Raw genomic sequence first — 445,154 nt, forward strand, 5'->3', positions numbered from 1 at the left:
CGGCGACTGGGGCAACGATTACCTCAGCGGCGGCGCCGGCAACGACACCCTTGACGGCAATGCCGGCGACGACGTACTGGTCGGCGGCCTGGGCGCCGACACCCTGACCGGCGGCGCCGGCAGCGACCGCTTCGTGTTCCAGAGCAGTGCCGACAGCTACGTGGGCAGCGCCGATGTGATCACCGACTTTACCGTGGGCGTGGACACACTCGACGTCGCGGCGCTGGGCTTCACCGGCCTGGGCAACGGCCGTGATGGCACGCTGAGCCTGGCCTACAATGCAGGCAGCGACCGCACCTACCTGCGCAGCAACGAGGCGGGTGCCGACGGCCACCGCTTTCAGGTGACCCTGGCGGGGGACTACACGCAAACCCTGAGCGAGGCAGACCTGGTGTTGGCCGATGCGGCGGAGGTGGCGGTGGTGGGGCACGGGGCGCCGGAGCATACTGGGTAGGGCACTTGGTCGGCCGAAACGTTTAAGTGATCCAACCCGGCACCACAATTGCACCCTTTAGCGCGGTGAACGCCGCCGCGCCGGTCCCTTGGCGGATGTTCATCTTCGCCAGGGAACAGCCACCCTGGTGGCAGCGTCTAGTACAGTAAGGCCCCAATGATCGTGGAGAGCGCTTGTGATCCCTAACGCAGAATTGCGCCGTATCGTTGAAACCAGCTTCCGCCCCCTGGCCTGCAGCTGCCAGATGCACCCGGGCGGGACCATGACCGTGGAAGTGTGGGACCCCGCCACCGGGCAGGTCGACCTGCTGGCGGTGGGCGTGCCGATTGGCGAGCTGACCAGCGTGCGCGCGGTCAATAATCTGATCGCCGAACTGCGCAGCGAACTGAAAGCCAACCAGGAATGGTTCGAGCGCACCCACCCCCAGGACGGCAAACCCAGCAGCCTGCTGGGCGGTCAGGCCTGATCGGCGAGCAGCGCCAGCACCGCCTTGGTCACGTTCTGGCCCGCCAGCTCCTGCACACTGAACCAGCGGCAGTCGGCGATTTCATTCAGCGGCTGGGCCTGCTGGGTGGTATCCACCACGGTTTCGAACACATGATGGCGGGTGCGCGCCAACTCGCGCAGGGTCACGTAGCCGAGCATGGTCGGCGCCAGCCCGGTTTCTTCGCTCAACTCACGCAGCGCGGCTTGCGCCGGGGTCTCGTCGGCCTCGACCTTGCCGCCAGGCAGGTTCCACTTGGCGGTATGTTTGGCCTTGCGCACAAACAGGATTTTTTCATCCTGCCGGCAAATGATGGTTGCGCGTTGCTTGATCGGTTTTGCCATGTTCCACCGCCTAGCGCCTTTCGCTGAACGAAAAAAGCGCGGTTGTCATATTACTGTAACAAATGACAAGCAGGAACGATGCCAGTCGCCATCCTTGATCAGCGCCCCTGGCTCAACAGCTTGGGGATAGCCCCTTCGGCCTTGAGTGCATTGAACGCCGCTGTCACTCTGACAACCACGTCATCGGGTGTGTTCCGGCTCAGGGCGATATAAAGCCCCGCGGTGATTTCATCCAGCGAAAGCACCGGCTGGAATTGGTCGCACGGCACCTGCTCGAGGTCACATCGGCGTTGAATTTCCCGTGGGCTCATGGCGGCGATCTGCACTTGCCCGCAGAGCAGGCGGCGAAAGGTTTCGGCGTTGTTGACCGTTTCCACCAAACGGGTAAAGCCATTGGCCATTAAATAGTGCTCGCGGATGTCATCACGCACCACGGCGATGCTGTAGTCGCGCGCATCGGCCAGGTTGGCCACCTGGATCAACCCGCTGCTGCGCAGGCGGTACAGGGTGGGCACGGTCCGCTCGAACTCGCCGACCCAATGGAACGAGCCTTCCCGCGCCGGGGTGCGGATGATCGGGAAGATGATCACGTTGGGCTCACCCAGGGCTAGGTCATAGGCCCGCGCCCAGGGGTATACCGCTAGCTGGTAGTCGGCAAGGCCGGCGCGGGCCAGCACCGCCTTGACCACATTGACCGCCGGCCCGCGCACCTCGCCGTCTTGCATGAACGAGTACGACGACTCTTCGGTGACCCCGAGCAGGGGCGCACCGTTGGCCAGGGCCGGGGCGGCCAGCAGGGCACAGCACAGCCAGGCGAGAACTTGGCGCATAGCCACCTCAGTTGGGCCACTGGCCGACCCGGTCCCGGCCGTCGCTCTTGGCGCGGTACAGGGCCTGGTCGGCGCGTTGCAGCAGTTGGTCGAAACAGGACAGCCCCGCGTCGAATTCGGCGATGCCCACCGACAGCGTGACCCACGGTGAAATCGGCGAGCCGACATGGTGCAGGCGCAGCTCGGCCAGGCCGTTGCGCAAGCGCTCGGCGAGCAGCCGGGCATCGCTGGCGGGGGTGGCCGGCAGCAACACGGCGAATTCCTCGCCACCCAGGCGCGCCACCACCTCGCCCGGGCGCGAGAAGGTTTGCCCGAGCAGGTGCGCGACCTGGCGCAGGCAGTCGTCGCCGCGGGCGTGGCCGTAGCTGTCGTTGTAGCGTTTGAAGTAGTCCACATCGCACATCAGCACGCTCAGCGGCTGGCCGATGCGCAGCGCGCGGCGAAACTCCTGTTCTTTGATTTCATCGAACTGCCGGCGGTTGGCCAGGCCGGTGAGCGGGTCGCTGCGCGAGAGGTGCTCCAGGCGCTGGTTGGCTTCCTGCAGTTGGGCGGTGCGCTGGGCCACCTGGGCGGCCAGTTGGTCGCGGCTTTCGGCCAGGGCGTGCTCGGCCAGGCGGTGGCGCTCGAGGTAGGTGGCCATGTTGCCCTGCAGGGCGTTGATACGGCCCTCGAGCAGTTGCAGTTCATCGTTGCGCGGCTTTGGCCGCTGCAGGCGCAGGCGCAGCGCCAGGTTGTGCGGGCCCAACTGGCCGAGGTGGCGGGCGATGTGCTGTACGTGCACGGTGACCAGCCGGTTGAACATCGCCATGATCAACCCGGCCAGCGCCAGCGACTGCACCAGTTGGGTCACCAGGATGCTCGCCAGCTCCCGCCACAGGCGCTGCCAGAGCACCGCCGGGTCGCCTTCGAGGGTCAGCGTGCCGACCACCTCGCGGGCACCGGGGTAGGGCGCGATGGTCAGGTCGCGTTGCAGCACCGGCGCCGGGCCGGCGCCCTGGAAGCCCTCATGGCGGCGCTCGACGAGTTCGTCGGCGCGCCCGGGCCGCGGGATGCGCAGCACCAGCCGGCCGACTGGCGCGGCCTGGGCGGCGCTGTCGAGCTGGGTGTCGAGGTTGTCGTGGTCCAGCTCCCAGATGGCCTTGGCCAGCGGGCCCTGGAACACCTGGTCGATCAGCGCCAGCTCGGAGTTCATGATCGCCTGGCCATTGGCCCAGGCGTGCCAACTGCGCACCGCCACCGTGGCCAGGCTGAACAACAGGCAAAAGCACAGGGTGGCCAGCACCAGGCGCCGGCCAAGTGGCTGGCCGGGGGCGACGGGCGGGAACAGCGGCCGGTTGTTCAAGGGCTACAGCCACTTGCGCGCGATGGCGGCATAGGTACCGTCTTGGTGCAGGGCATCCAGGGCAGTGCGAAAACGCTCGACGGTGGCCGCCGGGGTGCCCAGGCTGAAGGCCATGTACAAGCCGTCGCCACCGCCCAGCTCGGGCAGCGCCAGCGCCGGGGTGATCGCCCTGGCGGGGTCATCGCCGAGCTGGCGGACGATGTAGTTGGCGTTCAGCTCGTTGGAAATCCACAAATCGACATGGCCGCGCTTGAGCTTCTGGTAGTCCAGTTCGTAGCGGGTACTCGATTGCAGCGCCTGGCCGACGCTAAAGCCGTGGCTGGCCAGGTACTGCTCGCCGACGTCCTGATTGACCGTGGCGATCTGGTAGCGCTTGGCGTCGTCGAGGCTGCGCAGGCTGATCGGGTTTTGCGCGGAGGCGTACAGGTACCAGCGGGTAGGGGCGATGCTGCCGACCCACTGAAAAAGTTTTTCACGTTGCGCGGTGCGGGCGATCGAGTAGATCAGCACGTTGGCCTGGTGCTGGGCGATGTCGTAGGCGCGCGCCCAGGGCATCACCTGGATCGGCACCTGCAGCTTCAGGCGCGCCAGTACGGCCTGGACCACTTCGGTGCTCATGCCGGTGACCTTGCCGTCCACGGTCATGTTGTAGGGCGGCAGTTCTTCGGTGACCACTTGCAGTTCGGCCGCGCGGGCCAGGCTCGCGCCCAACCCGGCCGCCAACAGCGCCAGGGCAACAACGGTACGCTTGAACAGCTCTGGCATGGTCGTGACTCCCAGGCGATGCCACTGCAGGCCCACCCCGGCCTGCTATCGGTGTATCGGCCCGCAGCGCCGGCGCTTGAGGCGGAGCATGGCAAATCACTGAAGCTTTTAGAAGCAAATGTGCAGCCAATATGGAGATTTCTTCCGCCGGCTTGTCAGGCCGGGGCACAAAGGGGCCAAATACCCACCAGCCACCGCCCGAGTTCACCATGACCGTCAGTTTGTCGCGCAAAGTGTTTTTCGCCGTCCAGGCCCTGTGCACCGTTGTGGTGCTGGCCATGGGGGTGGCGGCGTACCTGTCGTTCAACCTGGGTTTTCTGGGCTACCTCAACGAGCAGGCGGTGGCGCGGATGATGCAAAGCCTGCCGCGCTTCGAGCAAGCCTACGCCGAGCATGGCAGCTGGGCGTTTCTCAATGATGAACAACCCAGCGCCTGGTTCCACCTGATGCGCCCGCCCGACACCGACAGCGGCCAACGCCCCGAGCCCGGCCACCCGCCGGTGTCGGACCTGACCGGGGCGTTCCTGCGCATCAGCCTGCTCGACGCCCAGCAGCAGTACCTGGCCGGCTATGTGGAATTCGGCCCGGCGCCGGTGCTGCGCCCGGTGCAGGTGCACGGCCAGGTGGTCGGCTGGCTGGCGATGACCCCGTTCGAAACCGTCAGCACCGTGGGTGACCAGCGCTTCCAGGCCAGCCAGGTGCGCTCGGGGCTGCTGGTGGGCCTGCTATGCGTGCTGGTCTCGGCGGTGATCGCCGGCTGGTTGACGCGCACCTTGCTGCGCCCGGTGCGGCGGGTGGCAGAAGCCACCCGGCAACTGGCCGAGGGCGACCTCACGGTGCGGGTGCCCGCCGCGGGCAACGACGAGGTGGCGCAGTTGGGCCGGGACTTCAACCACATGGCCCAGGCCCTGGCGCGCAACGAGCAACAACGGCGCGACTTCATGGCGGATATTTCCCACGAGCTGCGCACCCCGCTGGCGGTGCTGCGCGGCGAGCTGGAAGCGATGGAAGACGGCATCCGCCCGGTCAATGCCGGTGCGGTGGCCTCGCTGCAGGGCGAGGTGGGCGCGTTGACCAAGCTGGTCGATGACCTCTACGAACTGTCGCTGGCCGAGGTCGGCGGCCCCAGCTACCGGCAAGACCCACTCGACCTCGGCGCCCTGGCCACCGACGCCGCCGAGGCCTTTCGCGGGCGCCTGGCCGAGCGCGGCCTGGGCCTGGAACTGAGCCTGCAGGCGCTGCCGGTGCGTGGCGATGAGCGGCGCCTGAGCCAGGTGCTGTACAACCTGCTGGAAAACAGCCTGCGCTACACCGATGCCGGTGGCCAGGTGCGCTGGCGCGCCTACCGCGAGGGTGGCTGGGCCTGCCTGGCATGCGAAGATGCCGCCCCCGGCGTGCCGGCCGCCGAGCAAGAGCGGCTGTTCGAGCGTTTTTACCGGGTCGAGGCGTCGCGTAACCGCGCCAGCGGCGGCGCCGGCCTGGGCCTGGCGATCTGCCGGGCAATCATCGAGGTGCACGGCGGCCGCCTGCGCGCTTGGCCCTCCGGGCTGGGCGGGCTGGGCCTGACCCTGCAATTGCCCCTGGAGGCCCAGCCATGAGCGGCCAACACGTACTGGTGGTCGAAGACGAGCCCAAGCTCGCCTCGCTGCTGGTCGATTACCTGCAAGCCGCCGGCTACCGCGCCGAGCACGTGGCCAACGGCCTGGCGGTGGTGCCGGCGTTTCGCCGCGGCCAGCATGATCTGATCCTGCTCGACCTGATGCTCCCCGGCCAGGATGGCGTGCAGGTGTGCCGCGAGCTGCGCGCCTTCAGCCAGGTGCCGGTGATCATGGTCACCGCGCGGGTCGATGAAGTCGACCGCCTGCTGGGGCTGGAGATCGGCGCCGACGATTACATCTGCAAACCCTTCAGCCCCCGCGAAGTGGTGGCCCGGGCCAAGGCGGTGCTGCGCCGCCTGGCGCCGCTGCCCGAACCGCCGCAAGGCTTGCAGCTTGACCGCGCCGGCTACCGCGCCAGCTTCGACAGCCTGGCGCTGGACCTCACCCCGGTCGAGTTCCGCCTGCTCGCGGCACTGGCGGCGCGGCCGGGCCAGGTGCTGTCGCGCGACCAACTGATGAACTACCTCTACGACGACCACCGGGTGGTCACCGACCGCACCGTCGACAGCCACGTCAAGAACCTGCGGCGCAAGCTCGAGCTGGCCGCGCCGGGGCGCGACCTGGTGCGCTCGATCTATGGCGTGGGTTACTGCCTGGAGTTGTGAACCAGGCTCACCCGCTGCGGCTCGCGGCGCATGATCACCTCGCCGTGGCGGATCGACAGCAGCGCCTTAGCCTGGCGCCGCACCGCTTCGTAGTCGTCTGGCGCCTCGAGCAGCACCAGGTTGGCCGGGCGGCCCACCGCGATGCCGTAGCCTTCGCCCAGGTTCAGGGTGCGCGCGCTGTGCTCGGTGACCAGGTCGAGGCAACGGCGCAGGTCGTCGTAGCCCATCATGTGGCAGATGTGCAGGCCGGCGTCGAGGATGCGCAAAATGTTGCCGTTGCCCAGCGGGTACCACGGGTCTTGCAGGGAATCCTGGCCAAAGCACACGTTCAGCCCGGCGCGGTCGAGCTCGCCGACGCGGGTCACCCCGCGGCGTTTGGGGAAGCTGTCGAAGCGCCCTTGCAGGTGGATGCTCTCGGTCGGGCATGAAACGAAATTCAGCCCGGCGGCCTTGAGCAGGCGGAACAGCTTCGAGCAGTAGGCATTGTCGTAGCTGCCCATCGCGGTGGTGTGGCTGGCCGTGACCCGGCTGCCCATGCCGCGCACCCGTGCTTGCTCGGCGAGCACTTCGAGAAACCGCGAGTGCGGGTCGTCGGTTTCGTCGCAGTGCACATCCACCAGCAGGCCGCGCTGTTCGGCCAGGTCCATGAGGAAGTGCAGCGAACTCACGCCTTGCTCGCGGGTATTCTCGAAGTGCGGGATGCCGCCGACCACGTCGGCGCCCATGTCCAGTGCGCGAACCATCAGCTCGCGGCCAGCGGGGTAAGACTCGATACCCTCCTGGGGGAAGGCAACGATCTGCAGGTCGATCAACGCGCGGGCTTCTTCGCGCACTTCGAGCAACGCCTTGAGCGCGCCAAGGGTGGGGTCGGTGACGTCGACGTGGGTGCGCACGTGCTGGATGCCGTGCTCGGCAAGCATGCGGATGCCGGCGTGGGCGCGCTGCTTGGTGTCTTCGTGGGTGATGGTCGCCTTGCGCTGGCCCCAGCGCTCGATGCCTTCGAACAGCGTGCCGCTTTTGTTCCACTCCGGCTGGCCGGCGGTGGCCACCGCGTCGAGGTGGATGTGCGGCTCGACCAGCGGCGGTATCAGCAGGTTGCCGGCGGCGTCGAGCACCCCGGCGCTGGCCGTTTGGGCCTCGGCCTGGGGCGCCACCTCGGTGATCCGCGCGCCGCTGCAGGCGACCCGGTACAGGCCGGTTTTTCCGCGCAGGCGCGCATTGATGATGTGCATCGCAACTCCTCCATGCCTTCGGCGGTCGCGAGCATTGTGCCGTGCAAAGGCCTAGCGGCGAAAGTCCGCGTACTCGGCGCGGCGGCGGCCGGCGCGCTTGGCGATGTAGAGCAGTTCATCGACCTTTTCGACGAACGCCAGCGCCGCGCCGTTGCTGCTCGGCACGGTGGTGCCCACGCCCAGGCTCAGGCCGAGGGTGGCGCTGATCGGCGAGGCCTCGTGGGGGATCTGCTGCTGGCGCACCAGGTGCAGGCACCGCTCGGCGATCTGCCGGGCGGCGGCGGGGTCGGTGTCGGGCAGTACCCAGGCGAACTCCTCGCCGCCCAGCCGGGCGATGAAATCCCGCGGGCGGTTGGCCGCCACGCTGAGGGTGCGGGCCACGTGCTTGAGGCATTCGTCGCCCTTGATATGGCCGTAGTGGTCGTTGAATTGCTTGAAGTGGTCGATGTCGATCACGATCAACGACAGCGGCTGCTGGGTGCGCTGGGCATCGGCCCACTCGCGTTCGAGCACGCTGTCGAACATGCGCCGGTTGGCGATGCCGGTCAGGCCGTCCTGGTAGGAGTATTCCTCCAGCTGCTTTTGCAGGCGGGCCAGGTGTTCCTCGGTTTTTTTCCGTTCGCTGATGTCGAACATGAAGCCCACCAGGGCCTGTACCTGGCCCTGTGCGTCGCGCACCACGTGGACCACGTCGCGGATCCACACATAGCCGCCGCTGGCGGTGAGGGCGCGGTAGTCGGCTTCGTGGTCACTGCCGGCTTTGGATTGGCTGACGCAAAAGTTGACCACGTAGTCGCGGTCGTCGGGGTGCATGCGCTCGACCCAGTCATTGATGCCCACCCAACTGTGTTGCGGCCAGCCGAGCAGGGTTTCGATCTGCGGGCCGATGTAACTGAAGCTCATGCTCGCCCAGTCGATGCGCCACGGGATCGCCCGGGTGGATTCCAGCAGGGTTTTGTAAACGGCTGGGTCCTGGTCCATGGCGGGGGTGAGGGTGGGCATGCGGCAGGCTCCTGGGCGGCGTGAATGGGCGCCATCATGCCACTGCGCGGCGGTTGCCCACACGCGCCTTGACCAACGGCAGCTGCGGCGCACAATACCCCGGTTTGTTTACCGTTCAAGGAGTGCCCATGGCGCGTATCTACCTGGCGGGTTACGACGTGTTCCGCGCTGACGCCGTGGCCCACGGCGCCTACCTGCGCCAGTTGTGCCACAGCCACGGCCTGGAAGGGCTGTACCCGCTGGATAACCAACTGCCCGCGGGCCTGGCCGGGCCCGCTGCGGCGCGCTGGATCTGCGAGCAAAACCTGGCGATGCTGCGCGGCTGCGACGCCGTGCTGGCCAACCTCGGCGCGTTCCGCGGGCTGGAGCCGGATTCCGGCACGGTGTTCGAGGTGGGCATGGCGGTGGCCCTGGGCAAGCCGGTGTGGGCCTACGGGGTGGCGCCAGCAACCCTACGCGAGCAGGTGCCCCACGGCGCCGATGGCTGTTGCGCCGGCGGCTACCAGGTCGAAGACTTCGGCCTGCCGCGCAACCTGATGCTGGCCTGCACCTGGGCCGGTTGCAGCGCCAGCGCCGAGGCTGGTGTGGCGCGCCTGGCGGCGTGGCTTACGGCAGCGGGTTGCCGCCGGTAACGCCGAAGATCTCGCCGGTGATGTAGCTCGACTCCTGCGACGCCAGCAGCACGTACAGCGGCGCGCATTCGGCCGGCTGGCCGGGGCGCTTCATCGGCACCTGCTCACCGAAGTGCGGGATTTTCGCCTGGGGCTGGCCGCCACTGGGCTGCAGTACCGTCCATACCGGCCCCGGGGCCACGGCATTGACGCGGATACCGCGCTCGATCACCTGCTTGGCCAAGGCCTGGGTAAAGGCGACGATGCCGGCCTTGGTGGTGGCGTAGTCGAGCAGGGTGGCGGAGGGGATGTACGACTGGATCGACGCGGTATTGATGATCGTCGCCCCGGCGGGCATCAGCGGCACCGCCGCCTTGCTCAGCCAGAACAGCGCGTAGAGGTTGGTTTTCAGGGTGGCGTCGAACTGCTCGGTGCTCAGCTCGCCAATGCTGTGCTGGGCAACCTGCTTGCCCGCCACGTTGACCAGAATGTCCAACCCACCCAAGGCCTCGTGGGCCTGGCTGACCAACTGCTGGCAAAACTGCTCGTTTTTCAGGTCGCCCGGCAGCGCCACCGCGCGGCGGCCTTCGGCTTCGATCAGGCCCACTACTTCGCGGGCGTCACGTTCTTCGACCGGCAGGTAGTTGAGCACGATGTCGGCGCCTTCGCGGGCAAAGGCGATCGCCACCGCCCGGCCAATGCCGGAGTCGGCGCCGGTGATCAGCGCCTTGCGCCCCTTGAGGCGGCCAAAGCCCTGGTAGCTGTGCTCACCGTGGTCGGGTTTGGGGTTCATGTGCGCGTCCAGCCCCGGCGCGGCCTGGGGTTGTTCGGCAAAGGGCGGGGCCGGGTACTGGGTCAACGGGTTCTGCATCGCGTACTGGTTTCGAACCTTGCTCATGGTGGCTCCTTGGTAGATGAAAAGATTCAGCTAACTTGGAAGATTCGAAACAGCGGGGCGAGGAAGGTTTAAATAAGCTGAAAGTTCTACGACCAACGGCGCTTGTATAACTTAGCGGCGTCTCGCTTGTTGTCGTAATATTTTCACACTAAATATTTATGCAGCTAATTCAATGGCTTATACGCCATTAAATTTGATTGACCTGGGGCAATTGCGGGGTGCCGCCGGGGGGTATATACCAGTAAGGCACACCACAACAGGAGGCTTGCCATGAAGACCGTCGGCCTATGCCCGCTGGAACTGCGCGGCATTATTGAACATGCATTCTTACCGCTGCACTGCGTGTGCGAGCAGGTGGAGGATGGCACCCTGCGCATTCGCATCGAAGACCCGGCCAATGGCCAGGCAGTGCTGGAAGAGCGGGGGATTTCCACCGACCGCTTCGCCAGCAGCCGGGAGATCAGTGACCTGGTAGCGCAGTTGCGCCAGCAGTTGCAGGCGCCGGCGCGGCAGGCCAGGCATTTTGCTTAGGTAGGGCTTCAGGGCCCTTCGCCCGGCACAGCCGGAGTGCCGGACCACGGCCTCCCACCAGTTCTGTGTAAGCCATTGATTTTGGGCTCAACACAGACCCCGTGGGAGGCCGGCTGTGCCGGGCGAAGGGCCAGCCAGGCCATGCGCTGGGTAAAACCCCCTGAAGAAATCAAGGCGCTTCGCCGCGCAAGGCGCGCTCAAGCCTTACGCAGTCTGCTGATGGTGGTCCACCCCAACGGTCGTCACCTCGGCATCCGCCACCACTGCCGCGGCGGTCGCGGTGGTTTGCACCACCGCGGTGCTCGCCGCTGGGGCGCTGGCGGCGAAGGTGAACTGGGCGGCGCCCAGGTCGGCCACATGGTTGCCCGCCAAGGCCAGTTCGAAGCGGTTGCCGCTGGCGTCGGCATCGAGGTCCTTGAGGTAGGTTTTGTCGGTGCTGGCGTTGTACACCACCTGCAAGGTGTTGTTGTGCCCGTCACCCAGGCCGGTGAAGCCGAGTTTCGACACGTCGATCTTGTCGTCGCTGGAGAAATCCAGGATCAGGTCGCTCTTGCTCGCCGTGGCGGTGCGATAGCTGTCGGTCAAGGCGTCGAAGCGGAAGGTGTCGGCGCCGCCGCCACCGCTGAGCTTGTCGGCCCCGGCGCCACCGACCAGTACATCGCTGCCGCTGGTGCCGACCAGGGTGTCGCTGGCGCTGGTGCCCTTGATCACGTTGCCGGCGCTGGCAAAGATGAAGTTCGCCGCGCTGAGGTCGTTCATGTGGTTGCCGTCCAGGGCGATCTCGAAGCGGTTGCCGTTGGCGTCTTCGTCGCGGCTTTTCAGGTAGGTCTTGGTCCCGGCGGCGTTCAGCACCAGTTGCAGGGTGCCGTCGTGGCCGTTGCCCAGGCCGGTGAAGCCCAGCGCGGAGAGGTCGATCTTGTCGGAGCTGGCGTTGAAGTCGGTGATGTCATCGCCGTTGTCGGTGCCACCGGTGTTGTAGTTGCGGTAGCTGTCTTGCAGCGAGCTGTACACGTAGGTGTCGCGCCCGGCGCCACCGGTGAGGGTGTCGGCGCCGGTGCCGCCGTAGATCACGTCGTCGCCGCCGCCGGCGATGATGGTGTCGGCGCCCGCGCCGCCGTAGATCGTTTCGGCACTGTCGGTGCCGATCAGGCTGTCGTTGCCGGCGGTGCCGACGATCACGTGCTCGAAGATGAAGTTGTTCGCCGTCAGCGTGCTGGTGAGGTTGCCCTTGAGCGCCAGCTCGAAGCGGTTGCCGCTGGCGTCGGCGTCGAGGTCCTTGAGGTAGGTTTTGTCGGTGCTGGCGTTGTACACCACCTGCAGCGTGCCGTCCTTGCCGTTGCCCAGGCCGGTGAAGCCCAGCCCGGCGAGGTCGATCTTGTCCTTGCTGGCGTCGAAGTCGGTGATGGTGTCGGCAAAGCTGGTGCTGGCGGTGCGATAGCTGTCGGTCAGCGCATCGAAGCGAAACACATCGGCGCCGCTGCCGCCGGTGAGGGTATCGGCCCCGGCGCCGCCCACCAATACGTCGTTGCCAGCGCCACCGCTGAGGGTGTCTTTGCCGGCGCCGCCGACGATCAAATCAGCCGCCGAGGTGCCCAGCAGGGTGTCGTTGCCGGCGGTGCCCTGGACCAGGTGCAGCGGGATGCTGTCGCTCACGTAACTGCCGTCACCGTACAGCAGGGTCGAGCCCTTGGTGGTGCTGGTGATGGTGTTGCCGAGGATGGCGTTGCGGTCGGTGCCGTCTTCGTTGCGCTCGGCCACGCCGTAGGTCGACTGGCTGCCGCCGGTGATAGTGTTGCCTTCGACGGTGTTGTCCGAGCCGTAGTAGTACTTGCCGGATACGCCCTGGGTGTCGTCGTAGCTCTGGATGATCACCTCAGGCACCGGGTTGGTCTGGGCGTTGTGGGTCAGGGTGTTGTTTTCCACCGTCACGTTATTGCTGCCGTACAGGCGGATGCCGGCGGTGCCGTTGTCGTGGATGTTCACGCCGTCGACCGTGACCTGGTCGCTCATCTTGATCAGCACGCCCTCGGCGGCGTTGCCGTATACCTCGCCGCCGGTGATGGTGATGTTAGTGGGCGAGGGGATGTTCTCGCTGCCGCGCTGCACCACGATGCCGCCGCCACCGTTGTCGTAGGCGGTGTTGTTCTCGAGGGTGAAGTCGTGGGTGCTGGTGACGATGTTGAAGCCGTGGCGGTCGTTGTCGTAGGCCACGTTGTTGCGGAACACGCTGTCGGAGAGGTAGTCGGCGACAAAACCATCGAGGCCGTTGCCATGGGACACCGAGTTCTCGATGACCATGTTCTCGGTCTGCTCGTGGGGGTCGAAGCCGTAGCCGGAGCAGTTCATGATCTCCACGCCGCTGAGGGTCACGTTGGAATCGTGGCCGTCCTGCTCGGGAATGTAGCCGTTGAACCAGCCGTCGATCTTGCCGCTGGTGTTGGCGCGGTTGCCGTCGAGGGTCATGTCGGCCAGGCCGAAGTCGTGGGTTTCTTCGCCGTAGGCCGAGCGCACGATGCCGGTGATCGATTGGTCCCAGCCGTCGGCGACCTTCAGGGTGGTGGCGCCCATGCCGTCGCCGTACATCGACACGTTGCTCTTGAGCATGATGCAGCCATCGGAAGGCTCTTCGCCGCCCGACACGATATAGGTGCCGCTGGGCACGTAGACCTGGCCACCTCCCGCCGCGGCGGCGGCGTCCACGGCGGCCTGGATGGCCGCGGTGTCATCGGTTACGCCATCGCCCACTGCGCCGTAGTCTTTTACATTGAAGATCATCGCGTGCTCCGTCATCCATTCGGGCCGGCCTGGCCTGTATCAGGCCAAATACGGCGTGCGTCAAAAAGTGGGCGCCTACGCCGAAAAAACCTAGCGAGGCGGCCCAACTGTCTGACACAGGAAGAGGAATTTTGTTTTAGCCGTTGGTCAGCGGGCTAAAGTGGCGGGATGCTGGCGGGGCGGCAGCAGGTTGCCGGCCCTTCGCCCGGCACAGCCGGAGTGCCGGACCACGGCCTCCCACCAGATTTGTGTAAACCCTTGACTGGCAACGCAACACAGAACCCGTGGGAGGCCGGCTGTGCCGGGCGAAGCGCCCTTCAGGCTTGCTCAAGGGCAACCCACACCCGGGTTGGCGCTAAACGCCCGCGCGGCCGAGGCCATGGCCTTGGCCAACTGCCCGATCGCCTGCTGGTGCGCCTGCACCACGCTGGCCAGTTCGGCGCCGGCCGGCACCCGCAGGGTGCTGCTGCAGGTCAGGCTGCGGCGGTTATCGCCCGAGAGGCTCAGGCTCCATACCGCATCCACCAAGGCGTATTGCCCCGGCAGCGAGTCGAAGCGGCGCACGTCGGCGCGCAGGGTCACCAGTGCGCCCGGGCCCTTCGGCATGCCGGCCAGGTCACGGCTGCCCATTTCCTGCTCCAGCCGCGCGGCAAGGGCGTCGTGGAACTCATCGGCGAGCGGCGCGCCCCAGCGCTCGTTTTCGAGGATGGCGAGGTTGCCGCGGTCCTGGCGCACCACCAGCGCCGGCTGGTCGACCTGCACCGGAATGCGCACCGCCTGCAGCTGGAACTGCGGCCCTGGGGCGCTGGCCGCCACGGCGGGGCCGGCAGGGGCCATCAGCGTGTAGTAGTGGGTAGGCACCGAACTGCAGGCCGCCAGGCCAAGGCTGGCGCACAACGCAAAAGGACGCAGGTTCATGGCGGTTACTCCGGTTCGGTTTCACGAGAGGTCGAAGACGACGAGCGATAGGCGTCGGGTTGCCCCTGCTGGGTACGCCCGCGGATCAACGCCTCGGGGTGGCGGCCGAGGAAGTCGGTCAGGGCCCGTACCGAGCGCGCGGTGCGCGAGAGGTCTTGCATGGCGTCGCTGATCTGCTGGCGCTGTGGCGAATCCTCGCCCAGCGCCTGGCCGGCGTCGCCGAGGGTTTTTTGCGCCTGGGCCAGGGTTTTGTTCAGCTCCGGCAAGGTGTTGGCGTTCACCTGGCCCAGGGTTTTGTTCAACTGGCCAAGGCTGGCGTTGAGGTTGTCGCCGATTTCGTTGAGCGGCAGCTTGCTCAGCTTGTCGACCATCGCCTGCAGTTGCTCCTGGAGTTTGTCCAGGCTGCCCGGCACGGTGGGAATCTCCAGCGGCCGCGCGGCCATGTTGAACTTCACCGGCGCCGCGTTGGGCATGAAGTCCAGCGAAATCATCAACTGGCCGGTGATCAGGTTGGCGCTGCGGGCCTGGGCGCGCAGGCCCTGCTTGACGAACGCGGCCATCAGCGTGGCGCCGCGGGCGTCGTCTTCGCCGCCCATCTGGCTGAGGATCTTCTTGTAGGCGTTGCCCAGGCGGGCCGGGTAGATCACCGCGCCGACCATGGTCGGGAAGGTCTTGTTGTCTTCGTCGTAGTCGAGGTCTACCGACACCACGCGGCCGAAGTTCACCCCGTGGAATTCCACCTGGGCGCCCACCGCCAGCCCGCGCAGCGACTGGTTGAAGCGCATGCGGATGTAGCGCGCCTCGCCGTCTGGCGGGGCCAGCGCGGTTTCCTGATCGGCGAACAGGTCGAAGGCGTGGTACTGCTCGGCCGGCTTGGCGTCGGGGCTGTACTTGGGCTCGACGAAGGCCACGCCGCCGGAGAGGATCGCCGACATCGACTGGGTGTTGACCTTCAGCCCCGAGGCGCCAAGGCTCACGTCGACACCGCTGGCGTTCCAGAAGCGGCTGTCGTCGGTAACGTATTTATCGTGGGGGGCGTTGACGAAAATCTGCACGTCAACGCCCTTGCCGTCGTCCGAGAGGCGGTAGCTGATCACCTGGCCCACCTGGATGCGCCGGTAATACACCGGCGAGCCGATGTCGAGTGAGCCGAGGTCGTCGGTGTGCAGGGTAAAGCGCCGGCCCTGCTGGCCATAGGTGATCGGCGGCGGGGTTTCCAGGCCGGTGAAGTCACGCCGGGTTTTTTCCGAGCGGCCCGGGTCGGCGCCGATGAACGAGCCCGACAGCAGCGTGTCGACGCCACTGATGCCTTGGGCGCCAATGCGCGGGCGCACCACCCAGAATTGCGAATCCTCGGCGGTGAAGGCCAGTGCCGAGCCGTTCAGCGCCACGGTGGCGGTGACCCGGCTGCGGTCCTTGGCCAGGTTGATGTCGGTGACCCGGCCGATCACCACATTCTTGTACTTGACCTGGGTTTTGTTCGCTTCCAGGCCTTCGGCGGTCTGGAAGTCGATGGTGATCTGCGGCCCGGCCGAGAGCGCGTTGTGCACCAGCATCGAGATGCCCACCAGCGCGGCGGCGATCGGCACCAGCCAGACCAGCGAAACGTTCAGGCGCCGGCGCCGGACGTGGGGCGTGGAAGGGGTGGGTTGGTCAGTCATCTGCTACCTCTGCGTCCCAGATCAGGCGGGGCTCGAAACTCATGGCGGCAAGCATCGTCAGCACCACCACCAGGCCGAAAAACAGGATGCCGGGCAGCGGGTCGACCGTGCTCAGCGAACGGAACTGCACCAGCGCCGCGACCAGCGCGACCACCAGCACATCGAGCATCGACCAGTAGCCGATCAGCTCGATGAAACGAAACAGCTTGGCGCGTTGCGGCATCGCCCAGGTGCTGCGCGCCTGGCAGGTGACCAGCAGCAGGCCAAGGGCGAAGAATTTCAGGCACGGCACCACGATGCTGGCGAAGAAGATCAGCAGGGCGATGTCCCACGAGCCGCCTTTCCAGAACTCGATCACCCCGCTCATGATGGTGTTTTCGGCGCTGCTGCCAAACATCTGGGTGCGCATCACCGGCAGGGTGTTGGCCGGGATGTAGAAAATCAGCGCGGCGATCAACAGCGCCCAGGTGCGGCTCAGGGCCTGGGGTTTGCGTGCATGCAGCGGGCTGTCGCAGCGCGGGCAGCGTTCGGCCTCGGCGGCGCAGGCCTTGGCGCAGGTGTGGCAGAGCACCAGGGCGTGGTCGCGGGCGAACGGCAGGCGGCTCATGAACGGCCCTCGTACAGCGCCCACAACTGCTGCACGTGCTTGCCGGTGAGCAGGATGACCAGCACCGCCAGCATCGCCAGCGCCCACAGGCCAAAACCAGGGGCCACGCTGAGCATGCCGCCGAGCTTGATGATCGCCACCAGAATCCCCAGCAGGCACACCTCGAGCATGCTCCACGGCCGTACCTGCTCGAGGGTGCGCATGCACAGGCGAAAGCCCGGGGCCACGCGCCCGGCGCAGGCATGCCCGAGCAGCCAGAGCAGCAGGCAGATTTGCAGCAGCGGCGCCAAGATCACCGTGAGGCCCATCACCGCCGCCATCGGGGTGATTTCGCCACGGGCCAGGGCCTGCACCGACTGGCCAAGGGTGGCGGCGTTGGCCAGGCCCTCGAAGCGGATGGTGATCACCGGGAAGGCATTGGCCATCAGGAACAGCAGCGCGGCGGTGACCGCCAGCGCCAATTGCTGCTGCAACCCCAGCCGAGGCTGGCGCCAGAGCACCGCGCCGCAGCGTTGGCACAGGGCCGTTTGCCCGGGCAGCATGGCGGCGGGCCGGTACAGCGTGTCGCAGTGTTCGCAGATGATCCAGTCGGGCGCGATCGTCATGTTCGGGGTGTTGGCGGCGGCGAGCCGGCACAGTGTCCTTGGGATGGGGGAGCATTCTGGGCAATCGGGCGGGCAGTGTCCATGGGGGCTGCACTGCCTTTGATTGCATAACGCTGGTATTTATCCCTGGCGGCCAGGGTGCCTGCTGAAATACATTGTTTCAGTGCCGAAACCAGGAGTGCCTGCGTGTTCGAAGTCCTGGGCATCACTGCCCCTATTTTCATCCTGATCGGCCTGGGGTTTCTCGGCCGCCGCTTTGGCTGGCTGAGCCAGGAGCAGGTGCGCGGCCTGGGCGTGTTCGTGATCAACCTGGCGCTGCCGGCGCTGGTGATCGAGGCGCTGGGCCAGCGGCCCATCCGCGAAGTGCTCAACCCTCACTACCTGGCGGCCTACGCTTTGGGCTCGCTGGCGGCCTATGGCGCGGGCTTCTGGTTGTTTCGCAAGCGCCACCAGGCTGGGCTCACCGACAGCGCCATCGCCGCGCTGGGGATGGCGGTGTCCAACAGTGCTTTTATCGGCTACCCGGTCGCGGCGATCATCGCCGGGCCCGAGGCGGTGGTCGGCATGGCCCTGGGCATGCTGGTGGAGAACCTGCTGATGACGCCCCTGGCGCTGGTGCTGGGCGAAGTGGGCCGTGGCCAGGGTGGCTCGATCGGCCAGGTGGCCTGGCAAACCGCCAAGCGCGTGGCGCGCAACCCGCTGATCATCGGCATCAGCGTGGGGGTGCTGTTGTCGTCGCTGGAAATCCGCATTCCGGCGGCGCCGCTGAAGGTGGTGCAGATGCTCGCCCACGCCGCGGCGCCGGTGGCGCTGTTCGTGATCGGCGCGGTGCTGTACGGCACCCCGGTGCGCGGGCAACTGGCGCCGATCGTGCAAATCGGCCTGGGCAAGTTGGTGCTGCACCCGCTGCTGGTGGGGCTGGGCTTCTGGTTGATCGGGGGCTTGCCGATGGGCCTGATGCTGGCCGGGCTGGTGTTCGCCAGCGCGCCAATGATGAGCGTGTACCCGGTGATCGGCCAGCGCTTTGCCTTGGAAGGCCGCTGCGCGGCGGCGCTGGTGCTGACCACCTTGCTGTCGTTCTTTACCATCAGCGCGCTGTTGATGGCGCTGCGCGCCTGATCAGCCGCGGCGCAACTGGCGCAGCAGGTGGCGCAGGCCTTCGAGGATCAACACCAGCACCGCCAGCCAGATAAACCCGTAGGTGGGCCATTGGTCACGGCCGATGTGCTCGCCCAGCAGCAGCGCCACCACCACCAGCAGGGCCGGCTCCACGTAGCTGAGCAGGCCGAACAGCGAGAACGGCAACGTGCGGCTGGCCAGCACGTAGCTGACCAGCGCCGCCGCGCTGATCGCTCCCAGCAGCGGGATCAACCCATACAACGCCGGGCGCGCGGCGAGGTCAGCGGCGCTCAGCGGGCCGGTGATCACGAAGTACAGCGCCGCCGGCATCTGCAGCAGCATGTCGGTCCACAGCCCGCCGAGGTGGTCGTTGCGGCAGCGCCGGCGAATGATGAAGTACACCGGGTAGCCCAGCGCCACCAGCAGCGTCTCCCAGGCAAAGCTGCCATGGCGCAGCAGCTCGTGGCCCACGCCGATGGCGGCGAACAGCACCGCCACGGTTTGCGGCGCGGAGAGTTTCTCGTGCCACAGCAGCTTGCCGGTAAGCACCATGGTCAGCGGCAAGAGGAAGTAGCCCATCGACACCTCCAGGCTGCGCCCGTGCAGCGGTGCCCAGAGAAACAGCCACAACTGCACGCCCATCAGCGCCGAGGTGGCCATGCAGCCGGCCAGCAGCAGCGGCTGGGCGCGGATCCGCCGCAGCACGCCCACGGCCAGGTGCCAGTCCTTGGTCAGGACCAGGAACAGGGTGACGCACGGCAGCGTCAGCAGCATGCGCCAGCCGAACACCTCCTCGCCGCTCAGCGGGCTGAGCAGCGAGGTGTAGTAATACATGAGCGCGAACAGCATCGATGCGCACACCGATGCAAGGATACCTCTGGACAAAGCGGCCTCGAGTGGCAAGGGAAACGGCGCGCACCTTAACCCAGCGGCGCCGGGGCGGCCAGTGGCCAGTTCGCCGCGTGGCCGCTAGACTCCCGTTACGATAACAACAATTCAGGCGGCCACGATGCGTATGCAGGCGTTCAAGGTCTTGCTGGGTGCCTTCCTGGCGCGCAGCACCCGGGGCATTCCCGGCGCGCCGCCGGAGGTTCGTGGGTCACGGCAGTGCCTTCCCCGAACCTGACAGGAGCCAAGCAATGGCCGACCTCTACGACAACCCCATGGGCCTGATGGGCTTTGAATTCATTGAACTGGCCGCGCCCACCGCCGGCGTGCTGGAACCCGTGCTGCAGATGATGGGCTTTAGCCACGTTGCCCGGCATCGCTCCAAGGCGGTGCAACTGTACCGCCAGGGCGAGATCAACCTGATCGTCAACCAGGAGCCGCGCAGCCAGGCCGCCTATTTTGCCGCCGAGCATGGCCCCAGTGTGTGTGGCATGGGCTTTCGCGTGGCCAACGCCCACCAGGCCTACGCCCGCGCGCTGGAACTGGGCGCGCAGCCGGTGGACATCCCCACCGGCCCCATGGAATTGCGCCTGCCGGCGATCAAGGGCATCGGCGGCGCGCCGCTGTACCTGATCGACCGCTTTGGCCCGGGCAGTTCTATCTACGACATCGACTTCCACTGGCTCGACGGCGCCGAGCGCCACCCGGCGGGTGCCGGCCTCAAGCTGATCGACCACCTCACCCACAACGTGTACCGCGGGCGCATGGCCTACTGGGCCGGCTTCTACGAGCGGCTGTTCAATTTCCGCGAGCTGCGTTACTTCGACATCAGCGGCGAATACACCGGCCTGACCTCGCGGGCGATGACCGCCCCGGATGGCTTGATTCGCATCCCGCTGAACGAGGAATCATCCCGTGGGGCAGGGCAGATCGAAGAGTTCCTGATGCAGTTCAACGGCGAAGGCATCCAGCACGTGGCGTTTCTGACCGACGATTTGCTCGCCACCTGGGACCGCCTCAAGGCGCTGGGGATGCGCTTCATGACCCCGCCACCGGCCACGTATTACGAAATGCTGGCCACGCGCCTGCCCAACCATGGCGAACCGGTCGAGGCGTTGCAGGCGCGGGGGATCCTCCTCGATGGCAGCCAGGGCGAAGGCCCGCAGCGCCTACTGTTGCAGATTTTCAGCGAAACGCTGCTGGGGCCGGTGTTTTTCGAGTTCATCCAGCGCAAGGGTGACGAGGGCTTTGGCGAAGGTAACTTCAAGGCGTTGTTCGAGTCGATCGAGCGTGACCAGCTTCGCCGCGGGGTGCTCAACGCCGAACGTTGAGCGGGCCGCTCAACTGCGTGGCCGGGTCATCGCCCAGTGGCACAGCCCCGCGCAAATCGCCGCCAGGGCGCAGAGCTTGAGCAACATGGCCAGCAGTTCCCGGCCGATGGTGTCGAGCACGTCGTTGCTGGAGAGGGTGGCGCGAACCTGATAAGGCCAGCGCTCGGAGGTGGCGCTGGCGACCCATCGCGGGGTGTCGCTGGAATCCCCCATCAGCAGCGCGCCGTCGTCCCAGAGGATGGCACCGCCGGCGTGCAGGGTGAGGTAGGTGTCGCCACTGATCAGCTTCATCCAGCGGGTGATCGAACGGTTATCCAGCACCACTTGAATATAGCGGTCGCTGTAGCCCCAGTTCAGCCGCAGCGCGCCGTTGCGGGTGAACAACGGGTCATGCGCCTCAAGGCTCAGCGAGGTGCTGATTTCGCCCTGCGGCGGTTCGCCGCCAGGCCGCTCGCAGTCGCCCCGCACCAGCCGCAGCACGCCGTCGTTGACCTGCGGCAGCGCGTCGTTGCCAAGGCTGTCGCAGCGCGCATCGAGCCAGGGCCTGGCCAGTTCGGCCGAGGCGGCGAGGCTGTCGAACAGTTCATCGAAATACACCCGCGCGGCGTCGGCGACCTTGTGGTTCTGCCGGTCGAGGCTGTGCTGGATCACGAAAATGCTCACGGCCATACCGACCACCAGCGGTGCCAGCGCGGCGAGGATCGTGGCCAGCAGTACAGGCCTACGGGTTACGGGGTTGAACGGGCTAGCCATGGTCCACCTCTGTCCTTGTGGGGTGCAGGAAAAGGTGGGCACAGTACGGGCTGGGGCGCGTGAGCGGTGCGCGCCAGTGTGTAGGAAAACGCAGCGCGAACGGTAGGGTTTTGGCTTATACCGTTCGCCGCGGTGGCGGTTCGGCGGGCGGCCCCTCGGCTGCGTCGCTGCCCGGCAGGGCGTGGCTGATCACCCGCCGTTCCAGCAGCAGGTAACCCACGCAGGCGATCGCCAGGGGGAGTAAAAAATACAGCGCACGGTAGGCGATCAGCGACGCCAGCAGCGTGGCTTTGCTGTAATCACCGTGCACCAGGGTGATGAACACCGTTTCGAGCACGCCCAGCCCGGCCGGAATGTGCGCGATCACCCCGGCGATGCTGCTGATCAGCAAGATGGCCAGCACACTGGGGTAATCCACCCCTTGCGGCAGCAGCAGGTACATCAGGCTGCCCATCAACGCCCAGTTCAGTGCGCCAACGGCGACCTGCAACAGCGCCATGGAAAAACTCGGCAAGGTGATTTCATGGCCCTTGAGCCGCCAGCCACGGCGCTTCGAGAAGCGGCAGGCGAGCAGGTAGCCCAGCCCCGCCAGCACCATCGCCACGCCAATCAGGCGCAGGCCGGTTTCGCCGATCTTCAAACTGGGCGGCAGGCTGGGCAAGCCGAGGGCGAACAGGCTACCGGCGAGCAACAGGTAGCCACACCAGTTGGTCAGCAGGCCCAGGCTAAGGATGCGGGTGACCGTGGCCACCTTCACCCCACGCTTGCCGTACAGCCGGTAACGCAGGGCGATGCCGCCTACCCAGGAGCTCAGGTTGAGGTTGAACGCGTAGCACACGAAGGCGATGGGCAGCACTTGGCGGCTGGGCAGTGGGTGGCCGGTATAGCGCTTGCCGATCAGGTCGAAGGCGCTGAACACCCCATAGCTGGCCAAGGCGATCAGCGCGCCCAGGGCCAGAGTCGGCCAGGAGTAGGTGCGCAGGCCCTTGCCCACCTGGGCCCATTCGATGTTGCGCAGCAGCAGATACAGCAGCACCGGCACCAGAATCAGGCACGCCCAGTTAAGGATGCGCCGGGCCCAGGCCCAGCGTTTGGCTGATCGCTCGCTCATGCGCGGCCCTCGCCTGGCAGGCCGGCGCCGGCGGCGGCCTGGTCGTTGGCCGCCGGCCAGGGCTTGAGCGTCGGCGAGTGGGCGGGCAGCAGGCCGATCCATGCCGGGAAGTGGCGCAAAAAGTGAAAGCACAGGAAGATCAACGGCGCCCGCCACCAGTACCCGCGCAGCACCCGCTCCAGCGTGATGGGTTTGCTGTGCTCGCGCAACAGTTCGTCGAGGTGTTCGGCCAGCCGGGCGTTGAAGGCGGCGTCGTCGATGAACAGGTTGGCTTCGAGGTTTAGCGACAAACTCAGCGGGTCAAGGTTGCTCGAGCCCACCGTGGCCCAGCGCTGGTCGATCAGCGCGACCTTGCCGTGCAACGGGCGTTGGGTGTATTCGCGGATGTTCACCCCATCGCGCAGCAGGTAGTTGTACAGCAACCGCGAACACAGCCGCACCAGCGGCATGTCGGGCATGCCTTGTAGCAGCAGGGTGACGGCCACGCCGCGCCGCGCCGCTTCGCGCAGGGCGCGCAGCAGGCGGTAGCTGGGGAAGAAGTACGCATTGGCGATCACCACCCGCTCCTGGGCCTGGTCGATGGCCGCCAGGTATTGCTCTTCGATGTCGTCGCGGTGGCGCTGGTTGTCGCGGATCGCCAGCTGGATCCGCGCGCTGGCGCTGTCGGCCTGCAGCGGCACCCGTTTCAGCCACGGCGCCAGTGGCGCGAGCGGGCGGCCATGGGCGTTCATCAGCGCCAGGCTGGCCTGGTGCAGGTCGCTGGCGATCGGCCCGCTCACCTGCACGGCGTAGTCCTGCTTGGCCATCGGGCCGTGGTCGAGGTAATGGTCGGCGCAGAAGTTGATACCGCCCACGAACCCCAGTTGGCCGTCGACCACCAGCAGCTTGCGGTGCAGGCGGCGGAACAGGTTGGTGCGCACCCCCAGCAACTTCGGCCGTGGGTCGAAGGCCAGCAGGCGCACCCCGGCTTCGGCCAGCGCGGCAATGAACGCCGGGCTGAGCTGGTCGGTGCCGTAGCCATCGACCAACACCTCCACCCGCACCCCGCGTTCCGCGGCGGCGATCAACCGGGTGTGCAGTTCACGGCCGGCGGCGTCGTCGCGCCATATAAAGGTTTCGATCAGCACTTCTTCGCGGGCCGCGTCGATGGCGCTGAAGGCCCGTGGGAAGAACTCGTCGCCGTTGATCAACAGCTCGATGTGGTTGCCGCTGCGCCAGGGGGTGTTGTTCACAGTTGCACCTCCAGCGCCAGCGGCACGTGGTCCGAGAGGTGCGACCACGGCTTGCGCGACAACGCCCGCGGCGCCATCGCGGTAGCGCCGCGCAGGTAGATGCGGTCCAGCCGCAGCCACGGCCAACGCGCCGGGAAGCTGCGCGCCGGGGCGCCGTAGGCCTGCACAAAGGCCTCGACCAGGCCGCTGCGTTCGAGCACTGCGTCGGCGCGTTGGCGCCAATCGTTGAAGTCGCCGGCCACGATCACCGGTTGCGCCGGGTCGAGGTTATCCAGCAGCCGGCAGAGCAGGCGCAACTGCTGCTGGCGCTGGCCCTCGCGCAGGCCCAAGTGCACGCACACGGTGTGCACTTCGCCTTGGCCGGGCACTGCCAGCACCGAGTGCAGCAGGCCGCGTTCTTCATGGCCGTGCACGGTCACGTCGAGGTTTTCAAAGCGCAGGATGGGGAATTTCGACAGCAAGGCGTTGCCGTGGTCGCCGTCGGGGTACACCGCGTTACGGCCATAGGCGAACACCGGCCACATGCTGTCGGCGAGAAACTCGTACTGCGGCACGTCGCTCCAGTTGTCGTAGCGTTGGCCGTGCTGGCGGTGGGTGCCCAGCACCTCTTGCAGGAACACCACGTCGGCGCCCACGGTGCGTACCGCGTCGCGCAGCTCAGGCAGCACGAAGCGCCGGTTCAGCGGGCTGAAACCCTTGTGGGTGTTGACCGTCAGCAGCGTCAGGCGGTGCACCGCCGGCGCTTGCTCGGGCAGCACCTGGGCGGCGGTCAGGGGCACGGCGGGCTCGATCATGGGCAGGCAGTTCCCTAGGGCGGTGGTAAACGTCCGACCCAGGGCCCTTGGCGAAAGTTTCAGCGCCGTGACCGGCCGCCGTCAGGGCCTAGGCCAGCAGCGCCACCGCTTTGATCTGCGCCCACACCCGGCTGCCTGGCTGCAGCCCGAGGTGCTCGGCCGAGTAGCGGGTGATCCGCGCCAGCAGGCGGGTGCCGGCGCAGTCGAGGGCCAGCAGCACGTGGGCGGGGTTATCGGCCGCGACCCGTTCGCGCACCACCGCCGGCAGGCGGTTGAGGATGCTGCTGTGGTTCTCGTAGTTGAGGCTGACGCTGACGTCGCGGGCGAGGATCTTCACCCGCAGCGGCGTGCCGACCGCGCGCGGGCCCTGGGCGATGCGCAGCTCCGCGCTGCCGTCGGGCAGCGCCAGGCTCAGCAGTTGATACTGCGCATCGAAGCGCAGCACCGGCGCCTGCAGCACCACACCGGCTTCCTGGCCCTGGGCCAGGGGCAGGTCGAGGCGCGCCAGGGTCTCGCCGATCGGCCCGCTGGCGATTGCCTCGCCGCGCTCGAGCAGGGTCAGGTGGTCGGCCAGCCGGGCGACTTCATCCTGGGCATGGCTGACGTACACCACCGGGATGTCCAGCTCATCGTGCAAGCGCTCCAGGTACGGCAGGATTTCCTGCTTGCGGGCGGCGTCCAGTGCCGCCAGGGGTTCGTCCATCAGCAGCAACCGCGGGCTGGTCAGCAGGGCGCGGGCAATGCCCACGCGCTGGCGCTCGCCGCCCGACAGGTGCTGCGGCGCGCGGCCGAGCAGGTGCTCGATGCCGAGCATCGCGCACACCGCCGCCTGCGGCACCCGCCGCTGCGCTGGCGCGACCCGGCGCTGGCCGTAGTCAAGGTTCTGTTGCACCGACAAATGCGGGAACAGGCTGGCTTCCTGGAACACGTAGCCCACCGCGCGCCGGTGGGGCGGCAGGAACAGCCGGCGGGCGCTGTCTTGCCACACCTCGCCGGCCACCTCGATGTAGGCGTCCGGGGCTTTTTCCAGGCCGGCCAGGCAACGTAGCAGGGTGGTTTTGCCCGAGCCCGATGGCCCGTACAGCGCGCTTACGCCAGTGCCGGGCAGGCTGAGGTTGGCTTGCAGGTGAAAATCGCGCCGGGCCAGGGCCACGCGCAGTTGAATCGGCGAAGGCATGTTCAACTCCACACCGGCTTTTGGCCGCGGCCCGAATACAGTGCCAGCAGCACCAGGAAGGAAAACACCACCATCGCCCCGGCCAGCCAATGGGCCTGGGCATATTCCAGTGCTTCGACGTGGTCGAAGATCTGCACCGACACCACCCGGGTTTTTTCCGGGATGTTGCCGCCGATCATCAGCACCACGCCAAACTCACCCACGGTGTGGGCAAAGCCGAGAATCGCCGCGGTGATGAACCCCGGCCGCGCCAGGGGCAGCACCACGGTCACGAAACAGTCCAGTGGCGAGGCGCGCAGGGTGGCCGCCACCTCCAGCGGGCGTGGCCCGATGGCGGTGAAGGCGTTCTGCAGCGGTTGCACCACGAAGGGCAGGGAATAGGTGACCGACCCGATCACCAACCCGGCAAAGCTGAACACCACGGTGCCCAGGCCGAGTGCCTGGGTGGCTTGGCCCACCCAGCCGTGGGGGCCGAGCACCAGCAGCAGGTAGAAGCCGATCACCGTGGGCGGTAGCACCAGCGGCAGCGCCACCACCGCGCCGACCACCCCGCGCAGCCGCGAGCGGGTGTGGGCCAGCCACCACGCCAGCGGCGTGCCGAGCAGCAACAGCAGCACGGTGGTCAGGCTGGCCAGCTCCAACGTCAGGCGAATGGCCGCCAGGTCGTTACTGTCGAGTGGCATCAGAGCTCATAGCCGAACGATTTGATGATCGCCGCGGCTTTCGGGCCCTTGAGGTACTCCACCAGCGCCTTGGCGGCGGCGTTGTCCTTGCCTTTGTTGAGGATCACCGCGTCTTGCTTGATCGGCTCGTAGAGGTTGGCTGGAACGATCCACGCCGAACCGCTGGTGACCTTGCCGTCTTTATAGATTTGCGACAGCGCGACAAAGCCCAGCTCGGCGTTGCCGGTCGAGACGAACTGATACGCCTGGGAAATGTTCTGGCCTTCGACGATCTTGCCCTTGGTGGCCTCGGTCAGGCCGAGCTTCGCGAGGGTCTGGGTCGCGGCCAGGCCATACGGGGCGGCCTTGGGGTTGGCGATGGACAGGTGCTGGTAGTCGTTCTTCTTCAGCACGTCGCCCTTGGCGTCGACGTAGCCTTCTTTGGCTGACCACAGCGCCAGGGTGCCGATGGCGTAGGTGAAGCGTGAGCCTTTGACGGTGTCGCCTTCGCTTTCGAGCTTGGCCGGGGTGCTGTCGTCGGCGGCCAGGAACACCTCGAACGGCGCGCCGTTCTTGATCTGGGTGTAGAACTGCCCGGTCGCGCCGTAGGCGGCGACCAGCTTGTGGCCGGTGTCTTTCTCGAAACTGCTGGCGATCGCCTGGATCGGCGCGGTGAAGTTAGCGGCCACGGCCACCTGCACTTCATCGGCGTGGGCGCTGAAGGCGAGGGTGGCCAGTACCAGGCCGGCCAGGCGAGGGGTGAAAGCGGTCATGCACAGCTCCTTGATGAATTATCGTTATGGCCGGAGGTATATAGCGGAGAGCGGGTGCTGGCCGCAAGGGGGAAGGGTGGCTTGGGCTATTCGCCGGGTGAGGTTGCATCCGGCGCTTCGAAGGCTGAGCGCATCTGCCGTGTTGGCGGCGCGAAAACGTTAACGGTTGGGGGAAAGAACGCGAAAACAGTAACGGCTGGATCAAAACGCTAGCGCGGCGGGCGAAATCGCCCCGCCGGGCTGCCACGCGCTGCGCTGTGGCCGGCTCAAGGTAAAAACTCCCCCGTGCCAAAGTTTGCCACTTTGCGCGGCGCACACGGCCTCAAAGAAAGTTGCAATGACGCCAATTTGGCGCGGGTTGCAATCTGCTATGTAACTTTGGCGCCAATTATTCTGCTTTTCTCTGCCTTTTATTCGGCGCGCCCTTCAGGGGAAAAAGTCCTTTATTTTCATCAGCCAACGTTTCGATAGTGGCTCTAGGCCACGCCCGGCGAGGGCTCTGGCCCAGCGGCGCACCGCGCTGCCGCCGCGGTAGGTTGCCGGCGGTTAAAAAATTTCAAAGATCCTGTAGACAAAAGTTATCGCCTCACGCGTATGCTCAAGGCGTTTTCACGCGGTTCCCGTGTGCGTTGTTGTACTGAACGCAGGGCCTTTTGTTGCCGGAATAAACAGCCTGTTAGTGCAACATTTTGACCTGAATGGATTCAACTCAACTTAATAAAGGCATCACTTATGGCGATTCAGCTTTTCGTACCGAAGTTCCGTGTGGATGAGTGCCTCCTGGCCATTCGTGAGTGCCTTGAAAAAGGCTGGACCGGCCTGGGCTTCAAGACCGAAACCATGGAAGCCGACTGGAAGGCCTACACCGGCCTGCCCCATGCGCATTTTTTGAGCTCCAACACCGTGGGCCTGCACCTGGCCATCGAGCTGTTCAAGAAAAAACACGGCTGGGCCGATGACGACGAAGTGATCACCACGCCACTGACCTTCGTGTCGAGCAACCACGCCATTCTCTACGCCGGCATGCAGCCGGTGTTCGCCGACGTCGACCAGTACCTGTGCCTGGACCCTGCCAGCGTGGAGCAGCGCATTACCGCGAAAACCCGCGCCGTGCTGTTCGTGGGCATCGGTGGCAATACCGGCCAGTACGAGAAAATCGCCGCGCTGTGCCAGGCCCGTGGGCTGAAGTTGATCCTCGATGCCGCGCACATGGCGGGCAGCCGCCTGCACGGTAAACACGTGGGCTTCGACGCCGACTGCACGGTGTTCAGCTTCCAGGCGGTGAAAAACCTGCCCACGGCGGACTCCGGGATGATCTGCTTCCGCGACGCCGAAGACGACGCCCGCGTGCGCAAGCTGACCTGGCTCGGCATCAACAAGGACACCTTCGCCCGCACCGCCGCCCAAGGCGCCTACAAGTGGATGTACGAGGTCGAGGAGCTGGGCTACAAGTACCACGGCAACTCGATCATGGCCGCCATCGGCATCGTGCAATTGAAGTACCTCGACCAGGACAACGCCTATCGCCGCCAGGTCGCCAGTTGGTACCGCGCCGGGTTGGCCGGGCAGGCAGACATCCATATCGTCGACGTGGCGCCAGGGTGTGAGTCTTCGACCCACCTGCTGCAGATCCGCGTGAAAGACCGCAACGCGCTGCTGACCGCGCTCAACAGCCATGAGGTGTACCCGGGCGTGCACTACCGCGACAACACCGAATATGACCTGTACGCGTTCGGCGCCGGCACCTGCCCGGCGGCGAAACAGGCCAGCGAGGAGATCGTTTCGCTGCCGCTGCACATGAGCCTGACCAAGGCGGATGTCGACACCGTGTGCGAGCTGTTGATCCGGTTGTCCGGGCAGTACCGCGGCAGCGTGGCGCCGGTGCCAGAGGTCGAGCGGCTGATCACCGCGCTGGCTTGAGGGTTTACAGGTTGAGGGCCCTTCGCCCGGCTGTGCCGTAATGCTGTTCACTTAAGCAATCAAAGCGCTAAATCGGGGGTTAAAAAGCCCTGATTTCTTCAAATGGTTTTACTGAGCGCATGACCTGACTGGCCCTTCGCCCGGCACAGCCGGCCTCCCACGGGGTCTGTGTTTCGCCTAAAATCAATGGCTTACACAAATCTGGTGGGAGGCCGGCTGTGCCGGGCGAAGGGCCCTCAACCCTCACACCTCCAGCTGCGGCACCGCGCTGTTGCCCACCCGCCGCCCCAGCATCAGCACGGTGGCGAAACCACAGCCGACCAGCGCCGTGGCCAGGCTCAGCAGCACCGCGCTGCCCATCTGGTCGACGATCCGCCCGCCAAAGAACGAGCCCAGCGCGATGATCACCTGGAACAACGCCACGAACAGCGGCATGCCGCGTTCTACATCCTTGGGCGCGACCACGAACATCCAGATGCTGGCGCAGGCCGGGAAGGCGCCAAAGGCAAAGCCCCACAGCGCGATCAGCAGCGCCGCGCCGGCCAACCCGGTGGCGAAATAGGGGAACAGCGCGGTGCTGGTGCCGATCATCAGCGCCACCAGCAGCAGCGTGTAGCGCACGCTGCGGTTGGCGGCAAAACCGGCGAACAGGTTGCCCAACACCCCGGCCACACCGTACAGCAGCAACAGCGAGCCAATGGTCGGCCCGTCGAAGCCGGCGCTGTGCTTGAAGAACGGCGCCACATAGGTGTAAGCGGCAAAGTGCGCGAGGCCGATCAGCAGCACCGCGATCAGCCCCACCCGCGCTTGCGGGTTGATGAACAGCGCCGGCAAGTCGCTCACCCGAATGGCTTTTTCCGGCGCCAGCCGTGGCAGCAGGAACGCCTGGGCCAAAAGCACCGGCAGGCCTACCAGGGCGGTGGCGAGGAAGGTCATGCGCCAGCCCATCAGGCCGCTGAGCCAGGTACCGACCGGCACCCCGAGCACGGTGGCGAGGGTGACCCCGACCATGATGATCGAAGTGGCCTGGGCCACGCCCACACCCTTCGGCGCCAGCCGCCCACTCAACGCGATGGCCGTGGCCCAGAAGCCACCGATGCTGATGCCCAGCAGCACGCGGCCAAACAACAGCAGGCCGAAGCCGCTGGCGAAGGCCACCACCGCGTTGGCGATGATCATGATCAGGGTCAGGGCGAGCAACAGGTAGCGGCGGTCCATGGCGCCGATGCTCACGCTCAATAGCGGGGCGGCGAGGGCGGCCATGATCCCCGGCAGGGTGACCATCAGCCCGGCGTGGCCGGCACTGATGCCCAGGTCGCTGGCCACATCGTTGAGCACGCCCACCGGCAGGAACTCACTGGTGACCAGGGCGAATGCGCCCACCGCGACCGACAGGATCGCCAGCCACTGTTGCAGTACGCTGCGTGCGATGGGTTCAGGGCGGCCGCGAGGGGCCTGAGGGGTACTGGGCATGGGCTGGGGTTCCGCAAGAAGGGGGGAGCCGCCTGTGGCAGGGCGGGAGGAAACGAACTGGCGGCGATTATAGGAACCGCCGGCGGCGCCTCGACAGGCGCGCGGTTCGATAGTAATCATCAGTGTAATCAATGGGATGGGTTGGGCAGGTTGAGGGAGGACTGGGTGGGGCCTCGCACGGCGGCACTGCAGTGAACCCGGCAGCTGCGCGGCGCTCGAGTCATAGCCTGTCTGTCTGTCTGTCTGTCTGTCTGTCTGTCTGTCGGTACTCTGCCACTCTCAAGCAGCAGTGTGGCGCGCAGTGGAGCCTGAGGGATTTTCGTCGTCGACTCGCGCATAGACGCCCCATGGAGCCAACGGTCGGTCGCCATTCCTGTTACCCAGCGCTCATCAACGGTCTCAAGTCAGGCTTTCTGCGCCTATAAGATTTTACTCTGGCTTGGTGTAAAATATAGTTTTTCTTCGGCTGCTATAGGAATCTCTGCATGCGGCAACACATCGAGCGAGCTGGGTACAGCTGGCTGATCAACGCTCTCGATCTTCACTGTGCGCCGCTTGATCATGAGTGTGTCATAGGCTCACGCCCTACACTCTCACAGTCTGCTGGGGGAGCGCGAATAGAGGTCTTCACCAAGGCCTACGCGAGAGAGCCTCGGGCCATTGATCAGATGCTATTTGCACTGTCGTATGAGGGGGTGAACCTAGGAGTCTTGGAGCGAGCCTTCCAAATCGCCGATGTACGAAGTGACCTAACCGCTGCGGTCCTCGAAAAGCCAGCAAGCGGCTACCTGCGCCGGCTCTGGTACATCTGCGAGAGCGTTGCAGGCCATCAGCTGCCACTTCCCGATACCGCACAAAATGTACCCTATGAGCACTTGCTTCCGCCGGACAAATACTTTACTGGGCCGGAGGAGATGTCACGCAGGCACCGGGTTCGGATGAACCTTCTGGGAACGCCTCAGCTCTCCGCGCTGATTTCCCGTAAGTGCTGGGAAGACGACAGCCTGTTGGACGCGCAAATAATCGAGCGTATGCACGACCAGATGGTTGATTTTTCGGTCACGGAGATTGCCAGGGCTGCACAGTACTTGCTGACGAGCGAAACTCGCAGCTCGTACGAGATTGAGCATGAGCGTCCAGCGCCGGATCGAGTATTACGCTTTGTGCGAGTACTCGAGCAGGCGGGACAGCGCGTACTGGATGAGGAGTTTCTATTCGAAATTCACCGGATAGCTCTGGGTACAGGTCGCCCCGACCCGTCCATTGGCGCCTACCGGTATCTGCAGAACTGGCTCGGCCGTGGGGATTATATTCATCTCATCCCCCCATCGCCTGAAACAGTTCCGGAGATGATGGATAAGTGGTTCGGCATGCGGGAGCGCATTATGCACAGTGATGCCCCAGCGCTGGTGAAGCTGAATGCGATCGCGCACAGCTTTATCTACATCCATCCCTTCATGGATGGTAATGGTCGTTTATCCCGTTTCATCATGCAGGACATTTTGGCCAACGAAGGCCTCAAGCTACAGGGCATCATCCTGCCTATCTCTTCCGGCCTACTGGTCAATCTGGACAGTTACATCGGCATGCTCGATTCGCTGTCGAGGCGGTTGCTGAACGCTACCCAGTACCACCGATGGGACCTGGCCAGTGACCCGGTGCTTGATGAGCCTCATGAGCATCTGTTTGCTCACCTGGACTTTACTGACCTGCAAATTGAGGTCAACAAAAGCGCTGCCCAGGTTCTGGATGGACTGATGCGTGATGAGGTAAACCATCTCGTGCGCCGTGATCGATTCAAGGAGCAACTGGACCGTGAGTTGGATCTGTCCAACAGGGATCTTGAGCTGCTAATCGCTGTGATCTATGAGAACAGTGGACGGATCTCAAAGCGTAAACGCGCAGGTTTGTTCCAGCATCTGACCGATGAAGATATTGCGGTCGCAGAGAGTATCTACGCTGAGCTACATGTGCCACCTACGCCGGAGAGTGCGGAGGTTCAACAACCCTCGCAATAACAGCCGGTGTAGCTCACGCCCACGGAGATTTCCCCGGGGCGAGCAGCGCCGACATCAGGATGTAGTGGGTGCGCGGCACCACCAGCGCGATGTCCGGCCCCTACTCAACGCGCTTGAGTAACAACCTGTCCCAATAGATAATAAGAACGTTTACTATTCGGATGCGTTCTTATGCCTTCCAGCCCTCCACCGGCCCATGCTGCGCTGGGTGCTCTCTACCGTACGCACCACAGTTGGCTGCGGGGCTGGCTGCGGCAGCGCTTGGGCAACCCCTGCGATGCGGCAGACCTGGCCCAGGATACCTTCGTCAAAATCCTCAAAGCCCACTGCGTGGAGCAGATCGAGCAGCCCCGGCGTTACCTCTCAGTGGTCGCGAAAGGCTTGATGGTTGACCTGTTTCGCCGCCGCTCGCTTGAGCACGCCTACCTCGACACCTTGGCGCAATTACCCGGCGACCAGCAACCGTGCCTGGAGCAGCAGGCCATCCTGCTGGAAACCCTGCACGCGGTCGACGCCATGCTGGCTGGGCTCGGCGCCAAGGTGCGCCTGGCGTTTCTGTTGTCGCAGCTCGACGGCCTGACCTACCCACAGATTGCCGAGCAGTTGGGCATCAGTGTGCGCAGCGTGAACAACTATGTGGCCAAGGCCATGGCGCATTGTTGCCTGATGCAGTGGGCCGAGACGCCATGAGCCCCAGCCCCGAGCAGGTTCAGGCCGTGCAACAAGCCGCGCGTTGGTATGCCCGGCTGCAGGCCAACCCTGCCGAGCCGCGCCTGCAACAGCAGTGGTTACAGTGGTGCGAGGCCAGCGAGCTGAACCGCCAGGCCTGGCAGCGCGTGCAGGCCGTGAGCAGCCACTTGGCCGGCTTGCCCGCGCGAGTCGCCAGCCCGGCCTTGCGCGCTGCCGGCCAGGGCCGGCGCCAGGTACTGCTGGGGGTGGCTTGGCTGGCGGCGGCCGGTGGCCTGGCCAGCCTGGCCTGGCGCAGCGAGCCCGCCCGAGCCTACCGCGCCGATTACCGCACCGGGGTGGGAGAGCAGGCGCGGTTTACCCTGGCCGACGGCAGCGAACTGCTGCTCGACACCGACAGCGCCGTGGACGTGCGCTTTGATGGCAGCCAGCGCCTGCTGCTGCTGCGCCGCGGCCAGGTGCTCGCCAGCACCGCCAGTGAGCGCCTGCAAAGGCCATTCAGTGTGCGCACCCGCGATGGCGAGGTTCTGGCGCTGGGTACGCGTTTCAGTGTGCGAGTGGCGGCGCAAGGCAGCGAAGCCTGCGTGCTGGAAAAAGCCGTGCAGGTGACCACGCGCCAGGGCTCAACCCAACGTGTAGAGGCCGGGCAAAGCATCAGCTTTGCTCAGGCGGGCATCGGGCCGGTGCGGCGCAACCCGGCCGGCGCGGGCCTCTGGGCGCAGGGCCACTTGGTGGTGGTCGACCAGCCATTGGCCCAGGTGCTCGCCGAGCTTGGCCGCTATCGCCCGGGTGTGCTGCGCTGCTCCCCGGAGGTGGCGGCGCTGCGGGTATCGGGCACCTATCCCGTGCACGATACCGACCTGGCGTTGGTCGCGCTGAGCAGTGCTTTTGCGTTGGAGGCGGTGTACTTCACCCGCTACTGGGTCAGGGTGCAACGGCGCTGTTGAACTATTTTCATTCAGCTTTGCACTTTTCGCGCGGCTCAAACGGCAACCCCCCGAACTTGATCAGACTGTTCTCGGGGAGAGCACGCGATGCGCAGTAAAACGACACCCTACGCCCGCCTGGCTGTGGCCATTCACCTGGCCTTGGCCCCGGCTTGGCTGTTGCCGGCCACTGGCCAGGCCGCGCCCGGCAGCGCGCATGCCTACCACGTGCCGGCGGGCCCGCTGGCCAACAGCCTGGCACGCTTTGCCAGCGAGGCCGGAGTGGTGCTGAGCTTCGATGCCGCCAGCACTCAAGGCAAAACCGCCCCAGCGCTGGAGGGCAACTACAGTGTCGAGGCAGGGTTCGCCACACTGCTGGCCGGCAGCCAATTGCAGGTGGCGCGCCAGCCCAGTGGCGTGTATTTGCTGCTGCCGGCCCTGGAAGGCGAGGGTGTGATACCGCTGGGTGTGAGCCAAATCTCCGGCACCGGGCTGGGCGAGGTGACCGAGCAAACCGGCTCTTACACCACCGGCGCCGTCAGCGTGGGCAAAACCCGCCAGAGCATCAAAGAGCTGCCGCAAACCGTGAGCGTGATCACCCGCCAGCGCCTGGAAGACCAGCAGCTCACCACGGTGAACCAGGCGATGGCGCAAACCACCGGCATCAGCCTGTTCGAAGGCAGCATGACCTCCACCCGCTACCTGTCGCGCGGTTTTGAAATCACCAACTTTCGCATCGACGGGGGCGCCTCGATCGCCAACGGCGTGTGGAAGAACACCGACACCGCGATTTACGACCATATCGAGGTGCTGCGCGGCGCCGATGGCCTTTACGCAGGTGCCGGCGAGCCCGGCGGCACGCTGAACTTCGTGCGCAAACGGCCAACGCTGCAGCCGCAGGCGAGCATCACCACCTCGGCCGGGCGCTGGGACGACTACCGCACCGAACTGGACGCCAGCGGCCCGCTGGCCTTCGACGGCAAGCTGCGCGGGCGGGCGGTGGTGGTCAGCCAGAACAAGCAGTCGTTCATCGACTATGCCGGCTCCAACCACGACCTGTTCTACGGGGTGCTGGAGGCTGACCTGACCGACAGTACCAACCTGTTCGTGGGCCTGAACCACGACCGCTACCGCGACAGCGACCAAGCCTACGGCCTGCCGCGCTACAGCAATGGCGATGACCTCAAGCTGCCGCGAAGTACCTTCCTGGCCGGGGCCAACGACTACATCACCCAGCGTGACGACACCTACTTCGCCACCCTCAAGCAGCAGTTGGGCGAGCAGTGGAGCCTGAACGTCGATACCCTGTACACCCGCAACCGCACCCTGCGTGACTACTACAACTTCAACGGCGCGGTAGACCCTGCCACCGGCGCGGGTGTAAGCGCCGAATGGGGTGGCCAGGATGCCGTCTCCTATGAGAAATCGGTGGATGTTTCGGTGCGCGGCAACTTCGAGGGGTGGGGCTTGCAGCACAACCTGGTGGCCGGCTGGATGTGGCACAACTACCAATCGACACTGCCGCTGTACTCCGGTGGTACGGTGACGGTGCCGAATATCTTCAGCTTCAGCCCGGCGGATTACCCCAGCCTGAAAGGCCAGGCCTACCAGGTCGCTGACCTTTCGGAAAGCCGCCGCAGCGATGGGGTTTACGCCAACCTGCGCCTGCAACTGGCCGAACCGCTGCACTGGATCATCGGCGCGAGCCTCACCAACTACCGTTATGACTACAGCAACCTCGCCCCCGATGGCAGTGGTTCGGTGTCTAAATACAACGACAGCGATGTACTGGTGCCCTATACCGGCCTGACCTACGCGCTGACCCCTGAATGGACGGCCTACGCCAGCGTCAGTGAGATCTACAAATCCCAAGCCGACCGCCTGGCGGGGCCGGCGCCGAGCACCCGCCCCCTCGACCCGATTACCGGGCGTAACTATGAGGTGGGCCTGAAGGGCTCGCTGTGGGGTGGGCGGGTCAATACCTACGCCGCGCTGTATTACGTCAAACGTGAAGGCGATGCCGTGCGCGATCCGGCGTACCCGACGTCGACCACCTCTGCCACCGGCGCCAGTTGCTGTTATTTGCGTGAAGGCCAGGTGCTGAGCAAGGGCCTGGACGTTGAAGTCAGTGGTGAGCTGTGGCCGCGCGTGCAGGCGACCCTGGGTTACACCTACAACCAGATCGACAAGCGCAGCAGCGCGCTGGACTACACCTCGCTGACACCCAAGCATTTGGCCAAGCTGTATGCCAGCTATCAACTGCCCGGGGCCTGGCAGGCGCTTAAAGTGGGGGGCGGGGCCACGCTACAAAGCGCGAGTTACGTCGAAGGCAGTACCACCGAGCAGGCCACCTACAGCTTTAGCCAGGCCGGCTACAGCCTATGGAATGCCTTTGCCCATTACGACCTGGATGACCACTGGGGGCTGGCGTTGAACATCGAGAACCTGTTCGACAAACACTATTACTCGACCATTGGTTATTCGAACTACGCCAACTTCTATGGTGAGCCGCGGCGTTATGTGTTCAGCCTTAGTGGTAGGTTTTGAGGGGCGAGGTCGCCTTTGATCAAAAGGCTCAAAGCTCGACCTCGCCGTCAATGTCTTCGTCCAGGTTCACAGGGTGCTGTGCGTGGGCGAGCATGGCCTGTGCCAGGTCGTGTGGAAGCGTGGTGATGTTTCGCTCGCGGCGAACATCATCGTCCAACAGGTTTAGGAACGCGCCAGTGGCAGGCATGGGTGTTCTCCTGGCTGCATAGGAGGGCGGTAAGGAACAATCATTACGGGGGCAATGCAACAGCCATTCACGGGTTCCAGCCCACCTCAAAGACTATCCAGATACCCAAACAACATTTTGACAATCAGAGGAATCAAGAAGTTATTAATGAAAAAATAAATCTGTACCCCCAAATGTACCCGCGCTCGCAACGATTGGACTGAGGAACATGAATCGCGATTTCGGACACTGGATTTCGCTGTGCTGCGCTGGTCTTTAGTGAACCGCAAGGCGGCGATGCTGCCGACGGACTGGTGCCAGAGCGGGGAGCGGACTGACAACCAGCCTGCTGTTTCACAGGCGGCGTTTGAGAGGGTGATGGCGGGTAGTCGATGCGGTCAATGCGCGGTGGAGAAGGAGGAACGATGCTCACGGCCTCAACGCCGTTGGCGCCGGACTGAGGAATGCGTCGGAAGCTGATGAGCCAGAGCTATACGACGAGGTTGGATCAGTTGATGGAGGTCACCTGAGCCCGGCTAGGAGATTTTACAGGTAGGCGCCCGGTTGAGATCGAAATGCGTGACATCTATTAAGCGTTATAAACCCGGGGCGCTCATGGCCCCGGGCTGCACGGGTTACTTAGCCGCTCGCGCCTGATCGCGAAGCGCCTTGATCTGGTCGTGATTGCGAAGCACGCCATCGTATTGTTTCTGAATTACGGCGCGCACATCCGGGGTCAGATGCTGATTTTCCAGCGCCTTGCTGTAGCTCTTTTTGGCGACATCCTCACCGCGCTCGGCCTCATTCAGCAGTGCAGCATCGTCTTTGCCGGTGATCGCAGCTTTGAGGTCGATCCAGCGGCGATGCAGATCGCCACTGACACTGGTCGAGGTTTCCGGCTTTCCACCGAGGGTGACGACCAACGCCTGGAGCTCAGAAGCGGCAGCGCCGGTTTCGGAGGCTCGCTTCAGAAAAACACTGCGCAGCGGTTCGTGCTTGGTGTGCTCAGCCAAGTCTTTGAAGCCGGCCTCACCGTCCTTCGAGGTTTCGATCAGGTCGTTCAGTTCCTTGATGTTCTCTTTGATGATATCAGTCATTTAGTACGCTCCATAATGGTCGGCCAGAGGCCTTAAAAGGCAGCCAAACAAATCGCTTCGTCGCGCTGAAAGGTTAGGGCGTTCGGTCTGGAGCAAGGTTCAAGAATTTTCAACAGGTCGATGCTGTCTTTCAGGCGGGCGGGTTGGGAAGGTTGCGCTAGCCTTTGAGCTATCGGTGCATGCCAACTCGGAGTAAGCCAGGAGACAGTCACCCGGCTGCCGTCCATCTGAGCGGGAGTGTTCATGGAGGCCAAGCAGTGGCCCGGTGCTCCGCGCTTCAGCGTATGCCAAGCGCGTGCCGAGGGCGGGTTTGAGTAGAACAGGTTGAAGTTCTATACAAAGATCGTATGGATCTTCGGCCTGGTGCTGTTTGCCGATATGACACGTGCGGATGAAGCGCCCGGACTGGAGGTTGTGACCGAAGAATTGCCTCCTTACAACATGACCGAGAAGGGGCGTGTCACCGGCCTGAGCACAGATGTCGTCAAGGCGCTCATGCTACAGGCGGGCGTGTCGGCGAACAGTCAGGTTGTGCGGTGGGCACGTGCTTATGATCGTGCCCAACGTGTTGATCTATTCAATCGTCAGGACTTGAGAACGCGAGAAATTATTCCAGTGGATTGAGCCCTTCGCGCCCACTCGTTGGTTTCTGTATAGCCTGGCCGAGCGCCCTGTCAGGCTGTCACGTCTGGAGAACACGCGAGGTTATCACATCGTGACGGTCAACAAGGACGTAGGCCAGGAGCAATGGAACATCGCCCAGTCGGTTGGCAAGTTTCGTGATACGTTGGCGACCATTCGGAGAAATGGCACTTATGACTCAATCTGGAAACGCTGGCTGGGCAGCGCCCATGAAGCGGGACCTCAACCTTGAGACGCATCCGATCTATTGTCGTTACTGGTGCGCCCGCGCCGGCAACGCTCCGAGCAGTACTGCACCTTGTCCCAGCAGCGTTCCCACTTCTTGCGCCAGGTAAAAGGGCGCCCGCAAACCTTGCAGGTCTTTGCAGGCAGTTCGGCTTTCTTCACTGCAGTCACCTACCTGGGTCAACCCTGACGTGAATAATAGGCGAGGATCTCACAGCCCTTGCCGACAGGAACATGCGCCAGTGTGCGTTGGTGCTGAATATCGACGACGCTGACGGTGGCATCGTTTTCATTCGCCACCAGCATGTACTCCATGCCAGTGGTGAAACAACCGTCCAGGGGCTTGTCACCCAGTTCAGCATCGAACAGCCACTGCAGGTTTTGGTCAGAAGAAGCTGACCACCGGCTCGAAATCCCCGAGCACCGCGAGCAGGCGGCCGTCGGGCTGAAACGAACCACCTGTTCGGGCCGTTGCCGGCCGGGTAGCTCGAGGGTGCGCAGCAAGCGGCGCTGTACCGTGTCCATGACGTAGATCACCGGGCGCTGTGCATCGAATGCGACTATCCACGGGTGCAGCGGCGAGGCATCGATGCCGTTGAGAGGGCCCGGCATGATCAGGTTCGCGGCGAGCTCGCCAGTGCCGGCGTGCAGGTCGATCGCGAACAGTTGCCTATCCTCTTCGCTCTCCGCCCGTAGCTAAGCGGCGTAGGGTATGGATCGGGTCGTTCGTCAAGGATCTGGATGCCGAGTTCACGATACGCAATACGCTCAAGGGCACAGAGGCTGTGGTTCGCTTTCCGCCCGGTTAGGCGGGTACCCCGCCAGGCCTCAGTTCTGCACGCTTTGCACCGAGCCGCCGTCTACCCGCAGGTTGCTGCCATTGATGAACGATGCGCGTTCGGATACCAGCAAGGCGATGGCCGCAGCGACTTCCTCGGGCTGGCCACGGCGCTGCTGCACGATGCCGGGACGTTCTTCCTTGAGAAAGCTCTTCACCGCGTCTTCGATACTTTCACCCCGCTCCTCGGCACGTTGCTTCATCATGCCGTCGGTCATGCCAGTTTCGATGAAGGCGGGGGACACAGTATTGCACAGCACGCCACTGGCCGCTTCCTTGTACGACAGGTTCTTGATGAAGGCGGCCAGCGCGGCCTTGGCGACGTTATATACGGCTTCTTCCCAGTACGGCTGTACCGCGTTCTCGGAGGTGATGCACACAAACCGCCCCCAGCCACGCCGGCGCATCGCCGGCAACGTGGTGCGGGCGATGCGCACCGCGCTGAAGAAGTCGGTGTGCCAGGCTTCCAGGTAGTCGTCATCGCTGAGCGCTAGCGGGTCGCCTTTGGCACCGGTCACTCCCGCGGTATGCACCACGATGTCGATGCCACCCACCTCGGCCTCAACATTTCGCACCAGTGCATCAACCGCGGCTTGATCGGTCATGTCGCAGGCTAACGCCATAGGCTTTCTGGAGAACGCCTTGCACGCATCGTCCAGCGCCTGCTGATCAAGGTCGGTGAGCACCAGCTTCACGCCTTCCTCATTCAGCAGTCGCGCGGTGGCCAAGCCAATGCCGCCGCTGGCGCCGGTGATCAATGCGACACGGTTGCGTATGCCTAAGTCCATGGGGCAGTCTCCTTTGAGTTGGGCTTTGAGTTCGTCAGCGAAGCCAAGCATGTGCCTGGCCAAGGCCTGTGGGGTCTGCAGCGGCATCAGGTGGCCGGCACTCTCGATGACCGCAACACGGTGTTGGGGGAAATGGCGCAGGGTCAGGCGCTGCTGCTCTTGAGCCCCCGGCACCTGTTGGTCGTCGGCACCGCATACGAGCAAAACAGGGTAAGGCATCTCCGGCAACTGCTCGCTCCAGTCCTCGGTGCTACCGTGGTCGACCCAGGCGCGCCAGGCGTCGAGGTCCACGTGCTGGGCGTCAGCGATGGCGAACTCGCGCAGCGCATCGGGCAAGCGCACGTGGCTGGCTTCATCGACAAAGGGTTCGGCCTGCTTGCGGGAGGCGTCATAGGCCCGCTGGCGATCGCGGTCTGCTTCGCTCATGGGCTGCGGCCCGGGCGGCGAAGGGGCGACCAGCACCAGCGCGCTGAGGTAATCCGGCTGCCGCGCTGCCAGGCACATGGCGACCTTCCCGGTCATGGAGTGGCCTACCAGAATGCAGCGGCGAATCTTCAGCGCACGTATGCGCTCATCGAAGTAGTCGGCCATCTGCGCAACGCTGTAGCCCTCGACATCAACGGCATCACCGAAGCCGGGGGTGTCCAGTGTAACGCAGGGGTAATGACGATCCAGGTAGGGCACCGTGGGTGCCCAAGTACGATGGGAGCCGCCTAGAAAGTGCAGCAACACAAAGGTGATCGGGCCCTCGCCCTGCAAACTTTGCCCCAGCATGAAATGCGCCTCGCGGTGTTTCTACATGGAGAGCGCCAAGGCGGGTGGGGTTTCATTTATTTCCAGGGGTATTTGAGTCTGAGCAGCCTATGTGTGCGTACCATTGGGCGTAGCAGGTATGGGCGACAGCACGCTGATTAAGGTCGGGGGCGCCGTCTGCCCACCACACCGGGCCTCGCTCGCCCAAGGCGACCTTGCATGCATTCACCTGCTGCCGCGCGTTGCTCAGGGCGGTGGGGTCGTCAGCGGCTTTGGCGGCTTTGACCTGGCGTCGGGCGGCCATCAATCCGCGTACGAGCACGTCTCGCGCCTCGCTGTCGAGGGCCGGATTGCTGCAGCGCCACAGCCGGCCTTTTACCACGAAGTAACGGCCGTCCGGCGTGACCGGGTAGCTGGCCATCAGGCGACGCCGTTCGGGCCGTCCAGCACCTGACGCACCTTGCGTGCCAAGTCATGGGGCATACAAGGCTTGGAGATAACATCGAACTCGGTGCCGCCGATGTCTGTACGCTCCAGGGAGTTCTCCGCGTAACCGGTGGTCAATAGCACCTTCACCCGCGGATAACGCCGCCGTACTTCGCGAGCGAGCATCACGCCGTTCATGCCACCGGGCATGATCAGGTCTGTGAACAGTAGGTCGTACGAGTGGCCTGCCTCGAAGCGTTTCAACGCTTCGCGGGCATTGAGCACCATGTCGGCGTGATAGCCGTAGTCTTCCAGCACCATCTTTGCGAGTTCCGCCACGTCCGGGCGGTCTTCCACGATCAGGATACGCTCGCTCCCAGCTTTCTGGTCATTTGCCCGGGTCGGCTCTTGATGAACCACGCCGGCGGTGTCCACCGGAAAGTACAGCCGCAGCGTGGTGCCCACTCCCTCCTCGGTGTAGATGCGCGCCGCGCCGCCGGATTGCTTGGCGAAACCGTATACCATCGACAACCCCAGGCCTGAGCCTTTGCCTTCTTCCTTGGTGGTGAAGAACGGGTCCATGACTCGGTCGCGGATGCCCACCGGCATACCAATACCGTTATCGGTGATGGCGATACTGACGTAGTTGCCGGGCAGCAAGCCGTCATAGTTACCGCTGGCCAAATCCTTCACTGCGATGTTGCGGGTTTCGATGAAGATCCTCGGATCGTCGCGGCCGATCAGGGCATCGCGGCTATTGATCAGAATGTTGAGCAGCGCAACCTCTGCCTGGGTAGGGTCAATGCGGCAGTTGTTGAGGATGGGCTCAAGGTCGTAGTCGATGGACACCTCGGGGCCAAAGGTACGCTCTATCAGCGGCTCGATGTTGGAGACCATCTGGTTCAGGTTCAGCACACGGCCCTGGAGCTTCTGCTTGCGGGCAAACGCCAGTAGTTGCTTGGTCAGCGTACTGGCACGGTCCACAGCTGATTGGGCATGCTCGACACTGCGTTTGACCCGTTCGACGTCAATGCTGCTTTTGCCCATCGCCGAGGCAATCAAACCCAGGTAACCGCCCATCACCTGCAACAGGTTATTGAAGTCATGCGCGATACCGCCAGTCAGTTGCCCAAGCGCCTCCATCTTCTGCGCCTGACGCAGGGCGTCTTCGGCATCACGGCGGCGGCTGACGTCCAGCTGCGACGCGAAGAAGTAGATCAGATCGCCGTTGTCGTTGAGGATGGGCGAGATGAACAAGGCGTTCCAGAAACTGGAGCCATCCTTCTTGTAGTTGAGGATTTCGGTGGCGATGTCGTGCTGGTTGGCGATGGCCTCGCGCACGCTGCTGACCACCTCGCGATCGGTGTCCGGGCCCTGCAGGAACCGGCAGTTATGGCCGATGATTTCGTCTGCTGTGTAGCCGGTCATTTCCAAGAAGGCGTGGTTGGCAAAAATGATCGGGTTATCCGGCTTGTTCGGATCGGTCACGATCATCGGCATGCGTGTGGTTTCCACAGCTGCGAAGAAAATATCTTTGTGGGGTTGGTTGATGTCGGCTCCGGCGGCGTTATCAACACGGACTTTATCGATCACTGAGCAGGCTCCAGAACAGGCAATCAACATTGATCGGATGTGCGTAGGATCATCCCGGAGCGAAATCGTTTAGCGGCAAACATGGCCGCGCCCTGTTGCATTGGCACCGCGGCGGTATTGCGTGACTGCCCGGTCACATTTATTGAATTCGTGCGCGCAAGGGCCGGTCTTTACCAGGTCAGCTACGTGCCATGGAGCGCTCAGTGCCTACACTTCAACTCTACATCATCGATTACCGCCTTCACGGCGCGCGCAGAAGCTTTGTCATCAGGCACCCCGGTCTGTCGGAAACAGAAGCGTGGCATTGGGCAAGTTGCGATGTGGGGTTTGGCCATATTCCACGAAGTGCAAACGATCGGACGCGGAAGACCACGCGCAGCATGGCTGAGCGCTATGGGATCAGTGAAGTGGCTTGGCGCTTGTCGGGGGCACCGCCCCGGCAGTTGCATGGGCATTTGCCACACCATGGCCTGTGATTGTTGCTGAAAGCAGAATGTGTACATAGCCAACAACACCCGGTTGCGCGGCTCGCCATACACGCCGTTCTCCGTGATGGGGGCGTAGTACTTGCGGTCAAAGAGGTTCTTCGCAGTAAGCACGGCTGACCAGTGAGGGTTGAGCTCATAACGGGCCATGGCGTTGAACAGCACCTAGTCCTGCTGTACCGGGTAGCCCTCACCTTCATGGCCGTACTTGCTTTTCCAGATGAAGCCACCGCGCACCGTCAACGCCTCTAATGGCCCCTGCAGGCGATACGTGGTGAATGCCTTGACGCTGTAGCGGGGGGGAGGCGGCTCATGGCGCGCTGGCCATCGGCATCTTCGCTCAAGCTGAAGGCATAGCCGCGGCTAATGTTCCAGCCTTCGGCGACGGCGCCGTTGAGTTTGAACTCGGCGCCGCGGGTGGTATTGCTCGCTGACTGCTCGTGCCGGCCGAGGCCATGATCCTCCTGCCGAACAATGCCTCGGCTGGGACTAGGAACTGACCACACTGTTCAGCATCAATGCAGTATTGAGCAGAAAGCATGATGGACAGATTTAGCCGTATAGCGGAATGGATCTGGAGGGCGGTCAGTAGAATTTCGAATCCCTACGCCTCCGCCATCATTTAGACATTAAAGCCTTGATTATTCAGGGCTTTTTTGTTTTCAGGATTTCTCAGCCCATACTTTGGCGGCTGGTTTTGGGTGGATGAGGCTGGACCTGACTGACTAGTGGTTGGGCTGGCAACGTCTGGTTTTGCCCCAGCGCGTTGCCAGGGCAGTGCGCCAAGTGTCTCGTAGGCGTGCATCAAGATATCTCTTATCGGTGCTTGATGGCATGATGAGGCCCATCACTTCCATCGTTCATGCTTTGAATGATGATTGTCGCAATAGCTGAGCAGGGAATGCCCGTTTGATGTTGCCACTTCCTCAACCCAAAGGCCTGATTTTCGATCTTGAGGTAGTACCGCCCAAGAGCAATGAATCTGCTCAGATCATGATGGTCGGCGCCCTTCGGCCTGACTCGGGGGCGGAGTTGGAGCTGAAAGTTTCTGGAAATCCGTCCCTAGCCTTGCAGCAGTTGGATGCACTGTCCGAGGGGGCGAGCTTCGTACTCGGACACAATGTTATCGACCACGACCTGCCTATTTTGCGCGAGCATATGCCCGGCATGGCTTTGCATGCTCTGCCGGTCATCGATACTCTGCGTTTGTCGCCACTGGCGTTTCCACAAAACCCGTATCACCGGCTGATCAAGGATTACAAGCTTGTCCGTGACAGTTTGAACTCGCCGTTGTCCGACTGCCGCTCGACGTTGGTACTATTTCAGGATCAACGCCAGGCCTTCACGCGGTTGAACGAGACCAACCAGATGGAGCTTCTCTGTTATCAGGCGCTGCTAACGCCGAGTATGAGGGGAGACTTGGGAGCCTTCTTCGCATCCTTGACTGGGCAGTTACCGGTATCTGCATCCGAGCTCAAAATGCTGGTTCCGCAATTGCTGCAAGAGACGGACCCTTCGCAACCGCGGGATTTAAAGGTATGCCGGGCACGACTGGAACAATTGCTCAACGACGATCTTCAACGGGAAGAATTGCATTGGTCAATGGCCTATGTGTTGGCCTGGCTCCGGGTATCTGGCGGCAACTCGGTGTTAGCGCCTTGGGTCCGACACCAGTTTCCAGAGGTTGGGCGGCTAATCTCCGAACTACGTGATGTGCCGTGTGAGCGCGAGGATTGTCAGTACTGCCAGATGACACATGACCCACGCCACGAATTGAAGCGTTACTTTGGCTTCCCTGATTTTCGCTACGACCGGCCAGGGGAGAGTCTTCAGCACGATATCGTGCTGGCCGGCATGCGTGGCCAGCACGTATTGGCCATCTTGGCGACCGGTGGAGGCAAGTCGCTGTGTTATCAATTGCCGGCATTGAACCGGTTCCATCGTAACGGCAGTCTTAGCGTCATCGTTTCGCCGTTGCAGTCACTGATGAAGGATCAGGTCGACGGACTGCTGGAGCGCAACGTCCAGTGCGCCGCAGCCCTGAATGGCCTGCTCACTATGCCGGAGCGCGCGGAGGTACTGGAGAAGATCCAGATGGGCGACGTCGGCATTTTGCTGGTGTCGCCCGAGCAGTTCCGCAACAAGGCTTTTCGGCGAGCGATCCGTCAGCGTCAGGTTGGTGCGTGGATTTTCGATGAGGCGCATTGCTTGTCGAAATGGGGCAGCGACTTTCGCCCAGACTACCTTTATGTGTCCCGTTTTATCCGCGAGTACACCGATGACCAACCGCTGGCGCAGATCGGCTGTTTTACCGCAACGGCCAAGCCCGATGTGCTTGCGGATATTCAGAGCCACTTCAGGGAAAGCCTGGACATTGAATTTGAAGTCTTCCTTGGAGGGCACGAGCGAAGCAATCTGCATTTTGACGTGCTGCCCTGCACCCAGGCAGAAAAGTGGTCGCGTACGGATGGGTTGCTGCGTGAGCACCTAGACGCTCAGGAGGGCGGTGCAGCCGTCTTCGTTTCAAGTCGCAAGCGTGCTGAAGAGCTGTCCGATTTCCTGATTGGCCAAGGCTGGGCTTGCAAACACTTCCATGCCGGCCTTGAACCCAACACCAAAACGGATATTCAGGACGATTTCAAGGCTGGGCAATTGAAAATTATCGTTGCCACCAACGCTTTCGGGATGGGCGTGGACAAGGCAGATATCCGTCTCGTTGTTCATGCCGACATACCCGGCTCGCTGGAGAACTACCTGCAGGAGGCGGGCAGGGCTGGGCGAGATCAGGGCGCAGCGCGTTGTGTGCTGTTGTACGACCCACAAGACATCGAAACCCAGTTCGGCATGAGCGAGCGCTCGAAGCTCAGCATCCGTGACATCCAGCAGATCCTGCGCAAGTTGCGTAACGAGAGCAGTCGACGCAAGGGGGGCAAGCTGATCATCACGGCGGGCGAAATCCTGTTAGACGATAACGTTGAAACCAGCTTCTCCGCGGATGAACGTGATGCAGAAACCAAGGTCGTTACGGCGGTTGCTTGGCTGGAGCGTGGTAATTACCTCAAACGTGAAGAAAACCATACGCAGATTTTCCCAGCCCGGCTGGATGTCAGCGAGGAAGAGGCCGAGAAACGTCTGCTGAGGGCCGAATTGCCGCAACGTCGGTTGGCTGAGTTCAGGTCTATTCTGCGCTTTCTCTACGGCGCCGATCCTGATGAGCGGGTGAACACGGACCAATTGATGCAGTTGACCAGCCTGGAATCGGAGGAGGTTGCCAGCGCCCTCAAGCAGTTGGAGGAGATGGGACTGCTGGTTAATGACTCGCAGATAACGCTGTATGTGCGCCATGGTGTGACGGGGGCTTCCAGTCAGCGCCTGCAGAACACCCTGCAGTTGGAAAAGGCCTTGCTGCGTTGTTTGCCTGAGGAGGCGCCGGACGCCGAACAGGGCGGTTGGCAGGATTTGAACCTGCCGTCACTGACCGCTGAACTAAAGGCCATGACTGGGCTGGAAGAGCTGCTCCCGCTGCATGTGCTTCGGCTGTTGCGCAGCCTGGCACAGGATCATGATGCGGATGATCAGCAGCGCAGTAGCTTTGAGCTCAGACAACTCAATCGTGACTATCTCAAACTGCGCATCAAGGGTGGTCATTCCTGGGCAAAGATCGTTGGTTTTGGTGACGTGCGGCGAGTATTGGCGAGCAAGTTCCTGGAACTGTTGGTCGGTAAGCTACCGGCAGGATTACGTGGCGCGGATCTGCTGGTCGAAACGAGCTTTGGCGAATTGCTCCAGGTGATCGAAAGTGACCTCGAACTGCCACATCTGATTCCGCCGACCCGGCGCCGTAAGGTGATTGAGCATGTTCTGCTTTACTTGCATCGGCAGGACATTTTGACCCTCAACCACGGCATGACGGTCATGCGCCGGGCTATGACCATCGAGGTCAAGAAGGAAGACAAGCGCAAGACCTTCCTCAAGGAGGACTACTTGCGACTCGACGAGCACTACCGCGAGAAGCGTATTCAGGTTCATGTAATGCGTGAGTATGCGGAAGTGGCGCTGAAGGAAATGGCTGAGGCGTTGCGCCTCGTGCTGGATTACTTCACCGACTCCAAGCAGGCGTTCATCAAGCAGCATTTCAATGGGCGGGAGGAGGTACTCAAGCTGGCGACCAGCGAGGATTCATGGAAATCGATCATTGAGTCGCTGAGCACCACTCAGAAACTGATTGTCGCCGACGATGATGACATCAATAGGCTAGTGCTGGCAGGACCGGGCTCCGGCAAGACACGTGTGATCGTACATCGCATCGCTTACCTGCTGCGAGTGCGGCGAGTACCAGCGACCAGCATTGTGGCGTTGACCTTCAACCGCCATGCGGCGAACGAGATCCGCAAACGGCTGTTGGCCCTGGTCGGGGGCGATGCCTATGGCGTTAGCGTTCTGACTTATCACAGCATGGCCATGCGTTTGACCGGAACCCGTTTCGGACGAGGCGCGACGGTCGAGGAGCGCGCTCTCAGGCAGGTTTTAAGCGATGCCGTCGAGTTGCTGGAAGGTAGGCACAGTATTGAGGGCGAGAACGACCTCCGCGAGCAGTTACTGCGCGGATACCGTTATATCCTGGTCGACGAATATCAGGATATCGATGATCTGCAATACCGCCTGGTCAGTGCTCTAGCCGGGCGGCACGCGGAAGAGGATGGCCGCTTGTGCATCCTGGCGGTAGGCGATGATGACCAGAACATCTATGCCTGGCGCGATACCAACAATCGTTATATCGAACGCTTCCGCGAAGACTATGAGGCGTCTACCAGCTTCTTGGTCGATAACTACCGTTCTTCCCTCCGCATTATTGAGGCGGCCAACCAGCTCATTGGCCAGAACTCGGCTCGACTAAAAGAAGCCAACCCCATCCGGATCGACAAGGCTCGGCAGGGGCTGCCTGCCGGCGGGCTTTGGGAAGAGCAAGATGAGCAACGCAAAGGCCGAGTACTGAGATTGCTGATCGACCCGAGCGACCGTGAGCGCGGTAATCTGCAGGCTCAGGCGTCCATGGTGGAGTTGGAGCGGATAGTGAAGCTTGAGCCAGGGAGTTGGACCGGCTGTGCGGTTCTAGCTCGGACGCACCGCTATCTGTGGCCAATCCAGGCTTGGTGCGAGCAGCACGATATTCCTTATTTCCTGGCGGCAGACAAGGAAACGGCGTTACCCATTACTCGGCAGCGCAGCTTTGTTACTGCAACTGACTCTCTGCGAGAGATCAAAGGCGCTGTGTGCGCTGCTGACGCATGGCAGCGTTTGTCGAGTAGTAATCAACTGGTGGAAGCCGAGTGGAAGCGTTTTTTCCAGACGGCCTTTGAGCAAATGCGAGGAGAGTTGGGCGACTGCCAACTTGGCAGTGGTGCAATGATCGACTGGCTGTACGACTACGCCCGTGAATTGCGCCAGCAGCCGAAGGAAGGCCTCTGTCTTGGCACTGTGCACTCGGCCAAAGGGCTGGAGTTCCGCCATGTCGTTCTGCTGGATGGCGGTTGGAGCGCTCAGGTCGATACCCTCGCCGATGAGCGACGTTTGTATTACGTTGGGATGACGCGAGCTGAACAGACCCTGACCTTGTGTGAATTCGCTGACGGCAATCCATTTAGTCTCAGCCTGATGAGGCATATTCAGCAGCAGGAATTTCAGGGGCAACCTATTGCGGAGTTCGACGTGCGCTTTCAGCAACTCACGCTGAAGGAAATCGATATTGGTTTCGCCGGTCGCCAGTCACCGCATGCCCGGATACACACGGCGGTTACGGCGCTTCGCGAGGGAGATCCCCTGACGCTGAAGGAAGAGGCTGGTCGCTATCAGCTAGTCGACAGCCAAGGCAATGTGGTAGGGCGAACCGCCAAGTCATTCCAACCACAGATCGGCTTCGATCAATGCGAAGTCGCTGCCGTCGTGGTGCGGTTTGCCGAGGATGGTGAAGAGCAATTTAGGGATTTGAATAAGTGTGATCGCTGGGAAGTGGTCGTGCCGAGAGGGAGATGGTAGTTGGGGTTTCAACGAACGAGAATCTTCGGTTGGGGCATCCTTTTCAAACCAGCCAAAGCATGCCCTTAAATATGTCCAAAATGTCGCAATTAGCTGGGAGTCAATAGCGATTCGAGGGTAGAAAAACGCAGAAATGCTCAGCTACCACGCATGCGCGAAGCCTCTAAAGGCTGTCCGGATCCCCAAAAAACATCTGCAACCGCGACCGCAACCAACGCTCCGCCGGGTCGTTATCCTGCGAGCCGCGCCAGGCCATGTGCATCTCGAAGGTGCGCACCGGCACCGGCACGTCCTGGGCGCGCAGGCCGCCGGCGGCGATCAGGCTTTCGGCGGTGTAGTCGGGCACGGTGGCGATGATGTCGGTGCCGGCGAGCAGGGTGCCGAGGCCGTTGAACTGCGGCACGGCCAGCACCACGTGGCGCTGGCGGCCGATTTTTTCCAGTTCTTCGTCGATGAACCCGGAGAGGTCGCCAGCGAACGACACCAGCGCGTGGGGGCGGCTGCAGAAATCATCGAGGCCGATGCTGCCAGGGATGCTGTCGGCGCGCAGCAGCACCGGCTTGGAGCGGCGCAGCACCTTGCGCTTGGCGTTGGCTGGCAGTTCGGCGGTGTAGCTCACGCCCACGGAAATTTCCCCGGAGGCGAGCAGCGCCGGCATCAGGATGTAGTTGGTGCGGCGCACCACCAGCACGATGCCCGGCGCCTCGGCGCGCAGGCGCTTGAGCAACTGCGGCAGCAGGGCGAACTCAACGTCGTCAGACAGCCCGATGCGGAACACCGCGGTGCTGGTGGCCGGGTCGAATTCCGCGGCGCGGCTCACGGCGGTGGAGATCGAGTCCAGCGCTGGCGACAGCAGCTGGCCGATTTCCATGGCGCGGGCGGTGGGCTCCATGCTGCGCCCGGTGCGCACGAAGAGCGGGTCATCGAACAGCGTGCGCAGGCGCGACAACGCCGCGCTGATCGCCGGCTGGCCGAGAAAGAGTTTTTCCGCGGCGCGGGTCACGCTGCGTTCGTGCATCAGCGTTTCGAATACGATCAGCAGGTTGAGGTCGACGCGGCGCAGGTCATTGCGGTTCATCGGGGGCTCTGGCGTGGTGGTAAGGGCTGGGCCGTCGAATAGTAAGGCCAAAAGCTGTTAACCTGCACAACAATATCGCCACGCCGGCCGATCAATGCCAGGCATGGTGACTATTAATAGCCCCCCATGGTGCTACCGGCAAAGCCCGGATAATCTGCAAGTCATTAGAGGTCATTAAACGAGGTTCGTGATGTCCCGCACAATTCGGTTCCATAAGTTCGGCCCGGCCGAAGTCCTCAAATGCGAAGAGCATGAGGCTCCGTTGCCTGCGCCCGGCGAGGTGCAGGTGCGGGTAGAAGCCATCGGCGTGACCTGGTTCGACGTACTCTGGCGGCAGAACCTGGCGCCGTCGCAAGCGCGCCTGCCGGCCGGCCTGGGCCATGAAATGGCCGGCGTGGTCAGCGCGGTGGGCGAGGGCGTGAGCGCCTTCAAGGCCGGCGACAAGGTCGCCAGCTTCCCGGCCAGCAGCGCCAACGAGCACCCGGTCTACGGTGAAGTGATCGTGCTGCCCGAGGCGTGCCTGACCCGCTACCCCGACATCCTCACCCCCGAACAGGCGGCGGTGCACTACACCCCGCTGATGATGGCCTGGTTCGGCTACACCGAGCTGGCCCGTGCCCAGGCCGGCCAAGTGGCGCTGGTGACCTGCGCGGCCTACTGCGCCGGCCCGGCCTTCGTGCAAATGGGCAAGGCCCTCGGGGTCAAGGTCATCGCCCTGGCCAAAGACGCCTCCCAGCGCGACGCCGTGGCCGCCCTGGGCGCCGACAAGGTGATCGTCACCGAAGAGCAAGACCTGGTCAGCCAGGTGGCCAAGTACACCGACGGCCGTGGCGTGAACATGGTCTTCGACGGCCTCGGCGGCCCGCAAATGGCGGTGCTGGGCGACGTCATGGCGCCGCGCGGCAGCCTGGTGCTGTACGGCGGCCTGCAAGGCGGTAACCAAACCGCGCTGCCCGCCTGCGCGGCCTTCCAGAAAAGCCTGCAGTTGCACCTGCATTGCCTGTGCAACTTCACCGGCAAGCCAGAGCTGGGCATCCCGCAAGACACCGCGGCGGTGCAAAAGGCCCTGGTGCAGATCAACCAGCTCACCGCCGACCGCGTTTTGTCGCCGTCTACCCCGAGGGTTTTCGGTTTCGACCAGGTGGTCGAGGCGCACCGCTACATGGACGAATGCCCCTGCGTGGGCCGGGTGGCGTTGCAAGTCTGACGGGTTTTCGCCGGTTTAACGGCGCTGCTGAAAGTGCCTGAAATATGGCGTCAATGGGCTGTGTGCCGCAAGGGCCCACCGATTATTGACGCCATTTGCGTTTTTGATTAACTCATTGTTTTAAAATGCTTTTTACCCGCCTTCAAGGGCCTTGAAATTATTTTATCGGCCCCCTTGCACAGCCCCTTGCTGCCTTTCGCTTCCTCCACCAGTATCGCCCTTGGTTGCCACCGCCGCATCAGAGCGGTGCAATGACAATCGGGCGGCGCGGCTGCCCGAACTTCTCCAGGGCCGCCCCTTGCGGCCCGGCCTGGTGCGTTGCCTGCCCAGGTTGCTGGCTGAAAGACTTGTTTCCACATTCCACGTTGCGTCCTCAAGAAGCTCACGCCAAATCTTGGGGCGGTAGCGTGCCCAGGGGCTACCTGCCCCAGACGGCTATACCCGCCTAAACGCCAATGGAAAGAAGAGCGTTGCGGAGGTTGTCGTTCACCCCACGGATCTCTGGAGCCTTATATGAAAGCGATCGTGACCGGCATCACCGGCCAAGACGGCGCGTACCTGACGCAATTGCTCTTGGAAAAGGGCTACACCGTTTACGGCACCTACCGCCGTACCAGTTCGGTGAACTTCTGGCGCCTCGAAGAACTGGGCGTGGCCAACCACCCCAACCTCGAGCTGGTCGAATATGACCTGACCGACCTCTCGGCCAGCATTCGCCTGCTGCAGAACACCGGCGCCACCGAGGTGTACAACCTGGCGGCGCAAAGTTTCGTTGGCGTGTCGTTCGATCAACCGATCGCCACCGCCGAGATCACCGGCATTGGCGCGGTCAACCTGTTGGAAGCGATCCGCATCGTCAACCCCAAGGTGCGCTTCTACCAGGCGTCGACCTCGGAGATGTTCGGCAAGGTGCAGGCCATCCCGCAAACCGAGACCACGCCGTTCTACCCGCGCAGCCCCTATGGCGTGGCCAAGTTGTACGCCCACTGGATGACCATCAACTACCGCGAATCCTATGGGCTGTTCGCCACCAGCGGCATCCTCTTCAACCACGAGTCGCCGCTGCGCGGCCGTGAGTTCGTGACCCGCAAGATCACCGACAGCGTGGCCAAGATCAAACTCGGCAAGCTCGAGGTGCTCGAGCTGGGCAACCTCGACGCCAAGCGCGACTGGGGCTTTGCCCAGGAATATGTAGAAGGCATGTGGCGCATGCTGCAGGCCGACGCGCCCGACACCTTCGTGCTGGCCACCAACCGCACCGAGACCGTGCGTGACTTTGTCACCATGGCCTTCAAGGCCGCCGGCATTGCCCTGGAGTGGGCTGGCAAGGACGAACAGGAGCAGGGCCGCTGCGCCAGCACCGGCAAGGTGCTGGTGAAGATCAACCCGAAATTCTATCGCCCGGCGGAAGTCGAGCTGCTCATCGGCGACCCGGCCAAGGCCCGTGAAGTGCTGGGCTGGGAACCGAAAACCTCGCTGGAAAGTCTATGCGCGATGATGGTCGAAGCTGACCTGCGCCGAAACGACAAGGGGTTCTCGTTCTGATGGCACACTCACAACCGCGCGTGTTGATTACCGGTATCCAGGGCTTTACCGGCCGCTACATGGCCCAGGAAATGGCCGCGCACGGTTACCAGGTGTTCGGGCTGAGCAGCCGCGGCGGCGATGGCCAGCAGGTGCTGCAGGCGGATTTGCTCGATGCCGCGAGCCTGCGCGAAGCGGTGGCGCAGGTCAGCCCGCAGGTGGTGATCCACCTTGCGGCCCAGGCTTTTGTCGGCCATGGCGACCCGGCCAGTTTCTACCAGGTCAACCTGATCGGCACCCGCTACCTGCTCGAGGCCTTGGCCAGCGCCGCGCAGCCGCCACGCTGTGTGCTGCTGGCCAGCAGCGCCAACGTGTACGGCAACGCCCAGGAAGGGCTGCTCGATGAGCACAGCCCGGTGCAGCCGGCCAACGACTACGCGGTGAGCAAGCTTGCCGGCGAGTACGTGGCGGGGCTGTTCACCTCGCGCTTGCCGCTGGTGATCACCCGGCCGTTCAATTACACCGGGGTAGGGCAGGGCGAGCAGTTCCTGCTGCCGAAGATCGTCGCCCATGTGCGCCAGCGCGCCGAGCTGATCGAACTGGGCAACCTGGATGTGGCCCGGGACTTTTCCGATGTGCGCGCGGTGGTGGCGGCTTACCGGCACCTGGTCGCGCAGTGCCCGGCCGGGCACACGGTGAACGTCAGCTCCGGGCAAAGCCACACGCTGCGCCAGGTGCTGGCGCTGTGCGAGGCGTTGAGTGGGCACCGCATGGAAGTGCGGGTCAACCCGGCCTTTGTACGCGCCAACGAGGTGAAAACCCTCACCGGCGACAACCGCAAGCTGCTGGGCCTGGCGCCCGGCTGGAGCACGCCGCCGCTGCGCGACACCTTGCAGTGGATGCTCGGTACCGACCTTTGATGTAGCCCAGGCGTTATAGCCGCGGTGCCGGGCGCGCGAGTTGCGCGCCCGGTGCTCGGCTGTGGGCCCTTTTCGCCACTTTGGCACTCTCGACCACCGCAGTGGGACACCTATGACCAAGAATTGGATGACCTGGCTGGCGCTCACGCCCTGGCCGCTAAGCGCGTGGGCCGTCGACGCGCAAAAGATGGAACTGGGCCCAGTGGACTTCACCCCCACCCTGGAAGTCGGCGAGCGCTATGACGACAACTTCCGCGCACTAGACCGCGACAAGGACTCGGCCTGGATCACCTCGATCAAGCCGACCTTCCTGTTCACCCGCGAAAGCCGCAACAGCGCCTACCAGCTGGAATATTCCGCCGACAGCCAGACCTACCTGGGTGCCAGCAACGCCAACCACATCGACCATGACGCCGTGGGCCGCGCGGCCTGGGCGTTCGATTCGCGCAACCGCCTCGACGCGTCGCTGAACTACCGCCGCGCCGAAGAAACCGCCGACACCGCCAGCCCCGACGAAAACGACAAGTACACCCAGCGCGGTGGCCGCTTGAAGTACGCCTTCGGTGCCCTCAGCGCGGCGAACCAGCTGGAATTGGCCACCTCGTACCAGCAAACCCGCTACCGCAACGGCGGCGGCCTGAACGATGACAAGGACCGCAACACCAGCGTGGTCACCGGCACCTGGTTCCACCGCATCGGTGGCAGCACCCGCGGCCTGGTCGAGGCCAGCTACGGCGACTACGACTACCTCGACGACAACCTGCGCAACAGCAAGAGCCAACGCCTGCTGGTGGGTATCGACCGCGACGTCAGCGCCAAGCTCAGCGGCACCGCGCGGGTGGGCTACGAGCGCAAGGACTTCGACAGCTCGGCCAGCAACGACTACGGCAGCGGCACCTGGGAAGTGGGCATGGACTACAAGCCACGCACCTACTCGGTGTTCTCGGTCAACCTGCGGCGCAGCTTCGACGAGGGCGACGACGGCGCCAGCACCGTGCACGTGACCAGCAGCCGCTTGGGCTGGCGGCACACCTGGTCGGCGTTCTTCGCCACCGACGTCAGCTACCGCCACGCCAGCCGCGACTACCTCGGCACCGGCGGGCGCGAAGACCGCCTCAACGTGGCCGGCGCGGAGTTGATCTACACCGCCACGCGCTGGGCCGACGTGACCCTGGGTTACCAGCGTTGGGACAACGATTCCAACGTCAACACTGAAGACTACACCCGCAACATTTACCTGCTCAGCCTCAAGCTGAGCCTTTGATACGTGCGAAGGAGATGCGGCCATGGCGATGCGCACATTGGTGTTCCTGCTGCTTATGTTCGGTGCCCTGCAGGTGCAGGCCGAACCCCAGTACCGGCTCAATTCCGGGGATGTGATCAAGATCTACGTGCTCGGTGAGCCCGACCTGACCGATGACCAGGTCAAGCTCAACGACGCCGGTACGTTCTCGTTCCCGTTCCTGGGCAGCATCGATGCCCTGGGGCGTACCCCGGCGGAAATCGAGCGGCAGATCACCGCGGGGCTCAGCAACGGCTACCTGAAAGACCCGAAAGTCAGCGTCAGCGTGGCCGAGTACCGGCCGTTCTACATCGCCGGCGAGGTCAAGCTGCCAGGCGGCTACCCGTACAAGCCGGGGCTGACCATGGACCGCGCCATCGCCCTGGCCGGCGGGCTCACCGAGCGTGCCTCGACCAAGCGCATCACCATCAACCGTGGCGGCCACCAGGCCCCCGCGCAACTCGGCACGCCGGTCGAGCCGGGCGACACCATTACCATCGAGCAGGGGTTCTTTTGACATGAACGAGCTCACCATTCGCAACAACAGCGGCCACCTCGCCCCGTGGCAGGCGATGCCGCTGGAAGAACGCGACGCGCTGGATTCGCGCAAGCTGTGGCGCACCCTCTGGCAGCGCAAGGGGATGATCCTCGCCCTGGTGCTGGTCGGCGCCACGCTGGCTTCGTTGTACGCGCTGAGCATGACCCCGGCCTACAAGGCGGTCACCACCCTGGTGATCGAGCCCAAGGGCAACACGGTGATCACCTTCCAGCAAACCCCAGACGCGCCAGACCCGAACAGCGACTACCTGCAAACCCAGATGGGCTTGATCCAGAGCCGCGAAGTGGCCGAACGCGCCGTGCGCGAACTGAACCTGGCGACCCACCCGGAGCTGGACCCGCGGCAGATCCACTCGCGCTTCGCCAGCATCAAGGCGCAGTTGGCCGACTGGCACCCGACCTGGTTCCCCAGCACCTGGCAGCAACAGCTGAACTACACCGACCAGGAAGCCTTCGACAGCGCGGTGATGACCCTGCGTGGGCACACCAGCGTGACCGTGGTTGGCAAAAGCCACCTGGTCAGCATCGGCGTGACCCTTGCCGACCGCGAAACCGCCGCGCGCGCCGCCAACGCCTTGGCCCAGGGCTACCTCGACAGCCGCCAGCAGGCTTCCGAGCAAGACTCGATCACCGCCTCGCGCTGGATGAACACGCGCATGGTCGAGCTGCGCACCCAACTGCAGCAGTCTGAAAGCAAGCTGCAGGCCTACCGCGACGGCCAGGGCCTGGTCGACGTGGGCGGGGTGACCACCATCACCGCCAATGAACTGGCGCGCACCAGCGACCGCCTGGTCGACGCCCGCCGTGAGCGCGCCGACGCCCAGAGCCAGTACCGCCAAGTGCAGGGCTTGCTGGCCAAGGGCGGCGCGCTGGACCTCTCCAGCGTGCCGGCGGTGATCAACAACCCGGTGATCCAGCAGTTCCAGGGCGTGGTCGCCACTGCCCAGGCGCAGGTAGACGAACTCAGCCAGCGCTATGGGCCCAAGCACCCGAAACTGGTCGCCGCCCGCTCCGAGCTGGCCGCGGCGCAGTCGAGCCTGCGCACCCAGGTGAGCCAGGTGGTCGCCGGCTTGCAGCACAACTACCAGTTGGCGCAAGACAACGAGAACGCCCTGCGCGCCTCGTTCAACAGCAACAAGCAAGAGATCCAGGACATCTCGCGCAAGGAATTCACCCTGCGTGAGCTGCAGCGCGACGTCGACAGCAACCGTGAGGTGTACAACACCTTCATGACCAAGCTGCGCGAAACCATGGCCACCGCCGACCTTGCCGCCGGTAACGCGCGCATCGTCGACCCGGCCATCGCCCCGCTGCACCCGAACACCCCGCGCAAGGCGGTGCTGGTGGCCCTGGCGACCTTCCTCGCGCTGGTCGCCGGTTGCGCCCTGGCGCTGGCCCGCGAAGCGTTCAACAACAGCTTCAAGAGCAGCCTGGATGTGGAACGCCAGCTGCAAATGCCGGTGCTCAGCGTGGTGCCGCTGCTCAAGCGGCGCAACCGCGCGCGGATCCACCGCCAGTACGAGCGCAACGACGACGCGGCGTTCAGCGAAGCAGTGCGTACCCTGCGCACCAGTGTGTTGCTGAACGACGAACCGCAGCGGCGCAAAGTGCTGCTGATGACCTCGACCACCCCGGCCGAAGGCAAGACCACCCTGGCGATCAACCTCGCTGGCGCGCTGGCGCGGATGGAGCGGGTGCTGCTGATCGAAGCCGACCTGCGCCGGCCGAAAGTGGCCCACAACCTTGGGCTGGATGCTCACCACCCAGGGCTGGCCGAGCTGCTCGCCGACCGCGCCGGGGTCAGTGCCTGCATCCAGAGCCTTGGCGCGCTGGACGTGGTGTGCGCCGGTACCGTGCCGTACAACCCGCAGGAACTGCTGGCTGGCGCGCGCATGCAAAGCTTCCTGCAATGGGCCGGCCAGCACTACGACCGGGTGATCCTCGATTCTCCGGCCAGCCAGTCGGTGAGTGACGCCGCGCTGCTGTGCAGCTCGGCCGACTCGGTGATCTACGTGGTCAAGTCCGAGGCCACCAGCCTGCCGCAGGTGCGCAAGACCCTCGGCCAACTGATGCAGGCCGGCGCGCCGGTGGTGGGTGTGGTGCTCAACCAGGTCGCCCGCCCGGAGCCTGGCCAGCGCCGCGACCACTACTACGACTACCTGCCGGCAGCGCCGGCGCAATAAGCCCTTCGTAACGCCTTCCGGCTTCTCGCCCGGCACGGCCGGCCTCCCACCCAACCTCTGGGGGGAAGCCGGCCCCGCCAGGCGTAGGGCCGGCCTTGCCGTGCCTGCCTTTCTTCCATGCCGTACCCGCCCTGCGGAGGGACCCCCCATGATCGCGCCTCGTTTGCACCCGATGGTCAACCGTCGGGGCCTGACCTTCTGGGCCATGTGGCTTGCCGGTAGCGTGCTCTCCGGCTTGCTGCTGTGGAGCCTGTTGTACGCTCACTTCGGCGGCGTGCCGCCGGAGTACCGGGTGTTGATGTTGATCGGTGTGCTGGCCTCGGTGCCGGTGTACAGCTTCTTGCACGTGTACCACAAACGCCTGGACTACCTGCCTGGGCTGATGCGCCTGTTCACCGGCTGGATGGCCTTGGTCTGCGCCCTGGCGATCGTGGTGTTGATCACCGGCAGCCCGGCCAACATCGAGTTCGACCTGGCCTTGCAGGCGGCGCTGTTCGGCTACCTGGCCCAGGCCGCGGCGTTCGTGCCGCTGCGCTATGCGCTGAACCGCCACACCCAGCGCCTGAAAAAAGACCGCAAGGCGCTGATCATCGGCAACGGTGAACTGGTCGGCAAGCTGGCCCGCCAGCTCAAGCCGCGGGTGCCGGTACTCGGCGTGGTCGCCCCGGATGCCGCCAGCCTGGCCGAGGCCGAGGGCAGCATCGCCGGCGAGCCGGTGCTTGGCAGCCTGGCCGACCTGCGCGGCATCGTGCAGCGCGAGCAGGTGCGGCGGGTGTACATCACCCTGTCGCTGGAGCGCATGGTGCAGATCGAGTCGATCTACGTCGACTTGCTCGACCTGGCGGTCGACGTGGTCTGGGTGCCGGACTTCGGCAGCATGATGCTGCTGAACCAGTCGATCTCGCAGATCGAGCAGTTCCCGGCCATCTACCTCAACGAAACCCCGCTCAGCTCGCACCCGGCGGCGGCCTTCGGCAAAGACATGATCGACCGCAGCCTGGCGCTGCTGGCGATCCTGGCGTTGTCGCCGGTGCTGATCGCCGCAGCCATCGCGGTGAAGTTGTCCTCGCCCGGGCCGGTGTTCTTTCGCCAGGGCCGCGACGGCTGCAACGGCCAGGTGATCCAGGTGTACAAGTTCCGCTCGATGCGCGTGCACAACGACCAGGACGTCAAACAAGCCACCCGCAACGATTCGCGGGTGACCAAGGTTGGCGCGTTCCTGCGGCGCACCTCGCTCGACGAACTGCCGCAACTGATCAACGTGCTGCGTGGCGAAATGGCCCTGGTGGGCCCACGCCCGCATGCCATTGCCCACAACCACTACTACTGCGACAAGCTGATGGCCTACATGGCCCGCCACCGGATCAAACCGGGCATTACCGGGCTGGCGCAGGTGAGTGGCTTTCGCGGTGAAACCGACACCCTCGACAAGATGCAGGGGCGCCTGGAGCGTGACCTGGCCTACATCAACCATTGGTCGTTGTGGCTGGATATCAAAATCCTCATCAAGACGCCGTTCACGCTGTTTTCTCGCGACATTTATTAAGCCGCGGAGGCTGTGATGGAACACCCTTTGACCCCGGAAATGCCCCAGGGGCTGTTGGCGCAATTGCGCCAGAGCCGGCTGGTGCGCAACCTGCTGACGGCCGTCAGCGGCACCGCCGGCGCGCAGTTGATCAACCTCGCGCTGATCCCGGTGATCATGCGCATCTATGGCCCGGAAGCGTTCGGCGTGGTCGGCACCTTCCTCAGCCTGACGATCATCCTGATCCCGGCCTGCGCGCTGACCTGGTCGATGGCGATCGTGCTGCCGTTGCGCCACAGCGATGCCCAGGGCCTGGCCCGGCTGGCGTTGTGGGTGGCGCTGGCGGTGTCGTTGTTGGTCACCGCGGTGCTGCTGCTGTGGGGCCCGGCGTTGGCGCGGCAATGGAACCTCGAACTGCTTACGCCGTACCTGCTGCTGTTGCCGGTGGTGATGTTCAGCTCGGCGCTGCTCGAGGTGCTGCAGCAGTGGCTGTACCGCCACGGCCGCTACGCCCTCACCGCGCGCGCGGCCACCTGCCACGCGCTGGTGTACAACGGCATGCGCAGTGTCGGCGGCTGGTTTCAGAACAGCGCGACCATGCTGGTGGTGACCACCGCGCTGTACTACGTGGTGCACAGCCTGATGCTGTTGATCGGCATGGCGCTGGGCAAGCGCCCGGCCCCGGAAGCGGCGGCGCCGCGCAAAACCCTGCGCGAACTGGCCAGCGAATACCGCGACTTCCCGCTGTTCCGCGCGCCGCAGCAGTTGATCAACGCGCTGTCGGTGCACATGCCCACGCTGGTGCTGGCGTCGTTGTTCGGCGCCTTGCCGGCCGGCTACTTCGCCCTGTGCCTGCAGGTGCTGGCGATGCCCAGCAACTTCATCGGCAAGGCGGTGGGCAGCGTGTACTACCCGCGCATCACCGAGGCGATCCACGCCCGCGAGGCGGTCACCGGGCTGCTGTTGCGCGGGGTGGGCGCGATGGCCGCGGTCGGCTCGCTGGCCTTTGGCGCGATCGTCGTGGCCGGGCCCTGGCTGTTCAGCCTGGCGTTCGGCCAGGCCTGGGTCGAGGCGGGCGAGTACGCCCGCTGGCTGGCGCTGTCGGAGCTGGCGTATTTCGTCGCCTTGCCCTGCCAGGTGGCGATCCCGGCGCTGCGCCTGCAAGGGTTGTTTCTGGGTTTTGAAGTGCTGGCCACGGTACTGCGCATCAGCGCGGTGGCCTTTGGCGCGCTGTGGATAGGCAACGCACTGGCGGTGGTGATTGCCATCTGCGTGGTGAACATAGTCATTTACCTGGCGATGCTGGTGATCGTCGTGCTCAAGGCCAATGCCTGGCACGCCACCCAGCCGTCTTTGGCACAGGAGGCCTGAGGCCATGAGCAACAGCACTGATGTATGCGCGATCATCCTCAACTGGAACGGTGCCGACGCCACCATCGACTGCATCCGCGCGCTGGACGCGCACTGCAACATCCCCATGGTGGTGGTCGACAACGGCTCGGCCGACGACAGCCTGGCACGCCTGGAGCAGTTCCTGCGGGACTCGGCCGGGCAGGATGTACAAGTGTTCGACGAAGACGGCGTGGCCCGCTATGCCCAGCGCCATGAGCGGGTTTTGATCGCCAACAAGGGCAACTATGGCTATGCCGGCGGTAACAACGTTGGCATCGAGTACGCCCGGCGCGCCGGCTACGGCGCGGTGTGGCTGCTGAACAACGACCTGATGGTCGAGGCCGGCTGCCTCGAGGCGCTGCAGGCGGTGTTCGCCGAAGACCCGAAATGCGGCTTCACCGCCTCGGTGCTGGTGTATTCCGACCGGCCCGAGGTGGTGCAGTGCATCGGCGGCGGGCAGTTGTTCCCGTGGCTGGGCAAGTCGCGCCTGGCCGGCAAGAACCTGCCACGCTCGCAGGTGGTCAACGGCCAACTGCCGCCGATGAACTACCTGATGGGCGCCTGCATGCTGGTGCGCACGGCGATGATCGACGACGTCGGCGAGATGGAGCACCGCTACTTCATGTACTCCGAAGAGGTGGACTGGCAACGCCGCGCCGAAGCCAAGGGCTGGACCTACAAGGTCGCCACCCAGAGCTTCGCCCGCCACGGCGACAGCGGCAGCACCCGCGGGCGCAGCCACATGTTCCACTATTACCGCAACCGCGCGGCGATCATGTACAACCGGCGCTTCCATTCGCTGGCCTGCACCTGGTTCTCGGCGGCGGCGCTGGCGGCGATCACCGTGCTGCAGAACCGCCACAGCGGCAAGAACATCCGCTACGGCATCAAAGGGATTACCGAAGGCCTGGCGTTCCAGTGGCGCTGAGGTCGTAGTTTTGGTCCAGGAGGTCATGACGATGCAAAAGGCGCTGATCCAACCCCGCACGCTGCTGTGCCTGCTGGTGGTGGCCAACTCCGGCTGCGTGTTTCTCACTGACAACAAACTGGCCGGGGTGCCGTACCTGCGCGAGCTGTTCCTGGCGCTGGTGGTAGCCAGCGCTTTGTGGCTGCTGGCGGCCTGGCCGCGGCCGTGGCAGTCGCGGGCCAGCCTGTGGGTGCTGTTCATGGGCCTGGCGATGCCGCTGATGTCGGCCCTGGGCGCGCTCTGGCACTTCGGCCAGCCGCTGGGCTTTGGCCTGCTCGAAGAGCGCCGCTGCTTTTTGTACCTGTTGTTCTTCCCGATGCTCTACCTGCTGACCCGTGCCCAGCCGAGCCAGGCGCAACTGGAGCGGTGGATGCTCTACGGCGCGCTGGCCTGCGTGGTGGTGGGGTTTGGCTACTACAGCAAGCTGATCCCGGAGAACGCCTCGGTGGGCTTCAACGTGGACGAAAAAGACTACGGCTTCAACCCGCTGCGCCCCGACCGCTACAGCATTGGCATCAGCTATGTGTCGATCTGCGCGATGATGCTGATGTACCGCCTGCGCCAGCGCGTCGAGGTGGTCTCGCTGCTGCTGTTGGGGGTGTTCGCCGCCTACCTGTGGCTGGTGCTGCAAACCCGCAACATCATGCTGGTCTGGGCCTTGGCGGCGCTGTGGGTGTTCCGCGCGCGCCTGGGCAACCTGGCCAAGCTCGGCCTGGTGGCGCTGGTGGTGGGGGTGGTTGCGTACCTGCTGGTGCCCAGCGTGTTCGATGAACAGTACTACCGGCTGATGGCGCTGATCGAAGAAGCCAGCGAACCGGGCGGGGTACGCGCCGACACCACGGCGATCATCCTGCGCGACAGCGCGGCCAATTGGTACGTGGGCATGGGCGCGTTGTCGCTGCAGTGGGAGGGCGGTTTCGCGCGCTTCTACAGCAGCTACTTCTACCTCTCCGACGTGGGCATTCTCGGGGTGCTGTACCGCTACGGGTTGATCACCCCGCTGATCATGCTGGTGTACTTCGTGGGCTATTGGCGCATTGCCCGCCAGTGCCGGCACAAGGGGCCGTTGCTCAGCGCCTTTGCCCTGGACATGGCGTTCAACTTCATCAACCTGTTCTTCTCCAGCTCGATCATGTACGGCGGCGACATCGCCGGGGTTGCCCTGGCGGCGTTCGTGTACTTCGGCCGCGCCAGTGCAACGGTGCAAGCATCGCGCCAGCCGCCGCTGCCACAGGGGGCCAGGCCCCCCGCGGCATTGGCCCTCAGGGGCCGTTAGCGGTGCACTTGGAGTAGGTCAGGTACTTCTGCAGCACGGCCCATTGCGGCCGCGCCACGCCGTTGGTGGGCTCGATCGCCAGGCTGTAGTCGCCCCAGTAAGGGCCCGACGACCAGTACGCCAACGGCACGCAGTTGTTGCGCAGGTAGGTCAGCAACTTGGCCGTGGCGGCCAGCCAGCGCGGGTCGTTGTCGGGCACCCCGTGCTCGCCGATCTGGCCCTTCTTGCCGTTGGCCTTGAGCCATTCGATAAACGGCGTGGCGCGCTGCACGCCGATGTTGTCGTTCCAGGTGGCGCTGTTGATCGGGTACACGTACTGGCCGCTGGCATCGGGGTCGAGGTACAGGTGGGCGGAGTAGATCAGGTTGTTTTGCGGGTCTTTCAGGCTCGCCAGCTCGGCGCTGGAGGTTTGCCAGCGCGCGGCGCTGGCCCATGAACGGCCCTCGATGATGATCTTGTGCTTTTTGTCGATGGCGCGCACCGCGTCGATGCCGGCCTGGGCGGCGCCCAGCCACATGGCGTCGGAATCGTCATGGGGTTCGTTCATCAGGTCGTAGCCCTCCAGCGCCGAATAGCCGTACCAACGCTGCGCCACTTTGCTGATGAGGTCTTTGTAGGCCGACACCGGCACCCCCGAGGTACCGATCACCTGGCCGCGGTAACGGCCGTAGTTGTGGATGTCGAGGATCACCGTTACGCCCGCCGAAGCGGCCTGCACCAGCATTTTGTCGACCAGGCCGGCGTAGGTAGGGTCCAGCGGGCCGTTGAGGGTCGGCTGCAGGCGTTCCCAGACCATCGGGAAACGCACCGAGCGGATGCCACGGCCCTTCCAGGCGAGGAAGAAGCCCTCTTGCGGGAAGAAGTAGTTGGTGCCGACCGAACCGGGGAAGACCCCTTCGGAGAATTCGGCGCCAGACACATTAAGTAACACCATCGGAATCTTATCGCTGGCGGCCAGGGCGCCGCCGGCACTGAACAACAACAACAGCCCGGCCAACGTAGCCGGGCGTAACGGCAAAGCCGCCTTGTGAGCCTTGAATGGGCGCCTGAGGCGCATCGTGCGCGTGTGCGAAGCCAACCATCTGATCATCGGCTCATCCTCTGGATGAAAAGAAGCATGGAATTGCTGTGCTTCAGACGAGAACGCCGACTCCGTCGAAGCGGCCCGCAGCCTTACTGCGTTGCTGCCCATATTGCATTGTAGTGCTCTGATTCGGGACTTCGCTGTCGATGTGCGCGCTGCTGGCCAAAAAGCCTGCGCGTTAGCCGCCATCCAGCAGGGCCGCCGTTGCGCCTGCACGCCGCGCCCTGCCTGAGTTCGCCCGGCTCCGCGACACCACCCACAGGATGCCCTCAGGATGAAAGTTTTTGGTATCGATTTCTATACAGGTGACCAGGCCCAACTGATCGGCGCGCTCACCCAGCGCGTGGTTGGCCCGTTCAACTACGTGGTGACCACCAATGTGAACCACGTGGTGATGCTCGAACACGACACCGCCTTCAAGCAGGCCTACCTCGGCGCCGGCCATCGCATCTGCGACAGCCGCGTGCTGATGCCGGTGCTGCGCAAGTTGGGCGCTGGCGTGCCGGAGGCGATCCCCGGGAGCACCCTGACCGCCGCGATGATCAACCAGGCCCAGCGCCTTGGCTGGACGGTCACGGTGATCGGCTCGACGGTGGACGTGCTGCAGGTGCTAGCCGAGCGCTACCCGGGCATCGAGTTCCAGCACTACGACCCGCCCATGGGCTTTATCAACAAGCCCGAGGAGGTGGAGGCGACCATGCGCTTCATCGAAGAGCACCCGGCGCAGTTGATCGTGTTCTCGGTAGGCTCGCCGCGCCAGGAATTGCTGTGCCTGCAACTCGCCCAGCGCGGCGGTGCCCGCGGCGTGGCGCTGTGCACCGGGGCGGCGCTGAACTTTCTCTCCGGCAAGGTGCAGCGCGCGCCGATGTGGGTGCAGAAACTCTCGCTGGAATGGCTGCACCGGATCCTCAGCGAACCGCGCCGGCTGGCGGGGCGCTACTGGCATGATGGGCGGCGGATATTGCCGATCATCCTGCGCCAGTTCAGTGAGCAGAAGCGGCGCTCTTGAGGCAAAGGAGGCCTTCAAGGCCGGCACCCATGACCAACGGCCCTTGCCAGCCCAGGCCCCTGCAATATACTGTATAAAAAATCAGTGTATGCGTGCCTGCCATGGAATTGATCGACAAACTCAGCATCCTCGCCGATGCCGCCAAGTACGACGCCTCCTGCGCCAGCAGCGGGGCGCCGAAGCGCAGCTCCCAGGGCAAGGACGGCCTGGGCGCCAGCAATGGCATGGGCATCTGCCACAGCTACACCCCCGACGGGCGCTGTGTGTCGTTGCTCAAGGTGCTGCTCACCAACTTCTGCCTGTACGACTGCCAGTACTGCGTGAACCGCCGTTCCAGCGACGTGCCGCGGGCGCGCTTCAGCCCCGAGGAAGTGGTCCGCCTGACCCTCGACTTCTACCGCCGCAATTGCGTCAGCGGCCTGTTTCTCAGCTCCGGGATCATCCGCTCGCCGGACTACACCATGGAGCAACTGGTGCGCGTGGCCAAGCTGCTGCGCGAAACCCACCAGTTCCGCGGTTACATTCACCTCAAAACCATCCCCGAAGCAGACCCAGCACTGATCGAGGAAGCCGGCCTGTACGCCGACCGCCTGAGCGTGAACATCGAGCTGCCCAGCGAAATCAGCCTGCGCGCGCTGGCCCCGGAAAAACACGGGCATAGCATTCGCGCCGCCATGGGCACGATCCAGCGCGGCCAACAGGCCGTGGCCGGTGAACGCCGCGCGCCGGCCTTCGTCCCGGCCGGGCAGAGCACGCAGATGATCATCGGCGCCGACAGCAGCGACGACAGCACCATCCTGCACAACGCCCAGGCGTTGTACCAAGGCTTCAAGCTGCGCCGGGTGTATTACTCGGCGTTCAGCCCCATCCCCGCCAGCCCCGCCAGCGTGCCGTTGGCGCCACCACCGTTGCTGCGCGAGCACCGCCTGTACCAGGCGGACTTCCTCTTGCGCGGCTACGGCTACACCGCCAGCGAACTGCTCGCCGGCCCCGGCGACCTGGCCCTGGACATCGACCCCAAGCTGGCCTGGGCGTTGGCCAACCGCGAGACCTTCCCCCTTGACTTGAACCGCGCCGAACCCCTGCAGATTGCCCGGGTGCCCGGTATCGGTTTGCGCAGCGCCCAGCGCCTGGTTGAACTGCGCCGGCAGCGGCGGATTCGCTACGACGACCTGGTGCGCCTGCGCTGCGTGGTGGCCAAGGCCGGGCCGTTCATCATCACCAGCGACTACCACCCGCGCCAAGCCGGCGCCACCAGCCAGGCGTTGCGCCGGCAATGGCAACAGCCGCCACAGCAGATGGGCCTGTTCGGGTGATCAGCCTCGAGTGTGGTGATTGCTTCGACACCTGGCGCGCCCAGGCCCGGCAGTTGCTGGGCCACGGTATCGACCCGAGCACGGTGAGCTGGAACGGCGCCGCCGACCTGTTCGGCGCCGGCGCCGAGCTGCCCGTGGGCCCGGGGCCGTACCGGCCCAAGGTGCCGCCGGAATTGCCCGAGCTGCTGCGCCAAGCGGCTGGCTACCGCGGCCCGCAGCGCTGGAGCGTGCTGTATGAAGTGCTCTGGCGGGTGGCCCATGGTGACCGCACGGCCATGCTGGCTGGCGAGGCATTGGGCAGTGAGCTGCAGCGGCGGGTCAAGCACGTACGCCGCGAGACCCACCACCTGCATGCGTTCCTGCGCTTCGTGCCGCTACCGGCGGCGCGCCAGGGGCCGGAATTCGTGGCCTGGTACGAACCGGCCCACGATGTACTGCGCGCCGGCTGCGAGCACTTCATTGGGCGCATGGGCAAGGCCAGCTGGTTGATCGCCACGCCCAGCGACGGCGCCTGGTTCGACGGCGCAACCCTCAACTACCAACGGCCTTGCCCGCCGGCCTGGCAAGCCCTGGCCCGTGCCGGCGAAGACCCGGGCGGTGAGTTGTGGCTGGCGTATTACCGGCACCTGTTCAACCCGGCGCGGCTGAACCCCAAGGTGATGCAAGGGCACATGCCCGGGCGCTTCTGGAAACACCTGCCGGAGGGGCCGTTGATCCCGGCGTTGGTCAGCGACGCGCAACTGGGCAAGCGCCGCGACGGCCAGGCCCGCGGGGTGGGCCTGCGCAAGGGCAAGCAGGTGGCTATGGCCGTTGCCAAACCCCCTGGCCCGGCAGCTTCGCCCGGTCGTGCGGGCGACTGAAGTCCAACTGCGGGCCTTTGGGCACCAGGCCGTTGGGGTTGATGGTCGGGTGGCTACCGTAGTAGTGGCGCTTGATGTGGTTGAAGTCCACCGTGGCGGCCACGCCCGGCCACTGGTACAGCTCGCGCAGCCAGTGGCTGAGGTTCGGGTACTCCTCCAGCCGGCGCAGGTTGCACTTGAAGTGGCCGTGGTACACCGCGTCGAAGCGCACCAGGGTGGTGAACAGGCGCACGTCGGCTTCGGTCAGGTACTCACCGGCCAGGTAACGCTGGCGGCCCAGCAGTGCCTCAAGGGTATCCAACTCGCTGAACAGCTCATCGAAGGCCGCCTCGTAGGCGCTTTGGCGGGTGGCGAAACCGGCGCGGTACACGCCGTTGTTCACCCGCGGGTAAATCCGCTCGTTGAGCGCGTCGATCTCGCCGCGCAGCGGGGCAGGGTAGAGGTCCAGGCGGTTACCGGTGAGGCCATCGAACGCCTCGTTGAACATCCGCAGGATCTCCGCCGACTCGTTGTTGACGATGCACTGGCGCTCGCGGTCCCACAGCACCGGCACGGTGACCCGGCCGGTGTAGTCGGCGGCGTCCTGGGTGTACAACTGGTGCAAGTAGGTGTGGCCAAACAGCGCATCGCCGCTGGCGCCGAGCTCGGTGTTGAAGGCCCAGCCCTGTTCGCCCATCAACCAGCTGACCACGCTCACGCCGATGTGCGCCTGCAGGCCCTTGAGCTCACGCACGATCAGCGTGCGGTGGGCCCAAGGGCAGGCCAGCGACACGTACAGGTGGTAGCGCCCGCTGGCAGCCGGGAACGGCGCGCCCTCGGCTGGGCTGACCCACTGGCGGCGCTGCGACGGCTGGCGCTCGAACGCGCCGCCCTCGCTGTTCTGGTACCAGCGGTCTTGCCATTGCCCTTCGACGAGTAAGCCCATGCCCTCAACTCCTGTGCGTAATGCTGAATTGGAGGGCAGTGTACGGGGCAAAGTTTTGCCGCAGTAGGGGGTAAGCGGTGTAGTGACTATCAGCAAAGCTGATGCGGGGTGGTTCGGCCGCGCAGGCCGGGCTGGCCCTTACAGCGCCGCCCGGTCGCGCCCCTGCCACAGCGCCGCGGCCTCGGCAAACGCCGCCTCCCGCGCGCGCCCCAAGCCACGCAGGGCCAGGGCCAGGGTGGCCAGCACGGCTTTTTCGCCATAGCTGTCTTCAGCCTCGCCACGCCATACCTCGAGCAACTGCTCGGGTTCCAGGGTGGCGGGCTTCACATGGCGCTGGGCGGCCAGCGCCGGCCATTCTTCATCCCAGTTCAGCCCAGCGGCGGTGCCATACAGGTGGCAGGGGCTGTCGGGGTTGGCCTCGATCTCGCCGCCGTCGCCCTTGATCACGATCGCTGTGTCACCGAGCAACTGGCTGGCCTCGCGGTGCACCGCCTGGTAACCCGGGTGGAAGATACTCTGCAGGCCCAGCCGCGCGCCCAGCGGGTTGAGGATCCGCGCCAGGGAGTGGATGGGCGAGCGCAGGCCCAGGGTGTTGCGCAGGTCGATCATCCGTTGCAGCGCTGGCGCCCAGTCGCCCAATGGCATAAAGGCCAGGCCGCCGTTGGCCAGCGCGTGCTCGGCTTGTGCCCAGTCACGGCACAGGGGGATGCCCAGCGGCCCGAGCAATTGCTCGGTGTACAGGCGCCCGGCGGTGTGCGCGCCGCCGCCGTGCATGAACACCTTCAGGCCACTGGCCGCCAGGCACTTGGCCGCCAGCAGGAACCACGGCAGGTGGCGCTTTTTACCGGCGTAGCTTGGCCAGTCGATGTCGACCGCCAGCGCCGGCGCGCGCAGCCGCTCACGCAGCGCTTCGGTGAAACCGGCCAACTCTTCGGGGCTTTCTTCCTTGTGCCGCAGCAGCATCAGGAAGGCGCCGAGCTGGGTGTCTTCGACCCGGCCATCGAGCAGCATGCCCATGGCTTCGCGGGCTTCCTCGCGGGTGAGGGCGCGCGCGCCGCGCTTGCCCTTGCCGAGAATGCGCACGAATTGGGCGAAGGGGTGTTCTTCAGGCGTTTGCAGGGTGAGCGGGGTCATATGCAATTGGTCGGTTTGGGCAGGCCAGCCAACTTGGCCGCAAGCTTGGCGGGGGTGCCGTTGAACAAACGGTTGAGGGTAGCGCTGTTGCCGACGTCCGCGCCCAGCCGCGTGGCGGTGTACTTCACCAACGGGCGGGTGGCCGGCGACAGCTGAAATTCCTGGTAAAAATCCCGCAGGGCGTGCAGCACGGCCCAGTGGCTGTCGCCCAGCGCGATGCCTTCACGGGCGGCCAGCTCGCCGGCCACCGCGGGGGACCAGTCCTCCAACTGCTGCAGGAAGCCGTCTTTGTCCAGGGCGATTTCGCGCCCGTCGGCGTGCAGGGTATTCATAGCCAACTGTTCACCTTGCTATACGCCAGGCTCAGGGCCACGAAGCCGGGGTAATCAACCGCGGTCACCGGCAAGGTGCTGCGCACCTGGCGGGCGGCGAGGTCTTCCTCCAGCGCGTACAGCCGCGCAGGGGGCAGCGGCAGGTCCGAGGCCAGCGCGTACACGGCGTCACCGCACAGCAGCACGCCGTCTTCGGCGCCCAGCACCCGCAGGCAACTGGCCATGCGGCCGTCGGTAAAGGGGGAGTGGGAGAGCACGTGCAAGGTTGCCATCAGAGGGTGATCACCTGGTCAAAACGGTTGAACAACGCCGCGATCGCTTGTGCGTCGAGCGGCTCGGCCGGCACCGCCAGGGCCTCGGCGGCCAGGCCCCGGGCGGCCAGGCTGTGGGCGCAGGCATAGCATTCATCCACCCCGAACAGCGGCAAGGCCTTGAGGTTGGCGCCAAGGTCTTTCTGTTCCAGCGAGGCGGGGCGCTGCCCGGCCTGCAACTGGAATACGCCATCATCGAGAAACAGCATGGCCAGCGGCAGGTCGAAGGCCCCGCCGGCCAGCGCCAGGTCCAGGGCCTCGCGGGCCGACGGCCCGGCCCAGGGCGCCTGGCGGGTCACGATCAACATCGATTTAGCCATGTTCATGCCCCTCCAAAGCTGACCAGCCGGTCGGCCATCTGCGCCGCCTCGTGCAACTGGCCCAGCCCCGACAACTGCCACGGCGCCGGCAGGTTGGCCGCCGGCCGGCTGTAGCGCTCTGCCTCGCGCGCATCCAGCACGCCACGGCGCAGGGCGGCGGCAATGCACACCACCGCATCCAGCTGCTGCTGGGCGATGAACGCGCGCCATTGCTGGGCGATGTCGGTTTCATCCTGAGGAAACACCACGTTGGCCGAGGCGCTGTGCACGCCATCCTGGTAGAAAAACAGGCGCACAATTTCATGCCCTTCGGCCAACACGGCCTCGGCAAAGCGCAACGCCCGCCGGGAGGCAGGCGCGTGGGCGGGGGCGAACACGGCAATGGCGAACTTCATGGGGCTCTCTTGAACAGTACTGCTGGCGATTCTAAACCTTCAGGCCTGAAAAAACACAAACCCCCGCACAAGGGCGGGGGTTTGCAAGGGCCATGTAGCGGGCTGCGATCAGTCGTCGCTGCTCATGATGCCGAACAGTTGCAGCAGGCTGATGAACAGGTTGTAGATCGACACGTACAGGCTGATCGTGGCCATGATGTAGTTACGCTCGCCACCGTGGATGATCGCGCTCGTTTGGAACAGGATGCACACCGACGAGAACAGCACGAAACCGGCGCTGATTGCCAGCTGCAGGCCGCTGATCTGGAAGAAGAAGCTGGCCAGCGTGGCACCCAGCAGCACGAAGAAGCCCGCGGTGATGAAGCCGCTGAGGAAGCTCATGTCTTTGCGGGTGACCAGCACGTAGGCCGACAGGCCGCAGAACACCAGTGCCGTCATCGCGAACGCCGCGCTGACCACTTCCGCACCGCCCTGCATGCCCAGGTAGCGGTTGAGGATCGGGCCGAGGATGAACCCCATGAAGCCGGTGAGGGCGAAGGTGGAGACGATGCCCCAGGCCGAATCACGCAGCTTGGCGGTGAGGAAGAACAGACCGTAGAAGCCGATCAGCACCACGAACACGTTCGGGTAGCGGAAGTGCATCTGCTGCGAGACGAAGGCCATGACGCCACTGAACGCCAGGGTAAGCGCCAGCAGGCCATAGGTGTTGCGCAGAACGCGGCCGACTTCGGACTGGGCCACCTCCGCGCGGTTGATGCTGTAATCCTGTTCGCGCATGGCGAGACTCCTGTTGAGTGGATGCAACGATTGAACCAAGCTTAGCGGCTGGCGGCAAGTGAGAAAGGGTTTATGGAAATACTCCGTTGCAAATCAACGGGGCAAGGGGCCGGGTTTTCAGGGAAAAGGTTGATTTGACAAGGGGTTGGATTGAGGTATCATGGCGCCCGCAAAACGAGGAGGTGTGGCCGAGTGGTTTAAGGCAGCGGTCTTGAAAACCGCCGATGGGCAACTATCCTAGAGTTCGAATCTCTACGCCTCCGCCATATTCAAAGCCCTGATCAGTCAGGGCTTTTTGCTTTCTGGAATGTTGTCTGGCTGGTCAGGGTTTTAGCAGGCGTTCCATGATAGAAATGGAACCGCTCCAGAACTCGGCTTAGTTTGGACGGCTTCGCAGTCACGCCCACGCGGCGGTAGACCCTCATCGCCGCCTTAGCATGGGCGCTGACATTCGTTTGCCGTGCTTGCTGATCAGCAGGTATTGCGAAGGATGGGCAGCGTTGCGCTTCTCGATCATCGGGACCAGTCGCCCCAGGCCGTTCAGCGAGCCATCCTCGGCCCTCATCATGATGGGCAGCTTTTGCGTGGTTTTATTTTGTTGCACCAGTAAGAAGTCGAGCTGTAGAGCGGGAGGCGTCGTGCTGTGGATTGCCCGATGCCTTGCCGCGCTCGCGGGAATGACTCTGGCGGCAGGGCGAGGCCTGCAGCAGGTCATGCGCCGGAACCTGATCCCTGCGCGCCTGGTAGTCATTTGGGCCAACCGCGAGCCCGCAACGGGCTCGGGTCTTCATCATCTGATTAGATAAAGTCGAAGTAGTAAAGAACTGCCGCCAGAAGCAACGAGTGTGCCCAGCGATAGCAGCACCGGTTCGGCGAACTACCGTGCCGATCCGGAGGCGTTCTATCAGCGCATGGATGCGGCCGGGCTGGACACCCTATGGTTCGCAGTCGGGCGAGCAGTTCTGCTCGCGGACGAGCATTCAGCCGGCGGGTGGTGTGGATATGGTGGCGATGACAATTGTGTCAGCACATAGCAGCAAATAGCAGTCATCGATGCTGGCGTTAAGCCGCTTTCTTGTTTTTAGGCGTAGCTGTACTATCCGCCGCCATAAATCCGCCAATCAGCAGGGATTGCTTGACGTGTCTACCCCCAAACTCCGTACCGCCAGTTTATTCACTTGCTTGTGCTTAACGCTTTCACTGTTCCCACCAACATCCCATGCCGATACCGATGACATTGATGGCCCAGGTTGGGACGCTCATTTAAAAGTCATGGGTGACGCTATGACGCGGTTCAATAAGGGTGAGAAGGCCGTCATAAATAGTGCTGTCCTCGCCAACGCCTATAAGCAGAATGAAGTCTCAGCCGACAATATGTTCAAGGGGAAATACTGGTTCATCGTAGGGCCCGTGGAGCGCGTATTTCGGGCAAGGAACGGTGAGCCGACCCTTTGGATTTCAGGAACCCCGACCAGCCATATTCTGATAAGGCCATATGCTGTTACACCGTATCCCAAGGATGCCCAAAGCTTCTTTCCGCTAAAGACGTCAAAGCTATACGGCACGATCAGCAAGGGCGAGCAGATGGTCTCATTTTGCCGAGGTGCTGGAGGCGACTCCATGGAAATTGTCGTAGACGATTGCATGGTCATGACATATGACGACTTCGAGGGTATGTTCCTTCATGGCAACAAAGGCCCAAGCAACTGAAGGATCATGTGCTTTGTTTACGCAAAACAGCCGTTAGGTCGCGCCATGGAAACTCCACAGCCGGCCTGGCTGCCTCACATCCCTCCCGGTGCTCGGATGGGCGCCGCGCCTCCGTCACTGGTTAACCAGCCCCGCAGCAACTGCACACCACTCGATCCACTTGAAAATCCCACCGTTTCAAGAAGCTTTTCCCTGCCACTATGCGCCCATCCTATTCTGTCAGCGGCAGCACAAGCTGTGGCCCTTGGTTTCTAACATTACCCACTGCCTTGCCCACCGGGTACCACTTGAACGCTTCAGTACCGGTACCGCCGCTGCGCACAATCTCCTCCGCCCGCGCTGCCGGCGTTTCAGGGTCGGCCCATTCCGCCGCCAGGCCAGGCTCGAGTACCACCGGCCGGCGGTCGTGCACGTCCACCATCCCACCCTCTGAGTCCGCTGTGATGATTACGAATCCCTCATGGGTGCCTATCCCGGCAAAGAACATCGGCTCCCCTGACTTCAAGTGGATGAAGTAGGGCTGCTTGCGCTTCGCGTCTTCCGGGTCGGCCACCCATTCATACCAGCCCGTGGCGGGGACCAGCAGCCGATGCGGCCAGGCGTCCTTGAAGAAGCGGTTGGTCGCCACCGTTTCCACCCGCGCGTTGATCGGCGGCGGCCGCTTGCCGGTAGCCCAGTGCGGTTGCCAGCCCCATTTGATGGCGGAGATCAGAAGCCCCGCGCCGCGGTTCTGCAGCACGCTCACCTGGGCAGTCGGCGCGATATTGAAGCGCTCGAGCGCAATGGCGTCATAGCCGCCAATCGGCCTTACGCCAAGCCAGTCCACATAGTCAGCCAAGCTTCGGTCCTGCACAAACCTTCCACACATGGTGGCCACCTATCATCTGTCGCACTCACGATTATTGACCACACCGTGCCGCAAAGGGTTAGCTGTATATATAACCAGTAAAGCAGTATTCAAGCATGGTCTCAATCATCGGGCCGCTCGCGGCCAGCTCGGCGTGCGTGCCGGTCTACTCATTCCGGGTGCCGGCGGGTTTCCCATCGCCGGCTACCGATCATCTCGAACAGGCGATTTCCCTGGACGAGCTCCTGGGCTTGCGTGCGCCGCACATCTACCTGGTGCGGATCGAGGGTGACAGCATGCAGGGCGCCGGGATCTTCGACGGTGACCTGGTGGTGGTCGATCGCTCCGCCGAGCCGGCCCACGGGGACATCGTGATCGCCGCGGTGAATGGAGAGCCGCTGTGCAAGCGCCTGCATCGAAAAGAGGGCGAGGTCGCACTGCTGTCGGAGAACAAGCGCTTCCCGCCCCGCTACATCCTCGACGGTGATGAGCTGCAAATCTGGGGCGTGGTCACCTTCAGTGTGCGCAGCCATGACCCCAAAGCCTGAACCGGCCTTCGCGCTGATCGACTGCAACAGCTTCTATGCCAGCTGCGAGCGGGTATTCCGCCCAGACCTGGCCCGCACGCCCATTGTGGTCCTGAGCAACAACGATGGCTGCGTGATCTCCCGCTCAGCGTGCGCCAAGCCGTTTGTGAAGATGGGCCAGCCGTACTTCCAGATCCGTGACGTGCTGCGCCGCCAGGGCATCCTGGCATTCAGTAGCAACTATGCGCTGTACGGTGAAATGAGCGAGCGGGTGATGACCGTCATCGAGGGCATGGTCCCGCGCCTCGAGGTGTACAGCATTGACGAAGCCTTCGTGGACCTCGCCGGCGTGCCTGGCAGCCTGGAACAGTTGGGTCGGAGCATTCGCGCGCGCGTGCGGCAATGGACGGGCATCCCGGTGGGCGTAGGCATCGCCGGTACCAAAACGCTTTCCAAGCTGGCCAACCACGCTGCCAAGACCTGGCAGCAGCAGACCGGCGGAGTGGTCGACCTGCGCCCCGCCCACGCCCGCGACTGGGTGCTCAAGCACTGCGACGTGGGCGACGTGTGGGGCATCGGCCGGAGGATGAAGGCCCACCTGGGAACGCTGGGTATCAAAACGGCGTGGGACCTGGCGCAGGCTGACGCCCGGCAGTTGGGCCTGCAGTTCAGCGTGGTGCTGGAGAAGACCATTCGCGAGTTGGCCGGCACGCCATGCCTGGATGTAGACGAGGTGGACCCGCCGCGGCAGGAAATCTGCTGCAGCCGCATGTTCGGCGAGCGCCTTAACGACTTGGCACCCATCCGCGAGGCAGTGGCCAGTTACACCTTGCGCGCCGCCGAGAAGCTGCGTGGCCAGCGGTCGCTGTGCAAGAAAATGCGCATCTCGATCCGCACCGGCATGTTCAACCCAGACGAGGCCAAGTACGCCCAGGGCGTGGTGGTGGAGTTGCCGTACCCCACCGATGACGTACGGCTGATGACCAAGGCAGCCTGCGAGGCGCTCGAGCGGGTTTACCGGCTGGGCTATCGCTACAGCAAGGCCGAGGTGCTGCTGATGGATCTGTGCCAGCGCGGCGAGTACACAGACGACCTGTTCGCAGTGTCGCAGCCGGCGGCTTCGGAGCGGGTTATGGAGGTGTTGGACGCAATCAACGGGAGGTGGGTGAAGGGGAACGCTGCGAACAGCGTCGACTCCGTTGGCCCCGGACTGGGGCATGCGTAGGGAACTGATGAGCCAGAGTTACACAACTAGGCTGGATCAGCTTATGACCGTGCGATGAGATGGGAAAGGTAGGATGGAGTGAGTGCGTTCTTGAATGGACGTCATTCGGGTCGGATACCCCGGCATTTTGGATAAGCGCTACATCCAAAAAATGCTCGGCCGGCATACCGTCCTCGTTTAGCGAAACGCCTCTGCATTGCCTTTCCGCATTGCGGGCAAAGCTTCGAGTCAGTGCGAGCCTCATCACCCAGCACCCTAGGCAGCGTTCGCTCAGCGGGCTTTTGGAGTGGCGGTGCAGACTCTGAAACCTGGTTTGTCTTGGGCTTTTTCTTGCGGCCGAAAATGGCGGAAGCGCCCCACCACATAACGCCGATGGCAAGCACGATCCCGATGAACGCAGCCCCGCCAGAGCCACCGGACCTACCACCACGCCCCCAGCTTCTGCCGCCGCCATGCCCGCCCCCGCGACCGCCACGGGCAACCGCCAAATCGCTAAGCGCTAAAACAGCCAGAACTAAAAGAGCTCGGCGCTTTACATTTTTGTGCTGCATAGCCGCTTCCTGCAGATGTAGGCTTTCGCCGCCTTGGGTTCGCTCCCTATCCGTGGAAAGGTACACGAGATCATCGCGGGCGCGAAAGTGGCTGCGCTGCGCAGGCACTCAGGCCGACAGATAACAATATTGGATAGGGCATACCACCGAGAATAGATAGGGTCTGGCAGTGCATCGGGGAGGGCAAAAACCTGTTCCATAACTCAAAAGGAAAGCCCAGCAAATACAGGCCTTTCAGGGTCTTTGAGAGATCAAGTTTATGGAACGGAAAACACAATGCAGGTCGCGCCATTTGGGCGTTTCGCTAGCGGTCTTGAAACCGCCGATGGGCAACTATCCTAGCGTTCGAATCTCTACGCCCCCGCCATACCCAAACCCCTGATCAGTCAGAGCTTTTTGCTTTCTGCTGTGCCCACCCCCAACATCGCCAGCACAGGCCTGGCAGCCCCCTCCAACACCTCCCGCCCAGCATTGGCCCGGGCCAATACCCGAACCCCCAGCAACACACTCAACAACAGCCGGCCGAGGTCTTGCGCGGGCAGCGCGCAAGCGATACTGCCGTCAGCCTGGCCCGCCTCAACGTTACGGCGAAAAAACGCCTCGGCCCGCGCCAGAAAGTCATCAATAACCCCCTGGGCCTCCGGTGCGCCGGGTACTGCCTCCAGCGCTGAGTTGACCATCAGGCAGCCTCGGTGCTGGGCGTCGGCGACCGAGCGGCCGATCACTTCAGCGAAAAACTGCTCGATGGCCTGGCGCGCCGGCAGGGTGCTCTCCAGGCGCCGGACGCGCTCGCCAAAGCTGCTTTCGAGGTAGTGCGCCAGGGCCCTGCGGTACAGCGCGCGCTTATCGCCGAACGCGTTGTATACGCTGGCGCTGGTGATGCCCATGCAGTCGATCAGGTCGCGCATTGACGTGGCTTCGAAGCCCTTTTGCCAAAAACACTGGATCGCCGCTTCGAGCACTGCGGTTTCGTCGAATTCTCTGGGCCGTGCCATGACCGGTGCCTCACGCGGAGCGTTTGAAGTTGCGCCTCGCGGCGCGGATCGCCTAATCTAGATCAGTCGTTCTAAAACGCAAGCGTTAGTTTGCCCGAGCCTGCCAGCGAGAGAAGCCCGATGATCCGTTTCTATTTCCACCCCACACCCAACCCGGCGAAGGTCGCGCTGTTTCTGGAGGAAGCCAACCTCGAATACGAACTGGTACCGGTCGACACCAGCAAGGGCGAGCAACATCTGCCAGCGTTTCGCGCCGTCAACCCTAACGGCAAAGTGCCGGCGATCATCGACAGCGAGGGGCCGGGCGGCGTGCCGGCGCGGGTGTTCGACTCAACCGCCATCTTGCTCTACCTCGCGGAAAAAACCGGGCGCTTTATGGGGGCGCCGCAAGACAAACCCGAGCTGTTGTCGTGGTTGGCGTTCATTGCCTCCGGCCTGGGCCCATTCTCGGGCCAGGCGGTGCATTTTCAGTACGCCGCGCCGGAGGGCAACGACTACGCGGTCAACCGCTACCGGCGGGAGATCGAGCGCCATTACGAGGTGCTTGACCAGCATCTGGCGGGGCGGCAATACCTGGTGGGTGATAGCTACACCATCGCCGATATGGCTACCTGGGGCTGGCTGATCCGTGCCCCGCGGGTGATGAAAGGCACGCCCGATGCGTTGGCGGCCTACCCTCATCTGAAAAGCTGGTTCGAGCGGGTTGACGCGCGCCCAGCGGCGGCAAGGGCACGTGAAGTGGGCAAGGAACACAGCTTCAAGAAGGACCTGGACGAAGCGGCGCGGCGGGCGCTGTTCCCGTCCAATTATCCGAAGTAGAGCGGGCGGGCAGGGTGCGGGTTATTGAAGCCTGGCAGTGCCCAGCGAGCCTTGAGCAAACCCCTTGGCGCGATGGGCGGGAATCCCCCGCTCAGCCGCCAAGCCCCGCCACTTCTCGCCAAACACCTTCTCGAGCCACGCCTTGGCATACACCTGGCGCCCCTCGACCTTGAGCCAGGCCTGCTCGCCCGGCACCGCGCGGTAGGTGCGGATGCTCACCCGGTTGTCTTTGCCGATCACCGCCACGCGCAGTTTCATCCGTGGCTGGAAGGCCGAGAGTTTGTAGGCGAAGGCTTGCTCGCCGTGGGCGTCCTGGTGCAGCAGCGCCTGCAGCCGCAGCGCCGACGCGCGTACCGCGCGGGCATGCAGCAGGCTGGCGCGCACCGCGGGGAAGGTTCGCGCCAGCAGCAGCGCAACGATGGCGCAGGCGGCCCAGAGCAGAGAGCTTTGCAAGCCGGGGAGGAAGTTGGCGGCGGTGAGTGCGCTGGTGCCGAACATCAGCGCCAGGTGCCAGCGGGCCTTGCGCCGCGCCCGCCGGGAGGCGTAGCGCAGATCAAGCGCCGAGGTGATGTTCACCCCTTTGGCGAGTTCGAGGGTGCTGAGAATGCCGGTTCTGCTCATCTGTGTGCCAGGTGGCCAGTGGCCCCCAGCCAATCCATGTGGCTACGATGGCCACAGGTATATCGCAAAGGGCCAGCGGGCGCCAGCGCAAGGCGCTGGCTGGCGTATTTCAGCGCGGCGCCAGCGCCCCATAGTGGTAGGCCGCGGTCACCCCGCCGTCCATCAGGATGTCGCTGCCGGTGATGAACGTGCCTTCTGGCCCCATCAGCAGCGCGGCCACGGCGGCCACTTCATCGGCGGTGCCTGCGCGGCGCGCTGGGCAGAGGTCGATCATGCGCCGGTAGCCTTCGCCGCGCGGCCCGCTGAGTTCGTCATTGGCCAGCGGGGTGATGATGATCCCCGGGCTGATGGCGTTGACCCGCGCGCCGCGTTCACCCCAGCGCAGTGCTTCAGCGGCCACGCGCAAGGCATTGCCGCGCTTGGCCAACTGGTACGCATGCAGGGGGTCGCTGACCTGCCCCGGCTGGAGGAAATCCAGGCCCAGCAGCTCATCGGCTGGGGTCAGCGCCAGGGCCTGGTTATGCGCCGCTGGCAGCACGGGTAGGCGGTGGCCGGATTGTGACGCGATGACGACCGCCGAACCGCCTGGGGCGATCAACCCGCCGAACACCTCGAGCACCAGGGCGGTGCCGTACAGGTCTACCGCGAGGATCACCGGCGCGGGCGCCTGCGACGGCGAAACCCCGGCGGCGTGCACCGCAGCGGTGACCGTGCCCAGGCCGGCCGCGTGCTCGGCCAGGGCTTGCACAGACGCGCGGGAAGCCACATCGACGCTGGCCGCGCTGGCCTCATACCCGGCGTTATGCAGCGTAAGCCGTGCCGCCTCGGCGTTTTCCTGGCGCAGGTCGGCCAGCAGTACATGCTTGCCGATGCCCACGCGGCGGGCGATGGCCTGGCCGATGGCGCCAGGGCCCAACACTACGACTACCTCTTTCATCTTGATGCCTCGTACCGGTTTGATGGCCGAGGCACATCTTATGGATGGCCACCCGGCTGCGGTAGCGCCCAGGCCGGCAAGGGGTTGTGACGGTTTTTCAGCAATGGGCCGAGTGGCCACGATTAGTGAATATCGCTCACTAGGCTTTGCAGGTTTCAGTGGTCCGCGCCTGCCGCTGAACAGGCTAAAGTGCCCGTTGAATCCAAGCTGGCAGTTCAATACCGTATCCTGCCTAGGCACACCGCAGCGAGCAGGGTACCCCCCATGAGCCGAGCCGGCCTGTCCGAACTCAATGCCTTTCTGGCCGTTGCTGAAAAACAAAGCTTCAGCGGCGCCGCGAAAATCCTCGGTGTCTCGCCTTCGGCGCTGAGCCATTCGATGCGCAACCTCGAGGCGCGCCTGCAACTGCGCCTGTTCAACCGCACCACTCGTTCGGTGGCGTTGACCGAAGCCGGCGAGCAACTGTTCAAACGCCTCAGGCCGGTGATGCTGGAGCTTGAAGAGGCGGTCAATGAAGTCACCGCCCTGCAGAACCAGCCCGCCGGCACGGTGCGAATCAGCGCGTCGGAATCTTCGCTGAAATGGTTGATTACCCACGTGGTGCCGGGTTTTGTGCGCGAGTACCCCCAGGTGCACCTGGATTTTGTCGCTGACAGCCGCCTGGTGGACATTGTTGCCGACGGCTTCGATGCGGGTATCCGGGTGCACGATGACATCCCCCAAGACATGATCGCCGTGCGCTTCGGGCCAGACATCCGCATGCGCGCGGTGGCGGCGCCGGCGTACCTCGCCGAACACCCTGCGCCGCAGGTGCCGGACGACCTCAAGCAGCACCGCTGCATCCGTTTTCGTTTTGCCAGTGGTTCGTTGTTTCGCTGGGAGTTCGAAAAGCGCGATAAAAGCCTGAACCTCGATGTGCAAGGCCCGATGACCCTCGACAACATTGGCCTGATGCTAGAGGCCGCGCTGGCCGGCGTGGGGATCGCCTGGGTGCCGGAGTACGTGGCGGCCGAACACATTGCCCGCGGCGCGTTGGTCAGCCTGCTGGAGCCGTGGTGCCCGACCTACCCGGGCGTGTCTTTGTATTACCCCGCCAACCGCCACCCACCGCAAGCCCTGATGCTGTTTGCCCGCGCCGTGCGTGACTGGGCGCAGCGGCAACGGGCCAATGACCCGCCCTACAGCTTGGGCGAGGGGCCGATTTTGTGATCTTTTGTTACCGCAGGGCCACCGGCGCTCAGCGGTTTGCCCGTTGAATCAAGGGCCTACGGGCGCCCCTGCGCATTGATGAGCCGCGATCACAAGGGCTATGCGCGCAGGGCACTATGTCCGCCGGGGTGAGGCCGTTAGCGTTCAGGCCATGCGCTAATCAACCGCCTCAAGGACCTTGCCATGACTATTCGCGCCATTTTCACACTTCGCCTAAGTCGCACCCATGAATGTTCTGACGAGGCCCTCGCGGCCTTCGTGGAGGGTGTCGAAGCCCTGCCGGCGTGCCTGGGGTGTGCGTTGAACGCAGCCGGCCCGGCCGGCGCCGAGCGGGTGCTGTGCACACTCTGGGCTGACGCCCAGTACCCCGCGGTGTTTTTTGCCAGCGAAGCGGGCCTCGCGTTGCTGGCGGGCCTGATGTTCTCGGGCGCCAGTGTGACCTTCGACCGCTTCTACCCCGCGGTGCCGGAAGAGGCCGGGCAATGATCGACGAACAGGTGTTCAGCGGCATCGACCTCAACTCCGTGCTGACCCTGCTGGTGCTGGAGCGCGAACGCAATGTCAGCCGGGCGGCGCGGTTCATGGGCGTGAAGCAGCCGGCCATGAGCAACCATTTGGCCAAGTTGCGGCGTTACTTCGCCGACCCGCTGTTCGTGCGCAAGGGCCGCGGGGTGGTGCCCACGGCCAAGGCGCAGGCCCTGGCGAGCGCGCTGGCGCCGGCCTATCTGCAGTTGCAGGGGGTGTTGCGCCAGGCCTGTGGCCAGGCGCCTGGCGCTACTCCCAACCACCCCCCAGCGCCTTGTACAGGTTCACCTCCGCCTGCAACTGCGCCAGCCGATCACTGATCAGCGTTTGCTGATTGCTGAACAGCGAGCGCTGGGCGTCGAGGAAGGTCAGGTTGCTGTCCACCCCAATGCGGTAGCGGCGCTCGGCCAGGCGGTAGTAGTCCTGGCTGGCCTTGACCAGGTCGTTCTGCGCCTGCAACTGGTCGACGTAGGTTTTACGCGCGCTCAGGCCGTCGGCCACTTCCTGGAAGGCGGTCTGGATGGCCTTTTCGTAGTTGGCCACGCCGATGTCTTTTTGCAGCTTGGAGTAGTCCAGGCTGGCCTTCAGCGAGCCGGCGTTGAAGATCGGCAGGTTGATCGTCGGGGTGAACACCCAACTGCCCGAGCCGCCCTTGAACAGCCCGTCGAGGCTGGCACTGGAGGTGCCGGCGTTGGCGGTCAGGCTGATGCTCGGGAAGAACGCCGCGCGCGCCGCGCCGATGTTGGCGTTGGAGGCTTTGAGCGAGTGTTCGGCCTGGAGGATGTCGGGCCGCCGGGTGAGCAGGTCGGACGGCAAGCCGGCCGGCACTTCGGCGAGCATCGGGTTGGCCAGCGGTTGCGGCTGCGGCAGGTTGCCCGGCACGCCGGTGCCGAGCAGCAGCACCAGGGCGTTTTCGTCCTGGGCGACCTGGCGCTGGTAGGTCGCCAGGCTGGCGCGGGCGCCTTCCACCGAGGTGCGCGCTTGCGACAGGTCCAGCGCCGAGGCCACGCCCACCTGGTTGCTGCGGGTGGTCAGGCGCAGGCTTTCTTCGTAGGCCCCGAGGGTGTCTTGGGTCAGCTTGAGCAGCTCGCGGTCGGCCTGCCAGGTGAGGTAGGCGTTGGCCACGCTGGCGACCAGGCTGATCTGCGTCGAACGGCGCGCTTCTTCGCCGGCGAAGTAGGTTTCCAGGGCCTGCTGGCTGAGGCTGCGAATGCGCCCGAAGAGGTCGAGTTCATACGAGCTGATGCCCAGGTTGACCCCATACTGGCTGGAAATCCGCGCCTCGCCGGAGGTGGAGAGGTCCGCCGGGGTGCGCTGGCGCGTGCCGCTGGCATTGGCGCTCACCGCCGGGAACAGGTCGGCGCGCTGGATGCGGTACTGCGCGCGGTAGGCCTCGACGTTCAACGCCGCGACCTTGAGGTCGCGGTTGTTGGCCAGCGAGGTTTGAATCAACTGCTGCAGCGCCGGGTCGCGGAAAAACTCGCGCCAGCCCTGTTCGGCGGCGGCCTGCGCCGGCGCCTGGGCCGCCGAGTAGGCCGGCCCTTGGGGGTACTGCGCGGCCACCGGGGCGGCCGGGCGGTTGTACTCGGGGATCAGCGAGCAGCCGCTGAGCACGGCCGCGGCGACCGCGAGGGAGATTAACGACTTGCTCATTGGCCAGCCTCATCGCGAGAAGGGGCTTCGTCTTGCTTCATGCGGTTACCCTTGAACAGAGACGAAACGGTAACGAAGAACATCGGCACCCAGAAGATCGCCAGCACCGTGGCGGTGATCATACCGCCGATCACCCCGGTGCCAATGGCGTGCTGGCTGCCGGAGCCGGCGCCGGTGGAGATCGTCAGCGGTACCACCCCGAGCACGAACGCCATCGAGGTCATGATGATTGGCCGCAGGCGCATGCGGCAGGCTTCCACGGCTGCCTCGAGCAGGGTTTTGCCTTGCTCGTGCAACTCTTTGGCGAACTCCACGATGAGGATGGCGTTCTTCGCCGCCAAGCCCACCGTCACCAACAGGCCCACCTGGAAGAACACGTCGTTGGAGAGCCCGCGCAAACTGGTGGCCATCAACGCACCGATTACCCCCAGTGGTACCACCAGGATCACCGCGATCGGGATCGACCAGCTCTCGTACAAGGCCGCCAGGCAGAGGAACACCACCAGGATCGACAGCGCGTACAGCGCCGGGGCCTGGGAACCAGACAAGCGCTCCTCGAAAGACAGCCCCGTGAAGGAAATCCCCACCCCCGGTGGCAGCTCGGCGGCGATCCGCTCCACTTCGGCCATGGCCTGCCCAGAGCTATAGCCCGGGGCCGGTGTGCCGAGGATTTCTTCGGCCGACACGCCGTTGTAGCGCGACAGCTTCGGCGAGCCATACACCCACTCACCGTGGGCGAACGCCGAGAACGGCACCATCGCCCCGGTACTGCTGCGCACGAACCACTTGCCGAGGTCTTCGACGCGCATGCGCGAATCGGCCTGGCCCTGCACGTACACCCGCTTGACCCGGCCACGGTCGATGAAGTCGTTCACGTAGCGGCTGCCGTAAGCCACCGACAGCGTGGTGTTCACATCGTCCAGCGCCAGGCCCAGGGCCCGGGCGCGCTCGTCGTCGATGGTCAGGTGGTACTGCGGCTGGTCGTTCAGGCCGTTGGGGCGCACCCCTGCCAGCACCGGGCTTTGCGCGGCCAGTTCGAGGAACTTGCCGCGGGCTTCCATGAGTTTTTCATGGCCGACGCCGGCCTGGTCCTGCAGGAAGAAGTCGAACCCGGTGGCGTTGCCCAGTTCCAGCACCGACGGTGGCACGATGGCAAACACCATCGCGTCACGGTACTTGAAGAACGCCTGCTGGGCGCGCTGGGCGATGGCGAATACGCTGTGCTCGCTGTCGCGCTCATCCCACGGCTTGAGCAGCACGAAGGCGATGCCGGAGTTCTGCCCGCGGCCGGCGAAGTTGAAGCCGTTGACGGTGAACACCGAACTCACCGCGCGGCCTTCGCCGTGCTCTTTGTCGAGCAGGTACTGGGTCATGCGGTCGAGCACCTTCTGGGTGGTTTCGGCCGAGCTGTTGTTCGGCGTTTGCACCTGGGTGAAGATCACCCCCTGGTCTTCTTCGGGCAGGAACGAGGTGGGGATGCGGGTGAACAGAACCATCATCCCGGCCACGATCAACAGGTACGCCACGAACGCCGGCAGCTTGTGCCGCACCATGTGGCCCACGCCGCGCTCATAGCTACGGGCGCTGGCGTCGAAGCCGCGGTTGAACCAACCAAAAAAGCCTTTTTTCGGCTGCCCGTGCAGGGCCGGGTCCAGCGGCTTGAGAAAGGTCGCGCACAGCGCTGGGGTGAACACCAGTGCCACGAACACCGACAACGCCATGGCCGAGACGATGGTGATCGAGAACTGCCGGTAGATCACCCCGGTGGAACCGCCGAAGAACGCCATTGGCAGCAGCACCGCGGTCAACACCAGGGCGATGCCCACCAGCGCGCCCTGGATCTGCCCCATGGATTTGCGCGTGGCTTGCTTGGGCGACAGGTGCTCCTCGTGCATCACCCGCTCGACGTTCTCCACCACCACGATGGCGTCGTCGACCAGCAGGCCGATGGCCAGGATCATCCCGAACATGGTCAGGGTGTTGATGGTAAAGCCGGCGGCGGCGAGGATGCCGAAGGTGCCGAGCAGCACCACCGGCACGGTCAGGGTGGTGATGATCGTGGCGCGCAGGTTTTGCAGGAACAACAGCATCACCAGGAACACCAGCACCACCGCCTCGCCGAGGGTGTGCAGCACGCCCTTGATCGACTCGGTGACCACCGGCGTGGTGTCGTACGGGTACACTGCCTCCACCCCCGGCGGGAAGAACGGCTTGAGCTTGTCGACCGTGGCGCGGATCGCCTTGGCGGTGTCCAGCGCGTTGGCCCCAGTGGCCAGGCGGATGGCGATACCCGAAGCCGGCTTGCCGTTGGCCTGGGCGTCGATGCTGTAGTTTTCACCGCCCAGGCCAAGGGTGGCGACATCCCGCAGGCGCACCTGGGAGCCGTCGGGGTTGACCTTCAGCAAGATGTCGCCGAACTGCTCGGAGGTCTGCAGGCGGGTCTTGCCGATGATGGTGGCGTTGAACACCGTGCCCTTGACCGCCGGCAGGCCGCCGAGCATGCCCGAGGAAATCTGCACGTTCTGCTCGCTGATCGCCGTGGTCACGTCGACTGGGGTCAGTTGAAACTGGTTGAGCCTGGCCGGGTCAAGCCATACGCGCATGGCGTACTGGGTGCCCCACACCTGGAAGTCGCCCACCCCGGAGGTCCGCGACAGCGGGTCTTGCAGGTTCGACACGATGTAGTTGGAGAGGTCTTCCTTGCTCTGCTTGCCGTCGGTAGACACCAACCCCACGAACATCATGAAGTTCTGCTGAAACTTGGTCACCCGCAGGCCTTGCTGCTGCACCTCTTGCGGCAGCAGCGGGGTGGCCAGGCTGAGCTTGTTCTGCACCTGCACCTGGGCGATGTCCGGGCTGGTGCCCTGGTTGAATGTGACGATAATGCGCATGCTGCCGTCGGCGTTACTCTCCGACGAGATATAGCGCAGGTTGTCGATGCCATTCATTTGTTGCTCGATCACCTGCACCACGGTGTCTTGCACGGTTTGCGCCGAGGCGCCGGGGTAGCTGACCTGAATGGCGATCGCCGGCGGGGCGATGTTGGGGTACTGGTTGATCGGCAGCTTGAGGATCGATAACGCCCCCACCAGCATGATCACCAGCGCCAGCACCCAGGCAAAGATGGGCCTGTCGATAAAAAACCTGGACATGAATTACTCCGCTGTGTCGGCCGCGCTGGCGACGGTGCTGGCTTGCGCCTCGTGGGGTTCGACGGTCACGCCGGGCTTGACGAACTGCAGGCCCTCGACGATCAGCCTGTCGCCGGCCTGGAGGCCGCCCTCGACCAGCCAACTGCCGCCGATGCTGCGGCCGGTCTTGAGCTGGCGCAGTTCGACCTTGTTATCCGCGGCCACCACCATCGCCGTGGGGGTGCCCTTGAGGTCACGGGTCACGCCCACCTGCGGCGCCAGAATGGCTTGCTGGGCGATGCCCTCGGGCAGCTTGGCGTGCACGAACATGCCCGGCAGCAGCAGGTGGTCCGGGTTGGGGAACACCGCCCGCAGGGTCACCGAGCCGGTGGCTTCATCCACCGACACCTCGGAGAATTCCAGGGTGCCGGGCAGGGCGTAGGGGCTGCCGTCTTCCAGCGTCAGGCTGACCTGCGCGGCGTTGTCTCCAGCCTTTTGCAACTGGCCACTGCCCAGCGCGCGGCGCAGCTTGAGCACATTGGCGTAGGGCTGGGTCACATCCACGTAAATGGGGTCGAGCTGTTGGATGGTTGCCAGGGCGGTGCTTTGCCCATTGGCCACCAGCGCGCCTTCAGTCACCGCCGAGCGGCCGACCCGGCCGCTGATCGGCGCCAGCACCTGGGTGTAGCGCAGGTTGATCTGCGCGGTTTTCACCTGGGCGTCGGCCTGCAGTTGCTGGGCGTGGGCCGTGTCGTATTCCTGGCGGCTGACCGCCTGCTCATCGATCAACTGCCGGTAGCGCCCAGCCAGCGAGCGGTACTGCTCGGCGCTGGCCTGGGCGTTGGCCAGGGTTGCCTCGTAGCTGGCCGGGTCGATCTGATACAGCTGCTGGCCGGCTTTGATGTCGGCGCCTTCCTTGAACAACCGCTTGAGAATGATGCCATCGACCTGCGGCCGCACTTCGGCGACCCGGTAGGCACTGGTGCGCCCCGGCAGGTCACTGGCCAGGCCAACGTTTTGCGGGCGCAGGGTGACCACACCCACTTGGGGCGTTGGCGCGGCGGCGGGGGCGGCGGGTTCCTGGTGGCAACCGCTCAACACACCGGTAAATAGGGCGCAGCGCACCCCTAACGAAAGTGCGGTTCTTGCTTGCATATAAGGCCTCGGGCAGGCGCAGGTGCACTTGAAACAGCGGGTGTGGTTAACGTTATTGTTGTGAGGGCAGGTTCAAGTGCTGCGACGGGGAATTGGACGTTTCAAGGCCAGCGGGCACTGGCGATGGGGGCTGAGTTAAAGGCGGGAGAATGCTAACAGCCGAGCGGTAGCGCTATTACCGGGGCAAAGGCGAATGCGCTTGTGAGGATAATTCACAGGCGGTGGGGCAGTGGGCTCAGGGCTGGTTTTACTGCGCGCATGACCTGACCGGCCCATCGCCCGGCACAGCCGGCCTCCCACCAGTTCTGTGTTGCCACGTAAATCAAGTACTTACACAAATCTGGTGGGAGGCCGGCTGTGCCGGGCGATGGGCCCTGACGCTCATGCACGGAGCCCAGGCCGGTGCCTACCTGTTCGCCTACCAGGCCATCGCTGTGATCGCCAAGTGGGGGAATAAACCCCACGCCCAGGCGTCTTGCTGATGCGCACCCTTCGCGCACCCGAAAACAACGACAAGGACTTGCCATGAAACTCAATACCCTGCTGGCTGTACTGGCCCTGACCTGCGCCGGCGCCGCCAGCGCCGCGTCGATGCCCGCCATGGAAAAAGACGGCATGCTCGTCGACGCCAAAGGCATGACCCTCTACACCTACGATAAAGACACCGCCAACATGTCGGCCTGCAACGGCCAGTGCGCGGAGAACTGGCCGCCGTTGATGGCCGAGAGCGGCGCGATGGCGATGCAGAAGTGGACGGTGGTCAAGCGCCAGGACGGCGCCATGCAGTGGGCCTATGATGGCCACCCGCTGTACACCTTCGCCAAGGACACCGCCCCCGGGCAGATGACCGGCGACGGCAAGGGTGGGGTGTGGAAGATGGCCAAGCCCTGAGGCTTAGGCCCGGCAGGCCATGGGCGGTCAGCCCTTGGCCGCCATCGCCGTGACCTCGACTTTCATCCCTTCAACGGCCAGCGCCGCCACGCCCACGGCGGCGCGCACCGGCCAGGGTTTGGCGAAGAAGCGCTGGTACACCGCGTTGAACGCCGGGCGGTCGGCCATGTCGGTGAGGTAGATGGTCAGGTGCAGCACGCGGTCCAGCGAGCTGCCGGCCCGCTCCAGCGCCACTTTCAGCGCCTGCAGGGTGCATTCGCTTTGCTCGGTGATCCCGCCCAGCTCCAGGCTGCCGTCGGCGTGGGTGGGGATTTGCGTGCTCACCAGCAGGCCGTTGAATTCGGCCACGTCGCTGGAGATGGAGTCGGCGTCCGGGTCGGGCAGGAAGGTGATGTCGGCGTGTGCCATGGGGGCCTCGTGCGGCGTGAGAGTAGGGTGGGGCACCTTGCAAGATTTGCCCGGGGCTGTCCAGCCTCGGGCTACAGGCTGGCCCCCCAGGGGTACTCGATGATCAGGTACAGCCGGTCCAGGGCGCTGCCGCCCTGGGCCGCGTTGGCCCGGTGCGACACCTGCGCCAGGCTCAGCGCCAGGCCCTTGAAGGTGCCGCCTTGCACCGTGTAGCCAAGATCGAAGTCACGCTCCCAGTGGCGCCCATCCGCGCCCTGGGCGCCGGCATAGGCGCCGCCCGCCGGGGCGTGGCTGCCGTCGATGCCGGCGCCGCGCACATAGCGCAACGAGGCCGCCAAGCCCGGCAGCCCCAGCGCGCGGCCGTTCCATTGGTAGCGTGCCTGCCAACTGTGCTCGCCGGGGCCATTGAAGTCGGCGTACTTCACCGAGTTGGCGAGGTAGATCGAGTCGCCGCCGACGAAGTCGAACGGCGTGTTGCCCTGCACCTTCTGGTAGGCCAGGGTGAACCGGTGGCTGCCGAGGGTGGCGCTGCCGGCCAGGCTCCAGGCCAGGGTGTCGATGGCGCCGGCCTGTTCCGCGCCGGTGCTGCGCGTGCGGTAGGCGTTGCCGTCGAGCCCCCAGCGGCCCCAACTGCCGCCGAGGTTGGCGTACAGTTGGCGCCAGGTGTCGTCCAGTTGCCCGGCGTACAGCGCCGCGCTGTAGGGCGTGCCGGGGCCGGCCCAGCTCAGCCCGGCCAGGCTGATGCCGCCGTGCCGGGTGCTGGCGCCGTAGCCGGCAAAATCATCGTCGCTGTTGCTCGAGGCCTGGTTGCTGAACGCGGTAAAGCGCCCCGCCTGCAACTGCAGGCCGCTGGCCGGTTGGCTGCTGAGCAGGGCGCCGCTGGCGTACTCGGGGCGCAGGCGTTTGTCGGCGGTGTCGAACACCGGGGTTTGCACGGTCATCTCGCCCACCTGCAATTGCGTGGCGCCGAGCTTGAGCTTTAGCGCCGCGCCGGCGCTGCTGTAGCCTGCCGCGCTGCGCCCGTCGCTGTCTTGCGGCAACAGGCCGGTACCGGCATGGCCACGGCCGCCGTCGAGCTTGAAGCCGGCAAAGGCGTGTACGTCCAGCCCCACCCCCAGGGTGCCGGGGGTAAAGGCCGACTCGGCATTGAAGAGAAACCCCTGGGCGCCTTCACGGCGGTCGGCCGCGCCCTGCTGGCCATCGGTGCCGAGCCAATAGCTGCGCGACAGCAGCGCCACCTGCCCAAGGCTGGCCGGGCTATCGGCCAGGGCCTGCCCGGCGCTGGCCACGAGCAGCAGCACGGTGGCTGCGTGGCGCCTCATGGCCGCGGCCGCCGGCGCAGCACCCAGGGCCCGGGCCCGGTAATCAACAAACCGCCGCCGAGGATGATCAACAGCCAGGCGAATTGCCCTTGTTCCAACGACCACTCCGGGTGCACCAGCGCCACCGCCACGAACAGCACCGCCAACAGCGGCAGGCACGCCAGGCGGGCGTATATACCGAGGATCAACAGCAGCGGGCACAGTACTTCGGCGAACACCGCCAGGCCCAGGGTCAGTGGGCCGCCCAGGCCGAAGGGGTCTTCGATCAGCCTGGCCTGCTCGGGCCAATGCAGCAGCTTGGGCAGCCCGTGCACGTACAGCACCAGCATCGCGGTGCTCACCCGCAGGAACAACAAACCGCCCGCCAGGGTGGCGGGCAGTGGGGCGGGCGGGGCCAAGGGCAAGGGCATGGGTAAACTCCTTCTTCAAGGTGCGGCACTATCGCCGCTCGGCCGCTGCCCGTTCTTGCACCGCTGTGCTTACAATGGCGCCGCCTCCGTACACCGCTTGCATCAAGGAACCGCCGCCCGTGACCTCCCAAACCATTGCCGTGGTGCTCTACGACGATGTGCTGCTGCTGGATGTAGCCGGCCCGATCGAAGTGTTTTCAGTCGCCAACCGCTACCTGCCCGTGGCCCACCATTACCAGGTGCGCACCTATGCCCCAGGCGGGCGCCCGGTGCGCAGCTCGTGCGGGCTGGTGCTGCAGGCCGACGCCGCGCTGCCGCAGGTGCCCGAGGCCGCCGCCCTGTTGCTGGTGCCCGGCGGCCCCGGTGCCTATGCCCGCCAGCAGCCGGAGCTGGCCACCTGGCTGGCGGCCCATGCGCGCCAGGCACGGCGCTGGGGCGCGGTGTGCACCGGGGCCTTTTTGCTCGGCGCCGCCGGCTTGCTCGACGGCCACCGCTGCACCACCCACTGGAACTACCAGGCGCGGCTGGCCAGCGAATACCCAGCCACGCGGGTCGAGCCGGACCAGATTTACGTGGCCGATGGCGCCCTGTTAACCACCGGCGGGGTCACCGCCGGGATCGACATGGCGCTGGCGGTGGTCGCCCAGGACCACGGCAAGGAAACCGCCCTTGAGGTGGCCAAGGTGCTGATGGTGGTGATGCGCCGCCAGGGCGGCCAGGCCCCTTATGCGCCGCTGCTGGCCGCGGTGCTGCGCGACGACTCGGCGATTGCCCGGGTTCAAGCCTATGTGGTCGATCACATCGACCAGGCCTTCAGCGTGGCGCGGCTGGCCGAGATGGCCACGATGAGCGCGCGCAACTTCGCCCGCGCGTTTGCCCGCGAAGTGGGCATCACGCCGATGGAATACGTGCAGAACGCGCGCATCGACCACGCCCGCAAGCTGCTCGAAAGCACCGACCTGCCGCTCAAGCAGGTGGCCTGCCGGGCAGGCTTTGGCAGTGCCCGGCACATGCGCCTGGTGTTCGCCGAGCGCATGGGCCTGACGCCCAGCCAGTACCGCTTGCAGTTCAGCTACACCTGACCGTGCTCGGCCCTTTTATGGCAGCATCCGGCCCCCTGTGGCGGTTGCGCGCCACGCCCCAGCCTAGACAATAAGCGTTATCGTTCACACAGAGGCGCCCTTGGCCGCGTAAGCCAGCCTGGGCGTGATAGCGCATGCACCTTTTAGCCCCCGCGGCGGCCGAGCCAGCCCTGTGCTTCGGCCCGTTCCAGTTCCACCCCCACAGCCGCCAGTTGCTGCGTGAGCAGCGCCCGGTGCGCATCGGCAGCCGCGCGCTGAGCATCCTCGAGGTGCTGGTGCGCCAGCCGGGGCAGATCATCCCCAAGGAGCAGATCATCGCCCAGGTGTGGGGCGCCACGGTGGTCGAAGAAGCCAACCTGCGGGTGCACATCAATGCCCTGCGCCGGGCGCTGGGCGAGGGCAGCAGTGGCGAGCGCTACATCGCCAACGTGCCGTTGCGCGGCTATGGCTTTGTTGGTGTGGTCGACACGCTGTTGGTGGAGGCGCCGGCGTTGCCCGCTGCCGCTCAGTTGGGCCTGCCGGTGCAGCTCAACACCCTGGTGGGGCGCGAGCCGCTGCTGCAGGGCTTGATGCTGCAACTGCCGCGGGCGCGCCTGCTGGCCCTGGTCGGCCCGGGTGGCATCGGCAAAACCAGCGTGGCCATTCGCCTGGCCGAGCGCCTGGCCGGCCACTACGGCCAGGTAGCGTTCATTGACCTCACCGCCAGCGCCGGGCCGCCCCAGCCACCGGCCGAGGGCTTGCTGGTGCTCGACAACTGCGAGCACCGCCTGGCCGAATGTGCCCAGTGGGTCGAAGGCTGGCTGCGTGAGTACCCGGGCTTGAGCGTGCTGGCCACCAGCCGCGAGCCGCTGCACGCCGAGGGCGAGCACGTGGTGCGGGTGCCACCACTGGAACTGCCGCCGCCCGGCGAAGTGCCGGCGGCCCAGGCGTTGGCCTGCGCGGCGCTGCGGTTGTTCATCGAGCGCGCCGGCGAAGCCAGCCCCGGGCTGGCGCTGGGCGAGGCGCAGGTACGCACCGTGGCGCACATTTGCCAGCAGCTCGACGGCGTACCGCTGGCCATCGAGACCGCCGCGCGGCAAGTGGCGGTGCTTGGCCTGGCGGCGCTGGCCGACCCGCGCGGGCATTTGGTGATCCCGGGCCGGCGTTCAGCGCCGGCGCGCCACCAGGACCTGCGTGCCAACCACCAGTGGAGCCTGGCCCTGCTTGCCCCGCGCGAGCTGCGCTGCCTGTGCCTGCTGGCCCGGGCGGGTGGTGAGTTCAGCCTGGAACGGGCGCTGGCGGTGCTGGCCGCGACCCGGCTGTGCCGCGAGTGCCTGGTCGACAGCCTGCGCCAATTGGCCGACAAATCCCTGCTGCACACCCAGGCGCGGCACGAACAGGTGCACTACCGGCTGTTCGCCACGCTGCGCACCTGCCTGCTCGGCAGCCCTAGCTGAGCGCAGCGCTGCGCTGGCGCCAGCCTTTGGGGCTGACCCCTTCGAAACGGCTGAAGATCCGGCAAAAGTGCGCCTGGTCGAAAAACCCGCATTCCATGCTGATCTGCGCCAGGGGCTGGCGGGGGTCTTCGAGCAGTTGCTTGGCTTTTTCCACCCGCGCGTGGCGCAACCACTGGTGCGGCGAGCGGCCGCTGCTGGCCTTGAACTTGCGGCTGAAGTCGCTGCGCGACAAGCCGCACGCCACCGCCAGTTGGGTCACGCTGATGCCTTCGTCCAAGTGTTCGCACAGCAGCGTGGTGGCCCGGCGCAATTGCCAGGGCAGCAGGCCGCGCGGGGCGCTGCAAGGGGGCTGGCTCATGGGAGGTTCCTGTAGGGAGAGGCCTGCGCCATTGTTCGCGGCGGGCCGGCGCCGGCGCGAGTTAAGCCTGGTTAAACCTGGTTAACCGCCGGCTTGCCCCGGTGTGCCCGGCGCATGCAGCACAGCCGTGCAATTCTTTCGCCGCCGCTGCGCCGATAGTGGGCCCTGTCCTCACTCGCACAGGCCACGCCATGAGCTCGCCGATCGACCTGAACAAGGTGGTCACCCTGGTCATCCACCACAAGGTGCGCCCCAGCGCACTGGCGCAATACGAAACCTGGCTCAGGCACACCGTGCTGGCGGCCAAGGCCCAGCCGGGCCACCTCGGGGTGAACGTGATCCGCCCCGACAGCGGCGGAACGATGTTCACCACCGTGGTGCGCTTCGCCGAGGCAGAGCAATTGCAACACTGGATCGACTCGGCCGAACGCGCCGCGTTGATCAAGGAGGTGGCGCCGTTGCTCGAAGAGGGCGACCACCCGCTGGTGCACGCCGACGCCGAATTCTGGTTCACCCCGCCGCGCGCCGACAGCCCGCAGCCACCGAAGTGGAAGCAGGCAGTGCTCACCTACCTGGTGATCTGCCCGCTGACGATGGTCATCCCGGCGCTGTGGCGGCCGCTGTTCGAACGCGTTCCCGCTCTCGGCGGGATCATCCCCAGCAACCTGTTGATCACCCTGTGCATCGTGGTGCCGGTGGTGTTCGTGATCATGCCGCAGGTCACCCGCTGGTGTTCCCACTGGCTCAGCGCCCGCTGAGCCTTTTGCTATCCCGACAGGAGTTAACCATGAGCACTTTCGTCACCGCCGATGGCACCGAGATCTACTACAAGGATTGGGGCACCGGTAAACCGGTGCTGTTCAGCCACGGCTGGCCGCTGGACGCCGACATGTGGGAATACCAGATGCACTTCCTGGCCAGCCGCGGCTACCGCGCGATCGCCTTCGACCGCCGCGGCTTTGGCCGTTCCAGCCAGCCGTGGGAAGGCTACGACTACGACACCTTCGCCGATGACATCGCCGGGCTGATCGAGCACCTGCAACTGAGCGAGGTGACCCTGGTCGGCTTCAGCATGGGCGGCGGCGACGTGACCCGCTACATCGCCCGCCATGGCCACGCGCGGGTGGCCAAGCTGGCCCTGCTCGGCGCGGTCACGCCGATCTTCGGCCAGATCAACGGCTACGGCGCCGGCGTGCCGATGGAGGTATTCAGCGGCATCCGCGACGGCCTGCTCAAGGACCGCGCGCAGTTCATCGCCGATTTCGCCACGCCGTTCTACGGCATCAACCAGGGCCAGGTGGTGTCCGAGGGCGCGCTGACGCAAACCCTCAACGTGGCCCTGCTGGCCTCGCTCAAGGGCACGGTGGACTGCGTGACGGCGTTCTCCGAAACCGACTTCCGCCCAGACATGGCCAAGATCAACGTGCCGACCCTGGTGATCCACGGCGACGCCGACCAGATCGTGCCGTTCGAAACCACCGGCAAGCTGGCCGCCGAGCTGATCGAAGGCGCGCAATTGAAGGTGTACCCCGGCGCCCCCCATGGCTTTGCCGTGACCCACGGTGAGCAATTGAACCAAGACCTGCTGGCCTTCCTGGCCGGTTGAGGAGCTGACGTATGAACCACGCCGACCTGATCCTGTTCAACGGCAAGCTGCACACCGTTGACCCGGAGCAACCCTATGCCACTGCCGTGGCCATCGCCGAGGGCAAGTTCCTCGCGGTGGGCACCGATGCCGAGATCATGCGCCACCGAGGGGCTGGCACGCAGATGATCGACCTGCAGCGGCGCACGGCCATTCCAGGCCTGAACGACTCGCACCTGCACCTGATCCGTGGCGGGCTGAACTACAACCTGGAACTGCGTTGGGAAGGCGTGCCGTCGTTGGCCGATGCCCTGGAGATGCTGCGCGTGCAGGCGCAGCGTACCCCCACCCCGCAATGGGTGCGGGTGGTCGGTGGCTGGAACGAATTCCAGTTCGCCGAAAAACGCCTGCCCACACTGGAAGAACTCAACAAGGCCGCGCCCGACACCCCGGTGTTCGTGCTGCACCTGTACGACCGCGCGCTGCTCAACAAGGCCGCGCTGCGCGTGGTCGGCTATACCAAGGACACGCCCAACCCGCCGGGCGGGGAGATCCAGCGCGACGCCAACGGCGAGCCCACCGGCATGCTGATCGCCCGGCCCAATGCGATGATCCTCTACGCCACCCTGGCCAAGGGGCCGAAGCTGCCGCTGGAATACCAGGTGAACTCCACCCGGCAGTTCATGCGGGAGCTCAACCGCCTCGGCCTGACCAGCGTGATCGACGCCGGTGGCGGCTTCCAGAACTACCCCGACGACTACGAAGTGGTACAGCAACTGGCCGACGCCGGCCAACTGACCGTGCGCATCGCCTATAACCTGTTTACCCAGAAGCCCAAGGAAGAACTCGCCGACTTCCAGCACTGGACGCGCACCGTGACCTACCAGCAAGGCACGGATTATTTCCGCCATAACGGGGCAGGGGAGATGCTGGTGTTCTCTGCCGCCGACTTCGAAGACTTCCTCGAGCCGCGCCCGGAACTGGCCGCGAGCATGGAGGCCGAGCTGGAACCGGTGGTGCGCCACCTGGTCGAGCACCGTTGGCCGTTCCGCCTGCACGCCACCTATGACGAGTCGATTTCGCGCATGCTCGATGTGTTCGAGCGGGTCGATCGCGACATCCCGTTCAACGGCCTGCCGTGGTTCTTCGACCACGCCGAGACCATCACCCCGCGCAACATCGAGCGGGTGCGGGCCCTGGGCGGCGGCATCGCCATCCAGGACCGCATGGCCTTCCAGGGCGAATACTTCGTTGACCGCTACGGCAGCCACGCCGCGGAGCACACCCCGCCGATCCAGCGCATGCTCGCCGAAGGCGTGCCGGTCGGTGCCGGCACCGACGCCACGCGGGTGTCGAGCTACAACCCCTGGACCTCCCTCTACTGGCTGGTCAGCGGCAAAACCGTCGGCGGCTTGGCGCTGTACCCCGAGGGCCTGCCGCGCGCTACCGCGTTGCAGTTGTTCACCCAGGGCAGCGCGTGGTTCTCGTCCGAACAGGGCAAGAAGGGCCAGATCAAAGAAGGCCAACTGGCCGACCTGGCAGTACTCAGCGAAGACTTCTTCAGCGTTGAAGAAGACGCCATCAAAACCATCGAGTCGGTGCTGACGGTGGTCGGCGGCAAGGTGGTGTATGGCGCTGATCGCTTCCGCGACCTGGGCCCGGCGCCGCTGCCGGTGGTGCCGGAATGGTCGCCGGTGGCGCTGGTCCCCGGCCACTGGCGGCCACAGAACGCCCCGCTGCAGCAGCAGGTGCACCACTGCGTGGGCAGTTGCGGGGTGCACGGCCACAGCCATGAAAAGGCCCGCCTGAGCAGCGTGCCGGTGGCGGACTTCAGCGGCTTCTGGGGCGCCTTTGGCTGCTCCTGCTTCAGCTTCTGAACAGGCGGCTTGAGATGAGTACCCCCGCACACGCCGCCAGCGCCTCGCCCTGGCACCCGCTGACGGTCAGCACCTTCCGCTGGCTGTGGCTGGCCAGCATCGCCTCGAACATCGGCACCTGGATGCACGAGGTGGGCGCCGGCTGGTTGATGACCTCGCTCTCGGCCAGCCCGCTGGCGGTGGCCCTGGTGCAGGTGGCCGGGGCGCTGCCGGTGTTCCTGCTGGCGCTGCCAGCCGGGGCCCTGGCGGACATCGTCGACAAACGCCTGCACCTGCTGCGGGTGCAGGTGTGGATGGCCGCGGTCGCGGCGCTGTTGGCGCTGTTGACCCTGCTCGGGCAGATGAGCGCGCCCTTGTTGCTGGCGCTGACCTTCGCCATGGCCTGCGGGACCGCGCTGATGATGCCGGCCTGGTCGGCGCTGGCGCCTGAGTTGGTGGGCCGCGAGGCTTTGCCGGCGGCGGTGGCGCTGTCCAGCCTGGGGGTGAACGTGGCGCGCGCCATCGGCCCGGCGATCGCCGGGGTCCTGGTGAGCCTGGCCGGGCCCTGGCTGACCTTCGCCTTGAACGCGGTGTCGTTCCTGGCGGTGATCGGCGCGCTCTGGGCCTGGCAGCGCACGCCCACCAGCAGTGTATTGCCGGCCGAACGCCTGTGGGGGGCTATCCGTAACGGCGCGCGCTATGCCCGCAGCGCCCGGCCGCTGCAAGCGGTGCTGGTGCGTACCGCGGTGTTTTTCCTCGGCGCGGCGCCGGGCATGGCCTTGCTGCCACTGCTGGTGCGCCGCGAGCTGGGCGGCACGGCCGCCGACTACGGTGTGCTGTTGGGCTGCGTGGGCATCGGCGCGATTGCCGGGGCCATGCTGCTGCCGCGGCTGCGGGCGCGGCTGCACCCCGATGCGCTGATGTTCGGCGCCACCCTGCTGTACGCGGCCGTGCTGCTCGGGCTGGCCTGGGTGCGCGCGTTCGGCGCCCTGGCGCCGCTGATGCTGCTCAGCGGCGCGGCCTGGATCGCCGTGCTCTCCAGCCTGCAACTGGCGGCGCAAACCGCGGTGCCGGCGTGGGTGCGGGCGAGGGCGCTGGCGGTGTACATCCTGGTGTACTTCGGCTGCTCGGCGCTCGGCGCGGCGCTCTGGGGCGCGGTGGCCAGCCACGGCTCGATGGCCACGGCCTTCAGCGGCGGCGCGCTGCTGTTGGTGGTCGGCTTGGTCGCGCGCTGGCGCTACCCGCTGCCGACCACCGCGGCCGAAGACCTCGCGCCGTCACTGCACTGGCCGGCGCCGCTGCTCGACCCGGCCCTCGAACAAGAGCGCGGCCCGGTGCTGGTCACCCTCGAATACCGCATCGCCGCGGCCGATGCCGCGCCGTTCCAGCAGGCCATGCAGGCGGTAAAACGCATGCGCCAGCGCAACGGCGCGTTCTCCTGGGGGCTGGTGCAAGACGCCGCCGACCCCAGCGTTTGGCAAGAGTTCTTCTTCGATGAGTCCTGGCTTGAGCACCTGCGCCATCACGGCCGAGTGACCCGTGCCGAGCAACGCATCGAAGCCGCTGCACGGCGCTACCAACAGGCGGGGGTGCCGGTGGGCATCCGCCACCTGCTGGGCGCGCCCACCCGTTGACCTAAACCTACCGTAAATGGAGCATGACCCATGGCTACCCCTTACAACCGCTTGAACAAAGATGACGCCATCGTACTGCTGGTCGACCACCAGGCTGGGCTGATCTCGCTGGTGCAAGACTTCAGCCCTAGCGACTTCAAGAACAACGTCCTGGCCCTGGCCAACCTGGCCAAGTTCTTCAAGCTGCCGACCGTGCTGACCACCAGCTTCGAAAAAGGCCCCAACGGCCCGATCGTGCCAGAGCTCAAAGAGCTGTTCCCTGAAGCCCCCTACATTGCCCGCCCAGGCCAGATCAACGCCTGGGACAACGAAGACTTCGTCAAGGCGATCAAGGCCACTGGCCGCAAGCAGTTGATCATCGCCGGCGTGGTCACCGACGTGTGCGTGGCGTTCCCCACCCTGTCGGCGCTGGCCGAAGGCTTTGACGTGTTCGTGGTCACCGACGCCTCCGGCACCTTCGACAAGACCGTGCAACAAGCCGCCTGGGCGCGCATGAGCGCCGCCGGCGCGCAGATGATGAACTGGTTCAGCGTGGCCTGTGAGCTGCACCGCGACTGGCGCAACGACATCGAAGGCCTCGGCGCGCTGCTGTCGAACCACATCCCGAACTACCGCAACCTGATGACCAGCTACTTCACCCTGACCGCCAACCAGTAAGGGTGGTATCGGGCCCGTACTCCCTGTAGCGGGGGTACGGGCTTTTTTGTGCCCGGCTTCAGGGCCTATCGCCCGGCACAGCCGGAGTGCCGGACCACGGCCTCCCATGGGCTTTGCATTTACTCGTAAATCAATGGCTTACACACATCTGGTGGAAGATTCTATGGTTTTGAGTAAGTGAGCTGATCCGTTTCCTGTGGCGACATCACTTCACCTTCCGCCTTTTACGGCGGGTTACTTTTGGTTTCGCCCAAAAGTAACCAAAAGGCATTGCGCTCAATCGTCCGGCCCCCGCCTGCGGCGGGGGTTCCCTCGCTTCGGCGCCGCTCCAGGGCCTGGGTGATCGCGCACCAAAAGCAAAAGCAAAAGCAAGAGCAAGAGCAAAGCAACTCTAAAGCCCTTCCTATAGCTCCAGTTCAATCCGTGGGCGGCTGTGCCGTAGTGCTGTTCACTTAAGTCATTTCAGTACTGCATGGAGGGGGGCGATCTGTGAGCTCTGCTGATTTTGTGCATGAGTTTCAAGGCCCATCGCCCGGCACAGCCGGCCTCCCACGGGCTCTGTATTGCTACGTAAATCAATGCCTTACACAAAACCGGTGGGAGGCCGGCTGTGCCGGGCGATGGGCCCTCAAACGCCACATCAATGGTTGCGCAACCATCGAGAGCTACGATTTAGCGCTTTTACATACCATGGTACGTAATGCAGTGGTACGTATCATATAAAGAAAAATATCTCATCACTTTGAGAGAAATAAGAAGTTGGATAATATGGATTTATCCAACCTTGACACTCCGGGCGGCCCTTAACCGCCGCCCCATTGATACAGCCGATACGAGGCACCCCCATGGCCGAACTTTCCGCCGTCGAGCGCTACCGCGCCGCCGGCCGGCGCGCCAACACCGAGCGGGCCTACCAGGCCGCGGTGGCCCATTACGAACAAAGCTGGGGCGGCTTCCTGCCGGCCAGCGCGCATAACGTGGCCGCCTACCTGGCCGACCACGCCGCCACCCTCGCGGTCAGTACGTTAAAAGCGCGCCTGGCCGGCCTCGCCCATTGGCACAACGCCCAGGGCTTCCCAGACCCGACCAAGGCGCCGATCGTCAAGGAAGTGCTGCGCGGCATCCGCGCCAGCCACCCGCAAACCCTCAAGCAGGCCCAGCCGTTGCAGCTGGCGGCGCTGCAGCGCTGCGCGCGCTGGCTCGACCAGCAGGTGGAGCAGGCCCGCGCCGCCGCCGAGCCACGGCTGATGCGCCTGCTGCGCGACCGTGCGTTATTGCTGGTGGGCTTCTGGCGGGCCTTCAGGAGTGATGAACTGTGCCGCCTGCGGGTGGAGTGGAACGTGGTCGAGCGCGGCGAGGGCATGACGCTGTTCCTGCCCAGCAGCAAAACCGACCGCCACAACCACGGCCAGCACTACCCAGTGCCGGCGCTGCAGGCGCTGTGCCCGGTGCAGGCCTATGAGGCGTGGATTGCCCATGCCGGGATCGCCCACGGCCCGGTGTTCCGCCGGGTCGACCGCTGGGGCAAGCTCGGCGAGCAGGCGCTGCACCCGTACAGCCTGGGCGGTTTGCTGCGGGCGCTGCTGCGCGAGGCCGGGGTGGCCGAGCAGGGCATCAGCAGCCACTCGCTACGCCGTGGCTTTGCCGGTTGGGCGGCGAGCAACGGCTGGGACCAAAAGTCGTTGATGAGCTACGTTGGCTGGCGCGACCCCGCCTCGGCGCTGCGCTACCTTGAGGCCAGCAACCGCTTCACCCAGGGCGGCCCGTGGCGTTTGCCGGGCAGCGAGCCTGCGTGATTTGGTTTAGAATCGCCGCCCCCCGATCCACAGCCGACTGCAAGGCGGAGTGACCCGATGGCCCGAGTTGGCATCACCCAGGACAGCGTGCAGCACGCCCGCGACGCGATCATCGCCCGCGGCGAAAACCCGAGCATCGACGCCATCCGCATCGAGCTGGGCAACACCGGCTCGAAAACCACCATCCACCGCCTGCTCAAGGCGCTGGAGGCGCAAGAGGGCTCGCTCGCCGAGGGCGCCAGCTCGATCAGCGACGAGCTCACCACGCTGGTCTCGCAACTGGCCGAGCGCCTGCTCGGCGAGGCGCAGCAGCGCATCGACGCCAGCGAGGCAAAGCACCAGGCCGAATGCGAGCAGGCCGCCGAACAGCTGAGCGCGGCCCAGGTGGAGCTGGCCAATACCGCCCAGGCGCTGGCGGTGACCCGCGAAGCCCTGGCCAGCGAGACCGAAGCCCGCGAAGTGGCCCAGGCCTCGCTGCAGGCCGAGCACACCCGCAACGCCCGGCTGACCCAGGCCAACGCCGACCTGCAAACCCGGGTGGACGACAAGCTCGCCCAGGTGGCCTCGCTCGAAGACAAACACCGCCACGCCCGCGAGGCGCTGGAGCACTACCGTGCCGCCGCCCAGCAGCAGCGTGAAGAAGAACTGCGCCGCCACGAAGGCCAGTTGCAGCAAGCCCAGGCACAAACGCGCCAACACCAGCAGCAGTGGGCGGTGTGCCAAGAGGAACTGAGCCGGGTCGAGCGTGAGCAGCAGCGCCTGCTGGCCCGTAGCGAGCAACAGCAGCAGGCGTTGGTTCAGGCCCAGCAGGCTGCCGCGGGCCAGGCCGAGGCGCTGGCGGCGCTGCAAGCCCAGGTGGCGCAACAGGCCGGTGCCCGCGCGGTGCTGCTCGAACAACTGGCCGAGCTCAAGGCTGAGCGCGGCGAGCAGGCCCAGCAGTTGCGCGCCGAGCAGCAGGCGCTGGCCCAGGCCCGCGAAGCGCTGGCGGTGGCCAACGCCGAGGTGGCGCGCCTGCGGGCCGCCGAGCCGCCCGCGGCGCGCGGCTGACGCGCCTTACGGCGCCGGGTTGGGCTGGCGCTGGTGGATCGCCTCGATGCCTTGCAGCACCTCGGCGCTGAGCACCAGTTCGGCGCTGGCCAGGTTGCTCTGCAGCTGCTCGAGGGTGGTCGCGCCGATGATGTTGCTGGTCACGAACGGCTGCTGGGTGACGAACGCCAAGGCCATTTGCGCCGGGTCCAGGCCGTGCTCGCGGGCCAGTTGCACGTAGGCCTCGGTGGCGAGGGTGGTTTCCGGGTTGTTGTAGCGCTGGAAGCGCTCGAACAGGGTCAGCCGGCCCTTGGCCGGGCGCGCGCCGTTGAGGTACTTGCCGGCGAGCACGCCGAACGCCAGCGGCGAATAGGCCAGCAGGCCGATCTGCTCGCGGATGGCCACTTCAGCCAGGCCCACTTCAAAGCTGCGGTTGACCAGGTTGTAGGGGTTCTGGATCGATACCGGCCGCGCCCAGCCGTGGCTTTCGGCCAACTGCGCAAAGCGCATGGTGCCCCACGGGGTTTCATTGCTCAGGCCCACGTGGCGCACTTTGCCGGCCTTGACCAACTCGCTCAGCACCTCGAGGGTTTCTTCGATCGGCGTGCTTTGGTCATCGGCGTGGTGGGTGTAGCCCAGCTTGCCGAAGAAGTTGGTTTTGCGGTCGGGCCAGTGCAACTGGTACAGGTCGAGGTAATCGGTGTTCAGCCGCTTGAGGCTGGCCTCCAGCGCGGCGGTGATGTTTTTGCGGTCAAGCCGCGGGTTGCCGTCGCGGATGTGGTCCATGCGGCCGGGGCCGGCGACCTTGCTGGCGAGGATCCAGTCGGCGCGGTCGCCGAACTTCCTGAAGTAATTGCCGATGATGCGTTCGGTGGTGGCGTAGGTCTCGCCACCGGGCGGCACCGGGTACATTTCGGCGGTGTCGAGCACGTTGACCCGCGCGGCCTTGGCCAGGCGAATCTGTTCGAAGGCTTCGGCTTCGGTGTTTTGTTCACCCCAGGTCATGGTGCCGAGGGTAAGGGCGCTGACCTGCAGGTCAGTGCGGCCAAGAGGGCGAAATTGCATGACGTATCCTTAGTTGAGCGTGCCCGGCACCGGTGCCGGGCATCAGGCTGAAAGCGAGGGAAACACGCAGCGGGGAGGGGCGGTAACGGCGCCGCCTTTCGTCGGAAACATTTAGCAAACTAATTAGTCATCGTCCACCACCTAAGTTATCATACAACCGCCGTGGGCAAGGCTCCCTCCCGTGCCCGGCACTAGTCGAGTAGGCCTGCATCTTCCGAGAGGCCGACCGGGCACCGAGCCCTGTTCGATGGCACAGCCGCAGCGAGCGCTTGCGGGTTCTGTCCGTTAAACACACGAGGTTCGAATAGTTGCCATGGGGCGCCAAGTACTGCTGTACCTGTCTCACTTTTTCAAACGCATCATGGAAAGCATCACCCCGCAGGCACGCGGCTACGACGAAGAGCAAGAAGGGTTTTCCCTGGCGTCGTGGGTGATGATCGTCGGTTTGGCGCTGTACATCGCCGGTGGCCTGGGCTTCTACGCCAAGACCCACCTGTGGGACCAGCTCACCGAGCAGCAAAAAGGCATCGTCGTACAGGCCATGATGACCAACGACCAGATGCTGTAACACCGCAACACCCTCGCTACACCGCCCGCTCGAAGAAGCGGCCCTTCCAAGAACAAGATTCATACCGGTGGCTGACGCTCTACATCCTGGGGTTTCACGGGTTCGTGAACATCCGGGCGGCTCACGCGTGTCGACATTTCGGCGCGTAGCAACGGCAGGCACTGCGGATATTCCCGGTTGATCCAGGTGATCAGGCGCTCGCGCATGTGGCAGCGTGCGTCCCAGTTCCTGGACGAATCGGCCGAGCTGAGCAGAATGCGCAGTTGCATCGACTTTTCGCTGGTGTCGGTGACCTGCAGCACGCTCACTCGGCCGTCCCACAGATGGGGAATTTCTTCGCAGATCAGCTTGACCTCGTCACGCAGGGCCTCCAGTGGCAGGGAATAATCGACCCAGAGGAACACTGAACCGATCAGCATCGAGCTTGAGCGCGTCCAGTTCTGGAACGGTTTTTCGATGAAGTAGGTCAGCGGCACCACCAGGCGCCGTTCGTCCCAGATCTTCACTACCACATAGCTGCCGGTGATCTCCTCGATCCGCCCCCATTCGCCCTCGACGATGACCACGTCGTCCAGGCGGATGGGCTGCGAGATGGCGATCTGCAACCCCGCGATCAGGTTGCCCAGCACGGGCTTGGCGGCAAAACCGGCGGCCAGCCCGGCCAGGCCCGCCGACGCCAGCAAACTGGTGCCGATCTGCTTGACCGCCGGGAAGCTCATCAGCATCAGCCCGGTGCCGAAGAGGATCACCACCACGTTCAGGCACCGCACCAGCACCCGTACCTGGGTCTGGATGCGCCGCGCGGCGAGGTTGTCTTCCACTTCCAGGGGGTTGCGCAGGTTCACTGTTTCAGCCACCGCGCGCACGCAGCGCAGCGCCCACCACACGAACGCCCCGAGCAGCAGCAGGCCGTTGACGTGGCGCACGCTGTTGATCAGGTAGAGGTCGTCGGGGGCGTTGGTCCACACCGACTGCAGCGCCAGCAGGGGCAATAGCCACAGGCTGGGCTTGCTGGAGTGTTCAACCAATTGCTGGGCGAGGGTGAAGGCGCTGGCAATGCGCCGCAGCACCGCCAGGCCGACCCAGCGGATGACCAGGATCACGAGTACGGCGACAACGGCGGCGATCAACGTGCTTACCCAGGGCATGGGCACGCGATCCAGCCACGCTTCGGGGATCAGGTCATTCATCGGCCAGCTCCGTTCGGTGGGTCACCTTGTACCGACCGAAGGCTCTGGCCAGGGTTCCCCGGCTACAGCGCCAGGGCGTTGAAACGTTTGAGCTGGCGGATCACCCCGGCGTGGTCGAGGTCGCCGTCACCGGCGGCGACCATCTCGCCGAACAACCGGTCGACCACCTCGGCCACCGGCAACGCCAGGCCCAGTTCGGCGGCCTCGGCGAGGGCGGTGCGGGTGTCTTTGTGCTGCCATTTGGCCGGGCCACCGGGGCGGAAGTCGCCGCTGAGCATGCGCTCGCCGTGCTGGCGCAGGATCGGCGAATCGGCAAAGCCGCCGGCCAGGGCCTGGCGCACCTTGGCCGGGTCGGCGCCGCCGCGCTCGGCCAGCAGCAGGCCCTCGGCGACGGTGGCCAAGGTGCTGGCGACGATCAACTGGTTGACCAGCTTGGCCAGTTGCCCGCAGCCGGCGGGGCCCACATGCACCGGCCGGCCAAGGGCGCCGAGCCAGCCTTCGGCGGCGGCGAAGGCCGCCTCGCTGCCGCCGGCCATGATCGCCAGGCTGCCCTCGCGGGCGCCGCGCTCGCCGCCACTGACCGGCGCGTCGAGGTACTCCAGCCCCAGCCCTTGGCAGCGCGCCGCCTGGGCGCGGGCGGTGGGTACCGGGATGGAACTCATCACCACCACCTGCGCACCGGCCGCGAGGCCGGCGGTGGCGCCCTGTTCGCCAAATAGCAGTTGGTCACAGGTGGGGCCGTCGCTGAGCATGCACACCAGCGCCTGCACTCCCACGCCCACGTCCCGTGGCTGCTGGCAGAGCACCGCGCCGGCCTCGGCGAGCGCGCCCAGGCGCTCGGCCGAGCGGTTCCACACCTGCACCTTGTGGCCGGCGGCCAACAGGTTGCGCACCATCGGCGCGCCCATGATGCCGGTGCCGATAAAACCAATGCGGGTACTCATGCCTGGCCCTCGCGCAGTGCTTCGGTGCCCGGCGCCGGGGCCTTGGCGATCACCCCACGGGGCCTCAGCAGCATGCCGATGCCGCCGGCTGCCACCAGCGCGGCGATGATCAAAAAGCCCGGCGTATAGCTGCCGGTGGTGGTGTACAGCAGCCCGGTGATGTACGGGCCGGAGAACCCACTGAGGTTGCCGATCGAGTTGATCAAACCGATCCCGGCGGCCGCGCCGACGCCGGTCAGGGCCTGGCCGGGCACCGCCCAGAACACGTTGATCGCGCTGTACACGCCGATCGCCAGCAGGGTAAAGCCGATCACGATCACCCACGGCTGGTTGATGATCAACGCCACGGTGATCGACACCGCCGCCAGCAACGCGGCGCCGCCAGCGTGCCAGTGGCGTTCCTGGTAGCGGTCGGAATGGCGGCTCCACAGCAGCATGCACACCGCCGCGAAGGCATAGGGGATGGCCGTCAGCAGGCCGTTTTGCATCAGGCCCAATTCCAGGCCGAAGGTGGCGCGGAACGACTGCAGCACGCTGGGCAAAAAGAAGTTCATCGCATTGGAGCCCGAAGTGATGCCGAAGTACACGAACGCCATCAGCCACACGGTGGGGTTGCTCAAGGCCTTGCCGATGGCCTGGCGCTTGCTCAGGTGGGCGTCGGCGGCGGTGGGCTTGGCGCGTTCTTCGCGGTCGAGGGTGTCGATCAGCCAGCGCCGTTGTTCTTCGCTCAGCCAGTGGGCGTCGGCCGGGCGGTTGGTCAGGTAGAACAGGCAGACGATACCCAGCGCCACCGCCGGCAGGCCTTCGGCGATGTACATCAGCCGCCAGCCGACCACGCCGATGTGCTCACCCAGTTCCATCAAGCCCACCGACAGCGGTGCGCCGATCACCTGGGCGATCGGCACGCCAAGGTAGAAGGTGGCGAAAATCCTGGCCCGGTAGCGGCTGGGGAACCACAGCGAGAGCAGGTAGATCACCCCCGGGAAGAAGCCGGCCTCGGCCACCCCGAGCAGCACCCGCAGCACCACGAAGTGCGTGGCGTTCTGCAACAGGCCCATGGCCGCGGCGATCAGCCCCCAGGTGATCATGATCCGGGCGATCCACACCCGCGCGCCGAAGCGGTGCAGGAGGATGTTGCTCGGCACTTCGAACACGAAGTACCCGAGGAAGAAAATGCCCGCGCCCAGGCCATAGATGGCCTGGCTGATGCCGATGTCTTCGTTCATGCGCAACGCGGCGAAGCCGACGTTGGTGCGGTCAAGGAAGGCGACCACGAACAGCACGATCAAAAAGGGGATCAGGCGCCGGGTGATGCGCCGGAGGGTTTGTTGTTCCAGTTCGCTTGCGGGGGTGGTGGGGGCCATGGTGGCGCTCTTCTTGTTGTTGTGTAAGGGGGGGCGGTCAGCCGCGGGTGTCTTCGATATGGGCCTGGACGATGCTGTCGAAATCCGTGTCGGCCTCGAAGCCCAGCGCCAATGCCCGCGGGCTGTCGACCCGGGTGGGCCAACTGCAGACGATGCGCTCGATGGCCGGGTCGTGCTGCCACTGGATCAACTGCGCCGCCTGCTTGCCGGCCACCCGCTCCAGCGCCGCGACCATCTCACCCACCTGGGTGGTCAGGCCGGGCAGGGCGATGATCCGTTCGTTGCCCAGGCGCTCGGGCGCCAGTTGCATGGCGTGCTGCATGGCCTGGAGGATGCGCCGCGGCGAGCTGATGAATACTTCGGTGTCTGGGCTGACCGGGCACACCGCCGGCAGGCCGTTGAGCGGTTCGCGGATGATCGAGCTGAAAAAGGTCGAGGCGGCCTTGTTCGGCTTGCCCGGGCGCACCACCACGGTCGGCAGGCGCAGCACGCGGCCGTCGATAAAGCCCTTGCGCGCGTAATCGGCCACCAGCAGCTCGCCCACCGCCTTTTGCATGCCGTAGGAGGACTGCGGGGTGACCACGGTGTTATCGCTCACCACCTCCGGCAGCGCGCCGCCGAACACGGCAAAGCCGCTGCTGAACACCAGGCGGGTGCCACGGCCCTGCTCGCGCAGGGTTTCCAGCAGGTTGAGCAGGCCGTGCAGGTTGACCTGCATGCCGAGGTCGAAGTCTGCCTCGGCGGCGGCGCTGACCACCGCCGCCAGGTGCCAGACCAGGTCGGCGCCGTCGGTGATGCGCGCCACCGTGGCGCGGTCGGCGATGTCGCCGGTGATCACTTCCAGGCGTGGGTCTTGCGGCAGGCCTTCGCCGGGGAAGGCGTCAAACAGGGTGATGCGCTCGATGGCCTGGGCGGCCTGGCCGTCGAGGGTGAAGTGGCCGGCGGCGAGTAGGCGCTGGGCCAGTTGCTTGCCGATAAAGCCGGTGCCACCGGTGATGAGAATGCGCATGGGGAGTCCTTGTGTGGAATAAACGCGGCCGTTAATTGCTCATGCCGCCGTCGATCACCTGTACGGTGCCGGTCATGTAGGCGCTGGCGTCGCTGGCCAAGTACAGCGCCAGCCCGGCGATTTCTTCCGGTTGGCCGAGGCGGCCCATCGGTTGGCGCGCCACGAAGGCCGCGCGCACCGCCTCGATGCTCTGCCCGCTGGCGGCGGCCTGGGCCTCGATGCGCTGCTGCAACGAGGGCGAGTCGACGGTGCCGGGGCAAATGGCGTTGCAGCGGATGCCGTGCTTGACGTAGTCGGCGGCGACCGATTTGGTCAGGCCGATCACCGCCGCCTTGCTCGCCGAATAGGCGCAGCGCCCGGGCACGCCCATCACGCTGGAGGCCACCGAAGCCATGTTGATGATCGAGCCACCACCACGTGCCAGCATCCCCGGGAGGAAGGCGCGGATGCTGTGGTACATGGCGGTCACGTTGAGGTCGAAGGAGAACTGCCAGTCTTTCGGCTCACAGGCGAGGATGTCACCGGCGTGCACGTAGCCGGCACAGTTGAACAGCACGTCGAGCGGGCCGATGTCGCGCTCGGCGGCGGCGATGGCGGTGGGGTCGGTGGCGTCCAGGGCCAGCGCCGTGAGCCCTTCGATGCCCTGCAGCGGGGCGATGTTCAGGTCGCTGGCGTACACCGTGGCGCCGGCGTCGCGGAAGGCCAGGGCCGAAGCCAGGCCGATGCCTTGGGCGGCAGCGGTGATCAGCACGCGTTTGTTGGCGAGCATACGGGGGCTTTCCTTTTTATGGCTGTTGTTGAGTGGCGCACCGTGGTCTTTACGCTAGGGTGCGCGCGCGATAATCTCCAATGACATATTTTCAGGCTTCAATAGCCGCAGGTTATCAACTATGGCGCCACTCGCCTTCAACCCGCTGTGCAACTGGCTGCGCTTTCGCCACCTGGTGCTGATCGACACCTTGGCCCGCCAGCAGAACATGCACGCCACCGCGCAACAGATGAACATCAGCCAGCCGGCGGTGAGCAAGATGCTCCGGGAGGTCGAGAAGCTGCTGGGCTTCGAGCTGTTCCAACGGCTGCCGCGGAGCATGCCGCCCACCGACCTGGGCGAGCAGGTGGCGCGCTACGCGGCCATCGCCTTGAACGATGCGCGGCAGTTCGTTGAGCAGATCAACCACCTGCACGCGGGCGGCCACGGCGTGGTGCGGGTGGGGACGATCTTCGCCGCCACCGCGGTGGCGTTGCCGGCGGCGATCGTGGCGGTCAAGCAGCAGTGGCCGCTGCTGAACATCCAGGTGCAGGAAAACACCAGCGCGCTGTTGCTCGAGCGCCTGGAGAACAAAGAGCTGGACCTGGTAATCGCCCGCTTTACCCTCGACCGCCACCGCGAGCTGTTCGATTTCCGCCCGCTGGCGCCCGAGCCGCTGAGCCTGGTGGTGGGCAGCCAGCACCCGCTGTGCGAAGTGGCCAGCCTGCCCTTGGCCACCCTCAGCGACTGGCCGTGGGTGGTGTACCCACCCGGCACCCCGGTGCGTGCCCGCACCGAGCGGGCCTTCGCCGAGGCGGGTATCGCCTTCCCCGGTAATGTGGTGGAAACGGTCAGCTCGCGCACCACCCTGCAACTGCTGATGACCGCGCCGATGATCGCCATGCTCGCCGACGCCATGGTCGAGCCCGAGGTGCAGGCTGGCCGCCTGCGCCGGCTGGGGCTGCCGTTTCCGTTGGTGCTCGACGACTACGGCGTGATCACCCGCCGCGGCGAAGCGCCGAGCTGGGCAGCGCAGGCGTTGATCGGGGCGTTGGGGGCCCGGGCTTGAGGGCCCTTCAGCCCTGCACCGCCCAGCCCATCCCCAGTGCCTTGTGCAGCGCCGCAAAATCCTTGACCAGCTCGGCGTTGGCGCTGATGTGGTTCTGCTGCGCCTCGAACAGCGTGCGCTCGGCGTCGAGCCAATCCAGGGTGCTGGCGGTGCCGGCGTCGAAGCGTTGCCGGCTCAGGTTCGCGGCGCGCTGGGCGCTGGCTTCCACGTCGGCCAGCAGCACGGTGTTCTGCCGCTGGTGGCCATAGCGGGCCAGGGCCAGGTCGGCGTCCTTGAGGGCGCCGAGCACCACCGCCTGATAGTGGGCCAGGGCTTCGTCGCGGCTGCCTTCGGCGTTTTCCACCCCCGCGCGCACGCGGCCAAAATCCAGGATGTTCCAGGTCAGCCGGGGCAGCGCCAGCCAGGTGCCGTTGGCGTTGCGCAGCAGGTGGCCAGGGTCGCCGGCGCTGAACGAGAGGTCGCCGGTCAGGCTCAGCTTGGGGAACCACTCGGCCTGCTGCTGGCCGATCTGCGCGGTGCGCTGGGCCAGTTGCCGCTCGGCGGCGCGCACGTCAGGGCGGGCCTTGAGCAACTGCGCCGGGTCAGCCAGCGGCACCTGCGCCGGCACCTGGGGCAACGGCGCCGGGCTGGCCAGGCGGGCGTCCAGCTCACCCGGTTCGAGGCCGCAGAGCAGGGCCAGTTCGTCTTGTGCCTGCACCACCCCGGTTTGCAGCGGCAGGCGTTGCGCCTCGGTGGTTTGTGCCTGGGTCAGCACTTGTTCCAGTTGCAGCTGCGAGGCCACCCCGCGTTCGCGGCGTTGGCGGGTGAGTTCCAGGGCTTGCTGCTCCACCGCCAGGGTGGCGTCGACCAGGGCCAGGCGTGCCTGCTGGTCGCGCAGGTCAACGTAGGCCTGCACCACCTCGGCGGCCAGTTGCACCTGGCTGTCGGCCAGGTTCGCCAGCGCGCCCTCGGCCTGGGCATCGGCGGCTTCCACCGCGCGGCGGGTGCCGCCAAACAGGTCGACCTCCCAACTGGCGTCGAAGCCGGCCAGGTACAGGCTCAGTGGCCCACGGCCGCCGCCGCTGCCCAGGCCGAAGGCGGAGGTATCCGGCGAACGCATGCGCAGCATCATCACATCGGTGCTGACCTTCGGCATGCCGCTGGCGCGTTCGCTGGAGAGGTTCGCCCGCGCCTGGCGCAGCCGTGCCTGGGCCTGGGCGAGGTCCGGGCTGTGGGCCAGGGCCAGGCTGACCAACTGGTTGAGCTGGGTATCCCCCAGCCCCAGCCACCACGGCGCGGCGGGCGCCGGGCGCAGGCCGCTGGCGGGGTCGTGGGCCAGGCGCCCGGCGGCCAGGCTGTGCGGCGCCGCATTCGGCGCGCCGTGGTAATCCGGGCCTACGGTGCAACCGGCCAAAGCCAGCAGGGCGAAGGCGTACAAAGGTGTTTTCATCGTGCCGGCCCTGCCTGTGCCGTGCGCTGCTTGAGCATGAAGGCCAGGGGCAGGCAGGCGAGCATGGCCAGGCCCAAGGCGAAAAAAGCGTCGTTGTAGGTCATCGCCGAGGCTTGCTGGGCGATCTCGTTGGCCAGTTGGCCCATGGCCTGCAATTGGGCCCAGGCTGGGTCGCCATGGTTGGCCACGAAGCTTGCGCTGCGCTCGGCGATCTGGTCTTGGGCGAGCTGGCTGTTGGCGTGGATCGACTCGCGCAGGGCGGCGTCGTGGAAGTGGTTGCGGCGGTCGATCAGCACCCCCAGCAGGGCCAGGCCGATGGTGCCGCCGAGGTTGCGCGACATGTTGTACAGCCCGGCGGCGTCGCCAGCCTGCTCTGGCGGTACCGAGCGCATCGACAACTGGCTCAGCGGCATCATCACCAGGATCTGCCCGACCCCGCGCAGCAACTGCGACAGCACGAAATCATGGCCCACGCTCTGGGCGGTGAGGGTGGTGTCGACCCAGCAACTGGCCCAGTACAGCACCAGCCCCAGCAGCACCAGCAGGCGCAGGTCCCAGCGGCCAAGCAGGCGCGGCAGGATCGGCATCATCAGGAACGCCGGCAACCCCGACAGCAGCATCACCGCGCCGGCCTGCTGGGCGTTGTAGCCGCTCATCACGCCGAGGAACTGCGGCACCAGGTAGGCGGTGCCGTACAGCCCGGCGCCCACCGAGGTGCCGATCAGCAGCACGCTGGCAAAGCGCCGGTTGGCCAACAGCCCCAGTTGCAGGATCGGTTGGCGGGCGGTCAGTTGGCCGGCGGCGAGCAAGGCAAAGCCCAGCGCGCAAGCGGCGCTGAGGGCGCAGATCAGGGTCGAGTCGAACCAGCGCTCGCGCTGGCCTTCCTCCAGCACCACGGTCAGGGTAGACAACCCCAAGGCCAGCCCGGCGATGCCCAGCCAGTCGGCCTTGAACAACGCCTGCAGGTTGGGTTTTTCCGCGGGCAGGCCGGTCCACAGCAGGCTCACCAGCGCGGCGGTGACCGGCAGGTTGAGAAAAAAGCACCAGCGCCAGCTGAAGTTCTCGGTCAGCCAGCCGCCGATCACCGGCCCCAGCAGCGGCCCGAGGATCACCGTCATGCCGAACAAGGTGGTGCCGATCGGCAATTGGTGGGCCGGCAAGCGGGTGCGCACGATGGTCTGCGCGGTGGGGATCATCGCCCCGCCGGTAAAGCCCTGGCCGATGCGGCAGAGGATCATCCCGGTGAGCGAGCCGGAGAGGCCACAGCCGATGGAAAACACGCTGAACAACACCGCCATCACGATCAGAAAACGCCGCAGGCCCATGATCCGGGTGAACCACGCCGCCAGCGGGATCATGACGATTTCAGACATCAGGTAGCCGGTGGAGATCCACGTGCCCTCGGTGCCGGTGGCGCCGATCTGGCCCTGGATTTGCGGCAGCGCCGAGTTGGTGATGGAAATATCCAGGGTGGCCAGCAACGCCCCGAGGGAACCGGCGATCACCGCGATCCAGTCGGTCAGCGAGGCATTGGCCTGGGGCGCGGCGGCGGCCTCAGCCATGCTCGGCGCCCCGCGTGTCGACTTCGACGGTGGCCGACAACCCCGGCACCAGCACGCCTTGCAGGTCTGCCGGCAGGTCGAGGCGGATGCGCACCGGCACCCGTTGCACGATCTTGGTGAAGTTACCCGTGGCGTTGGACGCCGGCAGCAGCGCGAACTGCGCGCCGGTGCCCGGCGAGAAGCTGTCTACGGTGCCGGCCAGCTCGCGCCCGGGCAGGGCATCCAGGCGCACGTTGACGGCCTGGCCGGGGCGCATGGCGCCCAATTGGGTTTCCTTGAAGTTGGCGGTCAGGTACAGCGCCTGCAGTGGCACCACGGTGAGCAAGCGGGTGCCCGGCTGCACGTACTGGCCCTGGCGCACGCCACGGTCACCGACGCGGCCGTCGATCGGCGCGCGCACCTCGGCGTCGTCGAAGTCCAGCCGTGCCTGGGCGTCGCTGGCCTGGGCCACGCCCAGTTGCGCTTTGGCCTGCAGCACCTGCGCTTGCAGGGTGCCGTAGCGGGTTTGCGCCGAGCGCAGCGCCGCCTGGCGCGCGGCCAGGGTGCTCTGCGCCACCGCCTGCTGGTTGCTCAGCTCGGCCAGGCGCTCCTGGGTTTCGGCGCCGGAGCGGGCCAGCGGCGCGTAGCGCTTGACCTCTGCCTCGGCATGCCGCGCATCGGCCTGGGCGCCGAGCACCTGGGCCTTGGCTTCGGCGATGCTGGCATCCTGTTGGGTCAGGTCGGCTTCGGCCTTGGCCAGGTCGGCCTGGCGGGCGCTGATGGTGGCCGAGGTTTCGTCGGCGGCGGCGCGGTATTTACGCCCGTCGAGGCGTACCAGCACATCGCCGCGGTGCACCGGCTGGTTGTCGGCCACCAGCACTTCGGCCACATAGCCGCTGATTTTTGGCGCCACGGTGAGGCTGTCCGCTTGCAGGTAGGCGTCGTCGGTGCTTTCGATAAAGCGCCCGTGCAGCCAGTACCAACCCCCCCAGCCGAGCGCGCCGACCGCGGCCACCGCGGCCAGGCCGAGCAGCACGCGGCGCGCTTTGCCGCGTTGTTGCGCTTCGGGTGCGGGGGGTACAGCGGTGGGTTCGGCCATGGTGACTTCCAAATTATTCCAGTTGGAATAAAATCGCCGGGCAAGACATATTTTGTCAACAGTTATAACCTCCAACGGTTGACCTTTACGGAAATCACGCATGGCACGGCACAAACCCACCACCGAAGGCGGTTACCAGCGCGGCGAGGACACCCGCGAACGGTTGATCCACGCCGCCATGCAGGTGTTCGGGCAAAAGGGCTTCGACGCTGCGTCTACCCGTGACATCGCCGCCACGGCGGGCGCCAACGCGCCCGCGCTGCAGTATTACTTCGGCAACAAAGAGGGCCTTTACCTGGCCTGTGTGGAGCACATCATCGAGCGTCTCTGGGCCCAGCTCGATGCGCCGGCGCAATGCGCCGAGGCGGCCCTGGCCAACCCGGCGGCGAGCGACGCCGAGCGCATCGAGGCGGTGCTGGGGATTCTCTCCCAGGTGCTGGCGCTGATCGAAGACCGCCCCGGCGCGGCGGCCTGGCGCGAGTTCATGTCGCGCCAGCAAGCCGGCCAGTGCCCACCCAGCGCCCACGGCCTGATGAACGAGCGCTTCAAGCTGCGCCTGGCGCGGGTGATCCGCGGCCTGGTGGCGCAGTTGACCGGGCGCGCGGTCGACGACGAGCTGACCATCCTCCACGCGCATACGGTGTTTACCCAAGTGGTGGCGTTCCGCGTGCAGCGGCAAAGCCTGCTCGAGAGCCTGGGCTGGGACAGCGTGGATGCCGCGCGGATGGAAAAGGTCCGCGCGCTGGCGCTGACCCACGTGCGCTTCGCCCTCGAGGGCCTGGTGCGCCAGCGCGGCGCTGCTTAACCGGGGGTTACCAGCGTGGCGCGTCGCTGCCCGGCGGTACCGAGGGCCGGCTGAAGCCCAGCGGGGTGCGCGCCAGTTGCGCGCAGGGGCGCACCGCGCACAGCTCGCCAAAGCCTGAGGGGCCGGTGTCGAGCCACGGCGTGAGCGCGCCATTGCCCGCCGGCACGCTGCCCAGGCGTGGCAGGCCGCGCAGCCAGCCGGCGGTTTGCGCCAGCGACAGGCTCACGTGCCAGCTGCCGCCCTCGAGTTGCTGGCGGCGCAGGGTGCTGGCCACGGCAAAGGCCAGCAGCATCCCGCTGGCTTGGTCGAGCACCTGGTAGGGCAGGGCGCGCGGCAGGGTGTCTGCGAAGCCCTCGGCTTCGGCCAGGTTGAAGCCCATGGCGGTTTGCAGCAAGGAATCGAACCCGCGCCGGCCGGCCCAGGGCCCTTGGTCGCCATAGGCCGAAAGCGACACGTAAACGATCCCCGGCCGCCGCGCCGCCACCGCCTCGGGGCCAAAGCCACGGGCCGCCAGCGCGCCGGGGCGGTAGGCCTGGAGGAACACCTGGGCGCCGTCGACCAGTTGCCACAGCGCCTGCTCGCCGGCGGCGCTGTTCAGGTCAAGGTGGGCCGAGCGTTTGCCGCGGCTGGTTTCGGCCAGGGCGGCGATGTTCGGCAGGTAGGGCGCGTTGACCAGCATCACGTCGGCGCCGCTGGCCGCCAGGGTGCGCCCGCCCACCGGCCCGGCGAGGATGCGCGCCAGCTCCAGCACGCGCACCCCGGCCAGCGGCCGCTGGCTTTGGTCCAGCTCCGGCAGGGGCAACGGCGCGGCATCGCCGAGGCGCGCCACCTGCAGCAGCGGCCGGCCCTTCAGGGCCTGGCCCTGGGGGCTGGCATCCCATTGGGCGAAGCTGCGCAGGGCGGTGATGACCAAGCCGCGCTCGGCGCCCTGGCGCTCCAGTTCCAGTGCCGGCCAACCCAAGGCGGCGGCTTCGGCCTCGGCGCGGGTGGCGGTGGCCGGGGCCAGCCCGAGCAGCGCCAGGGCGCCGTGGCGGTGGTGTTCGAAGTTGGCATGGATGCGCACGTAACCGTCGGCGCAGCGGTACAGGCCGCTGAAGGCATCCCATAATGCCGGTGCCTCGCCATTGACGCTGAACCAGGCACTGGCTTCGGCCTCGGCGTGGAGTTTGTCCACGCTCACGTGCTGGCGCGCCACGCCGCGCAGGTGGCCCAGCTCGCAGGCCGCCAGCGCCGCCGCGCCGGCCGCGGCCTGCACCGCCAGGCCCACGGCAAAGGAGGAGGGGAACAGCGACGGGCCGGCCGGCAGGCTGCACAGCGCCAGGGCCGCCTCGGGGAGGTGTTGGCTGCGCCACAGCGCTGCCAGGAGGTCTTCAGCGAGCATGAGGGGTTCGCTCCGGGCGAGGGGCCGCCAGCGGCCCCACAAAAAAGCCCCGGGCTAAGCCGGGGCCTGTTACACGCCAGTATCGCTTATTTGCCGATGGTCTGGCCGAGGAACCAGGCGCGTTCTTCCGCCTGGTCAACCCACTCTTCCAGCAGGCTGGTGGTGGAGATGTCGTTGGCTTCGTCGGTCACGGTGTGGGCCGAACGCATGAAGGCCGCCAGCGATTGGTTGTCGTCGTGCAGCTCGGTAAGCATCTGTTCGGGGGTCAGGCCCTCGACTTCGCTTTCAGCCAGGCGCTTGAGCTCGACCATCTGCGCCAGCGAACGGATGCTCGGCTGGCCGATCTTGCGCGCGCGCTCGGCGATCACGTCGGTGATGCCGTACAACTGGGTGGCTTGTTCTTCGAGCAGCAGGTGGTAGTCACGGAAGTGGCTACCGCTCATGTGCCAGTGGTAGTTCTTGGTCTTGATGTACAGCGCGAACACGTCAGACAGCAGCACGGCCAGGGCCTTGCCCACTTCCGCCTGGTTCTGGATGCGGGTGTCTTGCGGCTGTTCGGCCTTGGCCTTGACGTTGGCAACGGTTTTCAGTTCGGCTTTGGTATTGGCGACTGCCATGGAGTGGCTCCCTTGCGAGTGGCTAACATGGGCGATGGCGGCTTGGCCATCGGGCTAATGATGTTGACCACGGGCGGGAGAAAATGATCAGTCGGTGTTGCGGATAACCGCCCTTTGCCCGGCACAGCCGGAGTGCCGGACCACGGCCTCCCACCAGATTTGTGTAAGCGCTTGATTTACGGAGCAACACAGAACCTGTGGGAGGCCGGCTGTGCCGGGCGAGGGGCCCTGAAGCTCATGCACAAAATCAGCAGAGCTTACAGATTGATCCCTTCATGAAGCCCTGAAATGGCTTAAGTAGGCACAGCCGGGCGAACGGGGCGCCTCAGGACGGCTCATACCCCAAGATCGGCGACAGCCAGCGCTCGCTCACCCGCAGTTCCTGGCCTTTGCGCCGGGTGTAGGCCTCGACCTGGTCCTGGTCGACCTTGCCGACGCCAAAGTACTGCGCTTGCGGGTGGGCGAAGTACCAGCCGCTGACCGCCGCGGTGGGGAACATCGCGAAGTGCTCGGTGAGGGTCACGCCGCTCTGGTTGCCTTCGTCGAGCAGGGCGAACAGGGTGCCCTTTTCAGTGTGGTCCGGGCAGGCCGGGTAACCGGGCGCCGGGCGGATGCCACGGTACTGCTCGCGGATCAACGCTTCGTTGTCGAGTGCTTCGTCAGGCGCGTAGCCCCACAGCTCTTTGCGCACCTGTTCGTGCAGCCACTCGGCGCAGGCCTCGGCCAGGCGGTCGGCGAGGGCCTTGACCATGATCGAGTTGTAGTCGTCGCCGTTGTCCTGGTAGCGCTTGGCGAGCTCGTCGGCGCCGATGCCGGCGGTGGTGATGAAGCCGCCCATGTAGTCGGTCACGCCGCTGCTCAACGGCGCGACGAAGTCGGCCAAGCTGAGGTTCGGCTTGCCGTCGGGCTTGATCGTTTGCTGGCGCAGGTGGTGCAGCTTGGCCAGGGGCGCGCCGGCAGCGTCGAACAGTTGGATGTCGTCATCGTCGACCTGGTTGGCCGGCCAGAAGCCGACCACCGCGCGGGCCTTGATCAGTTGCTCGTCGATGAGCTTCTTGAGCATGGCCTGGGCGTCGGCGAACAGCGCCGTGGCGGCTTCGCCCACCACCTCGTCGGTGAGGATGCGCGGGTACTTGCCGGCCAGGTCCCAGGAGATGAAGAACGGCGTCCAGTCGATGTACTCGGCCAGGGTCGCCAGGCTGATGTTGTCGAGCACCCGGGCGCCGGTGAAGCTGGGCTTGACGCTCTGGTAGCCGGCCCAGTCGAACGCCGCCTTGGCCTGCACGGCCTGGGCGTAGGGCATGCGCTCGGCGCGGTTGCTGCGCGCGGCGGTGCGCTCGCGCACCTCCACGTAGTCGGCGCGGGTGCGCTCGACGAAGCCGGCTTTCAGCTCCTTGGACAGCAATTGGGTGGCCACGCCCACGGCGCGCGAGGCGTCGGTCACGTACACCACCGCGTCGTTCTTGTAGCCGGGTTCGATCTTCACCGCCGTGTGCGCCTTGGAGGTGGTCGCGCCGCCGATCATCAACGGCAGGCTAAAGCCCTGGCGCTGCATCTCGCGGGCCACGTGGACCATCTCGTCGAGCGACGGGGTGATCAGCCCACTGAGGCCGATGATGTCGCATTTTTCGTCGCGGGCGGTTTGCAGGATCTTCTCCGCCGGCACCATCACGCCGAGGTCGACAATGTCATAGCCGTTACAGCCCAGCACCACGCCGACGATGTTCTTGCCGATGTCGTGCACGTCGCCCTTGACCGTGGCCATGAGGATCTTGCCCTTGGCCTCGGGCTTGTCGCCTTTTTCCGCTTCGATGAAGGGGATCAGATGCGCCACGGCCTGTTTCATCACCCGGGCCGACTTCACCACCTGGGGCAGGAACATCTTGCCCGAGCCGAACAGGTCGCCGACCACGTTCATGCCGCTCATCAGCGGGCCTTCGATCACCTCGATCGGCCGCGCGCACTGTTGCCGGCACAGCTCGGTATCTTCGACGATCCAAGTGGTAATGCCCTTGACCAGCGCGTGCTCGAGGCGTTTTTCCACCGGGTAGCTACGCCACTCTTCGGTTTCGGCTTCCTTGACCGCGCCGCCGCCCTTGAACTGCTCGGCGATGGCCAGCAGCGCCTCGGTGGCGTCGCCGTTGCGGTTGAGCACCACGTCTTCGACCTTCTCGCGCAACGCCGCCGGGATCTCGTCGTAGATCTCCAACTGGCCGGCGTTGACGATGCCCATCGAAAGGCCGTTCTGGATCGCGTAGTAGAGGAACACTGAGTGGATCGCCTCACGCACCGGGTTGTTGCCACGGAACGAGAACGACACGTTCGACACCCCGCCCGAGCTCAGCGCGTAGGGCAGGTGGTCGCGGATGTAGGCGCAGGCGTTGATGAAGTCGACCGCGTAGTTGTTGTGCTCGTCGATGCCGGTGGCCACGGCGAAGATGTTCGGGTCGAAGATGATGTCTTCGGGCGGGAAGCCCACTTCATTGACCAGAATGTCGTAGCTGCGCTGGCAGATCTCGGTTTTACGCGCTTCGGTGTCGGCCTGGCCCTGTTCGTCGAAGGCCATCACCACCACCGCGGCGCCGTAGCGCTTGCACAGGCGGGCGTGGTGCTTGAACGCCTCGACGCCTTCCTTCATGGAGATCGAGTTGACGATGCCCTTGCCCTGGATGCACTTCAGGCCCGCCTCGATCACTTCCCACTTGGAGGAGTCGATCATGATCGGCACGCGGGAAATATCCGGCTCGGAGGCGATCAGGTTGAGGAAGGTGACCATCGCCGCCTTCGAGTCGAGCATGCCCTCGTCCATGTTGATGTCGATCACCTGGGCGCCGGCTTCGACCTGTTGCTGGGCCACTTCTAGGGCTTCGCTGTACAGCTCTTCGCGGATCAGCCGGGCGAACTTCGCCGAGCCGGTGATGTTGGTGCGCTCACCGACGTTGACGAACAGCGAGCTGCGGTCGATGGTGAACGGCTCCAGGCCCGACAGCCGGCAGGCGCGGGGGATGTCCGGGACCACCCGTGGCGGGTGCTTGGCCACCGCCTCGGCGATCGCGCGGATGTGCCCCGGGGTGGTGCCGCAGCAACCCCCGATGATGTTCAGCAAGCCGGCGCTGGCGAACTCTTCGACCACCTCGGCCATTTGCGCCGGGGTTTCGTCGTACTCGCCGAAGGCGTTGGGCAGGCCGGCGTTGGGGTGGGCCGAGACGAACGTGCCGGCCTTGGCCGCCAGCTCCGCCAGGTACGGGCGCAGCTCTTTGGCGCCAAGGGCGCAGTTCAGGCCGACGGAAATGGGCTTGGCGTGACGGATCGAGTTCCAGAACGCCTCGGTGGTTTGCCCCGACAGGGTGCGCCCGGAGGCGTCGGTGATGGTGCCGCTGATCATGATCGGCAGTTCCACGCCGTCTTCCTCGAACACCTGCTGCACGGCGAAGATCGCCGCCTTGGCGTTGAGGGTGTCGAAGATGGTCTCGATCAGGATCAGGTCGGCGCCGCCTTCGATCAGGCCGCGGGTGGCCTCGGTGTAGTTCTCCACCAGTTCGTCGAAGGTGACGTTGCGGTAGCCAGGGTCGTTGACGTCCGGGGAGATGGAGCAGGTGCGGCTGGTCGGGCCCAGCACGCCGGCGACAAAGCGCGGGCGGTCGGGGGTTTCGAGGGTTTTCGCGTCCGCTACCTGGCGGGCGATGCGCGCGCCCTCGACGTTCAGCTCGTACACCAGCGCTTCCATGCCGTAGTCGGCCTGGCTCACCTGGGTGGCGTTGAAGGTGTTGGTTTCGAGGATGTCGGCGCCCGCGTCGAGGTAGGCCTTCTCGATCTCGGCAATCACCTGCGGCTGGCTGAGCAGCAGCAGGTCGTTGTTGCCCTTGACGTCGCTCGGCCAATCGGCGAAGCGCGTGCCGCGGTAGTCCGCTTCTTCGAGCTTGTAGCTCTGGATCATGGTCCCCATGCCGCCGTCGAGAATCAGGATGCGGTCCTTGAGGGCGTTGTGAAGGGCCTGGAGGCGGGCGCTGCGATCGGGCATGGAAGGGCTCTGAATCAGGTCAGTGAAAGGCGCGAATGATAGCAAAGCTGAAGGCCGCTTGATCACCGCCGGGCCTTGCATGAATCAGATTCATGTTGAGGCCGTTCGACGACCGGTCATCGAAACGCGCGAGCAAGACGCGCTTTTTATAGTCACAGCCGGTGAGGGTGCACGCTTTCGGTGCGCGAACGTGGTCGTGGTAAAGGGCAAAACCAGATGTTGATTTCAATTCAGGCACTTCGGGCGCTGGCCGCCTGGACGGTGGTGTGCCATCACTTCATGCAGATTTTTTTCGATTTTCACCCCCAGGGGCCGATCGGCGAGTTCTTCAGCACCCGCGGGCAGGTGGGCGTGGATTTGTTCTTTGTGATCAGCGGCCTGGTGATTTACCTCTCGACCCACGACAAACCCCAGCCGCCACGGCGGTTCCTGCTCAACAGGGCGCTGCGCATCGTGCCGGCGTACTGGTTCTACACCGCCCTGATGGGCTTGTTGTTGATCAGCGCCGGGGCCTACATGCCCCATGGCGAGGTGAGCTGGCCGACCTTCTTGCTGTCGTTGTTGTTCATCCCCGCGGAAAACCCCGGCGGCTACGGCCTGTACCCCACGCTCAACGTGGGCTGGACACTGAACTACGAGATGTTCTTCTACCTGGTGTTTTCGCTGGTGTTCCTGGTGCCGCGGCGGTTCCGCCCGTTGCTGGTGGCGGGGGTGTTGTTCGTGATCGTCGAGGGCGTGACTCACTGGGGTGGGCTCAGCCGCTTCTACGCCAACAATATCGTTTACGAATTCGTGCTCGGCATCGGCCTGGGCGTGGCCTGGCGCCGCGGCTGGGTGCGCAGCGGGCGCTACTGGCCGCTGGCGTTGATCGTGCTCGGCGCGGTGACCATCTATCGCCTCGAGCCGAACAACCGCCTGCTCGACTGGGGCCTGCCATGCGCATTGATCGTGCTCGGCTGCCTGGCGCTGGAGCCATGGTTCCAGCACAGCCGCTGGCTGAAGGCGCTGGGGGACCGCTCGTATTCGGTGTACCTGGTGCACCTGCTGGTGCTCTACGCTGGGTACTTCATGACCCAGCAGTGGGGCGTGGGGCCTTATTGGGTGTTCTTCGGCTTTTGCGTGCCGGCCATCGCCTGTGTGTCGTGGCTGAGCTACGAACTGCTGGAAAAACGCCTGTACCAGCGGATGAAAGCCTGGGCCCTGCGCAAGCCCGGGCAGGTGGCGGTGCCGCTGGCGTAACGGGCTTTACCTGACAAGAATGGTAGGACTTTATTCCCAGGCCCGCTTTGGCGTACACTGCGGCGTAGACTGTGAGGAACCTACATGAGCGCTATAACCATTACCGACGCCGCCCATGATTACCTGGCTGATCTGCTTTCCAAGCAGAACACCCCGGGCATCGGCATCCGCGTATTCATCACCCAGCCGGGCACCCAGTACGCCGAGACGTGCATTGCCTACTGCAAGCCCGGTGAGGAAAAACCCGACGACATCGCCCTGGGCCTGAAGAACTTCACCGCCTACATCGATGCCATCAGCGAACCGTTTCTCGAAGACGCGGTGGTCGACTATGCCACTGACCGCATGGGCGGCCAACTGACCATCAAGGCGCCGAACGCCAAGGTGCCGATGGTCAACGAAGACAGCCCGCTCAACGAGCGCATCAACTATTACCTGCAAACCGAGATCAACCCGGGGCTGGCCAGCCACGGCGGCCAGGTGAACCTGGTCGATGTGGTCGACGACGGCGTGGCCGTGCTGCAGTTTGGTGGCGGCTGCCAGGGCTGCGGCCAGGCCGACGTGACCTTGCGCGAAGGCATCGAGCGCACCCTGCTCGAGCGTATCCCGGAGCTCAAGGGCGTGCGCGACGTGACCGACCACACCCAGAAGGAAAACGCCTACTACTAAGGGCGTGCCTTGGCCGGGGCAGCGTCAAGGCTGCCCCCGGTAGAGGTGAGCGTGGCCAGCGCTGTACAGGCTCGACGCCTCGAACGGATCATCCCCCAGCACCTTGCCCACCAGGATCAGCGCCGTGCGCCGAAAGCCCTGGGCGGCCACCTGCGCCTCGATGGTCGCCAGGCTGCCGCGGGCGATGGCTTGGTCTGGCCAACTGGCGCGGTGCACCACCGCCACTGGGCATTCAGCACCGTAATGGGGCAGCAGCTCGGCAACGATCGCCCCCAGGTGCTTGACCCCCAGATGAATCGCCAGGGTACTACCGTGGCGGGCGAGGTCTGCCAGTTGCTCGCCGGCCGGCATCGGCGAGCGGTCGGCGTAGCGGGTGAGAATCACCGTTTGCGCCAGGCCCGGGAGGGTCAGCTCGGCCTCCAGCGCCGCGGCGCAGGCGGCGGTGGCGGTGACCCCGGGGATGATCTCGAAGGCGATGCCCAGGCGCCGCAACTCGCGGATCTGCTCGCCGATGGCGCCATACAGGCTGGGGTCGCCGGAGTGCACGCGGGCGACGTCTTCGCCACGGGCATGGGCGGCGGCCAACTGCGCGATGATTTGCTCCAGGTTGAGCGCGGCGCTGTTGACCACGGTGTGTGCCTGGTGGCCGGCGAGCACGGCCTCGGGGACCAGGGAGCCTGCGTAAACGATGACCGGGCAGCGTTGGATCAGCCGCTGGCCTTTGACGGTGATCAGCTCGGGGTCGCCGGGGCCGGCGCCGATGAAATAAACAGTCATGAATGGGTTTCACGCAAAAGGGGTTCGGCCAGCGCCACGGTGGCGGCGGGGCCTGCCAGGCGCGGGATGCTGAGGGTTGGAGGCTGGCCGGTCAAGTATTGGCAGTGGGCCAGGGCGGCGCTTTCGGCCACCCCGGCGCAGCCGGTGTGGGCCAGGCTCAGGGCCGAGCGGTGGCTGAGCTGGCCGGCGTAGGGGGCCAGTTGCTCGGCGCTGTAGCCGGCCAGCGGCACCCCCAGGTGCTCGGCCAGTTGCCGCAGGCCGGGCTCGGCCAGCTTGCGCTCGAGGCTGGCCAGGCCGCGCACCGCGCTCAGCGGGCGGCCGGCCAGGGCGTGTTCGAGCAAGGCCAGCAGCGCCTCGAAGGCGCAACCGCGGCGGCAACCGAAACCGGCAATCAGCATGGGTAACCTGTGGGGGAATGTTTCCAGGGCCTGCATCATACCCCAAGGTTTTGCTAGGCTAGGCCTCCGCCGCCATGAGGGTTACCCGTGCAGAGAGAAGAACGCGACGCGCTGGAGCTCGAAAGGTTGATCGCCGAAACCCGCAAGCTCACCGCCGAAGCCCGCAAGTTCGTCGCTGAAGAGCGCAAGTACCGCCGCGATGCGGTGTTTTACCCGCTGTTCGTCGGCGCCGCGCTACTGACCGCCGCGGCGGCGATCGCACGCTTTGTGTTGCACCCGTTTACTTGATCTTTCAAAGCCCAGGGTTCACATTGTGCTTAACGCCCTGCTCATCGAGGTAAAGCCATGAGCCGCCAGGAATTCGAAACCCAGTTACAGAAGCTCCGCCAGGAGGGCGCGGCCGTAGACGCCCTGCTGCAACGGCGCGAAACCTTCGTTGGGCGCTACGGTGTGATCCCTTTCGCCATCGGTGCCGGCCTGGCCGCGGTGGCGCTGTATTCGATGGGCGTGTTCAAATTCGTTTAAGCCCCGCCGTTTTCCCCTCTATACCCTTGCCACCTCTGGTAACGCCCGCCGCCATTGCAGCGGGCTCATGCCGGCTGCGCGGCTGAAACTGCGGCAGAAGTGCGACTGGTCGGCAAACCCGCATTCCTGGCTGATGTGCGAAATCGGCAAGCGGCTGCCTTGCAGCAACTGGCGCGCGCGCTCAAGGCGCGCCTCCAGGGACCAAGCCTGGGGCGAGAGCCCGGTGGCACGCTTGAAGGCGCGGGTAAAATGGCTGCGCGACAACCCGCATTGCTGGGCCACTTCCGCCACCCGTTGCTGGCCTTCGACGGCACTGGCCAGCAGTTCCTTGGCCTTGCGCTCTTGCCACGGCGCCAGGGCCAGGCGCTCTGGGGCCGGCGCCCGCTGGCGAAAGTGCCGGCAGAGTTGCTCCGCCGCCTGCTGCAACGGCCCTCCGGCGGCGCTGCCCAATGCACTGTGCAGGGCGTCGAGCAACTGCTGGCCGCGGGGGTCGAGCGAGGGTAGGGTGGCGGCGTTCATGGCCTGGGCTCCGGGAGTGATCCAATACCCATAGCCTGCCCGGCGCCGCCGGCAGAGTCCTGAAAGTTTTCTGAAAATTCCCTATTGGCCTGCCTTCAGGCCCCTACCAATTGTCCAACTGTTTACGTTGGGCCTGCAGCTCTGCCGCGCTCAGCGGCACATAACCCTGCGCCCCCGCAGTTTGCGCGGCCACCAACGCCTGGCCTTCGTCACTCAGGGCCAATTGCAGGTAGGCCTTGATGAACGGCGCCAACGGCGTGCCCGGCTCGGCACTGACGAACAGATGCAGGTAAGCGCTCAGCGGGTAATGGCCCGCACGCACGCTGGCCAGCTCCGGCCCGTAGGCCGGCTCGCCGGCGCCGCGGCTGAGGGGCAGCAGGCGCAGTTCCGGCGCAGTGGCTTCAGCGTTGGCCCAGCCGACCAAGGCAATGCCGTGGCTGTCGCCGGCCAGGGCCTTGAACACCGCGGCGCGGTTAGCCAGTGCTTCGTAATGGGCGCTGAAGGGTAGCCCGCCGAAGCGGTCCATGCGCTGGTGGGTCGCAAAACCGCCATCGTCGCGCAGGCCGTACACGTGGATGCGCCGCTCGGCCCAGTCGCCGCTCAAGCCCAGTTGGCCCCAGGTGTTGATGTCGCCCTCGGGCTGGCCGGCGGTCACCAGGCGTGCCAGTTGCGCCAGGCTCAATTGCCTGAGCGGGTTGCCTGGGTGCACATACACCGCCGGCGGTGTGTTGCCGTTGGCCCGCGGGCCATGGCCGGCGTAACCGATGCGCACGTCCAGCGGCGCGTGGCCAAAGGCCTGTTCATAGCCGTGCAGGTCCCCCAGCCACGGTTCACGGGCCATGGGCGCGATGGCCGCGGCGCCGGCGGTCAGCGCCGGGATGGCGGTCGAAGACCCCTTGGCGGTGACCGCGAAGCGGAAACCGGGGTGTTTCTCGATGAACAACGCGTTCAACTGCTCGATCAACGGTTGCATGCCGTCACTGCCGATGATCGCCACAGCGCCGTCGGCGTTCAGGTAAGCGGCCTGGGCCGGTGGCGCCAGGGCATCGGCCTGGGCCGCGCAGGCCCCCAGGCAAGCGGCCAGCAAGAGGCCACGGCGGATAACAGCGATCATTGCGGGGCTACCTCGTCGAGTTTGGCAAGCTCAGCCTGGGCCTGTTCGGCGCTGAGCGGAAAGTACCCCTTGGGCTGGCTGGCGATGATCGCCTGGCCTTGGCGCGAGAGCACGAAACGCAGGTATTCACGCACCACCGGGTCGGCGGCCTTGCCGGGTTCGCGGCGCAGGTAGAGGTACAGGTAGCGGCCGTAGGGGTACTGGTCGGCCAGCACCTCGGCGGGGCTGCCGGTGGTCACCCGGCCTTGGGCGTCGCTGACGGGCAGGGCCTTGATCTGGGTGTTGCTCAGGCCGATCGCGGCCACGGCGATGCCGGCTGGGTCCTCGGCCAAGCGGGTGAGGATCGCTTCGGTATTGGTGTAGGCCTCGTAGCCTGGGGCCAGCGTGCGCCCGCCCAGGTGGTTGGCTTGCAGGTAGGTGCCAAAGCCGGTGAACTCCGGCGTGCCATAGGGGTGGATGCGGCGCTGGCGCCATTCGCCGGCCAGGCCCAGTTGGCCCCAGGTCGACAGGTCGCCCTGGGGGTTACCGGTGCTCACCGCGCGGGCAACGTCGGCGGCGCTGATCACCGCCAGCGGGTTGGCGCGGTTCACGTACACCGCCAGCGAGGTTGCCAGGTGTTTGGAGGTGTCGTTGGCGGCATGGGCGATGCGGATTTCCAGCGGTGGGCTGCCCACCGCGCGGGTGAAGGCGGCCACTTCCAGGGGGTTGATCTCCCGGCCCATGGCGCCAAACAGGGTGGCGCCGTACATCAGCAGCGGTACCGCAGTGGTGGTGCCCTTGGATTCGTCGGCGAAGCGCCAGCCTGGGTGGCTAGCGCTCAGGGCCTGGTTGAAGCGCTCGACGATGTAGCGCACGTGCTCGGCGCCACCGATGCGCAGCGCGCCGTCCGCGCTGAGGTAGGGCGCATGGGCGCTGGGCTGCACGGCCTGGGGTACGTAGGTGGGCAGGCGTGGGTCCAGCGCTGGGGCGCTGGCGGCCCAGGCCTGGCTGCCAAGCAGCGCGGCGGCGGCCAGGGCCAGGCAGCGCGGGTAAGGGTGGGGAGGGCGATAAGGCATGGGCGGCTCTTGGTGGTGGGAATAAGGCAACGGTGCGTTTATTCCCTACACGAGTGAGCCGCCACCAGCCCTCAGCGCTGAATGGTATTTATTTGCATTGGCTAGGCGCCCGGAGCCGCCGCGGGCGCGGGGAGGGCCGGCAGCGGCGCGCCCTTGGGCCACAGCAGCCAGAGCTGGCCGCTTTGCTTCATGTTGCCGGCCAACTCGCCGGCGGCGTCGCCAGTGCCCCAGAACAGGTCGGCGCGCACCTCGCCAGCGATGGCGCCGCCGGTGTCCTGGGCGGCCACCGGGCGTTGCACTGGGCTGCCGTCGGGGCGGGTGGTGTTCAGCCACAGCAAGCTGCCAAGGGGGATCACCTTGCGGTCGATGGCCACGCTATAGCCATCGGTGAGCGGCACGTTGAGCGAGCCGCGCGGGCCCTCGTTGCTGTCTGGGCGGGTGCTGAAAAACACGTAGCTGGGGTTGCTGCCCAGCAGTTCGTCGATGCGCTGCGGGTTGGCCTCAGCCCAGGCGCGGATGCGGCCCATGCTCACTTCGTCTTTGTTCAACTGGCCTTGCTCGACCAGCCAGCGCCCGACCGGCTTGTACGGGTAGCCGTTCTGGTCGGCGTAGCCGATACGCAATTGCCGGCCGTTGGCCAGTTGGATGCGCCCAGAGCCCTGAATCTGCAGGAACTGCAAGTCCATCGGGCTGGCCAGCCAGGCCAGTACCGGCGCGTTGGCGCCTTTTTCGCGCAGGGTGCTGGCGTCGTCGTAGGGCTTGAGTATACGGCCCTCGAGGCGCCCGCGCAGGCGCTTGCCCTTGAGCTCGGGGTAAAGGCTGTCGAGCGAGACGATGATCAGGTCATCGGGCACGCCGTACACCGGCACCGTGTGGCTGGCATCGCGGGCCAGGCTGCCGCGGTACACCGGCTCGTAATACCCGGTGATCAAGCCCTGGGGGCCGGCCGCCGAGCGCAGGCTGTAGACCTGCAGCTGTTGTTCGAGGAAGCCGCGGATGGCCGCGGCCTCAGGCGGCACCGCGGTGGCGGCGGCGCACACGCTGGCCCATACCGCGTCGCGGCTGAGCTTGGCGCAGCCGGCGCGCCAGGCGTTGAAGCCGGCGACCAGGTCGGCATCCGCCGTGGCGGGTAGGTCTTGCCATTGCGCGGGGGTATAGGTGGCCACCGGCGCCGGCGGCTTTGGCGCGGGTGGCGGGCGGTTGTCGCAGCTGGCCAACAGGGCGCAGGCCAATGCCAGCGGCAGGGCGCGCCCTAGGCGCGGGCGGGTGAACGAGGGCAAAGGCACGGCGGCGGCTCCGGCGGGGCAAAGCGGGTTAGCTTGGGGGGGCGAACGGCGTACGTCAAACCCAGCCGTGGTTAAAGCTGATCGCAAGCTAATGAAAGTCTTAAAAATATGTTTCACGCCGTTTCATTTGTCCCCTCGGGAACTTCTTCCCCTTAATCAGGCCGGGCCCGCGCTAGAGCGGGCGCGTTGAAACCGAGCACATGGGGACGATAACGATGACACAGCACCTGCAACCCTGGAGCACCCTGGCCCTGGCGGTCACCCTGGGGTTGGCCAACCTGGCCCAGGCCAGTGAGCAATCCGCCAGCAACGGTTTTGTTGAAGACAGCAGCCTCGACCTGCTGGCGCGCAACCTGTTCTGGCACCAGACCGCCAAGGGCGACCCGCAGCGCGACTGGAGCCAGGCGCTGATGCTCAACTACAGCTCAGGCTTCACCCAGGGCACGCTGGGCGTGGGGGTCGATGCCTATGGGTTCCTCGGCCTGAGGCTCGACGGCCACAGCGGCCACAGCGGCGGCCCGACGGTACCGCAGGACAGCAGCGGCAACCCCGCCGACAGCTGGGCCAAGGCCGGCGGCGATGTGAAGCTGCGCATCGGCAGCACCACGGTGAAAGTCGGCGACCTGCAGCCGCAGGCGCCGGTGTTCGCCACCGCCGACAACTACCTGATCCCGCAAACCGCCGAAGGCTTCAGCGTGCTCAGCCATGACATCGCGCACCTGACCCTCGACGCCGGGCGCTTCACCTCAGGCACTGGGACCACCACTCAGCGCCATGATGGCGACATCATGGCTGCCTACGCCGGCGTGACCGCGCGTTCGGCCAGCTACGCCGGCGCCCGCTACCGCTTCAGCCCGGAATTCACCGCGGCGCTGTACGCCGGCAACCTCGAGGATGTGTGGAACCAGTACTACACCAACCTCAATTACGCCCACGCCTTCAACGCCGAGCAGGCGCTGACCCTTGACGGCAACCTGTACCGCACCCTCGACGCCGGCAGCGCCAAGGCCGGGCCGATCGACACCACTGCGTTCTCCCTCAGCGCCGCCTTCACCCAGGGCCCGCACACCTTCACCCTGGCCGGCCAGCACGTGAACGGTGACGAACCCTTCGACTACGCCGGCTTCGGCAGCACCCGCGACGGCGTGGCCGGTGGCCGCTACGGCAACGGGATCTTCCTGGCCGACTCGCTGCAATACTCAGACTTCAACGGCCCCCACGAAACCTCGCTGCAGGCCCGTTACGACCTTGACCTGAGCACATTGGGGGTGCCCGGGCTGGGCTTGATGGCGCGCTACGTGCACGGCAGCGGCATCGACGGCAGCCACACCCCGGGCAACTCGGCCTACGCCGGCTTCTACGGGCATGACGACAGCGAGCATGAAACCGACGCCGAGGTGAAGTACACCGTGCCGAGCGGCCCGGCCAAGCACTTGACCATTCACCTGCGCCAGGCCTGGCACAGCGGCGACGCGGCGACCGGTGGGCACCTGATGCAGACGCGCCTGATCACCGAGTACCCGCTCAGCATTTTCTGAAAGTGAAACAGGGTGAAAGGGCTTTCACCCTGAGGGAGGGCGCAGCGGGGTATGCTTCCAGCCGATTGCTCCTTCAATCAAACCTTCACCGCCGGGGCCGCTGCCAGCGCCCGGCGGTTTTTTTTGCCGGCGATCAGGCCGCCTCGGCCTCTTTCTTCAACGAAGCGATGTCGATCACGAAGCGGTACTTCACGTCACTCTTGAGCATCCGCTCGTAAGCCTCGTTGATGTACTTGATGTCGATCTCTTCGATGTCCGAGACGATCTTGTGCTTGGCGCAGAAGTCGAGCATTTCTTGGGTTTCGCGGATGCCGCCGATCAGCGAACCGGCAATGCTGCGGCGCTTGAAGATCAGGTTGAACACGGTGGGCGAGGGGTGCGGGTGCTCCGGCGCGCCGACCAGGGTCATGGTGCCGTCACGCTTGAGCAGGGCCAGGAACGGGTCGAGGTTGTGGTTGGCCGCCACGGTGTTGAGGATGAAATCGAAGCTGTTGGCGTGGGCGTCCATTTCGGCGGCGTTCTTCGACACCACCACTTCCTTGGCACCCAGGCGCAGGCCGTCTTCGCGCTTGCTTTCGCTGGTGGTGAACAGCACCACGTGGGCGCCCATCGCCGCGGCGATCTTCACCCCCATGTGGCCCAGCCCTCCAAGGCCGACGATGCCGACCTTCTTGCCCGGGCCGGCCTTCCAGTGGCTCAGCGGCGAGTAGGTGGTGATGCCCGCGCAGAGCAGCGGGGCGACCGCGGCGAGGTCTTTTTCCGGGTGGTTGATGCGCAGCACGAACTGCTGCTTGACCACGATGTTGGTGCTGTAGCCGCCGAAGGTGTTCTCACCGCCGAACACCGGGCCGTTGTAGGTGCCGGTAAAGCCGTTCTCGCAGTATTGCTCTTCGCCCTCGGCGCACGAGGCGCAGTGCTGGCAGCTGTCGACCATGCAGCCGACGCCGGCCAGGTCGCCGACCTTGAAGCCCTTGACGTTGCTGCCCACGGCGGTGACACGGCCGACGATTTCATGGCCCGGCACCGACGGGTACAGGGTATTGGCCCACTCGTTGCGCGCGGTGTGCAGGTCGGAGTGGCACACGCCGCAATAAAGGATGTCGATCTGCACGTCGTCGGCACCCGGGTCGCGCCGTTCGATGGCGAACGGGGCCAGCTTGGCTTTGGCATCCTGGGCGGCGTAGGTGTAGGTCTTGACCATGGCGGATCATCTCCTGAGGTGGAAGGAACACAAAGCTTATACGCCACGCCCCGGGCCTGCTGTGGAATAGCGTGGAACGCCGGCCCCGGGCAATGTTCTACTGGCGGGCCAGGCCCGAACAGAGGAGCGCCCCCATGCAGACCGTTTACACCGCCGAAGCGTTCGATCACGCCGCCACCCTGCGCCACCCAGGGTTGCAGGTGCTGGAGTTCGGCACCAATTGGTGCGGCCACTGCCAGGCCGCGCAGCCGCTGCTGGCGCCGGTGTTCGGCGAGTACCCGCAGGTGCGGCACTACAAGATCGAAGACGGCCCCGGCCGGCCGCTGGGGCGGGCGTTCCGGGTCAAGCTGTGGCCCACCCTGGTGTTCTTGCGCGACGGCGTGGAAGTCGCGCGGCTGGTGCGGCCAGGCCACGCGGGGGTGATCGAAGAAGCCTTCGAGCAGCTCAGCGGCCAGGGCTGATGCGCCGGCCGGCTTTGTTTTATCATCGCCGGCCTTGCCCTTGTTGATGGTTGTGCCATGGCCCAGGCCACCCCTCCCGACCTCGCCGCCAGCGCCGCTGCGGTCGAACCGCTGGCGCGCAGTTACCCGCGCGGCCTGCGCATCGAGCCCCATGCCCATGCCTGGGGGCAGTTGCTGTACGCCATCAGCGGGGTGATGTGGGTCGACACGCCCCACGCCGCGCTGTGGGTGCCGCCGCAGCGGGCGGTGTGGCTGCCGCCCGGCTTGCCCCATGGCATCCGCGTGGCCAGCGACCTGCAGATGCGCAACCTGTACCTGCGCCCGGCCCTGGCCGCCGAGGTGGGCAGCGCGTTGAACGTGCTTGAGGTCACCCCGTTGCTGCGCGAGCTGTTACTGGCGCGGGTGGCCGAAGGCGAGGCCGCCGGCCCCTACCAGCAGGCGCTCGACCCCCTGCTGGTGCTCGAGCTGCAACGCGCGCGGCCGGCCGGCTTGCAAGTGCCGATGCCCAGCGATGGCGACCGGCGCCTGCGCCAGCTGTGCGAGGCGGTAATCCGCGCGCCGTCCCAGGCGATCAGTTTCGAGCAGCACGCCGAGCAGGCCGGGGCCAGTACCCGCACCCTGGCGCGGTTGTTCCAGGCCGAACTGGGCCTGGGCTTCAGCGAATGGCGGCGCCAGGTGCAACTGGCCCATGCCACCGCCGAGCGCCTGCAGGGCGTGCCGGTGAGCCGCATCGCCGGCGAGCTGGGCTATGCCCCGGGCAGCTTCAGCGAGATGTTTCGCCGGGCGTTGGGGGTGGTGCCCTCGGCGGTGGGCGAGCCAGGTTGTCCGATAGGCTGAAGCCCTTGGCCGGCCCCGCACGTGGCGCCGGCTTAAGCTAGCGGCCTGGTTAACCGCACAAGGGCTTTTGCCATGCAAGCGTTGCAATTCACTGCCACCGGCAGCCTCGATCACCTGCGCCTCAGCCAACTGCCGACCCCGGTGGCGGCGGCCGGCGAACTGTTGGTGCGGGTGCACGCCGCCGGGCTGAACCCCAGCGATGTGAAAAACGTACTGGGGCGCTTTCCCTACACCACGCTGCCGCGGGTGCCGGGGCGGGACTTTGCCGGGGTGGTCGAACAGGGCCCGGCCGAATGGGTGGGCCGCGCGGTGTGGGGCACCGGCAAGGGCCCGGGCTTCACCCGCGACGGCGCCCACGCCGAGTACCTGACCCTGCCCGCCGGCGGGGTGGCGCTCAAGCCCGACAGCCTGAGCTTCGAGCAGGCCGCCAGCCTTGGCGTGCCGTACACCACCGCCTGGGATGCGCTGGAGCGCAGTGGCGTGCAAGCCGGCACGCGCCTGCTGGTGATCGGCGGCAACGGCGCGGTGGGCCAGGCAGCGCTGGCCTTGGCCAAGGCGCGCGGCGCCGAGGTGCTGGCCGCGGTGCGCCAACCGGCCCAGGCTGCCACGCTGCGCGCCCAGGGTTATGCGGTGCTGGTGCTCGAGGCCGCTGAAGCACTGGCGGGCCAGGTAGAGGCCCATTTCGCCGGCGGCGCCGAGGTGATCTTCGACACCACCGGCTTCTGGCTGCCCGCCGCCGTCAGCGCGCTGGCCACCTTCGGCCGCATCGCAATCATCGCCGCGCCGGTCGACGGCCTGGTGCAGTTCCCGGCGTTGGCGCTGTACCGCAAGGGCGGCGTGCTGGTGGGGGTGAACTCGCTGCTGTACGACACCGTGCAATGCGCAGCGATGCTCGGCCGGTTTGGCGGCGACTTCGACCGCGGCCTGTTGCCACGCCCGGAGCGCATCCGTGCCGTGCCGCTGAGCGAGGGGGTGGCCTGCTACCACGCGGTGAATGGGGGCAGCAGTGACAAGGTGGTGCTGGTGCCTTAGGGCAGGGGTTCAGGGCCCTTCGCCCGGCACAGCCCGCTGTACCGTAATGCTGCAATCCGAGCGCTAAATCGGGGTTAAAAAGCCCTGATTTCTTCAAATGGTTTTACTGAGCGCATGACCTGGCTGGCCCTTCGCCCGGCACAGCCGGCCTCCCACCAGTTCTATGTTGCACCGTAAATCAAGTACTTACACAAATCTGGTGGGAGGCCGGCTGTGCCGGGCGAAGGGCCGTTAAACCTCACACCTTGAAGCGCCCCACCAACCCATTCAACTCCCCGGAAATATCGCTCAACTGCTGCGAATCGGCATGGGCCGCCTGGGCCAGTTCCTCGACCTTTTGCGCGTCGTTGTGGATCTGCGCGATGTGCCGGTTGATGTCTTCGGCGACCTGGTGCTGCTCTTCGGCGGCGGTGGCGATCTGGCTGTTCTGGTCGCGGATGTTGTCGACCGAGCCGCGGATCTTGTCGAAGCTGCTGCGCGCCTGCTGGATGCGCTCCACGCTCTGGCGCGAGATGCCCAGGCTGCTGTGCATCTGTTGGGTCACTTCCTGGGTGCGGCGGCCGAGGTTGCCGAGCAGGGTGTCGATCTCACCGGTGCTGTCGGCGGTACGCCGGGCCAGCGCGCGCACTTCATCGGCGACCACCGCGAAGCCGCGGCCCTGGTCGCCGGCGCGGGCGGCTTCGATGGCGGCGTTGAGCGCCAGCAGGTTGGTCTGCTCGGCGATCGAACGGATGGTGTCGAGGATGCCGTTGATGTTCTGGCTGTCTTGCTCCAGCACCTGCATCGCCTCGGTGGCCTGCTCCAAGGTCGAAGACAACTGGCTGACGCTGCCGGTGGCCTCGTCGATATGCCGCTGGCCGCTTTGCACGTCGTGCTGGCCGCTGTCGGCCGAGGCCGCCGCCTGGGTGCAGGCGCGGGCCACTTCGTTGGCGGTGGCGACCATTTCGTTGAAGGCGGTGCTGACCAACTCCACCGCTTCGCGTTGGCGCACGGCGGCGTCGTTCATCGCGATCGCCACGGTGCTGCTGGCGCCCGAGGCGCGCTGCAGGTTGCCCGAGGCCTGGCCGATGCTGCGCACCAATTGGGCGATGGCGCCGAGGAACTGGTTGAACCAGCCCGCCAGCGCGGCGGTTTCATCCTTGCCCTGCACGCTGAGGCTGCGGGTCAGGTCGCCTTCGCCCTGGGCGATGCTCTGCAAGCCACCGGCCACGCCGCGGATCGGCCGCACGATCATCCCGGCAAAACTCGCACCCACCACCGCGAACAACAGCGCCATGGCCGCGGCGATGGCGGCGATCACCCAGGTCAGGTGGTCGGCGTTGGCCATCACTTCATCCTGTTTGATCAAGCCGATGAAGTGCCAGCCCAGCGCCTTGGAGGTGACCACGTTGGCCATGTAGGCCTGGCCGTTCAGGCTCACTTGGGTAGCGCCTTCCTTGAGCCCGGCGAGGGCGGCGTAGTCGCCGCCCAGCTCGCCCAGGCGCTTGAAGGTGTGCTTGGGGTCGGCCGGGTCGACCAGCACGTTGCCGTCGGCTTCGGTCATCATCAGGTAGCCGCTTTGGCCCAGCTTGATGCCCTTGACCAGCTCGGTCAGTTGTTTGAGCGACACGTCCAGGCCAATCACCCCACGCACCTTGCCGTCGGTGCCGGCCAGGGTGTGCACGGTGCCGATCAGCACGGCGTCGTCCGGGGCCCAGTAATAGGCGCCGGTGCGCGCGGTGCTGCCGGGGGCGGCCAGCGCGGCCTGGTACCAGGGGCGCTTGCGCGGGTCGTAGTTGGCGATCTTCGGGTCGTCGGGCCAGCTCACGTAGCCGCCGTCTTCCAGCCCCACCGAGAGGTAAGCAGTGCTCGGGTGGGCCTTGGCGAAGGTGTCGAACAGGCCCAGCAGCGCCTGGTTGTTCGGCGGCAGCGGCGTGCTCGGGGCGTCGGCGCCCATGTAGAACTTCAGCTCGGAAGCCTGGCTGATGCGCGGGTCGCGGGAGAGGTAGTCGATGTTCTGGCTGATGCCGGAGAAAAACTGCTGCATCGCGTTGTCGATCTGGCGGATTTCGCGGCCGCTGCTGTCGGCGAAGTCGGCGCGGGCCTGGTCGCGCAGGTTGACGATGACCAGCCCAGCCACCAGCACCACCGGAATGCAGGCGATGGCGGCAAAAGCGCAAGTAAGCTTGTGTTTGATGTTCATGAAGCGATCCCGGGGCAAGGTGACCGCACGGGCGTGCGGCGGCGGGGCAGCGTAAAAGTAATGCGCCATGTTTTATTGTTTTGGGTACAGCTTGCCGGGCTATCGGCGCGAAAACCGGGAGCTTAAGCAGAATTAAGGGATCCAGGACCAGAGGGCCGTCAGGCCTGGCCCAGGGTGAAGAAAAACACCGTTTGCCCGGCGCGGCCCTCGGTGTGCTGCAACACCCCACCATGGGCGGCGAGGATCGAGGCGCAGATCGCCAGGCCCATGCCCATGCCGCCAGGGCGGGTGCTGTAGAAGGCCTGGAACACCCGCGCCTGGTCGGCGGCGGCGATGCCCGGGCCGCTGTCTTCGACGGTCACCAGCCATTGCCCCGGCAGCGCCACGGCCTGCAGGTGCAGGCGGCGCAGCGGCGGCGGCATGGCCTTGAGCGCTTGCAGCGCATTGCTCGCCAGGTTGCGCAGCACCTGCTGCAGTTGCAGCGCGTCGGCGCGCACCTGGGCCTGGGGCGGTACCGCCAGGGTCAGTTGCACCTGGTGTTCGTCGAGTTCGCCGCGCAGCAGGCTGAGCACATGTTCGGTCACCCCGGCCAGGTTCACCGCCTGCAACTGCGCCGGGGCCTGGCGGGCGAGGGTGCGCAGGCCGTTGATGATCGCCGCCGCGCGTTGGCCCTCGGCGAGAATGTCGCGCAGCCCTTCGACGGCCTCGGCCACATCCGGCGCCGGCCGCTCGAGCCAGCGCAGGCTGGCGCCAGCGTTGGAGAGAATCGACGCCAGCGGTTGGTTCACCTCGTGGGTGATCGACGCCGCCAGCTCGCCGAGCAGGGTCGCCTGGGCGTTACGCTCCAGCTCGGCCTGGGCGCCCTGCAGCGCGTGCTCGGTGCGGCGCCGTTCGCTGATGTCCAGCACCACGCCGACGAAGGCCTCGGCACCTTCCGGTTCGGCGGCCAGTTCCAGGTAGCGCGGGCCATCGGCCAGCGGCAGGGTGCGCAGTTCCAGGCGCAGGCCGCGGGGTTGCTGGCAGGCTTCAGCCAACGCCGCGCCGACCCGCGCGCGGTCATCCAGGTGCACCAGCGCCAGCGGGTCGTCGAGGGCGGCGCTGAGCCACTCACAGGGCAGGCCCAACTCGCCGAGCAAGCGCTCGCTCCAGAACGACGGCTCGACCGCGTAATGCCAGTTGAACGCGCCCAGCCGGCTCACCGATTGGCCGATTGCCAGCAACGCCTGGGTGCGCCGCAGGCTGGCTTCGCTGCTGCGCCGGCGTTGGTTTTCCTGCAGCAGGCTGGCGTAAGTGCGGGCGTTGGCCAGGGAAATCGCCGCCTGGTTGCACAGCAGCGCCAGGCGGTCGAGCACCGCCGGGCCAAACACCGCCGGCAGGTGGCGGTTGCAGAGAAACAGCACGGCGTACACCGCCTGCTGGTCGAGTAGCGGCACACAGGCCAGCGAGCCCTGGCCCAGTTGGGCCAGGTACGGGCATTGGGCATAGCGCCAGAACGCTTCATGGGCGTCGAGGACCCACGGCGTGCCGCGCTGCGCGGCTTCGCCGACCATGCCCAGCGGCACCGCGGCGCTGGCCGCTGGCTGCTGCACCTCGATGCCCTCGCCGTGGGCGTGGGCACTGGCCTGAACCCACGGCGTGGCGCCGCTGAGCACCACCAGCGCGGCGTCGGTGGCGCCGGCCTGGGTAATGGCATGGCGCAGCAGCGTATTGACCAGCGCCTGCGGCGAGATTTCCCGTGACAGCGCCTGGCAGGCGGTGAGCATGGCGAGCATGTCTCGCTCCGGCGGTTGCGCCAGCGCAGTGGCCGCGGCCGGTTGTTCGCGCAGGTGCGGGTGCTCGGCTTCCAGGTGCTCGGCCAGCACCGGCGCGCCCCAGCGCCGCCAGGCATCGCGGGCCAGGCGCTGGTGGGTGTGGGCGCCCACTGCCAGGCCCAACTCGGCCAGGCAGCGGCCCTCGAGCAAGTGCGCTAGGCCCTGGATGTGCACCGCGCCGCAGCGGGCGGCGTGGCCGATGGCCTCTTCGAAGCGCTTGAGTGCCGCCAGCGGCTCGCCCTGGGCGCGCAGCACCTCGGCCTCGGCCAAGGCCAGGCGGTCGGCGAAGTGCGCCGGGTTCAGCGCCGCCCATTGGCGCAGCCGCCCCAGCCCGGGCTCGAAGGCGCTGGCCGCCGGCGCCGGCCCGGGCATGGCGGCACGGTTGAGCACGCTGAACAGCGCCAGGTCGATCTGGTGAATGTGGCACGGCGCCGCCCAGGTCAGCCCCCAGGCGGCGTCGAGGCGCTCGGCGGCGGCGGCGAACTGGCCTTCGAGAAACAGGAACAGCCCCTCGAACAGCTCCCACCAGAACTTCAGCGGGCCCATCTGGCTGGCCTGCACCTGGGCGGCCAGCGCCTCGCGCTCGGGGATTGCCACACAGGCCTGAATCGGCCCGGCCAGGCGGCGGATGTAGCGCGCCTGGCAAAACAGCACGGCTTGGGCGTCGTTGAATTCCAGGTGCCCGGCCATGGCCAGGCCGGTGTCGATCTGGTGCAGCATGCGCTCGATCGGCGCGCCCATCACCAGTTGGTCGGCCACCACGTGCAGGTTGGCGAAGCAGGCAAAGCTCGGCGCGCCCTGGGCCAGGCTGGCCTGCAAGGCCTGCTCGGCGAGGCCCAGCACCCGCGGCAGCGGGCGTGTCCACGGGCTGACCTGCTCCAGCGCCAGCAGCACCGACACCGCGCTGGCGCTGTATTCGGGGCGCTCGGCCAGTTGCTGGGCGCACTCGGCCCACTCACGGCCCTCGGCGTACAGCCCAAGGTGCTCGGCCATCGCCACCCCCAGCCAGCCCAGGCCGTGCACGCTGGCGGCGCTCAGGCCATCGTCGAGGGCTTGGGTGAGCAGTTCGCTGGCGGCGTACAGCAGCCAGTGCGGGGCGATGAACGAGCCGGGAATCAACGACACCGCCAGCAACGCCTGGCGCTCCAACGCCTGGCTGGCACGGGCCCGGGGCAGCGCCAACAGGCGTTGCAGGGGCGTGTTGCCCAGGCGCTCGCACAGCCCTTGCCAGCGTTGTTCGGCTTCGGCCTTGCTCGGCGCCTCGGCCAGCACCAGGCCCAGGGTGGCCAGGCCTTCCCGGGCCACGCCGAGGGCACCGGGGTAGTCGCCCTGGAGGGTGTGGATTTCTCCGCGCAGGCGGTACAGCTCAAGGTTGGCGGTGCCCGCCGGGGCGCTGGCGAGCAGCGCGCGCAGGCCCTGTTCGGCGCCGTGGTAGTCGGCGGCGAGCACCCGGCAGCGGGCTTCGAGCAGGGCCAGTTCGCGCTCCAGCGCGGTGTAGCCCAGGCCCTGATTAAGGCGCTGGGCGTGCTTGGCGTAATCCAGCGCGGTGGCCGGCGCCACGCTGCGGTGCGCCAGGCGGCTGGCGCGGGCGAGCAGGGCGACCCAGGCCAGGCGTTGCTCCGCCGCGCGCGGTGGGGTGGCGCGGGCGGCCTGGCTGGCGGCGCGGAACACCGCGGCCGGTTCAGCCTGGGCCGGCAGGTGGCGCAGCAGGTTGGTCGCCAGGCGCTGGTGCAGCGTGGCCGCTTCGGCGGCGCTCAGTGGTGCGCGCAAGGCCTCGGCGACGGCGTCGTGGGCCAGGGTCAGGCCGGCCTGGCGCTCGCTGAGCAGGCCGGCCTTGAACGCCGGGCGCAGGTCGGCCAGCAGCTTGGCCTCGGGCAGCTCGCAGGCCTCGGCCAGCGCCGCCAGCGGCAGCGGGTCGGCCAGCAACGCCAGTGCCCGTAACGGCGCCAGGGCTTCGGCCGGCAACTGCGCCAGGCGCGTGTGCATCAACGCAGGCAGGTCGGCGAAGGCCGGCACCGCCGGTAACGGCGTGGCGCTTTCGCGCAGTACGTCGATCACCTGGCACACGTACAACGGGTTGCCGTCAGCCTGGCGATGCAGGCGGCTGGCGAGGCTGGCGGTGTCCGGTGTGCTGGGCAGGCTGGCGGCCAGCAGTTCGTTGATTTCCGCCGGGGTCAGCGGCGGCAGGGCCAGGTGCCGGCAGCGCGCGCCGAGCCGCGCCAGGTGTTGCCGCAGGCGCGGCAGCGGCTCGCCGTCATCCAGGGCGCTGGGGCGGTAGGTGAGCACCAGCAACAGGTGGCCGAAGGCGGCTTCGGGCAGTTCGAGCAGCAGGCCGAGGGTTTCTTCGTCCAGCCACTGGGCGTCGTCGAGGAACATCAACAACGGGTGCGCGGGGCGCGCCAGGGCCGCCAGCAGGCGCTTCAGCGCGCCCAGTTGCTGGCGCCGCGCCTCGCCCTCGGCGGGCCGCCCGGGTGGCAGCGGCCCGCACAGCGCCTGCAATTGCGGCAGCAGGTGGGTGAGGGTGCCGCCGCTGCTGGCCAGCGCTTCGCGCAGCGGCGCGCGCCAAGGCTGGGGCGCGTTGGCGCTGGCCAGTTGGTTGAACAGCGCGCCCAGCGCGCTGGCCAGGCTGGCATAGGGCTTGGCGTGGCCGCCTTGTTCACACTTGGCGCTGGCCAGCAGCCAAGGGCCGCTGCCCAGGCCCTGGTACCAGTGGCGCACCAGGCGGGTCTTGCCAATGCCAGCCACGCCCTCGATCAGCACCGCGCCACCCTGGCCGCCCTGCCATTGGGCGCCAGCGGCCTGCAGCGTGGCCAGTTGCGGTTGGCGGCCGACCCACAGCGGCGGCGTGCTCGGCGTGTGCTCGCGCGGCGCGGCGCAGCCAGCGCGGTGCGGCCACAGTGCCGTCAGCAGTTGGCCGGCCGAGGCCGGGCGCTGCGCCGGCTGCTTGGCGAGCAACTGCTCGACCACCGCGGCCAGGGCCTGGGGCAGGTCAGGGCGCCATTGCAGCAGCGGCGCCGGGGCCACCGCCAGGTGCTGGTGCAGCCATTGTTCGGGGCTGGCCGCCTGCAGCGGCAACTGCCCGGCCAGCCATTGGTAAAAACACACGCCCAGGGCGTAAAGGTCTGCCGCCGGGCTGGGCGCCCCGGCGTGTTCCGGGGCCAGGTAGGCCAGGCTGCCGCGGGCCAGGCGCAGCGGCGCGGTGTGGCCCTGGCCGGCGACGTGGGCGTAGGCAAAGCCGGCCAGGCGCACCCGGCCATCGGCGCCCAGCAGCCAATGGGCCGGGCGCAGGTCACGGTGCACGATGCCCTGGGCGTGGGCCTTGGCCAGCGCCTCGCAGCAGCCCAGCGCCAGCTCGGCGAAGCGCTCCAGCGCCAGGGTGCCGTGAATCAACGCCGACAACGGCTGGCAGCCGGCACCGTCGAACACCACCAGCAGCCCCGCGTCGGTGTTCAGCCGCGCCACCGGCAGCAGCGCCCAATCCGCCGCCAGGCACGGGCCCAGGGAGTATTCGCGGTCGAGCCGGGCATGCTCCCAGGCGCTCGCCGCGTCGCTGGCGCGCACCCCCAGCCATTGCCGGCCACCGGGTTCGGTCAGTTGCCAGCGCTGCAGCCGGTCGACTTCATCCAGCGGTTGCCAGGCCAGGCTCGCCAGCCAGGCCGCGTCGAAGCTGGCCGGGCTGGCCGCGACCGCGCTCATGGCGCCCCGCGCAGGTGTTGCGCCACCGCCGCGAGCAAGGCCTCGGCGTCGAATGGCTTGGCGAGAAACGCCCGTGCGCCGGCGGCCAGCGCCTGGGCGATGTCTTCGGCGTTGGCGTGGGCCGAGAGGCAGATCACCGGCGGCGGGTTTGGCCCTTGGCTCAGCATGCGCTGTACATCCGGCCCTTGCAGCCCGGGCAGGCGCGCATCAAGCAGGGCGCAGCCGGCCTGGGCGCGCTCGCTCGAGGCCAGAAACGCCTCGCCGGTGGCGAAACAGGCGGGTTGATAACCGGCTGAGCGCAGGAGGTTGGCGACCGCCTTGCGTACCGCCGGGTCGTCGTCGATGACGCACACCACACGCATGTTCGGCCCTGAGCTGGTGAGTGAAGGGGCACTGCGCCGGCCATGCTTCACGCCAGCCGGCGAGGGCTGGCCAGCCCACTGGGCAGCCGGCCGAGCAAGGTGCCCAGCAGCACCCACTCTACCAGCGAGCGTGTGCCGAGTTTTGCCATGATGTGCTCTTTGTGCGCTTTCACGGTGGTGTCGTCCAACCCCAACACGCGGGCGATGGCCTTGCTCGGCAGGCCCTGCAACAGCGCATCGAACACCTGTGCCTCGGCCGCGCTGAGGGTGGCGAAGCGCAGCGCCGCCTGGCGCCGCGCCTGGCGCTCGGCAAAGCGCTGGCGCGCCACGCCCAGCGCCTCGTGCACGCTGCCAAGCAAGGCCGGTTCGTCGAAGGGTTTGCACAGCAGCGCCTGGGCGCCGCCTTTCATGGCGCGCACGGTGAGGTCGACGGTGCCGAAACCGGTGATGAACACCACCGCGAAAGGCAGGTCGCGGCGGGTCAGTTCGGTTTGCAGGTCAAGCCCGCAGGCGTGGCGCAGGTTAACGTCGAGCAGCACGCAGGCCGGCTGCGCCAGCTCGGCCCCAGCCAGCAGCGCCGGGCCGCCGTCGAAGGCCTGGGCGGCCAGGCCATGGCTGCGCAGTTGGCGTACCAGTGCGGTGCGCAGCGCGGGGTCGTCGTCGACCACGTACACCTGGCCCGGCTGCTCGGCCGGCGCGGCGTCCGGCAGTGCTTGGGCGCTGCCGGGCAGGTTCAGGCGGTAGCCGCGGCGCGGCACCGTTTCGAGGATGTCGGCGCCCAGGCCAAGGGTTTTGCGCAACTGCGACACCTGCACCTGCAGGTTGTTTTCTTCGACCACACAGCCCGGCCAGGCCTGGTCGATCAGCTCGTGCTTGGTCAGCAACCGGTTCGGCTGGGCCAGCAACGCCTGCAGCACCTCGAAGGCGCGGCCGCCCAGGCGCACCGGGGTGGCGCCGATAAACGCTTCGCGCCGCTCCAGGTCGATCCGCGCGCGGCCGAGCTGGATCATCCGGGCATTCTCGAGGGCAGCGACATGGGCGAGGGCTCTGAACGGGGTGTTTCACGTTAGTGGATGGCAGCCTGTACGACAACTGCCCATGGCACATAAAGTAACAAAAGTTCAGTAAAGCACACCGGTACAAGCCAGGCGGGCGCCGCGCCGTTTCAATGCCCGGTCACCCCAACCGGAGGGCCCGCCCGATGAACCGCAACGACCTGCGCCGCGTTGACATGAACCTGCTGGTGATCTTCGAAGCCTTGATGCTCGAACGCAACCTCACCCGCGTCGGCGAGAAGCTGTTCATTTCGCAGCCCACCGTCAGCGCCGCGTTGGGGCGCCTGCGCGACCTGTTCGACGACCCGCTGCTGATCCGCAACGGCCGCGCCATGGAACCGACCCGCCGCGCCCAGGAGATTTTCACCGAGTTGTGCCCGGCCATGGACGTGATCAGCGCCGCGGTCAGCCGCGCCAAAGTGTTCGACCCCGGCACCGCCTGCAACGTGTTCCGCCTGGGGCTGTCGGACGACGCCGAGTTCGGCCTGTTCCCAGCGCTGCTGGCGGATTTGCAGCGCCAGGCGCCGAACATCGTGGTGGTGGTGCGCCGCGCCAACTTTCTGCTGATGCCGGGGTTGCTGGCCTCTGGGGAGATTTCCGTCGGGGTCAGCTACACCACTGACCTGCCGGCCAACGCCAAGCGTAAAACCCTGCGCCGGATCGGTGTGAAGGTGTTGCGTGGCGACAGCCGCCCGGGCCCGTTGAGCCTCGATGAATACTGCGCGCGGCCCCACGTGATGGTGTCGTTCTCGGGGGATTTGTCGGGCAACATCGACCTTGACCTGGCACGCCTGGAGCGCAGCCGCCGGGTGGTGCTGGGGGTGCCGCAGTTCGGTAGCCTGCGGGCCTTGCTGCGCGGCACCGAGATGATCGCGACGGTGCCGGATTACGCCGCCTGCGCGCTGGTCGAAGACGGCCCGCTGCGCGCCGAGGACGCCCCCTTCGAGGTGAACAAGGCCGAGTTGTCCATGGCCTGGAGCGGCGCCCACGACAACGACCCGGCCGAGCGCTGGCTGCGTGAGCGCATCAGCGCCTTCATGGCCGAGCGGTAAGCAGCACATCGGTGCAATAACCCTACCCGCGGCGCGGCTACCCTGAGGCCTTCATCAGGGGGAAACGCGTATGGACAAACTCATGGCGCTGCGCATGTTCGTCGCCACCGTCAGCGGCGGCGGCTTCACCGCCGCCGGGCGCTCGCTGGGCACCGCCACCTCCACGGTGACGCGGATGATCGGCGCCCTCGAGGCGGACCTCGGCACGGCCTTGCTCTACCGCTCTACCCGGCGCATCACCCTCACCGAAAGCGGCCGCCAGTACCTGGAACGGGCCAAGGCGATCCTCGGCGCGGTGGAAGCCGCCGACCTGGCCGTGGCCGACCGCCAGGGGCCGCCGCGCGGCGCGCTGCGGGTCAGCCTGCCGGTGGCGTTCGGCCGCGCCGTGGTGCTGCCCCATGTACCGGCGTTGCTGGCCGCGCACCCGGGCCTGCAGCTGTGCCTGGCGCTGGCCGACGAGCCACCAGACCTACTCGCCGAGCGGGTAGACCTGTGCATCTGCCTGGGCAACCGGGCGCCCACCGATGGCGTGGTGATGAAGCCCCTCGGGCGCTTCAGTTGCCGCCTGGTGGCCAGCCCGGAGTACCTGGCCCGGCACGCGCCCGTGCTGATCCCGGCGCACTTGCAGCGGCATGCCTGCCTGACCCTGGAACAAACCGGCGGCCTGCAATGGCACCTGGCCGGGCCGCAGGGCAGCGAGCTGGTGCGGGTCGACGGGCCGCTGCGCAGCAACGACCCGGTGGTACTGCATGAGGCCGCCCTGCGCGGCGCGGGCATCGCCCTGTTGCCGGGCTGGATGGTCGAGGCCGACCTCACTCAGGGCCGCCTGCGCCCGGTGCTACCGGCCTACAGCGCGGGCGCCGGGCAAGGCCAGGGCACCGTGCATGCGTTGTTCTTGCCCAACCAGCGGGCGTCGGTGCGGGTGCGCACCTTTATTGGCCTGATCGAGCGGGCACTGGGGCAACCGGCGCCGGCGGCGCTGGCGGCTCAAGCGGCTTGCTGATAGTTGCCCAGGCAGGCGGCGCGGTTGCCGCGCGCGCGCTTGAGCAGCGCCTGTTGCGCCGCCGCCACGTTCGCCGCCTGGCCGTTCCAGGCCGCCAGCGCCGGCTGCTGCAAGGCGCGGCCGTAGGAAAAGGTCAGTGCCCAAGGCAGCGGCCCTTGCTGGTGCATGGCGTTGAGGTGCGCGCTGGCCAGCTCCGGGCTTTGCCCGCCCGACAAAAACGCGATGCCCGGCACCGCCGCCGGTACGCAGCGGCGCAGGCAGGCGAGGGTGGCGCTGGCCACCGCCTCGAGGCTGCCCTGGCTGGGGCTGGCGGCGCCGGCGGTGACCATGTTCGGCTTGAGCAACATCCCTTCGAGCAGCACCCCTTGCGCGGCCAGTTCGGCGAACACCGCCTGCAAGGTGCGTTCGGTCACCTCGGCGCAGCGCGCCAGGCTGTGGGCGCCGTCCATCAGCACCTCGGGCTCGATGATCGGTACCAGCCCGGCCTCCTGGCACAGCGCACCGTAGCGCGCCAGGGCATGGGCGTTGGCGGCGATGCCCGCGCGGCTGGGCAGCTGCTCGCCGATGTTGATCACCCCGCGCCACTTGGCGAAGCGCGCGCCCTTGGCGGCGTAGGCCTGTAGCCGCTCGCGCAGGCCATCGAGGCCTTCGGTCACGGTTTCGCCGGGGTGGCCGGCCAGCGGCTTGGCGCCGAGGTCGACCTTGATCCCCGGGATCATCCCGGCGCGCTCGATCAACGCCACGAAGGGCGTGCCGTCGGCGTGGGCCTGGTGCAGGGTTTCGTCGAAGAGGATCAACCCGCTGACGCTTTCGGCCAGCCCCGGCGCGGTGATCAACAGCTCGCGGTAGGCGCGGCGCATCGCTTCGCTGTCTTCGATGCCTTGCTCGACGAAGCGCTTGCGGCAGGTGCCGCTGCTTTCGTCCATGGCCAGCAGGCCCTTGTGGTCGGCAACCAGTGCCTGGGCGGTGGCCGCCAGTGCGTGTGCGTTCATCGAGCACCTCCGGGGTGTTGATCAGTGGTGGGGTTGGGACCACTGCAGCCGGGGGATGTTTCTTCCGTGTATCATGGCCGGCCTTGCTCCGGAGCCGCCATGTTCAGCCTGACCCACCTGCACAGCCCCCCACCCGAGGCCTTCGCTGGCCAGGTCCAGCAACTGCTGCTCGACAACCTGACCACCCTCGGCAGCGTGGCGCTGGCGCCGAGCAACCCGTTGTACCCGCTGTACCAGTACGGCCTGGGCATGGAGCTGCACCAGTACCTGCAGGCCATGGGCGGCGCCGCCGGCGAAGCGCCGGTGCTGCTGCTGGCGCTGGCCGCCGAGGCGCCCGAGCAGGTGCTGGGCTTTGCCCTGTACCTGCCGGCGGCCGGGGTCAGCGATGCCTGCACGCTGCTCTACCTGGCGGTGCTCGCCAGCCACCGCCGCCAGGGCATCGGCCAGGCCTTGCTGGCCGAGGTCACCGCGCGCTACCCGCATGCCGAACTGGCCTGCCAGGTGGCGCGGGTGCCCTGGCTCGAGGCCCAGGGCTGGCATGTGCTGGCCGCCCAAGGCCCGCAGGTGCTGATGAACACCCGCGCCCGCCGCACCCTCGGTAAAACCCGCTTGCTCGACGTCGCACCGATCTACCGCACGCTGGAGGTGCAGCAGATTCATGCCTACCTGCTCAAGCAGCACGGGCGCAAGGCGATGGTCGAGGCGGAGAAACAGCGCGATTACTGGCTGGACCAGTTGGAGCGGCAGGTGCGGGTGCTGGTGGCTGAGCGGTTGCTGGGGATTGGGCCGGTGCGTTAGCTTTGCCGGCCCATCGCCCGGCACAGCCGGCCTCCCACCAGATTTGTGTAAGTACTTGATTTACGGGGCAACCAAGAACCCGTGGGAGGCCGGCTGTGCCTTAATGCTGTTCACTTAAGCAATCACAGCGCTAATTTGAGGGTGTAAGGCCCTGATTTCTTCGAATGGTTTTACTTAGCGCATGGCCTGACTGGCCCATCGCCCGGCACAGCCGGCCTCCCACCAGATTTGTGTAAGTACTTGATTTACGGGGCAACAAAGAGCCCGTGGGAGGCCGTGGTCCGGCACTCCGGCTGTGCCGGGCGATAGGCCCTGAAGCTCATGCACAAAATCCGCAGAGCTCACAGATTGATCCCTCCATGAAGCCCTGAAATGGCTTAAGTGAATAGCACTCCGGCTGTGCCGGGCGATGGGCCGAACAATCACCGCAGCACGATCAGCCCCATAAACCGGCTTTGCTCGAACCCCAACACCTTCTGCAACGAATCGATCACCGCTTGCGGGTTCTGGCTGGGGAAGCTGCCGCTGAGGGTGCGCTGGCCCAGGCCGTCGCCCAGCAACAGGATGCGCCCTGGGTAATGCACGGCGAGGTCGCTGACCACCTGGGCGAACGGCGCCTGGTAGTAGTTCAGCCAGCCGTCGCGCCAGGCCAGCCAGGCGGCGCTGTCGACCTTGCCCACCGCGGTGGCCTGGCCATCGCGGTAGGCCACCTGCTGGTCGGCGCCGAGGATTTGCTCGGGTTGGCCGGGGGCGGCGCGCACCGATACCCGCCCGGACAACACCGTCACCCGCTCGCCACCGGCCTCGCGGCGCACTTCGAACTCGGTGCCCATCACCTGCACTTCGCCGCTGCCGGCATGCACCCGAAACGGCTGGCCGGTGTGGGCCACCTGGAAGAACACCGCGCCGCGGCGCACCTGCACCTGGCGGCTGCCGTGGGCGAAATCCACGGCGATCGCGCTGCCGGCGTCGAGCGTGAGCCGCGAGCCCTCGGCCAGGGTGGTGCTGCACACCGGGCCCGGCGGGCACACGTGGTCGGCGCCGAGGTCTTGCAGCCAGTGGTCCGGGCGCCAGCCGGCGGCGCTGCCGAGCAGTGCCAGCACGCAGGCGGCGCTGGCCAGCGCGGCGGCCCAGCGCCGCCGCGGGCGCCGCGCCGGGGCATCCATCGCCGCCAGCAGGGCGCCGAGGGCCTGGGCGTCTTCGTCGGCCAAGCGGCGCGCCGGCACCTCGCTGTGGGCCCAGGCCTGGCTGGCGTCTTCCCACGCCTGGGCGTGCGCCGGCCCTTGGGCCAGCCAGCGTTCGAACGCGCACAGTTGCGCCTGGCTGGGCTGGCCGGCGAGCACCGCCAGCCACTGGATGGCCTGGCGTTCGGCAAGGGCGTTATCGGTGGCGCTGTTCATGGGCCGGCATTCCCTGGCGGGCGAGTGGTATCGCGCAAGCTGGCCTTGCACGCGTGGAGCGCGCGCATCATATGTTTTTCCACGGCACTTTGGGACACCTGCATGGCCTTGGCGATGTCGGCGTAGGTGCGGCCGTGGATGCGGTTGAGCAAAAATATGCGCCGGGTGCGCTCGGGCAAGGCGCGCAGCGCGGCTTCCACATGGCGCAGGTCACTGCCCACTTCGAGCGCGGCATCTGGCGCCGGGCCGCTGGCGCTTTCCAACGGCGCCAGGCCATCGGCCAGGCGCTCACGGGCACCTTGGCTGCGCAGGTGGTCGATGGCCAGGTTGCCGGCGCTGCGCATCAGGTAGTGGCGCAACTCCCCCACCGGCGCCTGCGGCCGCCGCCAAAAGCGCAGGAAGAGGTCTTGCACCAGGTCGGCGGCGGTTTGCCGGCAGCCCACCCGCTTGGCCACCACCGCCTCCATGCGCGGGCGCTCGGCGAGGAATACTTCGAGGAACTGCTCGCGTGCCTCGCGCGGGCCAGGGGCAGGCTGCAGCGGCTCGCGGGGAGGTTCGATCATGGTGGGCGCAGGGTCGCGAGAAGGACGAGGGCGCAATTCTAATGATAAATATTCTCAAATGTGAAGCGTAATCCTTCGCTGGCGGCACAAACCCCAGGCAAACCAGACGAACAACAGCGCCATCGCCACCAACGCCACCGGCACCCCTTCGCGGCCCAGGCCGAGCAAGGCGCCGCTGGCCAGCGGCCCGGCCAGGCTGCCGGCGCCCCACAACAGCCCGGCGCTGGCGTTGGCGGTGACCAACTCGGCGCCGTCGAAACGCTCGCCGATCAGCACGATGGCCAGGGTGTAGGTGCCGCCCGCCGCCGCACCGAGCAACATCAACGCTGGCCACAACCAAGGCCCACTGTGCATCAGCCAGGGCAACGCCGCGCCCAAGGCCGCCACCAGCACCCCGCAGCCCAGGTACAGGTGGTTGCGCCCGTAACGGTCGGCCAGCCAGCCCAACGGCACCTGGCAGGCGGCATCGCCGGCGAGGATCACACTGGCCATCAACGCCGCCAGCGCCATGGCCATCCCCTGCCCCGCTGCGTACACCGGAAACATCGACAGCACCACGCTATCGAAGAAGCTGAAGAACACCACCCCCGCGCACAGCGCCGGCGCCAGGCGGATAAACCCCAGCACGCTGAAGGCCTGGGCCTGCTGTTCACGGTAGGCACGGCTGGCTGGCAGGCCCTTGGCCACGCCGAGCAAGGCCAAGGCGTAGCCGCCCAGCACACAGGCGATCACCGCCGGGCCGCCGGCGCCGAGCCAGGCCACCGCCGCCGGGCCGAGCATCTGGAACGCGGTAAAGCAACTGGCGTACAGCGCCACCAGGCGCCCACGGCTGGCCGCCGGGCTCATTTCATTGACCCAGGCCTCGCCGAGGATGATCACCACGCCCATGCCCACCCCCATCGCCAGGCGCGCCAGCGCCAGCCACCAAGGCCAGGCCGCCAACGGTTCGATGGCCACCGTGCTGAGCGCGCACAGGCCCAGTGCCGCCAGGTAGATGCCGCGCCGGCTCAGGCGCTGGCACAGCCCCTCGACGCAAAACGCCGAGAGCATCATCCCGGCCGCCGGCATCGCCGCCAGCACGCCGATGGCCAAGGTACCGGCCTGGGCCTGGTACATGCGCAAGGCCACCACCGGCAGGGTCGCGCCCATGCCCAGGCCGACGATCGACACGCTGAAAATCAGTACCGCCAGTACCACTTTGTTACCGTTCATTCACAGGCTCCCGCCACACACGCACACAGGCGCCCCGCGGCTACCTGGCCGCGGGGCGAACAGCCGGCGTTACCACGCCGGTTCAGCGAGCGGTGTGGGGGGGCGAAAAGGTAAAGGCGAACAGCACGCTGCGCCGGCGGCTCAAGCCGGTATCGTTGTACCAGGCACGCGGGCGGTTGCAGGTGAGGATGGGCATCAGGGGCACGGCAGATGGCAGTGAAGGCCACGAGTGTACCCGCGGCCCTGCGCCCAGGGAAGGCCGAACGGCTTAGCCGCGCTGCGCCGCGGCGACGATCAGTGCTTTCATCTCGGCCACCGCCGCCGGGAAGCCAACGAACAGCGCATGGGCCACCAGCGCATGGCCGATGTTCAGCTCGTTGATGCCGGGGATCGCGGCGATCGGCTCAACGTTGTGGTAGTGCAGGCCGTGGCCGGCGTTGACGATCAGCCCCAGTTGCAGCCCCTGGGCCACGCCATCGGCGATCCGTTGCAGCTCGGCGGCGGCTTCGGCGGGGCTGTGGGCGTCGGCGTAGCGGCCGGTGTGCAGCTCGATGGCCGGGGCGCCGGCGGCGGCGGCGGCTTCGATCTGCCGGGGGTCGGCGTCGATGAACAGCGACACTTCACTGCCCGCCGCGCTCAGGCGCTGGACCGCGGCCTTGATCCGCTCCGGCTGGCCGGCTACGTCCAGGCCGCCTTCGGTGGTCAGCTCCTGGCGGGTTTCCGGCACCAGGCACACGTGGGCGGGCCGCAGGCGCTCGGCAAAGTCGAGCATCCAGTCGGTCACGCCCATTTCGAAGTTCATGCGGGTTTGCAGCACGTCCTTGAGCAGCAGCACGTCGCGCTCCTGGATGTGCCGGCGGTCTTCGCGCAGGTGCACGGTGATGCCGTCGGCGCCGGCCTGTTCGGCGTCCAGCGCGGCCTTGACCGGGTCAGGGTAGCGGGTGCCGCGGGCCTGGCGCAGGGTGGCGACGTGGTCGATGTTCACGCCCAGCAGAACGCGGTGGGGGGTAGTCATGGCAGGCGCCTCTTAAGTCAGGGGCGCACAGGATACGCTGCTGGTCAGGGCTTGCGAAACAGCTCGCGGCTGACCAACGGCCGCCCGCCCAGGTGCGCGGCCAGCGCCTGGCGCATCAGCCGCTTGGCCGCCAGCAGCGCGTTGGGCGCGGCCCAGTCGGCTTCGGCCATGGCCAGCAGGTCGGCGCCGAGGAAGATCCCTGGCTGCAGGTGCTCCACCCGCTCCAGGCCGGCGTCGGGCAATAACTGGTAATAGGCCTTGGGCTGGATCGCCTGGCCGTGGGCGTCTTCGGCCAGGGCGAAGGCGTAGCCCAGTTCATCGAGCAGGCGCCATTCGAAGCTGCGCAGCAGCGGTTCAAGGGCCCGGCCTTCGGCGAGGGCGCGCAGGGTCAGCAGGTAATGCTCGAACAACGCCGGGTGCGAGGCTTGCCCGGGCAGCAGACGCACCAGTAGCTCGTTCATGTACAGGCCGCTGAACAGTGCCTGGCCGGTGAGCCACACGCCGGTGCCGGTGGGTTCCAGGCGCACCACCGTCTTCAGCTCGCCGCGCCCGCGCAGCTCGGCTTCCAGTGGCGCGAACGGCCGTGCCACACTGCCGGCCTTGCCGCGGGCCGTGCGCAATACCGCGCGCACCAGGCCCTCGGCGGAGAAGAAGTCCACCAGCGCGCTGGTTTCCCGGTAGGGCCGGCTGTGCAGGACGTAGGCCTGGTGGGTGGTGGTTTCCACGGCAAGGCCCGCTCAGGCGCAAGGCGCAAGCATCAAGCTGCAAGCGAGCCCGCGCGCTGGCGCCTTGGCTTGCCGCTTGGGGCTTGGCACTTGCATCTATTACTCCGTATACCCGAGCGAACGCAACGCGCGCTCGTCGTCGCTCCAGCCGCCCTTGACCTTCACCCACAGGTTGAGCATCACCTTGGCGTCGAACATCTGTTCCATGTCCTTGCGCGCGTCGGTGCCGATGCGTTTGATCCGCTCGCCCTTGTCGCCGATGATGATCTTCTTCTGGCCATCCCGCTCGACCAGGATCAGCCCGTGGATGTGCAGGGTGTGGCCCTGCTGCTTGAACTCTTCGATCTCGACGGTGATCTGGTACGGCAGCTCGGCGCCGAGCTGGCGCATGATCTTCTCGCGGATCAGCTCGGCGGCCAGGAAGCGGCTGCTGCGGTCGGTGATCTGGTCTTCGGGGAAGAAGTGCTCGCTCTCGGGCAGGTAATTGCCGATCAACGCCTCGAGGGTGTCGAGGTTATGCCCCTGCTGCGCGGAAATCGGCACCACCTCGGCCTTCGGCAACTGCTGCTGCAGCCACTCCAGGTGCGGGATCAGGTCGGCTTTTTCTTCCATGCGGTCGAGCTTGTTGATGGCCAGGATCACCGGGCCCTCAACGTACTGCACACGCTCCAGCACCAGTTGGTCTTCGTCGGTCCAGCGGGTGCGGTCTACCACGAAAATCACCACGTCGACGTCTTTCAACGCCGCCGAGGCGGTTTTGTTCATGTAGCGGTTCAGCGCCTTGTCGTTGGCCTTGTGCATGCCGGGGGTGTCAACGTACACCGCCTGCACCGCGCCTTCGGTCTTGATGCCGAGCATGGTGTGGCGGGTGGTTTGCGGCTTGCGCGAGGTGATGGCGAGCTTTTGCCCGAGGATGTGGTTGAGCAACGTGGACTTGCCCACGTTCGGGCGGCCAACGATGGCCACGTAGCCACAACGGGTGGGTGTATCAGTCATTGCCATTCTCCACGCCCAGGGCGATCAGGGCCGAGGCGGCGGCTACTTGTTCGGCGATGCGGCGGCTGACGCCTTGGCCGCGGCTTTTCTGGTTGAGCAGGGTCACTTCGCACTCCACGAAAAAGGTGCGGCAGTGCGGCTCGCCCTGGATGTCGACCACTTCGTAACGCGGCAGCTCGCAAGCCCGCGATTGCAGGAACTCCTGCAGCCGGGTTTTCGGGTCCTTGTTGGTGTCGACCAGGGTCAGGGTGTCGAATTCATTGGCCAGCCAGGCCAGCACCCGTTCGCGGGCGGTGTCCATGCCGGCGTCGAGGTAGATGGCGCCGATCAGCGCTTCGAGGGCATCGGCGAGGATCGACTCGCGGCGAAACCCGCCGCTTTTGAGCTCACCCGAACCGAGGCGCAGGTATTCCCCCAGCTCGAAGCCACGGGCCAGCACCGCCAGCGTCTCGCCCTTGACCAGCCGTGCGCGCAGGCGCGACAGCTGGCCTTCGCGGGCCTGGGGGAAGCGTTCGTAGAGGGCCTCGCCGACCACGAAGTTGAGGATGGCGTCGCCGAGGAATTCCAGGCGCTCGTTATTGCGCCCGGCAAAGCTGCGGTGCGTGAGTGCCAGGACCATCTGTTCCTGGTCTTTGAAGGTGTAGCCGAGCTGGCGCTCGAGCCGGTTCAACGAAACACTCACTGTGCAGGCACGCTCGTATCATGGGTGAACACCAGCACCAGGTCGATATTGCCCAGCAGGTGTTCGCGTTTCTCGTAATACAGGTGGGCGTTGATCTGCTCACCTTGCTCTTCAACATTCAACACTTTTTTCAGTTCCAGGTCCTGGATGCCGTTGACCGACAGCCCGCGCTGCATGTGCGCGTAGAAATCGGCGGGGCCGCCGATGCGCTCGCCGGGGTTCTTGCCGGCGCCGTCCATGGTTTTACGGATGCTCCAGAAATCCATGTAGTGCGGCACGACCTTCAGGCCCACGCTGACGGCGAACGCCAGCAAGGCCAGGGTAAACAGCCAGCCGACCAGTGACAGGCCCTTCTGCGTTGCTACTGCTTTCATGCCAACTCTCCGGGCACTGCGGCCGCGTTACTTGATCAGGCCAACCCGCGACAGCGACGGGAAGTGGCTGAACTTCGGCTCTGGCCAGCTCATCCACACGGCGAAGGCCTTGCCGACGATGTTTTCGTCCGGAACCATGCCGAGCATGTCTTTGGGGATGTTCGGGTCGTTCCAGTAACGGCTGTCGTTGGAGTTGTCGCGGTTGTCGCCCATCATGAAGTAATGGCCGGCCGGGACAGTCCATTGCCCGCCGGGCATGGTGCCGCGCAGGGCTTTGTGAATCAGGTGCTCGGTATCGCCGATCTGTTCTTTATAGATGGCGATATCGCCCAGGTCACGGTCGTAACCGGTGCCGATCTGCTCATCGGTGATCAGCTTGTCGTTCACGTACAGGTGTTTGTCGAGGGTGTAGCGCACCGTGTCGCCGGGCAGGCCGATCACCCGCTTGATGTAGTTGACCGTAGGGTCCGACGGGTAGCGAAACACCATCACGTCGCCGCGCTGCGGGTCTCCGACCGGGATCACCTTCTTGTCGATCACCGGCAGGCGAATGCCGTAGGAGAATTTGTTCACCAGGATGAAATCGCCCACTTCCAGGGTCGGGATCATCGAACCGGAGGGGATCTGGAAGGGCTCGACCAGGAACGAACGCAGCACGAACACCACGAACAGCACCGGGAAGAACGACTTGCCGTACTCCACCAGCAGTGGCTCCTTGCCAAGCTTCTGCACCACCTCCGGCTCAGGCGTGGGCACGCTGCCCTGGTACTGGGCGATGGCGGCCCGCCGGCGTGGCGCGAGCAGCACGAGATCGAGCAGTGCGAGCAAGCCACACACGGCCACGGCGATAATCAGCAACAGCGGTAGATTCAATGACGACATAGGACCTGATCATTCCAACCTGAGCACGGCGAGGAAGGCTTCTTGTGGGATTTCCACGTTGCCGACCTGTTTCATGCGTTTCTTACCGGCTTTTTGCTTCTCGAGCAATTTACGCTTACGGCTCACGTCGCCGCCGTAGCATTTGGCCAGCACGTTCTTCCTGAGTGCCTTGACAGTGGTCCGGGCGATGATCTGGCCACCGATGGCTGCCTGGATCGCCACATCGAACATCTGCCGAGGAATCAGCTCTTTCATCTTCTCGGTCAATGCACGCCCTTTGTAGTGGGCGTTGTCACGGTGAACGATCAATGCCAGGGCATCGACGCGGTCGCCGTTGATCAGCACGTCCAGGCGCACCAGGTTGGCCGACTGGTAACGGTCGAAGTGGTAGTCCAGCGAGGCATAGCCGCGGCTGGTGGACTTCAAGCGATCGAAGAAGTCGAGTACCACTTCGTTCATCGGCAGGTCATAGCGCACCTGCACCTGGCTGCCGAGGAACTGCATATCGCGCTGCACGCCGCGTTTTTCGATGCACAGCGTGATCACGTTGCCCAAGTGTTCCTGAGGCACGAGGATGGTGGCTTGTACGATCGGCTCGCGGAAGTCCTCGACGGATGAAACATCCGGCAGCTTCGACGGGTTGTCGACCAGAATGGTTTCACCGGTTTTCAGCAGCAGCTCGTAGATTACGCTGGGCGCGGTGGTGATCAGGTCGAGGTCGTACTCGCGCTCCAGACGCTCCTGGATGATCTCCATGTGCAGCATGCCGAGGAAGCCGCAGCGGAAGCCGAAGCCCAGCGCGTCGGAGCTTTCCGGGGCGTACTGCAGGGAGGAGTCGTTGAGGGTGAGCTTCTGCAGCGCCTCGCGGAAATCCTCGAAATCGTCGGAGCTGGTGGGGAACAGGCCGGCATACACCTGCGGCTGAATGCGTTTGAACCCAGGCAGCACGTCGACTTCGGGGGTGCTGGAGAGGGTCAGGGTGTCACCGACCGGCGCGCCGTGAATGTCTTTGATGCTGCCGATGATGAAGCCCACTTCACCGGCCTTGAGGTCCGCGGTGGCGGTGTGCTTGGGGGTGAACACGCCGACGGAGTCGACCAGGTGCACCTTGCCGGTGGACTTGACCAGAATCTTGTCGCCCTTCTTCACCCGGCCTTGGCGCACGCGCACCAGCGAGACCACGCCCAGGTAGTTGTCGAACCAGGAGTCGATGATCAGCGCTTGCAGCGGCGCGTCGATTTCACCGGTCGGCGGCGGGATCACCTTCACCAGTTGCTCGAGCACGTCGATCACGCCCATGCCGCTTTTGGCGCTGCACGGCACGGCGTCGGTGGCGTCGATGCCGATGATTTTCTCGATTTCGTCTTTTACCCGCTCAGGCTCGGCCTGGGGCAGGTCCATCTTGTTGAGCACGGGCATCACTTCCAGGCCCTGCTCGATGGCGGTGTAGCAGTTGGCGACCGACTGCGCCTCGACGCCCTGGCCGGCATCGACCACCAGCAGCGCGCCTTCACAGGCGGCCAGCGAGCGGCTGACTTCATAGGTGAAGTCGACGTGACCGGGGGTGTCGATGAAGTTCAGCTGGTAGGTTTTGCCGTCTAGCGCCTTGTAGTTGAGCGTGACGCTGTGGGCCTTGATGGTGATGCCGCGTTCGCGCTCCAGGTCCATCGAGTCGAGCACCTGGGCTTCCATCTCGCGATCGGCCAGGCCCCCGCAGGTCTGGATGAACCGATCGGCGAGCGTAGATTTGCCGTGGTCGATGTGGGCGATGATGGAGAAGTTGCGGATATGGCTCAAATCACTCACGGATCAGCACTCGAAATGGCTTAGGGCCTGGAGCCCGACAAAAAATAGCCGGGCATTGTACCCGAATGCAGGCAGGGCAGTCACGTTGCCGCTGGTCTTGTAAATGGCGATGCCCGTTCGCCCGGCACAGCCGTCATGCTGTTCACTTAAGCAATCAGAGCGCTGAATTGAGGGTGTAAGGCCCTAATTTCTTCAAATGGTTTTACTTAGCGCATGGCCTGACTGGCCCATCGCCCGGCACAGCCGGCCTCCCACCAGATTTGTGTAAGCCATTGATTTTAGGCGCAACACAGACCTCGTGGGAGGCCGGCTGTGCCGGGCGAAGGGCCAGACCGGCGGGCACAAAAAAGCCCGGCACTGCCGCCGGGCTTTTCAGTCACCCCTCGCGGCGGGTTATTCGCTCAGCTTGAAGGTGATGAAGCTGGCGCGCCCCTGGCGCACCACCCGCATAGACACCGAGCGGTTCTTCGGCAGGGCCTTGGCCACGTCGGTGAACTGCTTGGCCGAGGTCACCGCCTGGTTGTTCAGGTGGGTGATCACGTCGCCTGGCTGCAGGCCGATCAGGGCGGCGGGGCCTTCTTGCACGTCTTTGATCAGCACGCCGCTTTGCAGGTCGAGCTGTTTTTTCTGCTCGGCGGTCAAGTCGGCCACCGAAACGCCCATGCGGTTGCTGTCACGCTGGGCCTGGCCGTCTTCGCCCATGCTGGCGCCGTCATCGTCGCCGTCCTGGTCGGGCAGCGCGCCCACGGTGGCGTCGACGGTACGGTGCTTGCCTTCACGCACAACATCCAGGGTGGCCTTGGCGCCGGCCTTGAGGCCGCCCACCAGGTGCGGCAGGTCGGCCGACATCACGATCGGCTGGCCATTCAGGCTGAGGATCACATCGCCCACCTGCAGGCCGGCCTTGGCCGCTGGGCCGTCAGGCATCACCTGGGCCACCAGCGCGCCGGCTGGCTTGTCGAGGCCGAAGGATTCCGCCAGGTCACGGTTGACCTCCTGGATCACCACGCCCAGCCAGCCGCGGCTGACCTTGCCGGTTTTCTTCAGTTGGTCGGACACATCCAGCGCCACGTCGATCGGGATGGCGAACGACAGGCCCATGAAGCCGCCGGAACGGGTGAAGATCTGCGAGTTGATGCCCACCACCTCGCCGTTCATGTTGAACAGCGGGCCACCGGAGTTACCCGGGTTGATCGCCACGTCGGTTTGAATGAACGGCACGTAGGAGTCGTTCGGCAGGGTACGGCCCTTGGCGCTGACGATGCCTTTGGTCACCGAATGGTCGAAACCGAACGGCGAGCCGATGGCCAGCACCCACTCACCGACCTTGAGCTTGTCGGAGTCGCCCAGCTTGACGGTGGGCAGGTTCTTGCCGTCGATTTTCAGCAAGGCGACGTCGGTGCGCGGGTCGGTGCCGACCAGCTTGGCCTTGAGCTCGCTGCGGTCAGACAGGCGCACGACGATCTCGTCGGCGTCCTGGATCACGTGGTTGTTGGTCAGCACGTAGCCATCGGGGGAAATGATGAACCCCGAGCCGAGCGACTGCGCCTCACGCTGGCGGTCGCCGCGAGGGGCCTTGCCGCGCGGCATGTTGCGCTCGAAGAATTCACGGAACATCGGTGGCAGGCCCTGCAGGTCGGGCATCTGGCTGTCGGCCACGCCGCGGTCGGGCAGCTTCTGGGTGGTACTGATGTTGACCACCGCCGGCGACGCCTGCTCCACCAGGGTGGTGAAGTCTGGCAGCGCTTCGGCGCGCGCGCCGACCACCTGGCCAAGCATCAGCACGGCGGCGAACAGTGAGAGGTAGTGTTTCAAGCTAGGTATCGACATACGGCTCCCGTACACAACGAGCGTGGTTAAGCAATGGGGCTAGGCATTCCCCCGGAGAGGCATTGACCTAAAAAACCAGGGAGTTTGCAACCTTAGAATCCCATGTTTCATGGGCTGATTTACAAGATGAAACGAATTTAAGTTTGCCGGTAAAACGCGCAAACCCGCTGGGCCCAAGGCCATCAATGGGGCTGGGTGTCGAGCGGGTGCATCGACAGCGCAATGCGTTCGGCGGTGCCGAGGGGGATCTCCCCGACCACGGTGACCATCACGTCGCCCCCTGGCGCGGCCTGGCGGCGCGACACCGCCGAGGTCGGCCCGAGCTGGGTGCGGGCGTCGCTGGCCTGGGCGCCCAGCAGCGGCTCGACGAACACCGAGAAGCGCGCCAGGCCATCGTCGTACATCAACTGGGTGAGCGCGGCGCGGTCGCCCGAGGCCTTGGCCAACTGGCTGGCGGTCAGCTCGAAGCCTTCGGGCAGCCAGTCGGCGCGCAGCCCCAGGGCGCTGGCGGGCTTCGGCGCGGCAGTGCTGGCCGGCGTTAGCGCGGCAGCACTGACCAGGTTGCAATTGGCGCTGGCGCGCAGTTCATCGGCGGCCGGCGCGGCGGTGTCGAAACGGGTGTACTGGAAGCGCTCGAGCAATTGCCCGCGCTCGGTCACCATCAGCGACTTCAGCGGCAGCGCGGTCTGTTCATCGAGGTGCAACTCGAAGCCGTAGCGGTTCGGGTCTTTCGGGGTGAGGGTGATGATCACCGCCTGGCGCCCGGCCACGCGCGACCGGCCGGCGACTTTGAGGTCGTACCAGCTCATCAGCTTGAGGGGGTCGAATTGGCGCTGGGCGCTGCTGGCGGTGGGGTTGACCCCCGCCTCCAGCGAGCCGCTCACGCACTGCGTTACACCCTTGGCCCGCAGCACTTCCTGGGCGGAGCCGTCGAGTTGCAACACACGCTCGGTCACCTCGCCGTGATCGGCCAGGTGCCAGATGTCGTGGGTTGAGAAACTCCCGCTGCGTTCGTAAACGAACGTGCCTTGGAAGCTTTGGGTTTGCTCGGCCTGGGCCAGCCGGTCAAGCCATTGCGCCGCGTCGGGCGCTGCCTGGGCGTTGGCGCTCAGGCAGCAGGCGGCCAGCAATGGCGGTAGGAGCAGTGCTCGCAACGAGGTTCCTTAGCGGTTTTCCATGCTCGCGGCGCGGGCGTAAGGCAGTGCCGATTCGGCGCCTTTCATCGCAGCTTCCTGAGCATGTTGGCGCAGGTAGCCCGGCAGCCGGTCGTTTTGCCAGCCAGCCTGGTTCTGCAGCACACCGTTGGCCATCGGGCCTTTGGCGGGCTCGGCGCTTTCGGTGTAGTTGGCCAGTACCGCCGGGCCTTGAGCTTGCGGCGCGGCCATGGCCGGTTGCGCGCTTTGCTGCTGGGCCAGTTGGGCACCGCTGACTTCGTCGTGGTTGTACAGGCGCACGCCTGCCAGCACGGCGACCGTAACCGATGCTGCGACCGCCAGGCGGCCCAGGCTACGCCATGGGCGCGGCGCGGATTTGGCCGGGATGGCTTCGTCCGCCAGCGCTGCCGACACGGCCGAGGCCAGGTCGAGGCGCGGGTTGAGCAGCTCTTTGTGCATCGCAGCGCGGGCGATCTGATAACGCGACCAGGTGGCCCGGGTCTCGGTATCGTCGATTGCATTCAATACACGACGTAATTCCAGTTCGTCCGCTTCGTTATCCATCACCGCGGACAGCGATTCCTGCAACGCTTCACGACTCATGGCGGTTCCTCTCTTGGCTGTCGCCGCTGTCTCAGGTTTCCTGCAGCAAAGGCTGCAGAGCTTTGTCGATGGCTTCCCGAGCGCGGAAAATCCGAGAGCGCACGGTGCCGACCGGACACTGCATAACGCTCGCAATGTCCTCGTAACTCAAACCGTCGAACTCGCGCAGCGTCAGAGCCGTACGCAGGTCCTCGGGCAGTTGCTGGATGGTTCGATGGACGGTGCCTTCGATTTCATCGCGCAACAACGACCGCTCCGGAGACTCGAGATCCTTCAGGCCGTGATCGCCATCGTAGAACTCCGCATCCTCAGAACTTACATCGCTATCAGGCGGCCGCCGTCCCCGGGACACCAAATAGTTCTTCGCCGTGTTGATGGCGATGCGGTAAAGCCACGTATAGAACGCGCTGTCGCCGCGAAAATTCCCCAACGCCCGGTACGCCTTGATGAACGCTTCCTGCGCCACGTCCTGGGCCTCGTGGGTGTCGTGCACGAAGCGCACGATCAACCCGAGTATCTTGTGCTGGTATTTCAGCACTAACAGATCGAACGCTCGCCGGTCGCCACGCTGCACGCGCTCGACCAGTTGCTGATCTTCTTCCTGGGTTAGCATGAACACTCCTCATTGTGCTCGCTGGAGCACTGCAAAGGCCGCGGTTCAGGCTTGCAACCATAGACTCGGGCTTTTCGCAAAAGTTCTCCCCTCCAGCAAGTTTCCGTAAAGCAGGTTTTGACACCACACGGAAAAACGCGCCCCGGCCACCTGCCGGTCGCGAAAATAATCTTATTGACGCCCGCACCACCGCCAAACGCGCGATACAGGCGCTGCGTCCCTTCCCTTGCGCAACCCCCTATGGATTCCGGCGGTTCAGAGAAAGTTCCAATCAGCTTGTAGCCAATTTCCTACAAGAACCCGCCCCTGCCCTCGCCCACCGGTGGCGCGCCGGGCCCCGGCGCTGCTATAAATGGCGGCTACGCGGGGGTGCGGTAATCTCAGAATGCCACGAAGGTTACCGGCGGTATTCTGCCGCCGCCGCGTGATTGGCGCCAGCGCCCCGCGCATCGCCCTGTCAATAAGAAGCTGCCCCGTTTTTACAGCGGCAGCCTTTGCGGAACCCCGAACATGCCACACAGCTTGCAATTCGATGTACTGGTGATCGGCAGCGGTGCTGCCGGTTTGAGCCTGGCGCTGACGCTACCGGCGCATTTGCGGGTCGCCGTGCTGAGCAAGGGCGATCTCGCCAACGGCTCGACCTACCGCGCCCAGGGCGGCGTCGCGGCGGTACTGGATGACCGCGACACGGTTGATTCCCACGTGCAAGACACCCTCGTCGCTGGCGCCGGGCTGTGCCAGGAGCACGCGGTGCGCTTCACCGTCGAGCACAGCCGCGAAGCCATCGAGTGGCTGATCGAGCAAGGCGTGCCGTTCACCCCCGATGACGGCGAGGGCGAGCCGCATTATGCCTTCCACCTCACCCGCGAGGGCGGCCACAGCCAGCGGCGCATCATCCACGCCGCCGACGCCACCGGCGCGGCGATTTTCGACACCCTGCTGGCGCGCGCCCGGCAACGGCCGAACATCGAGTTGCTGGAGCAGCGCGTGGCGGTCGACCTGATCCACGACGGCCAGCGCTGCCAGGGCGCCTATGTGCTTGACCGCGCCCGCGGCGAAGTCGATACCCTGGCAGCGCGCTTCACCGTGCTGGCCACCGGCGGCGCGGCCAAGGTGTACCTGTACACCAGCAACCCCGACGGCGCCTGTGGAGACGGCATCGCCATGGCCTGGCGTGCCGGCTGCCGGGTCGGCAACCTGGAGTTCAACCAGTTCCACCCCACCTGCCTGTACCACCCGCAGGCGAAGAACTTCCTGATCACCGAGGCCCTGCGCGGCGAGGGCGCGGTGCTGCGCCTGCCCAATGGCGAACGCTTCATGCCGCGCTTCGACCCGCGCGAAGAACTCGCCCCGCGCGACATCGTCGCCCGCGCCATCGACCATGAGATGAAACGCTTGGGCCTCGACTGTGTGTACCTGGACATCAGCCACAAGCCGGCCGAGTTCATCCAGGCGCACTTTCCCACCGTGTACGAACGCTGCCTGGGCTTTGGCATCGACATCACCCGCCAGGCCATCCCGGTGGTACCGGCGGCCCACTACACCTGCGGCGGGGTGGTGGTCGACGACCAGGGCCACACCGACCTGCCCGGCCTCTATGCCATCGGCGAAACCAGCTTCACCGGCCTGCACGGCGCCAACCGCATGGCCAGCAACTCGCTGCTGGAGTGCTTCGTCTACGCCCGCGCCGCCGCCCACGACATCCAGGCGCAACTGGCCAGCGTCAGCCTGCCAGCCGCCCTGCCGGCCTGGGACGCCAGCCAGGTGACCGACTCCGACGAAGACGTGATCATCGCCCACAACTGGGACGAACTGCGGCGCTTCATGTGGGACTACGTGGGCATCGTGCGCACCACCAAACGCCTGCAGCGCGCCGCGCACCGGGTGGCGCTGCTGCTCGATGAGATCGACGAGTTCTACAGCAACTACAAAGTCAGCCGCGACTTGATCGAGCTGCGCAACCTGGCGCTGGTGGCCGACTTGATGATCCGCTCGGCGATGCAGCGCAAGGAGTCCCGCGGGCTGCATTACACCCTGGATTATCCGGGGTTGCTGGACGAGGCGCGGGATACGATTCTGATCCCGGCCCACCCGCGCCATGGCTGACCCCACCACCTGCCCGGCCTGCGGCGCGAGCAACCAGTGCGCCCTGGCCGAAGGCGACAGTGGCGCGCCGTGCTGGTGCTTCGAGGTGAGCATCGCCCCCGCGCGCCTGCTGGCGCTGCCTGAACACCTGCGCAATGCCCAATGCCTGTGCCCGCGTTGCGCCGGGGTGCTGGAGCAACTGCAAGGCCGCCCCCACGATGCGCCTTGACCGTTTGCTCGCCTTGCGCGGGCCGTTCAACCGCCAGCAAGCACGCCTGGCGATCGCCACCGGGCGCGCGCGGGTGGCCGGCGCGGTGGTGCGCGAGGCGGAGCATGAAGTCAGCGAATTCGACACGGTAGAGGCCGACGGCGCGGTGATCCAGCCGGGTCGCCCGGCACGCTACTACATGCTGCACAAGCCCACCGGCTGCGCCAGCGCCACCCATGACCCGCAGCACCGCACCGTGCTCGACCTGCTGGCGCTGCCGAACAAGCAAGAGCTGCACCTGGCCGGGCGGCTGGACTACAACACCACCGGCTTGTTGATCCTCACCAACGACGGCCAATGGTCGCGCCGGCTCACCCAGCCCGGCAGCAAGCTGCCCAAGCGCTACCGGGTGTACACCGAGGCGCCGATCCTCCCCGAGTACGCCGAGGTGTTCGCCCGCGGGCTGTATTTCGCCTTCGAGAACCTCACCACCCAGCCGGCCCAACTCACCCTGTTGGGCAGCCATGTGGCCGAGCTGTGCCTGGTGGAGGGGCGCTACCATCAGGTCAAGCGCATGTTCGGCCACTTCCAGAACCGCGTGGTGGGCTTGCACCGGCTGAGCATGGGCCCGCTGCAGCTGGACAGCCGCCTGGCACCGGGGCAATACCGCGCGTTGAGCACTGAAGAAATCGCCTTGGTCTGACAACAGGCGACCGCTCGGCAGAAACCACCGGAACGGCCGCGCAATTGCCCTTGCGAGCGCGGCGATGCACTGCTTGACTGCATAACGTTCGGCCCAGTTATGGCCGCAATACTGCTAATAAAAATCAACACAGCTTTTGCCTGGGCCCCCAGGTAGTGAGCGCCCTCTTAGAACAACAAGCGTCGGCCGCCTTCAAGGATCGACACGGGCCATTGCCAGGCGCTTTGCCTACCCCTGTCTACGTGTTTGTCACAAACACCGTGCAAAGTCATTTGCGCGAGTACTCGTTTTTTGCCAGGAGTCGACGACTATGAGGCCAGAAACCGCTGTGCTGGATGTACAAGGACCGTACCGGGTGTACACGGAGTACTATCGCGCCAGTGCCGCGGGCGCCAAGACGATCATTCTGGTGAATGGGTCGCTGGCCACCACTGCCTCTTTCGCGCAAACCGTGCGCAACCTGCAACCGCAATTCAACGTGGTGCTGTACGACCAGCCCTATGCCGGCAAGTCGCGGCCGCACAACAGCCACGAGCGGCTGGTGACCAAGGAAGAAGAAAGCCAGGTATTGCTGAGCCTGATCGAGCACTTTCGCGCCCAGCATCTGATCTCGTTCAGTTGGGGCGGCGCCTGCGCCATGATGGCGCTGGCGAAGAACCCGGCGCACATCGAGCGGGCGGCGATCAACTCGTTCTCGCCGGTGCTCAACGGTCCGATGCGCGACTACCTCGAACGCGGCGTCGAGGTGCTGGCCGCCTGCGACCGCTGCGCCATCGGCCACCTGATCAACGACACCATCGGCAAGCACTTGCCGTCGCTGTTCAAGCGCTTCAACTACCGCCACGTGAGCAGCCTGGCCGACTACGAATACCTGCAGATGCACTCGCACGTCAGCGAGGTGCTGCAAAACCACCTGGCCTGCGCGCTGAACGCGGCGCCGCACATCCGCGTGCCGCTGCTGTTCGTCAACGGCGAGTGGGATGAATACACCTCCCACCAGGACGCCCGCCAGTTCGCCCCCCACCTGCGCCAGGCGCGCTTCAGGGAAATTCCCGAGGCCGGGCATTTTCTCGACATGGAGCACCAGGGCGCGCGTGATCATACCCGCGAGGCGCTACTGGATTTTTTTAACGAGGGGCATGTATCCGGGCATGGGCATTATGTGCCCCATGGGCAGGCTGCCCTGGCGGTGTGAACCTTCGAGGGCCCTTCGCCCGGCACAGCCGGAGTGCCAGACCACGGCCTCCCACCAGATTTGTGTAAGCCCCGGATTTACGAGGCAATACCCAACCCGTGGGAGGCCGGCTGTGCCGGGCGATGGGCCCTACCGCCGTACCCTACCCGCCAATCTCCACCACATCCCCATTGAACCGCACCGGCCAGGTGCGCAGCACTTCATCGGGGCGCTCCAGGCAGTGGCCGTCGCGCAGGCGGTAGTGCTGTTTGTACAGCGGCGCTGCCACCACGAACTCGCCCATCAAGTGCCCGATCAACCCGCGGCCGATCACGTTGGCGCCCGATTGTGGGTCATGGTTGTCGATCGCGTGCAGTTCCTGCTCCTGGCCCGGCAGGTAGAACAGCGCCACCTGGGCGCCTTCGTGCCAGGCCACCACGCCCGAGTGGGCGACCAGGTCCTGGCGGGTGCAGAGGGTTTGCCACTGGTTCGCGGTGCTCATCACACAGCCTCCTCGATCACGGGGATCAACGTTGTACTGGCCTCGAAGGCCGGGCGTCGCTGGCCGCGCTCGTTGACGAACTGCACACCGGGGTCGGCGCGGCGGTCGTTGACGAAGGTGCGGAAGCGCTTGAGTTTTTCCGGGTCCTTCAGCGCGTTGGCCCATTCGCATTCGTAGCGATCGACCACGTGCTGCATTTGCGATTCAAGTTCCGCGCCAAGCCCGAGGCTGTCGTCGAGGATCACCGCCTTGAGGTAATCCAGGCCGCCCTCGACGCTTTCGCGCCACACCGAGGTGCGCTGCAGTTTGTCGGCGGTGCGGATGTAGAACATCAGGAAGCGGTCGATGTAGCGGATCAGCTGTTCATCGTCGAGGTCAGTGGCGAACAGCTCGGCATGCCGCGGGCGCATGCCGCCGTTGCCGGCCACGTAGAGGTTCCAGCCCTTCTCGGTGGCGATCACGCCGACGTCTTTGCTTTGCGCTTCGGCGCACTCACGGGTGCAACCCGACACCGCGAACTTCAGCTTGTGCGGTGAGCGCAGGCCTTTGTAGCGGTCTTCGATACGCAGGGCCATGGCCACGCTGTCTTGCACGCCGTAACGGCACCAGGTGCTGCCCACGCAGCTTTTCACCGTGCGGGTGGATTTGCCATAGGCGTGGCCGGTTTCGAAGCCGGCGGCGATCAGCTCGCTCCAGATGTCGGGCAGTTCGTGCAATTGGGCACCGAACAGGTCGATGCGCTGGCCACCGGTGATCTTGGTGTAGAGGTTGTATTTCTGCGCCACCTGGCCGATCACGATGAGTTTTTCCGGGGTGATCTCGCCGCCGGGAATGCGTGGCACCACCGAGTAGGTGCCGTTCTTCTGCATGTTGGCCATGAAGGTGTCGTTGGTGTCCTGCAGCGGCACCAGCGAGGGCTCCATGATCGGCGTGTTCCAGCACGAGGCGAGGATCGAGCCCACCGCCGGCTTGCAGATGTCGCACCCCAGGTGGCCCTGGCCGTGGCGCGCGAGCAACTCGTCGAAGCTGTGAATGCCCTCGACCCGCACCAGGTTGTAGAGGTCTTGGCGGGTGTAGGCAAAGTGTTCGCAGAGGCTTTTGTCCACCGCCACGCCGCGGGCGATCAGTTCGTGCTCGAACACTGACTTGAGCAACGCCGCGCAGCCGCCACAGCCGGTGCAGGCCTTGGTCCCGGCCTTGAGCGCGGGCAGGTCGGTGCAGCCGCCGTCGATGGCCGAGCAGATCGCGCCCTTGGTGACGTTATGGCATGAGCAGATGGTCGCGCTGTCGGGCAAGGCGTCGGCGCCCAGCGCCGGCGCGCCGTCCCCGGCGGGGAGGATCAACCCGGCCGGGTCGGCCGGCAGGGCGAGGCCGTTGAGGGCGTATTGCAACAGGGTGTCGTAGTAGCTGTTGTCGCCCACCAGCACCGCGCCGAGTACCCGCTTACCGGCGGCATCGACCACCAGCCGGCGGTAGCTGCCGCTGGCCTCGTCGATGAAGCGGTAGCTGCGCGCGCCCGGGGTGGCGCCGTGGGCGTCGCCGATCGAGCCCACGTCGACGCCGAGCAGCTTGAGCTTGGTCGACATGTCGGCGCCGGTGAAGGCCGCGCCGGCTTCGCCCAGCAGTTGCGCGGCGGCGGTGCGGGCCATGGTGTAGCCCGGCGCGACCAGGCCGAAGATGCCGCCGTTCCAACTGGCACACTCGCCAATGGCGAGGATCGCCGGGTCGCTGGTCACGCACTGGTCATCCACCGCCACGCCGCCACGGGCGCCGAGGGCCAGGCCGGCGGCACGGGCCAGGGCGTCTTGCGGGCGAATGCCGGCGGAAAACACGATCAGGTCGGTTTCCAGGTACTCGCCGCCGTCGAAATTCATTCGGTAGCGGTAGCCCTCCTCACCGGCGGCAATCGCCTGGGTCGCGCGCGACAAGTGCACACTCACCCCCAGCGCCTCGATGCGCGCCCGCAGCGCGGCGCCGCCGTCGGCATCCAACTGCACCGGCATCAGCCGCGGGGCAAACTCCACCACATGGGCCTCGAGGCCGAGGGACTTCAGCGCGTTGGCCGCCTCCAGGCCGAGCAGCCCACCGCCGACCACCACGCCGCGGCGCGCGCCCTGGGCGGCGTCGCGGATGCGGTCGAGGTCTTCGAGGGTGCGGTACACCAACCGCGAGCCGCCTTCGGCGCCGGGGATCGGCGGCACGAACGGGTACGAGCCGGTGGCCAGCACCAAGGCGTCGTAGCCCTGGCGGCCGTTGGCCGTCACCACCTGGCGGGCGCTGCGGTCGATCTCCAGCACCGCTTCGCCCAGGTGCAGGTGCACGCCCTGCTCGCGGTAGTACTCCGGGGCGCACATCGCCAGGGTCTCGGCATCCGCGCCGCCGAAGTATTCCGACAAGTGCACACGGTCGTAGGCGCGCAGGGGCTCTTCGCCATACACGTGCAGTTCGAACCGCGCCAGCGCCCCACGCGCCACCAACTGCTCGACGCAGTGGTGGCCGACCATGCCATTGCCGACGATGACCAGGGTTTGCTTGGGCGCTTGCGCCACGATCGCGTTCATTGAATTACCTCGTGCCAGCCGTTCACGGTTTTTTTCGGGCAAAAAAAAGCGCCCGGAGCTTTTTCAAGCTCCGGGCGCCTTTGCCCACGATTCGATTGTGTGTGTCATTGCCGGGCCGCCATTGGCCCCTGAACAATGCTGGGGTAGCTGTAGCAGGGACTGTGCCAACCGCAGAAGCCCCCTGTTTCGGGGCTTTCAGCGGGGCCGCGGGGCGCCTGCGCGACCCAAGGCGGTGCAGCCGGCACCAGCACGGGGCATCAGTACACGTCGCGCAGGTAGCGCTTGCCCTTGGCCAGGGCGCGCACATACTGCGCCGCCGCCTCAGCATCGAGGCCGCCATGGGCCTGGGCGATCGCCTGCAACGCGGCGTCTACGTCCTTGGCCATGCGCGCCGCATCGCCGCACACGTATACATGGGCGCCCGCCTGCAGCCATTGCCACAGCGTCGCGCCCTCCTCGAGCATGCGCTGCTGCACGTAGACCTTCTGCGCCTGGTCCCGGGAGAACGCCGTGCTGAGCCGCTGCAGGTGGCCTTCGGCTTGCCAGGCGAGCAGTTCGTCGCGGTAGTAGAAGTCACTGGCCTCGTATTGCTCGCCGAAGAACAACCAGTGCTGGCCAGTCGCGCCCTGGGCCTGGCGCTCTTGCAAGAAGGCGCGAAACGGCGCTACGCCAGTGCCAGGGCCGATCATGATCATCGCCGTGGTGGGGGCTGCCGGTACGCGAAAATGCGCCGAGCGCTGCACGAAGATCGGCACCCGCGCCTGCCCGGCGCGGTCAGCCAGAAACCCCGAACACAGGCCGCTGCGGCTGCGCCCGGCGCTGCTGTAGCGCACCGTGGACACGGTCAAGTGCACCTGCTCGGGGTGGGCCAGGGCGCTGGAGCTGATCGAATACAGGCGCGGTTGCAGCGGCTTCAGCAGGCCGAGCAACTCCTCCACGCTCAGGCTGAGCGGGTAGGCTTCCAACACATCGAGCAGTTGCCGGCCCCACAGCCACTCTGCCAATTGCGCCTGGTTGCCCGGCAGCAGGCGCTCGGCGAGGGCCGCATCGCCACTGCGCTCGGCGATGAACGCCAGCCATTGCGGGGTCACCCGGGTGATGTCGAGGTGGCGGTGCAGGGCCAGCGCCAGGGGCATCTCGCCTTGGTCCGGGATGCTCACCGGCTGGCTGCTGTCCAGGCCCAGGCAGGCCAGCAGCGCCTCGACCAGGGTCAAACAGTTGGTGGGCCATACCCCCAGGGCATCACCGGCCTGGTAGGTCAGGCCACTGCCCTTGAGGTCGAACACCACCTGGCGGGTTTCCTTGCTGGCGCCTTCGGCATTGAGCACGGCATTGCTCAGCAGCGTGGCCTTGTATGGCCGGCGGCGGTCGTACAAGGCGGGCTCGATGGCCGCGGGCGCTGGGGTGGCCACGGCGGCGCTGCTGGCCAGGGTGCTGCAGATGCTCGCCAGCCAGCCTTCGGCCGGGGCCAGGTCATGGGCTTCGCAGTCTACCCGGGCGGCCAGCGGCGCGGCGCCGAGGGCTTTGAGGTGGGCGTCGAGGCGCCGGCCAAAACCGCAAAACTGCTCGTAGTTGCTGTCGCCGAAGGCCAGCACCGCGTAGCGCTGCGCGGGCAGCGGCGCCGCGCCCTGCAAGCGTTGCCAGAAGTCCCCGGCGTTGTCCGGGGCTTCGCCGTCGCCAAAGGTGCTGGCCACCAGCAGCAGGCTGGCCGCGCCTTGCAGGGCGTCTACGCTGGCGTCGTTCATCGCCAGGCTGCGCACCGCCAGGCCACGTTCGGCCAACTGCCGCGCACAGCGTTCAGCGAAGCTTTCGGCGTTGCCGGTCTGCGACGCCCACAACACCAGATGCTCGGGCCCGGTGGGTAACGGCGCCGGTTCGGCGGCGGCGGCGGCGGCGCGCGAGTACATCCCGGCGAGCAGGCCGTCGAACAGCAACCGCCGTGGCGCGGCGACCGGGGCGCTGGCGGGCAGCACCGGCACGCCAGGCTGGCGTTGGCCGGCCTCGCTCGCCAGGCCGAGCAAAAAGCCTTGCAGGTACAGGGTTTCGTCGGCGAGCAGGCCGCCGATGTTGGCCAGCAGGTCAGTGTTTGCAGGGCTCACGGCGGCGGCTACCTCGTGGGGGCTGAGGGCGATGGCGGCGGCCTTCAGCTCGGGCTGCAGCGAGGCGCTGTCGACCGCGTCGCTGGTCAGGCTGTTGATGCACAGCTGCTCGCCGTGCAGGTCATTCCAGTGAAACGGCACAAAGCAGTTGCCGGGCAACACCCGCTCGCTCACCCGCACTGGCAACAGCGCTTCGCCGCGCCGTGAACGCAGCCGCGCCGGCGCGCCGTCCTTGAGCGCCAAGGCCTCGGCGTCGCGCGGGTGCACTTCGATGAACGGCCCGGGGTTGAGCTTGTTCAGCGCCGGCACCTTGCCGGTCTTGGTCAGGGTGTGCCACTGGTGCTGCAGGCGGCCGGTGTTGAGCAACAACGGGTAGGCCTCGTCGGGCATTTCTTGCGGGGGCATATGCGGGCGCGGGTAAAACCGTGCCCGGCCGTTGGCGGTGGCGAAGCTCAAGCCAGGGCGTTCGCCCGAGGGCAGCAGGCGCAGCACCTGGCTTACGCCATCGTTGAGGTAGCGCTGGGGGTTGCGCGCTGGCGCTTCGGCACTGGCGCAAGGCCACTGCAACGGGCCTTCACGCAGCCGCGGGTAGCTGGCGCCACGCAGGTCGTAACCGGTGGCCGGGTTGTGGAACCGGCGAATCTCCTCGAACACCTCTTCGGCGCTGCGGTAGCTGAACGCCTCGGCATAGCCCATGGCACAAGCCACCCGGGCGATCAACTGCCAGTCGGCCAGGGCCTGGCCAGGCGGCGCCACGGCTTGGGCGGCAAGGGTCAGGGTGCGTTCGGAGTTGATCATCACGCCGTCGGCCTCGGCCCACAGCGCGCCGGGCAGGAGGATGTCGGCGTAGCGGTTGGTCTCGGTGTCGAGGAAGGCATCCTGGGTGATCACCAGTTCGGCGCGGCGCAGGCCGTCGATCACCGTTTGCCGGTTGGGCATGCTCGCCACCGGGTTGGTGCAGATGACCCAGCAGGCTTTGATCTGCCCCGCGGCCATGGCCTGGAACATCGCCACCGTGCCCTGCCCGGCTTCGCTGCGCAGGCGCCCGGCGGGCAAGCCCCACTGGGCCTCGACGAAGGCGCGGTCTTCGGCCACCAGCGCCGAGCGCTGGCCGGGCAGGCCCGGGCCCATATAGCCCATCTCGCGGCCGCCCATGGCGTTGGGCTGGCCGGTGAGGGAAAACGGCCCGCTGCCTGGGCGGCAGATCGCCCCGGTGGCCAAGTGCAGGTTGCACAGCGCATTGGTGTTCCAGGTGCCATGGGTGCTTTGGTTCAGGCCCATGGTCCAGCAGCTCATCCAGTTTGGCGCCAGGCCGATCCATTCGGCGGCGGTATGCAGGTCGGCCAGCGCCAGGCCGGTGATCTGCGCCACCGCCTCCGGGGTGTAGTCCGCCAGGAACGCCGGCATGGCCTCCCAGCCTTCGGTGTATTGCTCAATGAAGCGCGCGTCGAGCCGGTGGTTCTGATACAGCAGGTGCAGCAGGCCGTTGAGCAGGGCGAGGTCGGTGCCGGGGCGCAGTTGCAGGAACAGGTCGGCTTTCTCAGCGGTGGCGGTGCGCCGAGGGTCGACCACGATCAGCCGCGCGCCGCTGCGAATGCGGTCCATCATGCGCAGGTAGAGGATCGGGTGGCAGTCGGCCATATTGGCGCCACTGACAAAGAACAGGTCGGCGTGGTCGAAATCCTGGTAGGCCCCGGGCGGCCCGTCGGCGCCGAGAGATTGCTTGTAGCCGGTGCCGGCGCTGGCCATGCACAGCCGCGAATTCGACTCGATGTGCTGGGTACCGATAAACCCCTTGGCCAGCTTGTTGGCCAGGTACTGGGCCTCCAGCGACATCTGCCCAGACACATAAAGGGCCACGGCGTCGGGGCCGTCACGCTCGATGATCGCCCGCAGCCGCGCGGCACTGGCCTCGATGGCCTGGTCAAGCTCGACCTGGGCCGGCTGATGCTGGCGCTCACGGCGCAGCCAGGCGTGGCTCAGGCGGCCGGCGTCGGCCAGGGGAATGTGGCTGCTCTGGCCCTTGGTGCACAGCCGGCCAAAGTTGCTGGGGTGCTGTTTGTCGCCGCTCACCCGCCCTACCCGGCCGCCCTCGGCTTGCAGCAGGATGCCGCAGCCCACGCCGCAATAGGGGCACACGCTGCGAATGGTCGCACTCATCATCGCCTCACCGGAAAACAAAAACGGCGCCGGTTACCGCCGCTCCAAGGCTGGAGCGGGGCAACACGGCGCCGTTGTCGTGTGGTTCGTGGCAGCCTCGAGGGGCTGCGTTTGGTGGGGTAATGCAGGTTTTGTTCCAGTACGCTGCGGGGGTGCCATTTACAGGGGGGCGTTGCCGTGGTTTGACTGCGCGCCGGGCGAAAGGCCTGCGAGCGTGCACCGAGACGGGGCCCGCTGCCTGATCATGGCGCAGGGTCGAGCATGTGCCCGTCGATGCCGTCGCCGATGACCTGGAAGTGCCCGCCGGCCACATGGTGGAGGGTGCGCAGGGCGTCATGGCCAGTGAAATCCCAGCGGCCGTTGGCGAATACCCGGCTGTCGGCATGGGCCGCGGTGACCTCGCCGATAAACAGGTCGAAGCGCTCCTGGTTGTCGGGCAGGTCGATCAGCGTGCATTCCAACCAGGCCACGCAGCCCTCGAGCAGAGGGAGCTCCGGGTTTTGCCCGGTAAAGGTGCTCAGCCCATAGCTGGCAAACTTGTCACGGCCCGCCGCGTTCAGGCTTTTGCCGGTGCTGTTGCCCACCGTTTGCACGATGTGCCGCTGGGCCACGCAAGGTACCTGCAAGGCGAAGCTGCCGCTGGCCAGCAGCAGTTCGCGGGTCCACACGGATTTATCCAGCACCACGGTGACCTTGGGTGGGTCGAAATCCAACGGCATGGCCCAGGCCGCGGCCATGATGTTGCGCTGGCCGCCATGGGCCGCGCTGACCAGCACGGTGGGGCCGTGGTTCATCAACCGGTAGGCGCGATCAAGAGGGACGGGGCTGATGAAGGGGGCCATGGGGCACCTCGAAAAAGGTCGGGGGGCCTGTATAGCACGTGCCAGAGCGGCAAACAAAAAAGCGACCCGAAGGTCGCTTTCTTGTGGTGCCGGGTAGCTGTTCAGGGGCTACCTGGCGAATATGGCGCAGCGGACGGGACTCGAACCCGCGACCCCCGGCGTGACAGGCCGGTATTCTAACCGACTGAACTACCGCTGCGAAACATTTGAGCTTTCGCCCAAGGTGAAGCGCTGACCAGTGCGGGGTAAGGCTCTGGTCTCAAGATGTAAAGCGTGGGCTTGACAGCTTGGAGAAAAATGGCGCAGCGGACGGGACTCGAACCCGCGACCCCCGGCGTGACAGGCCGGTATTCTAACCGACTGAACTACCGCTGCGCGTCGGTTGGGCTTACGCCCTGGTGTTGCAGAACTCACGAAGTGGTGGGTGATGACGGGATCGAACCGCCGACCCTCTGCTTGTAAGGCAGATGCTCTCCCGGCTGAGCTAATCACCCTTTGCTTCGCTGAGGTGGCGCATTTTGGGCATCTGGCAGACGTAAGTCAATAGCCCGCTTGAAGTTTTTTTAAAAAAGATAAAAAAGGCCGTTGGCGGTTTGCGCGCTGGGCCTGCCCTCTTACTCGGCGTAGATCATCTTGCGGGTCATGCCGCCATCGACCACGAACTCCTGGCCGGTGACAAAGCCCGCCGCCGCGGACAACAACCAGGCCACCAACGCGCCCACGTCTTCGACTGTGCCCACGCGCCCGGCCGGGTGCTGGGCGTGGTCGGCCGCGCGCAACGGCTCGGCGCGGCGCCGTGACGGGTCACGGGCGTCGATCCAGCCTGGGCTGACGGCATTGACGCGAACCTCTGGGCCCAGGCTGATGGCCAGGGCATGGGTGAGCGCAACCAGGCCACCCTTGCTGGCGGCATAGGCTTCGCTGTCGGCCTCGGACTGCCCGGCGCGGGTAGAGGTAATGTTCACGATCGCCCCCTGCCGCGCGCGCAGGTAAGGCGCGCTGTGCTTGGCCAGCAGCATGGCCGCGCTCAGGTTGACCGCCAGCACGCGGTTCCAATGGGCCAGGGTCAGGCTTTCGAGGGTGTGGTTATGCGGGTCGGCGATCGCCGCGTTGTTCACCAGCGCATCGAGCCGGCCAAACTGCGCCAGGGCCTTGGCCACCAGCCCGACCACTTGGCCCTCATCGGCCACGTCGGCGGCGATGAACAGCGCCCGCTCGCCCAAAGCCTCGGCCACTTTGTGCCCGCGGGCCTCGTCGGCATCCGCCAGCACCACCTTCCAGCCTTCACAGATGAGCCAGGCGGCGACGCCCAAGCCAATGCCGCGCGCCGCGCCGGTGACCAGCGCGACACGGCCGTCATGGAAGCTGCCAGCGGCAGCATCCAGTTCGATCACAGCGCCGCCAGGCCGCGGGCCATGTCGGCTTTGAGGTCGCCAATGTCCTCGAGGCCCACCGCCACGCGAATCAGGCTGTCGCGAATGCCCGCGGCCTCACGCTCTTGCGGGCTCAGGCGGCCGTGGGAGGTGGTTGCCGGGTGGGTGATGGTGGTTTTGCTGTCACCCAGGTTGGCGGTGATCGACACCAGCCGGGTGGCGTCGATGAACGCCCAGGCACCGGCCTTGCCGCCCTTGACTTCGAAGCTGACCACACCGCCGAAACCACGCATCTGGCGCTTGGCCAGGGCGTGCTGCGGGTGGCTTTCGAGGCCGGCGTAGTGCACCTTCTCGATGCCCGGTTGCTGCTCCAGCCACTCGGCCAGGGCCTGGGCGTTGGCGCAGTGGGCGCGCATGCGCAGGTTCAGCGTTTCCAGGCCCTTGAGGAACACCCAGGCGTTGAACGGGCTGAGGGTGGCGCCGGCGGTACGCACCACGCCGACCATTTCCTTCATGTGCTCGGCGCGGCCGGCGACCACGCCGCCCATGCAACGGCCCTGGCCATCGATGAACTTGGTCGCCGAGTGCACGACGATGTCTGCGCCCAGCTTCAACGGCTGCTGCAGCGCCGGGGTGCTGAAGCAGTTGTCGACCACCAGCAGCACGCCCTTGGCGTGGGCGATGTCCGCCAGCGCGGCGATGTCGACCAGTTCGGCCAGTGGGTTGGACGGCGACTCGACGAACAGCAGCTTGGTGTTGGGCTTGATGGCGGCGGCCCAACCGTCGAGGTTGGCCAACGGCACGTAGTCCACTTCGATGCCGAAGCGCTTGAAGTACTTGTCGAACAGGCTGATGGTCGAGCCGAACACGCTCTGGGAGATCAGCACATGGTCGCCAGCGCTGCACAGGCCCATGGCCACGCCGGTGATCGCCGCCATGCCGGTGGCAAAGCCCACGGCCTGCTCGGCGCCTTCGAGGGCAGCGATGCGCTCTTCGAACGAGCGCACGGTCGGGTTGGTGTAACGCGAATAAACGTTGCCCGGCACTTCGCCGGCAAAACGCGCCGCGGCATCGGCGGCGGTGCGAAACACATAGCTGGAGGTGAAGAACAGCGGGTCGCTGTGCTCACCTTCCGGGGTGCGGTGCTGGCCGGCGCGGACCGCGAGGGTGTCGAAGGCTACGCCTTCGAGGTCGCTGTCCAGGCGCCCGGCGTCCCAATCCTGAGTCATGGCACCTGCTCCTTCAGTTGTTGTAGAGGTCGATGATCGCGCTGACGGCCTGGGTCTTGACCTTGGCCAGGTCATTGCGCGCCTGGTCGATCTTCGCCAGGTAGCGCTCGTCGACGTCGCCGGTGACGTACTGGCCGTCAAACACCGCGCAATCGAATTGGTCGATCTTCACCTTGCCACCGCCAACCGCGTCGATCAGGTCGGGGAGGTCTTGGTAGATCAGCCAGTCGGCGCCGATCAGGTCGGCCACTTCCTGGGTGCTGCGGTTGTGCGCGATGAGTTCATGCGCGCTCGGCATGTCGATGCCGTAGACGTTCGGGAAGCGCACCGCCGGGGCGGCGGAGCAGAAGTAGACTTTTTTCGCACCGGCGTCACGGGCCATCTGGATGATCTGCTTGCAGGTGGTGCCGCGCACGATCGAGTCGTCGACCAGCATCACGTTCTTGCCGCGGAATTCCAGCTCGATGGCGTTGAGCTTCTGGCGTACGGATTTTTTCCGCGCGGCCTGGCCAGGCATGATGAAGGTGCGGCCGATGTAACGGTTCTTGACGAAGCCTTCGCGGAACTTCACGCCCAACTGGTTGGCCAGCTCGAGCGCCGAGGTGCGACTGGTGTCGGGGATCGGGATGACCACGTCGATGTCGTGCTCGGGGCGTTCGCGCTGGATTTTCTCGGCGAGTTTCTCGCCCATGCGCAGGCGCGCCTTGTACACCGAGATGCCGTCGATGATCGAGTCCGGGCGGGCCAGGTACACGTGTTCGAAGATGCACGGCGCGTAGTGCGGGTTAGGCGCGCACTGGCGGGTGTGCAGCTTGCCGTCTTCGGTGATGTACACCGCTTCGCCCGGGGCCAGGTCGCGGATCAGGGTGAAACCGAGCACGTCGAGGGCGACGCTTTCGGAGGCGATCATGTATTCCACGCCTTCGTCGGTGTGGCGTTGGCCAAACACGATCGGGCGGATGGCGTTCGGGTCACGGAAGCCGACGATGCCGTAGCCGGTGATCATCGCCACCACTGCGTAACCACCGCGGCAGCGCTTGTGTACGTCCTTGACCGCGGCGAACACGTCTTCCTCGGTGGGCTGCAGCTTGCCGCGCACCGCCAGCTCGTGGGCGAACACGTTGAGCAGCACCTCGGAGTCCGAGCTGGTGTTCACATGGCGCAGGTCCGATTCGTAGATTTCCTTGGCCAACTGTTCGACGTTGGTCAGGTTGCCGTTGTGCGCCAGCGTGATGCCGTAGGGCGAGTTCACGTAGAACGGCTGCGCCTCGGCGGAGGTGGAGCTGCCCGCGGTGGGGTAGCGCACATGGCCGATGCCCATGGTGCCGACCAGGCGCTGCATGTGGCGCTGCTGGAATACGTCACGCACCAGGCCGTTGTCCTTGCGCAGGAACAACCGGCCATCATGGCTGGTGACAATACCGGCAGCGTCCTGGCCGCGATGCTGGAGGACGGTTAACGCGTCATACAGCGCCTGATTGACGTTCGACTTACCGACGATACCGACGATGCCACACATGCGACACAACCCCTACTTAGTGAACCTGAACGGCCTGCGGCTGCGCCACCTTTTGGGTGGGCAGCAGCTGGTCCTTGAACGGAATATCGACCGGCGAGGTAATACCGCCGGCCAGCCACTGGCTGGTCATCCCCACTACGAGGTTTTTCGACCAGTCAGCAACCAGTAAAAAACGCGGCAGCAACTGCGATTGTTGCCACCATACATCCTGTTGTACCGGCCCCAGGCTCAACAGCCCGGCGCCCACGACCACCAGCAAGCCGCCGCGGGCGGCGCCGAAGACCATGCCCAGAAAGCGATCGGTGCCCGACAGCCCGGTCACACGGATCAACTCGCCGATCAGATAATTGACCATCGCGCCGACCAGCAGGGTGGCCACGAACAAAATGGCACAACCGGCGATCACCCGCGCGGACGGCGTTTGAATGTAGTTTTCGAGGTACTGCGACAGGCCGCCACCGAACATCCAGGCCACGGCGCCCGCGATGATCCAGGTGAGCAGCGACAGGGCTTCCTTGACGAAACCTCGTTTCAAGCTGATCAGAGCGGAGATGGCGATGATCGCCACGATGGCCCAGTCGACCCAAGTAAATGTCACGGCGCAGCCCGTTGACCGATGAGGCGGCGCATTTTACCAGAGCCGGCACGGGAGCGCAGCTATGCCGCGCAATAGGGTTTTTCTATCCCGTGAACAGGGGCCTCAGGGCTCGAAGCGCACCACGAAGCCTTTCATCTGCTGCTGGCGGTTGAGCATGTCACGCAGGCGCTCGGCTTCGGCGCGCTCGATCACCGGCCCGACGAACACCCGGTTCTTGCCGTCGGCGCTGCGTACGTAGGCGTTGTAGCCCTGGGTGCGCAGGCGGCCCTGCAGGCTGTCGGCGCTGGCGCGATTGGACAAGCTGGCCAGTTGCACCGCCCAACTGACCGGCACGCCGTTGGTGTCGAGCTTGGCGGCGGGGTCGGGCTGGGCGGTTTTGCCGGCCGTGGGCACGCCAGCCACCGGCGCGCCGGCCGAAGGCGGCGGCAGCGGCACTGGCGTGGAGGGTTTGGCCGCGGAAGCGCTGGCCTTGGCCGCGGGCGCCGATTGCACCGGCGCATTGGCGATCGGCATCGCCGGCGCCTCGCTGGCAGCCTGGGCCGGCACCTGCGGCTGTGCCACCGGCTGGTTGACCGGCACATCGACCGGCTCGACCTTCACCTGCGGCATGCTCGGCGCTGGCGGCGCGGCGGGCGCGTCGACGCGCACCTGGCGCACTTCGTCCGGGCGGCTGAACAGCATGGGCAGGAAAATGACCGCCAGGGCCACCAGCACCAGGGCCCCGACCATCCGTTGTTTGACCACGCTATCGAGCATTGCCCAAGGGCCTCCTCACGGTGCGTGGCCCGCCAGCCATTGCAAGGCTTCGGCCACACAGAAAAACGATCCGAATACGACGATTTCATCTTCGGCGCCCGCCATCGCGCACGCCGCCGCCAACGCCTGGGCGGCTTCGCCATGAGACGTTGCCGGCAGCCCAAGGTTCGCCAACGCACTGGCCAAATCTGCGCCCTGGCGGCTGCGCGGGGTGGGCAGCGTGGCCACGTGCCAATGGCTGAAGGTTTCGGCCAGGGGCGCGATCACCCCGTCGAGGGCCTTGTCGGCCAGCAAACCGAACACCGCCAGCCGGCGGCCGTTGACTGGCCGGGTGGCCAGGCGGGCGCGCAGGTAGTCGGCGGCATGGGGGTTATGGCCCACGTCGAGCAGCAACTGCACCGGCTTGCCCTGGTACACGGCCTGGCGGCGGTCGAGCCGGCCCGCCACGCGGGTGCCGGCCAGCGCCGCAGCCACCGTGCCAGGCTCGAGCGGCAGGCCCATCAAGGCATAGGCTTGCAGCGCCAGCGCGGCGTTTTCCATCGGCAGGTCAAGCCGCGGCAGGCCGCTCAGTTCCAGGGCAAGCCCCGCGGCATCGGCGCCACGCCATTGCCAGTGCTCGCCGGCCTCGGCCAGGTCGTATTCATGGCCGCGCCGCAGCAACGGGCAGCCCAGCGCCTGGGCCTGCTCGAGCAATGGCGTGGGCGGCGCCAGGTCACCGCACAGCGCGGGGCGCCCGGCGCGGAAGATCCCGGCCTTCTCGAAGGCCACCGACTCACGGGTATCACCCAGGTATTCGGCGTGGTCCAGGCCAATGCTGGTGACCACGGCAATGTCGGCATCGATGAGGTTGACCGCATCGAGGCGCCCACCCAGGCCGACTTCGAGCACCACGGCATCGAGCCCGGCGCGGGCGAACAGCCAGAAGGCCGCCAGGGTGCCCATCTCGAAGTAGGTCAGGCTGACGTCGCCGCGGGCCGTTTCGACCGCGGTGAACGCCTCGCACAGCTCGGCGTCGCTGGCTTCCAGGCCATCGGCCTGCACCCGCTCGTTGTAACGCAGCAGGTGCGGCGAGCTGTACACCCCCACCTTCAGGCCCTGGGCCTTGAGCAGGCTGGCCAGAAACGCACAGGTCGAGCCCTTGCCGTTGGTGCCGGTCACCACCACCTGGCGCGGTGCCAGGCGCCCCAGGCCCAAGCGCTCGAACACCTGGCGCGACCGCTCAAGGCCCATGTCGATGGCCGAAGGGTGCAGTTGCTCCAGGTACGCGAGCCATTGGCCCAGGGTGCGGGTGGTCATGCCGGCACGGCCACCGGTACCAGCGCGGCCACCGGGGTGGGCTGGCGGGTCATCTGGGCGAGCAGGCGCGCCAGGCGTGGGCGCAGCTCCTGGCGGTGGACGATCAGGTCGATGGCGCCGTGGTCGAGCAGGAACTCGCTGCGCTGGAAGCCTTCCGGGAGTTTTTCGCGCACGGTTTGCTCGATCACCCGCGGGCCGGCGAAGCCGATCAGCGCCTTGGGTTCGCCGACGATCACGTCACCGAGCATCGCCAGGCTGGCCGACACACCGCCGTACACCGGGTCGGTGAGCACGGAGATGAACGGGATGCCCTCTTCGCGCAGGCGCGCCAGCACGGCCGACGTTTTGGCCATCTGCATCAGCGAGATCAGCGCTTCCTGCATGCGCGCGCCACCGGAGGCGGCGAAGCAGATCATCGGGCAGCGATGCTCCAGCGCATAGTTGGCCGCACGCACGAAGCGCTCGCCGACGATGGCGCCCATCGAGCCGCCCATGAAGCTGAATTCGAATGCGCTGCACACCACCGGCAGGCCCATCAGGGTGCCGCTCATGGAGATCAGGGCGTCTTTTTCGCCGGTTTGCTTCTGCGCGCCAACCAGGCGGTCTTTGTACTTCTTGCTGTCGCGGAATTTCAGGCGGTCAACCGGCTCGAGGTCGGCGCCCAGCTCCTCGCGGCCTTCGGCGTCGAGGAAAATGTCGAGGCGCTGGCGCGCGCCGATGCGCATGTGATGGTTGCACTTGGGGCACACATCGAGGGTTTTTTCCAGCTCAGGCCGGTACAGCACCGCCTCGCAGGACGGGCACTTGTGCCAGAGACCCTCGGGAACCGAGCTTTTCTTCACCTCCGATCGCATGATCGAAGGGATCAGTTTGTCTACCAGCCAGTTGCTCATACGTGCTCATCTCCAGTATCGGGGCCGCCATCGGTGCCGGCCGCCCCGTGCTTGGTCTTACTCTTCAGATCGAAAGGGCGCGCCCACGGCGCTGCCCCGCAAATAGTTCTGCCGCGTTAAAGCGTGTGGACGGCGGCCATCGGTTTGCCGTCACATCCTGTCACTGCCCTGCCCCACGCACCGCCGCCAGGAAGGCTTCTACCTTGGCGGCATCCTTGATGCCCTTGCTCGCCTCTACCCCGCCGCTGACATCGACCGCCCACGGTTTGACCCGGGCGATGGCGCTGGCCACGTTAGTGGCATCCAGCCCCCCGGCCAGCACGATGGGCTTGGCCAGGTGCTCGGGCACCAGGCCCCAGTCGAACGCCTGGCCAGTCCCGCCAGGCACGCCCTCGACGAAGGTGTCGAGCAGGATGCCCTGAGCACTGGCGTAGGCCTCGCAGGCGGCGGCGAGGTCATCGCCGGCGCGCACGCGCAGGGCCTTGATGTACGGCCGGTGATAGCCCTCGCACTGCTCGGCAGTTTCATTGCCATGGAACTGCAGCAGGTCGAGCGGGACCGCGTCGAGGATTTCGCCCAGCTCGCAACGGCTGGCATCGACGAACAAGCCCACGGTGGTCACGAACGGCGGCAGGGCGGCGATGATCGCCCGGGCCTGCTGCACGCTGACCGCGCGCGGGCTTTTGCGATAGAACACCAGCCCGATGGCGTCGGCGCCGGCGCGGGCGGCGGCCAGGGCGTCTTCAATGCGGGTAATACCGCAGATTTTGCTGCGAACAGCGGCCATAAGCTGGTGATCCTTACAACGGGTGAAGGGCCGGATAGTACCAAACCGCAACCCACCCGTCAGCCCATCAGGCGCTCGAAGCCCGTGAGAAAGTGTGGCCCGAGGTAACGGCCGGGCAGCTCGAACGGCGCCGGGTATTCCACTTGCACCAGGTACAGCCCATAGGGGTGGGCGGTCACCCCGCCGGTTTTACGGTCGCGCCCTTCGAGCACCTGCCGCGCCCACTCCACGGGCTTGTCCCCAGAACCAATGGCCATCAACACACCGGCCAGGTTGCGCACCATGTGGTGCAGGAAAGCGTTGGCGCGCACGTCGATCACGATCATCTGGCCGTGCTGGGTCACGCGCAGGTGGTGCAGTTGCTTGACCGGTGACTTGGCCTGGCACTGGCTGGCGCGGAAGGCGCTGAAGTCATGGGTACCGAGCAGCGGCTCGGCGGCCTTGGCCATGCGCGCTACATCCAGCGGGCGGTGGTTCCAGGTGACTTCCTCACCCAGATGCGCCGGGCGAATCGGGTCGTTGTAGATCACATAGCGGTAGCGCCGCGCGGTGGCCTTGAAGCGCGCATGGAAATCCGCCGGCATCTGGCGCATCCAGGTCACGCTGATGTCATGAGGCAATTCGGCATTGGTGCCCATCACCCAGGCTTTGTCTGGGCGCACGGCCTGGGTGTCGAAGTGCACCACCTGGCCACAGGCATGCACACCGGCGTCGGTACGCCCGGCGCACACCACCGAAATGGGGCTGGCCGCGACCTTCGACAGCGCGCGTTCCAGTGCCAACTGCACACTCGGCACGCCACTGGCCTGGCGCTGCCAGCCGCTGTAGCGCGAGCCCTTGTATTCCACACCCAGCGCGATGCGGGTATGGCCGAGGGCGGCGACTTCATCCGCCGCGGGTTTGAACGTGCTCACTGATCACCTTGAACAAACGAAGACGGCAGCCTGCCGGCTGCCGTCGTAGTACACAAAAGCCGGTCAGCTCAGGCTGGAGAGCATGCGCCGTGCTTCGTTCTGCTGGGCGCTGGTGCCCTCCTTGAGCACTTCATCGAGGATGTCGCGGGCGCCTTCGGCGTCCTTCATCTCGATGTAGGCCTTGGCCAGGTCCAGCTTGGTGGTGACTTCATCGGTGTCGGCGAGGAAGTCGAAGTCGTCCAGCGCGCCGTTCTTCTCGCTCATTTCCCGAGAGAACTTGCCCAGTTGCTGGTTGACGTCGTCCAGGTCCGCGGCAAAGCGGCCCTGCTCTTCGGCGTCTTCACCAGGCAGCGACAGGTCGAAGTCGTCGGGCAAGCCGTTGCCAGGCTTGCGTGGCGGCTCGGGCTCGAGGTCGTCAAGTTCATCGACCGGCGACGGCGCTGGCGCGTCGGCGGCGACGTCGAGGTCGAAATCGCTGAGGTCGATGTCACGGGCACGCTCGGCTTCGGTTTCGCGCAACAGGGCGTCGAAGTCGAGGTCGTCGCGCTTGGCCGGGTTCGCGGCCTTTTCCGCCTCGGTGGCCGGGGCCTCGGGCTCCGGCTCGTCGGCCAGGGGCTCATCCTCCAGGCGCTCGTCGGTGGCGGCGGTGTCGATGCCGTCAAGGCTGAGGTCGAAGTCGGTGTCGAACACATCGCCAATCGGCTCGGGGGCGGCCGGGTCGTCCTGGAGCAGGTCCTTGACGTACTGGGCGTCCATTTCGGCGGCCACGGCAGCGGCGCTCAGGCCGGCACCGGCGACCACACCGAGCATCGCCGGGAAGCGCGCCTTGAGCGACTCGACCTCGGCCTGGTTGGCGCCACTGGCCAGCAGGCGGCGCTCATGGGCCACAAAGGCGTCACGGTCGCCCTGGTGGGCATAGACTTCCATCAGCTTGAGGCGCAGCTCGCTGCGCTCAGGCTCGGCTTCGACGGCCGGCTCGAGCAGGTCGGCGGCATGGTTGTAGCGGCCACGGGCGATGGCGTCCTGGGCCTGGGTCAGTACGTCGTCGGCGGCCGGTGCCTTGACCAACGTCGCCACGCTCGGTACATCACTGGGCGGGGCCGGCTCGTCGAGGATCGGCTGCGGGCCGCTGGCGGCTTGCTGGGCGCCGGCGGCGGAAGCCGCTACCGCGGCGGCGGAGAGCTTCACGTTCGGCGCTTGCGGGTCTACCCCGTCGAAGCTGCCGGGCGGCAGGTCGAAGTCCGGGTCGGGGAACTCACGTTCCTCTTCCAGCGCCTTGGCCATGCGCATGTGTTTTTCTGCTTCTTGCTGGGCCTTGCGCTTGCGCGCCAACAGCCAGGCGGCCAGCAGGACGGCAATCAGGGCCACGCCACCGGCGGCGCCGAGCACCGCCGGGTTGCTGCTGCTCGCGGCCGGGGTGCTGGCTGGCGGCTGGGCTGCGTCTGGCGCCTGGCCAGTGGCACCCTCGGACGGCGTGGCCGGCGGGGTGATCTGCGCGTTGACCGCGGGCGGGCTGGCCGGCTGGCCGTTGGCGGCAGCCGCCGGCGCCTGGCCCGCCGCGGCCGGCGCGGCCGGGGCAGCAGGCGTGGCGGCAGTGGCTTCGAGTTTGGCCAACTGGTCGTTTTTCAGTTGCAGCAGCTTTTGCAGCTTGTCGAGCTGGCTTTGCAGGTCGGCGTTGCGGCTTTTCAGCTCGGTGCTTTCGCGCTGGGCCGAATCGAGGCTTTCCTGGGTGGTCGCCAGTTGCTCGCGGAGCTTTTGCTGGTCGGCCGCAGCACCCTTGCCATTGGCGCGGGCATCGCCCGACACCAGGCTGAGGTTATCTTGCGGCGCCGGTGCCGGCGCCTGGGTGCGCTCACCACGGCGGGTCGCGTCGACCTGCTGGGCCCGCGGGCCGAGGCGCCGGCCATCACGCCAGGCGGCGTTCTGCCGGGCCACTTCGGCCACGGCCTGGGGTTGGCCCAGGGCGGTAGCGTTGGGGGCGTCGGGCAGGCGCAGCACCTGGCCGGCGCGCAAGCGGTTGATGTTGCCGTCGATGAAGGCGTCCGGGTTGAGCGCCTGGATCGCCAGCATGGTCTGCTGCACCGAGGCCCCGGCCGGCCGCGCGCGAGCGGCGATTTCCCAGAGAGTGTCGGGGCTTTTGGTGGTGTATTGGCCGTTACGCCCGTTGCTCGGCGCGGTCACCGCGGGCGCCGGCGCGGCACGGGTGGCCTGCTGGCCCTGCGGGGTGTTGAATTTGCTCGGGTCGACCAACAGGCTGTAGTCACGCATCAGCCGCCCGCTGGGGTAGACCACCTGCAGCAGGAACTTCACCAGGCCATCGGGCACCGGTGCGCTGGAGGTCACCTGGATGACGCTGCGCCCGGCCGGGTTGATCACCGGGGTGAACTGAAACTGCCCCAGGTAGGCCTGGCGGTCCAGGCCCATTTCCCGGAAGTCGTCTGGCGAAGCCAGGCTGGGTACGATCTCGGGCGCGGTCAGGTTGCCCACGTCGCGCAGCTCGATTTCCGCGACCAGGGGTTGATTGGGCGCGGACTTGAGCGTGACTTCACCCAGTTCAAGGGCTTGCGCCAGCCCGGATGACAGTGCCGATGCCGCGGCAATCGCCAATGCCAGCTTGCGAAGATGAACCATGGCCAATTCCTTTGTGAACTTACGGGGTGAAGCTACAAACGCGACGAACAAGTACGCCCAAGTATCTTTTAGGAAAGGTCTTTTATCAACAATTCGGCAATTTGCACAGCATTGAGGGCGGCGCCCTTACGCACGTTGTCGAGTGTCAGCCACAGCTTGAGCTCGCAGGGGTCGCTGATCCCGCCGCGCAAGCGGCCGGCATACACCACATCCTGGCCCACGGCATCGCCCACCGGCGTGGGGTAATCCCCAGCATCCTCGACCAGTTCCAGGCCCGGCGCGGTAGACAGCGCGGCCTGTACCTGGGCGACATCGACCGGGGCTTCGGCGCGCACGCTGAGCACCAGGCTGTCACCGAAGAACACCGGAACCTGTATACAGCTGGCCGATACATCCAGTAAAGGCAGTTCCAGCGTTTCGCGCAATTGCTGGGCGATGCGCTTTTCCAGTACCAGGTGACCAACGGTATCCGGCTGGCCCACCTGGGCCAGCACGTTGAAGGCCACTTGGCGGTCGAAAAACGCCGGTTCCAGTGGCCGGGCATTGAGCAGCTCGGCGGTTTGCCGGGCGAGCTCGTTCACCCCTTCGCGGCCCAGCGAGGAGACCGCCAGGCAGGCGGTGACGGTGACCTGGCGCAGCGCCAGCACCGCGCGCAGGGGCGCCAGCGCCACCGCCAGGCCAATCGCCGGGCTGCACGGGCTGACCGCCTGGCGGCCGGCCAGGAACGCCCGCGGGTTGGCCTCGGGCACCACGGCGGGGGCCTGCAGCTCGCCGGCCAGGTCGATCACCGCGCAGCCGGCGGCGGTTGCGCGCGCGGCGAACGAGCGGGTGACCGCCTCGCCGGCGGCGAAGAACACCAGCTCCACGGCCTTGAAGTCGAAGCTTTCGACCTCGCGCACACGCAGGTTCTTGCCGCGAAACGGCAGCGACTTGCCGGCAGACTCGATGCTGGCCAACAGGTGCAGGTTGCCCACGGGGAACGCCCGCTCTTCGAGAATCTCGACCAGCGCCTCACCGACGCTACCGGTGGCGCCGACGATGGCAATGTTGAGGGGGGTGGTCATGACGGCTCTCGAACAGGGAGTGACAGAAAAGGTTGCGGCAGAGCAAAACCACGCCCCGCGCAAATGTGAAGTGCGCCCCAGGGGGCGCACTTCTTGGCAAACAACGGTACCGCGCGCGGGATCAACGCTCCAGCAGGATCCGCAGCATGCGCCGCAGCGGCTCGGCGGCGCCCCACAGCAGCTGGTCACCCACGGTGAAGGCACCCAGGTACTGCGACCCCATGTTCAGCTTGCGCAGGCGCCCGACCGGTACGTTCAGCGTGCCGGTGACTTGGGTGGGGGTCAGTTCCTGCATGCTGGCGTCGCGGTGGTTCGGCACCAGCTTGACCCACGGGTTGTGCTGGCTGATCAGCCCTTCGATGTCGGCGATCGGCACGTCTTTGTTCAGCTTGATGGTCAACGCCTGGCTGTGGCAACGCATGGCGCCGATGCGCACGCAGATGCCATCCACCGGGATCGGGTTCTTGAAGCGCCCGAGGATCTTGTTGGTTTCAGCCTGGCCTTTCCATTCCTCGCGGCTCTGGCCGTTGGGCAGCTCTTTGTCGATCCAGGGGATCAGGCTGCCAGCCAACGGAACACCGAAGTTCTCGGTCGGGTAGGCATCGCTGCGCATGGCCTCGGCGACCTTGCGGTCGATGTCGAGGATCGCGCTGGCCGGGTTGGCCAGCTCGTCGGCCACGGCGTTGTGGGTCACGCCCATCTGGCGGATCAGCTCGCGCATGTTCTGCGCGCCGGCGCCGGACGCGGCCTGGTAGGTCATGGCGCTCATCCAGTCGACCAGGCCGGCTTCGAACAGCCCGCCCAGGCCCATCAGCATCAGGCTGACGGTGCAGTTGCCGCCGATGTAGTTCTTGGTACCGGCGTCAAGCTGCTGGTCGATGACCTTGCGGTTGACCGGGTCGAGCACGATGACCGCGTCATCCTGCATGCGCAGGCTGGAGGCCGCGTCGATCCAGTAGCCTTGCCAGCCGGCTTCGCGCAGCTTGGGGAAGACTTCGCTGGTGTAGTCGCCACCCTGGCAGGTGAGGATGACGTCGAGGGTCTTGAGCTCGTCGAGGCTGTAGGCGTCTTTCAACGGCGCGACGTCCTTGCCGATGGCAGGGCCGGCGCCGCCTACGTTGGAGGTGGTGAAGAACACCGGTTCGATCAGGTCGAAATCCTGCTCCTCCAGCATCCGCTGCATGAGCACGGAGCCCACCATACCGCGCCAACCGATCAGACCTACACGTTTCATCGCACACTACACCTTGGTTAGAAGTGGGCCACCGCGGCCGAGGGTTTTTGCGGTGGGCCCGAGAGATTACAGATTTCGCAGGGCCGCGACTACTGCGTCGCCCATTTCCCGCGTGCCGACCTTCTTGCAGCCTTCGCTGAAGATGTCGCCGGTGCGCAGGCCCTGGTCGAGCACCAGGCTCACGGCGCGTTCGATGGCGTCGGCGGCTTGCACCTGGGCGAAGCTGTAACGCAGCATCATCGACACCGACAGGATGGTCGCCAACGGGTTGGCGATGCCCTGCCCGGCGATGTCCGGAGCCGAGCCGTGGCACGGTTCGTACATGCCCTTGCCATGGGCGTCGAGCGAGGCGGACGGCAGCATGCCGATGGAGCCGGTGAGCATGGAAGCTTCATCCGACAAAATGTCACCAAACATGTTGTCGGTGACCATCACGTCGAATTGCTTGGGCGCGCGCACCAGTTGCATGGCGGCGTTGTCGACGTACATGTGGCTCAGTTCGACGTCGGGGTAGTCCTGCGCCACTTGCTCGACCACTTCACGCCACAGCTGGCTGGAAGCCAGCACGTTGGCCTTGTCGACCGAGCACAACTTTTTGCCACGCACGCGAGCCATTTCGAAGCCGACCTTGGCGATGCGGCGGATCTCGCTTTCGCTGTACGGCAGGGTGTCGTAGGCCTGGCGCTCGCCGTTTTCCAGCTCACGGGTGCCACGCGGGCTGCCGAAGTAGATGCCGCCGGTGAGCTCACGCACGATGAGAATATCCAGCCCGGCGACGATTTCGCGCTTCAGGCTCGAAGCGTCGGCCAGTTGCGGGTAGAGGATCGCCGGGCGCAGGTTACCGAACAGGCCCAACTGCGAGCGGATTTTCAACAGGCCGCGTTCCGGGCGGATGTCGCGCTCGATCTTGTCCCATTTCGGCCCGCCCACGGCGCCCAACAATACCGCGTCGGCCTTGCGCGCCAGCGCCAGGGTGCTGTCGGCCAGCGGCACGCCGTGCTTGTCGATGGCCGCGCCACCGATCACGTCGTGCTGCAGTTCGAAGCCCAGGGCAAACTTCTCGTTGGCCAGCTCCAGCACTTTGACCGCCTCGGCGGTGATTTCAGGGCCGATGCCGTCACCGGGAAGAATCAGGATCTGCTTGCTCATGCGTTTTCTCTAGTCAGGTTTACAGGCAGCCGCTCAGCGGAACAGCCAAGGCTGCTGCTGGCGGTGGCGCGCCTCGAAGGCGCCAATGGCGTCGGCGTCCTGCAGGGTCAGGCCGATGTCGTCGAGGCCATTGAGCAGGCAGTGCCGGCGGAATTCATCCACTTCGAAAGTGTACGCCTTGCCGTCAGGGCGGGTCACGGTGCCAGCGGCCAGGTCGACGGTCAACCGATAGCCGGGTTCGGCCTCGACCTGGGCGAACAACTCATCGAGCGCCGCCGCCGGCAAAATGATTGGCAACAGCCCGTTCTTGAAGCTGTTGTTATAGAAAATATCGGCAAAGCTGGGGGCGATCACGCAACGGAAGCCGTATTCGTCCAAGGCCCACGGGGCGTGTTCGCGGCTGGAGCCGCAGCCGAAGTTTTCTCGCGCCAGCAGCACGCTGGCGCCGTCGTAGCGGGCGTGGTTAAGCACGAAATCCGGGTTTTTCGGGCGCTTGGAGTTGTCCTGGTAGGGCTGGCCCACGTCCAGGTAACGCCACTCGTCAAACAGGTTCGGGCCAAAGCCGGTGCGCTTGATCGACTTCAGGAACTGCTTGGGGATGATCTGGTCGGTGTCGACGTTGGCGCGGTCCAACGGGGCAACCAGGCCGTTATGCTGGGTAAAGGCTTTCATGCTGCGCTCCCTTGGGTCAATTCACGAACGTCGACGAAGTGGCCGGTCACCGCGGCGGCGGCGGCCATGGCTGGGCTTACCAGGTGGGTACGGCCACCGGCGCCTTGGCGGCCTTCGAAGTTGCGGTTGGAGGTAGAGGCGCAGTGTTCGCCTGACTCGAGGCGGTCGGGGTTCATCGCCAGGCACATCGAGCAGCCTGGTTCACGCCACTCGAAGCCGGCTTCGATGAACACTTTGTCCAGGCCTTCCTGTTCGGCCTGGGCCTTCACCAGGCCCGAGCCCGGGACCACGATAGCCTGCTTGACGCTGGCGGCGACCTTGCGGCCCTTGGCCACTTCGGCGGCGGCGCGCAGGTCTTCGATCCGCGAGTTGGTGCACGAGCCGATGAACACGCGGTCGAGCTTGATCTCGGTGATCGGCTGGTTGGCGCGCAGGCCCATGTACTTGAGGGCGCGTTCGATCGAGCCACGCTTGATCGGGTCGGCCTCGCGGGCCGGGTCCGGCACGCTCTGGTCAACCGCCAGGACCATTTCCGGCGAAGTGCCCCAGCTGACCTGCGGCTTGATGCGGCTGGCGTCCAGGTGCACCACGGTGTCGAACACCGCGTCGGCATCGGAGTGCAGGTCGGCCCAGGCGGCGACCGCGGCGTCCCACTGCTCGCCGTTCGGGGCGAACGGGCGGCCCTTGACGTAGGCGATGGTTTTTTCGTCGCAGGCGACCATGCCCACCCGGGCACCGGCCTCGATCGACATGTTGCAGAGGGTCATGCGGCCTTCGACGGACAACTCACGGATGGCGCTGCCGGCGAATTCCATCGCGTGGCCGTTGCCACCGGCGGTGCCGATCTGGCCGATCACCGCCAGCACGATGTCTTTGGCGGTCACGCCAAAGGGCAACTCGCCCTCGACCAACACCTGCATGTTTTTCATTTTCTTGGCAACCAGGCACTGGGTGGCCAGCACGTGCTCCACCTCCGAGGTGCCGATGCCGTGGGCCAGCGCGCCGAACGCGCCGTGGGTGGAGGTGTGCGAGTCGCCGCAGACCACCGTCATGCCTGGCAAGGTGGCGCCTTGCTCCGGGCCGATCACGTGGACGATGCCCTGGCGCGGGTCGTTCATCTTGAATTCGGTGATGCCGTATTCGTCGCAGTTGTCGTCAAGGGTTTGCACCTGCAGGCGCGACACCTGGTCGGAGATGGCCTCGATCCCGCCCTTGCGGTCCGGCGTGGTCGGTACGTTGTGGTCGGGGGTGGCCACGATCGAGTCGACCCGCCACGGTTTGCGCGAGGCCAGGCGCAGGCCCTCGAACGCTTGTGGCGAGGTCACTTCGTGAACGATATGGCGGTCGATGTAGATCAACGACGAACCGTCGTCGCGCTGCTTGACCTCGTGTGCTTCCCAGAGCTTGTCGTAAAGAGTCTTGCCGGCCATCGGGTCTACCTCATCAGGACTTTCTATGCCTTTTCTCTCCGTTTATTGCCGGAGAGGGCTTGTAGGTTCGGATGCTATAACGCTAAATTCAATAACTCAAATTCATACTTTTTATGAACTGCATAACGCCTAGGAATTTTCATACGTGGACGTGGCCAACCTCAGCGCCTTTATCGCCATCGCCGAGCTCGGCAGTTTTTCTGCCGCGGGCGAGCGCCTGCACCTGACCCAACCGGCCATCAGCAAGCGCATCGCCAGCCTGGAGAACCAGCTGGAAAACCGCCTGTTCGACCGCCTGGGCCGTGAAGTCAGCCTGACCGAAGCCGGCCGCGCGCTGTTGCCGCGGGCCTACCAGATCGTCAATGTGCTCGACGACACCCGCCGGGCACTGACCAACCTCAACGGCGAGGTCACCGGGCGGCTGACCCTGGCCACCAGCCACCACATCGGCCTGCACCGCTTGCCGCCGATTCTGCGGGCGTTCACCAAGCGCTACCCGAACGTCGCGCTAGACATCCAGTTCCTCGATTCGGAAGTGGCCTACGACGAAATCCTCCACGGCCGCGCCGAGGTGGCGGTGATCACCCTGGCGCCCGAGCCGTACGGGCTGATCAAGGCCACCCACATCTGGGACGACCCGCTGGATTTCGTCGCCGCCCCCGAGCACCCGCTGGCGCGCCAGCAAGAGGTGACCCCCGCGGACATCGCCCGGCACCCGGCGGTATTCCCCGGCAACAACACCTTCACCCATCACATCGTACAACACCTGTTCCGCGCCCAGGGGCTGACGCCGAACATCGCCATGAGCACCAACTACCTCGAAACCATCAAGATGATGGTGTCGATCGGCATCGCCTGGAGCGTGCTGCCACGCACCATGCTCGATGACCAGGTCACCCGCCTGGCCTTGCCCGGGATCCAGATGAGCCGGCGGTTGGGCTACATCGTGCACACTGAACGCACGCTTTCGAACGCGGCGCGTGCGTTCATGGCTTTACTTGAGGCCGAAATCGTCTTTCCTTGAGGGTGGAGATTTTCGCTCCTTCCAGGATACGCCCACAATGCACCGAACCGACGCCCCCTCCCCCCGGCTACCGCTGGTCGCGCCGATGCAGGAAGACACTTCGCTGTTGATCGCGGCGCTGGAGGGGGCCGGGCTCGGTGCCTGGTGCTGGGACCTGGCCAGCGGGCTATGGCAGGGCTCGGCGCGGGCGCTGGCGCTGCTGGGGCTAGACCCTACCCGCGCGCCCAGCGCCCCCCCGGCCTACCTGGAATGTGTGTTCGAGGCTGACCGCCCGCGGGTGGCCGAGGCGCTGCAACGCGCCGCCAGCGGCGAAGCACTGGAACACCCACTGGCGCACCGGGTGCTCGACGAGCGCGGCGCGCTGTGCTGGCGCCAGCTCGAAGCGCGGCTGCTCGACTACGCCGGCCGCCGCCTGCTGGCCGGGGTGATCCGCCCACTGCACTCGCTGGACGCCGGCGACGATCGCTTTGCCCGGTTGTTCCAGGCCAGCCCCTACCCGATCAGCGTGACCGAGCGGGTGAGCGGGCGCTTCATCGAGATCAACCCGTGCTTCAGCGACACCTTTGGCTGGAGCATGGCCGAGGTGCTGGGGCGCACCGCCGAAGAACTCGAACTGTGGGGCGACGACCTGCAGCGCCGGGCGCTATTGGCCGACATCGAACGCCACGGCCGGGTCGCCCACCGGGAAATCCTCGGCCGCCGGCGGCATGGCGAACGGGTCAGCCTGGAGATTTCCGTCGAGCCGATCACCCTCAACGGCATCGACTGCCTGCTCCTGACCGCGCGCGACCTCACCCAACTGAAAAGCGCCCAGGCGCAGATTCACCACCTGGCCTACCACGACCCGCTGACCAACCTGCCCAACCGCGCCGCGCTGATGGACCGCATTGGCCAGCAGGTGACCGCGCTGCGCCGCAGCAACCAGCGCGGCGCGCTGTTGTTCCTCGACCTGGACCACTTCAAGCACATCAATGATTCGCTCGGCCACCCGGTGGGCGACACGGTGTTGAAGATCATCACCGCGCGCCTGGAGGCCAGCGTGCGCCTGGAAGACACCGTGGCGCGGCTGGGCGGCGATGAATTCGTGGTGCTGATCACCGGCCTGGAGGGCAGCCGCAGCGAGGTGACCCAGCAACTGCGCAACACCGCCGACGAACTGCGGGAGATCCTCGCCGAACCCATGACCCTCGACGGCCACCGGCTGCTGGTCACGCCCAGCATCGGCATGGCGCTGATCCCCGACCATGGCACCCAGCCGGCGGATTTGCTCAAACGCGCCGACATCGCCCTGTATCGCGCCAAGGACTCCGGGCGCAACACCGCGCAACTGTTCCACAACACCATGCAGAAGGTCGCCAGCGAGCGCCTGCGCCTGGAAAACGACCTGCGCCTGGCCATGGCCCGGGGTGAATTCCATCTGCACTTCCAGCCTCAGGTGGATGCCCGCGAAGACCGCATCGTCGGCGCCGAAGTGCTGCTGCGCTGGTTGCACCCGCAGTTGGGGCAGCAGTCGCCGGCGCAGTTCATCCAGGTGCTCGAAGAAAGCGGGATGATCCTCGAAGTGGGCAACTGGATTCTCGACGAAGCCTGCGGCGCCTGCGCCCGCTTGCTGCACGAGGGGCTGATCGACGCCAGTGAGTTCAGCCTGTGCGTGAACATCAGCCCGCGGCAGTTTCGCCAGGTGGATTTCGTCGAGCGGATCGAGCGCAGCCTGAGCCACAACCAACTGCCGTGCAGCCTGCTGAAACTGGAAATCACCGAAGGCATCGTGATCCAGAACCTCGAAGACACCATCAGCAAGATGCGCGCCCTGAAAAAACTCGGGGTGAGCTTTGCCATGGACGACTTCGGCACGGGTTACTCATCGCTCACCTACCTCAAACGGCTGCCGGTGGACGCGCTGAAGATCGACCAATCGTTCGTGCGCGACTGCACCACCGACCCCAACGATGCGGAAATCATCCGCGCCATTTTGGCGATGGCCCGCAGCCTGGAACTGACGGTAATCGCCGAGGGCGTGGAGTTGTCGGAACAGCTGGAATTCCTCGAGCGGCAAGGCTGCTATTTGTACCAGGGCTACCTGTACAGCCGGCCGGTGCCGTGGCCGGCGTTTCGCGAGCTGCTGACGGAGGGGTGAGCTGCCTTTCACACCCAACTGGCCAGCGCCCCAAACAGCAGCAGGAATATCATGCACCAGGCCAGGGTTTTCCGCACGGGGCCTGCTTCGCGCCGCTGGGTGGCGGAAGCCACCACCTGCCTGAGCGCGCCAAGATCCGCCTCCAGCTCAGCCTCCAGCGCCTCGCCATGCTGGTAAAACGCCTGGCTGAGGGAGGCACGCAGCGCGGGGCCGTCGGCGAAGTAACGGTCTACCGCCGCGGTCGCGTTCACCGGTACTGGGGCGTTCTTTTCCAGCTCCAGCAGCGCTTCGGTGAGCACATCGGCCCCTGGCTGGTTGCCGAACTCCAGCTCGATGGCGAGTATCCTCTCCAGCGTTTCTTCGACCCGCGCCAGGCGTTCCACCGCGGCCCGCAGTGCGAGGCCGTCAACAGCCCGCGCCACGGCGGCAGTGGCGCGGGCCTCACAGGCGGCCTGCTCGCGGCTGACGGGGCCTTGCCAAGCCCCCCGCAAGTGCTCGTGGAGCCAAGCCACCGGGGCGAACAGCACGTCCTGCCAAACGCCACGAGTGACCTGGGCATCGGCCGCCTCCAAGGCGCTGCCCAAGCCAACATAAACCGGCAGGAACACCTGCCCGTAAGGGGTTTCCATCTGTGCGTTGCAGGCCAGCGCATAGGCCAGGGCCGCCTCGGCCTCGGCAGCATCCAGCAGGCCGAGTAGTGGCAGGGGCACATACAGGGTGCGGCCTTCGTGGCGGGTATTGCCGGGCATGCACTGCACCGGCGTGAAGGTCATCTGGCAGCGGCCCTCGAAGCCCACGACCAGGTGGGTGGGTGGCGGCACCCTTAACGCCAGCGCCAGCCGTTCGGCGAGCGCCCACAACTCAGGCGCCTGCCGCGCGCTGAGGCTTTGCCCCAGCACGGTGGAAACCACCGGCAGCGGCTGGAATGCCTCGGCGATCGCCCGGCGCGCCTGGGCGATACGCCACAGGGAATACCACCAGGCGGCCAGCGGGAGCACGATGGCCGGCGCCAGGGCGATGAGGGCTTCGACCTCCAGGCCATCGCGCAGCAACACCCGCGCCTCGAACAAGCCAGCGCAGCTACCCGCTACCGCCACCGCGGCGATATGCAGCGCCTGCAGGGCGGGCAACCGCCGCCGGGCGCCGTCGAAGGCCGCCAGCAGCAGCGGCTGCCCCCGCCGCGCCGCGCGGCTGGCATGGCACGGCAGCCAGATCGCCGCCGCCCCCAACAGCGCCGCCAACAGCCCGCCGCCCAGGGCAACGCCGCTAAGCACCATGCCCACCTGGCCCAACGGCTGGGCGGCCTGCACGCGCTGCAGTTGCTCCCAGCCAGCCCAGGCGGGCAACAGCGGCAGCACGATGAATACCACGATGAGTTTCAGGTAATGCATGGAACAGCTCTCGAACACGGGCGCAGCCGGCGTTATACAGCGCCAGGCCAGGCGGCACGAGGCTTAGAGCGTTTCAGGTTGTGAATTCAGAGGGGTCCGAGCGGGCGGTGGCTTCAAACAAAAAAGGGCGCCCCACCAGGCGCCCTTCTTTTACTGCTTCAGCGTTCTAGCCCGCCATCAGTGCTGCAGGGCAGGCGCCGCGCTACCGATCGGAATGCGCTTGGCCTTGGCCTCTTCAGGCACCACGCGCAGCAGGTCGATGTTCAGCAGGCCGTTGACCAGCGAGGCACCCTTGACCTCGATGTGGTCGGCCAGGCGGAACGACAGCTTGAACGCACGCTGGGCGATGCCCTGGTGCAGGTAGGTCACGGCCTTCGCGTCGGTGTCGCGCTGCTTGGCGCTGCTGACGGTGAGCACGCCCTTCTCGACGTGCAGTTCGAGGTCTTGCTCTTCAAAGCCGGCGGCGGCGACCACGATACGGTAGTGGTCATCGGCATGCTTCTCGACGTTGTACGGAGGGTAGCTGCTGCCCGATTCGTTACGCAGGGCAGACTCGAACAGGTCGTTGAACCGGTCGAAGCCCACGGAGTGGCGGAACAGGGGCGCGAGGGAAAATGCGGTAGTCATGTGAATCTCCTGATGATCAGCGAGTAGTACGTTGCGCGACCCGACTTCGGCATCGCGTACTCACTAAATGGAGATCGCCTCGCGGCTTTCAAGGCCGTTCGTCGGCTGCTGTTCTTCCAACCCGAGCAACGCGGCAATGCGCTGGCAGTCGGTTTCGCGGCGCAGTTGGTCGAACAGCGCGGTGGCCTCGGGGTAGCCGCGGGTGAGCATGGCCACCCATTGTTTGATCCGCCCCGGCGCATAGCGCGGCGAGAGCTTGTGCATGGCTTGGCGCCAGAAGCTCTGCAGCAGCGGCAGCAGCGCCTGCCAACTCATCGGCGGCAGTACCTCCCCCGCCTCGAAGGCGCGAATCTGCAGGGCCAGGTCGGGGCGCGAGACCAGCCCACGGCCGAGCATCACGTCCGCCACGCCGCACACTTCGCGGCAGCGCCGCCAGTCGTCGACGGTCCAGATTTCGCCGTTGGCGTACACCGGCACCTTGACCACCTCCTGCACCCGCGCCACCCACTCCCAATGGGCCGGCGGCTTGTAGCCGTCGAGCTTGGTCCGCGCGTGCACCACCAGTTGCGCGGCGCCGCCGCTTTCAAGGGCCTGGGCACACTCCAGGGCGCCATGGCTGCTGGCGTAGCCAAGGCGCATCTTGGCGGTGACCGGGATGTGCGCCGGGGTGTGCCGGCGCACGCTGGCGACGATGCTGTGCAGCAGCTCAGGCTCGTTCAGCAACACCGCGCCGCCGCGCGAGCGGTTGACGGTTTTTGCCGGGCAGCCGAAGTTGAGGTCAATCACCGGCGCGCCCAGCTCGCAGGCCGCCGCCGCGCTCTCGCCGAGCAGCGTAGGGTCACTGCCAAGCAGTTGCACCCGCAGCGGCACGCCAGCGCGAGTTTGCGCGCCGCGCGCCAGCTCCGGCGCCAGCTTGAGAAACGCCGGCGGTTGCAGGGCGCGGTCAGACACCCGAATGAACTCGGTCACGCACCAGTCGATGCCGCCCACCTGGGTGAGCACATCGCGCAGGATGTCATCAACCAGGCCTTCCATCGGTGCCAGGGCTATCTGCATGGGGTGTTTACTCTTGAGCCGGCCGTGGCCGGATGGCGGCGCCATAGCCTTCGATGAACTCGGCTGGCATGCGCCGGGCCTTGCCGCTGCTCAACTCGATGCACACGAAGGTGGTTTGCGCGCGCAGCAAGGTGGTGCCATCGGCGGGGCGCAGCAACTGGAAGCGGCGGTTCATGCGCAGTTTTTCATCCCAGTCAGTGATCCAGGTGGCCATGATCAACTCATCGCCTTCATAGGCCGCGGCCAGGTAATCGACCTCGTGCCGCACCACCGCCATCGCCCGGTCGAGGCGGCGGTATTCGGCCAGGTCCAGGCCCAGTTGCTGTGAGTGGCGCCAGGCGCAGCGCTCAAGCCAGCTGACGTACACGGCATTGTTGGCGTGGCCAAGGCCGTCGATGTCATCGGCGCCAACGGCCAGGGCGAGGGTGAAGGGTTCAGGGGCGTCCCAGTGCATCGGTACTCCTTTGGCGGCAAACGCCATCGGGTTTTTTCTGCCTGAAAAACAAAAGGCCCATTCAATATTCGAATGAGCCTTGATTCCCGGAGATCGGGGCAACAGTGGCGTCCCCTAGGGGACTCGAACCCCTGTTACCGCCGTGAAAGGGCGGTGTCCTAGGCCACTAGACGAAGGGGACGCAAACCTTCGTGCGGGCTCGCCTCAGCGAGCCTTGGCAAATTGGTGGAGCTAAACGGGATCGAACCGTTGACCTCTTGCATGCCATGCAAGCGCTCTCCCAGCTGAGCTATAGCCCCAATTTTACGCCTGGCGGCGCGTACCCGATGCTGGCGGTACGTGGTGAAAATGGCGTCCCCTAGGGGACTCGAACCCCTGTTACCGCCGTGAAAGGGCGGTGTCCTAGGCCACTAGACGAAGGGGACATGACCTTCTTACCAAGGACCAGTCTGGAGGCTGATCCTACCGAAGTCAAAACAACGACTGCGGCTTCTGGAAATTGGTGGAGCTAAACGGGATCGAACCGTTGACCTCTTGCATGCCATGCAAGCGCTCTCCCAGCTGAGCTATAGCCCCACAAGTGCAGCGCTGTTTGTGTTGGCGCTGTGTCGTGGACGGGGCGCATATTAAGGGCGGCACCCTACCCTGTCAAACGAATTTTGAAAAAAGTACAAAATTTTTTGATAAGCCTTTCAAAGGGTTAGGGGCAAACCCTGGCGGGCCTGCCCCAAACCGCCGACAGCCGGCCGCGTTACAGCCCCGCGAACAGCTTCTCCCACTCTTTGTTTTCCTTCTTCGACACCCCACCGAGCAGCTCCAGCGCCTGGCGCAGGCGGAAGCGGGTGAGGTCCGGGCCAAGGATTTCCATGGCGTCGAGCACCGACACCGAACTGGCCTGGCCGGTGATCGAAGCGAACATCAGCGGCATCGCGTCACGCAGCTTCAGGCCCAGCGCCTCGGCGACTTCGGTGATACACCCGGTGATGCGGTCTTTCTCCCACTGGCGCAGCGCTTCGAGCTTCCACAGGATCAACTGCATCAACTGGCGCACCTGGTCAGGGGCCAGTTTTTTGTGGGCGAACAGGGCTGGGTCCGCCTTGACCCCACCTTCGAAGAAAAAGCCCGCCAGCGGGGCGATCTGCGAGAAGGTTTCAACCCGGCCCTGCACGTGGGGGGCGATGCGCATCAGGTAATCGCTGTTGAACGCCCACTGGCGGGTGCGCGCGGCGAACTCCTCCACAGGCAGGTCACGCAGCCACTGGCCGTTGAGCCACGAGAGCTTCTCGATGTCGAAGATCGGCCCGCCCAGGGAGATGCGCGACAGGTCGAAGTGCTCGACCATTTCGGCCAGGGAGAACTTCTCGCGCTCATCGGGCATCGACCAGCCCATGCGGCCGAGGTAGTTGAGCATGGCCTCGGGCATGAAGCCCATGCGCTCGTAGAAGGTCACCGAGGTGGGGTTCTTGCGCTTGGACAGCTTGCTCTTGTCGGGGTTACGCAGCAGCGGCATGTAGCACAGCTTGGGCTGCTCCCAGCCGAAGTATTCGTACAACTTGATCAGCTTGGGCGCCGAAGGCAGCCATTCTTCGCCGCGCAGTACGTGGGTGATGCCCATCAGGTGGTCATCGACCACGTTGGCCAGGAAGTAAGTGGGCAGGCCGTCGGCCTTCATCAGCACCTGCATGTCCATGCGGTCCCACGGGATTTCGACGTCACCGCGCAGCAGGTCGGGCACCACGCACACGCCCTCGCTCGGCACCTTCATGCGGATCACATGGGATTCGCCCGCGGCCAGGCGCGCCTTGACCTCTTCAGGCGGCAGCAGCAGCGCGCGGCCATCGTAACGCGGGGTTTCACCCCGGGCCTGTTGCTCGGCGCGCATCTGGTCGAGCTCTTCGGCGGTGCAGAAGCACGGGAACGCGTGGCCGGCATCGACCAGTTGCTGGGCGTACTGCTTGTAGATCTCGCCGCGCTCGCTCTGCCGATACGGGCCGTGGGGGCCGCCGACATCCGGGCCTTCGTTCCACTCGATACCCAGCCAGCGCAGGGCGTCGAAAATCTGCTGCTCCGACTCGCGGGTGGAGCGCACCTGGTCGGTGTCTTCGATGCGCAGGATGAATTCACCGCCGTGCTGCTTGGCGAAGCAGTAGTTGAACAAGGCGATGTAGGCCGTGCCCACGTGGGGATCACCGGTGGGCGAAGGCGCGATACGGGTACGAACGGTGGTCATGGAAGTCTCGGGGGGAAGCTGAACAAAGGCAGGAATATTAGCAGGCCGCCGGCCTGGGGCCCACCAGCGGCAAGCCAAAAGCCGAAAGCCCTGCGCCTCGGGATCTGCTTGCAACGTGCAGCGTGTTACTGGCCCCTTTTTTACCTAGAGCGCCTTCAGGCGCTCCCTCAGCTTGCCGATTTCATCCCGCGTTTGCGCCGCGGATTCGAATTCCAGATTGCGCGCGAACTGCAGCATCTGTTCTTCGAGCACCTTGATCCGCTTGGCCACGTCTTCAGGGGTGCGCAGGTGGGCCTGGGCGGCGTTGGCGGCCTCTTCGGCCTTGGCGGCGTTACGCCGCTTCTTGCTGCGCCCACCTGGCACGGTGGCGCCCTCGAGGATGTCGGAAATATCCCGAACCACCCCCTTGGGCACGATGCCGTTGGCCAGGTTGAACGCCACTTGCTTCTCGCGGCGGCGCTCGGTTTCGTTGATCGCCCGCTCCATCGAGCCGGTCATGTTGTCGGCGTAGAGGATGGCCCGCCCATGCAGGTTGCGCGCGGCGCGGCCGATGGTCTGGATCAGCGAGCGCTCGGAGCGCAAAAAGCCTTCCTTGTCGGCATCGAGAATGGCCACCAGCGCCACCTCGGGCATGTCGAGGCCCTCGCGCAGCAGGTTGATGCCCACCAGCACGTCAAAGGTGCCCAGGCGCAGGTCGCGGATGATCTCCACCCGCTCCACGGTGTCGATGTCCGAGTGCAGGTAACGCACCCGCACATCGTGGTCGGCCAGGTAATCGGTGAGGTCTTCGGCCATGCGCTTGGTCAGGGTGGTGACCAGTACCCGCTGGTCGAGCGCCACGCGCTTGTGGATTTCCGAAAGCAGATCGTCGACCTGAGTACTGGCCGGGCGGATTTCCACTTCCGGGTCGACCAGGCCGGTGGGCCGCACCACCTGTTCGACCACCCGCCCGGCGTGGGCCGCTTCGTACGGGCCTGGGGTAGCCGACACGAAGATGGTCTGCGGGCTGGCGGCTTCCCATTCCTCGAAGCGCATGGGCCGGTTATCCAGCGCCGACGGCAGGCGGAAGCCGTATTCGACCAGGGTTTCCTTGCGCGAGCGGTCGCCTTTGTACATGGCCCCTACCTGCGGCACGCTGACGTGGGATTCGTCGATCACCAGCAGGGCATCATCGGGCAGGTAGTCGTACAGCGTGGGCGGCGGCGCCCCGGCCGGGCGCCCGGAGAGGAACCGCGAGTAGTTCTCGATACCGTTGCAGTAGCCCAGCTCCATGATCATCTCGAGGTCGAAGCGGGTGCGCTGCTCGAGGCGCTGGGCCTCGACCAGCTTGTTGGCGCCACGCAGGTACTCCAGCCGCTGTTGCAGCTCGACCTTGATCTGTTCCACCGCCTCGAGCAGGGTTTCCCGCGGGGTGACGTAGTGGCTCTTGGGGTAGAAGGTGAAGCGCGGCAGGCGGCGGATCACCTCGCCGGTGAGCGGGTCGAAGGCCGACAGGGCCTCGACCTCATCGTCGAACAGCTCTATCCGGATGGCCTCGAGGTCCGATTCGGCCGGGAAGATGTCGATCACGTCGCCGCGCACGCGGAAGGTGGCGCGGGCGAAGTCCATCTCGTTGCGGGTGTACTGCAACTCGGTCAGGCGGCGCAGCAGATGGCGCTGGTCCATTTTGTCGCCGCGATCGATGTGCAGCACCATCTTCAGGTACGCATCGGGGCTGCCCAGGCCGTAGATGCACGAGACGGTGGTGACGATGATGGTGTCCTTGCGTTCGAGCAGGGCCTTGGTCGCCGACAGGCGCATCTGCTCGATGTGGTCGTTGATCGAGGCGTCTTTCTCGATGAAGGTGTCTGACGAAGGCACGTAGGCCTCGGGCTGGTAGTAGTCGTAGTAGGAAACGAAATACTCCACCGCGTTGTTCGGGAAGAACCCCTTGAACTCGCCATACAGCTGCGCCGCCAGGGTTTTGTTGGGCGCCAGCACCAGGGTGGGGCGCTTCACCTGGGCGATCACGTTGGCGATGCTGAAGGTTTTCCCCGAACCGGTCACGCCGAGCAGCGTTTGGTGCGCCAGGCCCGCGTCGATGCCCTCGACCAGTTGGCGGATCGCCTCGGGCTGATCACCGGCGGGTTGGTACTGGGTGACGAGCTGAAACTCGGACATCTTGACCTCATCGGAAGGGCCGCGGGGCGGCCTGGGCTGTATCGATAAACAGTACTGCCGGCGGCGCGGGGCGTCAAATCGGCCAGCGCGCCAGGGTGTAATCGGTCGTTTCGGAAATTTCCTGCAAAAACCTGGGTGCAACCCTGTGCAACCCATCGCGCAACCCGGAACCGGCCTCTATACTTCCACGCCGTTGCCGCGCAGCTTTGCGCACACTCCTCATTCACAACAGCCATGGTCATTTAAATGAGCCTGTTTTCTGCCGTCGAATTGGCACCCCGCGACCCCATCCTGGGCCTTAACGAAGCCTTCAACGCCGACACCCGCACCGACAAGGTGAACCTGGGCGTGGGCGTGTATTGCAACGAAGAAGGGAAGATCCCCCTGCTACGCGCGGTGATCGAAGCGGAAAAAACCCGCGTGGCCCAGCAGGCCTCGCGCGGCTACCTGCCCATCGACGGCATCGCCAGCTATGACCAGGCCGTGCAAAAACTGTTGTTCGGCGAAGCCTCGCCGCTGCTGGCCGCCGGCCGCGTGGTCACCGTGCAGGCCGTGGGTGGCACCGGCGCGCTGAAGTTGGGCGCCGACTTCATCAAGCAACTGGCGCCCAACGCCGTGGTCGCCATCAGCGATCCGAGCTGGGAAAACCACCGCGCGCTGTTCGAACGCGCCGGTTTCCCGGTGCAAGACTACCGCTACTATGATGCGACCAGCCATGACGTGAACCGTTCGGGCATGCTCGACGACCTGCGCGCCCTGCCGCAAGGCTCGGTGGTGGTGCTGCACGCCTGCTGCCACAACCCCACCGGCGTGGACCTCAGCCCTGCCGACTGGCAGAACGTGCTGACCGTGGTCCGCGAGAAAAACCACATTCCATTCCTCGACATGGCCTACCAGGGCTTCGGCGACGGCATCTACGAAGACGCCGCCGCGGTGCGCCTGTTCGCCGAGTCGGGCCTGGATTTCTTCGTGTCCAGCTCGTTCTCCAAATCGTTCTCGCTGTACGGCGAGCGCGTCGGCGCGCTGTCGATCGTCACCGCCAGCAAAGACGAAGCCAGCCGCGTGCTGAGCCAGGTCAAGCGGGTGATCCGCACCAACTACTCGAACCCGCCAACCCACGGCGCCAGCATCGTTGCCGCGGTCCTGGGCAATGCCGAGCTGCGCGCGCTGTGGGAGCAGGAGCTGGCCGAAATGCGCCAGCGCATCAAGGGCATGCGCACCGAGATGGTCGAGCGCCTGGCCGCCCACGGCGACTTCAGCTTCGTCGGCCGCCAGCGTGGCATGTTCTCCTACTCGGGCCTGTCGGCCGCCCAGGCCCAGCGCCTGCGCCAGGAGTTCGGCGTGTACGCGCTCGACACCGGGCGCATCTGCGTGGCGGCGCTGAACAGCCGCAACATCGAGCAGGTCACCGCGGCCATCGTCAAGGTGCTGTAACGCCCCTTCGCCTGCACCGGGGGAAGTTGACTTCCCCTTGTGCATCAGTAAGATACGCACCGTTGTTCCGCGATAGCTCAGTCGGTAGAGCAAATGACTGTTAATCATTGGGTCCCTGGTTCGAGTCCAGGTCGCGGAGCCATTTTCCTTCCCAGCCCCTTGGCTGCGGCGCAACACTCCTGGTCATTCTGACCAACGGCCTGACAGAACGACGAACGCATGCCACAGTTGTTCCCATCGAAAACGGGATCCTGTACATTGCCGATCGTTGGACGCGCCTGGCTTACAACTGATAACAGCCCTCCCCCCAGCCCTCGGCCCAGCTTCATCTCCTCCCACAGCCAGCTATTCGTGGAACGGTCGCCCCATGCTCACCAGTCGCCAGGCAGGCATCAGCTTCGCCAAACGGATTTTCGCCCCGCGCGTGCTGGGCTGCGCGCTCAGCTTCATCTACATCGTGGTGGTGATTCGCGAACACGCCCCGCCCGGCTGGGTATGGGTGTGGATGCTCGCCAATGGCTTCATCTGGCCGTGGGCCGCCCGCTACCTGGCACTGCACGCCCAGCAACCTTACCGCGCCGAGCTGCGCAACCTGCTGGGCGATTCGCTGCTGGCCGGTGGCTGGGTGGTGGTGATGCACTTCAACTTGCTGCCCAGTGCGATGTTGCTGTCGATGGTGGCGATGAACAACGTCGCCGCCGCCGGCCTGGGCTTCATGCTCCGCGGGCTGCTGGCGAAGGCCCTCGGCCTTGGCCTGGGCATTCAGTTGCTGGGCCTGCAGGTGCACTGGCAAAGCTCGACCGAGGTGGTCGTGGCCTGCCTGCCGATGCTGATGATCTACCCCTTCAGCGTCGGCTGGGCCAGCTATACGCTGGCGTCGAGGCTGTTCGAGCAGCGCAAGGCCTTCGACATCGCCAATAGCTACGACGAACACAGCCGGCTGCTGCCGTACAACCGCTGGATGAGTGAACTGGCCGCCGACCACCAGCGCTGCCGGCGCAGCAACGGCCACGCCACCCTGCTGGTGATCTGCATCGACGACCTCGCCGCCCTGCACCGCCGCCACGGCCACTGGGTGGCCCAAGCGGTCACCGCGCGGCTGGGGCATATCATTCTGTCGGAGGCGCGTACCCTGGATGTGATCGGCAGCAATGGTGCCGACGCCTTCTACCTGCTGATGCCGACCCTGCGCGAACGCGCGGCGGCCCAGTGCCTGGCGCGCATCCGTGGGCAGTTCTGCCACTTCGGCGGCAGCCACGCTGACCTGCCCAACCTGGCGGTGAGCATGGGCATGGCTGAATACACCTACCTGCAGCACAACGAGCTGGATTGGTTCGAGGCCGCGCACCAGGCGCTGGAAATGGCCCGTGAGCAGGCTGGGGTGGTGGCTGAGGCGGGTTAGCAGGGTTTAGCCGGGCCAAGCGCTCACAACACGCCGAGCGGGAACATCACCCCATCACTCCACACCCCCAACCCCGGCTGCCCAGCGACCTCGCACGGCACGGCCAGCTCGACCAGTTGGTAGAACACATTACGGTGGATCAACGCCTCGAACTCGCCGCGCACTCGCACATAGGGCGCAGGCTCGGCGGTTTCAGGGTGGGTGCTGACCCGCATCGGGTGCTCGGGGCCGGCGGTGAAGCGGTTTTCGCAGTTGTCGGTGAAGTGCAGGCGCTGCTGCTCGCCCTGCCCTTCGACCTCCAGCAGAACCGCCACGAACGGCGCGTCGTCTACCTGGATGCCGACCTTTTCCACGGGCGTGACCAGGTACCACTGGCCGTTTTCACGCTTGAGGATGGTCGAGAACAACCGCACCATCGGCTTGCGCCCGATCGGCGTGCCCAGGTAGTACCAGGTGCCGTCGCGGGCGATGCGCATGTCTATGTCACCGCAAAAGGCGGGGTTCCACAGGTGCACCGGGGGCAGGCCCTGGGCCTTGGGAATCTGCCCGAGCAGGTCGTTGGCCTTGGCGGGGCCGCTCATGTTGCCTCCAGGGGTTACCGGCTTACGCCCAACAGGCTACTAGCGTAATCCTTCATGGGGGGGCCGAGCAAATCGGCGGGCTTGTGGTTGTACAGCGTCAACAGCCCGCCCCGGGCACGTACGGTGGCCGAGTCGATCAGGTAGCGGGTGCTGGTTTCGATCAGCATCATCTGCACCACACCCGTGTCGATGCCCAGGCGGTCGGCGTCCTGGTCCTGGAGTTCATCGGTGTTGCCGATGCGGTCATCGGCGGCGGCAAAGCGGGTGTACAGCAGGTAATTGGCGCCATAGCCGCGGGCTTCAGCCAGCGCTTGCTCGAGGCCGGCGGTCTGGCTGGCGCGGCGCACCATCGGGAAATACTGCACAAAGGCGGTGAAGGCCTCTTCGGCGACCACGTTCGGCCGCGGATAGCTGCTGCCCGGCGGGGCAAACGGGCCCTGGGCGATGTAGATGAACGAGTCGGCCTGCAGGCGGAAGTTGTTCAGCCGGTGGGTCTGGCTGTGGTCGAGCACGCCCGCGTCGCTCAACTGGTCATGGGCGACCTGGCCCATGTCACTGACACTCATGCAGCCACTGAAGGCCACTACCACGAAAATGAGCCACAACCTGCGCATCGTTCCTCCCGGAGCCAGTGTCGGAAAACCGGCGAATGCCCCGGAGGATGCAGCTTTCACGCCAAAGGCTCAGGCCGGGTCGGTGTCGCGTTTGCGCTTGTTGCCCATGCGCACGCCGATGTCCATCAGGAACTGGAAAAACCCCTCTTGGTCTTCGAGCACGTTGCTCCAGAACGGCGAGTGGTACAGCGCCACCGCGCCATGCACCAGGGCCCAGGCCGCGCAGTAGTGAAAGTACGGCGGCACGTCTTCAAGCTTGCCCTCATCAATGCGGCCCTTGATCAGCAGCGTCAGCCGCTCGAAGTTCGAGGCGCGGATGCTGTGCAGTTGCTCGACCATTTCCGGCACCTGGCTGCCCTTGACGACTTTTTCTTCCAGGCGATCAAACAGCCGGTAACGCTGCGGGTCGCGCATGCGGAATTCGAAATAGGCCCGCGACAGCGCCTCGCGATCACGGTCAACGTCAGTGGAGTGCAGCAGCGCGTTGAGGTCGCGCTCGTAGTCGAGCATCAGCCGCAGGTAGATTTCGGCCTTGGATTTGAAGTGCTTGTAGATGGTGCCTTTGCCGATACCCACGGCATCGGCGATCATCTCGACGGTCACGCTGTCTTCGCCCTGGTCGAGAAAAAGCTTGAGCGCGGTGTCGAGTATTTCTTGTTCTCGGCGGCGAAATTCGCGCACCTTTCGGGGTTCTTTCTGCATTGTAGGCACAGGCGGCTGTCGAAAAAACGTGGCGCCATTATGCCTGCTTGGCGCAAAAATGCACGGCAGGGGGCGGTTTATCCCGGGGGCGATCCGGCCCAAGCAGGGGGGCGTTCCGGCCGCCACCCAGGGCGACCCTTCATCGGAAAGCAACCCAACGCTCAGCCATGCGCACGTCGAGCCAGGCGGCTTGGGCATTCCTATAAGAAACCGCGAGTTATCACCGCAAGCTTGTCTAGTACGGTCACTTGGGCCGGCCAATGGGTGCTCATGGCCGGCCGGTTGATTCCAAATCTGTTTAAAAAACGACCAAACAGAACTGGCAAGGTGCCAACAGTGGCCAATACTTGAGGGTGTTGGCCGCCATACCCCCCAAGTGGCAGGCCGATAAAGGCGCGGATGGACCGCGCGCCTTTGTTTTACTCCTAATGGTCTTAACCCGGATTCCTCCCCCAGATTCCGGGTTTTTTTTGCCTGCTGTTCAGGCCCGCGCGAGCGGGAACAGGCGGCGGAAGTTGGCGCTGGTCTGCTCGGCGAAACGCTCGTACGGCACACCGCGCAGCATGGCCAGGTACTCGGCCACTTCCCGCACGTACTGCGGCAGGTTGGGCTTGCCACGGTAGGGGATCGGCGCCAGGTACGGCGCGTCGGTTTCAACCAGCAGGCGGTCCGCCGGCACCTGGCGCGCCACATCGCGCAGGGCGTCGGCGTTCTTGAAGGTCACGATACCCGAGAGGGAGATGTAGTAGCCCATGTCCAGGGCTTCACGGGCCATCGGCCAGTCTTCGGTGAAACAGTGCAGCACGCCGGCCTGGGGCAACGCCGCCTCGCGCAGCATGGCCAGGGTGTCGGCACGGGCGGCGCGGGTGTGGATGATCACCGGCTTGCCCGTCACCCGCGCGGCGTCCAGATGCAGGCGAAACGACGCCTGCTGCACCTCGGCGGCCTCCGGCTCGTAGTGGTAGTCCAGGCCGGTTTCGCCGATGGCGACCACATGGGGGTGGGTGAGCTCGCCCACCAGCCAGTCGAGGGTTGGCACCCCGTTGGGGTTCACGTCCAGCGGATGCACGCCCACCGAGCAGTCGACATCCGGGTAACGCTCGGCCAGTGCCTTGACCGCCGCGGCGTTGTCGGCGCTCACGCCAATGCACAGGAAGTGCCCTACGCCACGGGCGCGGGCCGCCTCCAGGGCGGCATTGAGGCTGCCGCCATGGGCGCTGAGGTCGAGGCGATCGAGATGGCAGTGGGAATCCACCAGCCGGGGGGTGCTATCAGGCATGAGGGCGATTACATCGTATGGGTGGGGCGGTCGGCAGCCAGCGCGCCGGCCAGGTAGGTTTCGATCTTGTTGCGGGCGGTGTCGTCGCCGTCGTTGAACTGCACGCCCACGCCAGCGGCGCGGTTGCCCTGGGCACCGCGCGGAGTGATCCAGGCCACCTTGCCGGCCACCGGGATTTTTTCGGCTTCGTCCATCAGGTTCAGCAGCATGAACAGCTCGTCGCCGAGCTTGTAGCTTTTGCTGGTGGGGATGAACAGCCCGCCGTTCTTGAGAAACGGCATGTAGGCCGCGTACAGCACGGCTTTGTCCTTGATGGTCAAGGACAGGATGCCGTTACGCGGGCCAGGTGAAACAGGTTGGTTCATGAGATTCCCTTACTGCTTGCCACCGGTTACGCCTGGCCGGGCAACGCGGCCCACCGCACCAACAGCGCCTCGAGTAGCAATGCGCGATTGAGGTTGGCCTTGCCCAGCACCTTCTGCCGATGCTGGAGCACCCAGTCTTGGGTCTCGAGCACACGGCCTTGCGGGCTTTTCTGAGCGAGATATTGCAGCACCTTGCGCATATCGCTCAAGCCCAGGCCATTTTCGTCTTCCGTGAGCTGGTAGCGCAGGATGCCCTGTGCCCAGTCACAAAACCAGTCGAACAGCATAAGCAGTGGCACATTGCCCCAACTCTCGGCCAATTGGCTAGGCCCTTGTTGCTGTTTGAGCAATTGTTTTACCCCTTCGACCACCAATGCGCGCTGCTCGCGGGCGCCTTCGGCTTGCAAGCGCAGCGCCACCAGCGGCGAACCCGCTGCCAGTACCAGCAACTCGGCGCGCTCTTCGGCGGTGGCCTCGGGCAGGGCGCCAGCCAGCCACTGCTCACTCTGCGCCGCCGAGGGCAGCGGGCAGGCTTGCTGCACGCAACGGCTCTTGATGGTCGGCAGCAAGCGGCTGGGCTGGTGGCTGACCAACAACAGCACGGTATTGCCCGACGGCTCCTCGAGGCTTTTCAGCAATGCGTTGGAGGCGTTCAGGTTCATGGCCTCGACCGGTTCTACCAGTACGACCTTGCGCCCGGCCATTTGTGCGGTCTGGCTGACGAACTCGACCACTTCGCGCACCTGGTCGACCCGGATCGCCTTGTCGGGCTCATCTGGCTGCAGGATAAAGGCGTCTGGGTGGGTGCCGGCGGCCAGCAGTAGGCAGGCCTTGCAATGGCCACAGGCTTCGAGGGCCGGCTGCTGGCACAGCAGCAGGGCGAGCAAGCGCTCGGCCATGGCCCGCTTGCCGATGCCGGCCGGGCCGTGCAGCAAGTAGGCATGGGCATGCTGGCGGCGCCCGGCCAGTTGTTGCCAGAGGCTGGCCTGCCACGGGTAGGCTTCAGCCACGGGCGCGCTCCAGCAGCCCGGGCAGCAGCGCGCTCAAGGCGCTTTGCACCTGCGCCAGAGGTTGCGCCGCATCGACCAAATGATAACGCTGCGGCGCGGCCGCGGCCCTCGCCAGGTAGGCCTGGCGCACCGCTTCAAAGAACGGCCGGCCTTCGAGCTCGAAGCGGTCGAGCCGGCCCCGGGCGGCGGCGCGGGCCAGGCCGACGTCGACCGGCAGGTCGAACACCAACGTCAGGTCGGGGCGCAGGCTGCCCTGCACGAACTGCTCAAGCGCCGCGATGCGCTCGCTGGGCACGCCACGGCCACCGCCCTGGTAGGCGTAGGTGGCGTCGGTAAAGCGATCACACAACACCACCTCGCCGCGTTGCAATGCCGGGCGGATCACCCGCTCCAGGTGCTGGGCGCGCGCGGCGAACATCAGCAACAGTTCGGTATCGACCGCCATCGGTTCTTCATCGGTGGCCAGCAGCAGGTCACGGATGCGTTCGGCCAGGGCGGTGCCCCCCGGTTCGCGGGTGAGCACCACGCTCAGGCCCGCCGCGCGCAGGTGGCTGGCCAGGAATTCGCGGTTGGTGGTTTTGCCGGCGCCTTCGGGGCCTTCAAGGGTGATGAACAGGCCAGTCACGGTTGGCTTCCTTGTGCGGGTTCAGGCGCGGTACCGGTGCCGGTGCCGCTGCCAGGCGCCGGCGCTGCCTCGGCCGGCGCGGCGGCGGGCGCCGCTGCGGGCGCGGGGCTAGAGCGGTAGTCCGCGCGGCGCTTGAGTTGGAATTCGCGGACCGCTTCGTTGTGCGCGTCCAGGTCATCGGAGAACACATGGCTGCCGTCGCCGCGGGCGACGAAATACAGGCTGCTGCCGGGCGTGGGGTTGAGCGCGGCGTGGATCGCTTCGCGGCCGATCATGGCGATCGGCGTAGGCGGCAGGCCAGGGTTCAGGTAGGTGTTGTAGGGCGACGGCTCCTTCAGGTCGGCGCGGGTGATCTTGCCGTTGTAGCGCTCGCCCATGCCGTAGATCACGGTAGGGTCGGTTTGCAGCAGCATGCCGCTTTGCAGGCGGCGGATGAACACCCCGGCGATTTCGCCGCGTTCCTGGGGCACGCCGGTTTCCTTTTCGATCAGCGAGGCCATGATCAACGCTTGGTACGGGTCGTTGTAGGGCGTGCTGCTGTCGCGGCCCTGCCACTCCTGGGCCAGCACCGCATCGAGGCGCGTGTAGGCCTGCTCGAGCAGCTCGAGGTCACTGGTGCCCTTCACGTAACGGTAGGTGTCGGGGAAGAACCGCCCCTCGGGGAATACACCCGGGTGGCCGAGCTTGGCCATGACCTCGTCGTCGCTGAGGCCAGCGAGGGTTTGCCGGAGTTTTTCCTGGCGGCCCAGCGCGGCGCGCACCTGGCGGAAGGTCCAGCCTTCAACCAGGGTGAGGTTGTACTGCACCACCTCGCCGCGTTGCCACAGGCCGAGGAGGTCTTGCATCGACATGCCGGGGGCCAGGCGGTACTCGCCGGTGTGCAAGGTCATGCCGTTGGCATTGAAGCGCCAGTACCAGCGCAGCCAGAAGGCATCGCGCAGCACGCCATCGGCCTCGAGGCGGCGGAACATGCCGACCGGGGTGGCCCCGGCGGGCACGTCGATCAGCCGCTCGGTGGGCAGGTTGAGGGTTTGCTCCACCGAGCTCTGCACCTTCCAGGCCCCCACGCCAAGCGCGAGCCCGGCCAGCACCAGCAGTGCCTCGATCAGAACGAGCAATTTACGTATCACGAATCAGGTATCCAGTAACTCACGGACAAGGCGTTGCAGTGTACGGGTCACCGCCCCGACCGGCCAGACCAGATCACTACAGGCTATGACCGGCCAGATACCGTACACGCTGTTGCACACGAACACTTCATCGGCGCTGGCGAGGTCTGCCCAAGCCAGGTCGGCCACCTCGGCCACCAGGCCCTGCCCCGGCGCCTGGGCCAGCAGCTCGGCGCGCAAGGTACCGGCCACGCCGCAACGGCCGAGGCTGGCGGTGCGCAGGCGCTGGCCGTTGACCAGAAACAGGTTGCTGAACACACCCTCGACCACTCGGCCCTCGGTGTCGCGCATCAGCCCTTCGGCCTCCTCGCGCCCTTGCCACTCGGCGCGGGCCAGCACCTGCTCGAGGCGGTTCAGGTGCTTCAGGCCCGCCAGCGCCGGCTGGATCGCCAGGCGGGTCTGGCAGGGGAACAGGGCCACGCCATCACGGGCATGGCCCTCGGGGTAGGCGGGCAACGGGCTGGCCTGCAGAATGCGCCGGCAGCGTGCTTCGGGGCTGGCGGCATAGCCGCGCAGGCCGTCGCCACGGGTGATGATCAGCTTGAGTACACCCTCGCCCATGGCCTGGGCATAGCGGGTGAGCTCAGCTTCGACCAGGGCCAGGTCGAGCGGTAACGCCAGGCGCCGCGTCGCCTCGCCCAGGCGTTGGAGATGGCGCCCCAGCAGGCGCGCCTGGCCGGCACTGACGCGCACGGTTTCGAACACGCCATCACCGTAGGCCAGGCCGCGGTCGGCGAGCCCGACGGCATGCGCCGGCAGGCCATCGACCCAGGGCTCTATCAAGCCTGGTACCGGCGGAACACCAGCGAACCGTTGGTACCACCAAACCCGAAGGAGTTGGAGATGGCCACGTCGATGGGCATCTTGCGCGCTTCGTGGGGCACGAAGTCGAGGTCACAGCCCTCGCTCGGCGCGTCCAGGTTGATGGTCGGCGGCGCAACCTGGTCACGGATCGCCAGCACGCTGAAGATCGCCTCGACCGCACCGGCGGCGCCCAACAGGTGGCCGGTCATCGACTTGGTCGAGCTCACGGCCAGTTGCTGCGCGTGGGCGCCGAACACCTGCTTGATGGCGTTCACTTCGGCCAGGTCACCGGCAGAGGTAGAGGTACCGTGGGCGTTGATGTACTGCACCGCCTCCGGCGCCAGCCCGGCGTCGCGCAGGGCCGCGGCCATGCAGCGCGCGGCACCGGCGCCATCCTCGGGCGGGGAGGTCATGTGGAAGGCATCGCCGCTGGTGCCGAAGCCAACCAGCTCGGCGTAGATGGTCGCGCCACGGGCCTTGGCGTGTTCGAGCTCTTCGAGCACCAGCGCGCCGGCGCCGTCAGACAGCACGAAACCGTCGCGGTCTTTGTCCCATGGCCGGCTGGCGCGGGCGGGCTCGTCGTTGCGAGTAGACAACGCCCGCGCCGCGCCGAAGCCACCCATGCCCAGGCCGCAAGCGGCCATTTCGGCGCCACCGGCGATCATCACGTCGGCGTCGCCGTAGGCGATATTGCGCGCGGCCATGCCGATGCAGTGGGTGCCAGTGGTGCACGCCGTGGCAATGGCGTAGTTAGGCCCCTGCAAACCCAGGTGGATGGACAGGAAACCGGAAATCATGTTGATGATCGACCCAGGCACGAAGAACGGCGAAATGCGCCGCGGGCCCTGGGCGTGCAGCGTATTGCAGGTTTCTTCGATGTTGGTCAGGCCACCGATACCCGAGCCCATGGCCACGCCAATGCGCTCACGGTTGGCGTCGGTGACTTTCAGGCCCGCGTCGTTCAAGGCCTGAAACCCGGCCGCCAGGCCGTACTGGATGAACAGGTCGAGCTTGCGCGCTTCCTTGGCGGAAATGTATTGCTCGACGTCAAAGCCTTTGACCGAGCCGCCGAAACGGGTTGAAAAGGCAGACAGGTCCGTGTGTTCGATCGGACCAATGCCACTGCGGCCTTCCAGAATGCCCTGCCAACTGGTGGGCACATCGGTACCCAGCGGCGACAACATTCCCATCCCGGTGACCACGACGCGTCTACGCGACACAGTACTCTCCTTCAAAACTTGCTATGCACCACGCTACGCCGGTGCCAAACAAAAAACCGCACGCCGGCTGGCAGTGCGGTTTTCCCTGACAAGACGTGTCAACGCCGGGCGATTAGGCCTGGTGAGCGTTGACGTAGTCGATGGCAGCTTGAACGGTGGTGATTTTCTCGGCTTCTTCGTCAGGGATTTCGGTCTCGAATTCCTCTTCCAGAGCCATCACCAGCTCAACGGTGTCAAGGGAGTCGGCACCCAGGTCTTCAACGAAGCTGCTGGTCAGCTGGATCTCTTCTTCTTTAACGCCCAGTTGCTCGGCGACGATTTTCTTGACACGTTCTTCGATGCTGCTCATACCTAATTTTCACTCCTAATGGACATATGTCAGGCGCCTGGCCGAAGGGTAAGTTTATAGAACAGCTTAGGCTTTTCAAGTTGAAAGCGTTGCTATCCCTACCCAGCGGCCAATCGCCTCAAATTCGGGTCCCGCTTTATAACGGATTTTCGCGAAAGGCGCCCGCCTTTTTTCGAACGCCCGTTCACCATAAAGCGTTTACCTGATCCAGGTTACATGTACATGCCGCCGTTGACCGGTACGGTTGCCCCGGTCACGTAAGCCGCGCCCTCGGAAGCCAGGAAGGCCACCACACTGGCGATTTCCGCGGCTTGGCCAAGGCGGCCGGCCGGGATTTGCGTCAGCAGCGCTTCGCGCTGGGCGTCGGGCAGCTCACGGGTCATGTCGGTGTCGATGAAGCCCGGGGCCACCGAGTTGACGGTGATGTTCCGCGAGCCCACTTCACGCGCCAGGGCGCGGCTGAAGCCTTCGAGGCCGGCCTTGGCGGCGGCGTAGTTGGCCTGCCCGGCGTTACCCATGGCGCCCACCACCGAACCGATGTTGATGATACGCCCCCAACGGGCTTTGGTCATGCCACGCAGCACGCCCTTGGACAGGCGGAACAGGCTGTTGAGGTTGGTATCGATCACGTCGCTCCATTCATCATCCTTCATGCGCAGCATGATGTTGTCGCGGGTGATGCCGGCGTTGTTGACCAGCACCGCCGGCGCGCCGAAGCGCTCGGCGATCGCCGCCAGCACGGCCTCGACCGAAGCTGGGTCAGTGACGTTCAGCGCCATGCCGGTGCCTTCGACGGCGTTTTCCTTGAGGGTGGCGGCAATGCGCTCGGCACCGCTTTCAGTGGTGGCGGTACCGATCACGATGGCGCCCTGGCGGCCCAATTCGAGTGCGATCGCCTGGCCAATGCCACGGCTGGCACCGGTGACCAGTGCCACTTTACCTTTCAGGCTCATGCCCGTTTCTCCTGTATCAGGCCAGCGCCGCGCGTGCGGCGGCGAAGGCATCCGGGGTGTCGAGGTTGAAGGTGTTCACGCCTTCGGCGCAACGCTTGTTCAGGCCGGCCAGGACCTTGCCCGGGCCGCATTCGACCAACTGGGTGGCGCCCTGCTGGGCCAGCCAGGCGACGGTCTCGACCCAGCGTACCGGCAGGTACAACTGCGCCAGCAGGTTCTGCTTGAGGTCGTCGAGGTTGGCGGCCACCGCGGCGGTGACGTTCTGCACCACCGGCACCGCCGGCGCTTGCCAGTTGATGGCCTCGATGGCCGCGGCGAACTTCTCCGCCGCTGGCTTCATCAAGGCGCAGTGCGACGGCACGCTGACCGGCAGCGGCAGGGCGCGTTTGGCACCCTTGGCCTTGCAGGCTTCGATGGCGCGGGCCACCGCCGAGGCGGAGCCGGCGATCACGACCTGGCCGGGGGAGTTGAAGTTGACCGCGCTGACCACCTCGCCATTGGCCGAAGCGGCGCAGGCGGCAATCACGTCGTCATCGGCCAGGCCGAGGATCGCGGCCATGCCGCCCTGCCCGGCCGGCACGGCCTCCTGCATCAGTTGGCCGCGGCGCTCGACCAGGCGCACGGCATCGGCCAGGCCAACACTGCCGGCGGCGACCAGCGCGCTGTATTCGCCCAGGCTATGGCCCGCCACATAGGCTGGCTGCGCGCCACCCTGGGCTTGCCAGAGGCGCCACAGCGCAATGGAGGCGGTGAGGATGGCCGGTTGGGTTTTGTCCGTCTGGTTCAGCAGTTCGACCGGGCCGAATTGGCACAACGCCCAGAGGTCGTAGCCAAGCGCGTCGGAGGCTTCCTGGAAGGTATCGACCACCACGCTGTGCTGTTCGCCCTGCTCGGCGAGCATGCGCAGCGACTGGGAGCCCTGGCCCGGGAAAACGAATGCGAGGGATGCAGACATAGAAACACGCCCTTGTTGGTTGACCGTTCATTGAACCGCGCCGGCCGCTGGCCTGCGTGGCAAAAGTGAGAGTTGGATGCGACCCGGCAGGCGCCGGTCACACATCCACGCGGTTGTGCGGCAACATGCTAAAGCAAAAGTGAGCCAATGCGACCATGCAACCGTTGCGGAAGGTTTTCCCGCACCTCGATGCAGGCCCGCCCGATCGCGCTCTGAAAGCCCTGCACACCCGCCGAGCCATGGCTTTTGATCACGATGCCCTGCAAGCCCAGCAGGCTGGCGCCATTGTGCCGCGCCGGGGCGAGGTCGTGGCGCAGGCGCTTGAGCAGCGGCAGGGCCATGGCCCCGGCCATGCGCGCGATCACGCCCGTACTGAACAGCTCTTCCATGCGGCTGCCGATCATCGAGGCCAGCCCTTCGCTGGCCTTGAGCAGCACGTTGCCGACAAACCCGTCGCACACCACCACATCGGCCTCGCCCCGGTACAGGCCATCACCTTCAACGTAGCCGATGTAATTGAGCCCCGCCGCCTGCTGCAACAACGCGGCAGCGGCCTTGACCTGCTGGTTGCCCTTGATGTCTTCAGTGCCCACGTTGAGCAAGGCCACCCGCGGATTGGGCACCCCCAACGCCTGGGCCGCCACCGCGCCCATCACCGCGAACTGGTACAGGTGCTCGGCGCTGCAGTCTACGTTGGCGCCCAGGTCGAGCAGGTGGCACTGGCCCTTGCGGGTGGGGATGGCCGCGACCATCGCCGGGCGGTCGACCCCCGGCAGGGTTTTCAGCACATGCCTGGATAGCGCCATCAGCGCGCCGGTGTTGCCGGCGCTGACCACCGCCTGCACCTTGTCGTCACGCAGCAGCTCAAGGGCCACACGCATGGAAGAGTCGGGCTTGCCGCGCAGGGCCTGGGAAGGTTTGTCGTCCATGCCGACAACCTCACTGGCGGCCACAACGTGCAGGCGCGAGCGGTCCACGGGGGCGTGGGCGGCAATGTGGGCTTCGAGCAATTGGGGTTGACCGACGAGGGTCAGGTACAGCGAGGGGGAGGCAGACAGGCAGGCAACACAAGCCTCAACAATGAGGCGGGGACCGAAGTCCCCGCCCATTGCGTCGATCGCGATGATCTGAGCGGACAAGGATTACTCGTCAGCGCCCTTGTCGATCACTTTGCGACCACGGTATACGCCTTCAGGCGATACGTGGTGGCGCAGGTGAACTTCGCCAGTGGTCTTTTCGACCGACAGTGCGTTTTCGGTGAGAGCGTCGTGCGAGCGGCGCATGTCACGTGCAGAGCGGGATTTTTTGTTCTGCTGAACAGCCATATTGATAAACTCCTAAACGTTTGGGTCACGCTTTAACTGCGCCAAAACACTGAACGGGTTGGACCGTGGTACCTCGTCCTCGCCTGGTTCGGGCTTATCGGCGCCCGCCGGCTGCTGGCATTCTTCCGGATGATGAGCGGGAACAATCGGCAGCGCGAGCAACAGCTCGTCTTCCATCAAGCCCCGCAGATCCAAAGGATCCTCGCCCAGTTCCAGCACGTCGTAACCTGACGGTAGCGATTGCGTATTCGCACCCTCCTTCACCACGGCGTAGGTACATTCGCTGTGGATGGGCAGGGTGACCGGCTCAAGACAACGCTGGCAAACCATTTTGACCTCGGTAGAGAGGTCGCTGTGGATTACCACGGTGCCGTCTTCGTCTCGGTCGAAAACGAATCGGGCCTGCACCGCACCGGCATCGTCGGAAAGCGGGTCGCAGAGTCTCGCCAGGCTGGCCAGGGCGACGCTACCTTGTACGGTGGCGTTGCGATCGGCAAGCTTGCGCGGGTCAACGTGAGGTGGAATCGGGTCATTCAACATAGGCGCGCCATTCTAGGGATGCCCCTTGCACGTGTCAAAGGAAATTCGGCCATCGGTCAAGGCGGCCCACAGGGTAGAATCCTGCCTTTTATAAGGGCCCGTGCCATGCCACCGATCCTGCTGGCTTCCAGCTCCCCGTACCGCCGTGAACTGCTCGCCCGCCTGGGCCTGCCATTCAGCCACCAGGCCCCAGCGCTGGACGAAACCCGCCTGGCCGGGGAACCCGCCCAGGCGATGGTCATGCGCCTGGCCGAAGCCAAAGCGCGGGCCCTGGCGGCGCAGTACCCCGGGCACTTGATCATCGGCTCCGACCAAGCCGCGGTGCTGGCGCTGCCAGGGGCTGAAGCGCAGGTACTGGGCAAGCCGGGGCACTTCGAGGCGGCCCTGGCGCAACTGCAGGCATGCAGCGGCCAGGTGGTCAGCTTCCTCACTGGGCTGGCCCTGCTCGATGCCCGCAGCGGCCAATGCCAGGTCGATTGCGTGCCATTCAGCGTGCACCTGCGGCAATTGGACACAGCCGCCCTCACCCGCTACCTGCACGCCGAAACACCCTACGACTGCGCGGGCAGCTTCAAGGCCGAAGGGCTGGGGGTAAGTTTGTTCGAACGCACCGAAGGCGAAGACGCCACCAGCCTGATCGGCTTGCCGCTGATCAGGCTGGTGCGGATGCTGCAGAACTGCCAGGTGCAGGTGCCCTGATCAGCGCAGCGTGGGGCCGCTGAAACCGGCCCAGAGGGCGATGTGTTCGGCAACGCTGGCGCCGAGCTTCTTCGAGAAGCGATCCAGCGGTGACTCTTCAGTGGTGAAGTCGACGATTTCCTTGGCGCCGATCACATCACGCGCCACCGCGCTGCTGCTGCCCAGCGCGTCGATCAGGCCCAGGTCGAGGGCCTGCTCGCCCGACCAGATCAGCCCGGAGAACAACTCCGGGTGGTCTTTGTCTTTCAAGCGCTCGCCACGGCCCTTTTTGACCTGGTCGATGAACTGCCGGTGAGTGGTGTCGAGCACCCCTTGCCAGAAGCGGGTTTCATCTTCACGGGCCGGCTGGAACGGGTCGAGGAAGGCCTTGTGCTCACCGGAGGTGTAAGCGCGGCGTTCCACGCCGAGTTTCTCCATGGTGCCGACGAAGCCGTAGCCGGCGGCGGTCACGCCGATCGAGCCGACCAGGCTGGATTTGTCGGCGTAGATCTGGTCGGCGGCGCTGGCGATGTAATACGCGCCCGAGGCGCCGAGGTCGGCAATCACCGCATACACCTTCACCTCCGGGTGCAGGCCACGCAGGCGGCGGATTTCGTCGTACACGTAACCGGCCTGCACCGGGCTGCCGCCCGGGCTGTTGATGCGCAGGATCACACCCTTGACCTTCGGGTCGTCAAAAGCCTTGCGCAGGCTGCCAATGATGTTGTCGGCGCTGGCGTCTTCTTTATCGGCGATCACCCCGCGCACGTCGATCAGCGCGGTGTAGCTATCACCCTTGCCGGCGGCCTTTTCCATTTTGCCCAAGGGCGAGAACAGCGCGAGCATGCCCAGCAGGTAAATAAAGGTGAGCAGCTTGAAGAAGATCCCCCAACGCCGGGCCCGGCGCTGCTCTTGCACGCTGGCCAGCAGGGTTTTTTCCAGCAGCTTCCAGCTACGCTCGTCGCCCGAACCACCGCCGTTCTGCTCGGCCTGGGGCGCTTTCCATTCGTCAGCCATGCATGGCTCCTGGGTATGAGTGATTACAGAGTGGCGCCGCCGAGCCAGTCAGCCAGCTCGGCAAAGGCCTGAAGCTCTACGTGCGGGCGGTACTCCCGCAAAATGGCCATGTCGATGGCGCCGTAGCCTACCGCGACCGCGGTTACGCCAGCGTTATGGGCCATCTGGATATCGAAGGCGGAATCTCCGACCATCAGTGCCCGCGCCGGTTCGACCGCGCAGTGCGCGAGGATTTCGTGGAGCATCCGCGGGGCGGGCTTGCTTTCGGTTTCATCGGCCGCGCGGGTGATGTCGAAAAACGCCTCCAGGCCATGGGCCTTGAGCACCCGATCAAGCCCACGGCGGGCCTTGCCGGTGGCCACCGCCAAGCGGTAACCCTGGGCGCGAAAGCGCTGCAGCGCCTCGGCCACCCCCGGAAACAACGGCGAGGGCACCGCATCCATGTGCATGTAGCGCTCGGCGTAGCGGTCGCGGAATTGCTTCAGCGGCTCAGCCTCCAGGTGCGGGTACAGCGCGAGGATCGCCGTGGACAACTCCAGGCCGATGATGCCCTTGATCGCCGCGGCGTCACGCGGCTCATGGCCACAGGCGCTCGCAGCGTGCTGCATGGCATCGACGATGCGGCCGATGGAGTCGGCCAGGGTGCCATCCCAATCGAAAATCAGCAGGTCGAATTCACGCACTGGCCAGGGCCTCCACCGCGGCCTGCCAGTTGTCGTCCGGCTGGGCTTCGAGGTTCAGCACCTGACCATCAGGCAGCGGCACCGCCAGGGCATAGGCGTGCAAAAACAAGCGCTTGCCGCCCAGGTCGCGAATCTCTTTGGTGAACTGCTCGTCGCCGTACTTGGCGTCGCCGGCGATGCAGTGCCCGGCGTGCAGCGCGTGCACGCGGATCTGGTGAGTGCGCCCGGTGATCGGCCGCGCCTCGACCAGCGTGGCGAAGTCACCAAAGCGGCGCAGCACGCGGAACATCGTCAGCGCCTCCTTGCCCTCCGGGTTGACCTCGACCATCCGCTCGCCAGAGCGCAGGTTGCTTTTGAGCAGCGGCGCGTTGATCTGCTTCTTGGCGGTTGGCCAATGGCCGCGCACCAGTGCCATGTAGCGTTTGTCCACGCCGTCGCCGCGCAGCGCTTCGTGCAGGTGGCGCAACATGCTGCGTTTTTTCGCGATCATCAGCAGCCCGGAGGTGTCGCGGTCAAGCCGGTGCACCAGTTCGAGCTCCGCCGCCTGTTGCGGGCGCAACTGGCGGAACGCTTCGATCACGCCAAAGCTCAGCCCGCTACCACCGTGCACGGCGATGCCGGCCGGCTTGTTGAGCACGATCAGGCCTTTGTCTTCGTGAACGATGGCGGCCTCGAGCCGCTGCAACAGGCCCTGGGCCACCGGCACCGGTTCGTCGCGCTCGGGCAGGCGGATGGGCGGCACACGAATCACGTCGCCAGCCTGGAGTTTGTATTCGGGCTTGATCCTTCCCTTGTTGACGCGCACCTCGCCTTTGCGCAGGATGCGATACACGAGCGTTTTCGGTACACCCTTGAGCGCCGTGAAAAGGAAGTTATCGATGCGTTGGCCGGCAAGTTCCGGTGCCACTTCAAGCAGTTGCACGCCTGTAGTGGGAGTTGGGGTCGTCGTCATGGCGCGCATCATAGCAATTTTTCATGCAATTGAAGCACTTAAACATTGCTGATATAGTCGCGAACGCCGCCAAAAGCGGCCGGGGAGTGACAAGCGGTCGAAAGCCCGTACGCTGGCCCGGCAATACCCAGGACGTAAGGCCGTCCTACGGGGCTTGCAGCATGTTGCAGCGCCATAACGCGCGCACCGTGTGCTGACTGTTCGGAACGCCCGGTTCCAGGTGTGGATGCAGTTTCCCACCCTGTGCCAGGCCCACGCGGCCATCAACCCGCCGTGTCTGAACCGTCGCATTGCAGTTTCGGAAAATGCAAAGCCTTGGTTTTTCCCGAGCGTGAAGCCCATAAGGGGCCTCGCGATAAATGCAAACCCGTTGCGGATTCTGCGCGCGGCAGCACCCGAATTATCAGGGATACGTGTAGGGTGGAGATGCACAAGCGTGAGGCCGTGTAGCTCCGCGCCCCGCCATGAAGCGGCCCAGGGCCCTCTGGCGGCGCCGAGAGCGAGCAGACACCCAGGTGTCCACGCCATCATCGCTTGATTCCTCCTCCTGGCTGAGTGCTTTTTGCCAGACACAGAAAGCAGGACGCGTCGCTGCGAGAACAACCCCTTTGGTGTTCTCGCCCGTGTGGGAGCGCTATTTGTTCCCGACGCACCTGACACCGACCGTGAGAAGTCGTGTGTGCCGAACGCCGTTTCCGGCAGCCCGGAAACCGACGGTACTACATGAAAAGAATGCTGATTAACGCAACTCAACCCGAAGAGTTGCGTGTTGCTCTGGTAGATGGCCAGCGCCTCTATGACCTGGACATCGAATCCGGGGCACGTGAACAGAAAAAGGCCAACATCTACAAAGGCCGTATCACCCGGATCGAACCCAGCCTCGAGGCCGCGTTCGTCGACTTCGGCTCTGAGCGCCACGGCTTCCTGCCACTCAAGGAAATCTCCCGCGAATACTTCAAGAAGGCCCCCGAAGGCCGGGTCAACATCAAGGAAGTATTGAGCGAAGGCCAGGAAGTTATCGTCCAGGTCGAAAAAGAAGAACGTGGCAACAAGGGCGCGGCCCTGACCACCTTCATCAGCTTGGCCGGCCGTTACCTGGTGCTGATGCCCAACAACCCGCGCGCCGGCGGCATCTCGCGGCGCATCGAGGGTGAAGAACGCAACGAGCTGCGCGAAGCGCTCAACGGCCTGCAAGCGCCGGCCGACATGGGCCTGATCGTGCGCACCGCCGGCCTTGGCCGCAGCAGCCAGGAAATGCAGTGGGACCTCGACTACCTGCTGCAACTCTGGGGCGCCATCAAGGAAGCCTCCGTTGGCCGTTCCGCGCCGTTCCTGATCTACCAGGAAAGCAACGTCATCATCCGCGCGATCCGCGACTACCTGCGCCAAGACATCGGCGAAGTGCTGATCGACAGCATCGAAGCCCAGGAAGAAGCCCTGACCTTCATCCGCCAAGTGATGCCGCAGTACGCCAGCAAGGTGAAGCTGTACGAAGACAGCGTGCCGCTGTTCAACCGTTTCCAGATCGAAAGCCAGATCGAAACCGCCTTCCAGCGCGTGGTCGACCTGCCGTCTGGCGGCTCGATCGTGATCGACCCCACCGAAGCGCTGGTGTCGATCGACATCAACTCGGCGCGCGCCACCAAAGGCAGCGACATCGAAGAAACCGCCCTGCAGACCAACCTGGAAGCGGCCGAGGAAATCGCCCGCCAACTGCGCCTGCGTGACATCGGCGGCCTGATCGTCATCGACTTCATCGACATGACCCCAGCCAAGAACCAGCGCGCCGTCGAAGAAAAGGTGCGCGAGTGCCTGGAAGCCGACCGCGCCCGCGTTCAGGTGGGCCGTATTTCCCGCTTCGGCCTGCTGGAGATGTCTCGCCAGCGCCTGCGCCCTTCGCTGGGTGAAAGCAGCGGCATCGTTTGCCCGCGTTGCAGCGGCACCGGCATCATCCGCGACGTTGAATCGCTGTCGCTGGCGATCCTGCGCCTGATCGAAGAAGAAGCCCTGAAAGACCGCACCGCCGAGGTGCGCGCCCAGGTGCCGATCCCGGTCGCGGCCTTCCTGCTCAACGAAAAACGCAACTCGATCACCAAGATCGAGCTGCGTACCCGGGCACGGATCATCATCCTGCCGAACGACCACCTGGAAACCCCGCACTTCGAAGTCCAGCGCCTGCGCGACGACAACCCCGACGTGCTGAGCAACCAGTCCAGCTACGAAATCGCCTCGGCTGAAACCGAAGAGCCACAACCGGTTGCCGCCACTCGCACCCTGGTGCGCCAGGAAGCCGCGGTGAAAACCGCCCCGGCCCGCGCCAACGCCCCAGTGCCCGAAGAGCCCGCCGAAGCCCCTGCCGCCGCTGCCGCGCCCGCGCCGGTTGCCGTGGGTGAGCCGAGCCTGTTCAAAGGCCTGGTGAAATCGCTGGTGAGCCTGTTCGCCGCCAAGGAAGCACCCGCCCCGGCACCGGTTGCCGAGAAGCCGGCCGCTGAAAAGCCCGCGCGCAACGACGAACGCCGCCACGGCCGCCAGCAGAGCCGCAACCGCAACAGCCGCCGCGACGAAGAACGCAAGCCACGCGAAGAACGTGCCCCGCGTGAAGACCGTGCGCCACGTGAAGAACGTGCCCCGCGTGAAGAACGCGCGCCCCGCGAAGAACGCGCCCCCCGTGAGGAGCGTGCACCGCGTGAGCCGCGTGCCCCGCGCGAGGAAGCCCCGGCCGCCCGTGACGACGCCGCCACCCCGGCCCGTGAAGAACGCCCGGCCCGCAGCCACCGCGATGACCGCCCACGCCGCAGCCGCGACGACCGCCCGCGCGAACTGCGTGAGCCGCTGGACGCCAGCCCGGTAGCCCGCGAGGAACGCCCGGCCGACGAAGAGCGCCCAGCCCGCGAAGAACGTGCGCCACGTGAAGAGCGTGCCCCGCGCGAAGAACGTGCCCCGCGTGAAGAGCGCGCCCCGCGCGAGGAGCGTGCGCCACGTGAAGAACGTGCCCCGCGTGAAGAGCGCCCGGCCCGCCCAGCCCGCGAAGAAGCCGCCGCCGAAGCCCCGGAAGTGCTCGACGAAGAGCAACTGAACGACGACGGCCTCGAGCACGACCAGGACCAGGACGGCCAGGACGGCGACCGCCCACGCCGCCGCTCCCGCGGCCAGCGCCGCCGCAGCAACCGCCGCGAGCGCCAGCGCGAAGCCAACGTAGACGGCGTGGATGAAGACGGCAACAGCACTGCCGCGCCGGCTGAAGGCGAGCCTTCGGCGGCCCCTGCCGTAGCGGCTGGCGTAGTCGCCGCTGGCGCCATCAGCGCCGCCGCCGAAGCCCAGGCCAATGCCGAAGCTGAACGCGCTACCGCCAGCACTGACGCCGAAGCCGCCCCCGTGGCCGCCGAAGCCGAGCCGGCGGCCGCGCCTGCAGCCGAAGCCGAAGCCGTAAGCCAAGCCGAGCCTGCCCCGGAACTGGCCGCGCCGGAAATCGTCGCCACCCCGGTTGAACAGGCCGCTACCGTGCTGGAAGCCTCCGCTGAAGCCGAGCAACCGGCCGCCGCCCAGGAAGCTGCCCCCGAGCCGCTGCCTGAGCCCGCCCCGGTCGCCTTCGAGCCAACCCCGGCCATCGAGCTGCCGGCCGAGCCTGTGGTTGAAGCACCGGCCGTTGAAGCACCGGCCGCCGAAGCACCAGTGATTGAAACGCCGGCCGTTGAAGCGCCTGCTGAAGTGGCACCTGCCGCTGAAGTGGCCGCCGAAGCTGCTCCGCAGCCAGAGCCAGAGCCGCAACCTGAGGCCCCGGTGGTAGAGGTCTTCGACCCGAGCGCAGCCCCGGCCCCGGCCCCGCTGCTGGCGATCGAAGAGCCTGCCCCGGCGGTGAGCAGCACCGGCCGCGCACCGAACGACCCACGTGAAGTGCGCCGCCGCAAGCGCGAAGCCGAACTGGCCGCTGCCGCTGCCCGTGAAGCCGAGCAGGCCGCGCAACTGGCTGACGCCAACGCGCTGGCCGAGGTGCAGGCGCCGGTTGAAGCCCCGGTCGAGGCGCCCATCGAGGTGACCCCGCCGGCCGGTGAGCAGCTGCCGCTGATCGACGAGCCTGCTGCCCCGGCAGAGGAACAGGCCGAGCCGGTGAACAAGGACCACAAACCGCTGGTTTGATGCTCCGCGTTCGCTGAAATGAAAAAGCCCCGTGGCCGCAAGGTCACGGGGCTTTTTTCATGGGCTGGGCAACGTTTGAGGGCCCTTCGCCCGGCATGTCAGCCCCCAGGCGGCACGTCCACGTCCAGGTAAATCCCAGGGTCGCCCACCGCCACCTCCACCATCACATCCGGCCTGAACAAGCGCCGCGCGCCCTGGTCGCCCTGCAAGCTGGCCAGGCCGCCACCCCAGGCGCGACCAAAGCCTACCGGGTGGCCAGGGCCTTGCGGCCCGGTGGCCACGGCAATGGTGGTCGGGGCCATGGCCGCGGCCACCTGGGCCACCGTGGCCGCCCGCAGCATCGGCATATCCCCCAGCACGATCAACCAGCCATCGGCGCTGTGCCGTGCATTCACCCCCGCCGCCAACGAAGCCCCCATGCCTGAAGACTCCAGGCGCAACACGCTGAAACCGTGCGCCTGGGCCAACGCCTCGATCGCCGGCTTGCCCGGGCGGGTCACCAGCAGGCGATCGGCGTCCAGGCCTTGGCAGGCCAGCAGCGCGTGTTCGAGGGGTGGGCGTAGGCTGCCGTCGGCGCCCAGGCAGGGCACCAGCAGCTTGTCGGCGTCGAAGCCGGCCAAGGCGCGGTAGCGTTCGCCCAAGCCAGCGGCGAGTACCAGCACACAGGGTTTAGCGGCCATCAGGTACTCCCTTGGCGGGTGGGAAGGCTTGCCCTTGGACCCGCCCCGCCAAGGCACGGTTCAGAGCAGGTTGGGTTCCATCTCCAGGCTTACGCCAAAACGCGCCTGCACACTGGCCTGAATACGCTGGGCCAGGGCCAGCACTTGCTGGCCCGTGCCGCCACCGTGGTTGACCAGCACCAGGGCCTGGTGCACATGCACGCCCACCGCGCCGTCACGGTGGCCGCGCCAACCGGCCTGGTCGATCAGCCAACCGGCGGCCAGCTTGGCCTGGCCCGGGCCAGCCGGGTAGCTGGGCAAGCCAGGATAGCGGGCTTTCAGTGCTTCGGCCTGGGCGGCGGGTACCACCGGGTTCTTGAAGAAGCTGCCGGCATTGCCGAGTACAGCGGGGTCTGGAAGTTTTTCCTGGCGGATGGCGCAGATCGCCTGGCTCACGTCGAGCGCCGTGGGCTGCTCGATGCCGAGCAGCGCCAGGCGCTCGCGGATCGGCCCGTAGTCCAGGTGCAGCGGCGCCTGGCGGGCCAGGGCGAAGCGCACCCGCAGGATCACCCAGCGGCCCGGCTGTTGCTTGAACACACTGTCGCGGTAGCCAAAGGCGCAGGCCTCGCCGGCCAGCTCGTGCACCTCGCCACTGTGGCGGTCCAGCGCCGCCAGGCTGGCGAACACGTCTTTGACTTCCACGCCGTAGGCGCCCACGTTCTGCATGGGCGCCGCGCCCACCGTGCCGGGGATCAGGCTGAGGTTCTCGAGCCCCACCAGCCCCTGGGCCAGGGACCACTGCACGAACGGGTGCCAGGGCTCGCCGGCACATGCCTCGACCAACACCTGGCCAGCCTCCTCGCGGACGATGCGCTTGCCCAGGCTGGCCATGCGCACCACCAGCCCCGGCACGTCGGCGCTGAGCAACAGGTTGCTACCGCCCCCGATCACCTGCACCGGCCAGCCACGCTCGGTGGCCAGGGCCAGGGCCTCGACCAGCTCGGCGTCGCTGTGAACCTGCACAAAGTGCTCAGCCGTGGCGGCCACGCCAAAGGTGTTGAACGGCGCCAGTTGCACCGCGCGTTGCACGTTCAGGCTCACCGGCTGCCCCCGATGCGGCTGACCAGCACGTCGCAGCCCGCTTCGATCAGGCTCAGCACCTGCTCGAAGCCGTCTTCGCCACCGTAGTAAGGGTCTGGTACATCCTCAAGGGGCTGGCCGGTGTGCGGCAGAAACAGCGCCAGCCGCGTTTGATTGTGGGCCGGGCGCAGCCGTTCGAGCTGGGCGAGGTTGGCGTGGTCCATGGCCAGGATCAGGTCGTAGGCGTCGAAATCCGCCGCGCTGGCCTGCTGGGCGCGCTGCGCGGACAAATCATAACCCCGGGCCAGGGCGGCGGCCTGGGTACGCGCATCCGGCGCCTTGCCCACGTGCCAGTCACCGGTGCCGGCGGACGCCACCTGCACCCGTTGGCCCAAGCCGGCGGCGGCCAACTTGTGGCGCAGCACGCCTTCGGCGGTGGGCGAACGGCAGATGTTGCCCAGGCATACGAACAGAATGCGCATCAGGCCTCCAGAATGCGCCGCACGCGCTCGAGGTCTTCAGGGGTGTCGACCCCGGTCGGCGGGGCGATCAAGGCGTCGGCAACGTGAATACGCACGCCGTGCCACAGCGCGCGCAGTTGCTCCAGCGCTTCGGTCTGCTCCAGCGCGCACGGGCCCCAGGCAACGAAATCGTGGAGGAACCCGGCGCGGTAGGCATAGATGCCGATGTGGCGGCGGTACGGCACGCCGGCCGGCAGCACGTTGGGCTGCTTGGCCAGGGCGTCGCGCGCCCAGGGCAAGGTCGCGCGGCTGAAGGTCAGGGCCAGGCCCGCCTTGTCGCTCACCACCTTGACGATATTCGGGTTGAACAGCGCCGCCACGTCTTCGATCGGCTCGGCCAGGGTGGCCATGCGTGCTTCGGGGTGGCTGGCCAGGTTGGCCGCGACCTGGTTGATGATCGCCGGCGGGATCAACGGCTCGTCACCCTGCACGTTGACGATGATCGCATCGGCCGCCAGGCCCAACTGCGCGGCGACTTCCGCCAGGCGGTCGGTGCCGGATTCGTGATCCGGGCGGGTCAGCAGCACTTCGGCGCCAAAGCCCTCGCACGCCTCGACGATGCGCGGGTCATCGGTGGCCACCACCACACGCTCGGCATGGCTTTGCCGCGCCTGCTCCCACACCCATTGCACCATCGGCTTGCCAGCAATCTGTTGCAGCGGCTTGCCCGGCAGGCGCGTGGAAGCGAAGCGGGCCGGGATCACAACGGTGTAGGCTGGGATCATTTTTCCAGGCGCTCGTCGTCGGTCAGGGTGCGCGCTTCGCTTTCGAGCATCACCGGGATGCCGTCGCGGATCGGGTAGGCCAGGCCCGCGCCCTTGCTGATCAGCTCGGCTTTGTCGTCGGAAAGCTTCAGCGGGCCCTTGGTGATCGGGCAGGCGAGGATGTCGAGCAGTTTGGTGTCCATGGGGAATCCCTACGGGTTATGGCCGGGCCGGCACACGCGGTGGCAACAGGGCCGCCAAACGGGCATCGAACCAGGCCTGGAAGGCTTGGGAAGGCTGCGCCTCGACCGCCAGGTACCACCAGTCTGGCCCGGCGAAAGGCCGGCACTTGACGGCGTCTTTCTCGGTCATGAGCAACGGCAGCTGGGGCTGGAACGCCAACGCCGCGGCGCTGAACGTGGCGTGGTCGGCGAAGGCATGTTCCACAGGCCGCCAGTTTAACCGTTCCAGGGTGGTGAAGAAACGCTGCGGGTTACCGATCCCGGCCACCGCGTGCAACGCCTGGCCAGGGGGGAAGTGGTCAAGGCCGCGGCGCTCACCGCTGGCCAGGTTCACCAAGGCGCTGGAGCGCAGGGTAAAGCCAAAACCGTCGGCGGCGTCCTGTTCGCGGCCGTTGAACAGCACCGCATCGGCGCTGGCCAGGCGCTCGGCTGGCTCCCGCAGTGGGCCGGCGGGCAGGCAACGGCGGTTACCGAGGCCGCGGGCGGCATCGATCAGCACCAGTTCCAGGTCACGCCCGAGGCGGTAATGCTGCAGGCCGTCGTCGCTGAGGATCACATCCAGCGGTTCGGCTGCCAGCAGCGCTTGCACGGCGCGGGAGCGATCCGGGTCGATCATCAGGGGCACGCCACTGCGCTGCACGATCAGCAACGGCTCATCACCGGCCTGGGCGGCGTTGTCCGCCGCGCTGACCCGCCAGGGCAGGCTCGGCGGCCGCGCGCCATAGCCACGGCTGACCACCCCCACACGCAGCCCGAGGCCACGGCAGTGGTCGATCAGCCAGAGGATCATCGGGGTTTTGCCAGTGCCGCCCACGGTGATGTTGCCGACCACGATCACCGGGCAGGCCGCGCGGTAAGCCGGCGCTTCGCCACTGAGGTAACGGGCGCGCTTGCGCAGGGCCACGCGCCGGTACAGCGCCTCCAGTGGCGCCAGCAAGCCCAGCGCAGGGTGGCCCTCGTACCAGGCGCGCTGCAAACGCTCGCCCAGGCCCATCAGTGCCCCTGCGCTTCGACCGTGATCATCGACAGCCGGCTGAAGCCCAGCTTGCCGGCGGCATCCATGGCGGTGATCACTGCCTGGTGCGGCGTTTTGCCGTCGGCGCTGATGGCCATCGGCAAGCGGGTATTGCCCCCGGCTTCGGCCTGGATCGCCCCCATCAGGGTGTCGAGGTCGCTTTTGGGCAGCAGTTTGTTGTTCACCGAATACTCGCCATCGGCGCTGATGGCGATGTCGACGCGCTTCATGTCGAGTTCATCCGGCGCGCCGCTGACCGCCTGGGGCAGGTCGATGCGCAGCTGGGTTTCACGGGTGAAGGTGGTGGTGACCACGAAGAACAGCAACAGCACGAACACGATGTCGATCAGCGAAGCCAGGTTGATGTCGATGTGTTCACGCGGGCGGCGGCGGCGGAATTTCACGCGGCCACCTCGGCCATGTCGACGTCACGGTCACCTTGCACCACCTCGACCAGCTTGATCGCTTCCTGCTCCATGCTGACCACCAGCTCATCGACCCGGCGCAGCAAGAAGCGGTGGAAGAACACCGCCGGAATACCGACCATCAGGCCCGACGCGGTGGTGATCAGCGCTTTGGAGATCCCCCCGGCGAGCACCGAGGCATTGGCGCTCATGCCGGTGGCGGTGAAGGCGCTGAAGATGTCGATCATGCCCAGCACGGTGCCGAGCAGGCCCAATAACGGCGCCATCGCGGCGATGGTGCCCAGCGTGCTGATGTAGCGCTCCAGCTCGTGGATCACCCGCGAGGCGGCTTCTTCGATGCACTCTTTCATGATTTCCCGGCCATGGCGCGAATTGGCCAGGCCCGCGGCGAGGATTTCACCCAGAGGGGAATCGGCGCGCAGTTCTTTGAGGTGCTCTTTGTTGAGCTGTTTGTCTTTGATCCAGCGCCATACCTGCCCGACCAGATGGTTGGGCGCCACGCGGCTGGCGCGCAAGGTCCAGAGGCGCTCAGCGGTGATCGCCAACGCAGCGATCGAGCTCAGAATGATTGGCAGCATCATCCAACCGCCGGCTTTGACCAATTCCCACACCGTAAACACCCCCTCGCAAAAAGGCAGCCACAATACCACAGCGCCGAAGCGCGCCGAAGGTGGCTCGTCGCGGCCTTCATCGCAGCCGCCAGAACCGCCCCCGTGCCCGCCAGCCCTCGGCCTCGCCATGGCGGCCGAGGCGCAGCGCCAGGGCGCCGTGCTCGGCGGTGTCATAAATGTTTACACCATGGGCGCGGTAACGGGCCGTGACCTGCGCATGGGGGTGACCGAAGCGGTTGTGCTGGCCGCGGGCAATCAGCACACCGCGCGGCGCAAGGCCACGAATCAGCGCCGCGCTGGAGGAGGTACGGCTACCGTGGTGCGGCGCCTGCAGCCAGTCGGCGCGCCAGTGCGGGCGCTCGCGCAGCAGCGCCCGCTCGGCGGCGGCGTCGATGTCGCCCGCCAGCAGCAAACGCTCGCCATTGGCTTCGATCAACAGCACGCAAGAAGCGGCGTTGCTGTCCCGGGCCTGGGCCCAGCGCCACTGGGAGAACCGCACGCCATCCCATTCCCAGGCCGCGCCCGCCGCGCACGGTTGCAGGCCCCAACTGGCGGGTAGGTTTTCTGGGTCTCCGGCCACCCGCTGGGCCACCGGCAGCCCTGCCAGCACCGAGCCGGCGCCGCCGTAGTGGTCCAGGTGGGCGTGGCTGATCACCAGCGTATCGAGCTGGCGCACCCCCAGCGCGCGCAAGCTCGGCAGCACGGTGGCACGCCCGGCATCGCTGTGCTGGCCACCCGGGCCAGTGTCGTACAGCAAGGCGTGGCGGCGGGTCAGCACCAGGGTCGCCAGGCCCTGGCCTACGTCGAATTGCCACACCTGGGCCTGGCCGTGCTCGACCAGTGACCGTGGCGGCCACAGCAACAGGGCGAACAACGGCGCCCCTAACCAACGCCCCGGCAGCCCGGCCGGTGCCAGCAACAATAGCGTACCTAGCGCAACCCCGCCCCAGGCCCAGGCTGGCGGCGCCGGCAGGTACAGCAGCGGCGCGCGCTCGGCCAACCAGGCCAGCACCGCGAACAACCCCGCCAGAGACCCCCCCACCGCCCACAACAGGCTTTCGGCCAGCGGCCCCAGCCAGAGCAACGCCGCCCCCAGCAAGGCCCAAGGCAACACCAAAAAACCCACCCATGGCACGGCGAGCAGGTTCGCCAACGGGCTGATCGGGCTCAACGGCAAGCCCCACGCCACCAACAGCGGCGCCAGCCCCAGGGCCAGCACCCATTGTGGCCGCGCCCAGGCCTGCCAGGGCCGCCAGCCACCGAGGCGGCCGGCCAGGGTGTAGATCAGCACGGCGACCGCGCCAAACGACAGCCAAAACCCCTGGCGCAAGCCGGCCAATGGCTCATACAGCAGCACCGCGCACAACGCCGCGAGCAACGGCACGCCGAAGCCGAGGTGGGCAAAGCGCAGGCGCCAGAGCAGCACGATGGCCAGCATCGCGCAGGCCCGCTGCACCGGCACGGTAAACCCGGCCAGGGCGCCATAACCCAGTGCCCCGGCCAATGCCGCGGCGCAGGCCAGCGGCAGCCAAGGCCAATGCGCCGGCCACAGGCCAAGCCGGGCCAGCCCCGCCACCGCGCCATACAGCAGCCCGGCGAGCAGGCCGATGTGCTGCCCGGAAATCACCAGCAGGTGCACCGTGCCGGTGGCCTGCAGCACGTCCCAGTGCTCGCGGCTCAGGCCGCGGCTGTCGCCCAGCACCAGGGCGGCGATCACCGCCTCGAAACCAAAGGCATCGACCGCGCTCAAGCGCTCGGCCAAGGCCGCGCGCCACTGCCCTGCCCCGGCCTCGGCCAGGCGTTGGCCATCCTTGACGCTGCCCTGGGCACCGATGCGCTGGGCCAGCAGCCAGGCTTCGTGGTCAAAGCCACCGGGGTTGGCCTGCCCACGGGGCGCGCGCAGGGTCACCGCCAGGCGCCAGCGCTCGCCCGCGCGCAGCTCCGGGCCGCCGAACCACGACAACCGCAGCAACGCCGGCAATGGCCCGCGGCGCGCGCTGGGCTCGGCCAGTTCGAAGCGCACGCTGCGGCCGTCGTGGCGCGGCAGCCCAGCCACGCGCCCTTCGAGCCACAGGGTTTGCCCATCCAGCGCCGGCGCCAAGCGCGCATCCAGCGCGCGCTGGGCAGAGCCACAGGCCCAGCAGAACCCCAGCAGGAACAGCCCCAGGCGCCAGTGGCGGCGCAGCAGGCACAGCCCACCCAACCCCACCAACAGCGCCCACAACCAGACTGGCGGCAACGCCGGCAGCCCATACAACCCCAGCAACCCGGCCGCCAACGCGGCCATTCTCGACACCATGGCCGTTCATCCTTGAACTTGACGCCCACAGGTGTAGCCGAGGCCAGGCGTTTTACCCTTCAAGAATTGTCACAAAATCTACAAAGACCGCCCTCAGGGAATCGGCATACTGGCCACCCCAGCCCGCCCTGCCGATGACCGCCCATGGCCCGCCGCTTGCTCCAACGCTACCTGCCCGCCCCCGCCACACTGCGCCAACACCGCGGTTTGCGGCTGCTTGGGCCATTGCTCGAGCACCACGCCCTGTGGCAATGGAACCGCCGCAGCGTAGCCCGCGCCATGGGCATCGGCCTGTTCGCGGCGCTGCTGCCCATCCCCCTGCAAATGCTGCTGGCCGGCGCCCTGGCGCTGCCGGCACGGGCCAACCTGCCGATCGCCATCAGCCTGGTGTGGCTGACCAACCCGCTGACGATGGTGCCGGTGTTCTACTGCACGTATCAGGTGGGCGCGTGGCTGTTGGGCATCCCGCCGCGGCAGTTGCCAGAGGGCATGAACTGGGAGTGGATCAGCGCGCAGTTGGCCACGATGTGGCAGCCGTTTCTATTGGGGTCGGTGGTGTGCGCGGTGCTGGCGGGGCTGCTGGGGTACTACGCCACCCAGGTGCTGTGGCGTTGGTCGGTGGGCCGGCAGTGGCGCCGGCGGCGGGCGGGGTGAATCCTCGCTAGGCTGAGGCCCTCGCCCGCCATAACCTTCGTGGCGCCGGCTGTGCCGGGCAGGCAGTAAAAGGCTAGGAACGCATCCCCCGGCCACTGACCAGCAGGCGCGCGCACAGCACATACAACACCACGGTAGCGGCCAGCATGAAGGTCACCGCGGTGCCGATGCTGATGTCCGAAACCCCGAGGATGCCGTAGCGGAACGAGTTGACCATGTGCAACACCGGGTTGGCCAGGGAGATGGTCTGCCAGATCGGCGGCAACAGGTTGATCGAATAGAACACCCCGCCCAGGTAGGTCAGCGGCGTTAGCACGAAGGTCGGGATGATCGAAATATCATCGAAGTTGCGCGCGAACACCGCGTTGACGAAGCCCAGCAGCGAGAAGATCGTCGCCGTGAGCACCACCACCAGTACCGTGATGCCCAGGTGGTGCACCTGCAGGTCGGTGAAGAACAACGACAGCAGCGTGACGATCAACCCCACCGCCAGCCCGCGCAGCACGCCGCCCAGGGTGTAGCCGATAAGAATGGTGTGCGGCGACACCGGCGATACCATCAGTTCTTCGATCGAGCGCTGGAACTTGGCGCCGAAGAAACTCGATACCACGTTGCCATAGGAGTTGGTGATCACCGACATCATGATCAGCCCCGGCACGATGTACTGCATGTAGGTGAAGCCGCCCATGCCGCCGATCTGCCGGCCGATGAGGTTACCGAAGATGACGAAGTACAACACCATGGTGATGGCCGGCGGCAGCAAGGTTTGCGGCCAGATCCGCATGAAGCGGCGCACTTCCCGGTAAACGATGGTGTTCATCGCCACCATGTTGGCGGACAACTCGCTCATAGGGCCACCTTCGCCAGGTTTTTTTCCACCAGTGACACGAACAACTCCTCCAGCCGGTTGGTTTTGTTGCGCAGGCTCACCACTTCAATCTGCTGCACCGCCAGTTGGCCGAACAGCGAGGTGATGCCGGTTTTCTTGTCGACCTGCACTTCGAGGGTGTGGGCATCGACCAGCCGGCTGGGGTAGCCCTCCAGCACCGGCGCGGTGGCCAGGTCATGGCGCAGGTCAAGCAGGAAGGTCTCGACGTTCAGCTTGCCCAGCAGCTTGCGCATGCTGGTGTTCTGCACGATGGTGCCGTGGTCGATGATGCCGATGTTGCGGCACAGCTGCTCGGCTTCCTCGAGGTAGTGGGTGGTCAGGATGATCGTCGTGCCCTGGCGGTTCAGCTCGCTGAGGAAGGTCCACATCGAGCGGCGCAGCTCGATGTCCACGCCGGCGGTGGGCTCGTCGAGAATCAACAGCCGCGGCTCGTGGATCAACGCCCGGGCGATCATCAGCCGGCGCTTCATCCCGCCCGACAACGCCCGCGACGGCGTATCGCGCTTATCCCACAGGCCCAGTTGGGTGAGGTAGCGCTCAGCGCGCTCCTTGGCCACCTTCGGCGGGATGCCGTAGTAGCCGGCCTGGGTGACCACGATGTCGAAGGTTTTTTCGAACTGGTTGAAGTTGAATTCCTGCGGCACCACGCCGATCGAGCGTTTGAGCTGGGCCGGCGAGCGGTCCAGGTCATGGCCGAACACGTTGACGCTGCCGCTGGTTTTGTTCACCAGCGTGGAGAGCACGCCGATGGTGGTGGACTTGCCCGCCCCGTTGGGGCCGAGCAGGGCGAAGAAATCGCCTTCGGCAACATCAAGGTCGATACCCTTGAGGGCTTGGAAACCGTTGCCGTAGGTCTTGGTGAGCTGCCGAATGGACAGTGCTGAGGTCATGTCAGGCTTCACTTCTTAGAGGCGTTAACAGGCAGTGAGGGGCGCAAGGATGAGGGCGAAAAATGCCTTTGCAATATTTATTTATAACTTAATGTTGCGTGGGATCGCCGCATAAGTACAGCAATACCCATTGATAGTGACTATCAAGGCCGCGCGCTGATTCCCCCGGGTTGCCTGCTGTTTACGCCGGCCATCGGGCCGAAACGCCCTGCGCTTGGCTCGAACTCCCCGCCGCAACATGCAGTCACTAGCCAAACGCCCGCGCGCGGGCAAACCGTCTACGCTGCTGGGATCGCGTAGCGCTGGGCCCGGGAGGTAAACCTATGCTGTTGCTGTGGATCGTCGTTCTGCTGTTGGGTGTGGCCTGGCTGGGCCACCGCCGTACCGCCGCGGGGCCGGCCCTGGGCATCGTCGCCGCGTACCTGGTGGTGTGGGCCCTGCTGGGCCGGCATCACGCCGGCTGGCAGTTGTTCGCCTGGGTGTTGTGGGCGCTGGTGGCCGCCTTCGTGTGGTTGCCGCAGGTGCGCCAGGTGCTGTTCACTCGGCGCCTGTTCGCCTGGTTCCGCAAAACCCTGCCGCCCATGTCGAGCACCGAGCGCGAGGCGATCGATGCCGGCACCGTGTGGTGGGATGGCGAGCTGTTCAGCGGCCGGCCAGACTGGCACACCCTGCTCAACTACCCCAAGGCGCAACTCACCGCCGAGGAGCAAGCCTTCATCGACGGCCCCACCGATGAATTGTGCGCGCTGCTCACTGACTGGCAGGTTGGCCAGGCCATGGACCTCCCAGCCGAGGCCTGGGCACACATCAAGGCCCATGGCTTCTTCGCCTTGATCATCCCCAAACAGTACGGCGGCAAGGGCTTTTCCGCCTATGCCCACTCCCAGGTCGCCATGAAGCTCGCCACCCGCTGCGGCGACCTGGCCTCCACGGTGATGGTGCCCAACTCCCTGGGCCCGGCCGAACTGCTGCTGCACTACGGCACCGATGAGCAACGCGACTACTACCTGCCGCGCCTGGCCCAGGGCCAGGAGATTCCCTGCTTCGCGCTGACCGGGCCGATGGCCGGCTCCGATGCCGGCGCCATGCCCGACGTGGGTATCGTCTGCAAAGGCCAGTGGCACGGTGAGGAAGTGCTCGGCCTGCGCCTGACCTGGGAAAAACGCTACATCACCCTCGGCCCGGTGGCGACCCTGCTGGGCCTGGCGTTCAAAGCCTATGACCCGGACCACCTGCTGGGCGAGCACACCGACCTGGGCATCAGCCTGGCGCTGATCCCCACCGATACCCCCGGGGTGAACATCGGCCGCCGCCACCTGCCCCTGGGCGCGGCGTTCATGAACGGCCCGAACAGCGGCACCGACGTATTCGTGCCGCTCACACAGCTGATCGGCGGCCAGTCGATGCTCGGCAAGGGCTGGATGATGCTGATGAACTGCCTGTCGGTGGGCCGCTCGATCTCCCTGCCCGCGGTGGGCACCGGCATGGCCAAGTACACCAGCCTGGTCACCGGGCAGTACGCACGCATTCGCGAGCAGTTCAACGTGCCGCTCGCGGCCTTCGAGGGCATCCAGGAATCCATGGGGCGCATCGCCGGCAACGCCTGGTTGATGGACGGCGCGCGCATCCTGACCGCCAACGCGGTAGATCTGGGTGAAAAACCCTCGGTGCTGTCGGCCATCCTCAAGTACCACCTCACCGAGCGCGGCCGCGAGTGCATCGCCCACGCCATGGACGTGCACGGCGGCAAGGGCATCATCATGGGCCCCAACAACTACCTGGCGCGCAACTGGCTGGGCGCGCCGATCTTCATCACCGTCGAGGGGGCTAACATCCTCTCGCGCAACCTGATGATCTTCGGCCAGGGGGCGATCCGCTGCCACCCGTTCGTGCTGCGCGAAATGGCCATGGCCCAGGAGCCAGACCCCCGCCGCGCACTCGAGGGGTTCGACGCACTGCTGCTCGAACACCTGGGTTTCGCCTTCGGCAATGCCTGCAGCACCCTGGTGTTGAACCTGGGCCTGGGCGTGTTCGAGCGCCAGCCGGGGGACCACCTGAGCCAAACCTATTTCCGCGCGCTCAACCGCCAGGCCGCGGCTTTCGCCTTGGTTGCGGACCTCACCATGATGCTCCTCGGCGGCGGCCTGAAGCGCCGCGAGCGGCTGTCGGCGAGGCTGGGCGACGTGCTCAGCCACCTCTACCTGAGCAGCGCCGCGCTCAAGCGCTATCACGACCTGAACGCCCCCGAGCACCTGCGGCCGTTGGTGCGCTGGGCCCTGGAAGAAAGCCTGGGCAAGGCCGAGGAAGCCCTGAACAAGCTGATCGACAACTTCCCCAACCGGGTACTCGGCGCGCTGCTGCGGGTCCTGGTGTTCCCCTTTGGCCGTCGCCACCGCGGCACCAGCGATGCACTCGATGCCCAGGCGGCGCAAGTGATCGGCCAGCCGCAGGGCGACCCCACCCTCGAGGCGTTGCTTGAAGGCTGCTACCGGCCGCACGCCGCGGATGACGCGGTAGGCGCCCTGCAGGTGGCCTGCGACCTGCTCGACGCCGCCGCGCCGCTGCAGCGCAAACTGCACAGTGCGCTGAAAAGCGGCCAGTTGCGCCCGCTGCCTGGGGAAAACCCGATCGACGCCGCAGTCGACGCCGGCGTGCTGCAGGCTGCCGAAGGGTTGCAGTTGCGGCAGGCCGAAGCCGCGCGGCGCAAGGTGATCGACGTTGACGACTTCGCCAAAGAAGAACTGCTACCCACCCAGGGCAAGGTGCGTTAACCCTAGCCAGTCGGCCAGCGCCCGCAGTTGCTGGCCGAGTGCGTCACGGGCCTGGGCATCCAGGCCCACGCTTTCTTCGTGTATCGCGTGCACCAGCAGGGTGTCGCTGGCGCGGTCCGCGCGCAGGTCGACCCGCGCCTCGATGCGCTCGCCGTGCAAAAATGGCATCACGTAGTAGCCGTAGGTGCGCCGCGCCGCCGGCACGTAGAACTCCAGCCGATAGCGGAATTCAAACAGCCGCTCTACCCGCTCGCGGGCCCACAACAGCGAATCGAACGGTGACAACAACGCGCTGGCCACCACCTTGCGCGGCACCTTCAGGCCGGGCAGGCACCAGGCGGGTGGCTGCCAATGGCGCACGCTGCAGCGCAGCAGGCTGCCCTCCTCCTCCAGCTCTGCCAGGCGCGCCTTGCAGTCGGCGGGGCTCAGGCGGAAGTAATCGCGCAGGTCTTTTTCCGTGGCCACGCCCAAGGCGCCGGCGGCGTGCAGCAGCAGCCCACGCTGCGCCTCGGCCTCGGTAGGGGTGGCCTGGGCCAGCACCTGGGCGGGCAGCACTCGCTCGGGCAGGTCGTACAGGCGCTCAAACCCACGGCGGCTGGCCACGCACACCTCGCCGGCGGCGAACAACCATTCCAGGGCCATTTTCTCCTGGCTCCAGTCCCACCAGGGCCCGGCTTTTTCCTCGCGGGTATTCAAGGCGCCAGCCCCCACTGGGCCATGGCTGGCGACCTGATCGAGCACCCGGCTGAGTACCTCGGGCTGTTCGCGGCCAAAGCGCGCCAGTTGCTGGTAAATGCCCTCGCCCTGCGCCGCCCGCGCGTGCCGCCAGCGCAGCAATGGCTGCAGGCTGAGCGGCAACAGCGAGGCTTCATGGCCCCAGGCTTCGAACAGCCGCTGCTGGCGGCGGTTGCCCCAGGCCAGTTGGTCCAGCGCCTCACGGGAATAAGCCCCCAAGCGGGAAAACAGCGGCAGGTAATGCGAGCGCACCACGGCATTGACCGAATCCAGTTGCAGTGCGCCAAGGCGTTCGAGCATTGCCAGCAAGTGCTTGGGCTGCACCCCGCGCGCCCGTGGCGCAAAACCTTGGGCAGCCAGTGCCACGCGGCGGGCTTGCAGGGGGGTTAACTCGAGCACGGGCATGGCAAGCGTTCCTTGGGGGGCTTGCCCCTACCCTACCCTTTGTTCAGTGGGTCTTTCCAGAACGGCTGCTCGCTCTCGGTAAGGATATCTGCCCGGCTCAAGCCCAGGTCCTTGAGCGCCGTATCGCTCAACTGGGCCAACTGCCGCCGCTGCCGGTACAGCTCGAACCAGCGCAGCACGCGCGCGCCGCTGTGGATAAAAGCCTGGCCGAAGCCGACCTGTGCATAACCTTGTTGGCGTTTCATCGTGGTGCCCTCCTGAAGTGGATGGCGCCAGTGTCGGCCCGGGCGTATGATCAATCCAACGAATGTTTCTTATGCAACCCATCTCGGAGATTGATCAATGTCTCACTACCAAAGCATCGACTCCGAAGTGTTGCGCACCTTCGTCGCCATCGCCGACGAGGGCGGCTTTACCAAAGCCTCGGAAAAGGTCAACCGCACCCAATCGGCGGTGAGCATGCAAATGAAGCGGCTCGAGGAAGACGTGCTGCAACGCCAGCTGTTCGAGCGCGACGGCCGCCAAGTGCGCCTGACTGCCGAAGGGCAGGTGCTGTTGGGCTACGCGCGGCGTATTCTCAAGCTGCACAGTGAGGTGATCAACACCCTGCGTGAACCGCAGATGGTCGGCACGGTGCGCATCGGCACCCCGGATGACTACGCCATGCGCTTCTTGCCGGGGATTCTCTCCGGGTTTGCCCAGGCCTACCCGTTGGTGCAGGTCGAGGTGCACTGTGAAACCTCCAAACAGCTGCTGCAGCGCAGCGACCTCGACCTCTCGATCGTCACCCGCCAGCCCGGCGAAGGCATGGGCCAGTTGTTGCGCCAAGAGCGGTTTGTCTGGGCCGAGGCGGCGGGTTTCACACCCCACCAGCAAAGCCCGATGCCGCTGGCGATGTTCAACACCGACTGTTTCTGCCGGGCCTGGGCGTGCAACGCCCTCGATACCCTGCAACGCCCCTACCGGGTGGCCTACACCAGCCCCAGCCTGGCGGCGATCATGGCGGTGGTCAGCGCCGGGTTGGCGGTCACCGCGCAGCTGCAAAGCCTGATCACCCCGGACCTGCGGGTACTCGGCGAGGCCGACGGGCTGCCGCAGTTGCCCCTGGCCAACGTGATGCTGCTGCGCAACCCGGCCAGCGCGTCGCCGATGATAGACGCGTTGGCCGGGCATATCGCCGACGGTTTCAAGCGCTGAAGGGCTGCAGCCCGCGGGGTTTCTGAGTGCCGAGGCCTACAGCCAAGCAACATTTAGCGAACTTCTGAAGCGCTGCACCGCTCGAATTTTCAGGTGCCGGGCAAACGCGCATGGAGCGCGGTAGCGTTCGCTGGCACACTCAATACATGGGCGATCACCAAGGCATTGGCACTGCGCTCACAGCGCACCGCATTGAAGGAACAGCATGAAACCCGACCATCCTGCTACGCCCCCCACGGGCAACGACCCGTTGCTGCTGGATAACCAGTTGTGTTTCGCCTTGTATTCAACCTCGCTGTTGATGACCAAGGTGTACAAACCGCTGCTGCAGGCGCTTGGCCTGACCTACCCGCAATACCTGGCGATGCTGGTGCTGTGGGAGCGCGACGGGCTCACCGTGGGTGAAATCAGCAACCGCCTGCTGACCGACCCTGGCTCGCTCACCCCCTTGCTCAAACGCCTTGAAAGCGAAGGGTTGCTCAGCCGTACCCGGAGCAAGGACGACGAGCGCGTGGTCATCGTCAACCTCAGCGAGCAGGGCATTGCCCTCAAGCAACGGGCGCAGGAACTGCCACGCTGTATTCTCGCCGCCAGTGGCATGAGCGCTGACACCCTCAAGGCCCTGCAGCATGAACTGCTCGCCCTGCGCGGGAACCTTCAAGGCACGCTGTAAGCGCGGCCACTGCCGCCGGCGAACAGCCGTTCGTCGGCTTCAACTCTCAACTACCTTGCGCGCTAAACAAGTGGCGGATACATTATACCCATGTACTTAGCGCACTAAATATTTGCACACAACTGAACAGGAGCAAACCCATGTCCATCGAAGTCCTCTACGTCGCCACCGCCACCGCCACTGGGGGCCGTGACGGCCGCGCCACTTCCAGCGACAACCAGCTCGCCGTCAAGCTGGCAACCCCCAAGGAACTCGGCGGCGCGGGCGGTGAAGGCACCAACCCCGAGCAAATGTTCGCCGCGGGCTACTCGGCCTGCTTCATCGGCGCGCTGAAGTTCGTCGCCGCCCAGCAGAAGCAAAGCCTGCCCGCCGAGGCGAGCATTACCGCCAACGTCGGCATCGGCAAGATCGAAGGCGGCTTCGGCCTGGACATCGACCTGCGCATTAGCCTGCCAGGCCTGGAGCAGGCCACGGCGCAAGCGCTGGTCGAGGCGGCCCACCAGGTGTGCCCTTACTCCAACGCCACCCGCGGCAATGTAGACGTACGCCTGCACGTGTCGGTGTAAAACACTCGGCAACAAAAAACCCGCTCAACTGAGCGGGTTTTTTATGTTCCTGGCAAAGGCTTACTTCTTGGTACGGCCTTTGAAGGAGCTGTCGCGGGTATCGATATCGATGTATTCGTCGATTTCGATGAAGTCAGCGACTTGGATTTCGGTGCCGTTGGCCAGCTTGGCAGGCTTCATGACCTTGCCGGAGGTGTCGCCACGGGCAGCGTTTTCGGTGTAGGTCACTTTACGGCTGATGGTGGTCGGCAGTTCTACCGATACCAGGCGCTCTTCGAAGAACACGGCTTCGCAGACGTCGGTCATGCCTTCTTCGATGAACGGCAGAACGGCCTCGATGTCTTCGGCGTTCAGCTCGTACATGGTGTAGTCGGTGGTGTCCATGAAGGTGTAGCTGTCACCGCTGATGAACGACAAGGTGGCTTCCTTGCGGTCCAGGATCACGTCGTCGAGCTTGTCGTCGGCGAAGTAAACGGTTTCGGTCTTGTAACCGGTCAGCAGGTTCTTCAGCTTGGTCTTCATGATCGCGCTGTTGCGACCCGACTTGGTGAACTCAGCCTTTTGTACCAGCCATGGATCGTTGTCGATGCGCAGTACGGTACCGGGTTTCAGCTCTTTACCAGTTTTCATTACAAAATTCCGGATTCGGTGGGGGTGATGACAAATTCAAGCCGCGTATCATAGCCAATCTCGGTGAAATTGCACCAGTTCCGTGGCAAGGTCCGGCCGAGCGGCAAGCGCCGCGCACCAATCTTCGGCGTGGGCGGCCAGCTCGGCGTGGCAGGCCAGGTAGCCGGCCCAGGCGCTGGCCATGTCGCCATTGAAGTTCCAGGCATCTTGCAGGGCGGCGCAGGCCTGGCGCGCCGGCGCGCTCAACGCCTCGCTGTACAACTGCACAAACGCCTCGAGCTTGACGCGGTGGGCGTCTTCTTCCTGGGGGTAGATGTGCCACAGCAATGGCCGCCCGGCCCACTGCGCGCGCACGAAGGAATCTTCACCGCGCACGGCGTTGAAGTCACAGGCCCAGAGCAAGCGGTCGTAGGCATCCTGCTCGACGAACGGCAGCGCCTGGACCACCAGCGCGCCCCGTTGCAGCGGCGTGCCCACCGCCAGCGGCTCGCCCAGCCAGGCCACCACGCCCGCCTCGATGCGCCCCTGCGGCACCAACAGGTGCACAGGCCGCGGGCTGGCGGCCAAGCCTTCGAGCCAACTGCCCAGGGCCGGGTTTTCGTAGGCGAACAGCGAACACAGCAGCGTGCCAGCAGCCGGCCGCACCCCCAGGCTGGCGAGAAACCCGGCCCGGTCGAACTGTTGGCGGCTGGCCAGCAGGGCCGCCTCGCGCAGCAGGCCACCGGTGTCTTCGCGAAACCCTGGGAAGAAGAAAAACTTCTGGTAACCCTTGGCCCAGAACGACGGCAAGCGATGGCAGCCGCCAACCCAGGTTTCCGCGCTCAGGTAGTCGAGGTTCAGCCACAGCGCCCGTTCGCTACGGGCATCCAGCGCGGCCACATAGGCTTCGGGCAGCTTGCAGCCAAAGGCCTCGATCACCACCCCAGGGACCTCCACCGGCTGCCATTGCGCCGGCCACTGGCGCACATCCACCCCCGCCTGCCACTGCTGCGCGGCGCTGGCGCTGGCCCCGGGGCACAAGCGGGCAAAGGGGGTGAGGTCATCGACCCACAGCCGCACGGCCAGGCCGTGCTCGGCCACCAACTGCCGCGCCAGGCGCCAGGTCACCCCGATGTCGCCGTAGTTATCCACCACTTTGCAGAAAATATCCCAGCTGTGCGTCATCGGTTTGGCCATCGGCGAGAACAAGCCCGGCATTGTGCCGGCTGGCGCGGGCCGGGCCAAGCCTGGCAGCGCTGTGCGACAATGGCCTTCCGTTGAACGCCGTGCGGAGCCGCCATGAACACACGCCTACACCCCTTGCAGTTGGCCCTGGGCATTGCCCTGGGGCTGTGGCTGGGCTTCATCGCCATTGGCCTGACCGGCTGGCTGGCCTGGCGCCAGTGGGGCCCGCAGGTGGCCGCGCCGTTGGCCGCCGTGACCCGCCTGGCAACGCCACCGGCAGCCGCGCCCACGGGCCCGGGCAACGTTGCGCCGCCTGCCGCGCCAGCCAGCAGCGAAGCGATGTTCCAGCAATACCAGCAGAACCTCCACAGCCAGGAGCTGCGCCAGGTGGAGCGCGCCGCGCGGGCCGATGCCAGCAACCAGGGCAACCCCCAGTGCCAGTTCTGGCTGGAGCAATCGCGCAACGCCCCCAACGAACAAAACCGCGAAAACGTGGCCAGGTTCTGCAATTAAATGGACAAGCACGCCCTGCTCGGCCGCCTGATCGCCACCCTCGCGCAAGACCACGAGGTACTGCTGCGGGCGGTGCAAACCGCCCGTGAGGCGGCCACCCACGAAGAGAGCAAAGCCGAGAACAAGTACGACACCCGCGGCCTGGAGGCCTCTTACCTGGCCCACGGCCAGGCCCGCCGGCTTGAGGAAATCGCCCAGGCGCTACAGCGCTTTCGCGCGCTGGTGGTGGCCCCCCATGCTGCGGAGCTGGGCATCCGCACCGGCGACCTGGTGCACCTGGCCGATGGCCAGGGCCGTGAACGCTGGGTGTTCCTTGGCCCGGACGCCGCGGGCCTGCAGGGCACCTGCGAAGCCGGCCCGTGCCTGGTGATCACCAGCCAATCCCCCCTGGGCCAAGCGCTGCACGGCCAGGGCGAAGGCGCTGAGGTGAAGCTGGCCGTCGGCGGCGGGCAGCACTACGAGGTGCTCGCGGTGTATTGAGGTGGCCGGCGGATTGTCCTACAGGGCAGCCCTGCGGCATCATGCCCGCACCCCAAGGCAGCCCAAGGACCGCCCATGAACCTGCCCCCCCGCCAGCAACAGATCCTCGAGCTGGTGCGCGAACGCGGTTACGTCAGCATCGAAGAAATGGCCCAGCAGTTCGTGGTCACCCCGCAAACCATTCGGCGTGACATCAACCAACTGGCCGAAGCCAACCTGCTGCGCCGCTACCACGGCGGTGCCGCCTACGACTCGAGCATCGAGAACACCGCCTACGCCATGCGCGCCGACCAGATGCGCGACGAAAAACAGCGCATCGCCGACAAGGTCGCCCAGCAGATCCCCGACCACGCCTCGGTGTTCATCAACATCGGCACCACCACCGAATGCATCGCCCGCGCGCTGCTCAACCACAGCCAGCTCAAGGTGATCACCAACAACCTGCACGTGGCCTCGATCCTCAGCGGCAAGGACGACTTCGAAGTGCTGCTGGCCGGCGGCACCGTGCGCCGTGACGGCGGCGTGGTCGGCCAGGCCAGCGTCGACTTCATTCATCAGTTCAAGGTCGACTACGCGCTGGTGGGGATCAGCGGCATCGACGAAGAAGACGGCAGCCTGCTCGACTTCGATTACCAGGAAGTTCGCGTGTCTCAGGCGATCATCGCCAACGCCCGGCAGGTAATCCTCGCCGCGGACTCCAGCAAGTTCGGCCGCAACGCCATGGTGCGGCTGGGTTCGATCGGGCTGGTCGACTGCCTGGTCACCGACACCGCCCCCACCCCCTCGCTGATCGACGTACTCAATCAGCACAAGGTCCGCCTGGAAGTGGTCTGACCGCTCTCGCGCCGCCTGTTCAGCCAGGCGGCGATGTTCGCAAATGTTCTTTTTCTGTGCACTTTGATCAGAACTTTCAATCGAAGGTGGCTGGCAAGGTGCGTTTTATTGAGCTACCATTTTCGAAAATGAACATTGATGTTCGGTTTCACTGCCTTGCGAAGCCGACCACGCAGCGAACCGCTGGAGGCCTGCCCGATGCCGCATACCCTGCAAAACACCCCACCCCTGGCTGAAGTCTATGACGTGGCCGTGATCGGCGGCGGCATCAATGGCGTGGGCATTGCCACCGACGCCGCCGGGCGCGGGCTGTCGGTGTTCCTGTGCGAAAAGGACGACCTCGCCCAGCACACCTCCTCGGCCAGCAGCAAGCTGATCCACGGTGGCCTGCGCTACCTGGAACACTACGAATTCCGCCTGGTGCGCGAAGCCTTGGCGGAACGCGAGGTACTGCTGGCCAAGGCACCGCACATCGTCAAGCCGCTGCGCTTCGTGCTGCCGCACCAGCCGCACTTGCGCCCCGCCTGGATGATCCGCGCCGGGCTGTTTTTGTACGACCACCTCGGCAAGCGGGAAAAACTGCCCGCCTCGCGCAGCCTGCGCTTTGGCCCGCGCAACCCGTTGAAGGCCGAACTCAAGCGCGGTTTCGAATATTCCGACTGCTGGGTCGACGACGTCCGCCTGGTGGTGCTCAACGCCATGGCCGCCCGCGACCTCGGCGCGCACATCCACACTCGCACCCGCTGCGTGAGCGCACGGCGCGCCAACGGCCTGTGGCATGTGAACCTCGAACGCGCCGACGGCAGCCTGTTTTCGCTGCGCGCCAAGGCGCTGGTCAATGCCGCCGGCCCTTGGGTGGCCAAGCTGATCCGCGAAGACCTGCAACTGCCCTCCGCCTACGGTATTCGCCTGATCCAGGGCAGCCACTTGATCGTGCCGCGGTTGTACGAGGGCGACCACGCCTACATTCTGCAAAACGAAGACAAACGCATCGTGTTTGCCATCCCCTACCTCGACCAGTTCACCCTGATCGGCACCACCGACCGCGAATACACCGGGGACCCGGCCAAGGTGGCGATCACCGAGGAAGAGACCGATTACATCCTCACGGTGATCAACAACCACTTCAAACATCAGCTGTCGCGGGCCGACATCCTGCGCACCTACTCGGGCGTGCGCCCGCTGTGCAACGATGAGTCCGACAACCCCTCGGCGATCACCCGCGACTACACCCTGTCGCTCAATGCCGAAGGCGGTGAACCGCCGTTGCTGTCGGTGTTCGGCGGCAAGCTGACCACCTACCGCAAGCTGGCCGAATCGGCGATGGCCGAGTTGCTGCCGTTCTTCACCCAAATGAAGGGCAGTTGGACGGCCAAGGCGCCGCTGCCCGGCGGCGAAGGCATGGACACCCCGCAGGCCCTGGCCGCGGAAATTCGCGGGCGCCAGCCGTGGGTGCCACAGCCGCTGGCCTTGCGCTGGGCACGCACTTACGGTTCACGCACCTGGGGACTGCTCGAGGGGGTGAACGATGCCGCCGGCCTGGGCGAGGATTTCGGTGCCGGGTTGAGCGCGCGTGAGGTGGATTACCTGTGCGCGCAGGAGTGGGCCGGCAGCGCCGAAGACATCCTCTGGCGCCGGACCAAGCTGGGGTTGTTTCTCGATGCGGGCCAGCAGAAGGCGCTGGCGCTGTACCTTCAGAAGCGCCTGGCCTCGGCGGGGAAGACTGAAGCCGCGTGAGCCGGCATCAAGGCCCCTTCGGCCGGGATGCCAGGCCACGGCATCCCACAGGGCTGAGGGGCCTTCAACGCACTACAGGCTATGGCTATAGAACAGTGAGTACGACTCGATCCCGTCGTTCGGTTCTTTGATCCCGCCATTGGAATAGTGAATCGCCCGCAGCCCCACCCGCTGGGTATCCCCCAGGTTCAGGCCGAAGCCGATACGGTCTTCGAAGTTGAACGCCGAACCCAGCTTCTGGTCGCCGGCCTCGGCGCCGGAGAACACCGACACGCCAATCCCCGCCTCGACGAACGGCTTGTAGTAGCCATGGCCGAACTCGTAAACGAACACCGGCGAGAACGACAGCGCATGGCGGCCGGAGGCCTGGTCGCCACCTTCCCAGTAGGTGTAGCCCAGGTCCCAGTAGCCAGTCAGGTGGCCGGCGGAGCTTTGCCACCACTGTTTATCCCACTTCCAACCCATGCCCAGGCGGTAGGTCATGTCGCCCTGGCCGGTGATCCCGGCGGCGCCGGTGATCTCGGCGGCCTGTGCGCTGCCTAGGGTGGCCAGGCCGAGCGCGGCGGCGCCCAGCCAGCCGATCAACGTAGTGTTCATGCACGCGTGTCCTTATTCATCAGGCTGAACCTTCCCCTCACGGTCAGGGAAAGTAAGCAGCCTAATGGTTCGCTACGCCAACATAAACGGCACAATAAGCAAAGAGTCTTTCCATATACGTAAAAATTCGGACAACAACCCACCCGCGGAAAAACCCGTTACAGAGGCTTCAGTGATTTGAGCGGGTAGATGTCGTAGCGGCTCGACTTACCCTCGAGCACCAGCCCCGGCTTGGGCCCGTCAATCGCCGGCGCCTTGCGCGGGCGCTTGACCACCACCCGGTGGCTGGCCAGCGCCAGGGCCGCCTGCAACAGCCCGGGGGCGTCGAGGTCGTCGCCGACCAAGGGGCGAAACAGGCGCATTTCCTTTTTCACCAGGGCGCTTTTGTCACGGTGCGGAAACATCGGGTCGAGATAGACCACCTGCGGCGGGGTGCCGGCCCACTGCGCCATGTGCTCGATGGCATTGCCCTGGCGCAGGCGCATGCGCGCCACGATCGGCGCGGTGCCGGCGTCCGCGGCGGCCCGCGCCAAGCCATCGGCCAGCAGCGCGGCGACCACTGGCTGGCGCTCCAGCAGGTGCATCTCGCAGCCCAGGCAGGCCAGCACGAAGGCATCGCCGCCCAGGCCAGCGGTGGCGTCGAGCACCAGCGGCCTCACCCCGGGCTGCACGCCCACGGCCTTGGCGATCATTTGCCCGCTGCCGCCGCCGAACTGGCGCCGGTGCGCCGCGCCGCCTTCGACGAAATCGACCCGCACCGAGCCCGGCGCCTGCGGGCCCAGTTGCTGCAGTTGCAGCCCGGCCTCGCCCAGTTGCAGGGCCAGCTCTGCCTGGCCATCGAACATCGGCAGGCCCAAGTGTGCCGCCAGGGCCTGTGCCGGGCCTTCAAAGGCCGGGCCCAGCGCCTGTACCTGCAGGCAGGGCGCCGTTTGTCGCTCTTGCATTAAAGTTTCCCAAGGCTGTTAAAGCAGCCGCGCAAATGGCCGATACTCACCAAGACCGGTATTTTGCCAGAACCCACGTGCCCTGACGCCATGCCCGACCTCGTCTTTACCCCGACAGGCTTCGTTCGCCCGGTTGGGAATTTCAGCCAGCGCAACGTCCAGACCCTCAGCGGCAACAGCGCGCTGTGGCAGGACTTCTTCGCCCGCGCCCAAGCTGAGCGGCGTGGCGACGTGCCGGCCGATGGCAGTGCCGAGGTGTTCACCCTGCCGGAAGTGATCGGCCCCGATGGCGAGCCCTTGAGCGGCAGCCAAACGCTGCAGGAGATCCAACTGCAGCGCAACCTGCCGATCAGCGACCGCCAGTTGCTGCCGCCAGAGCCGTTGTTCCTGCCCAAGGCGGAATTCGACACCAGCCTGCTGCCGCCGCCGAACACCCCCTACCCGCCGGAAGACATCGCCCAGCAGCAATACGAGCTGCAATTCGACGAAGCCTGGGCGCGCCCGGTGGTGATGAAATACGGCAAACCCATTCCCACCCCAGGCCCCGGCCCAGCGCCGCGCTCGCTGTACCTGCCGATCGCCGAATTCGACGCCAGCCTGCTGCCGCCGCCGAACACGCCCTACCCGCCCGAAGAAATGGCCAACCAGCAGTTCGAGTTGCAATTCGACGAAGCGTGGGCGCGGCCGGTGGTGTTGGGGAATATTCGAGTGTCGGCGTAACAGCGACAGGCCTATCGCCCGGCACAGCCGGCCTCCCACGGGTTCTGTGTTACCCCGTAAATCAAGTACTTACACGGTGGGAGGCCGGCTGTGCCGGGCGATAGGCCCTGAAGCTCATGCACACATTCAGCAGAGCTCACAGATTGATCCCCTCCATGAAGCCCTGAAATCGCTTAAGTGAACAACATTACGGCACAGCCGGCCCACGGGCTTAGCGGTGTTGCTAGGCCCTAAACTTGTGAAAAACGCCGCCGGCTGAACCCCAGCCGCACCCGTAACCGGCGATGAGCCTCGGCGGCCATGGCATCCGCCGGCACGCATTGGCTGCGCACCCACCACTGCCCAGGCAGGCGATAACGCAGGATCACCAACCCCGGCATCACCACGGTATCCGGCCGCAACTGCGCCAGGTGCCAGCCCCGGGCGCGGCTGAACAGCCACCAGCGCTCGCCCTCGCGGCGCAGGCCAGTGACCGCCGCCGGGTGCGACAGCCACAGCTGGCGCGGCAGCACCCAGGCGACCGCGGCGAGCAACGCCAGTACCACAAGCAGGCGCGGCCAAGCCGGCAGCGCCAAAGCGAAGGCGGCGAGCAATGAACAGAAAGCGACGCCGGCAAACCCCCGCTGCAGCCAGGGCGAAGGGCCCCAGCGGCATTCGAAGGGGTTACTTGGGTTGGACACGGTCCAGGATCATCCGGACCATGCGCTGCAGCTCAGGGTCTTCGGATTCGCCGCGCTCCATGAACCAGACGAACATGTCTTGGTCTTCGCATTCGAGCAGGCGCACGTAGAGGGCGCGGTCGACGTCGTTGAGGGTGGCGTACACTTCCTGGACGAACGGCACCAGCAGTACGTCGAGCTCGAGCATGCCACGGCGGCTGTGCCAGAAAAGGCGGTTGAGTTCTACACGGTCGACCATGGGGCCCTCCTCGAAAAGGCCGCCAGTATACAGGCGCCCCCGGCCGCTGGCACGCCATCGGTAAGCCGCGGGCGTGACAATGTTATTCGGCGCGCGGTAGGTTTTTTCCCCGGTGGCCTTTATGATGGCCTGCATTATTGAAGAGTGCCCTGTGCCCATGGCCGATTCTGCCTTTTACTGCCCTTTGTCCCATGAGGGCGTGCTTGCCGTTCGCGGCTCGGACGCGCGCAAATTCCTGCAGGGGCAACTGACCTGCAACCTCAACTACCTCGACGACACCCACGCCAGCCTGGGCGCCCGTTGCACGCCCAAGGGGCGCATGCAGTCGAGCTTCGGCATCGTGCTGCACGCCGACGGCTGCCTGCTGGCAATGGCCAGCGAGCTGCTGCAGCCGCAACTGGCCGACCTGAAAAAATACGCGGTGTTCTCCAAGGCCACCCTCAGCGACGACAGCGCGCAATGGCAGCGCTTCGGCCTGCACGGCGGCGACGCCGCGCTGGCGGCGCTGGGCCTGGCGCTGCCGGCCGAAGCCCATGCGGTGGCCCGCGCCGGCGACTGCCTGGCGATCCGCGTATCGCCCGGGCGCGCCGAACTGTGGGTGCCGGCGGCGGCCGCCGCGGCCACCGAGCAAGTGCTGGGGCAACACCTTGAGGCCGCCGCGCTCGGCGCCTGGCTGCTGGGGCAGATTCGTGCCGGCGTGGGCCAGGTGTTCGAGCAAACCCGCGAGCTGTTCATCCCGCAGATGATCAACCTGCAGGCGGTGGGTGGGGTGAGCTTCAAGAAGGGCTGCTACACCGGCCAGGAAATCGTCGCGCGCATGCAGTACCTGGGCAAGCTCAAACGCCGCCAGTACCGCCTGCGCCTGCCCGGCAGCCAAGTGCCGGCGCCGGGCACGCCGCTGTTCTCGCCGGTGCACAGCAGCGCGGTGGGCGAAGTGGTGCTGGCCGCGCGCGCTGGCGATGGCGTCGAGTTGTTGGGTGTGTTGCAGGCCGATGCGGCCGTGGACGGCAACATTCATCTGGGCGAAGCAGGCGAGACGGCGCTGGAAGTGCTAGACCTGCCCTATGAGCTCGATCGCGATCGCGAGATCCAGCGCTAGGGCTGCACAAGGTGCCAGGCAATGATCAACACGCTAGCTGAAACGGTTCAAGCCGACCTGCTCGAAGCCATCGAGCGGGACACCCTCATGCTGCCGACCCTTCCGGAAGTCGCCCTGGCAATCCGCAAGGCCGCCGAAGACAGCGAAGTGAGCGTGACCGAACTGAGCCGGGTGATCGGCCGCGACACCGCGCTCAGCGCGCGGCTGATCAAAGTGGTCAACAGCCCGCTGTTGCGCAGCCAGGTCGAGGTCACCACGCTGCACACGGCGATCACCCGGCTGGGGGTGAACTACACCTGCAACCTGGCCGTGGGGCTGGTGATCGAACAGATCTTCAACGCCCGCTCGCCGGTGGTAGAGCGCAAGATGCGCGACAGCTGGGCGACCAGCGTGGCGGTGGCGGGGCTGGCCTACGAGCTGTGCCGGCGCACTCAGAAGCTCAAGGCCGACCAGGCCGCGCTGGCGGGGATGGTGCACCTGATCGGCGTGCTGCCGATCCTCACCTACGCCGAAGACCACAACGACCTGCTGGCCGACCCGGTGTGCCTGAACCACATCATCGAGAGCATCCACCCGGTGATCGGCAGCAAGATCCTGCGCCGCTGGGAGTTCCCCCGCGCCCTGGCCGAGGTGCCGCTGTTCCACCTCGAATACGAGCGCGAGCAACCCCAGGCCGACTACGCCGACGTGGTGCAGATGGCCGCCCTGTTGAACAAGCCCGTCGAGCAGCGCCTGTTCATGAGCAAGCTGCCGGCCTATCAGCGCATGGGCATGGAGTTCCTCGACCCGCCGCTGTCGGGCAGCGAGGTGGTCGAGGCCAAGGCGATGCTGGCCTAGGCGGCCTCAGGGGAAGGTCACCCGCACCCGCAAGCCGCCTGCCGCGCCATCATGCAGGCTGATCTGCGCCCGGTGCGCGCGGCAGATCTCGCCGACGATCGCCAGGCCCAACCCGGCGCCCTGGGCGGTACCGCGGTAAAAACGCTCGAATACCCGCTCGCGCTCATTCAGCGGGATGCCCGGGCCGTCGTCTTCCACCTCCAGCACACCCGGCGCCAGCACCCGCAATGTGACGTTGCCACCGGCCGGGGTATGGGCCAGGGCGTTGTCGAGCAGGTTGCTGATCAGCTCGTGGAGCAGGGTCGGCTCGCCGCGCACGCTCACTTCCTGGTCAGCCTCCAGCGCCAGGCTGACGCCACGCTTGTGCGCCAGCGCGGCCATCGCCAGGCCCAGTTCGCGGGCCACGACGCGCAGGTCGAGGTGCTGGGCGCCGCCTTCGGCGATCACCCGCGCGCCGTGCTCGATACGCGCCAACGACAGCAACTGGTTGGCCAGGTGGGCCAGGCGGTCGGTGCCGGCCACGCTGTCACGCAGGGTTTGCTGCCACAGCTCGGGCTGGCGCAGGCCCAGCTCCATCCGCGCCTTCAGCGCCGCCAGCGGCGTGCGCAGCTCGTGGGCGGCCTCGGCGATGAACTGCCCCTGGCGCTCGAACTGCTCGCGCAGGCGCTCGGTGAAATGATCCAGGGCCTGCACCAGCGGCTCCAGCTCGCGCTGTACATCCTCACGGGGCAACGGCCGCAGGTCGTCGAGGCGGCGCTCTTCCACCGAGCGGCGCAGACGCTCGAGCGGGCGCAGCGCACCGCTGACGGTGATCCACACCAGCAGCACCGCGCCGGCGCCGAGCATGCCCAGGCGCAGCAGGGTGTCGGCCATCAGGTCACGGGCCATGCGCACGCGGGCTTCTTCGGTTTCGGCCACGCGGATCTCGGCCATGCCGGTCATGTTCGGCTCGCTGACCGCCTTGAGCAGGCTCACCACGCGCACGTTCTGGCCTAGGTAGCGGGCGTTGTAGAAGCGCGCCAGGGCCGGGTAGCTGTCGGTGCGCGGGGTGTTGGCCGGTGGTGGCGGCAGGTTTTCGTAACCGGAAATCAACCGCTGGTGGATGTCATTGACCTGGTAGTAAATGCGCCCGGCGCTGTCGTAGGCGAAGGTGTCCAGGGCCACGTAGGGCACGTCGACGCTGAGGCTGCCGTCGCGCTGGGTGAGGTTGGCGGCGATGGTCCGCGCCGAGGCCAGCAGGGTGCGGTCGTAGGCGGTGTCGGCAGCCTGGCGGCCGTTCCAGTAGGCCGATAAGCCACTGGCCAGCATCAGCAAGGTGAGCAGCGCCACCAGGTTGCGCAGCAGCCGCCAGCGCAGGCTGCCGGCGCGGGCGGCCTCAAGCATCGCGGCTTTCCAGCAGGTAGCCGAGGCCGCGGAAGGTGACGATCGCCACCTCCTGGCCGAGCTTCTTGCGCAGGCGGTGCACGTAGATCTCGATCGCGTCGGGGCTGGCGCCTTCGTCCAGGCCGAACACCTGCCCGGCCAGTTGCTCCTTGCTCATCACCCGCCCAGGCCGGGCAATCAGCGCCTCGAGCACGGCCTGCTCGCGGGAGGTGAGGCTCAGCGGCTGCTCGCCCAGTGTGAAGCGGCGGCTGTCGACCTCGTACACCAGCGGCCCACAGCGTTGCTGGCGCTCGCCGCCAAGCACGGTGCGGCGCAGCATGGCCTTGACCCGCGCTTCCAGCTCGCTCAGCTCGAACGGCTTGGCCAGGTAGTCGTCGGCGCCCAGGTTCAGCCCGTGCACGCGGTCTTTCACGTCGCTGCGGGCAGTGAGCATCAGCACTGGGAGGTTTTGCCCACGGTCACGCAGCCGCGCCAACACCTGAAAGCCATCGAGCCGCGGCAAGCCCACGTCGAGGATCACCAAGGCATATTGCTCGCTGGCCAGGGCCAGGTCGGCGGCGATGCCATCGTGCAGCACATCGACGGTCAAACCGGCGCCCTTGAGCGCCTGGGCCACGCTGTCGGCCAGGGGCAGGTGGTCTTCGACCAGCAGCACACGCATTGTTGTTCTCCATCATGCAAGCAGGTTGGGCGGAGTTTACCGAGGTTCCCTGCCGGGGGAAGGGTTATGACAAAGTGTTTCCATTGAAAGGCTGCTGAAAGGTTCGCCGGGTAGGTTCGCCCTACGGCCCTTCCATGGGCCCCACCGATTCGCACAAAAACAACAAGACTCGGAGATGTCATGAAGACCTTCCTGCGCCCCCTCGCACTGGCCATCGGCTGCGCCCTGTTCACCCAACCGCTGCTGGCCGCCGACGAACCCAAACGCCCTGAATGCATCGCCCCGGCCTCACCTGGCGGCGGCTTCGACCTCACCTGCAAGCTGGCGCAAAGCGCGCTGGTCGACAGCAAGATCCTCAGCAAACCCATGCGCGTGACCTACATGCCCGGCGGCGTCGGCGCGGTGGCCTACAACGCGGTGGTGGCCCAGCGCCCAGGCGATGCCGGCACCCTGGTGGCGTGGTCCAGCGGCTCGCTGCTGAACCTCGCCCAAGGCAAGTTCGGCCGTTTCGACGAGAACGCCGTGCGCTGGCTGGCGGCGGTCGGCACCAGCTACGGCGCCATCGCGGTGAAAAAGGATTCGCCCTACAAAAACCTCGACGACCTGGTCCAGGCCCTGAAAAAAGACCCCGGCAACGTGGTCATCGGCTCGGGCGGCACCGTCGGCAGCCAGGACTGGATGCAAACCGCGCTGATCGCCAAGGCCGCCGGCATCGACCCGCGCAAGCTGCGCTACGTGGCCCTCGAAGGCGGCGGCGAAATCGCCACCGCGTTGCTCGGCGGCCACATCCAGGTGGGCAGCACCGACATCTCCGACTCCATGCCGCACATCGAAAGCGGTGACATGCGCATCCTCGCGGTGTTCTCCAAAGAGCGCCTCGATGAACCGGCGATGAAAGACATCCCCACCGCCAAAGAGCAGGGCTACGACATCGAGTGGCCGGTGGTGCGCGGCTTCTACCTGGGGCCGAAGGTCAGCGACGAAGACTACGCCTGGTGGAAGGCCTCGTTCGACAAACTGCTGGCCTCGGATGAATTCGCCAAGCTGCGCGACCAGCGCGAGCTGTTCCCCTTCGCCATGACCGGCCCGGAACTGGACACCTACGTGAAGCAACAAGTCGCCCAGTACAAGGCGCTGGCCCAGGAATTCGGCCTGGTCCAGCAGTAAACCGGCTTCTGCGCCCGCTGGCCGGGCGCGCTCGCGGAGAGTCTCATCATGCTCGTACAACGCCTGTTCGCGGCGGCCCTGCTGGCCGTGTGCGCGGGCCTGGCCATCATGGCCTGGCCCTACCAAGCGCCGTTTTCCTATGAACCGGTAGGCCCGCGCGCCTACCCCCTGCTGATGCTCGGCCTGATGGCCGTGGCCCTGCTGTACCTGCTGGTGCGCCCCACCGCCATCGCCCACAGCGAGGATGAACCCCCGCTGGACCGCGCCACCCTGACCAAGATCGGCGCCTGCACCGTGCTGCTGCTGGTGTTCGCCGGGCTGTTCGAGCCGCTGGGGTTCATCCTCAGCAGCGCGCTGATCGGCATCCCGATGGCGCGCCTGTACGGCGGCAAATGGCTGCCCAGCGTGGTGATCGTCGGCGCCATGAGCGTGCTGCTCTATGTGCTGTTCGACCGCGTGATGGATGTACCCCTGCCGATGGGCGTGTTGAGCGTACTGGAGAACTGACCGATGGACACTTTAAGTTACCTGGGCCAGGGCTTCGGCGTGGCCCTCACACCCTACAACCTGGTCACCGCGCTGAGCGGCACCCTGATCGGCACCGTGGTCGGCCTGCTGCCGGGCCTGGGCCCGATCAACGGCGTGGCGCTGTTGATCCCCATTGCCTTTGCCCTCGGGCTGCCGCCGGAATCGGCGCTGATCCTGCTGGCGGCGGTGTACCTGGGCTGTGAGTACGGCGGGCGGATCAGCTCGATCCTGCTGAACATCCCCGGCGAAGCCTCGACCGTGATGACCACCCTCGACGGCTACCCGATGGCCCGCCAGGGCCTGGCTGGCGTGGCGTTGTCGCTGTCGGCCTGGAGCTCGTTCATCGGTGCGTTGATCGCCACCTGCGGGATGGTGCTGTTCGCGCCGCTGCTGGCCAAATGGGCGATCGCCTTCGGCCCGGCGGAGTACTTCGTGCTGATGGTGTTCGCCATCGTGGCGCTGGCCGGGATGGCCGGCAACCGCCCGCTGAAAACCTTTATCGCGGCGCTGATCGGGTTGTTCCTGTCGGCGGTGGGCATCGACGCCAACAGCGGCGTGTACCGCTTTACCGGCGACAACATCCACCTGGCCGACGGCATTCAGTTCGTGGTGCTGGTGCTGGGCTTGTTCTCGATCAGCGAGATCTTCCTGCTGCTGGAGAAAACCCACCACGGCCATGCCGCGGTCAAGGCCACCGGGCGCATGCTGTTCAACCTCAAGGAGGCCGCCTCGGTGGCGATGGTCAACCTGCGCTGCGGCCTGCTCGGGTTCATCATGGGCGTGCTGCCGGGCGCTGGCGCGACCCTGGCCAGCGCCGTGGCCTACATGACCGAAAAACGCCTCGCCGGTGCCAGTGGCACCTTCGGCCAAGGCGACAAACGCGGCCTGGCCGCGCCGGAAACCGCCATCGGCGCCTCGGCCTGCGGCGCCCTGGTGCCGATGCTGACCCTCGGCGTACCCGGCTCGGGCACCACCGCGTTGATGATCGGCGCGCTGACCCTCTACAACATCACCCCCGGCCCGTTGCTGTTCCAGCAGCAGCCAGACATCGTCTGGGGCCTGATCGCTTCGCTGTTCGTCGCCAACGTGATGCTGGTGATCCTCAACATCCCGATGATCCGCATCTTCACCCGCATCCTGGCGGTACCGAACTGGGCGCTGGTGCCGGTGATCGCGATCATCACCGCGATCGGCGTATACGCGGTGCACGCCACCACCTTCGACCTGTTCCTGATGGTCGGCATCGGCATCTTCGGCTACATCCTGCGCAAGCTCGATTTCCCGCTGTCGCCGCTGCTGCTGGGGTTCATCCTCGGTGGGCTGATGGAGCAGAACCTGCGCCGGGCGTTGTCGATCTCCAACGGTGAAGTGAGCATCCTCTGGAACAGCCCGATCAGCATCGGCGTGTGGGTGCTGGTGGCGCTGATGCTGGCGATGCCGGTATTGCGCATCTGGCGCCAACGCCGCAAGGCCCGCCGCGCGCTGGCCAGTGCCTGAGGCGCGGGGCTGGTACGCCACACCCTTCGTCGGGCTGGCCGGCGGATGGCTGGCCAGCCTCGCCGGCTGGCCGCTGCCCTACATGATCGGCGCGCTGCTGGCGGTGATCCTGGTGCGCTGCCTCAGCCCCTGGCAACTGAAGGAAATCCCCCACGGGCGCAAGCTCGGCCAGTGGGTGGTGGGCATCGGCATCGGCCTGCACTTCACCCCGGCGTTGATGGAGCAGGTGCTCGCCCACTGGGGCCCGGTGCTGCTGGGCGCGGTGATCACCACCGCCTCCAGCGTGGCCGGGGTGTGGCTGATGCTGCGCACCGGTGAAGACCGCCCCACCGCGTTTTTTGCCAGCATGCCGGGCGGCTCGGGGGAGATGGTCAACCTCGGCGCGCGCAACGGCGCCCAGCTCGGCCCGGTGGCCGCGGCGCAAAGCCTGCGGGTGCTGGCGGTGGTGCTGTGCGTGCCGGCGCTGTTCAAATTCCTGCTCGGCGAAGGCCAGCCCGCGGCCGCGGCGCTGCCGGTGCTGTGGCCGTGGCTGGCGCTGTTGTTCCCCGGCGGCGCGCTGCTGGCACTGGCCTGGCAACGCCTGGGCCAGCCCAACCCCTGGCTGTTTGGCCCGCTGCTACTGGCCGCCGCGGTGGGCGTGGGCTTCGCCCCGCACACCCGCCTGCCCGACGGCGCCAGTGCCTTCGGCCAATGGCTGATCGGCAGCGGCCTGGGCTGCCACTTCACCCGCGAGTTCTTTCGCAAGGCGCCGTCGTTCCTGGCGCGCACCCTGCTCGGCACGGCGTTGACCATGGCCCTGGCGGCGCTGGCGGCGTGGTTGATCAACCTCGCCACCGGGCTGGACCTGCGCTCCCTCACCCTGGGGATGATGCCCGGCGGGATCGCCGAAATGAGCCTGACCGCGGAAACCCTGGGGCTGGCGGTGCCGTTGGTGACGGCGATGCAGGTGGTGCGGTTGTTTCTGGTGTTGTTTTTGGCCGAGCCGGTGTTTCGCTGGTGGCAGCAACGCCCGGCCCGGGCTTGATCAAACGGTTTCCGGCAAACGCCAGTCCACCGGCGTGCGCCCGTGGTCAACCAGAAAGCGATTGGTATCACTGAAATGCCCATTGCCCAGGAACCCCCGGTGCGCCGACAGCGGCGAGGGGTGCGGCGAGGTGAGCACCTTGTGCCGGGTGGTGTCGATCAGCTTGCGCTTGCTCTGGGCGTGGGCGCCCCAGAGCAGGAACACCACTCCTTCGCACTGGCTGTTGACCGTTTCGATCACCCGGTCGGTGAAGGTTTCCCAACCGCGCTTGGCGTGGGAGGCGGCCATGCCGCGCTCCACCGTGAGGGTGGTGTTGAGCAGCAACACACCCTGCTCGGCCCAAGGCTGCAGGTAACCGTGGCGGGGGATGTCGAGGTTCAGGTCGCGCTTGAGCTCTTTGTAGATGTTCACCAGCGACGGCGGCGTGGCCACCCCGGGCTGCACCGAGAAGCACAGGCCATGGGCCTGGCCGGGGCCGTGGTAAGGGTCTTGGCCGAGGATCACCACCTTCACCTGGGGCAGCGGGGTGAGGTTCAGGGCGTTGAATATCAATGGGCCGGGTGGGTAGATCTCTTTGCCGGCGGCCAGCTCCTGGCGCAGGAAGTTGCGCAGCTCGGCCATGTAGGGTTGTTCGAATTCGCCGCGCAGGGCCAGCTTCCAGCTCTCTTCGAGCTTGATGCGATCGTCTTGGGAGGTCATGGGAGTATCCGTGTGCAATGCCGGGCACGGTAGGTAACCGCGCCACGGCTGTCAATCCGACCGGTACCGCGCATAGCGGGCCGGGGCCATCCATACTGGGGCAGTACCCATGCACACGAGCCCACGATGAACCTACTACTAGAAGAACTCAGCGGCGCTAACGGCGCACGCCTGGGCATCGCGACCCTCAACGCGGAAAAAACCCTCAATGCCCTGACCCTGCCCATGATCGAAGGCCTGCTCGGGCAGTTGCGCGCCTGGGCGAACAACCCGCGCATCACCTGCGTGCTGCTGCGCGGCAACGGCGCCAAGGCGTTCTGCGCGGGCGGCGACGTGGTCGGGCTGGTGCAGGCCTGCCGTGCCCGGCCGGGTGAAGTACCGGCCTTCGCGGCGCAGTTCTTCGCTGCCGAATACCGCCTCGACCACGCCCTGCACGTGTTCGAAAAACCCCTGCTGTGCTGGGGCCACGGCTACGTGCTCGGCGGCGGGCTGGGCCTGTTGCAGGGCGCCGGGGTACGGATCGTGACGCCCAGCAGCCGCCTGGCCATGCCGGAAATCAGCATCGGCCTGTACCCAGACGTGGGCGCGGGTTGGTTCTTGCCGCGGCTGCCGGGCAAGCTGGGGCTGTTTCTCGGCTTGACCGGGGCCCAGGTCAACGCCAGCGATGCCCTCGCCCTGGGGCTGGCCGACCGCTTGCTCGGCGAGGCGCAACAAGACGCATTGATCGACGGCCTGCTGCAATTGAACTGGCAAGACCAGGTGCCGCAGCAATTGAACAGCCTGCTGCGCGCGCTGGAGCACCAGGCCAGCACGCCACGCCCAGAGGGCCAGTGGCTGGGCCACCGCGTACTGATCGACGACGCCCTCGACGTGGCCGATGCCAGTGCCGCCTACAAGGCCATCGCGCGCTGGCAGCAGCACCCGGCGGCCGAACTGGCCAAGGCGGCGGAGAACCTCGCCAAAGGCTGCCCATTGACCGCGCGGCTGTGGTGGCAGCACTACCACCGCAGCCGGCGGCTGTCAGTGGCCGAGGTGCTGCGCATGGACTACGCCCTGAGCCTGAACTGCTGCCGCCACCCGGAATTCGCCGAGGGCGTGCGGGCGCGGCTGATCGACAAAGACCACAGCCCGCACTGGCACTGGCCAGACCTGTGCGGGATTCCCGCCACGGTGGTGCAAGCGCACTTCAGCAAGGTCTGGGAGGGCCGCCATCCGCTGGCGGACCTGGGTTCGTACGCTTAGCGCCGGCCACCACGGCCCGGGCCGTCACCGGGGCCACCTGGGCCGCCGGGGCCGTGCCCATGGTCGTGGTCGTCACGGCCGCCACCATGCCACTGCGGCGGTGGGCCTGGGGGCGGGCCGGGCGGGCGAAAACCCGGGCGTGGCCCGCCGCCCCAGCCTGGGCCTGGGCCATGGCCCCAGCCCGGTGGTGGTGGGCGGTAGGCCGGCGGTGGTGGCGGGCGGTAATACACCGGCGGCGGCGGTGGCGCGTAGTAGCGCGGCGCCGGGCGCACGTAGTAACCGCCGTTGTAGTAGCTGCCGGGGTAGCTGTTGTAGCCGCTGCCGTAATACACGGTACTGCTGCTGTACACCTGCGGGCTGGTGCCGTAGCCGTCATAGGTGTCATAGGCACAGCCGGCCAGCGGCAGGCTGAGTAACAGAATCTTCAGGATGGACTTATACATGGCGGCCTCCTGGACCGCGGGACGGGGCCCGGCGGGGCCTGTTCAAGGCGCTCGCCGGTACCTCCTATGACCGGGTTATCGGGTGCCAGTGCCCTTACTTTCAAGGGTTTACACAACCTTTACCGATGTAAAAACGCTGTTACATAGCTTACCGGCAAAGCCCCCAACCGCCCATGTCGAGATGAAAATGGTTGCGGTGGGCGGCGTTGTAGTCGGGCCCCAACACGCCATTGAAGGCCTCACAGGCGCCGGCCTGCATCAGCCGCAGAAAACGCCCCTGCTCGCCCTGGTTCCAGCCTTGTTCCACGCTGATACGGCGGCCATCGGCCAGGCGCACCGCGCTGATGTCCAGCGCGTTGGCGCTGGCGTGCTGGCTCAGCCGCCCCTGCTGGCGGTGGTACACGTTGCGGCAGGCAAAGCTGCCCAAGTGCTCCACGCTCACCACCGGCTGGCCAAACACCGCCTGCGCGGCCGTCTGCAGGCCATGGCGCTCGAACAGCGCGAAGCTCACCGCCAACGGGCAACTGGCCAGGAAGCTGCTGGAAAACCCCACCCCGGCACGTTGCACCCGCACCACGTTGTGCAGCGGGCAGCGGCCGTTGCTGTCTGCCTGCGGGCTGTACACCACGCCGCCGCTGGCCAGGGCCTGCCGGCACAGTTCAGGGCTGGCGGCCAGGCGCGCCAGCTTGAAGCGCGTGAGCAGGTTGGGGGCGGCGTTGATGTCCAGCGGCGCCCAAGGGTTCCAGCGTGGCGGCAGTTCCAGCCAGCCGCGCCACAGCGCCAGGCCGAGCAGGCCCAGTAGCGCCATCAGGCTCAATAGGGTTCTCACAGGGGGCCCTCAAAGCAGGCCGAGTTGTTCGCCCTGCGGGTTGCGTTCCACTACCGGTAAGGCCGGCAGGCCAGGCAAACGTTCCCTCAAGCGCTGGTGGAAGCGCTGGGCCAAGGCCGGGGCGTGGCGGTTGTCGGCGGTGTGCAGGAACACGTAGGGCGTGCGGCCGTCTTCGATCCACTCGGCCACCTTGGCCACCCACGGGGTGAGAAACCCTTCGTTGGCCTCCACCTGCGGGTGGCCGATAAAGCGCACCTGCGGCGCCTGGCTGAAGGCGGTGGGCCGCGGCGGCACCCGGGGCTTCTTGCCTTGGGCGTCCAACACCGCCGGGGCCTGGGAGGTGCAACTGAACAATGCCCGGGGGTCGAGGCAGATGCGCTCTACGCCGCGTTCGAGCAGCAGCCGGTTCAGCGCGCGCTCGGCCTCGCCCTTGGCAAAGAAGCTGCCGTGGCGCACTTCCACCGCCACCGGCACCCCGACCGCGTCGATGAACGCCGCCAGCTCGCCGAGGCGCTGCGGGCCGAACGGCGCCGGCAGTTGCAACCAATACGGCGCAACCCGGCCGCCCAGCGGTGCCAGCAGGCGGGTGAATTCATGGGCGGCGACCAGGTTATCGCGCAGGTCGCCTTCGTGGCTGACGTCGCGCGGGAATTTCGCGGTGAAGCGAAAGCCCGCCGGCATGGCCTCGGCCCAGCGCTGCACGGTAGTGGGGCTGGGGCGGGCATAGAAGGTGGTGTTGCCTTCGACGGCGTTGAACACCTCGGCGTAGTGGCCAAGAAAATCCGCGGCGCGGGCGGTTTCGGGGTAGAAGCCTTCACGCCAGGCGGCGTCGCTCCAGGAGGGGCAACCGAGAAAATAAGGCAGCACAGTCAGATGTGAACGTCGAGCCCGAGCACTTCACCGTCCCATTCGACGAACCCGGCGGTGGTCATGTAGCTGTCCAGTGCCTCGGACACCCGGGTGCTCAGGGTGCGCTGGAAGGGGTCGTCGTGCTGCTGGCGGCTGCGCGCGCGCACAACCGCCACACCGCGGCCACTGCTGGCCTGGCGCTGCACCGGTTGTTCGATTTCGACCTCGGCCTCTACCCCGTCGATGACACCGTCATCGTCGACCCGCACCAGCCCTTTGCGTGGCTTGCGCTTGACGGGATAGGAATGCGAGGAAAATCCGTCTACGCGCATACACGTCACTCAATCAGATGATGGCAATTTAAAGGCACAGCCTGTGCCTGACGCAATTGCCCTGTGCTAACTGGACCACATTTATGACCAAAGGTTTATAGCCGCCCGGCGAGCCGTGAGCAAAACGTCACAAAAAACCCAGGTTTTCGACGGGTGGTGGCTTATTTGGCCTTGGGCGTGGCCACATTGTCACGCAGGTACACCGGCAGCGCCTCGTCGGCCACCACCGCTTCGCCACGGGCCCAGGCGAAGCCAGCCAGGGCCAGCACGTCTTCGGCGTGGGGCAAGGCTTGCGCGTCGCACGCCTGTACCCGCGCCGCCAAACGCTCAGCATAGCCCCAGCCGGTACCGGCGCCGAACCACTCGCCGGCCGCCGGCAAGCTGACCGCGCCCGGGGGCAACACAGCCTCCAGGCCCTGCAGGCGCATTTCACCGGCCTGCTCGGCGTAGCAGCCCCAGTACACCTCATCCATGCGCGCGTCGATCGCCGCCGCCACCTGGCGCACGCCGTGCACCCGCCACGCGCCCTGGGCCAAGGCCGCGAGGTTGGAGGTGGGCAGCACCGGCCGGTCAAGGCCGAACGCCAGGCCCTGCACCACGCCAATGGCGATCCGTACCCCGGTAAAGGCACCGGGGCCACGGCCAAAGGCAATGGCGTCGACCGCGCTCAGGCCGATACCGGCCTCGGCGACCAGGCGCTGGATCATCGGCAGCAGCTTTTGCGCGTGCAGGCGCGGGGCCACCTCGTAATGGCTGAGCACGCGGCCGCCGTGTAGCAGGGCAACGGAACAGGCTTCGGTCGCGGTGTCCAGGGCCAGCAGGGTGGTCATTGCAAGGGGCTCGGTGAGTTGAAAAAAGGGCAGTGATTATAATCGAGGCAGGCACCCACGCACACCCGCCGCTTACCGAGCATTCTGAGCCCCAGAAACACTCCTAAAATTTACTTACGATTCAATTAGCTAATCGCCGGTCCCGGCTGATCCACCTATGGAAAAATGGCCCGCTATTTGAGCCTGCGGGGAATTCCGGGTTGCCGTTCATACTCGATCTACCAGCGGACACTTTGGTCGGGAATCCGTCAGGAGGCGAGGTATTCGCGATGGTCCCAACACTCGCAGCACTCAGTCATCCCCCCGGGTTCATCTACCTCCGGGTCGGCAATCACTTTGTGCGAAATGGAGTACCTTCCGGATACGGAGTACGCCATATCTGGGAAGGTAAAAAAACGCTGTTGAGGCGCCGCGGGCTCAGGTCCCCCGAGGACATTGCGCAGTTCATTTCCGGACTTATGGCCCCCGAGGCAGCGCTATACCACGATGCATTTCATAAGAAAGCAAAACACAAACGCGTGACCCTTCTGCACACGGCAGATGGAACGCTGGTGCTAGAGCCTCGCCTGGAGGCACCGCTAGGGTTCCATTATCAAGTGATCACCTGGACCCCAAGGACTCAGCCAAAGGGAACACGGCTAGGGAAAATCTGTACCCTATGGCAATAAAAAAGGCAGCCCGTTACGGGGCTGCCTTGATAGTTACGAGGCATAGTCGCAGCGATCCTTGAGCATCGGGCGTTGAAGCCCTTGGTTCAGAATCCAACTCAATCATCAGCCTATGGGTGGGGCCTATGGGTTGTCCCTATGTCGGTGAGCGCCAGTTCACCGCTGCCAAAAGTCTGGTTGATCAATACTGGAAACCATCACCAGAAATGCGCATTGCAGTCCTCGGCCTTATGGTACCAACCCTCGCCCATGGGCTCAACCCATGCCGCCGCTACAAAAAAGGCCCGCAAGCGGACCTTTTTTTTACACCACCAGCGGCGCTTAGCTCAGCGCCTGCAGCACTTTGGCGGTGATGCTGTCGACCGAACCCACACCCTCGACGCGGGCGTATTTCGGCATGCCTTTCTCGGCTTCGAGCTTCTGGTAGAAGTTCACCAGCGGCTCGGTCTGCTCGTGGTAGACCTTCAGGCGGTTGCGCACGGTTTCTTCGGTGTCGTCCTTGCGCTGCACGAGGTCTTCACCGGTGGCGTCGTCTTTGCCTTCGACCTTCGGCGGGTTGTACACCACGTGGTAGATGCGGCCCGAGCCTTCGTGCACGCGGCGGCCGGCGATGCGCTGGACGATTTCTTCGTCGGCCACGTGGATTTCCACCACGTGGTCGAGCGCGACACCGGCCTGGACCAGGGCTTCGGCTTGCGGGATGGTGCGCGGGAAGCCGTCGAACAGGCAACCGTTGGCGCAGTCAGGCTGGGCGATACGCTCTTTGACCAAGGCGATGATCAGGTCATCGGATACCAGGCCGCCGCTATCCATCACGCTCTTGGCCTTCAGGCCCAGTTCGGTGCCGGCCTTGACCGCGGCGCGCAGCATGTCGCCGGTGGAGATCTGCGGAATACCGAATTTTTCGGTAATGAATTTAGCCTGCGTACCTTTCCCGGCTCCGGGAGCTCCCAGCAGAATGACGCGCATCGATGTGCTCCTCACCTTTGTTATTTGGACAAACACGAACGCCCCCGGGAGAACAACGTAACCCCCTGAGAGCATTCCAGAAATTCGGGTATGGCGACCTCATGAAAATCGCCAAAGGCTGCCCAAGATACACAGCGGGCCACGGCCAGACAAGCCGCCTAAAGTCGCAGGCCCGCGCAGCCCCCCTCAGCCAGTGTTGCGCAGGCCCGCGGCGATGCCGGCCACGGTCACCAGCAGCGCCTGTTCCACCCCGCCGCCCTGCCCCGCTTCGCTGGCTCGGGCACGCGCCAGCAGCTCGGCCTGGAGGCGGTGCAACGGGTCTAGATAGGTGTTGCGCAGGCTGAAGAACTCGCGGGTTTCGGGCATGTGCGCCAGCAGCTCGGCCCGCCCGGTAAGGCCGCCCACCGCCGCCACACACTGCGACAATAGGTCGCGCAGCCGTTCGCCCAGCGGCTGCAGCGCCGGGCTGACCAACCGCTCGTCGTAGAGCCGGGCAATCTCCGCGTCGGCCTTGGCCAGGACCATCTCGAGCATGTCGATGCGCGTGCCGAAAAACGGCCATTGCTCGCGCATCGCCCGCAATACCTCGCCTTCGCCGCGGCCCAGGGCCTGCTGCAAGGCCTGTTCCCAGCCGAGCCAGGCCGGCAGCATCAGCCGGGTTTGGGTCCAGCCGAAGATCCAGGGGATCGCCCGCAGGCTCTCGATGCCGCCCTGGCGGCGCTTGGCCGGGCGGCTGCCCAGGGGCAAACGGCCCAGCTCCTGCTCGGGGGTGGCCTGGCGGAAGTACTCGACAAAGTCGGGGTTTTCCCGCACCACGGCGCGGTAGGCGGCCACGCCGTCGGCGGCCAGCGCGTCCATCACCTGGCGCCACCGCGGCTCGGGCGGCGGCGGTGGCAGCAGGGTGGCTTCGAGCACGGCGGCCAGGTACAGGTTGAGGTTTTGCTCGGCGATCGCTGGCAGGCCGAATTTGAAACGAATCATTTCCCCCTGCTCGGTGGTGCGGAACCGCCCCGCCACCGAACCCGGTGGCTGCGACAGAATCGCCGCGTGGGCCGGGCCGCCACCGCGGCCGACGGTGCCGCCACGGCCGTGGAACAGCACCAGCTCCACGCCCTGCTCGCGGCAAATGCCGACCAGGGTTTCCTGGGCGCGATACTGGGCCCAGGCGGCGGCGGTGGTGCCGGCGTCCTTGGCGGAGTCCGAGTAGCCGATCATCACTTCCTGCGGGCCGTGCAGGCGCGCGCGGTAGCCCGGCAGCAGCAACAGTTGCTGGATCACCGGCCCGGCGTTGTCGAGGTCGGCGAGGGTTTCGAACAGCGGCACCACGCGCATTGGCCGGCCCAGCCCGGCCTCCTTCAGCAGCAGTTGCACCGCCAGCACGTCGGAGGCCGCGCCGGCCATGGAAATCACGTAAGAGCCCAACGAAGCCGCTGGCGCCGCGGCCACTTCGCGGCAGGTGGCGAGCACTTCGGCGGTGTCCGCCGAGGGCTTGAAGTGCCCCGGCAGCAGTGGCCGGCGGTTGTTCAGCTCACTCATCAAGAACGCCACGCGGGCGTCTTCATCCCAGTCGGCGTAGCGGCCCAGGCCCAGGTATTCGGTGATCTCGCTAAGTGCCGAGGCGTGCCGGGTGGAGTCCTGGCGGATGTCGAGGCGCACCAGAAACAAACCAAAGGTGGCCGCCCGGCGCAAGCAATCGAGCAGCGGGCCGTCGGCGATCACGCCCATGCCGCAGGCGTGCAGCGAAGCAAAGCACAGTTGGAGCGGTTCGAGCAGTTCGCGGTTGTGCTGCAGCACCGCCTCGCCCGCGGCCTGGGGCTGGGCCAGCGCGGCCTGGGCCCACTGGCGGGTGGCGCGCAGGCGTTCACGCAGTTGTTTGAGCACGGCGCGGTAAGGCTCCGCGGTGTCGCCGGCCTGGGCGCGCAGCGCTTCGCTGCACTGCTGCATGGACAGCTCGGCGGCCAGGTGGTCGACATCGCGCAGGAACAAGTCCGCGGCCATCCAGCGCGCCAGCAGCAGGACCTCGCGGGTGACCGCCGCGGTCACGTTGGGGTTGCCGTCGCGGTCGCCGCCCATCCACGAAGCAAAGCGCACCGGCGAGGCCTCCAGCGGCAGGTGAAACCCGGTGGCCTCGAACAGCGCCTGGTCGACCTTGCGCAGGTGGCTGGGCACCGCGTGCCACAGCGAATGCTCGATCACCGCAAAGCCCCATTTGGCTTCATCGACCGGCGTGGGCCGGGCGCGGCGGATCTCATCGGTGTGCCAGCCTTCGGCGATCAGCCGCTGCAGGTGCGCGTGCAACGCCTCGCGCTCGGCATCGAGCAGGTCGCGGTGGTCGAGTTGGGCGAGCAGCGCGGCAATCGCGTCGTACTTCTGGATCAAGGTGCGCCGGGCCACTTCCGTGGGGTGGGCGGTGAGCACCAGTTCGATATCAAGCCGCGCCAGTTGCCGGGCCAGGTGTTCCGGGCCATGGCCGGCCTGGCGCAGGCGGCCGAGCAACTCGGCGAGCACGCCGTCTTCGAACGGCGCAGGCTGGCCCGGGTCGCGGCGGCGAATCAACTGGTACTGCTCGGCGATGTTCGCAAGGTTGAGAAACTGGCTGAACGCCCGCGCCACCGGCAGCAGTTCGCTGTCTTCGAGCGCGCCGAGGCGGCTGCTCAGCTGCGCGCCACCGGCGTCGCGGCGGTCGGCTTTGGCGCCGTGGCGGATCAATTCGATTTTCTCGAGAAACTCAGCGCCGTACTGCTCGGCAATGGTGTTGCCGAGCAATTCGCCCAGCAGGTGTACCCGCTCACGCAAGCGCGCGTCGATGACCGTCATGGGTGTTCTCCGTTGTTCAATCCCTGGATCGCCCCGCCCAGCGCCACGGCACTGAACAAGCGCGGGAAAAACCGCTCAGAACAACAGAGTGCCGCCACGCCGGCCGGCTGACAACCTTTCCCCCACACCGGAGCCCTTCATGAAGATCCGCGAGCTCGCCCAACACTGGGAAGACACCGCCAAAGGCCGCCTGAGCAAGACGCCCTACGCCATCCACCTCGACGTGGAAGCCGCCGCGCGGCTGGAGGCGCTGGCGCAGATGTACCCCAAGCACCACACCGATGAACTGCTCGGCGAGCTGATCGGCGCGGCGCTGGAAGAACTCGAGGGCAGCTTCCCTTATGTGCAGGGCAGCAAGGTGATCGCCACCGACGAACAAGGCGACCCGATGTACGAAGACATCGGCCCCACCCCGCGTTTTCTCGCACTGGCGCGCGAGCACCTGGCGCGGCTGCAGAACGGGCAACCGTGAAAATTGCCGGCCTGGGCAGGAATTTCTCTGAACTATTGAAAAAACACTTGAGTCCCAAACGTTAGCCATAACAGCAAACAGCGTGGCCAGGACCCAAGCCCGCGGACTGTCATGGACGAACACTTTTTCAGGAGTCTTTGAGGAGTCATGAACATGACGATGAGAACTGCCAAGCACCCCACTTCTGTCCGCGGGATCAAGCTGGCCATGCTGGCCCTGGGCAGCAGTTTCATCCTCGCCGGCTGTGCCGGTAACCCGCCCACCGAGCAGTACGCCCTCGCCCAGAGCGCGGTGAACGACGCGGTCAGCAATGGCGGCGTGGAGTACGCGCCGGTGGAAACCAAATCGGCCCAGGACAAGTTCAAGGAAGCTGAACTGGCCATGCACGATGAGAAGTACGACCAAGCCCGCAACCTGGCCGAACAGGCCGAATGGGATGCCCGCGTCGCGACCCGCAAGGCGCAAGCGGTCAAGGCCCAGAAAGCGGTGCAGGATGCCCACCAGGGCGTGCAAGACCTGCGTGAAGAAGGCCTGCGCAACGCGCAGTGAGCCACTTCGCTTTTTACGTACTGAATAAGGAAGCATCATTATGCGCAACTACGTTTTGATCCCTGCCCTGCTCGCCGCCAGCATTGCCCTTGCCGCCTGCTCGACGCCGCCGAACCAGAACCTGGAACAGGCCCGCAGCAACTTCACCTCGTTGCAGACCAACCCCAAGTCGCCGACCCTGGCGGCGCTGGAAACCAAAGACGCGCAAGACTGGCTGAACAAAGCCGATGCCGCCTACCGCAACGATGACGACACGAAAAAAGTCGACCAGTTGGCTTACCTGGCCAACCAGCGCGTTGAGTACGCCAAGCAGACCATCGCCATGAAAAGCGCCGAGGAAGAGCTGAAAAACGCCGCCTCCGAGCGCGCCAAGGCGCAACTGGCGGCCCGCGACGCGCAGATCAAAAAGCTGCAAGACAGCCTCAACGCCAAGCAGACCGACCGCGGCACCGTGGTCACCTTCGGCGATGTGCTGTTCGACCTGAACAAGTCGGACCTCAAGGCCGCGGGCATGAACAACGTCGCCCAACTGGCGCAGTTCCTGCGCGACAACCCTGAGCGCCAACTGGTGGTCGAGGGCTACACCGACAGCACCGGTGGCGATGCCTACAACCAGAGCCTCTCGGAGCGCCGCGCCAACTCGGTGCGCGCCGCGCTGGTGAAAATGGGCGTTGAGCCCAACCGCGTGATCGCCCAGGGTTATGGCAAGGAATACCCGGTCGCCGAGAACACCAGCGCCTCGGGCCGGGCAATGAACCGCCGGGTGGAAGTGACCATCTCCAACAACAACCAGCCCGTGGCGCCACGCACCCACTGAGCGAGGTTGTGAGGGATAGAAGCCGGCCCTGTGTACAGGGCCGGCTTTTTTGTGCCTGGCTCGCGGGCCCTACCGATACCCCTGCGCCTGCAACCCGAACAACGCCGCATAGCGCCCGCCCTGGGCCATCAACTGCTCATGGCTGCCGCGCTCCAGCACCCGCCCCTGCTCGATCACCACGATCAACCCGGCATTGCGCACACTCGAGAAGCGGTGGCTGATCAGCACGCTCATGCGCCCTTGGGCGTGGGCGCGAAAGTGCTCGAACACCGCCGCTTCAGCGGCCGCATCCAGGGCCGCGGTGGGTTCGTCGAGGATCAGGATGTCGGCCTCGCGGCGCATGTAGGCCCGCGACAGGGCGATCTTCTGCCATTGCCCGCCCGACAGCTCGCGGCCCCCGGCGAACCACTTGCCCAACTGGGTTTGGTAGCCGTTCTGCAACTGCTCGATAAACCCCGCCGCCATGCCCTTGGCTGCCGCCTCGCGCCAACGCGGTTCTTCGCTGAATGCCTCGGCGTCGCCCACGCCGAGGTTTTCCCCGGCGGTCATCTGGTAGCGCAGGAAGTCCTGGAAGATCACCCCGATGCGCCGGTGCAGGGCGCGCAAATCCCAGGCTTGCAGGTCAGTGCCGTCAAGCAGGATGCGCCCTTCGGTGGGGCTGTACAGCCGCGTGAGCAGCTTGATCAGGGTGGTTTTGCCCGAACCGTTCTCGCCCACCAGCGCCAGGCTTTGCCCGGGTGCCAGGTGCAGGTCGATGGCGGCCAGCGCCGGCACCTCGGCGCCGGGGTAGGTAAAGCCCACGCCCTCGAAGCGCAGGCCATCGCCCGGGGTTTCCCCCGCTTGCGCGTGGCCGGGGTTGGCCGGTACCGGCTCGGCCAGGTATTCATGCAGGTGGCTAAGGTACAGGCCGTCTTCGTACAGCCCACCCATCGCGCTCAGGCTCGAGCTGATCGCCGCCTGGCCTTGCTTGAACAGCACCAGGTACATGGTCATCTGGCCCAGGGTGGTGGTGCCCCCCACGGTGTCGAGCACCACCCAGGCGTAGGCCAGGTAAAAGCCCAGGGTGCCCAGCAGGCCCAGGGCAAAGCCCCAACCATCGCGGCGCAGGGTGAGCTGGCGGTCTTCGGCGTAGAGCCGCGCGAAGTTGTCGCGGTAGCGCTGCAACAGCAACGGCGCCAGCCCAAACAGCCGCACCTCCTTGATGTGCGCTTCTTGCGAAAGCAGCGTTTCGATGTAGTTCTGCCGGCGGGTTTCCGGCGCGCGGCGGGTGAACAGGCGGAACGCGTCGCCGGAAAAATGCGTTTCGGAGAAAAACACCGGCAACGCCGCCACCACCAGGATCGCCAGCGCCCACGGCGAAAAGTGCACCAGCAGCCAGCCGAAGCTCACCAGCGAAATCAGGTTTTGCACCAGCCCCAGGGATTTGCTCACCAGCCCCAATGGCCGGGTGGAGGCGTCACGGCGCACGCGCACTAGCTTGTCGTAGAACTCCGAGTCTTCGAATTGCAGCAAGGCGAGGGTCTGGGCTTTTTCCAGGATCAACACATTGACCTTCTGCCCCAACTGCGCCCGCAGCAACGCCTGCTGCACCGACAACGCCCGCTGCGCCGCCGCCAGCAAGGCCAGCACCCCGGCTTCGGCGAGCACCCAGCGCAGCACCGGCCACAACGGCGCCTGGCCTAGGCGCGCGTGGGCCTGCATGCCCTCCAGCACGGCATCGACGATACGCTGGCCGATCCACGCGGCCGCCGCCGGCAGCACCCCGGCCAGCAACGTGGCCAATACCAGCCCGAGAAACAACGGCCGCGAGGTGGCCCAGACCAACGCCAGGGCACGGCGGGCCTGGCCAAAGAAGGCGAACAAACTGCGCAGGCGCATAGGGCGAAGCACTCCGGCCAAACAGGGTTCGGCACGCGCGGGCGCGCCGGGTTCAGCCGGGGATCATACCGCCGTGGCTCACTTGGCGGTGTGGCTGGTCACCAGTTTGCTGTAGGTGACCTTACCGCCTTCAGTGGCGTAGCCCACGTTGTCGAGGGTGTACACGCCGGCCTTGAAGTAGAAGTTGTAGGCGTACCAACTGGGGTCGAGGCTTACGCTGGGGCCGCTGTTGTTGATCAGCACGCTGAGCTTGCCGCTGGCCAGCATCTGGATCGAATAACTGAAGCTCTGGTTCAGCGCCATCGGCACGCTGTACATCACCGGGCTTTTTTCATCGGCCGGTTTGACTCGGTACTCGAGGTCGATGAAACCGCCCTTGGCGGTGTAGCGGTAAACCATTTTCAGCAAGGGCGCGGCGGCGTTCTTGGCGTGGATCTGCGCCACCACCACACGGCCGGTGGAGGGCACCTGGTTGACCGCCAGGGTGCCGCTCATGCTGTTGCTGCCGCTGTTGTAGAGCCAGTTGCGCGCTTGGCCATCGGCGAGGGTTTCGCGCAGTTCGGTGCGCGGGAAGTCACTGCTGCCCGAATGCGAGCCGGTGACTGGCGCCCACATCACGATGCCGCCGCTGGTCACGCTGAAGTACGGGCTTTGCAGGGCCGCGACCCTGGCGGTGGCCACGGTCAAGGCGGGGGTTTCAATGGGCAGGGTCAGGTTCCAGACACTCAGGTCGATCATCGCGGCGCTCTCTCACGGTACGGTGCAGCGGCCCTCTGGCGCGCATGCTGAGCGTGTTAACGGCGCGGTTTTCAAAGGCATGAAGGGCAGGCGACGGGTGGTGAGGCCAAGGGCCCGCCGCCTGGCGATACCCCTTAGCGCAGGTGGGCTTTGAGTTCTTGCCCCGCCTGGCGCATGGCGGCCTGCACTTCCGGCACGCTACTCAGGGGGTTGAGCAGGCCGTAGTCGTGGATCATCCCGTTGTAGCGCACCGCGGTCACCGGCACCCCGGCGGCGTCGAGTTTGCGCGCATAGGCCTCGCCTTCGTCACGCAGTACGTCAAGGGCGGCGGTTTGCACCAGCGCCGGCGGCAGCCCCTTGAGTTGCTCCAGGCTCGCTTGCAGCGGCGAGGCGTGCACGCTGGCGCGCTGGGCGGCATCGGTGGTGTAGTTGTCCCAGAACCACTTCATCATGTTGCGGGTGAGGAAGTGGCCGTCGGCGTATTGCTGGTACGAGGCGGTGTCGAAGTTGGCATCGGTCACCGGCCACAGCAGCAACTGGAAGCGCAGTTTCGGCGTGCCCTGTTCCTTGGCCATCAGGCTGACCACCGCGGCCATGTTGCCGCCCACGCTGTTGCCGGCCACCGCCAGGCGGCTGCTGTCTACCCCTAGCGCCTTGCCGTTTTCGGCTACCCAACGGGTGGCGGCGTAGGCCTGGTTGATCGCGGTGGGGAAGTGCGCTTCCGGCGAAGGGGTGTAGTTCACGTACACCGCCACCGCGCCGGAATTGACCACCAGGTCGTGGATCAGCCGGGCGTGGGTCGGGTAGTCGCCCAGCACCCAGCCGCCGCCGTGGAAGAACATGAACACCGGCAGCTCACCCTTGGCATTGGCCGGGCGCACGATGGTCAGGCCGATGCGCTGGCCATCGGCGTCGATGCTGCGCTCGCTGACAACAGTGCCCTTGAGGTCGACCTTCACCGAGTTCTGCGCGCCGGTGAGCACCGCGCGGGCGGCGGCCGGGGCCAGTTGCTCGAGGGGTTTGCCGCCGCTGCTGTTCAGCGCGTTGAGAAAGGCCTGGGTATGGCTTTCGGCGGCGGCATCTGGCTGGGCGGCGAAGGCCGAGCTCACCGCCAAGGCGAGGGTGGCGGCCGCGAGGGTTTTGCGCAGTACGTTCATGGTCATGTCCTTCTGAATATCGGGGTTGAGGTGTTTGCCGCGCCGGTGTTTTGCGCAACAGCGTTGGCATGGCGCTACTTTAGGGGTAGGCAAAAACCACAACAATTCCCTAAAATTCGAAAACATTGATTCCAAAAAAGGGACACTCCATGGACCGCATCGACTGCATGCGCGCGTTCGTCGCCACCGTCGACGCCAACGGCTTCGCCGCCGCCGCCCGCGCGTTGCAGGTGCCGCGCTCGAAAGTCAGCAAGCAGATCCAGGCACTGGAAGACGCCATCGGCGTGCAGCTGCTGCTGCGCACAACCCGCAGCCTGCACCTGACCGAGGCGGGCGCCGAATACTACGAGGCCTGCCGCGAGCTGATCGCCTCGCTGGACGAAGCCGAACAGCGCGCCCGCAGCGGCCTGGCCGAGGTGCACGGGGTGCTGCGGGTGAACGCGCCGATGTCGTTCGGGCTGTCGCGGCTGGGGCCGTTGCTGCCGCGCTTTCATGCATTGCACCCCAAGCTCGAGTTGCAATTGGTGTTCAGCGACCAGCAGGTCGACCCGATCAAGGGGGGCTTCGACGTGACCATCCGCATCGCCAGCCTGGCCGACTCCTCACTGGTGGCCCGCACCCTGGCGCCAGCGCCGCGGGTGCTGGTGGCCGCCCCCGCCTACCTGGAACGGGCCGGCACCCCGCACACCCCGAAAGACCTCGCCCGCCACGCCTGCCTGAACTACGGCTACCTGCAAAGCGGGGTGAGCCTGCAGTTGAGCAACGGCAAGGAAACGCAAAAGGTCCACGTCACCGGCCCGCTGCACGCCAACAACGGCGACCTGCTCGCCCAGGCCGCCGAAGCAGGCATGGGCATCGCCCTGCTGCCGACCTTCATCGTCGAAAAAGCCCTGGCCGCCGGGACTCTGGTCGCGGTGATGTGCGACTGGCAGGCGCCGCCGATCTCGATCAACGCGGTATACCCCTCGGCGCGGCGGGTGCCGATGAAGACCCGGGTGTTTCTGGATTTCCTCAAGGAGGCGTTGGCCGAGTGAGGGCGCTCCTCGCCGGGCACAGCCGTCATGCTGTTCACTTAAAAGGCTTCAGGGCTTCATGGAGGGGCTCAATCCGTGAGCGCTGCTGATTCCGTGCATGACCTGACTGGCCCATCGCCCGGCACAGCCGGAGTGCCGGACCACGGCCTCCCACCAGATTTGTGTAAGTCATTGATTTGGTGAGCAACACAGACCCCGTGGGAGGCCGGCTGTGCCGGGCGAGGGGCCCTAACAGGTGGCGTGCTGCTGAGGGTGCTACAGCTTACACCGGAGACACACATGGCAAAAAATACGCTTGGCAAAGCTGCAACCACAGCACTTAAGCTTCAGCAATGACCCACCGCCACTTCACCCTCGTCGCTGTAATCCCCTCGCCGCCGGCAACGCTATCGCTGCGCTACGCCGATGGTGAACACTTTGACGTTGACCTAGGCACACTTATCGCCAGCATTCCGTGCCTTGCCGCGCTGGCCAACCCTGAGCTTTTCAATCAGGCACGGGTGGGCGAGTGGGGTGCCTGTGTGGCGTGGGCAAACGACGACAGCCTAGAGCTTGCCGCGGATAACCTTCGCGCTCGCGCTATCGAACAAGCCGGTGGCTACTCCCATGAGGCCATCTGGAACTGGATGGCCAAACACCACCTGACCTTGGACTCCGCGGCGCGGGCGCTAGGCCTGAGCCGGCGGATGCTGGCGTATTACCGCAGTGGCGAGAAACCGGTGCCCCGTACAGTGGGCCTGGCATTACTCGGTTGGGAATGCACGCTCAAAACCTGCCCGCCCCCACCAGGCCAGTGCGCAATCGCGCCCCAGGCTGGGCACAGGTAACGGCTGTTACAGCGCCCGCGCCGCAAACGTATCACAGCCCTCCAGCCGGCCATTGGCAAAGCCGGCCTTGAACCACTTCACCCGCTGCGCCGAGGTGCCATGTGTGAAGGAGTCGGGCACCACGCGGCCTTGGCCTTGCTGCTGCAAGCGGTCGTCGCCGATGGCGTTGGCGGCGCGCAGGGCGTTTTCCACGTCGCCGGGCTCCAGCCAGTGCAGGCGCTGTTCGGCGTGGTTGGCCCACACGCCGGCCAGGCAGTCGGCTTGCAGCTCCTGGCGCACCAACAGGCCGCCGGCGCCTTCCAGGCGCTGGCCTTGGCGGCGCGCGGCGTCGACCTTCTGGGTGATGCCCAGCAGGGTTTGCACGTGGTGGCCCACTTCATGGGCGATCACGTAGGCCTCGGCGAACTCGCCAGCGGCGTTGAAGCGCTCGCGCATTTCGCGGAAAAAGTCCATGTCGAGGTACACCTGGCGGTCGCCAGGGCAATAGAACGGGCCCACGGCCGAGCTGGCCTGGCCACAGGCCGAACCCACCCGGCCGTTGAACAACACCAGTTTCGGTGCCTGGTATTGCCGGCCGCCCTGCTGGAAGAGGGTTTGCCAGGTGTCTTCGGTATCGCCCAGTACCGCGCGCACAAAGTCAGCCTGCTGGTCACCTGCCGGCGGCGCCGCGCGGCCTTGGCTGGGGGCGCTGGTGCTGCCCTGCCCGGCCAGTTGCTCGAGCAGTTGCAGCGGGTCTTGCCCGGTGAGCAGGCCAAAGCCGACGATCAACACCACCGCGCCCAGGCTCAACCCGCCACCCAGGCGCACGCCACCACCGCCGCCACCACCACGGGCGTCGACCACGTTGTCGCTGCGCCGGCCTTTTTTCCAGAGCATTCCACGCCCCCTCGGGCCCCAAAGAAGATAGGCCCTCCATTGGGACCTACACCACGCCCTAAAGTTTGCGGGCTTTAGGCCATACCTGGCAGATCTACTAGGTTCGCGATGAGCCAACAGTGCTTATGCTGCCCCCCTGACCATTCGTGGGAGGGTGAAGCATGGGGATGGCTCACTCATTCAAAGGTAAACGCCCCCGCTGGGCATGGTTGTTGTTAGCCTGCCTACCAGGCTGCTACAGCGTGGCGGGTGAATTCACCACGGCCGCCGGCCAACTGCCCGGCTGGTACTCGGTGCCCAGTGGTGGCATCGGCGCCGAGGATGCCGATGCCCCGGGTACTGTGCTGGCAGTCCCAGGGCTCGAAGCCTACCAGGCCGCTGGCCGGGCCCGGCAGGTGCGCCAAGGCTATCGGATTACCACCACCACATGGAGCAAGGGCGATCAACCGATGGGGCTTAGCGTCAGCGTGGAAGACGCCAACGGTAACCTCGGGGCGCTGATCCAAACGCCCACCGTCAATGGCTATTTTGCCCAACTAGCCAACGGCGCTCGGCAGTGGCAAGACGAACCGCCCTCCTCCTCCTACATCGAGCGTGAAGCCCCGGCGCCAGAGAACGCCACACCTGCCCTGGCCTCAGTATTCTCCAGCGCCCAGCCCTACGACGTACCGATCGCGTTCGGGTTTTCCGGCGGCGCCCAACTGCAGTTGTTCAAGGCACAAGCGGCACTGCTGAGCGACCCGACACCGGGCCTGATGTATGGCCTGGCGCAGGTAGCCTTTGCCCAAGCCATGCTGGATGCCGCCGGTCTAGGTAACATCCACCTGACGATGGTCGGTTTGCAACGGGTAGACGACGACTACGCAGTTGCGCCGCGCACGCTGAGCGCGCTGGAGAGCATTTTCCCGGTGCTGGCGACACAGCCGCCGCCGTTCACCGTGTTCGCGGCGTTTTTCCAACACGTCACGTACGCCAGCGTGGCATGGAAAGGGACACGGATAGCGCGCTCGGTGAATGCCGTGCAGTACCCATTCGCCTTCCAGCATGCACTGAGCAACCATTTGGGCCTGCAGCGCCCGGGCGAACCGGCGGGCGCCTGCACGGTGCCCAACCCCAAAGCTTGCACGCCTGCCGAGCTGATGGCTTGGGCGCGGGCCTGGGAAACCGCAGCGCCGCGCTGGGCCCGCCTGGCCTCGGCGATGTTTTGAGCCGCACTCGCCAGAGAACCTACTGATGCGCCAATCCGCGTGGTTACCGTTGCTGGCATTCGTGGTACTTGCGCACGTCGACAATGTACAGGCCAGTTGCCTCAGCGGCGCGCCTACCCCACTGCCGATAGGCCGGGTACCCGGCACGCTGGTCGATGCCATTACCCCACCCCCCGAGGCCATGCCCAGCAACGCTGCGGCCGACTACTCGATGGGTGAACGCCACCAGTGGCTGAGCGACGGTTACTTGCTTGAAATCGTGCACTGGCTGCGCCACGGGCAGGATGCCGGCGTGGCCTATACGGTGCAGGCAGCGAACCGTAGCCGCCTGAGCCTTCTGCACACTCCGGCTTGGCAGGGCCTGTACCTGGCGCCAGCGCGCGGCCCGGCGCGCTGGCTGGCAACCCCTGACGCGCCACAGCTGGCGGCACAGGGCGTGGCGCCAGCACCTGGAGTACAAACACCTAGGGCGGCTTACTCTGCCGGCGGCCAATATGACATTGCGCTGTACGTGTGCGTGTCGCCCCAAGCCCTGCAACAGCTAGGCGGCGAGGAACTGTTCACGCTGTACATCCGCTTGCTGGCGTTGACCGTCAATGCGCCGCTACGGGAAGCCGGGGTCGAGAATGTGCGCGTGCATGCCGCAGGCTACTGGGAAATGAACGATAACCCACCCGCGACCGCCCAGGCTTTGACGGACGTCGCGCCCGGCACGGCCGCGGTAGGTTTGACGATGTTACTGGTCGAAGACCCAGCCCATGCCGGCACCACTTGGCTCAACGGGCCAGTGGCCGTCATGCCAGTGCGCCGGCCCTTGGCATTGCGCCAATCGCTTGCGCGGAGCACGGCGGGCCAGGACAGCACAGCCAATCTGGCCCAAGCCTGGCGTGAGGCCGCGCCGCGCTGGGCGGCGGGCCAAACTGGGCGTTAGGGATTACGCCTCGGGGCGCATGTGCGGGAAGAGGATCACGTCGCGGATCGACGGCGAGTCGGTCAGCAGCATCACCAGGCGGTCGATGCCGATGCCTTCACCGGCGGTGGGCGGCATGCCGTATTCCAGGGCGCGCACGAAGTCGGCGTCGTAGTGCATGGCTTCGTCGTCGCCGGCGTCTTTCTCGGCCACCTGGGCCATGAAGCGTTCGGCCTGGTCTTCGGCGTCGTTGAGCTCGGAGTAGGCGTTGGCGATTTCACGGCCACCGATGAACAGCTCGAAGCGGTCGGTGACCGCCGGGTTGTCGTCGTTGCGGCGGGCCAGCGGCGAGACTTCGAACGGGTATTCGGTGATGAACGTCGGTTGCTCGAGCTTGTGCTCGACCAGCTCTTCGAAAATCATCGTTTGCAGCTTGCCCAGGCCTTCGTAGCCTTTTACCGCGGCGCCGGCTTTTTTCGCCAGGGCGCGGGCCTTGTCGAGGTCTTGCAGGTCTTCGGCGGTAACCTCGGGGTTGTACTTGAGGATCGAGGCAAACACCGACAAACGCTGGAACGGCTGGCCGAAGTGGAACAGCTTGCCCTGGTACGGCACGTCGGTGCTGCCCAGTACCAGTTGCGCCAGCTCACGGAACAGGGCCTCGGTGAGGTCCATGTTGTCGCGGTAGTCGGCGTAGGCCTGGTAGAACTCGAGCATGGTGAACTCGGGGTTGTGCCGGGTCGAAACGCCTTCGTTGCGGAAGTTGCGGTTGATCTCGAAGACTTTCTCGAAACCACCGACCACCAGCCGCTTGAGGTACAGCTCCGGCGCGATGCGCAGGAACATCGGCAGGTCGAGGGCGTTGTGGTGGGTCTCGAACGGCTTGGCCGCAGCGCCGCCAGGGATGGTCTGCAGCATCGGGGTTTCGACTTCGAGGAAGCCGCGCTGGGCGAGGAAGCTGCGAATGTGGCCGATCACCTGGGAACGCACGCGGAAGGTGTGGCGGGTTTCTTCGTTGACGATCAGGTCGACGTAGCGCTGGCGGTAACGCACCTCGGTGTCGGTCAGGCCGTGGTGCTTGTCGGGCAGCGGGCGCAGGGCTTTGGTCAGCAGGCGCACGTTGGCCATGTCGACGTACAGGTCGCCCTTGCCGGAGCGGGCCAGGTTGCCTTCGACGGCGATGATGTCACCCAGGTCCCAGGTTTTGATCGCGGCCAGGGTGGCTTCGTCGAGCACCTTGCGGTTCACGTACACCTGCAGGCGCCCGGAGGTGTCTTGCAGGACCATGAACGCGCCGCGGTTGAGCATGATGCGACCGGCCACCTTCACAGGAATGGCGAGGCTTTCGAGTTCTTCCTTGGTTTTGTCGGCGTACTGCTTCTGCAGGTCATCGCAGAGGCTGTCGCGGCGGAAGTCGTTCGGGAAGGCCTGGCCCTGGGCGCGCACGGCGGCAAGTTTTTCCTTGCGCTGGGCGATCAGTTTGTTTTCTTCCTGTTGCAGGTCTTGCGGGTCGAGTGGTTGGTCGCTCATGTCGGTTCCGGTCAAGAAAGAGGAACGCTGGGGGCCTGAACCCCCAGCTTCAAGCGTCAAGCTTAAAGCCTCAAGCCGAGGCGCGCTGCCTTGCAGCTTTCAGCTTGCCGCTGTCGTTAAATCAAAGGCCTTGCTTGAGGCTGGCCTCGAGGTATTCGTCCAGGTCGCCGTCGAGCACCTTGTCGCAGTCGCTGCGCTCGATGCCGGTGCGCAGGTCCTTGATGCGGGACTGGTCGAGCACGTACGAACGGATCTGGTGGCCCCAGCCGATGTCGGACTTGCTGTCTTCCAGCGCCTGGCTGGCCGCGTTGCGCTTCTGGATCTCCTGCTCGTACAACCGGGCCCGCAGCATTTTCATGGCGGTGTCCTTGTTGGCGTGCTGGGAGCGTTCGTTCTGGCAGCTGACCACGGTGTTGGTCGGCACGTGGGTGATCCGCACCGCGGAGTCGGTGGTGTTCACGTGCTGGCCACCGGCCCCGGAGGAGCGGTAGGTGTCGATGCGCAGGTCGGCCGGGTTGATCTCAATCTCGATGTTGTCGTCGATTTCAGGCGAGACGAACACCGCGGTGAACGAGGTGTGGCGGCGGTTGCCGGAGTCGAACGGGCTTTTGCGCACCAGCCGGTGCACGCCGATCTCGGTGCGCAGCCAGCCGAAGGCGTACTCGCCCTTCACGTGCAGGGTGGCGCCCTTGATGCCGGCCACTTCGCCTTCGGACAATTCCATGATGGTGGCGTCGAAGCCGCGCTTGTCGGCCCAGCGCAGGTACATGCGCAGCAGCATGTTGGCCCAGTCCTGGGCTTCGGTGCCGCCGGAGCCGGCCTGGATGTCGAGGTAGGCGTTGTTCATGTCCATTTCGCCGCTGAACATCCGGCGGAATTCGAGCTTCTCGAGGATGCCACGCAGGCGCTCGACCTCGCTGGCGACATCGCCGGCGGCGTTCTCGTCGTCTTCCTCGACGGCCATGTCGAGCAGTTCGCGGGAGTCGGCCAGGCCCGAGGTGAGTTCGTCGAGGGTGTCGACCACGGCGGCCAGGGCGGCGCGCTCACGGCCCAGGTTCTGGGCGTATTCGGGGTTGTTCCAGACGTTGGCGTCTTCGAGCTCGCGGTTTACTTCGACCAGCCGATCATGCTTGTGATCGTAGTCAAAGATACCCCCGAATGGTTTCGGAGCGCTCGGAGAGGTCCTTGATGCTGTTCAGGATCGGATTGATTTCCATGGTCGGCGGCACTCATGCAGGGCGGATCAAAAGCCGGGGAGTATATCACGGCTTTGGCCCCGATCACGCCCGGCGAGCGCCCGCGCGGCGCTTCAATCAGCCACCCCGACCTGGTTGCGGCCGCTGTTCTTGGCCAGGTACAGGCCTTTGTCGGCGGCGGAAATCAACAACCGGCAGTTGCTGCCCTGGGCCGGGGTGAAGGTCGCCAGGCCGATGCTGACCGTCAGCGGCGAGCCGGGCTCCGGGGCGTTGTGCAAAATGCCCAGGCCGGCGATGGTCTGGCGCAGTTTTTCCGCGACTAGGCGGGCGCCACCGGGCGAGGTGTTGGGCAGCACCAGGGCGAACTCCTCGCCGCCATAGCGGGCCGGCAGGTCGCTGGAGCGGCTGGAGGTGCCGCGGATCGCCTCGGCGACCTTGCGCAGCGCTTCGTCACCCTCGAGGTGGCCGAAGTTGTCGTTGTAAGACTTGAAGTAGTCGACGTCGATCATCAGCAGCGACAGTTGGCTCTGGTCACGCATCGCCCGGCGCCATTCCAGCTCCAGGTACTCGTCGAAGTGGCGGCGGTTCGACAACCCGGTCAGGCCATCGGAGTTCATCAGCCGTTGCAGCACCAGGTTGGTGTCGAGCAGTTGCTGCTGGCTCACCCGCAGCGCGCGGTAGGCCTCGTCGCGCTGCAGCAAGGTCAGGTAGGAACGCGAGTGGTAGCGAATCCGCGCCACCAGCTCGATGGTGTCGGGCAGCTTGACCAGGTAATCGTTGGCGCCAGCGGCGAACGCGGCGCTTTTGATCACCGCGTCTTCCTTGGTGGACAGCACGATGATCGGGATGTCCTGGGTGTTGGGGTGGTTGCGGTACTCGCGCACCAGGGTCAAGCCGTCGAGCCCGGGCATGATCAGGTCTTGCAGGATCACCGTGGGCTTGATGCGCATGGCCTGGGTGATCGCGTCGCGCGGGTCGGCGCAGAAGTGAAAGTCTATATTCACCTCCTGCATCAGCGAACGGCGGATGGCCTCACCGATCATGGCCTGGTCGTCGACCAGCAGCACCATGGCTTTGTTTTCATCGGTGGATTTGAACTCTTCGATCTGCAAGTCAAACATGCGCTGTCACCTGATCACTGCCTTTGCTGCCGGCACGGCTGAGTACGAGAAGCTTCTTCAACGGAATACTTCCAACAAACGGGGCGCAATCTGCCCCAGCGGTTTAACCTCGACCGCCGCATCGATCGCCACGGCTGCCTTGGGCATGCCGTAGACCGCGCTGCTGTGTTGGTCCTGGGCGATGGTCAGGTGGCCCTGCTGGCGAAGGGCTTTTAACCCCGACGCACCGTCCCGGCCCATGCCGGTCAGCAACACACCTACCACCTCACCATCCCAAAAACGCGCCACACTGTCGAAGAATACATCGATAGAGGGCCTGTAGATTTCGTTAACCGGCTCGGCGGTGTACGCCAAGGTAGCATTTTTCAGCAACCGGATATGATGATTCGTGCCCGCCAGCAAGACCGTGCCGGGCTGCGGTTGCTCGCCGTGGCGGGCCAGCCGCACAGGCAAGTGCGACGAACTGGCGAGCCATTCGGCCATGCCCTGGGCGAACACCTGGTCGACGTGCTGCACCAGCACGATGGCCGGGGCGAAATCCCGTGGCAACGCCTTGAGTAGCACCTCCAGCGCCGCCGGGCCACCGGCCGACGAGCCGATCGCCACCAGCTTGCGCCGGGCACTGGCTTCACGCGGCGGCGCCGCCTGGGGCTTGCTCGCCGCGCCACGTTGGCCCACCAGCCAACCGATGTTGAAAATCTTGCGCAGCAGCGGCGCGGCGGCATCCTTGGGGTTGCCCACGCCCAGCGCCGGGGTGTCGACCACATCGAGCGCGCCGTGGCCCATGGCTTCGAACACCCGGTGCACGTTCTGCTTCTGGTCGGTGGTCACGATCACGATCGGGCACGGGGTCTCGGCCATGATCTGGCGGGTGGCCTCGACCCCGTCGAGCACCGGCATGAACAGGTCCATGAGGATCAGGTCTGGGGTGTGCTCGCGGCACAGGCGCACCGCTTCGGCGCCGTCGCTGGCCACCCAGGCCACCTCGTGCGCGGGCTCGAACGCCAGCGCGCGGCGCAGCGCCTCCACCGCCATGGGCATGTCGTTGACGATGGCGATTCTCATCCTTGCGGCCCTCCGATCAACTCCTGCACGGCGCCCAGCAACGCATCGTCATGGAAGCTGGCCTTGGCCAGATAATAGTCGGCGCCAGCATCCAGGCCACGGCGGCGGTCTTCTTCGCGGTCCTTGTAGCTGACCACCATCACCGGCAGCGACTGCAGGCGGCTGTCGCGGCGCAGCAGGGTGACCAGTTCGATGCCGTCCATGCGCGGCATGTCGATGTCGGTGATCAGCAGGTCGAAGCTTTCGCTGCGCAGGGCGTTCCAGCCGTCCATGCCATCGACCGCCACCGCCACTTCGTAGCCTTTGTTGCCCAGTAGCTTGCGCTGCAGCTCACGCACGGTGAGCGAGTCGTCGACCACCAGCACGCGCTTGCGCACGTGTTCCTGGGCCGGGCCGCCGCGGCGGTCGATGCGCTCGAGGCGGCCGGTGGTCATGAGTTTTTCCACCGAACGGACCATGTCTTCGACGTCGACGATCAGCACCACCGAGCCGTCGTCGAGCAAGGCCCCGGCGGAGATGTCTTGCACCTTGCCCAGGCGCGGGTCGAGCGGCATCACCACCAGCACCCGCTCGCCGATGAAGCGCTCGACGGCCACCCCGTAGAGGGTTTCCCGCTCGCGCACCACCACCACCTTGATTTCGGCCTGTGGGTCGGCGTTGGCCGGGCGCTGCAGCAATTGGCTGGCGGCGACCAGGCCGACATGCCGGCCTTCGTACCAGAAGTGCTGGCGGCCCTCGATCTGCACGATGCTCTCGGCATTGAGGTTGAGGCTGTGCTCGATGTGCGCCAGCGGGAAGGCGTAGGCCTCGCCACCCACCTCCACCACCAGGCTGCGCACCACGGAAAGGGTCAACGGCACTTCGAGCAGGAAGCGGCTGCCCTGGCCGGTGACCTGGCGCAGTTCGATGTTGCCGCGCAGTTCGCGCACCAGGTGGTGCACGGCATCGAGGCCGACGCCACGGCCGGAAATTTCCGTGACTGTGTCGCGCAGGCTGAAACCGGGCAGGAACAGAAAGGTCAGCAGTTCTTCTTCGCTGAGCTGGGCGGCGGTGCTTTCGGTAGACAGGCCACGCACCACGATGGTCCGGCGCAGGCGTTCGAGATCGACCCCGCCGCCGTCGTCGGCCAGCTCCAGCAGCAGCATGCCAGCCTGGTGGCTGGCGCGCAGGCGCACGGTGCCTTCGGCCGGCTTGCCGAGCAGGCTGCGCAGCTCAGGCGGCTCGATGCCGTGGTCCACCGCGTTGCGCAGCAGGTGGGTCAGCGGGGCTTCGAGTTTTTCCAGCACGTCGCGGTCGACCTGGGTTTTTTCCCCTTCGACTTCCAGGCGCACTTGCCGCCCCAATGAGCGGCCGAGGTCGCGGACCATCCGCGCCTGGCCGCCGAGCACATCGGCGAACGGCCGCATGCGGCAGGCCAGCGCGGTGTCGTACAGGGATTGGGCGCGCTGGCCGGCTTCCCAGCCGAAGTCGTCGAGCTCGGCGGTTTGTTGCAGGAGCATTTCCTGGGTTTGCGCCAGCAGGCCTTGGGCCAGCGCCAGGGCCTCGCGCACTTCGGCGCTTTGCTGGCGGATGTCGAGCTGGTCCTTGAGGCTGTCGAGTGCGCGCAGGCTCTGGCCTTGCAGGCGCTTGAGGCGCTGCAGGGTGGCCAGGTAGGGCTTGAAGCGCTGGCTTTCGACCAGCGACTTGCTGGCGAGGTCCAGCAGGGCATTGAGCCGCTGCGCGGTGACCCGTAGCACCCGCTCGCCGGTGTCGCCCGCACGGCGCGCGCGTTGGCCGCTGTCCAGCGGCAGTTCCAGGGCCAGCTCCGCCGGGGCCTCTTCGGCCATCGCCAGCGCCGCGGCGAGCTCGGCTTCGGCGGGCAGTTCCGGCGGCAGGTCGAGCACCGGCGGGGCGATCGGCGGCGCGGGCGGCAGCGGCGGCAAGCGGCTGAAGGTACCGGCGGCGGCATGGGGGTCGAGCAAGGCGGCCATCTGCGCCAAAAACGCTTCGATGTCGGCCTCGCCCGGGGCTTTGGCCGGGGTGCCGATGCGCGCCAGCAGGTCGGTGCCCTGCAACAGGGTGTCGATGTGTTCGGCCTTGAGCAGCAGGCGTTTTTCCTGGGCGCTGACCAGGCAGTCTTCCATCACGTGGGCGACCCGCACCCCGGCGTCTACCCCAACGATCCGCGCCGCGCCCTTGAGCGAATGGGCGGCGCGCATGCAGGCCTCGAGCTGCTGGGCGTCGCTGGGGTTGCGCTCGAGTTCCAGCAGGCCGGTGTTGAGCACGGTGGTTTGCGCTTCGGCCTCGAGGCTGAACAGCTCGAGCAGGGAGGCGTCGCGCATCTGGTCAGGGGTCATGTCAGGCTCCTGGCCACAGCGTGCAGCAACGATTGTTCATCCAGCACCCGCAGGCTGCGGGTGCCAAAAGCCAGCACCGAGGCGGTAAAGCGGGTGCCGTGGGCCTGGGCGCCCGCCTCGAGGCGGGCGATTTCGAGCCGGTGGATACCGTCGACCTCATCGACCGGCACCACCACCGCGCCGCCCTCGGCGGCGAGAATCAGCATCCGCGGCATGGCGCGGCCGGCCGGGCTGCTGGCGCCGGTGTCGATGCCGAGCAGTTCGACCAGCGACAGGCACGGCACCAGCGCACCACGCACGTTGGCCACCCCTTGCAGGGCCCGCGAGCGCTGGTGCGGCAGCGAGTGCACCGGTTGCACCGGGGCGACCTCGGTCAGGCAGCGGGTGGGCAGGCCCAGCCATTCGTCGTGCAGGCGAAATACCAGCAGCGAACGGGTGGTGGCGAGGTCTGACGCGGGGGCCGGTGGCGGCGGCAGGCTTTCGCGCTCCAGCGCGTAGCGGTCGAGCAGGCGCGTAGCGGCGTCGGCGTAGACCGGGCAGTTCAGGCAGCGGATGTATTCGGCCAGCTTCGGGCACGACATGTCGCCGCGCACACCGATGGTTTTCCAGCAGGTAATCAGCTTGGCGTCGGCTTCATCGTGCACCGACAAGCCGGCGTAATCGATCACACTCATGGCTGGCTACCCCCCTGGCCCTGGGCCCGCGCAGCGCGTTCCTGCAGGCGCCGGGCCCCGGCTTCATCGCCCTGCCCGGCCAGCAACATGGCCAGGTGCGCCAGCGCTTCGGCGTGCTGCGGCTCGAGGTACAGCGCCTTGCGGTAGTAACCCTGGGCTTGCAGGCCGTTGCCGCTGACATCAGCCAGCAGGCCCAACCAGTAGAACACCTGGGCGCGCGGCGGGTGCTCGCGCAAGAAGCGCTCGCAGGCGTTACGCGCTTCAAGGGTTTTGCCTTCGTTGGCCAGGGTGGCGATCTGCGCCAACAGCTCGCTGCCGGCCTCTACCGCGACCGGCCGGGCGGGCGTGGCCGCTGGCGCGATCGGCGCCAGCAGGCGCCGGGCTGGGGCGGGCGCCGGGGCCGCCTTGGGCAGCGGCGCAGGCATGGCCAGCGGCGGCACCCGCGGGGGCACCGGGGCCGGCGCGGCGGCTTCGGGCTCCTGGCGCACAAAGGCGAACGCCTGGGCGATGCGCAGCGGGCGCATGCCGAGGCTGGCCAGCAGGCTGCCCTCGGCGGGGCCGATGAACAGCACGCCTTCTTCATGGAGAAAACGCTTGAGGGTTTCGAACACCCGGCGCTGGGTTGGCTGGTCGAAGTAGATCAGCAGGTTGCGGCACAGCACGAAGTCGTACACGCCCTCCCCGGCCAGCAAGGCGGGGTCGAGCACGTTACCGGCCTGCAGGCGCACCGGCTGGCGCACCGCGGCATTGAGCAGGTAGCCGTCGGGCTGGGCCTCGAAGTGGCGCTCGCGAAACGCCAGTTGGCCACCGCGGAACGAGTTGCGCCCATACAGCCCGCGCTGGGCCTTGGCCACCGACTGCGGGCTGATGTCGACACCGTCGATGCGGAAGCTGCCCGGCGCCAGGCCGGCGTCGAGCAGGGTCATCGCCAGGGAATACGGTTCCTCACCGGTGGAGCACGGCAGGCTGAGCAGCTTCAGCGGCCGCGAGCCGCGCAGCGCCTGCACCCGCTGGCGGGCCATTTGCGCCAGCGCGGCGAAGGATTCGGGGTAACGCATGAACCAGGTTTCCGGGACGATCACCGCCTCGGTCAGCGCCTGTTGCTCTTGCGCGGACTGGGTCAACAGCGCCCAGTAGGCATCCAGCGTGGCCAGCCCGGCCAACTCGCAGCGCTGCTGCACGGCGCGCTCGATCATCGGCGCGCCGACCGACTCCACGTCCAGGCCGATGCGCTGGTATAAAAAGTCGAAAAAGCGCCGTTCAGAGGCCATCGCCAGCCCCCTGCGCATCGCTGTAGAGCAGGTCGCGCACGCGCTCATCGAGCAGCGCGTCGACCTTCACCCACTGGATCAGGCCGTCTTCGGCCTCGTACACCGGGCCCAGGTAGGGCGCGCGGCGGTTGTCCAGCCCCAAGGCGCGAAACTGCGCCGCGGGCAAGCGCAGGGTGTCGCTGGCCTGCTCGAGAATCAGCCCCAGCAGGCGCGCGCCGGGGTAGCTGACCAGCACCAGGCGGGTGCTGGTGCGCGCCCGCGCCGGTTGGCCGAAGGTCAGGTGGCTGATGTCGAGCACCGGCACCATCTGCCCACGGTGGGCGAACACCCCGGCCACCCATTGCGGCGCTTGCGGCACCGGCTTGAGGGCGATCCGCGGCAGCACCTCGGCCACGTCGCGCGCGGCCAGGGCGAAGCGTTCCTGCCCGATGTGGAAGATCAGGAACAAGGTGTCGGCCTTCACCTTCGGCGCGCTGTTCATCACACTTTGAAACGCGCCACGCCGCCGCGCAGCCCCACCGCGACCTGGCTCAGTTCATCGATGGCGAAGGCTGCCTGGCGCAGCGACTCGACGGTCTGGCTGCTGGCGTCGCTCAACTGCGCCAGGGCGTTGTTGATCTGCTCGGCGCCGGTGGCTTGGGCCTGCATGCCCTCGTTGACCATCAGCACCCGCGGCGCCAGCGCCTGCACCTGGTGGATGATCTGGTTGAGCTGCTCGCCCACCTGCTGCACCTCGAACATGCCGCGGCGCACTTCTTCGCTGAATTTATCCATGCCCATCACGCCGGCGGACACCGCCGACTGCATCTCGCGGACCATCTGCTCGATGTCGTAAGTGGCCACGGCGGTCTGGTCGGCCAGGCGCCGCACTTCGGTGGCGACCACAGCGAAGCCACGGCCATATTCGCCGGCTTTTTCCGCCTCGATGGCGGCGTTCAGCGACAGCAGGTTGGTCTGGTCGGCCACCTTGACGATGGTCACCACCACCTGGTTGATGTTGCCGGCCTTCTCGTTGAGGGTGGCCAGCTTGGCGTTGACCAGTTCGGCCGCGCCCATCACCTGGTGCATGGTTTCTTCCATGCGCGACAGGCCCTGCTGGCCATTGCCGGCCAGCAGCGAGGCCTGGTCGGCGGCGCCGGCGACTTCACCCATGGTGCGCACCAGGTCGCGCGAGGTGGCGGCGATTTCCCGCGAGGTGGCGCCGATTTCAGTGGTGGTGGCGGCGGTTTCAGTGGCGGTGGCCTGTTGCTGCTTGGAGGTGGCGGCGATCTCGGTGACCGAGGTGGTCACCTGCACCGACGAACGTTGGGCCTGGGCCACCAGGGCATTCAGCTCGACCAGCATGTCATTGAAGCCGGTTTCGACCGCTCCGAACTCATCGTTGCGGTGCAGGTCGAGGCGCACGCTGAGGTCCCCACTGCGCATGGTCCCGAGCACGTCGAGCAGCTTGCGCATCGGCGCCATGATATTGCCCAGCAGCAGCAAGCCACACACCCCGGCGGCGACGATGGCTACCGCCAGCGACACCCACATGGTGAACTCGGCCTGGGCCACCGACGCGGCGATCGCGTTGCTCGCTTCGGTGGCGGCCTTGCCGTTGTATTCGATGATGGTGTTGATTTCCTTGCGCCCTTCGACCCACAGCGGCGTGAGGGTTTGCTGGGCGAGGTCTTGCGCCTGGGTGAACTTGCGCTGGCGGTAGGCTTCGATGGTTTTGTTCAGGGCTTCGTCATAGGCCTTGTGGACCTTCTCGAACTGGTCGAGGTTGGCGCGGTCCTGGGCATCGATGAAGGTATTGCGGTAGGCGGTGATCTGGGTGGCCAGGCGCTCGGCGAAGCCTTTGTACTGGTCTTCGTCGGAGGTGAGGATTTCGCGCTGGTAGCTCAGGCCGATCAGTTGCTGGGTGTACACGTAGCTGTCGACCCAGGCGCTGCGGATCATCGAACTGATGTACATGCCCGGGATGCTGTCGGTACGCACGCCCTCGGCGTCGCGTTCGATCTTGACCATGCGGGTATAAGAGGCCGCGATCATCAGCAGCATGATGGCGATCACCACGCCAAAACTCGCCAGAATGCGATGGCGGAGAGTCCAGTTCTTCACAATTACCCCTCGAAAACGTGCGCCCAGGCCAAAGCCGCTGATTATAGCCCAGGGCCCTGAAGGCCCGTGGTGGTACTTTCGTTCATATTGAGGGGTATTTCCAGTGCCGCTTGTAGCCAAAGTGCCACTATTTGGCTACACGATCACACGTGCCGTATAGGCCCAGGGTACTGAGCGACGCTGTGGTCGTGTGTCACAAGGGTGAAGCCCTCGATCATCGCCTGAGCAATCATGATTCGATCAAAAGGGTCTCGATGGATAGGCGGCAACGCGGTTACTAACCGTGCATGGTGAGCTGATATAGGGACTTCTATCAGGCCATTGCTCAGCCAAGTATCGTGTACGACATGTGGATCATAAGGAAACGAGCCTTCCGCCCCAGACTTCGCAGCCTTGATCGCAACCTCCCACACTGCAGCCGCACTGAAGAAAATCTCAGCAGATGGATCCTCCCATAACTGTTGCATGAAACGTGGGGTGCTTGAATGGCCCACCCCATGCCACAGCAGCAGGTGGGTGTCGACTAGCCACTTCAACGCATCCCTCCCCGAAAATCGTCTGCAATCTCATCAGCGAACAGTTGATCGAAGCCTTCTGGAATGGAAGTGATGCCCTTTTCGAGAAGGTAACCCGCAGGTTTTCGCAGTGAGAAGCGAGCGGTGGGATCAGCAACCGCCCTTCCCTGTCGCAGCCGCAATGCTTCAACTTCTTGACGAAGATATGACAGCTCCTCCTGCAAGTGGTCGATCACTCCCAGCATGCGTAGGACATCTGGCGTTGCCTTATTGTCCTCACCATTGGCCATCGCAAAACACCTCTTTGGGTCCTGGCCGGAACACAACACAGCCAATAACGAAGTTTCAGTAAAACCCGGATTTACGTGCATCACAATGGCCTCAAGCTTCAATAGCCGCCCACTTTATAAGGAATGGCAGGCACCGACCGCTCAGTAAGTAATTCCACGTATTGCATTCCCCTTCGACAAAAGCGATACATACCCCCAGCATTCGCCCAGACCGAAGGCCTCCACCATGATGACCCTGCGCCAGATCCGCCATTTCATCGCCGTGGCCGAAACCGGCTCGATTTCCGCCGCGGCCCATGCGGTGTTCATCTCCCAGTCCACCCTCACCTCGGCGATCCAGCAACTGGAACAAGACCTCGGCGTGCCGCTGTTCAACCGCCACGCCAAAGGCATGACCCTGACACACCAGGGCCACCAGTTCCTGCGCCAGGCCCATGTGATCCTGGCCACGGTCGACAACGCCAAGCGCTCGTTGCAGCAAAGCACCGAGCAGATCAGCGGCCAGTTGACCGTTGGCGTGACCAGCCTAGTCGCCGGTTATTACCTGGCCGACCTGCTGATGCGCTTCCAGCGCGCCTGCCCGAACGTGACCCTGCGGGTAATGGAAGACGACCGCCCGTACATCGAGCATTTGTTGATCAGCGGTGAGATCGACGTTGGGGTGTTGATCCTGTCCCACCTCGAAGACCGCCACGCCTTGCAAACCGAGGTGCTCACCCACTCCCCGCACCGGTTGTGGCTGCCGGCCCAGCACCGGCTGCTGGAGCTGGATGAAATCACCCTGGCCGACGTTGCCCGCGAGCCATTGATCCAGCTGAACGTCGATGAAATGGACCGCGCCGCCCAGCGCATCTGGCGCCAGGCCGGGCTGGCGCCGACCGTGGCCCTGCGCAGCGCCTCCACCGAGGCGGTGCGCAGCCTGGTCGCCGCCGGCCTGGGCCTGGCGCTGCAACCAGACATGACCTACCGGCCCTGGTCGCTCGAAGGCGACATTATCGAGGCGCGGCCCCTGGTCGACCTGACCCAGACCCTCGACGTCGGCCTGGCCTGGCGCCGTGGTGCAGCGAGGCCGCCGCTGGTGGGCCCGTTCCTCACCGTGGCCCGGGAACAACCGCAGCGGCGGCCATCGATTTAACCGAAAGGGGCGTTCGGTATTTCGAATTTGTGAAAACCCAAGGCCCTCACTAGGCTGCATGGACCCACCCCGCCCGGACCGGAGCTGTGCCATGGACGAGACACCGCCCTACCTGCGCACCGCCCTGTTGATCGACGGCCACAGCGTCGCCGGCGAAGGCCCCACCGAGACCATCCTCAACCCCGCCAGCGGCGAGCCGATTGCCCAGGTCGCCGAAGCCAGCGCCGAACAGGTCAGCCAGGCGATCGGCGCCGCCGCCCGCGCCTTCGAGGGCTGGAGCCGCACCACCCCCGCCCAGCGCGCCAGCACCCTGCTGGCGATCGCCGCGGCCATCGACGCCCAGGCCAGCACCCTCGCCCACCTCGAAGCGCTGAACTGCGGCAAACCCCTGCACCAGGCCCGCCAGGACGACCTGCCGGCCTGCGCCGATGTGTTCCGTTTTTTCGCTGGCGCCGTGCGCTGCCAGACCGGCCAACTGGCCGGCGAATACGTGCCCGGCTTCACCAGCTTCGTGCGCCGCGATCCAGTTGGCGTGGTGGCCTCGATCGCGCCCTGGAACTACCCGCTGATGATGGCCGCGTGGAAGATCGCGCCGGCCCTGGCCGCCGGCAACACGGTGGTGTTCAAGCCCTCGGAGCACACGCCGCTGTCGATCCTGGCGCTGGCGCCAAGCCTGGCCGACTGCCTGCCGCCGGGGGTACTGAACATCGTGTGTGGTGGCGGCGACGGCGTGGGCGGCCAACTGGTCAGCGATGCGCGGGTGCGCATGGTCTCGCTGACCGGCGACATCGTCACCGGGCAGAAAATCCTCCAGGGCGCCGCGCGCACCCTCAAGCGCACCCACCTGGAGCTGGGCGGCAAGGCGCCGGTGATCATCTGCGACGATGCCGACCTGGCCGCGGTGGTCGAGGGCATCCGCACCTGGGGCTACTACAACGCCGGGCAAGACTGCACCGCGGCCTGCCGCCTGTACGTGCAAAACGGCCTGCACGACCGCCTGGTGGCCGAGCTCGGCGCGGCGGTGAGCAGCCTGCGCTTTGCCCGCAAGCGCGACGCCGACAACGAACTCGGCCCGCTGATCAGCGCCCGCCAGCGCGACCGCGTGGCCAGTTTCGTCGAGCGCGCGCTGGGCCAGCCGCACATCGAGCGGGTCACCGGCGCGGCGGTGCATTCCGGGCCGGGGTTCTTCTACCAGCCCACGCTGCTGGCCGGCTGCAAGCATTCCGATGAAATCGTGCAACGCGAAGTGTTTGGCCCGGTGGTCACGGTGACCCGCTTCGACGACCTGGCCCAGGCGGTGAACTGGGCCAACGATTCCGAATACGGCCTGGCGTCGTCGATCTGGACCGCCAACCTCGACCGCGCGCTGCAGGTGGCGGCGCGGCTGCAATACGGCTGCACCTGGATCAACAGCCACTTCATGCTCGCCAGCGAAATGCCCCATGGCGGGCTGAAGCGTTCCGGCTATGGCAAAGACCTCTCCAGTGATTCGCTGCAAGACTACAGCGTGGTGCGGCACATCATGGCGCGCCAGGGCAACGGCCTTATCTAGAAAAACAACAGCACCACCCCGCATTGCTTGCTGACTGCCCCGACCAATAATGTGAAGAAGAGGGTTCACCATGTACGCGACCAAGACCGCGCTGTGCTGCGCCATGTTCACCGCCGTGCTGGCCAGCGCCGCGCAGGCCGCCGAGCCGCCCAAGGCGCTGGGCAAGGGCGAAGGCCAGCTCGACATCATCGCCTGGCCGGGCTACATCGAGCGCGGCGAGAGCGACAAGCAGTACGACTGGGTGACCGGCTTCGAGAAACAGACCGGCTGCAAGGTCAACGTGAAAACCGCCGCCACCTCCGACGAGATGGTCAGCCTGATGGCCAAGGGCGGCTACGACCTGGTCACCGCCTCTGGCGACGCCTCGCTGCGGCTGATCGCCGGCAAGCGGGTGCAGCCGATCAACACCGCGCTGATCCCCAACTGGAAGCAGGTTGACCCCCGCCTGGCCAACGGCGACTGGTTCGTGGTGAACAAGGCGGTGTACGGCACCCCCTACCAGTGGGGCCCGAACGTGCTGCTGTACAACACCGAGGTGTTCAAAACCCCGCCCACCAGTTGGGCCGTGGTGTTCGAGCCGCAAAGCCTGCCCGACGGCAAGCCGAACAAAGGCCGGGTGCAGGCCTACGACGGGCCGATCTACATCGCCGACGCGGCGCTCTACCTCAAGGCCAGCAAGCCGGAGCTGGGCATCCAGGACCCCTACCAACTCACCGAAACCCAGTACAAGGCCGTGCTCGACCTGCTGCGCCAGCAAAAGCCGTTGATCCACCGCTACTGGCACGACGCAACGGTACAGATGAGCGACGTGAAGAACGAAGGCGTGGTCGCCAGCAGTTCCTGGGGCTACATGGTCAACGGGCTGAAGGCCGACAACCAGCCAGTCGCCTCCACCGTGCCGAAGGAAGGCGCCACCGGCTGGGCCGACACCACCATGCTCCACGCCGAAGCCCAGCACCCCAACTGTGCTTATGAATGGATGAACTGGTCCCTCGAACCCAAGGTGCAGGGCGATGTGGCCGCCTGGTTCGGCTCGCTGCCGGCAGTACCGGCGGCGTGCAAGGCCAGCGAACTGCTCGGCGCCGAAGGCTGCGCCACCAACGGCTATGACCTGTTCGGCAAGATCGCCTTCTGGAAAACCCCACAGGCCGAAGGCGGCAAGTTCGTGCCCTACAGCCGCTGGACCCAAGACTACATCGCCATCATGGGCGGGCAATGACCGCCGAGGGAGGCGCCATGGTTGCCGCCGTGCAATTGACCGGGGTAAGCCGCGTGTTCGGCCAGACCCGGGCGGTGGACAACGTGACGCTGGCGATCCGTGATGGTGAGTTTTTCTCGATGCTCGGCCCGTCCGGCTCGGGCAAGACCACCTGCCTGCGCCTGATCGCCGGCTTCGAGCAGCCCAGCGCCGGCTCGATCCGCCTGCACGGCGAAGAGGCCGCCGGGGTGCCGCCATACCAGCGCGACGTGAACACGGTGTTCCAGGACTACGCGCTGTTCCCGCACATGAACGTGCAGGACAACGTCGCCTACGGCCTGAAGGTCAAGGGCGTGGCCGCCGCCGAGCGCCGCGAGCGCGCGCTGCAGGCGCTCGACAAGGTCGCCTTGGCCGAATACGCCGAGCGGCGCCCGGCGCAGCTTTCCGGTGGCCAGCGGCAACGGGTAGCGCTGGCGCGGGCGCTGGTCAACCGGCCCAGGGTGCTGTTGCTCGACGAGCCGCTGGGCGCGCTCGACCTCAAGCTGCGCGAGCAGATGCAGGGCGAGCTGAAAAAACTCCAGCGCCAGTTGGGCATCACCTTTGTGTTCGTCACCCACGACCAGACCGAGGCGCTGGCGATGTCTGACCGCGTTGCGGTGTTCCGCCAGGGGCGCATCGAGCAGGTGGCCAGCCCGCGCGAGCTGTACATGAACCCACACACGGCGTTCGTCGCCGAGTTCGTCGGCACCTCCAACGTGCTCAGCGGCGAGTTGGCGCAGCGCTTGAGTGGCCAGCCCCAGGCGTTTTCGATCCGCCCGGAGCACATCCGCGTGGGCGCCGGCGAGGCGAGCAGCGATGAAGTACAGGTGGGCGGCTTTGTGCAAGACGTGCAGTTCCAGGGCAGCGCGACCCGCCTGGAGCTGCGCCTGGACAACGGCCAGCCGTTGACCGTGAGCCAGGCCAACCACCTCTGGGACCCACAGCCGGCCAGTTGGCAGCCCGGCCAGCGGGTCACCGCGCGCTGGCCGCGGGCGGCGATGACCGTGCTGCGCAGCACCCCGGGGGCGCCATGAACCTGGCCGCCAGCCACAGCGCCAGCCCGCCGCTGGGCAGCCCGCGGCGGCGCCTGGCGAACCTGCTGTACCGGCGCCCCACGCTGTACCTGGCGCTGTTGCTGCTGCCGCCGATGGCCTGGTTCGGCGCGGTGTACCTCGGCTCGCTGGGCAACCTGCTGTGGCAAGGGCTATACACCTTCGACGACTTCAGCATGACGGTCACCCCAGAGCTGACCCTGGCCAACCTGCTGGCGCTGTTCAACGCCGCCAACCAGGGGATCATCCTGCGTACCCTGGCCATGGCGGTGGCAGTGTCGCTGGCCAGCGCCGTGGTGGCCTTCCCCATCGCCTGGTACATGGCGCGTTACACCCAGGGGCGGATGAAGGCGTTTTTCTACATCGCGGTGATGCTCCCGATGTGGGCCAGCTACATCGTCAAGGCCTACGCCTGGACGCTACTGCTGGCCAAGGGCGGGGTGGTGCAGTGGTTCCTCGGCCGGCTCGGGCTGGAGCCGGCGCTGTTGTGGCTGATGGGCGTGCCGGGGGTGGGCGGCAGCACGCTGTCGACCTCGCACCTGGGGCGCTTCCTGGTGTTCGTGTACATCTGGCTGCCGTTCATGATCCTGCCGATCCAGGCGGCGCTGGAGCGGCTGCCGCCGTCGTTGCTGCAAGCCTCCGCCGACCTCGGCGCCAGCCCCCGGCAAACCCTGTTGCACGTGGTGCTGCCGCTGGCGGTGCCGGGCATCGCGGCGGGCTCGATCTTCACCTTTTCACTCACCCTGGGCGACTTCATCGTGCCGCAACTGGTGGGGCCGCCGGGCTACTTCATCGGCAGCATGGTGTACGCCCAGCAGGGCGCGATCGGCAACCTGCCAATGGCCGCCGCCTTCACCCTGGTGCCGATCGTACTGATCGGCGTGTACCTGGCCATCGTCAAACGCCTGGGGGCCTTCGATGCACTCTGACCGCCCTGGCCTGCCGCTGCGCCTGCTGGCCTGGGGCGGGCTGGCCTTTTTGCACGCGCCGATCCTGCTGATCGTGGTGTACGCCTTCAATACCCAAGACGCCGCGTTCAGCTTTCCGCCGCAAGGCTTCACCCTCAAGTGGTTCGGCATCGCCCTGGCCCGCGCCGACGTGCTCGAGGCGGTCAAATTGTCGTTGCAGGTGGCCGCCCTGGCCACCCTGATCGCCATGGTGCTGGGCAGCCTAGCGGCGCTGGCGCTGTACCGCAGCGCGTTCTTCGGCCGCAACGCCCTCTCACTGTTGCTGATCTTGCCCATCGCCCTGCCCGGCATCATCACCGGCCTGGCCCTGCTCTCGGCGTTCAAGGGCCTGGGCATCAGCCCGGGGCTGTGGACGATCGTCATCGGCCACGCCACCTTCTGCGTGGTGATCGTCTACAACAACGTGATCGCCCGCCTGCGGCGCACCGCCCACAGCCAGATCGAGGCCTCGATGGACCTCGGCGCCGATGGCTGGCAAACCTTTCGCTACATCATCCTGCCCAACCTGAAATCCGCGCTGCTGGCCGGCGGCATGCTGGCCTTCGCGCTGTCGTTCGACGAAATCATCGTGACCACCTTCACCAGCGGCCACCAGCGCACCTTGCCGATCTGGCTGCTCAACCAGTTGAGCCGCCCGCGCGACGTGCCGGTGACCAACGTGGTCGCGCTGCTGGTAATGCTGATGACCATGCTGCCGATCCTCGGCGCCTGGTACCTGACCCGCGACGGCGACCACCTCGCCGGCGGCGGTAAATAACCCCGGATGAGGAGCCGCCCCATGTTCACCCCTTCGATGCTGATCAACGGCCAGGCAGTGACCGGCGAAGGCGCCCCACTGGCCGTGCTTGACCCCGCCAGCGGCCAGGTGCTGGTGGAAATCGCCGAGGCCAGCGAGGCGCAGGTCGATGCCGCCGTGCGCGCCGCCGACGCCGCCTTTGCCGGTTGGGCGCAAACCGCGCCGAAAGACCGCGCCCAGGCGCTGCTGAAGCTGGCCGATGCCATCGACGCCCACGCCGAAGAGCTGGCCAAGCTGGAGTCGGACAACTGCGGCAAGCCGTTGCACGCCGCGCTCAACGATGAGCTGCCGGCGATCGCCGATGTGTTCCGCTTTTTTGCCGGTGCCGCGCGCTGCCTGGGCGGCTCGGCGGCCGGTGAGTACCTGCCGGGGCACACCTCGATGATCCGCCGCGACCCGGTTGGCGTGGTGGCTTCGATCGCGCCGTGGAACTACCCCTTGATGATGCTCGCCTGGAAGGTCGCCCCGGCGTTGGCCGCCGGCAACACCGTGGTGCTCAAGCCGTCCGAGCTCACCCCGCTGACCGCGCTGCGCCTGGGCGAACTGGCCGGCGAGCTGCTGCCGCCCGGGGTGCTCAACCTGGTGTTCGGCCGCGGCCAGCAGGTCGGCGCGCCGCTGGTGGAGCACCCAAAGGTGCGGATGGTCTCGCTGACCGGCTCGATCGCCACCGGCAGCGGCATCATCGCCGGCACCGCGCAGCAGGTTAAGCGCCTGCACATGGAGCTGGGCGGCAAGGCGCCGGTGATCATCTTCGACGACGCCGACATCGACGCCGCGGTCGAGGGCATCCGCACCTTTGGCTTCTACAACGCTGGCCAGGACTGCACCGCGGCCTGCCGGATCTACGCCCACGCGGCCATCTACGAGCGGTTCGTCGAGCAGTTGGGCGCCGCGGTGGCCAGCCTCAAGCACGGCCCCCAGGGCGACCCCAGCAGCGAGCTGGGGCCGTTGATCAGCGCCCAGCACCGCGAGCGGGTCGCGGGCTTTGTGGAACGCGCGGTGGCCCAACCGCACACGCGCCTGGTCACCGGCGGCAAGGCCGTGGCCGGCCCCGGGTTTTTCTTCGAGCCGACGGTGCTGGCCGACGTGCAGCAAGATGACGAAGCCGTGCGCCGGGAAATCTTCGGCCCGGTGGTCACCGTGACCCGCTTCGACGACGAAGAACAGGTACTGGCCTGGGCCAACGACTCGGACTACGGCCTGGCCTCCTCGCTGTGGACGGCAGACGTCGGCCGCGCCCATCGCCTCAGCGCGCGCCTGCAATACGGCTGCACCTGGGTCAACACGCACTTCATGCTGGTCAGTGAAATGCCCCATGGCGGGCAGAAGCATTCGGGGTTTGGCAAGGATATGTCGGTGTACGGGCTGGAGGACTACACCTGTGTGCGGCACGTGATGTTCAAACATTGAAACAAAATTACGCGCCCGGGCAGGCCGCAAAAGCCGCGGCCTGCCCTTTAATCAGCATGCAGCCGTCAAAAATCTTGGGTATCGTGCGAACCGATTCAGCCACGTGAACTCTCTACAAGGGTTCACATGCTCGGTCGATGGCTTGCCCGGGCCCCTCGTTCGATCCACTCGCTGCTGGGAGCAGCCCGGATTACTTCCCCCTCAGGAACAGGTTTCTCTATGCATCGCAGGAGTCTGCTCAAAGCGTCCATGGCCCTGGCGGCCTACACCGGTCTGTCATCCACCACTTTCTACGCCGCGCAGGCACTGGCCGCCGAACCGGCCGATGGCGAGATCGAGTTCTTCGATTTCGACACCCTGAAAAAACACGCGAAAACCCTGGCTGGCAAACCCTACGTCGACCGCAAGCAAGTGCTGCCGCCGACGCTGGCCAACCTCGAGCCGCTGAATTTCAACGCGATCCGCTACGACGCCGGCCATTCGCTGTGGAATGAAACCCCCGGGCGGCAGATCGACGTGCAGTTCTTCCACGTCGGCATGGGCTTCAAAACCCCGGTGCGCATGTACAGCGTCGACGCCAAGAGCAAGCAGGCGCGGGAAATCCACTTCCGCCCCGAGCTGTTCAACTACCGCGACAGCGGCGTTGACGAAAACCAGCTCAAGGGCCGCGGCGACCTGGGCTTTGCCGGCTTCCGGCTGTTCAAGGCGCCGGAGCTGGGCCGCAACGACATCGTCTCGTTCCTCGGCGCCAGTTATTTCCGCGCCATCGACAAAAACCGCCAGTACGGCCTGTCGGCCCGCGGTTTGGCGGTGAACACCTACGCCGGTGGCCCGGAAGAATTCCCCGACTTCACCAGCTTCTGGTTCGAGGCGCCGAGCCACCCGGACGGCACCCGCTTCGTGGTCTACGCCCTGCTCGACTCGCCCAGCGCCACCGGTGCGTATCGCTTCGACATCGACTGCCAGGCCGAGCAGGTGGTGATGGACGTGCAAATGCAGGTCAATGCCCGTACCGCGATCAAGCAACTGGGCATCACCCCGATGACCAGCATGTACAGCTGCGGCACCAGCCAGCGGCGCATGTGCGACACCATCCACCCGGAAATCCACGACTCCGACCGCCTGGCGATGTGGCGCGGCAACGGCGAGTGGATCTGCCGGCCACTGAACAACCCGCTGCGCATCCAGTTCAACACCTTCTCCGACAAAGACCCGAAAGGCTTTGGCTTGGTCCAAACCGACCGGCGCTTCGAAACCTACGAAGACACCATCGACCAGTACGACAAGCGCCCCAGCCTCTGGGTAGAGCCCACCACCGCCTGGGGCGAGGGTTCGGTCGACATGATGGAAATGCCCACCACCGGTGAAACCCTCGACAACATCGTGGTGTTCTGGTCGCCGAAAGACCCAGTCAAGCCCGGCGACACGCTGAACTACGGCTACAAGCTGTACTGGGCGCCGCTGCCGCCGGTCAGCACGCCGCTGGCCCGGGTGCGCGCCACCCGCACCGGCATGGGCGCGTTCCGCGAGGGCTGGGCGCCGGGTGAACACTGGCCAGAGAAGTGGGCGCGGCGCTTCGCCGTGGACTTCATCGGCGGCGGTATCGAGCGCTTGCCGCGCAAAGACCTGCCGAACAACCTCACCACCGTGCCCGACATCGAGCCGGTGATCACCGCCACCGGCGGCGAAGTGAAGGACTTCATGATCATCTACCTGCCGCAGATCCAGGGCGTGCGCGTGGTGTTCGACTGGTACCCGACCAGCGACAGCGTCGAGCCGGTGAACCTGCGTGGTTTCATCCGCGCCGGGGACCGTACGTTGTCCGAAACCTGGCTGTACCAGTACTTCCCGCCGCCGGCGGACAAGCGTAAGTACACCTACGAGTAAGGCGCTGGGCCTATCGCCCGGCACAGCCGGCCTCCCACGGGGTCTGTGTTGTTTCGAAAATCAATGGCTTACACAAATCTGGTGGGAGGCTGGCTGTGCCGGGCGATAGGCCAGCCAGATCATGCGCTCGGCAAAACCCCAGGGAGAGATCAAGGCTTTGTACCTAAGATTTAGCGCTTTGATTGCTCAAGTGAACAGCATTACGGCACAGCGGGGCGAACGGCCCTTTACCTTTACTCCCGCAAATTCGACTCATGAATCGGCTGGTCACGGTGGGTCGCGCGCTGGTATTGCGCCGGCCAGGTGGCCTTGCGCCCGCCCAGGTCGTCGTCGGCGTGCAGCGGCCAGTACGGGTCGCGCAGCAGCTCGCGGGCGAGCAGGATCAAATCGGCCTGGCCGGTGCGCAGAATGTGCTCGGCCTGGGCCGGGTCGGTGATCATCCCCACGGTGCCGGTGGCGATTTCCGCCTCTTTGCGCACGCGCTCGGCAAAGCGGGTCTGGTAGCCGGGGCCGGTGGGGATTTCCGCGTTGGCCGCGGTGCCACCAGACGACACATCGATCAAATCCGTCCCCAGTTGCCGCAGCTGGCGCGCCAGCTCGACGGTTTCGTCGGGGTTCCAGCCGTCTTCCACCCAGTCGGTCGCCGACACCCGCACGAACACCGGCAGCTCTTGCGGCCAGACCTCGCGCACGGCCTTGGTCACCTGCAGCACCAGGCGGATGCGGTTCTCGAAGCTGCCGCCGTAGCGGTCTTTGCGCTGGTTGCTCAGCGGCGACAAAAACTGATGCAGCAAATAGCCATGGGCGGCGTGCACCTCGGCCACCTTGAAGCCGGCGGTCAGCGCACGCTTCGCGGCGTCGACGAAGGCCTGGATCACCTGCACCAGTTGCTCTTCGCTGAGCTCGGTCGGCGCGGTGTGCTTGGGGTCGAAGGCGATCTTCGAAGGCCCGACCGGCACCCAGCCGCCCTCGTCCACCGGCACGCTGCCAACCTTGCCCAACCACGGCCGCCAGGTGCTGGCCTTGCGCCCGGCATGGGCCAGTTGGATGCCCGGCACCGCGCCCTGGGAGGTGATGAACCGGGTGATGCGCTGCAGCGAGGCGATCTGCTCGTCTTTCCACAGGCCGAGGTCTTCGGCGGTGATGCGCCCGTCGGCGGTGACTGCGGTGGCCTCGGTGAACACCAGCCCGGCCCCGCCCACCGCGCGGCTGCCCAGGTGCACCAGGTGCCAGTCATTGGCCAAACCATCGACACTGGAGTACTGGCACATGGGCGAAACGACGATACGGTTGCGCAGCTGTAGCTGGCGCAGCGTGTAGGGTTCCAGGAGCAAGCTCATCGGGGGTACCTCATGGCAGGTTAAAACACTCTGGGTTTTAGCCTAGACCACAAAACCGCTCCGTTAGCGCGGCTGGATATGCGCGATCAGCAATTGCACGCTCTCGACCCCACGGAATTCGTTGAGGTCAAGCTTGTAGGCCAGCTCTACGGTTTTTACCGTGGCGTTGGGCCAGGTTTCGAGGTCGACCCCAAAGCAGATGCCGTCGAGCCGGGCCCGCCCGCACTCGCTTTTGAGGGTCACCTTCAGGTGCCGCTCGCCCACCAGGCGCTGGTCGACCAACTGGAACACACCGTGGAACATCGGCTCGGGAAAGTGCTGCCCCCAAGGCCCGGCGTGGCGCAGGGCGCGGGCGGTTTCGAGGTGGAATTCCTCGACCGCCAGCACGCCGTCGCTGTACAGGCGGCCGGTCAGGTCGTCGGCGCCGAGGTGGCGGCGCACTTCTTCGTCGAAGGCCGCCTGGAAGGTCGCAAAGTGCTCGTGCGGCAAGGTCAGGCCGGCGGCCATGGCGTGGCCACCGTACTTGCTGATCAACCCCGGGTGGCGCGCGTCCACCGCGCTCAGCGCGTCGCGGATGTGCAGGCCGGGCACCGAGCGGGCCGAGCCCTTCAGCGCGCCGTCGCCGGCGTCGGCAAAGGCGATGGTCGGGCGGTGGTAGCGCTCCTTCAGGCGCGAGGCGAGGATGCCGATCACCCCTTGGTGCCAGTCGGCGTCGAACAGGCACAGGCCGTAGGGCATGTCGGTTTCGGGCAAATCCTTGAGCTGGGCCAGGGCTTCGCGCTGCATGCCTTGTTCGATGCTTTTGCGGTCCTGGTTCATGCCGTCGAGCTCGGCGGCCATCTCCGCGGCGAGCGCCGGGTTCTCGCACAGCAGGCACTCGATGCCCAGGCTCATGTCGTCCAGGCGCCCGGCGGCGTTCAGCCGCGGGCCGAGGATAAAGCCCAGGTCGGTGGAGCTGATCCGCGCGTGGTCACGCCGCGCCACTTCCAGCAACGCCTTGATGCCCGGCCGCGCGCGGCCGGCGCGGATGCGCTCCAGGCCCTGGTGCACGAGAATGCGGTTGTTGGCATCGAGCGGCACTACGTCGGCCACGCTGCCGAGGGCGACCAGGTCGAGCAGTTCGCCGATGTTCGGCTGCGCGGTTTGCGCGTACCGGCCCAGCTCACGCAGGCGCGCGCGCAGGGCCATCAGCACGTAGAAAATCACCCCCACCCCCGCCAGTGCCTTGCTCGGGAAGGTGCAGCCAGGCTGGTTCGGGTTGACGATGGCATCGGCCGCCGGCAGCGTGTCGCCGGGCAAGTGGTGGTCGGTGACCAACACCTTCAAGCCAGCCGCCTTGGCCGCGGCCACGCCGTCGACGCTGGCGATGCCGTTGTCGACGGTGATCAACAGTTGCGGCTGGCGGGTGAGCGCCACTTCGACGATTTCCGGGGTCAGCCCGTAGCCGAACTTGAAGCGGCTCGGCACCAGGTAATCAACGTGCGCAGCGCCCAGCAGGCGCAGGCCCAGCACACCGACGGTGCTGGCGGTGGCGCCGTCGGCGTCGAAGTCGCCGACGATCAGGATGCGCTGGCGCTGCTCCAGCGCCTGCACCAACAACTCGACCGCCGCCTCGATGCCCTTGAGCTGCTGGAACGGCAACAGCCGCGCCAGGCGTTTGTCCAGCTCGCTCTCGCAGGTCACGCCACGGGCGGCGTACAGGCGGGTGAGCAGGGGCGGCAGTTCACCGAGAAACGGCAACTCGGCGGGCACGGGGCGCGGTTCGATACGCATGGGCGGTCATCAAATGTACGAAAAAAGACGCGCCACCATGCCTTACCCGCGTTCGCCGAGCAACCATTCCAGCTGAACTTCGTGCTGGCCGCGATCATCGGTCACGAACACGGTGCCGTCGCTGATCATCACGTCCCACTTGATGGTGCGCGGCAGGTCCTGGCCGAGGATTTCCAGTGATTCCGGGGCAATGGCGACGATGTTGACGTTCTTCAGCGCGCGCGCTGGGTCTGCCACCTTGCCCTGCCACACGCGCAGGCTGCCGTAGGCCAGCAGGCTGGTGCGCTCGGTGCGGCGCGAGCACCAGGTCAGGCGGTCGAGGTCGGGCTGGCCCACTTCGATCCAGTGCAGCACGCGGCCGTCGAGGCTTTTTTCCCACAGCGCGGGTTCGTCTACGTCACTCAAGCCGCGGCCGAAGCTCAGTTGCTCGTTGTACCAGAGGGCGTAGGCGAGCAGGCGCACGGCCAGGCGTTCTTCGGTTTCCGACGGGTGGCGGGCGATGGTGCTGCGCACGCTTTCGTACACCCCACGGTCGATGTCGGTCAGGTTGAGTTCGAACTTGTAGGGTGTGGAGGGCTGGGCCATGGTGCGCTTCTGTCGCTCGGATAAAGCGCACAGTCTACCGTAAGCGCTGGCTTGCGTCGCACCGGGGCCGCTGTGGTAAAAGGGTGGCCATGCAATCGGGCCAGCTGGCCGGTAGTGCCTGCCTTCGGGGCGGGCCGGTTTGGAGGCTGCGGTAATACGATGAAAAGTTCACGGTTAGGCCCGCTGGCCGCGCTGTTGCTGGCCCTGCTGCCCGGGCCGGCGGCGCAGGCGCAGCCGACCCTCACCTGGCTGATGCGCGAGTTCCCCCCGCTGACGATCTTCGAAGGCCCGCTCAAGGGCCAGGGCGCGGTGGACCAGATGCTCACCCGCTTGATCCGGGCGATGCCGGAGTACCGCCACGTGCTGCTGCGGGTGAACCGCGCGCGCAGCCTGCAGATGCTCAAGGAGCCCGGGCTGTACTGCGACCCTACCCTGCTCTGGACGCCCGAGCGGGCCACCTACGCGGCGTATTCGATGCGCGCCTTTGCCACCTTGAGCAATGGGCTGATCGTGCGCGCGCAGGATGTACCACGGCTGCAGCCCTATACCATCGACGGCGCGGTCGACCTCAATGCCTTGCTCGCCAGTGGCACGGTGCAACTGGGCATGGTGCCAGGGCGCAGCTATGGCGAGGCGATCGACCCGCTGCTGGCCCAGGCGCCGGAGGCGGCGCTGGTGCCGCACTACGGCAACGACGCCACCACCAGCCTGCTGCAAATGGAGCTGGCCGGGCGGATACAGGCGTTTCTGGGCTACTGGACCGAAGTGCGCTACCTGGCCGCGCAACAGGGCATCGGCACCGGCGAGCTGCGCTTTATGCCGGTGTATGGCGACAGCCACTACAAGTTCACCTACCTGGCCTGCTCCAACTCACCCGCCGGGCAGGCCGCGGTGCAGGCGATCAACCAGCAGCTGCGTACGCTGAGGCTGAGCACCCTGCCGGGGTTGTATGCGGCGTGGCTCGATGAGGGCCAGCGGGCCACCTACCTGCGCGATGCGCAGCGGTTTTTTGAGCAGCAAGACCCCCAACCGGCGGCCGGGCCGTGAGTGTGGCCTGAGGGCGGTTGAATCCGGGCAAAAAGAAACCCCGTACGGTGGGGAGCCCGTACGGGGTCAATCAGAGTCCCGACCTTCGGGACCTGCAGGGCAGGCCAGCGTCACCGGAGCACAATGCCGCCTCCTGCCCATACTTGATACGAACCCCGCCGCGGGGGAAGGTTCCGAAAACCCCGAACCGTTCAGCGCACGTTGGCCAGCAACGCCGTGGCCGAGGTGGCGCCCCGCAGGGCGGCGATCATCGACGGCTCCAGGCGCCCTTCGGCAATCAGCAAATCGCGGTGCAGGCCGTCTACCACGTCGGTCAGCGAGCGGGTGTCGGCCAGTTGAATGAGGTGAAACTCACGGGCCAGTACCGTGGAGCCTAATGAGTCGGTGATGGCGAGCAGCGCGTGATCCCTGCGGTCCGAAGGCTCCAGGCTGACGCTATAGGGGGCCAGGGCTTCGTTGAGCAATTGCCTGATGTTTTCCATTGATCACCCTCGTATGCATTAAGCAGAAGACTGCTAATCAATGACCGCCCGCCGAGTGTGAAAGTTCGATGACCCCGGGGCGATGGGCGGCCCTGCTGCCAGCATGGAAGCTGAATGTGACCAACAGGTGTCAGGCCACCCGCGGCGGGTTCACCCACTGCCGGTAATGCGCCAGCAGCGCGTGCAGGCGGTGCACGGCGCCGTTCCACGGCAGGTGGCCGAGCACCCACAAGCCATCTTGCCGGGCCTGCAGTTCCAGCTCGGTGGCCGGCCCCTCGCCGCGCAGCAACAGCGCGCAGCCAGGCTGGCGCACGCTGAATTCGTCGATCATGGGTAGGTCAAGGCGGCTGTCGAGCACGGCGATGTCGAGCGCCGGGCGGCGCCGCAGGGTACTGCGCAGGCTGGGCAGGTTGTCGGCCACATGGACCTTGTACACGCCACAGGCATTCAGCGCCTGGTGCAGGGTCAGCAGTTGGCCAGGGTGGCGGTCGACAACGAGGATTTCAAGCGAGTGCATGGCGCACCTCTCATGGCAGGCACCGGGAAGGCCTGCACAGTAGAGGGGCGCCACGGCAGCGCCTATAGGACTTTTCCGAAACTGCTGTATGAAAAGTCCGAAGCGCCGGGCGGGTGCTTACAACGGTTTGCCGCGGTTACCGTGTTCGGCCACGAACGCCTGCACGGCGGCCAGGTCGTTCGGCAGCACGCTGCAGCGCTCGGGGCGCTGGAACAGGTCTTCGAGGTGCGCCGGCAGCGCCAGGGCCTTGCCCACGCCCGCCTGCTCCACCGCATCCGGGAACTTGACCGGGTGCGCGGTGCCCAGCACCACCATCGGCGTGTCGAGGCTGCGGCGGCACTCGCGGGCGGCCTTGACGCCGATCGCGGTGTGCGGGTCGAGCACCTCGCCGGTGCTGGCGAACACCTCGGCGATGGTCTGGCAGGTTTGCTCATCGTTGACCGCCAGCGAATCGAACAGCTTGCGCGCTTCGGTCCAGCGGTCTTCTTCAACGCTGAAGCCGCCGCCCAGCTTGAAGCTGGCCATCAGTTGGGCAATGGCCTCGCCGTTGCGCCCGTGCAGGTCGAACAGCAGGCGCTCGAAGTTCGACGAGACCATGATGTCCATCGACGGCGACAGGGTGGCGTGGAGGGTTTCCTTCACGTACTGGTTGCCGCTCATGAAGCGGTGGAGGATGTCGTTGCGGTTGGTCGCGACGATCAGTTGGCTGATCGGCAGGCCCATGTTGCGCGCCAGGTAACCGGCGAAAATATCGCCGAAGTTGCCGGTCGGCACCGAGAACGCCACCGAACGCGCCGGGCCGCCAAGCTGCAGCGAGGCATGGAAGTAGTAGACGATCTGGGCCATGATCCGCGCCCAGTTGATCGAGTTGACCGCCACCAGCCGGGTGCCCTTGAGGAAGCCCTGCTCGGCGAAGCTGGCCTTGACCATTTCCTGGCAGTCGTCGAAGTTGCCTTCGATGGCGATGTTATGGATGTTCTCGCCGAAAATGGTCGTCATCTGCCGGCGCTGCACTTCAGACACACGCTGGTGCGGGTGCAGGATGAAAATATCGACGTTGTCGCAACGGCGGCAGCCTTCGATGGCCGCCGAGCCGGTGTCACCGCTGGTGGCGCCGATGATCACCACGCGCTCGTTGCGCTTGGCCAGCACGTAGTCGAGCAGGCGCCCGAGCAACTGCAGGGCGAAGTCCTTGAACGCCAGGGTGGGGCCGTGGAACAGCTCCATCACCCATTCGTTGCCCGCCAGTTGGCGCAGCGGCGCCACCGAGGCGTGGGCAAAGGTGCCGTAGGTGTCTTGGAGAATCTGCTTGAAGTCGGCGTCTGGGATGCTGCCGGTGACGAACGGGCGCATTACCCGGAACGCCAGCTCGTGGTAAGGCAGCCCGGCCCAGGAGGCGATTTCTTCCTGGGTGAAGCGCGGGAGGTTTTCCGGCACGTAAAGGCCGCCGTCACTGGCAAGGCCAGCCAGCAACACATCTTCGAAATTCAGGGCCGGGGCTTTGCCGCGGGTGCTGATGTAGCGCATTTTTGAATCCTTTGGTTGCGGCGAGCCAGCCGATCGGGGCAGAAATGGCTCGCTGCGAGCTGCACGTTGAAAAGCCAAACCAGGCTTGCGCCTGCCTTTTATCCCAAATGCTCGACGCGAATGCGTACGACCTTGCCTTCGACGCCACCCAGCGCTTCAAGCGCGGTGATCGCGTCGTTGATGCGCTGCTCGACCACGCGGTGGGTCAGCAGGATCATCGGTACCAGGCCGTCGTGCTCCTCGGCTTCCTTCTGCATGATCGACTCGATGTTGATGCCACGCTCGGAGAGGATGCTCGCCACCTGGGCCAGCACGCCGGGGTGGTCCTTGGCCTGGATGCGCAGGTAGTAGGCGCTTTCGCAGGCATCGATCGGCAGGATCGGATGGGCCGACAGCGAGTCGGGCTGGAACGCCAGGTGTGGCACACGGTTGCCCGGGTCGCTGGTCATCGCCCGGACCACGTCGACCACGTCGGCCACCACCGCCGACGCGGTCGGCTCCATGCCGGCGCCGGCGCCGTAGTAAAGGGTAGAGCCCACGGCGTCGCCGTTGACCATCACTGCGTTCATCACCCCGTTGACGTTGGCCAGCAGGCGGTCAGCCGGGATCAGCGTAGGGTGCACGCGCAGCTCGATGCCGGCGGCGGTGCTGCGCGCCACGCCCAGGTGCTTGATGCGGTAGCCCAGCGCTTCGGCGTAGTTCACGTCGGCGGTGGTGAGCTGGGTGATGCCTTCGGTGTAGGCCTTGTCGAACTGCAGCGGGATGCCAAAGGCGATGGACGCCAGGATGGTCAGCTTGTGCGCCGCGTCGATGCCTTCGACGTCGAAGGTGGGGTCTACCTCGGCGTAACCCAGCGCCTGGGCTTCGGCCAGTACGTCGGGGAAGGTGCGGCCCTTCTCGCGCATTTCGGTGAGGATGAAGTTGCCGGTGCCGTTGATGATCCCGGCCACCCAGTTGATGCGGTTGGCCGAGAGGCCTTCGCGGATGGCCTTGATCACCGGGATACCGCCGGCCACGGCGGCTTCGAAGGCAACGATCACGCCTTTTTCCCGGGCGCGGGCGAAGATTTCGTTACCGTGCACGGCGATCAGCGCCTTGTTCGCGGTGACCACGTGCTTGCCGTTGTCGATGGCCTTGAGCACCAGCTCACGGGCCACGGTGTAGCCACCGATCAGCTCGATGACGATGTCGATCTCGGGGTTGCTGGCCACCGCGAACACGTCGGCGGTGGTCGCGGTACCGGTCAGGTCGCAGTGCGGGTTCTGCGAACGCAGGGCGATTTGGGCGACCTCAATACCGCGCCCGGCACGGCGGGCAATCTCCTCGGCGTTACGCTTGAGTACATTGAAGGTGCCGCCACCGACGGTACCTAACCCACAGATGCCTACTTTGACCGGTTTCACTCTGAACTCCCCATGAAACGGCCGGCGCTGTGCCGGCCGCGAAAACCGCCGCCCCCTCGGGCAGCGTTTGTTGAATCGATTAGCCCTTGGCGTCGAGCGCCAGCTTGGCGACCTGCGCGGCCGGCTGGTAGCCCGGAATGATCTGGCCGTCTTGCAGCACGATCGCCGGGGTGCCGTTCACGCCGATCTGCTGGCCCAGGGCGAACTGTTTGCTGACCGGGTTGGCGCATTTGGCCGCGGCCACGTCCTTGCCTTCGATCAGCTTGGACAGCGAGGCGGGGCGGTCCTTGGAGCACCAGACCGCCTGCAGTTGTTCATCGCCCGGCGAGTTCAGGCCCTGGCGCGGGAAGGCCAGGTAGCGCACTTCGATGCCCATGGCGTTGAGCTTGGGCACTTCGGCGTGCAGCTTCTGGCAGTACGGGCAGGTGGTGTCGGTGAACACGGTGATGTACGACTTCGCCTCACCCTTGGCCGGGAACACGACCATTTCGCCCTGCGGGATGCCGTTGATCAGCTTGGCCACGCCGGCGCGTTCGGTGCGCTCGGTGAGGTTCACCGGCTTGCCGTCCTTGAGCTGGTAGAGGTAACCCTGCATCACGTACTGGCCGTCAGCGCTGGCGTAGAGCACGCGGCCACCTTGCAGGTGCACTTCGTACAGGCCGTTCAGCGGGCTGCTGCCGATGCTTTCGACGGGGACGTCCAGTTGCAGGCTGGCCAGGGTTTTGCGGATGGCCTGTTCGGCGGCATCGTCGGCGACGGCAAAGGTGCTGGCCAGCGCCAGGGCGGCGGCGGCAAAAAGGCGGGTCACGCGCATGGGAACTCCTGAAGCAGCGGACAGATCGGCCAAGGCTGGCCGCCGTAACGGCCAGCCGGGCATTTCAAGCGTGCAAGCCTACCACATAAGGCCCGCACCGCCGACTGCCTCAACCACGCGGGTGATGACGGGCATGCAGCTCTTGCAGGCGCGCGCGGGCGACGTGGGTGTAGATCTGCGTGGTGGAGAGGTCACTGTGCCCCAGCAGCATCTGCACCGAGCGCAAATCGGCGCCGTGGTTGAGCAAATGGGTGGCGAAGGCGTGGCGCAAGGTGTGCGGCGACAGGCTTTTGTCGATGCCGGCCACCACCGCATGGTGCTTGATCCGGTGCCAGAAGGTTTGCCGGGTCATTTCCTCGCCACGCAGGCTGGGAAACACCACGTCGCTGGGGCGCTCGCCGAGCAGCTCGGCGCGGCCATGGCGGCTGTAGCGCTCAAGCCAATTGAGGGCCTCTTCACCCATCGGCACCAGGCGCTCCTTGCCGCCTTTGCCCATCACCCGCAACACGCCCTGGCGGGTGTTGATTTCATCCAGGCGCAACCCCACCAGCTCGGACACCCGCAGGCCGCAGGCGTACAGTACCTCAAGCATGGCGCGGTCGCGCAGGCCAAGTGCGGTGGCGGTGTCGGGGGCCTGCAACAGCGCTTCGACGTCTGCCTCAGACAGCGATTTGGGCAGCGGCTTGCCCAGGCGCGGCATGTCGACCTCGAGGGTGGGGTCCTGGCTGATGAGGTTTTCCCGCAGCAGGTAGCGGTAAAACCCCCGCGCGCCCGAGAGAAACCGCGCGGTCGAGCGCGGCTTGTAGGCGTTGTCGACGCGCCAGGCGAGGTGGTCGAGCAAGGCGTCGCGGCCGGCCTCGGGCAACTGCAGGTGGCGTTCGCTGAGCCAGCCGTTGAACAGCGCCAGGTCACTGCGGTAGGCGCTGCGGCTGTTGTCGGAGAGGCCTTTTTCCAGCCAGAGGGCGTCGAGGAATTGGTCGATCAGGGGGTGGTCGAGGGCAGGCATCTTGAAACAGCTAGAAAAGTTATAGGATTTTACACCAGAGGGAGAGTATTCCTATTCTGCGCTTCTTGCTACTGGAGCGGGCACATGAAAACACTATTACCCACTATTGGCGCATTGATGCTATCCGGATGCGGAAGCGCGCTTTCAATGAGAGAGGATCACTCCGTGCAAAACGATCTCACCAAGGCCAAAACGAACTGCAGCTTCATTCCGAAAATTTACAGCGGCGTCGCTTACGACTTCTGCCACATCAACGCTTCATCAGCAGGTAATGACACCAGCGGTGCAATGTTACAGCTCGTGCTTATTGACACCGCCTTTTCCGGAGCCATTGATACCGTACTGCTGCCCTATGGCGTATACCGCCAAGTGACCGAGGGCAGCATCCGACTGGATTAGCTACTTATATCCAGCCCTTCTCCTGAAGCGTTTTCCAAATACTTGAAATTGGAATTTCATAAGGTTCACCCACATTGAGCGTGGGCTTTCTTACCAAGTGAATCCCAAATCGGGCCCAAACAGGAAGATTGTAAACTATAGATAACCTGCCATCCTCATGTACTTGGCCAAACGCCTGCGTGTTTCCAGCGGTATCAGTGGCCCAGACTTGAGTGTTTCCTGCGTAAAGAACAAAATTGCCATCACTCTGCATGACTGCAAAATCTGCTCCAGAGCCTTCAGTGTTGCTTGCCCAAACGACCCGGCCAGCAGCGTCGTAGCCGACTAGGTTCTGATCAGGCAGCAATGCCAACCTTGCGCCTCCAGCTTCTAGCGTGGCCCCTCGCTCCAGTTGAAAGCCTGGAGTAATTAAATGGCGAACAGGGGTGGTTGAAAACTCCCATAGTGACATCCCCGCTGACCACAGAGGCCGGGGTTCAATCACCACGATGTTTCCGTCATCCTGCAGTTGAAGATAAGCGCGCTGTCTAGCCGAATGATAATCTCCTTGAAAGCTATCGTAGCCAACCGAACTCCACTGTTGGCTCCAGCAAGGTTGATTCACCATCAGATAATACGACATATGAACAGCATGTTCCAAACTGACCTTTTTAAATTTATAAATACGACCAAACGCTTGGTTCTTGTCTGCAAACCAAAATGGCACCCCCTCATCTAGCAACACAAGTTGACAATCATCTTGATATTGAAGCCGATATTTTCTCGAGGGGGATTCGAGATACTGCCCTGGGAGCATCTTGGTCATCGGCGGTAGAATCGAAACACCCACATCAGCCAAAACAGAAAACTCACTCATCGGTCAATCCCTTTCGATACAGGCCGAAATTAGCCTGCCTCGAATTGAATCAAGCTTCCTGAGTAATACGCGATAAATAGATATTTTTATAACGGCAACACCGGCACCGGCCGCTTCTGCTCATCGATGGCGACAAAACTGAACACCCCTTCGATGGCCTTTTCCCGCTCCTCGCTGTACATCTTCTCGACGAACACCTCGACCCGCACTTTCAGGCTGGTATTGCCCACCTTCACCACGGTGCCCACCAGCTCGACGATGCTGCCGGCCGGGATCGGGTGGTTGAAGTCGATGCGGTCGGTAGACACCGTGACCAGCGGCAGCCGGCAGAAGCGCGTGGCGGCGATGAACGAGACTTCGTCCATCCAGGCCAGGGCGGTGCCGCCGAAGAGGGTGTTGTGGTGGTTGACGGTGCCGGGGAACACGGCTTTGGTCACGCGGCTGATGGACAACGCCGCGCGGCGCTGGATTTCCTGTTCGCGAGTGGGCATGGGTTTCCTTGGGTAAATTTCGAACAAAAAAAAGCAGCCCGAAGGCTGCTTCTTTTAGCGGCGTGCAATCAGGACAGTTTTTCCTTGATGCGCGCGGCTTTACCGGACAGATCACGCAGGTAGTACAGCTTGGCCTTACGCACGTCACCACGACGTTTCACGGACAGGCTGTCGATGGTCGGGCTGTAGGTCTGGAAGGTACGCTCTACGCCGACACCGTTGGAGATCTTGCGCACGGTGAATGCACTGTTGACGCCACGGTTACGCTTACCGATAACGACACCCTCGAAGGCCTGCAGACGGCTGCGGTCGCCTTCTTTCACTTTTACTTGCACGATGACGGTGTCACCGGGGGCAAAAGCGGGGATTTCTTTGGTCATCTGCTCTGCTTCGAGGGCGAGGATGATTTTGTTGGTCATGCTGTGCTCCTAAGGCAAACCGCCAGGTTTACCATCGATACGTTAACTATCGTCCCGCGGGCGGAGGTATTCCGCCAGCAGCTTTTGCTCTTCTCCAGAAAGCGAGCGACCTTCCAGAAGATCGGGCCGCCGTTCGTGCGTCCTACCAAGGGACTGCATCAAACGCCAACGCCGGATATGTGCATGATTGCCACTAAGCAACACGTCGGGTACACGGCGTTGCGCATACACCTCAGGCCGGGTGTAGTGCGGGCAATCGAGCAAGCCGTCCGTAAACGAGTCTTCCTCTGCCGAGCCTGCATGCCCTAAAGCTCCGGGCAGCAACCGCGTAACCGCATCGACCAGGACCATCGCCGCCAGCTCACCGCCAGACAGCACGTAATCCCCAATCGACCACTCTTCATCGACATGCGCTTCAATGAACCGCTCGTCGATGCCTTCGTAACGCCCGGCGATGAGAATCAATGATTCAGCCTTCGCCAGTTCCTTCACGGCCGCCTGGGTAAGCGGGCGACCTTGCGGGGACAGGTAAATCACCTTCGCCGCTTCCCCTGCCGCCTGCCTGGCATCAACCAGAGCGTCTTCCAGGGGCTTGACCTTCATTACCATGCCTGGGCCACCGCCAAAGGGCCGGTCATCCACTGTGTGGTGCCGATCCGTGGTGTAGCTTCGCGGGTTCCAGCAGGTCAGTTGCAGCAACCCCTGCTTGACCGCGCGGCTGGTAATGCCGTGGTCGGTGATGGCCGAGAACATCTCGGGGAACAGTGTGATGACATCTACGCGCAGGTTAGCCATTGCCTAGAAGTCCGCATCCCACTCCACCCGCATTTCGCCAGCGGCCAGGTCAATGTTGAGCACGCAGTCGTCCGTGTAGGGCAACAAGCGCTCGCGATCATCCAGGCTGCCCGCGCAGGGCTTGATCACCATCACGTCGTTTGCGCCAGTCTCCAGCAGGTGATCAATGGTACCCAGCAATTCGCCGGGGGTATTGATGACCTTGAGGCCTTGAAGCTGATACCAGTAGTAGTCATCTTCGGCCAATGCGGGGAGCAGGCTGCGCTCGACGCAGATTTCGTAACCAGCGAGAAGCCGGGCTTCTTCGCGGTCATCGAGACCTTTCAACTTTGCGACCAGCACCTTGTTCTGAGAACGGCCGCTGATCAGTACTGCCTGTTTCACGTCACCTTCGTGCCGAAGCGTCCAGTGCTTGTAGTGGAGCAGGTTGTCTATTGGGTCGGTAAAGGAGTAAACCTTGACCTCACCACGAACGCCGTGAACCGAGACGATCTTGCCGATGACGATCAGATCACCCGCAGAAGCTGGCGTTGCGTTCATACTGCTCAGGCAGCAGCCTTGGCAGCGTCTTTCAGCAGTTGAGCAACACGCTCAGACGGCTGCGCGCCATTGGCCAGCCAGTAGCTTACGCGCTCCTGGTTGACGGACAGGCGAACTTCACCACCGGTGGCAACCGGGTTGAAGAAGCCAACGCGCTCGTTGAAGCGACCGTCGCGCGCATTGCGGCTGTCGGTCACGGTCAGGTGGTAGAACGGGCGCTTTTTGGAGCCGCCACGTGCAAGACGAATGGTCAACATGTGTACGTGATTCCTGTTGTCGGTGCTGCAAATTAAAGGCACAGCGAGCACATAGGTGCCCGAAAGGCCGCATATTCTCAGGGAATATGTGGACTTTTGCAATTGCCTTTTTCCAAATGGCCGACGGGCCGGCACCCACCAGGGGCCGGCCCATCAACCGGTGTACGTGAAGGTCAGATCCGCGGCATGCCGCCGCCACCGGGCATCATGCCGCCCAGGCCGCGCATCATCTTGGCCATGCCGCCCTTGGTGGAGAATTTCTTCATCATTTTTTGCATCTGCTTGTGCTGCTTGATCAGCCGGCCGACGTCTTGCACCTGGGTGCCAGAGCCCATCGCGATGCGGCGCTTGCGCGAGCCGCTGATCACGTCGGGGTCGCGGCGCTCGGCCGGGGTCATCGAGTCGATGATCGCTTCCATCTGCTTGAACTGCTTCTCGGCGGCGTTCTGCGCGTTGCCCATCTGCGACAGGTTGACCCCACCGATGCTCGGCAGTTTGTCCATCAGGCCGCCCAGGCCGCCCATGCTCTTCATTTGCACGAGTTGGTCGCGGAAGTCTTCGAGGTCGAATCCCTTGCCCTTCTTGAGCTTCTTGGCGAGCTTCTCGGCCTTGTCCTTGTCGAGTTTCTGCTCGGCCTGTTCGATCAGGCTGAGCATGTCGCCCATGCCCAGGATGCGCGAGGCGATGCGGTCGGGGTAGAACGGCTCAAGCGCTTCGCTCTTCTCGCCCATGCCGATGAACTTGATCGGCTTGCCGGTGATGTGCCGCACCGACAGCGCGGCACCGCCACGGGCGTCGCCGTCGACCTTGGTCAGCACCACGCCGGTCAGTGGCAGCGCGTCGCCAAAGGCCTTGGCGGTGTTGGCGGCGTCCTGGCCGGTCATGGCGTCGACCACGAACAGCGTTTCGACCGGCTTGACAGCGGCGTGCAGGGCCTGGATCTCGGCCATCATCTCGGCGTCGATGTGCAGGCGGCCGGCGGTGTCGAGGATGACCACGTCGATGAACTTGAGCTTGGCTTCGCGAATCGCCGCTTCGGCGATGTCCACCGGCTTTTGGGTGATGTCGGACGGGAAGAAGGTCACGCCGACATCATTGGCCAGGGTTTCGAGCTGCTTGATCGCCGCCGGGCGGTAGACGTCTGCCGAGACCACCATGACGGTTTTTTTGCGGCGCTCCTTGAGGAAGCGCGCCAGCTTGCCGGCGGTGGTGGTCTTGCCCGCGCCCTGCAGGCCGGCCATCAATACCACGGCCGGCGGCGCGGCGTTCAGGGCGAGGTCTTCGTTGGCCGCGCCCATCACCGATTCGAGTTCGGCCTGGACGATTTTCACGAACGCCTGGCCTGGGGTCAGGCTGCGCGACACTTCAGTGCCGACCGCGCGTTCCTTGATGGCGTTGACGAACTCCTTGACCACCGGCAGGGCGACGTCTGCCTCGAGCAGCGCCATGCGCACCTCGCGCAGGGTGTCCTTGATGTTGTCTTCGCTGAGCTTGGCCTTGCCGGTAACGTGGCGGAGCGTCTGTGACAGGCGCTCTGAGAGATTCTCAAACATGCGGGATCCTTTGCAGGCGGCGCGCCGTGCGGGCAGCCATGCACATAATGCTTCGAGCCGATGGCGGAAAATGGCCGCGAGTATAACGCACAGTGGGCGGGGCCCGCATGCAGTCTTTCGTGGGGTCGGCTTTATATGCCACACTCGCGCCTTTAGTGGCCGCTCGTCTGGACTTATGCTCCCCTTGCCCCCCAGCCTTTACCCCAGCCTCATCGCTGCCCTGCTCTACGCGGTGGCAACGCTCATCCAGGGCCTGCGCCTGTCGCGCGGGGCCCGCGCCGACAAACGCCTGATCTGCGCCCTGGGCGTGGTGGCGGTGATCGCCCACTCGGTGGCGCTGGGCAGCCAGTTACTCACCAGCCACGGGCTGAACCTCGACTTCATCACCGCCGCCAGCCTGATCGCCGCGGCGGTGATCGCCCTGACGCTGCTCGCCTGCGCCAGCCTGCCGGTAGAAACGTTGCTGGTGCTGATCTACCCGCTGGGCCTGGTCACCGCCATGGTCGCGCAATTCGCGCCGCCCGGCACGGTGCCGCGCATCGACGAAGAACCCGGCATCCTCAGCCATATCCTGTTGTCTATCCTGGCCTATGGGCTGTTCACCATGGCCGTGGTGCAGGCGCTGTTGCTGCTGGTGCAGAACCACCAGCTCAAGCACAAGCACCCCACCGGGCTGATCCGCGCCTTCCCGCCGCTGCAAACCATGGAAAGCCTGCTGTTCGGCTTCCTCTGGGCGGGGTGGATCTTCCTCTCGGCGTCGTTGCTGTCGGGCTGGCTGTTCCTGGAGAACATGTTCGCCCAGCACCTGGTGCATAAAACGTTGCTGTCGTGCCTGGCCTGGGTGGTGTTCGCGGTGCTGTTGTGGGGCCGCCACCGGCTGGGCTGGCGCGGCCACAAGGCGATCCGCTGGACGCTGGCCGGGTTCTGCCTGCTGATGCTGGCGTATTTCGGCAGCAAGCTGGTTCGCGAATACATCCTGCACATCTGAAGGCGCGCCCATGACCGCTCTGCCGCCGGGCCCCGCGCTCGGCCTCCTGGCCCTGGCACTGTTCTGGTCGGCGCTGTTCAGCGCCGTCGACCACGCCCGCCATCACCTGCCGCGCGCCATCCGGCCGCCGCGCCCGGGCGAGCCGCTGCCATTGGCGCCGACGTTTTCCGTCGCCAGCCTGCTGCTGTGCAACGTGCTGTGCCGCGCCGTGGCGCTGGGCCTGGGGCTGTACCTGGGCGGCCTGCTGTGGGGGCCGGAACGGGCCTGGGCCGGGCTGGCACTGGTGGCGGGGCTGCAATTGGTGCTGGGCGAGTACCTGCCACGGGCGCTCGGCCGGCGTTACCCGCTGGCGTTCATCAGCATGGCCAATGCGCTGCTGCGCCTGCCGCTGCGGTTGGTCTACCCGCTGGCCTGGCTGTTCGCCGGGCTGGTGCAGCGGTTGCTCACGCCGTTCTCGCCCGCCGCCAGCAGCGCCCAGCCTGGCGAGCCCGAAAACGAAGCGCCCAGCGAAGACGACGAAGCCCCAGGCACGCCGCGCGCGCCGTCGGGCATGGGCGGCTTCCAGGTGCTCGAGCAGATGACCGTCAACGACATCCTGGTGCCGCGCAATGAAGTCGACGGGCTGAACCTCGACGAGCCGCTGGCGCGCATCATGGACCAACTGATCGCCAGCCGGCACACCCGCCTGCCGGTGTTCCGCGGTGACATCAACCAGGTCGAGAAGGTGCTCAACACGCGGCAGATCAGCCACCTGTTGCCCGGCCGCGAGCTGACCGAGGCCGAACTGCTAGCGGCCTGCTATGACGCCTACTTCATCCCCGAAAGCACCCCGCTGCGCCTGCAACTGCTGAACTTCCACAAGGAACAGCGGCGCATGGGCGTGGTGGTCGACGAATACGGCGAGGTGATGGGCTTGGTCACCCTCGAAGACATCCTCGAAGAGATCGTCGGCGAGTTCGAGCAGGAACAGGTGATCCACCACCCGCACATCCACCCGCAGAGCGATGGCCGCTACGTGGTCGACGGCGTGGCGCCGATCCGCGAACTGAACAAGGTACTGGGCTGGCACCTGCCCAGCGACGGGCCACGCACCCTCAACGGGCTGGTCACCGAAGCGCTGGAGAGCATTCCCGGCAGCAGCGTGTGCCTGAAAATTGGCCGCTACCGTTTGGAAATCCTCGGCACCGAAGACAACCGCGTGACCAAGGTGCTGATCTGGCACCAACCGGCGGTGCCGGTGGCAATGTAGCCGCCGCGGCCTCTATAATCACTGCGCTTACCCAGCCCCGCCGGGCCTTGTGCTACCCGCACCGTTGCCGCCCGGCCAGTCAGCCAGCGTTGCACACTGGCGCGCCGGCCCCCATCCTGAGCCCGCCCTCCAGCCTGCCGCGCTGTGCCCAATAACAATTCGCACAGACTGCCAGGGATCCACCATGACTGCTCAAGCGCTGCACGCCTCCGCTGCCGAGGCGAAGCCGGCCAATTCCGCCGCCCGCGTGGCCACCGCCAGCTTCATCGGCACCGCCATCGAGTTCTATGACTTCTACGTATACGCCACCGCCGCGGCGCTGGTGATCGGCCCGGTGTTCTTCCCCCAGGGTTCGGCCACCGCGCAAATGCTCTCGGCGTTCATCACCTTCGGCATTGCCTTTGTGGCGCGGCCGATCGGCTCGGCGCTGTTCGGCCACTTCGGCGACCGCATCGGCCGCAAGTCGACGCTGGTGGCCTCGCTGCTGCTGATGGGCGTGTGCACCACGCTGATCGGCGTGCTTCCCGGGCATGACAGCATTGGCCTATGGGCGCCGGTGCTGCTGTGCCTGCTGCGCTTCGGCCAAGGCCTGGGCCTGGGCGGCGAATGGGGCGGCGCGGCTTTGCTGGCCACCGAGAACGCCCCGCCAGGCAAACGCGCCTGGTTTGGCATGTTCCCGCAATTGGGGCCATCGATCGGCTTTTTGGCGGCCAACGGGTTGTTCCTCAGCCTGGCGTTGGGCCTGAGCGATGAGCAGTTCCGTGCCTGGGGCTGGCGCCTGCCGTTCCTGCTCAGCGCCGCGCTGGTGGTGCTGGGCCTGTACGTGCGCTTGAAACTGGTGGAAACACCGGTGTTCGCCCAGGCCATGGCCCGCCATGAAAAAGCCAAGGTGCCGGTGGTCGAGCTGTTCGCCCGCCACAGCGTGCCGGTGTTGCTGGGCGCGGCGGCGATGGTGGTGTGCTATGCGCTGTTCTACATCTCGACGGTGTTTTCGCTCAGCTACGGGGTGAACAACCTGGGCTACAGCCGTGAGGGCTTCCTCGGCATGCTGTGCTTCGCGGTGCTGTTCATGGCCCTGGCCACGCCATTGTCGGCCTGGCTCAGCGACCGCTACGGGCGCAAGCCGGTGCTGCTGGCCAGTGGCGTGCTGGCGATCGCTTCAGGCTTTGCCATGCAGCCACTGCTGACGCTGGGCTCGAGCTTTGGCGTGACGCTGTTCCTGTGCATCGAACTGTTCCTGATGGGCGCCACCTTCGCGCCGATGGGTGCGTTGCTGCCGGAACTGTTCCCGACCCGCGTGCGCTACACCGGCGCCTCGGCGGCCTACAACCTGGGCGGCATCGTCGGCGCCTCGGCGGCACCGTTCTTCGCCCAGAAGCTGGTGGCGATGGGGGGGCTGGGGTATGTGGGCGGGTATGTGTCTGCAGCGGCGCTGCTGAGCGTGCTGGCGGTGCTGTGCCTGCGGGAAACGCGGGATGATGACCTGGGCAATATTGGCTGATTGCGCAAGGCATCAGGGCCCCTCGCCCGGCACAGCCGGCCTCCCACAGGTAGCGTTGCCTTGTAAATCAAGTGCTTACACAAAACTGGTGGGAGGCCGTGGTCCGGCACTCCGGCTGTGCCGGGCGAAGGGCCCTGAAGGTTACAGCTCGACCTTCACTGCCTGCGCCGCGCGAGTGGCCTTGGCGCGGGCGGCCTCGATCGATTCGTCACGCGCCAACGCCACGCCCATGCGGCGCTGGCCGTTGACTTCCGGCTTGCCGAACAGGCGCAAGGCGGTGTCGGGCTCGCTCAGCGCCGCGCCGAGGTTGGCGAAGGCGGTTTGCTGGGAGGTGCCTTCGACCAGCACCACCGCCGAGGCCGACGGGCCGAATTGGCGGATCACTGGGATCGGCAGGCCGAGAATGGCCCGGGCGTGCAGCGCGAACTGCGGCAGGTCCTGGGAGATCAGCGTGACCAGGCCGGTGTCGTGCGGGCGCGGCGACACTTCGCTGAACCACACCTGGTCGCCCTTGATGAACAGCTCGACGCCAAACAGCCCACGGCCACCCAGGGCCTCGGTGACCTTGTGCGCCACCCGCTCGGACTCGGCCAGCGCCACCGGGCTCATCGCCTGGGGCTGCCAGGATTCCTGATAGTCGCCCTTCTCCTGGCGGTGGCCGACCGGCGCGCAGAAGGTGGTGCCGCCCACATGGCGCACGGTCAGCAGGGTGATTTCATAGTCGAAATCGATAAAGCCCTCGACGATCACCCGGCCTTTACCGGCGCGGCCGCCTTCCTGGGCGTAGGCCCAGGCTTGCTGCACGTCGGCCTCGCTGCGCAGCAGGCTCTGGCCCTTGCCCGACGAGCTCATCACCGGCTTGACCACGCACGGGAAGCCCAGCGCAACCACGGCGGCGCTGTACTCCTCGAAGGTGTCGGCAAAATGGTACGGCGAGGTGGGCAGGCCCAGTTCCTCGGCGGCCAGGCGGCGGATGCCTTCGCGGTTCATGGTCAGTTGGGCGGCGCGGGCGGTCGGCACCACGGTATAGCCTTCGCTTTCCAGCTCGACCAGGGTGGCGGTGGCGATCGCTTCGATCTCCGGCACGATGTAGTGCGGCTTCTCGGCCTCGATCACCGCGCGCAGGGCGGCGCCATCGAGCATGTTGACCACGTGGCTGCGATGGGCCACCTGCATGGCCGGGGCATTGGCGTAACGGTCGACGGCGATCACTTCCACGCCCAGGCGCTGCAGTTCGAGCACCACTTCCTTGCCCAGCTCACCGCTGCCGCACAGCAATACACGGGTGGCCGTCGGCGAAAGCGGGGTTCCGATACGGGTCATGTCAGGTCCTCACATACAGGTGAAAGTGGCCGCAGCCGAAGAAATAAGGGCCGCGATTCTACACCAAGGCAAGGCTTAGCGCGCAGCTGCCTGCCGCCCGGTGCGCCAGGCCATGGCCAGCCAGACCACGCTCACGCCGGCGAACTTCGACGCCAGCGAGGTGCCGGCCACCGCCGGGGTGAGCGCACCGATCATGCCGAAAAACAGCAGGGTATCGACCGGGATGCTCAGCGCCGAGCTCAGCCACAGGCGGTCGCGCAGGGGCCGCCGGGTGATGCTGAACACCAGCCAGTCGATGCACTCGGACACGCCGAACGCCAGCGCGCTGGCCAAGGCAATGGCCGGCTCCGAGGTGAAGTACGACAACCCCAGCGCCACCAGCATCGCCAACACCGCGCCATGGCCATAACGGGTTTGCACCATGTCGCGGAGGATAAACACCAGCCCGCCCCAGGCCGACCAGAGCACGTCGAAACCGGGCGCGGCGGAAAAGGCGAAGTTGATCAGCACGACGCTGGCGACGTAAAGCAGCAGGTAGATCATGGGAGGGCAAAGCCGGCCTGGGCAATCGGGCCGGCGATTGTATCACTGCATCAAGCCCTGGGCGCGGGCGCGCTCGTGGGCCTTGGCCAGCACCTGGCGGCGCTCGTCGTTGCTCATGCGGCCCCAGCGGGTGATTTCATCGGCGCTGCGCTGGCAGCCAATGCACAGGTCGTGCTCGTCCAGGGCGCACACGCTTACGCAGGGCGAGCGTACCGGGCGCTCGATCGGGGTGTCGGCCATCATGGCTCTTGCTCGGCGAGGCCCTCGGCATAGCGCCGGGCGTTGGCCACATAATGCGCGGCGCTGGCTTCGAGGCCGCGCTTTTGCTCGTCGGTCAGCTCACGCACCACCTTGCCGGGCGAGCCCATCACCAGAGAGCCGTCGGGGATCACCTTGCCTTCGGGGATCAACGAATTGGCGCCGATCAGGCAGTGCTTGCCGATTTTCGCGCCATTGAGGATCACGCTGTTGATGCCGATCAGGCTGTGGTCGCCCACCTCGCAGCCGTGCAGCATCACGTTGTGGCCCACGGTCACGCCGCGGCCCAGCGTGAGCGGGTGGCCGGGGTCGGTGTGGATCACCGTGCCGTCTTGCACGTTGCTGTTCTCGCCGATGTCGATCAACTCGTTGTCGCCGCGCAGCACGGCACCGAACCACACGCTGGCGCCGGCTTGCAGGCGTACGTTGCCGATCACCGTGGCGTTGGGCGCGACCCAACTGGTGGGGTGGGCACTGACGCGCAGTTCGCCCAGGCGGTATTTCATCAGGCTGTTCCTCGTGGCTCAAATCGCGGTATAGGGGCCGTTGGGGCGGTGCATGCTGATGCCCGCGCCATACAGCAGGTTGACCAGCTCGACGATCATGATCGCCGACAGCCCCCAGATCTTGTAGTCAGCGTAGCGGTAGGCCGGCACGTACCAACTGCGGCCCTGGTAATCGATGCGGTGGGTGTGCTCGCGTGGGTCTTCGCGGAAGAACGCCAGCGGCACGCTGAACACCGCGGCGATCTCGGCGTCGTTGGCGCGGTATTCGAAGTAATCGGGGATGATCCCCACGAATGGCGTCACCCGCAGGCCGTGCTTGGACACCACCGGGCTCAGCGGCCCGGCGACCTCGACCACGCCAGGCGGCAGGCCGATTTCTTCTTCGGCCTCACGCAGCGCGGTAAACAGTAGGTCAGGGTCTTCAGGGTCGCGCCGCCCGCCGGGGAAGGCCACTTCGCCGCCGTGGGTCGACAAGCCCTTGGCGCGCAAGGTCAGCACCAGCTCGGGCTCGGCGGCGCGGGTGACGGGCATCAGCACCGCGGCCTCTGGGAAGCGCCCGTCGGTCGCCACCGGGCGCGGCACGTAGTCACCCACCCGGCGCAAAAGCTCATCGAGCATGGGGAAATCCCACTCCATGTACAGGCGTTCAATCATGCCCCAAAGCGCGCCCTCGCCCAAGCCCCGATTGGCGCCGCTTGCCGTGGCCGCGGGGGCAAGGCGAAGATGGGCGCCTACAGCGAGGAGCGCCCCGATGAAATTCTGCAGCGCCTGCGGCCACCGTGTGTCGCATGTGATACCCGCCGGCGACAACCGCCCGCGCTACGTGTGCGACGGTTGCGCCCAGGTGCATTACCAGAACCCCAATATCGTCGCCGGCAGCCTGCCGGTGCTGGGCGGCCGGGTGCTGCTGTGCCGGCGCGCGATCGAACCGCGGCGTGGGTTCTGGACGCTGCCGGCCGGCTTTATGGAAAACGGCGAAAGCCTGGAGCAAGCCGCCCGTCGGGAAACCCTCGAAGAAGCCTGCGCCAACCTCGGCCCGGCGCAGATATATACCCTGTTCGACTTGCCGCACATCAACCAGGTGCATGTGTTCTTCCGCGCCGAGCTGGCCAGCGAGCACTTTGCCGCCGGTGAAGAGAGCCTGGAGGTGAGGTTGTTCGAGGAAGCGGAAATTCCCTGGAAAGAGCTGGCTTTTCGCACGGTTGCACGTACTTTAGAATGCTATTTCGCAGACAGGCTGGCCGCTGGCTACCCTGTACGCAATGAAGTGCTGCCGCCACTGGCCGTGACGGCGGTCACCCCCTGACACCTGCTCGCCGGTGGCTGTTCGCCCCAGGGTTTTGATCGATGCGTGTGCTGTTTGCTTCCGTGGGCCTGCTGTTCGCACTGGCCGCCGCCCCCGCCGCCGAGGCGGCGTTCACCACCACCATCATCACCCGCCCGGTGGCGCCGGGCGCGCCTGCGCCGGCGCCGGCCCAGGCGGTACCACTGCCCAACGCCAGCGGCCGGCTGATCGACAAGATCGTGGTGGTCAAATCGAGCCGCGAACTGCAACTGATGAGCGGCGGGGTGATGATGAAAGCCTACCGCGTGTCGCTGGGCAAGCAGCCCCGTGGCGCCAAGGAGCGCGAAGGCGACCGGCGCACCCCCGAGGGCTTTTACTGGGTCGACTGGCGCAAGGTCAGCGACAAGTTCAACCTCGCCATGCACATCTCCTACCCCAACGTGGCCGACGCCGCACGCGCCCGCCGCGACGGGGTGAACCCCGGCAGCATGATCATGATCCATGGCACCCCCATCGACGAAGACTACCCGGAGTGGTACTTCGCCTCGCTCGACTGGACCGACGGCTGCATTGCCCTCAAGAACGACGACATGCGCGAGATCTGGGGGCTGGTCAAGGACGGCACGCTGGTGGAGATCCGCCCGTAGCTGTAGGAAATTCCTACAGGCAGGGGTAACTTTTCTGTCAGAGATGTCGGAAGAATCCTAACTCATTTGAGTGCGCTTTTTGGTTATCGTCACCCAAACGAATAACCAAATGGGTGGCTCACCGTGCCTGCACTCTCCCCTTCTCGGCTATGGTTGGCCGTGGCCTTGCTACCCGCGCTGGCCGTGGCGGCACCGGCCAACCACGCCTGGCAACCGCTGCGTGAACTGGAACAGCAACACGACCAGCAGGAACGCGAGCGCCGCCAGCGCCAGTTGATTCGCCCCAGCGCCGCCACCGCCGAACCGCCCACCGCGGCTGCCGAGCCGGAACCTTGCCGGCCCGCGGCAGCGCTGCGCCTGCGCGGCAACCAGTTGCTCTCCGAGCAGCGCCTGCGCGAAGCCGCGGCCCCTCACCTGGCGCCGTGCATGGGCGCCCAGGCGCTGAACCGCTTGCTCGCCGCGCTGACCGCCGCCTATGTGGAGCGCGGGTACATCACCGCGCGGCCTTACCTGGTGCCGAGCCACGACGGCGACCTGGAGGTGGTGATCGTCGAAGGGCACGTGGAGGGGATCAGCGTCACCGACCCGAGCTTGCCGCTGTCTTTGCACAGCGCCTTCGGTGAGTTGCCGGGGGCGCCGCTGCACCTGCCAACGCTGGAGCGGGGGATGGACCAGTTGAACCGGCTGCGGGTGTTCGACCTGGCCTCGGACATCCGCCCTGGCGCCACACCGGGGGCGTCGCGGATTGAATTGCGGCCGTTGAGTTATCCACCGCGGGCGTGGTTCACCGGCAAGGCGTACAACACCTTGCCCGCCGGCGCCGGCCGGCACGGGGTCAGCGCCGATTACCAGGTCGAAAGCCCACTGAGCCTCAATGACCGGGCCATTGCCGGCATTGCCCATAGCCTTGAAAGCCAAGCGCGTTTTTATCGAAGCGCCCAATTGATGTACCAGGTGCCTTACGGGCCGTGGCAGTTGAGCGCCGTCGCCAGGCGCTATCAATACCAGGCCCAGCACCCCGCGGGCGCCGGCCGGCTGCAGGAAAACGGCGGTGGCGCGCACAACCAGTTGGTACTGGAGCGCGAGTTATGGCGCAGCCAGCAGGCACTGGCCAGTGGCACCCTGCAACTGAACCACAAACGCATCGATACCCTGCAAAGTGGCAGCCGCGTTGCCGTGCTGAGCCCGCGCTACGCCAGCGCGGACCTCAAGCTGAACCTGCTCTGGCTCGGCTGGTCGAGCTTCAGCGGCCAACTGCGCTACAGCGAAGGCCTGGGCGGCTGGAGCGCCAACGACGGCCAGCCCACCCGCGCCGCCCACCCCGCACAAGGGCGCTTCCAGGCCTGGGGCCTGGCGCTGGGCCATAGCTACGCCAGCCAGGCTTTTGGCCAGGCCTGGCAATGGAACAGCCAGTTTGCCGGGCAATACTCGAACGACAGCGTGGCGGCCATGGACCAATTTCCGCTGGCCGGCGACTACGCCGTACGCGGGTTTCGCGACGTGCCGAGCATGTTCGCCAGCGGTGTTACCTGGAACAACACCGTCACCTTCCCTCGCAGCTACTCCTTCTCGATCATCGCCACCCCGCGCCTGGGCCTGGACGCCGGCCTCGGCGACGGCCCCGCCCATACCCGTCAATACGGCCTGCGCGGCGCCCAGGGCGTGCGCCTGGCCGGTGCCGCCGTGGGCGTGAACATCCGCCGCGGCGATGTCCAGCTCGACCTCCAATACCAGCACCCGCTCTACCACAGCGGCGGCCCTACCCCGGGCGGCTACTGGCAGGCCGAGTTCGAAGTGCGCCTCTGATCACCCACAAGAAGGAAAACACCCCGTGAAAAAACCCACCCCCTTCCCTTCCCGGCGCAAAGCCGAGCCCCTGCGCTACGCCATCGCCGCCGTGCTGTTGCTGCCCACCGCGGCCGGTGCCAACGGCATCGTGCCGGCGGCCGGCCCAGGCGGCACGCCGCTGGTCAACGCCCACAACGGCGTGCCAGTGATCGACATCGTGGCGCCGGTCAATGGCCTGTCGCACAACCAGTTCGGTGAATACAACGTCGGCCAAGCCGGTGCGGTGCTGAACAACTCGCTCAATGCTGGCCAGTCTGCCCTGGCCGGCCCACTGAATGGCAACAGCCAGTTCAATGGCGTGGCCGCCGGTACCATCCTCAACGAAGTGGTCGGCGGCGGGCTGTCACGCATCAATGGCCCGCAGGAGATTTTCGGCCAGGCCGCCAACTATGTGCTGGCCAACCCCAATGGCATCCAGATCAATGGCGGCCAGTTGATCAACGCCCCGCACAGTGCCTTCCTGGTAGGCCGGCCGGAACTGACCGACGGGCGCATCAGCGGGCTGAACACCTTCGATGCCCATGGCCAGTTGGAGGTGGGCCGCGCAGGGCTGATCAGCGACGGCGCGCTGGACCTGATCGCACCAAAGGTGGATGCCCTGGGGCAACTGGTAGTGCCTGAAGGCCAAGGGCTGAACGTGATCAGCGGGCGCAACCGCGTGGCGCTGGGTGGCGAAGTGCTGGAAACCCGCGACGGGGAGCTCGAGCACGGCATCGACACCCAGTTGCTCGGCGGCATGCGCGCCGGGCGCATCCGCGTGATCAGCACTGCCGCGGGCGCTGGCGTGCGCATGGCCGACGCGGACTTCATCGCGAGCCAGGGCCTGGAGGTACGCAGCCAGGGCAACCTGCAGATCGGCAGCACGGCACACACCACGCGGCTATCTGCCGCTCGGGGCGACATCGAGCTGCACGCCCAGGGCGACATGCAGATCACCAACACCCGCGCCGGGGCGCGCAACATCAATGGCCGCGCCGAAGGAGACCTGAACATCGCCCCCGGCCAGCGCAGTAGCGCCGACTACGACGAAACCGAGAACTCCACCCGCAAATTCCTCGGCATCGTCACCGAGCGCCGCCTGGGCGGGCGTGACACGAAAAAAACCGAGCACAGCCAGAGCGTGCTGACCGCCGAACAAAACCTCAGCCTCAGCGCCGGCAGGCACCTCGACGCCAAGGCCGCGGACATGCAAGCCCAGGGCCACGCCAGCCTGGAAGCCGGTGGCGACCTCACCCTCGGCGCGGCGGTAGACCGCACCGAGGTGACCGACGACAACTTCCACCGCAAACACCTGTGGTCAAGCAAAACCGTGACCACCAAGACCAGCGAGCGCAACGTGGGTACCCAGGTGAAGGGGCAAACCGTCAGCCTGCGCAGCGGCGGCGATACCACCGTGCGCGGCAGCCAGGTGACCAGCGACCAGGGCATGACCATCGAGGCGCGCAACCTCACCGTGACCGGCCAGGCCACCGTGCAGGGCAGCCAGTATGAGGACGTACGCGGCGACTACCTCGGCGGCCTGGTGACCAAGGGCAATGAACGCCGCAACGGCCAGGAAACCCTGCAGGTAGGCAGCACCATCAAGGCCGGTGGCACGCTGAAGGCCAGCGTGGGCCAGGCGCGCATAGAGGGCAGCCAGGTGCATGGCGAGCAAGGCGCGACGCTGGTCAGCGAGCAGGGCGCGCTGGCCATCGAAAGCAGCCATAACCTCAAGCAAAGCGAGCACGAGCGTAGCAGCGGCTCGGTCTTCGGGCTGGTGGGTAAATCCAGCAGCGGCAACAGTAACGCCAGCCAGGCGCAGAAGAGCGAGGTGTCCAGCGCCAGCAACCTGGCCGTGGCCGCCGCCACCGACCTGCGCGTGACCGGCAGCGACGTGAGCGCTGGCGGCACCCTGCAGGCCAAGGCCCAGGGCGATGTGATCGTCGAGGCCGCGCTGAACACTGAAACCGCCACCACCCATACCACTGAGCGGGGCTTTATTGCCCGCGCCGGGCAAACCCAGAACGCCGAAGACAACAAGCCCGACTCGCTGCAGTACCAGGCCCGGGTCGGCCTGGAACATACCCACAAAACCACCGATAGCCAGGGCGAAACGTTGCGGCCCAGCCAACTGCAGGGCCAGGCCGTGGCGATCGAAGCCAGCGGCACCGCGCGGTTGGACAGCAGCCAGGTGAACGCCAGCGCTGGCGATGTGACGGTCAACGCGCCAAAAATCGAGTTGGCCAGCAGTACCGCCCATTCCCGCGAGCGTAGCGACACCGCCACCAGCGGTGGGGGCATCGGCGTGACCGGCGGCATGGACCGCAGCGGCAGTGAATCCTGGGGGGAACACAAGCGTGAGGTGGTCGACCGGCAACGCGGCAGCGCCGGGCAAACCGAGATCACTAGCAGTGGCGCCACCCGCCTGATCGCGGGCGGCGGCCGCGGCGAAATCAACAACCAGGGCGCGCGGATCAAAGCCGGCGGTGAAACCCGGATGGAAGCCGCCACGGTCAACAACGAGGCCGTGCACGACACCGAAAGCACCACCACCACCCGCCACACCTACGCCGGCAGCGCCGGGCTGAACATCGAGACCAAGTTCATCACCCGGCCGATCCAGAAAATGATCGAAGGCCAGGACCAGACCATCTTCCAGAAGGGCGTAGAAGAAGCCATGGCCGCGCCAAGCCTGGGCGTAGACGTGGTCGGCGGGCACACTCAACGGGTGGCCAGCGACAGCCAAAGCACCGCCAAGGCCAGCCACATCGAGGGCGCCCAGGTGAACCTGCAAGTGGAACACACCCTCAAGGACGAAGGCACGGCGTACAAGGCCAACGCGGGCACCGTCGCCATCAACGCTGGCAGCCACGACGCTCGCGCCGCCCACAACCGCCACAGCCAACGGGTTGAACGCCTCGACGCCGAGGGCGCGGTGCGGGTCGACACCGTCACCAGCGTGGACGTCAACGCCCGCGCAGTGGGCACTGGCAGCTCGCTCGGAGAAAGCAAAAACAGCAGCACCGCCCTGCCCACCTCGCTCGAAGGCAAACAAGGCATCGCCATCCAACTGGGCACCGACGGCCGCTACGAAGGCACGGCCTTCGACAGTGGCGAGGGCATCACCTCGATCAACGCCGGCGGCTCGGTCGAGATGCCCCAGGCCAACAACGCCCAGCAGGAAACCCGCCAAGCCATCGACGGCTTTGCCTGGGTGGGCGTGGGCACCGGCCCAGACAAAGCCCGCAACCTCGCCGGCGGTGGCGCGGCCAGCATCGACCAGCACACCCTGGCCGCCAGCCAGGGCGTGGCTGCCAGCCTCAACGGCAAGGGCGCGCGGGTGTCAGTGAAGGGAGACTTCAGCAGCCAGGGGCTGGCCGCCGGTAGCCTGGCCAAGCCGCTGGAAGTACTGGAGGTGAACGCCGGTGGCACTGCCCACCTGGGCGCCACGGTCGATACCCGCGAAAAAACCGGCCAGCGCCTGGGTGGCGGGCTGCAGTTGGGCATGGCGGGCGCCACCGGCGCGCGCGGCGGTGGCCTGGGCGGGCATATCGATGTAGGCCGCACCAACGAGCAATTGCGCCAGGAAAACACCAGCGCCGTGCACGCCGAGCAGTTCAAGGTCACGGCAGGCGCCAGCGGCCCGGCCGCGGTGCAGCTCACCGGGGTGGCCGCCAGCGGCCAAGCCCTTGAGCTGGCCGCCCCCCACGGCGGCGTGTTGGTCGAAGCGGCGACCCGCACCGAGCATAAAGGCAATGTGGAGATCACCGCCGGGCTGAGCGCCAATACGATGCGTACCGGCGCCAGCGCAACCGACACCTCCGGCCTGCATGCACGGGCGCGGGTGAAGGTCGACAGCCTCGACAGCACCACCTACAGCAATGCCCAAGCCAATGTCGACACCCTGGCGTTGAACAGCGCCGACAACACCCACCTCAACGGCGTGCAAGCCAAGGCGCGGCAAATCAACGGCGAGGTCGGTGGCGACCTGATCGTCAGCACTCGGCAAGACCACGTCAGCGGCACCGAAGTGAGCCTCGATGGGCGTATCAGCCGCGAGCACAACCCACAGGGGCTGCTCAACGCGGTCACCTCGGTGGCCGGGCCGTGGGGCGGCAAGGTGCAGGCAAAAGCCGGCAAGGACATCCGCGCGGTTGACCCTAACACCAGCCCAGGCCTGACCCTGAACGTGGTCCGCACTGACCGCACCACCGCGGCCCAGCAAAGCGAACTGCGCGCGCGTGACGGCATCGACCTGGCGGTGCAAGGCAGCACGCAACTGAACGGGGCATTGGTGAAGGCCAGCCAAGGCGCGGTGAACCTGGGCGAAGGGGCGGTGAACACCCAGGCCCTGAACGGGCGGGATTACCGGGCGGACGTGGGGATCAATGCGTCGAACTCACCGACTGAGCTGGCCACCAGCCTGGTCAATGAGTTGACCACCTCGCGCAGCCCGGAGGCGATCGCCGACCAGCACACCAATACCGGGGTGTTGCGTATCGGTGGGCATGATAAAACCCAGCAGTTGGAGGCGAAGGTTGAGCAGAAGCGGCTGTAGGAGGTGAAGGGCCAAGCCTCAGAGGTCCGCCAGCCGCCACGCCTCATAGGCGGGGGTTTCATACGGGTGGCTGGCCAGTAGCGCCTGCACGGTGGCCGCGATCAACTCGTCGGCCACCACCAGTTCCACGCGCCATTCGGCCACCTGCTCCACCTCACCGGTGGTGCCGATGAACGGCTGGCTGCCGGGCAAGGGGCGAAATTGCCCCAGGCCCTGCACCTGCCAGCAGCAGTGGTCGTAGCCGCCGACCCTGCCGCCGCCCGCGGCAAACACGGCTTGCTTCACCCCTTCCAGATGGCTGGGCGGGACGAAGAAGCACAGTTTGAACACTTAGTTCACCCACACCCGCGCGTTACGGAACATGCGCATCCAGGCGCCGTCTTCATGCCACTCGTCTGGCTGCCAGGAGTTCTGCACGGCGCGGAACACCCGCTCCGGGTGCGGCATCATGATGGTCACGCGGCCGTCGAGGCTGGTCAGGCCGGTGATCCCGCGCGGCGAACCGTTAGGGTTGGCCGGGTAGGTTTCGGTGACCTTGCCGTGGTTATCAACAAACCGCAGCGCCACGCAGCCCGACACATCCGCCGCCACCAGCGCTTCGTCGTTGGCGAACTCGGCATGGCCTTCGCCGTGGGCGATGGCGATCGGCATGCGCGAACCGGCCATGCCCTGCAGGAAGATCGAGTTCGACTCCTGCACCTGGACCATTGCCACCCGCGCCTCGAACTGCTCGGAGCGGTTGCGCACGAAGTGCGGCCAGAAGTCGCTGCCCGGGATCAACTCGTGCAGGTTGGACATCATCTGGCAACCGTTGCACACACCCAGGGTGAAGCTGTCGCTGCGCTCGAAGAAGCCCTGGAAGGCATCACGGGCACGGCTGTTGAACAAGGCCGACTTGGCCCAGCCCTCGCCGGCGCCGAGCACGTCGCCGTAGGAGAAGCCACCGCAGGCCACCAGGCCCTTGAAGGCCTCGAGGCTGACGCGGCCACTGAGGATGTCGCTCATGTGCACGTCGACCGCGGCAAAACCGGCGCGGTCGAACGCGGCCGCCATCTCGACCTGGCCGTTCACGCCCTGCTCGCGCAGGATCGCCACTTGCGGGCGCTCGCCTTTCTTGATGTACGGCGCGGCGATGTTGTCGTTGACGTCGAAGCCCAGCTTGGCGCTCAGGCCCGGGTTGTCTTCTTCGAGCAGCGTGTCGAATTCCTGGTCGGCGCACTGGGCGTTGTCGCGCAGGCGCTGGATGCGGTAGCTGGTCTCGGCCCACTGGCGTTGCAGCAGGCGGCGCTCGCCGGTGAACACCGGTTTGTCGCCAAAATGAATGGCCACGTGGCCGTTGTTCACCGGCTGGCCCACCACGGTCACGCAGTCTTCGCCCAGGCCGGCGGCGCTGAACTGCGCCAGCACCAGCTCGGTGGCGCCCTGGCGCACCTGGATCACCGCGCCCAGCTCTTCGTTGAACAGCACCGCGGCCAGTTCTGCTTCGCTCTGGGCCAGGGTGTCGAGGCGCAGGTCGAGGCCGCAATGGCCGGCGAAGGCCATTTCCAGCGCGGTCACCAGCAAGCCGCCGTCGGAGCGGTCGTGGTAAGCCAGCAGGTGGCCGTCGCGGCTCAGGCCCTGGACCACCGCGAAGAACGCGGCGAGGTCTTCGGCGTCGTCGACGTCCGGCGCCTGCTGGCCGATCTTGCCGTGCACCTGGGCGAGGATCGAGGCGCCCATGCGGTTCTTGCCACGGCCCAGGTCGATCAGGATGAGGTCGGTTTCGCCTTTGTCCATGCGCAGTTGCGGGGTGAGCACGCCGCGCACGTCGCTGACCGGGGCGAAGCCGCTGACGATCAGCGACATCGGCGAGGTCACGCTCTTGTCCACGCCATCGTCGTTCCAGCGGGTTTTCATCGACATCGAGTCTTTGCCCACCGGGATGGTCAGGCCCAGCGCCGGGCACAGCTCCATGCCCACCGCCTTGACCGTGTCGTACAGGCGGGCGTCTTCACCCGGGTGGCCGGCGGCGGCCATCCAGTTGGCCGACAGCTTGATGTCGGACAGCTTGGCGATCGGCGCGGCGGCCAGGTTGGTCAGGGTTTCGCCGATGGCCATGCGGCCGGAGGCCGGGGCATCGAGCAGGGCCAGCGGGGTGCGCTCGCCCAGTGCCATGGCTTCACCGGTGTACACGTCGAAGCTGGTGGCGGTCACCGCGCAGTCGGCCACCGGGACCTGCCACGGGCCGACCATCTGGTCGCGGGCGACCAGGCCGGTGATGGTGCGGTCACCGATGGTGATCAGGAAGCTCTTGCTGGCCACGGCCGGGTGGCGCAGCACGCGCTGCACGCTGTCGTCGAGGTTCAGCGTGGCGGCGTCGAAATCGTCGCCAACCTCGGCCTGGCGCTGCACGCTGCGGTGCATGCGCGGCGCCTTGCCGAGCAGCACTTCCAGCGGCATGTCTACCGGATTGTTGCCGAAGTGGCTGTCGCTCACCGTCAGGTGGCGCTCTTCGGTGGCCTCGCCGACCACCGCGAACGGGCAGCGCTCGCGCTCGCAAATGGCCTTGAAGCGTTCGAAGTTGGCGGCATCGACCGCCAGCACGTAACGCTCCTGGGATTCGTTGCTCCAGATTTCCAGCGGCGCCATGCCCGGCTCGTCGTTGGGCACGTTGCGCAGCTCGAAACGGCCACCGCGGCCGCCGTCGTTGACCAGCTCCGGGAAGGCGTTGGACAGGCCGCCAGCGCCGACGTCGTGGATGAAGGCGATCGGGTTTTCTTCGCCCAGTTGCCAGCAGCGGTCGATGACCTCCTGGCAGCGGCGTTCCATCTCGGGGTTCTCGCGCTGCACCGAGGCGAAGTCGAGGTCTGCCGAACTGGCGCCGGTGGCCACCGACGACGCCGCGCCGCCGCCCAGCCCGATCAGCATGGCCGGGCCGCCGAGCACGATCAGCTTGGCGCCGACGGTGATCTCGCCCTTCTGCACGTGATCTTCACGGATGTTGCCCAGGCCGCCGGCCAGCATGATCGGCTTGTGGTAGCCGCGCACTTCGCTGCCCTCGGCGGTCGCTACGGCCTGCTCGAAGGTGCGGAAGTAACCGGTCAGCGCCGGGCGGCCGAATTCGTTGTTGAACGCCGCACCGCCCAGGGGGCCTTCGAGCATGATGTCGAGCGCGGTGACGATGCGCTCGGGCTTGCCGTAGGGCTGCTCCCAAGGTTGCTCGAAACCGGGGATGTTCAGGTTCGACACGGTGAAACCGGTCAGCCCCGCCTTCGGCTTGGAGCCGCGGCCGGTGGCGCCTTCGTCGCGGATTTCACCGCCGGAGCCGGTGGAGGCGCCGGAGAACGGCGAGATCGCGGTCGGGTGGTTGTGGGTTTCGACCTTCATCAGGATGTGCACCGGCTCACGCACGGCGGCGTATTCGCGGGTGGCCGGGTTCGGGTAGAAGCGGCCAGCCACATGGCCGACGATCACCGAGGCGTTGTCTTTATACGCCGACAACACGCCTTCGCTGTGCATCTGGTAGGTGTTCTTGATCATCCCGAACAGGCTTTTTTCCTGGGCCTGGCCGTCGATGTCCCAACTGGCGTTGAAGATCTTGTGCCGGCAGTGTTCGGAGTTGGCCTGGGCGAACATCATCAGTTCGATGTCGTGGGGGTTGCGCCCCAGGCCCTGGAAGGCGGCGACCAGGTAGTCGATCTCGTCTTCGGCCAGGGCCAGGCCCAGCGAGGCGTTGGCCGCCTCGAGGGCGGCGCGGCCACCGCCGAGCACGTCGATCGCGGCCAGCGGCTTGGGTTCGGCATGGCTGAACAGGCCGGCGGCGTCTTCGAGGCGCGGCAGTACCACCTGGGTCATGCGGTCGTGCAGGGCCTGGGCCACCAGGGCGGCGTCGGCGTCGCTCAGCTCACCGGCGATGTAGTACGCCACGCCGCGCTCCAGGCGGGCCACTTCGGCCAGGCCGCAGTTGTGCGCGATGTCGCTGGCCTTGCTCGACCACGGCGAGATGGTGCCGAACCGTGGCAGCACCAGGAACAGCCGCCCGGCGGGCTCTTGCACCGGCACGCTGGGGCCGTACTTGAGCAGGCGGGCGAGCACGCCCAGCTGGTTTTCGGCCAGCTCCCCGGCCACTTCGGCAAAGTGAGCGAACTCAGCGTAAAGGCCAGTGACAGCGGGAACTTTCTGGCGCAATTGCTCGAGTAATTTACCGTGGCGAAAGGCAGAAAGGGCAGGAGCGCCGCGCAGGATCAGCATCTTCGGAACAGCCTCGGAAGGGGGTGTGCATAGAGGCCGTGCATTCTAGCCTAAACCACCGGCGCAGGGCACCCGTCCCACGCAAGCGATGACGGCTGGTTCACGGGCCGAGGCGTATCAGAGTTATCTTAAGCTGTCGATATATGGTGGCGCAGGCGCTTTCAGTATACTGGCGCGCATGTTCGCCCAGACTGCCCTACGCCTGCGCCACCTCGGGTGGCTGTTCGTGATCGGTCTCCTGCTGGCGCTCAACGGCTGCGTCGACAAACCCAGCACGCTAGAGCGCATCAAGGAGGACGGCGTGCTGCGCGTGATTACCCGCAACAGCCCGGCCACCTACTTCCAGGACCGCAACGGCGAAACCGGCTTCGAATACGAACTGGTCAAGCGTTTCGCCGACGAACTCGGCGTCAAGCTGGAAATCCAGACCGCCGACAACCTCGACGACCTCTTCAGCCAACTGGGCAAGCCCGGCGGGCCGGTGCTGGCGGCGGCGGGGCTGGTCAGCAGCCAGCAGCGCCAGCACGAAGTGCGCTTCTCCCACCCGTACCTGGAAGTCACCCCCCAGGTGATCTACCGCAACGGCCAGCAGCGCCCGACCGAGCCGAAAGACCTCGTGGGCAAGAAGATCATGGTGCTCAAGGGCAGCAGCCACGCCGAACAACTGGCCGCGCTCAAGCAGCAGTTCCCCGGCATCGAGTATGAAGAATCCGACCAGGTCGAGGTGGTCGACCTGCTGCGCATGGTCGACGAGGGCCAGATCGACTACACCCTGGTCGACTCCAACGAAGTGGCGATGAACCAGGTGTACTTCCCCAACGCGCGGGTGGCCTTCGACCTGGGCGATGCCCGCGACCAGCGCTGGGCCGTGGGCCCGGGCGAAGACAACAGCCTGCTCAACGAAATCGACGCGTTCATCGATCAATCCCGCAAGAACGGCACCCTGCAACGGCTGAAGGAACGCTACTACGGGCATGTGGACGTACTCGGCTACGTCGGCGCCTACACCTTCGCCCAGCACCTGCAAGAGCGCCTGCCCAAGTTCGAGAAGCACTTCCAGAACTACGCCCGCCAGGAGAAGGTCGACTGGCGCATGCTGGCCGCCATCGGCTACCAGGAGTCGATGTGGCAGGCCACGGTCACCTCCAAGACCGGCGTGCGCGGGTTGATGATGCTGACCCAGAACACCGCCCAGGCCATGGGCGTGGCCAACCGCCTCGACCCTCGCCAGAGCATCATGGGCGGCGCCAAGTATTTCGCTTCGATGGTCGACCAGCTCGACGACAGCATCAAGGAACCCGACCGCACCTGGTTCGCCCTGGCCGCCTACAACGTCGGCACCGCCCACCTCGAAGACGCGCGCAAGCTCGCCCAGGACGAAGGGCTTGACCCGAACAAATGGCTCGACGTCAAAAAAATGCTGCCGCGCCTGTCACAGAAGAAGTGGTACAGCAAAACCCGCTACGGCTACGCCCGCGGCGGCGAAACCGTGCATTTCGTGGCGAACATCCGCCGTTACTACGACATCCTCACCTGGGTGACCCAACCCCAGGGCGAAGGCAACCAGGTGGTCGACGGCAACCTGCACGTACCGGGCGTGGACAAAACCAAACCGGCGCAAACCTCGCCGCCGCTGTAAACGCGGTAACTGTGTAATGCAGGCCGCGGCCCGCCGCTGGCCATCCTCGATGCCCCTTCATCGAGGAATTACCCCATGTCTGAACTCCCCTTCGCGCAAAGCCACCTGCACGACCTGGCCAAGCTGATCGCCCAGGCCTGCCCCGACCTGCGCGAGCAGGTGCGGGCGCTGGCCGTTGATTTTCTCGCCCAGCACAACCTCGCCAGCCATGCGCCGGAACAGGTGTACTGGCACCGCTTCAATGACCAGGTCAGCGACCCCCAGGCCTTCAGCGGCTGGGTGCACTACCAACCCCCGGCCGAGTCGCTGACGCTGGTGGAGTTGATCATGCAGCGCTTCAACAGCAACGCCCAGGACGCCACCGACGAGCTGGACGTCAGCACCGGCTTTTATACCGTCGGCCCCACCGCCGAGCGTTACGACAGCAGCAACGAGGTGCCACTGTTGCCGAGCGTGTTGCTGGCCTGGCTGTGGAAGATCGACTTCAAAACCGACTTTTTGCGCTATGCCACGGTGTTCTGGGAAGACCACCGCGACGACTACCGGCTGCTGGCCAAGGCGCACTTCATGGGCGAAGTGCTTGAGGAACGCCAGGCCCTGGCCTTGAGCGACGCCGATGCACAGTGGCTGTTCAACGCCCTGGCCGGCGGCGCCAGCGCGCCCCTGACCCTGCCGGTGCTCGAAGAAACCCACAGCGCCGCCGCCGACGCGCGGGTGTACCTGCTGCAAGTGGGCGAATACGTTTCCACCGACATCCTCTGCGCCGAAACGGCCAACGGCGAGCACTTTGTATGGATGCCCGGCGAGGTGAACGCCATCCAGAAGTACAGCTCGCTGGAAGCCCTGCACTGGTGGCTGCTGATGCAGAACAAAGACCCAGAGCCACGGGCGCGGTTCATGCTGCACTTTGCCTTGGATACCCACCTCGAAGGCCGTGGCAGTGGCCTGAACCCGGTGATCGACCTGCTCTACTCCACCTGGGGCCGCAGCGACCGTTCATTGATCCACCACCCTGACCAGCGCCTGGAGGGCGACGCCTTTGCCGCTTTGGCCGAGCAGGCCCGCCTGCGCATGCTCGCCGACGCGAACGCCACCCTGCACAGCAACGCCGAGCAACGGGAGAAAATCTGGCTCGGTTACCTTGGCGCCTTCAACCAGGTGTTCGGCCCGATGGCCGCGGTGGACTGGCCGGTCTCACTGGCGGTGGTCGGCGCGGGCTTGGCCAGCATGGGCCTGAACATCGACCAGGCGGTGCACGCGCCGACTCACGGCGAACGCAAGGCGGCGGTGATCGGCGCGATCACCGCCGGCATCGATGTGCTGTTCAACGGCCTTTACTTGTGGGGTGCCTGGGCCGGCAGCACTGCCGCGGAAGGCACGCTGGAGGGTGAACTGGCCAAGCCACCGGAGCCCGAAGCCAGCGAGCCCCCCGCGGATGCCGAACCCACCGTGCTGCCCGGCATTGACGCACTGCCCGAAGGGCCCATTTACCTCGACACCCCTGAAGCCCTGGTGCCGTTCGAGACCAATGTACTGCTCGATGCCTACAGCGCCGGGACCGAAGGCGTCAGCCAAGGGATCTACGCCCTGCCCGATGGCCAGACCTACGCCAGCGTGGCGGGCAGGGCCTACGCGGTGCGCTATGCCCCGGAGCTGACTACCTGGGTGGTGGTCGACCCGGAAAACCCCTTCTCGTTCCACCGCAGCGTGCCCCTGCGCCCGGTTGGCGATGGCGAGTGGGAGGTGGTACCGCGCCCGGGCCTGAACGGCGGGGGCAAGCTCGACCGCCTGCTGCCCTGGGTACGCCAGCGCCGGCCGGCGGCACTGGTGCCGCGGGTGGCGCAACCTTACGACCTGCCCGCCGAGTACGAAACCGAGCTGGCCGACATCATGACCAAACCGGGGGACAGGCGCCTGGAGGGCTACATCCTGGACCTGGAAAACAGTTCGGACATCGCCACCGCCTTCAGCGACGCGCAAACCCGTTTGACCGCCGATGCTGAGGCATTCTTCAAAGATGTGCAGCCGCAGAGCCACCCCGAAGTCCCCGAGCTTGCGGCGCAAACACCGCCCAAACAGGTGCTCCGCGCCATCTTCGCTCGCAGCCGCGGCTTGGTCATCGGCGAAGCGCATTGGGCGCGGGCACCCAAGCAGCTGTTGATCGAACAGATGGAGCGCATGGCCAAGGAGGGGGTGGATACGTTGTTCATGGAGCACCTGCTCAGCGATGCGCACCAGGCAGACCTCGACCTGTTCCACAGCTCCGGCGAGATGCCAGAACGGCTAGAGCGCTACCTGAAGGTGCTGGACACCGGCCAGAACACCGACCCTACCGGCCGCTATACCTTCGCCAACGTCGTCAAGGCGGCGCAGAAGAACGGTATCCACGTGCGCGCCCTGGACTGCGGGGCCAGCTACAAGGTCAGGATCGACCCGTTCAACAACAACGACACCCTGCGCCAGCGGTTGATGAATTACTACGCGCATCAGGTGATCAGCAGTGAGCCACCAGTGGGCAAGTGGATTGCGCTGGTCGGCAACAGCCACACCGACGTTTACCTGGAAGTGCCCGGCTTGGCCGACCTCGAAGGGGTGATCAGCCTACGCGCCGAGGATGTTCCACCAGGTACCGCGGGGGGCTTCAGCGCGGACCCAGGCGGCATCGTGCTGCACGGCGAAGAGCCAGGGGTGCTGCTCAAAAGCGACCTGCGGTTTCGCGCGCCCTTCGCCGATGAACGCAGTAGCCGCCTGCTGGCAGTGCCACCCGCTGAAAAACTCACCCAGCCCGGGCAATTCGTGCTGGTCGACGACGGCAGCCAGCTCCAGCTCATCCATCGTGATCGCACCGGCGAGCTGGTGTACACCCCGGTGGAGCGCTATGGCACGCAGTACACCCTGCAACGCCCGCAGTGGTCGCAGATCAGCGGCCGGCGCTTCGATACCCTTGACGCGTTATTCGTTGCGCTACGCCAGCGTGGCCTGAAGCGGGTGCTGTAGGCGCGGCGGCTCAGGCCCCCGCGCCGCGGCGCTGCTTGAAGAATGCGCTCAACACCTGCCCGCACGCCTCGGCCAGCACCCCGCCCTCCAGCATCGGCCGATGGTTGAGGAACATCTGGTCAAAAAACCGCCCCTGACTGTGCGCCACGCCAGCCTTGGGCTCGCTGGCGCCAAACACCACCCGGGCGATGCGCGAATGCACGATCAGCCCGGCGCACATGCTGCAAGGCTCGAGGGTGACGTACAGGGTGGTACCTGGCAGGCGGTAATTGCCCAGCGCCTGGGCCGCGGCGCGGATGGCGACCATCTCGGCATGGGCGCTGGGGTCATGGGTGGTGATCGGGCAGTTGAAGCCCTGGCCGATCACCGCGCCGCCCTGCACCACCACCGCCCCCACCGGCACCTCGCCCACGCTGGCCCCCTGCTCGGCCAAGGCCAGGGCATGTTGCATGAATTCATGATCGCGGCTGCGGTCGACGATGAACGGTTGGCGCATCAGGAAACCTCTATGGCGGCCATCAGGCCGGTTTCCATGTGATCGATCACATGGCAGTGGAACATCCACGTGCCGGGATTATCCGCTACCAGCGCCACTTGGGCACGCTCGTTTCGCCCGAGCAGGTAGGTGTCGGTGAAGTACGGCTCGATCGCGCGCTTGTTCGACCTCAACACCTTGAAGCTCATGCCGTGCAGGTGAATGGGGTGCTGGTACTGGGTCAGGTTGCGCAGCTCGAGAATGTAACTGTTGCCTTGCTTGAGGCGGGCGATGGGGCGCTCGGCGCAGGTTTTGTCGTCGATGTCCCAGGCCACGCCGTTCACCTGCCACAGGCTCGGCGCCTTGCCCTGGGCGGTGCCGACCGACAGCTTGCCGGCCCATTCGAAGTTGAAGGCCAGGGTTTCGGCGTTGGCGAGGTCCGGCTCGGGCAGCGGGTTGGGCGGCAGCGCCGGTGGCCAGGCGTGGCCGGCGCCAGTGCCGGCCACCGCGCGGAAGCTGCCCAGCCGCACTGGGCCATCGCGCAGCGCCAGCACCTGCCCCGCGGCGGGGGCGCGCAGCGCCAGGCACAGGCGCATGCCGGGGCCCAGCCAATACTCCTCGGTGAGCGGCCTGGGGCTGACCGGGTTGCCATCGATGGCATAGATGCGCGCCTCGAAGTCACCCTTGAGGTTGATGCGGTAGGTGGCGGTGTTGTCGAGGTTGAGCAGGCGCACCCGGGTGATTTCACCGGCGGGCAGGTCGATGCTGCCCAGCGGCACGCCGTTGATGCTGCTCAGGCGGCCGAGGGTGCCATTGCGCGCAGCCTCGCGGGCGATGCTGAACGGCAGGAAGGCGCCCTGCTCGTCGACATGCCAGTTCTTCAGGCAGACCGTGCGTTCATGGGCGAACCCGGTGGGCGCGCGCTCCTCGACGATCAGCGGCGCCACCAGCCCACGGCCCAGTTGCTCGGCGCTGCTGACGTGGGGGTGGTACCAATAGCTGCCGGCATCCGGTACGCGGAAGCGGTAGTCGAAGTACTCGCCCGGCAGCACCGGCATCTGCGACACGTAGGGCACGCCGTCCATCTCCAGTGGCAGGCGGATGCCGTGCCAGTGCACGGTACTGGCCACCGGCAGGCGATTATGGAAGCGCACCCGCAGCCAATCGCCTTGGCGCACCCGCAACTCGGTGCCTGGGGCACTGGCACCGTAGGCCCAGGCCGGGGTGCTGAACCCGGGGACCAGTTCGACGGCCTGCGGCGCGGCCACCAGCTCGTGGTCGAACCCCGGGCCGGCGCCGGCGAACCAGCGCCGGCCGAGCACGCCACCCGCGGCGGCGGCGCCGAGGCCGGCGGTGGCGATGATCATCTGGCGCCGCGTAACGGCCATGGCTCCCCCTGCGGGCATTGGCTAGGCGCGCAAGGATATAGACCGAGGCGAGAATGATTAACACCTCTACACATCAGGTAACAATCACACCGCGGGGTTAGCCTCGAACAACCCGCGCACCGCGCCAAGAATGGCATCGGCCAACGCCGGGTCGGTTTTCGCCACCCCCCGCGCCGCGGCGATGGCGCCGATCTGCGCGGCCACCACGGCGTAGCTCAGGCGCTGCCGCTCGGCGGCCGGCAGGGCCGGGTTGAGGGTGGCCTCCAGTGCCCCGGCCATGCCCAGAAAGCCTTGGGTGAAGCGCGCGCACACCGCCTCGCCCTGGCGGCCGATCTCGCTGGCCGAGGCGGCCAACGCACAGCCGCCGCCAAGGCTGTCACGCATGCGCGGGGAGAACAGAAAATCCAGGTAACCGGCCAGGCTCGGCGCATCCCCCACCGCCTGTTGCATCGCCGCCTGGCCTTGCTTCAAGCCTTCGCCCAGCGCAGCGGCGGCCAGCGCCTCCTTGGAGGGAAAGTGCGCGTACAAGGCGCCGTGGGTCAGCCCGGCCGCGCGGGCGATGTCTGCCACCCCTACGCCGTCGATACCGTGTTCACGAAACAACTGGCTGGCCGCCTGCAACAGCGCGTCACGGTTCTGCGCGGCCTTTTCCTTCGATACCCGCATGGCTGGCTCCAAAAATAGTCGGGTTGATTTTAGTGGCGACCACCACTAATGTCATTAACATTGTGATCACAACCAAAACCTGGAGGCTCACCATGCGCTACACCCTGTTTGGCAAACACACCGGCCTGCGCGTGTCGGAACTGGTGCTCGGCGCCGGCAACTTCGGCACGCGCTGGGGCCACGGCGCCGAGCCCGAAGAAGCCGGGCGCATCTTCAATGCCTACGCCGAGGCCGGCGGCAACTTCATCGATGCCGCCGACAGCTACCAGTTCGGCCAGGCCGAAGAGATCCTCGGCGAGCTGCTCAAGGGCCGCCGCGACGAGTTCGTGCTCGCCACCAAGTACACCCAGCGCGCCAACCCGCAGGACGGCATCCTCGTCACCGGCAACAGCCGCAAGGCCATGGCCGCGTCGGTAGAGGCCAGCCTGAAGCGGCTGAACACCGACCACATCGACCTCTACTGGGTGCACTACGCCGACGGCGTGACACCGATGGAAGAAATCATGCGCGGCTTCGACGACCTTGCCCGCGCGGGCAAGATCCTCTACGCCGGGCTGTCGGACTTCCCCGCCTGGCGCGTGGCCCGCGCCGCCACCCTCGCCGAGTTGCGCGGCAGCCTGCCGCTGGCGGGGTTGCAGGTTGAGCACAGCCTGGTGCAACGCAGCACCGAGCAGGAACTGCTACCGGCCGGCCAGGCACTGGGGTTGGGTGTGGTGGCGTGGTCGCCGCTGGGCGGCGGGATGCTCACCGGCAAATACCGCCAAGGCGAAAAAGGCCGCGCCGAAGGCTTTGGCGGCAAGGTGTTCCAGGCCGAGAACTCGGCCCAGCGCACGGCCATTCTCGACACGGTCATCAGCATCGCCCAAGGCTTGGGGGTCACCCCTGGTGAGGTAGCGATCGCCTGGGTCGCAGCCCAGGGCGCGCTGCCGATCATCGGCCCGCGCAGCGTGGCGCAACTGCACAGCAACCTGGCAGCGGCCGACGTGCGGCTGAGCGCCGAGCACTTGGCGCAACTCGATGAGGTAAGCCGGATACCGTCAGTGTTCCCCCACTCGATGCTGGAAGACCCGGTAAACCGCCAGCGCAGTACGGGGGGTAAGCTTGAGCGGTTTGATTGGCCGCGGGTGCCGGTGGCCTGAGGGAGGGGGCTTGCGAGCTTGCAGAAAAAGCCCGCGCTGAGGCGGGCTGCAGTTCAGTCAAGCAATCAAAGCGCTAGCTCGAGGGTGAAAAAGCCTTGATTGCTTCAGGCCAGTCTACTGAGCGCATGGTCTGACTGGCCCCTCGCCCGGCTCTGCTGGGCGAGGGGCCCTGAAACGCCCGCACTGAACCATCTATAAACTGCCGAAACCTTATTACGACTCAGACTGCTCAAATGCGTGAGGCTAAGAGGCCTGCCTAATACGGCTAGTTCCGTGTAGCAATGAAACAGGAATATAGAATATCAGCAAAATCATGTTCGCTGATCAGGCCAATTACCAAGTCTCTGACTGCATCCGCCACAAGATCGTTATCCAGGGTGATTTCATAATCATTGAGCGAAAGGTACTCAAGGCCGACCGCAAGCCCAGTGCGCTTGTTAGCGTCAGGCAGTGCATGGCCTCGCGCGATACTGGAAGTATATTTGGCCGCAATTTCAAACACATCGTCGAGGCCATCATAGACGATTGCGTTGTCTATTCGAGCCAAAGCACCTTGCAGGACGGGGATATTTACCGCCCCCGTCATACCAGGTTCGGTAGTCAAGATCCGAGTATTGATCTCAATCACACGCTCAAATGGAAAGAAGATCAACTCCATTACATATCAGCCAGCTTCTTAAAAGTCTTCTTGTGAGTTGCAAGAACGAGTTCAGTTTCTGAGTAAACTATCTGCTTACCTTGGTCACCACTCAAGTCGAGCTTCTTGGTGGCTTTAATTTTAGGCCTGTCCACTATGGATACACCATAGGCGTTCAGCTTGTGGTTCATGGTATGGGTACCCCAGGAAGCTTGATCAATTTCTGCTCACACCGTAGCACACCAAGCGCCAAGAATCACTGAGCCATCGACTGGCTGCTCTGCTCCAGAATATCCAGGTGTGCGAGAGCTATAGCGCTTGGCGGCGGCGACTGCGCCGCGATCTTATATCTGAATTTACCAAACCCAAGAACGCCGAAAGCCCGCATTTACGCGGGCTTTCAGAGTATTTCTTACAACTTGATGCCGGTCTATGCCAGACGCCCAATCACTCCCACTCAATCGTCGCCGGCGGCTTGCTCGACACGTCGTAGGTCACCCGCGAAATACCGTCGATCTCGTTGATGATCCGGCCGCTGACGGTTTCCAGCAGCTCGTACGGCAGGTGCGCCCAACGGGCGGTCATGAAGTCGATGGTTTCGACCGCGCGCAGGGCCACGACCCAGGCGTAACGGCGGCCGTCGCCGACCACGCCAACCGATTTGACCGGTTGGAACACCACGAACGCCTGGCTGACCTTGTGGTACCAGTCGGCCTTGCGCAGTTCTTCGATGAAGATGTGGTCCGCGCGGCGCAGCAGGTCGGCGTATTCCTTCTTCACTTCACCGAGGATGCGCACGCCCAGGCCCGGGCCCGGGAACGGGTGGCGGTAGACCATGTCGTACGGCAGGCCCAGTTCCAGGCCGAGCTTGCGCACTTCGTCCTTGAACAGCTCGCGCAGCGGCTCGACCAGTTGCAGGTTCATTTCTTCCGGCAGGCCGCCCACGTTGTGGTGCGACTTGATCACGTGGGCCTTGCCGCTCTTGGCGCCGGCCGACTCGATCACGTCGGGGTAGATGGTGCCCTGGGCAAGGAACTTGATGTTCTCCAGCTTGCTGGCTTCGGCGTCGAACACGTCGATGAAGGTGCGGCCGATGATCTTGCGCTTCTTCTCTGGGTCCGCCTCACCAGCGAGGTTATCCAGGAACTGCGCTTCGGCATTGGCGCGGATCACTTTAACGCCCATGTTCTCGGCGAACATGGCCATCACTTGCTCGCCCTCGTGCAGGCGCAGCAGGCCGTTGTCGACGAACACGCAGGTCAGGCGGTCACCAATGGCGCGGTGCAGCAGCGCCGCGACCACGGAAGAGTCGACGCCGCCAGAGAGGCCCAGCAGCACGTGGGAGCTACCCACCTGGGCGCGCACCTGGGCGATGGCGTCTTCGACGATGTTCGACGGCGTCCACAGCGCTTCGCAGCCGCAGATGTCGAGGATGAAGCGCGAAAGGATGCGCCCACCCTGCTTGGTGTGGGTCACTTCCGGGTGGAACTGCACGCCGTAGTAGCCGCGGTGGTCATCGGCCATGCCGGCGATCGGGCAGCTCGGGGTGCTGGCCAGTACATGGAAGCCCTGGGGGATCTGGGTGACCTTGTCGCCGTGGCTCATCCACACGTCGAGGCCGAACACGCCGTCATCGTCGATGTGATCTTCGATGCCATCGAGGATGCGGCTTTTGCCGACCACATCGATGCGGGCGTAGCCGAACTCGCGCAGGTCCGAACCCTCGACCCGGCCGCCCAACTGTTCGGCCATGGTTTGCATGCCGTAGCAGATGCCGAACACCGGCACGCCCAGGTCCCACACGGCCTGCGGCGCGCGCGGGCTGTTGGCCTCGTGCACGGACTCCGGGCCACCGGCCAGGATGATGCCGCGCGGGGCGAATTCACGAATGGCGGCATCGCTCATGTCGAACGGGTGCAGTTCGCAGTACACGCCGATCTCGCGCACGCGGCGGGCGATCAGTTGGGTGTATTGCGAACCGAAATCGAGGATCAGGATGCGATGGGCGTGGATGTCGAGGGCCATGGGAGGACTCAGCTGGAGCAGCTTCAAGCTACAAGCCGCAAGTAAAGTTAGGGTACCCAAGTGAAAAGCTGCAAGGGCAAGCACACGGGCGTGGCTTGGCGCTTGCAGCTGATCACTGGCTCGCTGCCGGTGTTAACCGACCCGATAGTTTGGCGCTTCCTTGGTGATTTGCACGTCGTGGACGTGCGACTCAGCCATGCCGGCGCCGGTGATGCGGACGAATTCAGGCTTGGTGCGCATTTCCTGGATGTCGGCACTGCCGGTGTAGCCCATCGAGGAACGCAGGCCACCCATCAGTTGATGGATGATCGCTGCCAGGCCGCCCTTGTAGGCCACGCGGCCTTCGATGCCTTCGGGCACGAGCTTTTCAGCGCCGGCCGAGGAATCCTGGAAGTAGCGGTCCGACGAGCCCTGGGCCTGGGACATCGCGCCCAGCGAGCCCATGCCGCGGTAGGCTTTGTAGGAACGGCCCTGGAACAGCTCGATCTCGCCCGGGGCTTCTTCGGTGCCGGCGAACATCGAACCCATCATCACCGCGTAGGCGCCGGCGACGATGGCCTTGGACAGGTCACCGGAGAAACGAATGCCGCCGTCGGCGATCAGCGGTACGCCGGTGCCTTCGAGGGCCGCGGCAACGTTGGCAATGGCGCTGATTTGCGGCACGCCCACGCCAGCGACGATACGGGTGGTGCAGATCGAGCCCGGGCCGATACCGACCTTGACCGCGTCAGCGCCGGCTTCGACCAGGGCCTTGGCGGCGGCGCCGGTGGCGATGTTGCCGCCGATCACCTGCACCTGCGGGTAGTGTTCCTTGACCCAGCGCACGCGGTCGATCACACCCTTGGAGTGGCCGTGCGCGGTGTCGACCACCACCACGTCTACCCCGGCGGCAACCAGCGCGGCAACGCGCTCGCCGGTGTCCTTGCCGGTACCGACAGCCGCGCCGACGCGCAGGCGGCCCTGCTCATCCTTGCTGGCCAGCGGGTAAGCCTTGGCTTTTTCGATGTCCTTGACGGTCATCATGCCCTTGAGCTGGAAGGCGTCGTTGACGATCAGGACTTTTTCCAGGCGGTGCTTGTGCAGCAACTGGCGAACTTCTTCCTTGCCAGCGCCTTCGCGCACGGTGACCAGCCGCTCGCGCGGGGTCATCACTTCGCGCACCGGGATGTCGAGGCGGGTTTCGAAACGCACGTCACGGGAGGTGACGATGCCGACCAGGTCGCCATCATGCAGCACCGGCACGCCGGAGATGTTGTGCTGGCGGGTGAGCTCGAACAGGTCGCGCACGGTGGCGTCGGCCTCGATGGTGATCGGGTCTTGCACCACGCCGGCTTCGAACTTCTTGACCTTGCGCACCTCGGCGGCTTGCTGGTCGATGGTCATGTTCTTGTGGATGATACCGATGCCGCCTTCCTGGGCCATGGCGATGGCCAGGCGGGCTTCGGTGACGGTGTCCATCGCGGCGGACACCAGCGGAATATTGAGTTCGATGCCCCGGGTGAGACGGGTCTTGAGACTGACTTCGTTAGGCAGAACCTCGGAATAACCGGGTACTAACAGAATGTCGTCGAAGGTCAGGGCTTCTTGGCTGATACGCAGCATCGCGGGGGCTCCCGTGCGGGAAAAATGGAAGCGCGCCATTATACCGATATGGGGCCCGCCACTCAACGAGCGAATCACTATTCCAGCTCTACGGTGACCGCGCGTACCTTGAAGTCCAGCCGTTCGGCGAACGCCGCGACGAACGCGGGCTTGAACACCGCCTCGCCCCAGCCGTTGAAAATGAACCCCAGGTTGGAAAACCCGCACGGCTGCAAAAACAGGAAGCCGTTGATATCGTCCTCGAAACCGCACAGCGGGCACATGAAGTTATCGGTATCGCCTGGGAACCACTCATCCAGGCTCTCGAACAGCGGTTCGCCCACTTCGCGCCGGCAATGCGGGCAACCGGCCTCTTCGAGAAACCCCTTCGCCGGGGTGAAGATGCAACGCTTGGTGATGATTTGCAGGCCATTGACCGCCTGGCCGAAGGGCAGCCGCTCCGGGTGCTCGACCACCCGCCGCGCGCCCTCGGCGATGCAATAGGCCATGCGGTTGCCGGCCAGCCCGCAGGTGGTGGCCTGGCTGTCGACGATGTTCTTGTGGATCAGCCAGCGCAACATGCGCCCAGCCACGGCTTCGTGGGCGGGCACGCTGGAGATTTGCGGTACGAGGATAGCTTGGTTTGCCATGGTGCCTGCAGGTGCTTCGGAAAAACCGCCGCAGTCTAGCATTGTGCTCGGCGGCAGGTTTTCTTCTATGATGCCGCCATGATGAACGATCCCTTTGCCAGGCTGGGCCTGGACCGCGAAGTGCTCACCGTGGGCCAACTCAACAACCGCGCGCGCCTGCTGCTCGAGGACGTGTTCGGCAACGTGTGGGTCGAAGGCGAGATTTCCAACCTGGCGCGGCCGGCGTCGGGCCATGTGTACTTCACGTTGAAAGACGCCAACGCCCAGGTGCGCTGCGCGTTGTTCCGGCAGAACGCCGCGCGGGTGCGCCAGGCGCTGCGCGAGGGCCTGGCGGTCAAGGTGCGCGGCAAGGTGTCGTTGTTCGAGGGCCGCGGTGACTACCAACTGATTCTCGACTCGGTGGAGCCCGCGGGCGACGGCGCCCTGCGCCTGGCGTTCGAAGCCCTGAAAGAGAAGCTGGCCGCCGAGGGGCTGTTCAGTACCGAGCGCAAGGTCGCGCTGCCCGCGCACCCCAAGCGCATCGGCATTGTCAGCTCGCCCAGCGGCGCGGTGATCCGCGACATCATCAGCGTGTTCCGCCGCCGCGCGCCGCAGGTGGCGCTGACCCTGGTGCCCACCGCCGTGCAGGGCCGCGAAGCGATCGGGCAGATCAGCCGGGCGATTGCCCTGGCCGACCGCGCCGGCTTCGACGCGATCATCCTGGCCCGTGGCGGCGGCTCGCTGGAAGACCTCTGGTGCTTCAACGAAGAAGACGTGGCCCGCGCCGTGGCCGCCTGCGTGACGCCGATCGTCAGCGCCGTGGGCCATGAAACCGACGTGTCGATCAGCGACTTCGTCGCCGATGTGCGCGCGCCCACCCCCTCGGCCGCGGCCGAACTGCTCGCCCCTGACAGCTCCGAACTGGTGCTGCGCGTGCAAAGCCTGGAACGCCGCCTGCTGATGCGCATGCGCGGCCGCCTGGCCCACGAGCAATTGCGCCTCGACGGCCTCGCCCGGCGCCTGCGCCACCCCGGCGAGCGCCTGCGCCAGCAAGCGCAACGCCTCGACGACCTCGACATGCGCCTGCGCCGCGCCCTGGAGCGCGCCCAGGCAGCCCGCCGCCAGCGCCTGGCGCAGTTCGCCGCGCGGCTGGCGGCGCAACACCCCGGGCGCGCCGTCGCGCTGCTGCGCCAACGCCTCGACGTGCTTGCCCAGCGCCTGCCCAAAGTGATGAACGACCAACTCAAGGCGCGCCGCCAGCAACTGCAGGCGCAAGCGCAAACCCTGCACGTGGTCAGCCCGCTGGCCACCCTCGGGCGTGGCTACAGCATCCTGCTCGACGACCGTGGCCATGCCATCCGCCGCGCCGAGCAAGCGCCACCCGGGCAGCGCCTGACCGCGCGCCTGGGCGAAGGCGAACTCACCGTACGGGTGGAAGACAACCACCTGGCCCCCGTGACCCTCTCATTGCTGGACTGACCATGCCCCGCCTGCTGTGCATCGCCCTCCTCTGCCTGGCCACCTGGCCCGCGCTGGCCGACAGTTACCTCACCCGCCAACTGAACCGGCCAGTGCCCGGCGGGGTGGCGGTGCTCGCCCTCGGCGAAGGCAGCCGCGCGCCTCAGGTGTTCTTTGATGGCAAACCGGTGCTGGTGGTCAAGGAGCAGGCCACCTGGCGCGCCGTGGTCGGCTTGCCGCTGAGCCTCAAACCCGGCGCCCAACAGGTACAGGTAAAAGACGCGGCAGGCGAACGCAGCCTCGGCTTCAGCGTGGGCAGCAAGCGCTATCCGGAGCAGCGCATCACCCTGAAAAACACCCGGCAGGTGAACCCCAACCCCGATGACCTGACCCGCATCAACCGCGAACTGGCCGAACAAACCCGCGCCTACCAGAGCTTCAGCCTGGGTACGCCGAGCAACCTGCTGCTCGACAAACCGGTGAGCGGGCCACTGTCGAGCCGCTTTGGCGTGCGCCGGTTCTTCAATGGCGAAGAGCGCAACCCCCACGCCGGGCTGGATTTTGCCGTGCCGGCCGGTACGCCGATCAAAACGCCGGCCGCTGGGAAGGTGATCCTGATCGGCGATTACTTCTTCAATGGCAACACGGTGTTCGTCGACCATGGCCAGGGCTTTATCAGCATGTTCTGCCACATGTCGAAAATCGACGTGCAACCCGGGCAGGTGCTGGCCCGTGGCGCGGTGGTCGGCCGGGTGGGCGCCACTGGCCGGGCGACCGGGCCGCACATGCACTGGAACGTGAGCCTGAACGACGCCCGCGTCGACCCGGCGATTTTCATCGGTGCATTCCAGCCCTGAGGGGTTACCAGCGCAGTAGCCGCGGCCCGGCCAAAGCGCCCGCGAGTGTAGGCAGCAACATGCCCAGTACATACCAGGCCCCCCAGAAGGGTGGCGCCATCTCCGGGCAATGCAAGCAGTACACCGTGGTGGCCATGGCGCTCGCCAGCAGGCCGCCGGCTGCCCCAGCCAAGCGCGGGCGGGTAGGCGCCAGCCCGCGCAGAGCCCAGAACACCCCGATGAAGGTGGGTACCGACAACAACAGGATGTTGAACGGGCAGGTGCGCCACGTGTGCCCCAGCACCAGGCTGGCGCGCTCGCCGGCAGGCACACCGAGCAGGGCCAGCGCCGCCGCCGCCCACACCGCCAGCAGTGGCAATGCCAGGCACGGCCAGGCGGCGCCACCGGCCACCCCCGGGCGGCCCAGGCGGCCCACCAGGCATAGGGCGATCGCCGCCAGGCTCAGCGGTAACGCGGCCTTGGCCCAGAACAGCGGCGTGGCGGCGACCTGGGCCAGGTCGGCGCGCACGCCGAACAGCGCGGCCATCAGTAGCGCTGCCGCCAGCCCTCCGCACAGCAAGCCCAAGGCGAAGCGCCTGGCCTGCCCGCGGCGGTCAACGCTGCCGCTACCGCTGGCGAGCAGGGCGATCAGCTCATCGGTGTTCATGGATGCTTCCCTCGAATCAGTTTCGCCAGCGCCTTGAGCCCGCGGTGTATGCCCACCTTTACGGCCGAGCCGGACATCCCGGTCAGTCGTGAGGTTTCTTCCACCGACAGCCCCTCGAGCTTCACATGAATGATCGGCAGCCGCTGGCGCTCTGGCAGGTGCTCGAGCAGGCGGCCCAGGTCACGGCTGGCCTGGGCCGGCTCGGCGAGCTCTGCCGCGAACAGGTCGTCGCCCTCCTCCAGTGGCTGCTGCAGCGCCTCGCGGCGCGCGTAGTGGCGCAGGTGATCGAACAGCTTGTAACGGGCAATCGCTTGCACCCAGGCGGTCAGCGGCTGCTCCGGGCGGTAGGTATGGCGGGCATTGTGCACCGCCAGCAGTACCTCCTGCAGCAGGTCTTCGACCTCCTCGGGGCGCCGTGCCAGGCGCCGGCGCAAAAAACCGCGCAAGTGCCCACCCAACGCGGTGAGAAATACCTGGTATGCCTGAGCGTCGCCGTCCATGGCGCGCAATAGCAGTTGCTGAAGCTCACGCTCTCGCGCTTCCAGTTGGGCCTGACCGGTAATTCGTTCCATCGGCAGCTCGGGTTACCTTGCAGTCGGATTTTTTTACCCACCCCCGTCCTTGGTGGTGGCGGCGAAGGCTGAAACTGCCGGCTGGCGTGAGGCCCGTCAAGCCACAGTTGGGCAAGTGCGAATTTTTTTGCCAACGCTGTGTAACCGTTTTGCACCGCGCAGCGAATAGAGGGTTGGGCGCTGGTATTTCACTGGCCGCCACCCTTCCTTTCAGGAGCATGTTCATGAAAGCGTTCGCCCTCACCACCGCCGCACTGGCTCTGGCCTCCCTCTCCGCCGCCGCAGTCGCGGCAGACCAGCCCGCTGCCAGCGGCGCGATGGAAAAATGCTACGGCATCGCCATGGCAGGCAAAAACGACTGCAAGGCCGGCGCCGGCACCTCCTGCGCAGGCACCTCGAAAATGGACTACCAGGGCAACGCCTGGAAGAACGTTCCGGCCGGTACCTGTACGTCGATCAAAACCCCTAACGGCATGGGTTCGTTGACCCCGATCAAGTCCTGATCGGCAGCATGGCCATGCCAGCACAGCAGCCACTCACCGCCGGGTTAGGCCTGAAGGCCGAACATTACACCGAAGCCCTGGCTTGCCAGGCACCCGGGCTGTGGTTCGAGGTGCACCCTGAGAACTACCTCGTGGGTGGGCCCCGGCTGGCATGGCTAGAGCGGGTGGCTGAACGCCACCCGCTGTCCCTGCACGGCGTGTCATTGTCATTGGCCGCCGATGCGCCCCCTGATCTGGCCCACCTTGAACGGCTCAAGGGCCTGGCCGAACACATTCAGCCGGCGCTGGTTTCGGAACATCTGGCATGGTCCACCTGGCGCGGCCACTATCACCCTGACCTGCTGCCCTTCCCGCGTAGCCACTACGCCTTGCGGCGGATCAGCGAAAACATCCAGCGTACCCAGGAGGCACTGGGGCGCCGTATTGCAGTGGAAAACCCCAGCCACTACCTCAACGTGCCCGGCCATGACTGGGACGAGGTCGAATTCCTCGCCGAGCTGGCGCGCCGCACCGGTTGCGGCCTGCTGCTCGACGTGAACAACGTCTACATCAGTGCCCACAACGTGGGCGTGGAGGCCGGTGAATACCTCGACCGCTTCCCCGCCGCCGCGGTGATGGAGGTCCACCTGGCCGGGCACCATCGGGACGCCGCCAGCGGCCTGCTGATCGACTCGCACAGCGCGCCGGTCAGCCAGCCGGTCTGGGCCCTTTACGAACGGCTGATACGGCGTATTGGCGGCCGGCCCACGCTGATCGAACGCGACGACGCACTCCCGGCATTCACAGCGTTGCTCGCCGAGCGCGACCACGCCCACAGCCTGCTCGGGCAACCCCCGGAGGCGCCATGAGCAGCCCTCTGCAACAGTTCCAGGATGCCTTTGTCGCGGCCCTCGAAGGCGCGCCCGGTACCCTCGCGGGCATCACCGAACAACCCGGCTTCGCGGTGTATCGCAACACCGTGCTCAAAGGCCGTATCGACGCCTTGTGCGCCAACTTCCCGGCCGTGGAGCGGCTCACCGGCCGAGACTGGCTGGCAGGCGCCGCCGCCATCCATGCGCGGCAAACACCCCCCAACGATGCCCGGCTGGTGTTCTACGGGGAACAGTTCCCCGCTTTTCTCGACCAGTTCGAACCGGCCCGTGCCCTGCCCTACCTGGGCGCTGTGGCGCGGCTTGACCAACTCTGGCGCGAAGCCTTCACCGCCCCCCACCAGCCGAGGCTCGCCCTGGTGGCGCTGGCCAGCCTTCCCGCCAGCGAGCTGGGCGGCCAATGCTTGCGGCCCGCGGCGAGCACCCGCTGGCAGTGGTTTGCCGGGCAGCCGATCTACACCCTTTGGCACTGCAACCATCAAGGGCTGCCCTTACCCGAGCCGCTGCCCTGGCAGGGTGAGGGCGCGCTGTTCGTGGGGCACCCCGAGCAGGTTTGCGTACAGCCCTTGTCGGCGGGGGGCTGCGCCTTTCTCGAGGCCTGCGCCGGCGGCCATTCGCTGGATCACGCCAGCACCTACGCCTTGCAGGTAGAACCCACGCTGGATTTCACCCCACTCATGGCCAACCTGGCCAATGCGGGCGCGCTAGCCGCCCTCGATACCTAAGGAGCCCCCATGCACACCGCCCATGCGCCACAACGCTCATTCGGCCTCGCAGGCCGCCTGCAATCACTGTTGGGAGACAGCCTCCTGTGCGCAGTCGCCCGGCTTGGCATCGCCTCGGTTTTCTTCCTGTCCGGGCGCACCAAGGTCGAGGGCTGGCTCACCATTACCCCCAGCACTTTCGACCTGTTTCGCACCGAATACGCGCTCCCACTGATCAGCCCCCTGCTCGCCGCGCACCTGGCCACCTACGCCGAGCATGTGTTCCCCCTGCTCCTGGTGCTGGGGCTGGCTACGCGCTTCGCGGCCTTGGCACTGCTGGTGATGACCGCGACCATTCAAGTGTTCGTGTACCCCGACGCCTGGCCCACCCATTTGACCTGGGCCGGCCTGCTGCTATTGCTGGTGGCCCGGGGTGGCGGCGGCTGGGCCCTCGACCGGCTGATCGCCGGGCGCCGCTGAAGGAGGCTGCCCGCCGGCAAAGGATTCGCTAAGATGCTTACCCATTGCCCCTGCGGCCGCCCCTTTCTGGAGCCCCCATGCCCCGCGACGACGACGCTGCCCCCAACGGCAGCGCCCCCATGATCCCCGAGCAGCGCCGCGAGCAAATGCTGCGGGCGTTGCGCAAGCACCAGGTGCTGAGCGTGCATCAGTTGATGGAGATGTTCGACTGTTCCCACATGACGGTACGCCGCGACATCGCCCTGCTCGAGCAAAGCGGCCGCGCCTACTCGGTAACCGGCGGCGTGCGGATCGTCAGCCAGGTGCACAGTGAGCCCAGCCACCAGTCCAAGGCCGTGGTCGAGCTGCCACAAAAGCAGGCGATGGCGCGCTTGGCCGCCGGGCTGCTACACCCCGACATGACCGTATACCTCGACGCCGGCACCACCACCCTGGAGATCGTCCCGCACATCGTGGCGTTGTCTGGGATGACCGTGGTAACCAACGACTTCGGCGTGGTTGCCGCCTTGGCCGATGCCACCCATGTGGAGGTGATCCACACCGGCGGCCTGCTCGACCACCCGAACCGTTCCTGCGTCGGCGGCCTGGCCGCGGCCACCCTGCGCCAATTGGCGACCGATGTGGCGTTCATGTCCACCAGTTCGTGGGACTCCAAGCGTGGCACCACCACCCCATCCGCCCTGAAGGTCGAGGTGAAACAGGCAGCAATGCAGGCCGCCTCGCGCTGCGTGCTGGTCGCCACCAGTTCCAAATACGGGCTGTTCGGCATGTATCGGATTGCCCGGCTCGAAGAGTTCGACACCATCATCACCGACGGCGCCCTGGCCCAAGCGGCCGCGGATGGGCTGCGTGCCCAAGGTGTGGAATTGCTTCTGGCTTGACACTTTCGCAAGGTTTCTAGGCCTTGGGCCCGATACCGCCGGGCCAAAGGCCTCACTCCCTAAACAGATACCCACCGCCAAGCTTGCCTGGCAGTGCGCCAGCGCACGCCTGCCTTTTGCCCCAGATCACCTTGCCGAATGTTAACTTTTGTTAAATGAAAAAATAGCTTCACACCATCCGCTCACTGGAGCATAGTAAATTAACAAATAACCACATCGCCCGGATGCCGGTGCCCTGCCTGGCAACCCTTCGAGGAGAGACGAATGGACAACAAGAACATTGGCGTCATTGGCCTGGGTGCCATGGGCCTGGGCATTGCCCGCTCGTTGCTGCGCAGCGGCTTCAACGTACATGCCTGCGACGTACGCGCCACCGTGGTGGAGCAGTTCGCCAGCGAAGGCGGCGTGGCCTGCGCCAACCCGGCCGCCCTGGCCGCGGCCTGTGACGTGGTGATCACCGTGGTGGTCAACGCCGAGCAAACCGAAACCGTGCTCTATGGTGAAAACGGCGTGGTCGCCGCCTTGCGCCCCGGCAGCCTGGTGATTGGCTGCGCTACCGTTGCGCCGACCTTCGCCATCGAACTGGGCAAGCGCCTGGGCGAGCAGAACATTCATTACCTCGATGCGCCAATCTCGGGTGGCGCGGCCAAGGCTGCCGCCGGGCAGATGACCATGATGACCTCCGGCCCTGCCGCCGCGTACGCCAAGGGCGACGCCGTGCTGGCTGGCATGGCGGGCAAGGTGTACCGCCTGGGCGACGCCCACGGCCAAGGTTCGAAGGTCAAGATCATCAACCAACTGCTTGCCGGCGTGCACATCGCCGCCAGCGCCGAAGCCATGGCCCTGGGCCTGCGTGAAGGCGTTGACCCAGATGCCCTCTACGAGGTGATCACCAACAGCGCCGGCAATTCGTGGATGTTCGAAAACCGCGTGCCGCACATTCTCAAGGCGGACTACACGCCGCTGTCGGCGGTAGACATCTTCGTCAAAGACCTGGGCCTGGTCCTGGATACCGCCCGCACCAGCAAATTCCCGCTGCCACTGTCGGCCACCGCCCACCAGATGTTCATGCAAGCGTCCACCGCCGGCTTTGGCCGTGAAGACGATTCGGCCGTGATCAAGATCTTCCCGGGCATCGACCTGCCCACCGCCAAGCCCGACAGCGAGTAAGCCATGAGCACTTCATCTCCGCGCCCGCTGCTGGGCTGCATCGCCGATGACTTCACCGGCGCCACTGACCTGGCCAACATGCTGGTCCGCGGCGGCATGCGTACCGTGCAGAGCATTGGCATTCCCGCTGAAGGCGACCTCGCCTCGCTCGATGCCGACGCCATCGTGATCGCGCTGAAATCGCGCACCCTCCCGGCCGTCGAGGCGGTCGAGCAATCGCTGGAAGCGCTGGCCTGGCTGCAGGCGCGTAGTTGCGAGCAGATTTTCTTCAAGTACTGCTCCACCTTCGATTCCACCGAGCGCGGCAACATCGGCCAGGTCAGCGAAGCGCTGCTGCAGGCCCTGGGCAGCGACTTCACCCTGGCCTGCCCGGCCTTCCCCGAGAACGGCCGGACGATTTTCCGTGGCCACCTGTTCGTGCAAGACCAACTGCTCAACGAATGCGGCATGCAGAACCACCCGCTCACGCCGATGGCCGATGCCAACCTGGTGCGGGTACTGCAGGCGCAAACCCCGCTGAAGGTTGGCCTGTTGCGTTACGACGCGGTGGCCCAAGGCGCCGCGGCCGTGCGCGCACGCATCGAGCAACTGCGCGCCGAAGGCGTGAGCATGGCGATCGCCGACGCGGTTTCCGACGCTGACCTCTACACCCTGGGCGAGGCCTGTGCCGGCCTGCCGCTGCTGACCGGTGGCTCCGGCCTGGCGCTGGGCCTGCCCGGCAACTTCCGCGCCGCCGGTAAGCTGCGCGACATCGACGCCGCCGAGCAGGCCGCGGTCGCCGGCGGCGAAGTGGTATTGGCCGGCAGCGCCTCGATCGCCACCAACGGCCAGGTCGCGGCCTGGCTCGAAGCCGGCCGCCCTGCCCTGCGCATCGACCCGCTGGCCTTGGCCGATGGCCAACCGGTGGTCGAGCAGGCCCTGGCATTTGCTCAAGCCGCCGGGCAAACCGTGCTGATCTACGCCACCAGCAGCCCCGATGAGGTCAAGGCCGTGCAGGCCAAGCTCGGCGTGGAACGGGCCGGTGCCATGGTCGAAGAGGCCCTGGGCCAGATTGCCAAGGGCTTGTACAACGCCGGCACTCGCCGCTTTGTGGTGGCGGGGGGCGAAACCTCCGGCGCGGTGGTCCAGGCGCTGGGCGTCAGCCTGCTGAAAATCGGCGCGCAGATCGACCCGGGCGTGCCAGCGACCGTCAGCAGCGGCGCCACGCCGATCGCCCTGGCGTTGAAGTCGGGCAACTTCGGCGGCCGCGACTTCTTCAGCAAAGCGCTGAGCCAACTGGCAGGGGGTCGCCAATGAGCACCGAAAGCACCCTGCGCGAAGAAATCTGCGAGATCGGCAAGCTGCTGTTCGGCCGCGGCTACACCGTGGGCAGCGCCGGCAACATCAGCGCCCGGCTGGACGACGGCTGGCTGATCACCCCCACCGACGCCTGCCTGGGCCGCCTCGACCCGGCCGCCATCGCCAAGGTCAACCTGGCCGGTGAGTGGGTGTCTGGCGCCAAACCGTCGAAAACCCTGGCCTTGCACCGCCAGGTGTACGACCGCAACCCCGGTGTGGGCGGCGTGGTGCACACCCACTCCACGCACCTGGTGGCACTGACCCTGGCCGGGGTTTGGCGGCCCGATGACATCCTGCCGCCGATCACCCCCTACCAGGTGATGAAGGTCGGCCACATTCCGTTGATCGCCTACGAACGCCCCGGCTCGCCCAAGGTGGCCGAACAGGTGGCGCTGCTGGCCAACCAGGTGCGCGGGGTGATGCTCGAGCGCTTGGGCCCGGTGATTTGGGAAAGCTCGGTGGCTAAGGCCGCCTACGCCCTGGAAGAACTGGAAGAAACCGCGCGCCTGTGGCTGATGAGCAACCCCAAGCCCGAACCCCTTGGCGCAGAAGCCCTGGAAGACCTGCACCAGGCCTTCGGCGCCCGCTGGTAAACCCTGACTGCTGACGCTGCCGCCGAGGCCTGAAGGCCCCGGCACCCGGCCTGGCCGGAAAACAATAACAACAGGAGAACACCCCATGCTGACACTCACCCGTATCCTCTCTTCGCGGAGCGCACGCCCATGACGCCTTTGGTGTTGATGCTCATTGCCGGGGCCGGCATCGCCCTGCTCTTGTTGCTCGTACTGCGGTACAAATTCCAGCCGTTCGTGGCGTTGATGCTGGTCAGCATCCTCGTTGCGCTGGTCGCCGGGGTGAAACCCGCGGACCTGGTCGCCACCATCGAAGGCGGCATGGGTAAAACCCTCGGCCACATCGCCATCATCATCGCCCTGGGCGCGATGATCGGCCGCATCATCGAGCTTTCCGGGGGCGCCGAGGCGCTGGCGAAAACGCTGATCAAGCGCTTCGGCAACCGGCGCACGCCGCTGGCGCTGACCGTGGCCGGCTTCATGGTCGGCATCCCGGTGTTCTTCGAGGTCGGGGTGATCATCCTGATGCCGTTGGCCTACGGTGTGGCCCGCGCCGCGCGCAAGCCGCTGCTGATCTTCGCCCTGCCGATGTGCGCGGCGCTGCTCTCGGTGCATGCCTTCCTGCCGCCGCACCCGGGTGCCGTGGCCGCCGCCGGGCAACTGGGCGCGGACCTCGGCCGGGTGCTGCTGTTCGGCCTGCCGATCGTCGGCGTGCTGTGCCTGATCGGCTACTGGGTGGCCGGCCGCATGACCCGCCGCACCTACCCGATGACCGACGACATCCGCAGCGAAGTGTACGGCCCGCACATCGGCAACGATGACCTGCAGGCCTGGGCCAATGGCGACTACTCGCGCCAACACAGCACCGAGCACGTGACCTCCGGGGCCCTGGACGAAAGCGCCGGCAGCCTGGCCAAGCGCCTGCCGCCCGCGCCGGCACCGGGCTTTGGCCTGATCATCGGCTTGATCCTGCTGCCGATCGTACTGATCCTGCTGGGTACCCTGGCGACCACCCTGCTGCCGGCCGATTCGGGCCTGCGCGCGGTGCTGACCGTACTCGGCGCGCCGCTGGTGGCGCTGCTGATCGACACCCTGCTGTGTGCCTGGCTGCTCGGTTCGCGCCGTGGCTGGAGCCGCTCGCAGGTGTCTGACGTGATCGGCTCGGCGCTGCCGGGCGTGGCCATGGTGATCCTGATCGCTGGCGCCGGCGGCGTGTTCGGCAAAGTGCTGGTCGACACCGGCATCGGCGCGGTGGTCTCCGAAGCGCTGCGCCATACCGGCCTGCCGGTGTTGGCCCTGGGCTTCCTGCTGACCCTGCTGCTGCGCGCGGTACAAGGTTCCACCACGGTGGCGCTGGTCACCACCGCCGGCATCCTCAGCCCGCTGATCGCGACCCTCGGCCTGAACCCCAACCAACTCGCGCTGCTGTGCCTGGCCATGGGCGGTGGCGGCCTGGCGATGTCGCACATCAACGACGCCGGCTACTGGATGTTCACTAAACTGGCCGGCCTCAACGTAGGCGATGGCTTGCGCACCTGGACGGTGTTGGTCACCCTGCTGGGCACCTTGGGGTTCCTGATCACCCTGGCGCTGTGGCCGTTCGTTTAACCCATTGCAGGAGAGCTACCCATGCCCCGTTTCGCCGCCAACCTCAGCATGCTGTACCCACAGCATGACTTTCTCGATCGCTTCGCCGCCGCGGCGGCGGACGGTTTCGAGGCCGTGGAATACCTCTTCCCCTACGACTACAGCACGCAAGAACTGCGCGCCCGGCTCAGCGACAACGGCCTGGTGCAAGCGCTGTTCAATGCCCCGCCCGGGGACTGGGCCGCGGGCGAGCGCGGGATTGCCTCGCTGCCTGGCCGCGAGGCCGAGTTTCGCGACGGCATCCACCAGGCGCTGGAATACGCCGCCGTGCTGGGCAACGACCGCATCCACGTGATGGCCGGCTTGCTGCCAGATGAAGCACTGCGCGGCAAACACCAGGCGGTGTACCAGGAGAACCTCGCCTTCGCCGCCGCTGAAGCGGCCAAGGCGGGCATCACGGTGCTGATCGAGCCGATCAACACCCGTGACATGCCCGGGTTCTTCCTCAACCGCCAGGACCAGGCCCACGCCATCCGCGAAGCGGTGGGCGCGAGCAACCTGAAGGTGCAGTTCGACTTCTACCATTGCCAGATCGTCGAAGGCGACGTCAGCACCACCTTGCGCCGTGACTTCGCCAACGTCGGGCATATTCAGATCGCCAGCGTGCCGGAGCGCCATGAGCCGAACCTCGGCGAGCTGAACTACGCCAACCTGTTCAACCTGATCGACAGCCTCGGCTACAGCGGCTGGGTGGGTTGCGAGTACCGCCCCAAAGGCGATACCCACGAAGGCCTGGCCTGGCTGCGCCAGTGGAAGGCGCAGCAGGCTTGACCCCTGGCAGGCGCCGGCGGGCAACCCCGGCGCCAGCTGTGTTGCGCAACCCCCGCGTAGCACGACAATTCAGAGCAATCCCACCCCTGCTTGGCAGGATTTTATGCTCATAAAACCCTGAAACCGAGCATTCCTACCATTTTTTTCGGCGCGCTTGCGATCTTCCCCTGCAATGGTTAGGGTTTAACGCATGAACAACGCACGCACCCACATCCTGCTACGCCAGCACCGCAGCCTTTGCCTGGTCAGTGACCGACTGCCAGGGTAAGCCGCCCTGCATCGCCCCCTTTTTATTGCTTACCCCCATTAAAAAAAGGCCGTGCCGGCCCACAAGGCCGCCGCCCAGAAAGGATCAGCCCCATGAGCATGCTCAAAGACCCGTCCAAGAAGTACCGCGCATTCCCCACCATCGACCTGCCTGACCGCACCTGGCCTTCCAAGACCATTACCGCGGCGCCGATCTGGTGCAGCTCGGACCTGCGCGACGGCAACCAGTCGTTGATCGAGCCCATGGACGCCGAGAAAAAACTGCGTTTCTGGAAAACCCTGGTTTCGGTGGGCGTGAAGGAAATCGAAGCCTCCTTCCCGAGCGCCTCGCAAACCGATTTCGACTTCGTGCGCACCCTGATCGAAGACGGCCACGTGCCGGATGACACCACCATCCAGGTGCTCACCCAGGCCCGTGAAGACCTCATCGCGCGCACCTTCGAATCGCTGCGCGGCGCGAAGAAAGCCATCGTGCACCTGTACAACGCCACCTGCCCGGCGTTCCGCCGGATCGTCTTCAATCAGGATAAAGAAGGCGTCAAAGCCATCGCGGTGAACGCGGCGCAACTGTTTGTGAAGTACGCCAAGCAACAGCCTGAAACCCAGTGGACGTTCCAGTACTCGCCAGAAACCTTCAGCGCCACCGAGCTGGAATTCGCCAAGGAAGTGTGCGACGCGGTCATCGAGGTGTGGCAGCCGACCCCGCAGCACAAGATCATCCTGAACCTGCCGGCCACCGTTGAAGTGGCGACGCCAAACATCTACGCCGACCAGATCGAGTGGTTCTGCCGCCACATCAACCGCCGCGACAGCGTGATCATCAGCCTGCACACCCACAACGACCGTGGCACCGGCGTGGCCGCCACCGAATTGGGCCTGATGGCCGGCGCCGACCGCGTTGAAGGCTGCCTGTTCGGCAACGGCGAGCGCACCGGTAACGTTGACCTGGTCACCTGCGCACTGAACCTCTACACCCAGGGCGTCGACCCGGAGCTGGACTTCTCCGACATCGACGGCGTGCGCAAAGTGGTTGAAGAGTGCAACCAACTGCCCGTGCACCCGCGCCACCCGTATGTGGGCGACCTGGTTCACACCGCCTTCTCCGGCTCCCACCAGGACGCCATCCGCAAGGGCTTCGCCCAGCAGAAAGACGGCGAACTGTGGGAAGTGCCGTACCTGCCGATCGACCCGGCCGACATCGGCCGCAGCTACGAGGCGGTAATCCGGGTCAACAGCCAGTCGGGCAAGGGCGGCATCACCTACCTGCTGGAGCAGGAATACGGCATCTCGCTGCCACGCCGCATGCAGATCGAATTCAGCCAGGTGGTGCAGCGCGAAACCGACCGCCTGGGCCTGGAAATGACCGCCCAGCAGATCTACGCGCTGCTGCACAAGGAATACCTGCAGGCCAACCTGCCGTACGCCTTGGTCAGCCACCGCCTGACCGAAGAGAACAGCAACAGCACGGTCAACGTCGAAGTCAGCAGCGACGGCGAAACCCTGCACTGGAAAGGCAAAGGCAACGGCGCGCTGGAAGCGCTGGTGAGCAGCCTGCCGATCAGTGTCGAGATCATGGACTACAGCGAGCACGCCATCGGCGCCGGCACCCATGCCAAGGCGGCGGCCTACATCGAGCTGCGCGTGGCGGGCGAGCGCCCACTGCACGGCGTGGGCATCGATGAAAACATCACCACGGCGAGCTTCAAGGCGCTGTTCAGCGCGCTGAACCGTGCGCTGAGCACCAAGGAAGCACAGGCGGCCTGAAGATCAGGCGGCTAGTGCTAATGAAAAACCCCGCTTCGGCGGGGTTTTTGGTTTTTTGTGCCAAGCCTTGAAGGCCCCTCGCCCGGCACAGCCGTAATGCTGTTCACTCAAGCCATTTCAGGGCTTCATGGAGGAATCAATCTGTGAGCCTTGCGGACTTTGTGCATGAGCTTCAGGGCCTATCGCCCGGCACAGCCGTAATGCTGTTCACTTAAGCAATCAGAGCGCTGAATGGAGGATGAAAAGCCCTGACGTCTCTCGATGGTTTACCGAGCGCATGGCCTGGCTGGCCCTTCGCCCGGCACAGCCGGCCTCCCACCAGATTTGTGTAAGTACTTGATTTAATGGGCAACACAGAACCCGTGGGAGGCCGGCTGTGCCGGGCGAAGGGCCCTGGAGCTCATGCACAAAATCAGCAGAGCTCACATATTCATGCCCTCCACGAGGCCGTGAAGTTGCTTAAGTGAACAGCATTACGGCACAGCCGGCCTCCCACGGGCTTTTTGCTTCCTTTTAAATCAAATACTTACACAAAACTGGTGGGAGGCCGGCTGTGCCGGGCGATAGGCCCCTCAGCCCAGCTCGAACGGATCCGCATCCAGGTACGCCGGGAACCGCGACCGGTAGGCGGCCAACTCCGCCGCGCTCAGGCGCACCTTGAACACCCCGTCGGCGTCGCAAGCGCAGATCAGGGCTTCGCCCTGGAAATCCAGCGCCTGGCTGTCACCGGTGTAGGCGAAGCCCTTGCCATCGGTGCCCACGCGGTTCACCGCCGCCACATAGCAGAGGTTTTCGATGGCCCGTGCCGGCAGCAGGCGGTTCCAATGCTGGCGGCGTGAACCGGGCCAGTTGGCGGTGTACAGCAGCAGGTCGGTGTTCTCGCTGTCTCGGCTCCACACCGGGAAGCGCAGGTCGTAGCAGATCAACGGCCGCACCCGCCAGCCCTTGAGCTCGAACACCGCCCGCTGGGCGCCAGCGGCGTAATGGTGGTGCTCTCCGACCATGCGAAACAGGTGGCGCTTGTCGTAATGGCGCAGCTCACCCTCGGGCGTGGCCCACAGTAGGCGGTTGCGGTAGCTGCCATCGGCGGCCTGGATGATCACACTGCCGGTGACCACCGCGCCCAGCTGTGCCGCCTTGCGCAGCATCCACACGCTGGTGGGGCCCTGCTCGGGCTCGGCCAGCTCGGCCGACTCCATGGAAAAACCCGTGGTGAACATCTCCGGCAGCACGATCAGGTCGGCGCCGCGGGCATCTTCGAGCAGGCTGTCGAACTGCGCCAGGTTGCTGGCGCGGTCATGCCAGGCCAGCGCGGTTTGCACCAGGGCCAGGTTGAGGTCGGGCAAGGCACTTAGATCGCGCATAGTTTGGCCGCGGCGGCGCGCAGCGTCTCCTCACGTTTGGCAAAGCACAGGCGCACCAGGCGCTGCTCGGCGATGGGCTGGTGGTAGAACACCGACACCGGAATGCACGCCACGCCGTGCTGCTCGGTCAACCACAACGCCATGTCGACGTCGTTCAGGTCTGGGCGGATCTGAGCATAGTCCACCAGTTGGAAGTAAGTGCCGGGGGTACGGGTAAAACGGAACCGCGAACCGGCCAGCAAATCGCAGAACAGGTCGCGCTTGGCCTGGTAGAACGCCGGCAACTGCTCGAGGTGTTCGGGGTGGGCCGCCATGTAGTCGGCCAGCGCCCATTGCAGCGGCGCCACGGCGCAGAAGCTGACGAACTGGTGCACCTTGCGCAGCTCGGCGGTGAGCGCCGGCGGGGCCACCACGTAGCCGGTTTTCCAGCCGGTCACGTGGTAGGTCTTGCCGAACGAGCTGACCACGAACGCGCGCCGGTACAGCGCCTCGCAGGCGAGCACGCTGGCGTGGGGCACGCCGTCGTAGACCAGGTGCTCGTACACCTCGTCGCTGACCACGTAGATGTCGCGCTCGGCAATCAACCCCGCCAGGCGGGCCAGGTCTTCGCCACTGACCAGCGCGCCGCTGGGGTTGTGCGGGCTGTTGAGCAGAATCAGCCGGGTGCGCGGGCCGATTGCATCACTCAGGCGTTGCCAGTCGATGGCGAAGGTGGCCGGGTCGAGCGGCACGTGCACGCAGCGGCCGCCGGCCAGTTGCACCGAAGGCTCGTAGCTGTCGTAGGTGGGGTTGAACACGATCACTTCGTCGCCGGCGCGCACCACCGCTTGGATCGCGCAAAAAATCGCCTGGGTCGCCCCGGGGGTGATGGTCACTTCCTGCTCAGGGTCGACCTTCACCCCATAGAACTTCGCCAGTTTGAGCGCTACCTGCTCACGCAGCGCCGGCAGCCCGGTCATGGGCGGGTACTGGTTGTGCCCATGGGCCACATGCTCGGCCACGGCGTCGCGCAGCGCCTGGGGGCCGTCGAAGTCAGGGAAGCCTTGGGAGAGGTTGATCGCGCCCACCTGGGCGGCGAGCTGAGACATGCGGGTGAAGATGGTGGTGCCGACGTTGGGCAGCTTGCTGTTGATCATGGCGTTACCACAAAGCCCCAGTGCAAAGACCCGGCAGCATAGCCCAGGGGCGGGGGCGGTCGCAAAGGCCGCCCCGTTCCAAGCTTAGCGCTTGTCTTTGCGCTTCTTCTCGGCCTTCTTGTGGTGCGACATCAAGCGGCGCTTCTTGTTGACCTGGCGGTCAGTGAGGGTGTTCTTCTTGCCCTCGTACGGGTTCTCGCCGCCCTTGAACTCGATGCGGATCGGCGTACCGACCAGCTTGAGCACGCGCCGGTAGGTGTTCTCCAGGTAACGCACGTAGGAGTTCGGCACTTTGTCGGTGAGGTTGCCGTGGATCACGATCAGCGGCGGGTTGGCGCCACCGAGGTGGGCATAGCGCAGCTTGATCCGGCGGCCGTTGACCATCGGCGGCTGGTGGTCGCTGATGGCGTCTTCGAGGATCTGCGTCAGGCGGCTGGTCGGCCAGCGGGTGACCGCCGAGCGGAACGAGTTCTGCACCGAGCCATACAGGTTGCCCACGCCGGTGCCGTGCAGCGCCGAAATGAAGTGGATGTCGGCGAAATCAACGAAGAACAGCCGGCGCTCCAGCTCGGTCTTGACGTAGTCACGCTCGCTCGGCTGCATGCCGTCCCATTTGTTCAGGGCGATGACGATGGCGCGGCCGGCTTCGAGGGCGAAGCCCAGCAGGTTGAGGTCGTGGTCGACCACCCCTTCGCGGGCGTCCATCACGAAGATCACCACGTTGGCGTCTTTGATGGCCTGCAGGGTTTTCACCACGGAGAATTTTTCGACTTCCTCGTGGATCTTGCCGCGCTTGCGCACCCCAGCGGTGTCGATGAAGGTGTACTTCGCGCCGTCGCGCTCGAACGGGATGTAGATACTGTCGCGGGTGGTACCCGGCTCGTCGTAGGCGATGACCCGCTCTTCGCCGAGCATGCGGTTGACCAGGGTCGACTTGCCCACGTTCGGGCGGCCGATGATGGCGATCTTGATGCCGTCTTTTTCGCTCGGGCCGGGGATGCGTACCGCCTCTTCGCCTTCGGCGACTTCCTCGAAGGTAGGCTCTTCAGGGTCGCGCGGGTACTCACCCAGGCAGGCCTCGAGCAGGTGGTTGATGCCGCGGCCATGGGCGGCGGCCACCGGCACGGCATCGCCCATGCCCAGTGGCGAAAACTCGGCGCGGGCGACGTCCGGGTCAACGTTGTCGACCTTGTTGGCCACCAGCAGCGAACGCTTGTTCCGCTTACGCAGGTGCTCGGCGATCATCTGGTCGGCCGCGGTAAAGCCGGCGCGGGCGTCGACCATGAACAGCACCACATCGGCTTCTTCGATGGCCAGCAACGACTGCTCGGCCATTTTTTCGTCCATGCCTTGCTCGTCACCGGAGATACCGCCGGTGTCGATCACGATATAGGTACGCCCCTGCCAGCGCGCCTCGCCGTATTGGCGGTCGCGGGTGAGGCCAGAGAGGTCGCCCACGATGGCATCACGGCTTTTGGTCAGGCGGTTGAACATGGTGGATTTGCCGACGTTCGGGCGGCCCACCAGGGCGATTACGGGAACCATGCGGCTCTCCAAGGAAATTCATGAAAATGCAAAGGCCGCTGCAAGGCAGCGGCCGGTGTTTCGGGCCCCGAGGGGCCTACGCGCGGGCAGGGCTTACTTGGCCTTCAAGGCTTCAAGTTTACCGCTGTTACCATAGACGTAGATCATGTCGCCGACGACCAGCGGGCGGGCGCGCAGGCCGTCGCTGTCTACCCGGATACGGCCCACGAAGCGGCCATCGACCTGGCTGAGCAGGTGCAGGTAGCCGTCGAAGTCGCCCACGGCGATGTAGCTGGAGAACACTTCCGGCGCGGTCAGCTGGCGGCGAGCCAGTTGATCGTTGGCCCACAGGCCGGTGGTGGAGCGTTCATCGATGCCTTCGACGGTCCCGCTGGCTTCGGCCACGTAGATGCTGCCGAACCCTTGGGCGACGCCGGCATAGCTCGACGCATCGCGCTCCCACAGGGTACGGCCGCTCTGCAGGTCAATACCGGCCATCTTGCCCTGGTAGCTGGCCACATACAGCACGCCACCGGACAACAGCAGGCCGCCGTCGATGTCAACCACCCGGTCGAGCTCGGAGCGGCCCTGCGGGATGGCCACGCGGGCTTCCCAGACCGGCGTGCCGGTGTTGATGTCGAGCGCTACCACCTTGCCGCTGGACAAGCCAGCGATGGCCAGTTGGTTGGTCGCCAGCGGTGCGCCGGTGCCACGCAGGGTCAGTACCGCCGGAGTGCTGTCGTACACCCAGCGTTGGTCGCCAGTGTTGGCATCCAGGCCGACCAGGCGGTCGTCCTGGGTTTGCACCACGACCACATCACCGTTGCTGGCCGGCGGCGCCAGCACTTCGGCTTTGACGTTATGCACCCACTTCTGCTCGCCGGTGGCGGCGTCGAGGGCCACTACATCGCCGCGCAGGGTGCCGAAGGTGACCAGGCCGTAGCCCACGCCCACCGCGCCAGACACCTCACGCTTGAGGTCTTTTTTCCATTCGACGTCGCCGGTCATACGGTCCAGCGCCATCACCACGCCGGTGACGTCCGCGGCATAGATGGTGTTGTTCTCCACCGCCGGGACCAGCATGTTGTAGGTTTCACCCTGGCCATCACCGACGCCACGGCTCCAGACTTTCTCAAGGTTCACTTCAGCCTTGAAGTCGTGCAATTCGGCCGGCGGCAGTTCCTTCTTGCTGTTGCTGCTGCAACCCACGACCGCCAGGGCCAGCGCCAACAGCGCCACATGTTTCCATTGCATCACGTCACGCATCCCCTTTGGCCAAATCGTCGAGCTTGGTCTGCAAACCACCGACCGCGGCGTCTTCTGGCAGCGCGGCCTTGGCCTTCTGGTAAGCGGCATGGGCATCGTCAGTGCGCCCCAGGCGCACCAGCAGGTCACCCTTGAGTTCTTCGCGGCTGGCGACGAACGCCTTGTCGGCCTCGCCGTCAAGCAGCTTGAGCGCCTCTTCGGCCTTGTTCTGCGCCGCCAGCACCTGGGCCAGGCGCTCACGCGCCACCTCGCCAAGAGTGGCATTGGCCGGCTTGTCGACCACCGCCTTGAGCTGGCTGGCGGCGTCGTCGAGCTTGCCGGCGCCGACCGAGACCTTGGCCACGAACAGCTTGCCGTACTGGTCGTACGCGGTGCCGCCAAAGTTCTTGCTCAGCTCACCGGCGAGGAAGTTGACCTTGGGCAGGTCAGGCTTGCCGTCAGGGCTCAGCGAGGCCTCGACCAGTTGTTGATACAGGTTCGAGGCACCCTGGGCCTGGTTGGCCTGGTGGCGCTGCCAGGCTTGCCAGCCAAATACCAGCACCAGGGCCAGCAGGCCACCGGTGACCAAGGGTTTGCCGTTGCGCTGCCACCAGTCTTTGACCTGGGCCAGTTCATCATCGTCGCTACCAGACACCCCAATACTCCTATGTTCGAATGCTGCGCGTTAAAGGGTGGCCGCCAGGTCGATACCGGCGAGCGTAGCCGCCAGGTCGTCCCAACCGATGTGCTGTTGCTCACCTTGGCCGCGCAGGGGTTTGAACCCTACCACTTGCCGGGCCAGTTCGTCGTCCCCCAGGATCAACGCATACAGCGCACCGCTCTTGTCGGCTTTCTTGAATTGGCTCTTGAAGCTGCCGCCACCGGCGTTCACCTGCAGGCGAACCCCGGGCAGTTGGTCCCGCAGCCGTTCGGCCAGGGCCCAGCCGGCCATCTCCGCCGGCTCGCCCACGGCGCACAGGTACAGGTCGATGGTGCGGGCAATCGAGGCCGGTACCTTGCCCAGGGTTTCGAGCAGCAGAATCAGCCGTTCGATGCCCATGGCAAAGCCCACGCCGGGCGTGGGCTTGCCGCCCATCTGCTCGACCAGGCCATCGTAACGCCCACCGGCGCACACGGTGCCCTGGGCGCCGAGTTGGTCGGTGACCCACTCGAATACGGTTTTGCTGTAGTAATCCAGGCCGCGCACCAGCTTGGTGTTGATCACGTACGGAATACCGGCGGCGTCGAGGCGGGCCTTCAGGCCCTCGAAGTGCACGCGCGACTCTTCGTCGAGGTAATCGGCCAGCTTCGGCGCGTCGCTGAGCAGGGCCTGGGTTTGCGCCACCTTGCTGTCGAGAATGCGCAGCGGGTTGCTTTTCAGGCGGCGCTGGCTGTCTTCGTCGAGCTGCTCGATGCGCTCGGACAAGAACGCCACCAGGGCGTCACGGTAACGCGCGCGCGCCTCGCTGGTGCCCAGGCTGTTGAGCTCGAGCTTGACCGCGTCACGGATGCCCAATGCACCCCAGAGGCGCCACGACAGCGCGATCAGCTCGGCGTCGACGTCCGGGCCGGGCAGGTTGAACACTTCCAGGCCGATCTGGTGGAACTGCCGGTAGCGGCCCTTTTGCGGGCGCTCGTGGCGGAACATCGGGCCGATGTACCAGAGCTTCTGCGGCTGGCCGCCGCCGGTGATGCCGTGCTCGAGCACCGCGCGCACGCAGGCCGCGGTCCCTTCCGGGCGCAGGGTGAGCGAGTCACCGTTGCGGTCTTCGAAGGTGTACATCTCTTTTTCGACGATGTCGGTGACTTCGCCGATCGAGCGTTTGAACAGCTCGGTGAACTCGACGATCGGCATGCGGATCTGGCTGTAGCCATAGCCGTCCAGCAGGCTCGCCACGGTGCTTTCGAAATAGCGCCACAGCGGGGTTTGCCCAGGCAGGATGTCGTTCATGCCACGAATGGCTTGCAAAGACTTGCTCACAAAAAATCCTTAAGCGTGTATTCAGCTACGCGCGATCACGGCCGCGTCTGCTTCGACCTTCTCGGCGGCCTTGCGGCGGATGAGCTGCTCGAGCGCGTCTACCAGGTTGTCATTGCCCAGCTTCTGCGACGGCTTGCCGTCGATGTACACCAGGTTCGGCGTGCCGCCGGTCAGGCCCACATGGGCTTCCTTCGCCTCGCCAGGGCCGTTGACCACGCAGCCGATCACCGCTACGTCCAGCGGTACCAGCAGGTCTTCAAGGCGCCCTTCGAGCTCGTTCATGGTCTTGACCACGTCGAAGTTCTGCCGCGAGCAGCTCGGGCAGGCGATGAAGTTGATCCCGCGCGAGCGCAGGTGCAGCGACTTGAGAATGTCGTAGCCAACCTTCACTTCTTCGACCGGGTCGGCGGCCAGCGAAATACGGATGGTATCGCCAATCCCTTCGGCCAGCAGCATCCCCAGGCCCACCGCAGACTTCACCGTGCCGGAACGCAGGCCGCCGGCTTCGGTGATACCCAGGTGCAGCGGTTGGGTGATCTGCTTGGCCAGCAAGCGGTAGGCGGCCACCGCCATGAACACGTCGGAGGCCTTCACGCTGACCTTGTAGTCCTGGAAATCCAGGCGGTCGAGGTGGTCGACGTGGCGCATGGCCGACTCGAGCAACGCCTCGGGGGTGGGCTCGCCGTATTTCTTCTGCAGGTCTTTTTCCAGCGAGCCGGCGTTCACCCCGATACGGATCGGGATACCGCGGTCGCGGGCAGCGGACACCACCGCCTGCACGCGGTCTTCGCGGCCGATGTTGCCCGGGTTGATGCGCAGGCAGTCGACGCCCAGCTCCGCCACGCGCAAGGCAATGCGGTAGTCGAAGTGAATATCGGCCACCAGCGGCACCTTCACCAACTGCTTGATCTTGCCGAAGGCTTCGGCGGCGTCCATGTCGGGTACCGATACCCGCACGATGTCGACGCCGGCGTCTTCCAGGCGGTTGATCTGCGCCACGGTGGCGGCGACGTCCAGGGTGTCGGTGTTGGTCATGCTCTGCACCGCGATCGGTGCATCGCCCCCCACGGGGACGTTGCCTACCCAGATCTTGCGAGATGGGCGGCGCTTGATCGGATTCTCACCGTGCATGTTATTGCCCCAGTTTGACGCGTGCGGTTTCACCACTGGTGAACGGTTTCACGTCCACGGCCTGGCCGTTGTAGGAGACTTCGGCGCCACGGGCGTAGCCCAGGCGCACCATGAAAGGCGGCTTGCCATTCACATTGAGGCTGTCGCCGGAGCGCTTCAGGCCGGTGACCAGCACCTTGCCATTGCCATCGGTGACCTGCATCCAGCAATCGGCGGTAAAGCGAATGCTCACCGTGCCTTCGCCAGGGCCGGCCGGCAACGGTTGGGCGGGTGCGGCCGGCTGGGCCTGGGGCACCGGCGCCGGCACCTGGGCCACGGCGGGGGCGGCGGGCGCGGGCGTGGCCGGGCTGGCCGAAGGGGTGGCGGCATGGCTGTCGGCGGGCGCCGGCGCGGGCACTGGCGCCGACGGCACCGGCTGCTCGACCTGCCCCGGCACCGGCGCCTGGGTCACGCTGCCCTGGTTGGCGGCGGGGTCTTCGGGCTCGTCGATCGGGTGGATCTGGGTAGTGCCGTCGGCGCTCTCGACCTCAACGTGCTCCAGCGGCGCGCTGGAGGCGTCACGGTGGCTGCCGTACTGGTCCTGCCACCAGACGAAGCCGCCGCCGATCACGCACAACAGCAGCACCAGGCTGACGATGCGCAGCAGGTTCTGCGACAGCCGCATGGGTTCTTCGATACGGCCCAGGCCGTGCACTTCACTGCCCTTGGCGTTGGTGCCGGTGTAGTGGTCGAAGGCCTCGACCAAGGGGGCTTGGTCCATGCCCAGCAGCTTGGCGTAGGCGCGGATGTAGCCACGGGAAAAGGTATGCCCGGGCAGGCGGTCGAAGGCGCCGGCCTCGAGGTTGGCCAGCGATACCTGGGTCAGGTTGAGGCGGGTCGCGACCTCAGGGAGCGTCCAGCCTTTGCTTTCGCGAGCCTGACGCAGTGTTTCCCCCGGGTTCGTGCGAGCCGCTGCTACAACTTCTGGGTGCGCCACTTTCATCATTGCTCCGACAGGTATTGCTGGTATTCCGGCGTACCGGGATAAAGGCGTTTGAGTTGCAAGCCATAACTGGCCGCGGTGTCCTTGTCCTGGAACCGCTTGGCCAGGCGCACGCCGAGCAACAGGCTGCGCGCATTCTGCTCGCTGATCTGGCTGAAGCGGGTGAAATAATCCCTGGCCGGGACGTACTGCTGCCGAGCGTAGGCGATTTCAGCCAGTTCCAACAGTGCCCGCGGCTGCTGGCGGTTCATCGCCACGGCCTTTTCCAGGTAGCCCTGGGCTTCTTCGCTGCGGCCCAACTGGGTGGCGGTCATGCCGAGGTTCTCGTACACCCGCGAACGCTCAGGATACAGCGGGTCGTCCGCGGCTTTTTGAAACATTTCGTAAGCTTCCGGGTAGCGTTGCTGCTCGTACAGGAAACTGCCGTAGTTGTTGCGGATCCGCGCGTCTTCGCCGGCGGCCAGCGCCTTGCGGAAGTACTGCTCGGAAACCTTTGGGTCTTTTTCGGCCTGGAACACCAGCGCCAGTGCGGCGTTGGCGGCCTGGCTGCTGGAGTCGATGTCGAGCGCGCTCTTCAACGGTACCTTGGCGCGCTCGGTATCACCCTGGCGCAGGTAGCCCAACCCCAACTGAATGTAAGCGTCACGGGCTTCGCTGCGGCCTTTTTTGGTTTCCATGGGGTTGACCTTGCCCTCGGTCACACAGCCGGACACAAGGCCAAACAGCAACAGCAGGAGCGCGGCGCGCAACGTCATGGAGTTCCTCTCTTCAGGGGGCCGGCATCATTGCCTGGAAGCTGCCAGCTGTACCACTTCGGCGTCGGCCGCCAACTGCCGCACGGCGATGTAGCGCTCGCTGCGGCGGGTTTTGTCCATCACCTGGCCTACCAACTGGCCACAGGCGGCGTCGATGTCTTCGCCACGGGTGGTGCGCACGGTAACGTTGAAACCGGCGTGGTGCAACGTGTCCTGGAAGCGGCGGATGGCATTGTTGCTGGGCCGCTCATAACCCGAATGGGGAAACGGGTTGAAGGGGATCAGGTTGACCTTGCAGGGTACGTCCTTGAGCAGCTCGATCATCTCGGCGGCGTGCTCGGGGCGGTCGTTGACGTCCTTGAGCAGGGTGTACTCGATGGTCAGCTGGCGTTTTTCGCCCAGCGCGCGCATGTAGCGCTGGCACGAGTCGAGCACCACCTTGAGCGGGTACTTCTTGTTGATCGGCACCAGCTCGTTGCGCAGCGCGTCGTTCGGCGCGTGCAGCGACAACGCCAACGACACGTCGATGTGCTTGGCCAGCTCGTCGATCATCGGCACCACGCCAGAGGTAGACAACGTGACCCGGCGTTTGGAGATGCCGTAGCCGAAGTCGTCCATCATCAGGTGCATGGCGGCGACCACGTTGTCGAAGTTCAGCAGCGGCTCGCCCATGCCCATCATCACCACGTTGGTGATGGCGCGGTCGACGGTAGCCGGCACGCTGCCGAACGATTTATTGGCAATCCAGACCTGGCCGATCACTTCGGCGGCGGTCAGGTTGCTATTGAAACCTTGCTTGCCGGTGGAGCAGAAGCTGCAATCCAGGGCACAGCCTGCCTGGGACGAAACGCACAACGTGCCGCGTTTGCCCTGGGGAATGTAGACCGTTTCGACGCAGCTGCCGGAGGCGACGCGCACCACCCATTTACGGGTGCCGTCGGCGGAGATGTCTTCGCTGACGACCTCCGGCCCGCGGATTTCGGCCACGGCCTTGAGCTTGGCGCGCAAGGCCTTGCCGAAATCGGTCATGGCGTCGAAATCATCGACGCCAAAGTGGTGAATCCATTTCATCGCTTGACCGGCACGGAAGCGCTTTTCTCCGAGCGTTTCGAAGAAGGCGATCATTTCCGGCTGGGTCAGGCCCAGCAGGTTGGTTTTAGCGGCCACAACGTTCATGCAATTCACCACCTTGCTCGTTCCGCGATCAGCGGATGCGAGCGCACACTTCGGTTTCGGAGAAGAAGTACGCGATTTCACGCGCGGCCGAGGCCTCGGAGTCGGAACCGTGCACGGCGTTTTCGTCGATCGACTCGGCGAAGTCCTTGCGGATGGTGCCTGGCTCGGCGTTGGCCGGGTTGGTGGCGCCCATCAGTTCGCGGTTTTTCAGGATGGCGTTTTCGCCTTCCAGCACCTGGACGATGACCGGGCCGGAGGTCATGAACTTGACCAGGTCGCCGAAGAAGCCGCGCTCTTTGTGCTCGGCGTAGAAACCGCTGGCTTCGCGCTCGGACAGCTGCACCATGCGCGAGGCAACAACACGCAGGCCGGCTTCTTCGAAGCGGGAAACGATCTTGCCAACGACGTTCTTGGCAACGGCGTCAGGCTTGATGATGGAAAAAGTGCGTTGAACAGCCATGTGAAACTCCGAAAAGAGTGAATGAAGCCAAAAATTAAACCCGCGAATTATACGCGGGTTCTCGGGTAATTCCTAACAGCGGTGCGTTTCAATCCGCTTCTTCGATCCACAGCGCCTGGATCGCCTCGAGTACCTTCTCGCCGCAGCGCTCGGGGGCGTCGTCGAAGTCCGGCAGGTCCATGGCCATCTGCCGCAAGCGCGGGAAATTCACCGTGACCGGGTCCACCTCGGGGTGGGCTTCGGCCAGTTGGATGGCGATTTCCTGCACATCAACCCATTTAAGACTCATGATGGCTTCCTGTCAGTGCCCTTCGGACACCTGGTTGATGGTGTATTTCGGGATCTCGACGGTCAGGTCCTGGTCGCCGACCACGGCCTGGCACGACAGCCGCGACTGCGGCTCCAGCCCCCAGGCCTTGTCGAGCATATCGTCTTCGAGCTCGTCGGAAGGTTCCATCGAATTGAAACCCTCACGTACAACGACGTGGCAGGTGGTGCAGGCACATGACATTTCACAGGCGTGTTCGATGTCGATGTGGTTGCGCTTGGCCGCGGCGATGATGGTCTCGCCCGGCTCGGCCTCGATCACGGCGCCTTCAGGGCAGTGTTCGGCATGGGGCAGAAAGATGATCTGCGGCATGGTTCAGTCCTCGATGTCGCCTAGGTTGCGCCCGGCCAGGGCGGCCTTGACGGTGGAATTCATTCGCCGCGCGGCAAACGCGTCGGTCAGCTGCGACAGGCGCTTGGTCTGCTGGTCGATGGCGGCGCCATCGTTGCCCTGCGCCAGTGCCTGCAGCTCGCTCATGTTCAGTTCGATCACCTCGCGCTCGTCGGCGTCGAGCAGGCGCTCGCCGTCGACCTCAAGCGCCGCGGCCACCGCCTCGACCAGGCGCTGGGCATCGACCTGGTACTCGCGCAACTGGCGGGCGTCCTTGTCGGCGCCGGCGTGGGCGAAGGAATCTTTGAGCATGCGGGCGATTTCGCCGTCGGTCAGGCCATAGCTGGGCTTGACCTGGATGCTCGCCTCGACGCCGCTGGACAACTCGCGGGCGGCCACGCTGAGCAGGCCATCGGCGTCAACCTGGAAGGTCACGCGGATTTTCGCCGCGCCCGCCACCATCGGCGGAATGCCGCGCAGCTCGAAGCGCGCCAGCGAACGGCAGTCGGCGATCAGCTCGCGCTCGCCCTGCAGCACGTGGATCATCATGGCCGTCTGGCCATCTTTATAGGTGGTGAACTCTTGGCCACGGGCGACCGGGATGGTGGTGTTGCGGGCAATCACCTTTTCCATCAGCCCGCCCATGGTTTCCAGGCCCAGCGACAGCGGGATCACGTCGAGCAGCAGCAGGTCGCCGCCTTCGCGCTGGTTCCCGGCGAGCAGGTCAGCCTGGATGGCGGCGCCCACGGCAACTACCTGGTCAGGGTCGATGTCGATCAACGGCTCGCGGCCGAACAACCCACCCACCGCTTGGCGCACCCGTGGCACGCGGGTGGAACCACCGACCATCACCACCGCGCTGACCTCTTCGACCTCGATGCCGGCATCGCGCACAGCGCGGCGGCAGGCCTTGAGGCTGCGGGCAACCATGGGCTCGATCAACGCTTCGAAGCCCTCGCGGGTCAGCTCCCCAGCCCAGTCGGCATAAGCCACCGGCACACTGGCAGCATCGCTCAAGGCTTCTTTGGCCGCGCAAGCGACCTGCAGCAACTGGCGCTGCGCCGCCGGGGCGAGATCCCCGGAGAGGCCCGCCTGGGCCACCAGCCATTGGGCGATGGCGTGGTCGAAGTCATCGCCACCCAGGGCGCTGTCGCCGCCGGTGGCCAGCACCTCGAACACCCCGCCGGTCAGGCGCAGGATGGAAATATCGAACGTACCGCCGCCCAGGTCGTAGATCGCGACCAGGCCTTCGGCGCTTTGGTCCAGGCCATAGGCCACGGCGGCCGCGGTCGGTTCGTTGAGCAGGCGCAGCACGTTCAGCCCGGCCAGCCGGGCGGCGTCTTTGGTCGCCTGGCGCTGGGCATCGTCGAAGTACGCCGGCACGGTGATCACCGCGCCGACCAGTTCGCCGCCCAGGGTGGCCTCGGCGCGCTGGCGCAGCACCTTGAGGATGTCGGCCGAGACCTCGACCGGGCTTTTACGGCCCTGCACGGTCTCGATGAACGGCATGTGCGACTCGCCCTCGGCGAAGCGGTACGGCAGTTGCTCGCCCAGTTGCTTCACGTCGGCGATGCCGCGGCCCATCAGGCGCTTGACCGACACGATGGTGTTGAACGGGTCGCTGGCCGCGGCGGCCTTGGCGCCGGCGCCGACTTCCACGCGGTCGGCGTGGTAGCGCACGGCAGACGGCAGGATCACGCCGCCCTGTTCATCGGGCAGGGTTTCGGACAGGCCGCTGCGCACAGCAGCGACCAACGAATTGGTGGTGCCCAAGTCGATCCCTACCGCCAGGCGACGCTGGTGCGGTTGAGGGCTCAGGCCGGGTTCGGCGATCTGCAGTAAAGCCATGCTTGTCTGTATTCAGGCGTGCGACCGGGGCGGCACTGGGTTAGTCGTCGAGGCGCTCTTCGAGCTGGCGCACTTCCTGCGCCAGTTTGTCGAGGAACTGCATGCGGCGCATCAGGCGTTCAGCCTGTTCACGCTCGGCCGGGGCGTCCCAGCAGCCAGCGAAGTCGTCTTCCAGGCTCGCCTGGGCGGCCTTCAGGCGCTTCTTGAACGGCACGATGCCATCCACGTCGGCGTTGTCCTGCAGCTCTTCGAGTTCTTCACGCCACTGCATTTGCTGCATCAGGAATTCGGGGTCGCTGACCGTGACTTCCTGGGGCACTTCATGGCCATTGATGGCCAGCAGATACCGCGCGCGGCGCGGCGCGCTCTTGAGGGTCTGGTAGGCATCGTTCAACGCGGCCGACTGCTCCAGCGCCTGGCGCTGTTCGCGCTCGGGGGCGTCGGCGAAGCGGTCGGGGTGAACGCTGCGCGCCAGTTCCCGGTAGCGCGTGGCCAGTTGCTCGAGGTCAAGGCGAAACGCCGGCTTGAGCTCGAACAGCGCGTAATGGCAAGGAGTACCCACGGGTTTACCTCAAACGTTGAAGCTTTCGCCGCAACCGCACTCACCGCGCACGTTGGGGTTGTTGAACTTGAAGCCTTCGTTCAACCCTTCACGGACGAAGTCCAATTCGGTGCCATCGAGGTACACCAGGCTTTTGGGGTCGATGACCACCTTCACGCCATGGTTCTCGAACACCTCGTCTTCGCTGCCGGCTTCGTCGACGAACTCCAGCACATAGGCCAGGCCCGAGCAGCCGGTGGTACGCACACCGAGGCGAATGCCCTCACCCTTGCCGCGCCCTTGCAGGGAGCGGCGCACGTGATTGGCAGCGGCTTCAGTCATGGTGATAGCCATTGCAGACTCCTCAAGCGTTCAGAGCAGGCCTTTTTTCTGCTTGTAGTCGCGAACGGCCGCCTTGATGGCGTCTTCGGCGAGTACCGAGCAGTGGATCTTAACCGGCGGCAGCGCCAGTTCTTCGGCCAACTGGGTGTTCTTGATGGTTTCGGCTTCGTCCAGGGTTTTGCCCTTCATCCACTCGGTGGCGAGGGAGCTGGAAGCGATCGCCGAACCGCAGCCGTAGGTCTTGAACTTGGCGTCTTCGATCACGCCCAGGTCGTTGACCTTGATCTGCAGCTGCATCACGTCGCCGCAGGCCGGCGCGCCGACCATGCCGGTGCCGACTGTAGGATCGTTCTTGTCGAGCTTGCCCACGTTACGCGGGTTCTCGTAGTGGTCGATGACCTTTTCGCTGTAAGCCATGGTGTGTCTATCCTCTCAACTCATCAGTAGTCGCTCTGTGGGCCCCGCGCGCAACGCACGGGCCACGGGGCCTTTGGCGGCGACTTGAATAAATCAGTGCGCAGCCCACTCGATCTTCGACAGGTCAACCCCGTCCTGGTACATGTCCCACAGCGGCGACAGTTCGCGCAGCTTGGTCACGGCTTCGCGCACCTTGGCGGCGGCGTAGTCGATCTCTTCCTCGGTGCTGAAGCGGCCGAAGGCAAAGCGGATCGAGCTGTGCGCCAGTTCGTCGTTGCGGCCCAAGGCGCGCAGCACGTACGAAGGCTCGAGCGAAGCGGAGGTGCAGGCCGAACCCGAAGAGACCGCCAGGTCCTTGAGCGCCATGATCAGCGACTCGCCTTCGACGTAGTTGAAGCTCAGGTTCAGGTTGTGCGGCACGCGCTGGGTCAGGCTGCCGTTCACGTACAGTTCTTCGAGGTCGGCCACGTGGGCATAGAAGCGGTCAGCCAGCGCCTTGATGCGGGCGTTGTCGCTGGCCATTTCTTTCTTGGCGATTTCGAACGCTTCGCCCATGCCAACGATCTGGTGGGTCGGCAGGGTGCCGGAGCGCATGCCGCGCTCGTGGCCGCCACCGTGCATGGTCGCCTCGAGGCGCACCCGCGGCTTGCGGCTGACGTACAGCGCGCCGATGCCTTTGGGGCCGTAGATCTTGTGGGCGGAGAACGACATCAGGTCTACTTTCAGGTTCGCCAGGTCGATTTCGACCTTGCCGGCGGACTGCGCGCCGTCGACGTGCAGCAGCACGCCGCGCGAACGGGTGAGCTCGCCGATGGCGGCGATGTCGTTGATGGTGCCGATTTCGTTGTTCACGTGCATGATCGACACCAGGATGGTGTCTTCACGCAGGGCGGCTTCGATCATCGCCGGGGTGATCAGGCCATCTTCGCCAGGCTCGAGGTAGGTCACCTCGAAGCCTTCACGCTCCAATTGGCGGGCGGTGTCGAGCACGGCCTTGTGTTCGATCTTGCTGGTGATCAGGTGCTTGCCCTTGCCCGAATAGAAGTGCGCGACACCCTTGATGGCAAGGTTGTCGGATTCGGTGGCGCCGCTGGTCCAGACGATTTCGCGAGGGTCGGCGTTGACCAGGTCAGCGACCTGGCGGCGGGCGTTTTCAACGGCCTCTTCGGCCTTCCAGCCGAACACGTGCGAACGCGAGGCGGGGTTACCGAAGTTCCCGTCCAGGGTCAGGCACTCGACCATTTTCTGGGCGACACGCGGGTCGACCGGGGTGGTCGCGGAGTAATCGAGGTAAATCGGCAACTTCATTGAAAATCTCCTATCAGGCTCGCGCGCCGCTTCTTTGGGCGGTCAGTCGACGACGGACGTTTCTATTTTGTCGAGTTTATCCAGCATCGGCGTGCGCCCATTGCAACGGCGCAAGTCTTGACGCTGGGCCACTTCCTGGACCTCGCGACGCGTGACCAGGTCGGCCAAACTGATACCGCTCAGGAATTCGTGAATCTGCTGGCTCAAATCGCACCACAGGTGGTGGGTGAGGCATGTGTCCCCGGAATGGCAGTCGCCCATGCCCTGGCAGCGGGTGGCGTCGACCGATTCGTTGACCGCGTCGATCACCTGCGCCACTTGGATGCCTTGCATGTCACGCGACAACTGGTAGCCGCCGCCAGGGCCGCGAACGCTGGAAACCAGGTTGCTGCGGCGAAGCTTGGCGAACAGCTGCTCCAGGTAAGACAGCGAAATACCTTGGCGCTCGGAGATGTCGGCCAGCGAGACGGGCCCACGCTGTGCGTGCAATGCCAAGTCAAGCATGGCGGTCACGGCGTATCGGCCTTTGGTGGTCAGTCGCATGAGTCGTTACCACGGGTGAGCGGGTTGGGGATCACGATGCGCCAAGTATGCTATTCCCGAGTAAATGAGTCAACTATAAGACCCACTGATTTACTCGGGATTGGTCGCGAAATGGCGACGGATGATAGCACACTATTATTGCGCGGCTGGCGTTTCAGCCGTTGGCGGCCCGCTCGCCCTCTGCGCACTGACCTTTGACGCAATCGAAGTCTTCGTCGCGCAGCGGCGGGAGGTCTTTGGCGCAGTAGTCGCTGCCCATGCGCGTCATCGCCGCGCACATGCCTTCGAGGCGGCTGTCGACCGCGTGCAGGTGATCGAGCATCTGCCCGACCGCGCGGGCGACCGGGTCTGGCATGTCGCCGGCCACGCCGTAGGCGTCGAAGCCGATCTTCTCGGCCATGGCCTTGCGCTTGGCGTCCTGCTCGTTCAGCTCGGCCTCGCGGGTGATGATCTTCGCCGGGATACCCACCGCGGTCGCACCGGCCGGTACCGGCTTGGTCACCACTGCGTTGGAGCCGATCTTCGCCCCCTCGCCCACGGTGAACGGCCCCAGCACCTTGGCGCCAGCGCCCACCACCACGCCGTTTTCCAGGGTGGGGTGGCGCTTGCCGGCGTTCCAGCTGGTGCCGCCGAGGGTCACGCCCTGGTAAAGGGTGACGTCATCACCCAGCTCGGCGGTTTCGCCGATCACGATACCCATGCCGTGGTCGATGAAAAAACGCCGGCCAATCTTCGCCCCGGGGTGGATCTCGATGCCGGTCAGCCAGCGGCTGAAGTTCGACACCGAGCGCGCCAGCCACTTCCACTGGCCGCGCCACAGCGCGTGAGCCACCCGGTGCAGCCAGATGGCGTGCAGCCCCGGGTAGCAGGTAAGGACCTCGAAGGCATTGCGCGCGGCAGGGTCGCGGTGGAATACGCTCTGGATGTCTTCTCGCATGCGCTCGAACATTTATTGCTCCTTCCGCTTGTGAGGCTCGCCGCGTACCGCTTTACCGGTTTCGGTGAGGATGCCCCGCAAGATGCTCATTTCAGTGTGGTCCACGGCGCTGCGGGCAAACAGCCGGCGCAGCCGGGCCATCAGATGCCGGGGGTTGGCCGGGTCGAGAAAACCAATCTGGACCAGGGTCGCCTCCAGGTGCTTGTAGAACCCTTCCATTTCATCCATGGTCGCCAGCGCCGGCGCCTCGGCGGCCGTGCTGGCGCCGCCCGCGGCCTGGCCAGCGAGCCAGGCGGTACGCACCTCGTAGGCCAGCACCTGGACCGCGGCGGCGAGGTTCAGCGAGCTGAACTCCGGGTTCGACGGGATGTGCACGTGGTAATGACATCGCTGCAGCTCGTCGTTGGTCAGGCCGGCGTGCTCGCGGCCGAACACCAGCGCCACCTGCTGGCCCGTGGCGGCGGCCTCGACCGTTTTGCCACCGCACTCGCGGGGGTCGAGCATCGGCCACGGCAGGCTGCGGTCGCGGGCGCTGGTGCCGAGCACCAGCGAGCAGCCGACCAGGGCCTCTTCGAGGGTGGCGACCACCTGGGCGTTTGCGAGGAGGTCATCGGCCCCGGAGGCGCGCGCGCTGGCGTCGGCCGCCGGGAACTGCAGCGGGTCGACCAGGACCAGGTGCGCCAGGCCCATGTTTTTCATGGCGCGGGCAGCACCGCCAATGTTGCCGGGGTGGCTGGTATTGACCAGCACGACACGGATGTTCTGCAGCACGGTGGGAACGCTCTGGCTGTGCAAAAAGAGATAAATAGTACCGAACCGACGAAAACTACGCCACGGCACCCTCGCCGCTCTTTTTACCGCACAGGTTTCTGGTAGAATGCCCGGCTCTTTTTTCCAACGACCCAGGTGAACACATCCATGCAGCCCATGCTGAATATCGCGCTGCGCGCCGCCCGCAGCGCCAGTGAACTGATCTTCCGCTCCATCGAGCGCCTGGATACCATCAAGGTCGATGAAAAAGGTGCCAAGGACTACGTCAGCGAAGTCGACCGCGCCGCTGAGCAAACCATCGTCACCGCGCTGCGCAAGGCCTACCCGAACCACGGCATCCTCGGTGAGGAAACCGGCCTGCACGCCGGCTCCGGCGACGGCCAGGACTACCTCTGGGTGATCGACCCGCTCGACGGCACCACCAACTTTTTGCGCGGCATCCCGCACTTCGCGGTGAGCATTGCCTGCAAATACCGCGGCCGCCTCGAACACGCCGTGGTGCTCGACCCGGTTCGCCAGGAAGAATTCACCGCCAGCCGCGGCCAAGGCGCCCAGGTCAACGGCCGGCGCATGCGCGTGAGCTCGCGCACCAGCCTCGACGGCGCCCTGCTGGGCACCGGCTTCCCGTTCCGGGACAACCAGATGGACCACCTCGACAACTACCTGGGCATGTTCCGCAGCCTGGTCGGCCAGACCGCCGGCATCCGCCGCGCTGGCGCCGCCAGCCTCGACCTCGCCTACGTGGCCGCCGGCCGCTTCGACGCCTTCTGGGAGTCGGGCCTGTCGGAGTGGGACATGGCCGCGGGCGCCCTGCTGATCCAGGAAGCAGGCGGCCTGGTCAGCGACTTCACCGGTGGCCATGACTTCCTCGAGAAGGGCCATGTGGTCGCGGGCAACATCAAGTGCTTCAAGGCCGTATTGACCGCCATCCAGCCGCACCTGCCGCACTCGATCAAGCGCTAACCTGGCCACCCCTTCGCCCGGCACAACCGGAGTGCTGTTCACTTAAGCAATCAGAGCGCTAAATCGGGGTTAAAAAGCCCTGATTTCTTCAAATGGTTTTACGGAGCGCATGACCTGACTGGCCCTTCGCCCGGCACAGCCGGCCTCCCACTAGATTTGTGTAAGTACTTGATTTACGGTGCAACACAGAACTGGTGGGAGGCCGGCTATGCCGGGCGATGGGCCCCGAAGCTCATGCACAAAATCAGCAGAGCTCACAGATTGATCTCTTCCGTAAAGCCGTGAAATGGCCTAAGTGAACAGCATTACGGCGCAACCGGGCGAAGGAAGCAGCACACAAAAAAGCCGATACCCGCAACAGGTATCGGCTTTTTTCATGCCCAGGCTTCAAGCCGCGGTCATTTGACCACTTTCAGGCTCGGCTTGCCGGTCGGGCGCGGTGGTTGCGGCGGCTGCGGATCATCATCTTCGCCCTGCTCTTCCACCAGGGTTTCGTCTTCTTCCTCGAGCACCGGCTCCAGGTCGAAGACCATGCCCTGGCCATTCTCCCGCGCATACACGCCCATAATGGCGGTGATCGGCACATAGAGGCTGTAGGCGTTACCACCAAAGCTACCCTCGAAGCTGACCGCTTCGTTGTCCATGTGCAGGTGGCGCACGGCGGTGGGCGAGACGTTCAACACGATCTGGCCATCGCTGGCATAGCCTGGGGGGATCTGCACGGCCTTGTGCTCGGCATTGACCAGCATGTGCGGCGTGCAGTCGTTATCGACGATCCACTCGTAGAGGGCGCGAACCAGATAGGGGCGGCTGGAATTCATAAAGGCTCCTTGGAAAACTAGCGCATTTCTCGCTCAGCGGCGCTGAGGCTGGCCTGGAAGGCCTCGCGAGCGAACTGGCGATCCATGTAATCGAGCAACGGCTTGGCCGCACGGGGCAACTCCACCCCCATCACGGGCAAACGCCAGAGAATCGGCAGCAAACAGCAATCGACCAGGCTGAATTCTTCGCTCAGGAAGAACGGCTTGTCGGCGAACAGTGGCGACACACCCGCCAGGCTTTCGCGCAGCTCTTTACGCGCCTGATCCCGGGGCGCCTGGGCACCACGGGGGTCGAGCAGGCGGTCGACCAGCGAGCACCAGTCGCGCTGGATACGGTGCATCAACAGGCGGCTATTGGCCCTGGCCACAGGGTAGACCGGCAACAACGGCGGGTGCGGGTATCGTTCTTCGAGATACTCCATGACCACCGAAGGCTCGAACAGCGCCAGGTCACGGTCTACCAACGTAGGCACCCCACCATAGGGGTTGGCCTCCATCAATGCCGCCGGCTGGCGGCCCGGCACGATGTCGATGATTTGCGCGCCGACCTGCTTCTCGGCAAGCACAATGCGCACGCGGTGAGAATAATGGTCGGCGGGGTCGGAGTAACAGGCTAACCGATTGGTCACGCCCATAGAGCCCTCCTCCGGACTGAACGATAGGCACGCGCGCCAGCGCGCGCGAAAGGCCGAATATTACACTATTTGGCCATGCCATTGGGCGGCAAAGCGGCCCACCAGGGCGCTGCCGGAAAACAAAAAACCCGGCCGAGGCCGGGTTTTTTGCTGGACTGCAAACGAATTAACGCTTGGAGTACTGAGGACGCTTACGCGCTTTGCGCAGGCCGACCTTCTTACGCTCGACTTCGCGGGAGTCGCGAGTCACGAAGCCTGCGTCGCGCAGAGGCTTGCGCAGGGATTCGTCGTAGGCCATCAGGGCGCGGGTGATACCGTGGCGGATTGCACCGGCCTGGCCGCTTACACCACCGCCAACGACGGTAACGTAGATGTCGAATTTCTCGACGTTTGCGGTCAGCTCCAGCGGCTGGCGAACGACCATTCGAGCGGTCTCACGACCGAAGAATACGTCCAGCGAGCGGTTGTTGATGGAGATGTTGCCAGTGCCCGGACGCAGGAAAACGCGTGCGGTTGCGGTCTTGCGACGGCCAGTGCCGTAATTTTGAGTCGCCGACATAGTGAACTATTCCGTCAAATCTTCAGTTCTTGGGGCTGCTGAGCGCTGTGCGGGTGGTTGGCACCGGCATAGACCTTCAGCTTACGGTACATGTCGCGACCCAGCGGGTTCTTAGGCAGCATGCCTTTGACCGCGGTTTCGATAACACGCTCAGGGGCCTTGTCGATCAACTTCTCGAAGTTGATTTCCTTGATACCGCCCGGGAAACCGGAGTGAGAGTAGTACATTTTGTCGGAAGACTTGGCACCGGTCACACGGATCTGCTCGGCGTTGATAACGACGATGTAGTCGCCGGTGTCAACGTGAGGGGTGTACTCGGGCTTGTGCTTGCCACGCAGGCGAGACGCGATTTCGGTAGCCAAACGACCCAGGGTCTGGCCAGCGGCGTCGACGACGAACCAGTCGCGCTTTACTGTTTCCGGTTTAGCAGTAAAAGTTTTCATGCTTTATAGCCTCAGGGGCCGCCCTGCAAAAATAGACGGCGGAGCTTACTGAATAGTGCTTGCTTTGACAAGTCAAAGGCAGCCGGAGACAGACGCACTTGGGGGCTCGGGTCGTAGCGTCGATATTCGGCCGTGTCTTCCGGGGGGCGCATCACTTCCACCCAGAAAGAGCGCGCTGATTATCCAGATTTTCAGCCGGATTACAAGCCCGCATTCGGCGAGTGGACAAACGCCGCCAAACATAAGACGATTTGGCCGTTTCGTGACCACTATCACCTACAAGAAAACCACGATGCTCATAAATACTCCGGCCCTTCAGCGGGTCTGTATCCTGGCCACCGACAAGGTGTTCGCCTCTACCCTGATGCAAGCCAAGGATTTCTTCCACCTGGCCAGCCTGCGCCACGGCCTGCAGCTTGAGCAGGGCCCGGTGCCCTCCTTCGAAACCCGCCTGGTCAGCCCCTGTGGCGGCGCGGTGAACACCTTCAGCGAGGTGAGCCTGAACGTCGACGGCCCGCTGGCCGATGCCGACGTGATCCTGCTGCCGGCCTTCTGGGAAAGCTTCGAGGTGCTGCTCGCGCGCTACCCGCAGGTGGTGCCTTGGCTGCAGGCCCAGCACGCCCGTGGCGCAGTGCTGTGCGGCGAGGCCAGCGGGGTGTTCTGGCTGGCCGAGGCGGGCCTGCTCGATGGCTGCGAGGCCACCACCTACTGGCGCTTTTTCGAGACCTTCAGCCAGCGCTTCCCCCAGGTGCAGCTCAACCCCGACAAACACCTGACCGACGCTGGCAATGTGTACTGCACCGCCGGCGCGACCTCCGCCAGCGACCTGTACATTCATTTGATCGAGCGCTTTTGCGGCCTGCGGGTGGCCCAGGGCGTGGCCCGCGACATCCTCTTCGAGGTGCAGCGCAATTATTCGCCGGGGCGCATCGGCTTCGGCGGGCAAAAGCTGCACCAGGACCCCGCCATCCTGCAGATCCAGCAATGGCTTGAGGATCACTTCGCCGAGAAATTCCGCTTCGAGGACATCGCCCGCGACCACGGCATGAGCATCCGCAACTTCATGCGCCGCTTCCACGCCGCCACCGGCGACAAACCCTTGCATTACCTGCAGCGGCTGCGCATCGAAACCGCCCGCGGGCTGCTGGCAACCACCCGGCGCAGTGTGAAGGCGATCAGTTATGAGGTGGGGTACGACGACGCGAGCTTCTTCGCCCGGCTGTTCCGCCAGCACACCGGGGTGACCCCCAATGCCTACCGGCAGCAGCGGTTGCCGGCTGCGGCGGCCTGAGGCCACCGCACAGTGGGCCCGGGAGGGCCCGCATGCTTCCAGCTTCAAGCGTCCAAGGGGTTCGTGCAGCGCCCGCTTGCCGCTTGCCACTCACTACGGCTTGTGCGCCCGCGACAGAAACTCGTGGCTCTGCATCTCGAGCAACCGGCTCAGGGTGCGCTGGAACTCGAAGTTCAGCCGCCCACCGGAGTACAGGTCTTTGAGTTCGACCTCGGCGGAGATGATCAGCTTCACGTTGCGGTCGTAGAACTCGTCGACCATGTTGATGAAGCGCCGGGCGATGTCGTCAGTGGTCACGCTCATCTGCTCGACCTTGCTCAGCAACACCGTGTTGTAGATTTTGCCCAGCTCGATGTAGTCGTTCTGGCTGCGCGGCCCGTCGCAGAGCGCGCGGAACTCGAACCAGGCAACGTCGTCGCAGGTGCGCAGCGCCTGGATCTCACGCTTCTCGATCATCAGCACATCGTGCTCGATGACCTTCTTCGAATCGTTGGTCAGCGCCCGGAAGCTCTCGCGCATGCTCTGCTCGGCGGCTTCGTTGAGCGGGAAGTGGAACAGCTCGGCCTGCTCGAGGTGGCGCAGGCGGTAGTCCACGCCGCTGTCGACGTTCACCACTTCGGTGTTTTCCTTGATCATCGCGATCGCCGGCAAAAAGCGCGCGCGCTGCAGGCCGTCTTTGTACAGGCCATCAGGGACGATGTTGGACGTCGCGACCAGGGTCACGCCGTGCTTGAACATCTCTTCCATCAAGGTACCGAGGATCATCGCGTCGGTGATGTCGGACACAAAGAACTCATCGAAGCAGATCACCCGGGATTCAGCGGCAAAACGCTTGGCGATCACCGTGAGGGGGTTTTTCTCGCCCTTGAGGGTTTTCATTTCCTCGTGCACGCGCTTCATGAAGCGGTGAAAATGCGTACGGGTTTTTTCCTGGAACGGCAGCGCGTCGAAGAAGGTGTCGACCAGGTAGGTTTTGCCGCGGCCTACGCCGCCCCAGAAGTACAGCCCCTTGACCGGCGCGGGGTCTTTCTTGCCGAACAGCTTGCCGAACACGCCGCCTTTCGAAGGCTGCGCCGCGACCAGGTCGTCGTATAGGCGCTGCAGGTGGCGCACTGCTTGCTCTTGCGCCGCGTCATGGAAAAAGTCAGGGCGCTTCAGGTCAGCTTGATATCGTTCTAGGGGGGTCATATTCATCAGCAGGGCAACCAAACCGGGCCGTCACTTTAGCGACGGGCCCGGTTTAGCGCAATCGCGCCTGCGGCGATTCGTCGCTTTCAGGCGGCCGGTTGCAGGGCCTGGCGCACGGCTTCGAGGGCATTGTCGCGGGCCTGGGCATCGGCGAACGCCGGGCTGGTGGCCACTTCTTCGCCATCAAGCCACAGGCCAAAGGCATTGCCTTCGCCGCGCAGGTCCAGCGCATCGCCTTGCTGCAGGCGCTTGCTCACCGCGCCGGCGGCCTTGCCGTCGGCGAAGCTGCGCGACAGCAGCAACTGCTCACCGTCGGCGCTGAGCAGGCGGAAGCGGAAGCTGCCATCGTCGTCACGGAAACTGACGAACCGCGCGGCCTTGGCGGCCTTTTTCTTCTCGCCGCTGGCCGCCGGGCCCTGGGCCTTGAACGAGCGCAGGCCGACCGCCTGGCGCAGTTGGTCGAGGAACGGCGTGGCGGTTTTGCGCGCCTTGGCGGCGCCGGCCAGGAGGATGTCTTCGAGCTCGTCGGGGCGCGCGATCAGCTGCTGGTAGCGCTCGCGGCCCTCACCCAGCTCGCCGTCGAGCAGCTCGAACAGCCGCTGCTTGGCCTCGCCCCAGCCCAGGCCATCGACCAGCTCGGCGCGGAAGGCCTCGGTTTGCCCAGGGTTGGCGAAGGCCGAGTAGAGGGTGAACAGGTGCGACGCGCCTGGGTCTTTGGCTTCGCCTGGCAGCCGCGAGTCGGTAACGATGCGCGCCACGGCCTCTTTGAGGGCCTTGGCGGTGCCGTACAGCGGGATGGTGTTGTCGTAGCTTTTGGACATCTTGCGCCCGTCCAGCCCGGGCAGGGTCGACACGCTTTCTTCGATCAGCGCCTCGGGCAGCACGAAGAAGTCCTTGCCGTTGCCGAACAGGTGGTTGAAGCGCGCGGCGATGTCGCGGGCCATTTCCACGTGCTGGATCTGGTCGCGGCCTACTGGGATCTTCTTCGCGTTGAACATCAGGATGTCGGCGGCCATCAGCACCGGGTAGCTGTACAGCCCCATGGTGATGCCGGCGTCGGGCTCTTCGCCCTGCTCGAGGTTTTTGTCGACCGAGGCCTTGTAGGCGTGGGCGCGGTTGAGCAGGCCCTTGGCCGCCACGCAGGTGAGCAGCCAGGTCAGCTCGGGGATCTCGGGGATGTCTGACTGCCGGTAGAAGGTCACCCGCTCAGGGTCGAGCCCGGCGGCCAGCCAGGTGGCGGCGATCTCCTGGCGCGAGCGCATGATACGCACGGGGTCGTCGCACTTGATCAGCGCGTGGTAGTCGGCCAGGAAGTAGAACGAGTCGGCGCCGCTTTCACGGCTGGCGACGATGGCCGGGCGGATGGCGCCAGCGTAGTTGCCCAGGTGGGGCGTGCCGGTGGTGGTGATGCCGGTAAGAATGCGCGTGCTCATGGTTACTCTTGTATTCAGGCGGTCAGGCGCGGCAGGACCAGATCCTTCAGGTCGGTCAGCTTGCCGTGAAAGAAGTGGCCGCATTCTGCCACTTTCAGCAGTTCGTGGGGGCGCGAAAGCGCGGCGGACCAGGCATAAACCAAGGCTGGGTCGACCACTTCGTCGTTTTCCGGCTGGATCACGGTCATCGGTACCGCTTCCGGCAACGGGTGCTCGGCGGCCAGGCGCATCACCGCTGGGGCGCACATGAACAGGTGCTTGAGCGGCGCGCCGGCGCGCTCCAGGCGCCCCGCCAGGCTGGCCGCGACAAAGCCGCCAAAGGAAAACCCGAGCAGGGTGATCGGCAGGCCGGGGTGCTTGATGCGCAGCCAGTTGGCGGCGGCCTGGGCGTCGTCGACCTCGCCACTGCCCATGTCGTGGCTGCCGGCGCTGCTGCCGGTGCCGCGGTAATTGAAACGAAGCGTTACCAAACCGCTGTCGCGCGCGGTGCGCTGCAGGGTAGAAACCACTTTATTGAGCATGTTGCCGCCCTGCACCGGGTTGGGGTGGCACAGCAGGGCCACACCATGGGCGCCGGGGTTTTCCAGATACAGTGCCTCGAGCTGGCCCAGCGGGCCGTCGAGCATCAAGGGGGTTTCGCGGATAAGCAAGGATGAACTCCGTGACCCTGCACCGGGTCGACTCGTCTAGCTGTTGGATTCTGCCTGGCATATCTGCCAACCTATTCCGGCCCCCGCCGTGTACAGCACGGGCGCAAGCCGTTAACGTAATGCAAAGCCGTTTATAGAGGAAGGACTCGTGGAACTCTCGCTCTTAGTTTGGTTGCTGCCAACCCTGGCCCTGGTGGTCGGCGTTGTCGTGGGTTTTCTCGTCGCCCGCCTCGCCCCCAATGCCGTTCCCAGCAGCACACAACGGCAACTCGACGACATCCAGGAAAAATTCGACAGCTACCAGCACGAGGTGGTCACCCACTTCAACAGCACCGCGATCCTGGTCAAGAAGCTCACCCAGAGCTACCAGGAAGTGCAGGAACACCTCGCCGACGGCGCCAACCGCCTGGCCATGGACGACCTCACCCGCCAACGCCTGCTGGCCGCGCTGCACCCCGATGCGCCACAAACCGCCCGCGAGCGCATCACCCCGCCGCACAGCGACGAAGCGCCGAAAGACTACGCGCCCAAAGCGCCTGACTCTCCCGGCATGCTCGATGAGCAGTATGGGTTGAAGCGCAAGTAAGGCAGTACCGCGGTCATGAAAAAGCCCCGGCTCTTGAGAGCCGGGGCTTTTTTTGTGACCAGGCTTGAGGGCCTGCTTGAGCCTTACACCGCCCCGCGCTGGCGCAGCAGGTCAAGCACCGCCTTGACGCCTTCGTCGACGCTCAGCGCCTGGGTGTCGATCACCAGGTCGGCCTTTTGCGGCACATCGTACGGGAAAGACTCGCCCGGGATGTTGTCCTGGCCGGCCGCGTACAGCCCTTGTGGGTCGCGTTGCGAGCAAATCGCGGGCGAGGCCTGCACGTACACGGTAATCACCCGCTCAGGGCCGATCAGCGCCTTGGCCTGCTCACGGCCTTCGGCATCCGGCGCGACGAAGGCGGCCAGGGTGATCATCCCGGCTTCGTTGAACTGCCGGGCCACGTGCGCGGCACGCCGCCAGTTCTCGGTACGCCCGGCGCGGTCCTGCGGCAGGCCCTTGTTCAGGTCGTGGCGCAGGTTTTGCCCGTCCAACACATAGACCGCGCGGCCCATGTCGAACAGCTTGCGCTCCAGCGCGTAGGCCAGGGTGCTCTTGCCCGCGCCCGAGAGCCCGGTGAACAGCACGGTGGCCGGCTGCTGGCCAAAGCGCAGGGCACGTTCGGCGGTGCTCACGTGGGCACCCTTGCCATGCCCGGCGGCGCTGCCGTGCGGGGTCACCGGCGGGGCGATGATCATGCCGGCGCCCACGGTGCCGTTGGTCAAGCGGTCGATCACCACGAAGGCGCCGGTGGTGCGGTTGCTGTCGTAACCGTCCAGCGCGATGGCGGTGTCGAGGCTGACCTTGACCCGGCCGATCTCGTTGAGCTTGAGCTGGCTGGCCTGGCCCTTCTCGAGGGTGTTCACGTCTACCGTGTGAACGATGCTCGGCAGCGAGCCCGGCACGTAGCTGGTAGCGCGCTTGATGTCGTATTTCTTGCCCGGCAGCATCGGTTCTTCGGCCATCCACACCAGCATGGCTTCGAACTGGTCGGTCACCGGCGGTACGTTGTCGGCGTGTACTAGCAGGTCGCCACGGGAGATGTCGATCTCGTCTTCCATGGTCAGGGTCACGGCTTGGCCAGGGCCAGCCTGTTCCAGTTCGCCTTCGAAGGTGACGATCGATTTGACCCGGCTGCTCTTGCCCGACGGCAGCACCACCACTTCATCGCCCTTGCACACCACGCCGCTGGCCAGGGTGCCGGCGAAGCCGCGGAAGTTCAGGTTGGGGCGGTTCACGTACTGCACCGGGAAGCGCAGGTCGGTCAGGTTGCGGTCGGCGGCGACCTCGACGGTTTCGAGGATTTCCATCAACGCCGGGCCTTCGTACCACGGCGAACGCTCGCTGCGGTTGACCACGTTGTCGCCCTTGAGCGCCGACATCGGCACGAAGTGCAGGCTGCTCGGCACCAGGCCAATGGCATCGGCGAACTTCAGGTAGTCGGCCTTGATGGCCTCGAACACACCCTGGTCGAAGTCCTTGAGGTCCATCTTGTTGATGGCCACGACGATGTGCTTGATGCCCAGCAGCGAGGCAATGTAGCTGTGCCGGCGGGTTTGGGTCTGCACGCCGTAACGGGCATCGACGAGAATGATCGCCAGGTCGCAGGTGGACGCGCCAGTGGCCATGTTGCGGGTGTACTGCTCATGGCCGGGGGTGTCGGCGATGATGAACTTGCGCTTGGCGGTAGAGAAGTAGCGATAGGCCACATCGATGGTGATGCCCTGCTCGCGCTCGGCCTGCAGGCCATCGACCAGCAGCGCCAGGTCAACTTCCTCGCCGGTGGTGCCGACTTTTTTCGAGTCGCGGGTAATGGCCTCGAGGTGGTCCTCGTAGATCATCTTCGAGTCGTGCAGCAGGCGCCCGATCAGGGTGCTCTTGCCGTCGTCGACGTTACCGCAGGTGAGAAAGCGCAGCAGTTCTTTGCGTTCGTGCTGGGCCAGATAAGCGAGGATGTCTTCGCTGATGAGATCAGACTGATGGCTCATGGTATTGCAAGCTCCAAGCTGCAAGCGTCAAGCGAAAAGCAAGTCCGCGGCAACTAATCAGAAATCGTTTTGATCAACCCGTGGAGCATTTTGGAAAGCTCACGGGTTTCAGTTATCCATTGGTGGGAAAGCCCTTCGGGTACATAGCCAAGCTCCATCCCAATCATCATCTGGGTACGCAGCTCGCCACAGGCCCCCTTGGCAATCCACAAGAACCTCGCCTTGTCTTTACCTGTTCGGCGCTCCAGCCCTTCAGCAATGTTCGAGGGGATTGAGACCTCTGCCCGGCTCATTTGCGCCCTGAACCCTGAGTCGCGGCAGTGCCTGAGTTCCAACGCCACCGCGACTGCCAAAGACTTGCTTCTACGCCAAACCACCAGGTTCTCGAAATTCATCACAGCCTCCGTCCATGAGGGCCGCGCAAACCGCGGCAAGCGAAGCCGGCAACTCTAGCGCAGAGCTTGCGGCTTCCCACTTGCCACTTGTTACTAAAGCTTTAGAAGTAGCCCTGGCGTTTTTTGTCTTCCATCGAGCCGGTGGCGTCGTGGTCGATGACCCGCCCCTGGCGCTCGGAGGTCCGCGTGAGCAGCATTTCCTGGATGATGTCGGTCAGGGTCTCGGCTTCGGATTCCACCGCGCCCGTCAACGGGTAGCAGCCCAAGGTGCGGAAACGCACTTTCTTGGTGAAAATCCGCGCTTTTTCTTCGTCGCTCAGGTGCTCGAGGATGCGATCGTCGTCGATCATCAGCAAGGTGCCGTTCTTCTCGATGACTGGGCGCTCGGCCGCGAAGTACAGCGGCACGATCGGGATGCCTTCGAGGTAGATGTACTGCCAGATGTCCAGCTCGGTCCAGTTCGACAGCGGGAACACGCGGATCGATTCGCCCTTGTTCACCTTGCCGTTGTAGATGTTCCACAGCTCGGGGCGCTGGTTTTTCGGGTCCCAGCGGTGCTTGCTGTCACGGAACGAGTACACCCGCTCCTTGGCCCGCGACTTCTCTTCGTCGCGGCGCGCGCCACCGAAGGCGGCGTCGAAGCCGTATTTGTCCAGCGCCTGCTTGAGGCCCTGGGTTTTCATGATGTCGGTGTGCTTGGCGCTACCGTGAGTGAAGGGGTTGACGTCTTGCTCAACGCCTTCCGGGTTGATGTGCACCAGCAGGTCGAGATTCATGTCCTTGACCATCTGGTCACGGAACTTGTACATCTCCTGGAATTTCCAGCGGGTATCGACGTGCAGGACCGGGAACGGCAGTTTGCCCGGAAAGAACGCCTTGCGCGCCAGATGCAGCATCACGGCCGAATCCTTGCCGATCGAATACAGCATCACGGGGTTGTCGAACTCAGCGGCCACCTCACGAATGATGTGGATACTTTCCGCCTCCAACTGTTTCAGGTGCGTCAGTTTGTCGACCATGGCTACTCACGGTAAAAGCTTTGTATTTTGGACGGCCCGCGGGGCCGTGTTCGAGCCGCGCACTGTAGCACAGCGGCTGTTTATATAGAGGCCGCCCCTTAGACCAGAACGGCATTAGCATATGACTGCTGGTTTTTTCCGTCAGACCGGATTGGGGATGTCGATGAACTGGTGCTCCACCGCAAAGCGCCTCGCCAGGTACTCGCCCAGGGCCTGCACGCCGTAGCGTTCAGTGGCGTGGTGGCCGGCGGCGATAAACGCCACGCCGTTCTCGCGGGCGCTGTGGAAGGTCTGCTCGGAGGCCTCGCCGGTGATGAACAGGTCGACCCCGGCGGCGATCGCCTGGTCGATGTAGCCCTGCCCGCCGCCCGTGCACCAGCCCACCCGGCGGATCACCCGGTCGCTGCCAACCAGCAGCGGCGTACGCCCCAGCACCTGCTCTACCCGCGCAGCGAACGCCGCCGCGCTGACTGGCTCGGCCAGAGCGCCAAGCAGGCCGACCACCTTGGGGTTGGCCGGGTCGAGCGGGCCTTCGACGTCAATGCCCAGTTGCAGCGCCAACTGCACGTTATTGCCCACCTCCGGGTGCACGTCGAGCGGCAGGTGGTAGGCCACCAGGCTGATGTCGTGCTTGAGCAGCGCCTTCAGGCGGCGCTGCTTCATGCCGGTGATGCAGGGGTTTTCGCCCTTCCAGAAGTAGCCATGGTGCACCAGCAGCAGGTCGGCGCGGGCCTCGATGGCGGCGTCTACCAGGGCCTGGCTGGCGGTCACGCCACTGACGATGCGGCCCACCTGCGGCCGGCCTTCAACCTGCAGGCCGTTGGGGCAGTAGTCGTGGATTTTCCCGGCGCTGAGGTAGCGGTCGGCTTCCTCGATCAGGGTGGTCAGTGCAACAGCCATGTTTGTCTCCCGAAAAGGCCAGCCAGAGCGCGCAAAGCGCCCGTATAATGCTGCCCATTATGCGGCGTGCAGCCCAGCCTGCAAGCCGCCCTACCCACCCCTCGGAACCCATCAATGTTCAAGGCATTGCGTTATTTCGGCTGGCCGCTTTTAACCGGCGTGCTCATTGCGTTGCTGATCATCCAGCGCTTCCCCGAATGGGTGGGCTTGCCCAGCCAGGACGTAAACCTTCAGCAGGCCCCGCAAACCGCCACGGTGGTCGCGGGGCCGGTGTCCTACGCCGACGCGGTGGCCAAGGCCGCCCCGGCGGTGGCCAACCTGTACACCACCAAGCAGGTCAACAAGGCCGCCCACCCACTGTTCGAAGACCCGCAATTCCGGCGCTTTTTTGGTGACAACATGCCGCGCCAGCGCCGCTGGGAATCCAGCCTGGGTTCGGCGGTGATCATGAGCCCGGAGGGCTACCTGCTCACCAACAACCACGTCACCTCCGGCGCCGAGCAGATCGTGGTAGCGCTCAAGGACGGCCGCGAAACCCTCGCCCGGGTGATCGGCAGCGACCCGGAAACAGACCTCGCCGTGCTGAAGATCGACCTGAAAAACCTCCCCGCGATCACCATCGGCAGCTCTGACAGCATTCACATCGGCGACGTCGCCCTGGCCATCGGCAACCCCTTTGGCGTCGGCCAAACGGTGACCATGGGCATCATCAGCGCCACCGGGCGCAACCAGTTGGGCCTGAACACCTACGAAGACTTCATCCAGACCGACGCGGCGATCAACCCGGGTAACTCGGGCGGCGCGCTGGTCGATGCCAACGGCAACCTGACCGGGATCAACACGGCGATCTTCTCCAAATCCGGTGGCTCGCAGGGCATCGGCTTCGCCATCCCGACCAAGCTGGCGCTGGAGGTGATGAAATCGATCATCGAACACGGCCAGGTGATCCGCGGCTGGCTGGGCATCGAGGTGCAACCGATGACGCCGGACCTGGCGCAGTCGTTCGGCCTGAAAGACCAGCCAGGCATCGTGGTGTCGGGGATTTTCAAGGACGGCCCGGCGCAAAAGGCCGGCTTGCAGCAGGGCGACGTGATCGTTGCGATCAACGGCGAAGCCGCCGCCGACGGGCGCAAGTCGATGAACCAGGTGGCGCGCACCCACCCAGGGGAACGCATTGGCATCGACGTGGTGCGCAATGGCAAGCCGCTGAAGCTGACGGCTGAAGTGGGCATTCGCCCGCCGCCGGCGCCCGTGGCGAACCCTGAGGAAAACTAACCGCGGGGTTGAGGGCCCTCCCACACTTCCCCTGGGGGAAGGCCCTCACGCCGATCACAACGCGGCGATCAACGCCTGGTTCTGCTCTGGCGTACCCACGCTGATGCGCAGGAACTGGGCAATCCGCTGCTGCTTGAAGTGCCGCACGATCACGCCCTTCTCCCGCAGCTTCGCGGCAATTTGCGCGGCATCCTGCTCTGGGTGGCGGGCGAAGATGAAGTTCGCCGCCGACGGCAGCACCTCGAACCCGCGCTCACGCAGTTGCGCGACCAGGGTTTCGCGGCTGGCGATCACCGCCTGGCGGCCTTGTTCGAACCAGGCCACATCCTTGAACGCGGCGGCCGCGCCGGCTTCGGCAACGCGGTCGATCGGGTAGGAGTTGAAGCTGTTCTTCACCCGCTCCAGGGCCTCGATCAGGTCGGGGTGGCCGACCGCCAGGCCTACCCGCAGCCCGGCCAGCGCGCGGGACTTGGACAGGGTCTGGGTGACCAACAGGTTCGGGTAGCGGTCGACCAGGGCAATCGCGGTTGCGCCGCCAAAGTCGATGTAGGCTTCATCCACCACCACCACGGAATCCGGGCTTTGCGCGGCCAGTTGCTCGACCGCCTCGAGCGGCAGCAGGCAGCCGGTGGGCGCGTTCGGGTTGGGGAAGATGATCCCGCCATTGGCGCGGGCGTAGTCCTGCACGCGGATCTGGAAGTGCTCATCCAGCGGCACCGGCTCAAAGTCAATGCCGTACAGGCCGCAGTACACCGGGTAGAAGCTGTAGCTGATGTCTGGGAACAGCAATGGCGCTTCGTGCTGGAACAGGCCGTGGAAGATGTGCGCCAGCACTTCGTCCGAGCCATTGCCGACGAACACTTGCTGCGGGCGCACACCGTAGTACTCGGCCACCGCCTGCTTGAGCCGGTCGCTGTTCGGGTCTGGGTACAGGCGCAGGTCGTCGTTCAGTTGTTCACGCATGGCCTGCAGCGCCAGCGGGGACGGCCCGTAGGGGTGCTCGTTGGTGTTGAGCTTGACCAGGTTGGTCAGTTTCGGTTGTTCACCCGGCACATACGGCACCAGGTTCTGCACGAAGGGGCTCCAGAATTTGCTCACCGGTTACTCTCCCTGGCCTTGGATACGGAATTCGGCGCTGCGCGCGTGGGCGCTCAGCGATTCGCCACGGGCCAGCACCGAGGCGGTTTTACCCAGCTCCGAGGCACCGGCTTCGGAGCAGAAGATGATCGACGAACGCTTCTGGAAGTCATACACCCCCAGCGGCGAGGAGAACCGCGCGGTGCCGGAGGTCGGCAGCACGTGGTTGGGGCCGGCGCAGTAGTCGCCCAGCGCCTCGCTGGTGTGGCGGCCCATGAAGATCGCGCCAGCGTGGCGGATGCTCGGCAGCCAGGCTTGTGGGTCTGCCACGGACAACTCCAGGTGTTCGGGGGCGATGCGGTTGGCCACCTCGATGGCCTGGGCCATGTCACGTACCTGGATCAACGCGCCGCGGCCTTCGATCGAGGTGCGGATGATCTCGGCGCGCTCCATGGTCGGCAGCAGCTTGGCGATGCTCTCGGCCACCCGCTCGAGGAAGGCCGCGTCCGGGCTGACCAGGATCGCCTGGGCGTCCTCGTCGTGCTCGGCCTGGGAGAACAAATCCATGGCGATCCAGTCCGGGTCGGTGCCGCCATCGCAGACCACGAGGATTTCCGAGGGGCCGGCGATCATGTCGATGCCAACCTGGCCAAACACATGGCGCTTGGCCGTGGCCACATAGATGTTGCCGGGCCCGACCACCTTGTCGACCTGCGGCACGCTTTCGGTGCCATAGGCCAGGGCGGCCACGGCCTGGGCGCCGCCGATGGTGAACACACGGTCAACACCGGCGATGCAGGCGGCGGCCAGTACCAGTTCGTTCACCTCGCCACGCGGCGTAGGCACCACCATCACCACCTCGCCCACCCCCGCGACCTTGGCGGGAATGGCGTTCATCAGCACCGACGAAGGGTACGAGGCCTTGCCGCCGGGTACGTACAGGCCGGCGCGGTCCAGCGGGGTCACCTTCTGCCCCAGCACCGTGCCGTCGGCCTCGGTGTAGGTCCAGGAGTCCTGTTTTTGCTTCTCGTGGTAGCTGCGCACGCGGCTGGCGGCGGTTTCCAGCGCCTGCCGCTGGGCCGGGGTGATGCGCTCCAGTGCCTGTTCCAGGCGTGCGCGCGGCAGGATCAGCTCGGCCATGGAGGTAGCCTGGACCCCATCGAAACGCTCGGTGAACTCCACCAACGCCGCATCGCCACGCTCGCGCACGGCCTGGATGATGTCGAGCACGCGCTGGTTGACCGCACCGTCGGAGACGCTTTCCCAGCTCAGCAGATGGTCCAGATGCTTGGCGAAATCCGGATCAAGGGCGTCGAGTCGGCGAATGGCGATTGGTGCGGTCATGGCTTGCCTCTATTTGGCGGTTGCACGGGAAAACTAATCTATCAGCCCATCGGCGCCAGAGTCGGGAATTTTGCCTATGGCGCGGATAGGGCAGTGCGGCGGGCGCCGCACGGGGGAAGGGTCAGTCGCGGTGTCGCGACTCTACCGCGATACGCAGGGTGTCGATCAGCGCCTGGATGCGCGCGTGCTGCATTTTCATCGAGGCCTTGTTCACCACCAGGCGCGAGCTGATGGTTGCGATCAGCTCCTGGGGCTCGAGGCCGTTGGCACGCAGCGTGTTGCCGGTGTCGACCACGTCGATGATCTTGTCGGCCAGGCCGACCAGCGGCGCCAGCTCCATCGAGCCGTACAGCTTGATGATGTCGACCTGGCGGCCCTGCTCGGCATAGTAGCGCTTGGCTACGTTGACGAACTTGGTGGCCACTCGCAGGCGGCCCTTGGGCGCGGGGGCACCAATGGCGCCGGCGGTCATCAGCTTGCAGCGGGCGATTTTCAGGTCCAGCGGCTCGTACAGGCCCTGGCCGCCGTACTCCATGAGCACGTCTTTGCCGGCAACGCCGAGGTCGGCGGCGCCGTGTTCGACGTAGGTAGGCACGTCGGTGGCACGCACAATCAACAGGCGCACGTCATCCTGGGTGGTCGGGATGATCAGCTTGCGGCTTTTGTCCGGATTCTCGGTCGGCACGATCCCGGCATCCGCCAGCAGCGGCAGGGTGTCGTCGAGAATGCGGCCCTTGGACAACGCGATGGTCAGCATGGGAAAAGCGAAACCCTTATTCAATGGGCCGGGCACGCGCCCGGCCCGATCATACTAGCCCGGAACGCGGCGAATTTTCGCGCCCAGCATCTGCAGCTTCTCTTCGATGCACTCGTAACCACGGTCGATGTGGTAGATGCGGTCGATCAGGGTGTCGCCCTCGGCCACCAGCGCCGCCAGCACCAGGCTGGCCGAAGCGCGCAGGTCCGTGGCCATCACTGGGGCGCCCTTCAGCGAAGAAACGCCGGTGACTACCGCGGTGTTGCCTTCGACCAGGATGTGCGCGCCCATGCGCAGCAGCTCGTACACGTGCATGAAGCGGTTTTCGAAGACGGTCTCGATCACCGCGCCGGTGCCCTCGGCCACGGTGTTCAGCGAGATGAACTGGGCCTGCATGTCCGTAGGGAACGCCGGGTACGGCGCCGTGCGCAGGTTGACCGCGCGCGGGCGCTTGCCCTTCATGTCGAGCTCGATCCAGTCTTCACCGGAGGTGATGGTGGCGCCGGCTTCCTTGAGCTTCTCGAGTACCGCTTCGAGAATGGTCGGGTCGGTGTCCTTGAGCTTGACCCGGCCGCCGGTGATGGCGGCCGCGACCAGGTAGGTACCGGTCTCGATACGGTCAGGCATCACCTTGAAGTTGGCCGAGTGCAGGCGCTCGACGCCATCGATGGTGATGGTGTCGGTGCCGGCGCCCTGGACCTTGCCGCCCATGGCATTGATGAAGTTGGCCAGGTCGACCACTTCCGGCTCGCGGGCGGCGTTCTGCAGCACCGTGCGGCCATTGGCCAGCGCAGCAGCCATCATGATGTTCTCGGTGCCGGTCACGCTGACCACATCGAAGAAGAAGTGCGCGCCACGCAGGCCGCCTTCAGGGGCCTTGGCCTTGATGTAGCCGCCTTCGACGTCGATTTTCGCGCCCATCGCCTCGAGGCCGCGGATGTGCAGGTCTACCGGGCGCGAGCCGATGGCGCAGCCACCGGGCAGGGCCACTTCGGCCTCGCCGAAGCGCGCGACCATCGGGCCGAGCACCAGGATCGAGGCGCGCATGGTCTTGACCAGTTCATACGGCGCGACCAGCGTCTTGATGGTGCGCGGGTCGATTTCGACGGCGAGTTTTTCGTTGATGACCGGCTCGATGCCCATGCGCCCGAACAGCTCGATCATGGTGGTGATGTCGTGCAGGTGCGGCAGGTTGGAAACGGTCACCGGGGCATCGGCGAGCAGGGTCGCGGCGAGGATCGGCAAGGCGGAGTTCTTCGCCCCGGAAATGCGGATTTCGCCGTCGAGGCGGGCGCCGCCGGTAATGATCAGTTTGTCCATAACGGTCTCGTGTTCAGGCGCGCTGCGCCCAGGCGGCGCGGCTGAAGAATTTCATGGTCACGGCATGAATGCTGCCGTCGGCGATCCAGGGATTGAGGTGGGCGTAGATCTGTTGCTGACGTTTGACCGGGCTCAGCGCGGCCAGCTCGTCGCTGATCACGTTCAACTGGAAGTTGCAGCCTTCACCTTCGACTTCAACCTGGACCTGATCGAGCTTTCCTTCAAGAAAGCTTTTCACTTCTGTGGCCTGCATGCTCAACCTCAATCGGCGCCCTGTGCGCACGGGCCGGCCATCATACAAAAAAAGCCCGCCGCCTGCGAATCCCGTGTAAACGGGCCGGACGGAGGGCACCTTTGAACCGCCGCCGCGCTCAGGCGCTGTGCAACAGCTCGGAAATACCGCACACCTCGGCGATCTGGCACACCTCGGCCGGGATCGCCCGCACCTGCAGGGCCTTGCCCGCCGCCTGGGCGTCGCGGGTGAACGCCAGCAGCAGCGACACCGCCACGCTGCTGGCCTTCTCGACCCTGGCGCAATCGACGATCACCACCGGCTGCGCGCAACCGGCCACCAGCTTGCGCCCCTGCTCGCGCAGGGCGGCGCCGCTGCGGTAGTCGAGCACGCCCGCCAGGGCCAGGCCATCGGCGGTTTGTTCAACGCTGGCTAGGCTCACTGCGCGCCACCCTGGGGGGCGGCGGCGTCGGTTTCCTGCTTGGCCTTGGCGACTTCGCCGGCCCAGCCGTCGATGGTTTTGTCGAGGTCGTTGCCGTTGCGCTGCATGGCGTCGGCGAACTGGTCACGGAACAGTTTGCCGATGTTGATGCCGTTGACGATCACGTTACGCACCTTCCATTCGCCGTTGACCTTCTCCAGGGTGTAGGCCACCGGGTACACTGCGCCATTGTTGCCCTTGACCTGCATGCCAACGCTGGTGCGGTCGCCGCTTTCGTCCTTGGGCGGGTCTACGGTGATGCCCTGGTTGTTGTACTCCAGCAGCGCATTGCCGTAGAACTGGATCAGGCTGCGCTTGAAGTTCTCCTGGAAGCGAGTCATTTGCTCCGGGGTGGCCTTGCGCGAGTACTTCACGGTCATGATGCTGCGGGAAATGCCGTCGGCATCGACCACCGGCCCGACGATGCGGTTGAGCGCGTCGTAGAAGGCGTTGGGGTTGCTGCGGTATTGCTCGCGGTTGGCGTTCAGGTCGCTGAGCAGCTCGGTGGTGGTGCCCTGCACCAGGTCATGCGCCGAGGTGCCGGCAGCGGCGTTGGCCAGCAGCGGCAAAGCCGCCAGCAGCGCCAGGCAAGTGCTTCGCAGGAACGACATCATGTGCATAACTCCTTATTTGGCCTCTTTGCCCACATTGTTGAGCAGGAACTTGCCGATCAGGTCCTCGAGCACCAGCGAAGACTGGGTGTCGTGGATGGTCCCGCCATCCTTGAGCACCGCCGTATCGCCACCCACGCTCAGGCCGATGTACTTCTCGCCCAACAACCCCGCGGTCAGGATCGACGCCGTGGAGTCGGTAGGCAGGTTGTTCACGCTCTTGTCGAGCGCCATCGTCACCCGGCCGGTGAAGCTGTCGCGGTCCAGATCGATCGCCGTGACCTTGCCGATGGTCACACCGGCCATGGTCACCTTCGCTCTGACAGTCAAACCGGCGATATTGTCGAAGTTGGCGTAAAGTTTATAAGTGTCGTGGTGCGAGGTGGGGGACAGGCCGCTCACGCGCAGCGCCAGCAGTACCAGCGCCAGAATCCCGGCCAGCACGAACAGGCCGACACCCACTTCCAAGGTGCGGTTTTGCATCAGAAATCTCCAAACATCAATGCGGTCAGAATGAAATCCAGACCCAGTACCGCCAGTGAGGCGTAGACCACGGTCCTGGTGGTGGCACGGCTGATCCCCTCTGAGGTGGGCTCGCAGTCGTAGCCTTGGAACACGGCGATCCAGGTGACCACAAAGGCGAACACCACACTCTTGATCAGGCCGTTGAGCACGTCTTCGGTGAAACTCACGCTGTTCTGCATGTTGGCCCAGTAGGAGCCGTCATAGACGCCCAGCCAGTTGACCGCCACCCATGAACCACCCCACACACCCACCACGCTGAACATCAGCGCCAGCAGCGGCAGTGAAATGAACCCCGCCCACAGGCGCGGCGCGGCAATGTACTTGAGCGGGTCGACGCCGATCATCTCGAGGCTGGACAACTGCTCGGTCGACTTCATGTTGCCGATCTCGGCCGCCAGCGCGGAGCCGGCGCGGCCCGCGAACAGCAACGCGGTGACCACCGGGCCGAGTTCGCGCAGCAGGGTCAGGGCGACCATTTGCCCCACTGCCTGCTCCGAACCGTACTTGGCCAGGATGCTGAAGCCCTGCAGGGCCAGCACGCCGCCGATGAACACACCGCTGACGATGATGATCGGCAGCGACAGCACGCCCACCGAATAGAGTTGCTGGACCAACAGCTGAAAGCGCCCGGAAACCCCACCACGGCCCAACAGCGCGTGCAGCAGGAACAGGCTCGAACGCCCCAGCACCTGGACCACGTCGATGGCCGAGCGGCCTACCAGGCGCACCCGGCCGGTCAGTGTCTTGCGGCGCATCAGCGGTTCCCCAGAAAGTCGGCGCCCAGCGCCGGGGCGGAAAAATGAAACGGCACCGGGCCGTCGGGCTGGCCCTTCATGAACTGGCGGATGCGCGGGTTATCCGAGGCCTTGAGCTCGGCCGGCGTGCCCTGCCCCAGCACCTGGCCCTCGCCGACCACGTACACGTAGTCGGCGATGCTCGAGGTTTCGGCCAGGTCGTGGGACACCACGATGCTGGTGATGCCGAGGGCATCGTTGAGCAGGCGGATCAGCCGCACCAGCACGCCCATGGCGATTGGGTCCTGGCCGACGAAGGGCTCGTCGTACATGAGGATTTGCGGGTCCATGGCGATCGCCCGGGCCAGCGCCACCCGGCGCTTCATGCCGCCGGACAGCTCGTCGGGCATCAATTCGATGGCGCCGCGCAGGCCCACGGCCTGCAGTTTCATCAGGACGATGTCGCGGATCATTTCTTCAGGCAGGTCGGTGTGCACCCGCAGCGGAAACGCCACGTTCTCGAACACGTCGAGGTCGGTGAACAGCGCGCCACTCTGGAACAACACGCCCATGTGCTTGCGCGCGTCGAACAGGTCGCTGCGCGACAGCGTGGGCAAATTCTGCCCATTGACCCACACTTCGCCGGCCGAGGGCCGCAGTTGCGCGCCCATCAGCCGCAGCAACGTGGTTTTACCGCAGCCGGACGGGCCCATGATGCCCGTGACCTTGCCGCGCGGAATGCGGATGTCGACGTTTTCGAAGATGCTGCGCGTGCCACGCTTGAAGGTCACTCCCTTCAACTCGACCGCGTAGGCGTTATCGGTTGTCATTGAAACTCCTTGCGACGCCACCACGCCCTGTGGGGCGCCCCGCCGCAGAGCGAGGGCACAGCCCGGGGCGGGCCAAGTAAGCGGCGAACTATATCACTCTGGACACAGGCGGCCCACTCGCATATGCAAAACTCACTGTTTCAGAAAATGCCTCATACGCCCTGTTGCGCGGTCTTTACCGAAACGGGATGAACGCCAGGCTGCATTCCCCTATAATCCCCGCCCTTGCCTTTTCTTCGACCTGTTCGCCATGAGCCTGCACGAATCCCTGATCCAGTCCGCGCACCGCACCATTCGCCTCGAGCTGCAAGCCGTCGAGGGCCTGCTTTCGCATATTGGCGGCGATTTCGTCAGTGCCTGCGAGATGATCATGGCCGGCAGCGGCCGCGTGGTAGTGATGGGCATGGGCAAATCCGGGCACGTGGGCCGCAAGATCGCCGCCACCCTGGCCAGCACCGGCACCCCGGCGTTTTTCGTCCACCCCGCCGAGGCCAGCCACGGCGACATGGGCATGATCACCACCGCCGACATCGTGCTGGCGCTGTCGCATTCGGGCTCGTCGGCCGAGATCATGACCCTGGTGCCGCTGTTCAAGCGCCTGGGCATCCGCCTGATCAGCCTGACCGGCAACCCCGAGTCGCCGCTGGCCAAGGCCGCCGACATCAACCTCGGCGCGCCGCTGGCGCAAGAAGCCTGCCCGCTCAACCTGGCGCCCACCTCCTCGACCACCGCCGCGCTGGTACTGGGCGATGCCCTGGCGGTGGCGCTGCTCGAGGCGCGCGGCTTCACCGCCGAAGACTTCGCGTTCTCCCACCCCGGGGGCGCGCTGGGCCGGCGCCTGCTGCTGAAGGTCGAGAACGTGATGCACGGCGGCGAGCAACTGCCCCAGGTGCGCCGCGGCACGCTGCTGCGCGAGGCCCTGCTGGAGATGTCGCGCAAGGGCCTGGGCATGACCGTGGTGCTCGAGGAAGACGGCCGCCTGGCCGGGATCTTCACCGACGGCGACCTGCGCCGCACCCTGGACCGCTCGGTAGACATCCATACCGCGCGCATCGACGACGTCATGACCGTACACGGCAAGACCACGCGCCCGCACTTGCTCGCCGCGCAGGCGCTGAAGGTCATGGAAGACAACAAGATCAGCGCCCTGGTGGTGGTCGACGACCACAACCGCCCGATCGGCGCGCTGAACATGCACGACCTGCTGCGTGCCGGAGTGATGTGAATGAACCCAGACCTGCTCGAACGCGCGCGGCGCGTTAAAATCGCGATTTTCGACGTTGACGGCGTGCTCACCGACGGCCGCCTGTACTTCCTCGAAGACGGCAGCGAGTTCAAGACCTTCAACACCCTCGACGGCCAGGGCATCAAGATGCTCGGCAACAGCGGCGTGATCACCGCGATCATCAGTGGCCGCAAAACCGCCGCCGTCGAGCGCCGGGCCAAGGCGCTGGGCATCAGCCACCTGTACCAGGGCCGCGAAGACAAACTCGTGGTGCTCGACGAACTGCTCGGGCAACTGGGCCTCGAATACCAGGACGTCGCCTACCTGGGCGACGACCTCCCCGACCTGCCGGTGATTCGCCGCGCGGGCTTGGGCATGGCGGTGGCCAATGCCGCGCCGTTCGTGCGCGAGCACGCGCGCGCCGTGACCCAGGCCAGGGGGGGCGAAGGCGCCGCTCGCGAGTTCTGCGAGCTGATCCTCAAGGCCCAGGGCAAGCTCGAAACGCTGCTTGGCAGCTATCTATAAGGCGCCGGAAGGTTCCGGCACCGGTAAGGTCCGCATATGCAGAATAAGCTGTTTCGAAATATCATTGCGCTGTTGGTGCTGACGCTGGTCGTCGGCGCCATCGGCTACTGGCGGATCGCGCCAGAGCGCTTCATGGACAACACGCCCGTGGCAGTCGATGAAAACCTCATCGACTACTACGCCACGAACACTCACACGGTGCAGTACATGGAAGACGGCAGCGTGCAATATGAACTGACCGCCGACAAGGTCGAGCACAAGCAGGCCAACGAGGTGTCGTACGTCACCCGGCCCGACATGCAGATCTACCGTGGCACCCCCTACCCCTGGCACGTGCGCAGCGATCGTGCCGAGGTCAACCCCGATGGCACCCAGGTCGAGTTGATCGACGCGGTGAAGATGAACCGGACCGATCAGAAGGATCGCACCACCATCATCAACACCAGCCGCGCCACGGTTTTTCCACGCCGCCAATATGCCGAAACCGACCAGAACGTTAGAATCGACGGCGCCAACGGGGTCACCACGGCCAAAGGCATGAAAGCGTATTTGAAAGACAGCAAGGTAGACTTGCTGTCCAACGTAAGAGGACAGTATGACGCTCGCTCTCGCTAAAACTCTCCCTGTTCTGCTTGGCCTGAGTGCGGCGCTCGGGAGCGTAGACGCCCTGGCGCTGCCCACCGACCGTGACCAGCCGATCCACATCCAGGCAGACACCTCGCAGCTTGACGACAAGCAAGGCGTGGCGGTGTACACGGGCGATGTGATCATCACCCAGGGCACCATGAAGATCACCGGCAACAAGGTGACCGTCACCCGCGACTCCAACGGCGACGTGAAGACCTTCACCTCCGTGGGCAACCTGGCTTATTACGAGCAGAAGCCGGCGGTGAACAAACCCATCGTGCAGGCGTGGGCGATCACCATCGACTACCTGGCCAACCAGGACCGGATCATCCTCACCGACCGCGCCAAGGTGCTCAACGACGGCAACGTGTCGACCGGCGAGAAAATCGTCTACGACACCGTCAAGCAGGTCGCCAACGCTGGCCGCGCCACCGGTTCGAAGATCACCGCGCCGCAGCCGCGGATCGACATGGTGATCCAGCCGAAGAAGAAAACCGACCAACCAGAGAAGGCGCAGTAATGGCAACTCTGAAGGCCCAGCACCTGGCCAAAAGCTACAAAGGCCGCCAGGTGGTCCGTGACGTCAGCCTGTCGATCGACAGCGGCCAGATCGTCGGCCTGCTTGGCCCGAACGGCGCCGGCAAGACCACCTGCTTCTACATGATCGTCGGCCTGGTGCAGGCCGACCAGGGCCGCGTGCTGATCGACGACCTCGACGTCAGCCACCAGCCCATGCACGGCCGCGCGCGCTCCGGGATCGGCTACCTGCCGCAGGAAGCCTCGATCTTTCGCAAGCTGTCGGTGGCCAAGAACATCATGGCCATCCTCGAAACCCGCAAAGACCTCGACGCCGCGGGCCGCCGCCAGGAGCTCGAAAGCCTGCTGCAGGAGTTCCACATCACCCACATCCGCGACAACCTCGGCATGAGCTTGTCCGGCGGTGAGCGGCGCCGGGTGGAGATCGCCCGCGCCCTGGCGACCTCGCCCAAGTTCATCCTGCTCGACGAGCCTTTCGCTGGCGTCGACCCGATCTCGGTCGGCGACATCAAGCAGATCATCCACCACCTCAAGAACAAGGGCATCGGTGTGCTGATCACCGACCACAACGTTCGCGAAACCCTGGACATCTGCGAAATCGCTTATATCGTCAATGACGGCCAATTGATCGCCGAAGGCAGCGCCGAAACCATCCTGGCCAACCAGTTGGTCAAGGAAGTGTACCTGGGCCACGAGTTCCGCCTTTGAGCAAGGGCCCGTGCCCCCTGGGCCCGGGCCATTCTTGTGCCAGGTTCTGATAGAGAACACTAGGCAAACCCCCAGGTTTCAGGCATATAATTTGCTTAAGGCTGCGACCCCTTTCACAGGGCGGGCAGTGTGTAGTGGATGGCGCCCCGCGCCGGCAGAACAAGGTGTCTAGCTTCCGCCATGAAACCAACGCTTGTCCTAAAAATGGGCCAGCAACTGACGATGACACCGCAGTTGCAACAGGCCATCCGCCTTCTTCAGCTCTCCACGCTGGATCTCCAACAGGAAATCCAGGAGGCGCTGGACTCCAATCCCATGCTCGAACGCCAGGAAGACGGCGAAGACTTCGACACCAGCGACCCGATGGCCGACCATGCCGAAATGAAGGCCAATGGTGAAGCCCAGGAAGCCGCCTACCAGGAAAGCAGCTACCAGGACAGCGCCCCGGTGGCCGAGCGCGAAGGTGGCGAGGAAGGCGACTGGGGCGACCGTATCCCCAACGAGCTGCCCGTAGACACCGCCTGGGAAGACGTTTACCAGACCAGCGCCAGCAGCCTGCCGGCCAGCGATGACGACGAGTGGGACTTCACCACCCGCACCTCGGCCGGTGAAAGCCTTCAAAGCCACCTGTTGTGGCAGCTCAACCTGGCGCCGATGTCCGACAACGACCGGCTGATCGCCGTGACCCTGATCGACAGCATCAACGGCCAGGGCTACCTCGAGGCGACCCTCGAGGAGATTTGCGAGGCGTTCGACCCCGAGCTCGACATCGAGCTCGATGAAGTCGAAGCCGTGCTGCACCGCATCCAGCAGTTCGAGCCCGCCGGCATCGCCGCGCGCAGCCTGAGCGAATGCCTGGCCCTGCAACTGCGCCAGCTACCGGCGAAAACCCCTTGGCTGGCTGAAGCCCAGCGCCTGGTCGGCGACTACATCGACCTGCTCGGCAGCCGTGACTACAGCCAACTGATGCGGCGCATGAAGGTCAAGGAAGACGAGCTGCGCCAGATCATCGAGCTGGTACAAAGCCTGAACCCCCGCCCCGGCTCGCAGATCGAGTCGAGCGAGCCCGAATACGTGGTCCCAGACGTCATCGTGCGCAAGGACAGCGAACGCTGGCTGGTCGAGCTCAACCAGGAGGCGGTGCCACGGCTGCGGGTCAACCCGCAATACGCCGGCTTCGTGCGCCGCGCCGACACCAGCGCCGACAACACCTTCATGCGCAACCAGTTGCAGGAGGCGCGCTGGTTCATCAAGAGCCTGCAAAGCCGCAACGAAACCCTGATGAAGGTGGCCACGCAGATCGTCGAGCACCAGCGCGGCTTCCTCGACTACGGCGACGAGGCCATGAAGCCGTTGGTACTGCACGACATCGCCGAGGCGGTGGGCATGCACGAGTCGACGATTTCCCGGGTGACCACGCAGAAGTACATGCACACCCCCCGTGGCATTTTCGAATTGAAATACTTTTTCTCCAGCCACGTCAGCACCTCCGAAGGCGGTGAATGCTCGTCTACGGCGATCCGCGCGATCATCAAGAAACTGGTCGCCGCGGAAAATCAGAAAAAGCCATTGAGCGACAGTAAGATCGCTGGTTTACTGGAGGCACAGGGCATCCAGGTGGCTCGCCGCACTGTCGCCAAGTACCGTGAATCCCTCGGGATCGCGCCGTCCAGCGAACGCAAGCGGTTGATGTAGCGCACCAGGTGCCGGCCCTGGCGGCAAGGCCGCGGCCAGGGCCCTCGTGTTCAGGGGGCCGGTATTTCCAGCCTCTTTATGCACTGGCAATAAGGAGAAGCGGTATGCAAGTCAACATCAGTGGGCATCAACTGGATGTGACCGACGCCATGCGTAGCTACATTGGCGAGAAGCTTTCCAAGCTCGAGCGGCATTTCGACAAGATCACCAACGTGCAGGTGATCATGGAGGTCGAAAAGCTCAAACAGAAAATCGAAGCCACCCTGCGGGTACCGGGTGCGGAAGTGGTGGCCAACGCCGAACATGACGACATGTACGCGGCCATCGACCTGCTCACCGACAAACTCGACAGGCAACTGCTCAAGCATAAGGAAAAACAGCAGAGCCACTTCCAAGGTGCGGCCGCTCGCTGATCTCCCCCCCATGATCCGACTCGAACAGATCCTGACCCCCGGCCGTTCCCTGGTGAACGTGCCGGGCGGCAGCAAGAAACGCGTACTGGAAACGATCGCCAACCTGGTAGCTCGCGAGCTGCCCGGCCTCGACAGCCAGGACATCCTCGAAGCGCTGGTAGCCCGCGAACGCCTGGGCTCGACCGGCTTCGGCAACGGTATCGCCATTCCGCACTGCCGGCTGGCCGGCTGCCAAGCGCCGATCAGCGCGCTGCTGCAACTCGACCACCCGGTAGACTTCGACGCCATCGACGGCGCCCCGGTCGACCTGCTGTTCGTGCTGCTGGTGCCGCAGGCGGCCACGGACGAACACCTCGAACTGCTGCGCCAGATCGCCAGCATGCTCGACCGCAAGGACATCCGCGAGCACCTGCGCTCGGCCGGAGACAGCGAAGCCCTGTACAAGGTGGTACTGGACGCCCAGAAGGGTCACTAAGCATGCGCCTGATCATCGTCAGCGGCCGCTCCGGCTCCGGCAAGAGCACCGCGCTGGACGTGCTGGAAGACAACGGTTTCTACTGCATCGACAACCTGCCGGCCGGCCTGCTGCCGCAACTGGCGGAGCGCGCGCTGATCCACACCGAGCTGGCGCAGCCGCTGGTGGCGGTGTCTATCGATGCCCGTAACCTGCCCAGCCACCTGAGCCGCTTCCCCGAGCTGCTCGACGAAGTCCGCGGCCGGCACATCGTTTGCGACGTGCTGTACCTCGACGCTGACGAAGACACCCTGCTCAAGCGCTTTTCCGAAACCCGCCGGCGCCACCCGCTGAGCAACGCCGAGCGTTCGCTGGCCGAGGCGATCCGCGTGGAGCGCGACCTGCTCGGCCCGATTGCCGACCTCGCCGACCTGAAGATCAACACCACCCACCTGAACCTGTACCAGCTGCGCGACGCGATCAAGCTGCGCCTGCTGAACAAACCCGATGCCGGCACGGCCTTCCTGATCGAATCGTTTGGCTTCAAGCGTGGGGTACCGGTCGACGCCGACGTGGTGTTCGATGTGCGCTGCCTGCCCAACCCCTACTGGAAGCCCGAACTGCGCGAGCATTCCGGCCTTGACCAGCCGGTGATCGACTACCTGGCGGCCTCCCCGGACGTTCAGGAGATGTACCAGGATATTCACACCTACCTGTTCAAATGGTTGCCGCGCTTCGCCGCCAGCAACCGTGCCTATGTCACAATAGCCATCGGCTGCACGGGTGGGCACCACCGCTCGGTTTACCTCACCGAGCGCCTGGGCGCTGAACTGCAACACACCCTGAAAAACGTGCAGGTTCGCCATCGCGACCTGACCTGATAGGAACTGCCCCGCAATGCCCGCACTCGACATCACCATCATCAATAAACTGGGCCTGCATGCACGGGCCGCGGCGAAGTTCGTCGGCGTGGCCGGGCGCTACCCGTGCCAGGTGCGGGTCGGGCGCACGGCCAGTTCACTGGTCGACGGCAAGAGCATCATGGCGGTGATGATGCTGGCGGCGGGCAAAGGCACGGACATCCACCTGAGCACCGAGGGCGAACAGGCCCAGGACGCGCTCGACGCCCTGGCCCAGTTGATCAACGACAAGTTCGACGAAGGCGAATAACGCCTTCAACCCAGCGCGGTATCCATCACCATCATCAGGCAGAAGCCCACGCACAGCCCCAGGCTGGCCAGCTTGTGATGGCCGTTGCTGCGCGACTCGGGAATGATCTCGTGGGTGACCACCAGCAGCATGGCGCCGCCGGCGAACGCCAGGCCCAACGGCAGTAGCATCTGCGCCAGGGTCACCAGCCAGCCACACAACACCGCGAACACCGGCTCGACCAGCCCTGAGGCGGCACCAATCAGGAACGCCCGCACGCGAGACATCCCCGCCCCGGCCAACACCAAGGCGATCACCAGGCCCTCGGGCACGTCTTGCAGGGCAATGCCGATGGCCAGGCTATTAGCGCCTTCCATATGGCCACCCGCCGATACGCCGACGGCCATCCCTTCAGGGATGTTATGCACGATGATCGCGATGACGAACACCCAGATGCGTGCCGGTACCACCGGCCGGTCAGGGGCCGACACCAGGGCCTCGGGGCTGGCCACTGGCACCTGCCGGTCGAGCAGGTACAGCGCCATGGCGCCGAGCATGATGCCGAAACTCACCAGTAAACCGGCGCCCCAGGCGGAAAAGCCCAACACCGCCGCAGCATCGAGGCCCGGCAGTATCAACGAAAAGGCAGTGGCCGCGAGCATCACCCCGGCACCGAAGCCCAGCAGGGTGTCGGCGGCGGCCACCGGCATATTGCGGATCACCAGCACCGGCACGGCGCCCAGGGCAGTACCCAGGGCGCACAATGCGCCGCCTTGCAGCGCGCGGAGCATGCCGCTGTCCAGTTGTAGCCAGTCCAGCGCCCGCGCTGCCAGCAGGGAAAACCCCGCCAGCAGCAGCAAGGTACCTAACGCCAGGCGGAACAGGCGAACACTGCTGACCGACAGATTGTCGGTTCGCTTGCCCACAGCCTGAGCGTCAGGCAATGGCGGCCTGGTAGCGTTTCTCGACTTCTGGCCAGTTGATGACGTTATAGAAGGCATTGATGTATTCCGGGCGGCGGTTCTGGTATTTGAGGTAGTAGGCGTGTTCCCAGACGTCCAGGCCCAGGATCGGGGTGTTGCCGTTCATCAGCGGGCTGTCCTGGTTGGCGCTGCTCTCAACCACGAGTTTTTTCGCCGGGGTTACGCTCAGCCACGCCCAGCCACTGCCGAAGCGGCTGACCGCGGCCTTGGTGAAGGCTTCCTTGAAGGCGTCGAAGCCGCCCAGCTCAGCGTCGATGGCCTGGGCCACCGAACCGCTGGGCTGGCCACCACCGCTCGGGCTCATCACTTCCCAGAACAGCGAGTGGTTGGCGTGGCCGCCGCCGTGGTTGGTGATCGCGCCTTGTTTGTCCGCAGGCAGGCTTTTCAGCTCGCGCAGCAGTTTTTCCAGCGGCCATTGCGCGTACTCGGTGTTTTCCACCGCGGCGTTCAGGCCGTTGACGTAGGTCTGGTGGTGCTTGGTGTAGTGAATCTCCATCGTCTCTTTATCGACGTTCGGCTCCAGCGCGTCATAGGCGTAGGGCAGCTTGGGCAAAGTGAAAGCCATGTCAGTGAACTCCGTAACGGTGGGTGGGTGGCTGCTCCAGTGCCGGCGGGTAACCTGGGGCTTCCAGGTGGCCGGCGAGCAGCCGGGTAATACGGGGAAACTCGCCCTGCTCGCGGATGAACCCGAGCAATTCGGTGCGGGTATGGCTGCCGTGCCGCAACGCGGCCTGGCGCAAGGCTGGGGCCAGGCGCAGGTCGTGTACGGCCAGCAGCAAGCGCTGGTGGATCGCGCAAAGGTACTCGGCGCTCTCCTCCGGCTGGCCCAGCCGGATGTGCAGGTCGGCCAGATTCAAGTGGGAGATCACACAAGCAGCCACCGCCTCGTCCGGCTCGGGCCAGCGTTCGAACAGGGTCTGGGCCCAGGCCAGTGCTTGCAGGTATTGCTCGCGCGCCTCGGCCAGTTCACCGCGTTCGAAATGGCCGTTGGCCCGCCCGATGAGGTGTTTCCAGTGCTGCATGGCGATCTCCAGGGCGGTCAAAGACCGCCGGCGGTGAGTTTGACCGGGTCCAGCAGGGCCTCAAGGCGGTCGCGGGGCAAGTCGGTGTTCTCCAGTGCCACGTCGATCACCGGCCGCCCTTCTCGGTAGGCCTGCTTCGCGATCTCGGCGGCCTTCTGGTAACCGATGATCGGGTTCAGTGCCGTGACCAGGATCGGATTGCGCCCCAGCGCTTCCTTGATCTTGGCCTCGTTGACACGGAAGCTGGCGATCGCCTTGTCTGCCAATAGGCGGCTGGCATTGGCCAGAAGTTCAATGCTTTCGAGCAGGTTCGAGGCGATCACCGGCAGCATCACGTTCAATTCGAAGTTGCCCGACTGGCCGGCCACGGCGATGGTGGCGTCGTTGCCAATCACCTGCGCGGCCACCATGGCGGTGGCTTCCGGGATCACCGGGTTGACCTTGCCCGGCATGATCGAAGAGCCCGGCTGCAAGCCCTCCAGCTCGATCTCGCCAAGGCCGGCCAGCGGCCCTGAGTTCATCCAGCGCAGGTCGTTGGCGATTTTCATCAGGCTCACGGCGAGCGTTTTCAACTGGCCAGACACGGCAACGGCGGTGTCTTGCGAGCCGATCAGGGCGAACAGGTTGGCGCCCGGGGTGAACGGCACGCCGGTGGCGCTGTGCAGTTGCTCACTGAACAGCCGCGAGAAGTCCGGGTGGGCGTTGATCCCGGTGCCCACCGCATTGCCGCCCTGGGCCAGTGCCTGCAGCGCCGGCTGCACGCCACGCAGGTGGCCGATGCCGGCGCGCAGTTGCGCGGCCCAGCCCAGCAGCACCTGGCTCATGCGCACCGGCATGGCGTCCATCAGGTGGGTGCGGCCGGTTTTCACGTAGGCGTGCACTTGCTCGGCCTTGGCCTCGATGGTGCCGACCAGGTGCTCCAGTGCCGGCAGCAAGTGCTCGTGCAAGGCCAGCGCGGCGCTGATGTGGATGGTGCTGGGGATGATGTCGTTGCTGCTCTGGCCGCAGTTGACGTGGTCGTTGGGGTTGACCGCTTCGCCGAGTGCGCGGCTGGCGAGGGTGGCGATCACCTCGTTGGCGTTCATGTTCGAGCTGGTGCCCGAGCCGGTCTGGAAGATGTCGACCGGGAAGTGCTGCATGAAATCCCCCGCCAGCAACTGCTCGCATGCCTGGCCAATGGCTTGGCCTTGGGCCGGGGTGATCTGTTCCAACGCCACGTTGGCGCGGGCGGCGGCGGCCTTGGCGAGGATCAGCGCGCGCACGAACTGCGCGGGCATGCGCTGGCCACTGACCGGGAAGTTGTTGACCGCGCGCTGAGTCTGGGCGCCGTACAGGGCCTCGGCCGGCACCTGCAGCTCACCCATGCTGTCACGCTCGATACGGGTAGTGCTCATCAGAAGTGTCCTTGTTGGGGGGCTTGGTAGGAAAGCGACGGCTGCAGCTCGCACTGCGCCAGGGCCTGGGCATACAACTGCCATTGCCGCAGGGCGGCGCAGCTGTCGGCCAGCCCGTGGAGGTCACGCAGGGGGCGCCAAGCTTGGTCCAGGCACTGGTTGCGCCAGTGCCAGGGCAGCGCGATGTCGATAGCGGTGTCTAGCAGCAGGCGGAAGCTGCTGCGCGCCACGGCCGCGGGGCCCATGGGCGTGAAGCGCGCCAGGCAGCGCCCGGCGGCGAAATAGTGGTCGATCAGCCGCGGTTCGTCGGGCTGCAACGCACAGCGGATTTGCGTGCCCAACCAGTGCCAGTGGTGGAGGTAGGGCAGTTCACGGACAGCAGACGTCATCGCATAAACCGTATCGCTCCGGTAATGCGTTTTATTATTATTTGATAAGGAGAATCACTGCAAGTGGGGAAGTGTGAATGGGCGTGGCTTCGGCGGCCTTCGCCCGGCACGGCCGTAATGCTGTTCACTTAAGGAATCAGAGCGCTAAATCGGGGTTAAAAAGCCCTGATTTCTTCAAATGGTTTTACTGAGCGCATGACCGGACTGGCCCTTCGCCCGGCATAGCCGGCCTCCCACCAGTTCTGTGTTGTCCCGTAAATCAAGTACTTACACAAATCTGGTGGGAGGCCGTGGTCCGGCACTCCGGCTGTGCCGGGCGATAGGCCCTGAAGCTCATGCACAAAATCAGCAGAGCTCACAGATCGATCCCTTTCTTAAAGCCGTGAAATTGCTTAAGTGAACAGCATTACGGCACAGCCGGGCAAAGGCGCAGCCGGGGTTCAGCTCCCTGCCACGGTCATCCGCTCGATCAACACCGAGCCACTGCGAATGTGGCTGCGGGTTTCGACGTCAGCGCCTACATCGACGATATTGCCGAGGATGTCTTTCATATTGCCGGCGATCGTCACTTCCTGAACCGGGAACTGGATCTCCCCGTGCTCCACCCAAAAGCCCGCTGCGCCGCGGGAGTAATCCCCGGTGACCATGTTCAGGCCGTGGCCCATCAGCTCGGTCACCAGCAAACCGCGGCCCATACGCTTGATCAGCGCCTGCTGGTCGTCGTTGCCGTGGGTCACGTAGAGGTTGTGCACGCCGCCAGCGTTGGCGGTGCTGGGCATGCCCAGCTTGCGCCCGGAATAGGTCGAGAGCACGTAAGACACCAGCCGGCCGTTCTCGATGAACGGTTTCGCCGAGGTGGCCAGGCCGTCGCCGTCGAACGATGCGCTGGCCAGCCCGCCCCGAATGTGTGGGCGTTCGTCGAGGGTCATCCACGCCGGGAAGATCATCTCGCCCAGCTTGCCTTCGAGAAACGACGACTTGCGGTACAGGTTGCCGCCGGAAATCGCCGACAGGAAGCTGCCAAACAGCCCGCCCGCCAGTTCGGCGGAGAACAGCACCGGCACTTCGCAGGTCGGCACCGGGCGTGCGCCCAAACGGCTGGCGGCGCGCTCGGCGGCGCGCCGGCCAATCGATTCGGGGCTGGCCAACTGTTCGCCACGGCGGTTGAAGTCGTACCAGTAATCGCGCTGCATCTGCCCGTTGGCTTCGGCGATCATCACGCAAGACAACGTGTTGCGGGTAGACGCGTAACCGCCGATGAAACCATGGCTGTTGCCATACACCCGGCAACCCTGGTGTACGTTGACCGTGGTGCCATCGGCATTGAGAATGCGCGGATCCGCGTCGAACGCCGCGGCTTCAGCCGCCAGGGCCTTTTCGATGGCCTGGTCCGGGGTGATCGCCCACGGGTGATACAGGTCGAAGTCCTCAATGCTTTTGGCCATCAGGCTGGCGTCGGCCAGGCCCGAGCAAGGGTCTTCAGAGGTGTGCTGGGCGATGGCCAGGGCCGCGGCGACGGTTTCGCGGATCGCCGCGGTACCGCTGGCCGAGGTGCTCGCCGAGCCTTTGCGCTGGCCCACGTACAGGGTGATGCCAAAGCCTTGGTCGCGGTTGAACTCGACCGTTTCGACCTCGCGCTGGCGCACCGAGGTCGACAGCCCCTGCTCCAGCGACACCGCCACTTCGCACGCGGTGGCCCCTTGGCGCCTGGCTTCGTCGAGAATCTGCTCGACCTGCGCCTGCAACTGGGGCAAGTCCCCGGGCCCGACGCTTTGCTCTGCTTTCATGGCACTCTCCACACTTCACATTCGCTGTTCAGTACGGGCGGCCGATACAAGCGGCCCCCGACTGGTTATCATGGCGGCGTTTTTAATCGGACGGCCCCCATGGTTGATTCTTACGACGACTCCCTCGGCGAGGGAAAAAGCAAAACCCAAATCAAGCGCGAAATGCACGCGCTGACCGAACTGGGCGAGCGCCTGATGGCGCTCAAACCCGACATGCTGGCCCGCCTGCCGTTGACCGACGGCCTGCGCAAGGCCCTCGAAGAGGCACCCCGGCATACCGCCCACTCGGCGCGCAAGCGGCACACGCTGTTCATCGGCAAGCTGATGCGCGACCAGGATACCGACGCGATCCTGCAACTGCTTGACCAGGTCGACAGCTCGACCCGCGAATACAACGAGCGTTTTCACAACCTCGAGCGCTGGCGCGACCGCCTGATCAACGGCAACGATGAGGTGCTGGCGCTGTTTTTCAGCGAATACAACGAGGCCGACCGCCAGCACCTGCGCCAGTTGATCCGCCACGCCCAGCACGAGGCGGCCCACAACAAGCCGCCGGCGGCCGCGCGCAAGCTGTTCAAGTACATTCGCGAGCTGGACGAACAACAACGCGGCCTGCGCTGACCGGCGCCCTCAGGCGCCGGTACCGCCCACGGTGATGGCGTCGATCTTCAGGGTCGGCTGCCCTACCCCGACCGGCACCGACTGGCCATCCTTGCCACAGGTGCCCACGCCGCTGTCCAGGGCCAGGTCGTTGCCCACCATCGACACCCGGCTCATGGCCTCTGGGCCATTGCCGATCAAGGTCGCGCCCTTGACCGGGGCGGTGATCTTGCCGTCTTCGATCAGGTAGGCCTCGCTGGTGGAGAACACGAATTTGCCGCTGGTGATGTCTACCTGCCCACCACCGAGGTTGGCGCAATAAATGCCGCGTTTCACCGAGGCGATGATCTCTTGCGGGTCACTGGCGCCGGCCAGCATGTAGGTGTTGGTCATGCGTGGCATCGGCAGGCAGGCGTAGGACTCGCGGCGGCCGTTGCCGGTGCGGGCCTTGCCCATCAGGCGGGCATTGAGCTTGTCTTGCATGTAGCCCTTGAGGATGCCGTTCTCGATCAGCGTGGTGCACTCGGTGGGGGTGCCTTCGTCGTCGACCGACAACGACCCGCGGCGGCCGCTGAGGGTGCCGTCGTCGACGATGGTGCACAGCGACGACGCGACCTTCTCACCCACCCGGCCGCTATAGGCCGAGCTGCCCTTGCGGTTGAAGTCCCCTTCCAGGCCGTGGCCCACGGCTTCATGCAGCAACACGCCCGACCAGCCCGAGCCCAGCACCACCGGCAGGGTGCCGGCGGGCGCGGCCACTGCCTCGAGGTTGACCAGCGCCTGGCGCAGGGCCTCGCGGGCATAGCCCATGGCCCGGTCGTTCTCGAGGAAGTAGCGGTAGTCGGTACGCCCGCCACCGCCCTGGCCACCGCGCTCGCGGCGGCCGTTCTGTTCAACGATCACGCTCACGTTGAAGCGCACCAGCGGGCGCACGTCGGCGGCCAGGGTGCCGTCGGTGGCGGCCACCAGCACCCGGTCCCATACCCCCGAGAGGCTGACCGACACCTGCTGGATGCGCGGGTCGAGGGCGCGGGTCTGGGCGTCGATGCGCTTGAGCAGCTCGACTTTTTCAGCGCGGCTGAGCACTTCGAGAGGGTTGTCCGGGGCGTACAGTTGCTCGACCGCTTGCGGGCTGAACACCTGCACCCGGCCGTTCTGGCCGGCGCGGGAGATCGACCGCGCCGCCAGCGCTGCTTGCTGAAGGGCTGGCAAGTCGAGGGTGTTGCTGTAGGCGAAGCCGGTTTTCTCGCCGGACTGGGCACGCACGCCCACGCCTTGGTCGAGGTTGAAGCTGCCTTCCTTGACGATGCCGTCTTCGAGTGCCCAGGATTCGGAGATTTGCGCCTGGAAGTACAAGTCCGCGGCATCGATGCCGGGGCCGGCCAGCTCGCCGAGCACCGCCTGCAAAGCGGCCTGGTCGAGGCCACCGGGTGTCAGCAAATGTTCACTGACGCTGCTTACCATGTCGCTCATGTTCACTCCACATCTGCGGCAGGCCGCGGCGCGCCCTGCGTAAACAAACGCCGGTGCGCCAGCACCGGCATGCGCGCCCGGATGAGCGCTTGTTCTTCTGCGTCCCGTGCCGCACAGAGCACGGCAGGCCCCTTGGCCTGTTCGGCGAGCAGCCGCCCCCACGGGTCGACGATCGCCGCTTGGCCCCAGGTGTGCCGGGGGCCCGGGTGTTCGCCGCCTTGGGCGGCGGCGAGCACATAACACTGTGTTTCGATGGCCCTGGCGCGGATCAGCACCTCCCAGTGGGCCGCACCGGTCACCTCGGTGAAGGCCGAGGGCGCGCTGATCAGTTCAGCGCCCTGCTCGCGCAGGCGGCTGTACAGCTCCGGGAAGCGCAGGTCGTAGCACACCGTCAGGCCCAGCCGGCCCACCGGGGTGTCTGCCACCACGATGGTCTGACCATGAGCATAGTCGTCCGACTCCCGGTAGCGCGCGCGGTTGTCGCTCACGTCGACGTCGAACAAATGCAGTTTGTCGTAACGCGCTACCACCTCGCCGCTGTCGGCCAGCAACAGTGAACACGCCCGTGGGCGTGCCTCTGGGGCGTCGAACGGCGGCAGTGGCAGTGTGCCGGCCACTATCCATAGATTCAGGTCGCGCGCGGCCTGTTTCAAGGCCGGCAGGATCGGCCCCTCGCCCAACGCCTCGCTCCGGCCAATCGCGGCGGCGTCGCGGCGCCCGAGCGAGGCGAAGTTCTCTGGCAACACCACCAGCCGCGCGCCGGCCTCGGCGGCCTGCTCGAGCAGGCCGCGGGCAGCGGCAAGGTTGGCGGCGATGTCCGGCTGGCTGACCATCTGGATCACGGCAAAGGTCATGGCGGGGCTCTCCAATAGGGGCAAGGCAACGGCGATGCTAGCACCGGCGGGTCATTGCGGCTTGCGGAAGGCTTTGTCGAAGGCCAGTTTCGGGTCTTTCAACGGGCCTTGCACCGTGTATTGCACGGTGGCGAAGCGCGCCACCCGGTCACCCAGCAGTTTGTCGAAGATGAACAGCGCCCCGCCCACCGCCGGCGCGCCGACGATCAACGCGGCCAGCGGCAGGTTGGTCGACAGCGGCAGGGTGACCAGCACCTTGGCGTCGATGCGGTCGGCGGCCATGTCGAGGGTGCCGTCCATTTCAAGGTTGCTCGACGGCCCAGCGAGGGTGATCGGCGTGCGCGTGACATACACGCCATTGCTGGCCGCCAGTTGCCCCTTCACTTCGTCGTAGCTCAAGCCCTTGCCCCAGAGGTCGGAAAAGTCCAAGCGCAAGCGCCGGCCGATGGCGTTGAAGTTGAGCAGGCCGAATACCCGCAGTGCCTGGGCGCCGCCTTCTACCTCGACAAACTGGCCGTGGCGCAGGTCGGCATCGATGCTGCCCGAATAGCGCTTGGGCGACACCCAGGCCGGCGACCCCGGCCAACGGCCGTCGACGCCAATGGCAAAGCGTTCGCTGGTCACGCTGGGGGCGAACTTCCAGGCCTTGAGCACATCGCCGAGGTTCTTCCCGGCCATCTGGCCCTTGAACCAACTGCTGGTGGCCCCCGGGGCGCCCTCCCAACTGCCCGCGCCACTGAGCTGCAGGCCTTTCAGGCCGAGGGCGATGTCGCTGAAGTTCACGCCCTTCTCGCTGGGGCGCATTTTCAAGGCCCACGCGCCAATCGGCTCATCGCCCTGCCAGAGCTGGTCGATGGCCAGGTTGACCGCCGGCAGGCTGCGCGGGTCGACGCTGGCCAGAGGGTCTGGCGTGTCTACCGGCTCGCTGCCCTCGGGCGCCGGCGGCGCGGCCGGCGGCAGGTGCACCGCTTGCAGGCGCACGTCGATCGGCGCGCCGCTGGCGGCCGGCAGGGTGGCCTTGCCGGTCACCTGCTGGCTGGCCAGGGCCAGCGCCCAGCCGCCGCCGGGCAGCGGCGCGAGGTTGACCTGGGCCTGGTTGAGGGTGGTGCCGATGCCGGTGAGCTCGCCGATGTTCAGGTCGATGCTGTTCAACCACTGCCAGTTGCTGCCAGCGCCGCCACCGCCCAGCGCCGCGCTGCCCTGGGTTTTCCAGGCGGCAACGTCGAGCCGGGCCAGGCTGCCACGCACCCGCAGGCCTTTGTCGGCCGGCAATTGCGCCGGGGTGCTGCCCAGTTGCAGCTCGCCACGGCCATTGGCGGCGTTGCCGCCGGGCGCCAGGTACACGCCGTTGGCCACGTCACCGTAACGGGCGCTGGCCAGGCGGTCTTCACCGGCCAGCGACAGCTCGAAATGGCTGGGCCGCGGCGCCAGGGCGTCTTTGCCGAACGGCTCTGGCAGGCTGAAGGCCAGGCCCTTGAGGTCGGTGTCTACGCTCAGGCGGCTGCGCTCGTCGAGCCACACCTGCAGGTCGAACGGGATGTCGCCGCTGACCGGCAGCGCGCCGCTGTAGGCCAGCCATTCGGCCAGCGCCTTGGCGTTCACCTGCCCGCGCGCGGCAATACGCGTGGCCGGGGCGCCAGGCTTGCCCTCGGCGAAAATCTGCGCGCTCACCGGCTTGCCGAAGGCCTGGCCGGTGATGCCCTGCCCGCTCAGGCCCTTGGCCAGGTCAAAACGCATCGCCCCCTTGAGCTGGCTGAGCTCCAGGGCCGGCTTGGCGATTTTCAGCCGCGCGCCTTCAGTGGCGAAATCCACCTGCACGGCGGGTAGCTGGCCCTTGACCAGCGGGATGTCCAACGCCAGCGAGCCATTCAGCGGGCCGTCGGCCTCCCAGCCGGCGAAGGTGTCGCCGGTGCCGATCGGCGCGGTCTGCAGCAGGGTGATGCCGTCATCCAGGGTGCCGGCGAACTGGCCATCGACCAACAGGTGGCTGGGCTGGCTGCTCGGTACGTGGGGTACCCGCACGTCCACCGCGCTGACCTGCGCGCCCAGCACCTGGCCGCGGTCGGCGAGGATGCGCACGTCGCCATCCTGGATGTACACCCGCCCATCCACGTGCTCGGCCTGGGGCCAGCCCGGCTCGAAGGCCAGGGCGGCATCATGCACCTTGAAGAACAGGCTGATGCTGCGCGCGTGGTCCGGCGCCGCCTTGGCCAACGACCCCTGGTACTGGAAGTAGCCTTCGTCTACATGGCCGCGGATCTGCGCCTTGCGCAGCCAGTCGGCGACCGAGGTGGGCAGTTCCTGGGGCAGGTATTTGGGCGTGTACTGCCCGTCGCCCTGGCTGAGGCCCACGCGCAGGTCCATGTACGGCTCTATTTCGTGGGCGAACGGCAGGTAGATGTTGAAGTCGGCGGCGATCTGCCCTTCTTCGCCCTGCACGCGGATCGCCGGCGCCGCCAGGGTGAAGGCGGTCGAGTCCAGGCGCCAGGTGAGCAGCGCGTTGGCCTTGAGGTAGTGCCACTGCTGGGTAAAGATCGGAAACAGATGCAGCATGAAGTCTGTAGTGGCCAGGCGCAGCTCACCGTGGCCCAGGTCACCGTTGATCGCCCCGCTCACGTTGGCAGCCCCGGGGGCGCCGTGGTACGGGCCGAAGCCGAGGCGGTCGAGGTTGGCGGCGAAGCTCAGGCGGCGGTCCCCCTGCGCTTGCGGGCGCCACTCCAGCTGCAGGTTGCGCAGCGCACCCGTGAAGGCCAGCGAATCGACACCTTGGCGGGCCGCCACGGGCAACGGCGCCCACGCGTCGATCAAGGCGGTAAGCGGCGCCAGCTCGAGGCGGTCGGCCTGCAGCTGCCACAGCGGGCCGTCGTTGCCGGCGCCCTGGCGCACCTGCAGGCGGCTTTCCCAGCGCTTGCCTTGAAGGGTCATGGCCAGGGAATTGACCAGCACCTCAAAGCCTTCATCGCCGCGGCGCACCCAGGCGTTGAGGGCGAGGTCCTTCGCGCCCGCGGTTTTTTGCTGGCCATACCCCCCCACTACAACCGGAGCATTGAGCCGCAGCGCTGCGCTTTGCAGGCCACCGGCGCGCCACTCGGCCCACGCCTCGCCTCCCGCTTTGAGGGTGGCGAGGTTCCACCCTTGCAGCAGGCTGGGTGGTACCCACCGCGCCCAATCGCTTTGCGGCAAGCTGAGGTAGGCACTCAGGCTGCTCTGTTCCCAGGCCTGGGGCACCAGCCGCCCTTGCACATGGGCGGCCAAGGGCTGGCCATCGGGCAGGTTCAGGCGCAGGTCGAGGCGCTGCTCGCCGGCCACGCCATTGCGCAGGCTCAGGGCCACGTAGTTGAGGGCGAGCGGGTCGCGGTCGCGCGGTTTGAGGGTGAGCTGGCTGTCGTTGAGGCTGACCTCGCCCAGTTGCTCGAGGCGCCCGAGCACGGTGGCTGGGTCCAGCGGGCTGTCGTGCTGCTGCGGCGGCAAGCCCTTGAGCGCCCACTGGCCGTCGGCGCCCTGCTCCAGGCTCAGGCGCAGGCCGTCTACTTCAAGGTACGCCAGGCGCGGCGAGAGGGTCAGCAGGCTGCGCCACAGCGACGGCACCACCTGCACCCGCTCCAGGCGGATCGCGTCGCGGCCGCTGCCAAGGGTGATGTCGCGCGCCGCCAGCACCGGCGCCAAGCCGTGCCAGCGGCCTTCGAGGGCGCCCACCTGAACGGGCATGCCCAGCAGTTGGCTGGCCTTGACGCTGGCCGGGCCGGCGTACTCGCCCACCAGCGGCACCAGGTAGCGGCCCAGGCTGACCAGCAGCGCGAGCAGGATCAGCCCCGCGGCGCACAAGCCCAGGGCCCAACGCACGAGCGCATCCAGAAACCGCGTCAGGCGCGCCATGGGAAATAACCTTCAAACACCGGGAACGACTGAATCAGAGCAACACCACGTCGTATTGTTCCTGCGAGTACATCGATTCGACCTGAAAGCGAATGGTGCGGCCAATGAAGGCTTCGAGCTCGGCGACGTTCCCGGATTCCTCGTCGAGCAGGCGGTCGACCACCTTCTGGTTGGCCAACACTCTATAGCCTTCGGCCTGGTAGGCACGTGCTTCCCGGAGAATTTCCCGGAAAATTTCATAACAGACCGTTTCCGGGGTTTTCAGCTTGCCGCGGCCCTGGCAGCTCACACAGGGCTCGCACAGCACCTGTTCGAGGCTTTCGCGGGTGCGCTTGCGGGTCATCTGCACCAGCCCCAGCTCGGTGATGCCGATGATGTTGGTCTTGGCGTGGTCGCGCTCGAGTTGTTTTTCCAGGGTGCGCAGCACCTGGCGCTGGTGCTCTTCGTCTTCCATGTCGATGAAGTCGATGATGATGATCCCGCCGATGTTGCGCAGGCGCAGTTGCCGGGCGATCGCGGTGGCGGCCTCGAGGTTGGTCTTGAAGATGGTTTCCTCGAGGTTGCGGTGGCCGACGAACGCGCCGGTGTTGACGTCGATGGTGGTCATCGCCTCGGCCGGGTCGACGACCAGGTAGCCGCCAGACTTGAGCGGCACCTTGCGCTCCAGCGCGCGCTGGATTTCATCCTCCACCCCGTACAGGTCGAAAATCGGCCGTTCACCGGGGTAATGCTCCAGGCGGTCGGCGATCTCCGGCATCAGCTCGGCAACGAACTGCGTGGTTTTCTGGAAGGTTTCCCGGGAGTCGATGCGGATTTTCTCGATCTTCGGGTTGACCAGGTCGCGCAGCGTGCGCAGCGCCAGGCCGAGGTCTTCGTAGATCACCGTGGGCGCGCCGACGGTCTTGATCTGGTGGCCGATCTGCTCCCACAAGCGCCGCAGGTAGCGGATGTCGAGCAGCAGGTCTTCGGCGCGGGCGCCCTCGGCGGCAGTGCGCAGGATAAAACCGCCGTTGTCGGTGATGCCCTCCTGGGCCATGCAGTCGGTGACCGCGCGCTTGAGGCGGTCACGCTCGGCTTCGTCTTCGATCTTCAGCGAAATACCCACGTGGCTGCTGCGTGGCATATACACCAGGTAGCGCGACGGGATAGACAACTGAGTGGTCAGGCGCGCGCCCTTGGTGCCGATAGGGTCTTTGGTGACCTGCACCACCAGGCTTTGCCCTTCGTGCACCAGGGCGCTGATGGTTTCGACCGCCTGGCCTTCGCGCAGGGAAATCTCCGAGGCATGGATGAACGCCGCGCGTTCCAGACCGATGTCGATGAACGCCGCCTGCATGCCGGGCAGCACCCGCACCACTTTGCCCTTGTAGATGTTGCCGACGATCCCGCGGCGCTGTGTCCGTTCGACATGGACCTCTTGCAGCACGCCGTTTTCTACCACCGCCACGCGCGATTCCATCGGCGTGATGTTGATCAGGATCTCTTCACTCATGGGGCTTCCATCCAGGGCAATGTTGTTGTTCGTTACCTCATTGCCAGCACGCGACACCCATTTGCGCCAGCAGTTGAGCAGTTTCGCACAACGGCAGGCCAACTACCGATGAATAACTTCCATCGAGGCTTTCGACGAACACCGCGCCAAGGCCCTGGATGGCGTATCCGCCGGCTTTGTCGGCGGGTTCGCCGGTATGCCAGTAGGCCTCGGCGCGGGCCGCGCTGATGGCGCAAAAACGCACACGGCTGCTCACGCACACGGCCTGTTCACGGGTGCCGTCGGTCACTGCGACGGCGGTCAGCACCTGGTGCTCGCGCCCGCCCAGGGCCAGCAGCATGGCCTGGGCCTGGGCGGCGTTTTCCGGCTTGCCGAGAATGCGCCCGTCGAGCACCACGCTGGTGTCGGCGCCCAGCACCACGCCAGGGCCGCCGAGCCCGGCTAGGCCGGCCCGCGCCTTGCCGCGCGCCAGGCGCTCTACATACAGCTCAGGCAGCTCATTGGGCAGTGGAGTTTCATCGATGGGCGCGGCGATGACACTAAAAGCCACGCCGATTTGTTCGAGCAGTTCCCGCCGGCGCGGCGAGCCAGAGGCCAGGTAAAGGGCAGCCATGGCGGCGCCTCCGTGCGGTCAGTTGATCCGGTAGCGCTGGCGCAGGCCACGCAGGCCGTAGCTCACCCACGGCCAGAGCAAGGCGCTGACCACCGCGGGCAGTAGCAGCGCCAAGGTTGGCTGGCGGTTGCCGGTCAGGGCGCTGAGCCACAACTGCGCCAGTTGCATAACTCCCAGCACCACGAACAGCGTGAGGCATTGCTGCCACATGTGGAACAGCCGCAGGCGCGGTGCCAGCGACATCACCAGGAAGATGGTCAGGGTGAGGATGAGCGCGTTCTGCCCCAGCAGGGTGCCGAACAGCACGTCCTGGGCCAGGCCCAGCACGAAGGCGGTGGTCATGCCGATTTTATCCGGCAGTTGCAGGCACCAGAACGCCAGCAGCAGGGCCACCCACAGCGGGCGAAGGATTTCCATGAACTGCGGCATCGGCGCCACGCTCAGCAGCAGGCCGATGACGAAGGTGAACCAGACGATCCAGCCATGGTTGCGGCGGCGGGTGGCGACCATCAGTGGCGTTCTCCGGTGCTGGCTGGCGGGGCCGCCGGCGCGCTGGCCGGGTGGCTCTGGCGGCTGGCGGGGTGCGAGGCGGCCGGCTTGCTGGCGGGCTTGGCCGGCTCAGCGGGCTTCGCCGGTTCGGCCGGTTTCGCCGCGCTGGCGGCCGGCGCGGCGGTGGCGGCGGCAGGCGTGGCCGGGTGGCCGCCGGCGGCTTCTTCGGCCTGGGCGGCGTCGGCGGCGCGTTGCTCCGGGGTGCGCGCATCGCTGAACACCAGCAGCACGTAGCGGCTGCGGTTCAGCGCGGCGGTGGGCACCGCGCGGACCACGGCGAACGGCTGGCCCTGGTCGTGGATCACTTCCTTGACCGTGGCCACCGGGTAGCCGGCCGGGAAGCGCTGGCCGAGGCCCGAGCTGACCAGCAGGTCGCCTTCTTTGATGTCGGCGGTATCGGCCACGTGGCGCAACTCGAGGCGTTCGGGGTTGCCGGTGCCGCTGGCAATGGCGCGCAGGCCGTTGCGGTTGACCTGCACCGGGATGCTATGGGTGCTGTCGGTGAGCAGCAGCACCCGCGCGGTGTAGGGCATCAACTCGACCACCTGGCCCATCAGCCCACGGGCGTCGAGCACCGGCTGGCCGAGGAACACGCCATCGCGCTCGCCCTTGTTGATCAGAATCCGCTGGGTGAAGGGGTTGGGGTCCATGCCGATCAGCTCGGCCACCTCGACCTTCTCGTTGACCAACGCCGACGAATTGAGCAACTCGCGCAGGCGCACGTTCTGCTCGGTCAGGGCCGCCAGCTTTTGCAGGCGCCCCTGCAGCAGCAGGGCTTCGGTCTTGAGTTTCTCGTTTTCGGCGATCAGCTCGGTGCGGCTGCCAAACTGGCTGGCCACCGCTTGCCAGGTGCGCCCGGGCAGGTCGGTGATCCAGTAAGACTCCATCAACACCAGCGACATCTGGCTGCGCAACGGCGCCAGCAGGGTGAGGCGCGAATCGACCACCATCAGGGCGATAGCGAGCACACCCAGCACGAGCAGGCGTACGCCCAGCGAAGGGCCTTTGCTGAAAAGCGGTTTAATGGTCCGCTCCTCTCGGGCAGATGGGCGCGTGTTCAATCATGGGGAAACCGGTACGAACGGGAGGCAATGCGGGGTATGGAAGCCATGGACTACAGGTTACACCGCCGGTGCAACCTGTAAACCCGGCCCGGCTCACTCGCTGGAGAGCAGGTCCATGGTGTGCTTGTCCATCATTTCCAGCGCACGGCCGCCACCGCGGGCCACGCAGGTGAGCGGGTCTTCGGCGACGATCACCGGCAGGCCGGTTTCCTGGGCCAGCAGTTTGTCGAGGTCGCGCAGCAGCGCGCCGCCGCCGGTCAGCACCAGGCCACGCTCGGCGATGTCGGAGGCCAGTTCTGGCGGCGATTGCTCCAGGGCGCTCTTGACCGCCTGAACGATGGTCGCCAGCGATTCCTGAAGGGCCTCGAGCACTTCGTTGGAGTTCAGGGTGAAGGCGCGCGGTACACCTTCGGCCAGGTTACGGCCGCGGACGTCGACTTCACGCACTTCACCGCCCGGGTAGGCGGTGCCGATTTCCTGCTTGATGCGCTCGGCGGTGGATTCGCCGATCAGGCTGCCGTAGTTGCGGCGCACGTAGGTGACGATGGCTTCGTCGAAACGGTCGCCACCGACCCGCACGGATTCGGCATAGACCACGCCGTTCAGGGAGATCAGCGCGATTTCGGTGGTACCACCACCGATGTCGACGACCATCGAGCCACGGGCTTCTTCGACCGGCAGGCCGGCACCGATGGCGGCGGCCATCGGTTCTTCGATCAGGAACACTTCACGGGCACCGGCGCCCAGGGCCGATTCGCGAATGGCGCGGCGCTCGACCTGGGTGGATTTGCACGGCACGCAGATCAGCACACGGGGGCTGGGCTGCAGGAAGCTGTTCTCGTGCACCTTGTTGATGAAGTACTGGAGCATTTTTTCGCACACGCTGAAGTCGGCGATCACGCCGTCTTTCATCGGACGAATGGCAGCGATGTTGCCAGGCGTACGGCCCAGCATGCGCTTGGCGTCGGTACCGACGGCCACCACGCTCTTCTGGTTGCCGTGGGTGCGGATGGCGACCACGGAAGGTTCGTTCAGGACGATACCGCGCTCACGCACGTAAATAAGGGTGTTGGCTGTCCCCAGGTCGATGGAAAGATCGCTGGAAAACATGCCACGCAGTTTCTTGAACATGGAAAGATGACCCTGGGAACGCGTGGTAAAAAAGTGGCGCAAACTCTAACAACGGCGGGGATTTTGGGCAAGGCGCCAATATGTTAAATTGGTGGTTTTTCCGACCACGCCACCACATGATCGACGCCATGTGACCGCGTGATCGCGACCATGTTCCCCAGGCAGTGGAACGAATCCGCCGCCTTTTACCGGAGACCCCCAATGGCGCTCGAACGCAGCGACGTGGAAAAAATCGCCCATCTGGCCCGTCTGGGCCTGAAGGACGCCGATCTCCCACGCACCACCGATGCCCTCAACAGCATCCTCGGCCTGGTCGACCAGATGCAGGCGGTGAACACCGACGGCATCGCCCCGCTCGCCCACCCCCTTGAAGCCAGCCAGCGCCTGCGCCCCGACCAAGTGACCGAACACAACCAGCGCGAAGCCTACCAAGCGGTCGCCCCGGCCACCGAAAGCGGCCTGTACCTGGTGCCCAAAGTCATTGAGTAACGCAAGCGAGCCTGCCATGCATGAATTGACCCTGGCCCAGATCGCGCGCGGTCTGGCCGAGAAACAGTTTTCCGCCGAAGAGCTGACCACCACCCTGCTGGCGCGCATCGCCCAGCACGACGGCCAGCTCAACAGCTTCATCACCGTGACCCCGGAGCGCGCCCTGGCCCAGGCCAAGGCCGCCGACGCCCGCCGCGCCGCCGGCGAGGGTGGCGCCCTGCTGGGCGCGCCGATCGCCCACAAAGACCTCTTCTGCACCCAGGGCGTGCGCACCACCTGCGCCTCGCGCATGCTCGAACAGTTCGAAGCGCCCTACAACGCCACCGTGGTCGAGAAGCTCGACGGCGCCGGCATGGTCACCCTCGGCAAAACCAACATGGACGAATTCGCCATGGGTTCGGCCAACGAGAACAGCCACTTCGGCGCGGTGAAAAACCCCTGGCAGCCCGAGCACGTGCCCGGCGGCTCCTCCGGTGGCTCCGCCGCCGCGGTGGCCGCGCGGCTGGTGCCGGCCTCCACCGGCACCGACACCGGCGGCTCGATTCGCCAGCCGGCGGCCTTCACCAACCTCACCGGGCTCAAGCCCACCTACGGCCGGGTCTCGCGCTGGGGCATGATCGCCTACGCCTCCAGCCTCGACCAGGGCGGCCCGCTGGCGCGCACCGCCGAAGACTGCGCGCTGCTGCTGCAAGGCATGGCCGGTTTCGATCCGAAAGATTCCACCAGCATCGATGAACCGGTGCCAGACTTCTCCGCCGGCCTGAACGCCTCGCTCGGAGGCCTGCGCATCGGCGTGCCGAAGGAATACTTCGGCGCCGGCCTCGACCCACGCATCGGCGCTGCCGTGCAGGCGGCGGTGGCCGAACTGCAAAAGCTCGGCGCGCAGGTCAAGGAAATCAGCCTGCCCAACCTGGGCCACGCGATCCCTGCCTATTACGTGATCGCCCCGGCCGAGGCCTCGTCGAACCTGTCGCGGTTCGACGGCGTGCGCTTCGGCTACCGCTGCGACAGCCCGGTCGACCTCACCGACCTGTACAAGCGTTCGCGCGGCGAAGGCTTTGGCGCTGAAGTGCAGCGGCGCATCATGGTCGGCACCTATGCGCTGTCGGCCGGTTACTACGATGCCTACTACATCAAGGCCCAGCAGATCCGCCGGCTGATCAAGAACGACTTCATGGCCGCCTTCGAGAACGTCGACGTGATCCTCGGCCCGACCACGCCGAACCCGGCCTGGAAGATCGGCGCGAAAAGCGCCGACCCGATTGCCGCCTACCTCGAAGACTTCTACACCATCACCGCGAACATGGCCGGCCTGCCGGGCCTGTCGATGCCCGCGGGCTTCGTCGACGGCTTGCCGGTAGGCGTTCAGTTGCTGGCGCCGTACTTCCAGGAAGGCCGCCTGCTCAACGTCGCGCACCGCTACCAGCAGGTCACCGACTGGCACAGCCGGTCGCCGGAAGGGTTCTGAGGAGAAACACACATGCAATGGGAAGTCGTGATCGGGCTGGAGATTCATACCCAGCTCGCCACCCAATCGAAGATTTTCTCCGGTTCCGCCACCACCTTCGGCTCCGAGCCCAACACCCAGGCCAGCCTGGTCGACCTCGGCATGCCCGGGGTGCTGCCGGTGCTCAACGCCCAGGCCGTGCGCATGGCGGTGATGTTCGGCCTGGCGGTAAACGCTGAAATCGGCCAGCGCAACGTGTTCGCGCGGAAAAACTACTTCTACCCCGACCTGCCCAAGGGCTACCAGATCAGCCAGATGGACCACCCCGTGGTCGGCAAGGGCTTTCTGGACATCACCCTGGAAGACGGCACCATCAAGCGCGTGGGCATCACCCGCGCGCACCTGGAAGAAGACGCCGGCAAAAGCCTGCACGAAGACTTCAACGGCGCCACCGGCATCGACCTGAACCGCGCCGGCACGCCGCTGCTGGAAATCGTCTCCGAGCCCGACATGCGCAGCGCCAAGGAGGCCGTGGCCTACGTCAAGGCCGTGCACGCGCTGGTGCGTTACCTGGGCATCTGCGACGGCAACATGGCCGAAGGCTCGCTGCGTTGCGACTGCAACGTGTCGGTACGGCCCAAGGGCCAGGCCGCGTTCGGCACCCGCTGCGAGATCAAGAACGTCAACTCGTTCCGCTTCATCGAAAAAGCCATCAACCACGAAGTGCAGCGGCAGATCGAACTGATCGAGGACGGCGGCAAGGTGGTGCAGGAAACCCGCCTGTACGACCCGAACAAAGACGTCACCCGCTCGATGCGCAGCAAGGAAGAAGCCAACGACTACCGTTACTTCCCGGACCCCGACCTGCTGCCGGTGGTGATCGAAAGCGCCTTTATCGAAGAGGTGCGCGCCGGCCTGCCGGAGCTGCCACCGCAGAAGGTCGAGCGCTTCCAGAGCCAGTACGGCCTGTCGCAGTACGACGCCTCGGTCTTGGCCTCCAGCCGCGAACAGGCCGACTACTTCGAAGCCGTGGTGGGCATTGGTGGCGACGCCAAGCTGGCGGCCAACTGGGTCATGGTCGAGCTGGGCAGCCTGCTCAACAAACTGGGCCTGGACATCGACCAGTCGCCGGTCAGCGCGGAGCACCTCGGTGGCATGCTGCTGCGCATCCGCGACAACACCATTTCCGGCAAGATCGCCAAGATGGTGTTCGAAGCGATGGCCGCCGGCGAGGGCGACGCCGACCAGATCATCGACGCCAAGGGCCTGAAGCAGGTGACCGACAGCGGCGCGATCGAAGCGATGCTCGACGAGGTGCTGGCGGCCAACGCCCAGCAAGTCGAACAGTACCGCGCCGCCGATGAAGCCAAGCGCGGCAAGATGTTCGGCTTCTTCGTCGGCCAGGCCATGAAAGCCTCCAAGGGCAAGGCCAACCCGGGGCAGGTGAACGATTTGCTCAAGCGCAAACTCGAAGGGTGACCCTCACCCTCCCGCCGGTGGCGGCAACGCCCGCCACCGGCCACCTTCAGAAGGAACTGCAGCGCATGTGGCGCCCCCTTTGCCTGATTGCCGCCCTCTCCGTACTGGGCGGTTGCGCCCTGGTCGAAGAGGCCGAACCGACCATCGACCCACATGGCTACGACGAACAAGGCATGGCGTCTTATTACGGCGCCCGCCATCACGGCAAGCGCACCGCCAGTGGCGAACGCTTCGACCAGAACGCCCTGACCGCCGCCCACCGCCGCCTGCCGTTTGGCAGCAAGGTGCTGGTGACCAACCTGGCCAACCAGCGCACGGTGGTGGTGCGCATCAACGACCGAGGCCCGCACACCCGCGGGCGGTTGATTGACCTGTCCCAGGCCGCCGCCGAACAACTGGGCATGGTCGCCAGCGGCACCGCCCGGGTGCGCGTGCAAGACCTCGACGACTGACGGAGCCCGCCCATTTTCGACCTCGCCGCCCTCCCCGCCCTCAGCCTGATCCAGGGCGCATTGGGCCTCGTGATGCTGCTGGCCGGCGCCGAGTGCCTGGTGCGCGCGGCCGTGGGCCTGGCCAGCCGGCTGAACCTGCGGCCGCTGATCCTCGGGCTGACGGTGGTGGCGCTGGGCAGTAGCGCGCCGCAAATGGCCATCGCCTACCGCGCCACCGAGCTGGGCGCCGGCGACATTGCCCTGGGTAGCGTGTTTGGCGGGTTGATCTTCAGCGTGCTGGCCACCCTCGGCCTGTGTGCGCTGCTCACCCCGCTGCGGGTGTCGCGGCCGGTGGTGGTCAACGACCTGCCGCTGATGGTCGCGGCCACCGCACTGGTGTACGGCCTGTGCCTGAACCAGACCCTCGGCCGCGCCGAGGGCGCGCTGCTGCTGGTGGGCCTGGCCGGCTACCTGTGGCTGGTGCTGGGGCAATCGCGCCGGCACGGGCGCAGTTGGTCGCGCCAAGGCACGCCGAGCACCCTGCTCACTCCGGCGCTGCTGGCGCTGTTCGGCCTGGCCGGCACCCTGCTGGGCAGCCGCTGGTTGCTCGGCGCCACCCTCGATGTGGCCACCGATTTGGGGCTGTCGGAGCGGATCGTTGGCCTTACCGCCGTGGCGATCTGCGCCAGCCTGCCGGAAATGGCCATGTCGTTGATGGCCGTGCTGCGCGGCGAGCGCGACCTGGCGGTGGGCAACGTGATCGGCAGCAACCTGTTCAACCTGCTCGGGGTGCTCGGCTTCACTGCCTTGGCGGCGCCGTTGTCGGTGTCACCCAACGCCCTGGACTTCGACCTGCCGGTGATGCTCGGCGTGACCCTGCTGGCCATGCCACTGTTCTACGCCGGCTACCGCATCACCCGCCTCGAAGGCCTGCTGCTGCTGGGGCTGTACGCCGCCTACGGGCTGCACCTGCTGGCATTCACCTTCGGCATGCCCCTGGCCGGGCGGCTGGAGCACTGGCTGTGGCGCGGCTTGCCACTGCTGGCCGCCGTGGTGGCCTGGGGCGCGTGGCGTACCTGGCGGCGGCGCTGATCAGATCACCCCCGCCCACTGCAACAAAAAGATCCCGATATTGGTAGTCACCGCGGCCGCCACGGTGGTGATCACCACGATCGCCGCCGCCAGCTGGTAGTTGCCGCCCGCCGCGCGCACCATCACATAGCTCACCGAGGCAGTGGGCGCGCCGAAGTACAGGAACAGGATACCCAGGTCCGCCCCGCGGTAGCCGCACAACCAGGCACCGAAGGTGCCCAGCACCGGCAAGATCACCATCTTCGCCACGCTCGACTCGATCGCCGTGCGGCTGCTTTCGCGCAGCGCCGCCAGCGACAGGCTGCCACCGATGCAGATCAACCCCAGCGGCAGGCTCATGTTCGCCAGGCTTTGCCCGGACTGTTCGATCCAGGCCGGCAGGCGCCAGCCGGTCAGGGCGAACGGGATGGCCACCAGCACGCTGATGATCAGCGGGTTACGCACGATATTGACCAGCACGCTCCACGGGTCTGACTTCATCCCCGGGGTGTACACCGACAGCACCACCACCGACAGCGCGTTGTAGCACACGATGACCAGGCCGGCGAGGATCGACCCCAGCGAAATACCATAGGTGCCGTACATGCTCGCCGCCAGCGCCAGGCCGATGACCCCGTTGTTGCCGCGAAACGCCCCTTGCACGAACACCCCGCGGTCGGCCAACGGCACGCGCAGGGTGGCGTACCACCAGATCAGCGCGAAGCTGAGCACGCTGGCCAGGGTGAAGTACAGGGCAATGCCGGGTTTGAATGAGGTGGCGAAGTCTGCGTGGACGATGCCCAGGAACAACAGGCACGGCATGGTCAGGTTGAACACCAGCGCAGACGTTACGCGAATGAAGCCGTCGTCGATCCAGCCCACCCGCTTGAGGACCCACCCCAGCGCCAGCATGGAAAACACCGGCAGGGTAATGTTCAGGGTTTGCAGGAAAAGCTGAAGCATGCAGGGAGGTCCGTTGTCCGTTGTCGGAGCCCCATCTTAAACGCAACGGCGCGCTCGTGGCGCGCCGTGGTCTGTGCAAGCACAGAAAAAGAGAGAAGGAGCACCCGCCAGGCTTGTGGCCCCGCGGGGGTGGGCGGCCGGAGCCGCCCGGATGGGCTTATTGCGGGCCCATCTTGTCCATCAGCGCGGCAAGGGCTTCGTACTCTTCGCCGGTCAGGTCGGTCAGCGGGGTACGCACCGGGCCTGCGTCGTAGCCGGCGATCTTGGCGCCGGCCTTGACGATGCTCACCGCGTAGCCGGATTTACGGTTACGGATGTCGAGGTACGGCAGGAAGAAATCGTCGATCAGCTTGCCAACGGTTTCGTGATCATCCTTGGCAATGGCGTGGTAGAAGTCCATCGCGGTTTTCGGGATGAAGTTGAACACCGCCGAGGAGTACACCGGCACGCCCAGGGCCTTGTAGGCCGCGGCGTAGACTTCAGCGGTCGGCAGGCCGCCGAGGTAGCTGAAGCGGTCGCCCAGGCGGCGGCGGATGCTGACCATCAGTTCGATGTCACCCAGGCCGTCTTTGTAGCCGATCAGGTTCGGGCAACGCTCGGCCAGTTGCTCGAGCAGCGGCGCGTTGAGGCGGCAAACGTTGCGGTTGTAGACGATCACGCCGATGTTCACCGACTTGCACACCGCCTCGACGTGGGCGGCAACGCCGTCCTGGGAAGCTTCGGTCAGGTAGTGCGGCAGCAGCAGCAGGCCCTTGGCGCCCAGGCGCTCGGCTTCTTGAGCGTAGGCAATGGCCTGGCGGGTAGAGCCACCCACACCGGCGAGGATCGGTACGCTCTTGGCGCAGGTGTCGACCGCGGTCTTGATGATGGCGGAGTATTCGTCGGCGGCCAGGGAGAAGAATTCACCGGTGCCGCCGGCGGCGAACAGCGCGCTGGCGCCGTACGGAGCGAGCCATTCCAGGCGTTTGACGTAGCCTTTGGGGTCGAAATCGCCCTGGGCATTGAAATCGGTGACCGGGAACGACAGCAGACCGGACGAGAGGATGGACTTGAGTTCTTGTGGAGTCATTGTAGGAACACCCTGCGAGCACTGTTTGGGGATACGGGCATCGGCGTGTTGTCCGATGTTGTAGGTCATCGTACAACTACAATTGGGGAGATGCAAGAGGCAGGTGATTAAGGTTGATGGCAATGCAACTGGCCCCTTGGCGCGCAAACGCAAAGGGGCCAGCTACCCGCGGAAAAAACCTTTGTGCCCTAGCGCGCCGCTTCTTCGTGCGCCTGGCGCAGCCGCTCGCGGCTGTTGGTCAGGTGCAGGCGCATCGCCGCGCGGGCGGCGTCGGCGTCCTGGCGGGCGATGGCGTCGAAGATTTCCTCGTGCTCGCGGCTCAGGCGGGTCATGTAGTGCTGTTGGTCATCATGGGCCAGGCGCGCCGAGTTCAACCGCGTGCGCGGGATGATGCTGGTGCCCAGGTGGGTCATGATGTCGGTGAAGTAGCGGTTGCCGGTGGCCAACGCGATACGCAGGTGGAACTGGAAGTCCGAGGCGACCGCGTCGGTGGCGTGGGCGGCGCTTTCGTTCAGCGCGTCGAGCGCCTCGCGCATCGCCGCCAGTTGCTCTGGCGAGCGCCGCTGAGCGGCCAGCCCGGCGGATTCCACCTCCAGGCTGATGCGCAGCTCGAGCACCGCGAGCACGTCACGCAGGGTGACGATGGTTGCCGGGTCGATGCGGAACCCGCTCGGGCTTGGCGTATCGAGCACGAAGGTGCCGATGCCGTGGCGGGTTTCGACCTGGCCGGCGGCCTGCAGCCGAGAGATCGCCTCGCGCACCACGGTGCGGCTCACGCCTTGTTCTTCCATGATCGCCGACTCGGTCGGCAGCTTGTCGCCGCGCTTCAATTCACCGCTGCGGATGCGCTCGCTCAGCACGGCGACCAGTTCCTGGGCCAGGCTACGGGGTTTCTTGCGGGCGCGTGGGGTGGCGCTCTGGTTATCCATGACGTGTATCGATCTCGAAGCGGTGATTAAGCGGCATCATAGCGCAAACCGGGTCATACGATCACGACTCCAGCACGCCGGCCGGCTCTGGGCACAGTTGGCCGTGGTCGATACGCACCCGCCGCGGGTGGAAACGCTTGAGGCTGCTGCGGTGGCCGACGCTGACCACCCCCAACCCAGGCAGTTTTTCGATCAACATTTGATACAAATTAGCTTCGTCCTCTTCGTCCATCGCCGACGTGGCTTCGTCCATGAACAGCCACTGGGGCTTGAACAACAGCGCCCGGGCAAACGCCAGACGCTGCTGCTCGCCGGGGGACAACACCCGTTGCCAGTGGTTGGCTTCATCCAGCCGGCCTTGCAGGTGGCCCAGGCGGCAGGCTTCCAGCACCTCGGCGAACTGCTCGGCGCTGTAGGCGCTGGCCGCCTGTGGATAACTCAGCGCTTCGCTCAGGCTGCCGATGGGCAGGTAGGGCTTTTGCGGCAGGAACAGGCAGCGCTCGGCCGGCATCAGGATGCGCCCGCCACCGCTCGGCCAGAGCCGGCCCATCGCCCGCAACAGGGTGCTCTTGCCGCTGCCGGAGCGCCCCAGCAGCATCACCCGCTCACCCGGCGCTACCGCCAGGTTGGCGCCTTCGACCAACGCGCGGCCATCGCCCAGCGTCAGCGCGAGGTTTTCCACCGCCAGCGCCTCGCCCTGGGCGCTCACCTCGATCGCCTGCGGCCGTTGTTCGTTGGCGGCCATGTCTTCATGGAAGCTGAGCAAGCGGTCGCAGGTGGCGCGCCAGGTGGCCAGCGAGGCGTAGGAATCGATGAACCAACTGAGGTTTTCCTGCACGTTGCCAAAGGCGGAGTTGATCTGCATCAGCTCGCCGAGCTGGATCTTGCCGGCAAAGTAGCGCGGCGCGGCAACGATGAACGGGAAGATCACCGCGGCCTGGCCGTAGCCGGCGGTGAAGAAGGTCAGGCGCTTCTGCACCCGCATGGTGTTCCAGTAGTTGTGCCACACCGCGCCAAAACGCCCGCTCAGGCGCCGATGCTCGTTGGGCTCGCCATCGAACAGCGCCACGCTCTCGGCGTTCTCACGCACGCGGATCATCGAGAAACGCAGGTCGGCCTCGTAGCGTTGCTGCTGGTTGGCCAGGGGGATCAAGCGCCGGCCGATCTTGTGGGTCAGCCAGCTGCCGACCACCGCGTACACCAGCGCGGCCCAGAACATGTAGCCGGGAATGCTGAAACCAGCCACCTCAAGGCTACCCGACACGCCCCAGAGGATGATCGAGAACGACACCAGGCTGACCACCGTGCGCAGTAGCCCCAGGCTCAGGCCCAGGGTGTCGCTGGTGAAGCTGTTGATGTCTTCGCTGATGCGCTGGTCCGGGTTGTCAGTGTAAGAGGCGGTTTCGAGCTGATAGTAGTTCTTGTGCCCCAGCCAGCGGGCAAAGTGCTGCTCGGTGAGCCAGCGCCGCCAGCGGATGGTGAGCATCTGGGTCAGGTACAGGCGGTACACCGCGCCGAAGATCGCCACCATGGCGATCACCAGAAAATGCAGGATCAGCCGGGTGAAGGCCGCGGTGTCTTTGTTTTCCAGGGCGTTGTAGAAGTCTCGGTACCAGTTGTTCAACCACACCGAAATGCCCACGCTGAACAGCGACAACACCACCACGGCGATCAGCAAGGCCCAGGCCTTGCCCTTTTCCTCGCTGCGCCAGTAGGGCGCGGTCATCTGCCACACGCGTTTGAGAAATTGCCCATGGACCGCGTCATTGACCACGGAAGGCTCTGGGTTCTGGTTCATTGATCAGGCTCTTGCACGGCGACGCCGCGGTTCGGCCTTGAACCGCCCAGCGCTCGAGGGAAGGTAAGGCCGGCGCTCAGCGCCGGACTGGCCGCTTCTGCAGCTTGCGTTGCAAGGTCCGCCGGTGCATGCCCAGGGCGCGGGCAGTGGCGGAGATGTTGCCTTCGTGTTCGGTCAGTACCCGCTGGATGTGCTCCCACTGCAGGCGGTCGACCGACATCGGGTTGTCGGGCACCAGGGTGTCGAGGTCGGCGTGGTCGCTCATCAGCGCCGCCAGCACGTCGTCGGCATCGGCCGGCTTGCACAGGTAATTGCGCGCACCGCGCTTGATCGCCTCCACCGCGGTGGCGATGCTCGAATAGCCGGTGAGGATCACCACGCGCATGTCTGGGTCCAGCGCCAGCAGCTTGGGCAGCAGCACCAGGCCAGAGTCGCCTTCCATCTTCAGGTCGAGGGCGGCGTAGTCGGGGATGTCCTGCTGGGCCAGTACCAGGCCCTCTTCGGCCGAGCTGGCGGTGCTCACGCGCAGCCCACGGCGGGCCATGGCGCGGGCCATCACGCGGGTGAAGGTGGCGTCGTCGTCGACCAGCAGCAGGTGCGGCAGGTCTTCGCCTTCGCCTGGGGTTTCGTCAGTCATTCAAGTCTCCTCGCGGGTCAGCGGAAGGCGCAGCTCGGTGAGCGTGCCGCCTTCCTCATGACTATAGAGTTTTACCGAGCCGCCAGCGCGGGTCACGCTGGCCTTGCTCAAGAACAGGCCCAGGCCGAAGCCCTTGCCCTTGGTCGTGAAGAAAGGTTTGCCGATTTGCTCGGCAATAGCCAGAGGCACACCCGGCCCATGGTCACGAATTCGAATGAAGATGTTTTCATCGTCCCAGTCCAGCGTCACCGCCAGGTCGTCCGGGCAGGCGTCGGCGGCGTTGTTGAGCAGGTTCAGCAAGGCCTGGGTGAGGTCGGGCGGCGGCGCCAGCAGCGGCGGCGTGCCCTTGCCGAGCATCTGGTAACGATAGGTGGTTTCCGGGCGCATCAGGTGCCAGCGGTTGGTCGACTCGTCGAGCCACAGGGTGACCGGCCGGGCGCTGACATCCAGCCGGCGGTTGGCTTCGGCAGCGCGCACCAGTTGCTGGAGGGTCTCTTTGCACAGCTTGACCTGGTCTTGCAGCAGGGCGAGGTCTTCCTGCAGGGCGGGGTCTTTGTCGGTGTGCTCCTGGCGCATCTCTTTGAGCAACACGCTCATGGTCGCCAGCGGCGTGCCCAGCTCATGGGCGGCGCCGGCGGCTTCGGTGGCCACCGCCAGCAGTTGCTGGTCGCGCAGGCCTTCTTCGCGGCGCTCGGCGCGCCATTGCTCCTGGCGGCGCAGTTCTTCGGCCATGCGCGCGGCAAAGAAGGTGATCACCCCGGCAGCCAGGGCGATACTCAGCCACATGCCGTACACCTGCATGCTCTCGCGCGCCACCGGGAACGCCTCGAGCGGGTAGAAGCGCACCAGCAGCAGGGTGTAGCTGACCAACGCCAGGCCAGACAACGCCAGCGAGTAGATCCACGGCAAGGTCACCGCGGCGATGGTCAGCGGCACCAGGTAATACGACACGAACGGGTTGGTCGAACCGCCGGAGTAGTACAGCAGCACGCTGTGGATCAACAGGTCGCAGCCCAGTTGCACGGCATACTCGAACTCGGTCACCGGCAGCGGCAGGCGCAGCCGCGCGGCGGTCAGCGCGCAGAGCACCGCGGAGAACGCCAGGGTGATCACCAGCGGCAGCCACGGCAACGGCAACAGGTGGGTGAGGTAGGCGAACCCCACCGAGCCGGCCTGGGCGGCCAGCACCAGGATACGAACCAACGTCAACCGCCAGAGGTTCTGGCGGGTGGCGGACAACGGCGGCAAGGCGGCGAGCATGCGCTCTCCCGAGAGCGGAAATAGTTTCAAAAGTATACCCAATGCCCCTTGATGACTGACAAACCTGCGGCAAACGGCCACAGTGGAACCGTGCCCCGAGCATACAGTCTCAGGGGCAGGAATTCGCCTCTGCCGTTACCTAGGAGCTGCCATGTTCACCCCACGCCGCTGTTCGGCCCTGCTGCTGGCCGCGGGCCTCGCCGCCCTGCCCCTGGCCCACGCCGACGACCTTCACTACAACCAGGTGTCATTGCGCGCCGAGGCCAGCCGTGAAGTGCCCCAGGACTTGATGAACGTGACCCTCTACACCGAGGACCAGGGCCGCGACCCGGCCGAGCTGGCCGCCAGCATCAGTGCCACGCTGAACAAGGCCCTGGGCCAGGCCCGCGCGGTGCAGGGCGTGACCGTGCGCCAGGGCAGCCGCCACAGTTACCCGATTTACGACGACAAAGGCCAGAAGATCACCGGCTGGCGCGAGCGCGCCGAATTGCGCCTCGAAAGCCAGGACTTCCCTGCCCTGTCCAAGCTCACTGGCGAGCTGCTGCAAACCCTGAAGATGGGCGGCATGGCCTTCGACATCGCCAAGAACACCCGCGCCGACAACGAAAACGCCCTGCTCAAGGATGCCGTGGTGGCCTTCAAGGCCCGCGCGCAACAGGTGACCGAGGCCATGGGCGGCAGCGGCTACAAGATCGTCAGCCTCGACCTCAACAACAGTTCCAGCGCGCCCATGGCCCGCGCGCCGGTGATGATGCTGAAAGCCGCGCGGGCCGATGCCGCGCCGATCACCCCCGACGTAGAAGCCGGTACCAGCGAAGTGCAGGTCAGCGCCGGCGGCATCATCGAGGTGCAGATGGCGCCCTGAGGCCTCTGCCTCAGGCGTTAGCCAGGCGGCCCGATGCTCCCCTTTCGGGCCGCCGCGCACCGTTCGCCCGCTCACGGTGCACGCTGGGCTAAATTGTTCTTCACTGAACGGCGAAAGCTTTCATCGATTTATATCGATGCGACATTCTAGTACGTCCGTACAGCATTTTCGGAAAACTACGCGGCTGCGGCATTGCACTGGGTATGTACCCTGCATAAGTATCGCCGGGTGCCCAAAAGGCAGCCCTCTTTTTCTAAAATGACAACAATGAGGCCACCATGCTCAAACATGCAGTCATTCCGTTTCTCGTTGGTGCCAGCCTGTTCGCCGCCACCCCCCTGGCACAGGCCGCGTCCAACCTGGTGTTTTGTTCGGAAGGCAGCCCTGCTGGCTTCGACCCGGGGCAGTACACCACCGGAACGGACTTCGACGCGTCCGCTGAGACCGTGTTCAACCGCCTGACCCAGTTCGAGCGCGGTGGCACCGCCGTGATCCCGGGCCTGGCCACCAGCTGGGACGTGTCCGACGACGGCTTGACCTACACCTTCCACCTGCGCCAAGGCGTGAAGTTCCACACCACCGAGTACTTCAAGCCCACCCGCGAATTCAACGCCGACGACGTGCTGTTCACCTTCAACCGCATGCTCGACCCGAACCTGCCGTTCCGTAAGGCCTACCCGACCGAATTCCCCTACTTCACCGACATGGGGATGAACGACAACATCAAGCAGGTCGAGAAAGTCGACGCCGCCACCGTGAAGTTCCACCTGGCCACGGTCGACGCCGCCTTCATCCAGAACCTGGCGATGAGCTTCGCCTCGATCCAGTCGGCCGAATACGCCGACAAACTGCTCAAGGAAGGCAAGCCCGAGCTGATCAACCAGCAACCGATCGGCACCGGCCCGTTCGTGTTCAGCCGCTACCAGAAAGACGCGCTGATCCGCTACAAGGGCAACAAGGACTACTGGAACCCGGCCGACGTGAAGATCGACAACCTGATCTTCGCCATCACCACCGACGCCTCGGTGCGCGCGCAAAAGCTCAAGCGCAACGAATGCCAGGTCACCGCCTACCCGCGCCCGGCCGACATCAAGCCGCTGGAAGACGACAAAAGCCTGAAGATGCCGAACCAGCCTGGCTTCAACCTGGGCTATATCTCCTACAACGTGACCCACAAGCCCCTCGATGACCTGCGCGTGCGCCAGGCGCTGGACATGGCGGTGGATAAAAAACGCATCATCGAGGCGGTGTACCAGGGCGCCGGCCAACTGGCCGTGAACGCCATGCCACCGACCCAGTGGAGCTACGACAAAACCATCAAAGACGCCCCCTTCGACCCGGAAAAAGCCAAGGCCCTGCTCAAGGAAGCCGGGGTGAAGGAAGGCACCGAGATCCAGCTGTGGGCCATGCCGGTGCAGCGCCCGTACAACCCCAACGCCAAGCTGATGGCCGAAATGCTGCAGTCGGACTGGAAGAAGATCGGCATCAACGCCAAGATCGTCAGCTACGAGTGGGGCGAGTACATCAAGCGCGCCAAGGCCGGCGAGACCGACGCCATGCTGATCGGTTGGAGCGGCGACAACGGCGACCCGGACAACTGGCTGGGCACGCTGTTTGGTTGTGACGCAGTCAACGGCAACAACTTCGCCAAGTTCTGCAACCAGGACTACGACAAGCTGATCAAGGCCGCCAAGGCCACGCCCAAGCAGGCCGACCGCACCCCGCTGTATGAAAAAGCGCAGCAGTTGCTCAAGCAGCAAGTGCCTTACACCCCCATCGCGCACTCCACGGTGTACCAGCCGATGCGTGACACCGTCACCGACTTCAAGATCAGCCCGCTGGGCTTGAACTCGTTCTACGGCGTCGGCATCAAGGACTGACCCCAACCCGGCTTTTCACGCCCCTCCCGCTGCCCCCAGGGCAACGGGGCGGGTGCGTGCTGCCTGAAACTTCAGAGTTTTCCCACAGCTTTAGCTGAAAAGTCTGCTGATGCGTACTGGCGACAGAACCTAGTGTCCGCCTGCGCCCCCCTTTTGGCCGCGATCTGGCCGGGGCGCAACCCACGGTTCTATTGCCAGAGAGGTTCGATGCACCGATGAATACCACTAACCTGATCGCCGCCCTGCTTGCCTGGGGCATGCTCGGCCAGGCGAACGCCGCCAACACCCTGGTGTTCTGCTCCGAAGCCAGCCCCGCCGGCTTCGACATTGCCCAGTACACCGCCGGCACCGACAACGACGCCGCCGAGCCGCTGTACAACCGCCTGGCCGAGTTCGAGCCCGGCGGCACCCTCGCCGTGCCGGCCCTGGCCACCGCCTGGGAGGTCAGCGCCGACGGCCTGGCCTGGACCTTCCACCTGCGCGAAGGGGTGAAGTTCCACCACAACGCCGGCTTTACCCCCAGCCGGGCGCTGAACGCCGACGACGTGCTGTTCACCTTCAACCGCATGCTCGACCCCCAGCACCCGTTCCGCCAGGCCTACCCGGCGGAGTTCCCGTACTTCACCAGCATGGGCCTGGACCGCAACATCGAAAGCGTGAGCAAAACCGGGCCGATGACCGTGGTGTTCCGCCTGCGCCAGGTGGATGCGGCGTTTATCCAGAACCTGGCGATGAATTTCGCCTCGATCCTCTCGGCCGAATATGCCGAGCAACTGATGGCCAGCGGCAAGCCCGGAGACATCAACCGCCGCCCCATCGGCACCGGCCCGTTCATGTTCAGCCGCTACCAGAAAGACGCGCAAATCCGCTACAAGGCCAACCCGGACTACTGGGCGCCGGCGCAGGTGAAGCTCAACCAACTGGTGTTTTCGATCAACACCGACCCGTCGGTGCGCCTGCAAAAGCTGCGCAAGAACGAATGCCAGGTCACCCTCAACCCACGCCCGGCAGACGTTGCCGCGCTCAAGCAAAACCCCCGGCTCAAGGTGCTCGAGCAACCCGGCTACAACCTCGGCTACCTGGCCTACAACACCCTGCGCGCGCCACTGGACCAACTGGCCGTGCGCCAGGCGCTGGACATGGCCATCGATAAACCGAGGATCCTCCAGGCCATCTACCAGGGCGCCGGGCAAGCCGCCAGCAACGCCATGCCGCCCACCCAGTGGGGCTATGACCCGAGCATCAAAGACGCGCCCTTCGACCCTGAAAAAGCCAAGGCCCTGCTCGCGCAGGCCGGGGTAAAGGCCGGCACCGAGATCACCCTCTGGGCCATGCCCGTACAACGCCCCTACAACCCCGACGCCCGGCTGATGGCGCAGATGCTCCAGGCCGACTGGGCCAAGGTCGGCATCAAGGCGAACATCGTCAGCTACGAATGGGGCGAGTACATCAAGCGGGTGAAAAAGGGCGAGCACGACGTGGTGCTGTTTGGCTGGACCGGCGACAACGGCGACCCGGACAACTGGCTGGGCACCCTGTTCAGCTGCGCCAGCGTGGGCAGCAACAACGTTTCGCAGTGGTGCGACCCCGCCTACGACCAACTCGTGACCCAGGCCAAGCAGGTGACCGACCGGCCCACCCGCATCGGCCTGTACCAGCAGGCGCAGCAGCGCCTGAAGCAGCAACTGCCGATCACCCCGATCGCGCACTCCACCGTCAACCAGCCCGTCAGCGCCCAGGTAGAAGGCTTCGTAGTAAGCCCGCTGGGGCGCAACAGCTTCACCGGCGTGCAACTGGTTGATTGATCCACCGGCAACACCCGGCCCGCACAGGCCGGTACTTCTAAAAATAAATGGAGCAACACCCATGCAGTCGATCCAACGCACTCTCCTGGCCCTGGCCATCGCTGGCACCACCACCCCGGTGCTGGCAGGCGCCGCCAGCCAGGCCTTCGTACCCACGGAGCTGAGCAGCAACAACGCCCAGGCCCAGGCCAGCGGCTTCATCGCCGGGCAAAGCCTGAGCGGCTCGACCAAGAACTTCTTCGCCCAGGAACGCACCAAGCGCGACACGCGCTTCTCGATCCTCAAGGGCGATGGCAGCCGCGAAAGCACCAGCCTGCGCGAAACCTGGACCCAAGGCACCATCCTCAACTACAGCTCGGGCTTTACCCAGGGCACCGTGGGCTTTGCCGCGGAGCTGGCCGCCTACAACGAAATCGCCCTGCAGCAGGGCCACGGGCGCATCGCCGGCGGCGGCAACCGCACCCTCACCGACAGCGACGGCGACGCCGTGGCGCAATGGAGCAAGCTGGGCCTGGGCAACCTGAAGGCGCGAGTGTCGAACACCACCTTCACCGCCGGCCGGCAAACGATGAACACGCCGATGATCGCCACCATCGGCAACCGCGCGCTGCCCTCGAGCTTCGAAGGCTTGAGCCTGCACAGTGCTGAATTCAACAACCTGAGCTTCGACGCCGGCACCTTCGACCGCGTGTCGCCGCGCACCGAGCAAAGCCTCACGCGGTTTGTCGCCGAGTACGGCAACCGCGCGGTCAGCACCGACCACGCCAGCACCGTCGGCGCCACCTACAAGCCCCTCGAAAGCCTCGAGACCAGCCTGTACGCGACCCAGGCCAAGGACTTCTGGAACCAGTACTACTTCGGCCTCAGCCATGACCTCGGCGACCCGGCCCAGCTGGCCCTGAACACCTCGCTGAACTACTACAAAACCCGCGACGAAGGCGCCGCCAAGCTCGGCGCGATCGACAACGACACCT

General features: G+C 65.7%; 421 protein-coding genes, 9 tRNA genes and 2 pseudogenes (2 of these 432 running past the window's edge). 154 read left to right on the forward strand and 278 right to left on the reverse strand.

The features are described from left to right. On the forward strand, positions 1 to 454 hold the 3' end of the coding sequence (locus ACFZCE_RS04655) for a M10 family metallopeptidase C-terminal domain-containing protein (protein ID WP_390936535.1). Its footprint begins 2,063 nt before the window's first position; only the last 454 of its 2,517 coding nucleotides appear in the window; its start codon lies off the left edge, out of view; it ends in the stop codon at positions 452 to 454. Positions 455 to 629: 175 nt separating this feature from the next. Then, positions 630 to 920, forward strand: coding sequence for a DUF1652 domain-containing protein (locus ACFZCE_RS04660; protein WP_390936537.1), 291 nt, complete (start codon positions 630 to 632; stop codon positions 918 to 920). On the opposite strand, the gene ACFZCE_RS04665 is transcribed toward ACFZCE_RS04660, so the two are convergent. From ACFZCE_RS04665 to ACFZCE_RS04680, 4 genes are all read right to left on the reverse strand, one after another. Beyond that, positions 911 to 1,282, reverse strand: coding sequence for an NUDIX domain-containing protein (locus ACFZCE_RS04665; protein WP_390936538.1), 372 nt, complete (start codon positions 1,280 to 1,282; stop codon positions 911 to 913). The two genes, ACFZCE_RS04660 and ACFZCE_RS04665, sit on opposite strands and share 10 nt — an antisense overlap. Before the next feature lie 98 nt (positions 1,283 to 1,380). After that, entirely contained in the window at positions 1,381 to 2,112 is a 732-nt protein-coding gene (locus tag ACFZCE_RS04670) for a substrate-binding periplasmic protein (protein ID WP_390936540.1), read from the reverse strand. A 7-nt stretch (positions 2,113 to 2,119) separates the two neighbouring features. Then, entirely contained in the window at positions 2,120 to 3,454 is a 1,335-nt protein-coding gene (locus tag ACFZCE_RS04675) for a diguanylate cyclase domain-containing protein (RefSeq protein ID WP_390936541.1), read from the reverse strand. Positions 3,455 to 3,457: 3 nt separating this feature from the next. Next, positions 3,458 to 4,219 (reverse strand): transporter substrate-binding domain-containing protein, encoded by a 762-nt coding sequence (locus ACFZCE_RS04680; protein ID WP_390936543.1) that lies wholly within the window; start codon positions 4,217 to 4,219, stop codon positions 3,458 to 3,460. Between the two features lie 209 nt (positions 4,220 to 4,428). Between ACFZCE_RS04680 and ACFZCE_RS04685 the strand changes: the two genes are divergently transcribed. Together ACFZCE_RS04685 and ACFZCE_RS04690 are read left to right on the forward strand one after the other, a co-directional pair. Continuing rightward, positions 4,429 to 5,817, forward strand: coding sequence for an ATP-binding protein (locus tag ACFZCE_RS04685; RefSeq protein ID WP_390936545.1), 1,389 nt, complete (start codon positions 4,429 to 4,431; stop codon positions 5,815 to 5,817). Beyond that, positions 5,814 to 6,482: a response regulator gene (locus tag ACFZCE_RS04690; protein ID WP_390936547.1), complete on the forward strand. Its 669-nt coding sequence runs from the start codon at positions 5,814 to 5,816 to the stop codon at positions 6,480 to 6,482. Before ACFZCE_RS04685 ends, ACFZCE_RS04690 begins: the two co-directional genes overlap by 4 nt. Here the strand turns inward: ACFZCE_RS04690 and codA are convergent. Together codA and ACFZCE_RS04700 are read right to left on the reverse strand one after the other, a co-directional pair. Beyond that, the gene (gene codA, locus ACFZCE_RS04695; protein WP_390936549.1) at positions 6,464 to 7,714 is read right to left on the reverse strand and encodes a cytosine deaminase; all 1,251 of its coding nucleotides are present in this window, start codon (positions 7,712 to 7,714) and stop codon (positions 6,464 to 6,466) included. The genes ACFZCE_RS04690 and codA overlap by 19 nt on opposite strands. A 51-nt stretch (positions 7,715 to 7,765) precedes the next feature. Continuing rightward, a complete protein-coding gene (locus ACFZCE_RS04700) occupies positions 7,766 to 8,716 on the reverse strand; it encodes a diguanylate cyclase domain-containing protein (protein ID WP_390936551.1) in 951 nt (316 codons plus the stop codon). 128 nt (positions 8,717 to 8,844) lie between these two features. On the opposite strand from ACFZCE_RS04700, the gene ACFZCE_RS04705 reads away from it, so the two are divergent. Next, a complete protein-coding gene (locus tag ACFZCE_RS04705; protein ID WP_390936553.1) occupies positions 8,845 to 9,348 on the forward strand; it encodes a nucleoside 2-deoxyribosyltransferase in 504 nt (167 codons plus the stop codon). On the opposite strand, the gene ACFZCE_RS04710 is transcribed toward ACFZCE_RS04705, so the two are convergent. Beyond that, positions 9,323 to 10,225 carry an SDR family oxidoreductase gene (locus ACFZCE_RS04710; protein ID WP_390936555.1) on the reverse strand — a complete coding sequence of 301 codons (903 nt, stop codon included), beginning with the start codon at positions 10,223 to 10,225 and terminating at the stop codon, positions 9,323 to 9,325. The genes ACFZCE_RS04705 and ACFZCE_RS04710 overlap by 26 nt on opposite strands. A 270-nt stretch (positions 10,226 to 10,495) precedes the next feature. Between ACFZCE_RS04710 and ACFZCE_RS04715 the strand changes: the two genes are divergently transcribed. Then, complete coding sequence (locus ACFZCE_RS04715; RefSeq protein WP_390936557.1) at positions 10,496 to 10,756, forward strand: DUF1652 domain-containing protein; 261 nt, start codon at positions 10,496 to 10,498, stop codon at positions 10,754 to 10,756. Between the two features lie 204 nt (positions 10,757 to 10,960). Here ACFZCE_RS04715 and ACFZCE_RS04720 read toward each other — a convergent pair whose 3' ends face one another. From ACFZCE_RS04720 to ACFZCE_RS04740, 5 genes are all read right to left on the reverse strand, one after another. Continuing rightward, positions 10,961 to 13,531 carry a glycosyl hydrolase family 28-related protein gene (locus ACFZCE_RS04720; RefSeq protein ID WP_390936560.1) on the reverse strand — a complete coding sequence of 857 codons (2,571 nt, stop codon included), beginning with the start codon at positions 13,529 to 13,531 and terminating at the stop codon, positions 10,961 to 10,963. Between the two features lie 327 nt (positions 13,532 to 13,858). After that, positions 13,859 to 14,449 (reverse strand): ABC-type transport auxiliary lipoprotein family protein, encoded by a 591-nt coding sequence (locus ACFZCE_RS04725; protein WP_390936562.1) that lies wholly within the window; start codon positions 14,447 to 14,449, stop codon positions 13,859 to 13,861. Positions 14,450 to 14,454: 5 nt separating this feature from the next. Continuing rightward, positions 14,455 to 16,110, reverse strand: a complete 1,656-nt coding sequence (locus ACFZCE_RS04730) for an MlaD family protein (RefSeq protein ID WP_390936563.1) — start codon at positions 16,108 to 16,110, stop codon at positions 14,455 to 14,457. Further along, positions 16,103 to 16,717: a paraquat-inducible protein A gene (locus tag ACFZCE_RS04735; protein WP_390936565.1), complete on the reverse strand. Its 615-nt coding sequence runs from the start codon at positions 16,715 to 16,717 to the stop codon at positions 16,103 to 16,105. Before ACFZCE_RS04735 ends, ACFZCE_RS04730 begins: the two co-directional genes overlap by 8 nt. Further along, positions 16,714 to 17,322, reverse strand: a complete 609-nt coding sequence (locus ACFZCE_RS04740; protein WP_390936566.1) for a paraquat-inducible protein A — start codon at positions 17,320 to 17,322, stop codon at positions 16,714 to 16,716. Before ACFZCE_RS04740 ends, ACFZCE_RS04735 begins: the two co-directional genes overlap by 4 nt. A 186-nt stretch (positions 17,323 to 17,508) precedes the next feature. Here ACFZCE_RS04740 and ACFZCE_RS04745 point away from each other — a divergent pair, with 186 nt between their 5' ends. Continuing rightward, a complete protein-coding gene (locus ACFZCE_RS04745; RefSeq protein WP_390936568.1) occupies positions 17,509 to 18,441 on the forward strand; it encodes an AEC family transporter in 933 nt (310 codons plus the stop codon). On the opposite strand, the gene rarD is transcribed toward ACFZCE_RS04745, so the two are convergent. After that, positions 18,442 to 19,326: an EamA family transporter RarD gene (rarD, locus tag ACFZCE_RS04750; RefSeq protein WP_390936569.1), complete on the reverse strand. Its 885-nt coding sequence runs from the start codon at positions 19,324 to 19,326 to the stop codon at positions 18,442 to 18,444. It abuts the gene before it with no gap. Positions 19,327 to 19,580: 254 nt separating this feature from the next. Here rarD and hppD point away from each other — a divergent pair, with 254 nt between their 5' ends. After that, entirely contained in the window at positions 19,581 to 20,660 is a 1,080-nt protein-coding gene (gene hppD, locus ACFZCE_RS04755; RefSeq protein ID WP_390936571.1) for a 4-hydroxyphenylpyruvate dioxygenase, read from the forward strand. Positions 20,661 to 20,669: 9 nt separating this feature from the next. Here hppD and ACFZCE_RS04760 read toward each other — a convergent pair whose 3' ends face one another. From ACFZCE_RS04760 to modA, 7 genes are all read right to left on the reverse strand, one after another. After that, positions 20,670 to 21,413, reverse strand: coding sequence for a hypothetical protein (locus tag ACFZCE_RS04760; RefSeq protein ID WP_390936573.1), 744 nt, complete (start codon positions 21,411 to 21,413; stop codon positions 20,670 to 20,672). Positions 21,414 to 21,528: 115 nt separating this feature from the next. After that, complete coding sequence (locus ACFZCE_RS04765; RefSeq protein WP_390936575.1) at positions 21,529 to 22,524, reverse strand: lysylphosphatidylglycerol synthase domain-containing protein; 996 nt, start codon at positions 22,522 to 22,524, stop codon at positions 21,529 to 21,531. Then, positions 22,521 to 23,756 carry a cardiolipin synthase ClsB gene (gene clsB / locus ACFZCE_RS04770; RefSeq protein WP_390936577.1) on the reverse strand — a complete coding sequence of 412 codons (1,236 nt, stop codon included), beginning with the start codon at positions 23,754 to 23,756 and terminating at the stop codon, positions 22,521 to 22,523. The genes ACFZCE_RS04765 and clsB overlap by 4 nt, the downstream gene beginning before the upstream one ends. Further along, complete coding sequence (locus ACFZCE_RS04775) at positions 23,753 to 24,550, reverse strand: endonuclease/exonuclease/phosphatase family protein (protein WP_390936579.1); 798 nt, start codon at positions 24,548 to 24,550, stop codon at positions 23,753 to 23,755. The genes clsB and ACFZCE_RS04775 overlap by 4 nt, the downstream gene beginning before the upstream one ends. An 88-nt stretch (positions 24,551 to 24,638) precedes the next feature. Further along, positions 24,639 to 25,727, reverse strand: coding sequence for a molybdenum ABC transporter ATP-binding protein (gene modC / locus ACFZCE_RS04780; protein ID WP_390936580.1), 1,089 nt, complete (start codon positions 25,725 to 25,727; stop codon positions 24,639 to 24,641). Positions 25,728 to 25,729: 2 nt separating this feature from the next. Next, positions 25,730 to 26,410: a molybdate ABC transporter permease subunit gene (gene modB / locus ACFZCE_RS04785; protein ID WP_390936582.1), complete on the reverse strand. Its 681-nt coding sequence runs from the start codon at positions 26,408 to 26,410 to the stop codon at positions 25,730 to 25,732. Beyond that, positions 26,410 to 27,162 carry a molybdate ABC transporter substrate-binding protein gene (modA, locus tag ACFZCE_RS04790; protein ID WP_390936584.1) on the reverse strand — a complete coding sequence of 251 codons (753 nt, stop codon included), beginning with the start codon at positions 27,160 to 27,162 and terminating at the stop codon, positions 26,410 to 26,412. The genes modB and modA overlap by 1 nt, the downstream gene beginning before the upstream one ends. 732 nt (positions 27,163 to 27,894) lie before the next feature. Here modA and ACFZCE_RS04795 point away from each other — a divergent pair. Next, positions 27,895 to 29,082, forward strand: a complete 1,188-nt coding sequence (locus ACFZCE_RS04795) for a DegT/DnrJ/EryC1/StrS family aminotransferase (protein WP_390936586.1) — start codon at positions 27,895 to 27,897, stop codon at positions 29,080 to 29,082. 243 nt (positions 29,083 to 29,325) lie between these two features. Here the strand turns inward: ACFZCE_RS04795 and ACFZCE_RS04800 are convergent, their stop codons facing one another. Next, positions 29,326 to 30,555, reverse strand: coding sequence for an MFS transporter (locus ACFZCE_RS04800; protein ID WP_390936588.1), 1,230 nt, complete (start codon positions 30,553 to 30,555; stop codon positions 29,326 to 29,328). 485 nt (positions 30,556 to 31,040) lie between these two features. Between ACFZCE_RS04800 and ACFZCE_RS04805 the strand changes: the two genes are divergently transcribed. The 4 genes from ACFZCE_RS04805 (at position 31,041) to ACFZCE_RS04820 (ending at position 36,733) form a co-directional block, all read left to right on the forward strand. Then, entirely contained in the window at positions 31,041 to 32,573 is a 1,533-nt protein-coding gene (locus tag ACFZCE_RS04805; protein WP_390936590.1) for a Fic family protein, read from the forward strand. A 171-nt stretch (positions 32,574 to 32,744) separates the two neighbouring features. After that, on the forward strand, positions 32,745 to 33,263 hold the full coding sequence (locus ACFZCE_RS04810) for a sigma-70 family RNA polymerase sigma factor (protein WP_390936592.1): 519 nt from the start codon (positions 32,745 to 32,747) through the stop codon (positions 33,261 to 33,263). After that, positions 33,260 to 34,207, forward strand: a complete 948-nt coding sequence (locus tag ACFZCE_RS04815; protein WP_390936594.1) for a FecR domain-containing protein — start codon at positions 33,260 to 33,262, stop codon at positions 34,205 to 34,207. The genes ACFZCE_RS04810 and ACFZCE_RS04815 overlap by 4 nt, the downstream gene beginning before the upstream one ends. 87 nt (positions 34,208 to 34,294) lie before the next feature. After that, entirely contained in the window at positions 34,295 to 36,733 is a 2,439-nt protein-coding gene (locus ACFZCE_RS04820; protein WP_390936595.1) for a TonB-dependent siderophore receptor, read from the forward strand. A 28-nt stretch (positions 36,734 to 36,761) separates the two neighbouring features. Here the strand turns inward: ACFZCE_RS04820 and ACFZCE_RS04825 are convergent, their stop codons facing one another. Then, complete coding sequence (locus ACFZCE_RS04825; RefSeq protein ID WP_390936597.1) at positions 36,762 to 36,920, reverse strand: hypothetical protein; 159 nt, start codon at positions 36,918 to 36,920, stop codon at positions 36,762 to 36,764. A gap of 443 nt (positions 36,921 to 37,363) precedes the next feature. On the opposite strand from ACFZCE_RS04825, the gene ACFZCE_RS04830 reads away from it, so the two are divergent. Further along, positions 37,364 to 37,429: a DUF4113 domain-containing protein gene (locus ACFZCE_RS04830; protein ID WP_390937480.1), complete on the forward strand. Its 66-nt coding sequence runs from the start codon at positions 37,364 to 37,366 to the stop codon at positions 37,427 to 37,429. Between the two features lie 105 nt (positions 37,430 to 37,534). Here the strand turns inward: ACFZCE_RS04830 and ACFZCE_RS04835 are convergent, their stop codons facing one another. Beyond that, positions 37,535 to 37,996 carry a PA2169 family four-helix-bundle protein gene (locus ACFZCE_RS04835; RefSeq protein WP_390936599.1) on the reverse strand — a complete coding sequence of 154 codons (462 nt, stop codon included), beginning with the start codon at positions 37,994 to 37,996 and terminating at the stop codon, positions 37,535 to 37,537. 324 nt (positions 37,997 to 38,320) lie between these two features. On the opposite strand from ACFZCE_RS04835, the gene ACFZCE_RS04840 reads away from it, so the two are divergent. Further along, entirely contained in the window at positions 38,321 to 38,620 is a 300-nt protein-coding gene (locus ACFZCE_RS04840) for a hypothetical protein (RefSeq protein ID WP_390936601.1), read from the forward strand. Positions 38,621 to 38,860: 240 nt separating this feature from the next. Here the strand turns inward: ACFZCE_RS04840 and ACFZCE_RS04845 are convergent, their stop codons facing one another. From ACFZCE_RS04845 to ACFZCE_RS04865, 5 genes are all read right to left on the reverse strand, one after another. Continuing rightward, positions 38,861 to 39,025, reverse strand: coding sequence for a DUF2256 domain-containing protein (locus ACFZCE_RS04845; protein WP_390936603.1), 165 nt, complete (start codon positions 39,023 to 39,025; stop codon positions 38,861 to 38,863). Between the two features lie 18 nt (positions 39,026 to 39,043). After that, positions 39,044 to 39,475, reverse strand: a complete 432-nt coding sequence (locus tag ACFZCE_RS04850; RefSeq protein WP_390936604.1) for a hypothetical protein — start codon at positions 39,473 to 39,475, stop codon at positions 39,044 to 39,046. Positions 39,476 to 39,691: 216 nt separating this feature from the next. Beyond that, a complete protein-coding gene (locus ACFZCE_RS04855; RefSeq protein WP_390936606.1) occupies positions 39,692 to 41,263 on the reverse strand; it encodes an SDR family oxidoreductase in 1,572 nt (523 codons plus the stop codon). 52 nt (positions 41,264 to 41,315) lie between these two features. Next, a complete protein-coding gene (locus ACFZCE_RS04860; RefSeq protein WP_390936607.1) occupies positions 41,316 to 41,663 on the reverse strand; it encodes a hypothetical protein in 348 nt (115 codons plus the stop codon). Beyond that, entirely contained in the window at positions 41,663 to 43,219 is a 1,557-nt protein-coding gene (locus ACFZCE_RS04865; RefSeq protein WP_390937482.1) for a histidine kinase famiy protein, read from the reverse strand. Before ACFZCE_RS04865 ends, ACFZCE_RS04860 begins: the two co-directional genes overlap by 1 nt. Before the next feature lie 245 nt (positions 43,220 to 43,464). Here ACFZCE_RS04865 and ACFZCE_RS04870 point away from each other — a divergent pair, with 245 nt between their 5' ends. After that, a complete protein-coding gene (locus ACFZCE_RS04870; protein WP_390936608.1) occupies positions 43,465 to 43,737 on the forward strand; it encodes a DUF6555 family protein in 273 nt (90 codons plus the stop codon). 921 nt (positions 43,738 to 44,658) lie between these two features. Further along, on the forward strand, positions 44,659 to 49,782 hold the full coding sequence (locus ACFZCE_RS04875; RefSeq protein WP_390937484.1) for a RecQ family ATP-dependent DNA helicase: 5,124 nt from the start codon (positions 44,659 to 44,661) through the stop codon (positions 49,780 to 49,782). Positions 49,783 to 49,945: 163 nt separating this feature from the next. Here ACFZCE_RS04875 and ACFZCE_RS04880 read toward each other — a convergent pair whose 3' ends face one another. Next, complete coding sequence (locus ACFZCE_RS04880) at positions 49,946 to 50,860, reverse strand: LysR substrate-binding domain-containing protein (protein WP_390936610.1); 915 nt, start codon at positions 50,858 to 50,860, stop codon at positions 49,946 to 49,948. A 190-nt stretch (positions 50,861 to 51,050) separates the two neighbouring features. Here ACFZCE_RS04880 and ACFZCE_RS04885 point away from each other — a divergent pair, with 190 nt between their 5' ends. The 10 genes from ACFZCE_RS04885 to ACFZCE_RS04930 all read left to right on the forward strand — a co-directional run bounded on the left by ACFZCE_RS04885 (position 51,051) and on the right by ACFZCE_RS04930 (position 63,694). Next, a complete protein-coding gene (locus ACFZCE_RS04885; protein ID WP_390936611.1) occupies positions 51,051 to 52,067 on the forward strand; it encodes a zinc-binding dehydrogenase in 1,017 nt (338 codons plus the stop codon). A 513-nt stretch (positions 52,068 to 52,580) separates the two neighbouring features. After that, positions 52,581 to 53,612, forward strand: coding sequence for a GDP-mannose 4,6-dehydratase (gene gmd / locus ACFZCE_RS04890; RefSeq protein ID WP_390936613.1), 1,032 nt, complete (start codon positions 52,581 to 52,583; stop codon positions 53,610 to 53,612). Continuing rightward, entirely contained in the window at positions 53,612 to 54,511 is a 900-nt protein-coding gene (locus tag ACFZCE_RS04895) for a GDP-mannose 4,6-dehydratase (RefSeq protein ID WP_390936614.1), read from the forward strand. The genes gmd and ACFZCE_RS04895 overlap by 1 nt, the downstream gene beginning before the upstream one ends. A gap of 112 nt (positions 54,512 to 54,623) precedes the next feature. After that, positions 54,624 to 55,775, forward strand: coding sequence for an outer membrane beta-barrel protein (locus ACFZCE_RS04900; protein WP_390936616.1), 1,152 nt, complete (start codon positions 54,624 to 54,626; stop codon positions 55,773 to 55,775). A 22-nt stretch (positions 55,776 to 55,797) separates the two neighbouring features. After that, on the forward strand, positions 55,798 to 56,310 hold the full coding sequence (locus ACFZCE_RS04905) for a polysaccharide biosynthesis/export family protein (protein ID WP_390936618.1): 513 nt from the start codon (positions 55,798 to 55,800) through the stop codon (positions 56,308 to 56,310). Position 56,311: 1 nt separating this feature from the next. Continuing rightward, positions 56,312 to 58,534: a polysaccharide biosynthesis tyrosine autokinase gene (locus ACFZCE_RS04910; RefSeq protein ID WP_390936620.1), complete on the forward strand. Its 2,223-nt coding sequence runs from the start codon at positions 56,312 to 56,314 to the stop codon at positions 58,532 to 58,534. A 148-nt stretch (positions 58,535 to 58,682) separates the two neighbouring features. Further along, the gene (locus tag ACFZCE_RS04915) at positions 58,683 to 60,080 is read left to right on the forward strand and encodes an undecaprenyl-phosphate glucose phosphotransferase (RefSeq protein WP_390936622.1); all 1,398 of its coding nucleotides are present in this window, start codon (positions 58,683 to 58,685) and stop codon (positions 60,078 to 60,080) included. A 15-nt stretch (positions 60,081 to 60,095) separates the two neighbouring features. Next, positions 60,096 to 61,430 carry an oligosaccharide flippase family protein gene (locus tag ACFZCE_RS04920; protein WP_390936624.1) on the forward strand — a complete coding sequence of 445 codons (1,335 nt, stop codon included), beginning with the start codon at positions 60,096 to 60,098 and terminating at the stop codon, positions 61,428 to 61,430. Between the two features lie 4 nt (positions 61,431 to 61,434). Then, the gene (locus ACFZCE_RS04925; protein ID WP_390936626.1) at positions 61,435 to 62,379 is read left to right on the forward strand and encodes a glycosyltransferase; all 945 of its coding nucleotides are present in this window, start codon (positions 61,435 to 61,437) and stop codon (positions 62,377 to 62,379) included. 25 nt (positions 62,380 to 62,404) lie between these two features. Then, complete coding sequence (locus ACFZCE_RS04930; RefSeq protein ID WP_390936627.1) at positions 62,405 to 63,694, forward strand: hypothetical protein; 1,290 nt, start codon at positions 62,405 to 62,407, stop codon at positions 63,692 to 63,694. Here the strand turns inward: ACFZCE_RS04930 and ACFZCE_RS04935 are convergent. Then, positions 63,681 to 64,712 carry a cellulase family glycosylhydrolase gene (locus ACFZCE_RS04935; RefSeq protein ID WP_390936629.1) on the reverse strand — a complete coding sequence of 344 codons (1,032 nt, stop codon included), beginning with the start codon at positions 64,710 to 64,712 and terminating at the stop codon, positions 63,681 to 63,683. The two genes, ACFZCE_RS04930 and ACFZCE_RS04935, sit on opposite strands and share 14 nt — an antisense overlap. 340 nt (positions 64,713 to 65,052) lie before the next feature. On the opposite strand from ACFZCE_RS04935, the gene ACFZCE_RS04940 reads away from it, so the two are divergent. The 3 genes from ACFZCE_RS04940 to ACFZCE_RS04950 all read left to right on the forward strand — a co-directional run bounded on the left by ACFZCE_RS04940 (position 65,053) and on the right by ACFZCE_RS04950 (position 67,963). Then, positions 65,053 to 65,787 (forward strand): WecB/TagA/CpsF family glycosyltransferase, encoded by a 735-nt coding sequence (locus ACFZCE_RS04940; RefSeq protein ID WP_390936631.1) that lies wholly within the window; start codon positions 65,053 to 65,055, stop codon positions 65,785 to 65,787. A 101-nt stretch (positions 65,788 to 65,888) separates the two neighbouring features. Further along, a complete protein-coding gene (locus ACFZCE_RS04945) occupies positions 65,889 to 67,103 on the forward strand; it encodes a putative DNA modification/repair radical SAM protein (RefSeq protein WP_390936633.1) in 1,215 nt (404 codons plus the stop codon). Beyond that, positions 67,100 to 67,963 (forward strand): TIGR03915 family putative DNA repair protein, encoded by an 864-nt coding sequence (locus ACFZCE_RS04950; RefSeq protein ID WP_390936634.1) that lies wholly within the window; start codon positions 67,100 to 67,102, stop codon positions 67,961 to 67,963. Before ACFZCE_RS04945 ends, ACFZCE_RS04950 begins: the two co-directional genes overlap by 4 nt. On the opposite strand, the gene ACFZCE_RS04955 is transcribed toward ACFZCE_RS04950, so the two are convergent. From ACFZCE_RS04955 to ACFZCE_RS04985, 7 genes are all read right to left on the reverse strand, one after another. After that, complete coding sequence (locus tag ACFZCE_RS04955; protein WP_390936636.1) at positions 67,905 to 68,888, reverse strand: glutathione S-transferase C-terminal domain-containing protein; 984 nt, start codon at positions 68,886 to 68,888, stop codon at positions 67,905 to 67,907. The two genes, ACFZCE_RS04950 and ACFZCE_RS04955, sit on opposite strands and share 59 nt — an antisense overlap. A 138-nt stretch (positions 68,889 to 69,026) precedes the next feature. Further along, positions 69,027 to 70,022 (reverse strand): glycosyl transferase family protein, encoded by a 996-nt coding sequence (locus ACFZCE_RS04960; protein ID WP_390936638.1) that lies wholly within the window; start codon positions 70,020 to 70,022, stop codon positions 69,027 to 69,029. Next, positions 70,019 to 70,354, reverse strand: a complete 336-nt coding sequence (locus ACFZCE_RS04965; RefSeq protein WP_390936640.1) for a TusE/DsrC/DsvC family sulfur relay protein — start codon at positions 70,352 to 70,354, stop codon at positions 70,019 to 70,021. The genes ACFZCE_RS04960 and ACFZCE_RS04965 overlap by 4 nt, the downstream gene beginning before the upstream one ends. Continuing rightward, positions 70,351 to 70,626 (reverse strand): sulfurtransferase complex subunit TusB, encoded by a 276-nt coding sequence (gene tusB / locus ACFZCE_RS04970; RefSeq protein ID WP_390936641.1) that lies wholly within the window; start codon positions 70,624 to 70,626, stop codon positions 70,351 to 70,353. The genes ACFZCE_RS04965 and tusB overlap by 4 nt, the downstream gene beginning before the upstream one ends. Next, the gene (gene tusC / locus ACFZCE_RS04975; protein ID WP_390936643.1) at positions 70,626 to 70,985 is read right to left on the reverse strand and encodes a sulfurtransferase complex subunit TusC; all 360 of its coding nucleotides are present in this window, start codon (positions 70,983 to 70,985) and stop codon (positions 70,626 to 70,628) included. Before tusC ends, tusB begins: the two co-directional genes overlap by 1 nt. 2 nt (positions 70,986 to 70,987) lie before the next feature. Next, positions 70,988 to 71,380 (reverse strand): sulfurtransferase complex subunit TusD, encoded by a 393-nt coding sequence (tusD, locus tag ACFZCE_RS04980; RefSeq protein ID WP_390936644.1) that lies wholly within the window; start codon positions 71,378 to 71,380, stop codon positions 70,988 to 70,990. 108 nt (positions 71,381 to 71,488) lie between these two features. Then, a complete protein-coding gene (locus tag ACFZCE_RS04985; RefSeq protein WP_390936646.1) occupies positions 71,489 to 72,157 on the reverse strand; it encodes a Bax inhibitor-1 family protein in 669 nt (222 codons plus the stop codon). A 178-nt stretch (positions 72,158 to 72,335) separates the two neighbouring features. On the opposite strand from ACFZCE_RS04985, the gene ACFZCE_RS04990 reads away from it, so the two are divergent. Then, positions 72,336 to 72,423: transfer RNA gene (locus tag ACFZCE_RS04990), tRNA-Ser, on the forward strand. A 787-nt stretch (positions 72,424 to 73,210) separates the two neighbouring features. Next, positions 73,211 to 73,867 (forward strand): hypothetical protein, encoded by a 657-nt coding sequence (locus ACFZCE_RS04995; protein ID WP_390936648.1) that lies wholly within the window; start codon positions 73,211 to 73,213, stop codon positions 73,865 to 73,867. Positions 73,868 to 74,078: 211 nt separating this feature from the next. Here the strand turns inward: ACFZCE_RS04995 and ACFZCE_RS05000 are convergent, their stop codons facing one another. After that, positions 74,079 to 74,735, reverse strand: a complete 657-nt coding sequence (locus tag ACFZCE_RS05000) for an SOS response-associated peptidase family protein (RefSeq protein ID WP_390936649.1) — start codon at positions 74,733 to 74,735, stop codon at positions 74,079 to 74,081. A 95-nt stretch (positions 74,736 to 74,830) separates the two neighbouring features. On the opposite strand from ACFZCE_RS05000, the gene ACFZCE_RS05005 reads away from it, so the two are divergent. Beyond that, positions 74,831 to 75,262: a translesion error-prone DNA polymerase V autoproteolytic subunit gene (locus ACFZCE_RS05005; RefSeq protein WP_390936651.1), complete on the forward strand. Its 432-nt coding sequence runs from the start codon at positions 74,831 to 74,833 to the stop codon at positions 75,260 to 75,262. Next, positions 75,246 to 76,524, forward strand: a pseudogene (gene umuC / locus ACFZCE_RS05010) (translesion error-prone DNA polymerase V subunit UmuC). Before ACFZCE_RS05005 ends, umuC begins: the two are co-directional and overlap by 17 nt. A gap of 43 nt (positions 76,525 to 76,567) precedes the next feature. On the opposite strand, the gene ACFZCE_RS05015 reads toward umuC, so the two are convergent. Further along, on the reverse strand, positions 76,568 to 77,017 hold the full coding sequence (locus ACFZCE_RS05015) for a topoisomerase DNA-binding C4 zinc finger domain-containing protein (RefSeq protein ID WP_390936653.1): 450 nt from the start codon (positions 77,015 to 77,017) through the stop codon (positions 76,568 to 76,570). Between the two features lie 386 nt (positions 77,018 to 77,403). Next, positions 77,404 to 78,012 (reverse strand): TetR family transcriptional regulator, encoded by a 609-nt coding sequence (locus ACFZCE_RS05020; RefSeq protein WP_390936654.1) that lies wholly within the window; start codon positions 78,010 to 78,012, stop codon positions 77,404 to 77,406. A gap of 120 nt (positions 78,013 to 78,132) precedes the next feature. Between ACFZCE_RS05020 and ACFZCE_RS05025 the strand changes: the two genes are divergently transcribed. Continuing rightward, positions 78,133 to 78,831 (forward strand): glutathione S-transferase C-terminal domain-containing protein, encoded by a 699-nt coding sequence (locus ACFZCE_RS05025; RefSeq protein ID WP_390936656.1) that lies wholly within the window; start codon positions 78,133 to 78,135, stop codon positions 78,829 to 78,831. A gap of 21 nt (positions 78,832 to 78,852) precedes the next feature. Here ACFZCE_RS05025 and ACFZCE_RS05030 read toward each other — a convergent pair whose 3' ends face one another. Both ACFZCE_RS05030 and ACFZCE_RS05035 read right to left on the reverse strand, forming a co-directional pair. After that, a complete protein-coding gene (locus tag ACFZCE_RS05030) occupies positions 78,853 to 79,452 on the reverse strand; it encodes a hypothetical protein (protein WP_390936658.1) in 600 nt (199 codons plus the stop codon). Between the two features lie 109 nt (positions 79,453 to 79,561). Beyond that, positions 79,562 to 80,389, reverse strand: coding sequence for an SDR family oxidoreductase (locus ACFZCE_RS05035; RefSeq protein WP_390936659.1), 828 nt, complete (start codon positions 80,387 to 80,389; stop codon positions 79,562 to 79,564). A 264-nt stretch (positions 80,390 to 80,653) separates the two neighbouring features. Between ACFZCE_RS05035 and ACFZCE_RS05040 the strand changes: the two genes are divergently transcribed. The 3 genes from ACFZCE_RS05040 (at position 80,654) to ACFZCE_RS05050 (ending at position 82,443) form a co-directional block, all read left to right on the forward strand. After that, positions 80,654 to 81,598, forward strand: a complete 945-nt coding sequence (locus ACFZCE_RS05040) for a LysR substrate-binding domain-containing protein (RefSeq protein ID WP_390936661.1) — start codon at positions 80,654 to 80,656, stop codon at positions 81,596 to 81,598. A gap of 183 nt (positions 81,599 to 81,781) precedes the next feature. Beyond that, positions 81,782 to 82,084, forward strand: a complete 303-nt coding sequence (locus ACFZCE_RS05045; RefSeq protein ID WP_390936663.1) for a hypothetical protein — start codon at positions 81,782 to 81,784, stop codon at positions 82,082 to 82,084. Continuing rightward, positions 82,081 to 82,443 (forward strand): LysR family transcriptional regulator, encoded by a 363-nt coding sequence (locus ACFZCE_RS05050; protein WP_390936664.1) that lies wholly within the window; start codon positions 82,081 to 82,083, stop codon positions 82,441 to 82,443. The genes ACFZCE_RS05045 and ACFZCE_RS05050 overlap by 4 nt, the downstream gene beginning before the upstream one ends. On the opposite strand, the gene ACFZCE_RS05055 is transcribed toward ACFZCE_RS05050, so the two are convergent. Genes ACFZCE_RS05055 through ACFZCE_RS05065 form a run of 3 tightly spaced genes read right to left on the reverse strand, consistent with a single transcriptional unit; the run spans position 82,373 to position 88,062 of the window. Further along, on the reverse strand, positions 82,373 to 83,776 hold the full coding sequence (locus tag ACFZCE_RS05055) for an AdeC/AdeK/OprM family multidrug efflux complex outer membrane factor (RefSeq protein ID WP_390936666.1): 1,404 nt from the start codon (positions 83,774 to 83,776) through the stop codon (positions 82,373 to 82,375). The genes ACFZCE_RS05050 and ACFZCE_RS05055 overlap by 71 nt on opposite strands. After that, complete coding sequence (locus ACFZCE_RS05060; protein WP_390936668.1) at positions 83,773 to 86,928, reverse strand: efflux RND transporter permease subunit; 3,156 nt, start codon at positions 86,926 to 86,928, stop codon at positions 83,773 to 83,775. The genes ACFZCE_RS05055 and ACFZCE_RS05060 overlap by 4 nt, the downstream gene beginning before the upstream one ends. A gap of 3 nt (positions 86,929 to 86,931) precedes the next feature. Further along, positions 86,932 to 88,062 carry an efflux RND transporter periplasmic adaptor subunit gene (locus ACFZCE_RS05065; protein ID WP_390936670.1) on the reverse strand — a complete coding sequence of 377 codons (1,131 nt, stop codon included), beginning with the start codon at positions 88,060 to 88,062 and terminating at the stop codon, positions 86,932 to 86,934. 525 nt (positions 88,063 to 88,587) lie between these two features. On the opposite strand from ACFZCE_RS05065, the gene ACFZCE_RS05070 reads away from it, so the two are divergent. Beyond that, on the forward strand, positions 88,588 to 88,953 hold the full coding sequence (locus tag ACFZCE_RS05070) for a hypothetical protein (RefSeq protein ID WP_390936672.1): 366 nt from the start codon (positions 88,588 to 88,590) through the stop codon (positions 88,951 to 88,953). Between the two features lie 27 nt (positions 88,954 to 88,980). Here the strand turns inward: ACFZCE_RS05070 and ACFZCE_RS05075 are convergent, their stop codons facing one another. From ACFZCE_RS05075 to ACFZCE_RS05085, 3 genes are all read right to left on the reverse strand, one after another. Beyond that, complete coding sequence (locus ACFZCE_RS05075) at positions 88,981 to 89,361, reverse strand: Rid family hydrolase (protein ID WP_390936673.1); 381 nt, start codon at positions 89,359 to 89,361, stop codon at positions 88,981 to 88,983. Between the two features lie 71 nt (positions 89,362 to 89,432). Beyond that, a complete protein-coding gene (locus ACFZCE_RS05080; protein WP_390936674.1) occupies positions 89,433 to 90,683 on the reverse strand; it encodes an OprD family outer membrane porin in 1,251 nt (416 codons plus the stop codon). Continuing rightward, positions 90,680 to 91,093, reverse strand: a complete 414-nt coding sequence (locus ACFZCE_RS05085) for a DoxX family membrane protein (RefSeq protein WP_390936675.1) — start codon at positions 91,091 to 91,093, stop codon at positions 90,680 to 90,682. The genes ACFZCE_RS05080 and ACFZCE_RS05085 overlap by 4 nt, the downstream gene beginning before the upstream one ends. Before the next feature lie 74 nt (positions 91,094 to 91,167). Between ACFZCE_RS05085 and ACFZCE_RS05090 the strand changes: the two genes are divergently transcribed. Further along, on the forward strand, positions 91,168 to 92,175 hold the full coding sequence (locus ACFZCE_RS05090; protein ID WP_390936677.1) for a helix-turn-helix domain-containing protein: 1,008 nt from the start codon (positions 91,168 to 91,170) through the stop codon (positions 92,173 to 92,175). 134 nt (positions 92,176 to 92,309) lie between these two features. Beyond that, positions 92,310 to 93,611, forward strand: a complete 1,302-nt coding sequence (locus ACFZCE_RS05095; protein ID WP_390936678.1) for a winged helix-turn-helix domain-containing protein — start codon at positions 92,310 to 92,312, stop codon at positions 93,609 to 93,611. Here ACFZCE_RS05095 and ACFZCE_RS05100 read toward each other — a convergent pair. Further along, positions 93,604 to 93,969 carry a helix-turn-helix domain-containing protein gene (locus ACFZCE_RS05100; RefSeq protein ID WP_390936680.1) on the reverse strand — a complete coding sequence of 122 codons (366 nt, stop codon included), beginning with the start codon at positions 93,967 to 93,969 and terminating at the stop codon, positions 93,604 to 93,606. The two genes, ACFZCE_RS05095 and ACFZCE_RS05100, sit on opposite strands and share 8 nt — an antisense overlap. A gap of 191 nt (positions 93,970 to 94,160) precedes the next feature. Here ACFZCE_RS05100 and ACFZCE_RS05105 point away from each other — a divergent pair, with 191 nt between their 5' ends. The 7 genes from ACFZCE_RS05105 (at position 94,161) to ACFZCE_RS05135 (ending at position 102,544) form a co-directional block, all read left to right on the forward strand. Further along, entirely contained in the window at positions 94,161 to 94,727 is a 567-nt protein-coding gene (locus tag ACFZCE_RS05105) for an antibiotic biosynthesis monooxygenase (RefSeq protein ID WP_390936682.1), read from the forward strand. 29 nt (positions 94,728 to 94,756) lie between these two features. Then, complete coding sequence (locus ACFZCE_RS05110) at positions 94,757 to 95,575, forward strand: alpha/beta fold hydrolase (RefSeq protein ID WP_390936684.1); 819 nt, start codon at positions 94,757 to 94,759, stop codon at positions 95,573 to 95,575. An 11-nt stretch (positions 95,576 to 95,586) separates the two neighbouring features. Next, positions 95,587 to 97,431, forward strand: coding sequence for an amidohydrolase family protein (locus ACFZCE_RS05115; RefSeq protein WP_390936685.1), 1,845 nt, complete (start codon positions 95,587 to 95,589; stop codon positions 97,429 to 97,431). Positions 97,432 to 97,445: 14 nt separating this feature from the next. Then, a complete protein-coding gene (locus tag ACFZCE_RS05120) occupies positions 97,446 to 99,044 on the forward strand; it encodes an MFS transporter (protein WP_390936686.1) in 1,599 nt (532 codons plus the stop codon). A 30-nt stretch (positions 99,045 to 99,074) separates the two neighbouring features. Further along, positions 99,075 to 99,701: an isochorismate family cysteine hydrolase YcaC gene (gene ycaC / locus ACFZCE_RS05125; protein ID WP_390936688.1), complete on the forward strand. Its 627-nt coding sequence runs from the start codon at positions 99,075 to 99,077 to the stop codon at positions 99,699 to 99,701. A gap of 845 nt (positions 99,702 to 100,546) precedes the next feature. Beyond that, positions 100,547 to 101,497, forward strand: a complete 951-nt coding sequence (locus ACFZCE_RS05130; protein WP_390936690.1) for a tyrosine-type recombinase/integrase — start codon at positions 100,547 to 100,549, stop codon at positions 101,495 to 101,497. Positions 101,498 to 101,554: 57 nt separating this feature from the next. Then, the gene (locus ACFZCE_RS05135; protein ID WP_390936691.1) at positions 101,555 to 102,544 is read left to right on the forward strand and encodes a DNA-binding protein; all 990 of its coding nucleotides are present in this window, start codon (positions 101,555 to 101,557) and stop codon (positions 102,542 to 102,544) included. A 6-nt stretch (positions 102,545 to 102,550) separates the two neighbouring features. Here ACFZCE_RS05135 and ACFZCE_RS05140 read toward each other — a convergent pair whose 3' ends face one another. Then, on the reverse strand, positions 102,551 to 103,588 hold the full coding sequence (locus ACFZCE_RS05140) for an NADP(H)-dependent aldo-keto reductase (RefSeq protein WP_390936693.1): 1,038 nt from the start codon (positions 103,586 to 103,588) through the stop codon (positions 102,551 to 102,553). A 313-nt stretch (positions 103,589 to 103,901) separates the two neighbouring features. On the opposite strand from ACFZCE_RS05140, the gene ACFZCE_RS05145 reads away from it, so the two are divergent. Further along, positions 103,902 to 104,156: a hypothetical protein gene (locus tag ACFZCE_RS05145; protein WP_390936695.1), complete on the forward strand. Its 255-nt coding sequence runs from the start codon at positions 103,902 to 103,904 to the stop codon at positions 104,154 to 104,156. Positions 104,157 to 104,215: 59 nt separating this feature from the next. On the opposite strand, the gene ACFZCE_RS05150 is transcribed toward ACFZCE_RS05145, so the two are convergent. The 5 genes from ACFZCE_RS05150 to ACFZCE_RS05170 form a co-directional block, all read right to left on the reverse strand. Beyond that, positions 104,216 to 105,346, reverse strand: a complete 1,131-nt coding sequence (locus ACFZCE_RS05150; protein WP_390936697.1) for a mechanosensitive ion channel domain-containing protein — start codon at positions 105,344 to 105,346, stop codon at positions 104,216 to 104,218. Between the two features lie 62 nt (positions 105,347 to 105,408). Further along, entirely contained in the window at positions 105,409 to 106,290 is an 882-nt protein-coding gene (locus tag ACFZCE_RS05155; protein ID WP_390936698.1) for an NAD(P)-binding domain-containing protein, read from the reverse strand. After that, positions 106,287 to 107,654 carry an MFS transporter gene (locus ACFZCE_RS05160; protein WP_390936700.1) on the reverse strand — a complete coding sequence of 456 codons (1,368 nt, stop codon included), beginning with the start codon at positions 107,652 to 107,654 and terminating at the stop codon, positions 106,287 to 106,289. Before ACFZCE_RS05160 ends, ACFZCE_RS05155 begins: the two co-directional genes overlap by 4 nt. 37 nt (positions 107,655 to 107,691) lie before the next feature. Continuing rightward, a complete protein-coding gene (gene denD, locus ACFZCE_RS05165; RefSeq protein ID WP_390936702.1) occupies positions 107,692 to 108,663 on the reverse strand; it encodes a D-erythronate dehydrogenase in 972 nt (323 codons plus the stop codon). A gap of 31 nt (positions 108,664 to 108,694) precedes the next feature. Next, the gene (locus ACFZCE_RS05170; RefSeq protein ID WP_390936703.1) at positions 108,695 to 109,432 is read right to left on the reverse strand and encodes an SDR family oxidoreductase; all 738 of its coding nucleotides are present in this window, start codon (positions 109,430 to 109,432) and stop codon (positions 108,695 to 108,697) included. A gap of 121 nt (positions 109,433 to 109,553) precedes the next feature. On the opposite strand from ACFZCE_RS05170, the gene ACFZCE_RS05175 reads away from it, so the two are divergent. Beyond that, on the forward strand, positions 109,554 to 110,480 hold the full coding sequence (locus tag ACFZCE_RS05175) for a LysR substrate-binding domain-containing protein (RefSeq protein WP_390936705.1): 927 nt from the start codon (positions 109,554 to 109,556) through the stop codon (positions 110,478 to 110,480). A 7-nt stretch (positions 110,481 to 110,487) separates the two neighbouring features. On the opposite strand, the gene ACFZCE_RS05180 is transcribed toward ACFZCE_RS05175, so the two are convergent. From ACFZCE_RS05180 to ACFZCE_RS05190, 3 genes are read right to left on the reverse strand one after another with little or no spacing between them, the layout of a single operon-like run. Further along, entirely contained in the window at positions 110,488 to 111,909 is a 1,422-nt protein-coding gene (locus ACFZCE_RS05180; protein ID WP_390936706.1) for an efflux transporter outer membrane subunit, read from the reverse strand. Further along, the gene (locus tag ACFZCE_RS05185) at positions 111,906 to 113,471 is read right to left on the reverse strand and encodes a DHA2 family efflux MFS transporter permease subunit (protein ID WP_390936708.1); all 1,566 of its coding nucleotides are present in this window, start codon (positions 113,469 to 113,471) and stop codon (positions 111,906 to 111,908) included. Before ACFZCE_RS05185 ends, ACFZCE_RS05180 begins: the two co-directional genes overlap by 4 nt. Continuing rightward, entirely contained in the window at positions 113,464 to 114,549 is a 1,086-nt protein-coding gene (locus ACFZCE_RS05190; protein WP_390936710.1) for an efflux RND transporter periplasmic adaptor subunit, read from the reverse strand. Before ACFZCE_RS05190 ends, ACFZCE_RS05185 begins: the two co-directional genes overlap by 8 nt. Positions 114,550 to 114,649: 100 nt before the next feature. Here ACFZCE_RS05190 and ACFZCE_RS05195 point away from each other — a divergent pair, with 100 nt between their 5' ends. Further along, positions 114,650 to 115,354 (forward strand): CerR family C-terminal domain-containing protein, encoded by a 705-nt coding sequence (locus tag ACFZCE_RS05195; RefSeq protein WP_390936712.1) that lies wholly within the window; start codon positions 114,650 to 114,652, stop codon positions 115,352 to 115,354. 7 nt (positions 115,355 to 115,361) lie between these two features. Here the strand turns inward: ACFZCE_RS05195 and ACFZCE_RS05200 are convergent, their stop codons facing one another. The 3 genes from ACFZCE_RS05200 to metH all read right to left on the reverse strand — a co-directional run bounded on the left by ACFZCE_RS05200 (position 115,362) and on the right by metH (position 121,373). Then, on the reverse strand, positions 115,362 to 116,735 hold the full coding sequence (locus ACFZCE_RS05200) for a CoA transferase (protein WP_390936713.1): 1,374 nt from the start codon (positions 116,733 to 116,735) through the stop codon (positions 115,362 to 115,364). Positions 116,736 to 116,821: 86 nt separating this feature from the next. After that, positions 116,822 to 117,352 (reverse strand): ferritin-like domain-containing protein, encoded by a 531-nt coding sequence (locus tag ACFZCE_RS05205; RefSeq protein ID WP_390936714.1) that lies wholly within the window; start codon positions 117,350 to 117,352, stop codon positions 116,822 to 116,824. A 325-nt stretch (positions 117,353 to 117,677) separates the two neighbouring features. Then, positions 117,678 to 121,373 (reverse strand): methionine synthase, encoded by a 3,696-nt coding sequence (metH, locus tag ACFZCE_RS05210; protein ID WP_390936715.1) that lies wholly within the window; start codon positions 121,371 to 121,373, stop codon positions 117,678 to 117,680. A gap of 216 nt (positions 121,374 to 121,589) precedes the next feature. Between metH and ACFZCE_RS05215 the strand changes: the two genes are divergently transcribed. Continuing rightward, on the forward strand, positions 121,590 to 122,612 hold the full coding sequence (locus ACFZCE_RS05215; protein ID WP_390936717.1) for an acyltransferase family protein: 1,023 nt from the start codon (positions 121,590 to 121,592) through the stop codon (positions 122,610 to 122,612). 84 nt (positions 122,613 to 122,696) lie between these two features. Then, entirely contained in the window at positions 122,697 to 123,281 is a 585-nt protein-coding gene (gene nfuA / locus ACFZCE_RS05220; protein ID WP_390936718.1) for a Fe-S biogenesis protein NfuA, read from the forward strand. A gap of 24 nt (positions 123,282 to 123,305) precedes the next feature. Here the strand turns inward: nfuA and cobM are convergent, their stop codons facing one another. Together cobM and ACFZCE_RS05230 are read right to left on the reverse strand one after the other, a co-directional pair. Beyond that, entirely contained in the window at positions 123,306 to 124,058 is a 753-nt protein-coding gene (cobM, locus tag ACFZCE_RS05225; RefSeq protein WP_390936719.1) for a precorrin-4 C(11)-methyltransferase, read from the reverse strand. Further along, positions 124,055 to 124,456 carry a cobalamin biosynthesis protein gene (locus ACFZCE_RS05230; protein ID WP_390936721.1) on the reverse strand — a complete coding sequence of 134 codons (402 nt, stop codon included), beginning with the start codon at positions 124,454 to 124,456 and terminating at the stop codon, positions 124,055 to 124,057. The genes cobM and ACFZCE_RS05230 overlap by 4 nt, the downstream gene beginning before the upstream one ends. 87 nt (positions 124,457 to 124,543) lie before the next feature. Here ACFZCE_RS05230 and ACFZCE_RS05235 point away from each other — a divergent pair, with 87 nt between their 5' ends. Continuing rightward, on the forward strand, positions 124,544 to 124,744 hold the full coding sequence (locus ACFZCE_RS05235) for a hypothetical protein (RefSeq protein ID WP_390936722.1): 201 nt from the start codon (positions 124,544 to 124,546) through the stop codon (positions 124,742 to 124,744). A gap of 57 nt (positions 124,745 to 124,801) precedes the next feature. Beyond that, positions 124,802 to 124,981: a hypothetical protein gene (locus ACFZCE_RS05240; RefSeq protein WP_390936724.1), complete on the forward strand. Its 180-nt coding sequence runs from the start codon at positions 124,802 to 124,804 to the stop codon at positions 124,979 to 124,981. Positions 124,982 to 124,999: 18 nt separating this feature from the next. Here the strand turns inward: ACFZCE_RS05240 and ACFZCE_RS05245 are convergent, their stop codons facing one another. The 4 genes from ACFZCE_RS05245 to ACFZCE_RS05260 all read right to left on the reverse strand — a co-directional run bounded on the left by ACFZCE_RS05245 (position 125,000) and on the right by ACFZCE_RS05260 (position 128,949). Next, positions 125,000 to 125,500, reverse strand: coding sequence for a helix-turn-helix domain-containing protein (locus ACFZCE_RS05245; protein WP_390936725.1), 501 nt, complete (start codon positions 125,498 to 125,500; stop codon positions 125,000 to 125,002). Positions 125,501 to 125,603: 103 nt separating this feature from the next. Continuing rightward, positions 125,604 to 126,614: a substrate-binding domain-containing protein gene (locus ACFZCE_RS05250; protein WP_390936727.1), complete on the reverse strand. Its 1,011-nt coding sequence runs from the start codon at positions 126,612 to 126,614 to the stop codon at positions 125,604 to 125,606. After that, positions 126,611 to 127,669 (reverse strand): PstS family phosphate ABC transporter substrate-binding protein, encoded by a 1,059-nt coding sequence (locus tag ACFZCE_RS05255; protein ID WP_390936729.1) that lies wholly within the window; start codon positions 127,667 to 127,669, stop codon positions 126,611 to 126,613. Before ACFZCE_RS05255 ends, ACFZCE_RS05250 begins: the two co-directional genes overlap by 4 nt. A gap of 101 nt (positions 127,670 to 127,770) precedes the next feature. After that, the gene (locus ACFZCE_RS05260) at positions 127,771 to 128,949 is read right to left on the reverse strand and encodes an MltA domain-containing protein (RefSeq protein WP_390937486.1); all 1,179 of its coding nucleotides are present in this window, start codon (positions 128,947 to 128,949) and stop codon (positions 127,771 to 127,773) included. Positions 128,950 to 129,170: 221 nt separating this feature from the next. On the opposite strand from ACFZCE_RS05260, the gene ACFZCE_RS05265 reads away from it, so the two are divergent. Further along, entirely contained in the window at positions 129,171 to 130,493 is a 1,323-nt protein-coding gene (locus tag ACFZCE_RS05265; RefSeq protein ID WP_390936731.1) for an OprD family outer membrane porin, read from the forward strand. 133 nt (positions 130,494 to 130,626) lie between these two features. Here ACFZCE_RS05265 and ACFZCE_RS05270 read toward each other — a convergent pair whose 3' ends face one another. Beyond that, positions 130,627 to 131,694 (reverse strand): alcohol dehydrogenase catalytic domain-containing protein, encoded by a 1,068-nt coding sequence (locus tag ACFZCE_RS05270; RefSeq protein WP_390936733.1) that lies wholly within the window; start codon positions 131,692 to 131,694, stop codon positions 130,627 to 130,629. A gap of 134 nt (positions 131,695 to 131,828) precedes the next feature. Between ACFZCE_RS05270 and ACFZCE_RS05275 the strand changes: the two genes are divergently transcribed. The 3 genes from ACFZCE_RS05275 to ACFZCE_RS05285 all read left to right on the forward strand — a co-directional run bounded on the left by ACFZCE_RS05275 (position 131,829) and on the right by ACFZCE_RS05285 (position 134,024). Next, on the forward strand, positions 131,829 to 132,155 hold the full coding sequence (locus ACFZCE_RS05275) for a thioredoxin domain-containing protein (RefSeq protein ID WP_390936735.1): 327 nt from the start codon (positions 131,829 to 131,831) through the stop codon (positions 132,153 to 132,155). Positions 132,156 to 132,212: 57 nt separating this feature from the next. Continuing rightward, positions 132,213 to 132,992, forward strand: a complete 780-nt coding sequence (locus tag ACFZCE_RS05280) for a helix-turn-helix domain-containing protein (protein WP_390936737.1) — start codon at positions 132,213 to 132,215, stop codon at positions 132,990 to 132,992. Positions 132,993 to 133,064: 72 nt separating this feature from the next. Continuing rightward, positions 133,065 to 134,024 carry a zinc-binding dehydrogenase gene (locus ACFZCE_RS05285; RefSeq protein ID WP_390936739.1) on the forward strand — a complete coding sequence of 320 codons (960 nt, stop codon included), beginning with the start codon at positions 133,065 to 133,067 and terminating at the stop codon, positions 134,022 to 134,024. Positions 134,025 to 134,262: 238 nt separating this feature from the next. Here ACFZCE_RS05285 and ACFZCE_RS05290 read toward each other — a convergent pair whose 3' ends face one another. The 5 genes and pseudogenes from ACFZCE_RS05290 to ACFZCE_RS05310 all read right to left on the reverse strand — a co-directional run bounded on the left by ACFZCE_RS05290 (position 134,263) and on the right by ACFZCE_RS05310 (position 143,085). Then, positions 134,263 to 135,030, reverse strand: a complete 768-nt coding sequence (locus tag ACFZCE_RS05290; RefSeq protein ID WP_390937488.1) for a methyl-accepting chemotaxis protein — start codon at positions 135,028 to 135,030, stop codon at positions 134,263 to 134,265. Between the two features lie 93 nt (positions 135,031 to 135,123). Continuing rightward, positions 135,124 to 136,275, reverse strand: a pseudogene (locus ACFZCE_RS05295) (cache domain-containing protein); the annotation flags it as partial. A gap of 89 nt (positions 136,276 to 136,364) precedes the next feature. Then, the gene (locus ACFZCE_RS05300; RefSeq protein ID WP_390936740.1) at positions 136,365 to 141,713 is read right to left on the reverse strand and encodes an AAA family ATPase; all 5,349 of its coding nucleotides are present in this window, start codon (positions 141,711 to 141,713) and stop codon (positions 136,365 to 136,367) included. Continuing rightward, positions 141,710 to 142,075, reverse strand: a complete 366-nt coding sequence (locus ACFZCE_RS05305) for a response regulator (protein WP_390936742.1) — start codon at positions 142,073 to 142,075, stop codon at positions 141,710 to 141,712. The genes ACFZCE_RS05300 and ACFZCE_RS05305 overlap by 4 nt, the downstream gene beginning before the upstream one ends. Before the next feature lie 47 nt (positions 142,076 to 142,122). Beyond that, positions 142,123 to 143,085, reverse strand: coding sequence for a response regulator (locus ACFZCE_RS05310; protein ID WP_390936744.1), 963 nt, complete (start codon positions 143,083 to 143,085; stop codon positions 142,123 to 142,125). A gap of 191 nt (positions 143,086 to 143,276) precedes the next feature. Between ACFZCE_RS05310 and ACFZCE_RS05315 the strand changes: the two genes are divergently transcribed. Together ACFZCE_RS05315 and ACFZCE_RS05320 are read left to right on the forward strand one after the other, a co-directional pair. Further along, positions 143,277 to 144,182 (forward strand): LysR substrate-binding domain-containing protein, encoded by a 906-nt coding sequence (locus ACFZCE_RS05315; RefSeq protein ID WP_390936745.1) that lies wholly within the window; start codon positions 143,277 to 143,279, stop codon positions 144,180 to 144,182. 70 nt (positions 144,183 to 144,252) lie between these two features. Next, the gene (locus tag ACFZCE_RS05320; protein WP_390936747.1) at positions 144,253 to 145,185 is read left to right on the forward strand and encodes a LysR substrate-binding domain-containing protein; all 933 of its coding nucleotides are present in this window, start codon (positions 144,253 to 144,255) and stop codon (positions 145,183 to 145,185) included. On the opposite strand, the gene ACFZCE_RS05325 is transcribed toward ACFZCE_RS05320, so the two are convergent. Next, the gene (locus ACFZCE_RS05325; protein ID WP_390936749.1) at positions 145,170 to 146,177 is read right to left on the reverse strand and encodes a class I fructose-bisphosphate aldolase; all 1,008 of its coding nucleotides are present in this window, start codon (positions 146,175 to 146,177) and stop codon (positions 145,170 to 145,172) included. The two genes, ACFZCE_RS05320 and ACFZCE_RS05325, sit on opposite strands and share 16 nt — an antisense overlap. A 99-nt stretch (positions 146,178 to 146,276) precedes the next feature. Here ACFZCE_RS05325 and ACFZCE_RS05330 point away from each other — a divergent pair, with 99 nt between their 5' ends. Further along, entirely contained in the window at positions 146,277 to 146,975 is a 699-nt protein-coding gene (locus ACFZCE_RS05330; protein ID WP_390936751.1) for a GNAT family N-acetyltransferase, read from the forward strand. 422 nt (positions 146,976 to 147,397) lie between these two features. On the opposite strand, the gene ACFZCE_RS05335 is transcribed toward ACFZCE_RS05330, so the two are convergent. From ACFZCE_RS05335 to rpoE, 14 genes are all read right to left on the reverse strand, one after another. Further along, entirely contained in the window at positions 147,398 to 148,375 is a 978-nt protein-coding gene (locus tag ACFZCE_RS05335) for a FecR domain-containing protein (RefSeq protein ID WP_390936753.1), read from the reverse strand. Continuing rightward, positions 148,372 to 148,938: a sigma-70 family RNA polymerase sigma factor gene (locus tag ACFZCE_RS05340; protein WP_390936755.1), complete on the reverse strand. Its 567-nt coding sequence runs from the start codon at positions 148,936 to 148,938 to the stop codon at positions 148,372 to 148,374. Before ACFZCE_RS05340 ends, ACFZCE_RS05335 begins: the two co-directional genes overlap by 4 nt. A 54-nt stretch (positions 148,939 to 148,992) precedes the next feature. Continuing rightward, on the reverse strand, positions 148,993 to 150,150 hold the full coding sequence (locus tag ACFZCE_RS05345) for an MFS transporter (RefSeq protein WP_390936757.1): 1,158 nt from the start codon (positions 150,148 to 150,150) through the stop codon (positions 148,993 to 148,995). Positions 150,151 to 150,418: 268 nt separating this feature from the next. Further along, entirely contained in the window at positions 150,419 to 151,165 is a 747-nt protein-coding gene (gene pdxJ, locus ACFZCE_RS05350) for a pyridoxine 5'-phosphate synthase (protein ID WP_390936758.1), read from the reverse strand. A 44-nt stretch (positions 151,166 to 151,209) separates the two neighbouring features. Continuing rightward, a complete protein-coding gene (gene recO, locus ACFZCE_RS05355; RefSeq protein ID WP_390936760.1) occupies positions 151,210 to 151,890 on the reverse strand; it encodes a DNA repair protein RecO in 681 nt (226 codons plus the stop codon). Positions 151,891 to 151,989: 99 nt separating this feature from the next. Further along, positions 151,990 to 152,886 carry a GTPase Era gene (era, locus tag ACFZCE_RS05360; protein WP_390936761.1) on the reverse strand — a complete coding sequence of 299 codons (897 nt, stop codon included), beginning with the start codon at positions 152,884 to 152,886 and terminating at the stop codon, positions 151,990 to 151,992. Continuing rightward, a complete protein-coding gene (rnc, locus tag ACFZCE_RS05365) occupies positions 152,879 to 153,568 on the reverse strand; it encodes a ribonuclease III (protein ID WP_390936762.1) in 690 nt (229 codons plus the stop codon). The genes era and rnc overlap by 8 nt, the downstream gene beginning before the upstream one ends. Next, positions 153,565 to 153,942 carry a DUF4845 domain-containing protein gene (locus tag ACFZCE_RS05370; protein WP_390936763.1) on the reverse strand — a complete coding sequence of 126 codons (378 nt, stop codon included), beginning with the start codon at positions 153,940 to 153,942 and terminating at the stop codon, positions 153,565 to 153,567. The genes rnc and ACFZCE_RS05370 overlap by 4 nt, the downstream gene beginning before the upstream one ends. A gap of 27 nt (positions 153,943 to 153,969) precedes the next feature. Continuing rightward, positions 153,970 to 154,824: a signal peptidase I gene (gene lepB / locus ACFZCE_RS05375; protein WP_390936764.1), complete on the reverse strand. Its 855-nt coding sequence runs from the start codon at positions 154,822 to 154,824 to the stop codon at positions 153,970 to 153,972. Between the two features lie 9 nt (positions 154,825 to 154,833). Beyond that, on the reverse strand, positions 154,834 to 156,630 hold the full coding sequence (lepA, locus tag ACFZCE_RS05380) for a translation elongation factor 4 (RefSeq protein WP_390936766.1): 1,797 nt from the start codon (positions 156,628 to 156,630) through the stop codon (positions 154,834 to 154,836). Positions 156,631 to 157,023: 393 nt separating this feature from the next. Next, the gene (locus ACFZCE_RS05385; RefSeq protein ID WP_390937490.1) at positions 157,024 to 158,409 is read right to left on the reverse strand and encodes a Do family serine endopeptidase; all 1,386 of its coding nucleotides are present in this window, start codon (positions 158,407 to 158,409) and stop codon (positions 157,024 to 157,026) included. Positions 158,410 to 158,642: 233 nt separating this feature from the next. After that, positions 158,643 to 159,614 (reverse strand): MucB/RseB C-terminal domain-containing protein, encoded by a 972-nt coding sequence (locus ACFZCE_RS05390; RefSeq protein WP_390936768.1) that lies wholly within the window; start codon positions 159,612 to 159,614, stop codon positions 158,643 to 158,645. A 9-nt stretch (positions 159,615 to 159,623) separates the two neighbouring features. After that, complete coding sequence (locus ACFZCE_RS05395; RefSeq protein ID WP_390936769.1) at positions 159,624 to 160,217, reverse strand: RseA family anti-sigma factor; 594 nt, start codon at positions 160,215 to 160,217, stop codon at positions 159,624 to 159,626. 31 nt (positions 160,218 to 160,248) lie between these two features. Further along, positions 160,249 to 160,830 carry an RNA polymerase sigma factor RpoE gene (rpoE, locus tag ACFZCE_RS05400; protein ID WP_003252049.1) on the reverse strand — a complete coding sequence of 194 codons (582 nt, stop codon included), beginning with the start codon at positions 160,828 to 160,830 and terminating at the stop codon, positions 160,249 to 160,251. 510 nt (positions 160,831 to 161,340) lie between these two features. Between rpoE and nadB the strand changes: the two genes are divergently transcribed. The 4 genes from nadB (at position 161,341) to ACFZCE_RS05420 (ending at position 165,021) form a co-directional block, all read left to right on the forward strand. Then, positions 161,341 to 162,936 carry an L-aspartate oxidase gene (gene nadB / locus ACFZCE_RS05405; RefSeq protein WP_390936771.1) on the forward strand — a complete coding sequence of 532 codons (1,596 nt, stop codon included), beginning with the start codon at positions 161,341 to 161,343 and terminating at the stop codon, positions 162,934 to 162,936. Continuing rightward, entirely contained in the window at positions 162,929 to 163,144 is a 216-nt protein-coding gene (locus tag ACFZCE_RS05410) for a cysteine-rich CWC family protein (protein WP_390936773.1), read from the forward strand. Before nadB ends, ACFZCE_RS05410 begins: the two co-directional genes overlap by 8 nt. Further along, positions 163,134 to 163,826 carry a pseudouridine synthase gene (locus ACFZCE_RS05415; protein WP_390936775.1) on the forward strand — a complete coding sequence of 231 codons (693 nt, stop codon included), beginning with the start codon at positions 163,134 to 163,136 and terminating at the stop codon, positions 163,824 to 163,826. Before ACFZCE_RS05410 ends, ACFZCE_RS05415 begins: the two co-directional genes overlap by 11 nt. Positions 163,827 to 164,136: 310 nt before the next feature. Continuing rightward, a complete protein-coding gene (locus tag ACFZCE_RS05420) occupies positions 164,137 to 165,021 on the forward strand; it encodes an alpha/beta fold hydrolase (protein ID WP_390936776.1) in 885 nt (294 codons plus the stop codon). Positions 165,022 to 165,163: 142 nt separating this feature from the next. On the opposite strand, the gene nirD is transcribed toward ACFZCE_RS05420, so the two are convergent. From nirD to leuC, 22 genes are all read right to left on the reverse strand, one after another. Then, the gene (nirD, locus tag ACFZCE_RS05425) at positions 165,164 to 165,502 is read right to left on the reverse strand and encodes a nitrite reductase small subunit NirD (protein WP_390936778.1); all 339 of its coding nucleotides are present in this window, start codon (positions 165,500 to 165,502) and stop codon (positions 165,164 to 165,166) included. Further along, positions 165,502 to 168,063, reverse strand: a complete 2,562-nt coding sequence (nirB, locus tag ACFZCE_RS05430; RefSeq protein ID WP_390936779.1) for a nitrite reductase large subunit NirB — start codon at positions 168,061 to 168,063, stop codon at positions 165,502 to 165,504. Before nirB ends, nirD begins: the two co-directional genes overlap by 1 nt. Before the next feature lie 257 nt (positions 168,064 to 168,320). Next, positions 168,321 to 172,325 (reverse strand): molybdopterin-dependent oxidoreductase, encoded by a 4,005-nt coding sequence (locus ACFZCE_RS05435; protein ID WP_390936781.1) that lies wholly within the window; start codon positions 172,323 to 172,325, stop codon positions 168,321 to 168,323. Positions 172,326 to 172,564: 239 nt separating this feature from the next. Beyond that, positions 172,565 to 173,164 carry a flavin reductase gene (locus ACFZCE_RS05440; RefSeq protein ID WP_390936783.1) on the reverse strand — a complete coding sequence of 200 codons (600 nt, stop codon included), beginning with the start codon at positions 173,162 to 173,164 and terminating at the stop codon, positions 172,565 to 172,567. A gap of 122 nt (positions 173,165 to 173,286) precedes the next feature. Further along, positions 173,287 to 173,363: transfer RNA gene (locus tag ACFZCE_RS05445), tRNA-Asp, on the reverse strand. A 99-nt stretch (positions 173,364 to 173,462) separates the two neighbouring features. Then, positions 173,463 to 173,539: transfer RNA gene (locus ACFZCE_RS05450), tRNA-Asp, on the reverse strand. Between the two features lie 43 nt (positions 173,540 to 173,582). Then, a tRNA-Val gene (locus ACFZCE_RS05455) sits at positions 173,583 to 173,658 on the reverse strand. A gap of 120 nt (positions 173,659 to 173,778) precedes the next feature. After that, entirely contained in the window at positions 173,779 to 174,558 is a 780-nt protein-coding gene (locus tag ACFZCE_RS05460) for an SDR family oxidoreductase (RefSeq protein ID WP_390936785.1), read from the reverse strand. Further along, positions 174,555 to 175,766, reverse strand: coding sequence for an O-succinylhomoserine sulfhydrylase (locus ACFZCE_RS05465; RefSeq protein ID WP_390936787.1), 1,212 nt, complete (start codon positions 175,764 to 175,766; stop codon positions 174,555 to 174,557). The genes ACFZCE_RS05460 and ACFZCE_RS05465 overlap by 4 nt, the downstream gene beginning before the upstream one ends. A 13-nt stretch (positions 175,767 to 175,779) precedes the next feature. Continuing rightward, positions 175,780 to 177,285 carry an amidophosphoribosyltransferase gene (gene purF / locus ACFZCE_RS05470; protein ID WP_390936789.1) on the reverse strand — a complete coding sequence of 502 codons (1,506 nt, stop codon included), beginning with the start codon at positions 177,283 to 177,285 and terminating at the stop codon, positions 175,780 to 175,782. Between the two features lie 16 nt (positions 177,286 to 177,301). Then, complete coding sequence (locus ACFZCE_RS05475; RefSeq protein WP_390936791.1) at positions 177,302 to 177,883, reverse strand: CvpA family protein; 582 nt, start codon at positions 177,881 to 177,883, stop codon at positions 177,302 to 177,304. 102 nt (positions 177,884 to 177,985) lie between these two features. Then, a complete protein-coding gene (locus ACFZCE_RS05480) occupies positions 177,986 to 178,639 on the reverse strand; it encodes an SPOR domain-containing protein (RefSeq protein ID WP_390936793.1) in 654 nt (217 codons plus the stop codon). Positions 178,640 to 178,654: 15 nt separating this feature from the next. Continuing rightward, on the reverse strand, positions 178,655 to 179,935 hold the full coding sequence (gene folC, locus ACFZCE_RS05485) for a bifunctional tetrahydrofolate synthase/dihydrofolate synthase (protein ID WP_390936795.1): 1,281 nt from the start codon (positions 179,933 to 179,935) through the stop codon (positions 178,655 to 178,657). Next, positions 179,932 to 180,828 carry an acetyl-CoA carboxylase, carboxyltransferase subunit beta gene (gene accD / locus ACFZCE_RS05490; protein WP_390936797.1) on the reverse strand — a complete coding sequence of 299 codons (897 nt, stop codon included), beginning with the start codon at positions 180,826 to 180,828 and terminating at the stop codon, positions 179,932 to 179,934. Before accD ends, folC begins: the two co-directional genes overlap by 4 nt. Positions 180,829 to 180,988: 160 nt before the next feature. Further along, the gene (locus tag ACFZCE_RS05495) at positions 180,989 to 181,615 is read right to left on the reverse strand and encodes a phosphoribosylanthranilate isomerase (protein WP_390936799.1); all 627 of its coding nucleotides are present in this window, start codon (positions 181,613 to 181,615) and stop codon (positions 180,989 to 180,991) included. A gap of 59 nt (positions 181,616 to 181,674) precedes the next feature. Beyond that, on the reverse strand, positions 181,675 to 182,529 hold the full coding sequence (truA, locus tag ACFZCE_RS05500; protein WP_390936801.1) for a tRNA pseudouridine(38-40) synthase TruA: 855 nt from the start codon (positions 182,527 to 182,529) through the stop codon (positions 181,675 to 181,677). Between the two features lie 63 nt (positions 182,530 to 182,592). Beyond that, a complete protein-coding gene (locus ACFZCE_RS05505; protein ID WP_390936803.1) occupies positions 182,593 to 185,160 on the reverse strand; it encodes a FimV/HubP family polar landmark protein in 2,568 nt (855 codons plus the stop codon). Positions 185,161 to 185,228: 68 nt separating this feature from the next. Next, positions 185,229 to 186,224 (reverse strand): aspartate-semialdehyde dehydrogenase, encoded by a 996-nt coding sequence (locus ACFZCE_RS05510; protein WP_390936805.1) that lies wholly within the window; start codon positions 186,222 to 186,224, stop codon positions 185,229 to 185,231. Positions 186,225 to 186,345: 121 nt separating this feature from the next. After that, entirely contained in the window at positions 186,346 to 187,458 is a 1,113-nt protein-coding gene (gene asd / locus ACFZCE_RS05515; protein WP_390936807.1) for an aspartate-semialdehyde dehydrogenase, read from the reverse strand. A gap of 66 nt (positions 187,459 to 187,524) precedes the next feature. Beyond that, entirely contained in the window at positions 187,525 to 188,607 is a 1,083-nt protein-coding gene (leuB, locus tag ACFZCE_RS05520) for a 3-isopropylmalate dehydrogenase (protein WP_390936809.1), read from the reverse strand. A 33-nt stretch (positions 188,608 to 188,640) separates the two neighbouring features. Then, positions 188,641 to 189,279, reverse strand: coding sequence for a 3-isopropylmalate dehydratase small subunit (leuD, locus tag ACFZCE_RS05525; protein WP_390936811.1), 639 nt, complete (start codon positions 189,277 to 189,279; stop codon positions 188,641 to 188,643). Then, on the reverse strand, positions 189,276 to 190,709 hold the full coding sequence (leuC, locus tag ACFZCE_RS05530; RefSeq protein ID WP_390936813.1) for a 3-isopropylmalate dehydratase large subunit: 1,434 nt from the start codon (positions 190,707 to 190,709) through the stop codon (positions 189,276 to 189,278). Before leuC ends, leuD begins: the two co-directional genes overlap by 4 nt. 145 nt (positions 190,710 to 190,854) lie before the next feature. On the opposite strand from leuC, the gene ACFZCE_RS05535 reads away from it, so the two are divergent. Both ACFZCE_RS05535 and ACFZCE_RS05540 read left to right on the forward strand, forming a co-directional pair. After that, a complete protein-coding gene (locus ACFZCE_RS05535; RefSeq protein ID WP_390936815.1) occupies positions 190,855 to 191,733 on the forward strand; it encodes a LysR substrate-binding domain-containing protein in 879 nt (292 codons plus the stop codon). A gap of 37 nt (positions 191,734 to 191,770) precedes the next feature. Beyond that, positions 191,771 to 193,870, forward strand: coding sequence for an EAL domain-containing protein (locus ACFZCE_RS05540; protein ID WP_390936817.1), 2,100 nt, complete (start codon positions 191,771 to 191,773; stop codon positions 193,868 to 193,870). Positions 193,871 to 193,878: 8 nt separating this feature from the next. Here the strand turns inward: ACFZCE_RS05540 and ACFZCE_RS05545 are convergent, their stop codons facing one another. The 10 genes from ACFZCE_RS05545 to uvrB all read right to left on the reverse strand — a co-directional run bounded on the left by ACFZCE_RS05545 (position 193,879) and on the right by uvrB (position 201,788). Further along, positions 193,879 to 195,261 carry a hypothetical protein gene (locus tag ACFZCE_RS05545; protein WP_390936819.1) on the reverse strand — a complete coding sequence of 461 codons (1,383 nt, stop codon included), beginning with the start codon at positions 195,259 to 195,261 and terminating at the stop codon, positions 193,879 to 193,881. A 177-nt stretch (positions 195,262 to 195,438) separates the two neighbouring features. Further along, the gene (locus tag ACFZCE_RS05550) at positions 195,439 to 195,888 is read right to left on the reverse strand and encodes an Hsp20 family protein (protein ID WP_390936821.1); all 450 of its coding nucleotides are present in this window, start codon (positions 195,886 to 195,888) and stop codon (positions 195,439 to 195,441) included. Positions 195,889 to 195,951: 63 nt separating this feature from the next. After that, positions 195,952 to 196,944, reverse strand: coding sequence for a tRNA-dihydrouridine synthase (locus ACFZCE_RS05555; RefSeq protein ID WP_390936823.1), 993 nt, complete (start codon positions 196,942 to 196,944; stop codon positions 195,952 to 195,954). A gap of 7 nt (positions 196,945 to 196,951) precedes the next feature. Beyond that, on the reverse strand, positions 196,952 to 197,398 hold the full coding sequence (locus ACFZCE_RS05560; protein ID WP_390936825.1) for a thioesterase family protein: 447 nt from the start codon (positions 197,396 to 197,398) through the stop codon (positions 196,952 to 196,954). Between the two features lie 105 nt (positions 197,399 to 197,503). Continuing rightward, positions 197,504 to 197,579: transfer RNA gene (locus tag ACFZCE_RS05565), tRNA-Glu, on the reverse strand. A gap of 42 nt (positions 197,580 to 197,621) precedes the next feature. Continuing rightward, positions 197,622 to 197,697, reverse strand: a tRNA-Ala gene (locus ACFZCE_RS05570). Positions 197,698 to 197,747: 50 nt separating this feature from the next. Then, positions 197,748 to 197,823 (reverse strand) — tRNA-Glu (locus ACFZCE_RS05575). 75 nt (positions 197,824 to 197,898) lie between these two features. Further along, positions 197,899 to 197,974: transfer RNA gene (locus ACFZCE_RS05580), tRNA-Ala, on the reverse strand. A gap of 175 nt (positions 197,975 to 198,149) precedes the next feature. Beyond that, positions 198,150 to 199,628, reverse strand: a complete 1,479-nt coding sequence (gltX, locus tag ACFZCE_RS05585) for a glutamate--tRNA ligase (RefSeq protein WP_390936827.1) — start codon at positions 199,626 to 199,628, stop codon at positions 198,150 to 198,152. Between the two features lie 144 nt (positions 199,629 to 199,772). Further along, complete coding sequence (uvrB, locus tag ACFZCE_RS05590; protein ID WP_390936829.1) at positions 199,773 to 201,788, reverse strand: excinuclease ABC subunit UvrB; 2,016 nt, start codon at positions 201,786 to 201,788, stop codon at positions 199,773 to 199,775. 246 nt (positions 201,789 to 202,034) lie between these two features. Here uvrB and ACFZCE_RS05595 point away from each other — a divergent pair, with 246 nt between their 5' ends. The 3 genes from ACFZCE_RS05595 (at position 202,035) to ACFZCE_RS05605 (ending at position 204,624) form a co-directional block, all read left to right on the forward strand. After that, positions 202,035 to 203,222 (forward strand): aromatic amino acid transaminase, encoded by a 1,188-nt coding sequence (locus tag ACFZCE_RS05595; protein WP_390936831.1) that lies wholly within the window; start codon positions 202,035 to 202,037, stop codon positions 203,220 to 203,222. 66 nt (positions 203,223 to 203,288) lie between these two features. Next, positions 203,289 to 203,364, forward strand: a tRNA-Asn gene (locus ACFZCE_RS05600). Between the two features lie 225 nt (positions 203,365 to 203,589). Continuing rightward, positions 203,590 to 204,624, forward strand: a complete 1,035-nt coding sequence (locus tag ACFZCE_RS05605; RefSeq protein ID WP_390936833.1) for an MASE2 domain-containing protein — start codon at positions 203,590 to 203,592, stop codon at positions 204,622 to 204,624. Between the two features lie 23 nt (positions 204,625 to 204,647). Here ACFZCE_RS05605 and ACFZCE_RS05610 read toward each other — a convergent pair whose 3' ends face one another. From ACFZCE_RS05610 to ACFZCE_RS05685, 16 genes are all read right to left on the reverse strand, one after another. Continuing rightward, positions 204,648 to 205,205 (reverse strand): DUF1285 domain-containing protein, encoded by a 558-nt coding sequence (locus tag ACFZCE_RS05610; RefSeq protein WP_390936835.1) that lies wholly within the window; start codon positions 205,203 to 205,205, stop codon positions 204,648 to 204,650. Between the two features lie 14 nt (positions 205,206 to 205,219). After that, positions 205,220 to 205,819 (reverse strand): DUF4823 domain-containing protein, encoded by a 600-nt coding sequence (locus ACFZCE_RS05615; RefSeq protein WP_390936836.1) that lies wholly within the window; start codon positions 205,817 to 205,819, stop codon positions 205,220 to 205,222. Positions 205,820 to 205,888: 69 nt separating this feature from the next. Continuing rightward, positions 205,889 to 206,521 carry a TetR family transcriptional regulator gene (locus ACFZCE_RS05620; protein ID WP_390936838.1) on the reverse strand — a complete coding sequence of 211 codons (633 nt, stop codon included), beginning with the start codon at positions 206,519 to 206,521 and terminating at the stop codon, positions 205,889 to 205,891. 481 nt (positions 206,522 to 207,002) lie between these two features. Then, positions 207,003 to 207,800, reverse strand: coding sequence for a TatD family hydrolase (locus ACFZCE_RS05625; RefSeq protein WP_390936840.1), 798 nt, complete (start codon positions 207,798 to 207,800; stop codon positions 207,003 to 207,005). 8 nt (positions 207,801 to 207,808) lie between these two features. Beyond that, positions 207,809 to 208,165 carry a PilZ domain-containing protein gene (locus ACFZCE_RS05630; protein ID WP_390936842.1) on the reverse strand — a complete coding sequence of 119 codons (357 nt, stop codon included), beginning with the start codon at positions 208,163 to 208,165 and terminating at the stop codon, positions 207,809 to 207,811. A gap of 26 nt (positions 208,166 to 208,191) precedes the next feature. Beyond that, the gene (locus ACFZCE_RS05635; protein WP_390936844.1) at positions 208,192 to 209,175 is read right to left on the reverse strand and encodes a DNA polymerase III subunit delta'; all 984 of its coding nucleotides are present in this window, start codon (positions 209,173 to 209,175) and stop codon (positions 208,192 to 208,194) included. Then, complete coding sequence (tmk, locus tag ACFZCE_RS05640; protein WP_390936847.1) at positions 209,168 to 209,800, reverse strand: dTMP kinase; 633 nt, start codon at positions 209,798 to 209,800, stop codon at positions 209,168 to 209,170. The genes ACFZCE_RS05635 and tmk overlap by 8 nt, the downstream gene beginning before the upstream one ends. Further along, the gene (gene mltG / locus ACFZCE_RS05645) at positions 209,797 to 210,930 is read right to left on the reverse strand and encodes an endolytic transglycosylase MltG (protein WP_390936849.1); all 1,134 of its coding nucleotides are present in this window, start codon (positions 210,928 to 210,930) and stop codon (positions 209,797 to 209,799) included. Before mltG ends, tmk begins: the two co-directional genes overlap by 4 nt. 3 nt (positions 210,931 to 210,933) lie before the next feature. Further along, complete coding sequence (gene pabC, locus ACFZCE_RS05650) at positions 210,934 to 211,749, reverse strand: aminodeoxychorismate lyase (RefSeq protein ID WP_390937492.1); 816 nt, start codon at positions 211,747 to 211,749, stop codon at positions 210,934 to 210,936. Beyond that, positions 211,749 to 212,993 carry a beta-ketoacyl-ACP synthase II gene (gene fabF / locus ACFZCE_RS05655; protein WP_390936851.1) on the reverse strand — a complete coding sequence of 415 codons (1,245 nt, stop codon included), beginning with the start codon at positions 212,991 to 212,993 and terminating at the stop codon, positions 211,749 to 211,751. Before fabF ends, pabC begins: the two co-directional genes overlap by 1 nt. Before the next feature lie 112 nt (positions 212,994 to 213,105). Beyond that, positions 213,106 to 213,342: an acyl carrier protein gene (acpP, locus tag ACFZCE_RS05660; RefSeq protein ID WP_390936853.1), complete on the reverse strand. Its 237-nt coding sequence runs from the start codon at positions 213,340 to 213,342 to the stop codon at positions 213,106 to 213,108. A 212-nt stretch (positions 213,343 to 213,554) separates the two neighbouring features. Next, complete coding sequence (gene fabG, locus ACFZCE_RS05665; protein ID WP_390936855.1) at positions 213,555 to 214,295, reverse strand: 3-oxoacyl-ACP reductase FabG; 741 nt, start codon at positions 214,293 to 214,295, stop codon at positions 213,555 to 213,557. A gap of 16 nt (positions 214,296 to 214,311) precedes the next feature. After that, on the reverse strand, positions 214,312 to 215,250 hold the full coding sequence (fabD, locus tag ACFZCE_RS05670) for an ACP S-malonyltransferase (RefSeq protein ID WP_390936857.1): 939 nt from the start codon (positions 215,248 to 215,250) through the stop codon (positions 214,312 to 214,314). Positions 215,251 to 215,378: 128 nt separating this feature from the next. Further along, positions 215,379 to 216,389, reverse strand: a complete 1,011-nt coding sequence (gene plsX / locus ACFZCE_RS05675; RefSeq protein WP_390936859.1) for a phosphate acyltransferase PlsX — start codon at positions 216,387 to 216,389, stop codon at positions 215,379 to 215,381. 3 nt (positions 216,390 to 216,392) lie between these two features. Beyond that, complete coding sequence (rpmF, locus tag ACFZCE_RS05680; RefSeq protein ID WP_390936860.1) at positions 216,393 to 216,575, reverse strand: 50S ribosomal protein L32; 183 nt, start codon at positions 216,573 to 216,575, stop codon at positions 216,393 to 216,395. Positions 216,576 to 216,587: 12 nt separating this feature from the next. Then, a complete protein-coding gene (locus ACFZCE_RS05685) occupies positions 216,588 to 217,115 on the reverse strand; it encodes a YceD family protein (protein ID WP_390936862.1) in 528 nt (175 codons plus the stop codon). A gap of 105 nt (positions 217,116 to 217,220) precedes the next feature. Between ACFZCE_RS05685 and ACFZCE_RS05690 the strand changes: the two genes are divergently transcribed. Beyond that, on the forward strand, positions 217,221 to 217,814 hold the full coding sequence (locus ACFZCE_RS05690; RefSeq protein WP_390936864.1) for a Maf family nucleotide pyrophosphatase: 594 nt from the start codon (positions 217,221 to 217,223) through the stop codon (positions 217,812 to 217,814). Here ACFZCE_RS05690 and sppA read toward each other — a convergent pair whose 3' ends face one another. Genes sppA through rluC form a run of 3 tightly spaced genes read right to left on the reverse strand, consistent with a single transcriptional unit; the run spans position 217,815 to position 220,445 of the window. After that, positions 217,815 to 218,810, reverse strand: coding sequence for a signal peptide peptidase SppA (gene sppA, locus ACFZCE_RS05695; RefSeq protein WP_390936866.1), 996 nt, complete (start codon positions 218,808 to 218,810; stop codon positions 217,815 to 217,817). A 23-nt stretch (positions 218,811 to 218,833) separates the two neighbouring features. Next, the gene (locus ACFZCE_RS05700) at positions 218,834 to 219,493 is read right to left on the reverse strand and encodes an HAD-IIIA family hydrolase (protein WP_390936868.1); all 660 of its coding nucleotides are present in this window, start codon (positions 219,491 to 219,493) and stop codon (positions 218,834 to 218,836) included. Continuing rightward, the gene (gene rluC, locus ACFZCE_RS05705; protein ID WP_390936870.1) at positions 219,486 to 220,445 is read right to left on the reverse strand and encodes a 23S rRNA pseudouridine(955/2504/2580) synthase RluC; all 960 of its coding nucleotides are present in this window, start codon (positions 220,443 to 220,445) and stop codon (positions 219,486 to 219,488) included. Before rluC ends, ACFZCE_RS05700 begins: the two co-directional genes overlap by 8 nt. A 723-nt stretch (positions 220,446 to 221,168) precedes the next feature. Here rluC and rne point away from each other — a divergent pair. Further along, positions 221,169 to 224,582: a ribonuclease E gene (gene rne / locus ACFZCE_RS05710; RefSeq protein WP_390936872.1), complete on the forward strand. Its 3,414-nt coding sequence runs from the start codon at positions 221,169 to 221,171 to the stop codon at positions 224,580 to 224,582. A 98-nt stretch (positions 224,583 to 224,680) separates the two neighbouring features. Here rne and ACFZCE_RS05715 read toward each other — a convergent pair whose 3' ends face one another. The 9 genes from ACFZCE_RS05715 to ACFZCE_RS05755 all read right to left on the reverse strand — a co-directional run bounded on the left by ACFZCE_RS05715 (position 224,681) and on the right by ACFZCE_RS05755 (position 232,138). Next, complete coding sequence (locus ACFZCE_RS05715) at positions 224,681 to 225,262, reverse strand: NTP transferase domain-containing protein (RefSeq protein WP_390936874.1); 582 nt, start codon at positions 225,260 to 225,262, stop codon at positions 224,681 to 224,683. A 60-nt stretch (positions 225,263 to 225,322) separates the two neighbouring features. Next, a complete protein-coding gene (gene murB, locus ACFZCE_RS05720) occupies positions 225,323 to 226,342 on the reverse strand; it encodes a UDP-N-acetylmuramate dehydrogenase (protein ID WP_390936876.1) in 1,020 nt (339 codons plus the stop codon). Then, entirely contained in the window at positions 226,339 to 226,803 is a 465-nt protein-coding gene (locus ACFZCE_RS05725) for a low molecular weight protein-tyrosine-phosphatase (protein ID WP_390936878.1), read from the reverse strand. Before ACFZCE_RS05725 ends, murB begins: the two co-directional genes overlap by 4 nt. Continuing rightward, complete coding sequence (gene kdsB, locus ACFZCE_RS05730) at positions 226,803 to 227,567, reverse strand: 3-deoxy-manno-octulosonate cytidylyltransferase (protein ID WP_390936880.1); 765 nt, start codon at positions 227,565 to 227,567, stop codon at positions 226,803 to 226,805. Before kdsB ends, ACFZCE_RS05725 begins: the two co-directional genes overlap by 1 nt. After that, positions 227,564 to 227,749: a Trm112 family protein gene (locus tag ACFZCE_RS05735; protein ID WP_390936881.1), complete on the reverse strand. Its 186-nt coding sequence runs from the start codon at positions 227,747 to 227,749 to the stop codon at positions 227,564 to 227,566. Before ACFZCE_RS05735 ends, kdsB begins: the two co-directional genes overlap by 4 nt. 16 nt (positions 227,750 to 227,765) lie before the next feature. Further along, positions 227,766 to 228,782: a tetraacyldisaccharide 4'-kinase gene (gene lpxK / locus ACFZCE_RS05740; protein WP_390936882.1), complete on the reverse strand. Its 1,017-nt coding sequence runs from the start codon at positions 228,780 to 228,782 to the stop codon at positions 227,766 to 227,768. Next, entirely contained in the window at positions 228,782 to 229,207 is a 426-nt protein-coding gene (locus ACFZCE_RS05745; protein ID WP_390936884.1) for a biopolymer transporter ExbD, read from the reverse strand. The genes lpxK and ACFZCE_RS05745 overlap by 1 nt, the downstream gene beginning before the upstream one ends. Further along, on the reverse strand, positions 229,204 to 229,839 hold the full coding sequence (locus ACFZCE_RS05750; RefSeq protein WP_390936886.1) for a MotA/TolQ/ExbB proton channel family protein: 636 nt from the start codon (positions 229,837 to 229,839) through the stop codon (positions 229,204 to 229,206). The genes ACFZCE_RS05745 and ACFZCE_RS05750 overlap by 4 nt, the downstream gene beginning before the upstream one ends. A gap of 76 nt (positions 229,840 to 229,915) precedes the next feature. Next, positions 229,916 to 232,138, reverse strand: a complete 2,223-nt coding sequence (locus ACFZCE_RS05755; RefSeq protein WP_390936888.1) for a DNA internalization-related competence protein ComEC/Rec2 — start codon at positions 232,136 to 232,138, stop codon at positions 229,916 to 229,918. A gap of 144 nt (positions 232,139 to 232,282) precedes the next feature. Between ACFZCE_RS05755 and ACFZCE_RS05760 the strand changes: the two genes are divergently transcribed. Further along, positions 232,283 to 232,792 carry a DUF2062 domain-containing protein gene (locus ACFZCE_RS05760; protein WP_390936890.1) on the forward strand — a complete coding sequence of 170 codons (510 nt, stop codon included), beginning with the start codon at positions 232,283 to 232,285 and terminating at the stop codon, positions 232,790 to 232,792. A gap of 73 nt (positions 232,793 to 232,865) precedes the next feature. Here the strand turns inward: ACFZCE_RS05760 and ACFZCE_RS05765 are convergent, their stop codons facing one another. Together ACFZCE_RS05765 and ACFZCE_RS05770 are read right to left on the reverse strand one after the other, a co-directional pair. Next, positions 232,866 to 233,642, reverse strand: coding sequence for an ABC transporter permease (locus ACFZCE_RS05765; protein WP_390936891.1), 777 nt, complete (start codon positions 233,640 to 233,642; stop codon positions 232,866 to 232,868). Beyond that, the gene (locus tag ACFZCE_RS05770) at positions 233,639 to 234,571 is read right to left on the reverse strand and encodes an ATP-binding cassette domain-containing protein (protein ID WP_390936893.1); all 933 of its coding nucleotides are present in this window, start codon (positions 234,569 to 234,571) and stop codon (positions 233,639 to 233,641) included. Before ACFZCE_RS05770 ends, ACFZCE_RS05765 begins: the two co-directional genes overlap by 4 nt. 323 nt (positions 234,572 to 234,894) lie before the next feature. Here ACFZCE_RS05770 and ACFZCE_RS05775 point away from each other — a divergent pair, with 323 nt between their 5' ends. Next, the gene (locus ACFZCE_RS05775) at positions 234,895 to 237,342 is read left to right on the forward strand and encodes an acyl-CoA dehydrogenase (RefSeq protein ID WP_390936894.1); all 2,448 of its coding nucleotides are present in this window, start codon (positions 234,895 to 234,897) and stop codon (positions 237,340 to 237,342) included. Here ACFZCE_RS05775 and ACFZCE_RS05780 read toward each other — a convergent pair. Both ACFZCE_RS05780 and ACFZCE_RS05785 read right to left on the reverse strand, forming a co-directional pair. Further along, the gene (locus ACFZCE_RS05780) at positions 237,316 to 238,482 is read right to left on the reverse strand and encodes a DNA glycosylase AlkZ-like family protein (protein ID WP_390936896.1); all 1,167 of its coding nucleotides are present in this window, start codon (positions 238,480 to 238,482) and stop codon (positions 237,316 to 237,318) included. The genes ACFZCE_RS05775 and ACFZCE_RS05780 overlap by 27 nt on opposite strands. 32 nt (positions 238,483 to 238,514) lie before the next feature. After that, entirely contained in the window at positions 238,515 to 238,727 is a 213-nt protein-coding gene (locus ACFZCE_RS05785; RefSeq protein ID WP_390936898.1) for a DUF1127 domain-containing protein, read from the reverse strand. A 97-nt stretch (positions 238,728 to 238,824) separates the two neighbouring features. On the opposite strand from ACFZCE_RS05785, the gene ACFZCE_RS05790 reads away from it, so the two are divergent. The 3 genes from ACFZCE_RS05790 (at position 238,825) to ACFZCE_RS05800 (ending at position 240,918) form a co-directional block, all read left to right on the forward strand. Continuing rightward, a complete protein-coding gene (locus ACFZCE_RS05790; RefSeq protein WP_390936900.1) occupies positions 238,825 to 239,679 on the forward strand; it encodes a LysR substrate-binding domain-containing protein in 855 nt (284 codons plus the stop codon). A 205-nt stretch (positions 239,680 to 239,884) separates the two neighbouring features. Beyond that, entirely contained in the window at positions 239,885 to 240,352 is a 468-nt protein-coding gene (locus ACFZCE_RS05795; protein ID WP_390936902.1) for a MarR family transcriptional regulator, read from the forward strand. A 140-nt stretch (positions 240,353 to 240,492) separates the two neighbouring features. Then, positions 240,493 to 240,918, forward strand: a complete 426-nt coding sequence (locus ACFZCE_RS05800; protein WP_390936904.1) for an Ohr family peroxiredoxin — start codon at positions 240,493 to 240,495, stop codon at positions 240,916 to 240,918. A 60-nt stretch (positions 240,919 to 240,978) separates the two neighbouring features. Here the strand turns inward: ACFZCE_RS05800 and efp are convergent, their stop codons facing one another. Together efp and earP are read right to left on the reverse strand one after the other, a co-directional pair. Beyond that, positions 240,979 to 241,548, reverse strand: a complete 570-nt coding sequence (efp, locus tag ACFZCE_RS05805) for an elongation factor P (protein ID WP_390936907.1) — start codon at positions 241,546 to 241,548, stop codon at positions 240,979 to 240,981. Positions 241,549 to 241,596: 48 nt separating this feature from the next. Continuing rightward, on the reverse strand, positions 241,597 to 242,712 hold the full coding sequence (gene earP, locus ACFZCE_RS05810) for an elongation factor P maturation arginine rhamnosyltransferase EarP (protein WP_390936909.1): 1,116 nt from the start codon (positions 242,710 to 242,712) through the stop codon (positions 241,597 to 241,599). A 114-nt stretch (positions 242,713 to 242,826) separates the two neighbouring features. Here earP and ACFZCE_RS05815 point away from each other — a divergent pair, with 114 nt between their 5' ends. From ACFZCE_RS05815 to glpD, 4 genes are all read left to right on the forward strand, one after another. Further along, complete coding sequence (locus ACFZCE_RS05815; protein ID WP_390936911.1) at positions 242,827 to 243,225, forward strand: hypothetical protein; 399 nt, start codon at positions 242,827 to 242,829, stop codon at positions 243,223 to 243,225. Further along, positions 243,226 to 243,705, forward strand: a complete 480-nt coding sequence (locus ACFZCE_RS05820; RefSeq protein WP_390936913.1) for a transcription elongation factor GreAB — start codon at positions 243,226 to 243,228, stop codon at positions 243,703 to 243,705. Positions 243,706 to 243,780: 75 nt separating this feature from the next. Further along, positions 243,781 to 244,539 (forward strand): DeoR/GlpR family transcriptional regulator, encoded by a 759-nt coding sequence (locus ACFZCE_RS05825; protein ID WP_390936915.1) that lies wholly within the window; start codon positions 243,781 to 243,783, stop codon positions 244,537 to 244,539. A gap of 198 nt (positions 244,540 to 244,737) precedes the next feature. Further along, positions 244,738 to 246,276 carry a glycerol-3-phosphate dehydrogenase gene (gene glpD / locus ACFZCE_RS05830; RefSeq protein ID WP_390936916.1) on the forward strand — a complete coding sequence of 513 codons (1,539 nt, stop codon included), beginning with the start codon at positions 244,738 to 244,740 and terminating at the stop codon, positions 246,274 to 246,276. 72 nt (positions 246,277 to 246,348) lie between these two features. Here glpD and ACFZCE_RS05835 read toward each other — a convergent pair whose 3' ends face one another. After that, entirely contained in the window at positions 246,349 to 246,873 is a 525-nt protein-coding gene (locus ACFZCE_RS05835; protein WP_390936918.1) for an acyloxyacyl hydrolase, read from the reverse strand. A gap of 158 nt (positions 246,874 to 247,031) precedes the next feature. Next, the gene (locus tag ACFZCE_RS05840) at positions 247,032 to 247,817 is read right to left on the reverse strand and encodes a class I SAM-dependent methyltransferase (protein ID WP_390936920.1); all 786 of its coding nucleotides are present in this window, start codon (positions 247,815 to 247,817) and stop codon (positions 247,032 to 247,034) included. Between the two features lie 90 nt (positions 247,818 to 247,907). Between ACFZCE_RS05840 and ACFZCE_RS05845 the strand changes: the two genes are divergently transcribed. Continuing rightward, positions 247,908 to 248,537: an energy transducer TonB gene (locus ACFZCE_RS05845; protein ID WP_390936922.1), complete on the forward strand. Its 630-nt coding sequence runs from the start codon at positions 247,908 to 247,910 to the stop codon at positions 248,535 to 248,537. A gap of 230 nt (positions 248,538 to 248,767) precedes the next feature. Here the strand turns inward: ACFZCE_RS05845 and ACFZCE_RS05850 are convergent, their stop codons facing one another. Continuing rightward, positions 248,768 to 249,217: a protein YgfX gene (locus ACFZCE_RS05850; protein WP_390936924.1), complete on the reverse strand. Its 450-nt coding sequence runs from the start codon at positions 249,215 to 249,217 to the stop codon at positions 248,768 to 248,770. Continuing rightward, the gene (locus ACFZCE_RS05855) at positions 249,201 to 249,455 is read right to left on the reverse strand and encodes a succinate dehydrogenase assembly factor 2 (protein ID WP_390936926.1); all 255 of its coding nucleotides are present in this window, start codon (positions 249,453 to 249,455) and stop codon (positions 249,201 to 249,203) included. Before ACFZCE_RS05855 ends, ACFZCE_RS05850 begins: the two co-directional genes overlap by 17 nt. Positions 249,456 to 249,612: 157 nt before the next feature. Here ACFZCE_RS05855 and ACFZCE_RS05860 point away from each other — a divergent pair, with 157 nt between their 5' ends. Beyond that, positions 249,613 to 250,554, forward strand: a complete 942-nt coding sequence (locus ACFZCE_RS05860) for a YgfZ/GcvT domain-containing protein (protein WP_390936927.1) — start codon at positions 249,613 to 249,615, stop codon at positions 250,552 to 250,554. 24 nt (positions 250,555 to 250,578) lie between these two features. Further along, the gene (locus tag ACFZCE_RS05865; RefSeq protein ID WP_390937494.1) at positions 250,579 to 251,391 is read left to right on the forward strand and encodes an HDOD domain-containing protein; all 813 of its coding nucleotides are present in this window, start codon (positions 250,579 to 250,581) and stop codon (positions 251,389 to 251,391) included. 6 nt (positions 251,392 to 251,397) lie between these two features. On the opposite strand, the gene ACFZCE_RS05870 is transcribed toward ACFZCE_RS05865, so the two are convergent. Both ACFZCE_RS05870 and ACFZCE_RS05875 read right to left on the reverse strand, forming a co-directional pair. Then, positions 251,398 to 252,774: a sensor histidine kinase N-terminal domain-containing protein gene (locus ACFZCE_RS05870; protein WP_390936929.1), complete on the reverse strand. Its 1,377-nt coding sequence runs from the start codon at positions 252,772 to 252,774 to the stop codon at positions 251,398 to 251,400. Further along, the gene (locus ACFZCE_RS05875; protein ID WP_390936931.1) at positions 252,767 to 253,435 is read right to left on the reverse strand and encodes a response regulator; all 669 of its coding nucleotides are present in this window, start codon (positions 253,433 to 253,435) and stop codon (positions 252,767 to 252,769) included. Before ACFZCE_RS05875 ends, ACFZCE_RS05870 begins: the two co-directional genes overlap by 8 nt. A 180-nt stretch (positions 253,436 to 253,615) precedes the next feature. Between ACFZCE_RS05875 and ACFZCE_RS05880 the strand changes: the two genes are divergently transcribed. From ACFZCE_RS05880 to ACFZCE_RS05895, 4 genes are read left to right on the forward strand one after another with little or no spacing between them, the layout of a single operon-like run. Beyond that, positions 253,616 to 254,602 (forward strand): tripartite tricarboxylate transporter substrate-binding protein, encoded by a 987-nt coding sequence (locus tag ACFZCE_RS05880; RefSeq protein ID WP_390936933.1) that lies wholly within the window; start codon positions 253,616 to 253,618, stop codon positions 254,600 to 254,602. Between the two features lie 48 nt (positions 254,603 to 254,650). Next, entirely contained in the window at positions 254,651 to 255,109 is a 459-nt protein-coding gene (locus tag ACFZCE_RS05885; RefSeq protein WP_390936935.1) for a tripartite tricarboxylate transporter TctB family protein, read from the forward strand. 3 nt (positions 255,110 to 255,112) lie between these two features. Then, positions 255,113 to 256,627, forward strand: coding sequence for a tripartite tricarboxylate transporter permease (locus ACFZCE_RS05890; protein WP_390936936.1), 1,515 nt, complete (start codon positions 255,113 to 255,115; stop codon positions 256,625 to 256,627). Further along, entirely contained in the window at positions 256,620 to 257,651 is a 1,032-nt protein-coding gene (locus tag ACFZCE_RS05895) for an AbrB family transcriptional regulator (protein WP_390936938.1), read from the forward strand. Before ACFZCE_RS05890 ends, ACFZCE_RS05895 begins: the two co-directional genes overlap by 8 nt. Here the strand turns inward: ACFZCE_RS05895 and ung are convergent, their stop codons facing one another. Further along, positions 257,652 to 258,350, reverse strand: a complete 699-nt coding sequence (gene ung, locus ACFZCE_RS05900; RefSeq protein ID WP_390936940.1) for a uracil-DNA glycosylase — start codon at positions 258,348 to 258,350, stop codon at positions 257,652 to 257,654. It lies immediately after the preceding gene. Positions 258,351 to 258,476: 126 nt separating this feature from the next. Here ung and ACFZCE_RS05905 point away from each other — a divergent pair, with 126 nt between their 5' ends. Then, positions 258,477 to 259,592, forward strand: a complete 1,116-nt coding sequence (locus tag ACFZCE_RS05905) for a 3-hydroxyisobutyryl-CoA hydrolase (RefSeq protein ID WP_390936942.1) — start codon at positions 258,477 to 258,479, stop codon at positions 259,590 to 259,592. Here the strand turns inward: ACFZCE_RS05905 and ACFZCE_RS05910 are convergent. From ACFZCE_RS05910 to ppc, 7 genes are all read right to left on the reverse strand, one after another. Beyond that, positions 259,589 to 260,035 (reverse strand): hypothetical protein, encoded by a 447-nt coding sequence (locus tag ACFZCE_RS05910; RefSeq protein ID WP_390936944.1) that lies wholly within the window; start codon positions 260,033 to 260,035, stop codon positions 259,589 to 259,591. The genes ACFZCE_RS05905 and ACFZCE_RS05910 overlap by 4 nt on opposite strands. A gap of 148 nt (positions 260,036 to 260,183) precedes the next feature. Then, complete coding sequence (locus ACFZCE_RS05915) at positions 260,184 to 260,843, reverse strand: extensin family protein (protein WP_390937496.1); 660 nt, start codon at positions 260,841 to 260,843, stop codon at positions 260,184 to 260,186. Between the two features lie 30 nt (positions 260,844 to 260,873). Next, positions 260,874 to 261,731 (reverse strand): DUF72 domain-containing protein, encoded by an 858-nt coding sequence (locus tag ACFZCE_RS05920; RefSeq protein WP_390936945.1) that lies wholly within the window; start codon positions 261,729 to 261,731, stop codon positions 260,874 to 260,876. Between the two features lie 2 nt (positions 261,732 to 261,733). Beyond that, positions 261,734 to 262,045 carry a hypothetical protein gene (locus ACFZCE_RS05925; RefSeq protein WP_390936947.1) on the reverse strand — a complete coding sequence of 104 codons (312 nt, stop codon included), beginning with the start codon at positions 262,043 to 262,045 and terminating at the stop codon, positions 261,734 to 261,736. Positions 262,046 to 262,206: 161 nt separating this feature from the next. Next, the gene (tsaB, locus tag ACFZCE_RS05930; RefSeq protein WP_390936949.1) at positions 262,207 to 262,875 is read right to left on the reverse strand and encodes a tRNA (adenosine(37)-N6)-threonylcarbamoyltransferase complex dimerization subunit type 1 TsaB; all 669 of its coding nucleotides are present in this window, start codon (positions 262,873 to 262,875) and stop codon (positions 262,207 to 262,209) included. 989 nt (positions 262,876 to 263,864) lie between these two features. Then, positions 263,865 to 264,512: an adenylate kinase gene (gene adk / locus ACFZCE_RS05935; RefSeq protein ID WP_390936951.1), complete on the reverse strand. Its 648-nt coding sequence runs from the start codon at positions 264,510 to 264,512 to the stop codon at positions 263,865 to 263,867. A gap of 186 nt (positions 264,513 to 264,698) precedes the next feature. Then, positions 264,699 to 267,329: a phosphoenolpyruvate carboxylase gene (gene ppc / locus ACFZCE_RS05940; RefSeq protein ID WP_390936952.1), complete on the reverse strand. Its 2,631-nt coding sequence runs from the start codon at positions 267,327 to 267,329 to the stop codon at positions 264,699 to 264,701. A gap of 139 nt (positions 267,330 to 267,468) precedes the next feature. On the opposite strand from ppc, the gene ACFZCE_RS05945 reads away from it, so the two are divergent. The 3 genes from ACFZCE_RS05945 to ACFZCE_RS05955 all read left to right on the forward strand — a co-directional run bounded on the left by ACFZCE_RS05945 (position 267,469) and on the right by ACFZCE_RS05955 (position 269,167). Further along, complete coding sequence (locus tag ACFZCE_RS05945) at positions 267,469 to 267,801, forward strand: pilin assembly protein (RefSeq protein WP_390936954.1); 333 nt, start codon at positions 267,469 to 267,471, stop codon at positions 267,799 to 267,801. A 153-nt stretch (positions 267,802 to 267,954) separates the two neighbouring features. Then, a complete protein-coding gene (locus ACFZCE_RS05950) occupies positions 267,955 to 268,350 on the forward strand; it encodes a DUF4398 domain-containing protein (RefSeq protein WP_390936956.1) in 396 nt (131 codons plus the stop codon). Positions 268,351 to 268,390: 40 nt separating this feature from the next. Next, positions 268,391 to 269,167 (forward strand): OmpA family protein, encoded by a 777-nt coding sequence (locus ACFZCE_RS05955; RefSeq protein ID WP_390936958.1) that lies wholly within the window; start codon positions 268,391 to 268,393, stop codon positions 269,165 to 269,167. Between the two features lie 69 nt (positions 269,168 to 269,236). Here ACFZCE_RS05955 and ACFZCE_RS05960 read toward each other — a convergent pair whose 3' ends face one another. From ACFZCE_RS05960 to ACFZCE_RS05970, 3 genes are all read right to left on the reverse strand, one after another. After that, entirely contained in the window at positions 269,237 to 271,045 is a 1,809-nt protein-coding gene (locus ACFZCE_RS05960; RefSeq protein WP_390936960.1) for an ATP-binding cassette domain-containing protein, read from the reverse strand. A gap of 78 nt (positions 271,046 to 271,123) precedes the next feature. Next, positions 271,124 to 271,783: a polysaccharide lyase family 7 protein gene (locus ACFZCE_RS05965; protein WP_390936962.1), complete on the reverse strand. Its 660-nt coding sequence runs from the start codon at positions 271,781 to 271,783 to the stop codon at positions 271,124 to 271,126. A gap of 134 nt (positions 271,784 to 271,917) precedes the next feature. Next, entirely contained in the window at positions 271,918 to 272,940 is a 1,023-nt protein-coding gene (locus ACFZCE_RS05970) for an alpha/beta hydrolase fold domain-containing protein (protein WP_390936964.1), read from the reverse strand. Between the two features lie 149 nt (positions 272,941 to 273,089). On the opposite strand from ACFZCE_RS05970, the gene ACFZCE_RS05975 reads away from it, so the two are divergent. Next, on the forward strand, positions 273,090 to 273,974 hold the full coding sequence (locus tag ACFZCE_RS05975; protein ID WP_390936965.1) for a LysR substrate-binding domain-containing protein: 885 nt from the start codon (positions 273,090 to 273,092) through the stop codon (positions 273,972 to 273,974). Positions 273,975 to 274,306: 332 nt separating this feature from the next. Then, a complete protein-coding gene (locus ACFZCE_RS05980; RefSeq protein ID WP_390936967.1) occupies positions 274,307 to 274,801 on the forward strand; it encodes a DUF2442 domain-containing protein in 495 nt (164 codons plus the stop codon). 6 nt (positions 274,802 to 274,807) lie between these two features. On the opposite strand, the gene ACFZCE_RS05985 is transcribed toward ACFZCE_RS05980, so the two are convergent. Beyond that, the gene (locus ACFZCE_RS05985) at positions 274,808 to 275,677 is read right to left on the reverse strand and encodes a neutral zinc metallopeptidase (protein WP_390936969.1); all 870 of its coding nucleotides are present in this window, start codon (positions 275,675 to 275,677) and stop codon (positions 274,808 to 274,810) included. A gap of 242 nt (positions 275,678 to 275,919) precedes the next feature. Between ACFZCE_RS05985 and ACFZCE_RS05990 the strand changes: the two genes are divergently transcribed. Both ACFZCE_RS05990 and ACFZCE_RS05995 read left to right on the forward strand, forming a co-directional pair. Continuing rightward, positions 275,920 to 276,885 carry a hypothetical protein gene (locus tag ACFZCE_RS05990; RefSeq protein ID WP_390936971.1) on the forward strand — a complete coding sequence of 322 codons (966 nt, stop codon included), beginning with the start codon at positions 275,920 to 275,922 and terminating at the stop codon, positions 276,883 to 276,885. Between the two features lie 25 nt (positions 276,886 to 276,910). Beyond that, positions 276,911 to 277,816, forward strand: coding sequence for a hypothetical protein (locus ACFZCE_RS05995; RefSeq protein ID WP_390936973.1), 906 nt, complete (start codon positions 276,911 to 276,913; stop codon positions 277,814 to 277,816). Between the two features lie 3 nt (positions 277,817 to 277,819). On the opposite strand, the gene lysS is transcribed toward ACFZCE_RS05995, so the two are convergent. From lysS to ACFZCE_RS06050, 11 genes are all read right to left on the reverse strand, one after another. Beyond that, positions 277,820 to 279,322, reverse strand: coding sequence for a lysine--tRNA ligase (gene lysS, locus ACFZCE_RS06000; RefSeq protein WP_390936975.1), 1,503 nt, complete (start codon positions 279,320 to 279,322; stop codon positions 277,820 to 277,822). Between the two features lie 121 nt (positions 279,323 to 279,443). Beyond that, a protein-coding gene (gene prfB / locus ACFZCE_RS06005) for a peptide chain release factor 2 (RefSeq protein ID WP_390936976.1) occupies positions 279,444 to 280,539 on the reverse strand; the annotation gives its coding sequence in 2 pieces (ribosomal slippage) (positions 279,444 to 280,466 and positions 280,468 to 280,539; 1,095 coding nt in all). 92 nt (positions 280,540 to 280,631) lie between these two features. Then, entirely contained in the window at positions 280,632 to 281,639 is a 1,008-nt protein-coding gene (locus ACFZCE_RS06010) for a diguanylate cyclase (protein ID WP_390936978.1), read from the reverse strand. 57 nt (positions 281,640 to 281,696) lie between these two features. After that, complete coding sequence (locus ACFZCE_RS06015; protein ID WP_390936980.1) at positions 281,697 to 282,704, reverse strand: chemotaxis-specific protein-glutamate methyltransferase CheB; 1,008 nt, start codon at positions 282,702 to 282,704, stop codon at positions 281,697 to 281,699. After that, on the reverse strand, positions 282,701 to 285,040 hold the full coding sequence (locus ACFZCE_RS06020) for a response regulator (protein ID WP_390936982.1): 2,340 nt from the start codon (positions 285,038 to 285,040) through the stop codon (positions 282,701 to 282,703). Before ACFZCE_RS06020 ends, ACFZCE_RS06015 begins: the two co-directional genes overlap by 4 nt. Further along, the gene (locus ACFZCE_RS06025; RefSeq protein WP_390936984.1) at positions 285,037 to 285,714 is read right to left on the reverse strand and encodes a chemotaxis protein CheW; all 678 of its coding nucleotides are present in this window, start codon (positions 285,712 to 285,714) and stop codon (positions 285,037 to 285,039) included. Before ACFZCE_RS06025 ends, ACFZCE_RS06020 begins: the two co-directional genes overlap by 4 nt. Next, positions 285,711 to 286,985, reverse strand: coding sequence for a CheR family methyltransferase (locus ACFZCE_RS06030; protein WP_390936986.1), 1,275 nt, complete (start codon positions 286,983 to 286,985; stop codon positions 285,711 to 285,713). Before ACFZCE_RS06030 ends, ACFZCE_RS06025 begins: the two co-directional genes overlap by 4 nt. Next, the gene (locus tag ACFZCE_RS06035) at positions 286,975 to 287,466 is read right to left on the reverse strand and encodes a chemotaxis protein CheW (RefSeq protein ID WP_390936988.1); all 492 of its coding nucleotides are present in this window, start codon (positions 287,464 to 287,466) and stop codon (positions 286,975 to 286,977) included. The genes ACFZCE_RS06030 and ACFZCE_RS06035 overlap by 11 nt, the downstream gene beginning before the upstream one ends. Further along, positions 287,466 to 289,088, reverse strand: coding sequence for a methyl-accepting chemotaxis protein (locus ACFZCE_RS06040; RefSeq protein ID WP_390936990.1), 1,623 nt, complete (start codon positions 289,086 to 289,088; stop codon positions 287,466 to 287,468). The genes ACFZCE_RS06035 and ACFZCE_RS06040 overlap by 1 nt, the downstream gene beginning before the upstream one ends. A gap of 143 nt (positions 289,089 to 289,231) precedes the next feature. After that, positions 289,232 to 289,624, reverse strand: coding sequence for a PIN domain-containing protein (locus ACFZCE_RS06045; protein ID WP_390936991.1), 393 nt, complete (start codon positions 289,622 to 289,624; stop codon positions 289,232 to 289,234). Beyond that, a complete protein-coding gene (locus ACFZCE_RS06050; RefSeq protein WP_390936993.1) occupies positions 289,621 to 289,893 on the reverse strand; it encodes a hypothetical protein in 273 nt (90 codons plus the stop codon). The genes ACFZCE_RS06045 and ACFZCE_RS06050 overlap by 4 nt, the downstream gene beginning before the upstream one ends. A 226-nt stretch (positions 289,894 to 290,119) precedes the next feature. On the opposite strand from ACFZCE_RS06050, the gene ACFZCE_RS06055 reads away from it, so the two are divergent. The 8 genes from ACFZCE_RS06055 to ACFZCE_RS06090 all read left to right on the forward strand — a co-directional run bounded on the left by ACFZCE_RS06055 (position 290,120) and on the right by ACFZCE_RS06090 (position 299,930). After that, entirely contained in the window at positions 290,120 to 291,028 is a 909-nt protein-coding gene (locus ACFZCE_RS06055) for a LysR substrate-binding domain-containing protein (RefSeq protein ID WP_390936995.1), read from the forward strand. A 91-nt stretch (positions 291,029 to 291,119) separates the two neighbouring features. After that, positions 291,120 to 292,580, forward strand: coding sequence for an aminobutyraldehyde dehydrogenase (locus ACFZCE_RS06060; RefSeq protein ID WP_390936997.1), 1,461 nt, complete (start codon positions 291,120 to 291,122; stop codon positions 292,578 to 292,580). A gap of 70 nt (positions 292,581 to 292,650) precedes the next feature. Continuing rightward, positions 292,651 to 293,799 (forward strand): putative ABC transporter substrate-binding protein YdcS, encoded by a 1,149-nt coding sequence (gene ydcS, locus ACFZCE_RS06065; protein ID WP_390936999.1) that lies wholly within the window; start codon positions 292,651 to 292,653, stop codon positions 293,797 to 293,799. A 17-nt stretch (positions 293,800 to 293,816) separates the two neighbouring features. Further along, the gene (locus ACFZCE_RS06070; protein WP_390937497.1) at positions 293,817 to 294,851 is read left to right on the forward strand and encodes an ATP-binding cassette domain-containing protein; all 1,035 of its coding nucleotides are present in this window, start codon (positions 293,817 to 293,819) and stop codon (positions 294,849 to 294,851) included. After that, positions 294,848 to 295,798 carry an ABC transporter permease subunit gene (locus tag ACFZCE_RS06075; protein ID WP_390937001.1) on the forward strand — a complete coding sequence of 317 codons (951 nt, stop codon included), beginning with the start codon at positions 294,848 to 294,850 and terminating at the stop codon, positions 295,796 to 295,798. Before ACFZCE_RS06070 ends, ACFZCE_RS06075 begins: the two co-directional genes overlap by 4 nt. Then, complete coding sequence (locus ACFZCE_RS06080) at positions 295,788 to 296,594, forward strand: ABC transporter permease subunit (protein ID WP_390937003.1); 807 nt, start codon at positions 295,788 to 295,790, stop codon at positions 296,592 to 296,594. Before ACFZCE_RS06075 ends, ACFZCE_RS06080 begins: the two co-directional genes overlap by 11 nt. 21 nt (positions 296,595 to 296,615) lie before the next feature. Further along, entirely contained in the window at positions 296,616 to 298,043 is a 1,428-nt protein-coding gene (locus tag ACFZCE_RS06085; RefSeq protein ID WP_390937004.1) for an aminobutyraldehyde dehydrogenase, read from the forward strand. Positions 298,044 to 298,262: 219 nt separating this feature from the next. Further along, positions 298,263 to 299,930, forward strand: a complete 1,668-nt coding sequence (locus ACFZCE_RS06090; protein ID WP_390937006.1) for a glucan biosynthesis protein — start codon at positions 298,263 to 298,265, stop codon at positions 299,928 to 299,930. A 233-nt stretch (positions 299,931 to 300,163) separates the two neighbouring features. On the opposite strand, the gene ACFZCE_RS06095 is transcribed toward ACFZCE_RS06090, so the two are convergent. The 3 genes from ACFZCE_RS06095 to ACFZCE_RS06105 form a co-directional block, all read right to left on the reverse strand. Beyond that, positions 300,164 to 301,270: an NADH:flavin oxidoreductase/NADH oxidase gene (locus ACFZCE_RS06095; protein WP_390937008.1), complete on the reverse strand. Its 1,107-nt coding sequence runs from the start codon at positions 301,268 to 301,270 to the stop codon at positions 300,164 to 300,166. A gap of 63 nt (positions 301,271 to 301,333) precedes the next feature. Next, positions 301,334 to 303,043: a single-stranded-DNA-specific exonuclease RecJ gene (gene recJ / locus ACFZCE_RS06100; protein ID WP_390937011.1), complete on the reverse strand. Its 1,710-nt coding sequence runs from the start codon at positions 303,041 to 303,043 to the stop codon at positions 301,334 to 301,336. A gap of 42 nt (positions 303,044 to 303,085) precedes the next feature. Next, on the reverse strand, positions 303,086 to 303,628 hold the full coding sequence (locus tag ACFZCE_RS06105; protein ID WP_390937013.1) for a YaeQ family protein: 543 nt from the start codon (positions 303,626 to 303,628) through the stop codon (positions 303,086 to 303,088). Between the two features lie 159 nt (positions 303,629 to 303,787). On the opposite strand from ACFZCE_RS06105, the gene ACFZCE_RS06110 reads away from it, so the two are divergent. Then, positions 303,788 to 304,675, forward strand: a complete 888-nt coding sequence (locus tag ACFZCE_RS06110; RefSeq protein WP_390937015.1) for a TIGR02285 family protein — start codon at positions 303,788 to 303,790, stop codon at positions 304,673 to 304,675. Between the two features lie 191 nt (positions 304,676 to 304,866). On the opposite strand, the gene ACFZCE_RS06115 is transcribed toward ACFZCE_RS06110, so the two are convergent. The 6 genes from ACFZCE_RS06115 to xerD form a co-directional block, all read right to left on the reverse strand. Next, on the reverse strand, positions 304,867 to 305,157 hold the full coding sequence (locus ACFZCE_RS06115) for a DUF3509 domain-containing protein (RefSeq protein WP_390937017.1): 291 nt from the start codon (positions 305,155 to 305,157) through the stop codon (positions 304,867 to 304,869). 130 nt (positions 305,158 to 305,287) lie between these two features. Then, positions 305,288 to 305,674 (reverse strand): response regulator, encoded by a 387-nt coding sequence (locus tag ACFZCE_RS06120; RefSeq protein ID WP_390937018.1) that lies wholly within the window; start codon positions 305,672 to 305,674, stop codon positions 305,288 to 305,290. A 117-nt stretch (positions 305,675 to 305,791) separates the two neighbouring features. Then, on the reverse strand, positions 305,792 to 307,201 hold the full coding sequence (thrC, locus tag ACFZCE_RS06125; RefSeq protein WP_390937020.1) for a threonine synthase: 1,410 nt from the start codon (positions 307,199 to 307,201) through the stop codon (positions 305,792 to 305,794). Between the two features lie 98 nt (positions 307,202 to 307,299). Then, a complete protein-coding gene (locus tag ACFZCE_RS06130; RefSeq protein WP_390937022.1) occupies positions 307,300 to 308,604 on the reverse strand; it encodes a homoserine dehydrogenase in 1,305 nt (434 codons plus the stop codon). A gap of 79 nt (positions 308,605 to 308,683) precedes the next feature. Continuing rightward, positions 308,684 to 309,418 (reverse strand): bifunctional protein-disulfide isomerase/oxidoreductase DsbC, encoded by a 735-nt coding sequence (gene dsbC, locus ACFZCE_RS06135; protein WP_390937024.1) that lies wholly within the window; start codon positions 309,416 to 309,418, stop codon positions 308,684 to 308,686. A 109-nt stretch (positions 309,419 to 309,527) separates the two neighbouring features. Further along, complete coding sequence (gene xerD / locus ACFZCE_RS06140) at positions 309,528 to 310,424, reverse strand: site-specific tyrosine recombinase XerD (RefSeq protein ID WP_390937026.1); 897 nt, start codon at positions 310,422 to 310,424, stop codon at positions 309,528 to 309,530. Positions 310,425 to 310,508: 84 nt separating this feature from the next. Here xerD and ACFZCE_RS06145 point away from each other — a divergent pair, with 84 nt between their 5' ends. After that, the gene (locus ACFZCE_RS06145) at positions 310,509 to 310,823 is read left to right on the forward strand and encodes a YceK/YidQ family lipoprotein (RefSeq protein ID WP_390937028.1); all 315 of its coding nucleotides are present in this window, start codon (positions 310,509 to 310,511) and stop codon (positions 310,821 to 310,823) included. A gap of 4 nt (positions 310,824 to 310,827) precedes the next feature. Here the strand turns inward: ACFZCE_RS06145 and ACFZCE_RS06150 are convergent, their stop codons facing one another. The 7 genes from ACFZCE_RS06150 to ffh form a co-directional block, all read right to left on the reverse strand. Beyond that, positions 310,828 to 311,679, reverse strand: a complete 852-nt coding sequence (locus ACFZCE_RS06150) for a hypothetical protein (protein ID WP_390937030.1) — start codon at positions 311,677 to 311,679, stop codon at positions 310,828 to 310,830. 86 nt (positions 311,680 to 311,765) lie between these two features. Beyond that, on the reverse strand, positions 311,766 to 312,170 hold the full coding sequence (locus ACFZCE_RS06155) for a hotdog domain-containing protein (RefSeq protein WP_390937032.1): 405 nt from the start codon (positions 312,168 to 312,170) through the stop codon (positions 311,766 to 311,768). Between the two features lie 68 nt (positions 312,171 to 312,238). Continuing rightward, entirely contained in the window at positions 312,239 to 312,589 is a 351-nt protein-coding gene (gene rplS, locus ACFZCE_RS06160; protein ID WP_390937034.1) for a 50S ribosomal protein L19, read from the reverse strand. A gap of 42 nt (positions 312,590 to 312,631) precedes the next feature. Next, positions 312,632 to 313,384 carry a tRNA (guanosine(37)-N1)-methyltransferase TrmD gene (gene trmD, locus ACFZCE_RS06165; RefSeq protein WP_390937036.1) on the reverse strand — a complete coding sequence of 251 codons (753 nt, stop codon included), beginning with the start codon at positions 313,382 to 313,384 and terminating at the stop codon, positions 312,632 to 312,634. A 3-nt stretch (positions 313,385 to 313,387) separates the two neighbouring features. Next, positions 313,388 to 313,924 carry a ribosome maturation factor RimM gene (gene rimM / locus ACFZCE_RS06170; RefSeq protein ID WP_390937038.1) on the reverse strand — a complete coding sequence of 179 codons (537 nt, stop codon included), beginning with the start codon at positions 313,922 to 313,924 and terminating at the stop codon, positions 313,388 to 313,390. 5 nt (positions 313,925 to 313,929) lie between these two features. Beyond that, complete coding sequence (gene rpsP / locus ACFZCE_RS06175) at positions 313,930 to 314,181, reverse strand: 30S ribosomal protein S16 (RefSeq protein ID WP_390937040.1); 252 nt, start codon at positions 314,179 to 314,181, stop codon at positions 313,930 to 313,932. A 173-nt stretch (positions 314,182 to 314,354) separates the two neighbouring features. Beyond that, positions 314,355 to 315,734 (reverse strand): signal recognition particle protein, encoded by a 1,380-nt coding sequence (ffh, locus tag ACFZCE_RS06180; RefSeq protein WP_390937042.1) that lies wholly within the window; start codon positions 315,732 to 315,734, stop codon positions 314,355 to 314,357. Positions 315,735 to 315,909: 175 nt separating this feature from the next. Between ffh and ACFZCE_RS06185 the strand changes: the two genes are divergently transcribed. The 3 genes from ACFZCE_RS06185 to ACFZCE_RS06195 all read left to right on the forward strand — a co-directional run bounded on the left by ACFZCE_RS06185 (position 315,910) and on the right by ACFZCE_RS06195 (position 319,472). Then, positions 315,910 to 316,722 (forward strand): cytochrome c biogenesis protein CcsA, encoded by an 813-nt coding sequence (locus ACFZCE_RS06185; protein WP_390937044.1) that lies wholly within the window; start codon positions 315,910 to 315,912, stop codon positions 316,720 to 316,722. Positions 316,723 to 316,732: 10 nt separating this feature from the next. Further along, entirely contained in the window at positions 316,733 to 317,971 is a 1,239-nt protein-coding gene (locus tag ACFZCE_RS06190; RefSeq protein ID WP_390937046.1) for a transporter associated domain-containing protein, read from the forward strand. A 184-nt stretch (positions 317,972 to 318,155) separates the two neighbouring features. Further along, the gene (locus ACFZCE_RS06195; protein WP_390937047.1) at positions 318,156 to 319,472 is read left to right on the forward strand and encodes an MFS transporter; all 1,317 of its coding nucleotides are present in this window, start codon (positions 318,156 to 318,158) and stop codon (positions 319,470 to 319,472) included. A gap of 141 nt (positions 319,473 to 319,613) precedes the next feature. On the opposite strand, the gene purT is transcribed toward ACFZCE_RS06195, so the two are convergent. The 5 genes from purT to ACFZCE_RS06220 all read right to left on the reverse strand — a co-directional run bounded on the left by purT (position 319,614) and on the right by ACFZCE_RS06220 (position 322,720). Beyond that, a complete protein-coding gene (gene purT / locus ACFZCE_RS06200) occupies positions 319,614 to 320,795 on the reverse strand; it encodes a formate-dependent phosphoribosylglycinamide formyltransferase (protein WP_390937048.1) in 1,182 nt (393 codons plus the stop codon). 75 nt (positions 320,796 to 320,870) lie between these two features. Beyond that, a complete protein-coding gene (locus ACFZCE_RS06205; RefSeq protein ID WP_390937049.1) occupies positions 320,871 to 321,338 on the reverse strand; it encodes a VUT family protein in 468 nt (155 codons plus the stop codon). Between the two features lie 42 nt (positions 321,339 to 321,380). Next, positions 321,381 to 321,581 carry a DUF1289 domain-containing protein gene (locus tag ACFZCE_RS06210; RefSeq protein ID WP_390937050.1) on the reverse strand — a complete coding sequence of 67 codons (201 nt, stop codon included), beginning with the start codon at positions 321,579 to 321,581 and terminating at the stop codon, positions 321,381 to 321,383. Then, complete coding sequence (locus tag ACFZCE_RS06215; RefSeq protein ID WP_390937052.1) at positions 321,578 to 322,102, reverse strand: DapH/DapD/GlmU-related protein; 525 nt, start codon at positions 322,100 to 322,102, stop codon at positions 321,578 to 321,580. Before ACFZCE_RS06215 ends, ACFZCE_RS06210 begins: the two co-directional genes overlap by 4 nt. 18 nt (positions 322,103 to 322,120) lie before the next feature. Beyond that, positions 322,121 to 322,720 carry a CoA pyrophosphatase gene (locus tag ACFZCE_RS06220; RefSeq protein WP_390937499.1) on the reverse strand — a complete coding sequence of 200 codons (600 nt, stop codon included), beginning with the start codon at positions 322,718 to 322,720 and terminating at the stop codon, positions 322,121 to 322,123. Positions 322,721 to 322,853: 133 nt separating this feature from the next. Between ACFZCE_RS06220 and ACFZCE_RS06225 the strand changes: the two genes are divergently transcribed. The 4 genes from ACFZCE_RS06225 (at position 322,854) to ACFZCE_RS06240 (ending at position 330,419) form a co-directional block, all read left to right on the forward strand. Continuing rightward, positions 322,854 to 323,408, forward strand: a complete 555-nt coding sequence (locus ACFZCE_RS06225) for a zinc ribbon domain-containing protein (protein ID WP_390937053.1) — start codon at positions 322,854 to 322,856, stop codon at positions 323,406 to 323,408. A 41-nt stretch (positions 323,409 to 323,449) separates the two neighbouring features. Then, a complete protein-coding gene (locus tag ACFZCE_RS06230) occupies positions 323,450 to 324,034 on the forward strand; it encodes a L,D-transpeptidase family protein (RefSeq protein WP_390937054.1) in 585 nt (194 codons plus the stop codon). A gap of 123 nt (positions 324,035 to 324,157) precedes the next feature. Next, complete coding sequence (locus ACFZCE_RS06235; RefSeq protein ID WP_390937056.1) at positions 324,158 to 325,840, forward strand: ShlB/FhaC/HecB family hemolysin secretion/activation protein; 1,683 nt, start codon at positions 324,158 to 324,160, stop codon at positions 325,838 to 325,840. Between the two features lie 25 nt (positions 325,841 to 325,865). Beyond that, entirely contained in the window at positions 325,866 to 330,419 is a 4,554-nt protein-coding gene (locus tag ACFZCE_RS06240; protein WP_390937058.1) for a hemagglutinin repeat-containing protein, read from the forward strand. A gap of 18 nt (positions 330,420 to 330,437) precedes the next feature. Here the strand turns inward: ACFZCE_RS06240 and ACFZCE_RS06245 are convergent, their stop codons facing one another. Together ACFZCE_RS06245 and purL are read right to left on the reverse strand one after the other, a co-directional pair. Beyond that, positions 330,438 to 330,749, reverse strand: coding sequence for an NGG1p interacting factor NIF3 (locus ACFZCE_RS06245; RefSeq protein ID WP_390937059.1), 312 nt, complete (start codon positions 330,747 to 330,749; stop codon positions 330,438 to 330,440). Further along, positions 330,750 to 334,649, reverse strand: coding sequence for a phosphoribosylformylglycinamidine synthase (gene purL, locus ACFZCE_RS06250; protein ID WP_390937061.1), 3,900 nt, complete (start codon positions 334,647 to 334,649; stop codon positions 330,750 to 330,752). It lies immediately after the preceding gene. 178 nt (positions 334,650 to 334,827) lie between these two features. On the opposite strand from purL, the gene mltF reads away from it, so the two are divergent. After that, entirely contained in the window at positions 334,828 to 336,288 is a 1,461-nt protein-coding gene (gene mltF, locus ACFZCE_RS06255) for a membrane-bound lytic murein transglycosylase MltF (RefSeq protein ID WP_390937062.1), read from the forward strand. 75 nt (positions 336,289 to 336,363) lie between these two features. Continuing rightward, entirely contained in the window at positions 336,364 to 339,285 is a 2,922-nt protein-coding gene (locus ACFZCE_RS06260; protein WP_390937064.1) for a dermonecrotic toxin domain-containing protein, read from the forward strand. A gap of 10 nt (positions 339,286 to 339,295) precedes the next feature. Here the strand turns inward: ACFZCE_RS06260 and tadA are convergent, their stop codons facing one another. The 3 genes from tadA to ACFZCE_RS06275 all read right to left on the reverse strand — a co-directional run bounded on the left by tadA (position 339,296) and on the right by ACFZCE_RS06275 (position 341,814). After that, a complete protein-coding gene (gene tadA, locus ACFZCE_RS06265) occupies positions 339,296 to 339,781 on the reverse strand; it encodes a tRNA adenosine(34) deaminase TadA (protein ID WP_390937066.1) in 486 nt (161 codons plus the stop codon). Further along, a complete protein-coding gene (locus ACFZCE_RS06270) occupies positions 339,781 to 341,148 on the reverse strand; it encodes a multicopper oxidase domain-containing protein (protein WP_390937068.1) in 1,368 nt (455 codons plus the stop codon). The genes tadA and ACFZCE_RS06270 overlap by 1 nt, the downstream gene beginning before the upstream one ends. Positions 341,149 to 341,232: 84 nt before the next feature. After that, entirely contained in the window at positions 341,233 to 341,814 is a 582-nt protein-coding gene (locus ACFZCE_RS06275) for a TetR family transcriptional regulator (RefSeq protein ID WP_390937070.1), read from the reverse strand. A gap of 92 nt (positions 341,815 to 341,906) precedes the next feature. Here ACFZCE_RS06275 and ACFZCE_RS06280 point away from each other — a divergent pair, with 92 nt between their 5' ends. Beyond that, positions 341,907 to 342,953, forward strand: coding sequence for an aldo/keto reductase (locus ACFZCE_RS06280; RefSeq protein ID WP_390937072.1), 1,047 nt, complete (start codon positions 341,907 to 341,909; stop codon positions 342,951 to 342,953). Positions 342,954 to 343,218: 265 nt separating this feature from the next. Here the strand turns inward: ACFZCE_RS06280 and ACFZCE_RS06285 are convergent, their stop codons facing one another. From ACFZCE_RS06285 to ACFZCE_RS06305, 5 genes are all read right to left on the reverse strand, one after another. Beyond that, positions 343,219 to 343,611: a type II toxin-antitoxin system death-on-curing family toxin gene (locus ACFZCE_RS06285; protein WP_390937073.1), complete on the reverse strand. Its 393-nt coding sequence runs from the start codon at positions 343,609 to 343,611 to the stop codon at positions 343,219 to 343,221. Then, entirely contained in the window at positions 343,611 to 343,781 is a 171-nt protein-coding gene (locus ACFZCE_RS06290) for an acetyltransferase (protein ID WP_390937075.1), read from the reverse strand. Before ACFZCE_RS06290 ends, ACFZCE_RS06285 begins: the two co-directional genes overlap by 1 nt. A 256-nt stretch (positions 343,782 to 344,037) precedes the next feature. Continuing rightward, positions 344,038 to 345,615, reverse strand: coding sequence for a glutamine-hydrolyzing GMP synthase (gene guaA, locus ACFZCE_RS06295; RefSeq protein ID WP_390937077.1), 1,578 nt, complete (start codon positions 345,613 to 345,615; stop codon positions 344,038 to 344,040). A 132-nt stretch (positions 345,616 to 345,747) separates the two neighbouring features. Beyond that, the gene (guaB, locus tag ACFZCE_RS06300) at positions 345,748 to 347,217 is read right to left on the reverse strand and encodes an IMP dehydrogenase (protein ID WP_390937079.1); all 1,470 of its coding nucleotides are present in this window, start codon (positions 347,215 to 347,217) and stop codon (positions 345,748 to 345,750) included. 77 nt (positions 347,218 to 347,294) lie between these two features. Continuing rightward, entirely contained in the window at positions 347,295 to 347,846 is a 552-nt protein-coding gene (locus tag ACFZCE_RS06305; protein ID WP_390937080.1) for a sugar ABC transporter ATPase, read from the reverse strand. 78 nt (positions 347,847 to 347,924) lie between these two features. On the opposite strand from ACFZCE_RS06305, the gene xseA reads away from it, so the two are divergent. Further along, positions 347,925 to 349,304, forward strand: a complete 1,380-nt coding sequence (gene xseA, locus ACFZCE_RS06310) for an exodeoxyribonuclease VII large subunit (RefSeq protein WP_390937082.1) — start codon at positions 347,925 to 347,927, stop codon at positions 349,302 to 349,304. A 2-nt stretch (positions 349,305 to 349,306) separates the two neighbouring features. After that, the gene (locus ACFZCE_RS06315) at positions 349,307 to 350,140 is read left to right on the forward strand and encodes a peptidoglycan DD-metalloendopeptidase family protein (RefSeq protein ID WP_390937084.1); all 834 of its coding nucleotides are present in this window, start codon (positions 349,307 to 349,309) and stop codon (positions 350,138 to 350,140) included. Between the two features lie 4 nt (positions 350,141 to 350,144). On the opposite strand, the gene ACFZCE_RS06320 is transcribed toward ACFZCE_RS06315, so the two are convergent. After that, entirely contained in the window at positions 350,145 to 350,786 is a 642-nt protein-coding gene (locus ACFZCE_RS06320) for an NrsF family protein (RefSeq protein WP_390937085.1), read from the reverse strand. Beyond that, a complete protein-coding gene (locus ACFZCE_RS06325) occupies positions 350,783 to 351,358 on the reverse strand; it encodes a sigma-70 family RNA polymerase sigma factor (RefSeq protein ID WP_390937086.1) in 576 nt (191 codons plus the stop codon). The genes ACFZCE_RS06320 and ACFZCE_RS06325 overlap by 4 nt, the downstream gene beginning before the upstream one ends. 224 nt (positions 351,359 to 351,582) lie before the next feature. Here ACFZCE_RS06325 and ACFZCE_RS06330 point away from each other — a divergent pair, with 224 nt between their 5' ends. The 11 genes from ACFZCE_RS06330 to leuA all read left to right on the forward strand — a co-directional run bounded on the left by ACFZCE_RS06330 (position 351,583) and on the right by leuA (position 362,324). Further along, entirely contained in the window at positions 351,583 to 351,861 is a 279-nt protein-coding gene (locus tag ACFZCE_RS06330) for a DUF2282 domain-containing protein (protein ID WP_390937088.1), read from the forward strand. 14 nt (positions 351,862 to 351,875) lie between these two features. After that, complete coding sequence (locus ACFZCE_RS06335; protein WP_390937501.1) at positions 351,876 to 352,709, forward strand: DUF692 family multinuclear iron-containing protein; 834 nt, start codon at positions 351,876 to 351,878, stop codon at positions 352,707 to 352,709. Continuing rightward, a complete protein-coding gene (locus ACFZCE_RS06340; RefSeq protein ID WP_390937090.1) occupies positions 352,706 to 353,455 on the forward strand; it encodes a putative DNA-binding domain-containing protein in 750 nt (249 codons plus the stop codon). The genes ACFZCE_RS06335 and ACFZCE_RS06340 overlap by 4 nt, the downstream gene beginning before the upstream one ends. 9 nt (positions 353,456 to 353,464) lie before the next feature. After that, positions 353,465 to 353,914 carry a DoxX family membrane protein gene (locus tag ACFZCE_RS06345; RefSeq protein WP_390937091.1) on the forward strand — a complete coding sequence of 150 codons (450 nt, stop codon included), beginning with the start codon at positions 353,465 to 353,467 and terminating at the stop codon, positions 353,912 to 353,914. 77 nt (positions 353,915 to 353,991) lie between these two features. After that, positions 353,992 to 354,795, forward strand: coding sequence for a DeoR family transcriptional regulator (locus ACFZCE_RS06350; RefSeq protein WP_390937093.1), 804 nt, complete (start codon positions 353,992 to 353,994; stop codon positions 354,793 to 354,795). 207 nt (positions 354,796 to 355,002) lie between these two features. Continuing rightward, positions 355,003 to 355,965 carry an L-threonate dehydrogenase gene (gene ltnD, locus ACFZCE_RS06355; protein ID WP_390937503.1) on the forward strand — a complete coding sequence of 321 codons (963 nt, stop codon included), beginning with the start codon at positions 355,003 to 355,005 and terminating at the stop codon, positions 355,963 to 355,965. A 3-nt stretch (positions 355,966 to 355,968) separates the two neighbouring features. Beyond that, complete coding sequence (gene otnK, locus ACFZCE_RS06360) at positions 355,969 to 357,261, forward strand: 3-oxo-tetronate kinase (RefSeq protein WP_390937096.1); 1,293 nt, start codon at positions 355,969 to 355,971, stop codon at positions 357,259 to 357,261. Further along, positions 357,258 to 357,896, forward strand: a complete 639-nt coding sequence (locus ACFZCE_RS06365; RefSeq protein ID WP_390937097.1) for an aldolase — start codon at positions 357,258 to 357,260, stop codon at positions 357,894 to 357,896. Before otnK ends, ACFZCE_RS06365 begins: the two co-directional genes overlap by 4 nt. 129 nt (positions 357,897 to 358,025) lie before the next feature. Beyond that, a complete protein-coding gene (locus tag ACFZCE_RS06370; RefSeq protein ID WP_390937099.1) occupies positions 358,026 to 359,483 on the forward strand; it encodes an SLC13 family permease in 1,458 nt (485 codons plus the stop codon). 21 nt (positions 359,484 to 359,504) lie between these two features. Then, positions 359,505 to 360,293, forward strand: coding sequence for a 2-oxo-tetronate isomerase (otnI, locus tag ACFZCE_RS06375; RefSeq protein WP_390937101.1), 789 nt, complete (start codon positions 359,505 to 359,507; stop codon positions 360,291 to 360,293). Positions 360,294 to 360,653: 360 nt separating this feature from the next. After that, entirely contained in the window at positions 360,654 to 362,324 is a 1,671-nt protein-coding gene (gene leuA, locus ACFZCE_RS06380; RefSeq protein ID WP_390937103.1) for a 2-isopropylmalate synthase, read from the forward strand. 572 nt (positions 362,325 to 362,896) lie between these two features. Here the strand turns inward: leuA and ACFZCE_RS06385 are convergent. The 21 genes from ACFZCE_RS06385 to trmJ form a co-directional block, all read right to left on the reverse strand. Further along, on the reverse strand, positions 362,897 to 363,688 hold the full coding sequence (locus ACFZCE_RS06385; protein WP_390937105.1) for an amidohydrolase: 792 nt from the start codon (positions 363,686 to 363,688) through the stop codon (positions 362,897 to 362,899). Continuing rightward, on the reverse strand, positions 363,676 to 364,824 hold the full coding sequence (locus ACFZCE_RS06390; RefSeq protein ID WP_390937107.1) for a methionine aminotransferase: 1,149 nt from the start codon (positions 364,822 to 364,824) through the stop codon (positions 363,676 to 363,678). The genes ACFZCE_RS06385 and ACFZCE_RS06390 overlap by 13 nt, the downstream gene beginning before the upstream one ends. A gap of 84 nt (positions 364,825 to 364,908) precedes the next feature. Next, a complete protein-coding gene (der, locus tag ACFZCE_RS06395) occupies positions 364,909 to 366,369 on the reverse strand; it encodes a ribosome biogenesis GTPase Der (protein ID WP_390937108.1) in 1,461 nt (486 codons plus the stop codon). A gap of 93 nt (positions 366,370 to 366,462) precedes the next feature. After that, entirely contained in the window at positions 366,463 to 367,614 is a 1,152-nt protein-coding gene (gene bamB / locus ACFZCE_RS06400) for an outer membrane protein assembly factor BamB (RefSeq protein ID WP_390937110.1), read from the reverse strand. Beyond that, positions 367,607 to 368,248, reverse strand: a complete 642-nt coding sequence (locus tag ACFZCE_RS06405; RefSeq protein WP_390937113.1) for a tetratricopeptide repeat protein — start codon at positions 368,246 to 368,248, stop codon at positions 367,607 to 367,609. Before ACFZCE_RS06405 ends, bamB begins: the two co-directional genes overlap by 8 nt. A gap of 30 nt (positions 368,249 to 368,278) precedes the next feature. Then, entirely contained in the window at positions 368,279 to 369,574 is a 1,296-nt protein-coding gene (gene hisS, locus ACFZCE_RS06410; RefSeq protein WP_390937115.1) for a histidine--tRNA ligase, read from the reverse strand. 21 nt (positions 369,575 to 369,595) lie between these two features. After that, positions 369,596 to 370,705, reverse strand: coding sequence for a flavodoxin-dependent (E)-4-hydroxy-3-methylbut-2-enyl-diphosphate synthase (ispG, locus tag ACFZCE_RS06415; protein WP_390937117.1), 1,110 nt, complete (start codon positions 370,703 to 370,705; stop codon positions 369,596 to 369,598). 1 nt (position 370,706) lies between these two features. Continuing rightward, a complete protein-coding gene (locus tag ACFZCE_RS06420; RefSeq protein ID WP_390937119.1) occupies positions 370,707 to 371,687 on the reverse strand; it encodes a RodZ domain-containing protein in 981 nt (326 codons plus the stop codon). After that, positions 371,687 to 372,442: a type IV pilus biogenesis/stability protein PilW gene (gene pilW, locus ACFZCE_RS06425; RefSeq protein ID WP_390937121.1), complete on the reverse strand. Its 756-nt coding sequence runs from the start codon at positions 372,440 to 372,442 to the stop codon at positions 371,687 to 371,689. The genes ACFZCE_RS06420 and pilW overlap by 1 nt, the downstream gene beginning before the upstream one ends. A gap of 27 nt (positions 372,443 to 372,469) precedes the next feature. Continuing rightward, the gene (gene rlmN / locus ACFZCE_RS06430; RefSeq protein WP_390937123.1) at positions 372,470 to 373,618 is read right to left on the reverse strand and encodes a 23S rRNA (adenine(2503)-C(2))-methyltransferase RlmN; all 1,149 of its coding nucleotides are present in this window, start codon (positions 373,616 to 373,618) and stop codon (positions 372,470 to 372,472) included. Between the two features lie 28 nt (positions 373,619 to 373,646). Continuing rightward, positions 373,647 to 374,078: a nucleoside-diphosphate kinase gene (ndk, locus tag ACFZCE_RS06435; RefSeq protein WP_390937125.1), complete on the reverse strand. Its 432-nt coding sequence runs from the start codon at positions 374,076 to 374,078 to the stop codon at positions 373,647 to 373,649. 88 nt (positions 374,079 to 374,166) lie between these two features. Further along, the gene (gene iscX / locus ACFZCE_RS06440) at positions 374,167 to 374,367 is read right to left on the reverse strand and encodes a Fe-S cluster assembly protein IscX (RefSeq protein WP_390937126.1); all 201 of its coding nucleotides are present in this window, start codon (positions 374,365 to 374,367) and stop codon (positions 374,167 to 374,169) included. A 12-nt stretch (positions 374,368 to 374,379) separates the two neighbouring features. Next, positions 374,380 to 374,718, reverse strand: coding sequence for an ISC system 2Fe-2S type ferredoxin (fdx, locus tag ACFZCE_RS06445; protein ID WP_390937128.1), 339 nt, complete (start codon positions 374,716 to 374,718; stop codon positions 374,380 to 374,382). 3 nt (positions 374,719 to 374,721) lie between these two features. Beyond that, a complete protein-coding gene (gene hscA, locus ACFZCE_RS06450; protein ID WP_390937130.1) occupies positions 374,722 to 376,584 on the reverse strand; it encodes a Fe-S protein assembly chaperone HscA in 1,863 nt (620 codons plus the stop codon). Between the two features lie 40 nt (positions 376,585 to 376,624). Next, positions 376,625 to 377,146 (reverse strand): co-chaperone HscB, encoded by a 522-nt coding sequence (gene hscB, locus ACFZCE_RS06455; protein ID WP_390937132.1) that lies wholly within the window; start codon positions 377,144 to 377,146, stop codon positions 376,625 to 376,627. Positions 377,147 to 377,155: 9 nt separating this feature from the next. Continuing rightward, positions 377,156 to 377,479: an iron-sulfur cluster assembly protein IscA gene (gene iscA / locus ACFZCE_RS06460; protein ID WP_390937135.1), complete on the reverse strand. Its 324-nt coding sequence runs from the start codon at positions 377,477 to 377,479 to the stop codon at positions 377,156 to 377,158. Positions 377,480 to 377,497: 18 nt separating this feature from the next. Next, positions 377,498 to 377,884, reverse strand: a complete 387-nt coding sequence (iscU, locus tag ACFZCE_RS06465) for a Fe-S cluster assembly scaffold IscU (protein WP_390937137.1) — start codon at positions 377,882 to 377,884, stop codon at positions 377,498 to 377,500. Between the two features lie 93 nt (positions 377,885 to 377,977). Next, positions 377,978 to 379,192: an IscS subfamily cysteine desulfurase gene (locus ACFZCE_RS06470; protein WP_390937138.1), complete on the reverse strand. Its 1,215-nt coding sequence runs from the start codon at positions 379,190 to 379,192 to the stop codon at positions 377,978 to 377,980. A 42-nt stretch (positions 379,193 to 379,234) separates the two neighbouring features. Beyond that, on the reverse strand, positions 379,235 to 379,735 hold the full coding sequence (iscR, locus tag ACFZCE_RS06475; RefSeq protein WP_390937139.1) for a Fe-S cluster assembly transcriptional regulator IscR: 501 nt from the start codon (positions 379,733 to 379,735) through the stop codon (positions 379,235 to 379,237). A gap of 154 nt (positions 379,736 to 379,889) precedes the next feature. Beyond that, positions 379,890 to 380,684: a serine O-acetyltransferase gene (gene cysE / locus ACFZCE_RS06480; RefSeq protein ID WP_390937140.1), complete on the reverse strand. Its 795-nt coding sequence runs from the start codon at positions 380,682 to 380,684 to the stop codon at positions 379,890 to 379,892. Then, the gene (gene trmJ / locus ACFZCE_RS06485; protein WP_390937143.1) at positions 380,685 to 381,443 is read right to left on the reverse strand and encodes a tRNA (cytosine(32)/uridine(32)-2'-O)-methyltransferase TrmJ; all 759 of its coding nucleotides are present in this window, start codon (positions 381,441 to 381,443) and stop codon (positions 380,685 to 380,687) included. 147 nt (positions 381,444 to 381,590) lie between these two features. On the opposite strand from trmJ, the gene suhB reads away from it, so the two are divergent. Then, complete coding sequence (gene suhB, locus ACFZCE_RS06490; RefSeq protein ID WP_390937145.1) at positions 381,591 to 382,406, forward strand: inositol-phosphate phosphatase; 816 nt, start codon at positions 381,591 to 381,593, stop codon at positions 382,404 to 382,406. A gap of 398 nt (positions 382,407 to 382,804) precedes the next feature. On the opposite strand, the gene ACFZCE_RS06495 is transcribed toward suhB, so the two are convergent. The 4 genes from ACFZCE_RS06495 to rplM form a co-directional block, all read right to left on the reverse strand. After that, positions 382,805 to 383,227: a ClpXP protease specificity-enhancing factor gene (locus ACFZCE_RS06495; RefSeq protein WP_390937147.1), complete on the reverse strand. Its 423-nt coding sequence runs from the start codon at positions 383,225 to 383,227 to the stop codon at positions 382,805 to 382,807. Between the two features lie 17 nt (positions 383,228 to 383,244). Then, the gene (locus tag ACFZCE_RS06500) at positions 383,245 to 383,862 is read right to left on the reverse strand and encodes a glutathione S-transferase N-terminal domain-containing protein (protein WP_390937149.1); all 618 of its coding nucleotides are present in this window, start codon (positions 383,860 to 383,862) and stop codon (positions 383,245 to 383,247) included. Between the two features lie 166 nt (positions 383,863 to 384,028). Then, the gene (gene rpsI, locus ACFZCE_RS06505) at positions 384,029 to 384,421 is read right to left on the reverse strand and encodes a 30S ribosomal protein S9 (protein WP_390937151.1); all 393 of its coding nucleotides are present in this window, start codon (positions 384,419 to 384,421) and stop codon (positions 384,029 to 384,031) included. Between the two features lie 14 nt (positions 384,422 to 384,435). Next, positions 384,436 to 384,864 carry a 50S ribosomal protein L13 gene (gene rplM, locus ACFZCE_RS06510; RefSeq protein ID WP_390937153.1) on the reverse strand — a complete coding sequence of 143 codons (429 nt, stop codon included), beginning with the start codon at positions 384,862 to 384,864 and terminating at the stop codon, positions 384,436 to 384,438. A gap of 292 nt (positions 384,865 to 385,156) precedes the next feature. Between rplM and ACFZCE_RS06515 the strand changes: the two genes are divergently transcribed. Continuing rightward, entirely contained in the window at positions 385,157 to 386,155 is a 999-nt protein-coding gene (locus ACFZCE_RS06515) for a helix-turn-helix domain-containing protein (protein ID WP_390937155.1), read from the forward strand. 93 nt (positions 386,156 to 386,248) lie between these two features. Here ACFZCE_RS06515 and zapE read toward each other — a convergent pair whose 3' ends face one another. The 3 genes from zapE to ACFZCE_RS06530 form a co-directional block, all read right to left on the reverse strand. After that, entirely contained in the window at positions 386,249 to 387,343 is a 1,095-nt protein-coding gene (gene zapE, locus ACFZCE_RS06520) for a cell division protein ZapE (protein WP_390937505.1), read from the reverse strand. 86 nt (positions 387,344 to 387,429) lie between these two features. Further along, entirely contained in the window at positions 387,430 to 388,776 is a 1,347-nt protein-coding gene (locus tag ACFZCE_RS06525; protein WP_390937157.1) for a tryptophan--tRNA ligase, read from the reverse strand. Positions 388,777 to 388,790: 14 nt separating this feature from the next. Further along, positions 388,791 to 389,426, reverse strand: coding sequence for an alpha/beta fold hydrolase (locus ACFZCE_RS06530; protein ID WP_390937159.1), 636 nt, complete (start codon positions 389,424 to 389,426; stop codon positions 388,791 to 388,793). A gap of 148 nt (positions 389,427 to 389,574) precedes the next feature. On the opposite strand from ACFZCE_RS06530, the gene ACFZCE_RS06535 reads away from it, so the two are divergent. Next, entirely contained in the window at positions 389,575 to 390,012 is a 438-nt protein-coding gene (locus ACFZCE_RS06535; RefSeq protein WP_390937161.1) for a ZapG family protein, read from the forward strand. Between the two features lie 83 nt (positions 390,013 to 390,095). On the opposite strand, the gene cysN is transcribed toward ACFZCE_RS06535, so the two are convergent. From cysN to ACFZCE_RS06555, 4 genes are all read right to left on the reverse strand, one after another. Then, a complete protein-coding gene (cysN, locus tag ACFZCE_RS06540) occupies positions 390,096 to 391,997 on the reverse strand; it encodes a sulfate adenylyltransferase subunit CysN (protein WP_390937163.1) in 1,902 nt (633 codons plus the stop codon). Between the two features lie 53 nt (positions 391,998 to 392,050). Then, the gene (locus ACFZCE_RS06545) at positions 392,051 to 392,392 is read right to left on the reverse strand and encodes a four helix bundle protein (protein ID WP_390937164.1); all 342 of its coding nucleotides are present in this window, start codon (positions 392,390 to 392,392) and stop codon (positions 392,051 to 392,053) included. 101 nt (positions 392,393 to 392,493) lie between these two features. Beyond that, positions 392,494 to 393,411, reverse strand: coding sequence for a sulfate adenylyltransferase subunit CysD (gene cysD / locus ACFZCE_RS06550; protein ID WP_390937166.1), 918 nt, complete (start codon positions 393,409 to 393,411; stop codon positions 392,494 to 392,496). A gap of 141 nt (positions 393,412 to 393,552) precedes the next feature. Beyond that, positions 393,553 to 394,311, reverse strand: a complete 759-nt coding sequence (locus ACFZCE_RS06555; protein WP_390937168.1) for a Nif3-like dinuclear metal center hexameric protein — start codon at positions 394,309 to 394,311, stop codon at positions 393,553 to 393,555. A gap of 114 nt (positions 394,312 to 394,425) precedes the next feature. On the opposite strand from ACFZCE_RS06555, the gene algW reads away from it, so the two are divergent. Then, positions 394,426 to 395,586, forward strand: coding sequence for a Do family serine endopeptidase AlgW (gene algW, locus ACFZCE_RS06560; protein ID WP_390937170.1), 1,161 nt, complete (start codon positions 394,426 to 394,428; stop codon positions 395,584 to 395,586). Between the two features lie 54 nt (positions 395,587 to 395,640). Here the strand turns inward: algW and hisC are convergent, their stop codons facing one another. From hisC to ACFZCE_RS06610, 10 genes are all read right to left on the reverse strand, one after another. Beyond that, a complete protein-coding gene (hisC, locus tag ACFZCE_RS06565) occupies positions 395,641 to 396,684 on the reverse strand; it encodes a histidinol-phosphate transaminase (protein ID WP_390937172.1) in 1,044 nt (347 codons plus the stop codon). Between the two features lie 3 nt (positions 396,685 to 396,687). Beyond that, on the reverse strand, positions 396,688 to 398,007 hold the full coding sequence (hisD, locus tag ACFZCE_RS06570) for a histidinol dehydrogenase (RefSeq protein ID WP_390937174.1): 1,320 nt from the start codon (positions 398,005 to 398,007) through the stop codon (positions 396,688 to 396,690). 121 nt (positions 398,008 to 398,128) lie between these two features. Continuing rightward, complete coding sequence (hisG, locus tag ACFZCE_RS06575; RefSeq protein WP_390937176.1) at positions 398,129 to 398,764, reverse strand: ATP phosphoribosyltransferase; 636 nt, start codon at positions 398,762 to 398,764, stop codon at positions 398,129 to 398,131. 54 nt (positions 398,765 to 398,818) lie between these two features. Continuing rightward, a complete protein-coding gene (murA, locus tag ACFZCE_RS06580; protein WP_390937178.1) occupies positions 398,819 to 400,084 on the reverse strand; it encodes a UDP-N-acetylglucosamine 1-carboxyvinyltransferase in 1,266 nt (421 codons plus the stop codon). A gap of 13 nt (positions 400,085 to 400,097) precedes the next feature. After that, a complete protein-coding gene (locus ACFZCE_RS06585; protein ID WP_390937180.1) occupies positions 400,098 to 400,337 on the reverse strand; it encodes a BolA/IbaG family iron-sulfur metabolism protein in 240 nt (79 codons plus the stop codon). A gap of 118 nt (positions 400,338 to 400,455) precedes the next feature. After that, entirely contained in the window at positions 400,456 to 400,758 is a 303-nt protein-coding gene (locus ACFZCE_RS06590; RefSeq protein WP_390937182.1) for an STAS domain-containing protein, read from the reverse strand. Continuing rightward, positions 400,755 to 401,411, reverse strand: coding sequence for an ABC transporter substrate-binding protein (locus tag ACFZCE_RS06595; protein ID WP_390937183.1), 657 nt, complete (start codon positions 401,409 to 401,411; stop codon positions 400,755 to 400,757). Before ACFZCE_RS06595 ends, ACFZCE_RS06590 begins: the two co-directional genes overlap by 4 nt. Positions 401,412 to 401,423: 12 nt before the next feature. Continuing rightward, positions 401,424 to 401,891, reverse strand: coding sequence for an outer membrane lipid asymmetry maintenance protein MlaD (mlaD, locus tag ACFZCE_RS06600; RefSeq protein WP_390937186.1), 468 nt, complete (start codon positions 401,889 to 401,891; stop codon positions 401,424 to 401,426). Then, on the reverse strand, positions 401,891 to 402,688 hold the full coding sequence (gene mlaE / locus ACFZCE_RS06605) for a lipid asymmetry maintenance ABC transporter permease subunit MlaE (RefSeq protein ID WP_390937188.1): 798 nt from the start codon (positions 402,686 to 402,688) through the stop codon (positions 401,891 to 401,893). Before mlaE ends, mlaD begins: the two co-directional genes overlap by 1 nt. Continuing rightward, positions 402,688 to 403,497 (reverse strand): ATP-binding cassette domain-containing protein, encoded by an 810-nt coding sequence (locus ACFZCE_RS06610; protein WP_390937189.1) that lies wholly within the window; start codon positions 403,495 to 403,497, stop codon positions 402,688 to 402,690. The genes mlaE and ACFZCE_RS06610 overlap by 1 nt, the downstream gene beginning before the upstream one ends. A gap of 250 nt (positions 403,498 to 403,747) precedes the next feature. On the opposite strand from ACFZCE_RS06610, the gene ACFZCE_RS06615 reads away from it, so the two are divergent. The 10 genes from ACFZCE_RS06615 (at position 403,748) to ACFZCE_RS06660 (ending at position 410,851) form a co-directional block, all read left to right on the forward strand. Next, positions 403,748 to 404,722, forward strand: coding sequence for a KpsF/GutQ family sugar-phosphate isomerase (locus ACFZCE_RS06615; protein WP_390937191.1), 975 nt, complete (start codon positions 403,748 to 403,750; stop codon positions 404,720 to 404,722). Then, positions 404,723 to 405,247: an HAD hydrolase family protein gene (locus tag ACFZCE_RS06620; protein ID WP_390937193.1), complete on the forward strand. Its 525-nt coding sequence runs from the start codon at positions 404,723 to 404,725 to the stop codon at positions 405,245 to 405,247. A gap of 36 nt (positions 405,248 to 405,283) precedes the next feature. Further along, positions 405,284 to 405,862: an LPS export ABC transporter periplasmic protein LptC gene (gene lptC / locus ACFZCE_RS06625; RefSeq protein ID WP_390937194.1), complete on the forward strand. Its 579-nt coding sequence runs from the start codon at positions 405,284 to 405,286 to the stop codon at positions 405,860 to 405,862. Next, the gene (gene lptA / locus ACFZCE_RS06630) at positions 405,843 to 406,394 is read left to right on the forward strand and encodes a lipopolysaccharide transport periplasmic protein LptA (protein WP_390937195.1); all 552 of its coding nucleotides are present in this window, start codon (positions 405,843 to 405,845) and stop codon (positions 406,392 to 406,394) included. Before lptC ends, lptA begins: the two co-directional genes overlap by 20 nt. Then, complete coding sequence (lptB, locus tag ACFZCE_RS06635; protein ID WP_390937198.1) at positions 406,394 to 407,119, forward strand: LPS export ABC transporter ATP-binding protein; 726 nt, start codon at positions 406,394 to 406,396, stop codon at positions 407,117 to 407,119. The genes lptA and lptB overlap by 1 nt, the downstream gene beginning before the upstream one ends. Before the next feature lie 180 nt (positions 407,120 to 407,299). Continuing rightward, positions 407,300 to 408,814, forward strand: a complete 1,515-nt coding sequence (locus ACFZCE_RS06640) for an RNA polymerase factor sigma-54 (protein WP_390937200.1) — start codon at positions 407,300 to 407,302, stop codon at positions 408,812 to 408,814. A gap of 104 nt (positions 408,815 to 408,918) precedes the next feature. Then, the gene (gene hpf, locus ACFZCE_RS06645; protein ID WP_390937201.1) at positions 408,919 to 409,227 is read left to right on the forward strand and encodes a ribosome hibernation-promoting factor, HPF/YfiA family; all 309 of its coding nucleotides are present in this window, start codon (positions 408,919 to 408,921) and stop codon (positions 409,225 to 409,227) included. 10 nt (positions 409,228 to 409,237) lie between these two features. After that, complete coding sequence (ptsN, locus tag ACFZCE_RS06650) at positions 409,238 to 409,702, forward strand: PTS IIA-like nitrogen regulatory protein PtsN (RefSeq protein WP_390937203.1); 465 nt, start codon at positions 409,238 to 409,240, stop codon at positions 409,700 to 409,702. A gap of 2 nt (positions 409,703 to 409,704) precedes the next feature. Beyond that, positions 409,705 to 410,562: an RNase adapter RapZ gene (gene rapZ / locus ACFZCE_RS06655; protein WP_390937205.1), complete on the forward strand. Its 858-nt coding sequence runs from the start codon at positions 409,705 to 409,707 to the stop codon at positions 410,560 to 410,562. Between the two features lie 16 nt (positions 410,563 to 410,578). After that, on the forward strand, positions 410,579 to 410,851 hold the full coding sequence (locus ACFZCE_RS06660) for an HPr family phosphocarrier protein (protein WP_390937207.1): 273 nt from the start codon (positions 410,579 to 410,581) through the stop codon (positions 410,849 to 410,851). Between the two features lie 5 nt (positions 410,852 to 410,856). On the opposite strand, the gene ACFZCE_RS06665 is transcribed toward ACFZCE_RS06660, so the two are convergent. The 6 genes from ACFZCE_RS06665 to pmbA form a co-directional block, all read right to left on the reverse strand. After that, positions 410,857 to 411,756 (reverse strand): ZIP family metal transporter, encoded by a 900-nt coding sequence (locus ACFZCE_RS06665; protein ID WP_390937209.1) that lies wholly within the window; start codon positions 411,754 to 411,756, stop codon positions 410,857 to 410,859. A 10-nt stretch (positions 411,757 to 411,766) separates the two neighbouring features. Further along, positions 411,767 to 412,378, reverse strand: coding sequence for a Fe-Mn family superoxide dismutase (locus ACFZCE_RS06670; RefSeq protein WP_390937211.1), 612 nt, complete (start codon positions 412,376 to 412,378; stop codon positions 411,767 to 411,769). Position 412,379: 1 nt separating this feature from the next. Further along, on the reverse strand, positions 412,380 to 412,835 hold the full coding sequence (locus ACFZCE_RS06675) for a tol-pal system YbgF family protein (protein WP_390937213.1): 456 nt from the start codon (positions 412,833 to 412,835) through the stop codon (positions 412,380 to 412,382). 17 nt (positions 412,836 to 412,852) lie between these two features. Then, a complete protein-coding gene (gene fumC / locus ACFZCE_RS06680; RefSeq protein WP_390937215.1) occupies positions 412,853 to 414,229 on the reverse strand; it encodes a class II fumarate hydratase FumC in 1,377 nt (458 codons plus the stop codon). Then, complete coding sequence (locus ACFZCE_RS06685; RefSeq protein WP_390937217.1) at positions 414,229 to 414,618, reverse strand: FagA protein; 390 nt, start codon at positions 414,616 to 414,618, stop codon at positions 414,229 to 414,231. Before ACFZCE_RS06685 ends, fumC begins: the two co-directional genes overlap by 1 nt. 440 nt (positions 414,619 to 415,058) lie before the next feature. Beyond that, positions 415,059 to 416,405: a metalloprotease PmbA gene (pmbA, locus tag ACFZCE_RS06690; RefSeq protein ID WP_390937219.1), complete on the reverse strand. Its 1,347-nt coding sequence runs from the start codon at positions 416,403 to 416,405 to the stop codon at positions 415,059 to 415,061. A gap of 99 nt (positions 416,406 to 416,504) precedes the next feature. Here pmbA and yjgA point away from each other — a divergent pair, with 99 nt between their 5' ends. After that, complete coding sequence (gene yjgA / locus ACFZCE_RS06695) at positions 416,505 to 417,026, forward strand: ribosome biogenesis factor YjgA (protein WP_390937221.1); 522 nt, start codon at positions 416,505 to 416,507, stop codon at positions 417,024 to 417,026. A gap of 9 nt (positions 417,027 to 417,035) precedes the next feature. Here the strand turns inward: yjgA and tldD are convergent, their stop codons facing one another. The 8 genes from tldD to mreB form a co-directional block, all read right to left on the reverse strand. Next, positions 417,036 to 418,478 carry a metalloprotease TldD gene (tldD, locus tag ACFZCE_RS06700; RefSeq protein WP_390937223.1) on the reverse strand — a complete coding sequence of 481 codons (1,443 nt, stop codon included), beginning with the start codon at positions 418,476 to 418,478 and terminating at the stop codon, positions 417,036 to 417,038. A 2-nt stretch (positions 418,479 to 418,480) separates the two neighbouring features. Continuing rightward, positions 418,481 to 419,332 carry a nitrilase-related carbon-nitrogen hydrolase gene (locus ACFZCE_RS06705; RefSeq protein ID WP_390937224.1) on the reverse strand — a complete coding sequence of 284 codons (852 nt, stop codon included), beginning with the start codon at positions 419,330 to 419,332 and terminating at the stop codon, positions 418,481 to 418,483. 51 nt (positions 419,333 to 419,383) lie between these two features. Further along, entirely contained in the window at positions 419,384 to 423,208 is a 3,825-nt protein-coding gene (locus tag ACFZCE_RS06710; protein ID WP_390937227.1) for a YhdP family protein, read from the reverse strand. A 34-nt stretch (positions 423,209 to 423,242) separates the two neighbouring features. Continuing rightward, the gene (rng, locus tag ACFZCE_RS06715; RefSeq protein WP_390937229.1) at positions 423,243 to 424,700 is read right to left on the reverse strand and encodes a ribonuclease G; all 1,458 of its coding nucleotides are present in this window, start codon (positions 424,698 to 424,700) and stop codon (positions 423,243 to 423,245) included. Positions 424,701 to 424,737: 37 nt separating this feature from the next. Continuing rightward, entirely contained in the window at positions 424,738 to 425,313 is a 576-nt protein-coding gene (locus tag ACFZCE_RS06720; RefSeq protein ID WP_390937231.1) for a Maf family nucleotide pyrophosphatase, read from the reverse strand. An 18-nt stretch (positions 425,314 to 425,331) separates the two neighbouring features. After that, positions 425,332 to 425,823 (reverse strand): rod shape-determining protein MreD, encoded by a 492-nt coding sequence (gene mreD, locus ACFZCE_RS06725; RefSeq protein WP_390937233.1) that lies wholly within the window; start codon positions 425,821 to 425,823, stop codon positions 425,332 to 425,334. Continuing rightward, positions 425,823 to 426,887 carry a rod shape-determining protein MreC gene (mreC, locus tag ACFZCE_RS06730; RefSeq protein ID WP_390937507.1) on the reverse strand — a complete coding sequence of 355 codons (1,065 nt, stop codon included), beginning with the start codon at positions 426,885 to 426,887 and terminating at the stop codon, positions 425,823 to 425,825. The genes mreD and mreC overlap by 1 nt, the downstream gene beginning before the upstream one ends. A gap of 132 nt (positions 426,888 to 427,019) precedes the next feature. Beyond that, positions 427,020 to 428,057, reverse strand: a complete 1,038-nt coding sequence (mreB, locus tag ACFZCE_RS06735; protein WP_097086069.1) for a rod shape-determining protein MreB — start codon at positions 428,055 to 428,057, stop codon at positions 427,020 to 427,022. Positions 428,058 to 428,258: 201 nt separating this feature from the next. Between mreB and gatC the strand changes: the two genes are divergently transcribed. From gatC to ACFZCE_RS06760, 5 genes are all read left to right on the forward strand, one after another. Next, on the forward strand, positions 428,259 to 428,546 hold the full coding sequence (gatC, locus tag ACFZCE_RS06740; RefSeq protein WP_390937235.1) for an Asp-tRNA(Asn)/Glu-tRNA(Gln) amidotransferase subunit GatC: 288 nt from the start codon (positions 428,259 to 428,261) through the stop codon (positions 428,544 to 428,546). Positions 428,547 to 428,562: 16 nt separating this feature from the next. Beyond that, positions 428,563 to 430,014, forward strand: coding sequence for an Asp-tRNA(Asn)/Glu-tRNA(Gln) amidotransferase subunit GatA (gene gatA, locus ACFZCE_RS06745; RefSeq protein WP_390937237.1), 1,452 nt, complete (start codon positions 428,563 to 428,565; stop codon positions 430,012 to 430,014). A 12-nt stretch (positions 430,015 to 430,026) separates the two neighbouring features. Further along, entirely contained in the window at positions 430,027 to 431,472 is a 1,446-nt protein-coding gene (gene gatB, locus ACFZCE_RS06750) for an Asp-tRNA(Asn)/Glu-tRNA(Gln) amidotransferase subunit GatB (protein WP_390937238.1), read from the forward strand. Positions 431,473 to 431,537: 65 nt separating this feature from the next. Next, entirely contained in the window at positions 431,538 to 431,924 is a 387-nt protein-coding gene (locus ACFZCE_RS06755) for a septal ring lytic transglycosylase RlpA family protein (RefSeq protein WP_390937240.1), read from the forward strand. Between the two features lie 45 nt (positions 431,925 to 431,969). After that, complete coding sequence (locus ACFZCE_RS06760; RefSeq protein ID WP_390937509.1) at positions 431,970 to 432,995, forward strand: calcium/sodium antiporter; 1,026 nt, start codon at positions 431,970 to 431,972, stop codon at positions 432,993 to 432,995. On the opposite strand, the gene ACFZCE_RS06765 is transcribed toward ACFZCE_RS06760, so the two are convergent. The 6 genes from ACFZCE_RS06765 to ACFZCE_RS06790 form a co-directional block, all read right to left on the reverse strand. Then, a complete protein-coding gene (locus tag ACFZCE_RS06765; protein WP_390937242.1) occupies positions 432,996 to 433,937 on the reverse strand; it encodes an AEC family transporter in 942 nt (313 codons plus the stop codon). It abuts the gene before it with no gap. Positions 433,938 to 434,094: 157 nt separating this feature from the next. Beyond that, on the reverse strand, positions 434,095 to 435,006 hold the full coding sequence (gene kdgD, locus ACFZCE_RS06770; protein ID WP_390937243.1) for a 5-dehydro-4-deoxyglucarate dehydratase: 912 nt from the start codon (positions 435,004 to 435,006) through the stop codon (positions 434,095 to 434,097). 188 nt (positions 435,007 to 435,194) lie between these two features. Continuing rightward, a complete protein-coding gene (locus ACFZCE_RS06775; RefSeq protein WP_390937245.1) occupies positions 435,195 to 435,935 on the reverse strand; it encodes an FCD domain-containing protein in 741 nt (246 codons plus the stop codon). A 61-nt stretch (positions 435,936 to 435,996) separates the two neighbouring features. Further along, positions 435,997 to 437,733 (reverse strand): SbmA/BacA-like family transporter, encoded by a 1,737-nt coding sequence (locus ACFZCE_RS06780; protein ID WP_390937247.1) that lies wholly within the window; start codon positions 437,731 to 437,733, stop codon positions 435,997 to 435,999. Positions 437,734 to 437,809: 76 nt separating this feature from the next. Further along, complete coding sequence (locus ACFZCE_RS06785) at positions 437,810 to 438,370, reverse strand: response regulator (protein WP_390937249.1); 561 nt, start codon at positions 438,368 to 438,370, stop codon at positions 437,810 to 437,812. After that, positions 438,371 to 439,630, reverse strand: a complete 1,260-nt coding sequence (locus tag ACFZCE_RS06790; protein WP_390937251.1) for an ATP-binding protein — start codon at positions 439,628 to 439,630, stop codon at positions 438,371 to 438,373. It lies immediately after the preceding gene. A gap of 151 nt (positions 439,631 to 439,781) precedes the next feature. Here ACFZCE_RS06790 and ACFZCE_RS06795 point away from each other — a divergent pair, with 151 nt between their 5' ends. The 4 genes from ACFZCE_RS06795 to ACFZCE_RS06810 form a co-directional block, all read left to right on the forward strand. Next, positions 439,782 to 440,495 carry an SIMPL domain-containing protein gene (locus tag ACFZCE_RS06795; RefSeq protein WP_390937253.1) on the forward strand — a complete coding sequence of 238 codons (714 nt, stop codon included), beginning with the start codon at positions 439,782 to 439,784 and terminating at the stop codon, positions 440,493 to 440,495. A gap of 278 nt (positions 440,496 to 440,773) precedes the next feature. Then, a complete protein-coding gene (locus ACFZCE_RS06800; protein WP_390937255.1) occupies positions 440,774 to 442,375 on the forward strand; it encodes an ABC transporter substrate-binding protein in 1,602 nt (533 codons plus the stop codon). A 215-nt stretch (positions 442,376 to 442,590) separates the two neighbouring features. Continuing rightward, positions 442,591 to 444,180, forward strand: coding sequence for an ABC transporter substrate-binding protein (locus tag ACFZCE_RS06805; RefSeq protein ID WP_390937257.1), 1,590 nt, complete (start codon positions 442,591 to 442,593; stop codon positions 444,178 to 444,180). 61 nt (positions 444,181 to 444,241) lie between these two features. After that, positions 444,242 to 445,154: the 5' portion of an OprD family outer membrane porin gene (locus tag ACFZCE_RS06810; protein ID WP_390937259.1), read on the forward strand. 470 nt of this gene lie beyond the right edge of the window; only the first 913 of its 1,383 coding nucleotides appear in the window; it begins with the start codon at positions 444,242 to 444,244; its stop codon lies off the right edge, out of view.

It is taken from the genome of Pseudomonas sp. NPDC007930 (assembly GCF_042958985.1).
Taxonomy (GTDB): Bacteria; Pseudomonadota; Gammaproteobacteria; order Pseudomonadales; family Pseudomonadaceae; genus Aquipseudomonas.

What these genes read in the sequence shown, in the direction of transcription:
- ACFZCE_RS05715 (WP_390936874.1), bottom strand. Translation starts at nt 225,262, where the DNA reads ATGGCCGCTAAACCCTGTGTGCTGGTACTCGCCGCTGGCTTGGGCGAA.
- nirB (WP_390936779.1), bottom strand. Translation starts at nt 168,063, where the DNA reads ATGAACGCGATCGTGGCGCAAGCGCCCAAGCAAACCCTGGTCATCGTC.
- ACFZCE_RS04955 (WP_390936636.1), bottom strand. Translation starts at nt 68,888, where the DNA reads ATGGGCTTACTCGTCGAAGGGCAATGGCAAGACCGCTGGTACCAGAAC.
- gltX (WP_390936827.1), bottom strand. Translation starts at nt 199,628, where the DNA reads ATGACCACCGTTCGTACCCGTATCGCGCCTTCGCCCACCGGTGATCCC.
- ACFZCE_RS04815 (WP_390936594.1), top strand. Translation starts at nt 33,260, where the DNA reads ATGAGCCCCAGCCCCGAGCAGGTTCAGGCCGTGCAACAAGCCGCGCGT.
- ACFZCE_RS05980 (WP_390936967.1), top strand. Translation starts at nt 274,307, where the DNA reads ATGACCCACCGCCACTTCACCCTCGTCGCTGTAATCCCCTCGCCGCCG.
- ACFZCE_RS05290 (WP_390937488.1), bottom strand. Translation starts at nt 135,030, where the DNA reads ATGAACGACGCCGCCGTGCGCCAACGCGAAGCGGTGGAGTTGGTCAGC.
- ACFZCE_RS05020 (WP_390936654.1), bottom strand. Translation starts at nt 78,012, where the DNA reads ATGGCACGGCCCAGAGAATTCGACGAAACCGCAGTGCTCGAAGCGGCG.
- era (WP_390936761.1), bottom strand. Translation starts at nt 152,886, where the DNA reads ATGACTGATACACCCACCCGTTGTGGCTACGTGGCCATCGTTGGCCGC.
- ACFZCE_RS06675 (WP_390937213.1), bottom strand. Translation starts at nt 412,835, where the DNA reads ATGCAGCACTGGAAACACCTCATCGGGCGGGCCAACGGCCATTTCGAA.
- ACFZCE_RS04810 (WP_390936592.1), top strand. Translation starts at nt 32,745, where the DNA reads ATGCCTTCCAGCCCTCCACCGGCCCATGCTGCGCTGGGTGCTCTCTAC.
- ACFZCE_RS05465 (WP_390936787.1), bottom strand. Translation starts at nt 175,766, where the DNA reads ATGACTCAGGATTGGGACGCCGGGCGCCTGGACAGCGACCTCGAAGGC.
- ACFZCE_RS05300 (WP_390936740.1), bottom strand. Translation starts at nt 141,713, where the DNA reads ATGAGCGCGGTCGCGGCCAGCCCGGCCAGCTTCGACGCGGCCTGGCTG.
- ACFZCE_RS06095 (WP_390937008.1), bottom strand. Translation starts at nt 301,270, where the DNA reads ATGAGCTTGCTCCTGGAACCCTACACGCTGCGCCAGCTACAGCTGCGC.
- ACFZCE_RS05610 (WP_390936835.1), bottom strand. Translation starts at nt 205,205, where the DNA reads ATGAGCGGCCCCGCCAAGGCCAACGACCTGCTCGGGCAGATTCCCAAG.
- fabD (WP_390936857.1), bottom strand. Translation starts at nt 215,250, where the DNA reads ATGTCTGCATCCCTCGCATTCGTTTTCCCGGGCCAGGGCTCCCAGTCG.
- lpxK (WP_390936882.1), bottom strand. Translation starts at nt 228,782, where the DNA reads ATGGGCCTGGGCGAGCGTTTGCAGCGCGCCTGGTACGAGGGCCACCCT.
- hisG (WP_390937176.1), bottom strand. Translation starts at nt 398,764, where the DNA reads ATGCTGACCATCGCGTTGTCCAAGGGCCGCATTCTCGACGACACCCTG.
- ACFZCE_RS06325 (WP_390937086.1), bottom strand. Translation starts at nt 351,358, where the DNA reads ATGGAACGAATTACCGGTCAGGCCCAACTGGAAGCGCGAGAGCGTGAG.
- rpmF (WP_390936860.1), bottom strand. Translation starts at nt 216,575, where the DNA reads ATGGCTGTTCAGCAGAACAAAAAATCCCGCTCTGCACGTGACATGCGC.
- modB (WP_390936582.1), bottom strand. Translation starts at nt 26,410, where the DNA reads ATGCCACTCGACAGTAACGACCTGGCGGCCATTCGCCTGACGTTGGAG.
- ACFZCE_RS06080 (WP_390937003.1), top strand. Translation starts at nt 295,788, where the DNA reads ATGCACTCTGACCGCCCTGGCCTGCCGCTGCGCCTGCTGGCCTGGGGC.
- ACFZCE_RS06610 (WP_390937189.1), bottom strand. Translation starts at nt 403,497, where the DNA reads ATGACAACCGATAACGCCTACGCGGTCGAGTTGAAGGGAGTGACCTTC.
- ACFZCE_RS06290 (WP_390937075.1), bottom strand. Translation starts at nt 343,781, where the DNA reads ATGAACCACAAGCTGAACGCCTATGGTGTATCCATAGTGGACAGGCCT.
- ACFZCE_RS06780 (WP_390937247.1), bottom strand. Translation starts at nt 437,733, where the DNA reads ATGAACCAGAACCCAGAGCCTTCCGTGGTCAATGACGCGGTCCATGGG.
- iscR (WP_390937139.1), bottom strand. Translation starts at nt 379,735, where the DNA reads ATGCGACTGACCACCAAAGGCCGATACGCCGTGACCGCCATGCTTGAC.
- ACFZCE_RS05560 (WP_390936825.1), bottom strand. Translation starts at nt 197,398, where the DNA reads ATGCACTGGGACGCCCCTGAACCCTTCACCCTCGCCCTGGCCGTTGGC.
- ACFZCE_RS05410 (WP_390936773.1), top strand. Translation starts at nt 162,929, where the DNA reads ATGGCTGACCCCACCACCTGCCCGGCCTGCGGCGCGAGCAACCAGTGC.
- ACFZCE_RS04965 (WP_390936640.1), bottom strand. Translation starts at nt 70,354, where the DNA reads ATGAATACCCTGCACGCCGACGGGCGCGAAATCGCCCTGGACAAAGAC.
- ACFZCE_RS05910 (WP_390936944.1), bottom strand. Translation starts at nt 260,035, where the DNA reads ATGTATAAGTCCATCCTGAAGATTCTGTTACTCAGCCTGCCGCTGGCC.
- ACFZCE_RS06800 (WP_390937255.1), top strand. Translation starts at nt 440,774, where the DNA reads ATGCTCAAACATGCAGTCATTCCGTTTCTCGTTGGTGCCAGCCTGTTC.
- ispG (WP_390937117.1), bottom strand. Translation starts at nt 370,705, where the DNA reads ATGCACGGTGAGAATCCGATCAAGCGCCGCCCATCTCGCAAGATCTGG.
- ACFZCE_RS05370 (WP_390936763.1), bottom strand. Translation starts at nt 153,942, where the DNA reads ATGAAAGCAGTAGCAACGCAGAAGGGCCTGTCACTGGTCGGCTGGCTG.
- tusC (WP_390936643.1), bottom strand. Translation starts at nt 70,985, where the DNA reads ATGGCTAAATCGATGTTGATCGTGACCCGCCAGGCGCCCTGGGCCGGG.
- ACFZCE_RS05240 (WP_390936724.1), top strand. Translation starts at nt 124,802, where the DNA reads ATGAGCCGCCAGGAATTCGAAACCCAGTTACAGAAGCTCCGCCAGGAG.
- ACFZCE_RS05255 (WP_390936729.1), bottom strand. Translation starts at nt 127,669, where the DNA reads ATGCCTTATCGCCCTCCCCACCCTTACCCGCGCTGCCTGGCCCTGGCC.
- ACFZCE_RS05070 (WP_390936672.1), top strand. Translation starts at nt 88,588, where the DNA reads ATGAAACTCAATACCCTGCTGGCTGTACTGGCCCTGACCTGCGCCGGC.
- ACFZCE_RS04855 (WP_390936606.1), bottom strand. Translation starts at nt 41,263, where the DNA reads ATGCTGGGGCAAAGTTTGCAGGGCGAGGGCCCGATCACCTTTGTGTTG.
- ACFZCE_RS05905 (WP_390936942.1), top strand. Translation starts at nt 258,477, where the DNA reads ATGAACCTACTACTAGAAGAACTCAGCGGCGCTAACGGCGCACGCCTG.
- ACFZCE_RS06620 (WP_390937193.1), top strand. Translation starts at nt 404,723, where the DNA reads ATGAACCCAGACCTGCTCGAACGCGCGCGGCGCGTTAAAATCGCGATT.
- ACFZCE_RS06615 (WP_390937191.1), top strand. Translation starts at nt 403,748, where the DNA reads ATGAGCCTGCACGAATCCCTGATCCAGTCCGCGCACCGCACCATTCGC.
- ACFZCE_RS05035 (WP_390936659.1), bottom strand. Translation starts at nt 80,389, where the DNA reads ATGAAAGAGGTAGTCGTAGTGTTGGGCCCTGGCGCCATCGGCCAGGCC.
- ACFZCE_RS06185 (WP_390937044.1), top strand. Translation starts at nt 315,910, where the DNA reads ATGCTCCCCTTGCCCCCCAGCCTTTACCCCAGCCTCATCGCTGCCCTG.
- ACFZCE_RS04795 (WP_390936586.1), top strand. Translation starts at nt 27,895, where the DNA reads ATGGCGATTCAGCTTTTCGTACCGAAGTTCCGTGTGGATGAGTGCCTC.
- ACFZCE_RS05625 (WP_390936840.1), bottom strand. Translation starts at nt 207,800, where the DNA reads ATGCCTGATAGCACCCCCCGGCTGGTGGATTCCCACTGCCATCTCGAT.
- ACFZCE_RS05760 (WP_390936890.1), top strand. Translation starts at nt 232,283, where the DNA reads ATGGCCCGCCGCTTGCTCCAACGCTACCTGCCCGCCCCCGCCACACTG.
- xseA (WP_390937082.1), top strand. Translation starts at nt 347,925, where the DNA reads ATGATGAACGATCCCTTTGCCAGGCTGGGCCTGGACCGCGAAGTGCTC.
- murA (WP_390937178.1), bottom strand. Translation starts at nt 400,084, where the DNA reads ATGGACAAACTGATCATTACCGGCGGCGCCCGCCTCGACGGCGAAATC.
- ACFZCE_RS04730 (WP_390936563.1), bottom strand. Translation starts at nt 16,110, where the DNA reads ATGACTGACCAACCCACCCCTTCCACGCCCCACGTCCGGCGCCGGCGC.
- ydcS (WP_390936999.1), top strand. Translation starts at nt 292,651, where the DNA reads ATGTACGCGACCAAGACCGCGCTGTGCTGCGCCATGTTCACCGCCGTG.
- ACFZCE_RS06660 (WP_390937207.1), top strand. Translation starts at nt 410,579, where the DNA reads ATGCCCGCACTCGACATCACCATCATCAATAAACTGGGCCTGCATGCA.
- ACFZCE_RS06060 (WP_390936997.1), top strand. Translation starts at nt 291,120, where the DNA reads ATGGACGAGACACCGCCCTACCTGCGCACCGCCCTGTTGATCGACGGC.
- ACFZCE_RS06365 (WP_390937097.1), top strand. Translation starts at nt 357,258, where the DNA reads ATGAGCACCGAAAGCACCCTGCGCGAAGAAATCTGCGAGATCGGCAAG.
- ACFZCE_RS05090 (WP_390936677.1), top strand. Translation starts at nt 91,168, where the DNA reads ATGGCGCCGCCTCCGTACACCGCTTGCATCAAGGAACCGCCGCCCGTG.
- earP (WP_390936909.1), bottom strand. Translation starts at nt 242,712, where the DNA reads ATGACGCACAGCTGGGATATTTTCTGCAAAGTGGTGGATAACTACGGC.
- ACFZCE_RS06785 (WP_390937249.1), bottom strand. Translation starts at nt 438,370, where the DNA reads ATGACTGACGAAACCCCAGGCGAAGGCGAAGACCTGCCGCACCTGCTG.
- otnI (WP_390937101.1), top strand. Translation starts at nt 359,505, where the DNA reads ATGCCCCGTTTCGCCGCCAACCTCAGCATGCTGTACCCACAGCATGAC.
- mlaD (WP_390937186.1), bottom strand. Translation starts at nt 401,891, where the DNA reads ATGCAAAACCGCACCTTGGAAGTGGGTGTCGGCCTGTTCGTGCTGGCC.
- ACFZCE_RS05690 (WP_390936864.1), top strand. Translation starts at nt 217,221, where the DNA reads ATGCCACCGATCCTGCTGGCTTCCAGCTCCCCGTACCGCCGTGAACTG.
- ACFZCE_RS05200 (WP_390936713.1), bottom strand. Translation starts at nt 116,735, where the DNA reads ATGCTCGCTGAAGACCTCCTGGCAGCGCTGTGGCGCAGCCAACACCTC.
- zapE (WP_390937505.1), bottom strand. Translation starts at nt 387,343, where the DNA reads ATGACCCCCCTAGAACGATATCAAGCTGACCTGAAGCGCCCTGACTTT.
- ACFZCE_RS05790 (WP_390936900.1), top strand. Translation starts at nt 238,825, where the DNA reads ATGTCTCACTACCAAAGCATCGACTCCGAAGTGTTGCGCACCTTCGTC.
- ACFZCE_RS05505 (WP_390936803.1), bottom strand. Translation starts at nt 185,160, where the DNA reads ATGGTTCATCTTCGCAAGCTGGCATTGGCGATTGCCGCGGCATCGGCA.
- ACFZCE_RS05170 (WP_390936703.1), bottom strand. Translation starts at nt 109,432, where the DNA reads ATGCTCGCCAACAAACGCGTGCTGATCACCGCTGCCGCCCAAGGCATC.
- ACFZCE_RS06705 (WP_390937224.1), bottom strand. Translation starts at nt 419,332, where the DNA reads ATGACCTTTGCCGTGATCCAGATGGTCAGCCAGCCGGACATCGCCGCC.
- ACFZCE_RS05250 (WP_390936727.1), bottom strand. Translation starts at nt 126,614, where the DNA reads ATGATCGCTGTTATCCGCCGTGGCCTCTTGCTGGCCGCTTGCCTGGGG.
- cysN (WP_390937163.1), bottom strand. Translation starts at nt 391,997, where the DNA reads ATGAGCCATCAGTCTGATCTCATCAGCGAAGACATCCTCGCTTATCTG.
- ACFZCE_RS04715 (WP_390936557.1), top strand. Translation starts at nt 10,496, where the DNA reads ATGAAGACCGTCGGCCTATGCCCGCTGGAACTGCGCGGCATTATTGAA.
- ACFZCE_RS05875 (WP_390936931.1), bottom strand. Translation starts at nt 253,435, where the DNA reads ATGCGTGTGCTGCTGGTCGAAGACCACCTGCCCCTGGCCGACAGCGTG.
- ACFZCE_RS06055 (WP_390936995.1), top strand. Translation starts at nt 290,120, where the DNA reads ATGATGACCCTGCGCCAGATCCGCCATTTCATCGCCGTGGCCGAAACC.
- cysD (WP_390937166.1), bottom strand. Translation starts at nt 393,411, where the DNA reads ATGGTCGACAAACTGACGCACCTGAAACAGTTGGAGGCGGAAAGTATC.
- ycaC (WP_390936688.1), top strand. Translation starts at nt 99,075, where the DNA reads ATGGCTACCCCTTACAACCGCTTGAACAAAGATGACGCCATCGTACTG.
- ACFZCE_RS05835 (WP_390936918.1), bottom strand. Translation starts at nt 246,873, where the DNA reads ATGAACACTACGTTGATCGGCTGGCTGGGCGCCGCCGCGCTCGGCCTG.
- ACFZCE_RS04960 (WP_390936638.1), bottom strand. Translation starts at nt 70,022, where the DNA reads ATGACCCCGCTCACCCTGCAAACGCCTGAAGAACACCCCTTCGCCCAA.
- ACFZCE_RS05755 (WP_390936888.1), bottom strand. Translation starts at nt 232,138, where the DNA reads ATGGTGTCGAGAATGGCCGCGTTGGCGGCCGGGTTGCTGGGGTTGTAT.
- ACFZCE_RS05270 (WP_390936733.1), bottom strand. Translation starts at nt 131,694, where the DNA reads ATGGTCAAGACCTACACCTACGCCGCCCAGGATGCCAAAGCCAAGCTG.
- ACFZCE_RS05785 (WP_390936898.1), bottom strand. Translation starts at nt 238,727, where the DNA reads ATGAAACGCCAACAAGGTTATGCACAGGTCGGCTTCGGCCAGGCTTTT.
- ACFZCE_RS06215 (WP_390937052.1), bottom strand. Translation starts at nt 322,102, where the DNA reads ATGAAATACCGCCTGGGCGAACTGCGCGTCAGTGCCCACCCCACCAGT.
- ACFZCE_RS06230 (WP_390937054.1), top strand. Translation starts at nt 323,450, where the DNA reads ATGCGTGTGCTGTTTGCTTCCGTGGGCCTGCTGTTCGCACTGGCCGCC.
- ACFZCE_RS05095 (WP_390936678.1), top strand. Translation starts at nt 92,310, where the DNA reads ATGCACCTTTTAGCCCCCGCGGCGGCCGAGCCAGCCCTGTGCTTCGGC.
- rimM (WP_390937038.1), bottom strand. Translation starts at nt 313,924, where the DNA reads ATGAACGCAACGCCAGCTTCTGCGGGTGATCTGATCGTCATCGGCAAG.
- ACFZCE_RS04735 (WP_390936565.1), bottom strand. Translation starts at nt 16,717, where the DNA reads ATGAGCCGCCTGCCGTTCGCCCGCGACCACGCCCTGGTGCTCTGCCAC.
- ACFZCE_RS06090 (WP_390937006.1), top strand. Translation starts at nt 298,263, where the DNA reads ATGCATCGCAGGAGTCTGCTCAAAGCGTCCATGGCCCTGGCGGCCTAC.
- ACFZCE_RS05315 (WP_390936745.1), top strand. Translation starts at nt 143,277, where the DNA reads ATGAACCGCAACGACCTGCGCCGCGTTGACATGAACCTGCTGGTGATC.
- nfuA (WP_390936718.1), top strand. Translation starts at nt 122,697, where the DNA reads ATGAGCGCTATAACCATTACCGACGCCGCCCATGATTACCTGGCTGAT.
- ACFZCE_RS06805 (WP_390937257.1), top strand. Translation starts at nt 442,591, where the DNA reads ATGAATACCACTAACCTGATCGCCGCCCTGCTTGCCTGGGGCATGCTC.
- ACFZCE_RS05065 (WP_390936670.1), bottom strand. Translation starts at nt 88,062, where the DNA reads ATGCAAGCAAGAACCGCACTTTCGTTAGGGGTGCGCTGCGCCCTATTT.
- ACFZCE_RS06070 (WP_390937497.1), top strand. Translation starts at nt 293,817, where the DNA reads ATGGTTGCCGCCGTGCAATTGACCGGGGTAAGCCGCGTGTTCGGCCAG.
- ACFZCE_RS05615 (WP_390936836.1), bottom strand. Translation starts at nt 205,819, where the DNA reads ATGCGCAGGTTGTGGCTCATTTTCGTGGTAGTGGCCTTCAGTGGCTGC.
- acpP (WP_390936853.1), bottom strand. Translation starts at nt 213,342, where the DNA reads ATGAGCAGCATCGAAGAACGTGTCAAGAAAATCGTCGCCGAGCAACTG.
- rne (WP_390936872.1), top strand. Translation starts at nt 221,169, where the DNA reads ATGAAAAGAATGCTGATTAACGCAACTCAACCCGAAGAGTTGCGTGTT.
- ACFZCE_RS05960 (WP_390936960.1), bottom strand. Translation starts at nt 271,045, where the DNA reads ATGCGCCTGCGCAGTTTGTTCGCCTTCTTTGGCCAGGCCCGCCGTGCC.
- ACFZCE_RS05550 (WP_390936821.1), bottom strand. Translation starts at nt 195,888, where the DNA reads ATGACTACCGCATTTTCCCTCGCGCCCCTGTTCCGCCACTCCGTGGGC.
- ACFZCE_RS05075 (WP_390936673.1), bottom strand. Translation starts at nt 89,361, where the DNA reads ATGGCACACGCCGACATCACCTTCCTGCCCGACCCGGACGCCGACTCC.
- ACFZCE_RS04700 (WP_390936551.1), bottom strand. Translation starts at nt 8,716, where the DNA reads ATGCCCACCCTCACCCCCGCCATGGACCAGGACCCAGCCGTTTACAAA.
- ACFZCE_RS06210 (WP_390937050.1), bottom strand. Translation starts at nt 321,581, where the DNA reads ATGATGGCCGACACCCCGATCGAGCGCCCGGTACGCTCGCCCTGCGTA.
- ACFZCE_RS06120 (WP_390937018.1), bottom strand. Translation starts at nt 305,674, where the DNA reads ATGCACTCGCTTGAAATCCTCGTTGTCGACCGCCACCCTGGCCAACTG.
- ACFZCE_RS04905 (WP_390936618.1), top strand. Translation starts at nt 55,798, where the DNA reads ATGGCGATGCGCACATTGGTGTTCCTGCTGCTTATGTTCGGTGCCCTG.
- adk (WP_390936951.1), bottom strand. Translation starts at nt 264,512, where the DNA reads ATGCGCGTCATTCTGCTGGGAGCTCCCGGAGCCGGGAAAGGTACGCAG.
- lptB (WP_390937198.1), top strand. Translation starts at nt 406,394, where the DNA reads ATGGCAACTCTGAAGGCCCAGCACCTGGCCAAAAGCTACAAAGGCCGC.
- ACFZCE_RS06710 (WP_390937227.1), bottom strand. Translation starts at nt 423,208, where the DNA reads ATGGCGCGCCTGACGCGGTTTCTGGATGCGCTCGTGCGTTGGGCCCTG.
- ACFZCE_RS06050 (WP_390936993.1), bottom strand. Translation starts at nt 289,893, where the DNA reads ATGGCCAATGGTGAGGACAATAAGGCAACGCCAGATGTCCTACGCATG.
- ACFZCE_RS05085 (WP_390936675.1), bottom strand. Translation starts at nt 91,093, where the DNA reads ATGCCCTTGCCCTTGGCCCCGCCCGCCCCACTGCCCGCCACCCTGGCG.
- ACFZCE_RS04920 (WP_390936624.1), top strand. Translation starts at nt 60,096, where the DNA reads ATGGAACACCCTTTGACCCCGGAAATGCCCCAGGGGCTGTTGGCGCAA.
- ACFZCE_RS06330 (WP_390937088.1), top strand. Translation starts at nt 351,583, where the DNA reads ATGAAAGCGTTCGCCCTCACCACCGCCGCACTGGCTCTGGCCTCCCTC.
- ACFZCE_RS04765 (WP_390936575.1), bottom strand. Translation starts at nt 22,524, where the DNA reads ATGAGCGAGCGATCAGCCAAACGCTGGGCCTGGGCCCGGCGCATCCTT.
- ACFZCE_RS04995 (WP_390936648.1), top strand. Translation starts at nt 73,211, where the DNA reads ATGCTGGCGTTAAGCCGCTTTCTTGTTTTTAGGCGTAGCTGTACTATC.
- tldD (WP_390937223.1), bottom strand. Translation starts at nt 418,478, where the DNA reads ATGAGCGACATGGTAAGCAGCGTCAGTGAACATTTGCTGACACCCGGT.
- ACFZCE_RS04880 (WP_390936610.1), bottom strand. Translation starts at nt 50,860, where the DNA reads ATGAACCGCAATGACCTGCGCCGCGTCGACCTCAACCTGCTGATCGTA.
- ACFZCE_RS05545 (WP_390936819.1), bottom strand. Translation starts at nt 195,261, where the DNA reads ATGCATTACCTGAAACTCATCGTGGTATTCATCGTGCTGCCGCTGTTG.
- ACFZCE_RS05330 (WP_390936751.1), top strand. Translation starts at nt 146,277, where the DNA reads ATGTTCAGCCTGACCCACCTGCACAGCCCCCCACCCGAGGCCTTCGCT.
- ACFZCE_RS05115 (WP_390936685.1), top strand. Translation starts at nt 95,587, where the DNA reads ATGAACCACGCCGACCTGATCCTGTTCAACGGCAAGCTGCACACCGTT.
- ACFZCE_RS06085 (WP_390937004.1), top strand. Translation starts at nt 296,616, where the DNA reads ATGTTCACCCCTTCGATGCTGATCAACGGCCAGGCAGTGACCGGCGAA.
- ACFZCE_RS06795 (WP_390937253.1), top strand. Translation starts at nt 439,782, where the DNA reads ATGTTCACCCCACGCCGCTGTTCGGCCCTGCTGCTGGCCGCGGGCCTC.
- leuA (WP_390937103.1), top strand. Translation starts at nt 360,654, where the DNA reads ATGAGCATGCTCAAAGACCCGTCCAAGAAGTACCGCGCATTCCCCACC.
- ACFZCE_RS06515 (WP_390937155.1), top strand. Translation starts at nt 385,157, where the DNA reads ATGCTCATAAATACTCCGGCCCTTCAGCGGGTCTGTATCCTGGCCACC.
- pilW (WP_390937121.1), bottom strand. Translation starts at nt 372,442, where the DNA reads ATGACGTTGCGCGCCGCGCTCCTGCTGTTGCTGTTTGGCCTTGTGTCC.
- ptsN (WP_390937203.1), top strand. Translation starts at nt 409,238, where the DNA reads ATGATCCGACTCGAACAGATCCTGACCCCCGGCCGTTCCCTGGTGAAC.
- codA (WP_390936549.1), bottom strand. Translation starts at nt 7,714, where the DNA reads ATGCACATCATCAATGCGCGCCTGCGCGGAAAAACCGGCCTGTACCGG.
- ACFZCE_RS05855 (WP_390936926.1), bottom strand. Translation starts at nt 249,455, where the DNA reads ATGGTCGACCGTGTAGAACTCAACCGCCTTTTCTGGCACAGCCGCCGT.
- xerD (WP_390937026.1), bottom strand. Translation starts at nt 310,424, where the DNA reads ATGCCTGCCCTCGACCACCCCCTGATCGACCAATTCCTCGACGCCCTC.
- kdsB (WP_390936880.1), bottom strand. Translation starts at nt 227,567, where the DNA reads ATGATCCCAGCCTACACCGTTGTGATCCCGGCCCGCTTCGCTTCCACG.
- ACFZCE_RS06020 (WP_390936982.1), bottom strand. Translation starts at nt 285,040, where the DNA reads ATGACCCCTGACCAGATGCGCGACGCCTCCCTGCTCGAGCTGTTCAGC.
- mltF (WP_390937062.1), top strand. Translation starts at nt 334,828, where the DNA reads ATGTTCGCCCAGACTGCCCTACGCCTGCGCCACCTCGGGTGGCTGTTC.
- ACFZCE_RS04710 (WP_390936555.1), bottom strand. Translation starts at nt 10,225, where the DNA reads ATGAGCAAGGTTCGAAACCAGTACGCGATGCAGAACCCGTTGACCCAG.
- ACFZCE_RS04900 (WP_390936616.1), top strand. Translation starts at nt 54,624, where the DNA reads ATGACCAAGAATTGGATGACCTGGCTGGCGCTCACGCCCTGGCCGCTA.
- algW (WP_390937170.1), top strand. Translation starts at nt 394,426, where the DNA reads ATGTTCAAGGCATTGCGTTATTTCGGCTGGCCGCTTTTAACCGGCGTG.
- ACFZCE_RS06035 (WP_390936988.1), bottom strand. Translation starts at nt 287,466, where the DNA reads ATGAACAGCGCGCCGAAGGTGAAGGCCGACACCTTGTTCCTGATCTTC.
- rluC (WP_390936870.1), bottom strand. Translation starts at nt 220,445, where the DNA reads ATGACGACGACCCCAACTCCCACTACAGGCGTGCAACTGCTTGAAGTG.
- ACFZCE_RS05155 (WP_390936698.1), bottom strand. Translation starts at nt 106,290, where the DNA reads ATGAGTACCCGCATTGGTTTTATCGGCACCGGCATCATGGGCGCGCCG.
- kdgD (WP_390937243.1), bottom strand. Translation starts at nt 435,006, where the DNA reads ATGACTCCACAAGAACTCAAGTCCATCCTCTCGTCCGGTCTGCTGTCG.
- ACFZCE_RS05880 (WP_390936933.1), top strand. Translation starts at nt 253,616, where the DNA reads ATGAAGACCTTCCTGCGCCCCCTCGCACTGGCCATCGGCTGCGCCCTG.
- mreD (WP_390937233.1), bottom strand. Translation starts at nt 425,823, where the DNA reads ATGGTCGCCACCCGCCGCCGCAACCATGGCTGGATCGTCTGGTTCACC.
- ACFZCE_RS06470 (WP_390937138.1), bottom strand. Translation starts at nt 379,192, where the DNA reads ATGAAGTTGCCGATTTACCTCGATTACTCCGCGACCACCCCGGTCGAC.
- ACFZCE_RS05345 (WP_390936757.1), bottom strand. Translation starts at nt 150,150, where the DNA reads ATGAACGGTAACAAAGTGGTACTGGCGGTACTGATTTTCAGCGTGTCG.
- rplS (WP_390937034.1), bottom strand. Translation starts at nt 312,589, where the DNA reads ATGACCAACAAAATCATCCTCGCCCTCGAAGCAGAGCAGATGACCAAA.
- ACFZCE_RS04940 (WP_390936631.1), top strand. Translation starts at nt 65,053, where the DNA reads ATGAAAGTTTTTGGTATCGATTTCTATACAGGTGACCAGGCCCAACTG.
- ACFZCE_RS05105 (WP_390936682.1), top strand. Translation starts at nt 94,161, where the DNA reads ATGAGCTCGCCGATCGACCTGAACAAGGTGGTCACCCTGGTCATCCAC.
- ACFZCE_RS05150 (WP_390936697.1), bottom strand. Translation starts at nt 105,346, where the DNA reads ATGAATGACCTGATCCCCGAAGCGTGGCTGGATCGCGTGCCCATGCCC.
- ACFZCE_RS06340 (WP_390937090.1), top strand. Translation starts at nt 352,706, where the DNA reads ATGAGCAGCCCTCTGCAACAGTTCCAGGATGCCTTTGTCGCGGCCCTC.
- ACFZCE_RS05890 (WP_390936936.1), top strand. Translation starts at nt 255,113, where the DNA reads ATGGACACTTTAAGTTACCTGGGCCAGGGCTTCGGCGTGGCCCTCACA.
- ACFZCE_RS05605 (WP_390936833.1), top strand. Translation starts at nt 203,590, where the DNA reads ATGCTCACCAGTCGCCAGGCAGGCATCAGCTTCGCCAAACGGATTTTC.
- ACFZCE_RS05175 (WP_390936705.1), top strand. Translation starts at nt 109,554, where the DNA reads ATGGCGCCACTCGCCTTCAACCCGCTGTGCAACTGGCTGCGCTTTCGC.
- ACFZCE_RS06585 (WP_390937180.1), bottom strand. Translation starts at nt 400,337, where the DNA reads ATGCAGGCCACAGAAGTGAAAAGCTTTCTTGAAGGAAAGCTCGATCAG.
- ACFZCE_RS06220 (WP_390937499.1), bottom strand. Translation starts at nt 322,720, where the DNA reads ATGCTCGATGAGCTTTTGCGCCGGGTGGGTGACTACGTGCCGCGCCCG.
- ACFZCE_RS05120 (WP_390936686.1), top strand. Translation starts at nt 97,446, where the DNA reads ATGAGTACCCCCGCACACGCCGCCAGCGCCTCGCCCTGGCACCCGCTG.
- ACFZCE_RS05415 (WP_390936775.1), top strand. Translation starts at nt 163,134, where the DNA reads ATGCGCCTTGACCGTTTGCTCGCCTTGCGCGGGCCGTTCAACCGCCAG.
- ACFZCE_RS06030 (WP_390936986.1), bottom strand. Translation starts at nt 286,985, where the DNA reads ATGGCCTCTGAACGGCGCTTTTTCGACTTTTTATACCAGCGCATCGGC.
- ACFZCE_RS06755 (WP_390937240.1), top strand. Translation starts at nt 431,538, where the DNA reads ATGTGGCGCCCCCTTTGCCTGATTGCCGCCCTCTCCGTACTGGGCGGT.
- ACFZCE_RS05620 (WP_390936838.1), bottom strand. Translation starts at nt 206,521, where the DNA reads ATGCAGAAAGAACCCCGAAAGGTGCGCGAATTTCGCCGCCGAGAACAA.
- ACFZCE_RS05205 (WP_390936714.1), bottom strand. Translation starts at nt 117,352, where the DNA reads ATGGCAGTCGCCAATACCAAAGCCGAACTGAAAACCGTTGCCAACGTC.
- rplM (WP_390937153.1), bottom strand. Translation starts at nt 384,864, where the DNA reads ATGAAAACTTTTACTGCTAAACCGGAAACAGTAAAGCGCGACTGGTTC.
- ACFZCE_RS05820 (WP_390936913.1), top strand. Translation starts at nt 243,226, where the DNA reads ATGGACAAGCACGCCCTGCTCGGCCGCCTGATCGCCACCCTCGCGCAA.
- ACFZCE_RS05440 (WP_390936783.1), bottom strand. Translation starts at nt 173,164, where the DNA reads ATGGCCCCCTTCATCAGCCCCGTCCCTCTTGATCGCGCCTACCGGTTG.
- ACFZCE_RS06275 (WP_390937070.1), bottom strand. Translation starts at nt 341,814, where the DNA reads ATGCGGGTATCGAAGGAAAAGGCCGCGCAGAACCGTGACGCGCTGTTG.
- ACFZCE_RS05815 (WP_390936911.1), top strand. Translation starts at nt 242,827, where the DNA reads ATGAACACACGCCTACACCCCTTGCAGTTGGCCCTGGGCATTGCCCTG.
- ACFZCE_RS06145 (WP_390937028.1), top strand. Translation starts at nt 310,509, where the DNA reads ATGAAAACACTATTACCCACTATTGGCGCATTGATGCTATCCGGATGC.
- ACFZCE_RS05435 (WP_390936781.1), bottom strand. Translation starts at nt 172,325, where the DNA reads ATGATGAGTGCGACCATTCGCAGCGTGTGCCCCTATTGCGGCGTGGGC.
- ACFZCE_RS05995 (WP_390936973.1), top strand. Translation starts at nt 276,911, where the DNA reads ATGCGCCAATCCGCGTGGTTACCGTTGCTGGCATTCGTGGTACTTGCG.
- ACFZCE_RS04875 (WP_390937484.1), top strand. Translation starts at nt 44,659, where the DNA reads ATGTTGCCACTTCCTCAACCCAAAGGCCTGATTTTCGATCTTGAGGTA.
- ACFZCE_RS05845 (WP_390936922.1), top strand. Translation starts at nt 247,908, where the DNA reads ATGCCCGACCTCGTCTTTACCCCGACAGGCTTCGTTCGCCCGGTTGGG.
- ACFZCE_RS04895 (WP_390936614.1), top strand. Translation starts at nt 53,612, where the DNA reads ATGGCACACTCACAACCGCGCGTGTTGATTACCGGTATCCAGGGCTTT.
- ACFZCE_RS05495 (WP_390936799.1), bottom strand. Translation starts at nt 181,615, where the DNA reads ATGGCCGCTGTTCGCAGCAAAATCTGCGGTATTACCCGCATTGAAGAC.
- ACFZCE_RS04985 (WP_390936646.1), bottom strand. Translation starts at nt 72,157, where the DNA reads ATGCGCGAACAGGATTACAGCATCAACCGCGCGGAGGTGGCCCAGTCC.
- ACFZCE_RS04885 (WP_390936611.1), top strand. Translation starts at nt 51,051, where the DNA reads ATGTCCCGCACAATTCGGTTCCATAAGTTCGGCCCGGCCGAAGTCCTC.
- ACFZCE_RS06420 (WP_390937119.1), bottom strand. Translation starts at nt 371,687, where the DNA reads ATGAAAGTGGCGCACCCAGAAGTTGTAGCAGCGGCTCGCACGAACCCG.
- efp (WP_390936907.1), bottom strand. Translation starts at nt 241,548, where the DNA reads ATGAAAACTGGTAAAGAGCTGAAACCCGGTACCGTACTGCGCATCGAC.
- rlmN (WP_390937123.1), bottom strand. Translation starts at nt 373,618, where the DNA reads ATGAACGTTGTGGCCGCTAAAACCAACCTGCTGGGCCTGACCCAGCCG.
- tusD (WP_390936644.1), bottom strand. Translation starts at nt 71,380, where the DNA reads ATGAAGTTCGCCATTGCCGTGTTCGCCCCCGCCCACGCGCCTGCCTCC.
- ACFZCE_RS04705 (WP_390936553.1), top strand. Translation starts at nt 8,845, where the DNA reads ATGGCGCGTATCTACCTGGCGGGTTACGACGTGTTCCGCGCTGACGCC.
- ACFZCE_RS06790 (WP_390937251.1), bottom strand. Translation starts at nt 439,630, where the DNA reads ATGCTCGCCGCCTTGCCGCCGTTGTCCGCCACCCGCCAGAACCTCTGG.
- ACFZCE_RS05510 (WP_390936805.1), bottom strand. Translation starts at nt 186,224, where the DNA reads ATGACCACCCCCCTCAACATTGCCATCGTCGGCGCCACCGGTAGCGTC.
- ACFZCE_RS05045 (WP_390936663.1), top strand. Translation starts at nt 81,782, where the DNA reads ATGACTATTCGCGCCATTTTCACACTTCGCCTAAGTCGCACCCATGAA.
- ACFZCE_RS06525 (WP_390937157.1), bottom strand. Translation starts at nt 388,776, where the DNA reads ATGAGCACGCGCATTCTTACCGGCATCACCACCACCGGCACGCCCCAC.
- dsbC (WP_390937024.1), bottom strand. Translation starts at nt 309,418, where the DNA reads ATGCGCGTGACCCGCCTTTTTGCCGCCGCCGCCCTGGCGCTGGCCAGC.
- ACFZCE_RS06205 (WP_390937049.1), bottom strand. Translation starts at nt 321,338, where the DNA reads ATGATCTACCTGCTGCTTTACGTCGCCAGCGTCGTGCTGATCAACTTC.
- denD (WP_390936702.1), bottom strand. Translation starts at nt 108,663, where the DNA reads ATGCGCATTCTCATCACCGGTGGCACCGGCTTTATCGGCAAGCAACTG.
- recJ (WP_390937011.1), bottom strand. Translation starts at nt 303,043, where the DNA reads ATGCGTATCGAACCGCGCCCCGTGCCCGCCGAGTTGCCGTTTCTCGGT.
- ACFZCE_RS04690 (WP_390936547.1), top strand. Translation starts at nt 5,814, where the DNA reads ATGAGCGGCCAACACGTACTGGTGGTCGAAGACGAGCCCAAGCTCGCC.
- ACFZCE_RS05130 (WP_390936690.1), top strand. Translation starts at nt 100,547, where the DNA reads ATGGCCGAACTTTCCGCCGTCGAGCGCTACCGCGCCGCCGGCCGGCGC.
- ACFZCE_RS05765 (WP_390936891.1), bottom strand. Translation starts at nt 233,642, where the DNA reads ATGAGCGAGTTGTCCGCCAACATGGTGGCGATGAACACCATCGTTTAC.
- ACFZCE_RS05265 (WP_390936731.1), top strand. Translation starts at nt 129,171, where the DNA reads ATGACACAGCACCTGCAACCCTGGAGCACCCTGGCCCTGGCGGTCACC.
- ACFZCE_RS05395 (WP_390936769.1), bottom strand. Translation starts at nt 160,217, where the DNA reads ATGAGTCGTGAAGCGTTGCAGGAATCGCTGTCCGCGGTGATGGATAAC.
- ACFZCE_RS05480 (WP_390936793.1), bottom strand. Translation starts at nt 178,639, where the DNA reads ATGCTCGATAGCGTGGTCAAACAACGGATGGTCGGGGCCCTGGTGCTG.
- ACFZCE_RS05280 (WP_390936737.1), top strand. Translation starts at nt 132,213, where the DNA reads ATGGCCCAGGCCACCCCTCCCGACCTCGCCGCCAGCGCCGCTGCGGTC.
- suhB (WP_390937145.1), top strand. Translation starts at nt 381,591, where the DNA reads ATGCAGCCCATGCTGAATATCGCGCTGCGCGCCGCCCGCAGCGCCAGT.
- ACFZCE_RS05795 (WP_390936902.1), top strand. Translation starts at nt 239,885, where the DNA reads ATGAAACCCGACCATCCTGCTACGCCCCCCACGGGCAACGACCCGTTG.
- ACFZCE_RS05985 (WP_390936969.1), bottom strand. Translation starts at nt 275,677, where the DNA reads ATGCTCTGGAAAAAAGGCCGGCGCAGCGACAACGTGGTCGACGCCCGT.
- rpsI (WP_390937151.1), bottom strand. Translation starts at nt 384,421, where the DNA reads ATGTCGGCGACTCAAAATTACGGCACTGGCCGTCGCAAGACCGCAACC.
- ACFZCE_RS06015 (WP_390936980.1), bottom strand. Translation starts at nt 282,704, where the DNA reads ATGAGAATCGCCATCGTCAACGACATGCCCATGGCGGTGGAGGCGCTG.
- ACFZCE_RS05595 (WP_390936831.1), top strand. Translation starts at nt 202,035, where the DNA reads ATGAGCCTGTTTTCTGCCGTCGAATTGGCACCCCGCGACCCCATCCTG.
- ACFZCE_RS06225 (WP_390937053.1), top strand. Translation starts at nt 322,854, where the DNA reads ATGAAATTCTGCAGCGCCTGCGGCCACCGTGTGTCGCATGTGATACCC.
- ACFZCE_RS06335 (WP_390937501.1), top strand. Translation starts at nt 351,876, where the DNA reads ATGCCAGCACAGCAGCCACTCACCGCCGGGTTAGGCCTGAAGGCCGAA.
- ndk (WP_390937125.1), bottom strand. Translation starts at nt 374,078, where the DNA reads ATGGCTGTTCAACGCACTTTTTCCATCATCAAGCCTGACGCCGTTGCC.
- ACFZCE_RS05185 (WP_390936708.1), bottom strand. Translation starts at nt 113,471, where the DNA reads ATGGCTGAGGCCGCCGCCGCGCCCCAGGCCAATGCCTCGCTGACCGAC.
- rpoE (WP_003252049.1), bottom strand. Translation starts at nt 160,830, where the DNA reads ATGCTAACCCAGGAAGAAGATCAGCAACTGGTCGAGCGCGTGCAGCGT.
- ACFZCE_RS05310 (WP_390936744.1), bottom strand. Translation starts at nt 143,085, where the DNA reads ATGATCCAGCTCGGCCGCGCGCGGATCGACCTGGAGCGGCGCGAAGCG.
- gmd (WP_390936613.1), top strand. Translation starts at nt 52,581, where the DNA reads ATGAAAGCGATCGTGACCGGCATCACCGGCCAAGACGGCGCGTACCTG.
- rapZ (WP_390937205.1), top strand. Translation starts at nt 409,705, where the DNA reads ATGCGCCTGATCATCGTCAGCGGCCGCTCCGGCTCCGGCAAGAGCACC.
- pdxJ (WP_390936758.1), bottom strand. Translation starts at nt 151,165, where the DNA reads ATGACTACCCCCCACCGCGTTCTGCTGGGCGTGAACATCGACCACGTC.
- ACFZCE_RS05725 (WP_390936878.1), bottom strand. Translation starts at nt 226,803, where the DNA reads ATGCGCATTCTGTTCGTATGCCTGGGCAACATCTGCCGTTCGCCCACC.
- leuD (WP_390936811.1), bottom strand. Translation starts at nt 189,279, where the DNA reads ATGAAAGCCTTTACCCAGCATAACGGCCTGGTTGCCCCGTTGGACCGC.
- ppc (WP_390936952.1), bottom strand. Translation starts at nt 267,329, where the DNA reads ATGACGGTCATCGACGCGCGCTTGCGTGAGCGGGTACACCTGCTGGGC.
- gatC (WP_390937235.1), top strand. Translation starts at nt 428,259, where the DNA reads ATGGCGCTCGAACGCAGCGACGTGGAAAAAATCGCCCATCTGGCCCGT.
- ACFZCE_RS06775 (WP_390937245.1), bottom strand. Translation starts at nt 435,935, where the DNA reads ATGGATAACCAGAGCGCCACCCCACGCGCCCGCAAGAAACCCCGTAGC.
- leuC (WP_390936813.1), bottom strand. Translation starts at nt 190,709, where the DNA reads ATGGCCGGCAAGACTCTTTACGACAAGCTCTGGGAAGCACACGAGGTC.
- cysE (WP_390937140.1), bottom strand. Translation starts at nt 380,684, where the DNA reads ATGTTCGAGCGCATGCGAGAAGACATCCAGAGCGTATTCCACCGCGAC.
- ACFZCE_RS04725 (WP_390936562.1), bottom strand. Translation starts at nt 14,449, where the DNA reads ATGAACCTGCGTCCTTTTGCGTTGTGCGCCAGCCTTGGCCTGGCGGCC.
- purT (WP_390937048.1), bottom strand. Translation starts at nt 320,795, where the DNA reads ATGACCCGTATCGGAACCCCGCTTTCGCCGACGGCCACCCGTGTATTG.
- ung (WP_390936940.1), bottom strand. Translation starts at nt 258,350, where the DNA reads ATGACCTCCCAAGACGATCGCATCAAGCTCGAAGAGAGCTGGAAGCTG.
- iscX (WP_390937126.1), bottom strand. Translation starts at nt 374,367, where the DNA reads ATGAGTCTTAAATGGGTTGATGTGCAGGAAATCGCCATCCAACTGGCC.
- ACFZCE_RS04820 (WP_390936595.1), top strand. Translation starts at nt 34,295, where the DNA reads ATGCGCAGTAAAACGACACCCTACGCCCGCCTGGCTGTGGCCATTCAC.
- hppD (WP_390936571.1), top strand. Translation starts at nt 19,581, where the DNA reads ATGGCCGACCTCTACGACAACCCCATGGGCCTGATGGGCTTTGAATTC.
- ACFZCE_RS05145 (WP_390936695.1), top strand. Translation starts at nt 103,902, where the DNA reads ATGGGGCGCCAAGTACTGCTGTACCTGTCTCACTTTTTCAAACGCATC.
- ACFZCE_RS04720 (WP_390936560.1), bottom strand. Translation starts at nt 13,531, where the DNA reads ATGATCTTCAATGTAAAAGACTACGGCGCAGTGGGCGATGGCGTAACC.
- thrC (WP_390937020.1), bottom strand. Translation starts at nt 307,201, where the DNA reads ATGCGCTACATCAGCACCCGCGGCAAAGCCCCGGCCCTGAATTTCGAA.
- ACFZCE_RS04775 (WP_390936579.1), bottom strand. Translation starts at nt 24,550, where the DNA reads ATGATCGAGCCCGCCGTGCCCCTGACCGCCGCCCAGGTGCTGCCCGAG.
- gatA (WP_390937237.1), top strand. Translation starts at nt 428,563, where the DNA reads ATGCATGAATTGACCCTGGCCCAGATCGCGCGCGGTCTGGCCGAGAAA.
- ACFZCE_RS05420 (WP_390936776.1), top strand. Translation starts at nt 164,137, where the DNA reads ATGAGGCCAGAAACCGCTGTGCTGGATGTACAAGGACCGTACCGGGTG.
- ACFZCE_RS06545 (WP_390937164.1), bottom strand. Translation starts at nt 392,392, where the DNA reads ATGAATTTCGAGAACCTGGTGGTTTGGCGTAGAAGCAAGTCTTTGGCA.
- tusB (WP_390936641.1), bottom strand. Translation starts at nt 70,626, where the DNA reads ATGGCAACCTTGCACGTGCTCTCCCACTCCCCCTTTACCGACGGCCGC.
- ACFZCE_RS05945 (WP_390936954.1), top strand. Translation starts at nt 267,469, where the DNA reads ATGAAGATCCGCGAGCTCGCCCAACACTGGGAAGACACCGCCAAAGGC.
- hisD (WP_390937174.1), bottom strand. Translation starts at nt 398,007, where the DNA reads ATGACCGCACCAATCGCCATTCGCCGACTCGACGCCCTTGATCCGGAT.
- ACFZCE_RS05340 (WP_390936755.1), bottom strand. Translation starts at nt 148,938, where the DNA reads ATGATCGAACCTCCCCGCGAGCCGCTGCAGCCTGCCCCTGGCCCGCGC.
- ACFZCE_RS04680 (WP_390936543.1), bottom strand. Translation starts at nt 4,219, where the DNA reads ATGCCAGAGCTGTTCAAGCGTACCGTTGTTGCCCTGGCGCTGTTGGCG.
- ACFZCE_RS05230 (WP_390936721.1), bottom strand. Translation starts at nt 124,456, where the DNA reads ATGCTGATTGCCGGTTTCGGTTGCCGCCGCGGTTGCGCCTTCGAGGCG.
- lptC (WP_390937194.1), top strand. Translation starts at nt 405,284, where the DNA reads ATGCAGAATAAGCTGTTTCGAAATATCATTGCGCTGTTGGTGCTGACG.
- ACFZCE_RS06495 (WP_390937147.1), bottom strand. Translation starts at nt 383,227, where the DNA reads ATGAATTCCAGCCGCCCCTATCTGGTTCGCGCCCTCTACGAGTGGATC.
- ACFZCE_RS04685 (WP_390936545.1), top strand. Translation starts at nt 4,429, where the DNA reads ATGACCGTCAGTTTGTCGCGCAAAGTGTTTTTCGCCGTCCAGGCCCTG.
- ACFZCE_RS05770 (WP_390936893.1), bottom strand. Translation starts at nt 234,571, where the DNA reads ATGACCTCAGCACTGTCCATTCGGCAGCTCACCAAGACCTACGGCAAC.
- ACFZCE_RS05305 (WP_390936742.1), bottom strand. Translation starts at nt 142,075, where the DNA reads ATGCGTGTGGTGTGCGTCATCGACGACGACCCGGCGGTACGCAAGGCG.
- ACFZCE_RS05540 (WP_390936817.1), top strand. Translation starts at nt 191,771, where the DNA reads ATGCACCGAACCGACGCCCCCTCCCCCCGGCTACCGCTGGTCGCGCCG.
- ACFZCE_RS04860 (WP_390936607.1), bottom strand. Translation starts at nt 41,663, where the DNA reads ATGGCCAGCTACCCGGTCACGCCGGACGGCCGTTACTTCGTGGTAAAA.
- ACFZCE_RS05925 (WP_390936947.1), bottom strand. Translation starts at nt 262,045, where the DNA reads ATGCGCGTAGACGGATTTTCCTCGCATTCCTATCCCGTCAAGCGCAAG.
- lepB (WP_390936764.1), bottom strand. Translation starts at nt 154,824, where the DNA reads ATGTCGTCATTGAATCTACCGCTGTTGCTGATTATCGCCGTGGCCGTG.
- ACFZCE_RS05285 (WP_390936739.1), top strand. Translation starts at nt 133,065, where the DNA reads ATGCAAGCGTTGCAATTCACTGCCACCGGCAGCCTCGATCACCTGCGC.
- ACFZCE_RS05195 (WP_390936712.1), top strand. Translation starts at nt 114,650, where the DNA reads ATGGCACGGCACAAACCCACCACCGAAGGCGGTTACCAGCGCGGCGAG.
- fdx (WP_390937128.1), bottom strand. Translation starts at nt 374,718, where the DNA reads ATGCCGCAGATCATCTTTCTGCCCCATGCCGAACACTGCCCTGAAGGC.
- ACFZCE_RS06010 (WP_390936978.1), bottom strand. Translation starts at nt 281,639, where the DNA reads ATGTTTGACTTGCAGATCGAAGAGTTCAAATCCACCGATGAAAACAAA.
- asd (WP_390936807.1), bottom strand. Translation starts at nt 187,458, where the DNA reads ATGAAACGTGTAGGTCTGATCGGTTGGCGCGGTATGGTGGGCTCCGTG.
- ACFZCE_RS05870 (WP_390936929.1), bottom strand. Translation starts at nt 252,774, where the DNA reads ATGCTTGAGGCCGCCCGCGCCGGCAGCCTGCGCTGGCGGCTGCTGCGC.
- ACFZCE_RS04825 (WP_390936597.1), bottom strand. Translation starts at nt 36,920, where the DNA reads ATGCCTGCCACTGGCGCGTTCCTAAACCTGTTGGACGATGATGTTCGC.
- ACFZCE_RS05915 (WP_390937496.1), bottom strand. Translation starts at nt 260,843, where the DNA reads ATGGCGCTACTGGGCCTGCTCGGCCTGGCGCTGTGGCGCGGCTGGCTG.
- ACFZCE_RS04670 (WP_390936540.1), bottom strand. Translation starts at nt 2,112, where the DNA reads ATGCGCCAAGTTCTCGCCTGGCTGTGCTGTGCCCTGCTGGCCGCCCCG.
- ACFZCE_RS05555 (WP_390936823.1), bottom strand. Translation starts at nt 196,944, where the DNA reads ATGCAGATAGCCCTGGCACCGATGGAAGGCCTGGTTGATGACATCCTG.
- ACFZCE_RS06345 (WP_390937091.1), top strand. Translation starts at nt 353,465, where the DNA reads ATGCACACCGCCCATGCGCCACAACGCTCATTCGGCCTCGCAGGCCGC.
- ACFZCE_RS05050 (WP_390936664.1), top strand. Translation starts at nt 82,081, where the DNA reads ATGATCGACGAACAGGTGTTCAGCGGCATCGACCTCAACTCCGTGCTG.
- lysS (WP_390936975.1), bottom strand. Translation starts at nt 279,322, where the DNA reads ATGAGCGACCAACCACTCGACCCGCAAGACCTGCAACAGGAAGAAAAC.
- ACFZCE_RS05030 (WP_390936658.1), bottom strand. Translation starts at nt 79,452, where the DNA reads ATGAGCAGAACCGGCATTCTCAGCACCCTCGAACTCGCCAAAGGGGTG.
- fabG (WP_390936855.1), bottom strand. Translation starts at nt 214,295, where the DNA reads ATGAGCCTGAAAGGTAAAGTGGCACTGGTCACCGGTGCCAGCCGTGGC.
- ACFZCE_RS05860 (WP_390936927.1), top strand. Translation starts at nt 249,613, where the DNA reads ATGGCCGATTCTGCCTTTTACTGCCCTTTGTCCCATGAGGGCGTGCTT.
- ACFZCE_RS05180 (WP_390936706.1), bottom strand. Translation starts at nt 111,909, where the DNA reads ATGAAAACACCTTTGTACGCCTTCGCCCTGCTGGCTTTGGCCGGTTGC.
- ACFZCE_RS04835 (WP_390936599.1), bottom strand. Translation starts at nt 37,996, where the DNA reads ATGACTGATATCATCAAAGAGAACATCAAGGAACTGAACGACCTGATC.
- guaB (WP_390937079.1), bottom strand. Translation starts at nt 347,217, where the DNA reads ATGCTGCGTATCAGCCAAGAAGCCCTGACCTTCGACGACATTCTGTTA.
- ACFZCE_RS05825 (WP_390936915.1), top strand. Translation starts at nt 243,781, where the DNA reads ATGAACCTGCCCCCCCGCCAGCAACAGATCCTCGAGCTGGTGCGCGAA.
- ACFZCE_RS06105 (WP_390937013.1), bottom strand. Translation starts at nt 303,628, where the DNA reads ATGGCCCAGCCCTCCACACCCTACAAGTTCGAACTCAACCTGACCGAC.
- ACFZCE_RS06110 (WP_390937015.1), top strand. Translation starts at nt 303,788, where the DNA reads ATGAAAAGTTCACGGTTAGGCCCGCTGGCCGCGCTGTTGCTGGCCCTG.
- folC (WP_390936795.1), bottom strand. Translation starts at nt 179,935, where the DNA reads ATGACCACCCGCACCCTGGGCCAATGGCTCGCGTACCTGGAGCAACTG.
- ACFZCE_RS04740 (WP_390936566.1), bottom strand. Translation starts at nt 17,322, where the DNA reads ATGACGATCGCGCCCGACTGGATCATCTGCGAACACTGCGACACGCTG.
- purF (WP_390936789.1), bottom strand. Translation starts at nt 177,285, where the DNA reads ATGTGTGGCATCGTCGGTATCGTCGGTAAGTCGAACGTCAATCAGGCG.
- ACFZCE_RS06320 (WP_390937085.1), bottom strand. Translation starts at nt 350,786, where the DNA reads ATGAACACCGATGAGCTGATCGCCCTGCTCGCCAGCGGTAGCGGCAGC.
- ACFZCE_RS06685 (WP_390937217.1), bottom strand. Translation starts at nt 414,618, where the DNA reads ATGACGTCTGCTGTCCGTGAACTGCCCTACCTCCACCACTGGCACTGG.
- uvrB (WP_390936829.1), bottom strand. Translation starts at nt 201,788, where the DNA reads ATGTCCGAGTTTCAGCTCGTCACCCAGTACCAACCCGCCGGTGATCAG.
- ACFZCE_RS06500 (WP_390937149.1), bottom strand. Translation starts at nt 383,862, where the DNA reads ATGGGCGTGACCAATCGGTTAGCCTGTTACTCCGACCCCGCCGACCAT.
- ACFZCE_RS05735 (WP_390936881.1), bottom strand. Translation starts at nt 227,749, where the DNA reads ATGGACACCAAACTGCTCGACATCCTCGCCTGCCCGATCACCAAGGGC.
- ACFZCE_RS06390 (WP_390937107.1), bottom strand. Translation starts at nt 364,824, where the DNA reads ATGATCAACAGCAAGCTGCCCAACGTCGGCACCACCATCTTCACCCGC.
- ACFZCE_RS05190 (WP_390936710.1), bottom strand. Translation starts at nt 114,549, where the DNA reads ATGGCCGAACCCACCGCTGTACCCCCCGCACCCGAAGCGCAACAACGC.
- der (WP_390937108.1), bottom strand. Translation starts at nt 366,369, where the DNA reads ATGGTTCCCGTAATCGCCCTGGTGGGCCGCCCGAACGTCGGCAAATCC.
- ACFZCE_RS06025 (WP_390936984.1), bottom strand. Translation starts at nt 285,714, where the DNA reads ATGAGTGTGATCGATTACGCCGGCTTGTCGGTGCACGATGAAGCCGAC.
- bamB (WP_390937110.1), bottom strand. Translation starts at nt 367,614, where the DNA reads ATGCGTGACGTGATGCAATGGAAACATGTGGCGCTGTTGGCGCTGGCC.
- modA (WP_390936584.1), bottom strand. Translation starts at nt 27,162, where the DNA reads ATGACCGCTTTCACCCCTCGCCTGGCCGGCCTGGTACTGGCCACCCTC.
- ACFZCE_RS06155 (WP_390937032.1), bottom strand. Translation starts at nt 312,170, where the DNA reads ATGCCCACTCGCGAACAGGAAATCCAGCGCCGCGCGGCGTTGTCCATC.
- trmD (WP_390937036.1), bottom strand. Translation starts at nt 313,384, where the DNA reads ATGGCTAACCTGCGCGTAGATGTCATCACACTGTTCCCCGAGATGTTC.
- ACFZCE_RS04930 (WP_390936627.1), top strand. Translation starts at nt 62,405, where the DNA reads ATGACGATGCAAAAGGCGCTGATCCAACCCCGCACGCTGCTGTGCCTG.
- ACFZCE_RS06315 (WP_390937084.1), top strand. Translation starts at nt 349,307, where the DNA reads ATGCCCCGCCTGCTGTGCATCGCCCTCCTCTGCCTGGCCACCTGGCCC.
- ACFZCE_RS04800 (WP_390936588.1), bottom strand. Translation starts at nt 30,555, where the DNA reads ATGCCCAGTACCCCTCAGGCCCCTCGCGGCCGCCCTGAACCCATCGCA.
- ACFZCE_RS05215 (WP_390936717.1), top strand. Translation starts at nt 121,590, where the DNA reads ATGTTGATTTCAATTCAGGCACTTCGGGCGCTGGCCGCCTGGACGGTG.
- ACFZCE_RS06765 (WP_390937242.1), bottom strand. Translation starts at nt 433,937, where the DNA reads ATGCTTCAGCTTTTCCTGCAAACCCTGAACATTACCCTGCCGGTGTTT.
- ACFZCE_RS05385 (WP_390937490.1), bottom strand. Translation starts at nt 158,409, where the DNA reads ATGCTTGGCCAGGTGGTCGGCGCGCGCGCCGAAGCGCTGCCAGACTTC.
- ACFZCE_RS05840 (WP_390936920.1), bottom strand. Translation starts at nt 247,817, where the DNA reads ATGCAAGAGCGACAAACGGCGCCCTGCCTGCAGGTACAGGCGCTGGGC.
- rpsP (WP_390937040.1), bottom strand. Translation starts at nt 314,181, where the DNA reads ATGTTGACCATTCGTCTTGCACGTGGCGGCTCCAAAAAGCGCCCGTTC.
- ACFZCE_RS04945 (WP_390936633.1), top strand. Translation starts at nt 65,889, where the DNA reads ATGGAATTGATCGACAAACTCAGCATCCTCGCCGATGCCGCCAAGTAC.
- gatB (WP_390937238.1), top strand. Translation starts at nt 430,027, where the DNA reads ATGCAATGGGAAGTCGTGATCGGGCTGGAGATTCATACCCAGCTCGCC.
- ACFZCE_RS05140 (WP_390936693.1), bottom strand. Translation starts at nt 103,588, where the DNA reads ATGCAATTTCGCCCTCTTGGCCGCACTGACCTGCAGGTCAGCGCCCTT.
- ACFZCE_RS06670 (WP_390937211.1), bottom strand. Translation starts at nt 412,378, where the DNA reads ATGGCTTTCACTTTGCCCAAGCTGCCCTACGCCTATGACGCGCTGGAG.
- modC (WP_390936580.1), bottom strand. Translation starts at nt 25,727, where the DNA reads ATGCCTTCGCCGATTCAACTGCGCGTGGCCCTGGCCCGGCGCGATTTT.
- rng (WP_390937229.1), bottom strand. Translation starts at nt 424,700, where the DNA reads ATGAGTGAAGAGATCCTGATCAACATCACGCCGATGGAATCGCGCGTG.
- ACFZCE_RS05885 (WP_390936935.1), top strand. Translation starts at nt 254,651, where the DNA reads ATGCTCGTACAACGCCTGTTCGCGGCGGCCCTGCTGGCCGTGTGCGCG.
- ACFZCE_RS06190 (WP_390937046.1), top strand. Translation starts at nt 316,733, where the DNA reads ATGACCGCTCTGCCGCCGGGCCCCGCGCTCGGCCTCCTGGCCCTGGCA.
- glpD (WP_390936916.1), top strand. Translation starts at nt 244,738, where the DNA reads ATGCCGCATACCCTGCAAAACACCCCACCCCTGGCTGAAGTCTATGAC.
- ACFZCE_RS05965 (WP_390936962.1), bottom strand. Translation starts at nt 271,783, where the DNA reads ATGATCGACCTGAGTGTCTGGAACCTGACCCTGCCCATTGAAACCCCC.
- nadB (WP_390936771.1), top strand. Translation starts at nt 161,341, where the DNA reads ATGCCACACAGCTTGCAATTCGATGTACTGGTGATCGGCAGCGGTGCT.
- ACFZCE_RS05135 (WP_390936691.1), top strand. Translation starts at nt 101,555, where the DNA reads ATGGCCCGAGTTGGCATCACCCAGGACAGCGTGCAGCACGCCCGCGAC.
- ACFZCE_RS06075 (WP_390937001.1), top strand. Translation starts at nt 294,848, where the DNA reads ATGAACCTGGCCGCCAGCCACAGCGCCAGCCCGCCGCTGGGCAGCCCG.
- ACFZCE_RS05060 (WP_390936668.1), bottom strand. Translation starts at nt 86,928, where the DNA reads ATGTCCAGGTTTTTTATCGACAGGCCCATCTTTGCCTGGGTGCTGGCG.
- ACFZCE_RS06285 (WP_390937073.1), bottom strand. Translation starts at nt 343,611, where the DNA reads ATGGAGTTGATCTTCTTTCCATTTGAGCGTGTGATTGAGATCAATACT.
- ACFZCE_RS04850 (WP_390936604.1), bottom strand. Translation starts at nt 39,475, where the DNA reads ATGCCGGGCCCTCTCAACGGCATCGATGCCTCGCCGCTGCACCCGTGG.
- ACFZCE_RS05005 (WP_390936651.1), top strand. Translation starts at nt 74,831, where the DNA reads ATGGTCTCAATCATCGGGCCGCTCGCGGCCAGCTCGGCGTGCGTGCCG.
- ACFZCE_RS05015 (WP_390936653.1), bottom strand. Translation starts at nt 77,017, where the DNA reads ATGCAGCACAAAAATGTAAAGCGCCGAGCTCTTTTAGTTCTGGCTGTT.
- leuB (WP_390936809.1), bottom strand. Translation starts at nt 188,607, where the DNA reads ATGAGCAAGCAGATCCTGATTCTTCCCGGTGACGGCATCGGCCCTGAA.
- mlaE (WP_390937188.1), bottom strand. Translation starts at nt 402,688, where the DNA reads ATGCGCCGCAAGACACTGACCGGCCGGGTGCGCCTGGTAGGCCGCTCG.
- ACFZCE_RS05325 (WP_390936749.1), bottom strand. Translation starts at nt 146,177, where the DNA reads ATGAACGCACACGCACTGGCGGCCACCGCCCAGGCACTGGTTGCCGAC.
- ACFZCE_RS05630 (WP_390936842.1), bottom strand. Translation starts at nt 208,165, where the DNA reads ATGAACCAACCTGTTTCACCTGGCCCGCGTAACGGCATCCTGTCCTTG.
- ACFZCE_RS06370 (WP_390937099.1), top strand. Translation starts at nt 358,026, where the DNA reads ATGACGCCTTTGGTGTTGATGCTCATTGCCGGGGCCGGCATCGCCCTG.
- tsaB (WP_390936949.1), bottom strand. Translation starts at nt 262,875, where the DNA reads ATGACCACCCTGCTGGCCCTGGACACCGCGACCGAAGCCTGTTCCGTT.
- ACFZCE_RS06260 (WP_390937064.1), top strand. Translation starts at nt 336,364, where the DNA reads ATGTCTGAACTCCCCTTCGCGCAAAGCCACCTGCACGACCTGGCCAAG.
- ACFZCE_RS05080 (WP_390936674.1), bottom strand. Translation starts at nt 90,683, where the DNA reads ATGAGGCGCCACGCAGCCACCGTGCTGCTGCTCGTGGCCAGCGCCGGG.
- ACFZCE_RS05245 (WP_390936725.1), bottom strand. Translation starts at nt 125,500, where the DNA reads ATGAACGCCGCCACCCTACCCTCGCTCGACCCCCGCGGCCAGCAGTTG.
- ACFZCE_RS05685 (WP_390936862.1), bottom strand. Translation starts at nt 217,115, where the DNA reads ATGTTGAATGACCCGATTCCACCTCACGTTGACCCGCGCAAGCTTGCC.
- ACFZCE_RS05025 (WP_390936656.1), top strand. Translation starts at nt 78,133, where the DNA reads ATGATCCGTTTCTATTTCCACCCCACACCCAACCCGGCGAAGGTCGCG.
- ACFZCE_RS04910 (WP_390936620.1), top strand. Translation starts at nt 56,312, where the DNA reads ATGAACGAGCTCACCATTCGCAACAACAGCGGCCACCTCGCCCCGTGG.
- ACFZCE_RS06305 (WP_390937080.1), bottom strand. Translation starts at nt 347,846, where the DNA reads ATGGCAAACCAAGCTATCCTCGTACCGCAAATCTCCAGCGTGCCCGCC.
- ACFZCE_RS06280 (WP_390937072.1), top strand. Translation starts at nt 341,907, where the DNA reads ATGCGCTACACCCTGTTTGGCAAACACACCGGCCTGCGCGTGTCGGAA.
- tadA (WP_390937066.1), bottom strand. Translation starts at nt 339,781, where the DNA reads ATGCGCCAACCGTTCATCGTCGACCGCAGCCGCGATCATGAATTCATG.
- mreB (WP_097086069.1), bottom strand. Translation starts at nt 428,057, where the DNA reads ATGTTCAAGAAACTGCGTGGCATGTTTTCCAGCGATCTTTCCATCGAC.
- ACFZCE_RS06640 (WP_390937200.1), top strand. Translation starts at nt 407,300, where the DNA reads ATGAAACCAACGCTTGTCCTAAAAATGGGCCAGCAACTGACGATGACA.
- ACFZCE_RS05970 (WP_390936964.1), bottom strand. Translation starts at nt 272,940, where the DNA reads ATGAACGTACTGCGCAAAACCCTCGCGGCCGCCACCCTCGCCTTGGCG.
- sppA (WP_390936866.1), bottom strand. Translation starts at nt 218,810, where the DNA reads ATGGCTGACGAATGGAAAGCGCCCCAGGCCGAGCAGAACGGCGGTGGT.
- ACFZCE_RS05775 (WP_390936894.1), top strand. Translation starts at nt 234,895, where the DNA reads ATGCTGTTGCTGTGGATCGTCGTTCTGCTGTTGGGTGTGGCCTGGCTG.
- ACFZCE_RS06115 (WP_390937017.1), bottom strand. Translation starts at nt 305,157, where the DNA reads ATGGAAAACATCAGGCAATTGCTCAACGAAGCCCTGGCCCCCTATAGC.
- ACFZCE_RS05950 (WP_390936956.1), top strand. Translation starts at nt 267,955, where the DNA reads ATGACGATGAGAACTGCCAAGCACCCCACTTCTGTCCGCGGGATCAAG.
- ACFZCE_RS05955 (WP_390936958.1), top strand. Translation starts at nt 268,391, where the DNA reads ATGCGCAACTACGTTTTGATCCCTGCCCTGCTCGCCGCCAGCATTGCC.
- purL (WP_390937061.1), bottom strand. Translation starts at nt 334,649, where the DNA reads ATGCTGATCCTGCGCGGCGCTCCTGCCCTTTCTGCCTTTCGCCACGGT.
- otnK (WP_390937096.1), top strand. Translation starts at nt 355,969, where the DNA reads ATGAGCACTTCATCTCCGCGCCCGCTGCTGGGCTGCATCGCCGATGAC.
- ACFZCE_RS05780 (WP_390936896.1), bottom strand. Translation starts at nt 238,482, where the DNA reads ATGCCCGTGCTCGAGTTAACCCCCCTGCAAGCCCGCCGCGTGGCACTG.
- ACFZCE_RS06555 (WP_390937168.1), bottom strand. Translation starts at nt 394,311, where the DNA reads ATGGCTGTTGCACTGACCACCCTGATCGAGGAAGCCGACCGCTACCTC.
- ACFZCE_RS06720 (WP_390937231.1), bottom strand. Translation starts at nt 425,313, where the DNA reads ATGGCTGCCCTTTACCTGGCCTCTGGCTCGCCGCGCCGGCGGGAACTG.
- ACFZCE_RS05100 (WP_390936680.1), bottom strand. Translation starts at nt 93,969, where the DNA reads ATGAGCCAGCCCCCTTGCAGCGCCCCGCGCGGCCTGCTGCCCTGGCAA.
- ACFZCE_RS04805 (WP_390936590.1), top strand. Translation starts at nt 31,041, where the DNA reads ATGCGGCAACACATCGAGCGAGCTGGGTACAGCTGGCTGATCAACGCT.
- iscU (WP_390937137.1), bottom strand. Translation starts at nt 377,884, where the DNA reads ATGGCTTACAGCGAAAAGGTCATCGACCACTACGAGAACCCGCGTAAC.
- ACFZCE_RS04925 (WP_390936626.1), top strand. Translation starts at nt 61,435, where the DNA reads ATGAGCAACAGCACTGATGTATGCGCGATCATCCTCAACTGGAACGGT.
- nirD (WP_390936778.1), bottom strand. Translation starts at nt 165,502, where the DNA reads ATGAGCACCGCGAACCAGTGGCAAACCCTCTGCACCCGCCAGGACCTG.
- guaA (WP_390937077.1), bottom strand. Translation starts at nt 345,615, where the DNA reads ATGGCCCTCGACATCCACGCCCATCGCATCCTGATCCTCGATTTCGGT.
- ACFZCE_RS06150 (WP_390937030.1), bottom strand. Translation starts at nt 311,679, where the DNA reads ATGAGTGAGTTTTCTGTTTTGGCTGATGTGGGTGTTTCGATTCTACCG.
- ACFZCE_RS05160 (WP_390936700.1), bottom strand. Translation starts at nt 107,654, where the DNA reads ATGGCCCCCACCACCCCCGCAAGCGAACTGGAACAACAAACCCTCCGG.
- fumC (WP_390937215.1), bottom strand. Translation starts at nt 414,229, where the DNA reads ATGAGCACTACCCGTATCGAGCGTGACAGCATGGGTGAGCTGCAGGTG.
- ACFZCE_RS05000 (WP_390936649.1), bottom strand. Translation starts at nt 74,735, where the DNA reads ATGTGTGGAAGGTTTGTGCAGGACCGAAGCTTGGCTGACTATGTGGAC.
- ACFZCE_RS05055 (WP_390936666.1), bottom strand. Translation starts at nt 83,776, where the DNA reads ATGAGCAAGTCGTTAATCTCCCTCGCGGTCGCCGCGGCCGTGCTCAGC.
- lptA (WP_390937195.1), top strand. Translation starts at nt 405,843, where the DNA reads ATGACGCTCGCTCTCGCTAAAACTCTCCCTGTTCTGCTTGGCCTGAGT.
- yjgA (WP_390937221.1), top strand. Translation starts at nt 416,505, where the DNA reads ATGGTTGATTCTTACGACGACTCCCTCGGCGAGGGAAAAAGCAAAACC.
- cobM (WP_390936719.1), bottom strand. Translation starts at nt 124,058, where the DNA reads ATGACTGTTTATTTCATCGGCGCCGGCCCCGGCGACCCCGAGCTGATC.
- metH (WP_390936715.1), bottom strand. Translation starts at nt 121,373, where the DNA reads ATGCCCGATCGCAGCGCCCGCCTCCAGGCCCTTCACAACGCCCTCAAG.
- hscA (WP_390937130.1), bottom strand. Translation starts at nt 376,584, where the DNA reads ATGGCTTTACTGCAGATCGCCGAACCCGGCCTGAGCCCTCAACCGCAC.
- iscA (WP_390937135.1), bottom strand. Translation starts at nt 377,479, where the DNA reads ATGGCTATCACCATGACTGAAGCCGCTGCCAATCACGTGCGCCGCTCC.
- hpf (WP_390937201.1), top strand. Translation starts at nt 408,919, where the DNA reads ATGCAAGTCAACATCAGTGGGCATCAACTGGATGTGACCGACGCCATG.
- ACFZCE_RS05975 (WP_390936965.1), top strand. Translation starts at nt 273,090, where the DNA reads ATGGACCGCATCGACTGCATGCGCGCGTTCGTCGCCACCGTCGACGCC.
- ACFZCE_RS06595 (WP_390937183.1), bottom strand. Translation starts at nt 401,411, where the DNA reads ATGATGTCGTTCCTGCGAAGCACTTGCCTGGCGCTGCTGGCGGCTTTG.
- ACFZCE_RS04665 (WP_390936538.1), bottom strand. Translation starts at nt 1,282, where the DNA reads ATGGCAAAACCGATCAAGCAACGCGCAACCATCATTTGCCGGCAGGAT.
- ACFZCE_RS05800 (WP_390936904.1), top strand. Translation starts at nt 240,493, where the DNA reads ATGTCCATCGAAGTCCTCTACGTCGCCACCGCCACCGCCACTGGGGGC.
- ACFZCE_RS06195 (WP_390937047.1), top strand. Translation starts at nt 318,156, where the DNA reads ATGACTGCTCAAGCGCTGCACGCCTCCGCTGCCGAGGCGAAGCCGGCC.
- ACFZCE_RS05320 (WP_390936747.1), top strand. Translation starts at nt 144,253, where the DNA reads ATGGACAAACTCATGGCGCTGCGCATGTTCGTCGCCACCGTCAGCGGC.
- ACFZCE_RS06270 (WP_390937068.1), bottom strand. Translation starts at nt 341,148, where the DNA reads ATGGCCGTTACGCGGCGCCAGATGATCATCGCCACCGCCGGCCTCGGC.
- ACFZCE_RS05110 (WP_390936684.1), top strand. Translation starts at nt 94,757, where the DNA reads ATGAGCACTTTCGTCACCGCCGATGGCACCGAGATCTACTACAAGGAT.
- ACFZCE_RS06350 (WP_390937093.1), top strand. Translation starts at nt 353,992, where the DNA reads ATGCCCCGCGACGACGACGCTGCCCCCAACGGCAGCGCCCCCATGATC.
- ACFZCE_RS05275 (WP_390936735.1), top strand. Translation starts at nt 131,829, where the DNA reads ATGCAGACCGTTTACACCGCCGAAGCGTTCGATCACGCCGCCACCCTG.
- accD (WP_390936797.1), bottom strand. Translation starts at nt 180,828, where the DNA reads ATGAGCAACTGGCTGGTAGACAAACTGATCCCTTCGATCATGCGATCG.
- ACFZCE_RS06385 (WP_390937105.1), bottom strand. Translation starts at nt 363,688, where the DNA reads ATGCGCGATCTAAGTGCCTTGCCCGACCTCAACCTGGCCCTGGTGCAA.
- ACFZCE_RS05040 (WP_390936661.1), top strand. Translation starts at nt 80,654, where the DNA reads ATGAGCCGAGCCGGCCTGTCCGAACTCAATGCCTTTCTGGCCGTTGCT.
- ACFZCE_RS04760 (WP_390936573.1), bottom strand. Translation starts at nt 21,413, where the DNA reads ATGGCTAGCCCGTTCAACCCCGTAACCCGTAGGCCTGTACTGCTGGCC.
- pmbA (WP_390937219.1), bottom strand. Translation starts at nt 416,405, where the DNA reads ATGAAAGCAGAGCAAAGCGTCGGGCCCGGGGACTTGCCCCAGTTGCAG.
- ACFZCE_RS04915 (WP_390936622.1), top strand. Translation starts at nt 58,683, where the DNA reads ATGATCGCGCCTCGTTTGCACCCGATGGTCAACCGTCGGGGCCTGACC.
- ffh (WP_390937042.1), bottom strand. Translation starts at nt 315,734, where the DNA reads ATGTTTGAGAATCTCTCAGAGCGCCTGTCACAGACGCTCCGCCACGTT.
- ACFZCE_RS05335 (WP_390936753.1), bottom strand. Translation starts at nt 148,375, where the DNA reads ATGAACAGCGCCACCGATAACGCCCTTGCCGAACGCCAGGCCATCCAG.